Raw genomic sequence first — 461373 nt, 5'->3', positions numbered from 1 at the left:
GATATGGTTTCCGATAAGAAGGACAAAAAACAATTACTTAAAAAGCAGTTGGCTTATGAGAGAAGGCTTCACCAAGAGGAACTAATAATGGTACAAAGAAGAACAGGTGAACTCAGAATGCAACTTAATGCTGTAATGCAAGAAGTAGTTTCTTTGTCACTTCAAACCAGTGAACTGGCAAATGAGACAAAAATTGCCAGCATGCAATCTACGGTCGAGCCAGGCGTCTACCATATTATATTTTTCAGCAACCTACTTAGTACCCTTAAATCATTTCGCAAGAAAATTGAAAACGCTTCTGTGTGGTTACATGCGGCAAATGGGAGAGCGGCAAAAGTTAACTGGGTCACCAATTACAAAAAGTCGGGTGCAAAATATCTGTTGTCAGGTGAACATTATCTCACTCGTTCAGCAGGTTAATTTTTCCCAGTTAATCTTGTAGATCACGAATTAATGCTTTCAGATACGTGTAGAATTTTTCTACACTACTGATATTTACTCTTTCATTAATTGAATGAGCTCCCGTAATTGTTGGACCAAGTGAAATGGCTTCAATTATATTCGGATATGTATTTTTAATAATGCCACATTCTAGACCTCCGTGTGTTTGTTCAATTAACAATTCTTCCTGCCAAATGTCTCGAAATATTTTTTGTGCATGTTTTACTATTTTACTTTCGTAATCCGGCTCCCATGCAGGATATTTTCCCTCTCTTAATAATCTGGCACCATGTTTAAATGCAATATTAGATTGCATCTTCGCAACTTCATCGGACTCCTTCTCGAAACTGCTTCTGTTCATACTAACAATTTCCAATGACGTACCACTTGTTCTAATCATGGCCAAATTTGTTGATGTTTGCGGTTTTTCCTCTTTTAACCCTACCCACTTGATTACTCCATGTGGTAAATCGTTAATCATATCAAGAATTTTTTCTGTGTCGATGATACTACAACCACGATCTACATCCTGCGTTTTTGATATTTCGATAGCAATATTTTCTTCATTGTCATACTCTTGAATCGTCTTTTTGATTATTGAAGAAAAATGATTTTCGGAGTCTACTTCGGTGAAACCACCAAAAGTTATCACGGCTTCAGCTTCCGAAGGAATTACATTTCTTGCCGTACCGCCATTAAAGGAGACAAGATGAACGTCCGCTTGTTCGACTAAATCTGAAATTACTCCTGCAAGTAGTTTGATTGCATTAGCACGACCCACTTCAGCAATTGCCAAAGCCGAGTGACCACCTTTTAAACCACTGACGCTTATTTTAATCGCCGTTTCTTTTACTGCTTCCATTTTGGTATTAAGAGTAATTATCACATCTTCTCCGCCGGCACAACCAATGGTAGCCTCACCCCAATCTTCGCTATCACAATTTATTAAATATTTATACTTTGATAAATCAAATTTTAAATTTTTGGCGCCATTTAAACCCGTTTCCTCATCAGTTGTAATTAGTATTCCCAAAGGTCCATGGACAAATTCTTTGTCTTCCAATAAAGAAAGAAGCGCAGCTACGCCAATACCATTATCCGCGCCCAAGCTTGTATTTTGGGCTTTTACCCATTCACCAGTTTCATCAATTACCGGACTAACTCCTTCTACGGAAGGATCTCTTTCGCTTCCTTTGACACAAACCATGTCGGAATGTCCTTGTAAAAGTACGCCTTTGATTTGTGGATTATTGGAAGGAAGTCTCAAAAGAATATTATTATATTTATCTCTTTCAACGGTAATAGTTTTTTCATTGGCGAATTTTTCCAGATAGTCTGCGACTTTCTTTTCATTTTTTGAAGGGCGTGGAATTTGAGTTAGATCATAAAACCCTGACCAAATGCGGATTGTGTTTTCATCATTTAAATTCAGATTATTTAAAAACTTATTCTTTTCGTCCATAACCTAGTATACGTAAATACACGACATAATTCCATCAATTAAAGCGGTAAAAATATACCTATCATCAGATTATCTTGACACCGTTATTGTAATTGATAAAATATTGTCAGTGCTTTTCATAATTCTGCTATAAGTTCTATTTTCTATTTACAACACGTTTACAATTATCGATTTAATCGTTAATTGTTTTGCTTGGAGGTAATATGACGTCAAATAGGGAAGTTACAAAACATAATGATTCAAATAACAATAAACTTGGATTAAGACTAATTGATTTCAGTAATCACTTCAAGTGCAACAAGTGCGATAGATTATCAATTCTTAATAGTATTAGCCATAATTTACTAGGGCAAAGTATTCAAAAAACTCTACATGATGCAACTAACATTATCCATCCCTTTGTTTCAACATACAAAAAACGAAAAACACTTCACATTTGCAGTGCATCAACTTGCTCAAAGTCTTGGGAAATAGAAAATTCGTTAATTAAATCAAACGACAATCCTCGTCCAATTGATATACCCGGGGGAATTGGTACAAGAATTATCAGTATGTCCGCGCCACAAGATACAGTAGTAATTTCATCGCTGTCAGAAAAAAAAGTTACCTCGTTCTTCAATAATGTTGACATTATCGACACATGCAACGACTTAGTATTTGATAACCATACATGTAGCGATATGTATTACAAACAAGAAGCTTTGCTTGGACTATTACTAAGACATGAATGCCCAAACATCAAACGCCTCATGAAAGCAATTAAAACTAATCCCGTGATAAATATATACGCCATGGACGAAGAAACCGTTTTGCTTCTTTCCGTGTTAATTAACAAAGCAGGCATTAACCATCTTGATGTAAAAGCAAATTCACCTAAATTATCACTACTATTAAACAATAAATCAATTAGATATCCATCTTGCGAGAAGGCGTGGAAAATGAAATATTCTAATAATTACCTTGTGACACAAGACCACGAGTGGCAATTGTCAAAACTGGCTAAATTAACTAATTACAACTTTCAAATCGACCAGGCTCCAGGTTATTACATAAAATCAAAATACGATAATCAATACTGGAAATCACTAATTATGCATAGTTTAAGATATGATTTCGATAAGGTTTGGCGAAAACCTGCAATCGGGACAGACGGTGTACATCAAGGAGTTATTAACATTACCCTTATAAACAAGGGTATTAAAACTAAGATTAAAAATTTAATTTCGATAGATGATCAACAAGCTATAAATTTATTTATCGATAATTTGGTAGACAAAAATAGCGCAATAAATGCCTTAAGGGATATACATAATATTGGAGGTGATTGGGTAATTGAAGCCTGTGTAGATAATTTCAAAATACAAATTTGTAATGACAAATACCCCTGTACGATTACCACAAGCCCATCCGTACACCTCGTCAATGGAAAAGTAAATCATCATTTAACCCTTCAACTAACAGACAAAAATGAGGATGGAACATGCCAGTGGGCGGGTAACATCATTATAGATGAATCAAAATGGAGAAAACTTGTAATGAAAACAATAAACACAAGCGATAAGCAAAAGGATGAATTGTTTGCAGCCTACACCAAAATTATAAAAACCATGGAAAATCTAGCCGAAATTATTAACCAAAAACCAGAATACAAAAATCAATATGTTAGAGGGGCATATGATGTAGCCATTGGGATGTTGGGAGGTAAATACAAAAACAAAGTAATGACGGTAATGCAGGATAATAATGCCAGAGCAAACGGTGGTGATACCGCTAACGCATTATATTTATTAGCTCAAAAAAAATTTGGCTCACAAGCATGCACGGTTACCCGAAACGTAACTCCGTATAAAAACTACAAGGATATGCTAACTTGTTTGCAAATTGAAATAGCTAAATTAAACACTGAAGGTTATAAAATATCCAAAGACCAATTGCACCTTCTCGGATTATCGGTAGGGTGGGCACAATTTGGTTTAATTGGAAACAAGTTATTTGAAACAATTAAACTAGTATCCTTAATAGAAAACGGATTACGCAAACACAAAGCCATTGCGTAATATAGTATTATAATTTAATACATTGACATGAAATATCAAGCTGATATAATACGTAAAATGTGTAGAAATTCCATCATCCTCGTTAGCGAAGTCCTCTTTATTGGACTTATCTAACGTGGGAGGAAAGTAATTTATTACACTAGTCAAAACCTCTCACACGAGAGGTTTTTTTATTGTGGTTAAAACAGTATGTCAAGTGAACACAGTAGTGAATCGGGGTATGTGAATGCTCATCGTGCGGAGTATGATGGGAGATATGGTCCTGAAATAAATCTTGGTTTGGCAAATTCTCCAATCGGACCAGAAGCTGGATTGGAAAAAGCATTAAGAGAGAGGGATCCAGTTAAAGAGCTAGCAAGTTACCCTTCAGATCCATATCATGACGAAACAAGAGAAGCCTTAATCGACACTTTCGGATTAGTAGGAATTGGTAAAGAAGCAGTTGTTTTTAGTGGCAATGGAAGTTACGGCGCAGGTGACGAAGTAATTAACTATTTGGCAAAAGAAGGAGTTGGTAGAGTATTTGCCCCTATATATTCGTTTCCAAATGTCGCTCAATGGACTGGTAGACGAAAGGGTATCGCATATACTCCCGTTATTGCAAATGGTTCACTCCATCCTGATGATTCTCTTGAACTTATGTCTCAAATGCAACCAAATAAACTTAGAGGGAATAGCGTTTATATCGATTATCCAAATAATCCAACAGGAGACGCTAATCCAACTCTCGTAAGAAAAGTAGTTGACAATGTAGGACACGCCGGAGGAATACCTATCGTGGACATGGCATTTGGTGAAACTCTTGGTGACGAATTTGGAAATATTGCCCAATATACTCTCGACAGAGGAGGAATAGTACTTGGATCTCTCTCAAAAACTCAAGGCATGCCAGGATTAAGAACAGGATATGCAATATTGAGTCCACAACACACCAGTAATGGTTATAGTGGAAATCAAAGATTAGTTTTTGGACTTAGTGGTGAATCCGAATTTGTGTACCGATATTTACTTACGCGCGATAAGTACGGTGTACATCCCGCCAAAAGACATGCCAAAGCCGTTGCGGAATACTCGGCTAATACTAACACGCAATTATACGACGGTCTAAGACAAGCTGGTCTGCATATTCTACAAACGGATATTAGAACACCCATACAGGTGGTGGCAAGTACAATACACTCAGATCTCTATCAAAGACTTGGAAGGGCAGGTTTAGTAACAGAGAGTCTTGCTGATTATGGTATTACTACGGGAAATGCTCATGGATATGGTGATTCAGCTGTGAGAATGCTTACACCTAGCCCGGGACAAGTTGAAGAAGTATTAAGAAGAGTCGAGATAGCTGTTAATTTATAAATACTATGAGTTATTGTTGACAGATTAAACTGAATTGTTATAATACATAAAATGTGTAGAAATTCTATCATCCTCGTTAGTGAAGTCCTTTTTATTGGACTTATCTAACGTGGGAGGAAAGTAATTTATTACACTAGTCAAAACCTCTCACACGAGAGGTTTTTTTATTATTATGACACAAGAATTAGAACCAAGAAATATTGATAATACCACATCACTTGAAAGCATGCGTAATATGCCTAACCATGGTGAAACAATACGCAGAGTTTCTATGGAGTTAAATGGTGGTCTGTCTCCAGCAACCGAAGCATATTTAGATGAAGTAACAGAGATATACAAAACAGCCTCAAAAAGAGAAAGAGAAATTGCTGACGGACCTATGGAATTTGAACCTGAAGGATTATATACACAAGCATCACTTACAAACCTACAACAATTGCAACGACATACTTCAAGAGGGTCCCAATTATGGGTTTTAAAACCGGGAATATCAGCAGATGCGATTCAAGCAGGATATTTACGGGTAGCAGGAAGGGGTGGAAAAGAAATGCTTAATTGGTTAAGTGCAGCTTCATCTCTTAACTTAGGCGGTCAAAATCCTGATGTTGAGACTGCAGATGCATGGGCTGGTTTGCGATTTGGATCTAACAACTGTTCTGCTTACCATCCAATGGGAATAGAAGATGAAGCAAAAGAACGGCTTGCACGAGCGGTACCCGGAAACTCCGACGAGCAAATTGTTATTTTTGAATCAACAGGCGGAGGAGCAAATACAGTTGCAATGGAAGCAGCAGTACTGCATCAAGCAAAACACGGAAGAACAAGTAGAAGAGCTGTAGTTGCTTTTGATTCTGCTTATCATGGAAATAATGGACCAGCAGGTATGGCTACAGGTTTTGGTATAAGAGAAAAATATAGTGCATTTCATGGCAAAGACATGCCTACGATTATATTGCCTTATCCAGACACACCCGAGAAAACTATGCAATTTGCTGAACAATATACCCAACTCGTACAGCAGGACTTAGTTGCAGGTGTACTTGTAGAAGCAATACAAGGTGATGGTGGTATGCGAATGATGACACAAGAGGCAGCTCAATTTTTAGTTAATACAAACGAAGATCAAGACATTTTAACAATTTGGGATGAAGTGCAAAGCGGAATGGGACGATCAGGAAAATTTACCGCAGTAGAGTGGTATGGGGATCGAGTGGCTCAGTCGCCTAATAATGCAATAACGATGGCTAAATCACTGGCAAATGGATATCCAACATCGGCTGCTATCTTGCCTCGTCACTATGATGACTTTGATACAGCAGGTGCATTAACTACCATGATGGGAAATCCAAGTGGATTAGTACGAATGATAACTGCAGTAGAGATAACAAGTGATCCTACATTCTTAAATGCTGTAGAACTAAAAGGAGAGATGGCATTAAGCATGTTGAATCAAGCAGCTGGTCAATATGGACATTTACGTGGTGGTAGAGGAAAAGGATTGATGCTAGGTGCCGAAATTACTCAACCTGGAATGACAGTGACTGATGCAGGTTCATCTAAAGTAACCACAGCAATATGTTATTTAGGTGGATGTGGAATGCTAACTGGAGGAGTAGGAAACAATGGACTAAGACTGCACCCTCCATTAACAACAGACCCTGAGGTAATGCAAAGGGGAATAGAAAAAGTTATAGAAGCATCTGAATTAATGGATGAAAACACATTACCCCAAGGAGTCGAAGAAATGGTACAAGCAGGTAAAAGTGGTTTAGATTTATAACATGACAAGAGAGCGAACATATGCAGCAGAAGTGGAGAAGCCTATATCAAACGCTATAACAGGTGAATCTCACTCTGTGTCTCAAGACTTTTTCGAAAATTTGGCGACCCAAGCTCGAAATCGCGGAGAACAACCCAATTTCCATGACAGTAATGTAGAAGAAGGTGTACATCTGGGAGTGCAAACTAAAACTTTTGGCGAACAAGGATTGGACAATGGTTTCAATAATCAAGAAACAGCACTTCCTTATACTACAAATTTAAATAAGCTTGCAGACACAATGCATGCAGATGTTCAAAGTATTCAAGAAGCGCTTGAACCAGAAAATGGGACTGCCATCAACATGTCAAATCATCCATTAGGTAATACTGATAGGGAAACCTATAATAAATGTGTTGCTCCAAAAGGAGTTTATCCATATCTATGGCATCGAGGTTGGGACCATTCTGCAGGAATAGATGCAAAAGCACAACTGGGTCCTACAACTGGTGTTTCACCTGAAGAAGCAGCTGATGCTTTTTCAGTAATTGTTGGAACAGGAGCAGCTTTTGTAGGAATTACAGCAAACAGCCCTTTTGCTGAAGGAAAGGCGTCGGGATATAAAGAATCTCGACTTACAATGTGGGATAGGATGATGAAACATTCAACAGTTCCAGGTGACAGAAGAACAGCACGATTCCCTGAAAAAAGGATTTGGACGATGGCCGATTATTTCAACTGGATGCATGGAGAAGATACTGGTATTCATTTCATATCCGATAAAGATTATAAAACAGGGGGAATTATTACAATTGACGGAAATCCTCCAGTCCTTGATTATTTAAAACGAAAGAAATGGCAAGGAAGAGAGTTTGGTACAGACAATACCGTTCAAGTAACTCCTCAAATGTCTCATATGTCTGCTATGCAGTTCTCGCAATTTGCAGGGGCCAGAATACGATATGGCTTGCAAAAAGAAGCACCTGTGGATAAGTTCTTGGCTGCAATGGAAAATAATCGTGTTGAAGAATATTTTAGACAACATTCAGAATTCGTTTATATAGAAGGTCGGGATCCAGGAACAAACATGCCTGACAAACACTTAAATAAAAAGGGTGGAACATTCGCTCGCTCAGTGATGATGACCTCAAGTGCGATGCAAGCAGGGCTTATAAACAATTTACCTGAAGCAACAGCCTTAATAAATCGATATGATTGGCAAACACTTAGACTTCTAAGAGACGCTGCAATAAAAGATGGACTACAAGGTGAAATCGATGGCTTAACAGTTAAACAATTTGCAGGAGAGGTTTTGGAAGTTGCTGAGCAAGGATTGGGCGACGATGAAAAATGGATGTTAAGCTATGCAAATCATGTGGTCGAAACTGGAAAGAATGGTGCTGACAGAGCAATTGAACAAGTTGGAGACAATCAAACACGAGCATCGATCGCTAGCATGGTTGTATCAAGAAATGTTATAGTGCCACCAAGAAAATGAAACTAAAAAGCGTCATAATAAAAATCGTTGAGATACCAATGGTGTCTTCATTTGCGACAAGTTTTGGTACGATAACAAAAAAGCCTACGGTACTAGTAAAAGCCACTACAACAAATGGAATAATAGGGTGGGGTGAGGGAGCAGCTCTTCCATTTCCTTATTATAAAGCCGATACTCATGAAACAACGTACCTTGCACTCCAAAAATATATCGTGCCACAAGCTTTAAATATAGAGTTTAGAACTCCTGAAGATTTTAGGGAGTTGTATTCACACAATGTGATCGGTCACAATTTTGCAAAAACAGCAATAGAAACTGCTATCTGGATGATTTACTCAATTTCAGAAAATAAAACATTATCAAAATTGCTCGGGGGAACAAAATATAAAATACCAGTGGGAGAAAGTTTGGGTATTCAATCCTCTGTTGAAGAAACACTCGCAGAAGTAAAGTTAAGAAAAGAAGAAGGATATAGACGCACTAAAGTGAAAGTTAAGCCAAAGTGGGATGTTAACATAGTCAAAGCGATAAGAAAAGAATTTGGGAATATTGACTTAATGGTTGATGGAAATTCAGCATATACTCTTAAAGACGTCAAGACATTCAAAGAATTAGATGAGTTTAATTTAACTATGATCGAACAACCACTTGCTCACGATGATATTATCGATCATGCAACGTTGCAAAAAAAAATTAAAACACCAATTTGTCTTGATGAGAGCATTTTATCTGCAGAAGATGCGAGAAAAGCAATCGAGATCGGAGCATGTAAAATAATAAACATTAAACCTGGTCGAGTAGGAGGGCTAGTAGAAAGCAAGAAAATACATGACGTATGTAAAAAAAATAAAATTGGCGTATGGTGCGGAGGGATGCTCGAAACAGGAATTGGACGAGCATTCAATATTGCAGTTTCTTCTCTACCTAACTACAAGTATCCTAACGACATGTCACCGGTTAATATATTTTATAAAGATGATTTAGTTAAAGATAGTTTTGTGGTCGACAAAAATGGATATGTTACCGTACCTCAAGTACCTGGTCTAGGATTCGAAATAGATGAGAATAAAATTGAAAAATATACCAAACGTGAATCAAGGTTTATTTAAAAATGAAAAACACAGAATTAATAGATTTAACAAAAAAGCTTATAAGTATTCCTTCCGTTACTGGTGATACAAACGCGAACAAGCAAGTACTAGACAGTGCCATAAAAACACTAAATAAATACACTATTGAACGATTTGAAAACAAATCTGTTCAAAGTGTCCTCGTTTACAAAGAAAAAATTCGTCCCAAAAAGTTTAGAATGCTTCTTAATGCCCACCTTGACGTCGTCGCTGCCAACAAAACCCAATTTTCGCCAATCATAAAAGGGAAAAACATATACGGACGTGGGGCGTATGACATGAAAGCGGCTGCAGCAGCTGAAATTCTAGCTTTCAAAGAAGTAGTTGAAAAAGTAGAATATCCACTTGGTCTTCAACTCGTTACCGATGAAGAAGTTGGTGGATTCAATGGAACGAAGTTTCAAATCAACAATGGAGTCAAAGCTGAATTTGCTCTTGCTGGAGAGCCAACAGATCTTGACATTGATCATCAAGAAAAAGGAATCTTATGGTACAAAATCCACTCTGCCGGAGTCAATTCACATGGAGCTTACCCGTGGCGTGGTGAAAATGCTATTCAAAAAATGAACGTATTTTTAACTAACTTATGGAAACACTACCCAGTTCCAAAAAAGGAAACATGGAAAACAACAATTAATGTCGCTCACATCAAAGCTGAAAATACCACCTTTAATAAAGTTCCGGATCACTGTGAAGTGTATTTAGATATCAGATATATTCCCGACGATGAAGATACAATAAGCAATAATATTACCAAACTGTTACCCAGAGGTTTCAAGAAAGAGCTATTATTAAACGAATCTTGCATGTATACAGATAAAAACAATAGAGATATTAAATTACTTCAATATTGCGTGAATAAGATATCGGGTCACAAATCTAACATAATAGTCAAACATGGCGGATCAGATATGAGATTCTTTAGTAAAGCAGGAAGTTATACGATAACTTTTGGCCCCAAAGGAGCAGGACTTCACTCTGACAATGAATGGGTTGATTTATCTAGCTTAGATAATTATTACAACATATTAAAAGCATTTCTATTAAGAATTAAATAACTTATGCCAATGGATCCTAAATATGAAGAACTGGAAAAAGACATTGTTGAAGAACATGGAGGTGGGAGAGTATGGCAAGAAATGGCCAAAAATCCGGCTAGGGGAGAGGGAACTGTTTCTGCTTTCCCACAAGGCACACCAAAACGAGTTATTGAACATAGAATGAGAAAAACTGAGGAAGCAGTTGGAACAAGACGGACACAAGTAAGAAGGACAGAAAGTGAGTAATGTGCTATGTGGTCGGTGCAGGACTCGAACCTGCGGCCTTTGCAATGTCAATGCAACGCTCTAACCAACTGAGCTAACCGACCAAACTAGCAAATTATACCTGTTGGCACTACTTCTCTCAAGCAAGCAAACTGAGACTAAATCTTGTACACCTTATTTCACTAACATGTAAATGTAGTTAACCAGGTGCTTATATAATTTGTCGAAAGACAGACCTACAAAAATACTAACGGGCAAACTAAAAATTGTAACAATTATATATTTAATCGCAAAACCATAAGAAATGTCTTTAACCAATGTATAAATGCAAAGACTAACTATAAAATGGGTTAGATATATCCACAAAGTGTATTTACCTAAAAATATAAAAACAAGTCCGATTTTGGCTTTTCGCAAGGGTTTTCTAAACGCATAAAGAATGTTGAAAGATACTATAGCGTAGATAAAAAGCATATTATAGTAATATCCTCCCAAAATAAGTGTAAGCAAATAAAACAAGATAATTAATACATACCAACTATTTTTTACCTTAACGTTTTCTTTGGATAGAAAATGCTCGCGCATTGCCATACCGTAAGCAAAGTAAAATAGATATCCACCCATAAATGGTATCTTCATAAGCTCTAAATAATCTTTATAAACAAATGACAAAAAGGAAATAATAAACGCAAGCGGTAAAAACCAAGATTGTTTTCGGTAAGAATAAATGAAAGGGTAAATAAGATATATCTGCAACAACACTATAATGTAGTAATACGGCGGTAAAGTATTCCCGGTAATAAGGTCAAATATAAAGTATCGTAAATCTTTATTATAAATTACATATACGAAAAGATTTGCAATGATAAAGGGGATTAATATATTTTTTGTTTTTGCGAAAACAAATGACCGACAAGCAACTTCTTTTTTCCTAATATCCTTTGCTAAAATACCCGAAGTAATGAGAAAAAAGGGTACCGCAAACCTTAAAACATTATTCGTAATATTCAAAAACGACACATTCACCTCGGTTTTGCTAACCCCGAAAAAATATCCTACATGAATAATAATTACGGCAATGATTGACACTCCTTTAATTAAATCAAGAAACGGTTCTCTGTCTTTTACATTAACTTCATTACTTGTTGTATGATTTTCAAATACAACTTTTCTAATATCGGCAATAAATATTGCTACAAGTGTAAGAATTATATTGATTACTAATTCAGGTTTATCTATCATATTAAATCCATCATAATAAGTTTGGCGATTTCATAAATTCCATTAGAGTTTCACCTATAACCTTGAGATTATCTTCAGAACACTTATCAGGTAAATCATGCGTTGTGTGAAAATATGGATAATCATAATCAATAATTAATACACTTGGTATACCAATATCGTTTAAGCTAGTGTGATCGTCCGCAATACTATATTTAATGTCATTTTTAAAAATGCTTTCGTTTTTATTTGCTCCAATTGACCAGATGTTGTCGACAATTTCTTTTGCATGCATATTGGAATTAATTTCTTTATATAGTGTTAGATCCTTATCACATATCATATCAACAATGATTGCGCCTTTGGGCGGTTTGCTTTCATATATACTTTTCAAGTTATTGGCAAAATATTTTGATCCGACAGCTTCCCACTTGCTTTCACCAAAATCTTCCAAACCTTCTTCGCCGTCAAAAAATACGTAATCGATTCCATAATGTGTATCAATATTATATTCTTTGATACCTCTTGCCAATTCAATTAGCATCGCCGTTCCACTTGCTGAATCATTGGCACCCGGTACTGGCAAATTAGGTTTATCGAGTGATTTTTTCTTACTGTCATAGTGGGTTGCAATAATAAATCTATCCTTCTTTTCCGGATGAGTTCTAAATATTAGATTAGTAAAATCATATGTGCTATCTTTCCAGCTTTGTATCACCACTTCATCAGACAAAAGTTCCATTTCATTAATAATTAAATTACGAGCTTTCTCGTGTGCATTAGAAACTACATAACGACTTCCCATATCGACCTGCTGTTTAATTAAATGAACTACTTCATTTGCATTGAAAACACGTATCCTTTCGTAATTCTTGATATTGTCAGCAATCATTCTTTCGATTGGAGAATAGTTATCGGTAAGTACTATCTGATTTGACATATCAAAGCGCTCTAGCTTTATTCTTTTATCTGCAAGTGTTTTATTGCCATCAACTATGTAGTTAGTTAAGGCATCTTCACTTAGAAGTGTATCGCTATTTACCGCCAAAAATATTACATTTTGAACTCGAGAATGACCGGGGGAAACAGTGGCAAAAAAGTAGCTATTTGGGAAAACGCTTAACAAAGTTTTTGCTTCTGATAAAAATAAATTAGGACTATCCCTATTTATACCGCAAATTACATTAGCAATAAATATCCCATCGCTATTAAGACTATCTTTGACAGACAAGAAAAACTCCTTGGTTGTCAGGTGCACAGGAAGAGACATCAGCGATGAATACACATCGCTGAAAATATAGTCATATGTATTTTTATTATCTTTCAAAAATCTTCGGCCATCACCCGTGTGACTAATAATTCTTACATTATCGCTAACGTCGAAATATTGTTTTGCAATATCAAGAAGTTCCGGTTCAATATCGACTACATCAACAATTACGTTGGTATTGTCTTTGACCAAAGCGTTGGGAATTGTGTATGCACCCCCGCCCAAAACCAAGGCATGATTAATATCCATCTCAAATAATTTGTATAACGAAAAATACTTCGTGTAACTGAAAGCCAATTCTTGTGAATCTAAGTATTTACCGCTTGAGAAACTTATATCTTGATACAAAATCCTACTTTTGTGACCATTGAGTTCACGATCTTGTATCTCAATTTTCTCATAAACACCGTCTTTGGAGTAAATCGTGTTTACACTTACTCTACTTTTCAATACAACATATGGCAAAGAAGACAGAAAAGAAATACCGATTATTAATAAATTAGTCCACTTTTTTTTTAAATTAGCAGTTACACCTACAAAACCAATCAAGGAAAGAACTACTCCTGTCGCAATAACAATTTGCGATACTCCAAAGTAGGGTATAAAGAAAAATCCTGTAAGCAAACTGCCGACAATACTTCCGAGTGTCGACCAAAAAAATACCTGTCCTGAAAGCGATCCTGTACCCAGTTTCGGATTGACAATTTCTTGTAACTTTATAACGTAAGGCGAGAGAGTACCTAACAAGAAAGCGGGGACTGTAAAAAGAACAAAGGCAGAGATTAACGGCCCTTCTACAAGAGATAATTCTTGCGACAACGATGGCAGAAAGATTAAGTTAATTGTAAACGTAATAAGTGTCGCCAACCCCGACGCTAAAATTATGAGAAAAAATATTTTTCTTTCAGGTCTGCGGTCAGCAAGCCTTCCGCCGAGATAATAACCACACGACAACGCAGCTAATATCACACTTATTACACTGCTTGATGTGTATATGGTATTTCCAAAATACGGTGATAAAATACGAAGTGCTGTTATTTCAATAATTAAAACACATGCGCCAGTTACAAATACAATTAAAAGTAATATGTTTTGTTTAAATAACTTCATGCTACAATTATAACAACTTGTGTTGCTGGTTATTTAGACAAATTACCAAATTAGGGCCGTTAGCTCAGCTGGTAGAGCGCTTCAATGGCATTGAAGAGGTCACCGGTTCGATCCCGGTACGGTCCACAAAATATGTCTAAAGAAATATTAATCAAAAATAATATCGAAAAAAAAGTAAAGCCGATTATGTCTTCACTTGATTTATTTCGTCAGGGAATATTCGCCGGTATAGGATGGGCACTTGGTGTGACGATAGGTTTTGTCATGATCTCGATGGTTCTGGTTTTTGTTGTAAGAAGTCTTGGTGGTATGCCAATAATCGGTAATTGGATAGCTTTAATTGTCGAGGAAACTCAAAAACAATTAAGTGTCAGAACACCCACTATAACCCCCCACTAACAATGAGTATTAACTTCTAAATATGTATAAAAGAATTATCGTTACTGGGTCTGTAGCCTATGATCACATAATGAGTATGCCTTCCCGTTTTGGAGATCACATCCTTCCTGACAAAATTCACATTATTAATGTTAGCTTTATTATGGAAAGATTCCGTCGTGAATTTGGTGGAACAGGTGGAAATATTTCATATAACTTGTCTTTACTTAACGTAAAGTCAAACTTGATTGCAACTGTCGGTAACGACTTCCACGAGTATTTGACTCATCTTCGTAAGCAAAAGCATATTGATACTTCAAAAATTAAAATTTACAAAAAAGTACCAACTGCAAGCGGTTTTGTTATGACCGATCAGGACGATAATCAAATATGGGGATTTTATGAAGGTGCCATGAGATATGCTAATAAAATATCCCTGGCAAAAATTTTCAAAAAGGGTGATTTTTTGGTAATTGCTCCTAACAATCCACTGGCAATGATCCGTTACGCAAAAGAAGCGGTTGCGGCAGGCATTGATTATATGTTTGATCCCGCTTTTAACATTCCTCATATCCCGACATATAACCTCAAAGAAGCGTTGGAAAATGCAAAAGTTGTCATCGGGAATGATTACGAAATCGCCCTTATTTTGGAAAGGATTGGTTGGAATCTTCACGAATTATTAGATGCAACCGACATTGTTGTTACGACAATGGGAAAAGACGGATCCGTCATTTCAAAAGACGGTAAAATAATTAAAATAAAATCCGCAAAAACACAAAAGAAAATAATCGACCCCACAGGAGCAGGCGATGCATATCGGGCGGGATTTTTGTCGGGTTTTATTAAAGGAGCACCTCTTAAAACATGTGGCCAGTTGGGTGCGACTTGCTCTGTGTATACGGTTGATCGTAACGGTACACAAACACACCATTTTACAAAAACAGAATTCTTAAAAAGATATAAGGACAATTTCAATGAAGATCTCAAGATTTGACAGTAAGTGGCTTAAGTAAATATACTGCATAAATTATGAATACGAAAAGTGACGTAAAAGATTTAACTCTAGCAAAGTCCGGTAAATTAAAAATTGAATGGGCGGAGCGTCAGATGGATGTCCTACGAGAAATTAGAAAAAGATTTACTAAGGACAAACCATTCAAGGGAAAAACCATCGCAGCTTGTCTACATGTAACCAGTGAAACCGCAAATTTGATGATCACACTCAAAGAAGGTGGTGCGAATTGTGTTCTTTGTGCAAGTAACCCTTTGTCGACAAGTGACGATGTCGCCGCATCATTGGTTAAAGACTATCAAATTACAACGTATGCGATTAACGGCGAAAACAATAAGGTGTATTACAAACATCTTAATCTCGCACTTGACTTAAAACCCCATATCACCATGGATGATGGTGGGGATTTGGTAACTTTGCTTCATACCAAAAGGACGCATGAACTCAAAAACATCATAGGGTCAAGCGAAGAGACAACCACGGGAGTAATCAGGTTACGAGCGATGGAAAAAGAAGGTGTACTCAAAGTACCGGTTATCGCCGCAAACGATTCCGACACTAAGCATATGTTTGATAATCGATATGGAACAGGTCAATCAACTATCGACGGAATTCTTAGGGCGACAAATATTTTACTTGCAGGCAAAACCTTTGTCGTCTTAGGTTATGGTTTTTGTGGAAAGGGATTGGCAAACCGCGCCAGAGGAATGGGGGCAAATGTTATCGTTACCGAAGTTGATCCCGTAAAAGCGTTGGAAGCCGGAATGGATGGTTTTCGAGTATTAACGGGTGAAGAGGCGGCGGGGATAGGCGATATTTTCGTTACAGTAACCGGAGACATTAACGTCATCGACAAAAAACATATTGCTAAACTAAAAAACGGAGCAATCATCGCCAACTCCGGCCATTTCAATGTCGAAATTAATCTCACGGAGATGGAAAAAATAAAAGTCGGCAAGAGAAAAATACGTGAGTTCGTCGACGAATACAAACTCCCCGGCGGAAAAGTTGTTTACGTACTGGGTGAAGGAAGACTTATTAATCTTGTTGCCGCCGAAGGCCATCCGGCATCGGTCATGGACTTAAGCTTTGCAAATCAAGCATTGGCAGCTGAGTATTTCTTGAAAAACGAAGGTAAATTGGAAAACAAGGTATACGTTTTACCCAAAGATATTGATTATAAGGTTGCCGAAATTAAACTCAAGGCAAACGGCTGGAGTTTGGACAAATTAACCACCCAACAAAAAACATATTTAACAAGTTGGAGAGAAGGAACTTGACAATTTAAATATTTTGGATAACAATAACGCAGTTATGAGTACTATATTAAACATCTTTACAACTACCACCGCTTTATAGTGGAGGTGGTGTTTTTTGTTTAAAAGACAACCTCCGAAATCGGAGGTTTTTTAGTTTAAGTAACTTAATAAGTATATAGACGTTTTTACCGACTAAAACGGATTGTAGTCGTCTTAGTGTTAAGACTTTAATCTAAGCATCCGACTCAAATCGATAGTTTTGAGTTTAACGGGAACAAGGCTATTTATTAAGTATTTAAGTGTAGTACAATCAGTTTGTAAGCCAATGAAAAAAATAGACGAAACATATTTAAGTAATCTAAGACATAGCTCGTCGCATTTGCTGGCGGCTTCCGTTTTGGAATTATACCCCAAGGCGAAATTGGCAATCGGTCCTTCTATCGACAAAGGTTTTTACTACGATATCGATTTTGGCAATGTCAAAGTGGGGGAGGAAGACTTGGCAAAAATTGAGGAAAGAATGCACCGTATTGTTAAGGGTTGGAAAAAATTCGACAAGATAAAAGTGACCAAAGATGAAGCTTTAAAGGAATTTTCGGGAAATGAATATAAAAAGGAACTAATTGAAGAATTCACCAAAGAGGGTAAGGGGTTAACCATATATCGCTCAGGGGATTTTCGCGACTTATGCAAAGGAGGTCATATCGCAAATCCATCACAAGAGATTAAATTCTTTAAATTATTATCGCTTGCCGGAGCTTACTGGCGTGGAGACGAGAAAAACAAAATGTTAACCAGAATTTACGGGACAGCATTTGCTTCGCAAAAAGAATTGGATGAATATCTGATCGCCCAAGAAGAAGCGCAAAAAAGGGACCACAGAAAGTTGGGTAAGGATCTTGATTTATTTACTTTTTCGGATTTAGTCGGAGCAGGACTTCCACTCTACACACCCAAGGGTGCGTTTATCCGATTGGCTCTTAACAAATACATTGAAGATTTACAAAGTCCACTAGACTATCAACAAGTATGGACACCGCAAATCGGCAAGGCATCATTGTTTAAAATATCAGGTCACTACGCAAAATACAAAGACGATATGTTTAAGGTGATTTCTAACTATTCGGATGAGGAAATGTATCTCAAGCCGATGAACTGTCCACAACACACACAAATATTCGCAAGCAAACTTAGAAGTTACAAGGACTTACCAATAAGAATGACGGATTTTGCAATGCTTTATCGCGACGAAAGACCGGGTGAATTATCAGGTCTTGCCAGAGTGAGATCCTTCTCGCAAGATGATTGCCACATCTTTTGCATGGAGAGCCAAGTAGACGAAGAGATCGACATAGCTCTTTCGATGATTAAAAAAGTAATGAACACTTTTGGCTTTACATATCGTTATCGCTTGTCAATTCGTGATCCCAAACATCCCGAAAAGTATTTGGGTAATCCAAAGACATGGGACAAGGTAGAAAAATGGGCAGAGAAAATTATGAAGCGAAATAATATCGATCATTACGACGGACCCGGAGAGGCTGCATTCTATGCTCCCAAAATGGATCTCATGGCAACCGACGCATTGGGACGTGAATGGCAATTATCTACCGTGCAAATTGATTATGTCCAACCGGAGAGATTTGAATTGTATTACATAAATGAAAAGGGGGAGAAAGTTACACCGATAATGATTCACAGAGCCGTCATCGGTTCTCCGGAGCGATTTATGATGATCTTGTTGGAACACTTAGCCGGCAATCTTCCGGTTTGGCTTTCACCCCAACAGGCAAAAGTATTACCGATAACGGAAAGGAATATCGGCTATTCAAATAAGTTAACCCAAAATTTGAAAACGGCGGGTGTTCGTGTCGCCATGGACAACACAAACGACACGCTTGGCAATAAAATCAGAAAAGCACAAAATGAAAAAATTCCCTATATGCTTGTTATCGGCGATAAGGAAGAGAAAGCCGGAAAGGTCGCACTAAGAACAAGAAACGGTAAAGACTTGGGTCAAATCGAACTTAATAATTTTATCAAGCTAATTAACGACAAAAACGACTCAAAAGATCTTGACCTTTGAGTTTATGTCAATAGTTTGTTAAAATACTAAATTGTAATTTGAGAAACGCTAGGCCCAAACAACTAAAGTTAAGTTGGCGCATTAATCACCAAATCCGAAGTGACAAACTTCGTGTTGTTGACGAAAGCGGCAAGTTGATTGGTGTGATGGGTTTACCTGAAGCTTTACAGGTTGCCAGTGAAGCATCTTGTGATTTAATTGAGATAGCGCCCAAAGCAGTTCCACCGGTAGCAAAAGTTATCGAGTTTGGAAAATTTAAATACAGGGAAGAGAAAAAACTTAAAAAACAAAAGAAATCAGCAAAGGGAGGCGAAATCAAAGAAATTAGATTTTCACCTTTTATTGGCGAGGCGGATTACACAACCAGATTACAAAAAGTTAATGACTTTTTGAAAGACGGTTACAAAATACGGATTGTCGTAAAATTTAAAGGCCGACAAATGGATAGTAAGAAATTTGGTTACAATTTAACCAACAGATTACTCAAAGACCTTACGACGAATGTTGTAATCGACATGGAACCCAAATTCCTTGGAAGACATTTGGCAATGGTAATTTCACCAACCAATAAAAAAATTGAGAGCGACAGTGAAAATAGCGAGGAACCTAAAAAAAGCAATCTCAGTAGTGAAGATATTTAGATTATGAAAATTAAACAAAAAACAAGAAAGAGTTTAACCAAAAGGTTTAAGGTAACAAAAAACGGCAAAGTCTTACGTAGACAGGGTTTTAGTGGACATTTGAATGTTAAAAAAAGCAAAAGTAAAAAAAGAAGATTGAAACGAATAATTCATACAAACAAGTTTCATTCAAGAAAAATAAGAAAGGCTTTGGGTAAGTAATATGACAAGAGTAAAAACAGGTACAACCAGACGCGAGCAGCATAACAAAGTTAGAAAGTTTGCAAAAGGGTTTAAATTTTCTGCACACAGACGCTTTAGGACGGCCAACGAAGCAGTGCTTCATGCTGGACAATATGCGTTCGAAGGAAGAAAACTGAAGAAACGCAATCTACGCAGGCTCTGGATAACCCGACTAAATGCTGCGGTAAAAGAACATGGTTTGAATTATTCATCTTTTATAAAAGCACTCAATGACAAACATGTTGAACTTGATAGAAAAATACTATCCGAAATCGCTATTAGTGATCCTGAAACTTTTGCACAAATTTTAAAACATCTAAAATGATTTTTATTAATAATAGTTTTAACTTTAGCTTTCTTTGAAAAAAGGAGGCAATTTTGTGATGCTAAAAGCCTCCAAACCGGAGGTTTTTTTTGTACTATTTATCAGCAAACTTGTTACAAACATTTCTTTTTGCTAAATCGGATTGATAAGTATCAAGTTTACAAATACTATCATTGAAGCTTTATATTTATGGTGAATCATCATAAACTTATATAAACATGTTTGAAAATTTACAAAACTTAAAAAGTGAAGCAATAGCTCAAATTACTCAGGCCGAAAGTGTAAACGATTTAGAGGAAATTAGAATCGCGTATTTGGGGCGAAATGGTAAGTTAACAAAACTAATCAAGGAACTTACAAGCTTAGAAATTAAAGATAGAAAACAAACAGGATTATTGATTAATGACGTCAAAAAAACAATCGAGACGGCATTAAACACACAAAAACAACAGTTTTGCGACACTCCTAAAACATGGTTTGATCCGACTATCCCCGGATCAAAACTACAGACGGGATCACTGCACCTGGTTACTCAAGCAATAGAAGAAATATCAAATGTATTCGAAAGTATTGGTTTTGTCAGATCAAGATATCCAGAAGTCGAATGGGATTGGTATTCTTTTGGGTCGCTTAACTTTGACCCTCTTCACCCCGCACGCGATGATTGGGAAACTTTTTTTATCGAAGCGAAAGACCATCCTAAATTCGGCAGAATGCTTCTTACTCCGCATACTTCAAGTGGACAAGTAAGAGAAATGCAAGCGATTAAAACTCCACCAATCAGAATGATTAACATTGCTAAATGCTACAGACGACAGTCCGATGTAAGTCATGTTCCCGTTTTTCATCAATTTGAAGGCTTGGTTGTCGATAAAGATATCTCAATAGCGCATCTAAGGGGAACTCTCGATTATTTTGCGCGTTCGTTTTTTGGACCAAGCAGAAAAACGCGTATCCGCCCCTATAACTTTCCTTTCACTGAACCGTCTTTTGAAGTTGATATAAGCTGTGATATCTGCAAAGGTACGGGCTTAATTAAAGGACATAAGTGCAAACTCTGCAAGGAAGGCTGGCTTGAAATAGGAGGTTCCGGCATGGTTCATCCTAATGTACTCAAGGCAGGGGGAATCGATCCTACTGTATACACCGGATTTGCATTTGGTTGGGGCGTGGAGCGCGTATACATGATGAAATCGGGTATCCAAATTCCGGATGTGCGACTAATTTATGGCACAGATTTGCAATTTTTAAGACAATTTTAATTATATGAATATATTAATACTTGATTCTTGGTTACGGGATTATCTAATTACCAACGCCAAAGCGCAGGATATCGCAAGATGCCTGTCTTTGTGTGGACCATCGGTCGAGCGTATCAATAAAATTAACATTGGCGGTAAAGTAGATTACGTTTACGACATCGAAGTTACAACTAATAGGGTTGATATGATGAGCGTTTGGGGCATAGCCCGAGAAGCAAGTGTAATTTTGCCCGAGTTCGGTTTCAAGGCAAAGTTAAAAAAACCCGCACTTCAAAAGTACGCTAAATTAACAAAACCGCTACCTTTAAAAATTTCCATTAATCCTGCATTAACCCACCGCGTTATGGGTATTGTGATTGATAACATAAAAAACAGAGAAACGCCAAAGTGGATGAAAGACCGACTTACGGCAAGTGGTTTTAGAAGCTTGGGAGCACTTGTTGATATAACAAACTACGTCATGACCGAGATAGGTCATCCCACGCATGTCTTTGATTATGATCTCATCACGACAAAACAGTTTGTACTTCGAGAATCCAAAAAAAATGAAAGAATCGTCAGTCTTGAAAACAAAGAATACAAATTACCGGGAGGGGACATCGTAATCGACGATTCAACGGGGCAAATCATTGATTTACCCGGAATCATCGGAACTAAAAATTCAGTTGTAAACGCTACCACCAAACGTGTTCTTTTATTTATGGAAACAAACGATCCGGTTCGGATACGCAAAACTTCAATGACACTTGGAATCCGTACTGTTGCCGCTACTCTTAACGAGAAGGGGGTTGATCCTACGCTTTCAGACTATGCATTAAGTTTGGGTGTGTCATTATTTCAAAAAATTTGCCATGCGAGTGTTGCAAGTAACGTTATTGATAAGTACCCGAAGAAACAAAAACAAAATATCGTGAAGATAACTCATGCAAAAATTGAAAAATTAATCGGGACACATATAGACAAAAAACGTGTAATAACTATTCTTTCAAGCTTAGGGTTTGGCATGAAGGCAACAAAAGAAGGCTATGAAGTTTCGACACCATCATGGCGAAACCGCGATATAACTATTGCCGAAGATATCGTAGAAGAAGTGGTCAGAATTTTTGGTTATCACAATGTACCTTGCACAAAACTTTCGGGCGAAATTCCTGATAAACCGACTGATATGCCATTTAAATTTGAGATGGCGGTCAAAAGTATTCTCAAGGAATTGGGTGCAAATGAAGTTTACACATTTTCACTCGTTTCCAAGACAATGACTGTGGGGAATGAACTGAAATTGTCCAATCCTCTGGGATCCGATCATTCATTTCTCAGGGTATCTCTGTTACCGAGTCTGAGAAAAGCGGCTGATGTAAATGTAGCGCAAGAATCAAACTTTCTACTTTTTGAGGTCGCAAATATTTACATCCCGTCGAAGGGAAATCTTCCTCAAGAAAAAATGACCTTGGGTGGGATTTTCGTTAAGACGGACTATGAAAAAGCCAAAGGTGTCATCGAAACTTTACTTGATAAACTCAATATTCCTTACGTTTTTCATCCAACAGATGCACATGGCTTTAAAGCAGGGCAACGCCTGCAAGTTCTCACAAACCGTAAATACATAGGATTTTTCGGAGTCCTCATGGATAATAGTATTTACTTTGAATTCGACATGTCACTTTTAAAGAAGTTTAGTAGAAATGCTACATACAAACCTATTCCGCAATTTCCGGCGCATATCGAAGACATCACCAGTATTGTTCCCAAAAATACTTATATCGGTGATTTAATGGATGGAATCAAACACGCCAGTAATCAAATAACCAAAATTCAATTAATTGATACGTATAACGATGCTTTTACTTTCCGTATTTGGTATCAAGATTGTAACAAAACTCTCTCTGATGAGGATGTCAGAAAGATACGCCAGGAAGTTGTTAAATATTTATCGGCAAAACACCATGTAACCGTCAAAGAATAGACTCCCGATAAATGTAATCAATTTTTCGTCTTCGGGTATTGTCGTTTACCGAATTTAATCAAATGAAGTCTGTTTAATTAGTAGTTCTTTGGTCACCTGTCTAACACCTGTCATTGACGAATCTAGGGAGCAAATTAACTTCACAAGATTTATAAGTTAATGAAAATTGCACAAATAAATCTCACCAAGTAGTGTTAATCCGGTGTTATACTCGGAGCACTAGTCGGACTCGGGGTTGGAGTTTGATAATCCCAAGTTGTATTGACACCAATTCGCACCACCCGGTCACCCTGGTTGCCTTTTTCATCTCGCACAACAGCTTTCAGCTCATGTTTACCGTCTTGTAAATTTAAAGTAAGTGTGTACGGTGCTTGGGTAAACGTTTTTTCTTTCGTTCCATCGACATATACAGCAACCTCAGTTAAATTATTTGTACTCTCGGCTTTTATTTTTACTTGTAAGGCATTTGGGTGATTTGATGTCTGATCCTGCGGGTTGTCAAAAGATACCCCGACCGGCGAACCGCTTTGACAATAATCGGTGGGCGGTTTGTAACGTGCGTCTTCCTGCGTCTGTATCCAAGTTAATATACCTTCTTGCCATTTATTTATTCCTCCAGGAGCTGAAGTCGGATCTTCTTCCTTGAATACAAAAAATTCCTTTTCTTCATAATTACCACTTGAAATATCCGATGGGCTAGCCAACTTTCCATCAGTTTTACACACTTTCAGCTTCGTATGCACCGGATCATCACCGGGTTCAGTTCCTTTTACAAAGTACTCAATTCTGGATGAATAACCATCGTGAGACGCATAACCAGAAACACTGTCTACTGATTTTGTTACCACACCATCGGGCACTTCAAAACCTTGCGCCGGTCTTTGACTCAATGCCTCAAGGATGATTCTTCTCCAAATTGGTGTTGCTCCAGACACACCTGAGGCAACATTTTTCATCTGCGAATTATCGTTATTTCCCACCCATACTCCCGTCAAGGCACCGGGTGTTCCACCAATCGCCCAATTATCCCGTTTATCATTTGTTGTACCTGTTTTTACGGCTACTTGTCGTCCTGAAATATTTAAAAGTGAATTCGATCCGAAAACCGCTTCTCTTGACTGATTGTCGGAAAGAATATGCGAAATAATGTAGGCAACTTCTTCACTGATTACTTGCTTACCTTTTTCCGGTTTATTTTCTTCAAGGATGTTTCCGTCACCGTCTTCAACTTTGAGAATGGCTACGGGTTCCACCGCAAATCCTTTGTTCATGAAAGCAGAATAAGCACCTGTTAATTCTAAAAGTTTTACTTCACCGCCGCCCAGTGTCAACGAGAGACCGACTCTACTCAAAGTCTCTTTGTTTGGTTCAAAAGATGAAATTCCCAATTTATACGCCGTATCCAACACATCATTGATTCCAACAAGCGCAAGTAATTTCACTGCGGGAACGTTAATAGAATTTGCCAAAGCGTACCTTAATTGTATCGGACCGCGGTATTCACCGTCGTAATTGACAGGGATGTAGGGAGGTTGACCTTCACCACCCGGAAATTCTGTTGGTACATCCATAAGCATCGTAGACGCGGTGTAACCCTTCTCAAGCGCAGTTGCGTAGGTTATCGGTTTTATTGCCGATCCCGGTTGTCGAAGGCGAGTCGTAACATTTACCTGACCATCATAATCGGCTGCGGCAAAATCTTTTGATCCCACCATCACCAATATTTCTCCCGTTTGCGGATCCAAAACCACAGCCGCACCGTTTCCGATATTTTGGCTTTCCACTTTTTCAATTTCCTCAGTTACAATCGTCTGCGCTTTTTCCTGCAGATCGATATCAAGAGTAGTCGTAACTTTCAAACCTCCTTGCTCAACGGCAGATTGTCCGTATCTTTCCTCCAAAATTTCTTGGACATATTGCACAAAATGCGGTGCTTTAAAACTAGCACCCCGTGGCTGAAATTCAATATCGCCCAGTTGTTCTTTGACTTCTTCCTCCTGCTCTTTTGTAATATAACCATCTTCACGCATTCTCCTTAACACATCTTGAGTGCGTCCGATATACGCATCTGGACTTGAAGAATACGGTGAATACAAAGACGGCCGTTGTGGTAAACCAGCCAGTATTGCCGATTCTGTTAACGACAACTCTTTTGCATCTTTACCAAAATACGCTTGCGCAGCAGCTTGAACTCCCCACGCAGTACCTCCATAGGGTACTTCATTTAAATAAAGTGTTAGTATTTCATCTTTGCTGTATGCACGTTCTATTTGAATCGCTAAAATAAACTCCTTAATTTTTCTAAATACACTACGTTCCGGTGACAACAATGCATTTTTTACCAATTGTTGTGTCAATGTCGATCCCCCCTGCGCTCTTCCTCGTGTAAAAATTCTAGTTACACCTCGTGCCATACCAAAAATATCAAACCCTTGGTGATGATAAAAATTTTTATCTTCGATAGCAACCGTAGCTTGTTTTAAGTAATCGGGAATATCCTCAAGATTTACATGGGTTCTGTTTTGATCGACATAAATGTCGTACAGCACCTGACCATCCCGGGCGAGTATTTTTGTGGAAAATCCTTCACGTCTTATTATTTTATCTGGGGAAGGGAGATTAAAAGCAAAAAGCGGGATAAGTACAAAAATTGCCAGAAATCCAAGAATTACACTAACAAAACCAAACTTTGCAATTCGCACCAGCCATTTACTGGATACAAGCGAGCGTATATTTGATTTATCGGCCAATTGCCGCCTGGCAAGTCTTTCATACTTTCTTTTTCTTCTGTAGACTTTCTTCCACTTTGCCATATCTAGTATTGTAGCAAAAATATCAAATTTTAATAAAACTTAAAATATGAGCTCGAATTAATTTGTAGTATTTCTTAAGTAATAACGCGATATATTGTGTGATTGGAGATTTGTCTTATACCAAAGGCGTAATAAAGGTATCATAAACTTTAGTCCGCGATGTATCATTAACCTCATAATATCAACTATCATCCAAAAACTTACGTTTGTGATAAAATCAATTTATGCATAATGATATTGAAGATATTTTAACCCGCGGAGTTGCCAATATCGTGCCGGATAAAAAACATTTGGCGAAATTACTCACGTCTAAAAAAATTACTATATATGCCGGTTTTGATGCCACCGCACCGAGATTACATCTTGGCCATACGGTTCCTTTCAGAAAATTGCAGCGCTTTGCCAAACTGGGGCATAAAGTCATATTTCTTATCGGCGACTTCACCACCTTAGTGGGGGATAATTCTGACAAAGAAACCGAGCGGCCGATATTAACCAGTGAAGAAATTAAAAACAATTGGAAGGATTTTAAAAAACAAGCTTCAAAAATTCTGGATTTCTCACTGATTGAAGTCAAAAAGAATAGCGACTGGCTGTCAAAACTAACCTTTAGTGATGTCGTTAAAATAACGCAGCAATTTTCCGTCGGCGATTTTATAGGACGTGAATTGGTCAGGAAAAGACTATATTCAGGTGGAAGGGTCGGTCTTCACGAAATGCTTTATCCTATTATGCAGGGCTATGATCACTATTATCTGGATGCCGACTTACAAATCGGTGCAACCGAGCAAACCTTTAATCTTCAAGCAGGACGCACTTTACAAAAATACTATCGAGCAAAGGAAAGTTACTTTATGACACTTGATATTTTGGAGGGGACAGATGGCAAAAAAATGAGTAAAAGCGTCGGCAACTGCATCTGGCTGATGGATGATCCAAGCGACATGTATGGGAAGGTTATGAATATTTCCGACTCACTCATTGAATCGTATTTTATACTTGCAACCGATACACCAACCGAAGTCGTCAAAACAATCATTGGTGATCTTAAATCTGGCAAGGTTCACCCGATGGAAACCAAAAAACTATTAGCTCATACAATTGTCACCGAGCTTCACGACACAACCAAGGCGAATCAAGCTCAAGAAGCGTTTAAAAAAACTTTCCAGGATAAAAAACCCGATTTCACAAAAAACGTTAAAAACGAAGGAACTCTCGCAAAAACCATTGCGCCCTTTACATCTTTGGCAAGTGTCTCGGAGTCAAAGAGGCAGATTACCCAAGGCGCGGTAAGCGTAAACGAACAAGTTATCCGCGATCCACATTATAAAACCTCAAGCGGTCAAAATATCAAACTAGGTAAGAAAATATTTTTAAAGGTTGTATAGTCATGACAAAAAAGCAAAAAAAAATAGTTACAACATTCGTACTGGTTGTTGCTTCATTAATGCTTCTTCTTACTACGTTCCTTCCATTCTTTTTTTATCTCTAGTTCCAAGATGTTATAGTAAAGGCATATGGACTTGATCACCAGTGTGTCACATATCCCGTCAATCGGCCCCTCATACACTAAAAAGTTAGAAAAATTGGGAATATTTAACATACACGACTTTCTATATCATGTACCACACCGGTATTATGATTTTTCAAAAACAACACTAATTGCCAATTCCCAAGTGGGGGAAACTGTCACTATTAAAGCTAAGGTACAAGACATCGTCTCAACGTACACAAAAAAAAGAAAGCAAATGCAATTAATCTCTGTTAGCGATAAAAGCGGATCGCTCAACGTCGTTTGGTTCAATCAGAGATATATTCTATCAACACTTAAAAAGGATGTTGAGGTCTATCTCTCGGGTGAAATAAAGTGGTTTGGACGGCAAAAAGCTATGATGTCGCCGGTTTACGAATTGGTTAAATCAGCCACGGGTCTCCATACGGGAAGACTTGTCCCGGTATACAACGAAACAAAAGGTCTTACGTCAAAATGGTTCAGGGCAAGAATCGCATCACTCCTTACTCTTATGGAAGATATGCAGGAAATACTCCCCGACGATGATTTAAAACACTATGACTTACTTTCGTTAACCGATGCGTTACGCCTTATTCACTTTCCCGACACACTACAAAACGCCAAAAAGGCTCGTTATCGACTTGCATTTAACGAACTCTTATCTATCCAATTGTCGTCACTTTACAAAAAACGCACATGGGAAAAAACCAATCAGGCACACGCACTGGCGATAACACAAAACACATTAAATAGATATATCAATTCATTACCTTTTGAGCTTACGTCATCTCAAAAAAAAGTTATCGACGAAATAATTGTAGATTTAAAAAAACCTCATCCCATGAATCGCTTACTTGAAGGTGACGTTGGGTCGGGTAAAACCGTTGTCGCGGCGCTTGCCTGCTATATAGCCTACGCTAACACATACCGCGCTGTGGTTATGGCACCGACACAAATACTGGCAAAGCAACATTATCAAACATTAACTCAGCTGTTGCAACCTCTGGGAGTAAGTGTTGGTTTGATAACTGCGAATATGAAAAAAGGTGGTAATGACTGCGATGTTGTTGTTGGAACTCATGCTCTACTGGGGAAAGAGGATCATTTCGATAAGGTCGCTGTTGTGATAATTGACGAACAACACCGTTTCGGAGTAAACCAACGTAAATACCTTGTTAAAAAAACCCAAAACGGTTTTTACGCTCCCGATGTTTTGACAATGACTGCAACTCCAATTCCGAGAACCATTGCCTTAACACTTTATGGAGATCTTGATCTTTCCACTCTTGATGAATTACCTGCAGGGCGACGAAAAATTACCACTTGGATAGTACCCGAAGACAAACGCAGTAGTGCCTATACATGGGTAGATAATGAAATCGAGACGAAAAATATCCAAGCATTTGTCGTTTGTCCGTTAATTGAGGAGAGTGAATCCAGTATTATGAAAGAGGTTAAAGCAGTTACCGTCGAATACGAGAAGATTGTGAAGTCGTTCCCCAAACGTCGCATCGCCCTCTTACATGGAAAATTAAAGGCACAAGTCAAAGAAGATGTAATCTCCATGTTCAGAGATAAAAAATACGATATTCTTGTTACGACACCGATAATCGAAGTTGGCATTGATGTTGCCAATGCAACAATTATGATAATTGAGGCGGCTGACAGATTTGGACTCGCACAGCTTCATCAATTACGAGGAAGGGTAGGCAGGAGCACTAAAAAATCATATTGTCTTTTATTCGCACATGCAAAATCAGATAAATCCGACAAACGCTTAACCGCACTCACCCAAAACAAAACCGGTTTTGAACTTGCCGAGATCGATCTTTCAATTAGGGGGCCAGGGGAAATTTTTGGGACTAAACAAAGCGGTTTCGATGAGTTAAAAATTGCATCCTGGACTGATATTGAAATTATCAAAAAAACAAAAAAACTCGCCCTTTACGCTTTGGAAAACGAGGACACGTATGATGCTCTGATAAAATATATGCACAACAGTCAGCAATATTAGTAACCCGAAATCGATGTCTACTTTCGTCAATTTACACTTATCCGATTGCCTACAAAGAAAACTTGGGTTACAATACATCTATGGCTGTACCAAAGAAAAAACATTCTCGCAGCAGGAGTAACACACGCAGAAATGCACAGCGTAAAAACCGTGCAGAAAAAACTTTACAAAAAGCTGTTACATCCTACAATAAATCAAAGGCAAGATGAAAACTTCCAAAGATCCACGACACAAACAACGCGTTGACGTGGTTAAGCAATTGTTTGCGCAGAGTTTCACCCAACAGCCACACTCCGAAAAATTGGTGGATAAGATATTGGAAAATCAACACGTACTTGATGCCAAAATATCCCAAGCTGCACCAGCTTGGCCACTTGATAAGCTTAATAGGGTTGACCTGGTAATATTAAGGCTTGCTGTTTATGAATTGGATTTCACTTCAACACCCCCCAAAGTAATAATCGATGAAGCCGTCGAACTTGCCAAACAATTCGGAAGTGAAAAATCACCCTCGTTTATAAACGGCGTTTTGGGTACTATATACCACAAGGAGGAATAATGGACAAATCGCGAAAAATATCACTTTTATTTAAAGATGCAAACTGGTTAACGCTCGCTCTCACCCACAAGTCTTGGGTAAATGAGCATCCGGATCAACGATCATCAAATGAGCGACTTGAATTTTTAGGCGATGCCGTACTTGAATTTATCGTTTCCAAAGAACTGTTTAAATTACTTCCTGACAAGGAAGAGGGTTATTTAACCGCGCTCCGTGCTAATTTGGTCAATACGGTTAATCTGGCACATGTCGCCGGAAAAATGGATATTGGGAAACTTCTTTATTTATCCAAAGGCGAGGAGGATGGTGGTGGAAGAAGCAATACTTCCTTACTCGCCAACACAGTGGAAGCTTTAATCGGCGCTATTTTTATGGACAGTGGTATTACGAAAGCCGAAGAATTCATTCAAAAATATTTGTTGGTAGATCTTGATAAGAAAATTAAAGAACCGCTTAAAGATGCTAAAAGCAGATTACAAGAATACGTCCAAGCAAAAGGATTCCAAGCTCCCAAATACAAGGTAGAGAAAGAAATTGGACCCGATCACGACAAAATATTTTACATTTCGGTTTTAGTTGACGGTAAACGATGGGGGAAAGGGGAAGGGAAAAACAAAGCTGAAGCGGCACAAGCAGCAGCTGAGAATGCCATCGACAACAATATCAAGGATTAGGAAATACATCATTTTTATATCCCACACTTGAGGCTTTGGTTAAACTATAGTAAAATTGTCCCAGACTTAAATTTAATTATGATCAAAATTCGCTTAGCAAGATTTGGAGCAAGAAACAAACCCTTTTACAGGGTCGTGGTCACAGACTCAAAACGTAAAATTACAGGTAAACCGCTTGAGGTATTGGGTTTCTGGAATCCCAAATCACAAGAAAAAAGCATTGACAAGAAAAAACTAGATGCTTGGGTCAAAAAAGGTGCGCAAATAACGGCTACGCTAAAGAAATTAATATAAAACATGAAAGAGCTTCTTCATTACATTTTAACGGGAATTCTTGGTAATGATAATTTCGAAATTCGTGAAGTCGAAAATGAAAATAATCGTCTCGAGCTTACTATCGTTGCAGACAAAGAAAATATGGGGCTAATTATCGGCAAAGGTGGTTCGACAATTAAAGCTATCCGCAATCTTCTCCGCGTTAAAAGCACGCTTGACAAAACTTCGGTGTACGTATTGGTCGAAGAAAAAATTGATTAATCGCTCACTACTTCATTGTTATAGCTGCATTATGGTCTTCAATGTGTGCTCCTCCAGGTACAAAATTGTTCGGTATGTCTATAAAGTTAATATTGATAAAAATAATTGAAGAGTCAAAGTTCGCACTAAAAGGGAGTTGTTCTTTCAACTGGCTCCGCGGGATTTAAGACTGTAAAGGCGGGTACCGTGAGGTTTGACAATCGCGTAAGCAATTCTTGGTCTGACGTTGTCAACTTAATAATCGGGTCGGAAATTGGCGGCAATGTTTCGGGAAAATCCGACCAATATACATAAATTTCAGATTCGACGATGTAATTACCTAATTTATTTCCGTTAATATCTATTTTCTCGGTCGTCGACAAAGGTGACAAGGTTTTCAACTCTTTGAAAAAAGCAATCACAGAATTTAGGTCTGAAGATTCAAATACGAAAACAATTTTTGCCCTCGACATACCACCGGCGTATTCCGACTCTTTCTCTAGCTGGATGTCGGTAACCGACAACGAATATTTTGCGGACATGCTTTTTAGTTGTGTCACCATAAACAAACCCGGATTCTCTTTTGGCATTGCGATCAAAGTCCGGTTAGACGCATCTAGACTTTCAATCTGGACGGATGAGAGTTCGTCGTTTTTGGACAATAAAACATTTTCCTCGATACGTGATTGCTTGAGATTGTCGTATTGCTTGGTAATTCGAGTCACGGAAAAAAACCCCGCAAGCAATAAAAGTCCGCTAACTGTGATAGAAAAACCTATCGGCACAGCTAATGCTTTTATATTTTGATTTGACCGCATGCTGACAGAACCCAATATCATATAATTAATTGATTAACACAAAACCCAATTTATAAGCATCTTTATTGCTAAATTCTATCGATTTAAGTTGAACGATTCTGAAGCGTCCCGTTGATTCAATCAATTGAACCAACTCTCCGACGGTTTTTGACTCGGGTACGCTAAAAACAATCTCGGTACGTTGAGGAAAAACTTCGGATTGGACAATCGTAACTCCGGAAGGTACCGACGTTATTAATCCTTCAATTTCTTCTATCTGCTTGCTGGCGGTTTCTTCGGAGATCACCGTTGACGATTTGTCAATCCGGTCTTTAATTAAGATAAGTTTTTGCTCAGTTGTTTCCAGAGAAGATATTGATGCTTTTAAATTTTCCTTATTGGTGTTGGTTTCATTAATCTTTCGGGTAATTAGCTCAAACGACGCAATCGAAACAATGATAAGGATGACTAGACAAGCAGTGAGAAATGTGACAAAACGCACCAGTTTTTCCGAGACTTTCGCAACCTGCGGATCTGGACCTAAATCGGTGGGTAGTAAATTTATATTTGCCATAAGGTATTAATTATCGCATTGCCAAACCCGTGGCTACTGCATAAAGTGGTGCATAACCCGAAAGCGATTTAGCCGCATTGGGATCAACATTTACTTTCAAAAATGGATTACCCACCACAACTTCAATACCGAGAATCTTTGTAAAGTAAGACGCAACCTCGGGCATACCGGCAGTACCACCGGAGAGCATTACACTTTGTGGCGATTCACCCTTGGCATCGGTTTTGTAAAATTGAATAGCTTTTTTCATCTCGTCTGCAACGGTTCTAAAAATCGGATCAAGCGCGTTTCTGATTTTTCCTTCCAATTGATTATTTGACAATCCATAAGCTCTTTTGTATTCTTCCGCCTGTTTTGCTTCAACTCCGAGGCTTTGCGACACAGCCCTCGTGAATGCTTCACCCGCAGTGGGAATTGATCTAGAAAATATAAGTTGATAGTTTTTTGCGATCGCAATATCCGTCGACCGCGCCCCAAAATCAACAAGCATGATCGTCCTCGTATCCGTCGTTAAAGCTCTCACCAAAGACATCAACTCCGTTTCAACAAAAACAAGTTTTAAACCTGCGGATTCAACAACCTTGGCATATTTCACAACCAATGCTTTCGGTGCGGCAACAAGAAGAACAATCGTACTCGGTGGCGACGTATTCTCGTTTCTCTCAATTACCATATGCTGAATTATTGCTTCCTCTTTGGGTATTGGGATATATTGTTCCGCTTCCCATTTGACAGCAGAAGCGATTTCGGAATCAGTAAGAAGGGGAAATCTTACCGTTCTCATATAAACCTGCGGCTCGGGAAGGGCTATGGCGACTTCCTTTGTAGAAATTTTAGCTTCTTTATGTAATTTTTTAATCGCAGCACCAAGTACCTGAAGCTCCTTGTCGGATTTCATGTGTTCGATGGTTTCTCCCATATAACCGACTATTCCGGATGCCCTAAGTTTAAATTTAGATCCATCCTTTGATAGCTCTACTATCTTTAATGTTTTACTTCCTATGTCTAGTCCGACGCTCATTATTTGCTTATATCACTTTTACTATAAATAGCTGTGTCAAAAATTCCGGGAACTTCACCATATGTTTGCTGTACGTTTATCTTTCGTGATGCTTCACCTGAAACCCCCGTTGAGTTAATCGTAACACCTTGAGCAGGTAAAGTGCTAGCCCCTACCACATTCAGTCCAACTTTGTTGGGTTGGGTATTGTAAAGCGATCTAACAGTTGCCATAAGTAAACAGCCCTCGTTTGCCGCAGGGTTGCATGTTACTTGATCGTTTGCCATTATTTGTGGTATTCGATATCTTAATTCACTTAATCCACTTACGTTGCAGGGTTGTGTGGCAGCTGTAAAATTATTATTGGTTGTTCTCGCATTCAAAGAATCAAATGCATATCTTGCAGTTTTAACGCCTGAAAAGTCTCCTGTATTTACTCCTTTAGCTAATGGATCACCAGCATTGCTATCATAGTATATCGTCACTTCAATTGCCGGATTACTAGCGTATGTGACATTATCGTCACCGAAACAAAATCGTATGTTATTAGTCTTCGTGCACGGATGATCTCCATCGCAAATTAAATCACCATCTTCGGCTTGCGAAACAAACCAAAAAGTTGCCACCTCTCCCGACATAAGACTATCAGGGTAAATATAAGAAGACCCCGCCTCAGAATTTTCGATGTTTACATTGTAATTTGCCTGGTTAGCAAGCGTCCCCGTGGCAATCCCTTGTTTCAGTAGTGCCTGCTCTACACCAAGTTCGGCTGCATTAAAGGCTCTCACTGAATCTTCTTCTAACCCGGTTGTTTGGATATCAGTTACACTTTTGGATGCAGTTGAAAGCACTATCGTCAAAGTACCGGCTAAAATAAGCAGAATTATGAGTAATGCCTGCCCAGAAGTATTGCTGTATTTTTGTCGTCCAAACCCTCCCTGCATACAAGATACACGGTGTTTAAAGAACTTGGACAGGTTTTTCATACACTTCAAGTTTATAACTAAACTTTCGTAAATTGCAACCTATAAAGCATTTATGTAAGAGCAATAACTACACACTGTTTATACTTAAATATGAAGGTTTTAATTCTTGATAGATTAGATAAAAATAATTAATAAGACCTTAAAACAATGTTAACAACACTCGAAACAACGGATGTGCTGTTGGCAGAATTTCTCGCCGTCAAAGCAACTTGGACAGCCGGAGGATTTGTTCCAATTGACGGTGTACAAATAAATATCGCGGGTACGGTTGGGAAGTTGCAATTAATAAGCGTATTTGCAGAATTTATCCTGGTACCATCTAGTCGAATTTCACCATTTGTACTATTAACGCAAGCAATAGTAGCCGGATTGCCGTCTGCGTTGGTGTAAGATAATTGAATCGGATTTGAAGCGGTACAGTCGATACTTTTGGCGTTTCTTAACTGTCTGTTGATCACATTCAAAACAAAATCGACATCTTCACGTACGGTAGACATCTCCTCACTTTTGGTTGTACTTCTTAGACTAACAGTAACAATTTGTGTACCGACAACCGACAAGATCGCAAATATCGTAACAACAATCAAAAGTTCTACCAAAGAAAAACCTTTAATTTTGGTTGGGGTTATTGTTTGATTTTTTAGCATGATTTAACTTTGAATTTATTGCCGTCTCCAATCCGTAAATCGAGTAATGGTGCGCACAACATGTGATCCCGATCCATCATCCCAGCCAATTGCCACATCAGCCTCGGCCTGTACGGCAGTAGGCAAACTGCATAAAACCGCGTTTTCATCCTTGTCAAAACAATTCAGTAAAATTGTTTTACCTGTAAAGTGGGATTGAGTTGCAACGTTTGACACACAGCTGGTCGCCCCATTTGCGATAAATGTATCCCAATTTGCATCCCTTTGTTTCCTTAGACATTCCGTCATTTCCTGGACATATCTAGCAGCAAGTGAACGGTCACGGGCAGCATTGGTATTACCTAGCGTTTTATTCGCCAATGACACAACACCAACAATAATCAAAGCAGAAATACCAACCGTAATTACTATTTCAAAAAGCGATTGTCCTTTATGATTTTTCATTTAATTGATTTGGCCGGCTGCGGTCACTATAATTTGTCGCGATTCAATACTTGCACCACCAACAACTTCGTCAATATCTATCCTATCCGGTCCCGACCAGGTTATCCCTCCGGCAAGCGGTAAGAAAGTAAATTCGAAATCTGAAAGCGTTATATTGGGATATTTTTCGGAAAGATTGACTTCCTTGACAAGATTTTCTCCGTCGCAGTTTGCGTAAACTGCGTAAGATGTTGCGCTTGTTCCTCTCACAACATATCCTTGCAATTCCTTATCGATAGCATGACACGAACTGGCCGGATCACTCGACTTGACCCCACTTGTCGCCATTTGCTGCGCTAATCTCAGGTCTCCTTTCATTTCTCTCACAACAGCTTCGATGTTTTGTCTACTTGCAAACCCACGATAATTGGCAAATCCCACCATAAAGAGTATTCCCATAATCACCAGACCTATCAGAAGTTCAATGAAAGTAAAACCTCGTTGTCGTGTTTGGATATTTATTGGGCGTCTCATGTTTAAACGCAAATCGAAGTACATCATGGATTTAACACTCTATAGCGACAATCTCCACCGCTACATCCCGAACAACCCGAAACATCGTTTGCCGGATCCGGAATTTGCTCTAAAGTCGAACATATCCGATAGCTTGTAAGTGTAATTCTATTGTAAATATAAGCTCCACCAAGTGGGTCAGTGGGGACTGCCTGCATATAAGTGTTTGCTGCTGGTCCTGGACAAGCACCGGTTATCGACGTCCCAAGCGATGCCGGATAATTTCCACAATCAGCCCTGTAAATTTCAAGTGCTGATCTAATCGACTCCAGATCCGCTTTCCTTTTGGCATCCCTGCCGGACTCACGTGCACCTTGCAAACCAAAAATACTAATGGCGGCAAGAATCGCAACAATCATCATTGTTATTAATAGCTCTACCAGGGTAAAACCCTTATTAGTTTTTTTGTGCATAGTTATATTGGGCATGTTGCGTTACTTGGTTGAGTAGTGGAATCACCCGCTTTTCCGTTTGAACAAACCACAAACCATTGAGTTAAATTAGCTGTATTGGGCCGTTCCAACTGCGCCCAGAAAACGTAAGTGTTTGCCGTCGATGCATATTTATAGTTGGGTTGAGAGCCGATTAATCGCGGATCGTCAGGGCAACTGGTTAAGTTAAAAGTAGCGCACAAGGTCGTCGCATTTGCAACTGCATTACTGCTAGTGGCAAACAAATTATTATGCCTGGTTGCGTACACCTCCATCGCCGTTTGATACTGTTTAATGTCGCTTTTGCGTCTCGTATCGCGCGCTTTTTCTTGTGACGTGGGGTACGTAAGCATAACCATGGCAGTCAGAAGTCCCAAAACAGCCATCACAATAAGTAATTCAATAAGTGTAAAGGCAGATTTATTTCGCATTTTTAATTGTTAATTCATTTTCATATTCTTCCAATGATTTATCAAGTGCAGTTTTTTCATAAGCTTTTCCCTGATTGCAAATACTTACTCCGCACAGTAGGTTTCTGGCAACAATTGCTTCACTAAATGCTTCTTCATCTTTTCCACCCTCCATGTACGAATAAAGCTGGAATATTCTCCCGTTTGATATGTATTTATATGATAAATCCTCATTGCCTTTTGGATCCATGGGTAGTACCTCCATATACACTTTACCGCTAATTAAATCCACAATCTTGTCATTTCCCCATGTACATGGTACAAGTCCCTCTAAATACTCATAGGTATTTATTTCTCGATTAATTAGTTTCTCGGCAAGCTCTGCGTGATTTTCCGGTTCACAGGCAATTATTCTTCCATCCGCAGTCGACAAAGGAGCCCTTCCGGTCTCATCCTTGTAATAGGTGAGTGCGCTGACAACGCTATTGGTGTCCGACCTTCTTTGTGAATCCCTGGTCCGTCGCAGTGAAATTCTAAAATTATATAAAGATGCCGTAAGTATTAATGCCAAAATAATTGTAACCACGACACCTTCTTGCCTTGAAAACGGTTTCATTGTAATAATTGTATCAGACTAAAGATATTATGTTAGGGTCTTGGGGGTAATTAATAATACGGTAACATTGGAAATACAAATAGCGGGCCAAAGATTAGTACCATAAAAAATGAAAAAACCAAAAAAGGTCCAAAGGGGATATGTTTACCGAATTTTGCTTTTCCGGTTAAAATTAGAAATACTCCGACAATTGAACCTGTAACAAAGCTTGCAAAAAGAAAGACAAAACTGTTTGGCCAACCGAGAATAAATGAAAGGACGAGAGAAAGTTTTACGTCTCCCAAACCCATCCCGCGTCCCAAAGTGATCAAATTCAGTAATAGGAAAAACGCCGCAACCGCAAAAGCCACCAGTAAATTTTGATACAGCAGGGGGGACGTTCCTAAAACAAACACCAAAAATGCTACCGTAAAAAGTAAGAAAACGGGTTCATCGGGAATTATCTGGTTTTCAAAATCGATAACAAAAATACTTATTAAAATCACTACCGCAAATAGTAAAAGAAATAGCGCACCGATTCCAAATGATTCACGCATCGAACAAACGGTACTAGGTAAAACGGGGAAATTACCTGCAAAGGAACAATTTTTGTAAGCAAAATACATAAGAGAAAAAATTGCCGCCGTCGAGATTTCAATCGAGGGATACCTGCGTCCGATTTTTTTATTACAGCAACGGCTTTTGGAATTAAGCAAGATATAGGAAAATAGGGGAATGTTGTCATACCAACTTATCTTTTTCCCACAGCTATCACAAAACGACCTACCCTTTGCAATGCTTTTTTTTCTTGGTGCGCGATATGAATACGCCGTAATAAACGATCCCATCACGAAACCGCTGACTATAATTAAAAGAAGATAAATTGCCTCCATACCTTAAGACTACTTAATATTTGGGGGTATTACAAGATAATACTGATGTGTGGGTAGATAGTAGATGATAGTTGGTAGATAGCATGTAGCAGGTAGCAGGTAGCATGTAGCAGGTAGTAAGTAGTTGGTAGATGGGAATTTAAATTCACTAATTGACCTAATTTATAATTTCTAATTGATTTCCAATTTGCAATTAGATGAATTAGAGTAATTTATAATTATTGTAATAAATTTCTGTCTTACGTATTTAGTTTTAGGTAGCAGGTAGCATGTAGTAAGTAGCAAGTAGTTGGTAGTTGGGGATTTGAATATTGAATATCAAATACTTAATATCAAATATTGAATAGTGAAAAGAAAATATCGGACTATTTGTAATTTTAATGCGGTTATTTATTAGCCGTTGTTTGTTGTTTGTTGGCTGGTGGCTACTCCACATACGTCTGCGTTCCCGCAGCCCATGGATCAGGGTCATCGACTGAACAAACTGTACCAGCTCGTCCATCTTCAAATGAATAGACAAAGTAGGCTCCACCGACTGTACACTTAAGATTGTGAATATCCGCCTCAGCGCGGGCAAACATAATCGGGTCGAGCAAGGCATCGGTTTCATAACAAAATGTAGGATTAAATACAGGTTGTTCTTGAGATGCGCAATGAACAACATCATTTGCAGTATAGGCAACTCCTGCAGGAAAAGATTTCAGGGTTCCTGCATCAATTAACTCCTGCGCCCAGTTTGCTTCTGTTGGATAACTTGCTTTGTCGGTATAGTAAGCGGCTCCAGCATGACCTAATTGTGTAATTGTAGAAATTCTTCCTGCGTCTCTACTTTGCGCCAAGCGCTCAACTGGGTTAATCACAACAAGCATTACAACAGCCATTACTCCAAGAATGGCGATAACAATCAGTAGTTCAATGAGTGTAAATCCGAGGTTTCTTTTCATGCTAATACTTTAATTTACTGTATTTGGTTAGTAATATGCAAGAACAATACGCGTTTCATTAGTGTTCTCGCATCTAAATCATTATCATTCCCGCAGTCCCTCTTTGTCATTCCCTTGCCGTGTCCTTCCGTAGCTTTCAGCGAAGGAGGAAAAGGGAATCCAGGAAAGAAATATTGGATCCCGCATCAAGTGCGGGATGACAGTAAGGTGAATTGTCATTCCCGCGCGCTTTTGTTATTCCCGTTTTTTGTCATTCCTGCAGTCCCTCTTTGTCATTCCCGCGCACGCGGGAATCCAGAAAGAATGTGGACTGGATCCCGTATCACCTGCCCGCGTTGCTACACAAAGCGTTGTAGGCGGGAGTGTGGGATGACAGTAAGGTGAATTGTCATTCCCGCGAAAGCGGGAATCCAGAAGAGAATATTGGATCCCGCATCAAGTGCGGGATGACAGATAAATATAAGATTTGATTCCACCTTCGCCAATTAGCTACGATGGGCGAGGCAGGTCAAGGATAACAATGTGTAAGTCGGGGAATCCAGAGTATAAATATTGCGAAATTAGTTTAACAAGTCCAATCACTGGATCGATTTCCCACAAAAAAGAGGCATATATTTCACAATGCCTCTTTTTTACGAGATTAGTTAACACAATCTGTATCAGTTGTGGCACTAGTTGGCTCATCACACACGATACAAGTCCTACCTGCACTTGACAGATAAGCAGCATAAGCCGCAGTAGCTGATACACCACACAAACTAATATTCGTCTGGGCTTCTAATGCCGACCAAATTGCAATTTCGGTTGCAGGATCAGCGTCGACATCTACACACCAACCATCAGTATGTCCGGTACATTCGGTTGTCAACGAATTATCAACCATACCAGGAACTTGATTCAATTCTCCGGTTGATGCAAGAGCTGCTAAGGTTTGCGGATAAACCGCTCCTTGTGCTGTGTAATAAGCTTCAGAAGCATGACCCAACTGTGCGACAGTCGAAATCCTTCCTGCGTCTCTGGTTCTTGCTAATTGCTGTACAGGATTAATAGCTACAAGTACAACTACAGCCAGCACACCGAGAATGGCAATAACGATTAAAAGCTCGATGAGGGTAAAACCGGAACGCAAATCTCTAAAATTTTTCTTTAAATTTTGGACAGTCATTTTTTCATTCTCACCCCCTTTTACAAAACTACAAACAAAACTGTTTGATAATTTTTCTTATATTTAAGTATTGACTAGCTTGGCTTGTCTGTCAAGTGTCGGCGTGAAAGTTGTTAATAATACTAAATATTAAAAATTAAAGCGAAGAACTAAAAGTAAAAAACGAAAAGCCAAAAGCATAGGTTAAAATTAAAACCTATCTACTAACTGCTTTCTACCAACTACCTGCTACATGCTATCTGCTACATGCTACCTGCCAACTACTAAATTCCTAGTACCTTAAATTGAGGTCGTCAAATTATAAATCGGCATGATGATGGATATTACGAGAAAGGCGACACCGACTCCAAGAATAAGAAGTATTATTGGCTCAATCGCACTCGTCATTGCTTTGACCTTTTGGTTACTTTCCACTTCGAAAACATGGGCAACTTTCGCCAAGACCTCATCCATTTTTCCCGTTTCTTCGCCGACTGCCGTCATTTGAGAAAAGATGAAAGGAAATGCCTCGGGATGCCTGGAGAAAGCGAGCGCGACAGGGAAACCCTTTTCAACCATTTTGGCAGAATCATCCAAAGCATCAGAAATTACGACATTGCCAACCACTCCCGACGTGATTGCAAGACTTTCAAGTATCGACACTCCCGAGCCAACCATCAATGACAAAGTCCGCGCGAGATTGGTTAAAATAATTTGTTTTTGCAACGGTCCAAATAGGGGAATACTAAGTATCGTTCCATCCACCCTTCTTCTGCCATCGGGAGTTTTTTTGTAAAGTAAAAAGGAATATCCACCGATAGCTGCCAACACAAGTACGATCGGCCAGTAACTCACCATGAAGTCGGATAATCCAATCAAAAAGCGCGTTGCAAACGGTAATTCGGCGTCGAACTGATCGTACAAATCCGTCAGTTTTGGTATGACAAAAACAAGCATTACAAAAGCCACGGCAATCATACCGAAAATTATAATAACCGGGTAAATCATTGCCGACTTGACCTTACCTTTAAACTCTTCCGAATTTTCCATATTGTCGGCTAAGCGAAGCAACACCTCATCCAAAACTCCCCCGGTTTCTCCTGCTTTGATCAAAGCGACATAAGTTTTGGAAAAGACATTGGGGAATTTCGACATAACCGAAGATAACGACTGACCTTCTTCGACTTCGGCTAGTACTTGTGAAATAACAGCTTGCATTTTTCCACTTGATTGCGACCGCAAAATTAATAGCGATTCAGTAAGTGGAAGTCCCGCATTTACCATTGTCGCAAACTGGCGGGTAAAATTAGCAATATCACCGCTACTTATACGTTCCGTAATACCACTAAGAAGATTAGCAAAGGGGATGGCGTTTTTGGGCACCATCGAAATAACCGTCAATTGCTTTTCGCGAATAAGTTTAACTGCCAATGATTCATTTGATGCTTCCACCTCTCCTTTAATCTCTTTACCAGCTTGGTCTTTGGCTTTGTATTTATAACGTTGCATTGTTTGAAGGTTAATCTTTGGTAGTTCTAACCAGTCTTGCCAATTCTTCGGGTCTAACCGAATATGTTTGGGCAACTTCGAGTGTGATGCGGCCTTGCTTGACGTGAGTAGCAAGCGACATTTCCAGTGTGCGCATACCCATTTCCGTCGAGGTCTGAATAATATTATCTATCTGGTGGGTTTTACCTTCGCGGATGGAATTTTTGATAGCAGAAGTACCAAGCATCACTTCATAAGCCACTACACGTCGTCCGTCAATGCCCGGAACTAAACGCAGAGAGAAAACCGCTTCAATTACATTTGACAATTGAAGCCTGATTTGCTGTTGTTGTTCTTCGGGAAAAACATCGACTATCCTGTCAATTGTTTGTGCCGCGGAATTGGTATGAAGTGTAGAAAAAACTAAATGACCGGTTTCCGCAACAGTAATTGCGCTCGAAATCGTATCGTAATCGCGCATCTCGCCAACAAGGACAATATCAGGATCCTCGCGAAGTGCGCTTCTAAGGGCAACTTGCCAAGAATGAGTATCAAAACCCATCTCGCGCTGAGAGATCATGGAGAGCTTCGGTGTAAAAATAAATTCAATCGGATCTTCAATGGTCACAATGTGCTCCGCACGATTATCGTTTATCTCATCAATCATCGCCGCAAGAGTTGTTGATTTTCCATGACCCGTTGGTCCCGTAACTAAAATAAAGCCCTGCTTTAATCCCGTAAAAGAATGCAAAATATGTGGAAGTCCCAAATCCTCAATCTTTGGCACCCGAAGAGGGATTGCACGGAAAGCAATCGCATAATTGCCTTTTTGCGTATAAGCGTTAACCCTGAAACGTGCCTTTTCGTTAAAGGAAAGCGAAAAATCAATTTCTTTATTTATAGAAAGTTTCTCAAATTGCTCAGCAGTAAGAATGTCTTTGACATATTTCTCAACAACTTCTGCGGTAACGATTCCGGCGTCACGAATGGGTGCCAAAACTCCTTCAATTCTCAAGTGGGGTGCTATACCAGCCAAAATATGTAAATCGGATGCGTTTTTATCTACTGTCAGTTGTAATAAATCTTTTATGCCCATATTTTATTCTTGTGCAACACGTAGTACTTCTTCTAATGTAGTTGTCCCTTCCAACACTTTCAAGTACCCATCTTGTTTCATGGTTATCATTCCTTCCTCAACAGCTACCTTATTAATCGCTCCTGCCGCTGATCGCTCTAATATAAGCCTACTTATTTTTTCGGTAACTGGCAATACTTCAAATACTCCCATCCTTCCATGATAGCCTGTATTGTTGTTTTCTTTTGTCGGTAAACCTTTGTAATAAATAATTTTTTTGTCTTTCGGCCAAAGCGTTCCTAACTCATTTTTCATGTCTTCAATCGCCTTTGGACTGGGATGATCTTCCTCTTTAGAATTCTCATCAATTTTTCTAACGACACGCTGAGCGACAATTGCCGTCATCGACGATGACAAAAGATATGGCTCGGCACCCATATCCAAAAGTCGGGGAAGTGCTCCCGCCGCATCGTTCGTATGAAGTGTTGCAAAGACCAGATGGCCAGTCAAAGACGCTTGAATAGCTAAATCGGCTGTTTCCTGGTCGCGAATTTCTCCCACCAGAATGACGTTGGGGTCTTGCCGCAAAAACGACCGAAGACCGGATGCAAATGTAAGTCCTGCTCCCGGATTTACCTGAACCTGGTTGACACCTTGGATTTTGTATTCGATCGGGTCTTCCAAAGTTACAATGTTAATTTTGGGTGTATTAATTCTTTGAATAATCGAATACAAGGTTGTTGTTTTACCCGATCCTGTTGGTCCGCAAATAAGAATTATGCCGTGTGGCCTTAAAATCGCATCTTCCAAGTTTTTCAGTGCTCTGCCACGAAGTCCAAGATCGGGCAAATCCGGTACACCACCGGTTTTTTTCAGTAACCGCATTACAATTTTTTCACCCCATGTGGTAGGCAAGGAAGAGACGCGAAGGTCGACTTCCTGATCTTCCGAACGGAAATTGAATCTACCATCCTGGGGAATACGCTTTTCGTCAATTTTTAGACCTGAGAGAATTTTAATCCTGGAAACCAGGGCTTCATGAAGTTCTCTTGGGGTTGTTAATTTCTCTTGCAAAATTCCGTCAATTCGATATCTGACTCTTGTAGCATATTCTTGCGGTTCAATATGTACGTCGGACGCTCGTGCTTTCATAGCAAAACTTAAAATATGAGTGACAATTTCCGCCACTTTTTCTTCTCGGATTACACCCGTACGGGAAGTATCCATCATACGTACTTGCGTGGCACCCGGTGAAACGTCTTTTAGTGCAGCGGTAACCTCTCTTGCCAGAGTAGAGGAGTAACCGGTTGCGATCAGGTTTTCTACCGTTGTCGGATCAGCAGCATACGGTTTTACCATAAAACCGGTACGTTGCTCGATAAATTCGATAGCCGTCAAATCCAAAGGATCAGCCATCGCGACATTTATTAAATTATTCACCGAATCGATGGACACAGGAAATGCCCTAAACCGCTCAGCTACCGTTTTAGGCAACTTGGAAAGTGCTTCGGGGGAGGTGGGTACAGTACTTAAATCCAGATAGGGGATGTTGTACAGGGCAGCCTTAGCTTTCGTCAAATCACTTTCACTCACGATGTTTTGTGTTTTTATGATTTCTTCCTGAGGTTTACCGGTTTGAATTTCCGTGAATTTAATCTGTTTTGCTTTATCCGAGTTTATAACACCTTGATCCGCCAATATATCAGCCAGTGTTTTCGTATCCACACTATCGGGAAATGTATTTGTTTGGGCAGTCATAACTTATTAATAATACTATTTCAGTATAGCAAGATAATATTAGTATGTCATTGAAAAAACGATCATACCATTAATAACAAATTTGAATGAATAAAAACTAAATTAAAAAGAAGTGGCAATGTGTTGACCGCGAAATATTTTAAATACCAGTTTTTAAAATGTTTCTTTTGCGGCACTATTAATCGACGTTTATCTGCAAATTCCAAAAGTACTTATATAAACTTTCTCTAGCCAAAAGTGCATGATGTGATCCTTCCTCGACAATTTTTCCATTATCCATCACGATAATTTTGTCAGCTCTCATCGCAGTAGAAAGCCTATGAGCGATAATAATTGTCGTTTTATTTTTGACAGCTTGCCAAAAAGCTTCCTGAATAAGTTTTTCATTTTCGCTGTCTAACTGACTTGTTGCTTCATCGAAAACAACAATGTCAGGATTAGACAAAACCATACGGGCAATTGCAAGTCTTTGCTTTTGTCCGCCGGACAATTTCACACCCCGCTCGCCAACATTCGTGTCGTATTTTTTCGGAAGCGTCATTATAAAATTGTGTAAATTCGCAAGCTTTGCAGCAGAAATAATTTCATTCTTTGTGGCATGTGACTTTCCGTAGCCGATGTTATAACCGATCGTGTTGTTAAACAAAACTGGTTCTTGCGGCACAATTCCCATAAGACTTCTCAGATACGACTTATCAAATGCTTTGATATTTACATCATCAATTACAATGCTTCCGGCGGTTAAATCGTAAAAGCGCATCAGAAGTTTTACCAACGTCGTTTTACCCGAACCCGATCGACCCACAAGTGCAACAGACTGGCCCTGACGAATATTCAAAGACAAGTTATTAATAGCATTTTTCTTACCTTCTTTATACGAAAAAACTACACGGTTGAATGCGATTTCACCACGAACGCTGTTGAGTGTTACCGGAGTTTTCGGATCTTTTATCTCAGGTTCCAAGCCAAATACATAAAAATATTTTTGAATATCAGCATAGTTTTTTGCGAGATTTCTGAAATCCCAAATCATTGCGAAAAGCCTGGGATACACGGTACTCATAAATGCTCCAATAAGGACAAAGTCGCCCAGTTCGATTTGTCCTTCAACCGAAAGATAGAGTGCGAAAAGTAAAATAAACGCCATTGTAACGATATTGATTAGAGAAAGTGTGATATCAAAAACCCTAAACGAATTCGCGAAACCCCAAAGGCTCTTTGTCCAGATGGCAAATTTTTGTTCCAATCTGCTTATCTCAAATTTTTCTTTTGCAAAATATTTAACAGTTTCAAAATTTACAAAATTGTCAACAATTACACCCGAAATCTCATCTTCGTCTTTCAGGTGATTCGTGCGTTTATCAATGTTGTAATTAACTATATATTTAGCCGCAATCAAGCTTATTACGATTGAGACAACAACTATAAGAGAAATATAGAAATTTATTTTCCCAAAAAAGTAAATCATAACTCCAAATTCGACCAACGTGCTGTAAACACGAAAATGCAGGTCATGAAATATTCCAAAATAAGCACCATCGCCACGTTTGACGGAGCTAATCAAAGATCCCGTACTTTTTGTCGTATGATAGGCAAAATCAAGCTGTTGGACTTTTTCGACGACTCTTATACGCGCAAGTTTTGCGGAATCGATTAAATTCACATCTCCTAAAGTGTGAGCCAAAACACTAAGTAACATTTCAACAATCCTTACAATTACAAAAAATCCCAATATTTTTACCAATAATGTAAGGTTCAACGAGGGAATAGCATCAACAAATATTTTGTAAAAGTAGGGGAGAGTTGCATAAATTGCCGATTGAACGGTTAAGATAACGACAAAAAGGATATACCAACCTCGTTTTCCGGCAGCAAAATTCATAAAGTGTTTTGCCACAACAGAAAATCTTGGCAAATCTTTCTTCCTTTTTAACTTTGTTGTCATAATAAATTTCTATAAGACATTACTTACACGTAGTTTGTCGTATTTTTTACGTGCGATTACCTCTACACAATACGTTAACAGGTAAAAGTAGTAAGTTTAATAAAACAAAAAACGCCGCCAAAAAGCCCAAAAATAATTTTATCAATTGTTTTTTTTGACAAAAAAGAGGCTTAATTGTCGTGAACAACTATTATAGCGCATTTTAGTCTCGTTACCAAAACCCTACATGTTTCATTTGTACAGCCCTTTCGCATCAAATTGTAACAATGTCGTTTCCATTTTCTCTGGCAGTATTAAATGTTATATTTAGCTATGCATGCATATTTACTTGTAGGAAGTGGTGGTGATGCCATAAATTGCGAAATTGACAAGTTGGTGAAAAGAATAAGTGCTAAGGTTATTGAATTTGAAATTAAAAAAATTGAAGACGTACGAAAGCTAATCGGTTTTACAAAATTAAAGATCGATACAGCAACGATTGTTTTGGTTAACAATCTGCAAGATCTGTCACACGAAGCGGCAAACGCCCTTCTTAAAAGTATCGAGGAGCCTCAGGTGAACTTGTTCTACATTTTGGTCACAAATAATATTCATAAAGTAATTCCCACCATTACTTCGCGGTGTCAGGTTATTTACATAACATCTCAACCGGCGAACGTTTCCCAAGAAGCACTTGACTTTGACGCGATGACCATCGGCGAAAAACTTACATTTATATCACAAATTAAAGACCGAGAATCCGCTTTGCAATTTGCCGAAACGCTAATAAATTACTATCAACATGATTTACAGGATAAAGTCGATATCCGTGCCGCAACTAATGTGAAGTCTGCCGATAAATTGTATCTGGCGCTATTAGATAATGGTAATGTCAAACTTCAGTTGCTTAACTTTATTACGCATCTTGTTTGACAATTCTACCCAAGGTATACTATAAACTACTACAGTTGTAAGTTACATTAACGTGAACTTACATAAAATCACTGATTTTAAATTACTGCACTTGTTCCCGAATTATGGCAAACAACAATTATACGGCTGAAAAAATTCAAGTACTCGAGGGATTGGAACCGGTGAGGAAAAGACCGGGTATGTATATCGGTTCTACAGATATCCGCGGCTTACATGAATGCCTTAGAGAAATCATTGATAACTCCGTTGACGAGTCGTTTGCGGGTACTGCCGACAGTATCTGGGTGTATGCGCATGCCGACGGGTCAGTAACGGTACGCGACAACGGACGCGGTATCCCTGTTGATAAACATCAATCGGGCAAAAGTGCTTTAGAGGTAACCATGACAAAGCTCCATGCCGGTGGAAAATTCGGTGGAGGAGCGTATAAAGTTTCCGGAGGGTTGCATGGTGTTGGCGCGGCAGCCGTTAACGCTCTTTCTTCGTGGTTTAGAGTAATAGTTCTAAGAGACAACAAAGCATACTATCAGGAATACAAACAAGGTGTTCCGCAAAAAGACGTTACCACCATAGATCAACAAAAACTTGACGAATGGTTACCAAAGGAATGGGGAGTAAAAATCGGTAAAGACGTAACGGGGACAATAACAACCTTTAAGCCCGATAAAACAATTTTTGAAACAGTAGTTTTTAGTAACGCAAAGATTAAACACCATCTCAAAGATCGTGCATACCTTGTTCCCAAGCTCACATTCCATTTTCGAAACGAGACAGATGACGACGAGGCTCATTATTATTTTGAAGGAGGAATTGCAACATTAGTCAGACACTCAACGCGAGATAAACAACCAATTTCAAATGTGATATATTTTTCCAAAACCTCAGAAGACATCACAGTTGATATCGCCGTCCAATACACGGATGCCTACGCCGAAAACGTCAAAGGTTTCGTAAACGGAATTCACACTCCCGACGGAGGTACACACGTAACCGGATTTAGGATGTCTCTAACAAGGTCAATTATGGATTATGCCAAGAAATTGGGAATTGCAGAAAAACTTGATAAGGGAAACAAAAATGGCGGCTTAAGTGGCGATGACACCAAAGAGGGACTAACCGCCGTCATCTATGTCAAAATGCCATCTGAAACTCTTCAATTCGAGAGCCAAACTAAGGCGAAATTAAATAATCCTGAAGTCCAAGGGTTTGTAATGTCGATGGTAAAAGAAGGACTCGACACGTACTTTGAAGAAAATCCCCGTGATGCTAAAGCGATTATCGAAAAAATAATGTTAGCGGCAAAGGCCCGCATGGCTGCACGCGCCGCAAAAGATGCAGTTCTTAGAAAGGGAGCTCTGGACGGTACGACTTTACCGGGTAAACTTGCGGATTGTCAATCTCGTGATCCCGAAACATCAGAACTCTTCATCGTTGAAGGAGATTCGGCGGGAGGTTCGGCTAAACAAGGCAGAAACAGGAAGTTTCAAGCTATTTTGCCGCTGTTTGGAAAAGTATTAAATACCGAAAGGGCAAGGCTTGATCAAATTGTGAAGTCGGACAAATTTAAAAGTTTAATCGTAGCTGTCGGAGCGGGAATCGGTGATCAGATTAATATGGATAAACTTAGATATCACCGAATTATCATCATGGCGGATGCGGACGTAGACGGTGAGCACATCAAGTGTTTATATTTGACCTTTTTTTACCGACATTTATATGAAATTGTAAAAAACGGTTACTTGTATATCGCGGTTCCTCCTTTGTATAAAGTAGTCAGTAACAAAAAGTCTCATTATGTATATACAGATGAGGAGAAGGACAAATTGGTTGCCGAGGGCGGAGCCAACACTGTCGTTCAACGTTTCAAGGGTTTGGGAGAAATGAACGCAACCGAACTCTGGGAAACAACCATGAATCCGGAAACCAGACGATTAAACAGAATTGATGTTGAAGACGCAGGTGAAGCGGATAAATTATTTACCGTTCTCATGGGCGAAGATGTTCCGCCGAGAAAACGCTTCATACAAACACACGCGCAATCGGCAACGCTTGATATTTAATTTAGGTAATTGAAATTTTAGATATGGCAAACGAAAAACTTATTGGTTATGCTCTACTGGTAATTGGTCTTACAATCATAGGTTATGCGGTTTTTAATGTTTTAGGGCTTTTTACCCAAAACACCCAACCCGTTCAGATGTTTGATCTTCCCGGTTTGGAAATCGATTTGGGTCAATCATACAAAGTAGAAATTCCACAAGAGTTGACCGATGCGGGGGTCAGTGTCGACATGCCAACATCAAAAAAACAGGAAATACTTCCTGCCGGCATCATGAACCAAACAACCAACTTTATTGCACAATTGGTTATTATGGGTTTTATTGTTAATGTCGGATATAAAATCGCTTCCGTTGGAATTCAGCTTCTTCGCCCAATAATCGTAAACAATATGGCTGGTGTAGTTAGCGGTAGTAAAGAAACACATTCTCACTAAACATGGCTATTTTTTATACTAGCACTTGTCTCGTGGCTTCGAAAAATGTAGTATTAAATACGCTAAACGCTAAGGGGTATTGATGGCTAGGTTATCAATGCAATAATGACTAATTACAATACATCTCCAATTTATAGATAACAAATTGTACTGCCTCCAATTTATTGGATTATTTGTATCGCGGAGATAAAAAATATGGATATCGGAAAAGTAGAAATAGTACCAATCACAAGAGAGCTGTCAAAGTCGTATGTCGATTACGCCATGAGCGTGATCGTCTCGCGTGCACTTCCCGATGTTCGTGATGGGTTAAAACCAGTTCACAGGAGAATCCTCTTTGCCATGAACAAAATGGGGTTAGTCCCCGGTAAGGCTTTTTCCAAATCCGCCAAGGTCGTTGGAGAAGTGTTGGGTAAATACCATCCGCATTCGGATACCAGCGTATACGACGCTATGGTACGTCTCGCTCAGGATTTTTCGATGCGTTATCCGCTCGTTGACGGACAGGGAAATTTTGGCAGTATCGACGGTGATCCCCCTGCGGCAATGAGGTACACCGAAGCCAGACTAAGCAAATATGCTCCAAAGCTTTTGGAAGATATTAATAAAGAAACAGTTGAGTTTACTAACAACTTCGATGCTACGGAAAAAGAACCTGTTTATCTACCGGCACTTTTGCCCAATCTTTTGCTCATGGGCAGTGAGGGAATTGCCGTAGGTATGGCAACCAAAATCCCCCCCCATAATTTAAAGGAAGTAGTTGACGCCATTATTTTAACTATCGAAAAAGGTCATGTAATTTTCGAGAAAGATACACAACAAACCGAAGCCAGTTTTGTTCTCAAGAAAATCGACTTAATCGCCTCAGGAGAGCAAAAAGACTTTGTTGAAAAGGAAACAAATCCCGCTTCAATTAGTTTTGAAAGTGATGTGACGGTCGAAGACTTGGTTGGTATCATTCCCGGACCGGATTTCCCCACAGCAGGTACTATTTACGACGGTAACTCAATAAAAGATGTTTATGCTACAGGACGCGGTCGGATTGTGGTTAGGGGAGTAGCCGAAATCGAAGAAGGCGCAAAAGGGAAACAACAAATTATTATTTCCGAATTACCATACCAAGTTAACAAGGCGCAGTTAGTTGAAAAAATTGCGGATCTTGTCAGAGACAAAAAAATTAAAGGCATTGCAGATTTAAGAGACGAATCAGACAAGGACGGTCTAAGAGTTGCTATCGATCTAAAAAGAGATGGCAGACCGAAATCGATTCTTAACAGATTGTATAAATATACCAAATTACAAACCACATTTTCTGCCAATTTCGTTGCTCTTGTCGACGGCACTCCACATACGGTTAATCTCAAACAAATTTTGGTGGAATACGTTAAGCACCGCCAAAAGGTGATTGTCAGAAGAACCATCTTTGATCTAACCCAAGCCAAAAAGCGAGCTCACATCCTCGAAGGATTAAAAATCGCGCTCGACAATTTGGATGCCGTTATAAAAACTATCCGCGAAAGCAAGACTCAAGAGGAAGCAAAATTAAATCTTATGACCAGATTTAAGCTAACAGACATCCAATCGACGGCAATTCTCGACATGCAATTAAGGCGCCTTGCTGCCCTGGAAAGACAAAAAATTGAAGAGGAGTACGAAGAAATTAAAAAATTAATCGACCGACTTACTGCAATTCTAAGAAATCCCGAGAGAGTGTTGGATATTATTGTCGAAGAAATTACAGATTTGAAAGAAAAATTTGGCGACAAACGCTTGACTAAAATCTACAAGCAAGCCATCGGTGATTTCTCCGAAGAGGACCTTATACCCAAAGAAGAAACTTTAATTACGATTACGAAAACAGGTTACGTCAAACGAGTGCCCAGAAATACCTATAAATCACAACGCAGGGGAGGCAAGGGGGTTATCGGCATGACAACCAAAGAAGAGGACGAAATTGAACATATTTACTCAGCAACTACTCACGATGACCTGCTTTTCTTCACCGACAAAGGAAAAGTATACGGAACAAAAGCATGGGATATACCGGATTCGTCAAGACAAGGAAAGGGTCAAGCGTTAGTTAATTTCCTAAACCTGGAACAGGGTGAAAACGTATTGTCCATTCTCCCGATCGGATCCGAAAGTAAAATCAAATATTTAATTATGGCAACCAGTAACGGCATCGTTAAAAAAACTTCAATCAAAGATTTCAAAAACATGAGAACGTCAGGACTAATTGCCATGAGACTAAAGGGAACTGACAAATTAGCCCACGTCAGGGAAACTTACGGAGACGATCATATCTTGCTTATTTCAAAACAGGGCAAATCAATCAGGTTTCCTGAGGCAAATGTCCGATCCATGGGAAGAGCAACGACAGGCGTCGCAGGAATTAAACTTAGCCCCAACGACCACGTAATAACAATGGAAGTTTTTCCGGGACAAATCAAAGAAAATAAAGATAAGCGCAGAAAAACATACCGCGATATGGTTATTATTTCCGAGCGAGGTCTTGGTAAAAGAACCGGAATACACCTATTTCCCGTACAAAAAAGGGCGGGGAAGGGAGTTAAGGCGTCTGTTATAAATACTAAAACAGGTGCTCTGGCTTGCGCTACGATGGTCAACGAAGAAATCGACATGATAGTAGTAACAAGCAAGTCGGGTCAAGTAATAAAACTTCCTTCAAAAAATATTCCCCAGATGGGAAGGATTACCCAAGGAGTAATCTTAATGCGATTTGCCAAAGCATCAGATAGTGTCACGGGTGTAACCGCACTTAAAAAATCCATCGATGACGAGGATGAGGAAATCAAAAAACAATAAAGGGGTGTGAAATTTGGTTTGTAACAATCTGAGTTGTTATGTTAGATACCAAGGACTTTCATCCCGCCTAGATTTAGTCGCATCTCTAGTGGTATTCCATCCATTTCTAAAACCATTATTATAAAAATCCCTTCTCACGTTATCTTTACCCAACTCTGTAGTATGTATATTTTCAGGTATATCACCGTTTCTTACATAGGCTCTTGCTTGTGCAATTTTAATAATTCTTGCTGTTATTTCTTTCTCTTCTTTTTGTTCCTTGGCAGCAATTTTTGCAATCGCTTTTGAGCCAAACAACTCCTCCACAGATTGACTACTAGCATCGGTTAAGGGAAGTCTATCAAGTCTATCAAGCACAATGGACATTCTTCCTCCCTCATCTAAAAAAAGGCGTTGACGTAACCCCATCTTCTGAATTTTAGTGAGTTCATCTAAAATATCTCTGTTTATTTTATTCTCCCCGGTATCGTAGCAATAATGAGCCAAATCCATTCCATCATATACTCCACTCCACTCGGTTTTTTCCCACGAACTAACCGCTTCTTTGGCTTGCACAGTTGGCTGACTAACTTCTTCTACCATTATTAACTTTGTTTAATTATATACCACGGAGGATTTTTGTCTTCTGTGAATTTATCTTGAACCCCCCTCCACGATTTCTCGAATTGATCACAATACACCTTTCTTTCTATTCCACTATCAACAATTTTCCTTTGTTCACCTGAAAAACGAGGGATTCTCACCGCGTTTCTTCCTCTGGCCAAATAAGCTAAAGCTTGAGCAATATCGCGCAGTTGTTGCGTTACTGTTTCGAAATGTTCTTCTTTCTTCTTTTTCCATTCATCTTGTTCGCTACGACTTGCATGTTTACCAATCGGATTTTCTTTTTCCCAGCGTACTTGAAGTTTGTATCCCAGTACACCCAAAGACTCGGCACTTAGTTGTTGGTCTATCAGTCTATCTACAGAATAAAGCACCTGTTCGCGGACACGATCAGTTTTGGGAAACAAACCTTTCTTTGAAACATCAACTAATTGATCCATAAGCTGTGTTGTATTTCTTCTACCCTCGGTTGTATAAATAGACCCCACCACCCGTTTTGCCTCACCTTCAGCGATATCTCTAATATATTTTTGCCTCAATTCTTCTTCTTTAATTCTTTGCTGTTCGGCAGCGTGTTGCGCCTCTTTTTGTTTTCTTTCTTCTTCTTCAATTTCCTGTTGTCTTTTTTCTGAAAATACTGATGTAAACCCATCATTTACTTTTGGATTACCTTTTTGCTTGTCGCCTTTGGGGGTACCTCCATGTGCATGTATAATTGGAGCATCTTTGGGATCTACTCTAGAAGGCATTTTATTTACATCAACAACCGCGTCACTTATACTTACTGGTCGAAATACACCGTCATGACCTCTGACTGATTCTATGAATGTTTCTTGGGGTTTATGTCCTTTGTATCTTTCTACTAATGCCCTACTACTTTGTTGTGCGGTTAACTCTTGTACCACCGTTGTTACTTCATCAGCCATAAATGTATTTAAACAAAATTAGATAGAAGGGTCAATTATACAAAGCTATTTTACTCTTCCATGAAACGCCTCATGCACATCCTTTAATTGTTTATTGGTTACATGTGTATAGATTTGCGTTGTTTGCACATTCTTGTGTCCAAGCATTTCTTGTACACTTCTCAGGTCTGCCCCTGCCATAAGTAAATCTGTGGCAAAACTGTGTCTAAGGACGTGTGGAGTAACTTCAATCGGTAACTTCATTTTATGTGAATATTTTTTTATCATTCTTTGTACACTCCGTGGTGTAAGACGCATGTTTTCACTTGACGTTGATGGATCGACTTTTCCTTTATGGCGGATGAACAGGGGAGTGAAATGATCACGTCTGGCATCTAAATAATTTTGTATCCAAGAAGCTGCCCGCTGAGACAAAAAAACCACCCTTGCGCGCCCACCTTTACCAACAACACCAAATTCCCGTGAAGCAAAATCAATTTTATCTTTATTTAATTTAACCAACTCCGATACTCTAAGACCGGTAGAAAATAACACTTCTAAAATCGCTTTATCTCGTTTACCGTTAATGTTAGATAGGGTAGGGGCGTTTAGAATTTTATCTACTTGCTCCCCCGACAAAAACTGTACTTCTCTGTCTTTGACTTTGGGTAAATCGATTTTATCAGGAGACATAACCTTAAAGTCGTTTTTGATTAACCAACGAAGGAATGATCTGAGCGCAATAACATGATATCCTTGCGTCCTTCTTGAAAGCGTTTCAGCATCAAGCTGTGAATTTCGTGGACTACCCGGAAGCCGGCTTAAGTAAAGTCTAAACATGCGAACTGTTTCTTTGTTTATATCGGCTAAATTAGTTCTAATCCCCTCATGCTCCAGATATTCAAGAAAGCGAGTTAAGTAATGACGGTAATTGCGAATTGTTAGGGGAGAGGAGCCCTTCTCAACCTCCAAATATTCCAAAAAGGAATCAATGTGTTGACTAATTTCAGAGCGGGCAGCCATGAGTTACAGTAAGATGTTTTAATTAAACAGCTATAATTTCATCCTACAGGGTAGTGTTTTTATTGTCAATAATGTGCGACCAATAATTTTTTTGTTATTATCTCTTTTCTTATGCCTTCAAACCACGAGCTTTGAATACCGCATATTAAGCTTGCATTACTTTAGTCTTACAAGTTACACATAACTACAGATTTCATTTTCCCTTGTTAAATATTCAGTTTTCTTTATTTCATTTCGATATGCGTTTACTCTTTTCAATATTCGAATTCAATATTGTGTTATTTTCGCTTTCAATTAAGTTTTCTAATAATCCGTCTTTAATTGTCTAACATTTTGTCTTTAATTTTGTTTTCCAATATTCATTAATTAGTATTTAACATTTCCTATATGCTATTTCATAAATTCAATATTCAATATTGTGTATCATAAATAGGCTTAAATTCGCTTCTTTTTAAGGCTATGGCTTTCTTATTTCAATTCTAAGCCATGTTTGTTTTCTTTAATGATATGAGATTCATTCACTTAATATTATTTTACTCAGTAACTAATTAATAACCCCTATTTATGTCTTATCCCTACACGTCAAAGTTTACTTTATAAAAATATTATCTCTCGCTATATTTTCATAAAGTAAATTCACACAACAAGTTGGGGGAGTAAGGTTAGAAGGCTAAAAATATATTTCGGTATATATTCGGAAAGATTGTTTAGCCAACTTACTAAAAGGAGAACTAAATACATTTATAGTAAAGTAATACAATACTTAACGCGATATGTTTATGGAAGTTGTTATCTATGAAGTCTCCACCCTGGTATATTGTATTAGTCGCAAAAGTATTATTGTGCGACTTATTACTTTTTGATGTTCTTATAACTACACACGCTTTGGCGTACCGTAATTACAGAGAACCAATAAGGGGTTCTAAGGCTTAACTAAACCCGTCTTACCGTCATCCTCTTTGTCCGGGTACCTTGAAATATAGCTCCAAAGAAAGTAGCGTACCTAGCAAACCTACCAAGTCGATATAAAGATATCCACATTTATTGTACAAACTATATCACTAATGGGGTCTTTCGTGCCTATTAACTATATCATTGTATAACATCTATTTACTTTCCTAACGGCGTCTAGCTTCGGCTAAATTATGGTCGATGAAAAACTAACCTATTTCGTGAAAAGATCCTATAATATTCGTGAAAACAATGAGGTAAATACGTCGCATAATATATTATAGGATATACTTACACCCACACTCCTCCCCCTTTGTCGATGTATCAAAAATATTTAAGTCTTATGTTTCCTCAATAATTAATTATTCATGCTGACCCGGCCATGTTTACGAAGTGGAATTGCCCAAATAAGTGTGAATAAAGTAAGTGCATCGCTTACTTTAATTTTTAACGAAAAACAAGCATAAGTAAGGTAAGCTTGGGATAAACAAAACTATCCACCCCAACGTGTAGCAAAAAACATACCGATAAACACCAGCATTCCCAAAAAGAGATATTCTCGAACAGTCTGCTTGAAAAGCCGTCCTTCTATTTTAGCTTGACCCAATCCCAAAATGATATAGCAAGCAATGGTCAAAAACAAAGATCCGACAACAACAGTTACCGGCCAGAAGTGAAGGAGCAGGGCTACTTGCCCCAAAATTAAACTCGCAACTAAGGACAGATTAACAACTTCCTTGGTTATGCGTTTCTCCAATCCGACAGACCAGTACCCTTGCAAAAATAACGGCATGGAGGTCACCGCGATTAATGGTGAGGTAATAAAAATACTTTCGCGTATCGAAAATATTGCGTCATAAATTAAAAAGAAAGTAAGCAGTGTAAGCACAAACCCCACTCCCCGCGCGGCACGCAGTAAGGCAATGGTTCTAATTGCCGCGACAGTATAAATATTTGACGTAAGTGAAAGAGTATATATCCCGAGACCATAAAGAATTACAATCGGAACTCTGACAGCAAAACCCACAGGTAATAAAAACCAAAATAGTCCTACGCCAACCGTAAAGAAAAAAGGTAAAACAAGAGTGATCAGAGTCATATTCAAACCCAAACCCTCTCGCAAGGACCAGTAATATATTATTAATGTAAATAAACCTAGAACTCCGATACCCAAAATCCTGTATTGATTTTCAATAAAGGCAATCGCAATAAATCCAAGAGATAGTAAAAAAGAAGAGAGGATAAACCGTTGACGTTTGGTCATTATTATATAGTTTTATTTTGGTGCTAGTTCATCCGGTATGTCCAGATTTGTAAATACTGCTTGCACATCCTCGTGATTTTCAAGTAATTCAAGAAGTGCCAAAGCTTGGTTAATGGATGACTTATCGGTAACCAAACATTGCATTTTTGGTTTCTGAATCAAACTCGCCGACATTACTTTGTAACCTTTTGCTTCAATACTTTGCTTAATCTCGTGCAAACTATCAGGTTTTACATACACCTCAAGATTACTCTCACTTTCAATAACATCTTCCGGATTTAAATCGATCAGATTCAAAATCTGGTCTTCGGTTTTGTCGGTCTTTTCAACAGTTAACAAGCCCTTTGATTCAAAGTTAAAAGAGACTGCACCAGGGGTAGCGAACTGTCCACCATTTCTCTCAAACACTTGTTTTATTTCCTGTGCCGATCTATTTTTATTATCAGTAACAACATCGACCAGAACCCCGGCACCGCCAGGGGTAAAACCTTCATATCTCGCTTCATACATATCCCCTGCCGATTCGGCTTTTGCCAAAACCCTTTCAATATTACTTTTGGGCATATTGGCATTACGAGCCGTTTCGATAGCCACTCTAAGACGATAATTTGTTTCGGGATTTGGACCCCCACCAGCTTTGATTGCAATCGTAATGGCTCTTGAAAGTCTCGAGAAAAGTCTACCGCGAACAAAATCGGTAGCTTCCTTTTTGTGCTTTATTGTCGACCATTTAGAATGTCCAGACATATTTTTTAGATTATACTACGATCTACTTTCCAACGATAGGCTCTTGACAATAAACTACTCGACTCTATACTCTTAAACAGCAAAAAATGGATATTGATCTAGACAACCAAGCCGTATCGGCTGCTTTGGCAGGCAAATGGAAAGAAGCCTCAAAAATAAATTTGACAATACTTGAGACAAACCCAAGCGATGTCGATGCATTGAATAGACTAGCCAGGGCGTACGCCGAGATGGGCGATTTGCCACTCGCGCGTGCGACAGCTCAAAAGGTTCTAAAAATAGACGCTTTTAATTCTATTGCAAATAAATCTCTCAACCGATGGAAGGGATTGAAAAAAACTTCCGGCCAACCATCAACTGTTTCCAAAGCTAATATATTTTTAGAAGAACCGGGTAAAACAAAAATTGTTCAGCTGATGCATTTAGGAAGTGCCAAAGTTATTGCCACGATTGACACCGGAGACGAAGTAAAGCTCAACACGCACGGACATCGCGTAAATATATGTTCCTGTGAAGGGAAATATATCGGTAGATTGTCCGATGATCTTTCCGGCCATATCAGAAACTTAATCAGATATGGAAATGAATACAGTGTGTGTATTAAATCCGTCGAGAAAGAAGACGTAACTGTCTTTATTCGAGAAACTAAAAGATGTAAAGATCTGCAAGATATTCCTTCATTTTCCTCTGATAAGATTGATTATATGGCATTTGATCCGCAGTCAAAATCCGAGGATGAAGACTTCTAAAATCGCTTAGCGAACTCTTCTCCGATTGTGATTTCTAAATCAAAGTTAGCGGTTTTCTCGTAGTTTTTAGTGCAATCAAACATATCGGCTACATAATCTACTGTAAATTTATTACTTCCCACGACAACACAGTCTGTATTATCGCTACTTTCATTTGTAATTGAGGTAATTTTACCCCCAGCCACTTGTAGTGTTTCCCCCAACTCCTCGGCAATGTTGGAATTTATCGTTCGATCAATTATTCTAATTCTGGTTCCCTCTTTCGAAATACTTTCCTGAGAAAATATCACGGCGACTTTTTGTGGAAGTGTGTCTGCTACTACATATCCCTCCTCTCCATCAGGTAATATGGTCTTACTTAAATATGCCGTGTTGCGAAGATCAATGGTCGACATATTTGTATTCTGAATTCCAAATGCAAATAGTGCAATTTTTATCCTATCTCCAAACGTCAAATTGGTATTCGTCATCAACAATGCGGTTTTAACAATCTGGATGACACTCTGACTGGAAAAACCAATTGCCTCTTCATCACCCCAAGCAACCACGGGTAATTTCATATGATGTGTCAAAGATTCTGCCAGCAATTTACCACCCAAGCCTTCATCGAACCCCAGTTTCCAAAGCGATCTTGTTTTCCATATTCCCATTTGTCTGGCAACTTTAATCTGGGTGTTTCCCGGAACAATAACGGTAGTTATATCATCAAGTTCGGGATCAAAAACGCTTATAACAACATCACCATTTTCCGCTGGAGAAACCAAACGAAGCTTACCTTCCCCACTCCAGTATTTTGTCGACCTGTGTAAAAATACCAGAATCAAGCCAAGAAAAACAAAAACCAATATCAAAACGAGATATTTCTTTGATCTATTTTTGTTTTTTGGTTTAGTGTGTTTTACAGCACGACGCTGTCTGTTTTTTCGGGCAGGCATAATATATAACTATTGTTTTTTCTTCAACCTTGATAAATGGTTCTTGCCAATTTTTCTAAATTTTTGAGGAGAATTACCATAGACAGTAAGCATATGGCGAATGTGTTCCCCAGATACCACGTCGGGGACAACAACATAAGATGCTCCATTCTCGTATAATACTTGTGCATTGTGAGTAGATGAAGCAGACATAATTACCACAGGGTTAATGTTTTCTTTTTTGATATGAATTAGTAGTGTCAGGTCACTGGCGAGATCGGAAATAGTTGATATAACAATTCGTGCACGGACTATCCCTGATGCAGTTAAAATTTCCGAGTCATTGATATCTCCAAAAACAGTCGGAATTCCCTTTTTGGTAAATCGTTCATATACATTAGGGTTAAAATCAACTACCACAAAATCCATTTTTTTGTGCTTAAAATACATCGCAAGCGGTGTGCCAGTCGAATCGGCACCGACTAAGACGATATGATTACTTTTATCAATCTGCGTAACCAGCTGTAACTCTTTGGTCTTTTTTCTCTCAAATATTGCCAGTTGTTTGTATATTTTGTTATACAGTTTATCGGATCCCAGTATCAAATACGTCGAAATAGTCATGGTGATTACTCCAACCATGACTATTAACGCCACATGCTCTGAAGTAATATGACCCAACATTAAACCCATGTTGGCAACGATTAATGAAAATTCCGAAATCTGTGCAACTGTCAAACCAGCCATGAAGCTTGTTCTTCTTTTGAATCCCATCACTCCCATAATTATTAGAACAATAATCGGGTTTCCAATTAGTACAAATAACGAAAATATAATAGCATGTGGAATTAAATTAAAAACATCTCCACCGACAACAAGCTTTGTCCCAAGCAACATGAAAAATATTACTAGAAAAAAATCCCTAAGTGGCCTGGTTTTACTTGCAATGTGCAAATGTGCAGGTAAACCTGCAAGCGAAAGACCGGCCAAAAACCCACCGATTTCGGGAGTAAAATCCATCGGTCCTGCAAGAAATGCGGCAAAACCGATAGCCCAAGCAATGCTTACGACAAACAGAAGTTCATGTGAATTTCCGACAATTCTTTCAAAAAGTACGGAAAGTACTTTCTTTGACAAAAACCACACAAGACCAAAAAGAAAAATTGCTTTAAGAAGTATAAACAAATAATTCCATCCAGACAGGTTTCCGTTTCCCAAGCCCACAAGTAACATTAGAATAATTAAGGCAACAAAATCCTGAACCAACAAAAATCCAACTGCTATTTTCCCGTATAAACTTGCCAGGCTCTTCTTTTCGGACAGTAGCTTTACAATAATAATTGTTGATGAGAAAGTAAGACCGATAGAAATATAGACGGCCGGAAGTGTATCAAATCCCAATATTGTCGCCAGGATAAATCCAATTAACGAGGTAAATATTATTTGCCCTAATCCCGTTATGACAGCAACCTTTCCAATAACCGGTAACTCACGGATATTCATTTCCAAACCCAGAAGAAAAAGTAGGAGTGTAACTCCGATCGTCCCGAAGCTTTCAAAAACCTCAGTATCTCCCAATAATCCAGTTGCACTTAAAAATATTCCAGAGAACAAATATCCGACAATAAGTGGTTGTTTAAAAAGTTTAGCAAGTATACCAAACGAAGCTGCAACAACAAGCAAAACCGCGATATTTAAAAACATATCCATATAAATACAATTTAAGTGTAATTGAGGTTAAATTCTAAGTAAAGCGCCGTTAGTCAAGCTTGGTTAATTTTTCAATTACTTTTTGTAAATCAGCCGGTAAATCTGAGGCGAAATTAAGATTTTCGTGCGTTACAGGATGTTTAAAAGAGATAGCACAAGCATGTAGAAATAGTCTTGGACACCAAACTCGATCGTTTCTGGCGGTTTTTCTGCCTGCATAGAACTCGTCCGCAACAAGCGGATGACCCAGGTGTTTTAAGTGAATTCTGATTTGGTGCGTCCTTCCTGTTTTGGGAAAGGTGTTTATTAGACTATATAAATTGTTTTTATTATCTTTGTAATTTGACACTGTTTCGTAGCTTGTGAATGCCTCTCTACCACCTGCCAACACTCCAAAGCGGTCTCTCCTCCATGGCAATCTCCCAACAGGTGCATTAATGACACCTTTTGCCGGATTTACCTTACCATGCGTCAAGGCTTTATATGTTTTTTCGACCACGCGGTTTTTAAATTGCGCTTGCAGGTTATCAAAAGCCGCAACGGTTTTGGCAATGATTATTAGTCCACTTGTTTCTTTGTCCAGGCGGTGCACAATCCCCGACCGATAAATAGTCTGTCCACAAAGCTCATATTTAAGATTATTATCAAGCCATGTTTGCAAAACGGGTTGACCTTTTGCCGTCTGTGCATCATTTACAATCCAACCCGAAGGTTTGTCAACAATTATAAATTCCTTATCATCGTGTATTACACGAGGTGTTTCGATATCTTCGTGTATTACTCGAGGTGTTTCCATCGGTCTATTATAATCCAAATCGTATCTAAACAACTAATTAATTTGGTTCTTAAAAATACTATCTAATATATGCTGCGACTAAACGTATTTTAAAATAATTTTGTAATTTTTAATTTTATAAACAACCTTTACCTAAAAGTCCGCGGTTTACCAATAAAGCTTGATCATTTCCTGCTCTACCTGCCACCACACAGACTACCGACACCACAAGCACTTATAATTATTAAGATCAAATTAAATTCATATTTCGTAGAACTTACACCTAATCGGATTAGAGAGAAAGAAAGAAGGGGCGTTAAGTTTACGCTTCACGTTTAGCCTGGCATTTGGAGCAAAGAGTTGCTTCGGGGTAAATTATAAGCCTATCGGTATCAATCATTTCCGAACAATCCTCACAAATTCCATATGTACCTATTTTGATACGAGACAGCGCTTTTTTGGTCTGGATTATTTTTCTATCCAATTGATTTTTTAAAGCTGATGTTCTGGCATGACCAAATTGCTCTTCGGCATCGGCATCAGGCGACGCATTATCTGTGGCACGTTCAGCATTTTTGAAAGGATCTTCGGAATCGATCTCTTTGCGTCTTTTCTCAAGAGTTTTAACTCGATGCGCCAAAAATTCAGAAACCGGTTTGAGTATTCTTTTGGGAAATTTTACAGTTTCGCCGTGAGGCGCAGATTCTTGCACTTTCTTGGTTTTTTTATTTTTCATACAGATTTTATTGACAACTTATATAATCCCCCTAAGCAAAGAGTAGTAAGAAAAGCTGAAAGATAAAACTCTTTATCTAACCAAAAGGATAACACATTGTCAAAGAATATCGCAAGTATAGTTCTTGATAAGAAAAAGATAATTAAAATAGCCAAACTGGCAAAACCAACCCTGCCCGATTTATACCATGTAAATTTTTTGTAATGGCTTTTTAGAAAGAGGAAAATAATATTTAAAATTACTAACAATATTGGTATAAAAATGAATTCAAATAAACCTGGTTTTAGATAGTAGATAATGTTTATACCCGTAAAAACAGGAAGGGTTGCAGCAACAAACGCTTCCATAATTTCCGTTGGACGAATTCTCTGTCTTTTTACAGCAACCGCCAAACCTCCGATACAACCTATAACCTCAAGCCAAAACCACGCTTTGGGATTAACAATATAAGCGATACAAAAACAAACGAGAGCGAAAAACATCACATAACTTGCACTTGTAAATATTTGTGTTGCCACATAATCTTCTTTTAGTTTTTGCCAAAACAAAAAAAGAAATATTCCTACAAAAAGAATTATCGCAAATAGTGTAATAAACATTTTTTTAGGCAACTTGATTATACCCGTTTGACTATATTTAGCCAAGGTCATACCATTGAAACACATGCTTGAAACACCGCACGCAATCGTAGGAGCCGTTATTGTTTCCAAAGTAGTTAATCCGTATCTTGGTTTATCGCTTGCATTTCTAAGTCATTTTGTACTTGATAAAGTGCCACATTGGAATCCCAAAATAAATACCGATATTAAGCAACATAATATAGCCGTAATGTCCGACAAGATCAAAGACACCCCACACGTTTATGGTATGAAAAACCGGCCAATGGCTTTCTCCTACACTCCACGTGGCGTTTTCCGTTATCTAGGAAGCATAAAAAAAGTTTACGTGTTTGTTGCTATAGATATAATTACAGCTTTAATTGCCGGTTTCTTGATGGCTTTGTCACAACTTCCTGACACAAGAATGGTTGTATTAATTATTGCCGGAGCGTTTTTGGGAGTTTTGCCTGATATAACCAAATACCCTTACTTTTTATTTAGTAAATTACGATACGGGGTGTATAAAAAATGGGTGCTTTTTGAGAAATCGTTACAAGTAGATGTTGATTTTATTCCCGGAGTTTTCGTACAGGTCACTCTTATAATACTTTCTCTTGTGTGGTTTTTTAGTTAAATTCCTTTGCCGGTCATTCTCTCGAGGTACTCACCGCTTCTCGTGTCAACTCTGATTTTGTCACCCGTTTTGATAAAAAGCGGCACTTTTATTTCTAAGCCGTTTTCCAGTATTGCGGGTTTGAAGACATTTGTCGCCGAATTACCCTTTACACCCGGCGAGGTTTGCGTTACTTCAAGAGTTACCTTTGGTGCAATATCAACAGATAGTGGTCTGTCATCCCAGAAAAGAACGTTCGCCAATTGCCCTTCTTTAATAAATTGTATTTCGTTTTTTACGATACTTATTGGGATCTCGACCTGCTCGTATGTTTTTTCGTCCATAAAACAAGCGGTTGATGCATCTTTAAATAAATACTGCAGGCTTCTTTTTGTGGTAGAAATTAGTTCGTATTTTGCGGTCGAGTTACATACCTTACGCTCCATATTACCATTGACTAAATTTCTCAAAGTAAGCTTAACAGTTCCCCCACCTCGTGCTACTTTCTGTAATTCGTATTTTAGAACCAAATAAGGAATCCCATTCGATTCGAATGTTGTTCCGTTTTTCAATGCTGCTGCATCCACCATGACGACTTATTCTATTAATAATTCTTATAATTTACAAGCACTTGGTATTATTTTACTTTTTGATAAAATAACATTATATTACTTAAGTTTGCCGGTGATACTTTTGTAATACTTGGCCGGATGGCGGAACTGGCAGACGCGTAGGTCTCAAAAACCTATGAGGATAATACCTCGTGAGGGTTCGAGTCCCTCTCCGGCCACTTGACTAGCGGTAAACAAAAATCCGATTGCTTCTATTTTTTATTATTTGTCCTTTAGGAAATTACGTTTATTGTCCGACAATTTGCGAGTTGTAATCTCATACTTGCGGTCTACTGCATACAATAAATACCTCGAGGAAATATTTTAGTCATCCGATTATTTATGCTGGAGGTAATAAATAAGTAAGCTATCAATGTACATGACAAAAAAATTTTACAGGGTTAGCTCTTGGTGTTTTTGCCTTCTCGATCGTAAAACCGTACTCTATCTCCACGGAAAAACAGTTTGATTGACGCCAAGGGTCCGTTTCTGTGTTTGGCGATATCCAGTTCATAATTAGATAAATCTTCGTCATCTTCTCTCCACAAAAACATAACCACGTCTGCGTCTTGCTCGATACTCCCGGATTCGCGTAAATCCGCTAGTTGAGGTTTTTTTATTCCACGCTGTTCAACTGACCTATTCAACTGCGAAAGGGCTATTACCGGAACTTTCAATTCGCGGGCAAGGTTTTTGAGCCCTTGAGATATTTCCGAAACTTCCTGAACGCGATTGTCGTACGTACGGCCGCGGGCAAGTTGTAAATAGTCAACAATTATTAAATCCACACCACTTTCGACTTGCAATCTGCGAGCTTTTGTTCGCATTTCAAGAATTGTAAGTGCCGGTGTGTCATCAATAAAAAGAGGTGCCTCAGCGAGTTTTCCCATCGCATTCGACAATTTGGTAAAATCATCTTCTGATAATTTTCCCGTTTTTAATTTCCAAGCATCTATATCAGCCTGGGTTACCAATAATCTATCAACCAATTCTTCCCTGCTCATTTCAAGAGAGAAAAAACCAACTGGGCGTTTACTGTTTACGGAAATATTTTGTGCAATATTTAATGCCAGGGTTGATTTACCCATACCAGGTCGTGCGGCAAGTATTAACAAATTCGACTTTTGTAAACCGGCTAAGGTCTGGTCGAGATCTTTGAAACCCGTGGCAATTCCTCTCATACCGCTTTTGTCTTTATGTAATTCGTCTAATCGGTCGAAACTTTCCGACAAGGCATCACGTACTTTAACAAACGATTTATCAATCGATGTTTGTGTTAGGGAAAATACTTCACTTTCGGCTTTGTCCAATAATTCCTGAGCAGCTAGACCATCGTCCATCGACAATTCCACTAACCGGCTAGCAGCAGACATCATACTTCTTTTTATCGCCGTATCTTTAACAATTTTTCCGTAGTGTTCTATGTGTGCTGATGTCGGTACCTTGTTTGTCAATTCGGCTAAATACGACACACCACCGATTTTTTTTAGAATCTTTTTCTTTTTAAGAGCTTCAGAAATGGTTAAGACATCAATGGGAGTTCTATCTTGATATAAATCAAGAACCGATGAATATATTTCTTTTAACTTTTCATTGTAAAAGTCCTCGGGTGACAAAAACTCCGCAATTGCAATTACGGCATCCTTATCAAGAAGCAGTGCACCCAATACGGATTCTTCCGCGTCCGATGAGTGAGGCGGGATACGTACATTAATTTGTTGTGACATCGCCATTTATGTTTACTTAATTGGCAGACTATTGAAGTAAAGAGCAATTTTATATTTTTTCTAAGACCACTACCCTTTCGTTTTCCCCGATCGTATCTTTGGTTAGATTTAATTTGGGTAAAACCTGTTTGGGTAAACCCATTTTAACAATAAAGTCTTCATACCCGGAGATTTTTTCCGCTAAATCTTTAGACAATCCATCTACTTTGTAATGCATAGGGATCGTAACAGGACATTCAACACCTTGCGCCACTTCAACGGCAACGTCTTGGCTGATCGTATAAAATCCACCAACGGGAATCATCAAAACATCAATCTGTCCCATATCTTCTAATTGCTTTTCCGACAACTTGTGACCCAAATCACCCAAATGCGCCAAACGCAGATTATCAATCTCAATAACAAAAACGATATTTTTTCCTCTCACTTCACCTTTTTTATCGTCGTGGTATGTAGGTAATCCTATAAACGATACACCCATCATTTCGTATTCTCCGGGTCCATTAAACACATGTTTTACGTCGCTAACGGCTTGGACGTTGTTGTGGTCATCGTGTATATGCGAAACAGTTACAATGTCGGCTGAAACCTTTGGAAATTTCAATCCGATAGAATCACTGTAAGGATCAGTAATTACAGTCGCAGTTTTACCCTTGATGCGAAACGATGAATGGCCTAAATATGTAATCTCCATAACTCGTCTAACTCTACCAAATGCCCCCTAGCTTGACAAGTGGACGTTAGTATCCTATATTAATCACGAATTGGGACAAGCTATACCCGATACCGCAATATTGGGCGATAATGTAATAAATTATGCGAAAAGAAGTATTGTTGGCAATCATAGCCGGCGTCAGTTTTGGGTTGATTATAGCTCTGGGTGTTTGGCGTGCAAATAACGCATTCTCCACCAAACCCGAAGAAGTCGAAATTGTCGAAGAAGAAAAACTAGCACTGGACGAAGATAATACAGTAGGAATAAGTGTTTCGGATCCGGAAAATTACGATGTCATCACCATATCCCCTGTCAATATCGTCGGTGTAACAACACCAAATTCATGGGTTGGAATTCAAACCGAGGATGACGATTATACTGTACTCGCCAACGCTTCCGGTGAATTTAATCACGACATTGAACTAACGGGTGGAATTAATAATATTTCACTGACGGCGTTTACCAACGACGGCCAATCTACACACACTACACTAACCTTGGTATATTCAACTGAATTTAACAAACAAGATGATTAACATAAATAAAATACTTATTGTCTTTCTACTTTTCGTCTTTTCAATTGGAGGGGTTCATGCTCAGGTGTCAAGTGATTCAGCCGAGAGTAATGAAATTAGAGAGAAAGTACAGGAAAAGCTGGAGGAAGCAAAAAACAAAGCAAAAGCTTATATTGGTACCATTACCGACATAACCGATACAACCATACAGATCAAAGATGCACAAGGTGAAATTCAACAAATTTCGTCAAACGACGATGCTATGTATGTCAAAACCAACGGATCCTCCAGTAAAATAAGTTTAGACGATGTCGCAATCGGCGATTACATTGTTGCTATGGGTTTCAAAAACGGCACATCGGTTCTATCTGCAAGTAGAATTTTGATAACCTCTGTCGAACCTGATTTAATGAAAGTGACTGTTTGGGGAAAGATTAGTTTTAACGACGATGACAACATGGAAATTACCGACAAGGACGGCAATGTATTTATCGTAAACCCAGTAAAGGGAGCAAAATATTTTCTTTATCAGGATAATGAGAATCAGAGTGTAAAATATTCTGAATTTGATGATAACGATACTGCCATAGTTATGGGAGAAAAAGAAGACGATACCATTGACGCTTCGTTAATACAAATTGTCAATAAAGGTGATGTCGATGAATCCGAAAAAAGCGAATAATTTGACATTGTCAAAATGGAGCTTTACAATTCCTTTACTTATGAAAGTAATAATCACAAACAATCATCATACCAATCGAGTCTAAATCGGATTGGTGATTTATTGTGATTAAATAATCCCACCAAACCGGTGGGTTTTTTTATTTATACTCACCCTAACCGAGAAAGACTCGAACATCCCGCTATATGCGGGATTTTTTGTGGGAAAAATGAATTTAAAGTGTAATGCAACCAACAAAAATGAAAACATACAAATACAACATATATCGTCCGGGGGGTAACGATACTGCCCTAGTAACCGCTATGGTAAAAAACGTTGTATTAAAAGGACAAATCAACAAAATGATAATGAAAGCAAATCCCAAGGTAGAACAAGTGGGATTTGTTGACAAGAAAAATAAAGTACTTGAAATGGCAGGTGGCGAATTTTGTGGTAACGCAACTAGAGCAGCAACGTACTATTTCCTTGGGGGAAAGCAAGGAGTGTTAGAGATTAAAACATCTGGTGTAAAAAATAGATTACTGTCTGGAATTAAAGGTAACTACGAAGTCTGGACTCGTATACCTATATATAAAGACCTAAAGAAAATAACAAAAATTGAAATCGGATACATCGTCCCAATGCAAGGAATCACACATGTCGTAACTGAAATACCAATTGGCGAAAATATTAAAAAGCAAGGTTTTGATATTTTAACTTCTCTTAATCTAATAACTAAACCTGCCGCAGGGGTAATTTATGTATCTAAAACCAAAGGCGGGTTAAAAATAGATCCTGTGATTTGGGTAAGAAATATTGAAACTCTTTTTTACGAAACAGCGTGTGCGAGTGGGACTGCTGCAGTTGGATTAATCCAAACACTAAAACAAGGAAAAAGCATTAACGATCTACCAATTCTCCAGCCATCACAAGAAACAATATCAACAACAGTTGGGATTAATAAAGGCAAATTTGAGACATCGACAATTTCTGGACAAGTAAAAATTCTAAAAACTAATTTACAGGTGAAAATATAACATGGTAGAAAATATAAAATTCAATCAAGACTTTTTTGACAACCGAATTAGAGCTACCGATTCAGCCAAACGCTTAGTGGAATATTTGGAGTTAAAACCAGTTACTCAATCAACCAAATCTGCCCTAATGAATTTTTTTCCTGATCTTTCTGAAGAAGAAGTATCCAGGGCTACGCAACAAAATGAAGAAGAAGAGAAATTAAGTTCTGGGTTATACGACCTCCTTAAACCATGGCTGTCACTTCCATCAACAAGTGTTCCCCTGCCCACTTTTTCGGCAATTGAAATCGCAAGACTAACGGGATTATCGGAAAGTAAAATTCTAGAAATAGTCAGATCGGGAAATATAACAATTAGATGGGATAATGACATATTCATAGCACAAACAGATTTACAGAAACTTCCCGATTCAAATACTGTTAAAGAGGCAGTTCGTGAAGAAAATAAATACGGTAGAACTGTTAACAGGGAAAGAAAGAGGAAGATTAAAATTGATTACACCCTCGAAAGAGGCAATGTTATCGGCAAACAAGAAGGAGAGGAAATACTAAGACAAGAAGTAGCTCTAAGTCCAAAACGACTTATAAAAAGATCACTGGATACTCAATATAAACAAGGAAGTACATCAATCGCCCGCACAAGATTTAGCAAAAGAAAATTTTCCAACCAAATACCTTTATATGCGAAAGAAAAAGCAAGAATAAGATTTGAACGATCACCCCAAGAAGATCTCAATGGAATAAGTAATGGAAATTTATCTAATCAATCGCTTGATGTTCAACAACAGCTTTCCAACTACGTAGCGCGGTCTAGAAATTTAGAAGCTGTTAACGTAATTACACAAGAACCAAACGCCGACAAGTTATTTAATGTTTATTCGTGGTTTCGTGAACAAGGTACAAAAAGTAGCTGGATACTTGGTGATAGCGAGCTTCTGTTTGCAAATAATCTAATCAGGTTTTCAAAAGGAGAAGCAACAGATTTTCTTATTTGGAATTGTATGGGCTTTTATTGGACAAAGGCATGGCGAGATAAATTTCCCAAAGTCGACGTGGTAGCAAATGTTGACGAATCAATTGCGCTTTACTATATAAACAAACTTAAAGAAATCGCCAAAAATCTATCCCCCATTGCGCCACCCACCTTTACAATTTTACTCCCTACCAACGAGGTGTTTGATAATACATATTCTTCTCTTGGTTTATATAGCCAAAGCACTGACGAAAGACAGGAAATAATTGAACAAACACAAGTTGGATTACAATCAGAATTTAAAAAAAGTGCACCAGAACTTTCAATCGGTGTGCTTACATGGGAAGAATATCTCACAAAGATTACTGCACCAAGAACACAAAACGAATATACAAAATTGGGTAATATTAAACTTACTTCCTCACCTAATTTTAGATCGATTAAAAATGAGATGTTACAAAGTGCCAAAGCCAGATTTACTAGAAAAGGAATAAATCTAGATCCTAAAGTTTTACTTGCAATTCAGGAAGCATATTACAGTATGTATGTAGGTGAAGGTACGGCCTTTTCAGAAATGACACAAAGAGACAGAAATATTCTCATATTAAATTTTGAAGAAATGCGTGTAAGCCAACTCGAATATTTAGGAGCCGATGGAAATATTACGATCCTTACTCCGATTAAGCCAAATGACATGACTGAGTTTTACAAATGGAAAAACAAACAAATTGAAAATAGATACCAACAATCAAAAAATGAAAGGAAAATATGAAACAACCTGGCTATGCACTGATCATTTCAAGAAATGGACAAACTCTGTACCAACAATACGAGGGTTATGCTGACATCGAAAATAATCAAATAATATCGCGGAGTACAAAATTTCGGTTAGCGTCATTAACAAAACCTTTCACTGCCATGCTTATCCTCAAGCTAATTGATGACAAGTTGGTTAAGTTAGACGACACACTAAATAGATTTTTCCCTGAACTACCGAATTGGAAATACAAAGTATCTGTTGAGAATCTACTAAATCACACATCGGGTATCAAAGATTATGAGAAAATACTTGCAAAGAACAAATACAAAAAAGGCAGCGAGCCAACAAACCAGGAAGCAATTAGTGTAATTTCTTGTTTTGACAAATTGATTTTTAAACCAAGTCAAATGCAGGTTTATAGCGAATCCGGTTATGTACTTCTGGCAGAAATAATCAAAAGAGTTGGTGGCAGTAGTTACTCAAAGCAATTAAACACAATAATATTTCAACCCATGAAGATGGATAACACTCTTGTCTACGAAAACTCAACGGCAGTTTTTGATAATCGAGCAATGGGATACAGGTTCGCCAAGGGCAAGTACACTATTTACGACTATAATCCTCTTAACTATGTCATTGGAAACGAAGGGGTATATTCCAGTGCCCAAGATCTAGGAAAATGGACATCAGCTTGGTTTAGTGAAAAAATCATTTCAAGTTATCTAATCGACAAATCATTTTCTAAAACACAACTACTTAGTGGTACGATAGCCGATAGAGGTTATAGTTTTATTCTGGATAAATATGGAAGTGATAAAATTGTTTATCATGGTGGAAGCTGGGTGGGATTTAGATGTATGCTGGTGTTAATTCCATCTCAGAAACTTTCTGGTGTTTTTCTTTCAAATTCAACTGATTATGACAAGGAGACAAAAAGACTCATTATGCTAATCAACAATTTGAGCAAATTTAGTAATGCGATATAATAAAGTAATGTCGAAAAATAAAATACAAACACTAAAAGGTTTCAGAGACTTTTTGCCCGAAGATGCCATAAAGCGTGAATGGCTAATCGGCAAACTTAAAGAAATTTTCGAACTTTGGGGATACGACCCAGTGGAAACACCAATACTCGAACCTTTGGAAATCTTTGAAGGTCAAATTGGCGAAGATGAAAAACTTTTTTATAAGTTTGATGATCCGGGTGGTAGGAAAGTTGCATTAAGATATGACCAATCCGTACCAATATCTCGAGTGATTGGCCAATACAATCAACAGCTCCCTATGCCCTTTCGCAGATATCAAATTCAACCTACGTTTCGAGCAGAAAAGCCGCAAAAGGGGCGCTACCGAGAATTTATTATGTGTGACGCAGACATCTTTGGAGTAGAATCGTCACAAGCTGACGCTGAAGTCATTGCACTGTTATTGGATATTTATAAACGATTAGGTTTCAAGAATATAAAAGTATACGTTAATGACAGAAAACTTCTTAAGGGTATACCTTACGAAGCCATAGTAGCCATTGATAAGCTAAAAAAGATTGGAACAGAAGGTGTTATCGAAGATATGATCAAAAAAGGGATCGAGAAAAACAAGGCTAGAGAATATCTAAATAAGATTAAAAGCTTGAAACCAAACCAAACAATAAATGATATTTTTAATTATCTGGAAAAATTAAACTACCCAAAAGACTGGTATGAATTTGATCCAACTATTGCCAGGTCATTTTCGTATTCTGATGGACCAATTTGGGAGATTGTCTCACCTGATTATAAAGCGGGGTCACTGTCTGGTGGTGAAAGATTTGATGGATTAATTGAGGAAGTTTCAGGTATTAAAGTCCCTGCTACGGGATTCGGGTTAGGACTAGACAGAACCCTTGAAGCGGCTGAAAGCTTAAATCTCATACCCGTTAAAAAAACAGTAACAAAAGTCTTGGTAACAATATTTGCTGAAAATACAGTGGATAGTTCAATAAAAATTGTTAAAGTATTACGCAGTGCTAAAATTAATACCGAACTTTATCCTGAAATCGTGCCTCTTGCCAAACAATTAAAGTATGCCGACAAAAAAGGTATTCCGTATGCCGTAATAATTGGCCCTGATGAAATACTTAAAAATGAAGTTATCGTAAAAAATCTCTTAAACAAAAGACAGGAAACCATCCCAATAGACGCTTTACTTACTCAGCTAAGGTAACCCGATGATTGTAAAAATATTTGTTTTTCTACTACACTTAGAATATGTTTGATTTGTCCAAGTTCTCTTTTAGAAACCGTGCGTATCTCAATCTTATTTTAGTCGCGGCAATTTGGGGTATCGCCTCGCCTGTAATTAAGTTTACTTTTAATGGTATAGATCCTCTTCCCTTTTTGGCTTACCGGTTTCTAATTGCCGGCACAATCTCACTAATATTTTTTGCACGTAAAATACGTCGAGGTAAAAAATTTCGTCAGTTACGGGCGAATTTTTGGGCTGCAAGTTTATATGGTATATTGGCAGTACCTGTAGCTTTGGGAATTCTTTTTTTTGGTCTTGAGAAGTCAACCGTTTTGGATCTGACACTTGTCGGAACAATCGGACCCTTAATCGTAACCGCCGGAGGTGCCCTGATATTTCATGACAAAATTACAAAAAAGGAAAAACTCGGGATATCAATTGTTATCGTCGGTCTGGTAATAAACACCTTTTTTCCGCTTTTCCAAGCGGGCGAAGCAGTTAAGTTTTCGGGTAATATCCTTCTTGTACTCTATCTTTTCAGCGATAGCGGGTCGATTCTTCTTGCAAAATATATAATTCGCAACAAAGTAAAATCTTCCAATTTAACAAACTTGGCTTTTTTGATGGGGGCAATCACACTGGCTCCTATTGCGATTTATAAATATGGATTTTTTGGATTTGTGGATACCATCATAAGTCTGCCTCTTAAGTATCATTTGGGAGTTTGGTATATGGCTGTCCTTTCCGGCAACCTGGCATACCTTTTGTATGTGAAGTCTCAAAAATCAATTGAGGTTAGTGAGGCATCGCTTTTTATGTATTTACAACCTTTATTTACCATACCATTAGCCGTATTTTGGTTGGATGAAAAACTTACTTTGCCATTTGTGGTCGGTGCAGTAATTATCGCCATTGGTATATATATCGCCGAAAAAAAGACCAAAAAACCAGTTAATCATAGCCAATTGCCCAAATAAATATAAATTGCTATAATACCTACTTAGTCTAATTAACTATGAAAACAAATATTCATCCCAAGTGGTACAAAGACGCAAAAGTAATTTGCTCATGTGGTAACACCTTTGAAATCGGCGCTACTCTTCCCGAGATCAGGGTTGAGGTATGTTCTGCCTGTCATCCTTTTTATACCGGTCAAATGAAATATCTTGATACAGCCGGACGAGTTGATGCATTTAAAGCAAAACTTGCACAAGCAAATAAAAAGGTACTCTCAAAACAACAAAAAAGACAGATTAAAAAAGATAAACGTATTCAAAAAGAACTTGAAAAACCTGATACACTCGCCGAAGTCAGAAAGTTGGTTAAAAAATCCTCTAACAAAAGTAATTAGCAAACTTCGTCAAGTTTATGAATACAAATAATGCATTTGTGGAAATCAGGTCAGCTACAGGTGGCGATGAAGCCAAAATTTGGGCTACGGATTTACTGCGTATGTATATGCGCTATGCTACCAAACGAGGTTGGAAATCCCTACCGATAGACGAAACAACTCTGCAAATAATCGGCGAAAATTCTTTTAGCGATCTAAAATTCGAATCAGGAGTTCATCGTGTACAAAGAATTCCCTTAACGGAAAAGCGTGGTCGAGTACATACTTCTACCGCAACCGTAGCCGTGTTGCCAAAGATCGAAAGTCACGAGATAACGGTTCGCCCTGAGGATATTGATATTCAATTTGCCAGATCCGGTGGTGCCGGGGGTCAAAACGTCAATAAAGTAAGTACTGCAGTCAGACTCACCCATCGCCCAACAGGCATAGTGGTAGCCGTCCAGCAAGAAAGAACTCAATACCAAAACCGCGATATTGCCATGGACATATTGAAATCAAAATTATGGGAGAGAGAAGAAGAGAAAAAGTTACGCGAAGTCGCCGGCTATCGATCTGCAATCGGGCGCGGTATGAGATCCGAAAAAATAAGAACGTATAATTATCCGCAAGATCGTGTAACCGATCACAGAGTAAAGAAATCCTGGGGAAATCTAAGTGCAATTGTCGACGGCAACTTGGATAAAGTAATTGGTCTTCTTAAAGAACAACTAACCGGACAAAACTAAACTACACCAAAGTCAGATTTGATTAGCAACCAAAATTACTAATTTAAACATCTCTTTCATAAAATACTACGCGATATATCGCGTGGAAATGTCCAATGCCCAAGATGTAAAAAAGTTACCACAGACTTTATTCCATGGAGTATCATTGGGGAAATCACTTATTCCGGAAATTTTTCGAGTATCACCTTGACAGCCAGTGTGTCTTCGTTTCTCCAAACAGCTAAAGTTACTTCATCCCCCGGTTTAAATCCGGCAATAACTTTCGCCAAGTCATTCTCTTCGTTTAATTTTGTTCCATTAATTTCGGTTACGATATCGTTGACTTCGATACCCGATTTATCGGCGGGGGAATTATCGACAACATCGATAACGAAAATTCCCTCGGGCACATTATTGGCAATTGCCGCACGTTTACTTACTATTTGATACTGCACGCCAAGATAAGCTTTTTGGGGAAACTCTCCGTTTTTATTAAATTCATTAAGCCTATCCTTAACAATATTTATAGGAATAGCAAAACCGATATTTTGCGCTCCTTGTGCGACAGCGACATTTACTCCAATGACTTGGCCTTGAGAATTAAGCAGGGGTCCTCCAGAATTACCAGGGTTAATTGCCGCGTCAGTTTGAATTACATTATCCAAAGTTTCCACAAAACCCTCATACGCACTTCCCGCTGTAATTCCCCTACCTAAACCAGAAACAACACCCGTAGTAACGGTATGTCTAAACTCACCAAGAGCAGTACCAATCGCAATTGCATATTGACCGACTTTCAGCTGATCGGAATCTCCCAGTTCTACCGGTTTTAAATTATTTGCGTCAATTTTGATTATGGCTATATCATTTGACGGATCCCGGCTAATCGTTTTGACTTCATATTCCTTATCATCCTGCGTAACCACCTTGTAAGTTTGATTTTCGCTTACGACGTGCTTATTGGTAACAATCAATCCATCTTCAGAAATTACAAATCCTGTTCCGATATCTTGCGGGGTTCCACCGTCGATACTTCTACTTATCCCGCCACTAAAGGGATCAAATTTCAGAATACTTCTTTGGGGGGTCTGAATTACAACCGTAACAACAGACGGAGATACTTCTTCGGCAACCATGACAATCGCCGATTCTATTTCAACGATATCTTCCTGGCTAATTTCTTTAATTCGTGTTCTTTGCTCACCGGCAATAAATTTACCAAAATCGAAATTTTTTAATTTAAAGGTATACAAACCTCCGGCTGTTAGACCAACAAAAAGAAAGACAACTGAAGAAAAGATTAGTAAAATAATTTTCAAGTTAATCTTTTTCATAATTTTACTTTATGAAGTTAATCTTAAGTTTTGCTTAATGATTACTGAATCGCTAATAATTCTATTGCTTTTTCAAGCTGTTCGTCAATATCGGTTTCCGGGTCATTTAACAATTCGTGATCCGGCTGAAGTCCCACATCGTTTACCCAAAAACCACTCGGTGTTAACCACTTGGCTATTGTGACGTGTAGCCCTGAGCTTCCTGTTAACTGCTCGGGCTCTTGGATTGTACCCTTGCCGAATGTCTTTTCACCGACAAGCTCGGCTTTATCATTGTCTTTGAGAGCACCTGCGAGTATTTCCGAAGCCGAAGCCGAACCTTCGTTTACCAATACAACCGTAGATAAATTAGTAAACCTCCCCAATTTATCTACCGTAAAGTCCGTACGATCACCTTTACCGTCTTCTTCTATCACCACGACTTTCCCAACTTCCAAAAAATCACTCGCTATTTCATTTGCCGCTTGTAAATAACCACCCGGATTATTCCTGACATCCAAAACTATTCCCGAAAGATTGCTGTTTATTAAGACCTTGCTGACGGCTTTTTCCCATTCTTGGGTTGTTTCTCCACCGAATCTGTTGATGCGAATATGTGCGTACTTTTCGTTGTCACCAACGAAATCGACAGTAATGGTAGGCACATCAATGTTTGACCTTTTAACATCAAAATAAAGTGGTTTACCCTCCCCCTCTCTGACGATTGTCAAGGTCACAGATGTTCCCTTGTCTCCTCTTATAACTTGTACCGCCTCTTGAAGCGACATTCCCTCAGTACTACTATCTATGCCCTTTTTGCTATCTTTAATCCCGATAATATAATCGCCGGCTTTTATGCCAACTTCCTCAGCCGGAGATCCGACTAGCGGAGCAATTACGGCCAGTTGGTTTTGCTTATAGCCGATTTGAATACCCACACCTTCAAAACTACCGTTTAAATCTTCACTGATAATTTTGTTTTGTTCCGGTGATAAAAATACGGTATATGGATCTCCCAAAGCCGATACCATACCGCTTATTGCTCCATAAACCATATATTCATCGACCAATTTATTTTTGTCGTAATATTTGTTTTCGAGAGAATCCCATACTTGCCAAAAAAGATCAAAGCTTATATCTTCTTTCTCCACCGGCAGTTCGCGGTTAATGACAACATTCGCACTTCCTTTATAACTTGCGACAAATCCCCGTCTACCTGTCCAATATCCACCAAAAAACACTAAAGATATTGCACCAAGTACAACAATTAATTTTCTCGCAGTCACGATAGACACGCGGAGTTTTGGTGATCCATTATTCATAAACTATTTTAACCAGATTAAAAACCTGGAGCAAAGGGAAGTAATCCCAAGTGACGGGCTCTTTTTATTTCTCGACCTAACGCACGTTGATGTTTTGAGCAAACACCCGTTCTGTCTTTTCCTTGAATTTTTGATCGATCGTTTAAAAACTTCGCCAAATCCTGATAGTCTTTATAGCTGGGTTGAGTTTGCGATCTGTCAAACGGACAATCAACAGGTACTTTACGAATTTGCTTAACTTGTTTTTTTGTTTTTTTTGCCATGGTTAAAAGGGTATGTCTTCATCTTCTTCTTTGTTTTCTTCTTTAAGGGTTTTTTCCTTTTTTACTGGTTTTTCAGCCTTTTTGGCAACAGGCGCATCCACGTCTGGTGATGGAATGCTATCCGTTTCCAAATCCTCGGGAATATCAAAATCTTCACCCGTTCCCTGTTGTCCTCTGGTATCAAGTATGATCATGTCACTGATAATGATCTCAGTAGTTGTATGTTCGGTCTCATCCTGTCCGGTCCATTTCCTGGTTTGAAGTCGTCCTTCGACATACACTTTTCTACCCTTAGAAAGAAGTTGCGAACACAGCTCGCCTAATTTGTTCCAAGCAACAATACGATGAAATTCAACACTATCTTTCTTGTCACCTGAATCTGTGGTCCACTGTCGATTTGTAGCCAATCCAAAAGTACAAACTGCGGTACCCTGGGGTGTATACCTCAATTCCGGATCTCTGGTCAAATTCCCGATTAATGTAACTTTGTTTAAACTTCTTGCCATCTTATTTCTCCTTTGATGCTTTCACGAGCAAATGTCTGATTATTTCTTCGTTTAATAAAACTTTGTTGTCGACAATACTAACAGCTTGACTATCTAAGTCTAACTTAAAATGGATAAAAGATCCAACACGGTTACCCGATATTTGATATGCCAAATCAATATTACCCCAATCCTCGGTTTCCTTGAGAACACCCTTGTTCACCTTAACGAGACTTTCGATATCGGCAATAATAGCCTTCTTTTTGGCGGGAGTTGTACTCCCCGGTAGGATAAGTGTTAATTCATATGTATTCATAATATTTTATCTATAACGGGTGAAATTATAGCACTTTAGGATTCTTAATGGCAACAGGCGCAAATATAACAAGATGATTGCGAAAAATACCAATATATATTCTCACGCACCAACTTTAAATTCGATTACGTCGCCATCTTTGACGACATAATCTTTTCCTTCAAGCCTAAGTTTTCCTGATTCCTTGGCCTTTTTTTCACCACCCAAATCGATATAATCGTTATATTCAATAACCTGAGCTTTTATAAATTTATCCTCAAAGTCCGTATGAATCACGCCTGCCGCTTGCGGTGCCAATGTCCCCTTTGTAATCGTCCAAGCCCTAACTTCCTTTTCGCCCGCAGTCAAAAAGGTAATCAGCCCAAGTGTTTGGAACGCTCTATTTATTACATTTGCCAGACCATCAAATTGAATCTGATGAACTCCAAGATACTCCATCCGCTCTTCATCGGTTAGAGTAGCCATGTCTTCTTCTAATTTCGCACAAATTGCAGTGACGCAGTCTTTACTAACATTTGCATCCCGCGAGAATGAACTTACAATCTCTTTGTGATTAATTAAGTTTTCTTCACTAATATTAAGCGCGACTAAAATTGGTTTCATGGTAAGTAGTGATAATTCCCGGGCAATCAGATGTTCTTGTTCATTTAATTGAACTAGTCTTGCGGGAATTCCTTTGTTCAGGTCTTCTTTAATTTTTTTTACAACTTGCCACTTTCTTTCCGCTTCTTTATCTCCCGATCCTCTTGGCTCTTTTTGTTTTTCAATAGTTTGATAATCTGCCATGATCAACTCGGTTTCAATTACATCCAAATCTGAAATCGGATCCCGTGACCCTTCTCGAATAATATCCGGATTCTCAAATGCCCGAACAACATGCAAAATAGCATCCGTCTCACGAATGTGCGCGAGAAACTTGTTTCCCAAACCTTCACCCTTATGAGCGCCTGCAATAAGTCCCGCAATATCAACAAACTCAACCGTTGCCGGAACGATAGGTGGAAGCTTTTCAAGTTTGTCGGCGTCTTTAACACTCTGAGCTAGTTTCACAAGGCGGTCGTCAGGGACGGGAACAATTCCAATGTTTGGTTCGATTGTGGCAAATGGAAAATTAGCAGCAAACGCTTGCTGTTTTTTAAGTAATGCATTAAATAGGGTCGACTTACCAACGTTTGGTAATCCCACTATCCCGCAGGAAATATTCATACGTGTATTCTAACACGGATCTAGCCAAATATTGTGGTCGTTTTACCGTCATAATAAACGCTTTCTTTTACTTTTTAAAATTATTTTAGGGATTGGTATATTTTCTATCTTGAAGCTCGCTTATCGTACCTCACGAATTATTACGTTTGAATGATTTCTTTTTGGAAAGTACACGCATTGTATGAGGCAAATTAATCGTTATACCAATGATCCCCCAAGTACTTATTTCTTTTTTTATACCCTATTCAAGTGAAGTAATACAGGATATAACCAACGTTCTTCATGCTTAACTATATTAAATGTATCATCCTATAATTTGATTTATTGAGATATCTTGGTTATAATGCACACTCGTTTACAAAAATCGTTATTGGAAAAAGATTGCGATTTTGAAACGTTTATAAATTATTTCGTATACACAAAGCCTGCAATGAATAAACAACCAATACACAAACTGGATATTATCGTTCCCGTTATTAACGAGGGTGATAATATCGCACCTTTAACCCAACGGATTCATCTTGCTATGGTTAATGCCCAAATTGACTATAGAATTATTTTTGTCGACGACCACTCAACCGATCATACGGTTAGGGAAATTAATAAACTTACAAATTCATTTCCCGTTATCCTGCACAACAAAAAGGGTAAAAAAGGCAAAGCTATTAGTATCCTCGAAGGAGCTCAAATCGCCATAACCGAATATGTGGCAATGATCGATGGTGATCTGCAATACCCACCGGAGGCACTTCCCGAACTTTTTGAGGTCGCACGTAAACATGGAATTGCTGTTGCCAATAGAAAAAATCACAAAACTTCGTTTCTTCGAAAATTCGGTTCTAAAGCAAATATTCTAATTTTTGAAAGAATTTTGCATGGATTCAAAGTCGACACACAGTCAGGTTTGAAGATCTTCAAAAAGGAAATAATTTTACATTTAAAAGCTGAAGAGGTGGGTCAATGGTCGATTGATATGCCGCTCCTTCACGCAGGACGTGAACTGGGCTACTCAATAGGAAGTATCAATATCGATTTTTCCGAAAGAATTAACGGCCAATCGAATATAAAATTTATACATGCTTCTTTTGAAATTGCACGTCATGCATTGGGTCTAAAAATTAAGAAACGCAAAATCTACGAAATTAAAGGTGAAGATGAAAAGTTACCGCTGGGATCAGGTGTAGCTTATCGCGGAAAACGCTTTATAACCCATACTCATCTTCCGCACGACAAATCTGCTTTTCGTACATTCTACCCTTGGCAGAAAATAGTCTTTTTTACGGGATTAATTGTTGTCGGAATTGGATTATATTTTAATGCCCTAACGACAGCGATAGTACTAACGGGATTTCTAACTTTTATTTACTTTTTGGATCTACTGTTTAACTTATATGTGCTTTTAAAAAGTCTACATTTTCCACCCGAATTAAATTTTAACAAAGAGGAATTAGACTCACTTAGAGACGACGATCTACCCGTCTATTCTGTGCTTTGTCCGCTTTACAAAGAAGCTCGTGTACTCCCCTGGTTTGTCAAAGCAATAAATGATTTGGATTGGCCGAAAAACAAACTTGATGTACTTTTGTTACTCGAAGAGGATGACACTGAAACCCAAGCTGCTGCACAGGCTTTGAACTTACCTCATTTTTTCAGAGTATTGGTCGTTCCGCATTCCCAACCGAAAACTAAACCAAAAGCCTGCAACTGGGGGTTAGCACATGCGAAAGGTAAATATGTTGTCGTTTACGATGCAGAAGATAAACCCGACACCGATCAACTGAAAAAATCCTATTTGGCTTTCCAACACTCAGGAGAAAAAGTAGCGTGTTTACAATCAAAACTAAATTACTTTAATCCGCATCAAAATATCTTGACAAGACTTTTTACGGCAGAATATTCTTTATGGTTTGATCTGATTTTACCCGGACTTCAAAGCATTGATTCAACAATACCACTTGGTGGAACAAGTAATCATTTCAGAACAGAGGTCCTGAAAAAACTACATGGTTGGGACGCATTTAATGTAACCGAAGATTGTGATCTGGGAACCAGGCTGTTCAAACATGGTTACAAAACCGCCATTATCGACTCAACAACACTTGAAGAAGCAAACAGCAAAGTAAAAGGCTGGATCAAGCAACGGTCGCGCTGGATAAAAGGTTATTTGCAAACATACCTCGTCCACACGCGTGATCCAATTGGTTTTATAAAAACAAACGGCATTCACGCTTTGGTTTTTCATTTGATTATCGGCATGAGAATGGTCTTCATTTTAATAAATCCCCTACTTTGGCTTCTTACTATTTCTTATTTCGCACTTTATCCATACGTGGGTGTTACCATAGAAGCACTTTACCCTCCCGTAGTTTTCTATCCCGCAGTCACACTTTTGGTTTTCGGCAACTTTGTGTATTTCTACAATTATATGATAGGACTAGCCAAACGTGGCAATTGGTCGGTAATTAAATATGTATTTTTAGTCCCTGTTTACTGGCTAATGACATCGGCGGCTGCAGCAGTTGCTTTCAAACAGCTATTTACAAAACCGCACTACTGGGAAAAAACCCAGCACGGTCATCATCTTAGTAAACCTGTAGTTGCAACACACCTTGCCGACGTCACAATGGAAATGGCTGCAACGCCTAACCTGATTAGTGAAAAAAAACCCAGAGTTCTACTACATCCCGCGCTGTTTGGTGGCGGAATTTTAATCGCATCGTCTGTCGTTGCGAATTTTTCCAACTTTATTTATAACGCATTTTTGGGACGCGAAGTTAGCCTTGAAGAATTCGGAACCGTCAGTTTAATGAGTAGTATATTTTCCTTGGTTACAGTAATCTCCGCTGCCGTCGGTCGAACCGTAAATCACAAAAGTGCTTTTCTTTTGGGTAAATTGAAATCACCGGTTAAAGAATTCGTCAGAGTGGTTATTGGGAAAAGTTTCATCGCATCTCTTGCTGTAACCGTTATCTGGGTAGCGACCATACCATTTCTGGCTAGATATTTTCAAATTGACAGTAGTCTGCCTTTTATTTTGTTCACACCTATCTGGTTAGTATTTCTTCCCGGTTCTGTTGCGGGTGGATTTTTAATGGGAAATTTCAAGTTTATTCAAATTGCTTTGGCTGTTGTACTTGAAGCAAGTTCCAAACTATTTATCACATATCTATTTGTTTCACTAAATCGTCCCGAACTAATATATACCGCGATACCAATATCTTTAATACTTGCGTTTATAGCAACATCGCTTTTTGTATATTTAACCAAAGGCATCGACAAAGATAAATTACAAAAAACGGATCTAACTTTTCCGACCGGCTTTTTTGCCACTTCCCTGCTTACAGGTTTTGCGTCTGTTTCCTTCATGACCCTAGACATAATCTTGGCTAAACATTTCTTGACTCCTCTCGAGGCGGGTCGATATGCCTTACTTTCGCTATCCGGAAAGATGATTTATTTTCTGACAGGTCTAGTTTCGCAATTTCTAATCCCTGTGATTAGTAAAAACGAAGGTGAAAGTAAAGATTCCGGTAAGGCATTTGGATTGTTGTTTTTGCTTATCGCCTCAATTTCAACCGTCGGCTATGTAATATTTGGCGTAGGTGCTCCGATAACAATTCCCTACCTGTTTGGTGACAAAGCCTTAAGCATTATCGATTTATTACCACTCTATGGTTTTGCGATGGTTGCGTTTGTGTTATCCGCCACCATTACAACTTATCACCAAATAAAAAATCATTACCTATTTCCCGTAATTACATTTTCTTTTGCCATTGCACAAGTTATTGGAATCACTCTACGGCACGATAGTATCACTCACATCGTATCGGTAATCACAGGTTTATCCGTGATCCAACTTTCGGCAATAATATTAGTTCATTATTTCTACAGCAAACTTGTCTCACTTATTTACAACTTTGTAGATTTTGGACGACTATTCCAAAAACTGCCAAAGACATCCGCACCAAAAGAAAAACTAAACATTTTAATTTATAACTGGCGAGACAGTAAACATGTCTGGGGTGGTGGCGCAGAAGTCTATGTTCACGAAATGGCGAAACGGTGGGTTAAGGATGGTCACTCGGTAACCATTTTTTGCGGTAATGACAGGAAAAATAAGGGATTCGAAAAAGTGGACGGAGTATCTGTAATCCGCAGAGGCGGTTTCTACACAGTGTATTTCTGGGCAGCCGTTTATTATATCTTTCGATTTAGAAAAACATATGACTGCATCGTAGATTGTGAAAATGGTATTCCATTTTTTACGCCGCTTTATTCGAGAATTCCTAAAATCTTACTCATTCATCATGTCCACCAGGATGTTTTCAGAAAACATCTGCCGTTCCCCTTGTCTCGCATCGCCATGTTGATCGAATCACGCCTCATGCCTTTAGTCTATCGTGATTCAAAAATTATCACAGTATCCCAGTCATCCCGGGATGCCATAGCCGAAATGAATTGGGCCGAAAAAAGCGATGTGAATATCGTTAATCCCGGCATAAACAAACATCACAAAAACGGTTATAAGAAAACGGCATATCCCTCTTTTCTTTACCTGGGACGATTACAACCATACAAAAACGTAGATACGGTTATTCATGCTTTTGCCAAAATTCTTGAAAGAAATAGAAACGCGAAATTAACAATTGCCGGTTTCGGTGAAAGTATTGAGAGTTTAAAAAACCTTAGCCATAAATATGGATTACATGGAGCTGTCACTTTCACGGGTTACGTCAGCGAGGAAGAAAAACACAAGCTTCTGGCAGAAAGTTGGGTTTCACTTCAACCATCATCTTTTGAAGGTTGGGGTATCACAATAATCGAAGCTAACCAAGCCGGAACACCTGTTATTGCATCAAAAATTAGCGGGCTAATTGACTCTGTTCAGGACAATGAAACCGGCATTCTCGTTCCCGTGGGTGATATTGAAATGTGGGCAAAAACAATGGAAAGCTTAATTAATTTAGACGATGTCCGTAAAACTCTTTCAAAAAATGCAATCGTCTGGTCGAAAAACTTTAGTTGGGACAAAAGCGCAAAACAATTTTTAGATAATATTTTTACGATTATCGATCCTAAAAAAGCGGTTGCATTATCGAGAAAGTTTAATTTATTAAACACGAAATAAGCAAACCTTATTTTATTTTAATTTAGGATTTCAATTGAAATATATATCCTATAATAGTATAATACACAGATTATGAAAACAGTAATATTAGCAGGTGGATACGGTACAAGACTAAGCGAAGAAACCACTATCCGTCCAAAACCCATGGTGGAAATAGGCGGTAAACCTATCTTGTGGCATATCATGAAACTATATTCTCACTATGGCATTAATGATTTTATTATTTGCTGTGGCTTCAAAGGTGAAATAATTAAGGAATACTTTACCAATTATCATCTGAAAAATGTTGACGTTACCTTTGATCTAGCGAAAAACTCATTTAAGGTTCACAGAAACGGCGTAGAAAAATGGAAAGTTACTTTGGTTGACACAGGCATAAACAGTACGAAAAATTCAAGAATTCGTCAAATAAAAGATTATGTAGGCAGGGAGACTTTTTGCTTAACTTACGGCGATGGGGTGTCTGATGTAAATATTTCTAACTTACTTACATTTCACAAAGATACTAATGCAACCGCTACCCTTACCGCTGTCAAATCCCCCGGTCGTTTCGGAGCTTTCAAACTTAAAGCCGATGAAACAAAGATTAAAACATTTAAAGAAAAACCGACAGATAATAGCGTTTGGATTAACGGAGGTTTTATGGTTTTGGATCCACAAATCTTTAATTATCTAGCTAGCGATGAAAAAGATTTCGAGGAAGGTCCGCTAAATGTTTTGGCTAACTTGGGTAAACTTCACGCCTTCAAACACACCGGTTACTGGCAAAATATGGATACTTTAAGAGACAAAATGGTTTTGGAGGAATTGTGGAAAGAAGGTAATGCACCCTGGAAAATATGGACAAAGTAAATACAAAATTTTGGAAAAATAAAAAAGTTCTCGTGACCGGTCATACCGGCTTTAAAGGAGGCTGGCTTTCGATGTGGCTTAATCACATGGGTGCACAAGTCGTTGGCTACGCACTCACCCCACCTACCAAACCAAGCATCTTTGAACTCACACATCTAGCAAAAGATATGAATTCGATTATTGGCGATGTCAGAGATTCAAACCATGTAAGCAGGGTATTTAAAAAAGAAAAACCGGAAATCGTAATCCACTTAGCGGGTCAACCTATAGTCAGACTTTCTTATGACGATCCCCTCCTTACCTATACAACAAATGTTATTGGAACAGCAACAGTTTTAGATGCAGCAAGAAATACCAATTCTGTTCGGTCGGTTGTAAGCATAACAAGCGATAAATGTTATGAAAATAAATCTTGGGTCTGGGGTTACCGCGAAACTGATAATTTAGGTGGCAATGACCCATACTCCGCCAGTAAAGCATGTGCGGAATTAGTAATTACTTCTTACAGAAATTCGTTTCTAAATAAAAATAGTAATGTTTATCTTGCAAGTGCCCGAGCAGGTAATGTTATCGGCGGCGGTGATTGGGCAAAAGACAGACTAATCCCCGACATGATTCGTAGTTTTACGAAAAAGGAAAGTGTATTTATCAGAAACCCGAATTCAACAAGACCTTGGCAACATGTACTAGAACCGTTGAGAGGATACTTGTATCTTGCCGAAAAACTCTACACCAAAGGAGAAGATTATGCCCAAGCATGGAATTTCGGACCAAATACCGAGCAAGTAAAACCCGTGTCTTACATTGCCGATTTTATGGTTAATCTTTGGGGCGATGGAGCTTCCTGGAAAACCGATGACGGTAAACACCCCCATGAAGACAAACTCCTTAGTCTTGATAACACCAAAGCTAAACGCAGTTTAGGGTGGTATCCGAAACTTTCATTAGACGAAACGCTAAATTGGATTGTCGAGTGGTATAAAGAGTTCCAAGTAAAAGGCGATGTTCGACAAAAAACGATCGACCAAATTGAAAAATATCAACATTTATAAAATGATTTTCAAGGAAACCAAACTTAAAGGTTCGTACACAATCGAGCTTGACAAAAAAGAAGACGAGCGCGGGTTTTTTGCGCGGGTTTTTTGCCTTGATGAATTCAAAGAAAACAATCTAAATACAAATTTTGTTCAAGCAAATATTTCAATGAGTAGCAAAAAAGGTACATTACGCGGTCTGCATTTTCAGACTGCTCCGTACGAGGAAGATAGGCTTTTCCGTGTAACCAGAGGTTCCGTATTTGATGTAATTGTCGATATCCGCCCCGACTCGCCTACGTATTTACATCACTTCACCAGCAAGTTATCTGCGAGAAATTACACAATGCTGTATATACCACAAGGATTTGCACATGGATTTCTAACCCTGGAAAACAATACTGAGGTTATGTACATGGTTTCTCAATTTTATAAACCGGAATTTGCTCATGGTATTCGCTATAACGACCCGGCACTAAACATCGCTTGGCCCATCGAAATAAACGTAATCAGTGAAACCGATAAAAATTTTCCGGATTTTAAAATCTAATCATGATAATCGTCGATACACTGCTAGCCAATTTAGACAAGGAAAATACCCCTATTCGGGTTGGAATAATCGGTGCCGGAACTATGGCGAAAGGAATTGCTCTTCAAATAGTTAAATATAGTAAGGGAATCCGACTGGTAGCAATATCCAATAAAACTCCCGAAAAAGCTGAGAATGTTCTGAAAGAAATCGGTGTGGAAAAAATTTCCAAGGTCACTTCGGTTAGTGAATTGGAGAGTGAATGCAAATTAGGTAAAGTAAGTTTCACCGACAATCCCCTTTTATTAACCCAAGGAGAGTGTATTGATGTAATTGTCGAAGCAACGGGAACGATTGACTATGCCGCCAAAGTCGTCTTGTCGGCAATTGACAACAAAAAACATGTCGTTTTAATGAACGCAGAATTAGATGCTACGCTTGGACCGATTCTGAAAGTATATGCCGACAGGAGTGGTGTAATTATCACCAATTCCGACGGTGATCAGCCAGGAGTAATTATGAATTTATATCGTTATGTCAAAGGACTCGGGCTTCGTCCGGTTCTTTGCGGAAATATCAAAGGCCTTCATGATCCTTACAGAAATCCGACAACACAGGAAGGGTTTGCGAAAAAATGGAATCAGAACGTGAGAATGGTAACCTCGTTTGCCGACGGAACTAAAATTTCTTTCGAACAAGCAGTCGTTGCCAACGCAACGGGAATGCGAGTTGCAAAGCGCGGAATGCACGGATTTAATATAAGTGAAAATGAACACGTTTCAAAGGTGATTGATTTGTATGACGAAAAAGAATTACTACAGGGAAATGGAATCGTAGATTATGTGATCGGTGCATCTCCTGCATCCGGTGTCTTTGTTTTGGGTTATCAAGACGATCAGAGTCAGCAAGCACTTCTTGATTATTACAAAATGGGCAAAGGTCCACTTTATTGTTTTTACACTCCTTATCATCTTTGCCACCTTGAAGTTCCTAGTACAATCGCACGAGCCGCAATATTACATGATGCTGTTGTCACTCCAATCGCAGGTCCATTTGTCGAGGTCGTGTCCATTGCCAAAAAAGATTTGGTCAAGGGTGAGAAACTAGACGGCATCGGAGGATATTCACTTTACGGAGTTTGTGAGAATAGTAAAATCGCAAGGCGCGAGAATTTGCTTCCGATGGGTCTAGCGGAAAATGCAGTCTTAAACAAAGATATTTCCAAAGACGAAGTGGTGACATTTGCCGATGTTGCGTTTCCCAATGAAAATCTAGCTCTGAAACTTTGGAGGGAACAGCAAAATATATTTAATGAGTAATCGTATGAAAAATCAAAGCATAACAGTCGCAATATCAACCAGACATGGAGCGGTAAATCTCGTCAAAACCGCTGAAAGCATAGTGAAATCAATTAATGTGGACAAATTCAGATTTATTGTAATTGCAGATACGCTCCCAATTAAAGATAGCCATCTAAAGAAATTAAAAGCCTTAGGTATAGAAGTACATGAATATAAAAAATCAAGGAGCTTGTCGGCAAAACTTAAACAAATAGTTACCATGACCAAGTCAGGCATTTTGGTGTTTACCCAAGATGACTTGTTGTTTGATAAACATGCACTGGCTGAAATTAGTAAAGTTATGGAAGATAAAAGTGTGACCGAGGTATCAAGCAGAATTGTCCCCTTCCCCGCACAAACAACCTTAGAAAAAATTATCGAAATTGGAGTAAATGGTGTTTACAAAGCCGGTAAGATGTGGAACGATTCCGACAATTATCTTGTTGCCAGTGGAAGATGTATGGCTTTTAAGGTAAGCACTTTAAAGAAAATGAAAATCGTCGACGGCATTACTAATCTCGATGCATATTTATACTTTGAAAACAAACGTGTGGGAGGAAAATTCAAGTTTGCCAAAAATTCAATCGTTTACAACAAAAGTCCAATGGTCGTCAATGAACACATGCGTCAGTCCAGCAGATTCCAGTATTCCAAAGATGAATTGGAAAAATACTTTGGAGATCTAACTACGGAATATCAAGTCCCACTATTGATTTATCTTGCCGCCTTTGCATCCATGTTTATTAGTCATCCAATATATTCAGGTCTTTACTTATTTTTGTTTGTATACACCAGGGTTAGTAAATTAAACCGTAAAAAAATACTTAATCCTCTGTGGAAAGTAGATTCATCAACCAAGAAAATATAATAATGAAAAATAAACCAACAATTACGATCGGAATACCTGCACACAACGAGGAGAAAAACATTTCCAATTTACTCGAATCCGTCTTGGGGCAAAAAGGAAATTTTCTTATAAAAACCATTTATGTTGTTTGTGATGGGTGTAGTGACCAAACGGTGAAAATTGCCGCTAATTTTCGCACAAAGACAAAATTGATTAAAGTCATTAACAGCCCAAACCGTTTGGGGAAAATGAAGCGCTTAAATCAAATTTATTCTTTGAATACAAGTGATTACTTATTCACATTCGACGCCGATATAGTTTTGTCAAATAACAAAGTGATTGAAAACATGGTGCGTAAATTCAGGAACAATAAAAGTGTTGTTTTAGTTGCTGCACATCAAATACCTATCATGCCCGACACTTTTACAGGAAAAATTTTATATACTTCAAACCGTATTTGGGAAGAAGTAAGAATAGGTGTTAACGACGGAGATCATATTCATAATTTACAAGGTTCGGCAACTGCTTTGTCAAAAATACTTGCTAAACATATTCATTATCCCTCAACCCTAACAACCGATCAGAATTACCTCTATTTAATGGCACAGCATTACGGAAAATTTGCATACTGTAAAGATGCTGAAATATTATATAGATCAACCCAAAGTATTTATGACTTCAGACTTCAAGCTAGTAGATCAATTTATCAAGATAAAAAAACAATTGTCGAACATTTCGGACACGACATAATTGATGTATATCAAGTTCCACTACTGTTTAAAATCCGAGCAATATCTAAAATAATGTTGCATAGTCCAATCCTGACGACCTTGGCAATTCTTCTCAATATTTATGTCAGAATTAATCCGAGAAAAGACAAAGGTGCAACTAACAAAAAATGGGAAATGGTACAAAGCACAAAGCTACCGATTGATAAAAAATGGTTCGCCATCTGAGACCAAGTAAAACAAAAATGAAAAATAAACCAACAGTAACAATAGGCATACCTGCATACAATGAAGAGGCAAATATCGGAAGGCTACTTTCAGCATTGTTAAAACAAAAGCAGGAAAACTTCATTTTGGAGAAAATAATTGTGGTTTCCGACGAAAGCACAGACAAGACAGAAGAAATAGTTAAAGCAATAAAAGACAAAAGAATTGAACTACTAAGGAACAGAAAACGTTTAGGTAAATCGTTAAGTCAAAATATAATAGTCAAAAAGTTGGTTTCTGATTATTTAGTAATATTCGACGCAGATATCTTACCTAAAACCAGTGGTGTTCTTGAAAACATTCTTAAGCCTTTCATTAAAAACCCAAAGGTGGGTTTGGTTGGCGGAAAAGTGGAAGCTATCAAACAAACGACTCTTTTTGAAAATGTACTAAATTACAGTTCTCATATGAAAAATGAAATTTATATGGCTTTGAATTCCGGTAATAATATATATAACTGCCATGGACGGATAAGAGCTTTTTCAAAGAAATTTGCCAAAAGCATGAAATGGCAGAGCGTGGCCGGCGAAGATGCATTTTCATATTTAAGTTGTATTTCTAAAGGATACCAATTCCAATACGAACCAACGGCAAAAGTAATTTACAAATTACCAAATAATTTAAATGATCATTTAAGGCAAAGCGTGAGGTTTCATAGTACAAAAAAACATTTAGAATTTTTCTTCGGTAAAGAACTGGTTGTATCAAGTTACAAAATTCCTCCAAAACTACAATTTAGAGTGTTACTACGCAACACGAAACAAGATTTCAGATTAACGACGTTGTACCTATTTTTGTTGTTATATTCAAGAGTGTTATCCCTTGTTGGCGATGAAAGTAAATCTAAATGGAAAATATCAACCAGTTCGAAAAATTTGATTTTAAATAAATGAAAAACAAAAATAAATTGAGTGTGACTGTGGCAATCGCTGTATATAACTCAGAGAGAAACTTATCATTACTTCTCGAGGCACTATTGTCTCAAAAAGTCACCGAGTTTTCTTTCAAAGAAATACTTGTATACTCGGATTGTTCTACTGATAAATCAAATTCTATTGCAGCTACTTATGCCAAATCTCATAGTATTGTTAAATATCAGGTCGGTACAAATCGGTTGGGTTTCGCTGGTGTAATCAAACATTTATTCAAAATAAATACTTCTAATATATTGGTTGTACTAAATGACGATATTTTCATTAGAGATAATAAATTCTTAAACTCCCTATTGTCACCTTTTAAAAACCAGAAAGTCGGTTTTGTAACAGGTAATCCAATTCCTCTACCACCAACAAATTTTGTGCAGAAAGCAGCTAATTCAAGTTTTTGTGCTTTTTATAAAATGAGGAACTCACTTAAAAACAAGAACAACAAATTTACCTGCGATGGAAAAGTAATGGCGTTTTCAAATGATTTTATTAAAAATATTCCACTTTCCGTTAGCACTAAAATGGGTAACGTGGATTCTTATTTATACTTCGCCACAATCACTTCTAAATATACTTATAAGCATGTTAGGTATGCTAAAGTTTATTACATGAATCCATCAACCAACAAAGACTATTTAAAATGGCAAATCAGAAATAATTCCAATCAGCACATATTAAAAGATTCGTTTGGTGACATTGTTTCCAGAGAATACAAACAAATTAAAACAATTTGGGTCTATAAATTTATAGAATTTGTTAAACACCCATTCCTTGGAACCTACCTTTTGATATTAGGTTTTATTGTGAAATATAAAAGCCAGATATATGCACTTAACTTTAATCCAATGTGGGAATCTTTAAAATCAACAAAAAACTAGATAATTATGCTAAAAAATATCATCAAATATTCATCATATTTACTATTTATTATAGTAATAGTATTTTTGTTAACAATAAACGTTAAAGGTAAAAGAGAAGATAATTTATTATTATATCAAGATACAAAAAGTAAAAGTACGGCTGTGGGTACTCCCTTTGAATCATCTGGTAGCACTTCTAGATTTGCATTAACTGAAGCGATTGTGGAAGACAGTACCTTTATGCTAAATACAGAAAGAGCAGGATTTGCCTCACCTGACGTTACCAATTATAAAGGCAAGTACTTCTCAATCTTCACACCTGGCGTTTCTTTCGTGGGAGTACCATTTTATTTATTGGGCAAACAATTTGGAATTCCTCAGATTTCAACATATTTTTCAACAATTCTATTTGCAGTGGTAAATTTATTCTTAATAGCCAATATATCCAGAAAATTGGGTTCAGGTTTGTACATGTCAATATTGTGTGGATTACTTTTTTTGTTTGCGACTAACGCATTATCTTATGCATTCACATTTACGCAACATCACGCAAGTACTTCTCTAATATTGGTTGGGATTTTATATACCATGAAACCCAGAACTTTATTAAACAACATTATTTTTGGTATATCATATGGAATAGGACTTCTAATGGATATACCTAATGGAATAATCATGTTCCCTCTGGTTTTTTATATTCTCGCCAAACAGTTTAATGTCCATAATACCGGAAGTAAACTTAAGCTTAGTTTAAAATTAAATTTTATTGGCTTATTAATTGGAATAATTCCGTTAGTTGGAATATTTGGGTGGTACAATTATGAGACTGCACAATCTTACACTACACTGGCCCAATTTCTCGGACGAAGTAATGATTTTACAAACAAGTTACAAGTTGAGGTTTCTTCAGAAGTTGAAAAGAAAGGTTTAAGTCTACCCTTCAAAACAAGAGGGCAACTTGAAGGTTTTTACATATTTATAATAAGTGACCAAAGAAGCATATTTGTTTATAGTCCTATCATCATACTTGGAATAGCCGGGCTAGCTTTCGCTTACAAAAATAAACAGTTGCGCGGCAAATCAAAATTATTAATTGCTGTGACTATGACAAATTTGTTGATTTACACAATGTTTGGTGATCCTACGGGCAGTTGGGCATTTGGACCAAGATATCTAATCCCAGCGACTGCTGTGTTATCTATTACCATCGGTTTGGCCATACAAAAGTACACAAAAAAAGCATGGTTTATTCCTTTGTTTATAATTCTTACAACATATAGCGTTGGTATTAATGTAATGGGTGCAACGACAACTTCCCAGGTACCCCCAAAAGTTGAAGCTGTTAATTTACCCAACCCGATTCCCCATACGTATTTATATAACTGGCAATTAATGACTGAGGACAAACTAAATAGTTCAATTTTTTATAACGCATATGCTAACAAATATATGAATAGCATTAATTACACTGCGTTGTATACTTTCACCATATTACTTCTGATAAGTCTTTTTTACACCGCTACATATTTTGAAAATAAAAAGGAAAATTTATGAAAATTCCAGAATTTGTAATTAGTTTTAGTCTGCAGAAAAGAACCTTAGCCAACATCCACGTGTGGTTGGAGAAACATGCTGTGGTAATAATTATATTTTTACTGACCGCAATCTCTACCTACTTTTTCGTTCACTACTACCAAAACGGCATCGGTCTTGCCTACAATGATGCCAGAAGTCACTTGGATATCGGTCGACGTGTAGTTGAAGGTTTGAAACCGGGAATAGCTCAGTTGGGTTCAGTATGGCTTCCTCTCCCCCATGTCCTCATGATCCCGACAATTTGGAATGACTTTTTTTGGCATTCGGGTCTTTCGGGCGCACTTGTCTCCATGATCTCATTTATTGCTATGGGGGTAATTATTTACAAATTCCTTGAACAATTAAAGGTTGGTCTCATTGGAAGGTTCTTTGGAGTTGTGGTTTTTGTAGCTAATGTAAACATTCTCTATCTACAATCAACAGCCATGACGGAACTATTGCTTCTGGCAACAATGACTTTAGGTGCATATTACCTCATGCTTTGGGCGAAAAAAGATGAAATTTTGAATCTAATTAAGGCTGCATTTTTTATTATGCTCTCGACAATCACACGCTACGATGGATGGTTTCTTCTTTTTACAGCAACATTAATAATATTTTTTACAGTCATTCGAAAACATGGTTACAAAGAAACCGAAGGGAAAATACTTCTTTTCCTAACACTTGGAAGTTTAGGAATTCTATTATGGTTATTGTGGAATTTGATGATTTTTGGAGATCCACTCTACTTTGCACTTGGGGAATTTTCTGCGAAAGCTCAGCAAGACCAACTCAACGCGGCGGGAGAATTGGCAACCAAACACAATATTTTGTTGTCTATCAAACTTTATCTTTATGCTATGGTTTACAATTCCTACGCATATCAGGTTTTAATGGGAGTTGTAGGATTAATTGCGATTTGGACATCCAAAATCAAGTACGAGGTAAAAATAGCAATTGCTGCACTCTTGGCACCGTTAGTATTTAATATTTTAGCTCTATACCTTGGCCACTCCGTACTTTTTATCCAAGGAATTTCGGGAAATACTTGGTTCAATGTCCGTTACGGAATAATGCTTTTACCCTCGATTGCTATTTTTTCCGGATTTTTGGTGGACAAGTTCAAAGATTTGCGTTGGATGATAATCGGATTATTTGCTTTTGTAACATTTTTTGCCTTTGTAAATCAAGATGCAGTAACAATTGACGACGCCAGGGTCGGTTCAAGTCAGAAAAACGTAACCGAGGTGTCGGGGTGGTTGAAAGAAAATGCCGGATCCAAAGAAGGCTTTGTTTTAATTTCGGCAGCCAGCCATGACGCAATAATATTCTCATCCAATTTGCCTATGAAAAAGTTTATCCACGAAGGAACCGGGGCTTATTGGGAATCGGCAACCACAACTCCCGATCATTGGGCAAGGTGGATAATTATGCGGTCGCACGACAATAACGATTCGGTATGGAGATCTGTCAGTAAAACCCAAGGATTTGAAAATTATGTGTTAGTCGAAAGTTATCCCTTTGCGGATATTTATGAACTAAAGTTCGAATTTGTACCTAAATTAACTACTTATCCAATTTTCAGTAAACAAAAATAACCGGATTATGAGTGTAAATAATATAAAAGTGCAAAACAAAAAACTTCTCATAATTCTCATTTTGCTTGTCATAATATTTGGTATATTGGCAAGCGTAGTTAAACCAAACTTCGTCAATCAGGCACAAGATATAAGGGCAACCTGGTGGGATATCCAATCGATCGATACGGTGAAATATTCACGCGACGTAGCGCGAGAGAAAGCACTTGATCCAACTTTTGACAACGTAATCGATTCACATGTCCGTCTAATAGCCGAAACGGGCGCAACCCATGTGTCCATCGGTACTCCGTATGCACAAGAATTTGTGCCGTTCCTTACTCGTTGGGTAAATGCTGCCAGAAAATACAACTTGAAAGTTTGGTTTCGTGGTAACGTGCCGGGATGGGAAGGTTGGTTTGATTATGACACAATTAGCAGAGAAGAACACACAGCCTTAATCAAAGATTTCATACTTACGAATGGAAATTTGTTTATGGAAGGTGATATTTTTAGTTCATGTCCCGAATGCGAAAATGGCGGACCGGGAGATCCCAGAATAACAAGAGATGTCAATGAGTACCGAAAATTTATAATTGACGAATACAGGGTAACAAACGATGCCTTCCGAAAAATCGGCAAAAACGTTCGTTCAAATTTCGTCCCCATGAACGGCGATGTTGCCAATCTAATTATGGATAAAACTACAACACAAGCCTTGGGTGGAATTGTCGTTATCGATCACTATGTTGGCGATGATGATAGATTGGTCAAAGACATTGAAAGCTTAGCTCTAAAAAGTGGTGGACAAGTTATCCTTGGTGAATTCGGTGCTCCCATTTCCGACTTGCATGGAAATCTAAACACAAAAGAGCAAGCTGTTTGGATCGACGACGCACTTAATAAACTTACAAAGATCGATGACCTGGTAGGTATTAATTATTGGACAAGTTTTGGTGGCAGCACCAAATTGTGGGAAGATAATTTCGACAAACGACCGGCAGTTGACGTACTTACAAAATACTATCAACCCAAAATTGCAATAGGGGTTGTGGTAAACGAAATCGGTCAAGCTGTCAATAATGCTAGGATTTATTCCGACAATAAGTCGGCAACAACCAACGCTGACGGAAAATTCTACATTCCACTATTAGCCGAAGATACAAAGATACAAGTTGAAGCAGATAATTATAATACACTCTACCTTAATGCTTCGGGAGACACACCACTTCGTATCATATTGATTAAACAGCATGAGAATATATTTTTCAAATTACGAAAAGTGTTTGTTGCGTTTTTCACTAGATAAAAATCTGGAATATACTCTCGCATTCTTCAGGCTTTAAATAAGTTACTTTTGTTCTCACACTTAATTTTTTAATAATATTCATCTGCAACCAAGTGCTCATGAGTTGTGGGTTTATCGCCATAAAAAATGTGCTAAATTAGCTTTCACGACATTTTTTACTCATTCAAACACTCGAACAATTAACAAGCAACTTAGAGCAAATTAATTTGCTTTTTATGACCTATAATGTTATTATACTTGTATTAAATCTATCTTTTTCATCTGCCAATTCAAAAATGAACATTGCCAAAAGTATTTCGTTAAGTTTAGTTAGCTTACTTCTTTCCTTGTCGCTTACAAGTTCAGTAAGCGCGCAATCAGCCATCCCCAACTTCCCTGCTTGCTCGAATCCACAAGGAGTTTTAAAAGTATCCTACACCGATGGACAACACGCAATTGTCGGTGAAGGTGTTTTGCGCGCAGGTAGTGATTATGTATATAGTCTTGAAAATGGTAGCGCAATGCAATGTTTTTGCAGCGAAAACGGTTCAGGTGTTCAAACAAACTGGTGGAAAATAAGTTCCTTAGATGAAGATGAAATCGAAACCCTTAAAAAATTGGGTTGGGTATTTGTACCGAGTGGTTCGGTGTGGGGTTTGGATGCCAGTAGTTACATGGCTATAAACGCTAATTACAGTTGTGGAGGATCAACCAATTCTTCTTCTACTTCGTCAAATTCAAATACTTCAACGGGGTCGGTACTATCAGCAGCCGCTTCGACAAGTAACGGCGGATCGGTTTTGGGACTGGCAACAACCGGCAACCTTGCGACAATCACCATCTACACCCTTCTTGGTTTTTCCTCGCTTTTAGCTGGCGTAATACTTAAAAAAACAGTAGCAAGATAAAGTGTTCTACATATGAAAAATCTGCTTGCCAACGTATTTATCGTCACCGGAATATGTATGATGATTGTTTCAGCATTTTACTTATGGCAAAGATATAACCCAAACCGACTAGCCTTCAGTAACGTTGCCATAAACACATATAGCAATAAAGAAGATAAATTAGATTTACAACCGGTATCACTTTCTCTTAGCACTTTGGACATTAATCTTTCAGTTTTTCCCGCCAGAGTTAATGAAGGTAGATGGGAAACCACAACCGAAGGTGTGTCATTTCTTGTATCATCTGCAACACCAGGTCAAAACGGGAATAGTGTTTTTTATGGACATAATTACAAGAATATTCTGGGTAATTTGGCAAAGGCACAACCAGGTGACTTAATTAAGATTGTACTATCGGACGGTACAACCAGAAGCTACAAAATAGAATATGTACAAATTGTCAGCCCTGATCAAATGGGAATTCTGGATCCGACAAATGATGAGCGTATTACACTTTATACCTGTAGTGGTTTTCTGGATTCCAAACGCTTGGTTGTAACCGCACTCCCTGTCTTGTCGATATAAACTTTGACGTACCCAAAAAGGTAGTATTTTTCATCAAAATGTTTCGTGTTCTTCCTGTTTTATGTATTTCTCGCGCAATTGTTGAAGTTCCATACTCGCCTTTCGAAACTCATGCGGCAATCTTACGGGTTCCCTTGTCGCCAAGTACGTAAAACTGATAATTTTTTGATAAAAAGGCATATCCGTTTTCCAAAAGGACGTTGTTAGCGCCATGAATTTTTTTAATGTAAATTGCCATTCTCTTTTATAGCGGTCGGAATCATAAATAGTTAATATTTCTCTTCTCTTTTCTTCGTACCCTTGTGCAGCAGTTATTTTATCTACTTCAGGTTGGTCAAACCCAACCTTGACATTCCCCTCCTCTTCGATATCCCGTGGTAAATGCAACAGTCCACCTAAGTAATTCCACGAATCCATAAGGGACATGAAACCAATGTCCTTTTTTAGAGGTCTATTATTTAACGCACATGAAACAACCTGAGCATAAGGATTCATAATACGCCGATTGTAGTGGGCAATATCACGCCTGGTTCTTGGTTTCAATCCGAAGTGTTCCACGTCTGAGCCAATCGCAGCAACCAGCAAATAGAATTGATATCTAACTATAGGTACCACTGGTTTATCTAACACTTCGAAAGGTATCCTTTGGTAATATTCTTCAAGAGGAATCAATTTCTTTCCAATATCTCCCCCTTTAATCAGTTCCGATTGGCGTTTTATTATGATCATTCTCGTATTGGGAGAAACATTTTTATCATCTACAATATCATCCAGCCATCGGATATAAGTATAAAATTCACCTAAAAAGACACCTTTATCTCCATAAATTTTCGGTAATTGTTCCCATACTCTGGCACTTAAGTATTTATCTCTTCCTGGTCGATGAAGTTGAGGAGTATTTTCCCACACAATATCCTGCTCATGCATGTATGCATTATAGGTCTTATTGTTTCAAATTTCAAAAGATTCCGACAGGTCTACTTTATTGATTATCTCAAACCCACACAGCTTAATAACTTCTTTTTCTTATACTCATCAAACTTTGATTCAGGCTGATGCTTTATACTTATAATTACAAAGTGTAAAAAAACTTTGGACTCGATACCCACCAAAACTATATCGGGTTGTTATCCATAATTTATCGTTTATCTATACAAACAAATAATTAAGCAGATAACCCATGACAATAATTCCCAGAGTTGTTATGCCAAAAAATATTCCCAACAGTTGCCATTGCATTACTTTTTTAAGAATCATGACTTGAGGAATCGAAATCGTGACTATGGCAGTCATGAATGCCAAGGCAGTACCAAGTGGCGCACCCTTGCCGATCAAGGCTTCCACGACGGGAATCACTCCAAATGAATTTGCGTAAAGAGGCGACCCAAGCAAAGTTGCCAAGGGCACAGCCCACCAAGATGTACTCGATAAATAGTTTTCGATTAGGCTCGTGGGAAAATAACCATGAATCAAAGCTCCTAATCCCACACCTAAAACTACGTATGGGAAAACCTCTTTGGTAATAGCCCATCCATCATCCCAAAAATATTTGATTAATTCTTTTGTTGACAGTTTAACTCCTCCGCGCTCCTCCTCGATCTGCGGTTTAGATTTGAATTTCATTAACTGCGGTTTTACGAATTTTTCAACATGAAGTCGACTAATCAATTTTCCCCCAAAAACCGCAATCGTTATTCCAATAATGTTATAGATTACAGTAATTTTCATACCAAACATGGCGGGAAATAAGTATAGAGATGATTCGTTCACTAAAGGAGAACTGATTAAAAAGGCAAAAGTAACCCCCAACGGAATTCCCGCACCGACAAAACCGATAAACAATGGAATTGACGAACACGAGCAAAATGGTGTTATGACCCCAAGGCCAGCTGCAAATAAATAGTCTAAACCAAACCAACGCCTTTTTACTAATATGTCCCGAACTTTTTCCATCGGGAAATAGTAGCGCGTAATAGCCATTACATAATTAATAACAACAAGAAGAAGTCCTATTTTTATGATGTCGTAAATAAAAAAGTTAATCGCACTTTCTACATATGATTCACTTTCCAACCCTAACCAGTTTAAGGTAATGAGATCAGCAAAAACATGAATCGGTTTAAAGATATCCATACATTATTTCGAAGCTTCACGAATTGCTGATTTTATTTTTTCAATATCTGGTGTGAAACCAACCATCGCAATTTTGTCATCAACTGACAAAACAGGACTCGTCATTGACCCCAATTCAATTATCTTACCGATTCCCTCACTACCTGTTAAATAATCTACTTCACCTGACAATTTCATATCACTAACTGCCTTTTTTGTAATTTCAAATAATTTTTTACATGTCGGACACCCCGACCCTAGAACTTGGATTTTCATTTATCTAACACCTCCTTTATCGGAATACTAAAAAGTAATTCGGTAACGAGTTTACCTTTGTCGGTCAAAGAATAATACACACGCAAACCCCTCTTGTCGTCAACTACGATTTCTGCACCTTTTAGGTCAGATAAGTGATGAGAAATAAGACTCTGTGACAAATCAATATGTTCCATCAATTCACAGACACAATGTTCACCTTGACGAAGAATGCACAATATTTTTAACCTACTTTCCTCAGAAACCAGTTTTAAAACGGAAGATAACGAGTGTAGTTTTTTTGATTCCGAACCAGAAGGTATACAACAACTATATGAACCCATGTTCATATTATAAATACTTATCTAGTTACTACAAGTAGATGATTATGGTAAGCAAGAAGTTAAAGTATGTATTACCAAAAACACAAGCAAAATTACCAAGATCAAATTAGCATCTAAGTCATATCTGATGAAAGTAATCACAATAAAGTAAAACAAGGTAGGGCTAAGTAACTAAAACTGTTAATTTACACAAAATATATCTATTGACACATGTTATGAATAGTGTAAAAATGCACCTATATGACACTAGTGGAAGTTTGTCCATTAACACAAGAACCGTGCATTAATACTTCATTTAAGACAGTTGACTGCAAAGATTGTCCATTTTTTTGCGGTAATCGTGATATAACAATTCCCCGTACTCCAAGAAGTCAGACTTCAGAATTACATAGGCATCAAATACCACTTAAGCCACCAAGGGCTTAATAAAAATAGTTGATTCTCCTTCCGGGTACGTACTTTCAACTTGCTGTCACTTACCTATACAAATTGCTTAGGTTATAAAGGAATGAATGAGCAACGTATTTAAGCTACAATAATCATTGTGATTAAAAGAAATATACCACTATCTTACTTACTCGCATTTTCCAAAACAACTTGGTTTTGGCTAGGCATATGGATTTTCTACTATTTAAATTTCACAAATTACGCAGGAGTAGGAATTATCGAAACTGTAATGATTCTCTCCTTTACCCTATCGGAAATCCCCACCGGGGCACTCGCCGATTTACTTGGAAAAAAACGAGCATTAATATTGGCGTTTTTTTTAGAAGCGGTTGGATCTTTAATAATGGCAATGGCAGTTAATTTTCAATTTTTATTAGTGTCGGTATGCATAATGTGCATCGGAGGAGCCCTCTACTCCGGAACTATCGATGCATTAGTTTACGATTCACTTAAAGAAGAAGGTAAGGAAGATATCTACGATAAAAAAATATCACACATCAACACAATTTCTTTGATCGTTCCCGCACTTTGTGGAATTATTGGTGGCTATATGTACAAGATTCATCCTACTCTACCTTTTTATGCAAACACCCTCGGTTACTTGTTTGGTTTCGCGGTTTCCTTTTTCATCGTAGAACCACATATTGATACTGAGAAATTTTCATTTACGAGTTTTGTTAAACAAAGTCGTCAGGGTTTAAAAGAATTATTCAAAACAGGACGTGTCAAAAACCAAACCTTATTGTTATTATCGATTGGTTTTTTCATGGTAATTTCCGGTGAAATGCTTGAAAGTTTTTTGGCATATGATTTTGGATTCGATGAAATTAAATTAAGCTATCTCACATCTACCATTTTTATTGTTTCCGCACTCGCCTCTTTGTTAACGCCTGTTCTTAGAAAAACATTAAGAGGAAATCTTTTTACGATCATATTTGGACTTCTGATCGCGTTAACTTTGTTGGTTTCACCGTTACTGGGATTAATAACGGGTGGATTGACACTTACTTTGCGAGCTTCACTTGGCGGTATTTTTGCAAACCATACCTCGACCGCGATAAATAATACCACTCAGTCAAAATATCGTGCAACAACTCTCTCCACCTTCAATATGCTTAAAAATATTCCTTATGTATTAACTGCTTACCTAATTGGCTCGATGACTGACGCTTTCTCACCGAGAGTTATTTCTTTTTATCTTGGAATTGTAATGTTAATTTTAATCGGTCTTCAATTTCTACCCAAGAAGATCTCAGGCGATTACGATAAACTTACAAATAACCGCTGAAGCAAAGGTAATCGACAAAGTAACCGATTATTTTTATTAAAGTTTTTTTAATAATAAAAGTGCGCCTTGTTATTTTGCAGATCATCCCTAGACCCTCCCAATAATCCAATATTGCAGTAATTATTATTAATGATTATGATTTATGTTAATGAGTGAATACTCTAAACTTCTTGATCTTGCTATTGAAAGCGGCGCCAACCAATCTGACATTGTGGAGAAAATCCGGTCAAAAGTGCTTGATAATTATTACACTCTTTATCCCGATAGCCAAAGAAACGCCGAAGTAGTCATCAATGCTATTACGGGTGACATAAAAGTAGTTGCCGACGGGAAAGAAGTCGCTCCCAAGGAATTTGTACATTTAGCCGAGAAAACCGCACGGGAAATAATTATCGACAATATATCAAAAAATGCACCACAAACGGATAAGTCACCCCAAACCAAAAACGATAATGACAAATTCACATCTTTTATGGCCGGTTTTATTTTCTGGGGATATAACCTTCTCTATATTGCCCTAACTTCTGCGATACTAGTTCAAGCACTTTTTTCCAAGCGATCCGAATTTATTAATTTAATCACTGAAACAAACCCTTTTAAAGTTATCCTTGTTTTGGGATTACTTCTTGTCCCCTATTTTGTTGTTTATCTTTCTTTGCACCTGAGAAAACAAAATATTAAATATAAATACGGAGGTATATTTTTCCTATTGGAAATACCCGTAGTTTTGGCGGGTACAACATTTCTCACTCTTTTTCCCGAACCGAGTAAAATTATGATTTTCCTTTTCGTGATTATAATGTCGTCTGTTCCGATGTTTTTTGCAAACATAACCGGATATGAATACAAATTCAAAACCCCTTTATTTATGGCACTTTTTATCAAGTTAAGTCTTTTTATTACTCTTTCGTATTTGTGTTTAATTCTTAGTTTCTTTATCGCTCCTCTATTTGCGGAGGCTTTTTATGATATTTTGTTTTCTCGATCTTTCGATTTTGCAGATATGTTCGTTCGTGTTTTGGAATTTATTATCATTTTTATTCCAGTATTGCTGGTCTTGTCGATTCCTTTTTTGGTAACAATTAAGTCTTTCAAAATATTTTATTTACAATGGATAAAATCATCCCGCGATAAGGGAGAAAATTATCTTGTCACAAGATCAATTGGAATCACTGCGATCTGGATTATCCTTGTAGCAATCTTGTCATACCAACCCAGTCCTGATAACTACTTCAATAAATTGCTTGACATCCACAAGCTCTCGACTTACGAGGAACGAGAAAGCTTAACTCTGGAGCTGTCGAGTAAGAAAAATCTCTTAGAAAACGCCATCAATGATATGGCTAATTTCAAAGATAGGTATATCATGGCGAAAAACGATGACACTATAAGTCGGTTATATATCGATTCTTTTGACCTCGACAGCGACACGGCCACAAAAATAGAAGATGTATTTGAAATTATCGCCTACCCTTTTGTTTACCAGGGTAGTTTTGAAAATAAATATACAATAATTAATACCTATAATTATGTATTTGGTGATGACAAAGAAACAACACTTGCCATTCAAAATGTTGATTTGATAAAAAGAAATATTGACACCGTAACGTCATACGATGGTCTATTGGCAACTATCACGATAGAGGACGAATTCAAAAATACAACCTCACGCAACGAAGAGGTCTCATATCATTTTTCACTTCCCCCTGGATCTGTGATAACCAACTTACAACTTGGACCGGATTTGGAATTCAAAGGACTGGTTGCTCCACAAGGAGCTGCAACTCGTACTTTTAATGCTCAAATACAAACACAGCGCGATCCCGCACTTCTCGAACAAATCGGACCAAATTCCTACAGATTAAGAGTGTTCCCCATCCCCGGTAAAAACGATACGGTAACTCTTAAGGGAAAAAATCAACGAGTCGCGTTTACATACGTAACCGCAGTCGAGAAAAACGGATTCGCTCTTCCCTCATACAAAGAAAACATTAATATTAAAGACACTGGTGTCATCTACTCGCTAAAAGTTAATGGAATATACAGTAATTTGTCACAAGATAATGTAACCAAGGGTGGATATATACCTTCACCGGAAAAATGTAATTACACCTTAAACTCGCAAACTGATCATCTGACAAAAATAACGAACTATGGTTTTCAAAATCCATGTAACTTGATAGCCAACGCAAAGGACCTCAAAATTGCCATCTTTTTTAATACCACCATTGCAAACAAACAATACAAGTACGAAGAAAAGTTGAGTCGATTTTTCAAAGACAATGAAGGATTTCTTTCTGCAAATTCTGTCGAGTTTTTCAAATACAACGACGTAATCAGTAAACCACAAACGTTAACTAAATTAAATAGTGATCAAATCCTGGACAATATAACATATTTTGGCAGCACTTCTATCGTCGATTTGTCCGCTAGCATCAAACGTTCTTATGATTTAATTTTTGTTTTTGACAATATTTCAAAAATGACCAAATCGCTTTATGACAACGTCTCACTAATTAATGACACCGGCTTTTTGCAAGTTTCTGACAATCTCCTGCCTACTCTTTTAAAATCCAATACCTATTCTTACACGAGCTTCGAGCAAGCTTTGGTATATGCATTAGCACACAACTCTTCCTTCGATTCGATTGTCGCTCCCAATATCCACGGTGAATTTAGCAAGGTATATGTCGATTTACCGATATTAATAGAAACTCAAGCATCCGATCCTCTTTCCTACGTTTTTGCCAAGGCTATTATTGATGAGAAAATACGCGATAGAAGCACGTTGATACAAGATACGGCATTTCTCGACGAACTTGATTTAATTGCTACAAACGCTAATATCGTGACACCTTATTCATCATTGATTGCGCTAGTTAATGATCAACAAATTTCACAGCTGGAAAGAGAGTCTATGCGAGCAGATAGATATAGAGAACAAACTACGACCCAACCCCAACGCGTAACGCTGTCGGATCCGGCTGACGGTATTAGTTCCGATTTAAACCTTAACTTCTTTGGAATGAATAAAAGTGCAACTGACACACAAATGATGCCTCCAGTCGGTTACGATAATGTAAGTGCTCTCGATTATTCTTCCGGAATATTTAGTATCATTGGACCAATTACAGCCTTCGGACTTTTTATTGTCGTAATCGGTGGAATTGTATTTATTGTAAGAAAACGTCTTCCTAGAAAATAACTTGTCGAAGATATAACACTACTACCTTATGTTCGTGATCATATCCCGAGTGTTACCCGAGACATCCTCTACCAATAACTTTTGTCAAAGACAATATATTTACCAAACGGTAAGATAAGTTGGTATATGTAACCACGACCCACAAGCTTGTTATTAAGGCATTACTTAAAAAGCATTCTCAATACTTCATATACCCACGGGTAATTATCTATATTTTTTGCGAAGTTTGAAATAACAATATCGTGAATATTCATCCTTTAATAATCTGAGAAGATTAATTGAATAATTCCCGCCCGTCGCGATCCATTGGTTTAAGTATTAAAAGAACTGAATTTGAATATTATTACCAAAGTGGAAGCGTTCTACTTATTTCTATACTTATAGGCAGCAATAAGGGTTGTGATAGGTACAGCTAGAATTAGCCCCATACTTCCGACCAAGGTTCTCACAACTTCTTCCACGATCATTTCAATATTAATTACATCCGAAAATGTTGATGTGTGATTTACAAATAAGATTAGTAATGGAAGCGATGCTCCCGCGTAAACAAGCACCAGAGTATTTACAAGTGAAGCAATATGATCGCGACCGACATTCATGGCACGCGTAAATAATTCCGCGAACTTTAATTTTTTGTTGGTTGATTTTAATTCTGCCACGATGCTTGCTTGCGAGATTGTAATATCATCCAAAACTCCCAGTGAAGAGATAATTATTCCTGCAAGAAGCAAACCTTGCATATTAATTTTATCACCCAATTGATAACTCACAAAAGAAGCCTCTTCTGATCCGAATCCTGACAAGTGGGTAATTTTTACCGCTACTAAGGCTAATATTCCTGTAAATACCAAGGATATTATAGTTCCAATTGAGGCAATCCAGGTTTTTGTTTTGAATCCATGCGACAAGCTAAACGTAACCGGTATTATCATACTTGAACCAATTACTGAGACAACTATCGCGTTATGGCCTGAAATTATAAAAGGTAGTACAAATTTGAAAATAATTAAAAAAGAAAATACCATTCCGACGATAGAAGAAGCTCCCCATATCCCACCCACTAATATTGTCATAAATACAAACACCGCGAAGATCGTTTTTAACCCACCTCGCCTTACATAATCAGTTATATAATAAAGATCTTCATTGTCGACGGTTACAGTATGCATAATAACAATTTCATCTCCTTTGAAGTATTGCCTAGCGGCTTCAATCGATATGGTGTCGTTAACAATTTCTAAACTCTGTCCCTTTTTTACTCCTCGGGTTATATCTACGATAAGCTGTTGATAAAGATAATCTTCACCCAAAGGATCAGTTTTTGTCTCGTTTTCAACATTTATAATTCTCCCCTCGTAAATCTCCTCACCAGGATATCCTTGTGCTTTTATGCCTGGGGAGAAAATAAACACAGCAAGAAAAAAGAAGAAAGAGAATACTTGCAATACTTTCATAACTTATGAGTAACAACAGCTACTAGAAATATTAATCCCGACACGGTTGCAATTGCAGGACCAGTGGGCACATCAAAAACAAATGACAAATATATTCCTAAAAAAGTAGACAAGACGGAAACGATAGGCGTAAAAACAAACATTTGATTGAGAGATTTGGCGTACAACCGAACCGTACTTGCCGGGATAACAAGCAGTGCATTTACTAAAACAATCCCCACAAGCCTAATACCCGCAACGATTGTAACTGCAAGTAAAACATTGTAAATTACATCAATTTTCGTAACTTGGATTCCCGTTATCTTGGCGTACTCGGAATCAAAAGAAGCAAAGACCATTTTTTGTTTTAATATAAGCATGGTAATAAATGACACCAACACAATGACTAAAACTATGAATACATCATTCCATGAAATCGCTAAAATACTTCCAAAAAGAAAACTCACCAATTCGGGTTGATAGCCAGGTAGAAGAGCGAGCAATATTACCCCAACCCCCATCGAAAAAGGAAGGATGAAACCCAAAAGCGAGTCGATCGGTAAGTCACTATGTTTTTTCAGATAAGGTAGGCCAAATGCAACAATGACAGCATAAATTGCTGCTGCAATAATCGGGTTAATACCAAGTAAAAGTCCCACCGCAACACCCATTAACGACGAATGAGCAATCGCGTCGCCAAAAAAAGACGATTGTCTAAGTATTACAAGTACTCCCATCCAACTGGTTAGCGCAGCAACCAATACTCCACCAAGTAATGCTCGGTAAACAAATGGATAAGTAAAAAACTCTGTAAATTGCTCGATCATATGTGTTTGTGATTATGGTTGACGTGTCTATGACCGTAAAATTTCAAATCGCGGCCGTACAGATTTTCAAAAGTTTCTCGATCCAATACTTCTTGTGGCTTACCCGAACAAAGTAAAGTTTTGTTTAAACAAATTACTTGACTCGCGTACGTAAATACAACATCCAACTCATGGCTTGCGATAAGTGCAGTTACTTTTTGTTTTTTAACCAAAGATTCGATAAGATCGTAAAATGTTTGCTCTCCGCCCACATCCACACCTGCTTCGGGTTCATCTAAAATAAGCAGCTTGGGGTCGTTAATTAACGCCCTGGCCAATAATACTCGCTGCAATTGGCCTCCCGATAAAGACGAGAGTTTTTGAGTAATAAGTTGGTAGGCATCCACACGCTCTAGGGTTTTTTTAATCTTTTCTTTAATTACATTTTTCTTCAAAGACATCAAAGAAAAGGCAACAAATTCACCAACCGTTATTGGAAATGTTGGATCAAAAGTAAATCTCTGCGGTACAAAACCGATGTTTGAGTAAACTTCATTAACATTTTTACCAAAAACTTGTATTGTTCCCTCATATTCCAATAATCCAAGGATAGCTTTTATCACGGTTGATTTACCGGAGCCGTTAGGTCCGATCAAAGCATTAATCGTGTTTTCCTCTACTTGAAAACTTACGTTTTCAACCGCATGATAAGCGTATCCGGGATATTTTACTGTTAGATTGTCGATTTGGAGAGCTGTCATTGTAATGTCGCTATAACCTGATCTGTATTATAGCGCATTAAATTGATGTACGTATCACGCTTTTCTACACCTCCAATAGGATCAAGTGTAGATATTTTAACATTCAAATCATTGGCAATAGCATCAAGCATTTTGGTAGAAAACTGAGGTTCGGAAAATATCGCAGTGATGGCGTTATGTTCTACCTTTTCCTGAAACTCGGTCAAATACTGAATCGTCGGTTCTTCTCCGGGAAATTCTTCAAAAGTGGCAACGATATTTAAATTGTAATCGTTGGCATAATATCCCCAAGCATTGTGAAATGTAGCTATATTTCTCGAGGATACCTGCGATAATGAACTTTCGATTTCTCGGTCAAGATCATGTAATTTTTCAGAATATAAGTCATAATTTTCCTGAAAATGACTCGTGTGCTGAGGATAAAGTAGCGACAACTCAGTCTTTATTTGTTCGGCAATCATTGTCGCATTTCTTACACTGAGCCAATAATGCGGATCGACCCCTTCGTGATGATGACCACCTTCTTCACTATCGTGATTATCAAACTCTTCTTCATGTTCATCTTCATGACCTGCTTCATGTTCGGTTTCATCGAACTCGCGCAAAGTAATATTTTTATCAAGCGTAATTATTTTCGTTTCATTGTCGGCAAGATTACTAACCCATCCATCTAAACCTTGACCAACTGCAAAAACGGCTCTGCTTTTTGACAACTCCTTAGCTTGTTTGGGTGTTAAATCAAAAGTATGTGGACTTGCTCCGCTAGGTAAAATTACGACAATGTCAATGTAATCACCGGCAATATTTCGGGCAATATCATAGATAGGAAATATCGTCGCGGCAACTTTATTGGTATCATTGTTTTTTGCCTGTTTGCTACTAATTACCATAACCGCTGCAACGACTATTACGACTAACACTAAAATTAAATAATGAATCTTTTTCATGAATGACATTTCGTACACAGACCATAAAATTCCAACGAGTGCTCACTAACCTTAAATCCCTTCTTTTCAATTCCGGCTTCAATTTTCTTTAATGTTTCAGCCAATTCGTCGGATTTAAACTCATCCGTAGCTCCACACGATGAACAAACCATATGATGATGATGTGGTAAAAAAGCCTGTTCGTAAAAAGTCATGTTAGACTTAAGAATAATTTCCTTGATAATTCCGTAATCAAGCAAAAATGCGAGTTCACGATAAACCGTAGTTTTGTTGACGTTTATATTTTGTTTTTTAAGAAGTTTTATAATTTCCGGAGCGCTTAACAAAGTGTGATTAGTAAAAAACATACCAATCATCGCTTTGCGCGTTTTTGTAAGTTTTCTTTCTTTAATTTTCAATAAGTCATAAACCTGATCAACGTCCATATTAGTATTATATGCAACCAAGGTGCATATAGTCAAGTGGTGATTATTTCCAAGGAAAGTCTTTGGTGAGTTCCAAGTATTTATTTACAAAATACTTACAATGTGGAGTTAATTTGTAGTCAAGAGCCTTGTCGGGTTTTACCCATACATAGTCATCGTGTTCCCAATTTAGGTCAATACTGTCTACACTATCTTGCGACATAAAACCCGCTACAACTGCGGAATTGTCGCCATCTAGGTGTGTATATATCGCAAATGGAAACAAGTTATCAATGCGAGATTTTGTCTCTTCCATCACTTCTCTTTTTGCGCTGGTATAAATATCTTCGTTCTTTTCTAGTGCTCCACCCGGAAAAGACCAATATCCCGCCATGTTTACTTTGTCTGATCTTTTGAGTAACAGTATTTTTCCGTCTGAATTAGATAAAACCACTTTTGACCCAACAATCATGAAGTTTTTGACCGGGATATAGTTGGGGTCGTAATCGTTAGTCATATTTTAAAATATTTAATATGTATAGTTATATTCGTTATGTTCCCGAGAAAGTAAAGACAGTTTGTGCCACAAATAATGAAGAATAAACACAAACCTACTTTTTGATACTAACTGCTATTCCCAGTTCTTTCAGTTGGTCGCTTGAGGCTTCACTCGGAGCATCAAGAACTGCAATTTGACCCGAAGCGGATGTGGGATATGCCATCACTTCCCTTACGCTTGGTTCACCCAGAATTACCATGATAATCCGATCAAGTCCCGGCGCTACTCCTCCATGTGGCGGTACGCCATATTTAAACGCGGTAAGCATATGGTCAAACTGCTTTTTTTGTTTTTCACTGAATCCTATCAAGTCAAAGACTTTTGATTGCACTTCGGGCTGGTGAATTCTTATGCTTCCTCCGCCAACCTCATAACCGTTAAGCACCATGTCGTGTTGCAAACCGCGCACCTTAGTGGGATCGGTATTAAGTAGCGGAATGTCATCTGGATGCGGTGCTGTAAACATGTGATGACTTGGTGCAAACTTCGCCGATCCGGAACCGTGATAAAAGTCGTCGTCGGATTGCTCGGTAAAAAGTGGAAAATCGACAGTCCATGCAAACGCTAATTCGTTGGGGTCATTTTTGTCTTTTCTCAAATCCGGTTTGTCAGTGCCGTACTTTTTGATCGTTTCTTTGTGGGCAATTCTCGGCCATGGTGACTGTTGTATTTTTTTCTCGGGGAAAAACTTTTCAACAACTTTGGTAAACAATTGTTCGATTAATACTAAAATATCATTCTGGGTGACGAAACTCATTTCCATATCAAGTTGAGTAAATTCACCATACGCCCTATCGGCTCTGGGGTCCTCGTCTCGAAAACATCTAGCAAATTGGAAATATCTTTCCATACCCGCGACCATCAACAGCTGTTTGTATTGCTGAGGAGACTGCGGGAGAGCGTAAAAATTACCCGGTTGAAGCCGTGACGGAACAATAAAATCTCGTGCACCCTCCGGTGTCGTTTTGGTAAGAATGGGCGTTTCAATCTCTACAAAATCGTAATTTTGTGTCAGTTCACCACGAATAAAAGTCGTAATCTCCGATCTTAGTCTGATATTTCTTGCCATTCTTTTCCTGCGCAAATCCAAATATCGATACTTATTTCTTATTTTTTCATCAATGTCATATCCGTCCGTATTTATAGGAATCGGTAATTCCTCAGACATTGAAATAACGGTAAGTTTTTCAATCTGTATTTCGACTTCACCTGTTTCTAAATCCTTATTAATTAATTTCTCAGGTCTTTTGGCTACCGTTCCTTCCACTTCAACTACGCTTTCCGGCGTAACCTTGGTTAGCGAAGAGCCGACACATTGAATGAGACCTTTTCTGTCTCTTAAATCAATGAAGGTAATTTTTCCGTGATCGCGAATTGTATCCACCCAACCTTTGAGTAATACTTTCTCGCCGATTTTCTTGATAGTGTGTGTTGTAAGAGTTCTGTCCATTTTTTATTTTGGCTTTAACATTAACGAAATATTATTTTCTTCTGAATCTTTGGTTTATAAAAACAAGACGCTTTATAAAACAAAAAACCCGCCCTTTAAAGGGGCGAGTTGCCTCGCGGTGCCACCCTAATTTATTTCTTAATTTAGTAGGTTTAACGCTAACCTGACGGGAGGGTCTACTAACAGTTACGCTTTCTTCCTCCAGCTTGTTTGGTGTTTGCCAAACTCAAACGCTTTGATTGGTATTTTAGTTTTATTGACTATTTATGTCAAGACCTGGTGTATCATATTATTTATGGAAAATTCCCACGATGTAATTAAACATCTTTTAATAAGTCATCAGATCAAGAAGGTAACTTTAATTGTTCACAAAGTGGGATCAAACTGGAGCCAAAGATTTACTAACAAAAGTATGCGAGAAAATATGCTTGCGGCATATACTGATGCAAGGGTGGAAATACAATCACATAGTATTTCCTCTTTAGAATACCTTAGTCTCGAGTTATCCGATTTCAAGGAGAGGTTTACCTTAAAAAGCAATGAAGTTGTATCGTTGTCATCACGAGTTAAAATACGTCGTACTTACTTACACATACCGATGATGAATTTCCATACCGAAAATGGTTTTGGTGAAAAAGAAATATGTAAAGCGATTGCATATATCTATCCCAATAATAAGGGTGTGCTCCTTAATTCCGGCAGGCACCAACATTACTATTGCTTGGATAAATTGTTAAGTCAAAGCGAGTGGGAAAAATTTCTTGGTAATTTCCTTATCCCCTTTAATCTGGTTCATCCCGGATATATCGGGTATCAACTTTATAGAGGCTTTTCAACGTTAAGAATTACTTCGCAAAAGGAGTTTAAACCCCAAGTTCCCAAAGTTATAAAAATGTTTAATTTTGACTAATACATTCTTTTTCCGTTTTAAACAACGCGAAGCAACACTATCGAATTTGTTTTTCCAGGTACGTCTTTTTGTTGACCATAAATCACTAATATAAGCTGATCTTTTTTTACAAACTGATTGTCTTTTAATTGAGAAAGTATTTCATACGGATGAATCAATTCGCCTTTGAGAGGAAAATCAATTACTACGGGAATTACACCATACGACATTTTTAGTTTTTCCGCAGTTTTCTCGTGAGGTGTAAGAGCAATAATCGGCGCATATGGTCTGTAACTTGCAATCGACCGAGCGGTTGACCCGCTTTCCGTAACCGCAACAATATAGTCAATTTTGAACTGATTATTTTTCAACGATGTGCTTACATTTGCCAACGATCCGGCAGCATTAATTATCAACTGCGCATCGTTGCTCATGTCCATTTCCACGTCGGAAATTTTCGCAACTTGCTCGTTAAACTTAGCGATATTCGCCATGGCTTTTACTGCCCTAACCGGAAATTTACCCATCGCAGATTCCCCCGAAAGCATAATTGCATCCGTACCATCAAATATTGCATTGGCCACATCGGTTGCCTCGGCACGACTAGGTACAGGTTTAGTCATCATGGTTTCAAGCATTTGAGTCGCAACAATTACCGGAGTTTTAGCAATTCTGCATCTTTTAATAATGTCTTTTTGATAGTATGCAAGTTGTTCGAACGGTACCTCTATCCCCAAATCTCCTCTTGCCACCATAACGGCATCTGATTCTTCGATAATCTCATCGATATTATCCAGTCCCATTTTACTTTCAACCTTGGAAACAATCCCCGCATCAATCTGCATTTTTCCCATAACTTTTCTTAGATGCGTTATATCTTTTTTACTACGAACAAACGAAAGTGCGACAAAATCAACCTTTTTCTTGGTCACTAAGTGTAATTTGGCTATGTCATCATCTACAAGTGAAGGAACATCTAAGTTTTTCCCTACTAAATTCAAACCTTTATTATTTTTTATCACTCCCCAATCTTTGGCTTTAGCGAAAAAAGAATTTGATGAGGTTTTTGTCACGATAAAGCCCACCGATCCATCATCAATTGAAAATTCATCACCTTCAATCATTCCATCAAAAAAGGCTTTATTTTTCACCCCGATCACATCACAAGTACTTCCGGGATCCAAAACAAATTCAATTTCGTCACCGATATTTGCTTCAATATCGTTAATAACTTTTATTCTTAATTCGGGTCCTTGCAAGTCGATCATTATTCCGACTAAAGTCTTTAAGTCATCGGCAACTTCTTGTACTATACCAATCGCATCTTCATGCCACTTAATATCTGCATGTTTCATATTAAAACGAAATATGTCTACGCCATTTACAATTAAATCTCTTATAATTTCTCTGTCCTGTGAAGAAGGGCCTAGTGTTGCAATTATTTTTGTTTTTTTATAAAGCATAAATATCGACGATCTCACATTTTAACAGAAATACATTTAACACCCAATGCGCAAACACGTTTATTATAACCGGGTAGAAATGTTTGCCTGATTCTTGTAACATTATGAAATGGGAAAAAATATCGCTCTACTTATTGGTTTTTCAATAATTATTTCAATTACCCCGTTTTTGTTCCTTTTTGAAAATTTCTCACCGGATAACTTCTTGTATGATTTTGCCAACATTTCAGGATTAATTGGCGCAACACTTTTACTTTGGCAACTCCTTCTTGGCAACAGACGTGTATTTCGGAAGTTTACACCCGACTTCATTTCATTAAACAGGTTGCACCAACTGTTGGGCAAATACGGTTTATTTTTTGTATTCATCCATCCGTTTCTTCAAGCTTATAAATTTGCATATGGTTTTGATTTTGTTTTTATTCCCAGACTTGGCACGCAATTTCTAGTTAACGTAGCTTTTGGTCGAATGGCTTTTTATTTATTTTTAATACTTATAGTTTCAAGTGTAATTTTGCGAAAAAAGATTAAATACCGCCCTTGGCTTTATATTCATTATCTTGCTTACCCGATGATGATCTTGGTTTTTGTTCATGCAACGCTTGCCGGGTCGTTTATCGCACAAATAAGTTTTATTAAATATTATTGGTGGTTTCTTGTTGTAATATTTTCGCTAACACTCGCAACACGAATTTTGCGGTTTTTAAATATCGGTAAATATAAATATCGACTTATTGATATAACCAAACATACAGGTGACATTACTGTCTTCACTTTCACGCCACTTGGTCAACAAATCGTACCCAAACCGGGTCAATTTGTTTACCTCAGGAAAGGAAAATTTAGCGAATCTCATCCCTTTACTATAATGGAATATGACGATACCACTGGTAATATGAAATTCGGCATAAAAAGAGTTGGGAAATATACCAACTCATTAAACATACTTGAAAAAGGTTGTACCGTTTACGTCGATGGTCCATACGGCGTATTTACCCTCGAAGGACAAAATAATTCTCCCAAACTTATCCTCGCCGGTGGAATAGGCATAACTCCATTTGTCGAATTGGTTAAAAAGTACGGCAACAAAAACACAACACTGTTTTATTCCAACAAAACACATGAAGATGCGCTTTTTAGTTCTCTTTTTACACGGAAACTGGGCAAGAATTATATCGAGGTAATCACAAATCAAACTACAAGTAGACCACAAGCAGTAAGCGGTAGACTAAGTAAAAATATATTTTTAACATACGTGGATAGAAACTTAGTTAAATCGGCTAATATATTTATTTGCGGAAGTAGCGGTTTTATGAAAGAAATGAAAAACATGCTTATCGATTTAGGAGCACCTAAAAATAATATCTTTTACGAAAAATTTGAGCTCTAATCACTTGTTAGAAATTCAGCAGTCCTGTCCATGGCTTGGTTGAAAACCGACCCCTCCAGATTGTGCCCACCAAACGGATATTCATAAATCTCATATTTAATATTGTTGGCGTCAAGAATTTTAACCAAGTTCCTGGTGTAATTTATACTCACCACGTTGTCATTGACGGCATGATGTAGTTGTACTCTACCCCTAACACCTGATAGATAATTAGTAGGGACGATACTTTTCCAAAATTCACTGTCTTTATTAAATTCGCCATACGTATCAAATAACTTTTTTCTCTCAAGTGCACGTTTGTTGTCGGTTGGTGGCCGATAACTATTGTCGGAAATACCATAATCCACGAAGTCCTGGTATGTGTACACTGCCCCTGCCCAAATTACGATTTTCGGTATGTCATTGTTCACAACAAAGCTTCTAAATACAATATTCCCCGCCATCGAATGACCCCATAAACCAACACGTGTCTTATCAACCAACCTGCTTTTGGAAAGAGCGCTATAAGCATTTAGCGTATCAACTACGTACCCTTCGGAATAATAAGCGCCGGATGGACTACCTTCGGATTCACCATGGCCTCTTAAATCAATTTTAAAAACCACGCAACCTTTGCCCGCCAAGTATTTAACGTATGACGTGTAATTTGTCTCTGTTTTGTAGTCATCTGGAGGAATATACCCGTGAACAAATACAATTGCCGGCCAGCCTTCAGTCGGCATGTCTTGGGTGGGAACGACTAACAAGCCATGTATTTTTAAGCCATCCGACACATAGCTTGTTAAGTAGGAAATCGTATCTGTCTCGTGTGAAATTTTTTCCAACTCGGATAAGTCGCTTTCGTATACACGTTCACGCAGTGATTGTATCGCAATAGTGTGGAGCGGTTGTTGATTAGAACTTTGCTGTTGATTGAAATTATCACTTACGGCGGTCGGTGATTTTTCAACGTAATTATTAAGGACAATATATGTAAAACTAAAACCGGTAAATGCGGTTAAGCAACAAAATATTACTAATAGTAAGGTGAATCTATTTTTGGGCATATTGATTATTATATAGATCTACTGCTCGATGTCTATATTATTTACTAATTCAATTGACTAAAGAGTAGAGATTTTCGGATCACTTATTTATAATCGTCAGGGATTACAGTTTGGCCAAATATCTCCCCTTCCAATCGACAAAACATATGCTCCGGTTTGCACTGCTTCTTCAGCATTTGTCCGAAGAGTTGTATCCGTATCTTCACCCATTAATTGTCTGTACTTTATCCAGGTATTCGAACTGAATTGAAATAGACCGGCATAATTTCCATTAATCGCTTCCGGTCTAAATCCCGATTCACATGTTGCGATGTGGCGCAAAACATTGGGGTCAACTGCATATTGACCGGCAAATCGTTCGATGAATCCGTGAATTATTTCAGGTTTAATACTAGGTTGCAAAACAATTGTCGGTGACGGTATTGGAATACTTGGTTTTACCGTTGGTATTGGCGTTATTGTAGGTAATTCGGTTACGAGTGTGGGGAATGGTGTAATACTCGGAGTTTGCACAATTTCATTATTTTGACTAGTCCAATTATCATTTCTCCCGGTACGTACTATCCGTACTGCATTATAAAAAAATGTAAATGATATTAGTCCAGTTAAAATATATAAAACAATTTTCACAAGTCGATTATATCAACATTTACGATTTAACGACTTGAAATGACGTCCTCTACCGACAAAAGTCGGTAGTATCCGTCTTCTCAATAAGGATTCGATCTAAAATCACTGATTGAAATCAGTGATTTTAGACTTAACGAGAATAATTGGAAAAAGATAAATCCTTTTAAGCTTTTTAAGTAAACATAAAAAAACGAGAAGCCATAACAACATGTATTGAAGGTTGTCTATTAATTACTAGTAACGTACTCACCAATTTTTTCGACTAAATCACGTGTTGAAAAATCGGTTTTAATTAAATAATCGCTTGCCCCCATTTTCATCGCTTTCAATATATCTTCCGATTGTGCAAGATTTGTTACCACTAAAACCGGAATATTTTTTAAATCGGCATTCTCTTTAATTTTTACCAGAAGTGTAAATCCGTCCATAATTGGCATAACAAGATCAAGGATAATAATGTCCGGGATATATGATGCTAAAATATCTAGGGCAACTTGTCCATTCTCAGCCAGTCGCACTTCGAAACCTTTTGAAGACAATGTAAATTCATAGGCCTTCAACAAACTCTTATCATCCTCAACAACTAATATTTTTGTCATGACTTATTATTTATTATAACACCGAGAAACTTACTATTAACCATTACCGAACGGGTAGTACAAATGTAAATGTCGTTCCCTCTCCTTCACAGCTTTTAAACCATATTTTTCCACCCGAAACCTCGACGATTGATTTAACCAAATACAAACCCAAACCCGTCCCCTCGGTTACCACCGACACTACATTGCTGGCACGGAAAAACTTGGAAAATACTTTATCGTAATCACCTTGAGGAATTCCCAATCCATTATCTGATATTTCAGAAATAAATTCGTTTCCTGAAATACCCAGTTTAACCTGTATAACGCCACCTTCATGACTATATTTGATTGCATTTGAAATTAAATTCGAATACGCTTGTCTTACTAGCTTGGGATCAATCGTTATGTTCGGTAAGTCGTTTACCGTCGAGAGGTTAATTTTCACCTTTCTCTCCTCGCTAACCGCAGTCAATTCTTTTATGATATCTTTCACCAACTCTTCAATGTCTGTTGATACGGGTTCAACCACCAATTTACCTGATTCGATTCTGGAAATATTAAGTAATGTATTAACCAGCTGTATCATTCTCTCATTGGCTGATTGAATTTCTATAATCAGCTCTTTTTGTTTATCAGTTAAATCACCGGCATCGCCATCAAGAAGTATTTCCGTGAACCACTTCATTGACGACAAAGGTGTGCGAAGCTGATGGGACGACAGTGAAATAAATTCCGTTTTCATTTTGTCAATATCTTTCTCCTTGGAAATGTCCCGCATTATACTAACCCCGCCAAACACTTGTCCGAAAAGATTAACGGGGGTGGCAGTAACCGATGCGGCAAATCGCGAACCGTTTTTTCGTCTACAGTAATATGATTGATTTGTCACCTTTTCATTGCTGTACAAGGCATTTCTGATCGGCCGTTCTTCGATCGGTACAACACTTCCATCTTCCTTTTCAAATTCAATCGCACGAACCAATTGTTTACCCACCAGGTCATTAGACGACCAACCGGTCAGATTTTCCAATGACGGATTTACATAAATAATTTCTCCCTTGTCGTTTATACTACTCACTCCATCTCCAATACTCTCGAGGATTGCTTTACGCCTGGCGTCGGTTTCGGCAAGTTGGCGATTTGACAAAAATAATTGCCGTTGAATGTCGATAAGTCTTTTAGCATCCAGGGCAGATAACTCACTAGATTGTTTGATTATGTATCTTGCAATATGCGACAGATTTAGTAATTTATCATCATCCTCTTTCGTAAATCCCCTTTTATTCTTATCGGCAATCCACAAACACATTGCCATATTCTGTTTACTTTCCAACGCAATACCCGCATAAAATTTTACACTCGGCTTAGGTTCGCTTACATACTTTCCACTATTATCAAAAATAAATATGCCGTTTCCTTTAAATATATATTTGGACAAGGATAAATTAAGAGGAATCAGGCTAGTAGTAAGACCAACACTGACAACAACAACTTCGTTATTTTGGTCTACATTGCTAATTGCGGCAAACTGACATGTAAACATTTCCGCCGCCAGAGTAACTACTTTTTGCAGCACGTCCAAATTACTAATCTTTTCGCCGGGCAGATCCATGTAACATTATGTTATCAAATATAGGAAGTGTTTAGTAAGGAAGTCCGATTACTTTCTATACAGATTGTGTTGTTATATAAAGCTTGTACTCTTGTCAAGACTTGTAATTCGAATAATTACACATTAATATTTTGTAGGTAATTACTTTTACATGGCTAAAACTAAATACAAAGAATACGTCGACAGGATGCTGGAACAACACAAAAAGGTGTTTGATTCTTTCCAAATTCTTCACGATGCCTACACGAAAGACCCCGACAAATTACAAGATCAATTTAACCAAGAAGGTGCAATCGTGCTCGATATCATCCATGACTGGGAAGATAAATTGTGCAAGCAATCGGAAAAAGGCGGCTACTCGCAATATACCCCCAAATTGGCAGAAAAATTTCAAATGGAGGTAAAAAATTATTTTCCTTTAATTGATCACATTGGCATCAAGGTCAGTTATGCCCCAACGGGAAAAGATAGCTTCTATTTGAAAAAAATTGACCTCAAGTAAGTGAAATTTAACTCCTTATTATTTTAATAAATTTACGGTTGACTAATAAACGATCATTAACAACCGAATGCCAATACTTTGTTAAGTTAAGGTTGTGATATTAGTTGGCTAGTAAACGTTAACGATGTTGGTATAATTATTACGCTATATTTGGTAACATATGACTAGATGGACAATATACACGACAAAAAAGAAATACTAGTAATTAAAAGGGATAATTCCGAAGAAGTTCTCGAAACACAAAAGTTTACAAGAATTGCCAAGGCAACCGGTTTGTCCGATGAAGAAGCGTCTAGAATTGCCGATATTATTCGCGACCGCGTTTTAGTTATTGCTTTAAAAAACGCACATAAAATAAAATCGACTGAGATTAGAGATATTTTTATCGACGAACTTTCAAAAACCAATCAATACGCCGCCAACCTCTACAAGTGGTACGAAACGACAAAATAATACTCCACGAACCAAAGTCAGTGGTAACTTTTTTTAACTAAGTCAGAGGCAACTTTTTTTAAGCCCGTCGGCGGTAGGACAAAAAACACCTTCCACGCGACAACTCACGTGGTATTGCGATTAGTAAAATATAAATATATCTTCAAACACTACCGCAAGTAAGTCAAAGTAAATTCGCCAACACGATTTTACGAGTGTTGTCTTCCCCACGCCAAAGTCCTCGCAAGCCAGATAAGTTCTTTGTATGCTTCGTGTATTCGTCTTATACTAGATTCCTCTTTGAGATCACCGCTTTCGTCAAACATATTGATCACATCGGGAAAATACAAGTCCTTCTTGGATATAATTAAACCGGTTGTACGAAGTGGAGCAATCAGTGCCTCAACAGCTCGCGTACCTCCCCACGGACCATTTGAGACACCGGCAAGGGTTGCCGGTTTATGCAGATAATTTTGATACTCTGTATCAAATAGCGTTTTAAACGAACCCGGAAATGAGTGGTTATATTCAGGTACAACAAAAATAAAAGCATCTGATTCTTTGGTTAATTGGGAGTACTCGGCAATTTTTACACTTTCTGTGTCTCCATCATGCGGAATATTATAACTACCTGCATCAAAATACTTTGTAGAAATTTCGCCAAATTCATCCCCCACCCGCTTTATGAGTTGGGCAACTCGTGTTGACTGGTTACCCATCCGATTTGTCCCCAATACAACAGCAACTTGTAGTTTCTTCATAGAAATTGGTTTAATATACTCAAAAACTAATATTAAAATCGAGTATGGGTAGATCAAGGGATGATTCTTTTAATACCGATGTTGTCAATTCTTGATCTAGAATTAGCATATCCTTCTCAAGCTGGTTTAGAATTTCATCATCATTATATACAGAGGGTACACTAGGTTTTGTGTCACTCGGAGTCGGAGTCGGATCACCTGGTGTATTTACAATTTCAGTATTTCCCCCCACTTGCTCTTCGGTAATGTTGTCAAACAGCTTCGTTCCCGTATAGATTAAGCCGGTCACAACAAATAGAACAAAGATAACAACCGCCAGTTTCTTAATACTATTTTTATTTACTCGTTTTTTGGGCGTGTCTTGTACTTCGGCGCCTTGAGTAGCTTTGGGTAAACTACCAACCTGGGGATTAGAAACAACCTTGGCATCCGCTTTGTCAGAAGGTGTAACCCTCTTTAACTTACCAAAAAGTAAAGCTTTTTTGGTTTTTAGTAAGTTAACAAAAGCTACCACCGTATTAAAAAATACGGGGTTGATGGCACTAAAACCATCGGGCGGGCCGCCTCGAGATGCGTTATTTATCGGTTGTACCAAATCAGGATCCTTAATATCCAAATCGTTTTTCATATCACTAGTAGTTTCCATTAGTCTGTTTTTATAACTTTAATAATTTCTCGAATAGACAAACTCGCATCTTTGTAATCAAGTTTACTTAAATCAAGTTGGGCCACAACTTGATTGTATTTACCCAGCGATGAGTTGTTTGAGCTTTTTTTATTTCGAATTGTATTTATTATAGGTTGCGCCTTGTTGTACTTAACATTTCCACGAGCAATTCTTTGTTCGGTCTCAAAAATCCAGTTGTCAATACTCTCCAAATCTCTTTTTGTAAGTTGATATTCTTTTCTTTCTTCGGATCGAATACTTGCAACTCTATCTTTAACGGCAAGAAAATTCTCGTTAAGTCTTTCTTGGAATTTCGTTACTCTCCCCAAGGGGACAAAAGAAACGGCTTCGTACGCTAGTTGTCCAAGTACATTATAACGTTTGGCCGCTTCGTCGGAATCGCTTTTTAGATCATCCAAAGATCCGGCACCAACAAGACCGGCTTTATGATCCTCGAACCAAGAAATTTCATTTTCCAGTTCGGTTATTACTCTTACTCTCGCCTCCTGATTAATTCCTTCGGTTTCTTGCAATCTTTCGACAACCGAGTTTAAATATTTTATTATCACATCATCACGGGCAGATAACATATTTTGAGTCGCTTCTTTGGCTTCATTTCTTGCCGTCAGAGTATCAAATCTCAAATATTGTGCACGAGCAAGTACATACTTTTCATGCGCCTTGTTGTATGCCTCAAGACTAAGGGTGTAGTCATTGAAAGCAATTTCATACGCCGTACCTGTAGGTATTTCCGCTTCTTGGGCATACAAGTCTCCCGGATAGAAAACACACAAACTTATGATTAACACCACTCCGAGGATAATTCTTTTCATCTTGTATAATCTTAGCATTGTTGGTAAGCTCTGCAAAGTCTACTTATCGCTAAATAACGCTAACACCTCTTCGACTGATATTAAATCAAAATCATGAATAAGTTTGTGCGCACCCGACAAAGCTTCTTTACGAATTTCGTCTTTATAGACACCCACAACCATCATACCTGCACTAAGACCAGCTTCAACTCCCGCCGCTGAATCTTCAAAGACTACACACTGTTTTGCCGGAACAGATATTTTGTCGGCTGCCAAATTAAAAATCTCGGGAGAAGGCTTTTTATTTCCTACTTCCTCGCCTGTTGTAATACTTTCAAAGACTCCCTGTAAATCTAGGGTGCTGATTAACGCATCGGCAATACTCCATGTCGTACTTGTCGCCAGGGCAATTGCAAAATCGGATTCACCAAGGTCGTGAGCAAAGGAGATAAATCCCCTTTTTATTCGCGCCAGTTTTACATGTGCTAAAAAATAATCTGTTACGAGTGCCGACAAGTCCTCGATACTGTGTTGTGTTGTTATCTTGTATTTATCAAAAAGAATAGGCCAATTTTCATCAATGCCAATACCTCCGGTGTGGGGTATGTCGGGAACGTTTTTCGCACCCAATTTTTTTAGAACTTGGCTGAAGGCATTGCCGTAGATAAAATCGTCGTCGACAATCGTTCCATCCAAATCAAATATTGCTCCGTATTTTTTCATTAATAAACAATTTTAACTTTGGAATCGGATATTGTCACTTCGTATCCATTAAGTGATTTTATCTGAACCTTGTAGTTATTATTACCATTCCATAAATAAATCCGTGTACTTTTAACATGCTGGAAATCAGCATTATTGCTTGTTGATATTTCGCTACCCGTCACGGCAATTTTGTTTGTGTCGTCCCACAACCGTGCAAATGCCTGCCCATTACCATGTAACACCTTAAGAGATGCCTCAAAAGTTACATACGCATCCATGTTGAAATCATTTTTCAGATCGATATAGCTAGATGCGTCATTTATCGTAAACCAATTCGTGCTCGTTGACCCGGCACTACTTCCAAGTGGTATATATGAGGTCTGTGTTTTGACGTTCGGCGCGTCCACAACACTGACAGTATTATTGCTTTCGGCAGAATCGATCATCTCCAAAATTGCTTCATTGCAATCAACACAGTCTTTAATACTAAAGCGATTATCTTGGGAATTTCGAGTAATTTCCGTAATTCCAATCTTTCCTGAATCGGTTGCTTGCGAAAAATCTTCTGAGTTAGATTCCTGCCAGGAAATTAAATTTCCAACATTCTTGTACGGTTTAGTATGTTTGAGCAAATCAACATCTTTTTTCAAAACATACATGCCCAATGTAAGTACGCAAAGATAGACAAATACCAGCATAATAAGGCTAGTGAAGATAAGTTTTTTGAGGGTCGTCATTACTTATTAGTATGCAAGTTAACACCAACCAAAGTCAATTTGATTATATTGGGTCAAAAATCACAACTAAAACGTTTAACGAATCTTTTTGAGTTTGTAGCCATCAGAAGAATCTTTGATATCAAAACCAGCAGATTCAATCTCTTTTCTCACCTCATCGGCTTGTGTGAAGTCTCCCCTTTTCCTAAAATCCTCTCTTTTTTGCGCCAAGGCATTAACAACATCAGGGATATCCACGGGATTTCTTTCTGATTCTTCGATCGACTTGCGGATATTCAAACCAAGCACATCATCAAAGCTAACAGCAAGATCATATTTATCCTCTGAAGGAATATTGCTTTTTAGCATCGACCAAAAGACGCTTAAGGCCTGAGGCATGTTGAAATCCTCAGAGATAGCGTTTTTAAAATCATTTTGAAACAAGTGCACTTTCTGATTCTTTTCCTCAGACATCACAGTTCTTGCTGTTTGTTTTTTTGCTGCTCGTACTTGTTCGACTAATTTCTGGCGTGAGTTTCTGGCCGCCTCGAGCGCTTCCCAGGTAAAGTTGAGTTTCTTGCGGTAGTGACCGGTTAAATAAAAATATCTTACATCCATCGGGCTAAATCCCTTCTTGCCTATGTCAGTGAGTGTATATGCGTTATGTAAACTTTTCCCCATGCGCCCACCATCGATAAGCAAAAACGCACCGTGAATCCAATATTTGACATACGGTATTTTACCGGTTGCAGCTTCACTTTGAGCTATTTCATTTGGGTGATGAGTGCTTTTTAAATCTTCTCCACCAATATGAATATCAAATTGTTCACCTAAATACTTCATGCTCATAGCCGAACATTCAATGTGCCAACCGGGAAATCCAATTCCCCATGGGCTTTCCCATTCCATGTGGCGCTTAACTCCCTTTGGTGAATATTTCCAAAGAGCAAAATCCCTAGGGTCTTTCCTCCCGGGATTGATCTTCACTCTTGCCCCTTCTTTTCTTACATCAAGGTTTGAAAGATCACCATAACTATATCCGTCACGTTCATATTTTTTAATATCAAAATATATTCCATCATCAAGTATTTCATATGTATAGCCTTTTGTTTCGATTCTTTTAACTAATTCAATTTGTTCTTGTATATAGTCGGTGGCTTTTGTGAATCTAATTGGATGAGTCAAATTCAACTCGTCAAAACCCTTCAAAAAATCTTTAGCATAAAAATCAGCAATTTCCCATGCTGTTTTATTTTCTCTTTTTGCACCTTTTTCCAGTCGGTCTTCACCAATACTGGCATCGCCTTCGTTGTCGCCCGTCAAGTGCCCGACATCGGTTATGTTCATGATGTACTTTGTCGTAAATCCCAAATAGCCGAGCGTTCTGACAACCAAATCACCAAGTGCATATGTCCTCCAATTACCTATCGTTACAAAATCGTAAACGGTTGGCCCACAGGTATACAGTCCCACAGCACCTTCTCCAAGAGGAGTAAATACTTCCAGTTTTCTTGATAAAGAATTAAATATCTGCATGTATTTAGAGTTTGAAAGGGACATATTTAAAGGGATATGTTTTGTCAAAATCTACTTTATGATACCATTCCTTACGTAGAAAAATCAGATAGTAAAGCGCTGTTTTTAAATTCATCACATTTTGACTTTTGTACACTCGCGCTGTCAATATTTTTCTGACAATATTGATCTTCAAAAAGCTTGTTGCTTTTGACACATAAGGCAATACTTCTGAACACATGTATCTTGACACAAGCGGTTTATTTTCCAAATCCAATGTCGCAAAGTAGAAAATTGGCCTTGCATTTTTCTTCATAGAAGAAATTATTCTCGTTAATTCAAGTGACAATACGATATGATCCGGATTACCGGTAATCCCCGAATGATCATACGTAACCACCATAGCAGGCTTTAATTCTCTGATTTGTCGTGTTAGCTTTTTTGTCCAGAGATCTTTGCAATCCCGCAAATAAGCGTCGGGGTAATTTTCCAATATCACTTTATCAACTTTTAATTTGGTCATAGCACTATTAAGTTCTTTGGTTCTAACTTCTTTGACAGATTTTCCTCTTGGATGAATATGCATTTTCCCCTCACCGCCCTGGGTTAATACCAGCACAACAGTTTTGATATCATACTTTTTTGCTTCACGAAGAAGACCTCCCGAGATCATCGTTTCATCGTCCGGATGAGGATAGCAAACAAGCAAAGTTTTTCCCCGAATCTTTTCTAATTCGTTAATTAAATTATCCATAGGTCCTTAAACAAAAATTCCCGCTGATTGCGGGAATGTAAGCCACGTTATATACGACGTAATCAACGCGGCTTATTTTGACAACAACTTATAATTCTAATTTTCATAAAGACATGATACAAATAAATCATCTCAATTGCAATCTTAATTTTTCTTTCGCATTTGCTCCATTCCTCTCGGCTTTTGTCCACCAACACCGATAGCTCCTTTTTTCGGACTAGACGGGAGCACAGCTTCCTTTTTATTTTCATTTTGTGGTTCTTGCATTAATCCGGTTTGATTTTTTATCCATTGGTTTTCAGCCTTAATGCGATTTTGCCTAAGTTTTTGCATGTCTATATCGACCGTATCAACTACGGTTTTTTTAGCCTTTTCTTCTTCTGATTTTTTTGTTTGAAGCATTGCTTCAACAATCGGCGAGGGTTGATCTTCGGGTTCGAATGTCTTTGGATACTTACCGAGAATGACATCCATAGCGCTTCTTTTGGGAGGAACAACTTTCGGCTTAGGTTCCCCCAACACTTCGTGTTTAATTTCATGAGCGATAGCTTTCGCGTACTTTTTAGAATTATTTTTCATAAAATCCTTCTACCTCGTATGGCTTCTGACAACGTTGTCTCGTCAGCATACTCCAAATCCGCACCCGTCGGTATTCCCATTCCCAAACGCGATATTTTTGTCTTCGGAGACATTTCTTTAATCTTTTTGCTCAGATACATTGCCGTTGCATCACCTTCCATGGTTGGATTCGTAGCTACGATAACTTCAATAATAGCATGACCATTCGATAATCGATCAAACAGTTCGTTAACAAAAAGCTCGTCGGGTCCAATGTTATCTAGCGGACTAATCGCTCCATGTAAAACGTGATACAAACCATTGTATTTACCCGTCCTTTCAAAAGCCAAAATATCAAGCGGTTGTTCAACCACGAGAATAGTATCTCCCTCACGTCCGTGGTCTAAGCAAATAGGACAAGGATCCGTCTCGGCAACATTTTTGCATAGTGAGCAAAGCACGGTATCCTTTTTGAGATTGGTAAGTGCTTGACCAAATTCTTCAAGCTGGCTTTGAGGTACATGAAGTAAATAGTAAGTCAGTCTCTGGGCAGATTTTGGACCAATACCGGGTAATTTTTGAAAACTTTCAATTAGATTAGAAATAGGTTTGGGAACTTTCATCATGTGGTAATTATAACAAAATTATTGTTAACTATTAATTATATATATTAAGATTTAATTACTTCGTTTAATATTCCTTTCGAAGCATTTTATCCATTATTAGGGTAATAATTACTTTCGCAACACCTCGTTGCTGCTATAATAATTTAATGGGCGTGTTACTAGACTACGAGAGTTTAATAATTTACCTTGGGATAAGTGTAGTTATATTTCTTGCAATTTTCTTCCTCTTACTTTTTCGGTTTATTGAATTATTCTTTAACAAATTCAAAAAAAATAGTGACTATAAATTTAACAAGAGACAATTAATAATCATCTTACTCGTATTGGTTGGTGATATATTTTTCCACTTATTTTTATCTTATATACTCGGTATTAACGGATAAGTTGAAGTTATTTATTTACCAAAAAGTCCCGAAAGTCCACCGCCCATCTCCATCATCTTTCGCGCCGCCTTTTTTTGTACTTCCTTCATTGCTTCATTGATTGCTTCCTTGATATCATCACGATCACTGTCGTCTAATTGAAAGTACACAATTTGTTGTGCACCGTTAACTTTAATTTTTATTGCACCTTTCTCATATGTAACTTCCTCTTTCTCGAGTTCCTTTTGAAGTTTTTTTGCTTCTTGGCGCATTTTGTTTAATTCGCCGAGTTGTTTAAATTTATCAAATGCCATAGTGTTATTCTAATCGCCAAATATATCTTTGGCAATATTTATTATATCCGTTTCATCGCTATTGGTCAAAGTACCAGTTAAATTGGTTTTACTACCGTTTGAAAATGAATTATTTGACGCATTCGCAGATGGTATTTGCGAGACATTGGCGATCTCAGTCACCGGCGCTTCCGTCAAGGAACACACCACGTGCACCTGACCACCTAAAACTTTTGCACAGGCATTTTCCAAAAGCATTCGATGATTAATGCTTTCCAAATGCTCTTTGTGAAATGTATAGTAAACCCCGAGATTTAAAGTTTTTCCATCAAAATTTAGCGGCCGCGATGCTCTTAAAAGTGCTTCGGTTGACGCATTTATCGGCCGTATTTCGGAAAGAATTGTAGACCAAAGCTCATGCGTAATCGAATTTGCCACTTCATGTCCATCTCCATCCACACATCCATTTTTCTCCTCGCTTGCATTATTACTATTTACCTGAACCACCGTCTTACTTATTGTGATTGGATCAGCTTCACTGTTAACCGTATCAACTTGTGCGTTTATCTTACTTACCTTAATATCGGGTTGAGAGGAAGTTTTACCGGCAGTGTCATTATCTTCACCTTCTTTGTCAGAGTTATCATTAGTTTCACACCACTCGACAATTAACACTTCAAGAGGAATTTGCTCGTTGAAAGATATTGCCATATCTTTTTTAGCATGTATACACATTTTTATTAACGTAATTATTTCTTTCTTTCCAAGATCTAAATTAGTACTTTCGCCTATACCAATTTTTCCCAGTAACTCTTTTCTCAAATACACAATAATCTTATCGGCAATACTAATTGCCGACATGCCTTGACGCAAACCTTCGTCAACCATACCCAACGCCTTTTTGGTATCTTTTGTGGCTAATAACAGGCAAAAGTTAGCTACATCAAACATGTCCGAAACATGCAAATCTCCAATGTCTGCAAGCGAGATATGTTTCTTGCCATAGGCTGTTTGTTCCAATAATTTATCTGCATCCCGAAACGAACCTTCCGACAATCGCGCTATTTCATATAATACGCCGTCGTCGACTTTAAGATTTTCTCCCTTCGCAATTTTCTCAAGTGATACTACAATCTCATTAAGAGAAGCTTTACCAAATTTAATTAAGTGAGTACGCGAACGAATTGTACTTATGAGTTTTTCCGGATTTGTTGTCGCCAAAATAAAGATAACGTGGCTCGGCGGTTCTTCCAATGTTTTAAGCAGTGCATTACTTGCTTCATTGGTCAACATATGCGCTTCGTCGATAATATAAATCTTTGACTTGGCAAGTGCGGGTGCCAGCTTTACCGCGTCTTTCAATAAACGTATATCATCGATTCCCCTGTTACTTGCGGCATCCATTTCAATCACATCAATATTTGCCGAGTTGGTTATACTTCTACACTGTTCGCATTGATTACACGGAAGCGTGCTATCTTTCTTTCTTTTTTCGCAATTTACTATTTTGGCTAAAATCCTTGCGGCAGAAGTTTTTCCCGTACCCTTTGGTCCTGCAAACAGCAGTGCATGCGGTATGGATCCCGATTTAACAACCCTTGTTAGATCTTCGCGTACCGATTCTAGGTCTAAATCATCTATTGTTTGTGGACGGTATTTTAAGTAATAAGCCATATTGTAAGATAAATCATCCTCGGTTCGACGATCAACACTTTTTGATCTTGTGTTTAGTAAGTTTGAACCACTTGGTAACCGTAAGTAAAGTGTGCGTATTTTGGAATTAGTACAAACTACTCACAAGTAAACACATTAGAGTGTTTAGCACTTGATCGTTAAAAAAAATAAACACTAAAAAAGTTTTTTTCGAAATATTTCCTTTGTTGTCTAAAATTAGCACAACTGTGAAAACTATGAAAGATATCAAAAAGTATCAAATAATTTACTTATGAATGATGAATACCAAGAAGATGAAGTGCTCCGTGATTTACCAGCTCAATAACTTTATCATCGATCATGACTCCCTCACTGTTGGCTTCCTCTTTGGCTTTTGGATAACAGACAACAATTTGTCCCAAGCGTATCACCCCATCCGGTGGACTAATAAATTCCGTTTTTGTTTCACTTGCAGGAAAAGTTAAAACGTTATGGAGGACATCCTTTTCTCCCAAATAATCTTCAGCCAATCCTAACATTTTATTTTCACCAACGATGGCAACATCAACTTCCGTATCCGACACAATACCCCTACTTTTTAAAAATTTTGCGAGTGCTTTTTTTACCTTCGGAGTACTAACACCGTAGTTTGATTGCTTAATTACGTAAATTTTTATCATAAATTGCCTTGGCTAAGTTTTAGCTTGACAAAGTCCAATACTCTTTTGCCGTCTGCTCGTCCTTCCACTTTTGCTACCGCGGCTTGCATTACTTTCCCCATATCGGTTATTGATTTTGCTCCAACTTCGAGAATTACTTGATCGACAATTTTAATAACGTCTTCATCTGACATTTCCGTCGGTAAATATGTCTCAAGAATTTTTAGTTCTTCTCTTTCTTTATCGGCGGCAATTTTGTTTCCACCAGATTCAAAACCTTCAATCGCATCCTTTCTTTTTTTGGCTTCTTTTTTTACAACTTTCAATTCATCTTCCTCAGACAAATCTTCCTTTTTGTCAATCCGAGCATTTTTCAATTCGGAGTTCAACATGCGAAGTGTCGAGACACGCACTGCGTCATGTGCCTTCATCGCCTCTATAAGTTGTTTTTGAATATCGCTACTTATCATAATGCGTTTAATTCTCCAAGTTTACCTCCAACAAGGTGCCAATGCAAATGTTTCACAACTTGATACTTTCCACCATTAACTATAATTTTGTAACCAGCCGAAATATCTCGAGCTTGTATTAATTTATTAATTACTTCCATCATGTCTATAATCGTTTCGTGGTGTGATTTTTGTATGTCGATAAAGGATACGATATGCTCTTTGGGGATAATTATAATATGGGTTGTGGCAATGGGATCTATGCTATCAAAAGCAATGACATTTTTTGTTTCCTCCCTCACTTTCGCCGGTAGTTTTCCTTCAACTATTTTACAAAACACACAATTCGTCATATAACACTTACAGTTTAATCCAATATCTACACAAGTGAAACAATCGCTTTAGCTAACTTGTTAGGATCGTGACGTACCAAACTTCTTTTTACAATATCGGATTTTGGTTTGATAAATATCTCAGACGACATAATATTCTTCCTTATAATTTTTGTTTTCTTTGTCGTAACTAAATCATCAACTACCGGAATAGAATTTTCTTCTTTATATCGCCTAAGAAGTCGTTGTGGTATTTTTTCTTTGTTATGAATCAGACAATAATTAATAAATTCTCCTCCTAAATATTTATTAATCTCATGAACATGCATCGAACCTGTGAAGTTGTTTGTTTGACCAAATTTTGTCATGAGATTGACGACGTATACCTTCTTTGCTTTTGATTTCGCAATCGCTTTGACGATTCCATCGACTACTAAATTACAAATAATACTGGTATACAAATCACCCGGACCCAAAACAATCAAATCAGCTTGTTTAATTGATTGAATCGCCTTTTTGGTTGCACATGCTTTCGGAATAAGTCCCAACTCCACAATTTTGTGTTTACCTGTTTCTTTATCTGGTTCATCCACGTAGTGTTCCCCCAACACTTGTTTACCATTATCGTAACGAGCAATCAAATGTGAATTGTCGTAGGTAACCGGAATAATTTCGCCCACAACATGAAGAAGCTCACAAGTTTTTTCAATTGCTTTCTCCTGCGTCCCGTAGACATCGGTCAAGGCAGCCATAAATAAATTACCAAAAGTCATGCCGGAAATTCCTGTTCCGTTTTCATATCTGTAGGTAAAAAGTTTTCTTAGATCTTCGCTGTCTGCGTGCTTTTCGTCGGCAAGCGCAGCCATACATTGCCTTATATCGGAAGTCGGCAACAGCCCAAATTCATCACGCAACACCCGATTGCTTCCCCCACTATCCATCATTGATACAATTGCGGTTAAATGTACGGGGAATTTTTTTAATCCCGATAGAACCGTATAAGTACCCGTGCCACCACCGATTACCACAATTCTCTTTTTGTTCATTTAATTAACTAAACTTTTTGTGTATTGCCAAAAAACATAGTCCTGAAGCATGTAGCATGTTATTATGATGTAAGTATGTCTATTAGGTCATCTAGACTTACAATTTTTGTTGTGTCGCTTTTTCTACTTTTATACTCCAGCTTTTCTTGTGTTTTTTGAGAAACCACAATCCTGTGGGGAATCCCTATTAAATCTGAATCAGAGAATTTCTTCCCTGCGGCGATATCTCTGTCATCCCACAAAACTTCAATTCCGCGCTCGGATAAACTATTATAAATCGATAGACCATTCTTTGCTCCCGGAAGCTCGATTAGGTGAACTTTAAAAGGAGCTATCGCGTCTGACCATATAATTCCCTTGTCGTCATAACTCGTCTCTACCCAAGCACCCATAACACGCGTTGACCCAATACCGTAACTACCGAAATAGGGAAACTTTTTCTTGTCGTTTTCGTCGGTATAAACTAATTGCATTTTCTCACTATAATACGTACCAAACGGAAAGATATTGCCGACCTCTATCGACTTCGTTTCGATAACCTTCGAACCACATTTCGGACAAACACTTTTACATTCTGCTGCAAGCGCGTTTTCAACTTCTTGGGGATCAAACACCTCTTTATTTACCGCCCAGTTACATTTCTCGCAATAATAAATAACATCTTCACCGCTACCAACGGGAACCTGAAATTCATGAGTAATGTTTTTGGTAAAAACCCCTCCACCCGCTTCGGTAATTTTGACATCGAATCCAATACGGTCAAATATCTTTGAATATGCTATTTTAACTTTTTCGTAAAACTCACCAAAATCCTTTTCGTTTTTGTGGATACTGTATAAATCCTTCATCATGAATTCTCTTCCCCTTAATATTCCACTTCTTGCTCTGGGTTCATTTCTAAATTTTGTAGAAAAGTGATAAAGCGCCAATGGCAAATCTTGATAACTATTTACAAATTTCCGAACCAGATCCAAAAATATTTCTTCGTGTGTGAAAGAAAGCGCAAATTCTTTTCCGCGTGAATCCTTGAACTGATACATGACCTCCTTCGCCGAATCCCATCTCCCCGTTTCATTCCATATCGTTTTAGGATGCATTAAGGGCATTAGTACCTCCTGACAGGAAATGCTATTTAGTTCTTCACGGATAATGTCGTTTATTTTATTTACAACGCGCCATCCAAGCGGCAACAAACTCCAACTTCCCGCCATTAATTGGTCAATGAAGCCCGCTCTTACCAACAACTTGTGGTTAACACTTTCCGCATCTCGTGGTGCTTGTTTTTGTGTTTTGGGAAATAGTTGAGATTGTTTCATGTGTAGTTATTATATCAACCCAAGCTCAAATTACTACAAATTCCCTCTTGGCGAAATACGCAAAAATATTTGGTTATCTATACCATCATAAAACCAAGATATCTGTTAATGTGAATTTGTATAACGTCAATTGTAACACAAGGTGCTTATTACGGGGCAAATGATTCTATGAATCCGGTAACACTACCTGCATCAATTAATCTTCGAATATCGCCGAATGTTATTACAACAAGAAGGGTGAGAAGAAGAGCCATTCCAGCCATGTGAATATAACCTTCAATCTTTGGTGTTACTCGACGACCCGAAATCGCTTCTATAATAATAAACAAAAATCTTCCGCCATCAAGCGCGGGAAATGGGAATATATTTAACACTGCAAGATTTACAGACAAAACACCTACGAAATTAATGAGAGCTACTACACCAAAGGACGCCGCCTGAGTGGTAATTGCATAAATTCCGACAGGACCGGCAATGTCTTGAGGAACTGATCCGCCAAGTAGTGTCGAAAAAAGAGTTGAGAATCCCGCAACAACTGCGAGTATCCAATAAATGCTTTCTTGAAAACCATAATAAACACCATAAAACGGTCTTTGCCAAATTGAGGGAAAATATATTTCGGTGGTTGAAATTGTAACACCCAAAGGTCCTTGACCTTCGGGATAATCTTTTCTTGGCGTTACTTTGAACTCTTTTTCTTCTTTCCCGCGACTAATACGAAGTAAACTTTCCATGTTTGGATTCTCCTGCATTTTTACGAGAAAGGAATCGGAACTCGTGATGGCTTCGCCATTAATTTCACTCACAATATCACCAACCATCAAACCGGACATACTTGCGGGAGAATTTTCGGCAATTTCCACAATTCGAACGTTCTCTGATTCCCTCGGTATACCGGAAACTGAATAGACAATAGAAAAACAAACAATTGCCAACATCATGTTCATGAAAACTCCTGCAGTAATAACAGCCGATCTGACTTTTTTAGATTTATTGAGAAATGCTTTTTGTGGATATTTAATACTTCCCTCTTCGTTTTCACCATGAAGTCTGACAAATCCACCAAAAGGAAGTAGATTGATACTGTAGATTGTATCCTTGTATTTTTTACCAAAAATTCTTGGAGGTAATCCAAATCCAAATTCTTCGACCCAGATGCCTAGTCTTTTTGCCGTCCAAAAGTGACCAAATTCATGAACAAGGATAAGAACCGAGAGAACTAAAATAAAAGTAAATAATGATACCATTGTGCAAACTAGAGTATACGAAAATGGCTTTATTGTAGCAAGTAACACTTCTATTCTTCGCTGTCTTCTGGATAATATAAGCGTACATTTCTCAAATTATTATTATCTACAAATTTCTGGTATATTCGATATCTCTGCTTAGTGGTTGGTTGTAAAAAGACCTGAGTATCAGGATCAATTAGGGTAAGGAATTTACTAGCAAATCTTAAAAAGCTTATTGTTCCAGGTTGCAAAGTATCCGAAACCTCTTTAAATATTTTGTCACCCTCTTCAAATCTCCCAATTTTTATCCGATCGAACGACTCTATTGAGCAAAAAGACATTTCTATTGATTTGAATTGGTGGGGGGAGTTACTACCTTGATTATGTTTTTTTGTAAATATATTTTTATTACCTTGTTCATTCTTGGTACATAGGTGGATTTGAAGTACTTTTCCATCTTTCACAATTGCAAGATGCTTATCTGCCCCTTTAAATGAATAGTATAAAATGCTTTCAGGTCTTAGATTATCTCTTGCAAAATCTAACGACTTATTGCCCATCAAATGCGAAAACATTATTAAATCCTTTTCACTTGCCTGTCGAATAATTCTTACTCCAGACCGCTGTTCTTCTACTTTATGTCTAATTAAGTATGGTTCGGCTGGATTGTTAACATCTTCTGTCATATATATAAATATATTCGTTAACTATTATATCTGAAGCAACTCTTTCTTTTTTTGTTCTCCTGCTTCTTCAATTTTCTTGACAAATTCGTCAACCAACATTTGCAATCTCTTTTCTCCCATGAACTTTTCATCTTCGGTAATTGTCTTTTCTTCAAATTCTTTTTTGATATCCTTCATAACGTCTCCACGAACCTGACGTATCATAATTTTTCCACTTTCTAACTTCCCCGAAAGGATTTTGACTAGTTTTTCTCTGTCTTCGGTTGTTAGCGGAGGAACCGAAATCCTAATAATCTCACCGTCAATATTTGGTGAGAAACCGATGTTTGCCGCTTCTATTCCCTTTTTTATTTCACCGATTATCGATTTATCGTAGGGGGAAATGACAATACTCTCAGGATCAGGCGAACTTACGGTTGCCACTTCTTGAATTCTAAGTTTTGTTGTACCACCATAAACCACGACTGTGAGATCCTCAACCAAACTGGGTTTAGCACGTCCCGTCCTAACCGTATTCACATCCGAAACAACAAGATCCAACACTTCACTTAGTTTAGAGCGTACTGAAGATTCGTTCATTACTTTCCTAATTCTACACGAAAAATTCTTCCAATGCGAACATTCTCACCGGTTTTTGCAATAACATCTCTTACCAGATTCTCAACTTTTTTGCTCGGGTCTTTGATAAAATCCTGAGCAATCAAGTCATCAACGCTATTTGCACCCATAGAGGCAACTTGCATCGCAAGGTCATTTGCCAATGTTATAAATAAATCATTTTTGGCTACAAAATCAGTTTCGCAAAGAAGTTCGACAATTGACACCAATTTTCCTGAGTGATGAACATAAGTTTTAAGTACACCTTGGTTGGTCTCACGATCGCTACGTTTCGCGGCTTTTTCAAAACCTTCTTTTTTCAGAATTTCGCATGCCTTGCCTTCATCCCCACCCACTTCGTCAAGAACTTTTGTGATACGCACAATTGAAGCCCCCGTTTCATCTCTTAGTTTTCGGATTGTCTTGACATCAATCTTTGCCATGTTATTTTTTAGACACCTTGCTTTTCTTTTCCTTAACTTTCCTTGGTGAAGTTTTAATATTCTTGCCCTTTGCAACTTTAACCTGTTTTTGGGGAGTTTCCGGTTTTGCTTCTAATTTCTTTGAATTATTTTTTCCTTCAGTTATCGCCTCGGCAATCAGATCAAGTACATAATCAAGTGCGCGTGTTGCGTCGTCGTTCATCGGAATCGGATATGTAACTCCATCCGGATCACAGTTTGTATCAACTATCCCCACTGTTTCAACACCTGCTGTTCGTGCTTCTTTGATGGCACCTTGTTCCCTTTTGAGATCGATAATGATAATTAGATCGGGTGTTTTTTCCATACCATACAACCCTCCGAAAAATCTTTCCAAACGTGCAATCTCTCGTTCAATCAGAAGTCTTTCCTTTTTCGTAAATTTCTTGTACTCACCTGCGGCAAGTTTATCACGCATGGTATTTAGTTTATTGAGCGATTTTTTGATCTGGGAAAAATTCGAGAGTGTTCCTCCAAGCCACCTTTCATTCACATAAAAGACTTGTGTTCTTTGGGCTATCTCTGCAACCTTTTCCTTGGCTTGTTTTTTGGTTCCCAATATCAGAATATTTTTCTTTTCACTTGCAACTTTACTAATTACTTTGAGAGCTTCTTCTAATGCCTTTTTTGTTTTTATCAAATCAAAAATATGGACTCCGTCGACATGGCTGTGGATATATTTTGCCATTTTCGGATTCCAACGTCTTGTTTGATGTCCATAATGGGCACCTGATTCAATTAGTTTTTGTGCGGAAACTTCAGTCATATTATAACTTTTACATTCCTTAATCCTCTACTTAAGGCGAAGTTTTTTTCTTCAGGAATGCATTCCTTAAGTATGCGTTGAAGTATTATAACAAAAGTATCTCTGGTGCACAATAGTGCGTAATTAACGAAGTAAAGTTATGAGTTGGCTGATTAATTTAAACCCACAGGTTAGAAATTGATATCACAAAACACCTTATATTTTCTATTTGAATACAACTAAATTCTCTAAAAGGGAAACGATTGTCACTGGTCCGACACCTCCGGGAACACCCGAGACGTACGCTGCTTTTTGGTAAGTTGCTTTGTCGATATCCCCCCTTGGAGCCCCGACATCAATCATAATACTTCCATGTCTAACCATGTCTTGCGTAATTAAATTGGGAACGCCTGTAGCACTGATTAAAATATCGCAATTTAATGTGTACTTTTTGATGTTTTCCGTTTTGGAGTGAAGTAAACTGACTGTTGCATCCATTTGTGTCATTAACATAGTAAGCGGTTTTCCCAGTATTTCACTCGCTCCGATTATGACAATGTTTTTTCCCGCTAACTCTATCTGCCAGCTTGCTAGAACAGACATCACTGCTTTAACGGTTGCGGGGATAAACTTCGGCGTCCCCATGCTTAGTAAACCTAAATTGTGAGGTGTTAATCCATCGACGTCTTTGGCGGGGTCAATAACCGATACAATTTCCGCCCAACTTTCTTTATCGTATTGCTTGTCACCAGACGGTTTTTGAACCAATATCCCGGTTGTACCTTCATCGCCGTTTAATCTTGTGATCACCTCAATCACACCTTCTTTGTCGATATTGTCCATTTCGTACGCAACGAAAGCTATGCCAATACTTTCAGCTTTGCTTTTCTTGAGTTTAGTATAAAGAACACTTCCGGGATCAGTTGATACATAAATACTGGCAAGCTTTAAATTAATACCTCGCGCTTTTAGATTATCAACTTGTTTTTTTAGAACCAGAAGCTTCTCGTCGGAATATTTTCTGCCATCAAAACTTATCATCATGTTATTTTATGCTAAATTTAGTACGGTAACAAATATTACGAAAAGCGTCACATCTTCGCATAGTAAGAAAATTCCTAAAAAACTATTCGTATCAAAATATATTTTCAAAAGGCAGAAGTGTTATTCAAAATCAATGGGGAATTCTTTACACAACATTTTTACTTCTTTGTTTATTTTAAGTATGCGTTCATTCTTTGCAATCCCAACTCTAAAAGCTTTTAGGAATTGATTTCTTTCTTCTTTGTCGGCGGGAATAGTTTGACCGGCAACAATCTCGATCACTTCATGAATCCAATCCGCAATTTTTTTCATTTCGCGTTCTTTCATTCCTCTAACCGTAATTGCCGGAGTCCCCAACCTTAGACCCGAGGGATAAAACGGCGACCCCGTGTCACTCGGGACTGTATTTCTGTTTGCAATAATACCTGCATATTCCAACGCCCATGCCGCAAACCAACCGTTTGTTTTTTGCTCTCTCAAATCAATTAAAACCAAGTGCTTATCTGTTCCACCACTTACAATGTGTAATCCCTTTGATTTAAGGAGCTGAGCTAAATATTTGGCGTTTTCAACTGTCTGCGCACCATATCGTTTAAATTTTGGTGTTTTAGCTTTTTCAAGTGCTACTGCAATTCCAGCGATGGAATGAAGATGCGGACCTCCCTGAAGACCGGGAATAATCGATCTGTCAATTTTCTCGCCGTATTCTTTTCTTGCAACAATAACTGCTCCTCTTGGTCCTCGAAGCGTTTTGTGGGTCGTAAAAGTAACAAAATCGGCGTGTGGAAAAGGTGAATTATTGGCACCGGCAATAATAAGTCCCGCCTCGTGTGCCACATCAGCCATATAATACGCCCCTACCCTATGGGCGATTTTTGCCATGCGTTTATAATCAATATCCCGAGGATAAGCAGTACCGCCGGAAATTATTAGTTTAGGTTTTATTTGAGTTGCCAATAGTGCAATTTTGGCAAAATCAAAAATCTCTTTTTCGGGATCGACGTTATAAAAACTTACGTTAAAAATTTTAGAGACTAATGTAATTTTGTTGTCGCCCATATGCCAACCATGCGAGAGATGCCCACCGTCGGGCAAAAACATAGACATGATTTTGTCACCCGGATCTAAAATTGCATTGTAAACCGCCAAGTTTGCTTCACACCCGGAATGAGGTTGCACATTTACATGCCAATCCTCAGGGTTTAGATTAAAACATTCCAGAACTCTTCCTTCCGCGGTTGCTTCCACTTGGTCAACAAATTCATTTCCCTGATAATACCGCCTTCCCGGATCACCTTCCGCATACTTATGCATCAGAATACTTCCGACAGCGCTTCTTACTTCCGGGTAAGTATAGTTTTCTGACGGAATCATCATCAGCGTTTCTTTCTGCCTTTTTGCCTCTTGGTCAATTAATGAAAATATTTTATCCACCATCCCAGTATATTGCTTATTTAAAAATATTCAAATGTTACTTCTGTCTTTCACCGACAACCTATCCTTCCTCATATTGATGTATAAATCTGTCTACTTCCTTCCAAACCTTTCCATGAACCTCCTCAATTGACATCAATGTCCCACTTTCGCTCGCGCAATCAACAACAACTATGCCAGAATCATTCTTAGCTAATTCTCCATACAATCTGGTAGCTGATAACTGATGTTCAACGTCTTTCTCCAGACCATCCTTTTGTGCCCCCCCCAAATAATTTCTCCCCGCTTTCTTTTCAATAAGTTTTTGACTTATTTCAAATGGAACGGACAAAAATAGGTATAAATCTGGACGCGGGATTTTTAGTATGTCATATTCCATTTTTCTCAAATCCGCCAAAAAACCATCTCTTTCGCTTGGGGGCATTCTGGCCACTTGATGTGCTTCATTTGAAAGTGTGTATCTATTCCCAACTACAATTAATCCATTTCTTTGAGCTGTTCTAATGTTTTCACTTGCCTCCCAACGATCCATTGCAAATAACACCGACGCAAGCCTCGGATCAATAATGTCCATTGGTCCAAAGTCACCCTTAAGCATCCTTCCAATCATCGGACCAAAATATCCCTCATGATTGTAATATTGGGGGAAATCTACAGGAAAAACCTTTCTTTCATTTTCCTTGAGTTTTTCAATTAACAACGCATGCTGTGTACCTTTTCCGCTTCCATCGGGACCTTCGATAACAATGAATGGCGATTTATTAATCATTGATTTACACCAAAAATGTAGCATGCTTTTTGAAAATTATCCATTATCTTTTTTCTCCACTGGAAATTTATTGTCATATAATTTATGCTGGCAAGAAGGTTAGTCAACAATGAAAGTTTATCACGATCTACTTAACGATATCCTGAAAAACGGTGTGGTTGAAAAAAACGAACGAACAGGCACCGGAACGAAAAAAGTTTTTGGCCGCATGGTTCGATTTGATTTATCCCAAGGCTTTCCACTTCTTACAACAAAGCAAATGTATCTAAAAGCAATTATTCACGAACTACTTTGGTTTATCAAAGGAGATACAAACTTAAGATATCTTGCCAAAAACAATGTAAGAATCTGGAACGAATGGCCATTTCAAAATTATCTTAAGGCTAATAAGTTGGACAAAAGATACCCGATGTACTCCAGTACATGGCAAGAGAAAATGATCGAGTATGTGGAGAAAATTAAGTCCGATAAAAAGTTTGCTGAAAAATGGGGAAACCTTGGTCCGGTTTATGGTGCACAATGGAGAAATTTCGACGGCTTTGATCAATTAAAGTGGGTAGTAAGAGAAATCAAAAATAATCCGGGAAGTAGGCGGTTAATTGTCAATGCATGGAACGCATCACGTGTTGACACCATGGCACTTCCACCATGCCACGTTATGTATCAATTTAGTGTAAGTAATAATAAATTGTCATGCCTCATGACGCAAAGATCGGTTGATACATTTTTAGGATTACCATTTAATATCGCAAGTTACGCACTTCTTACCATGATGATCGCCCATGTCACTAATCTAAAACCCGGTGAGTTAGTTTTGAGTCTGGCAGATACACACATTTATTTAAATCATATTGACCAAGCAAAAGAAATTGTAAAGAGAAAACCATATACACTTCCGACAATGAAACTTAATAAGGATGTAAAATCATTGTTTAGATTTAAATATGAGGACTTCACTCTAATGAACTACCAATATCACCCACCAATAAAAGCAAAAATTTCAGTATGAAAATATCAATTATTGCAGCCTTATCAAAAAACTTCGTTATCGGAAACAAAGGCCGGATACCCTGGCATATTTCAGAGGATTTTAAATATTTTAAAAAGTTAACTCTGGGACATACGGTAATTATGGGAGAGGCAACTTTCAAGTCGATCGGTAAACCACTTCCCGATAGAAAGATAATTGTCATGTCGAAAGATAAAAACTTTGAGGCATACGGATGTGTTGTTGTTCATTCACTTGAAGACGCACTTAAATTAATTAACACAGAAAGTGGTGAAATATTTATTGCAGGTGGCGGCCAAATTTATAAATTATTTTTGTCCCTTGCAGATAAATTGTACTTAACCGAAATTGATAAAGCGTTTGAAGGAGATACGTATTTCCCAAGGTTTGATAAAACTAAGTATAAACGAAAAGAAATTCTAGAAAGCGAAGAAAACGGTCTGAAATATTCTTTCAACGTTTATAATAAGGTGTAAACACATCTAGTTGTCTTTTGCCTGTGCCGGGTTTACCCAACTTGCATATTCACACTCGGGGTATTTGGAACATCCATAAAATATTCTTCCCGTTCTGGTTTTTTTAACAATGATATCTCCTTGACTTTCTTTATCTCTTCCTTCTTCCAAACAACGTAGGCATTTCATGTCAACTTTAACAACTAATTTTTCCGTGTGTTTACAATCCGGGAAGTTTGAACAGGAAATAAATTTCCCAAATCTTCCGGTTCTAATCACTAAATCACCTTGTTTATCACCAACTCTTTTTTCCTTTTTGCATGTCGGGCATTTTCTTCCGGTTTTCTCAACAGGTACGGCAACTCTCACCGCGTTTTTCTCGACATCTAACACCTTTTTCTCAAAAGGTTTGTAAAAATCCTTCATCATTGTCACCCAATCTTTATTTCCTTTGGCAACTTCGTCGAGGTCGTTTTCCATGCCTGCCGTAAATGAATAATCAAAGATTTCATCAAAATTAGTCACCATAAAATCAGTAACGGCAATCCCGACAGGTGTCGGGTAAAACTTTTTATCAAGTTTTTCAACATATTGCCTTGTTTGGATGGTCGAGATGGTTGGAGCATAAGTTGATGGTCTACCTATCCCCAATTTCTCCAACGTTTTAATTAACGATGCTTCATTAAATCTGGCGGGAGGTTGGGTAAACTTCTGTTCACTAATTACTTGTTTAACATCTAATTTTTCACCTGCGTTTACTTTCGGTAAAATCAACTCGTCTTTTTCCTTGGTTGGTATTACCTTTCTCCACCCATCAAATATTTCTACATTTCCGGTAGTCCTAAGTAAATAATTATTATTACCATCTGCGTTTACATCTATCGTGGTCACATCATAAATCGCCATTTCCATTTGACACGCCACAAATCTTCTCCAGATCAAACTGTAAAGTTTCTCTGCATCTAATTTGATCTTTACATGTACTGCCAAGTCACCTTGGATTTTAATATCGGTCGGTCGTATAGCTTCGTGTGCTTGCTGAGCCGATTTTGCTTTGGTTTTATAAATTAAAGCGTTTGCCGGTACATATTTGTCCCCATATGTTTTTGCGATAAATGTACGTACTTTTTCCACCGCTTGTACTGACAGATTGGTGGAATCGGTTCTGTGATAAGTAATCAGCCCTTCTTCATACAGTTTTTGGGCAATACTCATGGTTTTTTTTGATGACCAACCATATACATTAGCACCCGCTTGGGTAAGCGTTGATGTCGTGTATGGAGGGAATGGTTTTTTTCTTACTTCTTTTGACCTGACATCTTTAACGCTGAAAATGGCTTTTTCAAGATCATCTTTAAGTTTTTTGGCTTCATTTCCATTTGCAACACTCAATACTTTGTTATCTACTTTTAAAAGATTTACTCTGAAAATTTTCCCCTTTTCTTGTTGCTTTACGTCACAAGCAATTTCCCAATACTCTTTTTTAACAAACTTTTCAATCTCGCGTTCACGCTCGACAATCAAACGGACAACTACCGTTTGCACTCTCCCTGCCGACAAACCGCGCCGGATTTTTTTCCAAATGACAGGTGACAATTTATAGCCCACTAGTCGATCGAGTACACGCCGGGCAATTTGGGCATTCACTAAATTATCGTCAATTTTTGCAGGATGAGCGATTGCTTCTTCGACCGCTTCTTTGGTTATCTCATGAAAGGTAATTCTTGCGTAATCTGTCTTACCAATAATCTCATGAACATGCAAAGCAATTGCTTCTCCCTCACGATCCGGATCGGTTGCTAAATAAACTTTCTTGGCTTTTTTTGCTTGCTTTACTAACTTTGCAATTTCTTTTTTTCTCGTCTCGACCAACTGGTAATCAGGCTGAAAATCATTTTCCACATCGACACTCAATTTACTTTTAGGTAAATCTTTGATGTGTCCCATTGTCGCCTCAACCGAATAATCTTTCCCGAGAAACCGATTTAGTGTTTTTGCTTTTGTTGGACTTTCTACAATTATTAAATTCATACTTTAGATAAACAGTTATCAGTAAAACAGGAAAATGCAACTAATGTCAACATCCCAGGATGAAATTGTAACAGCAATGTCAATAATTTCGAAAGTTGTATTGAAATAATATATATTCCACGTATAATTAAAACATGTCTGAAAACGAAGATACCTCCAGGAATAAGCTGGAAGAAGCCCAGCGTAGATTTGAGCAAACACAATATATGCAGGCTGCAATAAAAGCAGGCGCTAAACCAAAACCACTTCCCGAAAGACCAAATGTTCCTACCACCAATAGTACACCAACGCCCAAAACCCCCAAATCAGATTAATAAATTTATGGCAGCAGAAATATCGCGAGAACAGTTAGATCAAGCAAAAAAGCGTGCAGGTGAATTGGCATTGAAGACATTTGAAGAGGCTTTGGCATATGATCGTGCGGGAAACCACAAACGATGCGAAGAGAGATTGAGAGATGCTGCTAGATTTGAAGATATGTCTTTGACAGAAACAGAATAGGATACTAATTCCTAACCCGATATAGTCCATCGTCGCAATTAACCAAGCCCTTTAACTCCATCATCGAAAGCTTTGACTGCAGTTTACCAATATCCAGCTTAATCTCCCGTGCAATTTCATCAATGTGTTTTGCCTCGTTTTTCAGTAGTATGTAAATTTTTCTTTCCAGTTCATCAGTCGGCATGATTTTTTCGACCTGCTTTTTATCTACCTTGAATTGCATATTCATTTCTTCTAAAACAACTCGGGTACTTGTTGCCAAGCGCGCTCCATTTTCAATCAAATACAAAGGCGCCTCACTCATGGGAGAAGTAATTTGTCCCGGAACCGCAAACACCGTCCTCCCCTGCTCCGCCGCAGCACGAGCAGTAAGCAGTGTCCCGCTTTTATGTTGACCCTCAACCACGATTACTGCTTTTGATAATCCCGATATTATTCGATTTCTGTTGGCAAAATTGGTTTTAAGAGCAGGTGTTCCAAGCGGATATTCGGATACGATAGCACCCTTTTTCCCGTCGAATATTTTTTTGGCGATGTAGTAATTTTGTTGCGGCGTAATCGTATCAAGTCCGCTTGCAAGTACCGCGATACTTCTGCCACCACTTGCCAAACACGCGTTGTGGGCAACTGCATCGATTCCAAGTGCCAAACCCGATACAATTGTGACGCCAAAATCGGAAAGCTCGCCGGCGAATTTAGCTGCCACCTCCCTGCCGTAATGTGTCATTTTCCTGCTTCCTACAATCGCAATGGCATTCGAGTCGTTTTGACAAAGTTCCCCCTTGATATATAAAACCTGTGGAGCGTTTGATAATTCACTTAAATTTGACGGATAATTAGCGTCGGAATGAGTAATAATGCCAATTGCTAACTTTGCTAACTTCAGTTGATATTTATCAAAGTCAAAATTCTTCCTGTGTTCGACAAACCCGTCAATCAACTTGTCGGATAGATTAACTTCTTTAAGTTCTTTTTTACTTAATTTCCAGATATTTTCATATGTTCCGAAATAATTTTTCAGTAACGTCAACCGCACCGGTCCGAATCCAACATAGGTTGATATGCACACTAAAAAATCATTTTCCGTCATGTATTTCAAAGCTAAGCTTTGGCTCTTTGGTTATTCGGTGGCAACTGGAACACTTGCAGGTTTTGATTCGGGAAAATTGTACCAATAATTATATATACTTCTGGCAATCGGCCCCGCAATTTTTGAACCTTCTCCACCTTCTTCTACCAAAACTGTAACGACAATTTCGGGTTTTATCAACTCTGTATTTTCATCGGTTGAAAACGGAGTAAAAAAAGTAAACCAAGCATGCGGATTTTTATCAGTCGAAGTTTCCGCCGTTCCGGTTTTGCACGCAACTTTTTTATTCGCAAATTTCTCATCGTTTGACCCATTGATATCAAAAAAAGTAAAACCGGTTCCCTCCGGTGAGCATGCTTGAAACATACCTTCACGCACAATTTCCAAGTTGTCTTTGTCTATTTCCAAATCACTACATTCGACCCCACCAACAAGATGTGGTTTACAAATTTTCCCATCGGCGGCAATTGCTGCGATTGCACGGTTAATCTGAATCGGTGTAAGCGCCGTATCGCCTTGGCCAATTGAAAAATGATATGTATTACCCAAAAACCATCGTTCGGCTTTTGCCAATTTTTTCCATTCGGGATTAGGTAATAATCCGCTAACCTCACCCGGTAAATCAATCCCTGTCGGGACACCAAATCCGAACTTTTCTGCCCATAAAACCAGATTATCAATTCCGGTTAATTCTCCGATTTTATAAAACAGTGTATCCGTTGATCTAGCCAGTGCTTTTTTTATGCCAATTACACCTTCTTGTCCACCGTATTGTGTCCAATACCAATTGTTATACGTATAAACTCCATAGTCAGTATTTAACACAATCGACCCCGTGTCTTCGTATGTGTAGTCATCATCAATTGTTCGTGTTTCCAATGAAGCAAGTACGACAACCGGTTTAAATACAGAGCCCGGGTGATATGTCCCACCGGTTGCGCGGTTATACAACGGAAGTTCTGTATTAGTGAAAAGGTTTTCGATATCTTGCGACTTATCTTTTTTGACAAAAATATTTGGATCATATGAAGGCGATGAATACAGCGCAAGAATTTCTCCCTTTGTATCTGATATAACCACGGCTCCTTTGATTAGACCTTCGGGAATGTCCCCGCGCGCAAAATCTTTCTTACCGCTAAATATGTCGGCAACATGAATTTGTAATCCGTAGTCTATGGTTGTACGAATTTCCCGTCCGGAAATCGGTTGCTTTCTACCCAAAGTTCGGACTCTATTCCCCAAAACATCTACCTCTACCAATTCCTCACCATCATGCCCCATCAAAGTGCATTCATAATATTGTTCTAAACCGGTTCTGCCGGTAAGCGAATCAAACTTCCTGGGTCCATGGCTCAAACATCCCGCATTAACTTTTCCCACTTCATCCTCATTAACTAATCCCAGATAGCCACTTACGTGCGCAAACGAAGATCCTAATTTATAATCTCTGACGTATTCGTCAATTATTTCTTCATCCGGAGCGTTATTAATATCAAGCGTTTTTTCATATCCTTCAGTGGGGCTGAAAGTAACATGTTTTTTAACTTTAGTATTTCCAACCAACAATTCGCCTCCCCGTGCCAATATTTCACCTCGGGCAGCAGTAATTGGAACGCGACGAATTCTGTTTCCCTCGGCAAGTGATCGGAAGTACGCACCACGGATAATCTGCAAATCAAACAACCTCCCTACAAGGATTAAAAAACCTAAAATCAACACACCTCGGTAAAACCAAGATAACCAACTTTGCGAACGTGATTGCGACAGAGTTTCCATTAAGCTAGTTAATTTTCATTCATTTTTTCAGTCATATTAATTCGGCCAAGTAACCCTATATCATTTAATATCGCACCACACCCGCGAACAACGGCAGTTAACGGATCATCAGCAATAAACGCAGGCATTTTAGTTTGCTCGGAAATCACCTCATCAATTCCGGTTAACAACGCTCCTCCACCGGCAATTATAATCCCGCGTTTCATAATGTCCGAAACAAGCTCTGGAGGGGTTTCTTCAAGCGTGTTTGAAATGCTTTTTACAATTTCTCGAACAATTGGCGCAAGAGCTTCACGCACTTCCGTACTTGATAATTTGACCGATTTCGGCAATCCGGTCTCCAAGTCTCTTCCCCGTACAACCGAAAAAAGTTCTTTTTTAACCTGAGTTGCACTGCCGATATCAATTTTAACTTTTTCTGCCGTAGATTCTCCCAATAATAATGAATATTTCAAACGCACGTAGTTTACAATTGCATCGTTCATCTCGTCACCGGCAACACGGATCGACCCACCCACGACTACGCCGCCCAAACTTATTACGGCAATTTCACTCGTGCCACCACCAATATCAACAACAAACAAACCTTCGGGTTTTTCGATCGGCAAACCGGCACCAATCGCTGCAGCCATCGGTTCTTCGACCAAATGTGCTTCTCTTGCACCTGCTGAAACGGCAGCATCCGCAACCGCACGCCGTTCGACTTCCGTTACTCCCGATGGTATTCCAATCACGATCCGAGGACGTGGAATTTTAGGAATTACTCCACCTGATTCATGAACTTTTTTTACGTAATGATCAAGCATCGATGCGGTTGCATCAAAATCGGCAATTACCCCATCGCGAAGCGGCCTAATAATTTCGAGTGTTGAAGGAGCTCGACCCAACATTCTCTTGGCTGATGATCCGATTGCCAATACTTCTTTTGTTTTCCGATTTCTGGCAACCACCGACGGTTCCCTGATGACTATTCCTTTGTCTTTGACCCAAACAAGGGTATTTGCTGTTCCCAAGTCAATGCCCACATCATGCGAGAAAGTTCCCAGCAGTTTATTGATCGTAAAACTGGGTAAAAATCTTTTTAACGTAGTAACTCTTAATTTCATATTGTGCAGCCCAGTATAACCTTAGTTTATAATGTTTAAAAGAGTATAACAAAGACACTTCAAATAATTGTCGTGTGCGAAAGACAAGAATAGCTAATGTTTGACCAACCCGGTTAGACAACACTATTTTTCAACTTTGTTATTGCGGTATGTCTACTCGACCTTTTTTGGATTTTAGTATGCTGAAAAATATGTCAACCAATTACCAATATTTAATTAGAGAAAAAAATTTACGCGATAACTCAGGTTTCAGGGTTGGGAGTAAAAAATTAAAGTAATACGTTTTGTCGAATTTGACTATTTCACATAGAATAGATTTATGGATCAGAAAATTAGACAGCTTATTGTCGGGATCTTCTCGGCTTTATTTTTTTTTACGCCTTTAATCGTCTATCCCCAAACGGGTGAAATATTTGAGTTCTCCAAAATCGTCTTTATATATCTTGTGGCATCGAGTGTTACGACCCTTCACATTATTAGAATTATAATCAACAAAAAAATTTTATTTACAAAGTCGGCAGCAGACATTCCGCTAATTCTGTTTTTGGTTTCTGGGGTAATTTCAACATATTTGTCGCTTGATGTGCGAACTTCACTTCTTGGTTACTATGGCAGATATAATGGCGGATTGTTTTCCAGTATTTCGTACTGTCTGCTTTATTGGATCTACCTGGCAAACGTCGACAAAAAAGATACATTGAAAATACTTAAAATCTTAGTCGTCTCGGGATTAATCGTATCTATCATCGCCGTATTCGAACACTTTGGAGTAAGTCCGACATGTCTAATTGTCAGCGCAGTAGCTTTGCCTTACACTAATCCTGCAAGTTATTTTTCATCGCTCCAATCAAGTTTTGATCCCGCCTGCTGGGTACAAAATTTTAGTGAACGCGTATTTTCGACCATCGGTCAACCCAATTGGCTTGCCGCATGGATGGTCGCACTCATTCCCGTCACATGGTCGTTTGTATTTAATTGTGGTTCCGATTCTTTGTTTATTAAATTGCGCAATGCGACTTCATTAAAAGTTGTAACAACACTTACAAATCTTTGTTTAATCGCATTATCCATCACTTTTACTCTGGTTGTAATTTTTACAAAATCCAGGTCGGGCTTAATTGCTTTCCTCCTCGGGTTAATATTATTCCTTGCCGTTTTATTCATAATTAAACTGCAAGAAAAGTATTCAATAAAGCACATGCGATCAAGCATTGTTGGCGTTATGGTAATTCTTTTGATTGCGGTTTTACTTTTCTCACATTCTTTTTTGCAAAAAACAACCTTAAGTATTTCCCGGAACAAAGGCGAGACAATCACAGATACTTTCGCGATTAGAAAAATTGTATGGGAAGGTGCACTAAATATTTGGCGAGCACATCCAATTTTTGGAAGCGGTGTGGAAACTTTCGGTTATACGTATTCGGGTTATCAACCGGTTGTACACAATCTTACTTCGGAGTGGAATTTTTTGTTTAACAAAGCTCACAATGAGTATTTAAATATACTTGCAAACACTGGCTTGGTCGGATTGGTTTCTTACATAACCGTCATTGGAAGTTTTTTCTATTTGTTTATAAATAACATTCGATCTACAAATCATCCAAATGGTATACGACTACTACACCTTGGTTTATTTGTCGGTTTTATTACCTTACTCATCACTAACATTGTCGGTTTTTCGGTAACTGTTACGTCTCTTATCTTCTTTCTTTATCCGGCGATGTCCAAGTCATTGTCTAGTAATGTTGGCATTAAGGTTGCACAAAAAAATACAGTCGGTAAATTACAATTGCTATTTGTTATACCGGTTATTACACTCGGTGTTTTTGCCATTTACAATATTTGTATGTATTGGCAAGCAGACAAACTTGCAGAAAGCGCAAAATCTTACTTGTCACGAGGTAATGCACACGAAGCAAGACGTTTAATTACGAAAGCACTTAATATACAACCCAGGGAACCTTACTATCACATGCTCCTTGCAGAAACAGCAGCAGATCTTGCCATAAACACTTCATCGAATGAAACCGACTTAATAGAAAATTATGTTTCCTCGACAGTTGCCGAATCAACTAACGCTGTTAATTTATCCAAATATAACGTCAATCTGAAAATGCGCCAGGCGTATCTATTTATATCCTTGTCGGGAATTGAACCGTTGTTTATGAATGTTGCAAGCGATGTTTTACACGATGCGATCACGTATGCACCAAATGATGCAGAACTACTTTATAACTACGGACTTACTCTTGTTAGAACAAATCAAAGCGACTTGGCTCTAAAGACATTTGAAAAAACAATTGTAATTAAACCTAATTACAAAGAGCCGAGATTGGCGGCGGCAATTCTCTATATCGACCAAGGTGAGATCCTAAAAGCGCAATATCACTTACAGTATATTTACAACAACATCGACCAAACAGACGTAAACGTTAACACCAAAATTAAAGAGCTGGAGTGAATTTTCGTGGATTATCTGGCCGATTTGTTTGACCAATACAATATTTGTGGTCCAGATAAAGCATGAAAAATAAACTACTTTTCCAAGAATATTTTTTGTATAAATTGAAATAACTGTCAAAATTAACATCGTTACATAAACGGTTGCATCTACCCACCACCACAGCTTATAATTCTCAAGATGATTAGAAAAATTGTTGGCGTAAAAGACCCGTCCTTACGTAGGATTTCACTTCCTGTTAAAAAAGTCGACAAAAAAATTAAAGACTTGATCAGGGATATGGAAGAAACTTTGGTTTCACAAAAGGATCCTGAAGGTATCGGTCTTGCGGCACCTCAGATCGGTAAAAACCTGCAAATATTTTTAATGAAATTAACTACAAAAGATGCAAAAGAATTAAATGAACAAAGTCTCATCAAAGTTGTTATAAATCCGCAAATCGTCAAAGTTGACAAGGTGACAAAACAAGAACTCACCAAAAAACGGGAAATACTCGAGGGTTGTTTATCTTTACCCCATTACTACGGACCACTGGTTCGTTCAAGTAAAGTTACAATAAATTATCTTGATGAAAATGGTGAAAAAAGAATTCAAACGTTTTCTAATTTACCGGCACAAATTGTCCTACATGAAATCGATCACTTGAACGGCATACTATTCGTAGACAGATTGTTGGAACAAGGACAACCGTTATATGAATACAAAGCAGATCGTTGGAAAGAAGTTGAACTTACATGAAAATAGTTTTTTTTGGAACACCCGACAACGTAATTCCAGTACTAAATGTTTTACATAAAACGTTCAGCTCCGTTGACGGATCATGTATCAAAGCCGTTGTAACACAACCACCGCAACCGACAGGTAGACAAAAGATTAATACTTTTTCGGCAGTCGATAATTGGGCGTACAAAAAATCTATTCCCAGACTTTATACTCCGCAAGACGTCCTAAGAGAAAAAGTTCCTGCCGATATTGCTATACTTGCCGCCTACGGTGCTATTATCCCAAACGACGTTATAAATTATTTCCCCTATGGTATTTTAAACGTTCACCCATCCTTACTACCCAAATTACGCGGAGCTTCGCCGGTTCAATCGACACTTACAATAGGTGAAGATTGTGGAGTTACGATAATTAAGTTAGATGAGAAAATGGATCACGGACCCATCGTGACGCAGTTTAAGGATACACTGGAAGAAAACGATACACTCGCAACCCTTCGGGTCCGACTATTTGAAAAAAGCGCCGAGGTCATCAAAACCCTTTTACCCGCATACATCAAAGGCAAGGTAAATCTCAAACCACAAGATCATGAGTTAGCAACTTTCACCCGACTCATAAAAAGAGACGATGGTTTCGTTGATTGGAAATTTTTAAAATCCGCCATTACAGGCGAACCAACCGATTATGTGTGGGATATACCATACATAAAAAACTACCAAATTAAACCCACACCTATAAACATTGACCGTTTCGTACGGGCACTTACACCTTGGCCGGGAGCTTGGACAAAACTGGAAATTGGAAAAACCGGTAAACGGCTTAAAATTCTCGAAGTTAAAGCACATAATGACAATCTTGAAATCATTACTGTTCAGTTAGAAGGCAAAAACCCCGTTTCTTGGAAACAATTCCTGGAAGTATACAAAGTTGTGTAACTTTTTTTGCCAAGTAACATTCCCAAATTGGGCAATTTAGCTTTCTTGGGTTTAGTTCCAATAGTGTCTGAAGACGTTACAAGACGGAGATTGATTTATAGTCTTTTACTTTACCGAATTTCTTTGCGGCTTTGATACATTTCGTGCACGCACGCATTTGGATGTTTTCGCCTGACACGACAAAAGTTTTCTTCTGCAAGTTGGGTTTAAATACACGCGCAGTTTCTTGTGCACGTTTTCTCCACCGCTTACCGGCAACGCCTCGTTTATGCTGTTGGCTTCTGCCTACAGCTGATTTCTTTCCGCAAATTTCGCAAATGTATGACATTGGATTTATAAAAGGTACTACAAACTTATCCTTTGATTAATGATACCTTGTGAATTATACTATTAAAAGTTTCTTTTTTCAAAGATAATAATTTAACCAGGATTATTCTAACATAAACATAAAATATGGAAATACTCGCCTCGATTGTAGCTTTTATTATCGCGATCACCTTTCATGAAGCGGCTCACGCTTGGATGGCAGACAAACTCGGTGACCCGACAGCGAGGCTCATGGGAAGATTGTCGCTTAACCCAATCGTTCATTATGACCCAATCGGCACAAGTATTTTATTGATACTCGTAATACTACATGCGTTTCATTTTCCGGTAATCCCCTTTGGTTGGGCAAAGCCGGTTCGATTTGATCCATATAATCTAAAGTATCCTCGTCGTGATTCGGCTCTGATTGCCCTTGCAGGACCAGTGTCAAATTTACTAATCGCCGTTATTGCATCCATTTTGATTAGACTTGCTATCGCGCCGTTTTCTCCCTTTGGAATGCTAACCATTTTTTTATTACCGTTAATATATTTAAATGTTTTGCTTGCTGTGTTTAATTTATTGCCCATTCATCCTCTGGATGGAGGCAAGATTTTTATAGCGCTATTGCCGGCACGTGAGGCGGCCGATGCCGACCTTTTTCTCAATCGCTACGGTATGATAATTCTTTTCTTTCTGATTTTTGCTTCCGTCAACGGTTCGTCTCCCTTGACTGCGTTTCTTGGACCTTTGCTTAATTTGATTCTCGGAATTTTGCTCCCCGGCCCTGCATTGATTTGAAAGTAGTCGCAACAATTATACTTACCAAAGTATTTTTTTCCTCCTGTTTTGGTTATTTACATGTATTCATACAAAGTGAGACTCAAGGGTGATACTTACACCCATAGCTTCCCTTTTACTCTAACGCACTTCGCATACTTTTTGTCACTTTCGGGCAATCTTCATCTTCTGAATTTTCCCGACTTTTCGATTAGCCGGAACGATACTCGACGGACTAAAGTCCGTAGTATTTTTTTACGCTTTCGATGTGGAAACTTTTTTTATCCAAACGACAAATCGCGTGGAAGTACCATAAAGAAAATACAAGGCGTATCAGTTGTGCTGGTATAAATTGTTTAACGGTAACGAGAATTTATGTGTTTAAGTATTATTTATCAACCCAAATGTAAAGATTCCAGTCACAAGGACAGGTATTTCGTTTATGTGAATTTCGCACCTTCCAACGGCACAGAGTGCTTTTTGCTAATCAGGCAATCAAATAGCATCATCTGTCATCTTTCAAGTTACCCCCAGGTCTTAGTAATTAGCATGACTAAAATTGAAAATGACATTTGTTTTTAAACTAGCTATAATGGGTTAGACCCTGTGAGGATAGTAGGAAGTTACTTTCCTGACCAACTATTTTCTGGGAGTCCGACTCGTTCGGACCTTGTGGCAAGTCCGTCTTTACCTTGGTAATTATGGCAGCCTTCCCACCTGGATCATTCCAGGAAAGAATTCCTCGTCTTTTGCAGGGTCGATTTTTTTGGCTTACAAAGAATATTTGATATAATTTCATTTGCGCCGAAGTAGCTCAGTGGCCAGAGCAGCTGTTTTGTAACCAGCAGGTCGTGGGTTCGACTCCCACCTTCGGCTCAAATCACATACACAGTATTGAAAGTATCGTATTGTATCGCTAACAATATTTTGTAAGAATTAAATATTCACGTTTTCGGGGTCAAATGTATTTTAGTGAATCTTAAGCTGAGGTGGCGGAGCGGCCAATCGCACGAGACTGTAAATCTCGCGCCCGAACGGGCTACGGGGGTTCGAATCCCTCCCTCAGCACACAATTATTTACTACGTTACGACTTCGATAAATAACCTTAACCTTATTAGGTTGTGGTTTTTTTAAGTAATTTGATCATTCTCCGCTTTGAGCAATAGCTAATCTACGTAAAAGTAATGTGTCGTCACAAATTTAAGACAAAAACTTATAAAGATATAAAACGCAACTAAGGTTACAAAGCAAGCGCTAGTGAAGCAAATACAGCAATCAGACCAACCACCATAACGGCAAATGTTGGTGTAGCAATGCCGGCATCAGGAAGCATCGCCGATCCCGTAGCCGCTTTTGTGGCAGTAGGGATTTTTGTCGGTGTCGTTGTCAGTTTTCCCGTCGGGGTAAGAGTCGTTTTGACAGCTGAGGTTGGGGTAACCGAAAGAGCCGTAGTTGGCGAGACTGTTCCGCCTATCGTATAAACGGCGGTTGTAGTGGCGTCACTAGCCAATATATCCTCACCATTTGATTTTTGGGTAATCGTAGAAATCGGATCAACCTTCACAGAAAAAGGCAAAGCCGAAGGAGTTCTCGCAATTGTTAAATTAAAGGAAGCCAACAGCGTGTCGGTGGTTGACGAAAAACCGGCAGCGCCAAGATTTGCGCATGCGACATCGACATTTATATTACCTCCAACTTCGGCAACGTTTTTGGTAGGGCAACTCCAGTCGGCATTGGAAGTTAAAGCCGGATTAATTACAACATTACTTACTGTAACCTCGGGAGTAGTACCCGAAAAGGGATAACTAATTCTCACCGAAACTCCCGAAACAGGGACACCATCAGTGTTGAAATAAACACTGACGGGAATGTTGTCACTCACGTTATACGATCCCGAATTGGGAAGAATTTTTACCGATCCCCTTCCGCCGGGAACCGCAGCTTGATCTCTAATTTCCGTATTTCTGCGAAGTAGTAAAGCACCTGAGACAATTCCACCAAGTCCAACGACAAGAACGAGAGCGGTAACGGCAACTTTCTTCGGATCCATATACATAATTTAAACACCTTATCAAATACATTTGCAAGTGTTAGTTTGATTAAAACAAATTTGGTATAATCTCTAAGCACGTTGTGTTTACTTACATTCCTGTGATAATTGCAGGAAGTTTATTTGATCACAAAAACGGCATCAAATTATAATTTTTAATAATGCATATTACTAATTTACAGGTTCATAGCTCACAGATTATTGCAAAAATTGTCAATGAACAAATGTACTCATTCAAATTCTTCTGAAGAATTTGAAGAGAAAAAAACAAAGGAGCGGTTGTCGTGAAGTTAGCGGTTTGACATAAGCGCAAGTTATTTCGATGTGCCTGGGTAGCTCAGTGGTAGAGCGCATTCTTGGTAAGAATGAGGTCGAGGGTTCAATCCCCTCCTCAGGCTCCTGATTTTAAGCTCACTCGCGCGGCGCATTCTTGCAGCTGTCGCATGATAAATCACAAGAATTAGGTCGAGGGTTCAATCCCCTCCTCAGGCTCCTGATTTTAAGCTCACTCGCGCGGCGCTCAAGAATAGATCAAAAGAGATTCAAGAGATCCTTTTAATACTCAGGCACCTTCCCGCATCTTCTAGAGTATTTTCTTGTTTTACGTACTGCGTTTCCTGCTCAACCAGTGATCATCTTTCGGACCTCTTGGTTTTACCTGACCTGATTCAGCCAACTCGTCCCATTCATCTCTCAGTAAAGCTTTAAATGTATCAGGATTACCCGGGATTGGCAAAGAAGGATTTCTTGGTACAGCTTGTTCGACCTTACCTTTATTTCCCCTTTTATCCTTACCATTATTTCCTTGATGTTTCTTTTTAAATTCTGTTTTAACTTTATCGTTGGGAGGAGTCACTCCCGGAACGCTTGACCACTCCTCTAAAAAATCATCTATAGTCATATATTTATTATTAATTTATAAAAGGACGTATGTCAATTCACGAGTACTTTTATCCAAAACTCACATAACTTATATAAGTAATCACTGGTTGCCAAGTTAAAGCCAGTTTTAGATAAGCTAAGTCTTACCAACAACTTGTATACTTTATACCAACAAAAAGTTGTGCTACAATGCGAAGAACTTACGAAGAAACTTTTTGTTTCCCAAGAAGTCTTTAGCATTTAGAATATCTATGGCAAGAAAATCAAAATCAGAAATAGTCGCTATGATTTGTGCAATTTGTAAATCGCAAAATTACGTTACAACGCGTAACAAGTTAAATATGGAAGAAAAACTTAAATTAAGTAAGTTTTGTAAACTGTGCAAGAAACAAACTGAGCACAAAGAAACCACAAAATTGAAGTAATCTCTCGCTGTTTTTTTACACCTATTCTCCAACTTATACTCTTAGTGGTATCATATTACCATGAAAGTTTTCCGAAGAAATTTATTATTACTTGCTTCAACCGTAGCGTTTATCCTCATTAGTTTATTTGTTATAAGCACGCGAAGAATAAACCAATCTGACGAAATTTGCAGATCCACTCATACCAAGTACTGCCCTCCAAGCGTACCTTCATACGAAGATTGTTTATCTGAAAAGGGTCATACATTCAAAGGTGACCCAAATGATCCTAAAATATGCATCACATCAAATGGATGGGAATATCCAAAACCCTATCCCACCAAAACGATTCCAAAGGTTAATGAATATAGCCTAAAAGATAATCAGTTTATTTCTTCTTATAATCTCACGGATTCGTTGTCATTCACACTTGATATTCCCCCAATATGCGAATTAGTTAACAAGGAGTATTCGGTGAATAAATACCTTTCCTGTACTTTCAGTAACAATATTATTGAGATAAAGCCAACAGAGGGTGGCAGAAGTGGGGATGACACAAACCTCGATTTTTCAGTAAATAATAAGTATAACTACGGCGGATATGAATGGGATAGTACTCTGCATATATTTAAGGATGGACATGCATTCTCAATTTATCAGCTCACACACCCTGTGACAAATGATTATTTTTTAATGAACGTTTACTACTACAAGTACTCCGCAGAAGCCGAAAAATTTGTTAACACCGTATTTCAAACAATGAAATTTGACGGAAAAGTAATAGCACAATAATCTTCTCTGCGATAATTTCACACGTATTGTATAATTGCTTGTAACAACCCAACATTCCAGTATCCCGTAAGTTGTCAATATTTAACCATTGATGATTGTAGTTAATTAGAAGTTAATTTTTTTACTCGGAAGTTGGATGTCAACCTAAAGAAGTTGTTTGTTGGAAGGTTGGTTGTTGTATGTTGTTTGTTGGGGGTTGTTTGTTGTTTGCTGGAAGGTTGGGTGTTGGTTGTTGTTTGTTGTTTGTTGGGGGTTGGTTGTTGTTTGCTGGAAGGTTGGGTGTTGGTTGTTGTTTGTTGTTTGTTATATAGGGGTGTAGTTAAATGGTATAACAGCGGTCTCCAAAACCGCTATTGGGGGTTCGATTCCCTCCACCCCTGCCAAGTAATAATTCCCGGTCGTAGATCTGGAATTTTTGGTTATTAATATTGCAGGGATGAGAAGTTTACCCTGAGCAAGTAAAAGGTGTCGAAGGGATTCCCTCCACCCCTGCCAAGCCTCACTGAACTAATCTCGACTTCCATATCTTTGGGAGATTATTTTATTACTCTATAATGCATTTCAACAATTCCATCGTTGATTCTTTCAACATCGATTAAATCTAAGGTCAGCAGGAAGTCAGAGGGATTAAACACTGGTATGCCTTCTCCTAAAATAGAAGGGTTAACATCAAGGATAACTTCATCAATCAGTCCTTTTTCAGCAAATGCACTGTTCAGGGTGGAACCTCCTGTAATTATTGCTTCTGTAAAGCCATCAGCATTAAGCATTTCTAATGCGTTTTCTGGAGAGTTAACAGATACAAATCCCTCTTTAAGATCGAGATTTGATTGAGAAACAATTACTTTTTTAACTCCATCGAGATCTTTGATGTAATCTCCTTCCCATTTAATAACTGCTTCGTATGTTTTTCTTCCCCACATGAAGCAACCAACTCTCTTTGCTAACCTAACGAACTGTAACCAGTTAGTATGTGAGAGAAAATCTTCACTTCCTGATTTTGAAGCAATAATTCCATTAGCTGAAACTGCCATTGTAAGAATAATTTTCATTGCCGTATGAGAGTATCTTATCAAAAATTAGACAAAGCTTATAGCTGACTACAAAGTTGTGAACTTCTGCCATCTATGGAGATTAAACTGACTAATTTTGCACCAAATTGTTCGAAGTTTAGTGATTAAAGCGCACCACATTTAGCTTACCACCAATTATTCATCATCAAATAAATAAGGATCTTTTTCAAAGCCATAATTTCCGCTAATTATTCCCACTCTTCGCAACGATGCTAATCCGCGATATGTTTCTTGGAAATGATAAGGCTTGTCATTTAGTACGTTTGGCTTAAACGCTAACTCTACAGGAACCAATGCTAAGAACGATATTTCTTGTTTATCTACACTAGCTGGAGGTTCAAATATTATTGTTCCACCATCTAAAACCTGAGGCTCCTTAGTGTCTAGTTGACTAATGTCTATCTCTACACCATACATTAAGTGGCCGGATTTAGCATCAGGGTGCTCCCAGCTCCAAGTTAAATATCGTAGATCATCAGTCTGTACTATTATTCCTGTTTCTTCTCGCAACTCTCTAACACCCGCTTCTTGAGGTGTATTATCGCTCTTAATTACTTTTCCCGCTGGGACACCCCAGGGATTACCCGGTTTATCTGCCTGTTGCACAGTAAGAAAATAAGCCGGAACCCCCTCTTTATAAACTATTACCCATACGGCTACTGAAGACAATTCAAAGGTTACACTCTCAACACCAAAATGAAGCAACGGACATGGCGGCTCTATTTCTACCCTCATGATGGCGAATTATAGCATCCCTTGTGATGCTACATGCGAAAAATCGACAATGATTATATGAGATTAGGGTGTTCAATTTTTAATATAGGTACCCTGGGAACAAGGAAGTCTCATATTTTCTAACTTTACGCGAATTTAATTCTCACCAATTAATTAGAAGGATATGTACCAAATTTTTCTCTTGCTTTCTCGATAGACAGCGGAAAAAGTTCATTTGATGTGCGATCAACTTCTCCTAACCTTGCATTCTCATCAAACTGTACACCAAATACTATACGATCACGCCAAATTTCATCACCCAATTCCCCAAGCGCAGCTAATCTGTCTAACACAATGCACCGGTACTTCTCCAAATCACTACCTCCAATTTGCAGATGAAATAAATAATGTATATCAGACCTGGATCTTTCGACAACACTTGATATTCCACCATCCGCTTTCTTTGCATCTATTTGTTGCTGATAGTTAATGAGATTGTCCATTTCATTATTTATTCGCGCTTCAGATATCAAGCGTAATTTGATACCTTGTTTAGCTTCTGCGCTGGGCAATAACTTTGAGGCTTTATTCCTAAAGACATCCCCGATCTGTCCATTCACCTGTTCCCAATTTTGGTCTCCTCGCGTGTCTGAAAACAATGCGTCCGGTTTGTCACTTAGTCCAGCTTTATTTACATCTACAAAAACAACAGCGTCAATATCACTTATATCGGTCGCCTTACCAATTATTTGCGAACCAAAAACTGTTGCAGCAATTATTTCAGGATGCTTGGTTTGTGTTTCGGTTAATAATTTTCTGAATTTACGCAGCTTTACTTTGCTGGTTTCATTTATTTGAAATCTATGTGTTTCAAGATATGGGCTTTCTTCATCCATGCTTATATTTTACCAATAACTATAATGGTACAACAGATGAATTTCATCTTAATTTTATTGTGTATACCATGTATGACAATTAATACTTTGTTAACAAATACCCACTTACCGTTAATTTGAAAAGGGTACCTGATCAATTATTTTGACCATTTCAGATATAGAACTGTAATAATTGCTTGAAAAAGTAAGTATCGAAAAAAATAATTACAGAACGGATTTTCCCAAGGCAATCTCATCATTTGCGGCCTTAAGAGTGCCATAAGTTTCATAATATTTCGTATCTCAATCAGTTATGGCTATTTAAAAACCCATAAAGGACAAATTCTGCCAAAGAGAAATCCTTCATAGTAAAAATAAGAAATCTTTCTCTTTTAGCTTTCTGATAACCATTTACCTTCTTAAATAACCTATTATTATTTTGTTATTATTAACTAATGAAAAAAAATAATACACCACCAACACCCAAATGTGCGGGAGTTTCTCGCAATACTATAAAGAATTTTTCCAATACTTCCCTTCGTCTGCGGTTTTCGCGAAGATTAAATAAAGTTATTTTTATAGGCAGTTTGGGATTATTTATATACCTTGCCACGGGAATACTATTGGAAGTATTTGTAATTAGAACAGCTTATTATTGTCCATTTAAATACGGAGGTACCACGAATTGCGGACATTTCGGGAGTGAATACTTTATTTCCTGGCTGTTTGACAAATTTTGGTGGCCTATCGAGTTACTAATATTTGTTATGTTCTCACAACCCGGGATCGAATTACCCTTGTGGTAGGCACACAAAACCTATTCAGCACTTTTATTTGTGTCACATTTGCACAAAAAAATTTGGACGGTGACAAACTTTTTAGGTTAGCACAATAAACCTTTTCTAATCACTGATACAGTTTGAATTCTTGAAAATAGCAGGAAATAATAATATATTCTACTTATGTTAACAAAGACAGATCTTAATCAGATAGCAAAGATTGTTCAAGAACAAACGACTAAGATTGTACAAACGGAAACTCCCAAAATTGTTCAGGCGGAAACGAGAAAGATTGTGCATGACGAAACTACAAAGATTGTTCAAGTGGAAACTGGAAAAATTGTCCATAAAGAGATCATTGATTTGGAAAAGAGACTAAACCAAAGAATAGATAAGTTAGACAGAAAGCTCGATAAAGCAATTAATTTCTTAGACAGAGAGTTCATTCGACTACTCGAAAGAGTTGAAAGAATCGAAAATCATCTACAACTTGAACCCATTTCACACTAAGAATATTTTTTGCAAAGGATACCAACTTCTACAAACAAACGGTAGTAAATAATATTTAATTATTTACGTAAAAATTGACCTTCGTGATTGCATGTATTTTTATATCATTAATAGTTATTTGGCAAATCACATTAAGAATTGGCTTACTTCCATGAAGTAACCTACTGTAATGGAATGTTGGGACTAGACTACAATTTTGCTATAGATGGCATGACAAGTACCTACCTTCTTCATCCATATTTTTATTTTACCAATAGTTTGTTTATATTTATTTATATATTCTAAATTTTAACAATAACAAACGGTATGCTTTTAATAACGGTATAGTTGTACTTATTACCGACACACTTGACGAAGCCTCCAGTCCACGCGCATATCCAGGTATTAAGACGATTGATCCAAACAATGAGGCGAAATTACAACACACATATTAATTCGGCAGGTTTTGAGTGTGATAAATTTTATGTTCTTTTCTCGTCGGACTCTCAAACCACAGTAACACTAGTAAGGCACGAAATAATTGACGCAACAGGTAATACCAATCTACCAAAAAATCAAAATTTCCAATCTTTAATTCGTAATGAAATCTAACAAGAAGTTCATGAACCCCCACCCTACACTATCTCCCGATCATAAACATACCAAAAATTAGTACAGCCGATGCAATTAGTTTTCTTTGCATTCCTTTGTATTCTTTGAGGATTACAATCCCAAAAATTGGAACCAATACTGACGTTGATAGTGTCATCGGGAACATTCGCGACACTTCCCCTCCTTTTAGATAAGCGCTAAACAACGCCCAAAAAGCAAAGGAATACAATAAGCCGTTTGTCAACACTCCCTTCCAGTATGCCTTCAAAAGAAAGGTCCCCTTAACCGCTCTAATTGTCCTTTTGTGATAAAAAGTAAGCATAAATAATCCGGTCAAACCAAAGGATATGGCGACATAGCTTAGTGAATTACCGTAGCCACTTAGAAGTTTGTCCCATACTGCACCTTGGGCGTAGAAAATTGTAGAAAATAGAATTATTTTCTCGTATTTGCCGAACCGAAGAATTGACGGTCCCCAGAAAAGTATTGTGTTGGCAATTAGGATGAACAAAACTCCTACTATTTTCGACCAACCAAAGCTCTCATTTATAATCAAAACACCAAGTATTAGACTCCAGATCGCGCCTGTCGAACTTAATATTGTTTCCTCAGACAAATCAACTCTTTTCAGTCCTGTGTAATAACAAGTCACAGCCAGAGTATATGTACCAATCATCAAAACAATCATCAAGATTGATTTCGAATCGAAAGTGAAACTCCAACCAGTCACTAATGCAAGAACTAGACAAATTATTCCTGTAATAAGTTGCACGGATGAACCAAAGACAAGCTCGTCAATACCATTTATCGACAAACTTTTTTTGTTTATAAGTGCAGCTATGACCATGAAGCATAGGTAAACCAATGTAAGCCAAAACCATTCCATATTATTTATGATAACAGACTTTTGAAACTAAACCTTTTTTAATTTCCCAATACTGTCTTGTCTCATGTTTCTTGGATACTTCAAACATAAGACGCGCAACTAGTTCTGGCGCATCAGCGACTTAGCGTCTTTGGGAAAGCATTTAATATATTCCTCAGTAGCCGTATCTGACGGCGAAACACAATTCACCCTTATCTCATTATCTTTCGACTCTTCTGCTAACCCCACCGTCAAATCCTCAATCGCTCTTTTTGACACAAAATAAAGCAACCAGCCTTTTGCCCCATTTTCAAAAGTTCCCGGAGATATTTTCAGAAGTAAAAAATCAACTTCGAAGATACACTTGAAAGGTTAAGATCAGTGTTGGGGAATGATAGCTCTGAAAATCAAGCTATTCCAAGTGAAGCTCCAAATGAAAATAACTATGAATAAGAAATTCCTGAAGTCTTTGAATGTCAATAAGGTCTATTTTAATTTAGCATGTTCTTGTCTTAAACTCTGACCAATATTATCCAAAGACTGAAACTCTATAATATCAGCCTTGTTGAGAGATCGCGATAATGCACGCATTCGAGCCTCCAAAGCCTTAATCATATAATCAAGTTGCTCTTTTCGGTCTAGTCCAGCCTCAACCGCTGCCTTTTCTGCTTTCAAATGATTGTTTGCTACCCCGTTTTCAATAGTCCAAAAAAACTGCCCTTTCTATCGGAGGCATATCCTCAAACTTTTCGAATCCCCTACCTATGGCAAAGCCTGTCTGTGACTCTCTTAATTGTTCGCCAGAAATTGTTACCACCGGTTCTGGAGTTTGTACAACTTCTGCAACTCGCTCTCTTTCTCTTGTAGTGATTTCTCCTTGTCTTGCCGATTCTGGATGAAACATTCCTTCGCTCATAAACACACAATTATACTTTATAATAAGCCAAAATACCGATTTCACTATCGAATTGCATATACAGGTTGGGACCGAAAAACTGCGAGTCGCTGAAGATCAAACTGACTAATTTTTCCGTTCGAAGGTCGCTTGTTAATGCCTGCACAGGCCCTGACATAGTTCACCACTTCCGCGCTACCAATCAATCATCCAAATTCCTTAACCTCTGTTATAATTCAAATGTGAGTAATCAACAACACCATTGGGACACGTTACACAAAAAAGGTAATATTGATCACTATTCAGATAAGCCGACTGACTTTGCCCGGGAAATAATAAAATTTATTGATCCAAATTCGAAAATATTGGAATTAGGATGTGGAGCCGGCAATGACTCCGTCGCATTGGCGAATGCCGGCCACAGTGTTATTGCTACGGATTTTTCCGGTGTTGCAATTGCGAAAAACACCGAAAGATTTAGAAACGTACCCAATTTAATTTTTACGGTGGCAGACATGAATAAGCGGATTTTTTTCTCCGATATGTTTGATGTTGTTTACGCCCGCTTATCACTCCATTACTTTACTGACAAAGTTACTCGCAGGATTATTGATGATATACATAAATTATTAAAACCTAACGGCTATCTTTGCTTCATCTGTAAATCTACACGTGATCCGCTATACGGTATCGGCACTGAGATAGAAAAAGATATGTTCGAGCACCGCGGACACGTACGGCACTTTTTCAGCGAAAGTTATGCTGGGTCACTTGTGAGTAATAATTTTAGAATAGAGAAAATTGAAAGTGGAGAAGAAGTATTTTACGGTGATAAATCAGCTTTTGTAAAAGTAATAGCTAGAGCCAAAAAGTAATTGTATTGCAAATTGTAGATTAAATTATTGTTACACTTATCCAAGATCCAAAAACTTCTTAGATTAAATATTCCGAAGAATTGCTGCAAACCCGGTTAGTTTTCTTAAAGAAACTTGTTACCAACTTACTTTTATTACATTGGCGTGACAACTTCCTTTACGGGTTTTAATTTTTTAATTCCATAAATGCACGTTAATAACAAAATCCCAGTTGCAATAAAGTATGGTGATCTCATACCTATTTGGCTGTAAAAAAATGTTCCAAGCAACGGACCAAATAATCGCGCAACACCGCCGACCGATTGATTCATTCCGGCAATATTTCCCTGTTCATTGTCGGGTGTTAATTTCGATATATATCCCGCGATTACCGGCCCTGAAACTCCGTTTGCTATAGCAAGAATTGTAATTGCAATAACAAGCATAATTAGATTGGTACTTAGGGCAATCAGGGCAAGCGAGACTGCAAGTGAAGCAATCGCGATAGTGACTATTCTGTGTTCGGGTAATAATTTCAAAATTCGCTTTAGCAAAAATACCTGGACAATTATTCCGATAAAGCCAAGGTACGCAAAAATAAACCCATTCGTCTGTGCAGTCAAACTAAGGCTATGCTCGGTAAATAAGGCAAACGTACCCTGCATGAGAGAAAATGCAAACATAGTCATAAAAGAAATGCTGAGCATCAATCCCACTTCGGGATGAGTCAAGGCATCATAGAAATCTTTAACACTAAATATTGGCCGTCTTTTTCCCTTAACTTTTATAGAATTCGCATCCCGTTTGAGTGATTCCGGTAAAAAGAAATATGTAAGTAAAGTTGCCCCAAGTGCAACTATCCCTGCTACAAAAGCAGGGACTGCATATCCATATACCGATAACAAGCCGCCTAATGCAGGCCCTATTATAAAACCCAAACTAAAAGCTGCCATCATTATTCCCATTCCCTGGGTTCTATTTTCTTTGGTAGTTATGTCGGCAATGTAAGCCTGAGCCGTTGAAATATTTCCACCTGTTGCTCCATCAATTATGCGCGACAGAAATAAAAGCGGAATTGAATTTGCGATACCCAGTAAACCAAAGGATACTGCGGTTCCGAAAATCGAGAATAACAAAACCGGTCGTCTGCCAAATTTATCCGACAGCTCCCCCAAAATCGGTGCCGAAATTATCTGGAAAAAAGAATAAGAGGCAAATATTAGCCCGATAGTCAAAGGGCCGGCGCCGAAACTTTCAACATAATAAGGAAGGAGAGGCAAAATAATTCCAAAGCCAAGTAGGTTTACAAAAATAATCAAAAAAATAATCCAGATTCTTTTGTCTTTCATGATGATATCGTACTTTAATAATCACTAATGGTCGTAGAAAAAACTTGCTGCGTAGTGAGTTTAGACTAACTTAATAAGTGATGTCTAGCGGATAAATACTATTTTACTTGATTATCTGTAGCTTTGTTGTAAAAATCACATACCGGAATCGATGAATAAGTTTGGTATATCTTTATTTACATATTACACAGGTCATTCCCGAACACACCAAATCACAACTTGGTATGTTCTGATAATTTAACTCTCACCAATTCAGACATCTTTTCAGTGCTCACATACCCAAGAGCGTCGCTATCCGGATCATAAAGCTCGATCATATCCAAATCAGGTCTATCAAAGACTCTTGCCCCTTTTACTTTTTTTCCTTTCAACATTTCTGTCTTTAGTTTATTGTATTTTTCTGGCTGCAAATAAAAATCCACATCTCCCACTTGTGAACGATACGGATCAGGCCTTCTAATATAAAGATAGGTGTAAATAGTTTCCGGAACATCTCCCTTTTGAGGTATGGTAATCGGTTTATGTAATCTGAAATACTTCTGATTATAATTATCTGATTTTTCGGTAAGTCTTTCACGAATTTTGATCAAGCGTTCAAACTCATCATCGTAATGACAAAATATCCCAATGTTTCCTGCATTTGGTAAATATCTTCCAAAAGATTGCTTGCTAAGTTTATAACACTCAAAATGAGTATGCTTAATGGCGTCTAAGAGCTCTTTCTCGTTTTTTATGGGACTAAATCTATATAGTTTCATAATCTTAGTTTTGATATGCTTTTAACAAATTTACTATCGCTTCGTATTGTGGTTTAAGTTCCTTCCTGCAAATACCCAAACTTAATGCATTCCATTTTTCTTCTGCCTTTTCAATAAAAAGTTTAACTAAATCCTCCAGTGGCATATCTCTCAGATTTTTTATGCTTCCGATAACCCCTTTTACTGAAGCGAATTTGTAACAATCTGCATTACAACATATCTCTGCTTCCAGTGAGTAAAATTTTTTTACTCCGTGATGTTGTAAAACACAATGTAAGATGTTTTCTTTTTCGGTATCGGTAATTTCACTACTCACAGACAAGAATTCATCTGCCAACTTCCTACTCATTTCAATATGGTCTTTCAGCCTTCCTTCTTTGTAAGCCTGTCCCAACTTGCTATCCATCAATAATGTTCCTAATAGCACTATTTTCTTATCAGCACCTAACTTATTGGCTAACCATTGCCCTTTTTCATTTGTGTAATCTACTTGAAATTTTGAAGGAGCACCATACTTCTCTATATCTTCATATACAATTTTTTCAACTTTTTTTATTAAAGTTTTCGTAATCATAATTCTGCCTCTAAGATTAAACCGTAAAAATAATCAGCAATTTTCTTATGATCTTCGGGTTCAAGGTGGTAACCGTCTTTTTTACTTGGCGAAACCAGTTTTGCAATATCAATAAATTCACAGTTGTATTTTTTCGCAATAACTTCATAAAGCGAGCCCAAATGCTTTGATTTTTCACCTGCACCCAAATATTTTTCTTTTACTCCTTCAACTTCCTCATCAACTAATGGAGGTGAAACAACAACAATCTTTGGCATTATGGTTTCTTCCTCCTCTATAAATTCTTTTACTGACAACAAGAGGTTTTCTACTCCTTTGGTAATTCGCTCGGGAGTTCTATTAAATCTTTCCTTCATATCATTTGTCCCAAGCATAAGAATTATTAAATCAATCGGGTGGTGGGTTTCCAAACAAGGTCTGAAGTAAGTTAAGCCGTTTTTACCGATATGCTTTGGGTCATCTATATCAGTAGCTCTACTGTTAAGGCCTTCTTCAATAATTTCAAAATCATTTCCTAATTTTTCTTGAAGTAAACTTGTCCATCTGACACCAACTGGATACCTTTTCCCTGAAGCTGGAATATAACCCCAAGTGTTACTATCCCCAAAACACAAAATTCTTGTGGCATTTGGTAGTATATTCATATCAATCTGAAGTTATTTTACCAGAATTTAGATTGGTGTGGATGGAGATTCGGAAATGGAAATTCTTTAATAAATATTGTGTTTAATGATTTATCTTTATCTTTTATTTTTTTCTAACCACTTCACATAAGGGTTTGGTTCATTGAATACTATTCGTGGAATTTCGTTGTTTAAATTACTCTCCGGAATATGATATTTTCTACTTGTCAGAAAATGTGTAGAGCCAAATATCGCCTTTGACCAATCGAAGCCTAATTCTTCACTAATTCTTCTAACTTCGGCTTCCGATTTTCCTTCAATTTCAACAAACGGTTCAAGATACGGCCATTCGTCAAGTGTAATTTCCACACCATCGAGAATCCACAATTCCCGTTTATTTTCCTGATAAGATTTTTCGTCGCAACCGATGGTTGTTAGCAAAGTACGTGCGTTTTCAAAATTATCTATTTGTAATGCAATCTCTTTTTGGTCTTGAATTTTGTCACCACTAACGATTTTCAAACTCATTGTGAATTTGTCACCTTCATCACGCACCCTAACCCAAGCACCTTCCAATTCATGTCCTGTCGGTAAATTAAAGGTGACTCTTTTCTGGAGAAATTCCGGTTTAACCAATTGTGCACCACTTACTGCCAACCGACTTCGTATTTCATTTTTATTTATATCGGAAAATTTCGCTTCCCATTCGATATCCATATGGCAATATTATATTGCTTAATAGACTATCGGCAAAGACGCACTTGAACTTCTTACTTTGAAACCGACTTCGATGTAGTTACACACTAAGCGAGCAAACAATTATAATTATATTCTTCCAAGCAGTTCTAACTGCATTTTAATCAACTGCCTGTAACGAAGTGAAACTGCTCTAGTGTCTCCTACACACGATTGCGACAGTCTTTGCTAGACCCACTCCTTATCATCTGGGAGCTTACGGTCCATTCCCGGGCCAATTATTTGATAATCAAGTCCGTCACCTTTCCAATAACAACATCTTCTATTCTTTACATATCGGTCATTTCTTCTCGCGTGACACATACTTTTCGGTTTTCTTAAAGGACACCCGAGAAAGTATTCTATTGGGGTACCTTCTCGATCATAATTAGGAGCTATTGTCACGGTAACAAGCGGTCCGTTTTTACACGGCTGACAATTAAAACTGTCTCTACCTTCTAATAAATATTTCGGCAGTCGATCATTTTCCATTTTATTTAAATAATTCCTACTAATTCGTAATCCGGTCTGTAAATTTTTCCAATTCTAACATGATTAAGGAGAATTAAGTTAATAATAATAATGAATAAAGTCAACAGATACTCATTACGAAAGTACCCTCTATTACCGGACAAATCACAATAATTAACCACGATATAAAAGTCAGCGGTTTTTCTACAAACTAATAAAAGTTTGTTCAATACTTTACTTCATCCGCGGGCTTCTAGTTCACAGATTTCGCAATTGTTGAATAAAGTAATTATTCTGACGTTGAAAATATTGTTTGCACTAAACGTAGACTGGTAGGATTAATAACTATTACGCAAACTTTACAGACCGAAAAAACATAAGTAGTTGCTGGCCAATTGTTTGTCGCCAAAATATATCTTGCTCCTCACGCGTCATTTCTGAAATGTAGCGTCCGGTTTCCGGATCGATCTGAAGCGATTCAAGCGGATATCCATCGACCAAAATAGCGCTCGGTTTACCAACAAATACCCTGGGTGATCTTATCACCGTTTCTTTGTATTCACCTTTTTCGTTGGCGATACAAACTCCATACTCCCAATACCCGTTTACTTTCCCTCCCAATTTGTCGATCAGTTTAGAATAGTAATCTCGCATCTGTTCATCTGTCGGGCGTTGAGACATGCCATGTATCCTTCGCACATTAACACCCGGCTGTTTCTCTTGTGTTAAACCCGAAAGATACAACGCGTTATCCATCGAAAAAACCGTTTTACCCAAGGCTTTGGCGTAAGCAAAGGATTTTATTCTGGCGTTATCTAAAGCGGTTTCACCATTTTCAACTATTTCTGGAATTTTGCTTTTGTCCTCAATTCCGACAACTTCAATTCGATCGACCGACAACACACTTTGAAGTTGCTTTATTTTAGCTTCATTTGTCGTACCAAATATAATACTTGTCATATATTTTAATTATAATTGCCTGATGCGTGCCACAGTACCGGCTAGAGTGGTAATTAATAATAAGTGATTTCTCGTCCTTCGCCAACAGTCTTTAGTGTTAGCCATTCTACTTTCATAAAAAGATGGTTAGTTAAACTTTGCGCCAACCCGAAGCATTACTTACTTTTGTAAATGATTTATCAAATCCATCCTTTTAATATTTATTTTGGGTGATCTGGTTAACATGAAGTCAATCGCTTCAACCGCTTCCGCAATATCAAACATCCAAGGCTCGTTTACTTTGTAAACCATCCCTGCTTTCTTAAATAACTTGGTATTCATACCTCCGGGGTAAAAACCCATAACGCGAATATTTTTATTATCAAATTCTTTTTCCAAGCCTTCACTAAAGCCCTGCATGCCATATTTCGCCGCAGTATAAATCGTATGATAATAATCAAACGGTATTTCGATACCCGCGACACTTACAACATTTAATATTTGAGCAAATTTTGACTTAACAAGTTTCGGCAATAGTGTTCTTGTTACCAGTAAATGCGAGAGTAAATTTACATTAATATTTTCAATAATTTTTTCGTGTTGCATCTCAAGTGTATTTCCCTCCAACCATACACCGGCGTTATTAATTAAAATATCCAACTCACCCAATTTCACAAAAGCACTTTTTACCGTTGATGGTTTGTTGAAATCACACACAACAGTATCGTATGCATTGATTTGTTTTTTAACTAAGTGTACTTTTTCTTTGTTTTTTCCGTGGATAATTACCCTTAACCCTTTATCGGAAAAATGCTGTGCCAACAGTTTTCCCAGCCCATCTGTGGATCCCGTGATAAGTATTGTTTTTTCCTTTAGTTCCATGTGCTTAAAATTAACAACTCTCCAATTAGGCTTCACTCACCTTTCCTTTATCGCCTTTTATATTTTATTTACTTGTCATACAATCACAAGTAGTTTTAATCAGTATAAATTAATTTCTACAAACTGCAATAAAAGTCGAAGGAATTTCAAGGCCCTCGTTTAAATCTGATAAGGGGTTAACTCGTGCATATCTTCCCTGTAAAACTCTTGGTAATTTAGCCATTTTCCCCAGAACGCTATTTCGAGGCGTAAATATTTTGCCCGTTTGATAATAATAATCAATGTGTTGAAAATGTGGAGATAATAAATCCTGAAAGTCTTCAATCGTTGGTTCAAAAAAATGATATGGGTTGACAGGAGAGCCATCTATGCTTGTACCGGGATTATTAAACACTCTGTTGGGGACAGAAACTACAAATCGTCCAGAATTACCAAGAACTCTTTGTACTTCACTCAGATAGTGTGGCACCTGATCTAGCGGTATGTGTTCCATCGTTTCGAAACTTACAACAGTATCAAAAGTATCATTACCAAACGGTAGCGATGTCGCGTTTGCATTTACCGCATATTGACGACCTGAACCCATTCCCCGACCAAATACTAAGGCATCGTAACTAAGATCAACTCCGACGACATAATTTGAAGATTTAATTAACCGTTCTCCGTACCCCGTCCCACAAGCCACATCTAAAATTTGTCCCAGATCCCCCAACGAATTAACAAATCTGTATCGCTCTTGGTGAATTTCCAGGGTATGCCACATGCCCCATGGAGTATGTTTATGACCATACTTAGGTTCAGGTTGATTTAATAAATATGACAAAGAAAGCATAGAAGGATCAATTCTTTCACCATCAAATATGCCATATTCTTTTCCCATATTAGTTAAATAGGGGTACTGCTTCTATTATTCACGCATACTCATAACAAGCCCGTCGTTTATGTTTGAATTACTGGGGATTATAAACGGCGATCGTTCCTTTTTGCAAATTTCCAAAATGTTTATAAACGCTTTCTCTATTCCCCATAAATAATATTTCTGATCCAGCTGATAATTTTTTTCTCTCTCGTCGTAAGGTATGGGTGTAATTTTCTCGGAAAATTTTTCAAGTTCGTTAACGTCTGCCCTGAATGGATGAGACTTCGACAAATAATATTTTTGCATGTTAAGACCGATTTGTTTGAAAACATCAATGATGCAGGAAGAACCGTATATGACGGGTGTTTCAATTGCTTTGGGAACGGGTGCGAGTTCACGAATCACATAATCTTGCATATTTCTGATTTCTTCTCGTGTCGGAAAATCACTACCGGTATGGCGCGGTGTGAAATTGTCAAATAAGTATTGTGCTCCGGTTTTCAAGAGGTATTTATGTTTCAATTTATGTTTATTGCCAATAAGAATCTGCACACTCCCACCTCCAACATCAACCACCGTGAAATCACTATCGGTTTTAAAATCTCTCATCACAGCGTTGAAAAATAATTGCGCTTCTTCGTCTTGGCTTATTATTTCAATCTTCATACCAACTTCTTTACGTATCTTGTTTGCTATCTCATTACCAACCTCGCCCATTTCCCTTAATGCATGGGTAGATACGACTCTAACTTTCTCAACCTTCGCCTGTCTTAATAACTTCTCGCACCTTTTCAATTCCTCCAAGGTTTGGTTAAGATTTTTTTCCTGGGGACGGTTATTATTTTCGGTCATTCTGACACCCAAGCATGTTAGTGTATTTGACTGATAAAGTGTTTCGAATTTATTTGAAGAAGTTACATTCCCCATGAGCATTTTAACTTTCAGCGTTCCGATGTCGATAACTGCAATTTTCATAAATGGATTGTATATTATTTTTCTGATCTTTTTCATGACAAATGCGCTGATCGTCTACTTCAGCTTCTTGTCGTCATCTGGTATTATTGGTTTATGGAAGAAAAACAAAATTCTCCAAAAGAAAAAAAGGTGAAAATGGGTTTAAAGACGCGAGTGATCATCCTTTTAATTTTGATAATTTTATCGTTAGCGGGGGTTTTCTATCTCTACTACAAAAATACGTTAGACAAAAGAGTAATGTATGAGAAATCCAAAAATACTTATGATCTGGTTTTGGAAGAACATAAGCGCTGTACCCAATTACTAACCCAACAGTCCGGCAATTTTACCGACTACGATTACTGTCGTAAGTTTACTCAGACGTTTAGTCTAACTAAGTAAGATAATTGTCTCAACACCCCCGCAGACAGTTCGCATTGTCAGTTAGCCAGTACATTGTCGATACTTTTACCTTTAGTCTAAGTATTGTTCGATAAAATAATTTGTTATACTAAGGAAGTGATAGCCGACGTAAATAAAATATTCTTCTTCGTACTTCTTTTTTTTGGCGGTATAATTTTAGTACTCTATATTGCCAAACCCGCACCTCTGTGGAGTTGTGGTGCGAAATTTACCGTGGTCAAAAATTCAGGGCTTAATGACAGTGAAGTTTTTGAGAAAGCATGCTTTTACGAAAAAACGAGAACTGAGTGCGAAAGTGTAGATATCTACAAAAAGGCAACCGACACCTTCGGCACGGAAGATGGCATTTCTGATTGTGTATGGAAGTTTTCACCCGGAAAACAATCAGAGTGATCTTTTTTTATAACTTCTCCAGTCATTTCTGACAATATCAATATATAAATAAAATGGTGGACCGATAACACATCCTGTCATCAAAACAGAAAGTGTGTTCCCTTCTATATGCAAAACACCAGTCCAATAACTAAAACCTTTGGAAATTACAAAAAGAATAAATAAAAATGGTATTACGCTTGAAATAGCGATTAATAAACTAATTTTGTCATCTTTTTTATCTCCCATATTTTTCACACCGGAAATTTTTTTAACTAATCCAAAAAGAGCATGGTTCATTGCAAGATAAAGTATCAATATGTAAAAAACTCCCGAGAGCAATCCTAAACTAAAATTAATTAATTCCGTACCGATATCAAAGTAACCACCGCTAAATTTGAATACCTGATCAAAGAAAAAAAGTCCCAAGTAAACTACTAAAAATACAAAGGAGAATTGAACAAAGTCATCTTGCCCGAAACGTGTAATGTGCGTTTTTCTTTTGGATAATTTTTGAGTGATGAAAAACACACCGGCCGAAACGAGAATAACAGTAAGTGATAACCATATATATCGCAAGAGTGAAATGACGGTAATCATTTGAAGAATGATAGACAACACAAAGCTGATAATAATGAAAAGGGGCATTATCAGTTTATTTTTGTAGTATGTAATATTTTCCATGAATTTATTTTAGCATGTTACCCAAGCGTCATTTCATGGTCAATGTGTACCAAAGTGCAAGCCTCCCCTATCTAAATTACTCCTTACTATTTCCTATCATCAAACTATCGCCTATGTTTCTAGTCAATCCCATACGACCTGGTGAATACGCCGACGGTTTATTCACCGGAATATTTAGTAACTTGATGTTGCCATTTTCATCAACAAAAATGAGCGTGCAAGATCCTCCGCCATCAAAGTTAATCGCTTGATAGACGTTATATCTAAGAAGTATCTCTGACAATTTTGTAAGTGTTACTCCTTCACTTTTCTTCTGGCGTCCGTCAACAACGACGATCCACAAGCTTTTTCCGTCTTCACTAATTCCCATCGCGGTTCGGGGATGTTTTTCGTTATCATCATAAAAATCGGCAATTTCACCCTCGTTAATTAGAAGCACGTTACCCGCAATCACATTTTCAGTTTCCGTTGGACAAGCACTTTCGTCTACCGACAAAATATCGCCGATACACAATACAGGGTATTTTTCCTGGGGAGGCGAGAATTCAATTCCTTGTGATACTGCCTGTCCTAAAATATTAATACCATCGCCGTAGTTAGGATAGATGCCGGATTCAAACGGTTCAAAAAAATTAGCATTAACCGCTACTACCACCTTAAATCTATCAACTACTCCCCCTATCTGGTCAACCAGTGTTTGCGCCGACGTTTCCCAACCGTTAATTGTTTGAGGGGGCGTAACCAAAAACCCCACTCTGGAAATGTCGGGTATTTCAATCGTATGGATACGAAGAGTGCTTGGGCTGTCTACTATTTCCTGTTTATAATTTATTCCGTCACTTAACGTGGCACGCGTACCGACTTCATTAGAATAAACAGTATTATTAGCCGTATCTCCCGCAAGAGAAGTTAATCCGAAAAGTAGTGTAAGTGAAATATTTCTTACCTTAACTAACCCGCTGCGTTCCGGGTTCATATTCACACTATACCATTACTTTGCAAACAATACGTGACAATCTAAGGTATGATACACCTACCTGTTACTCGCCGAAATTTATTTTACACGCTGATACTTTACGCGCTACAGTGTTTTCCGCCTTCAGCGGTAAGACAAATCTTAATTAACACGTTAAATCGTGTGGAATTACTAAAAAAACGTAATCAAGAAAGTTATCACGTCAATTCATATTCGCTTAGAAGTTTCTTGTTGCCTTCCATTTGATACCTTAATAGTTCCGAATAGATTCCCTTTCTTCCTGCCAGTTCTTTAGGTTTTCCGCTATCCACAATTCTTCCTTTGTTTAGAACAACAACTCTATCGACGTTTTGAATTGTCGAAAAACGGTGAGCAATAATGATTACAAGCCTGTTTTTCATTAATTTTTCCAGTGCGTCCTGCACGTATTTTTCCGATTTACTATCTAGGCTACTTGTTGCTTCATCTAAAATTAAAATCGGTTTGTCGTGTAGTATTGCCCTGGCAATTTGAATTCTTTGCTTTTGCCCACCTGATAATTTCACTCCCCGTTCACCAATTTTTGCATCAAGTCCTTCTTTATATTTTTTTACAAAACTATACGCGTTTGCTTGAATCAAAGCTTTTATGACCTGTTTATCGGTAGCATTTTTAATTCCATATGCTACATTTTCGCGAATGGTGGATGAAAATAATTCGTTTTCCTGAAACACAAGAGCGATATTGTTTCGAATAACTGTGTGATTAATTTTTCTATAATCTTTTCTCGACATCTTTATCGATCCTTGAGTCGGATCGTAAAGCTTAAGTATTAAATTAATAAGCGTCGTTTTTCCCGATCCGGAATGACCAACCAATGCCACTTTCTGGCGTTTTTCTAATTTTAAATTTAGATCATGTAAAACATCTTTTCCTTGCTCGTCATAAGAAAAGCTGACGTTAGTAAATTCAATTTCCGGATCTCTCAAGACACGTTGTATATTACCTACGATAAATTTTTCGCTTCCTTGTAATGCAAGTACTTCAAAAAACGCTTTCGAGTCCGCTTCAGCGCGTTGAATTCGCTCCAATATATAACTCATACCATACAAAGGCCACCTTAGTTGGCCCATAAGTTGAATTATTAAAACCATCTCTCCTAAACTTAATTCTCCGTAAAATGTTTTTCGAAAAACTAGAAACAAAATTGCCACAAAAGAAATCTCCAAGCCGAATTCCCGGATGAAGTTTAATATATGGTATTGAGTAGATTGTTTGTCATATATTTTATTTATAGTTTTGTATTTATCTGAGACATATTTCCATTCACTCATTTGCGTGTTGTAAGTTTTTACGAGTTTAATATTACTTATTACTTCCTGAATTCTCCCCCTGGTTTGATCCTCGTGAACATTTTTTTCTTCCTGAAGTTTCCCCCATCTTGTAGTCGAATATGAAGAAATGGCAATATAAACGGGAAAAACGCTTAGCGCCAAAAGACCGATTGTTTTATCATAGTAAAGTAATATGCCGATACCGAAAATCGCTTGCAACAAAGATGGCATAATAAAATTCGTAGCTGCCCCAACAAACTCCCTGATCGAGTTAATTCCGCGATTAAGCTGATTGACCATTTGGCCGGAAATTTCCGAGTCAAAGTATTTCTGAGGAAGTGTAAATACTTTACGGTAATACACCTCGGTCAAATATTTTCCCAAACGTGACGAGATGTGATCCCCAATTCTTTGATTTAGCGTGCTTAATATTACGCCTGTGATATTTATAACTAAGATTAAAAGAAACAAAGAAACCAGTTTTTGGTAATCACCACTTGTATCATTAATTTGGTTTGATAACTCGTCGACAACAAAACGGAGCGTCACGGGTGTCGCCTGTTGCAAAATTGCCTGAACGGTAATAATAAGTGAGACAAAAATTATCCAACTATGCTGTGGTTTAGAAAGCTTTACTATTTTATAAATATTTTTCATAAAGAATATAACCTTTGTATTATAACGCACTGTGTATTTTTAAATTATACTAACTTTGTTGCCGTGCGCAGAGTAAAATATAACCATGGTTGACAACGAATCCGATATTTTATATATCCCCTATGAAAAAGCACTGGCATTGGCAGGTTGGGGTGTAATAAACCCCGGTAGAAGAAAATTGCTTGGTGTACTAACGAAATGTGCGATCGTCGTTTCGCTACCACCATCTTTACTTATCGCTTGCGCAGAGCCTGATAACACAGGTCAAGTACAGGCAACTTCCCAGGCGTTACAAACCACACGTACCGCAGCTATTAACGCTACCTCTGAAGCTCGCACTCCGGAAATATATCAAGCAGAAATGCGGGAAATTCCACCCAACTTAGTAAACTCTGCCGTTCGTGTAGAAATAACTACACCCTATCTCGACACGGAATCAAACAAGGTAACTGAAATGAAAGGCTCAGGAACAGTTATAGAAGTTGATACTCAAAATAAAATTGTATATGTACTTACAAACGGGCACATTGCAAACTCGTTATCTAAGGAAAATTCGACAATACAATTGACTCAAAACCACTGCGGGGAAAAAGTGGAAGAAGTTTCACACGGCTATGCATCTACTCTACCGCTTGGTCTTGAGAAGGAACCAATTGATATGAATAATCCCGATCAGGCAGTTATTGCCATTAGATACGAAGGTGAATTAAATATCCCTCCTTTTGGTATGGAAAAATTAATATCAGGTCAAATCTCAAACGTAGGCGAAAAACTACATGCTCTCACTTTCACTTCTGCAGCTTTTCATCAAGATAGCATTTTCCCGATAAATTTACATGTTTCGAGAACCGGAGAAAATAAAGCTTTTTTCGGATCTACAGTTTCGGGTGGTTGCAGCGGATCACTTGTCGTAAATGATCAAGGAAACGGTGTAGGTATTATCACAAGATCTGATACCAACGAAACGACCTTTCGATATCTAACCAACATACCGGACTTGAAACAAAAAGCGTATGACAATTTACTGGCAAATGAGTCAAAGTGAAAAGTGTGTGACCGGAAATTCTACATCTTAAATACACTCACAACTACTTTCATCAAGTTTTCATATGTAATTATTTGATATGTGCGACATCTTTATAACACTAACCACTTGCCTTGGTTAAGATATTAAATCAAAATATAGACATGACAGATATTACTGAAGAAAACATTCTTAATGTCCCCGAAGGCGAAAGAAAGAAACTTATACAACAAGGGGTATCTAAACCAGGAAGAAGGGAGATACTGAAAATCTTATTTTCTGTTGGTACAGCAACTGCTTTAACGGCGTGTGGTAGAAAAATTACACCATCACCGGGACTTGTAATAACAGCCGAAGACGTTGTTCCAACAACTCAAGCGTCAATATCGGCAACTTCGGAAGCAATGACGCCGCAAGAATTTGAAGAACAGTTGGATCAAATACCTGTCAATTTGAAACGATCTACTTTTCGACTGGAAATGCATATGGGTGAGGGAAAAAGTCCAATATTTTCTACCGCAACTTTGCTGGAAGTTGATAGTGAAAACAACATTGCATACATCCTGACCGCAGGACACGCCGCTAACAATATAACGGACCTTCCACCCCACCAAGCACAGACTAACTTGAATCAAATCCACACCGGATTAAACTTACCCGTAACACCGTTATTTATAGGCTTTAGTAGCACTTACCCGGTCGATAAAAAATACGATTCTTCAACGGAAGCTTATCAACCATCTGATCAAGCTGTTATTGCCATAAAAATGGAAGACGTTAACGCTATTTCTTTCGCTCCGTTCCCAACTAGCGACATTGCAACTAATTGGGTGCCAAATCCCAGTGAAAATCTACACACAATAGGATATACAGAAGCCGCGAGAAAAAGCAATGGTGTTTCACCCAAGACATTTACAGCCAGGCAAGAAGGTGAAGTAATAAAAACGAGCATTCCGTTCACAACGGGTTTTAGTGGTGCACTAGTAGTTAACGACTCAGGAAAAGCTGTGGCAATGATAGCAAGTACAGGAGTAAATGAGGGCTATATTAAACCACTAAGGGACATTGATGGAATGAAACAAAAGGCTTTGGAAAATTTAGCCGACAATATTAGAATTGCACATGGTGCATAATGTTAATGAGTAAACAACTTACTTTCATCAAGTTTTCAGGCAGAATTATTTGGAACATTTAAATTTCCGTAACTCATCACACTAACCACTTGCCTTGGTTAAGATATTAAATCAAAATATAGACATGGCAGATATTACTGAAGAAAACATTCTTAATGTCCCCGAAGGCGAAAGAAAGAAACTTATACAACAAGGGGTACCTTACCCAGGAAGAAGGAGGTTCTTGCAATTTTTACCTTCTGTTGGTGCAGCAGTTGTTTTAGCGGCGTGTGGTGACGAAACCGTATTTCCAACTCCAGCCCCTGTTGCAAATGCCGATAAAGGCTTGATCTTACCGACGGCTACTCCTGACACTAGATACACAACCGAATCGAAAGAATTTAATAATCTCCAGGAAACACATTTCGTCAGCCGTGAGGGGGTGGACACTTTTGTTCACACGCTTGGTTGGAAAACGCCTCTCAAACCACACGAACTAGAAATCTACATTAATAGTCGCAAGGAAACAGATTTACCTGAAAATAGTGTTAGGACTCCGGAAATATTTGTTGGTCATGAGGCTTTTAAAATGTGGCAGGATGGATTAAATGCAGATGGAGAACAACTATTACCGTTTCTTGAATATCATTTTAGAGCTTTACCAAATAAACTCCTTGCCGGAACAAGACCCGAAAACGGAATAAATGGTATAAGAATGGATAACAGTAATCATCCAATTAAAGTCATCGTCGTTGATGAGCAGTGGTTACAAAATTATCCCGGTGCTCCTTATGGATCAGTAACTTCAATTCACAATTCGAAAGATGTGTATGCAAGATACTTAATCCCCAAAACATATAATCCGACTTCCGGAGGATTTTTAGCAAAAGATCCTGATTCAGGAAAAGTCGTCGACACGGGATTAATCCACGAACAAACACATCATACACTTTACAATAATTATCATTTGTTAAATTATTACCTAAGACTCGAAAACTGGACATCCTATCCTACAATGCCCCGAACCGAAAACATTGGCTCAGGCAATATTATGCTCTGGAAGTTGTCGCAATCGCAGAAACACTTGTTATCCCACCACTTGAGTGACTGGAAATATTATTTTAGTGGTGAAAGCCCTTTATCTCCGCAAGAGGAACTTGTCGTACATAGATCTGTATTTGGGGACGAAAATATGGCAAGCCCTCTCGAATCACAGATGAGTTTTTGGGATGATCCATTTATAAAAGGAGAGCTGTCTGATAAATATACTTTTACCGGATCACCGGGTGCATCAACTGCCAGACTCTACCCGGCTACTTTAGATGAAAAAACGGGATATGATAATTTCAAATGGAATTTTGACGTCGACCCGATACCGCTAAATGTCAGTAACGGTGTTATTGAGCTAGACACTACTTATCTAGAAGGAAATATTGGTTTAAGTACATCACCTGAAACTCAGACTGTATCACCAAGAGCTTTTTTGCTTGTAGTTGGTGAAGGTGATCAAAAAAGGGTTTACGGGTTTACAAGCTGCCATCTACTCCATTGGCATTACAAAGAACAAAGAGCTCATAATGCAAAACTGGGTGCACAAGGACAAAACTTTCCAGTTAACATAAATCTAGCGGATTTCGAAAGCTAGTCCGTGTGTAAGCTGGTGTATTTGTTTATCAAATCCACGCAGTCGGGGGTAAATTTATTGTCTTTAAGGTTATCAAGCTTTTCCCATTTGAAAGCCATGTGTTCATCACTAATTATAACTTTTATCTTCCCGACCAATGTGCATTCATATCCAATTTGCACGATTCTGACATCTGTTACTTTTTTGTTTGCAAAAACAAAATTTTCAAAATACGAATCCCCAACCGCTACCAATTTTCCAATCTCAACACTAAGGCCCGTTTCTTCTTTAACTTCGCGCAGTAATCCTGAATCTAATTTTTCATCGATTTCAAGTAACCCTCCCGGTAGAGCCCAATATCCGCTATATTCACGATTGGGTTTGATGGGATACCGAAGAAGAAGTAATTTGCCTTTTTCGACGATAAACGCTTTTTGACTAACAAGAAAAGTTACTGTTTCAGGCAAATTGTAATAATCCATGTATTTAAATCAGAGTCTTATTTTTCTCCTTTAACTTCTGCTTGTCAATTGCTAAGAATAATTTTTCACCAAGCACGTTCATACAAACTTTTTGCACACAAAGCATCATTGCCGTACCAACCCGTGCTCTATTTAACACCGCAATATTTCATACCAACTTCCAATAATGAGAATTTCTTACGAAAAGACGGTATGAAGAATTTATAGCCTACGATTTATTTTAGACTACTCCTCTACCGGAGAAAGTTTCTCTTTACCTCTGGCATCTCTCATCGTGTTCATTAACAATCTTTTAACGATCTCGCCGAAGTTTATTCCATATAAATCAAGAATAAGCGATAGTGCACAATACAATTCTTTCGGCCCGAAGGCAGGATTACTATTGCTATCAATAAAATAATACCTGCCCGACTGGTCAATTCTCACATCGAACTTTCCATAATCACTCATTCTCGTCACATCAAATGCTTTTTTAACAAGATGAGATAAATTACTGTCACTGAATTTTTCATATCGGTAACTATCTTTACCCGACTCCAACCATTGATCTTCAAAAGTTGCAAACGCGTTAGGATTACCATAATCTTTAAATACTTTTTCTGCCATATAAACCTTTTTGTTCAATCCTTCCAGTAACATCGCAGTTACTTCTTTTCCGGCAATGAACTCTTCGACTACAACCGGCTGTTTGTACGTCCCAATTAAATACTTCACGCGTTCACGAAGGTGCTTTTCATCATTTGAAACCGAGTCGTTGGTAATTTCTACCCCACCATGGATTTCGTTTAATTTGGAAATTAGCGGAAACCGAAGGTCACTACTAAGCGGAGTTGCAATATCAGGTAATAATTGGAAATTTGGAACAGGAATACCGTGGCTTTTGAGAAGCTCTTTAATTAAAAACTTGTTATACGCAAGTGACTCTCCCAGAATTCCCGCCCCGGTATATGGTATATCGAGACTTTCCAACATTCCCGGAATCGTCGAGGACAAATATTCCTGCCCATTTACCGAGCCAACCAAATTAATTACCATGTCCGGTTTGTCCTTTTTCAGACTATTTATTACATCCGGAACCCCAGGGTAAAGATAGGTTTTTAAGCCAAGTTTATCAAGATATGTCGCAATCACTTGAGCATCGTGAAGGGCGTCTTTTTCAGTTAAGTATTGATCTTCTGTAGGAAAGTATTCTCTTTTAACTTCGCTATAGAGTATTCCAACCGTATTGGGAAAATCGTGAGAATTGTTATTACCGCCAGGGTCTTGTGTCATGTATTTGAATTTATTTATATACAACTATCATCCTTCTGATTGTAAGATCGTCTTTTGCTTTAATGTAATCACCCGGAAAGTCAAACCAAACGCGGTAGAATTTCGTATGTCGCATTGCTCTGACGTGTCCCATTTCCGGATCGAGTAAATAAATATTTTCATCGTCGATATCTACCACAACACTATAATGACCATCATCCTCGGAAAACCAATCTACAATAACCGGTCTGAGTTTGTCAACAACTTGATTTTTAATATCGGTTAAATCGGCAAAATCTTTAATATACCCTTCCAAACCGTATTCCAACGCTGCCTCAAGAAGTCTTCCGGCTTCGACACCCATCTGCACCGAACAATCGGTAGAATCAACTAATTCTTTTTCTGTTACTTCAATACCATAGTAATCCAATACAATCTTAAGAGACGCCGGACCACAATAACCTGTTTCTTGTTTAAATGGCTTTACTTTCAACATGGATTGATTAAATTATCATCTTTTTGTATTTTTTGTGAAGAACCAAAATCGTATACAGGTTAGTTAATCCCAGTGCCTGGTAAGTTGTGAATCGGGAGCGTTGGTAGAATCAGCTTCTAATTTCGACTCGTTGGTGGATGGTATTTGACTTTCTAGTGATATAACTTTCTCAACTGCCTTATTTTGCACACGCCTTCTCCTGGCAACAGCAAATACTAAAAGCATAAGCATGCAGAAAGTGTAAATAACAAATGGTACACCCAAAAACAAAAGTGCAAAAATAATTCCAAAACGTAAAGATAGTACGATTAAAGTTGTCGGGAAAAAGATCGTGCCAAAAACAAATAGTATTATCGGGATATACTTTTGTAACCTTGTTTTTCGCAAAACCAATTCGCTAAAAACACTTATCACCGCTCCCCAAACAAGTAGAAAGGCAACAAGGTCAGTTGCATCAAACGTATAGCTATTGCGTAATTCCCGTGCCAGCCACGGAGTAAAAGAAATCCACAAAAGGATAAGATTTTCCATTTCATTGCCCGTAAGAACCACATATGTCAGACCAACCAAAATTAAAAATAGTAACGATGTAAAAATTCCTTCTAAATATATAAATAGTATTTTGACGAAACTATATGGAACTTTCGGACTATCGGAATACATATTTTGATTATGAATCAATTCTATCTAAAAATCACTCCCATCTACCATCTACCATCTACCATCTACCATCTACCATCTACCATCTACCATCTACCATCTACCATCTACCATCTACCATCTACCATCTACCATCTACCATCTACCATCTACCATCTTATTCTAGAGTTCGTGGTATTTTTCCTCCGAAGTAAAACGCACTGCACCCAAATTTTTTAAGCGCTCTCTTAATTCTTCAAGTTCAAATTTTGTTAAATCTATCCCCGCTTTTTTACATTCGATTAACGCCAAAATATAACGTCTGGCAAGTCTTGCGTCTTGGATTTTTAAACGCGTTATCGGTTCCGGTTTGGGAACACCGAATGTGTCGATATTTAATGAAGCATACATTAAATGTCGATAAACACTGGCGCATGTTATATTCTCGATCGCAATCGGCCGTTCCTCATCAGAAAACATCGTCTGACGGGTTATCGCGATACGGTTTGTGCAAATGGTTAGTTTATCTCCACCTTTGATAAACCCCATAATAGGAACTGTTTGTACTTCAAAAATTATATGGTTGGCAACTTTTTCAAGGCGATCAAGTTTGATACTGTCTTCACCGGCAAAAGAAGATCCTTGAGCTTTTTTATGTGATTTAAGCTTAGTACCTACAAAGATAGTCCCCAATTTTGTGGACATTTGAATACTTAATTATACAACAAATCGGCAATTTACGGTAATTACGCATTGACACTATTATGTAAGAGGAATTATATATACATATGCATAAAGTTATTTGTGTTGCCGGCATGCCTGGAAGCGGCAAAAGTACCGTCTCCGATTATTTAGTGGGAAAGGGATTTAAATTTGTCCGTTTCGGTCAAGTAGTCCTTGATGAAGTCAAGAAACGCAATCTCATACCGTCGGAAAAGGTTGAAAGAGAAATCAGGGAAGGTTTACGGGAAAAACACGGGAAGGGTGTTTTGGCAAAGCGCATTATTCCCGTGATCGACAATATGTTAAAGGAAAACAATGTCGTAGCCGACGGACTTTATAGTTTCACTGAATATAAGATAATTAAGAAGTATTTTAAGGACACGGTCATCGTTGTAGCCGTATGGGCACCACCGCAAGTTAGATATACAAGAATAAGTGAGAGAAAAGCAATTAACGATCCTCAATCACGATTCAGAAGTTTTACAAAAGAAGAAGCAGCCAAGCGTGATATCGCTGAAATCGAAAATTTGGAGAAAGGTGGACCGATTGCGATGGCGGATTATACATTGATAAATTCGAAAGGAAAAAAATATTTATTTACTCAAATAGATACATTGCTTACTGCAATTGCCCAAAACAAAGTGCTATTATAAATAGATGTTTAGACTTTTTGCCTCTTCCTTTGCCGCGATCTTAATCGGAACTTTTACTTTGATATGGCATTCGGCTAAACCAAAAGTTAGAAAAAAAATTACCGTCTATACTTTTATTCTAACCTTAGTTTTATTGCTCCACAGATGGTATCAATTCTTCACACCAACAGCGGATGCTAATTACGATTTCTATATTGCTTTTCCGATGGGAAATGTAACCAGAAAGCTGTATCATGCCCTGCTGGTTATATCAACAGGATTTCTCACTGTCTTTGCGATCGGTCTTTGGAAATATAAAAAATATGCTTATTCGCTTTATGGCTATGTTCTTCTGCTTGTTTTTACATCCGTACTACTACTCTCAATAATTTTATATATTAATTTTCGCCCCTATTAACTGTTCTTGTTTTCTGTGTATCGTTTAGAAAGTAGTGTAGATCGTTAATAAAAGTAAGTATTTCACTGGTTAATTTTTCCCTGCTTTAGACAGGAAGAATTTGCAAAGGTAATTCGAATAATATTATCATTAGACAATGGACAATATATCCAATATACCGCAGGATATTCAAAAAGAAAGTTCTTCGCAGAATTTAGAAACCACAACAAAGCCCATGGCTACCAAAGTTACATTGAAAAACAAATTTTCCAAAATATTGATCATTACCCCGATTATCATCGTAATCATTCTCATCTCCTATGCGTCATTCACTTACGGAAGGTTAACTGCACCCCAAATAGGAAAAAACGCACGGATTACAGAAGATGAAAAATCTGACGCCGTGGAAGTGGTAACCCAAGGGTTAACGCCCCAACCAAAACCGACCAGGACGGAAATACCCTTAACCCAAGCTCCGGAAAAACCGACCGTTACCAAAATCGTATTAGGACAAGCAGATCTTGACGGCTACATGGCAAGCGACGGTATTGGTTATTCCGACAAAGAAATTCGTATAGGTCGAGATAGTGTGAGTGTTACCCGCGGTTTTGTCAGTTTTGATCTAACAGTTATTCCGACAGGCGTTACTGTTAAAGCGGCTTCTTTAAGGCTTTATCAAATTAAAACTACTGAAAATCCCTACGCAACAATTGGTGATTTAAGATTGGACCACCTTAACTACGGAGATAGTCTGGATGCCCAGGACTATTCCCTGCCGGCTTTTGTCAGCAATTTTGCTACTATTTCAACCAGTAAAAATATCGGCTGGAAAGAAGCAGATGTAACTAACGCCGTGCGAGATGATTTTGCAAATGGCAGGGGTCAAAGTCAATTCAGAATTCATTTTGGGAAAGAAACGTTAGGTGAAAACAAATCGGGAGATTTTGTATATTTCATATCCTCTGAACAAAAAGGTTCAGTCAACAGACCACAGTTGGTAATCGAATATTATTAAACACTACTACCACAAATTCTGATAATCATTTATAATTCTCCAATTCCCTCCGATAAAGTGTAATGACGGCAGAATCAACGGCTCCCCCCAGCGCCAAAAAAAAACTATCACCAACCGAAATTGATGTGAGACGGCTGTTAAACGAAGCTGCGAGAATGGGCAGTTCATCTAATCTTGAAAACTTGGGTCCGTTTGATTATCCCGAAGAAGCGCTTTTGCCGCCAACTGGCATAACTACCGAAGAAATAAAACAAAAAGCTTTCGTTTATATTCGTATGCAGGTGGACAATCCTGACGAGCTAATTGATAAGTTAAATCAGGCGGGTGACTTCGCACAGGATAAATTAATAAAAGCAGGAAAAGAGAAACGAAAAAGTGATGACGAAACCCAAACTCACCACTGGTGGATGGTTTATTACTTACTTCGACTTGGCATCACTGACGAAGATGCAATTTGCGCAACCGTACTACACGATATTTACGAAGATACGGATACCTCTCTTGACGAAATTACGGAGGCAACAAATAAAAATGTTAGCAATATTGTTGACGCGCTAACGAAAATCAGGAAAAAAGAAGATGTAAAAGGTAAACCGCGACAAACTCAGATATCATATTGGAACGAAGAAGAAACACAAACCGTATTTAAACTTCTTGGCTCATTAAACTCCGAGCAACAAGTCGCAGTAATTATAAAAACAGTTGGAGATGTTGTTCACAACGCACTCACCTACGAACATTTACCAAGAAATAAGAGTATAGAAAAAGCGACTCTCGCAGTAGAATTGTATTACAAATTAGCCATAAGACTGGGCGCATTTAATGCTGCCGATTTGATAGGTAACGCGTCGTTTAGGTCGCTCAACCCGCAGGAATACGCGAGATTAACGGCTATGCAACACATAGTTGACAATGCTTTAATCGGATCAATAAATGATGAGCTTGACCGATTGGTTAGTACAGCGAGGGTTGACAATATGAGGATTCCGTATTCGGCAATTGCAATTGAAACACAAACTCCCCTAGAAGTTTACTTAGCCAATCACAACCCCACAGAAGAAAACATGCTTCCAGAAGTTTATATAATTTGTGATACTACAACATCTGTCCTCCAATGGAAACATTATTTAGGTGAGCAAGAAAGTTTCAAACCCCACAAAGGTGAAACTCCAAGTCTTCCTTTTTCTCACGAGGGAAAAACACATCGCTTACGTGTTCATGTCTTTCACCAGGAGGATCTAGTAAATCCTTTAGATAATTTCAGAGGTATACATACCAACAATCCAGATTTAGCCACAGGTGCACTGAAAAAGCTAGCAGATATCGCAAGATACACCGATCAATTACAAAAAAACGGAGATCCGCACATCGAGTTACTTACCGAAGGTTTGGGAAGAGGAACTATCAACATTGAAACACCTACGGGTGAAATATTGACAGTAGCATCCGGAGCTACTGCTTTGGATGCCGCATATGCAATAGGAAGAAACTTAGGAAATGATGCAACGAAGGTAACTATAATACAAGGCAACAATAAATACGAAGGTTTACCGTTAAACACCTCGCTTAAACCAGGAGACAAAGTATGGTTTGAAGTCGCAGAAGGTTCTAAGGGCCGTAATATCGTTTTTCCAGATAGACTTGACATGGTTACAACTGGTAAAGCAATAAACAATATAACTAGGCGTTTGGAACAACTAACAGATGATGCGATATATGGTCCTGAAATTCGCACTAGGGCAATTATTCGCGGAACGCGAATGATTGAAAAAACCTATTCAGGAAAAGTAAGCGATAATCCCAATCTACCAAAGGAACCAATATTAATATTCCAAAAAATGGATGCTGGGTTTGCTGATATTGCGCATCAAGTTGGGATTCATGTGCCAATTAATACCGAAAGTGATCATTACATGGAAGAATGGCATGATTTATATGGATTTAACCCCCAGCTGGCTATGGCAGACCGATTTGTAGACGATGTAATTGATCGGACACTTGAATGCCCGCACTTCCGCATAGTTACCGAAGAAAAAGCGGGAGTTATGAAAATAATTGGAGAAAGTGCAGATAAATGCGGAATTAGCTTTGTTCCGATTGTTTCACCTGACAACTCACCTCAATCCAACCAATTTAATGGAGGCAAATACATTCTCGATATATGGGTAATAGAGGGCAATGATGTCAATGCACTCATCACAACTTTACTTATTAATAACCCAAAATTGCAAGTAACTAGAGTTGACAATAACACCGGAGAATCTTCCCCCGTCAACACGAGAAATGCACAACAGCTAAGACTAAGACAAAAGATGCCACAAAAACATAAAATTAACTAAGGTGTGCAATTATCTTTTTATGGAAAAGTTGGTGTTTTCGTTATACAATAGCTTAGGTGATCGTATATGACACAATTAATAAAATACATATTACGAAGGGAGGCGATAATCCATGGTGAAAGTCGTAAAACAACAAGGAGAATCAGACGACAAACTAATCAATCGTTTCAAAAAGGAAGTTTTGAACTCTGGTCTACTTCAGGAAGCGCGTGATAGATCGCATTACATAACAAAAGCGGAAAAAAGAAAAGAGAAAAAAGCCCGCATAAAACATTTGATCGAATTGGAAAAGAAAAGAAAGTATTAATACGATCAAAATTCATTAATTCTGCAAATACTCGTTTTTGTCTTTTGATGTTTTTATGTATGAAATATACATTTAAAAGATAAGTCGATTGCTTTTTTATATATAATTTCTCACAAATAGTTTTCTGTGGTGTTTGGTTAAGCCATGTTTTCGGATAGCATCGATATGTTCTTTGGTACCATAACCTTTGTTTTTGTGCCATGCATATTTTTCATATTTTTTGAAAGTCGATAAATCATTCATAATCTTGTCCCGATATACTTTCGCAATAATACTTGCTGCAGCGACTGAAAACGACAATGTGTCCCCCTTGATAATTGCAGTTTGTTTCTCTTTGGGGAAATTTACAAGTTGAGGAATATTGAACGCGTCAATTAATAAGTGTTCAAGTGAAATATCTGCATATTTATTTGGTAATATTAACGCAGAATTTACCGCGCGACGCATTGCTTCGATACTTGCTTTACCGATACCGTTTTCGTCAATTTCTTCTAAATTGACGATACCGACTCCAATAACTAGGCATTTATCTATAATCCATCGATACGCCATTTCTCTATTCTTTTGGGTAAGTTGTTTGCTATCATTTATTCTAATTGCGTCATTTAGCCTAACTCCCGAATCAAACCCGATACATGCTGCAACAACGGGTCCTGCAAAACTTCCCCTCCCCACCTCATCTACACCGCCAATCAACTTGACTCCTTTCGTCCATAATTTATTTTCATACGTAAAATCTGCCATTATGGTGTGAAGATATTCATGTGTAGTTACATCCTTCTAGTCCTTACTAAATTTTACAAGAACTTGTGTCATATCATCCTGTACAAATCGTTGCGGCAAAATACCCTGTAATAACACGTATTTACCAATTTCACTGCTGTCACTCTCCCGATTTCCATTTACAACATGTCTCATTTGCGTATGGCATAAAGCAGATGTTGCAACTTCACGATTTACTCCATCGGTACTCATAAACAATTCTCCTCCTTGTTCAATCGTTAACTCAACCACGCTTATCACAAGCGGCCTGGTACTTCCAACAAATTGCCTCACCGTATTTTTGCTAATCAGCGTTTCCTGCAGTCGTTCTTCGCCGGGTTTGTAAACCGAAATACCACCCAAATCCCCATTTACTCCGACAGCGCATACGGTAACTTCATATTTACCGTTACTTTCAAGTTTAATCGTAAGTACTTGCAATGTGGTCGAAAAACCATCACGGTGAAATTGACATATTCTCTCATCTTCAGTGGCTTCTTTAATTACTGTCATCATGTCGCCATCACCTTTTGCTTTATCCAAAACAAGACGTGTTAATTCTAGTGACATTTCACCTGCTTTGTTAATAGGACTAAAACAATCAATTCTTGTTTCCACTCCTTCAGCAACTTTTTTCCCATACGAGACACCATCGGCCATGACAATTACTGTTTCATTTGCAGGTCTAACGGTAAATCCAAGTGTATCTCCATAGGCTTATGGTGTGATATGGAGCAGCTGGTGCCACAACGCCGTATATTTCACCTTGTGGAATCGTTGCTCTTACAAATACTGCAGCCCCCAATAGATCTGCACCGTCTTCTTCAAAGTCGACACCTGCAATAGTTACATCTTCGGAACCCCGTTGCGCAACTTTGCTAGCTACTCTTTCGCTTATTTCCGAATCGTGCTTCGCAACAACAACCACACCACCTATTCAAAAATTTTCTATTCCTTGGGTTTTATCTCCTGTAATATCTTCGCTCACTCTTAATAATATATCAGAAATTGGATATAAGAACTATTTGCCCGTGACAATTGCCAACCATATATATTTGATACATCCACCAACATCGTCTACAGCTTTACTATCGGTATGAATAAGTATTTGCAAAATTTCATTTATTATTAGAAAATATTGTATCTTTTCTCTATCTCTGGTACAATTTCCAATGTTATGAATAATTTGGCTCATTATTTGAAAGGTGTTAGATTTGAGCTTTCAAAAGTTATATGGCCAAGTAGAAGCGAGGTTATTAGACTTACCACAGTAGTTGTTTTGATATCGGTTATAGTAGGATTATATGTAGGAGGTCTTGATTACGCTTTTACAAAATTAATTGAAACGTTACTTTCGATTTAAATATTTACATGTCTGATAACAAAAACCCATTAAGCAAAGAATCTTCCGATACCATAACCAAGGTTGAGGAAGAAGTTTCCGTTACACAAACCGCTGACACTTCAGGCAAAATTGGCACGGATATATTGGATGATAATGACAATGACTCAGGCGCACATGACCAAAGTGCTGTCGACGAACGCGGTACCGGCAAAGCAAAAATTAAAGGCCATGTTATTATAAATAAAACAGACAACGAGAACGCCAAGTGGTTTGTCGTCCATACAACCAGCGGACATGAAGCCAGAGTTGCAGAAACACTAAGACAAAGAGTTGAAACAATGCGACTAGAAGATAGTGTTTTTGAAATACTAGTCCCCACTCAAGACAGAGTTGTAATTAGAGGTGGTAAAAAAGCAACAATTAAAGAAAAAATATTTCCCGGATATATGCTTGTTAAAATTATTCTTGATGACGCTACTTGGCTTGCGATAAGGACAACTCCAGGAATTACCGGCTTTGTTGGTGCAGGTAACCAACCGACACCACTTTCCGAAAATGAAGTGGCAAATATCCAAAAGTTCGTATCAACTCCGGCAAAAAGATTCAAAACTAAATTCGTTAACGGTGAGGCAGTAAAAATAACTGATGGTCCTTTTTCCGATTTCTTGGGAACAATTCAAAGTATTGATGAAGAAAAAGGTAAAGTTAACGTCCTCGTTTCTATCTTTGGTCGCGAAACTCCCGTTGAGCTCGATTTACTTCAGGTAGCCAAAGTTTAACAACACGTTATCAAATTATCACCCAGAATAGATTCTTTTTGGCGAAATGGTAAACACACCACTTTGCAGTCTTTGTTTACCCCAATATAACTTACGGGAAATTACTAACAATATTTTATGCTGAAATATATTAAACTTCTAACTTCTATTTAATCCAACCAACTCTTGCAATTCACTAACCCACTAGCTACAATATGTGTACTTCAGCAGTATTTTAACTGTTTGAGGTAGATGAATAATCGAAAACTTCAAGTAAAGTCTTCGTGTATTCGTTACATATATGGCAAAGAAAATATTAACGGTCGTAAAAATCAATTTACAAGGTGGCATGGCAACACCTGCACCTCCTGTTGGAACCGCTTTGGGTCAACATGGTATTGCCATTATGGATTTTGTTAAATCTTACAACGACAAAACCGCGGAGATGAAAGGCCAGATGGTTCCAGCCGTAATTACCATCTTTGAAGATCGGTCGTTTACTTTCGAACTCAAAAAGGCTCCAATGTCGGAATTTATAAAAAAGGAACTTAATTTACAAAGTGGATCTGGAGAGCCAAATCGTAAAATTGTCGGTGAATTGACAAATGAGCAGGTTGAAAAAATCGCCAAAGAAAAAATGGATGATTTAAATACCGACAATCTTGAATCCGCAAAAAAAATCGTAGCAGGAACTGCACGATCAATGGGAGTAAAAATTAAAAATTAATTTATGGGAAAAACAAAAACAGCGCTCGTAGCCGATCTTGGCAACAAGAAAGTGATATCGGGAGCTGAAAAATACAAACTCAAACAACTAAAAAAGATCGAAACCGAAAAAAGCGCCGTTAAGGGTGTTGGTCTAAAAGGCGGCGAACGCGTAAAAGTCGTTGGAGGAGATGCAACCGAAACTATCGAAACTCAAAGCACAGCAGGTAAATCCCCCAAAGCCAAAAGAGGTCTAAGAGTACGAGGTAATAAATACAAAACGTCGTTGGCAAAAGTCGACAAAACCAAGCTTTACTCCCTTACGGAAGCCCTAAGAATTGCCAAAGAATCTTCTTATGCCAAGTTCGATGCAACACTTGAAATGCATGCTGTTTTGAAAAAAGAAAACGTTAGCGCACAAGTAAAATTACCTTTTAGCGCCGGGAAAACGAAAGTCATCGAAGTTGCCGATGACAATACTTTGGTGAAATTGAAAGCGGGAAAAGTAGATTTTGACGTACTCCTTGCCACAGGTGATATGATGCCCAAACTTGTACCTTTTGCAAAAATTCTTGGTCCCAGAGGATTAATGCCAAATCCCAAAAATGGAACAGTTATCAAAACCAAAGACGATGCAAAAAAGTTTTCAGCTAGTGCAATTACAGTAAAAACCGAAAAGAAAGCACCTCTAATACATACAACAATCGGCAAAGTTAGCCAAGACGACAAAGAATTGGAAGCAAATGCGCAAAGCATCATTAAGGCTATCGGTAAAAGTTTATTTGCAAAAACCTATATTTGTGCCTCAATCGGTCCCAGCGTAAAAGTCGACGTCAATAAATAACTTTTCACCTCGTATTGTTATTTTAACATTAGTTTTTTCTTGTCAGTTCTTTGCAATGTTTCCAAGAAATCGCAGAAAAAAGCTATCGGTAATGCGACCTGCTCACCGTTATTAAAATTGGTTTTAGTAAACTATTTACCAATTCAAGACATCACTTGCAGGATAACCACCTATTTCTCTTTGTTCACGGAATACTTTGACCGCTTGATAATACTTGTCCATACTAGCCTCAAAATCTAATGTTTCTCCATCAGACTTTAATACGTTTAAATCGTTCCATCCATTTGCCCTGTCATTACTTCCCGCCAAAGCACTTGCATCACCCGTTTTTTCACCTTCCCTATTTACCAATTCACCGTTTCCGATAGCCGATGAAAAGTGGGCAATTTTTTGCGTTAAGCCAAAAACCATCTCTATATACAAAACACCTTCCACTTCTTTCAATTTCCCATCTCGTCTTCTTTGAATACTTTCTGACAGTTTTTTAGCATTACGCGAAATGCTATCTTGTGACATATTAAAAATCTTTTCGAAGGTAACCGGCTCATTTCTTGCGACCAAAATAGCATAATTGATAGCCAAATACTTATCCAGACTTCCGGCGGCAGGATCACGATCAATATCCGCACCTGCTAAAATGCCTGCCGTGAGAAAGTCGCTCGTTCTAAGTACTATTCCTTCCAGACTATTGGGTTCAGGATATTCGGACTTATCTTTTGATCTGCGTAAATACCTCGGGAAAGTGTTTCTTTCGTGCGTGTCTTGCTTGGTACTATTTAACACACTTTCTACATATGGCATACCCATGTGTGCACGAATATCGCTTTTTACTTTTTTTATCGTAGCCGTCTCAAAACCCCTGTCTTTTAGTAACTGCTCGCTCCACAATGCACTGTCTTCTCCGTGCATAAGAAGTCTTGCGACTCTGGACGATTTACCTGAATGCTCACGATTATCATCATCTGGCAACTCTTGTCTTTCGGGTACCAATTTCATCGCATCATGTAAAAGCGCTTCAATGACAATTAAATCTTCCTGAGCCTGTGTCACGTCAATACGGTTATCACGAAGTACCTGAATAGACTTTTTGGCTAACACAACCACCAAATCAACGTGTTTTTTGTTTAACTCAAGCTCTTCCCTACTACTTATAGTTCCCTCGAGAAACGCCCGATCATACTCATCGAAAACATCCCGGCGAATTTCTTTAATTAACACTTGCCCATCCGGAGTCCCCAGTTTTTCCTCGGCTTTAGTATGAACTTGCTCAATTTCATCTTCCGACATACCTAATTCTACTACTTCTAAAACAAAACATATATTTGGAAAGGGTTAATCGAATATCATTAAGTTCTTGTTACCGGATAATTGTTCGATCATTAATTCATCTCATGAGTTTTTATTAATTTAAAAAGTATGTTCTTTGTTTTAACTAAACCGCAGTATTAAGTACGTAATTTTAGTAAACACCATATCACACCTCTTTGAATAAATTAGTTAAGGTTATTAGCTAACTACCTAAAAGTTACATATTTTGAATCTGTAATTACACCCGGGTACCTTTATAATCAAAACATGACCGAAGATACACATAGTACTATACCCACTGTCCAAAACCCCGAACAACCTCCAGCTAAAAAAACGGACACAATGGCGGTATTATTACTAAAAGACTCTCAACAAGATCGTATCACGAAAAGACACACGTTTTGCAAAGAGGTAAAACCAAAGCTCAAAGAAATTATGGGAGATAAATATCACACTATAAACGAAGTTGGAACTCCTATCGAAAAAGGTGGAAATGATCACGATTTAAGAATATTTACCAATTCCGATCTGACAGACGACGAAAGAACCCGCGTGCTTGAATTAATAAGTGGTTATGGCCTTAATTCGGAAGTCTTTTTTTCCGATAAAAATGAATTTGTACATGGTGGATTCAAAGAAGCAGTTACGGCCAGAAAATCAGGCGAGTTTATCGCCGAAAAAGGTTACGATCCCGAAACGGCGAGTATTATTCTTGGTGACAATAACGATTACTATACGGGGCTGGCTGTTTATCTTGCCTCATCGATGCGGGATTTCGACGACGAAGGACATACTAAACCAAGCGAAATTGGTAACGAAGCTCTTAGTAATATTAACCTCACTCAACAAGGTGGTGTCGGATTTGCTAATCTTTATATCGCTGAATTTGTACACGATTATGTTCACGCAGGTAGCGAAGATGAATTCCGCGCGTTATCGGATGCAAAATTGGCAAAATATTTAGTTCGAATAAAGCTTGGGAAACTAATTGCCGAAACCAACAAACGAAGTTTAACTAAACTTAAAAATGATTACGCCTCAGCAGTCAGGAGTGCTCTTGAACAAGGTATTAGTCCTGATGAAAAATTAGCCCAGCTTGTTATTGACAACGATAAATCATTATCCGATGAAGAAAAAAGTTTATTGGAGGAAGCAGGCAAAGTGCGAACAACAAAAAGTCCGACATCTACCGGATTTCGCTCACGGGTAGTTGGAAGTATACTTACCGATTCGGCACTATTGAACGCAGACAAAAAACACGGAAATGAAGACGCCTTCAGAGCGCTATCAAATTATTTGTTGGTTGAATCTTTATCTGCTCTTGACAGCGGAGTTAGTTACGAAACGGTAAATGAAAATACCACCTTAACAACAGCTGGAGAAAATAACGACAATCTTTACGTTGTCCCCTTTAATAAAAAGGATGGGAACAAAAATCCTCCTCTTAACGTTTCCGCTACATATCAGAATCAACAAGTAATAACAAGAAACATAGAACCTGGTAGAATTGTCGGTGCGTTTCAGGCTTTGTCGAGCGAGGAAAAAAATGCAACCGCAACCGTCACAACAACCAGTGAAACCGAATTTATGATGATTAGGGGTGAGGCAATTAGAAATATTCTTAGCTACCCCGCTTTGGCTAATGAACTATTCTCAGGAAAAATTAAATCAAAAGAAGCAAAAGCACTACATATTCTTCTTACACAACTCCCCTACACAATGGTACAAACGCTTGGTGAAATATCAAAATATACCAGTTCTCCCAATCCCGTTGAGCTACACGACAAGATTGTAGACAACAACCCTCTGTCAAATTTTTACGATCCTAATAAGTTTTCTGCAATTATTAATGATGCCATTAATCAACACGAATCAGATCCTGATTCCCCACTTACCGTAAGACAGTTTGACAGAAAACAAGTCCTCTATCACCAAGGTTCACCGGCAAACGGAAAATTGTATTTTGTCCGTACGGGCGCGGTGCAAATTACAGGAGTTGGGAAAAATGTAGATGGAGTTCCAACCGACATTATTTTAGAGAAAGGGTTTACAATCGGTGAACACGCGTTGTACGATTCCCAAGCGGTACGTAGCGCCAAAGTTGAGGTTGACGAGGGCACAACTTTAGTTGAAATCGATGCGGATTGGTTGATGTCATACGCTTTAAGTAATCAGAAAATTACTGCGGAAGGAGCAAGTGATGTTACAAGCGCTTTTATTTTGTATCATCTCGCCGCCCTAACAGCCGGACGTGTATTGCAAAGGATCAATAGTAATTAGTGTGTATCACCCCAAGGATGTCTATTGTTTTAGCTAATTATAAATTTTCCCTATGTCTTTTTTAATAGTAAGCGAATCATTTAATGGTTAATAAAAAAAATAATTAATAAACAATATGTAGATAAGAAACATAGCTTCGATTCGCCCAAAATACTTACTTCCACTTATTCACATGACCTTATAATATAGATCTATTTATAAAACATAAACAATGTCTCGCGATTTTTTATTGGCACAAATGAAATAGTGATATTTCGCTTAGCGGCAATTCAATTGTTGAAAAGTTAAGCTGTGTAGGACTACTTATCCCCGTCTCACAGCCTATTTTTCCTCATACATCTTTCTAAGCTCTGATTTACTTCTTAGGGAAATCTACACCTTCGGAATTCTCCCAAAGTTTTTGATAGTACGGGGGAAATTAGGTGCGGAAAACATGCCCTACTTACTTTCGAGTTTATTAAACTGTCTATCTTGACCTAATGCAACTATTTACATATAATACCTTAAGTCCAAAGACAGTAGGCGATTTGTAAGTCCTACCGAGGCGAATTTTATAATCATTTTTGTTTGATTAAATTGACGCTTCGAAGCGTCTTTTTTTTGTTTAATTTACATGAATAAAGTATCCAAAGAAAAATTTGTAAGCGACCTCGCCAAAGAAATAAAAGCAGCCAGCTGTGTTGTGTTGGTTGACTATATGGGTTTAACCGTCAAACTTCAGCAAGCTTTAAAATCCGAACTATCTAAAGTAAATGCTACGATGGTAGTTGTCAAAAATACTTTGTTTAAATTAGCCGCCGAAAAAGCCGATGCACCAAAAGAGACAACCGATACAGCACTAGTGGGACCGACAGCTATGGTTATTACAACGGGTGACCCGATTGCACCTTTGCAGGTACTAGGCAAATTTTCCAAGGTCAACGAACTTCCTCAGTTTAAAATTGGAATTGTTGAAAACGTATTCCAAAACAGTGAAACATTGTTGAAACTGAGCACGCTTCCTGGAAAAGATGCTCTTTTTGCCCAAGCTCTCGGTGCTATCGCCGCACCACTTTATGGAATTGTTGGTACATTAAATGCCCCCATGCAGAAATTAGTATATGTATTAAGTGAAGCGGCGAAAGGTGGTGACAATTCATGACAGACGAGAAAAAAGAAGATAAAGCGTTAAGCAAAAACGTCGAAAAACTAGTTGAGGACATCAGTAAACTTTCCGTAATGGAATTGTCAGATCTAGTAAACGCTCTGCAAGACAAACTTGGCGTATCGGCGATGCCGGTTGCACAAGCAGCGGCTCCCGTTGCAAGCCAACAAGGTGCCGAAGCAGGTGCAAGCGAAGGTTCGGGTGGAGGTGGAACCGTAATTTTAACAGCGGTGAAAGACAAGGTCCCGACCATAAAAGCCATCAGGGAAATTAACCAAAACATTACTCTTCCTGACGCTAAAGCAATGACTGAAAATCTTCCGGCAGAAATCGTAAAAGATGCTAAACCGGATGCAGCTAAAGAAGCTGCTGAAAAATTAAGAGCAGTCGGTGCAACAGTTGAGATGAAGTAATCACTTTATCTTTAACAAATACTTAAACCCGCTTGTAGTTTTGAACACAACAAAGATTACCAAGCGGGTTTTTTAGTGGCAACCTTCTTTTCCAACCCCCGGGGTTGTTTTGAGGCTATTCTAACCCCCGGGGTTGGAATTAAAAGAATAAGCATTTCTTTATTTTATTTTTCATGCAGATCCAATGACTTTTTTATCTTACTTAATTCTTTTTGATAATCACCTCGCTCTTTCATAAACTCACAATATCCATCTCCCGTCTCAAACAGGTCATAAATCAGCTTATTATTTACCAACTCGTCTTCTTTTGTTCCCAGATAACTTCTTATCGAGGAATAAGGAAAACAAAAAAGTTCATCAAAGTCCTTAATACCACCTGACGCGTATGGGTTTAGGTGTATATATCTCGTCAGATGAAGTAGTTGCTCATGCGATTTAATTAAGACAGCCCTAAATCTTTGCGACAATAAACCTCCTCGTCTATTGTGTTTTTTATTAAAATATTTTGTGTAGCTGTTTTGGAAGTCACCTACATACTTCGAGATACCTCCGTCAACCTTTTGTCTTAGCAACAAATGAAAGTGATTTGGCATTAAGCAATATGCTAAAAGATCTACTTTTCTTTCGTCTTTAATATTTAGCTCGTTTGTAATTCGTTTTCTGTCACAATCAGGCATTTTATTCAAAAGCGTAGAAAGACAAACAGGTAGATGTTGAAATTGATAATACCAGAGTGTTATTTTTGCACGCTCATACTCATCTGGCGAAGTGAACGTAACCTTTCTGTTGGGTTCACGATTAAAGACATGATAATAATAACCGCTTACCAACGGCTGTTGTCTCTTTGGCATAAATAAATAATATATCACGCAAAACAAATCACCAATATGAAGAATTTTCTCACTTCCAACCCCCGGGGTTGTTTTGAGGCTATTCCAACCCCCGGGGTTGGAATTACTTACTTTGCTACAATCTCTTCAAAATACTTAATAATTTCTTCTGCTGCATTTATGTTTGTATACTTTTCAAATCCACTAAACTGCGGACCAGGATTAATTTCAAGTACATACGGTTTTTGACTGTTTTGATGCAACATGATGTCGACACCTGCAATTTCTGTCTTGGTTACTTTACTTAACTTCTCGGCCAATAATCTTATTTCCGGGTAATTATCCAGGTTAAACTTAGTTCCAATTCCTCCCTGGCTTATATTACTTCGAAATTCCCCCGCCTTCTGTGGTGTTCGCTTCATTGCTCCAAGTGCTTTGTATCCAATTGTAAAAACACGTATATCTCCATCGTTTGGAATGAATTCCCGAACAACAAACGACATCGACACGTTTTTTAGATTGCCGATAATTTCTTTTACTTTTTCAGGAGAGTCTGCTTTAAACACACCTTTCCCCTGCCTGCCTGAAGCGGTTTTTACTATAACGGGAAATTCGAACTGTCCCGCAATCTCATCAACCGCAGATTCCGTCAATAAAATTGCTGATTTGGGAAAGGGAATAGCATTCTCTGTTTGCCTCAGATAATCCATCGCTGGTGAAAGATAGTATATATAGGAAGGATCAACCACTTTGGCGTTTATTACTTTTTTTCCCTGTTGAGATAAATAATAACAAGCCGTGTACCATTCCCAGCGACGCTTGCTTACCGCCCACAAATAGATAAGGTCATACGAAGTAATATTTTTACCGATTAAATGAACTTTGAATTCGTCGTTTTGCGCATTAAGTATTAAGTCAGTAGAATAACATCCATCAACTTGATGACCGCGTTTTTCCCCTTCTTCCTGAAGACGTGTTAGTTGTGAATTATTAACTAATCCTGCGATTAAAATTTTCATAAATTTGCAAATGACTAAGGACTAATTACTTAATACTTGAACCTACCTACCATCTACCATCTACTATCTACCATCTACCATCTACCATCTACCATCTACCATCTACTATCTACTACCATCTACTATCTACCATCTACCAACTACCAAATACTTAATATGCATTACCAATCGCATGCTCCATGTAAATTCGTGCAATGTTTTCACCCGTTGCCTTTTCCATTCCGACAAATCCGGGGGTATGGTTAACCTCCAAGACGTAACGCTTGTTGTCTTTGGTTATAAGTAAATCTACTCCGGCGACAGACATATCAACCGCAGCCAAACCTCGCTTCGCCAGTTCCTTTCCCTCGTCGTCAAGTTCGAAAGTTTCAACCGATCCACCGAGTGAAAAATTAGCACGAAATTCACCTTCGCCCGGAATTCGCTTCATCACAAATAATTTTTCGCCAATAATAAGGACTCGCAAATCGTGTTCGTAAGGAATATATTGCTGGACGATAAATCTTGAGGCTGATTTAAGCATGTCGTTTTGTGCGTTTGAAATGATTTCCGCCAACCTTTCCTTATTATCGGCCTTAAAAACACCGGCGCCCTTTCCGGCTCCAACTAATTTAACAATCGCCGGATAACCCACTATTTCGCATGCTCGGTAAAACTCATCAAAGTCGTGACAATGGAAAGTATCGGGTATAGGAACATTATTCAAAGATAATTTAATTAGATCGGTTACCTTATTTATTGTGTATTGATGCTCACAATAGTTGTTGTCGAATACTTTTATTCCTCGTTTTCTGTAGTCGTGAATTAAAGCAACAATCGGAGCTTTGTTGACTGTCACTCCTTTAACGACAACCACATCGGGATTAGGATTACCCAGATTGTCAATCGACAACTTAGTGTCTCGAATCGAAAAAGTAAATTTGCTCAAATCAACAAGGTCACATTCGTGCCCCATCGCACACGTTTCGTCTTTTAGTCTCTGCATCTCGATTGATTGCAAAGTTGTAATCAGTTTAACTTTCATAATTATTAATAAGTTTGTTTATCCTTCTTTAATTTCCTTCAAGCGTTCAATTATATCAGGATCAACAAGCATTCCTTTCAAGTTCTTTCTACCAATTATAACAGGATACTTTAAAGCCATGCGTTTTGCTACACTTGCTGGCGTTGTAATTTTTTTGCCTGCAAGAAAGAATGTTAGTTCGATTACAGGCCTCTGCTCAGCACCAAGTGAGCTTTTTACTTTTTTGTCCCACAGTATATTTGTTTCAGTCATTAGACCAAGTTCTTTGGCAAGTGACAAACTTATCGACGTTCTCCAAGCACCGGTATCAAGTTTCGCTAATACTTTTTTCCTCTGCTTTTTGAAACGCCTCCCTTTGATTTTAATTTCTTCGATAGCTTTCACTGTTTTGATGCCCTCGCTTGCTTTTACCCGATCGGCAAAAACTGAAGCAAATAGCGCTTTGGCTATTTTTACGCCATGCTCGGCGTCTCTTACTTCCAAATCTTCCACTTTCTCGAGGCGTTTTTTCAAACCTGCCGTATTGGCAAGCTGTATTTGTAATCCCGGTTGATAGTTAAGCTCCAAAACCATCGGCCCCTTTTTGGGATGCAGAACCAAATCGGCTCCCATATAGCCAAGACCCGCAACATCCTGACACATAACCGCAATTTTAAGAATCTGATCCCATTTCGGAATTTTGATTCCATGCAGTTTGCGCTTTGTTCCCGGTTTATATTTAATAAAATGACCTTTCCAGTAAGCTTTGGTTGTTATACCTGTTGCAATATCAACTCCGACCGCAATTGCTCCCTGATGTAAGTTTGCTCTTCCACCGGATTCTTTCGTTGGAAGTCTAAGCATTGCCATTACCGGAACTTTATTAAAAACAATAACACGAATGTCGGGAGTTCCCCGAAAGGCATACTTTCGAAAGGCTTTATGCCGTCCTACGAATTCCTCTATATACGCCCAATCCGGTACGTTTTGTATACTATATGCCCCCTCTAGAATATCAAGAACATGTAATTTCAAATCTTCCTGGGTAACCCTCTTTTTATCCGTTGTAATCCATCCCGTTTTGTCGCTCGTTCGCTTTTTAGCTATTATTATTCCTTCTCCCCCTAAACCTTTGTTGGGCTTTAATGCAAATGAATGTGGAAGTTTTGACCAATCATAGTTAATAATCTTATGCGGTTGTGAGAAAATCGCATATCTTTCCGGTACGGGAATCCCCGCTTTTCCCAAAATACGCTTTGTTTTTAATTTTGATGTAGCAATCGATTTTCCGCGTAACGAATTATACGGATATGAAAATAATGTTGTTCTAGCGTTTAAACCTAAAATAGAAGACCTTTTTATCATGGTAATATTAAAAATGAAATATCAAAGATCAAATAATAATTCAAAACTATATATCATATATCAAATACACTTATTTTCTTTTCAATGTTATTATACTTGAAGCAAAAATCTTTGAAATTTCTTCAAGTTCTGTCATTAACATTAAAGCTTCTTTCGACTCGCATTTATTTGTATCTCTAAGTAAGCTTATCCATATCTTGCTTTCATTTGCGCTTTTAAGAGAGTGGTTAAAGTAATTTATATAATCTTTCCTGCTACTTGCTGATTTTCCCTCAACGTAATTACTCAGAATACTTGTTCCGCTGCGTGCTAATTGATTTGATATGACTTTTGTAATCATATCACGCTCATTTAATGAACCAATAAAATTGGTTAGCTTCAACACAAAATTATACAGACGATCCTGAAAATTTTTCTTTAACTTACCTGCATTTGACGTAATCACCATGCTAAATACAAATTTTCATCAAAAATATTTATGATTTCAATTAATAATTCTGCTGTCAATTTTTTAATATTTAATATTATATTTTTGATATTTGGCATTTGGTTCATTCACTAGATTAATTAGAAATTAGAATTTAGAAATTATAAATATTTGATATTTGATTTTTAATATTATATTTTTAATCTGTATTCTATCCTGATATGAGTTTCCTAAATCTCCAAAGTTCAATAAATCTAAGTCCCACAAATCGCCCGAGGAGAATATCTATCAGGGCAACCGATATCAAAAATATCTCGGGATTAAGCAAAGCAAAAGCTCTCACACCCTCTAAGGTTAGAAAAATAAAAGAAACCAAAGCAAGGATCAAAGTTTCCGTTGTTAAGTTTATAGCCGTTCTGGCGCTTTTTCCCAATTGCACTTTCGAAAATTCTTCAGCCAAAAGAACGAGAATCAAAACCGGAAATATAGAAACGCTTGTTATATCGGGTTGCCTTAGAATTGGAGCGGCAAACAAAACAAGCAAAACGCCAATTACGACAAACCAAAGAATAAGCGCCATTCGCGGTAAGTATTGCAATTGTATTTTCGACTTATGCAAAAATATTCTCGCCCCCATCGATATCGCAACAATAATTAAAAACAAGCCGATTCCGGCAACAGGTCCGATTGCCAAAAACACAACGGAAAGCGCTGCCGGCAAAAATATTCCAAATCCGCGTATCCCGATCAAATGCCTCGCGCCGGCAATTATAGCCGCAACCGCAGGAAGCAATAAAAGTAGAACAATTGTATTCGGCGGTACACCAACAGATACCGCTGAACGGATGGCATATTTAACCGGATTAAAAGGAAACATATTGCCCAGTTTTTGATTAGCTAAAATTATATGAAACGGGCTTGCTGTTTCCTCGGTTCTTTGCGTTATGTCGGGTTTGGGAGTAGGAATAGGTACCGATGTTACCGTTAGTGTCGCCGAACTCGTTGCCTCGAACTCATTTGTTTCGATTTGGTCAGGTGCCTGGCTAATTTTTAAAGATTTAGCCTGAGGAATGGTCACATCCTGAGCTTTAACAGGTATACACAAGAAAAAAAACAAAACAACAAATATCGGGGCGGCTGTATATAATACGACTTTCCTAAACATGATTAATTATACTATGAATGAAGATTTTGTTGTAGGAAATACCTTAATCGGTTGACAAGTTGGTGTATTAATGAAACAATTATGCATATGGAAGATGAAGGTAAATCCAAAATAAGCCCATTAGAAGAACCAGCACGACCAACTGGTCCTGTTGGTGGTAATGAAAGGACTAGAAGCTGGAATCCATTTAGTAAAAAAGATAAATCCGGAGGAGCAGGAAAAAATACAGATTCAAAAGCCGATACTCGATCAGTAGAAGCGCAATATAATCGTACTTGGGGTAGGAATTCTGACGACGATAAATTTTCTGAAAATGCAACTGACGACGCTTTCAAAAGAACTAAAAGGCCTAGGTAGTACCAAACAATCAAATACTTATATAATTCAAATTGTCTTAGCAGGGGTCTTCAAGCGTTAACACAATCTTCATTTTTAATTTCTGAAATAACTGTCTTCATGCTAAAATAATCTCATGGATAATTCTTTACTTACTTTGATCGACAAATCACCACTTTCTCCCGATGACAAAGAACATTGGAAACTGATTCTTCCAAAGCTGACAGACGACCAGAAGGAACAACTTCATCATAGTCTTTCTGTAAAAATCGATATCGCCTCAGCAAAAGCTGCAATTGATAGAGCGCTAAAAATTATCGCCGACGCCGAAGCCGAAGCAGGTGAATATCCCCCGTCTGAAGACGTTACCAATAAAGCCAAGGAAGAAATCACAAAAGAAATTGAGACAAATAACCCCATGATGGTCGAACCTACAGAAATAACAAAGGAAGAGTTAACAAGCCATAGTAATGTAGCCCAAGAACAACTTGAAAAACTCCGTGCAGAATTGGCACAAATTTCTCTTGATGCGCACGGGGCTCCACCTCCGTCAGCCACTAAAGCTCCTACACAAGTATCTCCGGGATCGGCTATCCCGCAATAACACAGTCAACGCAAAAACGTTTTTGTAAGCCAAGTCAAAAAGGTAACTCGTGTTTTCGTTGGATTATACGGTAACATGTAAGCTTTCTAAAAAACCACCGCTTAAATACAAGATAATATTTGATATACCACAATAAGTTTGCATCTTACAATTTCTCACGAGTTGTTACTTGAAGATTTTAAAATTATAATCTAATCTCTCGAAGAATTTGTTTCGTCGGGAGTTGGATTATCAAACGAGTTATTTGGGTTTATCGCTTGTCTAACATGTGTATCCATAGGATCGCTTGGGTCTACCACTTGTCCACCGCCAATGCCCGACGGATTGCTTTGATTTGCTTGCCCTCCCCCAAACGAAGTACTGTCTGCAACACTCTGGGTATCATCAACTTGTGTATTTACATTAGAACTAGTATTGCCCGACAAACTATTCTCGATTTTTTCAAGAACAGATTCCTCGTCCTCGTTTGCATCATCAAGTTTTTCTTTCACCTCACCCAAATTCTCACGAATTGCGGCAACAGGATCGCTTGGCTCGCCTATTTCTTTTGGATCATCATTCATATTAATAAATTTATTAAAAGCGCCCTTATCATACTAACTTTTTAGCAAATAATCAAAGAAACTCTCTTATGGTAGCACAAACGTATTGTTACATGCTGTCATCACGGCGCCACTTCGCGCCAAGTAACTTGTTTTACTCTTAAATTCCTAGGGTAATTAATAATGACATCGGGAGCAAATTCAAATACTTCAGCCGGGGTAAAAGTATTAATCGACAACTCGCGGTTTAGAGAAAATGTGTTTGCGACAACCGTTCCGCGAACCAACAACTGCTCGTCAAGCGTCCCCAACGTCGCATCCGTATTGAAATTACCCTCTGCGTAGAAAATACCTTCCAATTCGGGTTCCGAAGCTGCTCCTGCAAACGCTGTATCGATCACAATGTTTCCGTTAACAACTGCCATGAAAAAGCCACTTCCATCATTAAAATTGATTTTCTCTCTAAGTGTTAGATTTCCGTTAACAAACAGCACGACTTTGTTGTCTCCAAGATTTTGGACTCCATCAATTGAGAGCGGTCCATCACTATATAGCCATCTGTAACCATTAATTAAAGCTCCAGAATTTAAACCATTTGCAGCAACTGTGTTCGTGACAATGGTTCGACCGCTTTTTATCTCGCCGGATAGTCTGTTCTCGAAAAATGCATAATTATATTCATCACTTGCAAGAAACGTATTCTCAACCTGCCTGTTGTGTGAACTTACATTAGGCGGATTGGGGTTGATGGTATTAGTTGAAACGGCAATTCCCGGTATTGAAGCACCATCTGTAATTAAAACCGGATTACAAGCTGGAAGCGTACATGTTGTGGGTGAAATTATGGACAATATATTCCCTTTCGCCATTATGCTTCCACCAATCGACTGCCACCAAGCAGAAGGATTAGTAACGTTCACCGTAGCCGATGCTGGATTTGGTGTACACATTATATTACCCTCGTCGAGCATTGCTCCAAAAGCAGAAATATTACTTACTCCAATCGCATTACCATACAAAGTTGCACTAAACCCATCCGCTTTATTGCTATCGGTAAATTGATCAACATATGTACCCGAATCCGAGTTGAAATCTGCAATCGAGGCATCATCTACCATATATTGAATTCTATCTATATCACCGTTGGTCTGAATCAAACTAGATGTTGTTATATTTGCCATTCCTCCAATAGATATATTAAGAGGGCTCGATAAAGTTAATTGACAACTAACTTGTTTTACGGTAAACCAAGCGTGGCTAATTGAACCACTGGCAACAGTACAATTAACCGTTCCTAACCCGGAATTTACGCAACCAGGACCCGGTGGTAATGCAACCGGTGCACCCCAACCCACTGGCAGACTATCAGTCTTGATTGAAACATTATAAATTCCATCGGGTAGTCCACTAAATTGATATAAAGGCTCCGGATTACAAAGTTCCCCGCCTGCACCATCTTCATTAACTTTCACTGTGTAGATTTGCCCCGTAATCGTGTTTACCGCTTGGACAAACAATCCGTCAAGATACTTCTTCGCACCGGTACAAGTTGAAAATGCTCTGTTGACTATGTAGCCTTCTCCAAGCGTATCATCCAATACACTGTTCCCATTATCATCGTTATACACTCTCCCTATAATCGTTCCATTGTATGGCATCTGAAAATCGTTAGGACATTCATCGGTGTCATCAGCTGGACTGAATTCGATCGTAGCACTCATGTGAATATAATCTCCCGGATTTAAGGGTTGTAGTTGTGCAGGATTAATATTGCAGTAACGGTCATATCTCGCTCCCGGTTCAGTTCCCGGTCCGCCCGGCCAGGGTTCACATGAAGTACTAAAGGGACTTGGTTGATTTGTTGAATAACTCACAATCGATACTCCTGCATCCCACATATTATTGTTTCCGGCATCTCGCACTATCATCCTTACAGGATCACTACCGTAAAAATCTTCCTCGCTATATCCTGGAGCAAACGTAATTCCACCACACCCCGTAATCGGTGTTCCACCGTCATCACAAAAACATGTGCCATTTGGTGCCCCAACGCATAACTTTGATGGCTGTGCCGGACATTGTTGATCACTTGAGCAAGACGTACCACAACCACTTCCGCCTGACGGAACGGTGGGAACAGGTGTAACTCCGGGAGGAAGTGTGGGGACAGGTCCAACACTACAACCAGCAGTAGTTATACATTGATTGAAACCTGCACACTGGTTACTCATTGTACAATAATTTGTTGTTGTACCGTCTACACATCTTGGTTCGTTTGCTTCATTCCATCCACAAACACCTGTTTGAATCCATGAACATCCTCCTGAATTGGTTACAGTACCATCATCAACACATGTCCACGCATTCGCCATATTCCTGGTACATTTATATTTTGTATAAGAAGTCGAACCACTTCCTGAACAAGCTTGTGCATTTACTCTGGATGGTGAAATATTCCATATTAAAAATGCCAAAAATATCGCAATAATTAATTTTGTAGATCGTTGCATTTTATTCATAGATAAGCATTCCTGTTATTAAAGGTGTACAAGTATACTTTTTGCTGGATTCTCCAACCTTTTGTTTAAGGTAATAAAAGAAACTTCGATTTGACGCTTCTGTTAAATAATTATTATAGAAATTATTACAATTTTCAAAATAACTCTTCCTTTCAGACAAACTTTCTCTGTTTTTCTCTGAAATTCCATTATCCAACAAAGACTCGTTAATTTCAGAAATTACTTTATTTGTGTCATTTGCTCCCCAGAAAACGATCTCAGCATATTTGTTTTTATCTGATTTTAATTTTTCCACTAAACTTGAATTGAGTACTGAAACTACAGGATTGCTATCAACTTTAGCTTCGTATAGCTTTCCATATGACCCATACCATATATAACTTTCATCCCTGTCAATCTTGCCCAAGCTAAACAGCCTTAAATCATCACCGAAATTAGCTTTAACATAAACTCTCTCATCTTGTTCAAAAACATCAACTATTTTTACGATATATGTTAGAGAGTCATCATGTCCGATTGTTTGAAGTCCACAAATCACTTGTTTGTTCGGTAAATCTGTCAAAGAAAATGAAAACTGACAATTTTTTTTATTTGAAGAAAAAACAATGTAACTATATATCAAAATAGTAGCCGCCAAAAAAACAGTTAGCAGGATAATAAAGATGGCAAATCTCTTCATGAATACATATTATCAGAAAGAAGACTTCCTTGACAATCATTCACAACACTTATTATTTTCACTGGGATCCCTCATAAACACCAAAGTTTATAACAATAGGCACTTTGGGTGGATTTCTATAAATATCCGTTGGGATTCCGCCTCGAAACACGTAAGACGGATCACCAGACGTTCCGTCGACCATATTGTCTTCATCCATTAGTTCAAGTAGCGGATTAACAAGAATTCTATCCTCCCGATCGAGGCGGAATGCAATATCAGATAACTCAGCGATAGCGGCAACACCCGCCTTATTAAGCGCGCTAATGTATGCTTCTGAACCCAGAGGATTTATATCATGAAGTTGCGTTGACATTACCAATACTCTAATTGGATTATTCTGACTTGATTCAGTTAGCAAATTATAAAATTTGTCAGCCGGTAAAGTAACTAATCCTCCTCGAGTTGTGTTGGTAATCGGTGGGTGAATATTGGTATTATCAGCAACAAATACATCTGTTTTCCCCCAGAACGGATGCTTATCTGTATCGGTAAATCCTGTAGTAACAAGATACACAAATGGATCCCCATTCTTATCTTTTGCTCCAAGTACAAGATAAAATGCTTCCTCATCTGAATAAATAACATTACCATGTGTGTTAACAGTTTCGCCTGCCGGTGCGAAAAACCCCCCCAGATATACAGGTGTTGCAGTCAACGACTGTTGTTGATAGGTTAAGTCTCCCAATCTTTCTTCATTAACACCACTAAACCATGTATCTCCTATACCAAATCGCATACCTCCTCTATCCCTATCTTCAAAATGACCAACTTGCTCATTGCCCAAATCAACATTCCATTGATCTGGATGTTCAAAGAAGCTTTCTATATTTACGTTTATCAGATTAAAATTATTCATATATTCATGCGGTAATCCTATCTGTGACTCAAAATCTACATCCAACCTGGCTTCAACTGGTGCCACCAATCCTCCAGTAAATGTACCATCCGGCAACAGAGTAACCACAAACTGTTGTCCTTCCGAATTTGTATATGTAATATTACCTCCATTGACCCCTGAGTAAATAAACCCTGCCGGTACACCTAGATCACTTTCATTTAGTGGTGTACCATTACCTGCCTGGAAGGTTCTTTCTCCAGGGTCTTCTACCCCAGTTCTCATCGTCACGGGTACAGTTGGTGTGGGCACCGGTGTCACAACACCTGGTCCATATGTCACGGGCAATTGCACCAAAGTAATCCATTTCGTAGGATCGTAAGGATCGACATAGCCAGTAATTTTTCCTTCACTATCCACTCGTGCGATCGTAAGTTCAGATTGACCCGATATAACATTACCGTCCAGGTCGGTTGCGGGAACCAAGTAGTTATCAATCAAATGCTGGCCTTCACCAGCACGATAATGAACAACAAAATCGTTTAAACCCGCTTGATCGTCCACACTGTTTTTGATTGGCGGAATACCATCTTGGACAATACTATCAAGAGATCCTCTATAAATATGTATTTCACGAATTGTTGGGTTACGGGGATCACTACCACCGTCAGTCACCATAACGCCACCCACATTTTCTGAATTGAAAGGACCCGGATTTACACTTTGATCCAATCCTGGTCGCCAAGGTTTAACATTGTCGACCCACGCCTCTGCTCCACCATACCCCGTGCCTTCATCATATTTTTGATTTATGTCTCCCAGTCCTCCATTAGCGTCATATCCAATCGCATTTTTTCCGGCAACATAAACCCCTAGATCTTGACTGTTCAATGTACCAAGCGGACCGGATGGAATATTAAACTTTTCTCTAAACTGCGCTTCACCAGCGGGTAAAGATGGCACCTCGGGCTGATCCATATTTTCTACCTGTGACGTAGGTACCGATGTAATCGTCGCCGGTGCAGGAATAGTATTATCTACCTCACCCGTACCGGTCGGACGTGGATTATCTGTCGGCTGATTAATATTTGGGGGACTGACCGTACATCCCATCACTTGAGTTGCTAAATAAAGTGCACCACCAAACAATGCTACTTTGGGTGCCATATCTGTCCTTATCGCACCAGCTTGTCCGGAATCGACAGGGGGAATAGTATGTGAGGAAGTTGTTTCACGGTTACCCGCCACAAATGGCGCAGGAGTCATATGTTTATTCACCAAGGCGACATCAGATCTTGGTTGCATAAAAGGTAACGGTTGTTGAGGTAATGTCGGAGTTCTACCGCGTACATCAATAGCTTTAGATCTCTGGTCGGGTATGTGGTAGCGAAACATTGTCGGCTGATCCATCACCGATTCAGGAAACGCAGTTTGCCGCATTGCACCATCTGGCATTGCTACATCGATACTTGAATGTCTGTCGTTATCTTTCATATTAAAACAATTACTTTTAGCTAAAACTTATCTCCATTACACCTATCACAAATTTGGAAATATTATACCACAAATTCCATGTTATAGGATATGTCTACATACATCTTGTGTAGCACAAAAAACCCCCATGTAGGGGGTTATACGATTATACAAATCATGCCGGATGAGTTTATATTTTGGTCTCATCTGATAATATAGTTACTCTTCAATAATAATAAACTATACCTCTATCTAGCACAATTGGAATATTTGCATTTCGCACATTATCACTAGACTAATATTAACATCATAATTAATCAAAGAAATTGGAACAAGAAATCTTACCCTTTCTGCTGGAGACGGGAAACCTACCTACCTGCAATACTTACGGTATAGCTTCTATGGACGGATCTACCTGCAATGCAAAACATATAGTTAATAAAGTAGAACCTGTCCATTACGCTTTAGACACAACTGATGAAGTGGAACCCACCCGCCTCGCCAAGTGTATTCAATATTCGCTATCCGACATACTATATTCCATATTCAGCCTGCATTACTTACAAACTTCATTTCTTCAGACAAATTCCCCAGATCACTTGACAAGTTCTTCGAGGTTTATGATCTTTGTCTCCATATTTAAATTTAACACCTGTGAATAATCACTTCCCCGCTCCGATGAATTCATGAGCGTAAACTCGCTATCTCCGGGAATTTTTTCCGTCACTGCCCCCGTGAGAAATCCGACATTCAGTTTATAATCGGGTCCGGCAGTCAAATAAACAACAACTACCGTTTCTTCGCCACTTACCTTATCAATCAGGACATCGTAATAGACTTTGCGGTCTGTATTAAAAAAATCAGACGCATAGTCTCTTCCCAGTGTCGCAAGTGAACCCTTGCCCGCATCGAGGAAAAATATCGCTTCAGGCGCAAGTTTGTAATCCTTGGTATATTTTCCATTATCACTTGTTGTGGTAATTTTCGATCCCGATATCTGCACGATGCCGTTTATCTCCTCATTCAGGGTATATTTATCATTGTCGAAGGTCAAAACATACAAAACTTCCATGTTCAAAAGAGAAGCCGGTTTGTACAAAATCTTTGCACCCTCACCTTTTCGAATATCGCTTTTATATAAATAGGATAAGTTGAGAAATCTGTCGCTCGCACTGGCCGCTTGTTGAGGTGTTTTCGTAAATAATGATCTTGCGAGTAATCCCGTAGTCACAATTGATCCAAAGGTGACAATTAAAGCAAGGTATAGAACCGGGCTTTGGGCAAGTCTTTTACTCGAAGTCGCGTGATAAACATGTTGGCTGGAACTAACCTCTTCGGGCTGAATAGGTTGCGGATAATTATTCTCATTATTTTGGGCATGTACTTGATCGTCAAACATGGGCATTACTTTCGTTATTTCATATTAGCACAAGTAAATTATTGTGTAGATATCCGATAGATTGTTTCCCCAGAAAGCCTGTCGGATAAGTATAAATTATTGCATCTTGTGGTTTTACTTTGCAATTCCATCTTGACACGTTTACCTCCTCTTTGATACATTGTGAATAACTTAAGTAAGTACCTAGCCTCGCAACTAGAACAAATAGCATACAAAGGATAAAAATGATGACAGATAAACTAAATAAGAAGAATTTGAAACTAGGTGAACTTCCCGATCTTCTTACCGTACGCGAGGTTGCAGAGCTTCTTCGTGTATCACCACTTACCATCAAACGATGGGGCAAACGTGGTAAATTACCCGCGATTAGAATCAACTCCCGAGGAGACAGAAGATACAAAAAAGAAGCAGTTTTGTGGCTACTTGGTATGCAAAGCGCAACCGAATAAGATTATCCCCAGCCAACTCCTGACAATAGTATTGTATTAAACAATACTCCGCGGACTAGATTGTGTGATAACCTTTGAAATCTTTGTTGTGACTATTTTACATGCATGCAGTAAATCATACGGAATTGCCGAAAAGTGAAAACAATTATGCATTTCGTATTGGGTTTATAAAGAACATTCTATATTATTTTTCCCATCTGATTTAGTCGTTCCGCACGTTTATTACTCTAGTCAACCATTTGACAAACAACCACTGTTTAGTCTGTGGTTTCTTCACATTACTAAACAAGCTTGTTCAGTGCTTTGCTCATCAGCAGGCTAATATCTAAAGGATTTTCGCGTATCTTGAATGACATTATCTAATTAATGAAATTCATTCCATATTTTACTTGCTATCGATTGCCCCAAAGCATTTGCCAACCTGTGGTCATGTGCTGTTTCGGTTCCAAATACTTTCTTTCTTACAACAGCAATTGGCTCAGCAAAACGACCACTGTGTAAAAGCAAATACGCATCTAAGTTTAGCCTTCTTCCATTCATGTAACTATTACCCGTCAATACGCTTGCTACTACTCCCCAGACGTGATATGTATCTCCTATCTGATCACCTGTGTCAGTCACATCTGCAAGCGAAAGCGCTAACTTTTGCATTTTATCCGGACCTGACTTAATACCCATTCTACTGTCCATATTTCTTCCAATCCCTCTAATTCCTGCGTGCAGTGCAATCGCACACGCCGTTGGATACGGTCCGATCTTTTCCAGTGCAAGCACGAATTGCTCATTCAAGGTAAGTGGTCTACCCATGCGATCTGCATTGTCGCAAATATTTTGCACGAGGCATTGTGCAATGTCACTAGGAAAATACTTTTCATCAACATATGTCCCAGGGTCATCTGAGAAAGCTGCAAAGGACGCCAACAAATTTCTAGGATGAATATTACCATGACTCCAGGGTACATTTTGCCAATAATGTGGTTTAGTTAAATCGAACTTCGCTAAACGCGCCCTATATCCCAAGTCGTTTAACATTTGCCGTGCTATTATGTCCAAATTTCCACCGGGAACCCAGACTTCATTTTTGGGCGGATGTGCAGCAATGTGATTTGTTTTATGATTTATACCTCCTCTTACTGCAGCCTGGAGATTACGAAACACTTGAGAATACGATACAGTTTCAACTGTCATATTAAAAAAAGTCAAACATCGCTAAGTATTACTGTAATCAGCTTAAGAAAGTTAGTTAATTAACGTGTTTATATTTTTGCATACTACAAAGTATTATTGAGCTAATTTGGCTTTGAATATGTCATACGGAAATACGACACATGCGTTAAATACTCGCTTAAACCTCCATGGTTCCGTAACCAGCCTCCACATAGCTTCCAATCCGAGATTTTCTACCAACCTGGGTGGAAGTTTGGATTTTCCGGAAATAAACTTGAATGACCCACCGACAGTCATGGCTAACCCCACCGGTAATTTGTTAAGGTTGTCCGCTATCCACTTTTCCTGCTTGGGAGCTCCAAATGCGACAAAAAGCATGTGCGGTTTATATTTTTTTATACTCTCAATTACCGCTTCGTTAAGTTTTATATCAGCAGGTGTAGCCGGTTGTGCGTTTAATGTGAGTAGTGGTCCTTCTTTATACATAAATCTTACATGCACATATTTTTTCTTCAGTTCATCTACGGCTTCTTTGGCCTCATTGCCGCAACCGCCGAGAAAATATACTTTCCACTTTCGCTCATTAGCGAGTTTGACTAAATCGACAAACATTTCTCGACCCTTGATTAAATTAATATCTTTAGTCAACCATTTTTTATTAATTAGAATTGATAGACCTATAACAATGCCTTGAACGATAAACAGAGGAAACCTCGCAATCTTACTTTTTGGACAATACATTCTTATAAATTTGACTGCTGCAATTAGTCCTATGCCGTCAGGTAAAACGATATGTGCAGACTCCAGTATGTTGGAAAAACGCTTGTCACGCATCGCTTGTAGAGCAATTTCGGCATTTGGAGTTACGATTATCAGCCGACTATTTATTGTAAGACGCTCAAGCACCGTTTTTAGCACTTTTTGTCTTGTAATGCTAACACATCCGATGTTAGTTAATATCCCAATATGTTGGTTTATTTTAGACTTTGACATCAAGGTATTTTTACTATTCATGCCTATATGATTCTTTACTATCTTACAAACTTTTCAAACAAACAATGTAAATTTATCATTTAACTACAACCTGCCTTGACCTACATACTAAAACGGTTCGTAAAAGCTGTATTATACTAGATATATAAAGTGATATTTTACATCCTATATATATTTTTCATCGTTTTATCCATCTTTTAATTAAGTGGCAGATGTAAAATTCACTTAATTAATTTATAGGTTACTAATATTTATATTAGAATAAATTATGTACACATATTGTATACAAATATTACGCAATTTTTAGCTTTGTATTGTTACCACTTATCCCCAATTGATCCTCAATGACTTTTGAATTTATTATACATACTATAAGGTATGTATACACCTTAATTGACCATCTTTCGTTTACTAGCAAAACGACGTATTTGTACAATGGTAAATACATACCGGTAATATTTCAATCCAATATAGTATTTATATTATTAACGTTTTGTCGATACACTTCGTTTCCATAATTCGATGTTTTCCAGAACAACCCCTGTTCCCCGGACTACTGAGTACAAAGCGTCTTCGGCAACATGCGACGGAACTCCCGTTTCGTCGGTTATTAATTTATCGAAATTTCTCAGTTTACTTGTCCCTCCACTCATAACAATACCCTTATCAATAATATCTGCTGCAAGCTCGGGAGGCGTATCTTCTAAAACACCTTTAACAGCACCTATAATCTGCATTAAAACCGGCTTCATCGCCTCGGTGACTTCTGTTGATCCAATGACAACACTCCGCGGTAAACCAAAAATCAAATCCCGACCTGAAATTTCAATCGACTGTTCCTTGTCAAGCGTTACTGCCGACCCGATTTTAATTTTGATTCGCTCGGCTGTTTGGTCCCCAACTATTAGATTGTGTTTTTTCTTTAGATACTCCTGAATTGCCTCATCTAGTTTATTTCCGGCTACGCGAACGCTTTTGTGAACCACAACTCCACCTAGCGAAATAACCGCAGCCTCTGCCGAACCTCCACCGACATCCAAAATCATATGTCCTGAAGGCGCGGATACCGGAATTCCCGCACCGATAGCGGCAGCCAGTGGTTCATCAATCAAATACGCATGTGCAGCGCCTGCTGCCAGTGTAGCGTCTAAGGCCGCTCTTCTCTCCACTTGAGTACACCCGGCAGGCACACATATCATGACATCGGGCTTGAAAAATTGAACGCGTGCTAAAGGTAAATACTTTAAGTAGTTTGATGTACGTGCAGTTTTAGCTTTGTTTTTATCTTTTCTTGACTTAACACGTCCTTGATTGTCAATCACCTCAGACGATTCGTAAGCTTTTTGGATAAAATACCTCAGCATTGCTTTGGTAACCTGATAGTCGGCGATTACGCCTTCTCTCATCGGCTTAGAAGCTATCAATGCCTCAGGTGTCCGTCCCAACATCTTTTTTGCCTCCCTACCAACTGCAACAACCGCACTATCGTCTGCGGAAATCGCGACGACGGTTGGTTCATTGGATATTAATCCTTCACCAACTACCCACACCAAAGTATTTGCTGTACCCAAATCAATTGCTATTTGTTTTCTAAACATCTAATTACTTATATTAATCTCTGTGATATACATAGTATTACTAAGGAAGTAATATGAAATATTTATTTCTGATTAATTATCTCATTTTACGACATTTAAGTAGGTATTATTAATAGGCAATTTACCTTAAATGTACATGAACATCAAATAGAGTTGAAAAACTCCCCCAAATAGTCTGTATAATAAGTTATGTCGACAAAAAAGAGCAAAGGGTTTTCCAAGATTAATCTGATTAGACTCGGGCTTTTTTCTATTACCGGGATAATTGTTATCAGTGTCGCTACAGTACTTGGCTTGTTTGCCAGCGGATACCGTTTTAGCAAAGATACGGGTTTATCACCACACGGACTCCTGGCAATAAAATCACAACCCACCGGCGCCCAGGTTTTCGTTAACGGTGAAGTAAAATCGGCCACAGACGATACGATTCCCCTTGTACCCGGCAATTACGATATTGAAGTTCGAAAAGATGGTTTCATGACGTGGTCAAAAAGGCTTACACTGGAGGCAGAAATTGTAACTGAGGTAAAAGCGCAGCTTTTCAAACTGGCTCCTTCTCTAACTGCCGCAACCTTAACCGGCGCTTTGAATCCGACACCCTCCCGCGATTTCACCAAAATCGCTTATGCAATACCACCTCAAACAAGCATTGTTAATCCCGCAAACGACAAAAACGGTTTATGGATTTTCGAAACGATTAACTTACCGGTTGGTTTTTCGAGAGAACCGAGAAAAATTACGGACGGTGACTTAACTAATTCAACCTGGATTTGGTCACCGGACGGACGGGAAATTTTGCTTACGACACCCAAAGGTGCATATTTAATCAATTCCCAATCCTTCACGCCCCAAAACGAACGGATAAATATTACCATCCAAAAAGAATTAATTCTGAAAGAATGGGAAACCGATTGGGCGAAAATAATTAATTCACAAAAAGAGGAGTTACCGGACGAGCTGGCAGAAATCTTAAATGACAAAGCAAGTCAGGTTTTGTTTTCTCCCGACAACGACATGGTTATGTATTTGGCGAGCGGGTCAGCAACCATAAAAGACAACTTAGTAAAACCATTTCCGGGATCATCTACCCAAAAACAAGATCGTAATATCAAAACGAATCATACATATGTATACGATATCGAAGAGGATCGGAATTACCTGATCGATGACACCTCGGAAGGATTAATAATTGAAGGTGGATATAGTGATACAAACAATACCAAAAGAGCAAGCTGGTTTCCTACCTCGAGAAACATAATTCTCGCAGACCGCGACAAAGTTGTCATTATGGATTATGACGGAACCAATCGACAAACCGTATATTCCGGTAATTATATTTTGCCCTACGCATTTCCGACGGTAAGCGACGACAGGTTAATATTGCTTACTAACTTTGGCGCTACAGATACTTACCCCAATCTCTACTCCGTGAGTTTGAGGTAGGTTTATTCCTAATCCCATACGTAAAAACACTGAATTTCATAATCTCTTACAACCTTAAACAACCATTCTCAATGTATTCTTGTTATAATACATGTTAGGCATAATGCTCTCGTGTTTAATGGATAAACGGGCTTAATCTAATTGTTTAAGCCACAGAATTTACTATCACCACTTGGCATTTCATGCCCTCGTAGTTTAATGGATAAAACAAGCCCCTCCTAAGGGCTAGCTGCAGGTTCGATTCCTGCCGAGGGCACTATTAGCAGCACAGCTGCAGGGTCCAACCCTGCAATCAATAATTCCACAACTGCAGGGTCCAACCCTGCAATCATTCCTACTCCAATTACTTAACCCCAACAGCCAAATTATAAATCCCATCCCCTACCATCATTACTATTTAATTACCATCTAATTTCCCTGAAGAAGTTGACGTATTTGCTTCGTTCATATCTAAATTAGAAGAACCTGTCGCGACGTTTTCCTTGCTGTAATTTGCCAGACAATCAATTTTATCTCCCGAGCAAATTACTCCCATTTCCCGCAAATAGCCATTTACCTCTCCTACCAATTCATCGTATTCTAGTTGATATTTCTCCGCTTCATTTTGTGCGGCAACAACATCCGTATCGTAACTAGTTAATTTTGCATCCAAAGATTCTCTCTGATTTGTCAGATTGTTGTTCTGGATAAATAGATAAACACTTGACGCACAAAAAAGTACGAATAGTAAAGTCACGATGACAAAAGGTAACTTGTAAGTCCGCTGGGTATTTACAATTGTATGTGATTCGTTTTTTTCCGAATCTTCCTCGGCGTGTATTTCCGTTTGTAATTTATCCGGTACTTGAGGCTGATCGACAAGATTTGTTCCTTTGTCCATAGTTTAAGGATATATAAAACATAACCTGATTACAATCTTAACTATTGTTTTGCATTTCTCCCTCAGGATAGTTATAATTCCACTATGACAGCTGATAGACAACACGATCTTCCCCCAAGAACGAATGAAACTAAACAACAATATGTTGAAAATCTTATGGGTGTAGAGCCAACTAATACTGGAGGGGTTGTAGCTATCGGTAATAGGAGCGATGTTATTATTGCTTCCACTACATCAATACAGGCGCCACAATCAGCATATTCAGGTAGCCCGGAAGATAGACACGCAAATAGAACAGAATCAATGAAGGAGACCCGTTAAACAAGAAGTATTAGTCATTCTCATCTGAAGGTCTTCTGCCTATTGAATTTATAAAACTACTCCATAATTCAAGCGGATCTGTATCTGTCCTTTGAGCCTCAGTCACATCAGTTCTAGCAACCCTACCACCATGTTTAGGTTCTCTATACTCATCCCCCGGAGTCATATTGGGTGCGTTCTTATATGCCTTTTTAATCACAATATACCCAGCAACTAACGCCACAGCAGACACAGCTCCTCCACATATTGCCGGTAGTATATAAGGATTAGGTGCTTTATGTTCATCCATCTGATGTTGCAAATCTCTTGCAACCCTGGCTTGCATTTCCTCCAAAGTCATATTTTCAAATACTGTTACTTCTGGCACTACTTCCGGTTTACAAACTTCACTAGAATTTCCTCCCATTGTGGATAAACCTCCATTGTCGATTATTTCCTGAATCTTCTCCTTATCCCCACCCACAGTTGTTCTCCATGCAAGATAAGTTCTTAATGCCTCAGAGTCTAAATTACTTGCCCTGCATCTATCTGGATTAGGAGTCGGCTCTACCTGCGCAGATATATTTTGTCCATCTTCATCTCCCGCATCCACTTGCACTGTATGGTGTGGATTTTGTGGTTCACTTCCATAGGGTGGTTGTTGGGAAACTTGGGCATCAGTACCAAAATAAACAGAAGACCCATATGCAATAAAGGTCGGTACATTCTTTGCAAATATTATTAACTCTCCCAATCTATCTTTCATATTATTAATAATCTCCTTCACTTTGTCGGACCTTTAGTCCTATATATATTAATCCTCCACAAGCAAATGCCATACCCAACCCAAAGAAAGGGGGGAATAACGGTTCCCGTTTTCCATCTGTTGTCACAATGGGTTTGTTTTGTTCTAACTGATTATGTAATGCAGCCATCTCACGATCATCCACACCCGCAAGAAAATCATCCACGGTCAAATCAATCGTTTCTTCTCGTGGACATTTTTCGGCAGAATCGCCTCCCATTGTCGGAAGCCCTCCATTTTGAATAATACGTTGCATACCATCTCTGCCAACAACGTCCATCCACGACAGAAATACCGACTGAGCCCCAGGATTTAAATTCCCTAACGTGCAATCTTGCAATTGTTCTACTTGTCCCACTTGGTGTGTTACTTGTGGTTCACTTCCATAGGGTGGTTGTTGGGAAACTTGGGTATCAGTACCAAAAAAAACACCAACACCGTATGTTGCCAACGCAGTTACATTTCCGAAAAAATTAATCAAAGGCGATCTATCTTTCATATATTATTCCCAAGCCATGCCGTGCATTTTTCTCAAGAACCATTTAAAGGCAACACTACCAGCACTAATCGCACCCACAGTCAACCAAATATCTTTGTGTTTTTCGTAACTACCCATACCCTTTTGTACAAGTCTGACTAATCCATTTACGCCAAGTTTCCCCACCACTTGTGCAAATTCCCACATTGTCATGGGTTCTTGATCCTGTAAAACAGGACTTGCGTGTGAGTCCATATTTACAAAACCTGCTGTTGGAGCCTTCACGGACAGACTCGAAAAGTCATGCATCTCCATGGAAACAGTGGCATGGGGTTGTGCATTTGATAGATAGGATATCGGTCCACGCATATCAGGTGTAGGTTCACATAAGCGTTCATATCTGACTAAGTCACCACCTGTTACTCCTACTTCGACTACAATAGGTTCAAAAGGGGGTGTCTGATTATAATTTGGCAAATCCTGTACCGGTCTTTCAATCATATTACTATAGGAGCATATTATATATCAGAATTATTGGAAGTACAATTTAGCGCTAATAGGCTTTAAATTCCATCAACCTCAACGTTGTCGGTTCTCTGGCGGTTTGGGACCCAAGCGTGATGTGGTTGGAGTTTTTTTACCTTTACCTTGATTATTACAATTTCCAATTTGAAGCCTAGTGCAAATAATCGAGATTGATCTATTGCTTTTGTCCAGGTAATTTCACCTCGGGGGCTGGTACTTTTTCACTCCTTTTCCCGGCTTTACCGGTTCCAATATGCGGTTTAATTTCCAATGTATCTTTAATGGCTTCACCTATTTGTTGCGCTGTCTTCACAACAGGTGTCCAAACATCTGGTTCTATAGTTTCTTGTGCCATATATCTATTGTACTACAAATAATCAATATCTCTCTTCACCACTTATTCTAGGTTGAAAATCACTATTAGGACCTCTATCTTCCATGTTAAATTCAGTTGAGATTGTAAAATTTTTTATTACTTCAGGTGTCCATCTCAACTGCGGGACACCTTTGACTTTTGGTAATCGCCCATCTTTATAAACCAAAATGGCTTGTCTACCATTTTCTGAAATAGTCATAAAGCGAATTATACAAAACACGAAACTCGAAAATCAAGTCCCGTTTGTGGCTAGTAACTACACAAGATTTATTACTGCTTTAATATCTATCACTAGCGACATCACTTGGCCTAAGTAATCTAGACCTTCTAGTCGATAATAAACAAATTGAGAACCCTCGATTTTCTTCGAAAAGTTTGTTTCCTGCTTCCCTTCATCCGTGGTCTAATCATCCACGGTTTTCGGGAAGTTTAAATAAACAAATATTAAATCTCTAGCGTTTTTCAAGATTACAGGTATAGCAGAATTACAGGGTCCAGCCCTGGTAAGATTGCAAATTCAATTAATGAATAATTATTGTCGTAAATTATTAACAAGAATTACTTGGGGCTTCTAAAAATTATAACATTAGGTTCTACTTTCTCTATCGTAGTTAAACCGGTTTTCCTGCGTGCGTCTCGATCAGATAATCTAAGGAAATCTTTTCCAGGAACAGGGTCACCAGGTCCTTTGCGGGTTGTTACTCTTTGCGCATATTCATCAGCTTTTTGCCCTTGTTTGGCCAATAATTCTATATTTACCATTTAATTTTGTCACAAGATTGTATTCTAATTTCTCAGAAACATTATTGCAAGAAGGAAGAAATTAAGTACTTTGTCTGACCCCAGAACTTCTTTGAATCCGCTATAAATTCAGTACTCCAAATTATTTATCTAAAGGGTACCACCTTTGTGATTAATAGTATCTAATTACTCTAATTGCACTATTTTACTCTCAATTTCTAATTCCCAAACTCTAAATTCTAATTGCTAAACTCTACATTTTCCTCCCTTTATCCAAAACAACCACAATTTCTCCCTTTTGTACAGATTTTTCAATCTGCAATTTAACTTCCATCAGACTTCCCCGATACGTCTCTTCGTACATTTTGGTCAGTTCCCTGCCCACAAAGACGTTTCTTTCTTCTCCAAACTCTGCCATCATTCTGTCAAGTGTTTTGATTATTCTCCCTGACGTCTCATAAAAACAAAGTGCATAACCACTTAATTTCACCGTGTCGTAAATTTGTTTCTGATGCTTTTTGGGCATAAAACCTACGAAAACAACGTGCGTGGTATCAAACCCACAAATCGACAATGCCGCAGTCAAAGAAGATGCTCCAGGTATTGCAGTTATCTGTATCAAAGACTCCTTCTCTATTAAATAAGATATCAATTCATTGCCCGGATCACTAACTCCGGGAGTACCAGCATCGGTAACAAAGGCAATGTTTTTGCCGTCAATTAAATCTTTGAGTACTGATAGATATTTCTGTTCTGGTGTATGTTGGTGAAAACTAACTAATCTTTGGTCAATATCAAAGCGGTTAAGAAGTTTTGCCGTCACTCTCGTGTCCTCAGCCAAAATGTAATTAACGTTTTTGAGTACATCAATTGCCCGGTTTGAAATATCTGCCAAATTCCCTATCGGCGTAGCGACTATGTAAAGTTTGCCAAAGTTAACGGGAATATCTTTCATAACGAAGATTATATCAAACATTACTAATCAAAATATTATCGAAGGTGTTTTTATTGCGCCTCGGGCTTGGGATATGTAACTGATCCAGATTGACTACAGTATTCCGAGTTAGCACATCTAAAGTTAACAGTTACTGGTTCGTCTGGTTTTCCGGATCGGTCAAATAGATACTTCGCTTGTATACGCGCCCGTTCACGCTGAGACCCGTAATAAGTACAAGTGTCTTTATTTTCACAAGCAACGCTCATATGAGAATTGTAACAAATAAAATCAAATAGTAAAGATTATAAGTAATCCAATTTCTAATTACTGTATAATTAGTTGTTGTACGGGGACTGGCTTAATGGTAGAGCGCTCGGTTCGGGATCGAGAGACTCCGGGTTCGATTCCCGGGTCCCCGACACAAAATTTCCAACCCCCGGGGTTGTTTTGAGGCTGTTCCAACCCCCGGGGTTGGAAATACGCACTGCTTAATCGTCGTGGATTTTTTAAATTAAAGACTTACATCGTAAATTAAGCCATAATGCTATTAATTTGCGAGAAGTAAAATAAGGTCAATATTAAAACGTCATCTCTACCTTACAAACTCTGTTTATTTGTCCGGGTCATTCGGTGTAACATATATTAATAATTTAATTAGCAACTATGTCGAAAAATACACACAAAACAATTGCAATAATCGGTTCAGGAATTGGAGGTCTAGCCTCAGCTGCACTGCTAGCTAAAGATGGCTACAAAGTTGACGTCTACGAAAAAAATGAACAATTAGGCGGCAGAGCAAGTTTGTACAAAGAAAAGGGCTTTACTTTTGACATGGGTCCGTCTTGGTTTATGATGCCCGATGTCTTTGAGAAATATTACGCTGAGTTTGGCTTGAAACTGTCCGATGTACTCAAACTCACTCCGCTTGATCCGCAGTACCGCGTCTACTTTGAAAACAAAGAATTTTACGACATGTCCGAGAATATCGGAAAAACCAAACAGATATTTGAGAATTTAGAAAAAGGGGCAGCAAAAAAGTTTGACGAATATTTAGCCGATTCAAAAATTAAGTATGAAATTGCATTAAATTCGATACTTTATAAAAACGCTGATAATCCGCTTGATCTTTTCAGTAAAGATTTGATAAACAAGTCATTTGGTGTACAAAACTTTCTCCCTATCAAAAACCATATCGCAAAATATTTTAAGAATCCAAAAATACAGCAAATACTAACTTACAACATCGTGTTTTTAGGATGCTCCCCCGACAACGCACCTGCGCTTTTTTCCATGATGGCACATGCCGACTTTGGTCTTGGGGTTTTTTATCCGAAAGGTGGAATTTACGAAATTGTCAGAAGTCTAGTGAAATTAGGCAAAAAATACAATGTAACTTACCATTACAACTCCCCTGTCACAGAAATCATTACTCATGAAGGGTTAGTTACACACATTAAAACAAACGGTAAAAAAGTCGCTTATGACATTGTCATCTCAAATGCCGATTACAAGTTTACGGAAAGTCTAATCGACAATGAAAATTATCGCACCTACTCTGACAAATATTGGGATAAAAAAATACTTACTCCCTCAGCTTTTTTACTCTATCTTGGCGTTAAGGGAAAACTTCCACAGCTAATTCATCACACTTTGTATTTCGGATCAGACTGGAAGGCACATTTTAGAGAAATATTTGATACTCCCACCTGGCCAACTAACCCAAGTTTTTATATAAATAAAACTTCGGCGACCGATGACAAGGTAGCTCCCAAAGGACACGAAAATCTGATGGTCTTAGTTCCAATTGCCGCGGGGTTAGAAGAAAATAAGATGTGGAAAGAAAGTTACTCAAATTACATTGTTAATTTTATAGACGACAAAATAGGCACAAACATTGCGAAAAACATTGTTTACAAAAAAATCTTTTCTGTAAGTGATTTTACTTCAAGGTACAATAGCACTGGCGGAAATGCCCTTGGTGGATTGGCACACACTCTTTTCCAGTCTTCCATATTTCGACCAACAAACAAAAGCAAGAAGCTAAATAATCTATTCTTTGCCGGAGCCAACACTGTCCCCGGAATCGGAGTTCCACCGGCGATTGTATCATCTCACTTGGTTCGCGACAGAATTAAAAAATATGATACACAAAAGGATTAAGGGTATTTTCAAAAAAGGAAGCGTAACTTATTATTGGTCAAGTTTATTTTTTCCCAAATCGGTTCGTGAAGATGTATTTAATTTATATGCTTTTGTAAGAATTGCCGACAATTTTGTTGATAGTAAAAATCAAAACAGAGACGGTTTTACTTCCTTTAGAAAGAAATTTGAAAAAGCTTACAAATCACAGAAGATCTGTAATGACTTAGTGATAGACAATTTCATTAAACTCACGCGACGAAGAAACTTCAACAAGAGGTGGGTTGATGCTTTTCTTGATTCGATGAGAGCGGATTTTAATGGAAACGTGTGTAGTGACTTTCCTCAAATCAAAAAGTATATGTACGGCTCAGCCGAAGTAATCGGTCTAATGATGGCACAAATAATGTCACTACCCCAATCTAGCCATGAATCGGCCAAAATGCTTGGACGAGCTTATCAATATTTAAATATTATCCGTGATGTATCGACTGATAACTCACTCAAGCGAATTTACATTCCCCTTTCTGAAATAAAAAAATACGGTCTTAGTAATTTAACTAGGCCTACAAATACTACCGACGAGCAAAAATTCGTCACCCTAATCCGTGCGCAGATTGATATCTACAAGACATGGATGGTCAAAGCAAAGGAAGGTTACCGTTATATTCCACCACGGCTTCTTATTCCCATCATGACATCATCAGATATGTATGATTGGACCGCACAAGTAATTTACAAAAATCCTTTAATCGTTTTTGAGAAAGTAGTAAAACCGTCACCCTCTAAAGTAATATTATGTTTAATTAGAAACACTATTTGCCAGTTACCCGCAATCGGCTATTGGTGCGCCGGAATTAAACACGTATCCATCAAACATGGCAAAATCTAAATTCGGCAAGTTAGTCTACATTTCTCGTCCGCGTTTTTATCCATATCTTCTGGGAACTTACCTTGTGGGGTTTACATCTGTCGCAAACAAAGCTGATTTTCTAAGTTTGACTTTTCTTTTAACATTTATTTTTTTTACGTTACCCGCAAATTTATTCCTCTATGGCATAAATGATTTATACGACTCGGATACCGATAAATATTCGGTAAAAAAGAAAGGCAAAGAATTTGTCGCCAGCCAAAAAGACAAATTACTTTCTCGAGCTACCTTGTACTGTTTTTTGATTGGAATTGTTACACTAATTATCCAAACATCATTCCTTTCGATGATGTCATTGTCGCTTTTTCTAGCTCTTTCTTATCTTTATTCCGCTTCCCCATTTAGACTAAAGGCAAGACCGTTTCTGGATTTTGGTGCAAATTTTTTATATATCACTCCGGGGCTTGTCGGATACTTCCAAAATACAAATACATATCCACCACTTCTAATAATTTTGGCAGCCTCTTTCTGGGCATTTGCTATGCATATATTCTCGGCAATTCCTGACATCAAGGCAGACAAAAATGCACAATTAAAAACAACGGCTGTATTTCTAGGTAGAAAAAACGCGATCATTTTGTGTGTTTTATTCTGGTCACTTACTAGTTTCATTTTGTTTTATATAAATATGCCAGTCACACTTAGCTTAGTTAGCCTAACGTATCCTTCTATTGCTTTCCTTGCATTTAAGATAAGTGAAAAAGACTATATAAAACTATATTGGTACTTCCCCGCCATAAATTTAATTGTCGGATTCTTATTGTTTAGTGTAAGCGCTCTGCATTTGTTATGAAACACAAAATTTCAGTCATAATACCCACTTTGAATGAAGAAAAATATATTGGCAACTTGCTTGATGATTTATCTAACCAGACACTATTGCCCCATGAAGTTATTGTCGTCGATGCCAAGTCGGTAGACAAAACCAAGAAAGTCGTAACCACCCACAAACTAAAACCAATATTCCACATTCACAAAAAGGGCGTCGTACACCAAAGGAATTTTGGAATTGCACAATCAACAGGTGAAATTATTATTCTTATGGATGCAGATGTCAGAATTAATGAAAAATTCATTGAAAATTCATTACATCAATTTTATAAACACGATTTGCATATCGCTTGCCCTAATTACAGGGCGGACTCAAAACACCCCGATATCAAACTGTGCTTTGCTTTTATAAATTCAATTTTTGTTGTGACGCAAAAATTTGCACCCTCAGGCGCCGGAATGTGTATCATCACGACGAAAAGCCATGTAATTAAACACGGTGGATTTGATGAGACATACAATGCATACGAAGACTGGGAGTTTATACGACGGTTGGGTAGAAAAGGCAAATTTAAGATACTTAAAACTTACGTCAAGGGTTCGGATAGAAGATTTGTGAAAGAAGGAGTAATTAAGGTAATGAGTCAATACACGATCCTCACTCTGCTTCATTGTTTAAAAATGAAACGGGTCGCTAACAAAATCCCGTATAAGTTTGGGGGGTATTGAAACTAGATCACACAGTTTAAGATAATATTTAATTGCTTATAAATCACATAGAATACTCTTACTCACCATTTTCAATTACACTACATTAGTAATTAACCTAATTATTAATTCGCCGTGATATCTATTATTTTGCAAGTTCTCTATCTTCACAAGCGTATAATAATTCAATTCACCAGTAATTTAGACAGGGTTACCATCCTTATCTTTATTTCTATTTACGTGAATAGTACCACCACTATCAGTCTCTATGGTAACCACTACTTTTGTTCCCTTTTCTGCTAGTCTATCTACTGCCGCCAAATCTTTTTGAGCGGGAGTCAATTCTCTTCCTTTTTTATCTTTTTCCATATAATCACCTCCTCACACTTATAAACAGTATTTTACAAACAAACGACGAATTAGGCAAATTACGCATAGTGTACAAAATATACAAGCTGGGGGTGCGGGTGCAGGGTCCAACCCTGGCAGGGTTGGACCCTGCATGCAAACCAATGCTCCGTTTCACTCACTAATATTAAATATATTATAAGCTACCAAAAATTGATTTTATTACACCTTTACAAGCCAATCAAGAATTGATTATTTCCCATAAATTGATATTATGGGTTATATGACACCAGATTTAGATTTAGCAAGACAACCATTGTATTGTGATAAACGTGGCAAAAATCCTATTAAACGACAAGATGGCGGACACGAAGGAAGTCGGATTATTCCAATAGAAAGATATAAACAGGTAAATCACAATTCCCATCCACCTAAGGAAGAACAAGTAAACCCACAGGTAAAACGAAGGTAAGCAATGTTTTTGCAATTAATGGAAGTTATGTAATTAAGTTTCTCCATTTGTGGCCGAAATGACAAAAGGAAACCTCAGAATAACAAAATGAAGCTGGTCGAAATGACAAAAGGAACGGTCAATATAACAACCTATATCATCTCGAGTGTTTTTGGTTTTTCGTCTCAAACATTACTAGATTGTCATCTCAAGCGACAGTCGAGGGATCTTGTGTTTTGTTTGCTTGTTGCTAGCCGTGTTTTATTGGCTAAAGGAATTGGCTCAATAAGTGTCATTAGGAATTATATATGATATTAAATTATTTTATATTTTAAACGCTTTCAATCACTTACTCTGTGTAAATTGGAGGTTCGGGTTCCGGGACTTTCCTTCTTAATCCATATTGTCGTTCTTTCTCCAATGAATACTGCCTAGTAGTCGGGACCGCATACCCAACTACAATTTCGCCACCAACCACAGCAGTTTGCCAACTATCACACGCAGCTTTGGTGGCTTTATCTCTTAAGGACACTAACTCCTCTTCCGTCAATCTTTCAGGCATATTGTTTTTAGTTAAGCACTTTATTCTAAGGAGGGAATCATATTCTAACACATTTAACATATTTTACAAAAGTCTATAGTACTAACAGTATTTATACCTCATGCGGAAAAGTTTCGAGGGGTTTGATAAATACTGCATCACGAGACATCGTATCTGGTCTGGTATCTTGTCAAACTAGTTTTAGTCCATTCATTGCAGCAAGTGCTTCGTGTGTAGTTTCTGTTCCGATACGGTTCAGGATAAGAAGTCCTCCCGGCTCAAGTACTCTTGCCGCCTCACAGTATGTATTTTGTCTGCAGTCTGCAGGGTCCAACCCTGCCAGGGTTGGACCCTGCACCCCATCGTAATATGTTGCACTACTTAACATATTGATTTAACATGAAAGTACCAAAGAGATGCCGCGAAGAAATGTAGTCAAAGTTTATGCTGACCACAGCTATTACCATGTATACAACCGTGGTGTAGAAAAAAGAAGTATATTTTTAGACCCGAGTGATTACAAAAAGTTCACTTGTCTCCTTGTCGAAGCATTAACTCCCCCATATCATCAACATATTGATGGTTTTGATGTGCCCAAACGACTTCCTCAAAACTTTGAAAAAGAGATTGATTTAATCTCATATTGTTTGATGCCCAATCACTTTCATTTATTAATTAGACAAGAATTAAGAAATTCGATGGAAAAATTCATGCATTCTATAACCACAAGATACTCAATGTATTTTAATAAAAAATATAGTCGTGTTGGTACTTTATTTCAAAGTAATTATCGAGCTTCACTTGTCGAAAATGACATATACTTGCTCCACCTAACCAAATATATTCATTTAAATCCTCGTGGAATTGTTACCGACATTTCGAATTGGCACTCTTCATGTTCTGATTATCTGGGAATGAGCAAAAGAAGTTGGATTAAACCAGAGATTGTGTTATCTATATTCTCGAAATCCAAACTCACTGAAATTAAATCAAACAATACGTATCAAAACTTCATGAACGATCTTGAACCACCTGCTTTGTCGAAAGAGTTGTCAATCGATTAATAACGTGTCTGCAGGGTTGGACCCTGCACCCCTGCATCCCGCCCCGCCGCTAATCTTTTAAATTGAAGTATCTATAGCCTCCAGCTTGTACCCCACTTTCGGAATTGCCGTAAGTTGGTGATATTTTAGTTTCTTGTTAAGCCGTTGAATGCTTTTGTTTATCGCTTGATCGGAAAAATCATCATAACTATTCTCCCCCCATTTAATTTCCGCTATTTTTTCGCGCGTTATTACGCCTTCCTTCATCAAATGTTCCAAAACATCTTTTTCAAGTTTAATTAACGTTTCATCAGACCTATGGCCATTCTCAAAAAAGGTCAGATCGGTTTCAATCGTAATCGCATTTCCCGTTTCGTGCGGTCTAAGTTTCAGAAACGCTTTTAATATCTCACCCTTGTATCCTTCGTCTGTTTTTATACCGATTTCACGCAAAGTACTCTCGGGCGTATCTGTAACAATTTCTGCAATCGGATCAATCAAATGCGTCAGCGTCTGATTAACTAATAATTCATCCACACTATTACCAAGTCTGTCTGTGCTCACCATGAAGTATTTTATTAATCTGGCTATCCCCCCTGAATAGGCATATGCTTTTAAAAACTGCTCTTCCTGAAGGTTTGGTAAAATCTCCCAGGCAAATGTACGGGCACTGTCGTTATCAAATACTTTAAAAGTATACGTATTAAACACCCGTTCCGAGGTGTAACTAGTTCGAAAATCTTCACTATGTAAATCATTCGGTGTATTTACGACCAAGAAAACCAATTTCTCGTCACGGCTCAACCTGAAAATATGGTCTGCGTCTTTGAGGGCATAGCGATTCTTATTAAAATCCATATCAAGAATGTTTACGTTCCCCAAATCTTCATCGATAGACGTAATACGTCTGGCATCTAAATCACGATGAGCTTGGATGAAGTTGTTAATAAAGTACGATACCCCAAGACCGGGTAGCGTTTTGATCAAACCGTTTGACCGAAGGTTAATATTTTCCATTAGAAAACCCTCGAATTCCTTAAATTGAGCAGTGTCTACGATAGACATATTTTTAGTATACATTAATTTGTTTTTGTGTGAAGAAACATATTCAATTTTTACCTTGAAAGTCCAATATATGCGTTTATATCTGCAACATAGACCAAGTGATATTTCAGCTTTCATTAACGATACGGTTTTTCAGCACTTGTAAAAAAAATAATTATCCAGGTTTAGCTATTTCGCTACGGAAATTACTAATTACGGAATGAATCACTTATTCCTATGCTAGATTTTGCCATGATGTTTTACATACGTCGTACGAAAGTATATAATTCCGCTTAGTATTTAGAAGTCTCAGACAGAGGATCAAAATTAACATAAACTTAGATTTTTCTTACACTAACTTATGAGCGCAGGTAAAGTCTTTAAATTTTAATGCCATATCAAGAATTGCATGATTCCAACAATTATTAATTATTAAACACACGAATGCCAAGAGAAATTAAAATAGGCTTATTAAAAGTAACAACAAGAGATGGAAAAACACACGAGGGAGTTATACGTGTTCCTGTGCCTGATGTAAATACATCAACAGGCATACCAACAGATTTCGACAGGGCATACAATGATAAATTAAATGACTTGTGTAAAGGAGATTGGGGAAATCTTCGTGAGACTAACCTTACTTGCCACACTTTGCAAAACAGGGCAGAAGAACCTCTTACGAAAAAAAGGAAAAGTCCCAAGACTAATGATGATGAGTGGATTTATTAACGCTACCAAATAAACTGAGGTCCTTTCCCCCCCCTCTTCTTTTTTGCGGGTATATATTGTCTTTCTCCAGGTGGTTTATTGGCATAGTCTGCTGCTGCCTGGACATCATGATTGTGAGGTTCGAGATGATGAGATGGACCCGTTCCGCGAACAGTTACCATTGTGTAGTCATAACAACGATCACAAGTTTCTGTATGACCCGTCCACCATTCATCTAATTCTTCACGAGTGCTAAACCCCCTTTTTTCTCCACAGGCAGTTGTTCCTACATGATCTTTCCTTTCACTCATGGCTAATTATAAATCAATTAACCGGAATTTACAAAGTTTAGTCATAGATTGCTCATTAAAAGACATAATTAAAATTAATACTGAACCAAAGTTAATATGCCAATACGGATACAAATACCCGCATTCCGATATTTACTGCATTTCAATTTCTTAAAAATATAAGTAAAGATATATACCTGGAGCTACCAATAGCACAAAATAATTTTTCTCTCTCCCCTTGACACACCATCCAATTGTTGACAATATGAATTATGCGAAAGTTCTTGTCTTTAGTTTTGGCATCGTTTTTCTTGGTTACTTATGTTTCCTTGGCTCACGCAGCCAGTCTTACCGTAACCTCAATCGGATCACTTGATACATCGGGGACATTTTATCCATCATGGTGGTATACGAAGGAAAATCCAACTCTCTCGGGAACTGCCGTAGCAGGTTCAACTGTTACTGTTGACATTGACACAAAAGCCACAAATACAACTGCTAACGCATCAGGTGTTTGGTCATTGACACCGACAACTCTGACTGCTGGTGAACATTTGGTAACTGTTATGTCAGGATCTGAAACTGTTTCGTTTAAATTAGCTATTGGAAACGATGTTCCCGCTTCATCTGCAACACAATCTGCAACTCCCTCGGCAACTTTACCGCAAACGCTTCCCGATGCGGGGTTTGGAGGCTACACAATCGCGCTATTGGTATTTGGACTAGTTGCAGTTGGGTTTGGAGGTTATACATTCATCTTCACTAAAGGATAATTCTTCCTAATAAATCGTTGTTTAAGGATTGACCGTTTGCTTTTTTGCGACACATTCTTGCCTTTAACAGTAGTTTCTCAAGAAGCTCCAAGTCTTTTGTTAATTCCGTCTTACCAAGCAATGCGGCAATTGGAGTTAATAACCCTACTGGGAATTATATAAATCGGTAACCGCAAAAAACCGTATGATATTTTCTGTGTATTATTGAATATTAAATTTCCAATACGAAGTTAAAAATCGAAAAAACCCATGTGTACCATGACTAATTATTAATCTCCTTTTACTAAATCCTTACGCTCATCTTCCCATTCTTTTGAATAAAGTATCTTTTCAATCGCAAGGTCGTAATCGACAATTTCATTGTCTTTAAACCAAACTGACATCTCTCGTGCTGCCTCACTGGGATTACCCGATGCGTGAATTAGATTTCTAGCCGCCCGATCCACATCATCCGCCACAACATACGAATCAATAGTAAAATCAGCTCTGATTGATCCTACGTCTGCTGATAAAGGATTGCCGTGGCCGACAACTTTCCTCACATGCTCAATTGCATGCGCACCTTCAATTACCATAGCGACAATCGGTCCTGTCTGAAGATAGCTGTAGAGTCTTCTTTGTACGTCTTCCGCATACTCTTTGGCCGACTTGGTGATTTTATAACCTTGCGCTTTGTATGCTTCGATAGTTCTTCCACCAGATGCTTCTTTTTCTTCGTCAGACCAAAAATAATGATCCATTGCCTTTTTTTTGTCAGGCCAAATCATTTTCATGGCAACAACTTTCAAGCCTTTTCGTTCAAACCTGGTAATAACCTCACCGATAAGCCCTCTTTGTACACCATCTGGTTTAATAAGTACCAGACTTTTCTCATGATGATTGGTTTTTATCGACATAGCAAAATTATATATTCGTTTGAAACTAGATACAAGGCAGTAATTGGCATCGGCAAGTCACCACTTTAAAGGTCTGTCCTTTAAAGGATGCCTATCACTTGCCTGTAATTATCTTCTTAAATTTACTATCGTCCTTATATGGTCCAATTATTGCCAGATTCAGTTTTTCGGGATTAAATATACTTTGTGCTACTGCAAGAATCTCGTCATAAGATACCTTATCAATTCCTTCATAAACATCTTGCGGTGTTTCTAATTTACCAAGTTTGAGTTCTCGAATTCCAAAAAAATGATTAATAACTTTTGTATCCTCCAAAGATAACGCAATATGCCCTTTCAAATACTCTTTTGCTTTGTTAATCTCAGTTGATGTAATTTTGTACTCACCACTACTTAGCCCGTAAGTTTGGTCTAAAATTACTTTCAGTGCTTCGTCGATTCTCTTTGGATCTACACCCGCATAAGTTTCCACATAGCCCGTATCGTCATAATGATCGGAACTGGTACGTATGCTATATGCCAATCCCCTTTTTTCTCGGACCTCCGAAAACAGACGAGAACTCATTCCTCCGCCAAGAATTGTTGTTAAAACAGCTTCTGCAAATCTGTCTTTCTCTCCACGTTTTCTACCCAAAAAGCCCAACATGAAATGCGCTTGTTCTGCTTTTTTGTCTTCTAAAAGTACTCTTGGTTTTTTCTGCGTTGGCACAAACTTTTTGTATACTGACGGATGTAGTTTGGGCAAAGAACTTAAATGCTTCTGAGCTAATTTATTAACCGTCTTGGCGTCAACTCCACCCGACACCGTCACCAAAATATTATCGCTACAATAATATGCTTTTCTATATCGCAAGAAATCATTCCTTGTCATATCCTTAACGCTTTTCCTTGTTCCGATAATGTCACATCCCAAATTATGACCCTTAAATATCAAGCGCTCGAAAACATCATCAATGTGCATCATGGGTGTATCCTCGTACATCCCAATTTCCTCAACTATCACACCTTTTTCCCGCTCGATATCTTCGTCTTTCAAAAGCGGATCCAATACCATGTCGGAAATTAAATCAAACGCCAGAGACAACTTGGCTTTTCTTGTTTTAATATAGAAATTTGTCCAATCTTTGGTGGTTCCAGCATTAAACTCACCACCAAACGCATCAATTGTTTCCGCAATTATTTTTGCCGTTGGACGTTTTGTCGTACCCTTGGCAACCATATGCTCCAGAAAATGGCTGATGCCGGCTACTTTGGGCGATTCATATCTTGAACCCGTATTTACCCAAATTGTGACTGTCGCACTTTCCATATTTGGCAAAGGCGTGGTAATTACCCGAAGTCCGTTCTCGAGATGTGCTTTTTCAAAAATCATAATCTGAGGTATTTTAGCATTGCCTGGGGTTCATTGAAAGCATTCTCAATGAGGTTTGAACTGACGTCGTATGCCTTGCTCTTACTGAACATGGCCGCCTCTGGGATAACCATCTCTTCTTTTCCCGCTCCTTTGCGTAGCTAGAACATCATTGCGGCTTCTGCGATTACCACGTGTTCTTACACCTTTGTGTCCCCTTGGGCGTTTCTCGTTATTAAAATCCTCAGGCTTGGTTCTTGGTGCGATTGTTATCCCCGCTTTTTCTGCAGCATTAACCCTATCTTCACCATAATCTTCAATTAACTGGTCACGTAATTCTGGTCCACTCATATTAGTTACTAAATCGGAAAAAAGCTTTGATACGTGCAATTTTAAAGCTAAAACTTCTTTTTGTAAACAAGTTTATTATTTTTCACAAAACAGGTATACTAGCGATGAGAACAATCATGGCAGTTGAACCTGAAAAAATATTTGAAGTTGTAGGGAAAAATTACCCCAATGAACCGGGCTTAGAAACACCGGCTCAAGTTAAGGGGCCTGGTTTTTGTCCAACAGGTGACATACACCCCACCGATAACTTAATACGGGATATGCACAATCAAGGGGCTAAAACAGTTACCTGTGATCCACTAGATGATATTTAAATACTTCTACATCCTCTCAGGAGCCTGTATACCCAGAATATCAAGCCCCGACTTTATTACTGTCGCAGTAGCTTTTGTTAATGCAAGTCGTAGTTCCTCATTATCAGATCCGACAATTTTGTTGGAGTTGTAAAATTTATTAAAAGTACTTGCCAAATTATAAAGATAGGTGCAAATTACACTGGGTGAGTAATTTTTCACCCCAATTAGTATCGTACCAGAATATTGGGATAATTTGGTCGTTATCTCTCGTTCATCGGCGTTAAGTTGATAAGTGCCATCGCTACTTAAACCGACACTTTTACTCCCCGATTTTTCTAAAACACTCATGCACCTTGCATATGTGTACTGCATGTAAGGACCGGAATTTCCTTGCATGTTTAGTATTTCATCCCAATCAAATACGACATCAGCTTTTGGATCGTGTTTAAGATCGTTCCATTTAATAGCTCCAATACCAATTATTTTTGCAGTTTCGCTGACCTTTGATCCCATCTCTCTTGCTCGAGAAATAGCTTGCTCTAAAACTTCTTCGAGCCAAATAACATTTCCTTTTCTTGTCGACATTTTTCTATCTTTAAATCTGAACATTCCATGAAACAAATGAACTCTTTGTGAAAGATCAAACCATCCCAACATCTTCTCCATTTCAAAAAGTTGTTTAAAATAAAGTTGTTGCTCAGCTCCAACTTCATTCACAATTAAATCCGGATCAAAATTATCTTTCCTATACTTGTCGGTAGCCAAATCTCTCGTATGATACAATGTTGATCCGTCTTTTTTGAGTATCATCGCAGGTGGATATTTGTCATTGTCAAAGAAAACAAGCTTGGCCCCCCCTTCACCTACTTTAAGAAAACTTTTATTGTCTAATTCTTCAATAACGGCATGCATTTTGTCCTCAAAAAAGCTCTCCCCCAGGCCTCTTCCGCCATTAAATTTCTCACTAAATTTAACTCCAAGCTCGTTGTATATTTTACTAAACTCCCTAAACGACCAATCGATGCATTTTAACCATAGTCTTCTCACTTCCTCATCGCCACTTTCCAATTTTTTAAACCACTCTCTCGCTTTGTCTTCGAGCTCAGGATTTGTTTCAGCCTCTTTGTGAAATCTAACATACAAGGCAACCAAATCTTTAACCGGATTTTCGGATTTTTCGATTTCCGTTTCGCTTCCCCAAGCTTTAATTGCATATATTTGTTTACCAAACTGTGTACCCCAATCACCCAAATGATTATCCCGAAGAACTTCCCACCCAACCATTTCCAACATATTAGCATAAGCATCTCCAATTACAGTTGAACGCAAATGTCCTATCGTAAACGGCTTGGCTATATTGGGAGATGAATATTCGACAATCGCCCTTTTCCCATTATTTGAAGCTTTCTTACCGTAGTTACTACCTTTGGCTAGTACTTCTTTAATTACATTAATCAAATATGCATTGTTTAAATAAAAATTTACAAATCCACTTCCCGCAACTTCAATTTTTGATATATAAGTAGATAGTTCCTCGTCTTTTGATAGCTTATCTCTTATTAATTCAGCAATACTCCGGGGACTTACGACTTCGAATTTCTCGCCCATTATTTCCAGATCCTGTTGCTTGTTTTTCAGATTGGCAAACAATTTCATGGCAACATTTGTTGAGTAATCACCATTTTCGCTTCTAGCTGGAATTTCAAGATCAAACTCAACTTCGCCGACAATTTTTTGGAGCGCAATGTATATTATTTTTTCAACCATATTCCAATTGTACTATATCCTTCTTTCAAGAACATATTCGATATATAACTACAATCACTATATAATCACTTCTGATATGACAACAGAATTTGAACCCGGACCTAAATGTCCATTCCCTGATACCTGTATAGGTTATGGAGGATGTCAAAAAGCACTTATTATTGATCAAGAGATTCATAATCTTACTACCGGTCTAGCTAAGGGTGAATCTTCGGTTCTCCAAACACAAGTTGATCAAGCTAGCTGTAACTCTCCCGAATTTGCTATCGCAAAACGCCGAGGGAAAAAATGTCTAAAGGATTTTACCAATACACACCATTCAACTAGTTAGCGAGCCTGTTTGTCATATTAGAAGATAAACACCACGGGTTTCATGTAAAGTAACGGCAAGAGTCGGGTTATAAGTCAAATTTCTATAATTCCATATATTGTACAAAGAATAGTACTATGATATATTGCCAATTAATAAGTCATGGTTTGTATATATTATTATGATCAACTTCAAATCACCTTCCAGAGGAACACTACTGAGATTTTCAATTCTACTTATAACTCTGGCCACAGCCTTGATTATTGATCATCAAAGTCCAATCAGGCTGTATGCGCAAACAAATGCCGCTGATTTCATTTCGTCCCGGAATGTAAGCACCAACACAAGCGAAACCCAAATATCTACTCATTCTAAGACAACTGTTACAACCCCAACAATTATCATCACCAAAACACCTGAAATCAACAACGATAGTAATGTAAACATGGACACAACTGATGATAAATTACCTAATGATGGTACGCCAATCACACAACCAACTTCCTCTCCTCACACAACGACCAAATCACAAGTTGAATAATATATTCCCGTGGTGGAAATCAAGGTCTTTGTTTTGATATCCTAAAGATTATCATATGTTATCCAAGTAGCTTAAATTGCTAGAATCATCTGCAACACTACACAAATATCTTGCCCACAACCCATAACAACGTATCTCCAAAGCTAGTTATTTGATAAATGTCAGAATACCATTTCACAACTGGTAAATACTTTCCACCAACCAATCAGTTTCTCACAATATGTGATTATTTTACATTCCTCCATGTAAATGCTAGAATCCTTTGTTTCTTAATTTGATAATTATTTTAGTTAGGAAATTATATTAAATAACATGGCAAAAGAAATAATACAGTGTGATGTAACCGGTAAAAAATGTGATCAACCCACGAATGCACGATGTAATACATGCCCCCACGCAAGATTAAAGATTGGTCAAATACTCGATGCTTTTGTGAGTGACCATCATTCTAGCAAAGGAAGACGTGACATTGCACCGACACGCGGTTTTGCACTCCAGGGATATCAAACAATACATACAAATAACAAACCAGCGAGACAAATGCAAGTGTTTATAAAAAACGGTAGAATCTCTGAGACCATTACCGAGGGTTAATCATAAGTTTTACAACACTTACATAGTTCCAAATAATTTATTACTTACCTCTATCGCATAAATCGTGTATACAAATAATCTAGTGATTACTGCTTTTTAATCCAATAACCGATTCCGTCTGTTACTACTTCGATATTACCTTCCAAATCGGTTCTTAGAATCTGAACATTAAATTCATGAAGCAAATCTAGAATTTCCTTATGTGGATGACCATAGCTATTATTTTTCCCAACACTAATTACTGCAACTTCAGGAAGTGTTTCTTCAAGCAAAGTTTTGCTTAATCCATTCTTGCTACCATGATGAGGTATTTTGATGTAGTTTACATGTCCTATGTCAAAACGCGTCAAAATCTCATCGGTAACCTTTGGACCCATGTCGCCGGTAAACAAGGCAGTAAATTCTTCCAGCCTTAATCTAACCACAACAGAATAATCATTAGGATCACTGTCACACTTCATTGTATGTATTAATCCATCATCGTCGGGTTTTAATAAATTGCAATTTTGGCGAATAAAATTCTCGTTTGGATGTAGTATGTCTAAATACATCACACCTATACCGATACTTGCGGTATCTTGCGCTATTATCAGTCGAACCTCTGACCCCCCTAGGACATTTATTAGCGCTTGATATTCTGGAGTGCTATTTCCGAGCCCGGATGAAACGAAATTGTCCACTTTATACATCTTGGCTATTTCAATCAGTCCTCCAAAGTGATCAATCTGTGGATGCGTCAAAATTACAAGCTCAATTTCTCTATCCCAAAACGGCATGTGTTTGTTTAAACACTCAACGGCTCCCCCACCAACCGGTCCTGCATCCACAACAATTTGTTTATCTTTATATACCACAAGTGTCGCATCTCCCTGCCCTACATCACACGAAATAATATGCAAATTCGAATCGGGCAATAAAATTAAAGTACTACAAAGAGTTGTAGTAACTAAGACGCCGACAAATATTAGCAATCTATGCATGTATTAAGAAAATATATCGACAACAAAAAGAAACCATGTCGCAAGCGGGTAATTTAAATAAAGTATCGCTTGTCCTCCTTGCTCAAATACAAGCCCGACCAAAGCTCCCAGTATTCCAATGATCGTAATAGGCACAACCGTCCACAAGATAAATACGTTAATCAAAGGAGACAACACGTTTAACTGTCCAAATTCGAAGAATAAAATTGGGGCAACTCCAATCTGAGCCGCCAATGATGTCGATAGATCCTGACGCACAATTCCGGGGATAAATTTAAGTTTACTTGCAAGGGGACGTTCAAAAAACATTATTGACAAGGTGGCCATAAAAGACAATATAAATCCCAGATCCCCAATCCAATACGGCCAAATAATTAACATCACAACTGCACTCAAAATTAAACTTCGCCAGGCTAGATTTAACCTACCGGCTATAACCGCGGCTAATCCAATCGACCCCATGATTCCGGCACGCACGATTGGTGCGTCAAAACCCGCCATTACAGCGTAAATCCATATTCCTACAAGTGCTATCAGGACAGCTTTTTTTCTACTGACAAATATCACCATCAACCTCACCAAAAAGCCTGCAACGAGAGTTACGTTCATGCCCGAAGCGACAACAACATGTGCGGTTCCGGTTGCCTTTAATTTCTCCCAAAAACTTTCACTGATTAGCGTTTTTGTTCCGATTACCATTCCTGAAGTTAACGCCGCAACGTCTTTCGGAAGCGACCTGATAAATATACCTATAATTGTATTTCGGACTGTGTAAATTACATTGGTGGACTTTGTCAATTTGTGTAATTTGGGATTCTGCAATTTACCCTCTTTGTAAATCCCCTCAACCACAATCTCGTCACCGTAATTAATTTCTGGAAAGGCAGGAAGATAAATATACACTTCATGGAAATTAAGTCCTTGCGAACTCGAATAGCGTACGGGTTCCGATTTAACTTTACCCGACAACAACACTCGATCTCCATCGGAAAACGGAGTTTTGTAGGAGACTACACGGATAATTGCAATCGGAACAAGCACTAGCCAAATAACTAAATACCTTAATAATGGGATGCTCCATTTTAGTCTGTGAGTTGTAATTTTTCCAAGTGTTAACATCAGTAAACTGTCAGTAAATCTTTGTTGCGTTCATACACATTTGACTTGATTATTTTTCTGGTTAGTAAATCTTCGACATTTGAGTAAGGCCGTTGTTCAATGATATTTTGGGCTGTTACTTGGCCTATTCCCCACAGTGCTTCCAGTTCTTTAGCGCTTGAAGTATTAATATTCACCAGTTGTTCGTTTACCGCATTATTAACGCTTGATATACTTTGATAGTCTTCACTTTTGTTAGCACTCCCATTTGATGTTTGCTTACCAGCATATGGTATATAGATTTTTTGCCCATCTTCCACAAAGCTAGCTCTATTTAACACCTTGTCTATCCACTCATTATCGGCGGATTCCTTTAGTCCCCCCGCTATTTCAATCGTATCGGCAATCCGTAGTCCACTGTCTACTTTATAGACACCGGGTGTATTGACCGCTCCGGACACTTCAACCACCAGTGTTTTTCCAACTTCTTGTTTTGCTCCCAATACAATTATTTCTTCAGATTTAGACGTATCTTTAAATAACCAAAATACTCCAATAAGAAGTATCAATACTCCGCAAATAAAAACAATAATTACCATCCTATATTTCAATACTAATTCGGAGACATTTGAAGAAATCTTGTTGTCATCGATGTCAAAGTCATCAGACAATTTCCCCACGTAAAGGGAGCTCTCTTTGGTCATATTTTATAATACGTCCAAGAAATATTAATTTGCAAATAGCTATTTTTGGTATTGAAGCTAAATTAGTTAATTTAAAAGTTGGATATTAAAATCCATTTACTACGTCAAAAACTTCGCATACTTAAGCTAAAGTTAATTGCATTTATCTTGTGTTAATAAAAACCCTCGTCTATCTTAAAACTAAAATAAGAGATTACACAACGAAGTTTACCAATTTGTTAGGCACATAAATTATCTTTTTACAACTAACACCCGTGAGATATGGGGAAATCTTGTCGTTTGCCTGTGCAAGTTTAATCAACTTTTCTTTGTCGTTTGCTACATTTTTATCTACCGTCATCATTGCTCTCAACTTTCCGTTTACCTGCAATACGATATCAAGCGTATCCTCAACTAGATATTTCTCATCAAACATTGGCCATTTGCTCGTATGAATCGAAAAATCCTGACCGAGTACATTAACCCACAATTCTTCACTCATATACGGCGCGTAGGGCGCTATAAGCTTAGTCAAAACGCAAAGTGCACTATTCCATTCGTTTGTCGACAAAGACGCTTTAGTTTCGTTTGCATTGTCTGCCGTGTCTCGTAAGAGATTTACAAATTCCATTATCGCCGACAAAGCTGTATTGAATTTAAAACTATCCATATCACCGGTCACTCTTTTTATAGTTTTGTTCATCATAACCAACACTTTCTCACCATCACTCGTATTTAAAATAACATCCCTGTGGTTGGAAAAAAGATCCCAAACCCGCATCAGAAATCTTTGCATCCCCTCCATGCCCGTATCACGAAAATCACCTCCAGAATCAAATGGACCCAAAAACATCAAATAACATCGCAACGTATCAGCACCGAACTTGGCAATATAGTCATCCGGATTAATTACATTTCCTTTTGACTTACTCATTTTGGCTCCGTCTTTTATTATCAAACCATGACCAAAAAGAAACGGAAATGGTTCTTCAAAATTTAAGTACTTCATGTCTTTTAGTGCCATCGCAATAAAGCGTGAATACAGTAAATGCAAAACAGCGTGTTCTGCTCCTCCGATATATGCATCAACAGGTAACCACTTCTCGGTGATTTTATTGTCCCAAGGCAAATCGTTTGCTTCAGATTTCAACGATGGATAGCGCAGGAAATACCACGAACTATCTAAAAATGTATCAGACACATCTAATTCACGCACGGCAATATTGTTACACTTCGGACAACGAACCTCTTTCCACGACTTTGGAGCGTTAAATAAAGGGGACGTTCCATCGCCTTTGGGTTTGAAATCTTTAATGTCCGGTAATACAACAGGTAAATCTGTTTCGTTGACACAATACCACCCCGGTAAGTCTTGCCTTTCTCCCACTCCCTTTGCGGCACACTTTGCACAATAAATCATCGGAATCGGAGGCCCCCAGTATCGCTGTCTACTTATCAACCAATCGCGAAGGTGGTAGTTATATTCTCTTTCTCCCATCTTGTTTTTTTCAAGATAATCCATCATTTTCTCCTTGGCTTCATGAATTTCTAAACCATTCAAAAAATCTGAATTAATCATGACACCTTCGTTTTCCTGGACTTGGTCAATTTTTCTAATATCAGAATTATCTCCTGAATTAGAAACAACCCTGATTATCGGGATTTGGAAAGCTTGAGCAAATTCGAAATCTCTTTTGTCGTGACCGGGAACTCCGACAACGGCTCCTGTTCCGACGCCCGACAGGACGAAATCGGCCACCCAAATCGGCATCTTGTAACCATTCAATCCGTTAATCGCATACAAACCGGTAAAAACTCCCGTCTTTTCTCTCCCGTCTAGTAGTCTTTGTTGTTCTGATTTGTTAAGAGATGTATTGATATATTCTGATAGTTTAATTTGGTTTTCTGCAGAAACTGCGGATAATAGATTTTTTTGTGCGTACTCAGGCGAGACGACAATAAAGGTTGCACCAAAATTTGTATCCGGCCTTGAAGTCCAACAAACCACCGTCTTGTCGGTATTCTCGATTGGGTAATTTATATTAATACCCTCTTTTTTGCCAATCCATTTTCTTTGGGCAATCTTAATTTTTTCCGGCCAATTAAGACCATTTCCCGATTTTCCTTCTTTTGACAAACTCACCTTTTCACCATTATCTTTAAGTGGAGTATCAATATTGGCCAATAATCTGTCGGCATACTCGGTAATTCTAAAATACCAGGAGCTCATTTCTCGCCTTTCGACTATAGATTTACAGCGTTCACAAGCTTCGTCCTCCACTTGCTCATCCGCAAGCACAGTTTTGCAATTTGGACACCAATTAACTTTCGCATTTCCTTTATATGCTAATCCCTTTTTAAATAGCTTTATAAATAGCCACTGAGTCCATTTGTAATACTCTTTATCATAAGTTTCTAATCGCATATCCCAAGCGTACGAATTACCTACCTTTGACAGCTGACCATAAAACTTGTCCTCAGTAATCTGAGCATTTTCCTTGGGATGCCTACCAACTTTAATCGCATAATTCTCACTATGAATTCCAAAACCGTCAAGTCCGATTGGCTCAAAGACATCAAAACCCGACATTCTTTTATAGCGACCATAAATATCCGCGCCTGTAAATGCATACATATTCCCAACATGTAAACCTTCTGCAGATGGATAAGGGAACATCATTAGGTTGTAAAAAGGTTTCTTGGCATTAAGAATATCTGGGGTATAAATGTTTTTTTCCAGCCATGTTTTCCACCACTTGGATTCACAGGCAATATGATCAAAGCTATTGCGGGTTGAACGTTTATTGCTAGACATTTTTATTGTTTTTCGGCTCAAGTATAAACTCTTATAGTATTGGGTTCAATCCCGTACTAGATGCTTTAGTTTAATCAATTTACCCGATGAAAATCTATACTCACCTCCTGCCTCTACTTTCGAATTTCTCATTTTCGTACATTTACAACTTAGGACATTTATTAACTGAAATATACTTTACCCTTATAGTACTTAAGGTATATTTAGCCTTTCGGAATATTCGTATAATTTATTTCTGCATGATAATTAACGCATAATATGCCTATTTAATCAGAATTAACCGTAATGCAGAAAATATACATATCTGTGAAAACATAGGAAATTTATTTACTGCATCAAAATATTTTCGTCTTTTTTTTTCCGCCTCGGTTTCCCATAACCACTATCACTTTGATAATACAAAGTATAGATTTCATTTTTCACTGAAAAATAATTTATATGGATTATGAATAGCTGGGAACTGGCTTATTATAATTAATTTGCTCAATACAATCCTAAACCGATTTCTTGATTTCTTAATCCCTGGATTCGGACTAAATCTTCTTCGATATCTTTTAGCACTTATTCGTATATACTGCCAATACTCTTCAATTATAAGGTGTAGAATTCCCAAACAACAACACTTAATATTTTCACAAAATTATTGGAACACCTATTTCTCTCGCAAACCATCTAAGAAAATTGAATAATTTACCGCAAACATGGCTTCGATAAAGTATATCAAAATATATATTAGTATATGCAGAAATTCATTTATTAGCTGAAGCCAACTCCTAGATAGACATCGGCTTTGTTATTCTCTACTTTTATGACTCCGTTTTTAATAGGAATTTCTTTTTCTTTGTTGTCAGGCGTAACAATAATTAATTTATTTTGAACAAGGGATATGAAGTTAGCGTGCTTTGCGAGAACATCAAACTCACCCTTCTCGTTAAAAGAAGTCAAACTTACCACTTCACCTTCATAGACAACCTCATCCCTGTCATGAATTTTCAAAATAAGCTGTTTGTTCGGTTCCATGTTTTATTTCCTTAACGCTTCCAACATACAAAAATTCCTGCTCGTCTACCCTATCATATTCACCCATAATTATACTATTCACATCTTTAACTGTTTGAGCTACAGGAATATATGAACCTTTCTCGCCTCGTTGATTTTCAGCTACAAAAAACCGTTGTGACATAAAATTTTTAAGTCTTTGAGCACGTCGATATGTTATCCTGTCTTGTTTTGAAAGCTCAGATTCTCCAACCAACGAAACGATTCGCTCTAAGCTCTGTGCTTGCTTTAGAACCGATTTTGCATTCAAAGCAACATCAAAATGAAAATCACCAACAATATCTGTGCTTAACGCTGTCGACGTTGACGACATAATATCAATTGCCGGCATAATGCCTGATTGATAAACATCGCGCGATAAAACAACAATCGAATCCAAATATGGAATTACTGATTGTACGGCATGATCCAATAAGTCGTCGGCTGGCACATATATCGCTTCAACTGTAGTAATGTTCGCATCTTTAGTCGATACAAGACGTTCATGGAACTGTGCCATTTCGCTTTCAAGCGTAGCTTGATAACCATCTTCGGATGGAATTATGTTCATTAGGGTTGACAGTTCGTTTCCCGCTTGGGCAAAACGGAAAATGTTGTCAACGAAAAATAATACATCCTTTTTTACCTCATCGCGGAAATATTCCGCCAGTGTAACACCCGAGAAAGCCGACAAAAACCTGATTGCAGGATTTTCTCCCATCTGGCCAAAAATAAGGCAGCTCATGTTCAAAGTTCCGCGCTCCATTAATGCTTGATATAATTCCAGAGCTTCTCTCGTGCGTTCTCCTACCCCCGAAAATACAGAAACGGTATTTCCCTTACTATTACCAACAATGTTGTGCAGAAGTTCAGTTAGAAGCATAGTCTTGCCTACTCCCGCCCCTCCGAACAAACCAACCTTGCCACCTTGGAGAACAGGGCAAAACATGTCTATCGCTTTTATCCCTGTTTCAAGTATTTTTGACTGAACTACAACATCTTTGTTTGCATACCTTTGATTGTGTATTGCCCAATGATCCTTTGTGACTATCTCTTCCTTGGCATCCTGTGGAAAACCAAACATATTTACGGCTCGCCCCAACATGCCTTGCGATACCGGGAATTTTAAGGAATCACCTGTGTTAACTACCAACGCACCCCGATAGATCTTCTCAATTTTTGTGAGAGCAAAACAATAAAAAGTATTCAAACCACTCGACCCATAGACCTCAAGTACCACAGACTGGTCATCTTTTAATCTCAATATATCGTGAGCTGCGGGTTTAACACCATCAAACTCTACTTCAACGACATATCCACGAACGCTTTTGATTTTTCCTTCGGATGAATTTTTCATTACCACATATTAATACTGACTAGTGAATTCAATTGTTTTCTATTGTTTTCTTTATGACCAATTCTTAGTTTTCGCAATCCAAGTTTTTTTACCCTCTCGCTTATATTTTCATCAGCACGATCCATGGCCATCACCCTCGATGCGAATTTCGATAGTTGTCCTTCCCGCGCCGTCTGCTCAAAACGTGCAGCAAAAATCTGCGTTTCAAAAAACATCAAAATTTTCTCTAAAGACGGTTCAAATATATATGATATTCCAACGTCGGGTCGTGCATCATCCAGAGAAATTTCTGCTGAAATAGTCAGCAAATCAGGTTTTTGAGAAACAACATTGATAAACTTTCCATAATATACATGTATTTCTTCATACTGAACAATATGCTTAACAATTTCGTTTAAATCATCTGATTTGACTTTCTCGTCAGGAATTTCGAAATAGGTATATGGTTTTTCGGGAAATTCGGTTTGAAATAGATTCAAACCCTGTTTACCTACAATTGTGACTTCAACGTCTTGATTTCTTGTTTCTTCGGCAAATTGCTCGAATGTGGTTTGCACAATACTTCCGTACAAACCGCTGTTTGCCGACAGCAACACAGATACGGTTTTCCCGTTATGAGCAAGAAATGTAATCGCTTTGTTGTTTTTTGAATTTCGCTTCTTAATAAGCTTTTTTACTTCACTTGCGTATGATGCCCTGACTTTTTCAAAGATATCTTCTATCTCATCAAGAAATTTTCGGTTTTTAACTACAGTATCTCTTGTCCTGACCATGCGCAAAGATGCGATTTCCTCATAAGCACGAACCAGATCTCTAAAACCTTTCAACTGATCAATTTCACCGGATATTTCTTTTTGTGAACTCATTTCAACAACTCTCCTTTCAGTCTTAACGCTTCCATAAGCGTATCAAATGTACTACTATTATTAATCAATGTATCAATATCGTTGCGGTATTTTTGATCACTAGCGTATTTTGTCCGTATAATTTCGATTGCATGTTTGAACTCAGCTGTTTCGACACTTTTCCAAGTTTCAATCCAAATACCGGCAACAATTAAAATACTAACCGGAAGAGGAATAATCGCTTCACTGGATTGGTTAAAAAATTCTTTTAACCGTGCTCCGAGCATCAACTCTTTTCTTGATTTGTCGGTAAGTTCGGTACCAAAATGCATAAATCTCTCCAAGTCACGCAAACGAATTAGAAAACTAGTCACCATTCTCGATAAATCACGTACTAACGGACTCTGCGCTTGTCTACCGACACGGGTAACACTTAGAAATGGATTAATTGCGGGGCGTCTTCCTTCATTATATAAATCTATATCAAAGTATATGTGTCCATCTGTCATTGACATGAGATTTGTCTGGATATAACCCGATAAATCTCCCATAACAAGTTCTGCAACAGGCAAGCAAGTAATTGATGAGTTTATCGTATCGAGCTTTCCCTGCGTGTTTTTTCGTACTAGTTGAAAATTTCCCGCACGCTCGAGCAGTCTTGAATGTATATAAAAAATATCACCAGGATAAGAGCTTCGTCCGGGAAATCTTCTGGCAAGTAATGTAATCTCACGGTAACATTTCGCATGCGCCGTCATATCATCTAGAATAATTAACACATTCTTGCCTTTATCCCTGAAATATTCAGCGATTGTCATGGCCGTGTAGGGAGTAAGATAAATCAGACTTGCGGGATCGGCCGAACTAGAAGCAACAAGTACGGCAGAGTCTTCGATATTCATTTTCCTAAAAAATATATCAATCTCAGCAATGTCGGATCTTTTTTTGGCAATTGCCGCGTAAATAATTATCATCCCCTTGCGTGCTGCCGACAAAGCCGAAGATAGAAGAAATGGTGTTTTTCCTGTTTTCCTATCCCCTACAATTAGCTCCCTTTGCCCCAATCCCAGACTAACAACCAAATCGACAATCGACACCCCTGTTTCAAAATTCTGATCAATGTTTTTGCGGCCACTAATACCATATGGCGTTGGATTTAGAGTTCTTGCCTCCAGTAATTTAGGATCGAGTTTTGTTTTTTTGTTCTCACTTTCAACAGAACGAATTGGGCTTCCAAGCGGATCAATCGATTTTCCAAGTAAATGTGGACTGACCAAAATATTTAGCTGCTTGCCTGTCCGTGCAACTTTAGTGCCTACATCCACGCTACTATTTGATAATAATAAAATTTCGACAAAATCAGTATCCAAAGTTAATACCTGTCCTGTTTCACCAGTTTCAAAACATACCAATTCCGACGGACTGGCACCAGGTAAACCGTTGACGTAAACTAATATTTGAAAAACTTTTTCCACATATCCCACCTCGCCAGTTTTATTTAGAAACGTATCGAAGTCAGTCATTTGTAATTTAACAGTTTAATAAGATCCGTCTTTTTGTTTTCAAATTTTGTTTTGAAGCTTTGAGCCAAAGTAAAGTCACCGTAATTACCATTATAAGAGACTGTAGCGCCTGCCACTAAATCACTATTTACTTTGATATCCATGACAATGTTAGTTCCGATATTAATGTTTATCCAGTTTTTGAGCCTAGTTAACGTTTTCTCATTGGGTTCAAGCGCTAAACCTAATTCTATTGATTCAACTTTCGTCAATCTCAATTTGATATCTTTAAGCAGTTTTTCTTTATCCTTGTTCTGGGCCAATTTTTCAACAAACCTTGCAGTACTTTCTCTAACAGAGTTTTTGAGCGCTTCTTCAAACCCCGGAGCTTTGAACAAGCTGGCAATTAATACATCTATTTCACCCTCAAGCATTAATACTTCATCTTGTGTTTTTAAATTTTGAATAAACTCGTCCATTGTAGAAAAATATGATTATTTAAGCACCCCTTCGTCCTTGGCTTGTTTGAGCGCTTTTGTAATTAGTTCTTCGTGATCTCTGGGCGACAATCCCTTTTCTAGAAATTCTCGGGAAACCAGGTAAACAGCATCCAATATTTTTTCATCAAGTTTAGTAATTTTTAATTCTTTGATTTCCTCAAAGTCCTTCTGAATCCGTTCCCTTTCCGAAGCTGCCAAGGTTTGCATGACGTTCTGAAATTCAAGCAATTTATTTTCAAGGTTTATTTTCAGTGATTCTATTTGAGAATTTACATTCTGGTCAAATTTAGACAGCGATAAGTCTGTACCTGAAGTAACATCTTTTGATATATTTTGTATACTTATCTCAGCCGAGTTTTTAACTTGCTCAAGAGCTTGACCAAATAACTTTTGATAATTTGCAAGGGCAATTTGTAATTGTTTTTCCAAAACATCAGATTGCACTTTATTAAAGACATTTGCATCACCGATCATCTGACTTGCTTTCGAATTTGCTGAATCCAATATCTTTATTGCTTTAATATTGGCTTCGTTTATTATCTTATTACGCATGTCTACCGCTTTTGAAGAATCCTCACCTGTTTTACTTGATAAATCAACGTATTTTTTTGTCAATTTAATATAAAAACTAATTAATGCGATGAGTAATAACGCAAAAGCACAGACCGTAAATGACAAAACGTAAGTTAGAGCAGTATCAGCCATATATCTACTTTAGTTGACTTAAGCTTCAGTAGCAAGAGTTTACTACCGGGAATCAGGACTGTGAGGCCAACAAGTTCTTTCCTGTCATAACCTCTGGCTTTGGAAGATTCAGTAAAGCAAGTATTGTAGGAGCAACATCCGACAAAGATCCATTAATGTTAAATTTAATGTCGCTAACAATTACTCCGTTTTCAACATTTGTTTTCAAATCATTTCCAATAATATATACAGGTACAGGATTGTTTGAATGTTCCGTATTTACTTGTCCTTGTTGGGTCGTGTAATAAAATGAAGTTTTGTCAAAGGTGAGCATTTCTTCGCAGTTACCGTGGTCAGCTGTAATTAATACATAGCCATTTCTTCGTAACGTTTCCGCAACCACTTCTCCAACCGCGTTATCCGTAAACGATAAAGCTTTTTTCGTAGCATCAATATTTCCACTATGCGCAACCATGTCAGGGTTGGCAAAATTCATACAAATAAAATGATAAATATCTTTTGTGATAGCTTTTTTGAATTCCCGTACTATTCCCGCCACGTTCATTTCGGGCATTTTGTCATATGTCGGAACTTTTGGTGACGGTACAATTACGACTTCCTCATTCTCATAAGGCGTTTCTTTCAAACCATCCATGTAGAAAGTGACCATTCTTTCTTTTTCACTTTCGGCAATATGCATTTGTCTTAAACCGGCTTTTGAAAGCACCTCGGGCATGCTATTAATAACAATCGGTGGCGGGTATGCAATCGCGGAAACCGGAAGGTTTTTTTGGTATTCCGTCATGGTTGCAAAAAACAAATTTGCTGGAACTTTTTCTCGGGTAAAAGTTGGTCCTTCACTAGTAGTTTTATCTAGTTTGATATTGTGAGGTACATGTCCGAATTCAATCTTTTTTATTGTTTCAAAATTCGAAAGCACAAACGACATTGTAAGCTGGCGAGGACGATCAATCCGGAAATTGAAAAAAATCACAGCGTCATTATCATTAATTAAATCTGCCGCACCCGCTTCCCCGATAACCGTAGGTGGTATAAATTCGTCGGTAATATTATTGGCATAATTGTTTTTCATCGCCTCGAGTGCTGTACTCGACCTGGGACCATGACCCATAACCAGCGCGTCATAAACAAGTTTTGTTCTATCCCATCTGGCATCTCTATCCATCGCATAATACCTACCCGCAAGTGTTTTTATCTGCCCAACCGGCATCTGATTGAGCCTTGATTCTATTTCGGCGATTACGTTAATTCCGTCTTTGGGTGGTGCATCTCGTCCGTCCGTAAACAAATGAAAACGTGCACTATGTATATTTTGCCTTAAACAAAATTCAATCAAGGCATAAAAGTGTTCAATATCCGAATGCACACTTCCCGAACCTACAAGCCCCATGATATGTAATTTTGAGTTATTAGTACGTACATGGTTAACCGCTTCAATAAAAGCCTTGTTTTCAAAAAACGTTTCATCCTTAATCGATTTATTTATGTGCACCAAACTCTGATCTACCGTCCTACCTGCACCTATTGTTAGATGGCCAACTTCCGAGTTACCTGCTTCATTTGCCGGCAGTCCGACAGATTCTCCAGATGCTATTAGGGATCCATACGGATAAGCGGTTTTATAAAAGTCCATATTGGGCATTTTACTTTGCGATATTGCGTTCCCCACTGAATCGGGCGCAATACCGAAACCGTCAAGAACAAGCAATACCACTGGTCTAAGGGTATTTGAATTGATCTTTTTTATAAAAGGTAATCGTATCATTGTTAGAGAATTAGAATTAAATAAGCCAATATTAATCCCGAAAGTACTATAACAATAGTAATAGTAATATGTAGTATTACACTAAACTGTATCATTTTAGCGGCGAGCGGATTTCTACCCATTGCCTCTACTCCGGATTTGGCAACCCGTCCAAAGTAGACAAACCCCAATACAAATGCAACAAGAATTATCAAAGCCGCCAATAAATATCTAAAGGCAGCAAACGGTTCAAATAACGGAATTGCCAAGCCTTGTCGAATTACCTGGATCAAATTTGTACGTGCACTGGACAATCCTGCGGCAGGATGGATGTTGACAGCTACGAGTACGTTACCTATTTCATCCGGATTATCAGAATCAAATGAACCCAAGGAGGAACCAAGTACATAACCACTTCGGTCTGCAACTTTCCCCACTCCGGGTTTTGTGCTACTTGTTATAAAGCTCCCTTCAACTACAGAGCCGTTTTCGGTAGATACTCTCACAGTTGCAATTCCACTTGAGACAACCAAAACTGTTTCAGCCTCGGTAGTTTCAAAAGCCGCTGATGGGTTATTTGTCGCCACACCATATATTTCTGGTTCATATTCAGTCTCACACAAACCATAATTCTCACCATCTTTACAGATTAATGAACCATCCGGAATTTCATCATTTACCGGAACCGTGATCGCTACACCAGAAGTTGTCACTTGCGCACTTGTACTTGATACAAAGTACATACCGCCCAAAAATAGCGTTAACAGTGCAATTAATACTAGAGCTTTAATTCTATTCACAATATTAGATCATACTAAAACAAAATGTCGTTTATTGCATTTTGTTTTTCCTTGCAATGTATTTATATATCTAACTCAAAAAGAAATAAAAACAAATCGGCCTATATATTTTGAATTTCCCATAACTTAAATCCTACTCTATTGTTAAATAGTTTTACCGATAGGTCAAATATCTAATACATGTTTGATGGGATGTATTTTCAATCAATACTATAAAATAATATTTCCGCATACTAAAATATTTATAATATTAGCCTTATAATATCCTATATTCTATTTATTATGTCGTGTATATACAAATTACCGTATGAGGCAGAGAAGTATTTCACGATATATATTATTACTGCAATATCCGCGGTATATATATCTAAATAAATAATAATGTGCCTGCAATATAATTACCGCATTACATAAAGTCTGGCAATAACTGCGTTTATTGTGCTTATATTATGCGTTTTATATAATTAATTGTTAATAAACCTCTCCTTTTATGCCTATTTTTAACATAATAATTATATATGCATTTTTAATTCACGCACTATCTTAGTGTTCTCTAATTTGATTTCTAAGATATGTCAGCACTAAATTATTGGTTAGATGTAGTATTTTTGATAAAAACCTTTAAAAACACCTCATCCAATACTTACTAAATACATCAAATGTCATCACGTATTTTCTGTATGTATTTTGCGGTTTATATTATCCTATTTTTAGTAGACACTTTAGGCTTGACAATAATTTACTTATCTGTCTTAATAAATATAGACATTTAAAGCTATATATACATATATTTGTCTAAGTTTTATTAATTATAAATAACAAAAATAAATATTATCTCATAGTATAAAAATTATCATGACACTGCCCGATTCTAAATTTTCATCTGATTTAACAATCCAAGAAGCCGCTAAGTTTCTAAAAGTTTCTCAAAAAACTTTAAGGAGGTGGGAACAACGAAACATACTTATTCCCACCCGTACTTCAGGAAAACATAGACGCTATTCAAAAGCTCAGCTTTTATCAATTAAGCCAAAGAAGAACAAAAAATTGCGAATTGTTAATTCATATATCCCAATGGCTTCAAGAACGTCAACTCTTGCATCGCCTCAAATATATTCAAGCCTACAAATTGACCAAAAAAGAGTGATTAAAAAAATGTTATATTTAGCCGGAGTATTACTTCTTACATTAAGCTCTATAAAAATAATAAGCCATATCACTCCAAATGCGGTAAAGAAAAACATAAACGAAACAATGACAAGGGTTTTCCCCGTGCGTATTGCAAGCATGGATAAACAAAGCATAAACAAAGAAAGCAAAGTACTAGCTTTGACTAGTCAATCTATCGCAGATCAGTCTTTCAATGTTTATGTAAAAACAAATTTAAAAAATGATGCCAGTGTTGATGGCAACTTAGATATCGGTGGAGTATTGAATCTATCCGGCAATACAATTACATCGGTTAGTGACATAATTATCGATCCAGGAGGTGGAGGTGTCACTATAGGTACAGGAATTCCAACAATAGACCTCGCCAACGGCGATTTTTTTGTTTCTGGGGAGTTAGAAATTGGAGCTTCACTTACGCTATCTCAAGATACAATCGCCGATTTTACAGGTACAGGCTTACAAGTAATTAATAATGTTCTGGAAACTGTTATAGGTGATACTGTCGAATCATCCGAAATATCTGATGAAGCTATAACTGTCAGACATCTGTCGGTAACCAATACCCCATCCGACAATCAGGTGCTAACATACAATTCCGCAACAGGCACATTTACATGGGCAGAGGATAAAACCGGAACCAGTTCCCTTTTTACTGACGCAGGTACAGTTACTTACCTTACAAGTCTCACAGATGACTTTGCAATAGGTGGTCTCGATTCGACCGCCGCTTTGTTTTTTGATGAGAGTGCCGGAGATTTGACGATCACCGGTAATCTTGCGGTAAATGGAGATATGATTACCGCCGACGGAGCCACGTTAACAATAAACGCCGGAGGCAATGTGGATATCCAAGACAGCCTGACTGCAGACAGCATAACCACCGATGTCGGTGGAGTTACAATTGCTTCAGGACAAGATGTAACTATTGGTTTAATCGGTTTGAACGATACCGGATCAGACGAAGACATGTCAGGCGCTTCACTTGTGGGAGTTTTTGCTGAATTCGCTAATTCTTCAGGCACAAATGTCCAAGATGTGCTTGATGACTTGGATGCCGCGATTGGCGCCGGAAGTTCAAAATGGTCACAACAAACCGGTTTCATTTATTTAAACAATACAACAGACGAAGTAATTATTGGTGGCAATTCTTCCCTATCGTCAAAATTAGCGATCGACGGCGATTCTAACGAAATTCAATTACTTGTACAAGGCAATAGTACCCAATCAAGCGATCTGGTCGTTTTTGAGGACAGTCTGGGTAATAATTTGTTTGACGTAGATAATAGTGGAAATCTAGAAATCGCAGGAGATATCACTATTAACTCGGAAACTATTTCAGATTTCACCGGTGATGGTTTGACGCTTAGTGCGAATGCGTTGACCATACAAACTATTACAGCCACAAATGGACTTTCTTCAACTGTAAGTAATGGATCTGGACTGGAAGTATTTGCCGGAGGAATTGGATTACTGCAAGGATGTGCAAATGGTGAAGTTCTAAAATGGAATGAGGCAAACGACTCATGGGAGTGTTCAACTGATTCCGGTGCAGCATTTGCAATCGTCAATATAGAAAACAATGACAGCACTGTAGGTGTAAACGTGGATACTATAGATTTTTCATCCGATTTCTCAGTCACAGCTTCCCCTGCCAACGAAGCCAACGTAACAATCGCCGATGATATCTTAAATTTCACTGAACTGTCGGATACTCTTTCTCTTGATAGTGCTACAAGTATTGATCTTGGTGCTTTGACACTATCAACGCTTGGTACAGGCGCGCTTGATTTTAATTCAACCGGTCAAGTTAGTTTTTCAGGTAACGTAGATGCCGAAAACGGCCTCGACGTTACAAACGCTTCTTTTACTGTCGGTGGAACAAATGCGACTATCACAACAGCAGGGGTTATAACAGGAACTCAGTTAAATATTGATTCTTTAACGGTTGATGGTACAAATATTGGATTAAGTTCAGATTTAGATCTTCTCTCATTTGCTGACAATCTATTCACCGTAAACGGTTCGGGAGTCTTTACTTCAACCCTTTCTGTATACGGAACCACCCTCGGCCTAAACAGTGATGCAGATACTGACAATGTCTTTGGCTTCAATGCAGCTTCAGCAGGAAGTGCATCGGGAGATCTGTACTGGGGAGATGATTTGGTCTGCGATGTTTCTGAAACCAACTGCGGATGGACAACCAGTGTAAGTGCTTTCTCTTCCTGGACGATAGCCGATGATGATACTGATACCTACTCTGTTGTGGATGCCAACATCTTAAGGTTCACCAGTAGTGATGGCAATATACTAACCAATCTAACTAACGGTGATGATGGTGATGAAAACCTTGACTTTACAGTAAGGCTACTAGGTGACGCAGTTGCAGGAAGTGGCCTTACAGGTGGAGCAGATAATGTCCTTGTCGGTGCAGATGGTGATACCACCTTTACCGTTGGAGCAGGTAATGGCATTACCGTTAATGCAGATGATGTTGCTGTTAACCAGGACTATGATTTTACCTTTACAGGTAATGTAGGGTTTACACCGGCTGGAACCGATGACCTGACAATTACTCTTGATTCGGATAGTTTACTCGCAGTAAACCAGGCTCTTAGTGGAACAGCAAATGCCAACTCCACTACCCTTACTTTAACCAATGCCAGCTCAAGTGGTACTCAAAACGGATTGGTAATTGATAATGCAGCAAGTAGTGGGGCAACCGAAGCTCTACTTGTCCTTGATAATTCAGATACGGATACGGCAGTAGCAACTGGTCTCTCCTTTGTAAGTGAAGCAGGAGGGATAACAACAGGTATTGATTTAAGTGATACTGATATTGTTACAGCACTTGACCTTGATGCAAACTTTTTACTCTTTGATGGAGTAAGGATGTTTGAAAGTACAACAGGTACTCTAACCTTTGAAGATACCTCGGGTAATGATCTAATGACCATTACAGATAATGCCAATGTGGGTGATGTTAATATCACAGGCAATTTGTCTGTTGATGGCACCACCTTAGGCCTTAATGATGATGCAGATACTGACAATGTCTTTGGCTTCAATGCAGCTTCAGCAGGAAGTGCATCGGGAGATCTGTACTGGGGAGATGATTTGGTCTGCGATGTTTCTGAAACCAACTGCGGATGGACAACCAGTGTAAGTGCTTTCTCTTCGTTTACGGTTGCCGGTGATTCTGGTGGTGGCCAGGAAATAGCAGACAGCAACACTTTAAGTATCATCGGAGGAACGAATGGAATAGATACTGTTGATAGTACTGTTGACACAGTGACGATAAACCTTGATACAACGGAGATTGGAACCACAACTTTCGGAAGCGGATCAGCTATAACCTGGACATATAATGCTTCAGGCGGTGTCGACACATCACTCGGATTTGGTGACAATACAATATTAGCTACCACAAACAATTTTAATTTTACGGGAGCGATTGATATCCAAGGTGGAAATATTACCTTGCAAAACGATGAAACAATATCAAATTCAATTAATTCAGAAGTGTCACTTGCAGATGGTACAAATACGTTGACCTTTGATTTCGACGAGGATTCAGCAACAGCCATCGATTTAACTACAAATGGAAGTGTTGATCTTACTTTTAATCCCGGTGGAAATGTAGGCATTGGAACGAGAACACCAAGTGGCGACTTACATGTAGTTGACAGTGATACAAGTAATATCATAATAAGTACAACTGCATCAACAGGAGCAAATTATTTAGGTATTGAGTTTCATGATTCCACGGGTGCTAAATTGGCGCAATTTGTCAGCGAACCCACAGACGATACATTCCATGGAAAAGGTAGTTTTCTCATAGATTACAACGGTGAGGACTTCGGAGGTATTTTTGCAATTAGAAGAGATCCTGATACTACTGATTACACTATATTTGCTGATGCTGATGGTAATGTCGGAATTAATAATTCTAATCCGGAAGCGTTGTTTGATATAAAGGGTAATGAGGCGGAAGATGCAACATTTATTCTCGATGCCGATGAAGGCGACGATATAGCTGATACATGGACACTTACATCAGTTGCTACAGATAATGATTTAACATTCACTAACGGGACAACTGAAGTACTTAGTCTTACTTCCGCAGGCAATATGCAGGTAGATGGAACTTTCGAAGCATACGGAAACACTCTCGGCCTAAACAGTGATGCAGATACTGACAATGTCTTTGGCTTTAACGCAGCTTCAGCAGGAAGTGCATCGGGAGATCTGTACTGGGGAGATGATTTGGTCTGCGATGTTTCTGAAACCAACTGCGGATGGACAACCAGTGTAAGTGCTTTCTCTTCCTGGACGATAGCCGATGATGATACTGATACCTACTCTGTTGTGGATGCCAACATCTTAAGGTTCACCAGTAGTGATGGCAATATACTAACCAATCTAACTAACGGTGATGATGGTGATGAAAACCTTGACTTTACAGTAAGGCTACTAGGTGACGCAGTTGCAGGAAGTGGCCTTACAGGTGGAGCAGATAATGTCCTTGTCGGTGCAGATGGTGATACCACCTTTACCGTTGGAGCAGGTAATGGCATTACCGTTAATGCAGATGATGTTGCTGTTAACCAGGACTATGATTTTACCTTTACAGGTAATGTAGGGTTTACACCGGCTGGAACCGACGACCTGACAATTACTCTTGATTCGGATAGTTTACTCGCAGTAAACCAGGCTCTTAGTGGAACAGCAAATGCCAACTCCACTACCCTTACTTTAACCAATGCCAGCTCAAGTGGTACTCAAAACGGATTGGTAATTGATAATGCAGCAAGTAGTGGGGCAACCGAAGCTCTACTTGTCCTTGATAATTCAGATACGGATACGGCAGTAGCAACTGGTCTCTCCTTTGTAAGTGAAGCAGGAGGGATAACAACAGGTATTGATTTAAGTGATACTGATATTGTTACAGCACTTGACCTTGATGCAAACTTTTTACTCTTTGATGGAGTAAGGATGTTTGAAAGTACAACAGGTACTCTAACCTTTGAAGATACCTCAGGTAATGATCTAATGACCATTACAGATAATGCCAATGTGGGTGATGTTAATATCACAGGCAATTTGTCTGTTGATGGCACCACCTTAGGCCTTAATGATGATGCAGATACTGACAATGTCTTTAGCTTCAATGCAGCTTCAGCAGGAAGTGCATCGGGAGATCTGTACTGGGGAGATGATTTGGTCTGCGATGTTTCTGAAACCAACTGCGGATGGACAGCTTCATCCGGTTCATCAAAATGGTCGGTGAACACCACCCCCACTCCTGACGTAACTTACTTAACAGAAACTGCTTATGATTTGGCAATCGGCGGATCAGATGGCGAAGCGCCCTTGTTTATAGACGTTTCGGCTTCAGCCCTCAATCTAAATCCCTTTGGAGCGTCTGCGGGAAATACCGGTGAAGTAAGGTTTCAAGAATTGGAAGCAAACGGAGATAACTACACGGGTTTCAAGGCACCCGATGTATTAGCTGGTAATGTAATTTATACATTACCCACAGCGGACGGTGGAAATCAACAAGTTCTTTCTACAAATAGTAACGGGGTTCTTTCGTGGATCGATGTGTCTGCCGGCTCAGGCGGTTATACCGGTTGGAACATTGATGGTGACGATAGTGATACAAGGTCGATTGGTTCTGGAGAAACCCTTATAATCCAAGGTGGTACAAACGGTATCAATACTGATGTTAGTGATACAACAGACACAATTACTCTTAATTTGGATACTACAGAAATCGCCGGCTCTACATTTGGAGCAGGCTCAGATTTTACATGGACATTTAATACCTCAGGTGCCACCGATCCCTCACTGGACTTTGGCGATAACGATCTTGATGTAAATGTTGCCCTCACCACCTTCTCGGGTAATGTTGCTATTGACGGAAACACTCTCGGCCTAAACAGTGATGCAGATACTGACAATGTCTTTAGCTTCAATGCAGCTTCAGCAGGAAGTGCATCGGGAGATCTGTACTGGGGAGATGATTTGGTCTGCGATGTTTCTGAAACCAACTGCGGATGGACAACCAGTGTAAGTGCTTTCTCTTCCTGGACGATAGCCGATGATGATACTGATACCTACTCTGTTGTGGATGCCAACATCTTAAGGTTCACCAGTAGTGATGGCAATATACTAACCAATCTAACTAACGGTGATGATGGTGATGAAAACCTTGACTTTACAGTAAGGCTACTAGGTGACGCAGTTGCAGGAAGTGGCCTTACAGGTGGAGCAGATAATGTCCTTGTCGGTGCAGATGGTGATACCACCTTTACCGTTGGAGCAGGTAATGGCATTACCGTTAATGCAGATGATGTTGCTGTTAACCAGGACTATGATTTTACCTTTACAGGTAATGTAGGGTTTACACCGGCTGGAACCGACGACCTGACAATTACTCTTGATTCGGATAGTTTACTCGCAGTAAACCAGGCTCTTAGTGGAACAGCAAATGCCAACTCCACTACCCTTACTTTAACCAATGCCAGCTCAAGTGGTACTCAAAACGGATTGGTAATTGATAATGCAGCAAGTAGTGGGGCAACCGAAGCTCTACTTGTCCTTGATAATTCAGATACGGATACGGCAGTAGCAACTGGTCTCTCCTTTGTAAGTGAAGCAGGAGGGATAACAACAGGTATTGATTTAAGTGATACTGATATTGTTACAGCACTTGACCTTGATGCAAACTTTTTACTCTTTGATGGAGTAAGGATGTTTGAAAGTACAACAGGTACTCTAACCTTTGAAGATACCTCGGGTAATGATCTAATGACCATTACAGATAATGCCAATGTGGGTGATGTTAATATCACAGGCAATTTGTCTGTTGATGGCACCACCTTAGGCCTTAATGATGATGCAGATACTGACAATGTCTTTAGCTTCAATGCAGCTTCAGCAGGAAGTGCATCGGGAGATCTGTACTGGGGAGATGATTTGGTCTGCGATGTTTCTGAAACCAACTGCGGATGGACAACCAGTGTAAGTGCTTTCTCTTCCTGGACGATAGCCGATGATGATACTGATACCTACTCTGTTGTGGATGCCAACATCTTAAGGTTCACCAGTAGTGATGGCAATATACTAACCAATCTAACTAACGGTGATGATGGTGATGAAAACCTTGACTTTACAGTAAGGCTACTAGGTGACGCAGTTGCAGGAAGTGGCCTTACAGGTGGAGCAGATAATGTCCTTGTCGGTGCAGATGGTGATACCACCTTTACCGTTGGAGCAGGTAATGGCATTACCGTTAATGCAGATGATGTTGCTGTTAACCAGGACTATGATTTTACCTTTACAGGTAATGTAGGGTTTACACCGGCTGGAACCGACGACCTGACAATTACTCTTGATTCGGATAGTTTACTCGCAGTAAACCAGGCTCTTAGTGGAACAGCAAATGCCAACTCCACTACCCTTACTTTAACCAATGCCAGCTCAAGTGGTACTCAAAACGGATTGGTAATTGATAATGCAGCAAGTAGTGGGGCAACCGAAGCTCTACTTGTCCTTGATAATTCAGATACGGATACGGCAGTAGCAACTGGTCTCTCCTTTGTAAGTGAAGCAGGAGGGATAACAACAGGTATTGATTTAAGTGATACTGATATTGTTACAGCACTTGACCTTGATGCAAACTTTTTACTCTTTGATGGAGTAAGGATGTTTGAAAGTACAACAGGTACTCTAACCTTTGAAGATACCTCGGGTAATGATCTAATGACCATTACAGATAATGCCAATGTGGGTGATGTTAATATCACAGGCAATTTGTCTGTTGATGGCACCACCTTAGGCCTTAATGATGATGCAGATACTGACAATGTCTTTAGCTTCAATGCAGCTTCAGCAGGAAGTGCATCGGGAGATCTGTACTGGGGAGATGATTTGGTCTGCGATGTTTCTGAAACCAACTGCGGATGGACAACCAGTGTAAGTGCTTTCTCTTCCTGGACGATAGCCGATGATGATACTGATACCTACTCTGTTGTGGATGCCAACATCTTAAGGTTCACCAGTAGTGATGGCAATATACTAACCAATCTAACTAACGGTGATGATGGTGATGAAAACCTTGACTTTACAGTAAGGCTACTAGGTGACGCAGTTGCAGGAAGTGGCCTTACAGGTGGAGCAGATAATGTCCTTGTCGGTGCAGATGGTGATACCACCTTTACCGTTGGAGCAGGTAATGGCATTACCGTTAATGCAGATGATGTTGCTGTTAACCAGGACTATGATTTTACCTTTACAGGTAATGTAGGGTTTACACCGGCTGGAACCGACGACCTGACAATTACTCTTGATTCGGATAGTTTACTCGCAGTAAACCAGGCTCTTAGTGGAACAGCAAATGCCAACTCCACTACCCTTACTTTAACCAATGCCAGCTCAAGTGGTACTCAAAACGGATTGGTAATTGATAATGCAGCAAGTAGTGGGGCAACCGAAGCTCTACTTGTCCTTGATAATTCAGATACGGATACGGCAGTAGCAACTGGTCTCTCCTTTGTAAGTGAAGCAGGAGGGATAACAACAGGTATTGATTTAAGTGATACTGATATTGTTACAGCACTTGACCTTGATGCAAACTTTTTACTCTTTGATGGAGTAAGGATGTTTGAAAGTACAACAGGTACTCTAACCTTTGAAGATACCTCGGGTAATGATCTAATGACCATTACAGATAATGCCAATGTAGGTGATGTTAATATCACAGGCAATTTGTCTGTTGATGGCACCACCTTAGGCCTTAATGATGATGCAGATACTGACAATGTCTTTGGCTTCAATGCAGCTTCAGCAGGAAGTGCATCGGGAGATCTGTACTGGGGAGATGATTTGGTCTGCGATGTTTCTGAAACCAACTGCGGATGGACAACCAGTGTAAGTGCTTTCTCTTCCTGGACGATAGCCGATGATGATACTGATACCTACTCTGTTGTGGATGCCAACATCTTAAGGTTCACCAGTAGTGATGGCAATATACTAACCAATCTAACTAACGGTGATGATGGTGATGAAAACCTTGACTTTACAGTAAGGCTACTAGGTGACGCAGTTGCAGGAAGTGGCCTTACAGGTGGAGCAGATAATGTCCTTGTCGGTGCAGATGGTGATACCACCTTTACCGTTGGAGCAGGTAATGGCATTACCGTTAATGCAGATGATGTTGCTGTTAACCAGGACTATGATTTTACCTTTACAGGTAATGTAGGGTTTACACCGGCTGGAACCGATGACCTGACAATTACTCTTGATTCGGATAGTTTACTCGCAGTAAACCAGGCTCTTAGTGGAACAGCAAATGCCAACTCCACTACCCTTACTTTAACCAATGCCAGCTCAAGTGGTACTCAAAACGGATTGGTAATTGATAATGCAGCAAGTAGTGGGGCAACCGAAGCTCTACTTGTCCTTGATAATTCAGATACGGATACGGCAGTAGCAACTGGTCTCTCCTTTGTAAGTGAAGCAGGAGGGATAACAACAGGTATTGATTTAAGTGATACTGATATTGTTACAGCACTTGACCTTGATGCAAACTTTTTACTCTTTGATGGAGTAAGGATGTTTGAAAGTACAACAGGTACTCTAACCTTTGAAGATACCTCGGGTAATGATCTAATGACCATTACAGATAATGCCAATGTGGGTGATGTTAATATCACAGGCAATTTGTCTGTTGATGGCACCACCTTAGGCCTTAATGATGATGCAGATACTGACAATGTCTTTGGCTTCAATGCAGCTTCAGCAGGAAGTGCATCGGGAGATCTGTACTGGGGAGATGATTTGGTCTGCGATGTTTCTGAAACCAACTGCGGATGGACAACCAGTGTAAGTGCTTTCTCTTCCTGGACGATAGCCGATGATGATACTGATACCTACTCTGTTGTGGATGCCAACATCTTAAGGTTCACCAGTAGTGATGGCAATATACTAACCAATCTAACTAACGGTGATGATGGTGATGAAAACCTTGACTTTACAGTAAGGCTACTAGGTGACGCAGTTGCAGGAAGTGGCCTTACAGGTGGAGCAGATAATGTCCTTGTCGGTGCAGATGGTGATACCACCTTTACCGTTGGAGCAGGTAATGGCATTACCGTTAATGCAGATGATGTTGCTGTTAACCAGGACTATGATTTTACCTTTACAGGTAATGTAGGGTTTACACCGGCTGGAACCGACGACCTGACAATTACTCTTGATTCGGATAGTTTACTCGCAGTAAACCAGGCTCTTAGTGGAACAGCAAATGCCAACTCCACTACCCTTACTTTAACCAATGCCAGCTCAAGTGGTACTCAAAACGGATTGGTAATTGATAATGCAGCAAGTAGTGGGGCAACCGAAGCTCTACTTGTCCTTGATAATTCAGATACGGATACGGCAGTAGCAACTGGTCTCTCCTTTGTAAGTGAAGCAGGAGGGATAACAACAGGTATTGATTTAAGTGATACTGATATTGTTACAGCACTTGACCTTGATGCAAACTTTTTACTCTTTGATGGAGTAAGGATGTTTGAAAGTACAACAGGTACTCTAACCTTTGAAGATACCTCGGGTAATGATCTAATGACCATTACAGATAATGCCAATGTGGGTGATGTTAATATCACAGGCAATTTGTCTGTTGATGGCACCACCTTAGGCCTTAATGATGATGCAGATACTGACAATGTCTTTAGCTTCAATGCAGCTTCAGCAGGAAGTGCATCGGGAGATCTGTACTGGGGAGATGATTTGGTCTGCGATGTTTCTGAAACCAACTGCGGATGGACAACCAGTGTAAGTGCTTTCTCTTCCTGGACGATAGCCGATGATGATACTGATACCTACTCTGTTGTGGATGCCAACATCTTAAGGTTCACCAGTAGTGATGGCAATATACTAACCAATCTAACTAACGGTGATGATGGTGATGAAAACCTTGACTTTACAGTAAGGCTACTAGGTGACGCAGTTGCAGGAAGTGGCCTTACAGGTGGAGCAGATAATGTCCTTGTCGGTGCAGATGGTGATACCACCTTTACCGTTGGAGCAGGTAATGGCATTACCGTTAATGCAGATGATGTTGCTGTTAACCAGGACTATGATTTTACCTTTACAGGTAATGTAGGGTTTACACCGGCTGGAACCGACGACCTGACAATTACTCTTGATTCGGATAGTTTACTCGCAGTAAACCAGGCTCTTAGTGGAACAGCAAATGCCAACTCCACTACCCTTTACTTTAACCAATGCCAGCTCAAGTGGTACTCAAAACGGATTGGTAATTGATAATGCAGCAAGTAGTGGGGCAACCGAAGCTCTACTTGTCCTTGATAATTCAGATACGGATACGGCAGTAGCAACTGGTCTCTCCTTTGTAAGTGAAGCAGGAGGGATAACAACAGGTATTGATTTAAGTGATACTGATATTGTTACAGCACTTGACCTTGATGCAAACTTTTTACTCTTTGATGGAGTAAGGATGTTTGAAAGTACAACAGGTACTCTAACCTTTGAAGATACCTCGGGTAATGATCTAATGACCATTACAGATAATGCCAATGTGGGTGATGTTAATATCACAGGCAATTTGTCTGTTGATGGCACCACCTTAGGCCTTAATGATGATGCAGATACTGACAATGTCTTTAGCTTCAATGCAGCTTCAGCAGGAAGTGCATCGGGAGATCTGTACTGGGGAGATGATTTGGTCTGCGATGTTTCTGAAACCAACTGCGGATGGACAACCAGTGTAAGTGCTTTCTCTTCCTGGACGATAGCCGATGATGATACTGATACCTACTCTGTTGTGGATGCCAACATCTTAAGGTTCACCAGTAGTGATGGCAATATACTAACCAATCTAACTAACGGTGATGATGGTGATGAAAACCTTGACTTTACAGTAAGGCTACTAGGTGACGCAGTTGCAGGAAGTGGCCTTACAGGTGGAGCAGATAATGTCCTTGTCGGTGCAGATGGTGATACCACCTTTACCGTTGGAGCAGGTAATGGCATTACCGTTAATGCAGATGATGTTGCTGTTAACCAGGACTATGATTTTACCTTTACAGGTAATGTAGGGTTTACACCGGCTGGAACCGACGACCTGACAATTACTCTTGATTCGGATAGTTTACTCGCAGTAAACCAGGCTCTTAGTGGAACAGCAAATGCCAACTCCACTACCCTTACTTTAACCAATGCCAGCTCAAGTGGTACTCAAAACGGATTGGTAATTGATAATGCAGCAAGTAGTGGGGCAACCGAAGCTCTACTTGTCCTTGATAATTCAGATACGGATACGGCAGTAGCAACTGGTCTCTCCTTTGTAAGTGAAGCAGGAGGGATAACAACAGGTATTGATTTAAGTGATACTGATATTGTTACAGCACTTGACCTTGATGCAAACTTTTTACTCTTTGATGGAGTAAGGATGTTTGAAAGTACAACAGGTACTCTAACCTTTGAAGATACCTCGGGTAATGATCTAATGACCATTACAGATAATGCCAATGTAGGTGATGTTAATATCACAGGCAATTTGTCTGTTGATGGCACCACCTTAGGCCTTAATGATGATGCAGATACTGACAATGTCTTTGGCTTCAATGCAGCTTCAGCAGGAAGTGCATCGGGAGATCTGTACTGGGGAGATGATTTGGTCTGCGATGTTTCTGAAACCAACTGCGGATGGACAACAGTAGCTGGTGCACAACCTACATTTGACAATGTATATGCTTTCTCCCTCACTGCAGTGGATGTAAATATGGAGATTGATGATGCAAGTGGACTCGCCTTTGATCTAACCACGACAGGTGATTTCACAATTGAAGATAATGGAACTGCCTTTGCAACTTTCCTTAATGATGGAACTACAAGACTTGGCCAAACTGATTACTTAAACATAGGTACAACAGGAGACCTTACTTTTGTGGATGCTGATGGAGCTGCTTCCATAACGGGACCTGCAGGTGGAGCACTTTCCGTAATTGCCGGTACTTCACAAGCAATAACTCTTACCGGAAACGCAACTAGTGTTTGGAGCACAACGGCTGGCGACCTAACTCTTGATTCCGCAGCTGGATCTTTAATTCTTTCAAGCGGTGAAAACGTAGCCGATTCAATAGTCATATCATCTGATACCGGCGGAATAGACATAACAACGGCAAGCACTGAAGATATTGATGTAACAGGTACAGGTGGAGTTAACATTATATCAAGTGAAGTTGCAGCTGACGCTTTGGCACTTACTGTTAGTGGCGGAACTAGTGCAACTCTAAGCCTAAATAGTAATGGCACAGGTACTGCCGCGATTGACATAAATGCAACAGGTACAGGCGGAGATATAGATATAGATGCAAATGATGCACTAACCTTAGATGCAGGTGGAGCCTTCTCGATAGATGGAGCATTAGCAAGCAACGTGAGTGTAACTGGTGGACAATTACAAATTTCAACAATTACCTCAGGCGAACTCGATCTCACCTCTGCAGGACTAATTGATATAAACGCCGCCGCAAATCTAGATATTGATGTCACAGGTACATTCGATATGCTATCAACAGGAACCTTCTCGATTGATGGAACAGGTGCAAGTAACGTTACTGCGGCAAGCGGAAATCTCACTCTCTCAACAACTACAACAGGTGATGTGAACATAACATCAGCAGCAGATGTTAACCTTACGGCAGCCGGTGGACAAATCGTGTTTGCTAACACAAACGTATTTAATATAGGCGGAATCACAGGAACTGCTTATAACGCGATAAGTGATAGTGGAACTGCCACAACTGCATCAAGTGATGATGATTTATATATTGAAGATATTTTAGAAGTCGACGGAACGCTCGATATTGATGGTGTTGCAACTTTTGCAAGCACAGCTACATTTGCAGACGGAGCATTGCTTGACTTGTCGGCAATAATACATAATGACGCAACCGCACAAGGACTAAAGCTTCCACAAACGACAGCCCTAACAGCCATAACAGGTGGCGGTGAGGGATATCTGGCCTGGGATACTGACGATAACAAATTGCAAGTTTTTGATGGGACTAATTGGGGTGATGTAGCCACAGGTGGCAGTACCGAATGGGTTTTGACAACCAATACTTTAAGTCCAAGTTCAGCAGCTACAGATTTGTCTATCGGTATAACCGGTGCAGACTCATTAGTTGCTCCGTTCTCGGTAGATGTAAGTACAAATACTGTAAGAATTGGTGATGGAGCAAATGATACAAATGATCCGACACTCACCTTCTATGCCTCGGATGCAACCAATTCGGGAAGCATAAGTTATCTTGACACAGACGAATTTAACTTTACGGGTGGCGGAATAAACCTTGATAACTATCTCGATCTTGACTCTACCTCAACAACTGCATTCACGCTCGGTGACGGTACAAATACCTATCTGACTTTTGACGGTTCAACCGATGCGGCAGACACCTTATTTGATTTGACAACTGCAAGTAGTGGAATTACAACCGGAAAACTATTAGGCTTAAATGCCGACACGATTACGGAAGGAAAGGGTATCGATTTATCTGCAGACGCTCTGACTTCAGGTGATGCTATCTATTTACAATCCACATCAACAACACTTACAACGGGTAGCTTGATTGACTTGGAATGGGCACCTTCAGGTTCTACAGAAATATATGCAACCGGTGATCTTTTCAGCTTAAATGTCGGACAGTATGGAAATATCGGAAATATAATGGCCCTGTCAGATAACGGAAGTGATGTATTTACAGTTAGCCAATCCTTGATCACATCCGCCTTGCCACATGCCTTTACAGCTTCGGGTGATGTATCCATAGCTTACGATATCGTGTTAACCAACCAAACAACAAGCAAGATAGAAAGTTATGGTCCACTAACAATAGAATCCGGAGAGAGTTTTGAAAATAATAATTTAACTCTGAAAACATATGGCACAGGAGATTTCGTATTTAACAATGACGGAGCAAGTGTCGGAATAATAACCGACACGGCTGACGTGGTACTTGGAGCTACCGATGCTACAAATATTGGCGGGTCGGGACTTCTGGCATACGGAGCAATTTGCGCAGATGATACTCTTAATACGGCTGACGACTGTATAGATGCGGCAAGAAGTGCAGGAACTGTATATGGAATTTCGTCTAGTTTTACTGTTGACGATATTGCAGAAAATTTCCCAACCTCAGATATAAATATAGTTGCAGGAGACGTCGTATCTCTTGATTTTAACCCTGTACCCCAAGGTATGGATTCAGATAGATTTGAAGAAGAATTTGTCAAGAAAGCTACCAATACAGATAGAAGTAAATTAATCGGAGCAATTTCAACTAAACCAGGAGTACTTCTTGGCGGATGGAAGCAAGCAAATGATCCACGGAGTGTCAAAGAAGTGGCGGTAGCACTTTCCGGACGTATTCTGGTAAATGTGTCCAGCCAAAACGGAACAATTGAACCGGGAGATATGGTTACAACAAGCTCTATCGCCGGTGTAGCCGCGAAAGCCAATCAAGCGGGAATGATTTTGGGGACCGCTCTTGCCAGATATGAAAATGCCGATCCGGATTCAATCGGCCAAATATTAGTATTTATTAATCCCGGCTATTACGATCCGCAAACCCTAATTGCGCTCGATGGATCAGGTGACATTACAATTAAAGACGGGTCGGGCAACACTCTCCTTTCCGGAAATAATACAAACTTAGATTTAACCAGTCAGAATATATCATTAAATGGCAACGTCAATGTTGATGGTGAACTAATTGTTGACACACATGCCGATAATCTAATTGCCGCTCTGTCCTCCGGTGAAAATAAATTTGTGGTGGATAATGAAGGCAATACGTATGTTGGCAGTATCGCCGAACAAACCGACAACACTCCCGAAACTTCAGGCAACCTATGTTTCCAGTCGACAAGTGTTAACGGCGATCCCGTTTATCAATTAGTCGAATGTAATCCTAATCCCGCCGATCTTGCAGAATGGTACCCTGTAATCGGAAATGAAGATATCCCGCAGGCAGGAGATATTGTGCAAATAGGTAATCCCATAAATGAAAATACCTTCGGGGTAACTAAATCCAATCAAAAATATGGTGATAAAGTTATCGGTATCGTTTCCTCGCAAGCACATCAAATTATGGGCGAAGATGTACTTGAGTGGGCTGACTATGCTTTACCGGTTGCGCTGGCAGGCAGAGTACCCGTCAAGATTGATCCTGCTTCGGATGAAATACACGAAGGAGACAGACTTGCCTCATCCGATGTTCCTGGAATGGCAATGAAAGCAAATCAAACTGGTTATTCCATCGGAAGTGCCCTTGAAAAGTGGGATCCTGCTAATCCATCAGAAACAATACTTGTATTTATCGATAATTCGGTCAATCTCTCTAGCGACCTTGCTAATAATTCACCAAGCAATCAAGAAAGTATAACTATCGACAACGATGTTGTTGACCCAAGCGATACTTCGGTTTCGATCGAATCAATCGAAAATCTACTTTTGGATATCGTGGAAGACCAAAATACGATGAAGTCTTCACTTGGTTGGGAAATGGAAAATACCGATGGTGATGTATCCATTTCCAATCTCGGTGTCGAAAATATTTATGTAACAGGGCTTGCGACAGTTGAAAGTCTATCCATTAATAAATCGTTGGTGCTGGGAAACGATATCGTAATAAGTGCAACAATAAGTGAATCAACCGGAAATGCTGTTAACGCGATAAGCACACTTGATGCTCCCCTTTCGATTCAAGCAACCGGAACACAACCGCTTTATCTGATGGCAGGAAAGGTTAATATTGATACCGAAGGCAACGTCACAATTGCAGGCAATTTAGAAGTCGAAGGACAAGTAACTGCACAGGAAGTTACCACAGACAAACTAACTATATCAAATGCTGACATCGCTCAACCAGTTGAAAACAATGATACAGTTTCTGTACCTGAAGTTGCATCAGCTGAGTCAAGTGCATCAATCGGATCTGCAATAGTGTTAGCAGGAACAAACTCTGTCGAAATAAAAACAAAACAACTAACACAAAATAGTTTAATCTATATCACCCCGACATCCTCTACTCTCAACAAAGTTCTGTATGTCAAAGGAAAACTCATATGTGAAGGTTCCGATCTTTTGCAAAAGGAGATTTCCAACCTAGACGAAAGTGGAGAAAATGAATGCACCAACACATTTGTAGTTGGAATTGATGGAGTTCTCACCCAAGATATCGAATTCAACTGGTGGATAGTTGACGCTTTAAATGAGTAGTATGAGAAACAATACGTTAATCAAAAAAGTAGTTACAACAATAGGTCGTCTGATGTCTAACACTCGAAAGAATCGACGCAAAGCACTTGCTGTTTTTCTTAGTATAGTTTTAATTTTGTTTTCCATACGTATCTGGGAATTTATTAAACCCAAAGATACTCAGGCTGCTTGGTTTGATGAAAATTGGGCTTATCGGAAAACGATAACGATTGATAACGCGATGGTGAGTGGTTCATCGGATTTAACAAATTTTCCCGTTCTTATCAGTTTGACAACCGATGCAGATATAACGGCAGCCCAAACAGATGGTGATGATATATTTTTTACATCGTCAGATGGCACTAAATTAGATCATGAAATAGAATACTTTTCGAGTGGAACTTTGGTTAGCTGGGTAAAAATTCCAACTCTTGCTTATGCTGCCGATACCGAAATATATATCTATTACGGAAATCCCGGAGCCTCCAATCAAGAAAATCCTAAAGGTGTATGGTCGAATAGTTACCAAGGTGTTTGGCATATGTCAGAAGATCCTTCTATTACAACCGACGGCGACTGCGGAGGTGGCACTAAAGAACTATGCGATTCAACTGAAAACAGTAACGACGCCGATGCCAACGGCACCATGACAACTGCCGATTTAATCGCGGGGAAAGTGGGTAATGCAATGGATATGGATGGCAGTAATGATTATTTTACTATTGCCGACTCCCCTAGTTTTGATATTGGAACAGGAAATATGACACTATCGGGATGGATTTATTCCACAGACACAAATATCGGAGTAATGCAACATTCCAATACATCGGATGCATCTGACGGTTGGTGGATTGATGTATTAGACGATGGACGTATTAATTATTCTATGAACGACTCCGATCATCCGAGTAATTATTTTACCTTCGACGGCAATGCTTGGGTTTATTTTACAATCGTAAAAAACGGTACCGCAATAAGTATTTACGATAATGGAGCATTAGACCTGACAGACGACAACGGACAAAATGTTACTAATTCAGCGGGGAGCTTTTTACTTGGAAGAAGTGATAATCCATACGAAGATACATACTTTGCCGGTCGTTTAGATGAACTTCGGTTTTCCAACACCAATCGCTCAACCGATTGGATCACAACCGAATATCGTAATCAAAACGCACCAGCCACATATCTTTCTGCGGGAACTCAAGAGAAAGGAGCTACACCCGTAGCCTTTTTGAAATTCGACGAAGGTGTATCAAACACATGTTTTGACGGCACAAGCGACGCTTGTGATTCAACGGTCAATAGAAACAGCGCGGCTTTTGGTAGCACAACCGCCGCGCCGACTTGGCAAAATGAAGACATGTGTGTAAGTGGCAAATGCATCTGGTTTGATGGAACGGATGACGTTGCAACCATCACCACTTCCGAATCACTAAATCTCGGCAATCAATTGACAAACGGGTTCACAGTTCAAGGTTGGTACAAACCAAATTCACTAGGAGAAAGTAGTAACGGTCAATTATTTTACAAAGGTAGTGCAACATATTTAAGACTTGCTGCGGGCTCAAGTTCGGGAGTCACCGATATCCAAGCATCACTTTCCCTAAGCGGTAATAGCGCGACTTTGACAATCGATGACGCAATTGCATTAAATACTTGGCACCATATTTCTATGAGTTACACCGATGACGGCGATGATGAAATATCTATTTACATCGACGGTATTCTTCGAGGTACAAGCATTAATGGATCGGGATCACCAACCGAAGAAGGTGCATCTCCCGAAACATATCCAATAGTTCAAGCAACCAACATAAGTGCAACAACATCAACTTCAGCCACAACGCATACCGTATCACTTCCTTCTGGCATCTCTTCTGGCGATTTACTTGTTATTTTCTTTCGGACGGGGGCAACCTCAACCACTCACACACTAAGCGGCTGGAACACATTGTCTACCCGTGACTCAACAGGTAGAACGACAATCTTTTGGAAAACAGCAGCCGGCTCGGAAGGAGCTACCGTCGACATAACAACCGCAGCGGGTAGAGCTTCAGCCCATAATAGCTACCGGATTACAGGTCACGATACTTCTGATCCCATCGACGGTGTCTTTGCATCAACCAATACCCTGGATCCTGCCAGTCTCGATCCCGGTTGGGGTTCGTCAAAAATATTGTGGCTCGCAATGGCAAATACAAGACGAACAGATAATACTTTGACAGCACCAACTGATTATTTAAGTATTATAACTGCCGAATCGGCGGCAAGTAACACAAGCACCAATCATGTCCGTTTGTCGTCTGCGCAGAGGGAATACGAAGCATCAAGTGAAAATCCAGGTGCTTTTGGATCAACGGGGACACTGAGCGCTCAACACTCAGCACTGGTTGCCATCAACCCCACTCCGGCTGTCGAAGGCGGTAGTGATTTGTTGCTTGGTGGTACTACCACTGCCAATTACCATGGTTTTATTGATACTTTCAAAGCCTACAACTACGAGAGGACATCGGAGCAAGTTAAATCTGATGCAATCAAAAATACGGCTGCAAGTGGTTCTATTGCAATACTTGGTCAACAAAGCAAAGACTTTCTAATCCAGGGACTTGTCGGTTACTGGCCGATGGATGAGACGACGGGAAATCCTAGTGATAAAAGTGGCAATTCGACAACTCTAACTAATAACAACTCTACAGCTTTTACTGCGGCTAAATTTGGTAATTCGGGTGAACTTAATGGAACAAGTCAGTATTTTGAAGCTGCGGACAGCGCACATTTGTCGGTAACAGGTAGTCTCACTTTGAGCGCTTGGATTAATCCCGATGACACAACCGGATCACAAAACATTGTCGGAAAATGGGATGGTACAAACACCAGTTATTTATTAGCTCTCGAAGGAAACGAGGTGCGAATGTACATTGATTCTGCCAGCAATTATCAGGCAACTACAGCGCTGGATATAACGGCAAATATTTTCACACACGTCGTCGGTACTTACAACGCAGAGAGTCAAACTCTAAAAATATATGCAAACGGCGTTGAAATACCAAGTACACAGTCAGGTACAATACCATCATCAATTAACGATAATGCCGGTGAAACCGTAATTGGAGCAGATGATTCTGCGGCAAATTATTTCGACGGACATATTGACGATGTTAGAATATATAACCGCACACTTTCCCCTGCCGACATTCAAAATCTCTACAACTGGGCACCGGGTCCTGTTGCCTATTATCCTCTGGATGAAAACACGGGCACAACCTCAGTTGGTGATAAATCCGCAAATGGTTTTACCGGAACGCTGACAAGTATCACAGAAAACTCTTGGGTGCCGGGAAATTATGGCTCCGGTCTTTACCTAGACGGCAGCGCTGATTTTATCGATATCGGAACTGGCCCAACCAAAGTAAACACTGTCGCTTTTTGGGTAAAACCGGTAACCACTACCGAATATTTCGTCAATTTAACATCCACCACCGATTTAATATCCGCATCCGGTGGAACAATAAGTGCAACTGGACTTTCGGGTCCAACCATTTACATAAACGGTGTTCAAGGGACGACACTTACTGCAGGTGTCTGGCAACACGTTGCGGTAACAACGGCAACTGCCGAAAACGCCAGTAATTTTGAAATAGGCAGAACCGCTGATACAAATTACCTGGAAGGCACAATTGACGATATCAGAATTTATAATTACGCAAGAACTGCTTCACAAATAGTGGAAGATTTAAATGGTGGACATCCGATCGGCGGTTCCCCAATAGGAAGCCAAATTGCCCGTTACCGTTTCGACGAAATGTCCGGCGATTATTCCTACGATGCTGTTGGAAGTTACAATGGTAATCTGGCAGGTTCAGGTGTCGCCTGCCCTCAAGCTGGTGTGTCCGACTGCCCAACATGGAATACAGAAGGAAAAATAAATTCATCCATGGAATTTGATGGAAGTAACGACTGGATCGATTCAACTATCCCCAGTAACGTGACTTCAAATGTAAGTATCTCTTTGTGGTTTTATTCGCACGATGCCGGAAGTATGGGTAATTCGGCAAATCTGACACAGTACATGGTCACACAAAGAAGGTCGGCAAATAATCCACGGCTAACAGTAGGCTTAGACAACAACAGACTTGGCATGCTTTGGCACGATGGCGCAAACAATGCAGTCGAAGGAACAACCGTTCTTTCACCCAATACTTGGTATCATGCGTTTTTAACTTATAACGGTACCACGATAAATCTATACCTAAATGGCCGTCTCGAAGCAACCGCCGCAGAAAGTAGCATGACTTCAGCAACAGCAGATACTTTTGTAATTGGCGATGCAAACGATATTTCATCAGGACCGTTTGACGGACTTCTCGATGATGTGCAGATATTTTCTTCCGTACTCACCCAAGACCAGATGAACTTAATTGTTAATGCAAATGCAGCGGTCAATTTCGGTACCGGATATGACGAACAAGACCAATTGGAAGACGGTGCGGATGCCACTCCTGTCGTATACTACACATTTGATGAAAACACCGGCACTACCACAACTTACAACAAGGGATCAAATCAATATCATGGAACACTCACTAATTTTACGGAAGGAAGTTGGGTGCCCGGCAAATATGGAAGCGCTCTTGATTTCGAAAGAGACAGTTCTCAATATATATCTTTAACTACAGATCCGACCAACGTCGCCGCATTTACAGCTCAAGCGTGGATAAATATCGACGCAATAAACGGAAGTGATGAAATGACAATTGTCGGATATGTCAACGGTGTAGGAGACGAATGGACATTCTCAGTAGCAACCGATGGAACACTAGAATTCGAAGACTTTGTCAGCAGTAAATCCTCCACAACAGTATTAGCACCGGGTAGATGGTATCATGTTGCTGCAACTTACAACTACACTACACTAAACATCTACATTGACGGTCGACTTGATTCGACTCACGCAATAACCAACACCTTTGGTAGCAATGGCGGTGACTTTGAAGTTGGATTTAGAAGTCGTTTTGGATTGTCGCAATACTTCGACGGGCTTATCGATGAAGTAAAGTTTTATAATTACATTCGTACTCCAGCCCAAATAGCCTACGACTACAACCGAGGCAAGCCAGTCGGTTGGTGGAGACTGGACGAATGCCAAGGATCAACCGCCAACGATGCAAGTGGAAATGGCAACAATGGAACCATAACCGAAGGAGGAAGCGGAACAAACAGTGGCGGAGTTGGAACATGTAGCAGCGGAAATGGTGATGAGATGTGGGATAACGGTACGACCGGAAAATATCATGCGAGTTTGGATTTTGACGATACGGATGACTTGGTGTCGATAACCGACGACGAAGTATTGGATCTTCCCAATAACATTAGTATTTCAGCGTGGGTAAAAACCGGCGGCAACGAAGCGGACAATGTAGTTGTATCCAAAGGCACTCAATATGAACTTGGCATAAATGCAGACGGCGACGTTTACTGGTATAACGGAAGTACAACCGAAGACGATGCTTCCGCCAAGGTACTAACAGGTTCATGGCACCATATTGCAGTGACAAATAACGATACGACAACTAAATATTACGTAGATGGGATATTAACAGGTACCGATACCGCAGGAATAGGTGCAAATAATGCAACAAATTTTCTCATCGGCTACGACGGGACAAATTATTTCGATGGGCAAATAGATGATGTGCGTATTTATAACTACGTCCTGTCAGAAGATCAAATAAGACAAATAATGAACTTTGGAAGTGCATACTTTGGTCCGGCTGAAGGAGCGCCGTAAGTGTTTTAATTTTTAATTTTAAATAAATATGAATAACACAAACCTAATTCCTCCTCACGGAGGCTATAAAAATCTCAAAAGTTACCAAAACTCAGAAATTATCGCCGATGCAACTTACTACTTTTATAATAAGTGGATTAAAGACTACAAACTTGCAAGTCAATTAAATGGAGCTGCCCGTTCATGTAAACAATGTATCGCTGAAGACAGCATTAATTCTACAAGCAAAAAACTGGAACTTAAACTAATTCAAAATGCCAGAGGTAGTCTTGAGGAATTGCTGTTGGATTATCAAGACTATCTGCGCCAAAATAAACACGAATTGTGGAACAAAAATACTTCTAAAGCTCAATTCATCCGCAAACTGGCCTATAAGTCCGATAAGACCTATGAGACATATGCAAGTTTTTTTGATAACGCAGAGAATACAGCTAATACTATCATCTGCCTCATCCACCAAACCAATTATCTTCTCGATCAACTAGTTAACAAACTTGAGAACGATTTTCTTGAAAAAGGTGGATTTACAGAAAGGATGTACCAAAGCCGGAAACTATCAAATAGAGTTAATCAAGTTTGATCATCAAACACTTAATAAAAATTGAAAATTAGAAGTGTCTATACTATCTATAGTAAGATATCTTTCTATATCATAATATACATTAATACATATTAGTATATGTTGAGTTTGATTGAGATTTACTTTGTTCTAAAACACCCTTGACTTTTTGGGGTAAAAAGGATTACATAGTATCTAGATCGCTAACAATGAAAAATATTCTAGAAAAATCATATTTATATACAGCTGTCGGATTAGTGTTTTTATTGCCTATAGCATTTTCGCCGCTTTCCCCTAACCCGTGGATTCCGACAAAACTATTAATTTTGGTTATAGGTGTCGGATTAATGATCATTCTAAAAGCTTTAGTAACCATAACAGACGGAAAACTCACCTGGTCTATCGGAAAATTTGATTTTCCCGTCCTTCTTTTTGGCTTTGTATATCTTATTGGAGCTTATTTCAAAAGTCCCAGTAAAATGGAAGCTTTTCTAATTCCGGGTACGGCAACGGCGGCAATTGGCGGGTCACTTCTTTATTTCTTGATTAACCAGTTGGATAAAAAAGGGAAGAAAATAACAACCTTATCACTTTTCGTATCTGGAATCGTATTTTCTTTGATACTTCTAATTGCACTTACAGGAGTTTTCGCAAGCGCAAAGGGATTACCTACTTATTTGCAAAGTAAATACTTTACCCCTGCTGGTGGGTATCTACCGAGTGCGATCTTTTTATTCTCTGTTTTGCCTATTGGTGTAATGCTTTTCATTACCGAAAAAAATATAGCAAAGAAAATATTACTTGGGACAAGCAGTGTTGTAGTCGCATTTGCGTTTATGGCATCAATTTATAGATTAATGCCCGGACAACAAACTCAACTTAGATTACCGAGTACAAAAACCAGTTGGACAATTGCCGTTGATTCACTTAAGGAATCACCTCTCATGGGCGTTGGACCAGGAAATTATCTGACTGCTTTCAACCGATATCGACCAATATCCTTTAACAACACTGATAATTGGACTATTAAGTTCAATACTGCATCGTCTTATTTCTTGACAACTATAGCGGAAACAGGCATGTTGGGTGTTGCGGCAACGATTCTTTTACTTTTCGTCGCTATTAAATTTGTCCGCGAGAGCATTAGTAAAAAGCATGAACACTTAGCCGACAAGGAAATGTTTGGACGCTTAATTTCGGCGCTGATACTTCTCATCTTAATGCTCGTTCTGCCATCGACCGAACTGTTAGCCGTGCTTTTATTTTTCTATCTTGCTTTGGTTACGACAACAAGTAGTACCGGTTTCTCACTCACAACGCACAGTGAAGTACATTTGATGGGTGCTGCCGGTAAAAGTATTAGTTCCCGAGCTCCGGCTATAGTACTTTCACTTCCTGTTTTTATCGGTGTCGGGTTGATATTTTTCCGTTCGTTTGGTTTGATATCCGCCGAGTATTCATTTAAAAAATCTCTTGATTTCATCGCCAACAATCAAGGAGTTGAGGCATATTCTCAGTTGCAAAAAACGATTGGCCAAAATCCTTACGATGATAGATATCACGCCAGATACTCGCAAGTAAATTTGGCAATTGCCAATTCCATGGCGGCTACGGCATCACAAAACAACGGTCAACTATCCGAAGAAGATCGACAAAGAATTACACAACTTATTCAGCAGGCAATCCGTGAAGCAAGAAATACCGTAATTATTAATCCTACAAGAGCAGGCAATTGGGAACTTTTAGCTCGGACTTATCAAACCATTATCCCGCTTGCCAAAGGTGCCGATACCTTTGCATCTCAGTCTTTTGCCCAGGCAATTGCTCTTGATCCGTATAATCCCAACCTGCGACTGGCTAGAGGAGGTATCCATTACGCCGCGGGTGATTATGCAAATGCACAGCAACTTTTTGAATTAGCAGTTCGCACGAAACCAGATTTTGCCAATGCCCGATACAACCTTGCGTTTGCATATAAACAACAAAACAAGTTAACAGAGGCAAGAACTCAACTTACACAAGTCATGTCTTTGGTTGACAAAAATTCAAATGACTACGAAGTGGCGAGAAAAGCTCTTGAAGAAATTGAAGCACAGATTGCATCAAAACCCGTAGCTGAAACACCGCCAGAAGAGTCTCAAAACCTTGTACCTCCTGCGGAAAGTCAAGAACAAATACTTGTTCCACCGGTTGATCTTAACGAAACCGATGCGCCACCTGAACCCGTAGTCGAGGAAAATCAAGGCGATGCCAGTCCAAGCATTACGCCCGTCCTCTCACCCACCATTAATCCCTAATGGGTTATAAAATTTACTCGGGTTAACTTGCAATCTATAGCTCACCAGCTCACCCACAAGGCATGTTGCCATTAACTACTGATAAGCCATACACCCGGGCATTGTATTGTAAGGGTATTATAATTACATTAATCTAGGCTTGAAGCGGGTTTATTTCACTTTCTTGGAATTTTTTTCCTCCCACACACAGTACGGACAAAGCACGCCATCATGCAAGGTTCTGTTTATCGATGGCCTAGTTAATCTTCCACACCTGTCACATCGCACTTTCTCTTCGTTTGGCAAAACTACTTTTTTGGTAACGAAATTGTCATATTCATAAATAAGTAAAACCGCACCAATTATGGTAGTCGGCAAGCCGATTATCGTACTCCATCCGGGTAAATTCAGGGAAAGTAGTGTTATGCCACCTATCAGAATAATTATTGGTATAAGACCTCGGTAGATTGAAGAAATTATATTTTGTGGAGAATTTTCCTGTGATTCGAAAGAAGTAATTATTGGCATATTAGTTTATTTTTCTTTGGGTTTATGAACCATTTGGTCTCGTCCGTAAATATACCCTTCTATGTAGGAATCGCGTTGCGCAACGCGAACTACAAGGACGACAAAAAATGAAAAGGCAAGGACGACTGCAACAACTACAATAACCATCCAGAAATTCATCGCTTTATACGTCGAATCAAACTGAAAAGCCTCATCTGCCGGATTAGACACGATTAGATAAAGGTAATTGTCGTGTTGATAGTTAATCGGGCTGTATGCAATTAGCGACCTTTCAATCACTACGCCTTCACTTTCCTCCAGAGGACGTACGATGTCTAATTTACCTTCGGTGAGTTGGTTCAAACCGCTCGTCAATTTTGATATAAATACGCTTTTCCCTGGAAAGTTAAAATTATCCAAGACAGCATAGATATTCTTGTCGATCAAATCGATATTTTGCGAGTACCAAAAATCGCCATTGGGGGCAAGCAAAGAAATCCGAGTTGCATCCGATATTCGAAGTGGATCAAGATATGCGTTAACAACGTCGTTAAGTAAAAACACCGATGTAAGAATGCCTGTGAAGTCACCATTTTCATCATATACCTGGATGCTAAACGTCAAAATAGTATCTCCGGCAACATTTCCTATTTCTGAAATAAATGGTTTACTCACAAACACCTCACCTTTTGGTTCTCTAATTGCTTGCTTGAAATAATCTCTTTCCGATATGGATTGTCCGACCAGCTTTGATCCGACGTTGCTTGAATTAACGACGATCGTTCCGTCCTCATCGGTCAAAAACACCCCGACGATAGAAAAATGCTTCCAGTTCGCAAGATATCTGTCCAAAGCACTTTGTCTTTCCGTTGGAGTAAGTAGCTCTTCTCTTTCGGACAAAAGTGTAATCGAGTCGATCGTTGCTCTAAACAAATGCTCAATCGACTCCGCTCCCGACCGCGCAATTACTTGTTGGCGGTGAAGCATTTGGTTCGTTAAAGCTTTATCGGCACTATAATGCGACCACACATAAAGACCCGAGGCGACAACTAAAAATATTCCGGAGGTAATCGCCAAGGCAAGATTTAATCTTTTGGCGCTAAATTCCGATATGGATACGAGTAATTTTTTTAACTTCTTGACCTTCATTTTACAAGTCCTTCTAATCGCATTTTATTAGGCATTTTTCAATTTTTTCAACGATTTCATCCAAACTATAATCGGTTTTGATCAAGTAAGCTTTCGCGCCCAGTTTCTTTGCAAGTGCCATATCGCGGTCATCACTTAAATTCGTCGAAATAACAACAGGTGTCTTGTAAGCTTTTTCCCGCATGATTTCCATAACCTCGAAACCGTTTTTGCCGGGCATCAGAATATCAAGAAGTAACAAATCATATTCCCGCTCTTCAAGAGCTTTCAATACATCATCCCCTGTGGTAACCAGCCTTACCTTAAAACCCGCCTGGTTGAGTTTGAGTTTTAAAGCATATGCCAGCGCGTCTTCATCTTCCGCCACCAAAATACACTTCTCACTCATACACTAACTGTCTCACTACAAGCCCACGCGGTCAATATGTAAGATAGGACTAAATTAAAGAACACGAGTTTCAATAACCATAATTGCACAATTATCATTTCCGTGCTTGCCTCACTAGCCGGGTTACATCTTTCCAGTCTGCAAAGCTGTTACTTCAGACTGACTCCACCAGATTTATTAATCCTGTCAGGAATGACAAAACTAAAACTTGGGAAAGAAATATAATTCTATATCGGAGTATTTAAGATGTGTTTGAAAAAAGGCGTTAGAGTTTTAATAATGAAAAAGCATCGTTTAACTGCGAGTCCATTTTTCAACGCTGCGCAACTCTTCTTGCATCATTTTTCCTGCATTTATCCTGTTTTTGTGGATCCCATATTCACCATCTACTGCCCTAATCCAAGTATCTTCAGTCTCGCGCGCCCTTCGGATTTCTGCAAATCTATCCTGAACAAAACGTGTACCAATAACAAACTTAGTAATTTCACTCATAGCTTTTTATACTAAACAAAAAAATAAAAACATCTGATTGTTAGCACCCTCAACCTAGAGATTTTAGATTATAATCTCGAAGTCGCTTTTTGACAACAAACAAAACATAGATAACCACATCATCTAATTTTGGAAATTGGGATTCAATTTATGTGCTCTAGTTTCCGATAATCTCTGATCTCCAACACTAGATGTTTAGTATTAAACATCTAGTGCCAAGTAAAACCATGAACGAGTACTTAAGTATCTTTTGAGCACTAAAATACTCTTCTCACTCATATAATAACTGTCTCACTACAAGCCCACGCGGTCAATATGGAAGATAGGACATAATCATTAAATATTTGCTTAATGTTATATTTCTTATTGTTTTTATCCTGCTTTCCTTTCCTCTTCAAGCCTTTTTGTTTCCTCACTATAGGCATCCCATGGGTCGACTAATTTTGGTAATTCTGTTCCATCAGAACTCCATCTTCTTGTATTACTTGGTCCGATTATTGGAGGATTATTATCCGCATAAGGACCTGGATCTATCACTTGTACACCAGTATTTTGTATTATCAAATAACCCACGGTAGCAGCCAATTTCGATGTCTGTCTTTTGTCTTCTTTACTCATAAATAATCACCTCCTTTTTATTCTTAAAATTGCACTTTAATCTAAACTGGATTTGTATTATAACAAATCACCTCTTACTTACCAACAAATGAAATATGTAAGGCATCAGATGGCAGATGGAGCTTTAAGTTTAAATTTTATTTATTATTATTCTTCATTTCTTGCTCGTCCAAGAAAAAAGTAGGATTCCCGTGGATGCTCTCTAAATTTTTAATACCAATACTCATATTATGTAAAAGAATAGCTTTTACACTTGAAGGTATTTGTATTGATATTTCAAAAGCGTCTCGCATAATGGGAAATGTATTTTCTAATGGGTTTTAATTAGTAAAAGGAAAATTAACGAGTTTATTTATCGACGAAACCCTCAATTCATTATTCGTAATACATGATACATAATTCACAATTCTGGTTCCTAATCCCTATTGTCTAGTGCCCAATCCCTTCTTTCTTGCCACAACAAAGAGATTACTCCCCTCCGTTTCCTCCTGTTCCACAAGGTAAGCAAAACGCTTAACAAGCATTTCCCTAAACCACTTGGGGCGCCATGACATACGTTTACCGGTAATTATTTTAATTATTTGAAATGGCCATGAAGTCATGATAAAAAAATCAAACATCTTTGTCGCCTCGGGAGATATTATTTCTCTTATTTCAACAATTTCAAATCCGTTTCTTTCCAATACTTTCTGCCATTTATCCTTCGTCCACAAGGTTTCGTGCTTAAAAACCTTGTGATAAATTTTAATATATTTCTTTGCCAGTTTTGGATAACCCCAAGTTGTAAATTTTTCAGGCCAAAATAAGTAGTTATTAATTTTATTGGTGTTGGTCGTAAACACAAACAAGTTTCCCTTTTTAAGTACTCTATAAATTTCTTTTATTACCGGTTCGACGTTTTTGATATGCTCCAAAACAGAAACCGACAAAACCGTCCCAAAGTGATTATCGGCAAAAGGCATTTCTCTTGCATCTACCCAAGTTAGCTTCTTATACTTATGTGATTTTTGAGCTGTCACGAGCTCCTTCCATGAAATATCCAGACCCATTTCGACTTTTCTGTCAAAAAATACTCCCGCAAACTCACCAAAGCCACATCCGACATCGAGAATTGGCTTTTCTATTTTTACACTTGATATATTTTTGGCCTCAATTGACCTAAATATCGCAAGTGCCAATGGAGCAACCTTCAGGTATCTTCGCATGTATTCTTTGGGGTTTTGTCTTTCTATAAGTGAACTTTTCATAATTATTGCTTTACTGCCGTTATGTGAATTGCAAATCCCGGAACGCGTGACAAAAGTATACTTTCAAAATTTGAAAGTATATTTAAACATGCTTTAGTTGCCCAAAACAATTTCCTAGTTAACCTACTTTCTGATTTTCCAAAATGCGTTTCTCCCATAAAGTGAGTGTTTTTATTTATTAAATACAGAAACGGATAGTAAAAGGCGTCAATTATTTGATAACTAAAGTGACAACTCCATTTCGTTTCAATTATTTCAAAACCGTTATTTTCAAGCAGTTGAATTAATGATTCTTTAGTAAATTTTTGTACATGTCCAAGGTAATTAATTCTATTATTGTCAAAGAAGGGAAACTTTCTTAACCATCCGATAATTGTCAAAATACTTCCCTCCGTTGGCGTCACCGAATAAAATATTCCGCTTGTCGTTAGTACTCTTTTTACTTCACAAATTACATCCTTAGGGTTTTTTGTGTGTTCTAAAATATGGTTTGCCGTTACATATTTAAAGCTATTTTTAGCAAAAGGCATTTTTTCAATGTTTCCTATAACGAAATGGTTATTAGGAAAATTATTCTTTGCGTATTTAATGCAATTCGTACTTATGTCAATTCCTGTTGTATCTACTTTGGGAAAATATTTTTTAATACTTGCGGTGTAGGCTCCTGCGGCACACCCGATATCAAGAAGTTTAGATTTTTTGTTTGTTAAATTAGGAAATAGATATTTTAGCGACAAATAGCTACCGCTTGTTAGGTTAATCTTCCTTTCGTTTGTTCCCCATAATTTATGTTCATAAATATTCATCATAACTTTTTTATTACCACTAAGTAATTTAATCCCCAAGCGATTTCTTGCATCATTATTTTTTTGTATTTTAAGCCTGAAAAAAGGTTATACACTTTTTCCTCGGTAAAAGTTAAACACTGCGGTTCGGTTTTTGCTATCGGGCTTGCCAGACCTCGTAATTTCCACAGAAAGTGGCACTTGGGCACAGTAACGACAAATAGGCCATCTTTTTTCAAAACCCGCCATAATTCCCGTATATAACCGGATGCATCGGGAACATGTTCGAAAAACTCAGCCGTAATTACTGCCGTAAAGTAATTTCTCGTAAACTTCATTTTCTCCATGTCCCCTACAACAACCTTTGATTTTGGCGCTCTTTTTTGTGCAATTCCCGCTTGATGTTTATCAATATCAATCCCGATACTCCCCATCGGCAAATGCATGAGAACATAACCATCACCGCACGGAGCATCAAGAATGGGAGTTCCAAGATCAAGTGTATATAGTATTCGTACCGTATCAATTAATCTTTTTTTCTGGTAAATACTCGATGGGAGCGCTCGTAGTTTCCATACAATCTCGGTTTTTTTGTCCCATTTATCATGACACCCTGCGTAATATTTTTTTACCGCGTTGTTGCTTTTCATTATTTAACTTATACCCAACCTTTATCATTTGCCAAAGTGTAAATGCAATTCACCACGACCCTCAAGACGTGTGTTTACTAATTACTTGCAAAAATATCTTCTCCTGGATCGCCGCCTGCTTTTTTATATTAAACATTTTAACTGCTCTATCTCTATTTAGCAGAGCCAATTTTCGCCTAAGTTTTTCGTCGTCAAGAATTTTTTTCATACCGTTATATGTATCAAGGATATTTTTTTGTTTAACAATAATATTTCCCATATTTCCCAACTGCTCAGGAATACCGCCAACCCCAGTTGAAACAACAGGAAGCCCCGTCGCCATCGCCTCAATTACGGCATACGGAAACCAGTCGTTTCCTCCCGCAAACAATCCGGCATATCTCCAATCTTGGCTTAAATGGCAGTAGATATCGGCATCCTGATAGACTTTATTCATTTTGTGATATTCGATTTCCGATTTAACAATTAAAGGAAGTGTTTTTTTCTTGTCATTAATTAATTGTGTTAGCGGTCCCCCGTTTGCCTTTCCAGCCAAAAATAATTCGATATCATTTCTTTCTCTCGCCAACATCTCAAAAGCTTCGATCAATTCAACCAACCCCTTTTCTTTGATTAATTGCCCAACGTACAAAAACCTAATTCTACCCTTAGGGCGTTTTACAGGTTTAAAATGATGAGTATCTATTCCCTTGTAAACTACGGTAATCTTTTGCGCACCAACTCCGATACTTTCCAAGTACTTTTTGGCTTTAATGCTTCGGGCGACAAAATGATTGCTATTAGCCAGAACACTTCTTACATTCCACGAATACGGTGGTAAGTATGTCGATAAATGCTTGGGTACAGTTTCCCAAACAATTGGAACAAGTTTTTTTCCATACTTCCTGCAGTAATTTGCACTCTGACCGCAATAAAAATAAAAAGTGTCGGAAATATTTACAATATCGGCAGTTTTAATATATTTATCCAGCTGATCAGATATTTGCCACGACCTGTGAACGTGAGATTTTCCCAAAATACTCGTAACCGGATCCCATCCCCACCGTGGTTTAAGTTTCAAATCAACAAAACTAATATTGCTTGGAATTTTACTTTTTACTATCCAACCGGTTGAGCTGTCCCCTGCAAAAATGATGTTGAAATTAGAAAACTTTGAATAATAAAAAATTTCCGACATCCGAGGACACACACCCCTAAGAACGACCAGAGTTGGTTTTTTCATCAATATTCGTCCTCCTCGCTATTATTGCCGATATGTTTTCGAATACTCGTGGCATGTTTTTTTACTTTCTCTCCACCGGGCAGCTTAAATTTATCGCCAATAAATAAATATAGACATAATATTATTAGCGATGATAAGGTTACGCTTTTTGCAAAGATTCCGTCTTTGAAATTAAGTTTTACCATCAGATCAATTTTTTGATTTAATGACGACTGTGGAACATAAACGACAACAAAACCCGGACCTCCAGTAAAGTAATCCACCTTTTCATCGTTATTTTCAATTTTCCAGTACGGACTGACACTCTCTCGAAAAATTAACCACGCCGGCTTATCCGTTTTCGGCAAATCAAATTCTATCGTGTCGGGATTATTCCTTGTATACCCAACATTCTCGTAAGTAATGTTTTCTTTGCCCGCATATATTTCCGCCAAAATACTTTTCAGCATATCGGCTTCATCTTCGTTCATTTTTTGCGTTATGTGAGAAAATATATTCATACCAGACCAGACAACGGTTCCTTTACCAACCTTTCTTTTGGCCATAAGTACTTTGTCGTCTGTCCAAATCAAAGCCTCGGAATCCTGAGCCAAATCTATTTTATCCGCTAAGGATATCCCCCAAGGATTTTTATCCCAAACCAGAGGATCAAAATCGGTCGAATTATAAGTTATGTTGCGTGCAACATGTATAGTGTTCCAATCAGTTCCCACCTCACCTAACGCCGTGTCGGTCACAGGTAGCAAATTGGGTTGGAACTTACTAATGTCGGATACCGATTCCCAATCCCGAGCCACATATTGCCAGCCTGTATCGATGAATAAAAATCCACCGCTTTCTACGTAGTCATTTAGAAGTGACCATGCTCGTGATTTATTTTTATATGAATATCCGTGCGCGATTATACCTGAAAATTTTGCCAGATCCTCCAAGGTGTAATCATCAATCCTATTACTATCACCTTTAATTATTATAGCATTCTCGTAACTCAGAGCACCCAAATTTGCAGATCTAAAAACTTGATCATAACCACCCTTTTTCTCATTAGTAATAACCAATACACTTGGACGTGAAGTTAAAGTGTAAAGTCCTTCTGCTGCGGGATTTTCCCAAATTTCACCGTTTCTGTCACTAAAAATACTAACACGCTTCCAGCCCAAAGGTTCGTACTTTTCTTGAATCGGATCAAACCCGTCGACGACGACAACATACTTGAACCCATACCAGTGGGACAAGTCCTCCAGTAAATTCTTAGCTTTATATAAAGGTTCTTGACCAAAAAAGACTCCTGCTTGATAACCCCACATGCCATGAATTAGTGACGCATAATAATGGTAAAGGTTCGCCCACCTAGTGTCACTTGTTAAGCCTGCTCCTTGAACTATGGCTCCACCCGCCGCAAAGGGAGAAACATCTAAAACAGTGCGGTCGTCAATTTCCAGTATTTTATCAATTTCGTCGTTCAAATTCGCTTTCTTTTCTAAACCTGCCGGATTTATTTCTGATTTACTTATACTTGACAGATAATTAACCGGGTTATCCAACAAATTATCAAAATCATTAGTCAAAGCCGGTCCGTATGGTTGAAATTGATATTTGCCGGGTGGTGGTGTATGCCCTAAATGCAATATTGACAAAGTAACAACGAGTATCGTCAAAAAGTACTGAGATACTTTTCCAAAAACTGCAATAAATTTCGCTAATATTTTCGTTCCCGCATTTTGGGGCAACATTCGATTGAACCTATCTATTGGTAGTGCAATTAGAATTTCAAACACCGACCAAACTCCCCAGGCGGCTACGATGGGTAAAAGTATAAAAACGGGAATCAAACCCCTGAAATAAACACCGGTAAAAAAGTACTTAAACAAACCGACAAGCCCGGGTAAGTAAAGCGGGATAGTTGTAAGACTAACAAAAAATATTGCAATAAGACTTAATACAATAAGTGTTTTCTTTTTTAGCAGTACCGCAGAAATACTGCCTACGACAAAAAATATTAAGACTGGAGAAGCAAAAAAGAAAAAGTCATACCGCAAATCTCCCTGCCCCATTGCACCCATACCAAGTAAGGTTGAAATTTTAAGTGATACTTCTTGCAACTGGGATACGCCCATCGTATTTAAACCTTCTTTGTTCGCAAGGGCGGTATATGAACTAAAGGGAATAAACCAGAAAGCTGAAACACCAACCCCCAAAACAACAACGGGCAGTGAACGACTTAGTCCACCAACAGCGTTCACAATTGCTTCTCGGAGTCGTACTTGTTGGCTACGTAACATATATCTTACCGTTCCCCAAACAAGAATCGTCAAAGATACAAGTGTTCCCGTAACGACATGGGTCAGAAAAGTTACCGCCAATAAAAGACAGGTTATTGCAAAAAACAGTCTTTTTTGATAGCTTGTTGACTTATACTGTAAGGTTTTATCCAGATATAGCCCAAAGAACGCCAGGGTAACGGGAACAAAAACCATCGAAAAACTCTGAGCAAAAATTCCATGCAGTGTTTGGAATAACCACACAGCCTGAGAAATTAAATAAAATATTGCAGCAGCAAAGGATATCACCGAATTTTTAAATCTAGTCCAAGTAAAAAAATATACACCAATCGCGGTAAGTGGAAATGCAAGAAAACTTAGCAATCTAAAGACTTGCACAGCCGATAGATCACTAAATCTATCGATAATAATTATCGAAAATGTTGTCAACATCGGATAGCTGTAGAAAAGACTCACGCCCATTCCTTGAAGCGGATACCAAATTGGAATTTCGGGATAAAAGCGGTTAAACCAATAAACCAAAGACAACGCAAAACCACTATCGTTACCAATTAATTGATTAACGTTTTCGCCCGCTTTGCCGGTCAGAATTGGCCTCGCAAAAGCATCGGCGACGATAAAGATTGCACAAACGGCAATACAAAATACACCAACCGACGAAATATTTAGTATTATTTTTTTAAGTATTCGCATATTATTCCCGTATACCATTTAAGGCGTTTTGTCAGGTCGCACTTTCTCATTTATTTAATAATCAAAATCCTCATTAACCTTATTGGTAAATACCTTTCTATTTGTAATTTTATGTCCTATGCCGGGTTTAACTTGTGTTAGTTTCGTATCGATTATGGGTTTTAACTTTTCTCCCACACATAAATAAATTAGGAGTATCAAAACTGCACAACTGCTCAGTAACATACCCACGATGGTTGTTAAACCGGTTGAAAACTTCAGAATGATCTCGTCCCCTTCTTTAATTTCCGGTAAAACCATCAACATAAATCCCGGTCCTGCTCTGTAGATATTAATTTTTTCCCTCTTTCCGTTTGCTCTAATAAGATTTGCTTGCCATTTTTCGTATTCTGTTTCTCGCCAATATAAAGTCGATTCTTTGTCCGTGGAAGCGGTAAACTTAAAATTAACCTCGTCCGGGTCCGTACGGACCAAGGTGATGTTTTTGGTTTGCGATATCTCTTCGGTGATATCTCCCTCGCCAAACCATTTTAATAAGTTGCCGAAAAATTGTCCTTCCTCATAATTTTTGTAAGTATTAATGTGTCCCAGTAAGTTTATACCTGTCCAAATTACCTTCCCTTCTCCATATTCCCCTGCCACAACTAACGGTTTGTTGTCGGCTTCCAAAACTACTTTTGCCCATCCGGGAATATCACTTGGAACAGACACTCCCCACGATTCATTTGACCACACTAAAGGTGAAAAAATTTCATCCGACAAGTCGCCGCCAATTTCTTTGTCAACGATTTTAAGTTTACTCGTCTTATCAATATGTGATTCCCACATTAGTCCGTGAACAGGAAAAAAATCGGGAAGATTTTCGCTATTCCAATCGGCATCTTCGTACTGCCATCCACCACTAATAAACACGTTTCCGCCTTCTTTTACAAATGTATCTAAAAGTGCGTGGGCTTTGTTTTTGTTTTTGTACTTATAGCCATACAAAACAACGGTGTCGAATTTCGCCAATTCTTTTTCGGAATAATCGTCTATATTTTCCTTACCAAGTATCAACCAACCGTCTTCGTAATCAAAGCCACCATCAACAGCGGTTCTGAAAACCGGTTCGTAAGCTCTTTTTTCCGCCGATCCGATTACCAAAATCCTTGGCTTTTCTACTGTCCATGAATAAAGCTCAAGTGGACGTTTATTTTTCCACACCCCTGCATCATCAACTTTTTCCCATCTGTCGGAATCATTTTCATATTTTGGTATGAAGTCTAATTTATCTTCAAGGAATAAATATTTAATACCAAACCAATCGGCGAGATTGTTTACATTGCCTGTATTACCTACATTTTCCGAGAAAAACACTTGTTGTTCATAACCCCAATACGGACCAAGTTTAGAAAGCGTTATAGCATATAGATTGATCATGCTAATCTTACTTTCAAGATTCATCGTCTGCACAACTCCGCCCAAGTAAGGAGAAACGTCGATTCGCAGATTGGTGTTATCGTTTTCTTTGATAAAGTTTGAAAAACGGCTGAGCGGGTTTGGCAAATTATTATTTATCGCAATTCGCGGCCATGTTCGAAAATCATATATCTTTGAAAATTGTTCGCTACTTGTAAGGAAATACGAATGTTCACATAACTTTGCATGTTTACCGGCTTTACATTCTTGAACGAAATTTTCAACGTCGGCTTCGTTTATTTTTCCCTCTTCTAACAATGTACAAAAATTATTCGACTCCGTATCGCTATTTTGTAAACACGCCTCAAGCATTTTGTTTACGTCCAAGTTTTGCGTTACATATTTCAAGTCACATGCTTTTTGCCTACCCGGATCACCGGGTTGTAACATTTCACAATAATCAACTGTCGTATTTTTCGCAAACGGATCGCGGGCATCAATTATGTTAGGACCGTACCGCACGTGCGAATTTTTCCACAAACTCACCGGTTTGTTGGCAAGAGCGATTATTAAGTAAACAGCAAGAACCAAAGACAGTACTCCAGACATTCCTGCAACAACTTGCGAAATAAGCAATCTTTTCTTTTTACCTTGTATCCAAAATGTTGATTTATCAAAGACCAGATAAAAAATTCCCCATAGTCCAAACCCTGCAACTACAGGTGTCAACATGCGAATATAAATTAAAATGGCCCGATGGTGAAAAACGAAACCGGAAAATGGAACATACTTGATTACATACCACGCAAGTAAAGGAAACCGGAAAAATACTACCGGTAAAAAAGCCAATATACCTAGTACAACTATAGCGTTTGAGTAAAATAGTGCAATAAATATTCCAACAAGAGCAGGTCCCCAAACAACAGGTGGAACTACGATATTTCTATGCCCTATTCGAAAGTCGGTCACAGGAATTTGGCCCAATCCCAAAAGTGAATCAACAGGTGTCGGATATGTTGCCAGAAATTCTTCTTGTCGATAATTAGAAAGCCCTCCAAAAGGCGTGTTGCTTGAGTAGGAATAAAAATCGATGAGTATAAACCCTAAAAGCATAAGGGTTGGCAGAACGATAAATAACGTAGTTTTAATTGATACAAATAGTTTAAGGTAAATTTTTGTGATTGGAGCTTTGTGTTTGACAAACGCCAAAGAAGCCATGACCGAGACAAGTACAAAAAAACTGGTTGGATGAGTCAGAAATGTTAACGCAAGAAATTTAACCGTACCGACTAAAGCCAACCTGTGTAACCATTTTCTGTTACCACCATAGCTTGATATATAGTAATCAAAAAATAGTAACGTCGGGAAGAAAAACATAAATGAAATTGCCTCGGTGTAAAAGCCCCAATCAACAAGAAATACCCACGAAATGGGAGCTAAAACATAAAGAACGGATGAGATAAGGGCGGCTGGTTGGCTTTTGATTCTCAGCCAAACAAATAGATACAAACCAATTGCACTAATGGGAATAGACAAAAATCCCAACAGTTCGTACGCACCGACATAGGAAAGTGAGGATATTCGTTCAATAAGTATCACGATTGCATATGGTAAATAGGGATATCCCCAAACGGGAACAACTCCCCCGTTTTGAAGTGGATACCACTTGGGTATATGAGGAAAATATTCACCAAACCAATAAATATTGGATAAATGATAAAAAGAATCACTACCCATTACATTGGTTAAATAAGAATTACCCAAAAAATATGCCGTCAATGCCACAATCACAACCCCAACGACAAAAAACACCAAACCCCAAGCACCCTTTGTCAGTTTATAAATTATATGTGCAGTTTTTTTCATTTTTTACTTGCAGTGTAATGAGCAATTTGTCCGGGAAAGTTTTTAAGGATTAATGATTCCACAAAACAGACAGTTGCAAGAAGCGATCTTAATAACGACATGCCAGACTTTCCGGTACCACTGGGTAAATTTTCTATATAGCCTTCAAAGGTATTGTTGGGAAACTTTTTGAAAATAGTTAAAGTCAGAAAATACGAAAAATCCATCAGTTGATAAAAATAATGACCACTGTAATTAACTTTAATGTTTTCAAATCCAGCATCAGAAAAATGTTTAATAAGACTTGTCGTATCGTATCGCTGAACATGTCCGGCGTATTTTTCTTTGGGATTGAGTTTCAATTTAGAAGCTATTCCGTGAATAGTCAGAATATTCCCCTCAATCGGTGTTGCGCAATGAAATACTCCCTTTCGATCCAATACTCTATAAACTTCATTGATCGCCTTGTGTGGGTTGTCAATGTGTTCAAAGACATCAAAGGATACAATCGCTTGGAAGGCATTATTTTTGAAAGGAAGATTACACACATCTGCTTTGACAAAATTTATTTCGTTGCAGATTCCCTTACCTAAATCCAAAAGTGATGTCTCAATATCCGATGCAGTTACTTCCAAGTCCGGACAGTGCTTTTTGATGGACTTCGAAAAAGCTCCCGCACCCGCCCCCACTTCTAAAAGCTTTCCTTTTGTACCTTTTATTGCTTCGAGTGCATATTTTAATCTAAGGGAATTGAAGTACCACGGTGACAATTCAATCTTTTCTATTCCCCAATTTCTAACCACTTGCTTTGCCATATTTCATTAATCGATATTTTCCAATCTGACTTCATAAAAACTTAAATTTCGCGTTTCATCATACTTAACCAGATTAAATATTTCAGGTTCCGTTTTGACTAATCTTTTATAATTTTCGTTATTACCAAAGAAAAATACAAGCCTGATATCTTCTTCACTAAACCAATCAAGCACGCTGTCGCGGTTATATGTCCAGTTGGTAAAGACGTCCTTTTCCAAATAATAAAACGGGTCAAACATCTGCCCGACTATCCTGTCACCTGTAAGACCTTGTTTTTCTACAAGCATATATACTAACGGCGGATAATCCGGAGGCAGAAGTACTTTCCCATCTTTCGTATCTACTTGTGAAAATTCATCAGCAATAGCCGCAAAATTATCCCAGTATTTGTGGGTCGGATCATAATATTTATGAATAGTCATCCATGCAAACTGAGCAATAAACACAATGACAACAACAATTCCCCATCCCAGAACAGAAGTATAAATTGAAGTATGTTTAAGTATTTTTTTCGGTAGAAAATAAAAAAGGATAACTGCAATCGTTAGCCCAAGAAACATATACGGCCAAATCATAATTCTGTCCACCCAGAATCTCGGTAAATACGACAAGAGATACTTCGTCATGCCGATAACGACTCCCCACATAAACCAATTACCCAAACCAAATAATGCGAGCGGGGTAAACCGAGGTCGTTTCACAAGTATCGCAAAAAGCCCAAATAAAGAAACTATCGCAATTGCCCAGTAGATCTTTTGAACCATGAGTTGCTCAAGTGTTGGTGGAATATTTGCCTGCCAATCGCCCTTGGCATTGCCTAAGTAGTTCCACCAAACCGGATAAATCGCGTTGCCTGTCCAATTTAACAAATATTTCATATAAAAAACTATCGGGATCAGATAACCGATGAATAAAAATGTTTTGTCACCCAGATGTTTTTTGTGAGTTAGAAATATCGCCCCGACTAGAACAATCAGACTTAATATCCAATATTCCGCTCGTGTCATCGACGCCATCGCTAATAAACATCCGGAAAGAAGTGGTATTAAAGGTAAGAAATATATCCCCAAAAGCATTAGAAAAATCCCCAAGGGCTCTACCATCCCCGAGGCGTCATTAAATATACCGACAGGATTAAAGAGTGCAAAAACCGCGGCGGCGAGCCCGACTTGATAATTCCAATACCTTCTTCCGAGTAAAAAAATTAGTACGACAGAAAATGACCCCATAACAAGCGACAAGATGCGAAATACCAAAATACTTGTCGAGCCGGTTAACGTAATAAGAAGTGCTCCAATTAAAGGATGCATCAAACCCCAGAAATATTCCATCCCCTTCAGATCCCACAGCCTGAGAAAACCCCTGTCGAAACCGATTGTCTTGGATAAATAGGCAATTTGCCAATGATGATATACGTCTGAGTACCAAACTTCGGCACCTGCATTTTGAGGGTCAGTCACGAAATATAAACTTAAAAATCTAATTGCTACAGCCAGAGAAAAAATAACAAGTGCTGTGAGGACGTTTTTTCTATTGAACTTTTTAGGCTTAATAATCTCATTTTTATGATCGGGATGATGTGCATTCACCGGTTGTCCCACGATCTCTTCTTCGTTTTCATGTAATAACTTATCAAATACTTTCCCGAGCATATAAAGATAATATCAGATGAGGAGGGTTTAGTTAATTGATAGGATTAGAGTTTGCGGAATTGGCATACAAATCTAGTTTGGATAATTTTGTTACCTGAGTTTTTTAATTGTTAATTGTTTCAGAAACCATTAAATAATATCTTCAGGGGGCTCGTCCAAAACTTCTGAAAATTAAAAAATGTGTATGTTAATTTTATTTTTAGTCACCACCTGCTTCTAACACACTATTTACTACTCTTCCTATTTCCTCAGCTGTTTTACTGTTTGCACCACCTGCGTAATTAACCATTAGCCAAATCGGTTCTTTTGTCACACTTAACACAGTTTCCAAGTCACCTTTCAGTGTATCTTCATCCCAACCTTCTTTAACATAAAATCCATTGACAAATTGTGCTTTTTTCCTCCAATCTACACTTGACTTTCTTCCATATACCCGGTTTCGCACATCATTCCCGCTTACGATTGCCAACTTTCTTTGTTCATTTTCTCCTAGCCATTGAGCAATTTCGTCATCACTCATTCCAATTAGCGCATGCATTTCAGCGGTTTGTTTTTGGGTAATTCCGTCATTAATCTTTTGAATATGCTTTCGGGCGGCGTTTTGCCATGGTGTAGCATTTTTTATCCCACCTTCAATCTGCGGCCAATGTGTTACCAATTGAGCATCGGCTATTTGGCAAATCCTTTCGGCAGCAACTATACCCAAGAACGGAACTGAAGTAGAAAGTGTTAAAGGATATCTTCCCAAATATGCTTTCGCTGTATCATTTGCAGCTGGACCAGGATGAGTTAATCTATCATGTGTCCATGGACTGTGCACTGCAACGACATGACTTTGAATTTCATGCTTTCTATAAAACCGATCGTATTCATCTAGAACCGGTAACAGAAAAACGGTTTCTAAAGTAGTCGTCCACCCAGGTATTGGTTCATAAGCTTCATAACCCATAACTTGAGCATCATGTATACGTTCGGTTAATCGTCTTCTGAAATTTCTTCTGTCAGCAGCCATTTGTGCTGCTTCTGTTAAGCCAATTGTTACACTTCTCTCTTTCATAATCGTATTCTACCACCTCGTTGCAAATTAAATTCAACTTACGTGATACGGAGCGTTAAGTAAAGTGGGATTTGAGATCCAGTATTATTCTTTTGTTATCCCCGACTACGATCGGGGATCCAGTGTATTTTTCTGGATTCCCGCGTCCGCGGGAATGACAGACAGGGAGCGGGAATGACAGAAAGGGAGCGGGAATAACAGACAGGGAGCGGGAATAACAGACAGGGAGCGGGAATGACATTAATGGAACTCGTGTATCAATTCGAATTAAATAAGCTCATTAATAACACTTTCAATCGTGTCGATGTGTTTCTCCCAACTAAACTCATTTTTTGTTCTTTTCCACGCCGCCTTCCCCATCCTTGCTCGCAATCTCGGATCGTTAAATAAGGTCAGCATGTGTTTAGCATAATTTTTGATATCATACGGTTTAGCCAAAAGACCGGTAACACCATTGTCCACTGTCACTGTCGGCCCACCGTGATTCCATGCAACCGTTGGTACTCCCCATCCACCGGCTTCCAGTGGTCCAAGTCCGAAATCTTCTTCGGGAGACGGATAACAATAAACTGATGTATGGCGATATAGCTTTTTTAGATCGTCCTCTTTTATCTGTCCCAAAAATATTACTTTGTCTTCAATACCAAGTTTTTTTGCCAATATCTTTAGATTTTTAGTATGATCTGTAAATGGTCCGGGAATCACTAATTTAGCATTTTTGTAAGTTTTCAGAACTATTGCAAGCGCTTCTATTACATAATCAAATCTTTTTTGTGGATCATGTCTATTGGTAATCAAAGCATATGGTTTATTTATTTTTTGACCGGCGATATTTATACTTCCCTTATATACTTGCGGACTTGTCGTTAATAAACTAAGTGGATACGCATAAGCGCCAGCAGGTGCATCAACCGTCTTTTTGGCATAAATATTTTCAATAATATCACCTATATATTTCCCATTAACAAGTAAGTTGTCGGCGTGTTGAATGCTTGATTTATCAAGCCAAGATATAACAGGCCTGAGAGCTTTGTGAAACAATTTAAAAAGCCTATGGTAATCCTTGACCGTTGTCGCCCATCCATATTCCAGGTCAACAGGTCTGGGATATACGACTCTGTTTGGTTGATTAAGATAAACAATATATGGTTTACGAAGTATCTTGGCTATGCAAAATGCTATCCAAGCAGATGGTTGATTAGCTCCAACAAAAATATCCACATCCCGAAAATTGTAGGCAAAAAATGGTGCAAGTAAACTGGAGAGCACCAAATTAAGTGCATATCCACCCGGCAAAAACCTCGTTCGATGTGATATGAAAGTTCTTACATCAAGCTCTCTCACCATGTGTGGAAAACATTTTTTATTATCCAATGTCGGTGCGTAGACAACTACTTCATACTCTTTTTTTTTCAACCCAATTGCTTCTTCCAATACAATTCTTTCTCCACCTCCCGAGTAAATAAAGCCGCAATGAAATATTGCCACCTTTCTTGTAATCTTGTTTTCTATATTTGTCATATCGCAACTGTACACCCTAGGAATGAATACTTCCATATGACATATTTAAGCAAAATGTCGCTTACTATGTCGTTTCGACCCGTAATATTCCCCGCTACATACTTTAATAACCTAAAGCAATGCTTTTAAATAAACTATATCCTCGGATTGTTTTTAAAACCTGAGTGACCAAAAAAATTCCGAAGTTAACTAAACTATATTCTCAACTTCGGATCCAATTATTTTATAAGTTATATAGGTATAACATACACGTTGGGTCAAACTTTATAACTCTTAACTATTTTGCTTTTCTGTTCCTTTCTAGCCTCAAGCGAAACAAATCCTAGTGCCGATACGCTTGAAAACGTAATTATATAACCAAGTATAACAAACGATCCTCTCACTTCATCCCTTGCCATCCAAATTTCACTCTTTTCTACTTGGGACCAGTATCCTAGTACTTTTCTGGGCTGAGAAACATTCTCTTTTCCCAAAATCACACCAACGATAAGCATAACAAGCACAAGTACGGTTGCTGATCTGATTAGTGTTTTACCATTAATGCCTGGTTTTGCTTTATTGATTTTAAGTTCACGCATCGATATATAATCTCCAATTCGGACAAAAACAATACCAATAAAAAAAGCCAAAGAAATTCCCAATTCCGGCACATATCTACTTGGGTGCAGAGAAAATATTCCACCTCCGGCGCTTGAAAGTACCAAAAAAGAAACAAGCAGGAAAAAGGAAACAAACAATGATTGCAATTGCGGTTTTCGATCAAACAATAGATAGCCAAAGGTGGCCAATATTGGTAAAGTAAAAAAGGTCATGGGTATCAATCTCGACAAAGTACCTTTCAAGTCCGAACCCATCGGACCGGTAATTATCCAATATATAAAACCGGGATTGTACCAAAACGATGTCAAGCCAGCACCAATTATAAGCGCAAATATTAATCTCGTCAGTTTCAAGCGCCCTTTTCCCAATAAAACTTCAGAAAACGTTACCACAAGAGAAATTATCAAATAAGTAAGAAGTCCAAATGGTGAAGCCAACGCAATCAAGGCAGTGGTTAGAGAAACAAATATCAAATTTGATGTTTTCCCCTCTTTGATAAACTTATGCATTGTAATCAAAGCAAAAGGAATAATTACAAGTGACGCCATGTGCGCGGAATCTTGTGCCAATAGTGCCGCATTTATTCTCGTCTCAGCAAATGGATAATACGGAAGTGAAATAATTAATATACCCGTTACTGCCGCCAGTTTTCTTTCTGTGAAATGCCTAATAAATACGTACATGGAAATTGGGAAAAACATGAAGAAAAATATGTTAACCAACTGCAAAGCCTTTAAATACGAAACATTAAATACTTGGACAAGTTTTATTGTCAATGGTATGACAGGTCCGGAAAAGGCAGTCTCGTAAGCAAAGGTATCAAAGTATTCAATCACAAGATAAACATTAAGCACAAAAACAATTCCTACAATTAGTATTTCAACCAAAGCATTGCTCCACCAGGCTTTGCGTTGATTTAATTTTTGTCGTGCTTCAAGTATTTTTTGCGTCAGCCTTTTTGATCTTTTGGCGGCAATTGTTTCAGTTTCTTCGGGTATAGCACTTTTTTCCATATAATTTCCTGCACCAAAACGTTTACTTACATTATCACAATTGGTATATGTTTCAAATATATTTGGCAAGCTTTCATATTTGTTGATTTCGCTAATTAGAGTTTTTGTCCGATAATCTTAGTCACCAAATTTTTGGACAATTTTTTACATAGCTTTATCATCCACATTTTTATCTTTTTTCTATGCTTAGGTTTGGTAAAAAGCGGAGATAATAACATTAGAAACCAGATGTTTTCCGGCACCACAATGATATCCCACTCAACAGAGTATGGTGAACCTGATCCATCAGACCACTGAGCAAAGACATTGGTTCCACTTGAGTAGTTACTGGTTAAGTTGGTTGGTTGTGTTTCTGTATGCCAGTCTATCTCCTCTTCTACTCCTACTATCCAGTCACTGGCCAAACTGCACTGTGTTGATATGTCACAAGCTGTGTAGAAGATGTGATTTGTAGATGTGTCTATCCAGATTGCGTAAAGATCACTTGCATCCGTATCATACGAAAGGGATACGTAAGCATCGGTATCACTTGTTCCACCTGCAACTAGGGTTGCAGTTACATCCCATTCCTGGTTTATCTTGTCCCATCTTTTGTAACTTACCTGATCTGTTGATTCATCGTCTACAAAAAGAAGGTGAACATCGTAATTGGTAGTATCAACAACGGCCGATATATTTTTGCTTAATCCACTTGGTACAGTATCAATGCTGTCCTTACTACCACTAGATCCAGTTTCTTCACTTCCCCAAGATATTAGATTGTCATCCGACGAGTAGTAGTCAGCCTTAAGCCAGGCAGCAGAACGAATAATATCCGACAAACGCACCTCATCTATCAGTCCATCAAATTGTCTAGCATAACTGACTCCATCAGTACGGGCTCCAACTACAACAGGTTCGCTTGCATCACTAGTCGGTGATCCCCAAGAAGCACCATCTCCCGTAGTTACAGAAACTGACTGTCCGTCAATAAATAACAACGGACTATTGGTATCAGATGACGAGTCATATGTCGACCCGACGTAACTAAACGAGCCCGTGGGTACTGTGGCAGATGATGTATACCACTGTGCCCAATCAGATGCGGAACCATATCTAAACTCAAGTCTCCTTGAGGAGTTTCCAAGCAAAAATGTCCAGCCGGCATCATTATTTTCGCCTTTGTCAACTATGCGTCCATTATCAAATTCACCAGCATTATTTGGGTTTATCCAAGCAGTTACAGTTCCACCACCGTTCATAATATCATCAATACTACTGTTACTACCCAGATTCACTTTGTCAGCGCTTGGATTGAAATCATCAGATCCATCAATATGTCCTGTTGTTCCTTGCGTAGTAACAGTAATTGAAGTGGAATCATTATTGTTGCTTGTACTATCATAGTGTGTTCCGCTTGTTTCACTAAAATGTTGAACCATTACATAATTACTATCCCATACACTCTCTGCGGGAGTAGAATTGGGATCTCCCACATATGTTGTATTGTCTGCATGGGAGGAATCATAGTAAAGGTAAAGCGTTGTATTTGCGGAACTTGAAAGGGTAAGTGTACTGCTTGACACCCAAAGCCAAGCTTGTTCACTAGCATCATTCCATTTCTCGATCTCGACATATATTTCGCTTACACCATCAGATTTGGTTACGGCAATCTTTTTTCTATTGGCATCGCTTGCAAGTTCATCAAAAACAGTACTTACATCATCGCTTTCCGTTCCCACGGATGATCCTAAAGTTAAAAGTAATGGAAAATGTGTAAGATTGCTGTCTATGTTAGTATTGTCAACTGTAATTTCAAGTCTTTGATCCCATCCTGAAAGCCAATCACTTCTACCCACACAACTTGCCCCATCACTATCTTCCCAGGCAGCGTCACTGTGGTCCCAGACACAACCCTGAAGAAGAGTGTTACTGACAAAGGCTGCATACATGTCTTGGCCATTAAGTGGAACAATGTTGCCAAAGACATTTGCATTTGTTTGGTCAGCTGATACTTGGGATACGGGAACAGTAGAACCAAAGCCTACTCCACTCCAGGTGGCATTACCGGTGTCAGAAGCATCACTTCTTACTGTCTTATACGTATAGTTAGTTCCATTGTAATGTCTTGCTCCCACCCACATATAGTTTGCATCATCCAACGAAATATATGGGTATGAGTAGGTGTCAGATGCTCCTGTGCCATTAAGTGAAACCACATTGGCTTCACTGTCCCAGGTGACTGATGTTGATCCTAATGTCCCGCGTCTGACCAGGATATCATCTGACGTGGTAACTGCCATCCATACATATTCAGTGGTGGTTTCTCCAACCGTGATTGCTTTCCACCAGACAGAAAAGTCATTGGTGTCATATGCCAAGGCAGTAGTAGAACTCCAGGTATCACCACTATCTTTAGAATATTCTATGTCAACTTCATCACCATCATGGTAAAACCTCCAGAAGGTTTCATTTTCATCATCGTAGAATGTCTTTCTTTGGAATGAATGTCCTGTAGCAGAAGAAGATGTAGAACTGGTAACACAATCTTCAAACACCCAGTTGGAATTGTTACCACTGACGTTGGTACCAGAGTAAACTGTAATTGCAGCACTTCCTCCCTGGTCCTGGACCGAAACATCATTCATGTTGAAAGTACCTCCCAAACTAGTCCAACTCCTTTGACTTCCACCTGAAGTTGAGGTGATTGAAATTGCATCAGTTTCTCCGCAAGCGCTTGTTGTTCCCTGCATGGTTACTATGCCACTATTGGCAAAGGAGCCACCAAGGATCACGTCTCCTGTTGAAGTATTACTCCAGATACCATTTGAGGCTACTGATACTGCAGTTGCCCCCTCAACCCGGACATTATATGCTCCTTGCACCAAAGTCCCCGTAGTGAGGGTTAAGGTATTAGTTACCCGTATACCAAAGTTAGTCAAAGTAACGGTATTCCCCGAACTTGCTTTGGATAGTTCCAGGTCGTAGAAATTCTCATTGGTACAAGTACCCACATCGGAACAGTTACTATCTAGGGTAGCAGTAGTTGAAGTATCAAAGACTACCTTTCCACTTCTTTCCACAAAAGTATCATCATTGGTCCAGTTTCCTCCTACGTTAATCTGATTATCTTCTCCACTTACAACATCCACTGTCCCACCTGTTATGGTAAAGTTACCATCCACATCCAGAGGATCTTCAATCTCCCAAGTGGCACCACCTTCCCCATCATTAAAGACAACATTGTTAAATGCTCCACTTCCTGTTGTAACAATATCCTCAGTTGTAGCACCAGGAGCATCAAAGGTGACAGTGGAAGTACTTGAGGTGAAGGTACCAGACTGGGTCCAGGTACCGGAAACGGTAATACTCTCACTTGCTGCAGCTGTATATGTACCTACAATTTTTATATCATCAACTGTAACTGTACCTCCCGGAGCAAAAGAATTCCCTGTCCAAATGTAAAGTTCCTGACCGTCATCCACCGTCAACGTATCAGGTGTACCACTTACTGCACAAAACTGCACATCAGAGTCACCTGTTCCCGAGCTGCAGTCAGTTGTTCCACCGTCAAATTGATTCATATCATCAATGGTCAGACTTCCCGAATTATCATGTCTTACAATCACATGATTTTGGTAAAGATCAAGATTGTCTAAACCTACGCCTGATGATTCTGTAATTACCACAGCCTTTTCAGTTTCTCCATCCAAAAAGACAGTGACAATTGTACCAGCGGCTGCCGTAACTCCCGTAATTTCCCACTCCCCTGTATCCAAACTACAATCCGCGCTATATGTCCCACTTCCATCCACCCTTAAAGCAACATTCCTGTTTCCGCCAGACGAACAATCCAAAGGAGAACTGCCTTCGCCGGTATAAATAATGCCGGAAAAGTCTAAAGCAGCATTTCCTGAAATTTTTACATAAAAGCTTGAACCGGTTGGGGCATTAGCTGTCGATCCGCTTGCTGTTGACGATAAAGTCGGAGCACTTGTTACCGATCCACCAACAATACTATCAACCCTTGCTGTCACAATTTCAAGTGACATGTCGTTTCCCGTTCCTGAGTTAAATGCTGTAGACTGCGTTACATCTCCCCATGTGACATTTGTTGCCGCCATCGCGTGCCCCGAATAAGTATATGCATCAGTATTCATCGTTGATCCAACAATAACCAAATCGTCATCATTTAAATCAATTCCTGTTCCTGGAGCCGACCAACCAGTTCCACCACTATTATCACTTCCTCCATCTGCATCAATTGTCCATGAATCAACATCATCTTTGTGTAGACTTACCATTTGTCCAACAGAGGTTGTTCCCGATGGTATGACCACAGTCTGAGTTCCGCTTGCTCTTTCTTCTACCTCTTTATAAAAAGCAGTCGTCCTGGCATTACCAGCATCAGCTCCGAATGTACCTGATCCACCTGTATATGTTCCCAAACTTGTCCAACCTGTTGGCGTTTCTGGTGTAGTATTATCTGTGTTTCTGCTACCAACAAACATAATTAACATATCCCCGATTTCATTTTCGGGATATGGAACCGCAACAGTTGTAGTTCCCGCTATTTGTGCACCTGCTGATCTTACCCAAGTATCTGTTCGATTAGTGCCTGTACCTTGGCGTATTCGGACTGCCGCTACTGCACCTGATGCTGCAGCTGATTGTGTTAAGTTTACAGTAGGTGTAGCAGAATTTGTTCCTTCCCAAATGAGTGTCACACCCAATCCCACTTCTACGTCATTGCCTGTTGTTGAGGCATATTCGCCATGCTCTCTCACTTCCATCTTGTAGTTAACGCCTGTCGCATTAATATCCCAAGCTGATGTATTGCTAAGATTTCCATTTTGCGATGCAGAAACCAATACTAAATCTCCTTGAGTTAGCCCAATATCTGTGTCCAATGTCCCATTCCAATTTGTCGCATCCCCATCTATCGAATAACCCCCTGCCGACAAACTATAAGCTTTTGTTGATGACCTAACTTGAGTTATCGTTCCCATTACGACGGAAGTCGTCCCTTGTTCCTCAAACCGCTGAGTAGCAGTTCCTTCCGATCCATCGGCAACTTTATAAAACCAATAATTTCTAACAGAACCCGTATCTTCTGCTTCAGGATCTGCTCCATCTGTACCGGTCCATGAACCAAGGCTGGTCCAGCCAGTAGGTGTGTCAACTGTGCTGGTAGATGGTCTAATCACAATATTCGCCAACATTAAGTCCCCTTCTCTTGGATCGGGTTGTCTTAAATCCAAATAAGTGTCAGCAGCAGCCGTCCAAGTCGCAGTTGGTGAAAAGAATCCCATGACAGGTGTTGTAGCTAATGATTGAGCTACACCAATTACTTTAATTATCATGCTCACTCCAGCGGGGTTGTTACCAGAAGTACCATTTGCCGTCATTGTATAGACTGGTGTAACACCAGTTGCTGACCCATCTGTTACTTCTCCATGTCCAAAAGTCATCGTTTGATCATTACCAGTTGAGGAAATTATTTCAGCGTTTTCTCCAAAACCTGTAATTGTTGCTCCGGTTATTGTTAATCCATATCCCGAGTAAGTTCTTGCATCCGTGTTAGTGGTTGACGCAACCAAAACAACATCACCTCCATTTGCACTGTCTACATCAATTCCTGCTTCACCATCTACTTGCCATGCTGTTCCCGCACTACTATCGGCTCCCCCATCCACATCAAAGTTCCATGACCCAGCATCATCCATATGAATACTCACCATTCTTCCAAGTGCCATATCGCCTCCAGAAATGGCAACTACCTGCGACCCAGCCCATCTCGCTTCGGCGCGTTTATAAAAAGCAGTAATTCTCGCATTCCCCGAATCAGCAGCATATGAACCTGCTCCACCGTTATATGTTCCAAGTGAAGTCCAAGTAGCTGGGGTTGTAGGAGTAACCTCAGCATCATCTCTAGTTGAAATCATCATGACAAGCAAGTCTCCAATATCATGATCCGGATATGGCACAGATACTGAAGCAGTTCCAGCTGCAGCTAAACCATTTGACCGAACAAATGTATCCGTCCTTCTTGTGCCTGTTCCTTGGCGGATTCTAATAGCACTCACCGCACCCGAAACAGGCGTCCCCTGTGTAAAAGTAATTACAGGAGTATCTGTATTTGTACCTTCCCAAATCTGCGTTTCGGCTAAGTCAACTTCGATATTATTACCTGTCGTACTTGCAAATTCACCATGTTCCCTAACAGTGCTTTTGACATTAATACCTGTAGCTGTAATGTTTTGGGCGGATGACGCCGAAGGATTTCCATTCTGAGCTCCGGCAATAAGTACAATGTCACCACTAGTTAATCCTATATCGGTGTCCAATGTTCCTCCCCACGTTCCCGTATCGCCGTTTATTGAATAACCACCTGCCGAAATGCTGTATGCTTTTGTTCCCGACCGAAGCAGCATAATATCCCCCATCCAAACAGAAGTCGTACCGTTTTCGGTAAATTTCTGTGTTGCCTCACCCTCACTACCATCTGCTACTTTATAAAACCAATAAAGCCCTACTGATCCTGTATTGTCTGCCTCAGGATCCGCACTGTCTGTGCCCGTCCATGATCCTGCTGCTGTCCATCCAGTGGGTGTATTTACAGTACTAGCTGAAGGCCTTATTGCAATACTTGCTAGCATCAAATCCCCATCCATCGGATTGGGTTGCGATAAATCTAAGTCAGTATCCTCAGCCACAGTCCAAGCTCTTGTTGTGTTGGTGAAAAATCCAACCACAGGACTTATCGCATCAACTGCAATTTGCCATTCTCTTCCTTCCGTAAATCCACCAATACTAACGGGCCCAAGCGTATAGTACTCGGGGCTAATATCAGGTGCATCATATTTATAACCAATCGTATATTTTTCACCCTTGTCCCAGCTGACTAACCATTCAATATATTGATAATCGCCGGCCATCTTCGTTCCCAAGAATTGAGAACTGGCATTTTGTCCCATTTGATATTCACTGAAATCTTCATGTGTGAATTCGGAAACAACAAAATCAGCCGGAACCCTTTCGGAGACGATGCCCGAAAAAGACGATGTTGGGACAACTTGGATAAATACAGGATATTCAAGAGCCGGATAAATTCTAGTCGCCGTCATCCTCTCTATATCAAAGTCGACATAATCCCTTACCTCAAAGCTATCCGCAATTAAATACCTGCCGTTTTTCGTTACCGCAGTCAAAATCATTTCATACACACCCTTGCCAGATACCGTAAAACCGGCTTCATAATCAGGTGTTAGAACCATGTCCTTTTTTCCACACCCTGGCGTCACTTTGATCCTGTCATTTTGTGTCGACAGAGTTTCATCTATCCCCAATTCCAAATTTCTAATTCCTAATTCCAGTTTTGCATCACACACCATCACGCCTTTTTCATCGAGAACCGCCATGGAGATTTTCGCTTCTTCGTTTGTGTGAAAGACTGATTTGTTGGTATTAATTACCAGTACACCCCAGGAAAAATCCTGGACTATGACGTTGCCAAAATTGTCACTCACATGCAAGCTGTAAACTCCCGGCACGACTCTACCTTGAGGATTAATAGTCACATCAAATTTACTTTCGGTGTCCTTCGTTATTTCCACGTCTAATGCTTCGTTTCCGTTTTTATCCAACACTTTAGCTTGAATTGTTTTTGATAACTCTTTACCGATAACTTGATTGAAGTTAATACGCACGCGTTCGACAAGTGCGGTTTTTACATCTAAATGAAAACCCGGTACCTCGTCGACTTTGAAATCACGGCTAAGTCCCGTTATCGAAAAATTATTAGTTTCATTTTCAAAAGAAAAATCCGAAGTATGTTTCGCCTCCCCAGGTGAAACAATCGAGTTTGCATCAAACGCTAAAACACCGTTTCTTCCGATAGGGATATATGGTGCAAAACTTACAATTAACAAAGAAACCGCAACCATCGAAGTTAGGGCAAGTTTACCTACCCACCGTTGTGTTTTTCGCTTTATTGAAAAGGTGTTGAAAATGTTGTTTGCCGTAACCATTGACAAATAATTTGTATCAAGTGAACTGACATTTTCTTTGCCGGGCAAAATTCCGGATATAAAACGATAAAATCTGCCTCTGGCAATCACATCCGTAATTCTTCCTGTTTTAGGAGTTCTAAACCATCCACCCTCTTCTTTCTCGAGGAATCCCTTTAATGATGCATATGCTTGGAATGGAACAACTATATACGAAAGAAGTGTAAAACTTACCAACCCGACATAATCACGATCTTCACTTTCTTCCAAGAAAAGGCCAACTGCGTTAACCAAAGGCAAGGAAAACATGTTGGTAAGGATGAGGCTCCAACCCCAAATAACGGTCCAGAAAGGAAGACGTGCTTGAAAAACTGTTTCCGAAAGTAACCAGGCAAATGTTCCAATTAAAAACAAAAACGCCTGAAGGTAGTAAGGCATGTTGAAAAGAAATTCAATCTTTTCTGCCGCAGTAAGTGGACTTGGGACAAAACACTTGCTGTTTGAACTACCAACAGACTCTTTCTCTTCCCAACTCCCAAATAGAAGTTTCTTCCACATCAGTTTTACATTGTGACTGTGTCCTTCTGCCCATCGCATTCTTTGTCTAATCAAGCGTTTCAAGGTGGAAACGCATTCAGCCGGAGCTTGGATATATGGGGTGTAGACTACTCGATAGCCTTTTTCGTAAAGCTTAAGCGTAAGTTCATAATCTTCTGTAATTGAAGTATCCCAACCAACCTCGGTTAAGGGCGCACGTCTAATCATATATACACTTCCCGAGATATGCTTTAAACCTCCGTAAATTTCTTGACCACTTCTTTCAATTACATAGCTTCCTGCATATTCACTTCTTACTCCCCTGGTTATCCAGTTTTCTGATTTGTTAAGAACATGCCACTGATATCCTTGAACTGCAGCAACATCACTATGTGTATAATCCTCCGAGCCATTGTTTTGCAACTTAAAGTACTTTAAGAAAAGATCAAGCGAATCGGGATATGGTACAAAGTCGGCATCAAAAATGGTAATAAATTCACATCTTGGGTCGACTAAATTAAGCGCTACTTTTAGAGCACCTCCTTTAAATCCGGACCTGCTTGTCCTGTGTAAATGTTTAAGTAAGACACCCGGTCTCACCTCAACTGTTGACAATTCCCAGCCTTCTTCTTTGTTAATAAATATTTTTAGTTTTTTGTTGTCGGGTAAATATTTTTGTTGAAGACTCCTGATTATCTGTGTTGTTTCATCGGTTGAGTCGTCACAAACCAAAACCTCGTAATCGCCCTTGTAGTCAAAATTAATTGCCGCACTAATTGCACGCTCGGCTACATATTTCTCGTTGAAAAATGGTATTTGGACTGAGATGTAAGGATGATTTTTTAGATTTACATGCTCGAGGTTCGGCTCTAAACCACTCTTGCCGAAATTATGGCTTGACCCATTTTTCCCCAATAACCATGAAATAAATTTAGTGGGAGATTTCTCGTCAGCATTTTCTTTCTCATCCTGCGAGTAGGAAAGAACAACGGCTAAGGTTAAATAATATTTCAGTGAGTAGAGGAAGAAAATCCCTCCGGAGAAAAGTGCAACAGTAGCCAGTACCAGGCCTATTCCTTCCGAAAACGAGCTCGCAGATATTAAAATTGACACCCAGTATCGAGTAGTTAAGGCAACAATTAACGAAGATATTGCGGAAAATAAGAAGTGACGTGCAAGTTGTTTATATGATGGTTTAAGATTCGTTTTAATTCTGGACGAAGAAACCGGAGGCGGAGCCGGTGCCAAAGTGGGCATGAACTGCTCCAGGGTACTTCTAACCTGTGGAGAATAGTCCGTCTTCCCTATCACGCCACCTTGGTTTGCAAACCGCTGACGCTCTGTATAAGTAGACAAACCGTTTCGGCTAAGCGTCGACCAAACCGTCCATGACGACACAGGCAGTAGTTCGGCTAATTTGTGAATCGAATAGTCGGGGTGTTTTTTGACAATACTAAGTAGGTGAGCTTCGATTTTTGGATAAACAGCGAAGGGATGTTTCTCTCCCGATACATAAGCATCCGCCAAATCGTATTTTGAAACATCTGATATATTTTGTATCTTTCTGATCCATTGATAAAGCGTCTTTCGCGATATCGCGTAACTGTCAGAAAGACTGGAAACAGTTTCTCCCTGCCTAAACTTGTTAATAATCTCGAGCTTCACATCAGGCATATATCTCCCGGGGCCTGTATAATTAGTGGCAAAACTCTCTCTTAAATCTCTTCTTTCAATCGACATCGACTGTAGAAAGGTATGCACTGCAAAAAATCCAATATCACAGCCTTGCTTTTTTAGTTCATTACTTATAGAGCGCGCTCCCCACTCTGGATGTGCGCTTACAATACGAATAACCTTAGATTTAATAGAACTAACTTTGCTTTTAGGATGATCTTTTCCTTTGACATAAGCATTCACCAGGGCTTTATTTTTATTTCTATTTGCGCTGTTTTTATATCTTTTCAGCCACGAATATAAAGTTTTCCTAGACACTTTATACTTCTTGGCTAGTTTTGTTATTGATTTATTATTACCAATGCACTCCAGAACTATTGTTTCTTTTTCACTTGGAGAATATTTACTTTTACATCGGGCAGACATAAGTGTAACTTTCGTGGCTAATTTAACTATCTATATTGTTACCAACCATACTAACGCATGTCAATGGTGAATATAGGTCAAAGCTAAGGTAATTCTTGCGGTAATTAATGTGCATTTTATTGAGTAAAAAATACATCCAATTAGCCTTATTTTAGCGAGTTTTTAAAAATTTATATTATCTATAGGTTATATTTTATATTCTATTATAGGGTGTTTTCAATTGTGTGCACATTTTTAGGCACGATTTGTCGGATATTTTTCTAAATTGGATGATTATGTCGATTATTGAAGCTGGATACTACTCTTTCTACTGCCAATTCTTGAATACTTTTTAAACTCGAATCTTCTTAATTTGTATTCTAAAGGCCATCTGTGGCTACAAATGACTACTTATATCTAACTGCTACACATAAATATTACCAATTTACTTAGTATTATTTCTAAACAAACTTTCCACATTAAAGTGGATAACTATTTTTCACGATAAAAATATATATAGGTCTTTACGAAGTCAGTATTTGTAGTCATCCTAATGCTTACAGAAATATCTCAAATGTCTAATTGGGTATAAACCTTACTCATATAACAGCCTCATATATTGCCATTGCTAAATATTTACCGTTACTTATCAAGTGTGATAAACAAAAATATCTGCTGTCTACGCAACTTAATATAGGTATTTATAGCAAAGATAACATAATTTATATGTAAGATATAATGGATATAGCTATAATAATATCTGACTAAAATATTATATGAATACTAAGTATATAAATCTTAACTTATATAATATATGTATATAAAAAGTAATCAACAAATATGTATTGTATTATCATGGAATCAGTAAACAATTAGAGCGGTTTTATCAATACTCTCTTGACGCTTTTATGTAATCAAGTTAGTATGATTATATTAACCAAAAAAGTAACGGATAATATTTTGCGACATGAATAACGATCAACCAATTCTGACTATTTCCATAGCGGCAAAACTGCTTGAATTGCATATACGAACTATCATGGCTTATGAAAAAGCGGGACTTCTAACTCCCCACCGCACCAAAACCAAACGAAGAATGTTTAGTGTCGCAGACCTTAACGATTTGCAGTTTCTTAAATATTTATCATTTGAACGCAAACTTAACATCGCAGGCATAAAAACAATTCTTGAAGCAATTAGGGTAGCCAAAGGTCATGACCTAAATCTGCAAAAAACACTCTTTCCCGACTTTCGACTTCGAAGTCTATTGTAAAAATACTCTTGAAATTAATTATAAAACCCCGTCGTGCGTAATTAGTGTGATACTGACATATAATGATATATTATGACGGATTTACAAAACGCCTCATGCGCCAAGGAATCTACTAGTTAAAAGGACTGTAGCTTTTCTTGAACTTTTTATTGCGTGATTGCCACCCACAACTAACGCTTTGGTGATTGTACTAAATGCATTAAATTATTTATTAATCTCCCCATCTTTCTCTTCCAACACATAGCTATAAGAAATCCACCAATAAAGTATAAGCCAAAGTATAGCGATAAAGGTCGAAAAATAATTGTGAAATAGAATAACAAACAATCCTCTCCACCATACAACTAGTGCGGCTGTAAATACCAAACGAAAAATATTGATGATAAATGTACCCAATAAACCAAACAAGACAGCCTGAATTTTAGAACTTCCAGAGTAATTTCCCCTTAGTCCTACAAATAAAGATGCAAAAAAAAGCAAAAAGCTTTGCCAACCCAAACAATTCCAGGTGATACGCACGTCAATACCGTTAACTACCACTCCATAAGGTAATATTCCCACTTCGAGTCCGGGCAAAATATTCAATATTGCAGCCGTTAGCATACTCATGTACGGCACAAGGGTGCTTTGAATGACCATATAAAATCCAATATTTTCCACAACCTCAGTTAGAAATTCATTAAATGCCGTCGCAAAGGGTAATATTAAAAGAACAATCACCAATAAAACTAATAATAGTTTGAAAGTATCTTTAGTTAATTGATTATTTTTATTCATATAGAAACTATGCCTTAGACATTATACGACTAGCCTCCTTCTTTTTTCATGATATTTAACTACAAAAGGAATCAAGATTGCTAACGGCAGCAATAAAATAACCAACTCCGGCACTTCCTCTTCCGCTTCAAGAGAATAAAAAGTTGATGTGTCATTAAGAGTGTTGTATTCGGTTGATAGCCAATTGGTCGTTCTAACAACAGACGCAATTCGAAGCTCATCCATCTTACCATTAAAATAACCACCTGAATCGTCTGAACCGACATACAGGCCAGTATTTGCAGAATCTATGTAATTAGATAGATTGCTTGTTGTAGCATTTATATTACCATTCAAGATAGCGTTAAGAACTCCAGTAGTCCCGCCAGAATAAGAATATCTACCACCAACCTGATACCATGTTCCGGTACTCAAAGTACCTACAGTCGCAACCTGATTGGAGCCGCTAATTTTCAGTAGAGGACCGGCCGATCCAGTCCCAGCGTAATTACCCAAAAGAAAATATTGATTACTTTTTTCCATTTGCCTGCCCCACGAAGTAGAATCACTATTAACCCAAACGGTATAAGTTAAGCTATCCAATACATCTTCGTCTATTGTCGTGGCAGTCGGCATAATTGACCTCTGTGATCCCGAATAATCTGTTGCTATACCTACTTTTCCCGACGTATATTCCGTACCGGTTTGTGTTGTTGAATTACCGACATTCCCGCTGGAATCGATCAATGTTCCGCCGCCCATGTGCCAAACTCCACCATAGCCATTAGTCCAGACGTTATTTCTGCCATAGGTGTCGGTAACTTCATAGGAAGAAGCACCCGAATTACCATAATAAATATAAAAATCAGTATCAGTTGAATCTGCCAAACTGTCAGCTTTAAAATACATCTCACCCGTTTTTGCAGTCGTGTCGCAGGAAACAATTTCAATAGGAAGCTCTGTTGATCCTCCAGAATTTGTTACTCTTACATCAGCACATAGAGATTTAACATGAGCCCAAAAAGTAGCATCAGGCAAATCATCTAAATTTACATAAACCGGAAAGTTTGACAAATCTGCATCAACTTTTCCGTTTTTTACAGTCAGTTTAATCCTATACGACCAACCTTCTGTACCATACCAAGCTTCAGCTGGTTTTACTCTAAAAGCCAGAGAGTTCAATAACATAACAACAATTAAAACAAAAGCCAGCGAAGCTTTTCCTAACCAGAACACTTTCTTGGGTTTAATACTAAATGAATTGAATTGATTGTTGGCAGAATTAAGTGCAAGATAAGCTTGAGAAACACCTGCTTCAGCTACTGCAGGCTGACCCCCTCTTCTGGGCAATACTCCTTGTATAAACCTATAAAATCTGCCTCTTGTAAATACATCAGTAATTCTTCCTGTTTTAGGAGTTCTAAACCACCCACCTTCTTTGTCTTCCAGAAAGCCTTTGATAGAAGCATAAGCCTGAAATGGAACCAATATATAACTAAGCGCCACAAATGACAAAAGCCCAAGATAGTCTCTTTCCTCACTTTCTTCCAGGAAAAGGCCGACTGCGTTAACCAAAGGCAAGGAAAACATGTTGGTAAGGATGAGGCTCCAACCCCAAACAGTAGTCCAGAAAGGCAGTCTTACCTGGAATACAGCCTCTGAGAGTAACCAGGCAAAAGTCCCGATTAGAAATAGAAATGCTTGAAGGTAGTAAGGCATATTGAAAAGAAATTCAATCTTTTCTGCAATGGTAAGTGGAGATGGAACAAATATTCTACTTCTAGAATTTGACAATGTCGCTACACTACTATAAGCGGCATTGCCATCCCGCATCAATTTTGTTGTCTGTGAAGCAAGAACCTGGTGTGGAGTGTTAGATAAACCACCAGTTTCTTCCCAGCTTCCAAATAGAAGTTTCTTCCACATCAGTTTTACATTGTGACTGTGTCCTTCTGCCCATCGCATTCTTTGTCTGATTAGGCGTTTTAAGGTAGATACACATTCAGCTGGGGCTTGAATGTATGGGGTGTAGACTACTTTGTAACCGGCATCATAAAGCCTAAGTGTTAATTCATAATCCTCGGTAATAGACGTATTCCAACCCACTTTCTCTAATACATCCCTTCTAATCATATATACACTTCCCGAGATATGCTTTAGGCCTCCGTAAATTTCCTGACCGCTTCTTTCAATTACATAGCTTCCTGCATATTCACTTCTTACTCCCCTGGTTATCCAGTTTTCTGATTTGTTAAGAACATGCCACTGATAGCCTTGGACTGCGGCGACTGCGCTTTTGGCATAGTCTTCCGACATACCGTTTTGTATTTTAAAGTATTTAAGAAATAGGTTTATAGTATCTGGATATGGGACAAAGTCTGCGTCAAATACAGATATAAATTCACATCTTGGATCAACCAATTCCAAGGCAATTTTTAATGCACCGCCTTTAAATCCTCCCCTTGATATTCTATGAAGATGTTTTAGAAACACACCGGGACGAATTTCGACTGTTGCCATCTCCCATCCCTTACCACTAACGACTTCAAGTTTTTCACCAATTGGTAAATGATCTATTTGATAGTTTCTAATAATAGTAGAAGTATCATCAGTCGAGTCATCGCATAAAATAATTTCATACTCCTGATAATCAAAATTAACAGCCGTTTCGATTGATCGCCTTACTACATATTTTTCGTTATAGAAAGGAATATGTATTGAGACAAATGGTTTTTTAGAAATATTAATCCCACTTAAATCCGATGTTAACCCAACAGGAATATTTTCATCAACACTAGTATTATTGTTAAACCCGATTATCCTTGATATTAATCCTTTTTGTTTTAACGGAGTTGTACTATCTATACCGATAGTATTTTGGTCTTTCGAGTAAGAAAGTACAACCGCAAGGGTTATATAGTATTTTAAGGAATAAAGGAAAAATATCGATCCAGTAAGTAAAGCTAGTGTAGCAAAGAATAATCCAATAGCTACATGTGTTGTTTGGGTTAGTAAAAAATTCAACCACCACACACTTGAATAAGAAACGGCTAAGGCAAAGACAGATGAAGCAAGAAAAGTTTTAGTGAAGTTAATTATAATATTAAATACTGGAGGTGGCGCTGGCGCTAGTGTGGGCAAAAACTGTTCCAACGATGACTTAATGCGGTTTGTCCATTCAATTGAGGGAGTTTCAATTGTTTGCGAATGATTTGCTGCATAATTCATTCTGCCTTCAGGTAAGTTCAATCCGTTCCTCAAGAGGACATTGTATATCCCGTGAGGACTAACAGCATATCCAAGTTCTCTTAATTTTTCTGCGATTTTATATTTTGATAAATCCGGTGTTTCTATTATTACCGAAAGGATTGCTTTTTCTTTTTCTCTATCGATTCTAAATTTTCTACGATCATACTGCTGTTTTTTATCTCTTAGTGTATCAATATCTTGTCCTCCTTCTTCCCATCTTCTTTTCCATTTATAATATGTTTGTCTAGAAATTCCAAAATCACGACAAACAACAGTTACTGGGATGTTTAATTTTTCTGATCTGGTTATAACTTCAAGCCTTTGGGGTGCTGTAAGTACAATATTACTTTTCGCTTGAACAAATAACTGCCATTCCTTTCTTGCTTCAGGAGTGGTCAAGTCTGAACGTTTTAATACATTATATACTCCATGAACACCAACTGCTTTTTCTCCTAGACGATCTCTAAGCTCTTTTGCAATCTCGTATTTGCTAGAATCAGGTTTCTCTGCAGCAATACGTTTTATTTGCTCTTGTACCTCGTATGGAGTTGCATTAAGAGTAGATACTGTAGCTGGTTTTTTATCTCGAAGATTGGTTAAGTTTTCATTTCTCGATAACCCTACACTATAAAACTTAGCCCATTTGTAAAACGTAAATCTTGAAACACCAAATTTCTTACAACAAACCGTAACTGATTCATTATATTTATAAACCAATTCCATTAATGCCAATCTTTGTTTTGCGGTTAGGGCAGTCTTTTGCATATACCAATTTTTAGGTTCATATAAAGTGTAAGCACCATGTGGGACCAAGGTCAATAGCCTTTTGTTTTTCAAATGTATCACCACATTTCAAGGTTATTGACAATTAGTATCTTTAAGTAAGACAATATCTATGCAAATCTATATATATCTATGCAAATTACAGAAGACAAGCTAGGAATAGGAAAATCCGCTAAATACTTGGGGGTTTCTGTTGATACTCTAAGAAGGTGGGAGATGTCAGGAAAAATTGACACACATCGCTCTCCCGGTGGACACAGGTATTTTTCCAAACAAGATCTCGATAAATTATTTGGCAATAAATACGTGCATGCTATTTCCGATAAAACGATAAACAGTTCAGAAAATATTGTATCGTCTAATAATGAGCAAAATATTAAAAAGGAATCTAGTAAAACATCTATACTATCCGATAATGTTACAACTAACTTTAATCCTTCTGGTGTAACAAATAGCCCCATAGTAGATATGGGTCATACTACCAGCACCACAACTTCAAATATTCCACTAACACAAAATAATATATCTACAAATAAAACCATTTCCATAAATGCTGCAGAAACATTTACTGAAAATTCGCAAAATAATCATTTAGAAAATACAAACACAAATAATCGAAAAAGTATTAGTGCAACTAAAAAATATTTTGGTGTTCCACTCCCCTTTATTATTTCTTTAGTAATATTTATTGTTATAGATATTTTATTACTAATTATTGTTTACATAAGTATTGAGTGAAAACAATTAGTATTATTTGTTGTTTGAAAACTGTTAAATATATTACTAAGCTAGATATTGTTTTGAGATATTTTTGCAATTACTCAAATTACAAAATTCCATAAACAATTTCCGTTTTTTTATTTGCCCCCAAATTAAACTATAAAAACTTACTAATATTATAGGTATAATATATATATAACTAATAATATATAGTAAATATATAAGACCATTAAATATATTAACTTCAATCACTAAATTGGTTATTTTGTGATTATTAAACAAAACAAAAGAAATTATTTACTACTTCTTCGTTTGGTTTATTAATATCACACTGCTAAAAAGACACAGTAAGATATCCTTTGAAGTTTTTGGGTACACACTAATACCCTCAAATCAATCTTTAAATTATATAGATTGTTGAATAGAAAACTAACTTGGGTTATTTCACTTCGTTTAAGTTACTCTCTATTTTTTCATCAAGCACATAGCTATAGCTAAACCACCAGAAAAATAGCATCCAAGCTACGGCAATAAAGCTTGCGAAATAATCATGAATTATCATCGCTGCGAAGCTATTCCAGTAATAAGCGAGGGTAACAATAAAAGCCATTCTAAAAAGGTTTGACAGAAACGTCCCGAGTATGCCAATAATCACTGTTTCAATTTTCGACGACAATTTGTAGCGCCCACGCAAACCTGTTACAAATGTAGTAACAAGTAAAATCATGCTTTGCCAACCAAGACAGTTCCATTCCAATTGAACTGGAATTATTGTCTCACCCCTGGTTAACACCATGGAAAAATTAATATGTGATGTAATTTGAGCATCGATACCGACAACCTTCACCAATACCGCAACCATTCTGGATTCCACGGGTACAACTTCGCGTTGCAGCCACACATACCAACTTAATTTGTCGAAAAGCGTGGTTAGTATTGCACTAAAAGTTACAATAACGGGAAGTAGCGACAATACAATTGCCGTCACAATCAATATATCTTTAAATACTTTTTTCTGATTCATTGATGTCTTTTCTTTCTAAATTTACCCATAAGTGGCAAAATCGGACCGGCAACAATAATTAACCAAATCCACTCCGGCACCACAATGATATCCCACTCAACAGAGTATGGTGAACCTGATCCATCAGACCACTGAGCAAAGACATTGGTTCCACTTGAGTAGTTACTGGTTAAGTTGGTTGGTTGTGTTTCTGTATGCCAGTCTATCTCCTCTTCTACTCCTACTATCCAGTCACTGGCCAAACTGCACTGTGTTGATATGTCACAAGCTGTGTAGAAGATGTGATTTGTAGATGTGTCTATCCAGATTGCGTAAAGATCACTTGCATCCGTATCATACGAGAGGGATACGTAAGCATCGGTATCACTTGTTCCACCTGCAACTAGGGTTGCAGTTACATCCCATTCCTGGTTTATCTTGTCCCATCTTTTGTAACTTACCTGATCTGTTGATTCATCGTCTACAAAAAGAAGGTGAACATCGTAATTGGTAGTATCAACAACGGCCGATATATTTTTGCTTAATCCACTTGGTACAGTATCAATTGCATCTCTACTCCCGGGTGTACCTGCAGGTTTGAGTGCAACCAAATGTGCAGTCCAGGATGAACTGTTTGCAGATGTTGTCATGACAGCATCTCCTGTAGCCCCCGCAGAGGCTTGGGTTTTGTCAGAAAGCCTCATAGATTGAGGTGTTGCTCGAACAGTATATCCGGTTGGTCCTGAATACGTACCCGTATTCCAATGTGCTCCCAAAGCAACAATTGTCGTGTTGTCAACACTTGTCGTCACACCCGTTGCGGTCAAGGTTTGTCCTGATGAGGCGCTGTTGGCGGAATAAGTATTTACCGGATCTCCTGTTGTTATCGCACCACTATATGACATAATCGCTCCCCCGCTCCAAGTACTTCCTGTCCAACTCCAGGTGTAGTTACTACCTTCCGAACTCGCCCTTTTCCAGTAAACAATTACATCATGATCAGTCGTCGGTGTTTCTCCATCAATATAATTCCAGCCTGATGGTGCTGTTACTGCTGCGGTATTTTCCTTATAAATAATTGCAAGCATAATGTCGTTATCGACTGTCCCTGTCGGTTTATTTACCACAACGCTGGCTGCTGTTGTAAAAGTTGAAGAAGATTCTCCACGAAATACAGGTGCACTTCCACCGGTACTAACACAACTTGCCCCATCACTATCTTCCCAGGCAGCGTCACTGTGGTCCCAGACACAACCCTGAAGAAGAGTGTTACTGACAAAGGCTGCATACATGTCTTGGCCATTAAGTGGAACAATGTTGCCAAAGACATTTGCATTTGTTTGGTCAGCTGATACTTGGGATACGGGAACAGTAGAACCAAAGCCTACTCCACTCCAGGTGGCATTACCGGTGTCAGAAGCATCACTTCTTACTGTCTTATACGTATAGTTAGTTCCATTGTAATGTCTTGCTCCCACCCACATATAGTTTGCATCATCCAACGAAATATATGGGTATGAGTAGGTGTCAGATGCTCCTGTGCCATTAAGTGAAACCACATTGGCTTCACTGTCCCAGGTGACTGATGTTGATCCTAATGTCCCGCGTCTGACCAGGATATCATCTGACGTGGTAACTGCCATCCATACATATTCAGTGGTGGTTTCTCCAACCGTGATTGCTTTCCACCAGACAGAAAAGTCATTGGTGTCATATGCCAAGGCAGTAGTAGAACTCCAGGTATCACCACTATCTTTAGAATATTCTATGTCAACTTCATCACCATCATGGTAAAACCTCCAGAAGGTTTCATTTTCATCATCGTAGAATGTCTTTCTTTGGAATGAATGTCCTGTAGCAGAAGAAGATGTAGAACTGGTAACACAATCTTCAAACACCCAGTTGGAATTGTTACCACTGACGTTGGTACCAGAGTAAACTGTAATTGCAGCACTTCCTCCCTGGTCCTGGACCGAAACATCATTCATGTTGAAAGTACCTCCCAAACTAGTCCAACTCCTTTGACTTCCACCTGAAGTTGAGGTGATTGAAATTGCATCAGTTTCTCCGCAAGCGCTTGTTGTTCCCTGCATGGTTACTATGCCACTATTGGCAAAGGAGCCACCAAGGATCACGTCTCCTGTTGAAGTATTACTCCAGATACCATTTGAGGCTACTGATACTGCAGTTGCCCCCTCAACCCGGACATTATATGCTCCTTGCACCAAAGTCCCCGTAGTGAGGGTTAAGGTATTAGTTACCCGTATACCAAAGTTAGTCAAAGTAACGGTATTCCCCGAACTTGCTTTGGATAGTTCCAGGTCGTAGAAATTCTCATTGGTACAAGTACCCACATCGGAACAGTTACTATCTAGGGTAGCAGTAGTTGAAGTATCAAAGACTACCTTTCCACTTCTTTCCACAAAAGTATCATCATTGGTCCAGTTTCCTCCTACGTTAATCTGATTATCTTCTCCACTTACAACATCCACTGTCCCACCTGTTATGGTAAAGTTACCATCCACATCCAGAGGATCTTCAATCTCCCAAGTGGCACCACCTTCCCCATCATTAAAGACAACATTGTTAAATGCTCCACTTCCTGTTGTAACAATATCCTCAGTTGTAGCACCAGGAGCATCAAAGGTGACAGTGGAAGTACTTGAGGTGAAGGTACCAGACTGGGTCCAGGTACCGGAAACGAGTATCGATTCCCCGGTAGCTGCGGTATAGGTTCCTGATATATTAATATTATCTATTCCGGCTCCCGAACCGTTATTTAAATTCCCTCCCGGAGCAAACACCTCACCAGAAGGTATAAGCAATGTATAATTATCGGAAACCGTAAGCGTATCGGGGGATCCACTTGTAGCAGTATAGGGAATGTCTGCATCACCGCCACTGTCATACGCATCCATCATATCAATCGTGACACCACTGCCATCATCAGTGAGAATAGTCACGGCATCATCGTAAAAAGAATTTCCGGTTGAATCACCTGATCCATCGTATTGAATAACTGCTGCACCATCTGTCTCGGAAGCTTCGGCATCATCAATCCAAACCACCATCCCCGATCCACCCGAGGGAGGTGTAACTGAAGTGAAGGAATATGCACCTGAATCTGAAGCATCACAACTTGTGGTATAGGTTGTTGATCCAACTCTCAAACTTAATTCATGTGTTGCTCCACTTGCATCACATTCAGTAAGAGCACTCGAAGTACCAAAATTATATACATTTCCGGAAACAGTTATGGTACTTGAAACTTCATAAAATGCTGTCAGAGACTGGATACCATTAGTAAAAGTGACTGCCGAACTTGTCCAAGTGTCACCAGTCCCTGTAAGGATTCGGGTGCCGACATGCATTTGCACATTGACGGCAGCTGTACCTGTTGTCGTACTCACTCGGTCGTGTTGTTCGGTATAGTTGGCAATAGGAGTTTTAGCAGTGTCTTCACCTTCCGCTCCAAACAAGCCAAAAAATAGATATTCCCGGTTAGTAAGCCCGGATTGAACATCAGACAAAGAGGTAGCTGAATTTGAGTGATCGATAGCTGATGAAGGGATCGCGACAAAGGTATTACCCGCTCCGACAGTAGCTTCTACAATTGCAATAATCTTGTCCGATCGGGCAGTTCCTAACGTCAAAGTAATTGAATCACCTGTCCCGATTTCACTTGTAACCTTCGTCCACCACAATGAGGTGGTTGAACCATCAGCAGCAGCACCGGCAGAATCAGTTTCTTCAAATACCTTGTTCCAAGTATGCCCGTCAGTATCGCTCAATGAATGGTCTGTGGATGGCCCATCAGATGTTGCTGTATTATCAGTCACACACGAAACGATCGCAATTTTTCCGACAGTAATAGCAGCATCCGGAGATACCGCTATGGTTGTATCACTACTATTTTCAACCGCATAATTGCGGGCGGTTATACCTGAAATTGCATCCACCGCTATCTGCCAAACTCTTGCTTCACTAAAATCATCAATTTGCAAAGGACCCAAAGTGTAAAGAGCTGGGCTTTTATCCGGAGCATCATATTTATAGCCAAAATGATAAGTTTCTCCTTTTTTCCAATTTACCTGCCATTCAATTATCCCTACACCACCCTGTTTTTTGATGTCTAAGAATTTACTTGAACCAACGCTGTTTTCTTTAGTACTATAATTTTTCAGTTCTTCGTCTGTAATCCGAACAATCGCAAAGTCTGCAGGAACCGTTTCTGTGATTACTCCTTGAAAGTCCTTTTCCGGGATAACATTAAATATCACGGGGTACGTTAAAAGTGGATAAATACGTGTCGCACTAATACGCTCTATGTCAAACTCTACCGATTTTCGAACCTCAATTGAGTCAGTAATTGTATAGCTTCCATTATGTGTAGTAGCAGTCAAAGTAAGTTCATAAATACCCATACTCCCCAATTTATATTCCGCTTCATAATCGGGAGTTAATAACATTTCTTTACTATTGCACCCGGGAGTCACACGTATTGAGCCGTCATTGGTTGACAGTGTTTCATCGATTCCTAATTCCGAATTTCTAATTCCTAATTCTAATTTTGCATCACATACCATTTCCCCATCTTCATTGAGTACGGCAAACGACAACTCGGCATTCTCCCCTTTCGTGTAAATCGATTTGTTGGTGTTAATTGCCAGCACTCCCCAACTAAAATCTTGTGCAATACTATTACCCAGATTGTCTTCAACAACTAAATCATATAACCCCGGAGACAAGTTATTGGAATCAACAACTAGTTCATATCCATTCTTATCGTCTAATATTCCAACGTCATATTCATTGCCTTTATGGTTAACTACCTTAGCATTAATTATTCTCGCCTTCTTTTCATTTTTGCCTTTAAAGATGTTGCCGAAATTTATTGCCAACCTATCTTTGAAATTCGTTCTGGCTTGTAAACGAAAACTTGGTGAATCTGTAATCTTGAAGTCTTTATTGTCAGAGGTTAATGTAAAACCATCCTTATTTGTTTCCAAATTATTTGTATTGAGCGCTTTACCTGCTTTATTCACAACTGGTTGGTCGCTGTCAATTGCTTTATCTGCCAGTATTGCCCCCGTATTAGCTGCTGCAACACTCACCTTTCCGCTTGGGATATACGGTGCATAACTCACAATCAACATTGAAACTGCAACCATTGAAGTCAAGGCAAGCTTACCTACCCACCGTTGTGTTTTTCGTTTTATCGAAAAGGTGTTAAAAATATTGTTTGCCGTAACCATCGACAAATACGAGTTGGACATTTGTGAATAGGCACCAGTATTTAGACTGTCGCTTAGTGCCTCATTTCTATTACCTGAATTTTTCGGCAAAATTCCTGATATAAAACGATAAAACCTGCCTCGGGCGAAAACGTCTGTAATTCTTCCAGTTTTGGGAGTTCTAAACCAGGGCCCTTCTTCTTTTTGAATAAAACCCTTAACTGACGAATAAGCCTGAAATGGAACCAATATATAACTAAGTGCCACAAATGACAAAAGCCCAAGATAGTCTCTTTCCTCACTTTCTTCCAGGAAAAGGCCGACTGCGTTAACCAAAGGCAAGGAAAACATGTTGGTAAGGATGAGGCTCCAACCCCAAACAGTAGTCCAGAAAGGCAGTCTTACCTGGAATACAGCCTCTGAGAGTAACCAGGCAAAAGTCCCGATTAGAAATAGAAATGCTTGAAGGTAGTAAGGAATGTTAAATACAAATTCAACTTTCTCAGCCACGGTTAGAGGACTAGGAATGAATACCTTTTTGTCATCCCGCATCATTTTAGTACCATGCAAAGAATGAACTTGATGCGAGTCAGTGGATGAACTATTAGCCAACTCCCATCTTCCAATTAATAATTTCTTCCACATAAGTTTGACATTGAAACTGTGTCCTTCTGCCCACCTCATCCTTTGTCTGATTAACCTTTTCAAAGTGGAAACACACTCAGCTGGAGCCTGAATGTATGGGGTATATACTACTTTGTATCCTGCATTGTATAACCGAAGCGTAAGCTCATAATCTTCGGTGATCGAAGATCTCCATCCTACTTCTTCCAACACATCGCGCCTAATCATATATACACTTCCTGAAATGTGTTTTAATCCTCCATAAATTTCTTGACCACTTCTTTCTATTACATAACTTCCTGCATATTCACTTCTTACTCCCCTTGTTATCCAGTTTTCTGATTTATTTAATACATGCCATTGATATCCTTGGACTGCGGCAATGTTATTTGAAGTGTAATTTTCAGATCCACCGTTTTGTGATTTAAAGTATTTCAAAAATAAATCCAAACTGTCGGGATACGGCACGAAATCTGCATCGAAAATACTTACAAATTCAGTTCTTTTATCAACCAAGGTCAATGCAAGTTTTAACGAAGCACCTTTATATCCACTCCGCGTTGTTCTGTGAAGGTGTTTAAGAATTACTCCGGGTCTGACTTCAACTTCGGACATATCCCAGCCATCACCCTTACTTATTTTTAACTGGCAATTCTTTGCTAAGTACTGTTTTTGGTAATTTCTAACTATTTCAAAAGTTTCATCCGTGGAATCATCGCAAACAATAACTTCATAATCACCTTTGTAATCAAAATTTGTACTTGCCGCAATTGCGCGCTCAGCTACGTTTTTTTCGTTATAGAAAGGAATCTGAACAGAAATAAACGGGTAACGAGATAATTTGATATGGTCTAAATTTGGAGTTAAACCTACAGCTTGCTTTTGATCCAATTTAGATTTATCGGTGTTTTCATCAACTAAGCCTAATAATTTATGGAGAATGTTTCCGCGCAGGCGCGTATTGGTATCTTCTTGTTGAGAAAACGAAAGTACAATGACAAGTGTAAGATAGTATTTAAGTGAATATACAAAAAATACCGACCCCATAAATAGAGCAACTAACGCAAGAGTTAAACCGATTTGTTTTACGAGCGGAACTCCAATAAAAGTAGTCGTAACAGCTCCACCCATGCCAAAAAGGACTACGGTGAAAAAAGATGTTAAAAAAAACACTGCCGAAAAGCGCACAACCTTTTGTCGAGTTTCCAAAGGAATAGCAAAGAAATTATTGATTTTGGAAAGAGCACCAGAAATCGAACTTGTGATAACAGTCTCTTGAGATTTGGCATACGCCATACGCCTATCTAGAGTTGATAAATTGTGGCGCTGTAAAACGTTTTGTACTCCATGATGCCCAAGAATTGGTTTTTTACCAATTTGAGGAAGATTGGCAACGATTTTTCTTACACCATATTCAGGAAACTTAGTAACCAGTGACAAAACAGCATCTTCATATAATTCGGGAGCTTGCCTATAGTACCTCGAATACTTGGGGGTTTTGTTTTCGACAGCATGAATTCTTGTTTGTTGAGACTTTTTATATCTTTTGATCCATTTATATAACGTTGGTCTTGAAACTTGATACTTCTTTGCAATCACTGATGGACGCCTTCCTTCATTAACAACTTCTTCTACCATGCGCAATCTCTCATGAGCCGAGATAATATTGTTTGTTGTTTGAATATTAGTTGTCAATTTTTGTGCTCTATACTTTCTGGGGCGACCTTTTTTACGTTCTTCTAATCCTTTTTCTCCATACTTTTTGTATCTCTGAAGCAATCTATAGAACAAAACCCTAGATATACCTATATCTTTGCAGATTTCAGTGACTGATCCACCCGAAAGAGCCCTATTTATAATATCTATTTTCTGGGAGCTATTTAATTTTGTTCTCATGGGCAGTGTTAACAATTTAATATTTACCTCGTGCGTAAATTAGGCTGAGTAATTAATGTTAACACTTAGTGGGTAACGTATGTCAAGTAATTATTATGTTGGATGCAAGGCAAGGAAATATCTCGACCGACTTCAAAATACGAGAAAGATTGAATTAATATCTTATAGTTTGCATAGTTGTTGCATCGTTGAAGTTAAGTGCGGTTAATATTGCGAGGGTTTACTGGTAACGTTTATGGACAAATTCAAACGAGAAACAAATGCAAAAATGATATGTGTGTTATTTACTAATATCAGAAGAAGTATACGAAAACACTAATGTATTCATGAGTATATTGATTACTCGAAGTTGCAATAAAAGCTCATCGTAGAAGTATTGAAACCAAAGCTACCAGCTCACATAAATCAATGTTGTGTATCGTTAATAACCGCATTTAAGCTTCCCTGTATACTTTTCTTATAGTATACCTTACTTGCCATAAACCAATCTAACTTCTTCCATCTTATCGGTTGGAGAGTCAAACACTATTGCCATCTGGCCTAAACTGTCTTTTACAACTTTGCACTTAACTTTGCCATCTATCTCCCATGCTTTGTTATAACTTACCGCAAGTTGTACTGCTTTAGTGCCGGTGTGAACTTGAATCGCATATCCATTATCCAAATCGGTAACCACAAGCGGCTCAATCCTCTGCAAGAGATACTCTCTCAGAGCAATTTCGTAATTATCTCTCTCAGGCTTAATTGTTTTTTGGGGATTTATCGACCAAGCGATGTCGGCATCTTTGATAAAATACAATTTATCTCCGTTTCCTTCTCTTACCAGATTGCCAATTTTTTCCCACTTATGTAAATACTTAAAATCTTTGTAAAAATCATCAGACTCACCCGTATTTACAATCACAAAACTTACACCCAGTGCCTGAAGCCACAATCTCGACAATTCGGGATCACTACCTTCTCTTAATTGATATGCTGCATGATTCCAGTAAGGATGAGTAGCAGCTTGATCTTTGCCCCCTCTTACCTGCTCCATGTCAATTAGGGTGTTTAGGACGAAGGTGTTTGTCCCCGACACAAAGACTCTGCTTGGTATCTGTGTGTTTAATTCTTTTGAAAAGTTGTTTATATTTAACCCCTGTTTGGATGACAAACCCGACGCCAACGCACTATTAAACCTCCAGACAAGTGCATATGGTATCAAGGCAAGCAAAACTACTGTTAGTACTATTTTCCCGATACCACTTATGCGTCCTCCTTTCCTAATATCTGTAATTATCGAATTGAGAATAATTGCACAAAGACCCGCTATGCCTATTTCAATTTCATAAATCCACCCTGACCAATCTTGCCAGAAATCATAATCTGCGAAAAATCTATAGGAAAAAAGTATCGAAAACGCAGCTATCCAAATTAGAAAAAAGATAGTTAGGCGGTTTCTTACTCGTTTCGCATGATGAACCATAAATACCGCAAGTGTTGCGGGTAATATGGATTTTGTTAAACTAAATATCCCTGCAATTACTTTAACGAAAGAATTACCACCCAAAGAAGGATTTGACAATAAAGTTATCCAATACAAGGGCTTATACCACAACGTTACAATCACAAGCGAAACAATCAAGAGTTTCACTACGAAAACAATGTTGGTCTTCAAATTTACCAATTTACCCTTTTTATAAGCGCTCACTGCCGACAGAGATATTAAACCAACTAACAATCCCGGGATTATAGAAGTACTAATAAGAAGTATTGTAATCAAGGAAATAAGTGAAAACACGATATGTTGCATTCCCTTTTTTGATAATGCAAACCAAACGCTTAAAAACACCAAGGGGATAAAACTTTTTGCAACACTACTTGCCCCATCCATGAAATAAATAGTAGAAAAAATCCGCCAAGGTAATAATACAAGGAATAGAAAAACCAAAACTGGTAGCAGTTTGTTTTTTGAAATATAGTAAGTAAACATCACCCACCCTATTATTGATCCGATATATGCTAATATGATTATATATATCGTAATATCACTTATAGTAAAGTAAGATATCAGTTTTTGTATGCCAACAGTAATTATGGGCAATAATGGATCGGCAATATTTCTAAAAGGAACACCTAAATACCAATTTTTGTACCACATACCAAATGCTTCAAGTCCATGTGATTTAACAAAATTGGCAATAGTTATTGTTGCCGGAAGGAGGGATGTTTGTGGAAAGTACATTGGGCTAATTGTTAACAATTAGCCGACCTTTTGCAAGTTGCGGTTGCTTAATTTAATAAATCTAATAATCCACGATTAAACGTGAGGAGGTGGAAATTATATGTATTCAAGATAACCGTGATCAAAATCACCCATAAGCGAACGTCTTCTAGCTTACCTCGTTCTTTTGAGACTGCGTCGTAAATTTCTTCATCTCACAAGCTTGTCGCTTAAGTGGCTAAATAAAAAGTGATAAATTTGAAAGATATTTATAATGAAGCTTATCTAATTACTGTTAATCCAAAGTACTAACAGAATAGTAATCCTCTGCCCTATCTTTAGTTCTATGTGTATAAGTATTTATTCGTACAAGTTTTGCGTGCATTTTCCATGCATTGTCTGATTTATTATTACCGTGAAGCTTCAAATCAATACTTTCGGTTTTTTCTTTCCGCAGAAATAAATATAGAACAAAAAATGCTCCAATAATATAACCTGCTGTAAACATCGCCCAATACAACATAATAAATATGGGCAGAGTATATCCCGCAAGTTATTGTGCGAGGAATCTTGTCATTTCATACTTTGTTAAAGATTTCTTGACATATAACTTTTTCTCGTATCAACGCTAAGGCGGTATGATTTAAAAATGATAAACTTACACTCTTTCGAATTTCTTTGAGGCAGTAATTTGCAAAGAATATCTATTCGCAGTTTCGTATAAAACAACTGCTAAGTCAAGGTGTGGACCGTACCGGAATCGAACCGGTGATCTTACGCATGCGAAGCGTACGCTCTACCAACTGAGCTAACGGCCCTTGTATTTTGTATTATAAACTACTCACGACCTTTTAGTCGGGACTGTCAAGGCTTGTCCCTTTAACAAGATTTGAAATGTTCAATTCACCTAACAAGCTTATCGCTCTTAGGCTTTCTGGAACAATTATAAACCATCCTCGACCCAACGGTCTTAGAATTTCAAAATCTCGTTTCTATGGTTCATTTTAATTAGTTGCGATCAACTAAATCACGTGGTTTGCCTTTAAATTAATATGAATACTTAAACATCATCTAGCGAAGTACGTTCAAGGGATTTATTTGAACGCCACTTTGTATCACTTCGAAATGCAGATGTGTTCCTGTTGATCTTCCCGTACTCCCCATTCTCCCGACTGCATCACCTGTGTTTACCCTTTGTCCAACTTGCACAAAAATTTGCGACAGATGCGCATAGAGAGTTTTATATCCATTTTGATGGTCAACAACAACTCGGTTACCATATCCATATGAATCCGGCCATCCGGCTACAACTACGACTCCAGCGTCTGCAGCCAATATATTTGGAGCTGCTCTATTGGCTATATCCAAACCCTTATGATACCAAGCGAAATTCTGAGTAATCGATCCTGAAGCGGGCCACACAAATCGCCCAGACGCAACAACCGTTCCGGCATCAGGTGTGAGTTGGCGAATTCTAGGAATTGCCGGAACTCCTGAGGATTTCCTAATACCCTCAGGAACAATTATTATTTGACCGATTGCAAGCTCGAAAGTTTCGTCATTTGTAAATGTATTAAAGGGAAAATTAACAATCGGCTGAGCATCTGCATCGTATTTTTTGGCAATCGAATAGATCGTGTCACCTTTTATGACCTTATGAGAAACTCCGGAAACAGGAAGAATTTGCAATGTTTGTCCTGGTTTTATTGTACTTTTTGAAGTTAAATCGTTTTGCCATAATATCGTATTTATATCTATACCAAACTTATTCGCAACGCTACTTACAGTATCGCCATCCTGAACGCTATAATCGATTATTCCGTCGCGTACTTTATCGGATACAAGAGTTCCCGTTGCCGGGTCTTGGCTCGTTGCAGATAGAATAGTCGAAGCCGTAGGAATGCCCCAAGGATCTACACTTGTACCGGGGAACTCTTCAGCGATAACAGGTGCAATCATAATGCCAACCATAGCAAGTGATGCCATCCCCGAGTGCATAAAGGCACGTGTATGTTTGCCTCGTTTTTTATATAGCACAGCTACAAATATTCCCTTAACCGATTCAAATTTGATAAATGACAAATTTACATGCTTGATTAAAAATTGGGAAAATTCAACTGAGAACTCTCTTAGATCACGTCCAAGGATAATCAAGTTTTTCTTGCTTATATTTAATACACTAAACACAAACAAATAGCGCTTTTTTCTCATGCAATGGTATATTAACCCGTGAAGCCTTTACGGTCAATGTTGCATAGTTTAAATTACCTCGTTAACAAACATCCACAATCTAAAAGATCTTGGTTTACTAACAGATTATTTGAAAAGAGTATTTTCGCTTCTGTGCTTGAGCCACGCTTACTGGTACATGGTTTTCGCGAAGTCTGAATAGAAAACCCAGGATTGAGAACCCTCGGTTCTCTTCGAAGAGTTTGTTTACGGCTTCCCTTCATTCGTGCAATAATATAGTCCACGGCTTTCGGAAAGTTTAAATAAATCTCTCATGAGCTTGCCACTTGAAGGTCGTTACGTAAAGAAGCAATAAACACCTCACAATCTCCATACGGGCACTTAAGGATTTACGTTTTTACAAGATTAAAATTGTTCTATTCACCACACAAGCTTACGCTCACGGTTTTTAAGATTAATCTGGAATTAATGGTATTCCAATCCAACTTATTTTGTGTATATAATACTATTTAACCGATATGATAAATAATCCAGTCTTTACTCCCGAACTCGCCAGCATGAATGGCACTGATTATTTCAGCTCAATTTTCAAATCTTTTGTCGGACTAGTGATACTTGCCGGTGTAATTATTCTTGTTTTCATGATAATAACCGGCGCGATATCTTGGATATCCTCGGGTGGCAATGTAAATCAAATTGAGCAAGCTAAAAAGAAAATCGCTCAAGGCATTGCAGGAATGACCGTAATTTTAAGCATATTTTTCATTGTAAATTTGGTTGGATGTATATTGGGGATTGGTTTTACTTCATTTGAAATATCAGAATTCAATATACAATTCTCAGGGTCATCACTTTGCAAGGATTGGGGAGGATCGCCCGGTAATCCTGGGGGGCCTAGACCAACTGTTCCCCCAGGACCTGAACCTACCGATCCTGTTTGGCCCAGTGGAATTCCGACTTCACCACCAGGAGAACCGACACCAACACTTACACCAGAGGCGCCACTTATTGCTGGAACTGTGAGATACTTTCTTTCTCAGGATTACATACCTCGCTCAAATGCTCATGTAACATTACTGAATTCCAGCAATAATATTATTAGCACAACCATATCGGATGGTGTTGGTTATTACTCTTTCATTGACAATATTGAAATCGGTCAAAGCTATTGGGTATATAGCTGTTATACAGATACTGCAGGTGTAATTTATTCAGGACAAAGATCAAGTTTTACTGCTCCATATCTTTATGCACGTATAAACATGAATGAAGGATCCTGTCAATACCCACCCCCAAATAACCCATAAAAACATATGGTATCCCTATTTTAGCGATTCCGATTTATGCTTAATTTTATTCTGCAGTCTCAGTTATTGACCTTTATGGGCAGAATCCATTTTAAGCCGACTTAGTATCAGTTTTACCGCTTCTTATTTTATAAGTCTCTTAAATTTTAACTCGTAAAACATCTATTATCCGACATACTCAGACGAGATGTAATTCGAGGGAGGAGATACCATTAAGTGTACGACCATGTGAGATTGTTATTCGGACTAAATCCATTTCTCTATAATCACAAATTTATTGAAGCAGGATTAATTCGGTGTGATGCACCTTAAAATGATAGATATAATTTTAATTATTAATTCTTCCAAACAAACTCAAAAAATTCCTATTATAATCTTTAACTCTTTATCGATATTTGTTGTGGTATGAATCGATGAGCAATAATTAATCAGAACGCTATATTAAAAAGCCAATAATTAATGTTTCTTATACTGTTTTTAAGGAGTCAAGAAATTCCTGATTTGTTTTTGTATGTCTCAAACGGTCAAGTAGAGTCTCGGTTCTTTCATCGTCATGCATCATCTCTAGCATTCGACGAAGAGTGTGTACTTTTTGCAAATTATTTCCGTAAAGTAGTTCTTCCTGCCTAGTCCCCGACCTGGTTACATCAATTGCCGGAAAAACTCTCTTCTCTGCAAGCTTGCGGGTAAGATGAAGTTCCATATTCCCAGTACCTTTAAATTCCTCGTAAATAAGGTCATCCATTCTGCTTCCCGTATCAACCAGACAGGTTCCGATAATTGTCAACGACCCTGCGTTTTCAATCTTTCTTGCTGCCCCAAAAAATTTCTTTGCGGGGAAAAGTGCAACCGGATCAAATCCTCCCGTTAGCGTTCTACCCGATGTCGGTAGCGCTAAATTATAAGCTCTTGCCATTCTCGTAATACTATCAAGAACGATAACCACATCATGTCCTATCTCAACAAGTCTTTTAGCGCGCTCTAAGGCAAGCTCACCGACCCGTGTTTGATTTCTAGGTGCCTCATCGAAATTCGAAGAAGCCACTTCACCTAAGCCATTCGTAACTTTCTCGATGTGCCTGGTTAAATCTGTAACTTCTTCCGGTCTTTCGCCTATTAACACAGCCATGATATGAACACTCTTTTTGGTTTTAGTAGCCTTTCCCTCGGGATAATTAGCTGCAATTCCGGAGATAATATCTTTAATTAGCCACGTTTTTCCTGCCTTTGGTGGAGAAACAACTAAAGCTCGTTGACCAAAGCCGATCGGTGAAATCAGGTCAATCATACGTGTTGTCATTGGTTCTTCGCCTGTTGCCAACTCAAATCCGGCATCAGGATAAATAGCGGTCATATCTTCAAAATCAGGTCTATCACCTTGTTTGTCAATCTCTATTCCATTTACGGTTTCGACTTTCAAAAGACCCCAATAACGCTCATTTTCTTTCGGACGCCTGGCTTGCCCGCCAACTTTATCACCAACGCGTAAGTTAAATCTACGAATTTGACTACTTGATATATAAATGTCTTGATCGCTTGGAGCAAGTTTGGGCCGCAAAAGTCCAGATCCTTCATTGGCAATATCCAAAATACCATCAACGTGTTCTGTGGGTAAATTTGAATCAGGTATCACACGTTCATCAACAACAAGAGACGGTTTCTCGGTTACAGTAATTTCAACTTCTCCCTTAGTTAATTCACCCGTATTTTTTGGTGCTTCAATTTTTTCAACCACTTTGTCGTTTCCTTCGGGTTTTCCAATAAAATCTACCGCGCTTTTGGCGCTTGTTAAGTCCTCATCCTTTGCTTTTGTAGCCATTATATATTAATTAAGCAGCTTGGTTTGATATTCAAATAACCAACATGTATATATTAGTTTGGGAGATAAAATCTCTAAAATCACCGGAAGTAATCAGGTGCATTTGTATTGTATGAGATACTCTGGGTGTTTGTCAAATGCAAAAGCTACCACAATGTACTCAATGTAAGATTAGCTAACTCTGAGAATAACTCGTGTCATCATACCTTTCCAAACGGCAAATCTACTCCACTATCAATTGTCCCTACTAGTAAATATTTCCCATATTTTTGAAACAATATGGCATTTAGGTGTATAATTGCGTTACTTTATAGAAGTGCTGCCTTTTGTATATGGGAATAGCTCAAGAAACCAGAAAATGGGTACCACGGGTCGTTGGCGGTCTTAGCGTAGTTGGTCTTTCCGTCGGTGCCGGCTATTTGACACATCAAAACAACGTGAATAGACAATTGTTAACACAAGAAAATCCCTACCCTACTACCAACCCCGAATACAATCCTGAAGGCAGTCAGACCTTACCCAGCATTGCAACACCTGCAAGTGAACAACCTATCCCACAACAACACCAAGGAGATTATGAATGCACATATGTAAGAGATGGCGAAGGTGCTTTAGCTGCTTTAAGACGAATAACAGCAGATCCAACTCTTAAAACCGCTGTTTTATATGAGGCAGTAGATCGTTCTGGTAACTACGAAAAAGCAATACCACTTCACGCAGGTGATTTTAATTTTGGACCAAGTGGTACGGTACTTCATCCCAAAGACCGAATTTGTATCGTAAATGGCAAACCTGCAACACGAAAGTTATTACAACAAGAACCCGACAAATTCCTCGGTAAACCGACTGCGGAAGAATTAAGATGTATTACAAATGAAGAAACAGGAGTCAAAAATCGACAAATTAACCAAGCTCTCCGCAATCGTAATTTCACAAGAGGATAAAATCACGATTCTGAAGTTGAAGTGATATTAAGAAGTGATAATAAATTGATCCCATGAGCTTAATGCTGGGATCTTGCCATACAATTATAAATTTAACTTTCAACAGGCACTGCCTTCACAATCAGTCTCTTCCAAGTAGTTCCCGGCGGATCACACGTTTGTAAATACAATGTTTCCGTTTCGGTTTCTTCCGTAAGCCACTTTGTGTCAACTGCGTTAACAATAAATTTATCTTGCACTTCATAAATAAAGCGCTCATCGGAAAAATAAACAATAATTCTATCGCCTCGTTCCAGTTTTCTCAAAAGGTAAAATACCGCATTATATCTGGCCACATTATATTCGAAATCGGTAGAGTGCGAAAAAAGATAGATATTTTTTCCCTGACCCGGGAAATATGTTCCCGCGGCATGTGCAATTCCCTTTTGGAGCGCTTGGGAGTATTCCGGGGCATTAACCGCACTTACGTTTGGTATGATATTTGCCCTCGCGTCAATTTTGGGAATAACAATGGAAAAATGCGGATCTACCCCGTATGACTTAGCCTCGTTTTGCACAGCAATTGTCTGTTCAACAATTGGTAAATTTGTTAAGTGTGTTTCTTGGAGAGAATTATTCTCACTCGTATTTTTAATGTAATAAACTATTTCTTCTCTGATTATCGGTTCGATACTGACAACAAAAGACAAGACAACAAAGATAATCAAGCCAATTCCCGCTCCACGCAAAAAATTGTACATGAATCGCGCAAATTTTCCCGCATGTAAAGATACTTCGCTGTGAATTACGTGAGTGTCTGCGTCATAGATAATCTTGTGAGGATACATTGTTCCCATATATTTACAATCTGCTTAACTAAAATACGTGCCTTCGTTTTATTAAATCAATTTGAAGCGTCTTTTAATGATTGCACCAAGTGCGGTCAATCCAAGACCAGCAACAATAACGTTAGGGGCTGAGAAACCAGTACTTGGAAGCTCTGTGGCGGCACCTGCTACTTGCGGAGTCGGTTCTTCTTTCACGACTACTTCCAATTCACATTCACTATTTCCACCATGCCATACTCCACGACTATCCATCACTTGAAGCTTAGCTTTGTAAGTTCCTTTATTGTTGTAGATATGAATTGCTTCAGGATTTTTAGTATTTATTCTTTCGGGTTGATTGTTGGAGTTGTCACCAAAATCCCAATGATATTCTTTGATTTGGCCTTGATAATCTATTCCTGCTCCGGCAAATTTAACATACAGCGCCGCGGTTCCTTCTCTGGGATTTGCTTCGATGCCTGTACATCTTGCTAATTCTTTTCCGGGCGTTGGTGTTAGCGTGATCGTTGGAACTGGTGTAATTGTCGGTGTTGGCTCGGCACATAAACGACTCGAATTCTTGGCAAGATATGTATTTCCTTGGATTAGATTCCACGAGCCACCGTTTTCCAAGTACCAACCATCACTCAGGTAATTTTGAATTTCTTGATCACTAAGATCTGAATTTGTAATATTCCACCAGATTGTTTGTGTTGATTTTGAATCGTCGATTGCGCAAAGGCATTGGATAAAATTGGAATTTTCAAGCTGGTAAACGTCATCACTTCCTTCAATCGTAGCTTCCTGACCCGGAATATGATGAAAACCATGATCCGAATGCACCCAATCACCGGTATTTCCTATCGGACATGAGGGAAAACTTGGAACTTGTGTGTTTGTCGCAAATACCGTTGACATGGGAAGCGCAGTTAGAGTTAGTGCGGTTACTGCAAGAAGTATTGCATTTTTATAAAACATAGATATCATTACCAATTGACGTCCATATTATAAGATAATACTATTGGCAAGTCAAACACTCCAACTATGTACTATAAGCTTCTGGTATTTGTTGGTTCTTGGTGATACTTCCGTTTTCTTGTATCCACCAACATCAATTATGATTTACAAAATTAAATGACCAAGGTTAGAAAGTACGTTCGAAGTTAATGTTTGATACATTACCATTTCTTATGGATTAGGCATATCGGAACTACTTACATAGCACTGCAATAGTTAATATCAGATTGCTTGCCAATAACCCAACGAACTAATGAAAACGCATATGAGACAAAATCTAATATTACTTCAGACTCAAATCTAAGATTACTTTTCCGCCTTCGGCTGTAAGACTATTCTCCATCCATGCGATAAATGTGTGGAAGTACAAAAGGAGAAAATACATACTCGGCTTGGATCGCCAGTTGGGTTGAGTCACAAAAAATCGCGCATGTTTTCACCTCTAGGAACGGGTAGTACGCCTGCCCTAACATGAGGTAAACCGAAATGATATGAATCTGAAAGATTCATACATGCCACCCGTGTCAACTGCAAGTTGACCTAATCTAAACACAAAAAATCGCGCTTGTTTTCACCTCTAGGAACGGGTAGTACGCCTGCCCTACATACCACCCGTCCCCACAAGCGACAACTTGCGCGATTAATATTTCTCTTTTTTGCTCAATTTAGCCTTAATAATCAAAAATCCTCTTGACAGCGACCTAACTTATTGATTAATCTGACTATGATTTGTCTTGGAGCTAGCCTGTTCTCAAGACAAATTTATGAATAAGGGCATTACTATACGTGGAAAGGTTGCTTACAGTTTTAATTGTTAGCAATATCCCAACGATAGCGATGCTCTTTTTCATTTTCTAAGCCTCGCAATAACTTACGCTACTTCCAAAAACGCTTAAAAGAGCTATGAAAATACTCTAACACACGCTGTCAACTTTGTCAAAGCCTATAATGATAGTGCGTCTAATATTATACTATACCCATAATACAATCTATGTTATTTCGTAGCATACATTCGTATTCTTTCTGGGTCGATAAATTATTGTGGATAACTTTGGGATAAGTTTGTAAAAAATTACTTCCCGTAATCGAAACCACTAAAGATTTTACACACTATTCTCCAAAGGATAGTATGCCCAATTACCGCTTAATTATTGGCAAAGACGGGTTGAAGCTAAAATTATGGTTATATTTACATGAACGCCGTGCCCGCAAGTAATATCAATTGATATACATGTTCGCAATCGCTCTTGGTTTTGTAATCTATTCCCATCTCGTCACAATTTCCTAAATTACTTTCGATTACTATCATCGACCGACTCTATCCTTAATTTTTTTCGGTGATTCCACACGATAAGATTAATAAAACATAAGTCAGAATATAAATAGATGGCAAAAACTAAGCAAGGTACCTTAAATTTAAAATAAGAAGTTTTCGGCCTCACGGTATTGCAGAAATTGCAATTTTTTTAGCCTGAGAGTTACTTTACAATTTTTTTTACTGCGTCTTTTAGATAACCAAAATCGGTGTGTGTCACAATTTGTTTGTATCCTAATCTTTTCGTTTCTTTTATACGCCTATCCTCGGAGGTAACTTTTCTTACTTCACCGAGAAGTCCGACTTCACCGATTGATACAAGTTTTTTGGGAATCGGTTTGTCGTAATACGCTGAAGCTACAGACAAACAGATCGCAAGGTCCGCACCGGTTTCCTTGACTTTTATTCCCCCGACAACATTCACAAAAACATCAAAATCATTAACCGGAACTTGTGCTCTTCGTTGCAATACTGCAAGAAGTAGCTCTAGTCTTTTTGCATCAATTCCTTGTGCAACTCTTTTTGGAAATGCCATCTTTGTGGGAATTACTAGTGACTGTATTTCCACCAACAATGGCCGTGTTCCTTCCATTACGGAGGTCACTGCGCTTCCTGCAATCATTTTATCTAGTTCTGTGAGAAACAAATGTGAAGTGTCATCAACCGAAATTAAACCCTTGTCTTCCATGGTAAAAATTCCAACTTCATCGGTTGCTCCAAATCTATTTTTTCGAGCCCTAAGTAAACGAAATGATAAATCACGGCTTCCTTCAAACCATAATACTGTGTCAACCAAATGCATGAGTAGTGCCGGTCCGGCTACCGATCCTTGTTTGGTTACATGCCCAACGATAATTACAGGCACACTTGTAGATTTCGCCAAACGCACCAATCTATAAGTACACTCTCTAACCTGTCCTGCGGCACCTGCCATACCCGACAAATCGGATGTTTGCATTGTTTGTATGGAATCGATTATAACCGCGGATAAATTTCTCTTAGCGTCAATTATTTCCATTACATTATCTATAATTGCATCGATATCGGTGTCCTCCAGTATCAATATGTCGTTTGTATTTTTGACCCCCAATCTTTTGCCGCGCAAAGCTATTTGATGAGCAGATTCCTCTCCCGATACATACAATATATTTCCCAATGTTTCGGACAATTGCATTAGTATTGTAGACTTTCCTATCCCTGGTTCACCTGCAATTAATATTACCTGGCCGGGGACGATTCCACCCCCTAATACCCTATCAAGTTCGCTTATTTTGGTTGATATTCGTGTAGAGCTTTTGGTCTCTACATTCGACAAGTTAACAATGTTGCTTTTAGTGATTTTTGAATTTTGGTTTTTTCCTCCGGAATTGCGAGAAACAACAGTCTCTACTAAACTCCCCCAACTTCCACACTCTGTGCATTTACCCAACCATCCAAGCGATTCAAATCCACATGTCTGGCAAATATAAACTGATTTTTTAATTTTCATTAGTTGTAAGTATCACTATAGCTATTTAAATAGTCAAGCAAATAAACAACCACAGTCAAAAAAAGCTGTAATTTGTTAAAAGATTTTTCTATAAAGTATAAGCTACTTTGCATGAGCTACGCTTTCAAGCGCATACTTTTCGCGATGTTTGAATACACTATCTGACGACCTTTTAAGTTGTGATATTTTATTCTCCTTTTATAATACATATGATCTTAACGTATAAATCCGTATGTTTATGTAAGGTGGAATAATTTAAGATCGAAGAATTAATTTAAATAGTATTATTTATTCGCGCTTATTAAGCCGTTAATCAATCGTTTATCTTCTTCCGACAAACCACTTAAATCGTCTGGTAATGGAGGTGAAATCATATATCCTGTTGTTTCACGGTTTCCTATTTCATCATGACAGCTAATATCAACATACCAATCAGCACCACCCGGTGCTCTGGCTATTGCCACAAAATTAGTGTTTGGCTGAAACAAATCTTTACCATCTTTCCACCCCGAATAAATTGTTGCGGATTTGTTGGGATCATCCCTCAAACAATCTCCATTGATTCCATTTGTTTGCATATTAGTTCTAGGATCCATAATCCAACGCAATGATCTGTGAATTCTATGAGCAGTATTGCGAACAATTGCCTGAATATCTCGAGGCTTTGCAGACCGACGCAATTGTGATTCTTCCTCACCTGTTTGTTGACTTAACTCTTCAAATATTTTTTGATCAACACCGGAAACATCACTATCATCATTTACAACTGGAAATCGTAAAAACCTAATCTGATCTGGTTTATTGGATGTTTCGTCATTAAAAACTCCAAACATATATATTGCATAATAATTATCAGGAGTTCGAGGGTTATTAAACCCAGTGTCTTTGAAGTCCCATACTCTAAAACCATGGCTTATCTTGATATAATGGGGTTTCGGCAAAATCTTCACGGGTTTACGCCCTTCTTCTCCAGCTGGGATAAAAACACCTTTTTCCCAATTAATTTCTTCAGCTCTAAATGGTCTTTCTTGTTGCACGAACACTTGTACTATTTCTTCATCATCCATATACAGTTGAACTATAGTCAAGAAACTCCAATTCAGCAACTCTTCGTCACAAAATCACCTTTTTTCAAGTCTTGTTTCATACACTTCTCAAATCATCAGGTGTTCAAACTCCGACTCAACCCAGTTGTGATTGGCAGCTAGAAATTTATATTTCGGAAAAGATATTATATAAACTTTGACTGCTAGCTTTTCTTAATTCAATCAAACGTACACAATACTAAAACTTATAACACCCTAAGATTTACTACTTTGGTATGTTTATGAAATATGATAGAATCCTCACATGTCTAAAAAAGAGGCAGTGAAACCACTTACCCGTGAACAAATGGAAGAATGGTTTAAAGCTAATGGAGGTTCTCAAGGTCATGGTTCATTGATTGATTTAACACCTACAAGTGGACGCCAACAATCTACTCAACCCGGTATGCCTAATATATCCATAATACATGACGAAACCCTAGGTCTACGCGATAGCGAAGAACAAACAACTTAGTTGCTGTGAATTAGATTGCAATATTTTTTCCCCGCTTATTTTCGCAAGGAATATTTGTCCCAAATAATAAATATTTATATACCACAACAAGTTAAGACATTGCTACATATTTACGTATTAATGAGTACTTTCTTGTTAGTTTTTCAGTCCACTCGCATGGAGTAACATTTCCCATTTAACTCTAATGTAGATGTATGTATTTGGGTAATTCCTGATCTTTATATACCAAGGTTACTGGAGGAATTATCTTTAAAGAGAAGACAAGTCTGGTTTACCTATACCCTACCGGCTTTGCGGTAAGAACTAGTCCCAAAGAGATTTTTCGATTGTCCAGATCCACTTCTTCGACATACACACTAACGGGATCTCCCTTCTCGTATTTTTTGCCGGGTGGAATTTTGGTCATATGTACCAATCCTTCGACGCCTTCTTCAAGTTGAACAAACACGCCATAATCCGTAATCTTTGTAGCTGTTCCTTTAACTTTCGCATCCTTCTGGTATTTTTGTGCCACTTTTTCCCACGGATCCTTGTCGACCTGTTTTGTGGAGAAGGATAGTTTATTGTGGTCTTTGCCAATTATTTTGACTTTGACTTTATCACCTTCATCAACAATCTCACTTGCACTTGATACCTTATCCCAAGAAAGTTCGGAAATATGTACCAGACCGTCAACGCTTATGACTTCTTTTTTGGAAAGTTCTTTTTGAATAGTTACAAAACATCCGAAATTGGTTATCGCCGACACGGTACCGTCATAGATTTCACCTATTTTTATTGTCTCGATAGCTTTTCTGATTTGCTTAATTTCCTCGGCATCGGAAACCGCTTTCTCGGACAAGACAATTTTGTTCATTTCCCGATCTATGTCGATTGGTAAAACTTTAAACTGGGCATTAATAAGGCCTTGTGGATTTTTCGCCGCTTCCCTTCCCAATTGCGATATGGGGACAAAACCGGTTAGTCCCTCAATGTCGACCATTACTCCAGACTGATTAACATTTCTTCCCGTTACATTAATCGGTGTATCATTTTTCATTGCACTTTCAAGCAGATTCCAAGATGCGTTTTGGGCTGTATGACGAAAAGAAAGAATGGTGACGCCGTCGTAAGTTTCAGGAATAATTACGTTTGCAGTTACCTTATCGCCTACTTTCAACTTTCTTATAAAATCCTTGGCCTCAATATATGCTTTTTCGGCCACCATTGCTTCACTTTTTCCACCAATGTCGACCGTTACTTGTTTAGAAGATATACCTGTGACAATACCCTCAACGCGGTCTCCTCGTTTGTACCCATGAACCTTGTCGCTAAACGACTTAAGCAAATCGTCCATAGTCAAACTACCGCCACTTTTTGCTGAATTCACACTTTTAGTTTTTGAAGTTTTAGTTTGTCCTGCCAATGTATAGTCCATCGCGCCTAACGCGATTTAGCCAAGTCTTCCTTGACCACCTTTCATTTTAAATATTTTAGCGTTATTCATGTAATTAAACAATATTTGTTTTATGTTGACTTTAACTTTTTCAGGATACTGTCCTGGCAATGACGTATTTTCGCGGTGGGTTGCCCCACAACTATCGTCCGCGCTGTCGCCTTTCACTTCTGAGTTCGGAATGGATCAGGTGGTACGACGACGCACCAATTACCAGGACATTATCCTGAAAAATTACTAAGAGATGAAGTGACTTTAAGTGTACTCATGGAAATGGCTTCCAAATATCTTTCTAAAGACCCTATATTTGTTGTGTAAAGCCCAATGCTTTACACTGAGAGAAACGTTAGTTTAAGTTTTTCGACTGATTCGCTTCAGGTTAGCTTAACCCCTCACGGGGCTTCCACTGCCTGTCGTTTACCTGGTGTTCTACCAGGAGTCTAAAAGAATCCTCATCTTGGAGTGGGCTTCCCACTTAAGATGCTTTCAGCGGTTATCCAACAAGGAATGTAGCTACCCGGCTTTGCAGCTGACGCCACAACCGGCACACTAGGGATTCCCCCCACCTGGTCCTCTCGTACTGAGGTGAGCTCTCCTCAAGATTCTAACGCTCCCACCGGATACAGTCCAACCTGTCTTACGACGGTTTGAACCCAGCTCGCGTAAGGTTTTAATGGGCGAACAGACCAACCCTTGGGACCTTCTCCAGCCCCAGGATACCTTGAGCCGACATCGAGGTAGCGAACCGCACCGTCGCTAAGGACGCTCGGGTGCGACCACTCTGTTATCCCCGGGGTAGCTTTTATCCGATAAGCTCCGTCCACACCCATGGTGGATCGGAGGATCACTAAGACCTGCTTTCGCACCTGCTCCAGCCGTCACTGTCGCAGTCAAGCTAGCTTATGCCTTTATACTTACAGCACGATGTCCATCCGTGCCAAGCTAACCTTTGTACCCCTGCGTTACACTTTGGCAGGGATCCGCCCCAGACAAACTACCCACCTAACACTGTCCCTGTCGCCGTTTCCAGGCGACGTAAGTAAGATATGCCACACTTCAAAGAGAGGTGTTACATTGTTGTTCCGACACAAGGTCGGAACTCCCTCCTACACTAGACAATTAAAATGCACATATCAATGTCAAGCTATAGTAAAGCTCCACGGGGTCTTCTTGTCCTGGTGGAAGTAGGCCGCGTCTTCACAGCCATCGCAATTTCGCCGAGTAGAGGCTCGAGACAGTTGTTAACTCGTTACGCCTTTCGTGCGGGTCGTAACTTACACGACAAGGAATTTCGCTACCGTAGAACAGTTATAGTTACTGCTGCCGTTTACCGGAGCTTCGCTTTGGAGCATCCCGAGACAAGCTCGGGGCACCCCGCCGTTTAACTTACCGGCACTGGGCAGGCGTCAGCCCGTATACGTCCTCTTACGAGTTTGCACGGACCTGTGTTTTTGGTAAACAGTCGATTAACAAACTTTCGCTGCGACCCCAATAATAAAATAGAATTGGGGCAACCCATCTCCCGAAGTTACGGGTAGTTTTTTTGCCGAGTTCCTTGAGCCCCCTTCTCTCGCTCGCCTTAGTCTTCTCGACCAGTCCACCTGTGTTGGTTTGCGGTACAGCTCTCCTTGTGTCTAACTGCGAATTGTTTCTGGTAGATTGAATTATTCAAAATCGTCCGGCTCTCACCAGACTCTGCATAACTGCTCGATTAATCATTCATACGGATTTTCCAATATGAACTACCTTACAGCTTGCACCGGACTTCGCGAACCGGCTTCGGTCCTCCAATCCAGTTGATCCCCAGGTCAAACAACACAAGAAAAGTACTAGAATATTAACTAGTTGTCCATCGACTACGCCTTTATGGCCTCGCCTTAGGAGCCGACTAACCCGTCGGGGACGATCCTCGCGACGGAAACCTTGGACATTCGGCGGCTAGGATTCTCACCTAGCTTGTAAGCTACTTATGCCAGCATTCTCACTTCCAAGCGCTCCAGCATGCCTTACAGCACACCTTCAAAGCCCTTGGAACGCTCCCCTACCGCGCCGCACTCTGCACGCAGCAATCAACTTCCAATTTCCAACTTAATTGTTGACTGTTGGCTGTTTTTGTTGGTTGTTGCGTGCAAAGCACGACACCTCTAGCTTCGGTAGTATCTTTAATCCTCGATACATCTTCGGCGCTTCTTATCATCGACTAGTGAGCTGTTACGCTTTCTTTAAAGGATGGCTGCTTCTAAGCCAACCTCCTAGCTGTCTATGATAAAAAACTTCCTTAAAAACTTAAGATACATTAGAGACCTTAGCCGAGAGTCCGGGTTGTTTCCCTTTTGTCACACGAGCTTAGCCCCGTGTGGCTGTCTAGCAACGCATACTACAAGTTATTCGGAGTTTGGTTGAGATAACTCAGATTACCCTCATTATCCCATTCAGTAGCTCTACCACCCTGTAGTTTTTCGATGCCACGGTGCCTAAACACCTTTCGGGGAGAACCAGCTATCTCCAGGTACGATTAGCATATTACCCCTATCCACAAGTCATCCCAATCAATTGCATCTGATACGAGTTCGGGCTTCCACACCATATTTCTATGGGCTTCACCCTGCTCATGGATAGCTCACCTGGTTTCGGGTCTTCCGCGTTTTTTTATTCGCGCTTATCACACTTGGTTTCCCTACGCCTTCGCCGTAATTACGGCTTAAACTTAAAAAACACGAAAACTCACTGGCTCATTCTTCAATAGGCACGATATTACCCGCGCACAGCGCGGAACCATCAACAAATCAACACGCTTCTATACAAGCTCCCAACAATTAACCAAATGTCAATTGTTGTGTGTTGGAAGTTAATAGTTCAGTGCTATGCACTGGCTCTATCGGATTGTTCGCAAACAGTTTCAGGTTCTATTTCACTGGGCGTTCCGCCCTTCTTTTCACCTTTCCCTCACGGTACTTGTCCACTATCGGTTCTAGATCATATTTAGCCTTGGAGGATGGTTCCCCCAGATTCCGACGATGTAGATGCATCGTCGTACTCGGGATACCGCTAGGCGTCCTTTTGATTTCGCATACACGTCTATCACGTTCTATGGCTGACTATTCCATGTCATTCTGCTATCAAAAAAACTACCACGTTGCGGTCCCACAACCGGTGCGCATAGCACACAACTTTCAACTTACAACAATCAATTGCCAACACTTTAATTTAAAGTTGGTAGTTGAATGTTAATTGTTAACTGTTGTGTGCTACGCACACCTTTGGGCTCTTGCCGTTTCGCTCGCCGCTACTTAGGCAATCTCGTTGATTTCTCTTCCTCGCCCTACTTAGATGTTTCAGTTCGGGCGGTTCCCTCTACGCGCCTTAATAGGCACTCCAAACAAACAACAATCAACACACCAATGAGTTTTCAACTGTTAACTTATAGTTAAAAGTCAATTACTAATTCTAGTTGGTAGTTAATTGTTACCTGTTTAGAGTGCCCCTTGGAGCACGAGTTCACTGCGGTGAAGCAGTGCGGGTTTCCCCATTCGGACATCGCCGGCTGTAATGTTTCTTGACAACTCACCGACGCTTTTCGCAGTCTTGCACGTCCTTCTTCGGTAATCTAGACCAAGGCATCCACTGTCTGCGTTAAGTAAACTTAAACTTAGCGTTTCATCCCGTATCAAGTACGGGATTTTTCTCAATGCAAAGCATCATGCTTTGCAAAATTGCTTTTGTGTTGTGAATCATCAAATAAATGATGGTTCACGGCCTTTTCCATGAAGTACACTTAAAGTGACTTCATTCTCTTAGTTGTTAAAGTACAAATCTGTTGGTGTGTTCTGTAAAACTGGTTAAGTCTAACCGGTTCTCACAACTCACAACAAAATTTTTCTGCGTTGTTATTACCTACTAATAAGTATTTAGTGTCAAGTATTCCGCAATTCTTAATTGTTGGTACTTGAAACTTAAAACTAAATACTAATGTTAAAAATCCAAATTTCTATTACCAATCTACCATCTACTAACTACTAACTACTTAATTCCCAATTCCTAATGAGTGGACCGTGTGGGATTCGCCATGCACTTTCCCTACTTGGTTGCATTCCTCGAAAACCACATGGTTCATCAATGTACTCATTGGTGGACCGTGTGGGATTCGAACCCACGACCTCTACATTGCAAATGTAGCGCTCTAGCCAACTGAGCTAACGGCCCGTAAGGCGATTAGATCAAGTGGCCAAGCTTTGCTTATCCAACTGAGCTAACGGCCCGTAAGGTGGTTAGATCAAGTGGCCAAGCTTTGCTTATCCAACTGAGCTAACAACCCGTAAGGTGGTTAGATCAAGTGGCCAAGCTTTGCTTATCCAACTGAGCTAACAACCCGTAAGGTGGTTAGATCAAGTGGCCAAGCTTTGCTTATCCAACTGAGCTAACGGCCCGCGTCGGAACGAGTCCACTAAATTAAGCAGGCAGAAAGCTTGCTTTCAACGCTCCATTGTTCTTCCTCTTATAAATTCGTTTTTCGAATTTTAGATGAATGTAGGGCAAGTAAAATTTAATGTGCGAATTATATCTAGTATTTATACTAGAAACAAAAAAACCGGCTTAAAAGCCGGTAAATAACTAAATATAAGCCCTGTCTAGAAGCGCAAAATAAGCGCTCTAAATTTATTTGTTACAAATAGGCTTATCATTTATATTAGTTCAAGAATCTAGCTAGCGTAAGCTGGCTGATGATTGAACGAATTCAAACTTATTAGTTCGAAAGTCGGGACTATTCATCCCAACTGTTTATTCCGACTCAAAAGCTAGAAGCTATTATAAGGCTTATTTAAATTGAAGTCAACGAGGATAAGGTAATTAATTTCTTTCTTTTGTATTAAACACACGTGGTCTTCGACTAACAATATCCGCCGCAATTTCGGCACCACAATGCTCAGGGTGTTTCCCTGATCTTTCATGATATTCACGTATCTCCTTACCCTTTAGTATGATATCATTTGGTTCAACATCAGTCATCGTTCCGTCTGGAGTTCCATGCACAACATAAGTCTCATCATCTCCGCCAAACAGTTTTTTAATTATACCCACATATTAATTATACCAAACGGGTCAACTATTTCCCGTCAATGCGCGTGAAATTTATATTTTTGAAGTTTATATTTCTTCGCCACTAAACAATTGTTTAAATCCCATATATATGATAAATTATGTATCGATAAACTCAAAATTGATTTTCGTTTATTTGAATCTGGTTTTGGGTTTTGTATTAAAAAAAGCGTTTACATAGTAGTAAGCGGAATAATATCTTTCCCAATTTTTTTGTACAAAATTGATAAGGAGAAATTACGTAACGCTTTGCAATAAACGATATGTGGTTTGCAAAAAGTGAAGCAACACATTTTTCCACTTTTACAACTGTAAAAGTGAAGAGGAAGACAAGTGGAGCGATAAGCCAAGTTTGCTTGGCGGAAAGCGGAACTTGCTCTGACGAGGGCGCGTAGCTCAGTTGGTTAGAGCGCCAAACTGATAATTTGGAGGTCCATGGTTCGAGTCCATGCGCGCCCACTAATATATATTTAGAGTTAAGATTTCTGATTCAGAAACTTAGTGCGTAAATATTAGTTGAGATTTGTGATTATATTTATAGCTGAAATAAGAAACTCAACTTTCTCATCGTCAGTTTCCCTATCGCAATCTACTTCTAAATACAAATTACTATGCGCGGCTCCCAATAACGAGGGAGTTTAATCTTTAGGAGTAGACAAAAAATAATTGGTCAAACTACAACCATCAATAAAATTCTATTAGTCATATAAACCCTTTTAAATTTCCTTCTCCCTAAGTTCACCCAAAAGCCTTGCACTTTCAGGATCAAGTTTGTTAAGTGCTATTTCTGGAGTCATATCAGGATTTTCTAACATCAGCTCCGCGGCCTTTATTGCAATTTTTCGATCTTTTTTTCCTCCAGGTTTTCTTGAATTTGCCTGCAGCTTTCCTGTTTCAATATCCACTACTCTTTGTATTCTATCTTTCATATATATCACCTCCTTAATCTTAATCTATAAATAATTACCTCGTGCATAGTCATAAAGTTAAAGCTACTTTTAATAAATAATAATTTCTTAATACACAATAACAATCCCCTCAGTGTCTTTACTCGAGTATTTTATGAATGCATCCCCAATCCAACCCTAAACACCTATAAATACGAAATTTCGTAAATAGCTACGGTTTAGCTTTGTTGTGCTGTGTTGTCACTAGCAGGTACAGGTGTCTGTGTATTTTCTGTTTCTGGTTCATCAGAAGCAGTGCCTGAAACTTCCGGTTTGTGTGTACTTTCAAACTCGTCTTGTGTCTGTAATGGTGTTAGTGGATCTCCAGATTCTCTCATTAATATCACCTCCTTTGCGTGGCTATTATAACACAAATGGATATTACAGGGTCCAGCCCTTCCAGGGCTGGACCCTGTATAGCCCGTATAGCTTTACCTAAAATATTTGAAAACGTTTTCTATTATCTATATTTATCACACCTTTCTTCTCCTGTTATACTATAAATACCATGTCCAACTTAACCACACTTTTACTCAAAGTTCCCCGTAACACTGAAGTTACTCCAGAGGCGGCGCAAACTTTTTTGACGGCACTTACCCAAATCAATCCGGGTTCAGGGGGGTCACTTTTTGGTTTTCTGAAATCGACTACAAATACCCAACCTCTTGCGCTTGAAATTATTCACTTTGCCGGGCAAGTTCATTTTCAGCTAACTTGCGACATCAACCTTATTCCTTTTATCGAAACTCAGATCCACTCCAGCTATCCCCTTACAACCATTGATAAGGTTAACGATCCCATCTCTCATGTCGACCTTACAAATTATGTAGTGGCATATTTCAAACTTAAACAAGGTGATTATTACCCACTAACAGTATATCCGTCGTTCAAAGATGTCGATCCGATGTCGTCAATTTTGAGTGTTTTGTCGAAAGCTCCTGCCGATGATTTTATAATGTTTCAGATCGCTCTTGAAACCGTCAACAGCAATTGGCAAGCAAACGGTCAGAAATACGCTGAGTTTGGCACCAAAAACGAGGACGGTACATATAAACCCAGACCTGATGCTTCAATAATCAAAGAAAAAATATCTTATCCCGGCTTCAAAACTTCTCTGAGAATTCTTGCACCAAGTGAAGAAACACTTGGAGATCTGATTAATACTTTTGAAATTTATACCCGAGCCGACGGTAACGCCTTCGTAGTCAAGATTCCCAAAAAGGGAAAACTTGCCGAAGAAATCGAATATCTTAAAGAAAGAAGGGTTGCTGACAAACATATATTAAATATTCAGGAAATCGCAACGCTTTGGCATCTTCCCAGCTCTTTGATAAAAACTCCGACAATTGCTTGGGGAAATTCGGTTCTCACTGAACCTCCGCAAAACTTACCGATTGCAACCGACAAGTCCCCTGCCGAAAAATCAAGGATAAATTTCTTTGCAAAAACACGTTATCAAAACAAAGACACAGTTTTTGGCATCAAAGACAAAGATCGCCTCAGGCATGTCTGGGTGGTAGGAAAAACCGGAACCGGTAAATCGACAATGATAGCAAACATGGGTGTCGATGATTTGAAGAAAGATCGCGGTATCGCCGTTATCGATCCTCACGGAGATTTATGCGAGGACTTATTAAACTACATTCCAAGCTCCAGGATCAACGACACTATTTACTTTAATCCGGCAGATAAAGAATACCCGATCATTCTTAATCCATTAGAGGTAACCAACCGCGAAGAAGCCGAACTTGTTGTAGCAGGCCTTATGAGCATTTTTACTAAAGTCTGGTCAAATGTCTGGTCCGCACGGATGGAATACATTTTAAGAAACTCTTTCCTCACGCTGACAGAAATTCCCAATTCCACACTGGCTGATGTTTTGAGAATTTTAGCTAACCAGTCGTACAGAAACCGTGTCGTATCTAAACTTAAAGACGAAGCCTTGGTTCATTTCTGGCAAGACGAATTTGATGCAATGCCTGAGAAATTACAGAAAGAAGCTATAGCACCAATCCAAAACAAAGTTGGACAGTTCGTGACTTCACCAATGATACGGCGAATAATCGGCACACCCAAAAGTTCAATCTCGATTGATGACATTATGAATCAGAAAAAAATACTCTTGGTGAATTTGTCGCAAGGTAGACTTGGTGAAGACAACGCTTCGCTTCTTGGTGCAATGCTAATTACGAAATTCCAACTCGCGGCTATGCACCGAGTCGACACACCCAAAGAAGATCGAGTTCCTTTTTACCTGTATGTTGACGAGTTTCAGAATTTCGCAACAGACAGCTTTGTGAAAATTTTGTCTGAAGCGCGCAAATACGGCTTAGCCCTACTTCTTGCAAATCAGTATATGGCTCAAATTCCCGATACTGTTCAAAAGGCAATTTTGGGAAATGCGGGTACGATGATTTCTTTTTCCGTAGGAGCTGATGACGCGAGGGTATTTAATAAAGAATTTGCCGAGGTATTTAGCGAAAACGATATGGTTAATTTGGCAAATTATCAAATTGCGATAAAACTCATGATCGATGCGCACTCGACCCGTCCATTTTTGGCAACCACGCTTTCACTTCCGGAAAGTATAAACAGCAATCGAGAAAAGGTTATCAAAGTCAGCCGCGAAAGATGGTCGCGATCGGCAAAAGAACCGTCGTTGGCAGAAGTTTCAGAAAACGAAACTTATGATGTCGACTCACAAGAAATCATCCCTTCCGGCATGCCACTTGGATCAATACCAATTCAAAATGCAACTATGGGTGAAACACTCCCAATACTCAATCCGGGTCAGGCAGTAAATAACACCGCTCCCGAACCAAGCCAATTTAATGATTTGGCAAATAGAATTATTCCGGCACCTATTGCTGTTCCCCAACAAACAAGCCACGCCATTCCTTTGGTGCAAGGTGAAAAAGATATATTGAGTGAAAAAAGTCCTGAAGTGAAAGAAGGAAGGCCGAAACACACTAAATCACATCCCAACCCCAACGCCCAGGCAGCAAGTGATGTTCCCCAGTTTCCGTGGCTAAAAGAAAATAACAAACCATTTAATAAAAATCCAAACACTCAAAAACAACAGCTCTACGATTCTGGACAAAATGTTGTCCAAAGTCCAAATTCCACCCTTCCCAAACCTCAAGCAAAATCATACTCGAATCCGAAAGCCGGTCACCACGCCAGGCCAAAACAGCCTCAGTTTAGGAGTGAAAATAAAGCCGTGAAAAATACAAACAATCCTAATCCTCAGTATTACCCGCCTCAAGAACAAAATCCGTTGATGGAACCGCAGAACTATCCAAATACAAATTATCCACCAACACAGTATCCCAACGCACCCTTCTACCCAACGAATCAATATCCGCCACAGTATCCACCGGTAAGACCGGCGTTTGACCAGGAAGCAGAAAACAAAAAAATTAAGGAAAAAATGAAAAACGACGCAGATAAGCTATCCATCCTCAAAGCCGAGCTTGCAAAAATTGGAAAATAGCCATACCTCACAGAGGCAATGAATTAGTTTCCAAGTTTTCAAATTCCAACCCCGGGGGTTAGATTGAGGCTATTCCAACCCCCGGGGTTGTTTTTAGGAAATTAGAGTTTAGGAATTAGTATTTACTCAATTCCTACCCATCTACCACCTACTTGCTACTTGCTACTTGCTACTTTATTTCCCCTCTTGACAATTATCACTCTCTTTGATAGACTGCCAACACTTAGAGAAATCTAGGTAGCTTTAGAGGAAATTAATTGATCTTGTCAAACGGCAGATCTTGTGCAAACTATTTTTTTACTCCTTTATAAGCTTTTTAAGCCTTAATACTTTTTATTTATTAGAAGGAAAAAAAGCTAAAGGGAGAATACTGCTTAAACTGCGGGTAGGTACTCGGGTTTGGCTTTAATAGTTTGCATATAGTTTAACCACACTCTAAGGTGTGGTTTTTTGCGTTTGAAGGTCGAAAAATATCACTAACTACAGCCTTGGCTTTTGGGCAGGCAGATTGGTTGAAACACGACTTGTGAGTTCGACTGACCTGTCTGCCAAGAAGCCAAGAAATTGAATTTGATACTTAGCCGTAAGCTGGGTATGCAAATCAAACAAAGGCAATAAAAGCCCGATAGAGCCCGTCTGTCACCTATTTGTCGAGCAATTGGCAACCAAAAGACATTTGGGGTAATTGAAAAGCAAGTAGCATATGTCTATAGCAGGTGTTAGATATTCGATATTCGATATTCGATATCTTGTTAGGATATTAGCCGTCTGTAAGTGGCAGTTGGCCAAAGTTAAATTTAACCAACGCGAGCTGCCAATTACAGGGTGCTAAAAGTGCAAAAGTAAAAAAGTATCGGGTACACAAGTTTCATATTTTGTCATCCCCGACCTGATCGGGGATCTATGGGATCTAGGCTGGATTCCCGCTTCCGCGGGAATGACAAGGAAGCGTGCATGACAACAGTCTTGATGGGTGTATCACCGAAACTCATAAGGTTCGAAAAACTAATAATTAATGGTAACAAGTTACCAGTTATCGGTTAATGGTTACAGGTTATTTGTTACAGGTTATTTGTTACTAGTTATTTGTTACTAGTTACTTGTTACTAGTTACTTGTTACTAGTTACTTGTTACAGGTTATTTACTATTTGTTACAGGTTACTTGTTACAAGTTGACAGTTGATTGTTGTTTGTTGTTTGTTGTTTGTTGCGTCAGAAGGTCACATAACTGGCAGACAACTAACGCTCAAACGACATTTGTGCAGGTACGCAATATAGGATACTGGATCAGTTTAGGAATTAGGTAATTATCTAACTACCTAGTGCCTAATTCCTGACATTAGTAATCAGTAAGTGGCAGTTGGCCAAAGTTAAATTTAACCAACGCGAGCTGCCAATTACAGATTACTAATAGAGAAAGGTACAAGTTACCGCTAGCTCTTTAAAAACTTAGTGAATGGCAAACTCCGATAATAATCGGAGTGCAGTCCTTCCGTAGCTCATTGCGTAGGAGGACAAATCCTTTATTGGATTTATCCAAATTGCATTAGTTGTGGATGGACATACGGCAAACCCCGATTAATAAATCGAGGGTTAAGGCAAAAGGGTGTAACTTAAGAAAGTTACTACTTACCCTTATTGGGGGAAATATGCAAAATTTTAGGTGTGCGAAAATGAAGGATGGATATTGATTAGTTTCTTTATATCTTCCTCGTTTTTAGCAATCATGTCCCGATATGAAATTGTCACCGCCACTTCTTCACGAAGTGCTTTGATTTCTTTCAAGATTTCAAGTTTGAAATCAAGTATATCGGCTTTAAGTTCAAGTTTGAGAGGATTATTCGTATCTCTCATCGAATCGTCAATAACTTGTCTTATTAGATCTAAATCTTTTTTAGTAAGTGACATAGTTCATTTAAACACTTGAAAAGTTAACCGTCAAGCAAACGCTTGACTGCATATTTCCCTCAATATAGGGACAGTTGGTTTGTAAGTTTGGGTCTCAGCCCAAGCCTCTTGATGTGTCAGCGTAAAAACGCGTCTGATACTTTACTAATCAAGAGAATGATAAGTGCACCAGCTAAAGTAATTTTACTTCGAGTCCTTAAAGGGACTGGGTGAACGGAAATCACCGAGGGTTTTGATCTTCCCCTCGCCTAGCTTGTAAAGAGCTTGGAAAAGTAAGTGAAGTAGTTCTTTCTTATTTCGCAACATTTAACGGAGGTTAAACATGTCTAAACAGACAGCGAAAATCACGAAATGGATCTTCGGGATCCTATTGTTTTCAACAATGTTGTTAGGTGGCAGTGCCACAAATATCCAAGCCCAAAACTACTACTGGATAAGTGCAATACTGTGCTCAGAGCACACAACACCCAGTTATTGGTGTGAACAAGTCACGGACGATGTCACAATCGTCAATGATAGCAACACATCAACAATGGAGGTAAACGTAAATACACAGAGCGTATGGTCGGGACCAGACGAATGGGAGTTAATAACTTACTCCTGCTCGAACGGTTTTGAGGGTTTATTGGGAACAGTTGACCCATACCAAAACAGTTTTGGATTTCAAATACCTCCGGGCGGAGAAGTCCATTGTGAATTTAATCACGTGGATACATCTCCCAACCCAGGTGGAAGCGTTCAAGTAGTAGTTCAGGGAAACTGTCCCGAACCCACGCCCACATGGACACCAACGTTCACACCGACATTGACCGTGACGCCAACGTTCACACCGACATTGACCGTGACGCCAACGTTCACACCGACATTGACCGTGACGCCAACGTTCACACCGACATTGACCGTGACGCCAACGTTCACACCGACATTGACCGTGACGCCAACGTTCACACCGACATTGACCGTGACGCCAACGTTCACACCGACATTGACCGTGACGCCAACGTTCACACCGACATTGACCGTGACGCCAACGTTCACACCGACATTGACCGTGACGCCAACACCGACATCGCCCTTCACCCCCACCCCTGGCACGGTTACACCAACACCGACGACAACGGCAACGCCGTGGGTCACCAACACCCCCAGCCCCACGCCGGGAATCATTAAGGGGTACCTGAGAGGGTATCACTTCTGTGAGTGGCCTGACGGGTCATATACGCCTGGTCATGGTGAAACCATGACCGTAACCATCGGCGTTGGAAGCTATTTCGGTGGCTTTCCGCACACGGCCGACGGCAGTGGATACATGGGAACATGGGAATTGCCCCCTGAGGGTGTGATTGTAACAAATGTTACGTCAACCCTTGGTCAGGGGCAGGCGTTCCGCGGAGGTGACAGCTTCCCTCAAAATTGGTTTTTATCGCCTCTTTTTGAGAGCGAAAACAACCGATTCTCGGGAAAAGTGGGTAACCCCGCTGTAGTTTTCATCGCTCAATGCGCTGATACCAAACTCACTCCCACCCCCGCCGTCAGCATCACCCCCAGCCGGCCGCCTTTGGTTTCCACCCCTGGCACCCTAAAAAGTGCCTCGACCGGCGGCAGTGGGCCAAGTCTTATATGGTTGTGCGCACTCGCGCCCATAGCCATCCTCTTGGGGATGGCCTTTGGCGCATGGCGCGGCCGAGAAGACTAGGTATTTAAATCCTTACGGTCTCACGTCGTGAGACAGTTGGACCGTAAGGTTGTCCGTTCCCTCTGGGTGTTAATTCTTAAGGCTATTGCCTTCTGGAAAGACCAGTAAACTAAGCCTAGCTTAGTTGGACGCGAGGTTAGCTAATCGTGCTAACGCGGATATTTGTCATTCACTACCCTATTTTTTCTCAACTTATGCCGGACGGCATTGAGAAAAACACTGCTAAAAGCTTGAGATAAATCAGTCTCAGGATAGGGATCAACGGTAGTTGAAAGAAAAGTATTGGTAGTTGAGAGAAATCTCGATTACAAAAAATACCAATCTTTTAATTACCCTTCTTCGAAAGTTGCTTACTACAAGCAATTGTTTCTCACTTTAGAGAATCTAGAAGAAACCAGTGTTGTTAATTTGAACTAAGGTTCAAATCTGGGTCCATTAGGACAAAAAACAACAAAACCGGTTTTTGAAAAACCTCTCACTATTGAGGACTGTTGCCTTAGGCGACTAGAAAACCACCCGGAATTGGGAATTGAAAATCAGGATTTAGGTTCGCCTAAACTCCAAACTTTTTAATCTCAACTCCAAAAGAATTGGAACTTAAGTCACTTGTTCTTCGGAACAACTTAAGACCCGATTCGAAAGGGAAAAGATTTTTAATTTTTTTAAGTAAGGGTAACCTTATTTGAATCTTTTAAGATCCTATCCTTGGGATAGTTAATAAGTGATATTTTTCACTTCGTAATTTTAAGCAATTACGCAAGTGGGACACACTTGATTAACTATTTAAGCGCTGTCGATTGACAGTCGCTCCCGAGTAGCTAGCCACGCGGCTAGCAAAAGAAGACCGGCGAAAGCCGGACCCCCTACTTACTCGAGAACGACACAACAAATTGACAGCGCAAACCAACTTTGAGTTCTTAAGCAAATGGTTTGAGAATTGAAAATTGGTTTATAAATTAGTAGATAGTAGTTTGTAGTTAGTAGATGGGAACTAATTAGTAGATAGTAGATGGTAGTTGGTAGATGGGAACTAGGCACTAGGTAATTACCTAATTTCTAATCCCATTACGGGAGCTGTTTTTAAGATATCGCACGTTAAAAAATTAATATATTCTCTATGATATAATCCTAAGTATGCAAAAGAGCGTACTTAACTATAGAGTTATCATAGAACCAGAAAAATACCCTGACGGCAATAAGGTTTACAATGCATATTGCCCCACTTTGGGTATAGCTGATTATGGAGATAGTATTGAGGAAGTTATGCAAAGCATAAAAGATGGAATAGAGTTGGCAATTGAAACACTTGGTAAAGAAGGAAAAGAAATACCGATAGATAATGTGGAAGAGCAAATAGTTACTTCTGCCAAGGTGAAAATTCCTTCCAAATACAAAGCCGCCTTCGCATAAGTAAAACTTAATAATCTGGTCAATAAATGCCCAAACTACCTCGTAATATAAAACCAAAGAGATTAATAAAAATATTAATTAAATTGGGTTTTGTGGAGGTCGGCGGCAAAGGATCTCACATAAGATTAAAACATCCTGACGGAAGATGGACACAAGTAGCAGTACATGCGAAACCGATTCCTCAAGGCACATTAAGAGCGATTCTTAAACAAGCTGGGATATCAACCAAAGAACTCGCAAAACTCCTCTAGTATTCCTTTCTCTATATCCAGGAAACTAACCAACTTTGATCTCTTAAGTGAATTATTTGAGGAAATGAAAATTGGTCTGCAGGGTCCAACCCTGCACAAGTAAAGATACTTCCCGCTCAAGATGTGGGTGTAAGAAAATAACCTCTAAAGCGTGCCGGGTGGGGCCCGGCAAACAGGACTTGGCTCTTTTGGCAATTAGTTGCCAAAAAAGACGAGTACTGCTCTTACACTCACTTCTTGGATGGGAATAATTACTAGAAATTAGCAGATAGGTGATGGTAGTTAGCAGGTTGCAGTTAGTAATTAGGCAATCTGCTTTCTTTCAAAATCTCCATATAAATTATTTACGCTATACTAATATGAGCGAACATGAAACACGTTTTCTTAATTTATCACCATACACCCAACGCGAGGTGTTAATTCCTATGGCAGAAAAACCTGAAGAACCAAATAATAAACTTGTAATAAACAAATCTCCCTACACCAAACGTGAGGTAACAGTTGATATTTCAGAAGACGAAAAAGGTAAGCGAAATGAAAATTATCAATCCGATAGACCACTTGCGTTAACAAGGCGTGATGTTTTGAAAATTGCCGGACTTGTGGGAGCTAGTATTATTGTAAACTCAGCTGATGATAAAATAAAAAAAGGTAAAAGGGCAATCTTTGGGGATACACAAAAGCAAAATATAAATAGACCCGATAACCGCGATTCACATGTTTCAGGAAGCGGTTCGGGAGCTGGAATCGATAAATCAACACCTACTGCAACCTCCACTGATGAGCCAGAGCCAACTAGCACTCCAGCAAATGAACCAGAGCCAACTAGCACTCCAGCAAATGAACCAGAGCCAACTAGCACTCCAGAGTATGTGGAGAAGTTAACCAATCCCAACAAAAGAATTGGACAAATATCTCTGGAAGAAGATGTTACTATCGTTTTCCCCAAAGAAATATTGGAAGCTACTTATAAAACACCCGGGTGGGTAGAAAAACACTTAGATCCCCGCTATTCATCCATAAATTCAGAAACTGGTGAAGTTTCCATGCGTCTTAACTTACAATCTGGTGGAATAGCAACTGATGATCACGAACAAATCGAAAGATTTGATAGTTATAATCAACATCCCGATTTAACAGGTGTTGTAACAACCGATAGAAAGAATACGAATTTTCTACTTGCCCATTCAGGCCAGCAAACAAGTATCGCAGGTTTAGTAACTACTGATATTTTACCCTTTTATTTCTTTGAGGAAGTTTTTGTCCAAAGAGGCGGTAATATGAACACGCTTAATGACATGGAGTTTAAGGTTCAGCAAATACAAAATGGCATAGTCGTAGAAGAAAAAGTCAGATTTGTTGATGCAAAAGTCTATGAAACAAGAGATCTTGAAAGTGCAATGCGTGGGGTGGTTGGTGCGGTTGATACAAATAATATTGATCTAGATGATCTCGGTGTTGATGTACCTGAAACTGGCAACCACCTTTTCTTTGCCACTACGCACGATCTCAATAGTTCAAACAGAACAAAAAAGTTGGTTATCCAAACTGTTTTAGTCAAAGAACCCACAGTAGATACGTATGGTTTTGCAAACAAGGAAATCGATCCAGGATACGAGCTTGAGGCAGCATTCATTATAAATAATTCAGATAATTCAAGATACGGGGCAAATATCAATGGACGTTTCTCAGTTTTAAGCAGCACTACGCGTGCCGGCATGTTTTATCAATCAGATGCACAACATGGGGCATTTCTAGAAAATGCCTCAAGGATAACTGGAGGTCAGAATAAAACGCCTGATGTTATAAAAGGAGATGGTTCAGACGAGTACATGAGGAACTTACGAAAAGGAAGTGATGGCACAACAATTATGGTGGTGAAGGACGGTGGAATAGTTGCATTTGACAACATCGCTTTAAAATCCGGTTTGAATAATCCAAGTGCCGAATTAATCACAGAAGAAAGGTTTCAACGAATGCAATACCAACATGTTTTGGCTGAACTTTACAACTCTGGTTACTTGGCTGAGGTTGGCATCAATTCTCCTGAAAAGCTGATGCGCGAAATTACGTCTGGAAATTTACGCGCGTTTATGGAGCTGGTGCAACAAAAGTATAAAAAAGAAAATGGCGTTGGAGGAAACACCTACGTATTTGAGGTAAATGGTACTAAACACAACGAATTTGGTTTACGGGACAGCGCAGAAGCGATAAACAAACCATTCGACGCACTTGTGCAAGAAGTAAACTTGGTAACGGGTAAGATTTACAAAACAGAAGATTTCCTAGACCCCGCTAAGGTTAAGGTAATGAATAACACATATCGTCGAGTTCGCGGTAAAAACATCTGGGAGTCGGTGGGAATGCATAGGACTGCATATGACAATAAAGGTTTACTTAATCCTCAAAACACACTTGTAATTAATTCCAAATAATTAGTAAGTGCCCAATAGTCCGTGGACCTCTCGAATTGATAGAAATCTTACTTTGCAACTATTGGCATATAAACATCTATCGGATTACGTAATATCGTCCAATTGAAATTCTCCGGTGTGACATTCGGATCTGAAACATCCGCAAAGCCACCAATCAATCGCATTTCCGCACGGCTTGAGTGCTCCCCTTTTAAACCCGTAGCCATATTAAAATCACCAATATCCATATAACGAACACCAATGGTTCCATCCGGTCTTGTGGCTTTAAGAAGTAGCAATGATCGATAATTCGGCACAAAACCGTCACTATTGTCGACACCCTCAAACGGATCTCCTATGGTAATTTTGCCATCTTGATTAAATTGCCCGGAAAATACCGGTTCTTCCGCAAGATGTTTTTCCATTTCTGTGCCATCGGTTCTAAAAATTGTCAAGCTGGCTCCTTCCCAACCCTTTGCTTCGAGTGTAGTTTCATTTGGTACCTCATGAGGAAAGTTCCACGCGCCTTCTGGGATTGCTCGTGCCAAATCATGCTGCCAACCCTGTACAAAACGCCTTTGAAGTAACCATGTGGCGTATGGATCAAGGCGATAACTTGCTTCCCCCATATACAAACCTCCATTCATCAAATCAGGACCTCTATCGTTTCTTTTGTGAGTCATATATGTAAGCCATGGCTGTGGTACATTCGCCAGTATGTCATTTCCGGTAGGAGAAAGTACAGTATCAATGGAATAAGTATCTGGCAGGTGCAGCACTCTGTGACCCATTTCATGCACTTCACCATAGTCAATTTTATGCGCGTGATTGTAATAGGCTGACACTGTAGGGTTATATGGTGATGGGTGCCAATTTCCATCAGTACCAGCGGAATCTTTGAAACCCGAAACTAAATATCCCAAGTGGTATGATGCGGGACCTACCGATTCATTCTCGTTAACGACCATACGGGTCAATTCAACATCGACTCCTTTTATACTTTTACCGACAATTTGGGACAGTGCCTGGTAATGTGCATCAACAAATTGCAAATGCCCTCTCCACCCTAGCTCATACCCAACGATTTGCGGTACAGTATCAGTATCACCTTGCCATGCAAAATGTGTTGCTTTTAGGATGTTTGGGTGTAAAACAGGATTCTGATTTACTTGTTCCACTAAAGCATTTATTTCCGGCTGATTTAGTGGATTTTCTGATCCATGCACATCAATTCCGTTTACTCTAGTCTTTTTTTCCACCAAGTTTCTTTCTCGACACATGGTAGGTATTTTACCCCATACTATTGAGATTTCAAAAATGTATTTTGTACGAGGTGATATCAATCTGTTATCCTGAAAAATACCCGTGAATTATTTTTAAGTGATGCTATAATAGCTAAGTACAAAAACGTGTGGAGGGTTAGGTTTTCTACACAACCTCTAAAGCACTTTTACAAAGAATGCCTGGCTGTACCCTTTTCTTCTTACGAAGAATAGACACAGCAAAGCACCTCTTTGCACACCTACCCTCCATACGCTTTTGTATTTGAGAAAAGTTTAACCCGCTTCACGGCGGGTTTTTTAGTGGGATGAATTATAAATATCAATCTAATTCGAGGGATGATAATTTTCAACCTTTTGGGTAAGTTTGATTATATCTTTTTTAGATGCTTTGAGTCCAAGCTCACCATTTATACCTGCAATATCATCTTTTATAAACCTCGTATCTAGTTTAATACTTTGGATATCTTTAGTTAATTTATCCAGTTTTTTATCATGAACATCAAATCTAATATCCCGCACATCAAACATCTTTTGGATACCACTAAGAATTAATTGAGATGCATCGACAACTATATCGGTCACACTTTCAGATACAACCTTTCTCATTTCTTTAAAATCTGATTTAGTAAGTGCCATATTAATAAATTAAATAAAATCTAGTTGGGAAGTCTTACACAAGATACACTGCGGACTATTCTACTCTTTGGCATAACTCATTTAATCATTTGGTTTATATATCGTCAAGCATTTAAGCTATGCTTGATGTAATTAACTCACGAATTTACAGTAAAGGGAATAAGGTTCGAAATGACATCCTCTACCAACTAAAGTCGGTTGTATCAGTCTACGGTTAAAGATTTTACGAAAATAAATCCGAAACTGTTAGAAGTAAACTTTTAAAATTGAAGATTAATACTCTCACTCAAAAAATGACTGGAAGCGGTACTTTATCGTTGTTACATACGGACTCGGTTTTTATTCTTCCTTAAGTAAACTTAAAAAAGACAAAGAAACCGCTGACTGAAAACTTGGGTGTTATTGTACTTTTCGTACCTCAACTCCATGAAAGGAGGTGATCCATCCGCTCCTTCCAGAACGGATACCTTGTTACGACTTAATCCTAGTTGCTGATTTCACCTTCCACCGAGACTCTCGGTGTTCGGGTGCCCCCAACTCCTCTGACTTGACGGGCGGTGTGTACAAGACCCGAGAACGTATTCACCGCAACTTAGCTGATTTGCGATTACTACCAATTCCGCGTTCATGAGGGCGAATTGCAGCCCTCAATCCCAACTGAGAAGCCGTTTTTGGGATTAGCTCCAGATTGCTCTTTGGCAACCCTCTGTCGGCTCCATTGTAGCATGTGTGTAGCCCTGGACATAAGGGCCATGCTGACTTAACATCGTCCCCGCTTCCTGTCGCCAAAGGCGACCAGTCCCGTATGAACAATTTAACATACGGCAAGGGTTGCGCTCGTTACCCCACTGAAGGGAACACCCTACGGCACGAGCTGACGATAGCCATGCAGCACCTGTCACCGACGTCACATAGTGAAAATTCTATCTCTAGAACGGTCGTCGGGATGTCAAGTCCAGGTAAGGTTCTTCGGTTCGTCTCGAATTAAACCACATGCTCCACTGGTTGTGCGGGTCCCCGTCAATTCCTTTGAGTTTTAAGCTTGCGCTCGTACTCCCCAGGCGGCTCGCTTAACGCGTTAGCTTACGGAACGCAGTCTACAAAATATGTATACATTTTGTAGACAACACCCAACCCTCAACTCTCAACTACCAACTTAAATTCGTTGTTAGTTGTTTGTTAATTGTTGGCTGTTTCTTAAAGCATACATGCTTTGTAGACCACATCCCTAGCGAGCATCGTTTACGGCCAGGACTACAGGGGTCTCTAATCCCTTTCGCTACCCTGGCTTTCGTCCATCAGCGTCAAATAATGTCCAGCTACCTGCCTACGCCCTCGGTGTTCCTTAACATATCAACGGATTTCACTCCTACATGTTAAGTTCCAGTAGCCCCTACATATTTCAACAAAGGTAGTATCACATCCCTTTCCGAGGTTGAGCCCCGGTCTTTGAAATGTGACTTTCCAATGCGCCTACGGAACGCTTTACGCCCAATAAATCCGGACAATGCTTGCACCCTTCGTATTACCGCTGCTGCTGGCACGAAGTTAGCCGGTGCTTATTCCCAAAAGTGTCTCCACTTAAGTAAAAGAAGTTTACAACCCATAGGCCTTAATCCTTCACGCGGCGTCGCGGCGTCAGGCTTTCGCCCATTGCGCACGATTCCTGGTTGCGCCACCCGTAGGTGTATGGTCCGTATCTCAGTACCATTCTGGGGGTACACGCTCTCACGTCCCCTACCCGTTGTAGCCTTGGTGAGCCATTACCTCACCAACAAGCTGATAGGCCGCAGGCTCCTCTCTCGGTGGATAGTTACATCCTTTCATCCGAAGATCTTATGCGGTATTAACCATGGTTTCCCATGGCTATTCCCCGCCAAGAGGTAGATTCCTACGTGTTACTCAGCCGTTCGCGTCTAGCGTAACCCACAACACTCAACCACCAACTTTCAACTTTTTAGAAAAACCACCTAATTGATTTACAATTTCCTCTGTTAACTTTAACAAAGTGTGATAATCATGTATTTCTATTATTTTTTCGGAGTAAGCAACATCTAATGCAGAAGCTGCCTCATTTGCAGACCCCAGTGAATTTTCGATATATCTATTAAAATCTTTGTCGGAAGTCTTAGCCGAACCTTCAGCAATATTTAAGACAACTGAAAGAGAGCATCTTCTTAACTGATCTTTGAGATAATAGAAATCTTTTGGGAATTTTCTCGATATAATAACAACTTCTGAATGCAGTGTTTTTGCATCCTGGTAAACTTTAAATTTCAGAAATCTGAAACTCATTAATTTATTCTATCAAAGTTGTTTGTTGATTGTTGTTAGCTGGGTGTTGCGGGCTGCGCCCGATCCACTTGCATACCAAAGCACGCCGCCAGCATTTGTCCTGGGCCAGGATCAAACCCTCAAATTGTGACGATTTGAAACCCTGCTTGTGTAAAAACAAACAAAATTTTCGTCTTACACATTTCCAGTCATTTTTTGAATACCGAACACGTTCCTGCTCGGCCCCCATGGGCGATTCCAAAAAAATAATGGAAATCCCGTGAGGTCAAAAAATTAATTAATCTTCAATTTTTAAAGTACAGAGTACCTAGTAAGCTAAAGCCTAAAAAATGCGAAAACCGCCCAGATGGCGGTTTATCTATCTTGGTGAAAAACCAAGATCCATCTGATTGACTATTAACTCATACTAAATGCAAAATTAATTGCGCACTGCAATTATAACAAATAAAGTTAAGTAATAAAAGCCCAAGTGATTAGTTGCTTGACTTAATCAAAAAATAGTAAATATAATGAATGTATGAAAGGTTCTAAGCAATTTTTCTCGATTATTGTTCCCCTAGCAGCATTGCTTGTTACTCTTACTTTAATAATAACTCAGACAAGTATCGATACTAAGTTTGCTCAGGCTAAAGCAAATCGTAAAAGTACTTTGGTTTACAATTTAATTAAGGGATGGAACACCGTTGCTCTGCCCCTTGAAACCGGATTAACTTATTCTGATGTATGCAGCCAGTTGCAAGTCACTGCCGTTTACAAATGGCAAAATGGCAACGAAAACCCCTATCTTGCTTACAACTGCAGATTTCCCGAAATCGAAAATGCCAAAATAATTCCCAACTTGGGCTATCTTTTTTACATGTCCGAGGCTCGAGATTGGGAAATTAAAGGAGCAAAGGTTCCTGTGAACTTTGATTTGGCAGGAGCCGGGTTTTATATGTTTAATTTTGTGCAAAATGAAAAGAAGGATTTATTCGCAGACGAAGTGTGCAAAAAATTTACACCACGCAAGAAATTGGAGGCAGTTGAAATTTACCAGATGAAAAACAATGGTTGGGATACACACATCTGCAGTTTACCTAGCGTAAATAATTTTAAGCTGAATTATGGAGTCGGCTACCTCATACAATTGAAGGAAATGGATAAACCGGCTAAGACCAATCGCAAATTAAATCTACCCACCCAATAAATGACGTTAAGTAATAAATTTTTTTCTCTTATCGTGGCTTCAGCGGCACTTGTTACAACAACTACTGTAATCTCAACTAACGTTAAGGTTGCTTCAAAGGCAAGTGAAAACAAAGGGCCGGATTCGAGTCTTTTTTATCAATTTGAAAAAGGATGGAATAGTTTTGCAATTCCGCTTACGACAAGTTTCACGGCTCGCGATATTTGTACAATGGTTACCGAAAGTGAAAAAATTGCCACAATCACAGCTAACACATGGGAATACTATGATTGCAAAGAAAACACAGCAAACTTCGACATACTACCCAATCACGGATATATGCTTAAAAGTGCATCAGACACAACTTGGTCACTGGCAGGTGTTATCGCTGGTTCACCCTATCAACTAACCCCAGGTCTAAACCTCGCCGGTGTTTCGCAGACTATTGTCGATAGTGTTTATGCCAACACGCTCTGTGACTTACACACCACAAATAATCTGAAGGTAGACTCCATCTCTCAATTCGAGAATGGAAGATGGGATTATCATTTCTGCACCACCCCCAGTGACAACAACTTCCAACTCTTTCCGGGTCAGGCATACATGATTAACGTTGGTTTAAAAAATTCTGAAGCTCCAAATATTCCGACACTTAAATAATCCGCCACATACTTAAATTTTCACATTCAATTTTTGATTTGTTTCATGCAGCAATTCTCTACGATCCAAAGTCCGTAATAACTTTTCTACGCCTTCGGCGAGGAGCGTATTCTCCATCCAAACACTAAATCGCGTGGAATTGTCAAAAAGAGAAAATAAATGTTTGGGCGAAAATTACGATGCATGCAAAGTGTTGCAAACTTTACTAAGATTGACTATTTTAATATTTGGGTGGGGTTACTTACTGATATAACAAAGGAAGTATTTTAATCGGATTTTTTCTTTTTGCGCTCATTGGGGACTCCAGTCATACCAACTCCGACTCCAAGAATCAAAACAGCAGCAGCCGATAGAACAACGACTGTCATTGCCGGCGTTGTTTCACTAAGCGGACCCATCGAATTCGAAGCGGTTTTGGTAAATTTGTCTTTAGTTTCTGAAGCAATTTTTCGACCGGCAATTGCAGCAACATCATCTCCTGCTTCTTCCAGGAACTCGTTTTGCGAACATTTCCCGGTAACAATTCTCCCCTGGCCATCCAGGGACGCGAAAACAAAATACTCCCGACCTTTGACAAATTTGTAACCACATTTAGCTTCTTCATTTGAGGTATATACATTAAAACTCTCATTTAAATATCCTTTATAGCTTTTTATAAGTTTAAAACTGACGACATGCTCACTGCCCGATTCAATTATTTTTTCTACCGAACCGGAAAATATGTACTCGTACTTTTTGGCATTTTCAATTGCATCAACAACTTTTGAGCATTTACAATCTCCCACAGCTTGAGCATTTACGGATAACGGAGCAATAAGAGGAAAAAATATAAAAAGCAAGGCGAGGAAAATCTTCATATAAAAATTATATCACTTATTTGTGGGGTGCAATATATTGTTTATATTGTCTTTTTCTTTTTGGTATCCTTGGAATCTAGACGTGTGTCTCTAATGTGTGACTTAGTTAATTTTTCTTTGACGGCGTGATAAACCATCGGTAAAACCGAAAGCAAAATAATAGCCACAATTACAAGTGTAAAATTGTGTTGAACTGCCGGAATATTGCCGAAAAAGTAGCCGGCAAAAAGAAATAAAACGATCCACGTAATTCCACCGACGACATTATATGAGAGAAATCTACCGTAATGCATTTTGCCTATTCCCGCCACAAACGGCGCAAAAGTTCTGACAATCGGCACAAACCGGGCTAAGATAATAGTTTTGCCGCCATGTTTCTCAAAAAAGTTTTCCGTCTTTTCAACATGTTCGGGATTAATGGGAATTCTTGGATTTTTGAGAATCCGGTCACCAAAGATATGTCCGATCCAATAATTTGCCGTATCTCCTAAAACAGCAGCAACAATCAGCAAAAGAAGCAGTAACCAAATATTTAGGGTTCCCAGTGCGGCAAAGGCACCTGCGGCAAACAAAAGACTATCCCCCGGTAAAAAAGGTGTTACCACAAGGCCAGTTTCAATAAAGATAATTACGAATAGTATTCCATATGTCAGAGCGCCATAATTTGAAATGATTTCAGCCAAATGTTTGTCGATGTGAAGAATAAAGCTAATTACTGTTTCAAGTATTTCCATAGCGATATTGATTGTATACAAGGTAAGCTTTGTTTAGCAAGTAAGAAGTTGGGTAACCTTTAAAGGTCTGTCCTTTAAAGCTAAGCACTGGGGCAAAAAAGCGAGAGTATTAATCTGTTTTTTCCCCTACACGCATTAATTCCATAAGGCAATCTTTTCTTGGAGGATATACTGAACATGTATATATCCTTCCTGGACCGATCGGTCCTGATCCCCGTCTGTAGGAGCACGTGCTAGCTGTCTGGTGATCCACAGATCCCCCACAATCCGCCTGTCCCGCAACGATACAGGGTCTTTCCACTATGTTATCAACAGTCATACCCGTCTATTTCACTATACATAATTTCTAAAGTCAATAGATTTGTTAATAATGAACAAGGAGTTAAATACGGTACGTTTCTATTTTCAATAGAGAAAAGTGTTATTCAATAGTGAAAATATTAATCTTAATTTGTTTTTACTCTTGGGCAACCTAGGTTATTTGTTGTACATAAGCGTCTACCATGCTCGTTCACAAAAACATGTGGACACTCCGCAGCAGACTGGTTTGCAGGACCACCCAAGGAGTCAGGCTGGGAGGGTATTTTGCATTCTACTAATCTATTGGGGTCAGGTTTCTTAACCACAATAGGCGCCTTTGTACCTAATATACGCTCAATAATACCCGTCATAGCGCAATTTTGCATCTTTTCTATCTGAAAAGCAACTACCTATGTGATTTGTAAATTTTCCTGTCATTCTTCGTCCCCACCACAATCTGAAATATCTTAGTCGTGACCACTTGTCTGTTATCGAAGCAAAAACCTTTGTGGACTATTATTCCCAACGCGATTTGCCGTGCAAGATTGCAGTTGTAATCTCCTCATGAATACCCTGTAAACGCACTTTGTCTTCACCACCTGCATTGCCTATATGCTCTCTTAATTGATCAGATAATATATTAACAAACCCACCTCTTTCCTCTCCCTCTAGTGAAGCGGAAACACCTGCAAGTGCATATACAAATCCATTGCCCTTAACTTCATCTAAGGAAGCATAATTCGGTGGTGAGCTTTCTTTGCCTTGTTTTTCTCTTCTTTGAAATAATCTTTGAAGAATGCCCTTTTGTTCTCTCGTTGGAGGTTCCGAAGCTGACACCATATCTTTTGGAGATATGGCGTATGCCACATTTTCTGCACCTCCTGCTACATCTACACCTTGAGTAGCCATCGAAATTATGTATTGAGCTATTGTATGCCTCCTTTTATCTTCGGGGAATTGTTGCTCAATCGCACCCACCAATGAGTCGATTAGTCTGGTATCAACTAATTTCCCAGGGGGGAACAAATCGGTAACACGCTCCGCCTCTTCATCACCGCCAAAGGCATATGAATATTTATATTTAGGAGCAGGTTCGGGTATTGGGACATCACTATTTTCTGACATAATTCTTATTGTAATACAAAATAAAGTTTTTTGTTTGAAATATGTTCGGGGTCAGACACTGAATTAAAGCAACTAATCTAGCGGTTTAACATCTATTGTCATTTTTTGCCGCACTCTTTATTGGTTATCTGAAAGTAAACGTCGAATCACTTAGATCAACACCGGAGATATATTCACACCATTAAAAGAGAAATTCTGGCTAGTTTGCTTTTCTCTGATGCCGCCTTCTCTCAATATCCGTCAGGAATTTTTTTCGCAAACGAAGGGACAAAGGTGTAATTTCCAAAAGCTCATCGTCTTCGAGAAAATCAAGAGATTGTTCAAGCGACAATACTGTTGCAGGGGTTAACTGAATAACACCATCTGAGGATTTACTTCTCATGTTTGTTAACTTTTTTCCTTTACAGGCATTCACCATGACGTCTTCGTTTTTGCTGTTTATACCAACAATCATGCCTTCGTAAATTTTTACTCCCGATCCTACAAACAGAATTCCTCTTTGCTGAGCATTTTCCAATCCATACGACAAAGTCTCACCATCTTGGCTTGCGATTAGCGCTCCCCTTCGCAGTTTGGGTAATGGCCTACCCAAGGGTTTGAAGCCTTCTATTACAGAGCTATACACTAATGTGCCTTTTGATGCAGTTGTTAAAACGCTCCTTAAACCAATCAATACTCTAGTCGGTGCGCTGTAAAGAAAAAACATTTCACCATTTGCATTTGGCTCCATTCTGATTAATGTCGCCAAGCGTCTACCTAATTCTTCCGACACAGCTCCTACATATTCGTTTTGTACGATTATCGATACTTCCTCAACAGGTTCTTGCTTTTGCCCATCAACCTCTTTGATTATCACCTCAGGCTTGCTTACCTCCATTTCAAATCCTTCTCTACGCATGGTTTCCAGAAGAATCGATAAGTGAAGTTCACCTCTGCCGGAAACTGCAAATTTACCATTTGCGAGCTTTGTTACTCTAAGACTCAAATTACTTTCAAGTTCTTTGACAAGTCTTTCTTCAATTTGTCTACCTGTCGTGAACTTTCCTTCTCTTCCTGCAAACGGCGACGTATTTGGTCCCATGGTAATTGCAAGTGTTGGTTCACCAATCGTAACTGCAGGAAGCGACGTAATGTCAGTGGGATCCGATAAAGTGTCACCAATTGCAACTTGGCCTATCCCCGACAGAGCAACGATTTCTCCGCAAGGTGCTTCATTAACTTCTTTTCTTGTCAATCCTTCGTATACGAATACTTTGTCGACGGTCCAAATTTTATTGATATCATTTGTGACAATTACTTTATCTTTAGCTTTGATCTGCCCTTGATAGATCCTGCCAATTGAGATTTTTCCCAAATGACTTTCAAAGTCAATCGAAGAAACCGGCATTTTAAACACTCCGTCTCTCACATTTGATGGCGGTACAGTATTTAATATGGTATCAAGTAGCGGAAAGATATCTGCTTTGTCTTCGTAGTTCACGGGTACTTCCAAATAAGCCGTTCCCAATTTCCCAATTGTATAAACAACGGGAAAATCAAGAGCCTCTTCGTTTGTCGCAAGATCCAAAAACAACGATTCTATCTTTGCCAAAGTTTCTTTTGGATTTGCATGTTTTTTGTCAATTTTGTTTATGCAGACGATTATTTTCAAATTCATTTCTAAGGCGCGTTTTAATACCACTTTTGTTTGCGGCATCGGCCCCTCCTGGGCATCAACGATTAGCAATGCTCCATTTGCCATACCAAGAGTTCGCTCTACTTCACCCGAAAAATCAGCGTGTCCCGGCGTATCAATGATATTAATCTTTGTGTCTTTGTAGCTAATGGAACAGTTTTTGGCTAAGATTGTAATTCCCCGCTCTTTTTCCAAATCGTTACTATCCATTATTTGCGTATCTTGCATTTCGCTTTGATTCTCCCGAAAGACATGAGTTTGTTTCAAAAGTGCATCCACCAAAGTCGTCTTTCCATGGTCAACGTGCGCAATTACAGCTACATTTATTATTTTTGTATTCATATTTTTTTAGCCAAAAACAATTTTAGAGTGACCAAAAATTAGTTGAAAAAAATGTTTTTGGAAGTTTCAATTAACATCCCGACACTTAATCGAGGACTTATGTATTATAGCAGAAAATTGGTAAAAGTTTAATCTGCGACCCTTTTTTATTTACGGTGTTTAAATTTAAAAGCTTGTAGCAACTTTTATTTGTTCTCACTGTATTTCTTTTACTTAGTTAATCTAATTCTGAACAAATTATTGTTTATCACCAGCTAATCAAGTTTTGAAAATTCTTTCCTGTATCAGAAAAGAATGTTGAAGACTTTTATCAATTGACTAACCAAGACCACAACTCCAAGGATACGTCTAAATGTATTATCACCATAAAATATTTCAAGGTAAGACCAATACGTAAGCGATATTAAAACTCCCCAGAATGAAAACTGTCCTGCAATGCTAAAGGGCAGATATTTAATTAAGTAACTACCGATAGCAAGTATAAGGGGTGTGTTTGGCCACTGCCCGATTATTATTTCACCTTTCTTGTTTGTAAATATTCCCCTAAGATTCTTGGCAATTGTCATGTGTTAAGTGTAGCTTAATTGCTATTTCATATGCATATAAATTAGCTTTTGTATCTTCGGGGTGTTTTGCAGGAATCGACAGTGTTGCGTTATAAAATTTAGCGCCTGGTGTACCTTGTCACTACGGTTGCCGTTAGTTCACCTTCCACCGTTTTGTCGGTTCGGATAATTAATATGTCCCCTTTTGTTAATTCGGCTTTAGTAATTTCCATGGAACCGTCAATATAGATTGTGTTTATTTGCGTTAATATTTTTTCTTCTTTACCTAAATCCAAATAAATTAAATAGTCATTTTCAAATCTTACAAATGTACCCTTAACCGCATCGGGTGTAACTTTTGTAGCAATATTTGATTGATAGAGATTGTCAACCTTTAAGGGATTTACAATATCACCTCCGATAAAGTTGAAATAAACCAAAGTCACACCAAGAAGCAACGTAAAGGAAACGACAATCATTATGAATTTCTGACTCATACATTCAGTTTATCAGATTTACTAACTTCCATATGGTTAGAGCTTTTGTTTATCAATTGTATTAGAATATGCTTCATGAGTAGATTGACCAAAACAGTTAGTAATATTAATAGCAAAGAATTAAAAGCGTATTTCAATCATGCCAATCTAAAAAAAATTGGTCATAAAACCAGACTTTATTTTGACGAACATATAAATGCGCTGTCGGCGAGAAACGAACTTATCAAAAGAATTAAAGTACCAGAAAATCCCATAAAACTATGGAGGCGCAAGGGCCGCCAGGTTCAAATTCCCGTGAATTGGAAATACTTCGTTAGTGCGCCATTTATTTATAGCATGATAATTCCGGCGTTGGTCTGGCATGCATGCATTGAGATCTATCACCAGGTATGTTTCCGCTTGTATGGCATACCCCTGGTGAAAAACAAAGACTACTTTGTATACGATAGAGTACTGCTTTCGTGGTTAAACCCATGGGAAAAAATTAACTGTATTTATTGTAGTTATATCAACAATCTGATCCGTTATAGCTCGGAAATAGGTGGCAGAACAGAAAGATATTGGTGTCCGATTAAATATTACCGAAGAATTGATCATGCTCATTCCCAGTATGACAAGTTCGCCAAAACAAAAAATCCTAAAAAGATGCGTGATACATGGAAAGAGTTAAGGGACTTTAGTGATTTGAAGTGAAGTATTTGATTGCTACATACTCCCCGTTTGTCTTGTCGTAACTCATAAATAGTTAGACGCAAAGTAAGTAACGACGAAAAAAATCTTGGGAGTGGTTGGGTCTAATGTATTAATCAGCTATCGATGCGGGTTAATAAAATCTTCCCATGAACGCATTTTGAGTTTACCAAGACCTTTGGATTTGAACCGAGCCTTGCCGTGAGAATATACATACTTTAATCTTTGATAACTTATATAACTTAGAATAATTCCCGTACTAGTACCTAAATTTAAACTTTCTACAATTCCACCCATCGGGATTTGAATACACATGTCTGCCGCATTGACGGCTTCTTCGGAAACTCCTTTAGATTCATTACCAAACCACACCGAGAGACGTTTATTGGTAAATGTCTCCTCATACAAATTTATATTTGTCTTGCCCTTTTGGTGAGACGACGTGACGGCAATGGTATACAGATTCTTTTTCAGATGATTAAGACACTCTGCTGTTGTATTAAAATGTTTAACAAACACCCACTTGCTAGCTCCGGCACTGAGATTTTTCAAGCGTTCGTTCTTTCGCGCCGACTCAAAATCCCGGACTATTTTTGCACCCCCAATAACATACAGTTTTTCAACACCAAACGCAGAAATATTTCTAATAGCTGAGGCAATATTTTTGATATCTTTCGGATACTCCAAAACACAAATAAAATATTTATTTTGTAAATGTTTAATCCCCCTAACTTTTTCCCGAATAGTCATCTTAACGCCAATTATAACATTTAAAATGTTTTTCTCTTTTTGCTGTTATTGATTTAGTGATGTATTTTTCAGAATAGACGAAATTAATATCAGAAAACTGTTTTGTATGCATTTATGATAAAATGACTTTCGCAATGACTGAAGGCACATTGGTGTCACGACGGGATTTAATTAAACTTGGTAGTGCTGCGTTAGTTAGTGCAGCTGCAGGGCATTTATTACCTGAAGCTATACAGAATTTCGAAAAACGTGACGCCGATCGTCTTCAAGATATAATTCGTGAGACTGGGGGTAAAAAACTAACCGAGTTGGAAAAGTCTGAAATTGATGCTTTAGTAAATTTAAGTGCAAAATTATATACTGAATTGACCGGAATTGACGTCGATAAAGAACATCTCGTTAGTATTACAAGTGTTTATAACAACGAAGACGAATTTATCCAAGGAGTGAGAAATAGCGGATATCCTGATTATTCTCCCGACAGAAATAATTTACCTTGGGGTAAGGCACTCGGAGCAGATAATCCCGATATCCCAAATACTGCACATATTAATTTAGTTGATATGGAAAAAGACATGAAAACATCAACTAGATATACGGCAGTCGGTTTGGTTTACAATTTATTTCATGAATGGACACATTGTTTGGCAACAATAAACACCCGTGGCGAAATATTGAAATCGGGGGTTGATTATTTCATTCATCAATCTGAAACAGAATCCGAAGTAAAAGAGCCATGGCAAAAATATGTTGGCGGTAGAGTCTACTCCGTAAACAATATGGGTTACAATCTTTTCGATGAAGCATGGACGGATTTGATTGCACGTATGGCAATTAATGAAACGCTTGATGATCCAGAATTGAAAAATGCTGCAACAAATATTATGAGCACAAGCCGTTACGCCGAAAGAGTGCGCATGCTTTCTAGAGTTGCCGAGGATGTTAGATACGAAGAAGAATCAAAGACCAGTAATGGCCAAGAGCCACCACTAGATTTAAAGCAGCTTGCAATGCTACACCGAAATTCAGATTTCGAAACATTTTTACAAAGAATAGGAAGAGCTTATCCAAGGGCAGACTTGTCGCTACTTTCCGATCGTCAACTCGGAGAGCGAGAGGATGATCAGATATTAAAAGACCGTGACTTTTTAATTGGCAAACGAATAGCGGTCCAAATAGAGTTCGCAAATCCTACTACCCTTAGTCAAGTCTTGGATACTTTGGAGTAATTAACCATACACTGATAGGTCATGGTTTTCTAAGGAAAAGTTAATCACTGCAACGCTGATGCCACACCAGTAGCACTTAGATTTAGTAAAGTTTGAATAAATTAGTGATAACTTCTGCCAACCAAAGATAGAAAAATCCATCTTTCACTGAGGATTCAAACTATTTCTACTGATTGGAATCAGTAATTTAAGACTTAGTGAGAATGAAAAGCCATAATCATGACAATGTCGTGATATCGTGAGATAATAATTTATGGATAAAAACAAGAAGTTGTATGTGCTAATACTACTTACTTCTCTTGTTGCGTTTTTTACTTACTCATACGCAACAAATTTCTTAAACATTCATTACAAAGCACAACGTATTTTATACATATTCCATACTGCACGGTTTGTCATATCCGAAAATCGTACGTTTAGCCCAATCAACACATCTCAATTCATTAAACAATCAGACTATAAGAACATACAGGAAGTGCAGTATAATATCACTGTTTCGCAAGGATCTGTTGACATTACCGATACTTCCGAATCTACGTATTTTGTTTCCACTAAAAGTGTTCGATCTCCTTTTGGTGTGAGTGTCCACAACAAAGTTAATACCGACAAACTACTAATAAATTTAGGAGATGATGGAGAACCCGAATCTCTTTCTACTCCTGACTCCATAAAATATGGCATTGAGTTTGGACGTCAAACTATACCTGTTGATTTAGATTTTTATGCAGGTAAAGCATCAGTTAAAAGTTCTTTCACCAATCTGAACTTAAGAAAATTTAAATTTAATAACACATTCGGCTCTGCTGATTTTTCATTTTCTTCAAATTCAATTCCCAAAGAAACATTTGAAATCGAAACAGTAAGCGGTAAGGTTTCCATCGCCCTACCGGAAGAGATTGGAGTAAAAGTAACTTATGAAACTATTGGAAGTAATTCAAAACTTGACGAGACTGAATTTGTTAAATCTGGCGAATATTATTCCAATAATTATAAACAATCAAAAATAAAACTTAATATTTTCTTCACAACTTCTACTGGACATTTATTTGTACGAAGAACTTTGTAGTTAGGATAATAATTTTGTTTTAAGCCTTCAGATTACTAACCCTCTACAATATGCTGCGGGACCAGGATTCGAACCTAGATTGACGGTTCCAAAGGCCGCTGTCCTACCATTAGACGATCCCGCAATAAAAACATACTTACTTAATTAATCTTCAATTTTAATAACTTGTTCCGGTTTACACCGGAATGTCCTACCACTTGCGCGACTTTGTCGCTGTGTTATACAGAGACGATCCCGCAATAAAAACATACTTACTTAATTAATCTTCAATTTTAATAACTTGTTCCGGTTTACACCGGAATGTCCTACCACTTGCGCGACTTTGTCGCTGTGTTATACAGAGACGATCCCGCAATAAAAACATACTTACTTAATTAATCTTCAATTTTAATAACTTGTTCCGGTTTACACCGGAATGTCCTACCAATTGCGCGATTTCATCGCTGTGCTTCGCAGAGACGATCCCGCAATATTTTAAACATACATTATCACTTTTACCAATCATCTTTTCTATTGATGATCTTTTCTTCCAAGATTTTACCTTCATTTCAAATTTATAAGCTAAGTTGTAACTTGCAAATTCTTTTACAAAAATTAATTTAAGCGGTCTATTGTTTTTTGTATATTTTACTTGCCCATTTCTGTGATTACCCAATCTATCGTAAATGTTTCTTGTTGAACCCACATAGTAGCTCCCGTTGATACAACTTAATACATAACAATACCCCATCCCTTATTATACCGACCCAACAAGTTGGTCGCGTATTCTCGAGCTCTCGACTTTAGGTCGGAGGCTCGGAAGACGATCCCGCAATAAAAACATACTTACTTTAAATATCTTTCAATTTTAATAACTTGTTCCGGTTTACACCGGAATGTCCTACCACTTGCGCGACTAAAGTCACTGTGTTTGAACCAAATCACTATCTCAATCGAAAAGCCTTAATAACGTGCCACTTTTTAATTACAACTTCCGCTGGTGTTATTAGCAATTAGTGTTGTCAGCTTCCTTTATCTTTTTACGTTGTGAGCCCGACAGGGATCGAACCTGTGACCATCAGCTTAAAAGGCTGTTGCTCTGCCGCTGAGCTACGGGCCCATTGTCTCGATATGTATTATACAAATAATAGAACAAATTTAAAACCTTTCTTGTAGCGTCATTATTTTTTTGTTGCTTTCGCTTTTGAAATAGGATGTTTTTTCCCAATCTGTCATTCCGCTTAATACCAACAATCCGGTTATTGAACCATCATTGTTCACACCTACAAGATGGATGAAATGGCAATTGTGAACATCCGTCAACGTGTTGCAATAATTCGTTTGTGATAGTAATCTTATCTCATGGATCAAGATACTTACAAAAAACTATTTGACGATTTGGTAAGCTTGGTGGATCAGCAATTGGCAAAATACGAAAAAACGGATGTTAGTCCCGAGACAATCGCTCGTTATCTGCCAACTTTAATATCGCTGGTAAATACAATCGGGTATCTCCGTGGACAAGATGGTGTGTTTTTGGATTTCAGACCCAAAACCGACAACCAGGATCACTTTTTTGAAGTTGAAGACGCGTTTGAAAAAAGATTAACAAGTCTTATCGAGAAAGTTATGGCATCAGACATGTCGGAATATTACAAGAAAAAACTGCATAGCTATTTTTGCTTGGTAAGAACTAATCAACCTTCTGAAGTTTAACCTAACAGTCCTCAAGATCGTTCGGATCAGCCCAGTCTTTTACCCCCGCTATCACTTCACTTGTTGCGTCATCGATTAATACCATGCTGTCCACTTGATCCATTGAAATTACTTCCTTTAATTCGTCAAGGGTTATTACTCCATCCGCTTCACCCCTAACCCACAAGTCGGTTCCGTTTTCCAATACAAAATACTTTGGAAACTTCTGAGCAATATTCTCTGCATCCTCAGGTGTCGCACTTTCCCATGCATAGTAAAAAGATACGCTCTTCCCTTCATTCGTCATTATATTTTTCGAAACCCAAAATGTTCCTCCATTGCCTATTTTTCTTTGCATAATTATCTCCCAGTAAAACTATGATTATTATCATAGTCAAAATTGATATTAAAAGAGCCGTCTGGGGTTAACTTAAATTTGAACCACTTACACCGATTGCCGTTGTTGTCAATAACAATAGTGTGAATTTTGTTTAAGGCAATTTTCAGAGGACTATTTGTACCAAAATCTACACGTAAACCATGCAGTTTATTTTCATTTTCCTTTGATTGTCTTGCGATAAAACTATCCACATCACCTTGGGGTGACATTATATAATCAGCTTCAATCCAGGCTTTGTTCCAACCTTCTTCCACCTTTTCGAGCATAATTCGTGCAATGTCTTTGTAACATTTCTCCAAAACTTCAGTATTTTGCATATGTGTATTATGCCAAGTTATATAAAATAAAACAATTGGCTGTAATAAATTTTCCGACAAACCGCCGCGTCATACATGCCATAATTCTCCAAGGAAAGTTAGTTCACTGCTTCGCTAACACTTAAAAAATACGTGATTTCCATAAAGTTTGAATAAACAACCGAGGGTTGAGAACTCTCGGTTTTCTTCGAATAGTTTGTTTACCGCTTCCCTTCATCCGTGGACAAATAGTCCACGGTTTTCGGGAAGTTTAAATAAAACATGGGTAAGAATCAGTGGGTATTTTATTTATTTGTATCAAACTCGTGATGCGCATCATAAACATAGTTTTTATTAAGACTTATAACTTCGTAGAAATAATGCGAGGGTAAAGATTTTTACAAAAAGGGCACAAGAAATCCTGCTTGTTTTCTTTATAAATAACAAGTTAGTAAACCCCACCGTAGATACACAACTTTGCATGTAACTAAAACGAGGGCAACCTCCCGTTGTTTAATTTGTATCACATTCAATAGTTTTTCACCATCAGGCACGTATTTTTAGGCAAGTATCATCCAAGTCATTGAAGTAAAAATAGTAATCGCAGTAGTAATGCTGAAAATATATTAGCCAACAAAAACATATGTTATATATAAACACAGTTGGTTAATGCATGAAATGTTTTTCACGAAACGCCGCTTTCTTACCAACCCTTAACTCGACAGGTTTCCGTATCCAGATTGTCGATGTCTTTGAGAATATAACTCGACAAATTCTCATATTTGTAATTGCCCGTCTGATAAACGACTCTCTGGTGTGTAACCTTGAAACACGATGCTTCAAAAATCTGGTCTACTCCACTCCCTTCCGTCGTATATACGACTTGCCAACCTTCATTATTTTCAAAATAGTACAGCATGTGTGCAGGTGGCCCACCCGCCAACCCCTTGGATATTTCGGGAAAATCGGCAAACAACAATCCCTGTGCAATGTCTTTAGAGATCTTTTCATCCAAATTACCAACAGAATTCAGTGGTTTGGCAGAGGGGTCAATGAAAGTGCGTCCATCTTTTGTCGTACATTGCGGTGGATACATAAGATTTACCTGACCGTTGCTTGCCTTAACACATTCCTCGTAAGAATTAATCTTATTTGTATTTCTATTTTCTTGCAGTCGCCAAGTAATTATTCCCAAACACACCAAAACCAGTGCAACAAAAATAATAGTAGTTAATTTCATTGACAGCAACCTGTTTATTTTAATATTTTTCACCACAATCATTGCACCAGCTACACAATTCTCAGTCAAGTTAATTGCTCAGAAAAATCATGCTGTTTCATTTTACACTCGCTCGAAGCTATATCATATAAGTTAATTTGAACTTAAACGACTTCTTTTTAAAATATGGTTCAAATTAGTTTGAAGGAACAATATTTTTTGGGAAAATCTTAGTGACCCCACAGAGAATCGAACTCTGATTTGCACCTTGAAAGAGTGCCGTCCTAGCCGTTAGACGATAGGGCCTCATTTCTTTCGGCCGTAGCACTTTGTGTTAGGGCCTCATTTCTTTCGGCCGTAGCACTTTGTGTTAGGGCCTTAATACTTTCAGTTGTATTTCACTTTGTAAATTAGAGCCTGTACTTTAAAAATTGATAAATTACAAAGCAATTTAAGGCTCTGCTATTTTACCATCTTAGGCCAGCTAAATCCAAGCTGGATATTTTTCTTCGACGCTTCTATTTAACAGTCTAAACGAATACAAACCTCATCTTACCAGCTTTTTTACCTTGTTGCCTTACACCTTTGCAATAATCTTATAATGTTGTATGATTGTGGCCATGACGTCTGAAATCATCCTACCGCCAAAAGATTGCGATACATGTCCATTTTTCAAAAACTGCTACACTAAAAGTGAAAAACCTAGAGTGAAAAAATGCCCTTACGGTTACAGGGTAGAAAGGTATCGAGATTGTACGATAGCGCCTACACCAGGTCAGACTTTTGATTACAATCCCGATGATATGTATTAATATTCCCGCTTTCGTTCACGAATACAGCTTCACACAAGACTCCTAACACTGGTAAAATATAATTATCGTCATGTCTATTGTGAAACTAAACGCCAAACATTTGCGAAATTCCAATCCCACCAACAAAGATCTGTCAAAGGTAGCGAGAAATCCAATAGTCTTTGTACTGGACAGAATCATTGACACCTACAATACAGGCTCACTTTTTAGATTGGCGGATGCAGTTGCTGCAGAAAAGATGTATTTAGCAGGTGATATGGAATACCCGCCAAATTCGCGTATTCACAAAGCGGCAGTGGGAACCGAAAGCTGGGTTCCATGGGAGAAAACCGCATCAACCATAGAAACGGTTCAAAAACTAAAAAAGGAAGGCTACTATATTGTCGCAATTGAGCAATCTCCTCAATCTACAAGCTACCATCTACTATCTACAAAAAACATCAAATTCCCAGTTGCTATCGTTATCGGCAATGAAAGCTATGGAATTGAGAATGATGTCCTAAAACTGTGCGACATTATTGTAGAACTACCCATGCACGGAATAAACATCTCATTTAACACTTGGGGTTGTGCGGCGGTTGTTGCTTATAAAGTGTTGGAGGGAGTTTAGCCATTTCCCCGGTTTCTATCTCTAGGAATAATCGGAGTCTGATTTTCTTCTTTCTTATTTAATTTCGGACACTCTCCGTCTAACCTTGCTCCACCTTCCGTATCGTAGATTACTCTCAAACCACACCCGGTACAACTTGGAAGTTTTTGACCAACTGAGCCTCGAAAATCCCTACAACTATGTTCGCTAACTGCCATAGGGTGACATTATAGCAGAATATATTCATAAACTAAACCCCCAGCTATGTAAACAAGCGAGAATACTCAATTCTTTTATGAGGCTAATGCTTCGTCTATGGTTGTTTTAAGTTGGGCAAAAGGTAGAGCACCGGGAACCAACCATACTTCACCTTTTTCGTTTACCACTAAACTTCCCGGAGTTCCTGTAATTCCAACCGTTAGTCCCGACTGGTAGTCCTCCTCTACAGCGCTATCAAATTTTCCCGAATCAATACAGGTTTGGAATGCGACCTTACTCACACCTGCCTTTACGGCAATACTTGACATATCAGCAAGCGACCCTTTCTGGTCGGCAAAAACTGCATCTAAAAATTTCCAGTACGCATCTTGACCGCCCAAATCAGCTATGCACTCGGAAGCAACAGCAGCCGGACGTGCCTGCGGGTGAATCTGGTCAAGCGGAAAATGTCGATAAACAAGCGCTACTTTGTCGCCATATTCCTCAAGAATTTGAGTAGTTGTGGGATGAAAACTTGAACAATAAGGACATTGTAAATCGGAATACTCAACCAAAAATACTTTTGCGTTTTTGTTTCCACGGACATGATCTTTGTCGTTTACCGGTGTGAGTTTTGCCGCCTGATCTTCGGTGAGTTTTCCATTCTTTGGTTGATTGGCGACAGCATCTGCTGCAGCACCGTTAGCTGTTGGCGTAACCGTTTTTGATGTTGGTGTACCATTTTCCAAATAGGAAACTTTGTTCCACAAAACTCCTACGGCAAAAGCAAGAAAAACGGATATGACAACAAATACAGGAAGAAGCTTCTCAACACCAAGTTGGTTCGTCTTTTCAAAAGCCATATTTTGCTATTTTGGACTACCAAAGACTATCTGTCAATATAGTATTTAGTTCTGATCTGCAAGGTATTTAACCGTATCCATTCCCGCCATACACCCAAACCCCGCTGCGGTTATCGCTTGTTTGTAATGATAGTCGTGCACATCCCCCGCTACAAACACTCCTTTTTGACTGGTTAAGGTATTAAAACCGTCTGCACTTTTTTTGACAATGAAACCTTTGGTGTCAAGTTCTACTTTATCTTTGAATATTTTTGTCGAAGGTGTATGTCCAATTGCAACAAAAATTCCGTCGATATCCATATTCCAATATACAAACCCTTGTTTTTCTTCCCCTTTAACCTTTTGCGCCTGCTTGGTGCCAGCAGTTGTTTTTATTTTCAAACCCGTTACTTTTTCATCACCCAATATTTCCGCGACACTACTATCCCATAAAACTTGTATTTTTTTGTTTTCAAATACCCTTTTCTGCATTGCCGCACTTGCCCGGAAACTATCCCGTCTATGGATAAGTACTACTTCAGACGCATACTTGGTTAGAACAAGCGCTTCTTCCATCGCACTATCACCGCCACCAACAACCGCAACTTTTTTGTCTTTAAAAAACGGGGCATCACATGGCGCACACGAGGATACACCTCTTCCTCGCAGTTTGTCTTCACCCGGCACCCCAAGCCAACTCGTATCCGCTCCTGTTGCAATTATCACGCTTTTAGCCAAATACAAATCATCCGCTGTGGTGAGTTTAAAATATTTATTGTTAATAGATGGAACTTCGAAAGAGGTTACATTTTTTTCGATCATTTTTGCACCAAAAAGCAGTGCGTGATCTTTCATCTTTGTCATCAGCTCCGGTCCCATAATTCCAGGGTGCGCAGGAAAGTTATCGACTTCAGTCGTTAACATCAACTGTCCACCCCACATATCTCCGCCCAAAATTAGCGTCGAAAGAGCTCCTCGGGAAGTATAAATTGCCGCAGTAAAAGCAGAAGGTCCGGATCCGATAATGGCCACATCCCACGGTTCGCCCGCATTGGGAGTTTTGGTAAATGTTAATACATTAGTCATAGTGAATAAAAGAGTTTATTAATATCGATATTTTATTATGTAGTCTTCATCAAGAAAAACCCTAATTCTTAATCCCCTGCCCGGTTAATTAAACTAACTTAGAAATTAAACACAGCGTATTTACAGTAAATAAAACAAACCAAGCTGACCGATTGATGTAATCAGTCAACTTGGTTCAAAGTTTTCATCACATCCCCGATGCTACGGGAGGAGTGGAATCTCCACCCATATCAGAATCATCGTGTGTTACGCCCATCGGTGCAACTTGCTCAACTACGGGCATATCGGACAATGTGTCTGATTGCGTATTCGCAAGCGGTTCGGGTGCGGTCGTTGATTGAGTAGCACTTACCATATCTTCACCGCTTTCTGCCGCAACTTGCGGTTCATCGGATACTGGCGGCTCTTCACTGGTTGCCATTTCAGTAACGGTTGTCGGGCTATCTACTCTACCCAGATCGTCTGTCGCTGCGGGTGCCACACCACCCATACCCTGTGACATGGGATCACTTGGTGTGCTGTTTTGATCATTTGTGTTATCGTTCATTTTCTATCACCTCCTTAAATAGAAACAAGATTAAAATCTTATAATATAACTCTACATTATTTTCACAAAGAGTAAAACAGGTATTGCTAAATTACCACTGGGGTTTACAATGCTTTTTTGACAAGTTGCTCAAAACCATCTTTACCGGAAAATCCAACCTGTCTACCGATTTCTTGTCCACCTTTAAAAAGTACAGTCGTGGGAATCGACATGACTCCATACTTTTGCGGGTAGTCATGGTTGTCGTCGACATTCACTTTATAAAATTCAACTTTGTCTTTATATTCTTCTGACAATTCTTCCAGTATCGGCTCCGCCATTCGGCAAGGACCACACCAAGGAGCCCAAAAATCAACAAGAACTGGTTTATCGGATTTCAAAACTTTTTCTTCAAAGTTGGCGTCAACAACGTCTAAAATTGCCATAATTTATAATACATTAATAATTGTTCGTTACAATAAGTAAATCTATATCATTTAACAAGTTCCCAATTATCATCGTTTACAGCCACAAATGCACAAGTATCACACACGCCATTACAGAAATTCCCAAACTTTCAATTAGCGAAAAATAACTAAGTGGTACGGGTATATAAGTTCCAAGTCCCACGTCTACTTCGTTCTCCCCCTTCATAAGTTTTGCCAGGATTCCCGTGGTGCTAATTGAGAAAAGCAGAAATGTTGTAAAGCCTACAGAAACCAGAGCCAAATCCAGTAAAAATGCAAGAGCCAGGACAACTTGTAAAAATGGATATAAAAATCCGTATATTTCATATCTTTGCGCAATCAAGTCATATTTCGAAAAACCTTGTGCGAAACCCTTCACGTCAAACATTTTTAAACTACCAAAAACCAACATCGCACTCCCTAACAAACTGGAAAGAACTTTAGTTTCAATTAATGTACCCCGAGCATAATCACGTGCGGAAAACAAAAAGGTAGTAAGAAAAACTATGGTTAAAATCACAACCAGCGGTTGCTGTTTGGATAAAATCGAACTTTCCTTAAACTTACGTCCTTTTTTATGAATTTTCAAACCTATCACATTCCCTTTTCTATCTTGCAAAAGCATACCACACGTAGGACATTCTCCCGGATTTTCTTTTTTTACATCAGGATGATTTGGACAAACGTAATAATTCTCGACCATAGCCTAATATGAGTATAGCGTATTTTTTTGGTTAATTTGTATAGGTTGGATATTCTGGCAATAAAGCCATGTATTTGGTATAATTGCCGTTTATGAGAGATAGTGAAAAACGCTTAACACTTTTAGCTACACTTACCTTGGGTGTACTGAGTGCATGTGGTGGCGATAAAGACGGGTGTGCAGGCGGACAACATACAAATCTTGAAGTTTTAAGTAGTCAAACACTATCTACTCCTGATATATCAGGTAAAGAGGATACCGTAATATATCTTGATGGGAATCTCGCAAAAGGTGAATGGGTACAAGCAGAGACCACATTTATTCGTCCCGGCTACGATCCTTATGCAAATAACCAACTACCGCCCTATTTACCCTCTAATTCCTCGCAGGCATCATACTGTGCCGGAAACTCTGGAGTCGTCTACAAAAAGTAACCTTCCTTGTTTATGATGTTTTACCTTCCATTAGAAATAACCTTTGTTACAACTATTCATAGGAATCACCCGGAAATTAGGAAAACAATAATCACGGATTTATAAGGATTTAATGAGAGCTTTTCTACTTCTTCTTTATCGCGTCGGCTCCAATATAGGTAGCAATACTATAGACTATCGCAGCAAGTGCCACAGAAGGAGTTATTATTCCAAGCAATGCACCCCCCAAGCCGTAAGCATAACAGCAACGTCAATTTTTTTGGAAATCTCTGCAATTATGTTGATTGTCGGTTCCCGTTCTGCCATATTGCAAACTGCCCTTAATCTTACGGTTTTAGAATTATATTATCTAATCTTCAATAAGTTATTATTTAATAATCTCCGGATAGTGAGCCTTTTCTTCATAAAAATTAATATCGCAATATTTAAATCGAGTACAACGTCCGGTATTTTTCGTGAAGATAAGTCACGAAATAATTTACATCAAGCGTCTCACCGGTAACCTTTTTGCATAGTTCTTCGGGGAAATACAGTGATCCGTATGTGTGGATATGTTGTCTAAGCCAGATTAATATGGGTGTTAGCTCACCCTTGGCGCAAAGTTTTTTGACATCCAGTTTTTTACTCAACGTAGCCGTAAACTGTGCCGCATACAAATTTCCCAAAGTATAAGTCGGAAAATAACCGAAATTCCCGTAAGCCCAATGAACATCTTGCAGAACTCCGTTTGCATCGCAATCGGGAGTTACACCCAAATATTTTTCCATTTTGGAATTCCAAATTTCAGGTAAGTTCTCCGGTTTAAGCTTGCCATTTATTAGTGCATTTTCAATTTCAAATCGAAGAAAAATGTGCAAATTGTATGTCACTTCGTCTGCTTCCACTCTTATCTGACCGGGTTTAACAATATTAAATATTTTGTAAAGCTCATCGGCTGATATATTTTTTAATTGGGGAAAATGGGATTTGATAAAAGGCGTAAGGAAGCTTATAAATTCTTTGCTTCTCCCTACTTGATTTTCCCAGAATCTGCTTTGGCTTTCGTGAATTCCAAGCGACACTCCACCAGACAAAGGCGTGTATTCATACTTGGGATTTACTCCCTGCTCATAAAGGGCATGCCCGCCTTCATGCATCGCCACCATAATCGGCTCTATAAACGCATCGTTTTTATATCTGTTCGTAATTCTCACGTCTTGTGTTCCAAGCGTTTCCGTAAAAGGATGTGGCGAAACATCTTGTCTGCCGGCTTCAAAATCGTACCCCATCGTGGTTAAGACAAATTTTGCCAGTTCTTCTTGGGTTTTTATGTCATAGTCACTCTTTGGCTCAGCTAAATTGCTCCTGCCGGAATTTGCTATTTTTTCAACTAAACCTGTTAACTCAGGCTGCAATTTGTCGACAACCATTTGAAATTTTTGAACCGTAAGTTCGGGTTCATACATGTCAAGCAAAGCGTCGTATGGATTGTCTTTGTAACCTAAATGTCCGGCTATTTCCCGGCTGACAGAAATAATGTTTTTCAAGTGAGGCAAATAAAATTTAAAATTATTATCTGTCCTTGCCTTGTGCCAAGCAGAAAATGCATGTGAGGTAATTCTAGAAAATTCAACGACAGTTTTTTGCGGAACTTGAAAATAATACTTACCGGCCCAAGTTAAATTTCTCACAATTGCTTTTTCTTCCGGTGTCAACGAAGTGACATTTTTGACACTATCTAATAATGCTCGAAACTTTGGGTCAAGCCATTTTTCGGATATCAATTTCGTTATGTGAGCAGTTTGTTCCGCTCTACCTTCAACGCCTTTCGGTGGTAAACTAACATTGGTGTCATAACCTAAAAGCGCATTAATTTTACCAAGGAGTGAAATTTCTTTGTAGAAATCAAGTAGCAATCTAACTTTTTTATTTTTTGTGTCCATATGCGACTATAACAAAAACGAAAATGATTTTCTATATCTTAAGACATGGTGAGACTTTTTCCAGCAAGGAAAACGATGCGGGATACGGCGATAAACAATTAACCACCGAAATTCTTCCAGAAGCAATTCCTGCAATTATTAGAATGGCTAATTACTTAAAAGTCATTCATCCAGATCATGCAGCGGCAAGTGAAATTCTCAGAGTCCAAGAAACAGTAGCAATCGCAACACGCATAACAGGAGTAGAGTTTACAAGTGACCCGAGATTAAACGAGATGCTTGACGAAAGAAATTTGGAACCGGAATATCCATATTCCGGATACTTTGAAGACAAAAAGAATATGGTAATTGATTTTATTAATGAGATGAAAACAAAAAAGTACAAAACAGTATTTGTCGCTACTCACGGAATCGTAATTGCCGCTCTAAAACATCTTGTAACCACAAATAGTTTTACGGTGGAAGAAGTCGGCGATTATCCCGAACCGGGTGTGCTTACAATTATTAACAATACTACTATTGAAGAAGTTAACTTCAACAAACTCTGATAACTTGCCTAATTTGCCGGGCGTAACTTAACCACTGCAGTGTCAGATATTTCAATTGCCCAATCTTTGGTTAATAAGAGCTCTAAACTGCTCAATGTCTTGAGGCGGCCTTATCATTACCCCGTCTAGTATAAAGGTTGGGGTTGCGTTTACACCGGTTTTGTTGCCCAATGCAATACCGACACTCACTCTCTCTTCAGTCTGGCTACTGTCTAAATCTTCTTTAAATTTATCAACATCAAGAGCAAGTTCTTGGGCAAATTCGACAAATTTTTCTTTTGCACTACCTTCCGACCACTGACTTTGGCGCTCGTACAACATGTCGTGCATCTCCCAGAATTTACCTTGTTTGCCCGCTGCCTCTGCAGCTTTTGCCGCCGAAAACGCATTCGCATGGATTGTAGTTAACGGAAAATGCCTATAGACCACCCGTAAATCATCGGGGAATTCTTTGGCCAACTGCCTGACTATCGGGTGATACCCCGCACATGCCGGACATTGATAATCAGCATATTCAATCAATGTTACACTTGCTTCTTTGGGACCCTTCACCCACTCATCATCCTGAACCATTGTCACATCAGCTGGAATATCAATTGGTGTATTAATCCACTTAATTCCCTTGTAACCAAAGAAGCTAATTATTGAAAGTACTAAAACTGCGAGACCCAGTTTTATAATTTTGCCCATCAGTTTTGATTTTACCTTCTCCTCGTGCTTGCTTTTTTTCGCAAGTTCTCGTTTCTCTTTTTTGGTCAAATCATCCATTGTGGTAGTTTACAAATCTTGAGCCAAAGATGCAACTGTGGTTTATAAAAAGATTCCGATAATTAATGTAAGAGCTATATGCAATCCTAAATACCAACGTTTCTGCTCGAAAGTCAAGCTAACCGGAAACTTCGTAAACCATCGGTCGGTTGATTTAGTTTCAATTAAATCGCGTAGCATATCAATAATAAGGTGTAACAAAAATCCAAGCACGATACCCCGCCCAAGTATACTTGCCGTCGAAGTAATCACAAAAAAACCAAAAAGAAGAAAGATTGATTGGAAATTAGCGTTATGGAAAACCAAATTATCTAATGTCTTGTGGCTCTTCACAAGAAAATCAACTGCCTGTAAATATTTTCTCTCTGATATTAAACTCTTTGCTTGTTGTGAAGAAGGTTCGTCCGGACGTAAGAAATAAGTATAGATAAAGTGATCACTAAAAACCATCAACATGCCGATAACGCCCCCAAGCCAAAAAATCAAGTACTCAGCTGTAAACCAATTTGAATTTCCTATTTCAAGAGAGAGGCTGAAGGTTTTATAAATCGAGATTAATAGAAAAAAGGCGAGAAGGAAAACAATATGGACAATAATTTCTTTTTTCATTTATATTAATAATACTGTTTTTGAAACAAATATCAAAGCACCCGAACTAAGTGTTTTGTAAGATCAACCCGATTGCTTGCGGTAAAGGTAATTCCCTCCTTTATTAATTTATCTTTGTGTGTTCTCCACCCCGGTTTGCCAGTTAAGGATTTACCGTAGTTTTTGGCTAAACTTCCGTCTTTATAAATAACTCTATGGCAAGGAGTAGAAGGATCGCTATTTACAGAAAGCGCCCAACCGACTTTCCTGGCGTCTTTTGTGCCTATTTTCTCAGCAACTTGCCCGTAAGTTGCTACAAATCCAACTGGAATACATCTTACGATTTCATAAATATTTTGGAAAAGGCCTGAGTTAACTTGAGTTTTTTTCATTATTGCAAATTGCAATGAATTAGTAAGTAATTTTAACCAATTTATAATTTGACATTTTTCTTTCAACTGCAATACCCGCTTCCCTGAGTAAAATCGCAGGATGCGACAAAATGCCATATGAAATATATGCATGACGTGTGTATTTTTTAATTTCTTGAATCACTCCCATTAGGGCATCCGCTCTGTCCACTGTTGCCGGAATCGAAATAAGAAGTGGTGTCTTTTTGTCCCATTTTACTAAATCGTGAGGTGTTTTTATTTCAAAAATATCATTCTGTAAATTATTATTTTCGTAATTTCCATTTTTAATATTTTTAACTCCGGCTAATTGAAGTGGAAATATTTTGAATCTATCGCTTATAAGTATCTCGAGAGAATTAAAATCGCCACTTAGTATTTTTTCGAGTTTAGCAAGCTTTGGGGTAAAGGCATCTGTGATTTGTTGTGCGATTTTTTCGTTAAGGGGATTTATGTTAATATAGTTTTCTACGCCATCGACAATGCTAGCTATCTTCCGAACGTCTTTATATAAATACCAAGTAGCAAAACCGTGACTAAAAACCGCCATATCCGAGTTAAGGACATAATCAATATTCCAATCGCTCTCGGAAATTTCAAGAACAATTTCCCCCTTCGAATAAGAAATTATTCCACCGAATTTTGCCTTAAAGAAATCATGCATGACGATAACCATTCCCGCTTCCAGATTCTCTTTGTAAAAATCATACGCCTCATCAAAGGTGGCGCAAGGTTTGCGTGGTAGTTTGACATCTTTTTGAGGATGCGATGTGCGAGCAGAAATTAGTTTTTTGTCTTTGAAGCCTATTTCAGTTAGTTGTTTAATAAATATGCTTTTTTCGGGTAAAACCGAGGACACATACAAATTGTTTTCCATCAAACCAATATCTTTCAAGTAAACAAGGGAATATGCTTTGATACCGATTTCTTCAATTGAAGTGTTGTTTATCGATTTAAGGTTCATGTTGATGAAAACTACAAACAGATAATTTGCGTAGTGTAAATATAGCGTATTAAAACAAAATAATCTAATTACAAATTCCAGATAATCCCCTGGTGATTTAAAAAACCCAAGTTGCCCAAACAAGTTTGTCTAACACTTCAATACGGCACAATACTAATTGGGAAATAGCGTGTTAACACTAACCAACTGTATTTATCACAACAAATCTTAAGGCAACAAACAAAGATACGTTATTAATAAATTAACTGAACACAACATGCAAGGACAAACAACACTTAAAACCAAAAAAGGTAGAAGAAATAACGAGTGTACCCGTGGCACTTCATGAGGTATTTACCAACCTTTTAACAAGGCATTACCTTTGGTTTCCAGGTGTTTCAATTTCCACATAAAAAGTTTGTGTGTCAACTCTTCTTTAGTTTCAAGTGTTTCAATTTCCACATAAAAAGTTTGTGTGTCAACTCTTCTTTAGTTTCAAGTGTTTTAGTTTCCACATAAACAAAGTTTGTGTGTCAACTCTTCTTTAGTTTCAAGTGTTTCAATTTCCACATAAAAAGTTTGTGTGTCAACTCTTCTTTAGCGATAATTGTTGAAGTTTCCACATAAACAAAGTTTGTGTGTCAACTCTTCTTTAGTTTCAAGTGTTTCAATTTCCACATAAAAAGTTTGTGTGTCAACTCTTCTTTAGCGATAATTGTTGAAGTTTCCACATAAAAAGTTTGGGCTTACTTCTGACGTTTTGCGCGTCTTTAATAAAACTTCTCGCGCTTTCAATATGCACGCGTTTTTTCTCTTTGGCAATTTTTATGTAAAGCGACCTGTTTTTTAGATCACCCAATTCCTTGGCCAACTCATAGCCGTATTTTTGAAATTCACGACTCACATATTTATCGTCATCCGACGATTTGTAACCTTGAAGTAAATCTCCAATTGTCGAAAAATTTTTCTTATCAGCCATTTTGTTTTCCCTCCGCTAAGTATATTCCCAACAGATCCTCAACGATCTGTTTTGTCGCCTTGTCGACAATGCCAATTTCGTCCTTACCAAACCTTGATAATACGTAATCTTCCCCCGGTATAAACGCCAAATTACTTTTCGTGTCGTCGTGTACTCTTTTTCTGTTTTCTATTCCCACCCTGACTCTCCAAAAATCCCTACCCCCCAGGTGTTCTTCGACCGACAGTACGCCGTTGTGGTTGTGAGGACCTTTTGTGTTTTGAATTTTAAAGTCACCGATATTTATATCAAGATCATCATGAACAACGTAAATATCATTTCTTGCTACTCTGAAGTAACTTGCAAGTTTCGATACAGCAAGGCCGGAATTATTCATAAAAGTAGTTGGCTTGGCAAATACTAAATCATCAACTTTTGCGATTTCACTGTTTAATTTCCGGTCATGGCGAAATTTAACGTCACAAATTCGTATTCGAGAAATTTCTGAAACCAATGTATCAACTACTGCGTACCCTACATTGTGACGCGTTTTGTCGTATTCCTTTCCCGGATTACCAAGTCCGATTACTAATTTCATGAGCTAATTGTATCATTGTAAACAAAGGGTACGAAGTAAAATTCACCGAAACACTCCTTGGAATATTTACTTTCATTAATTTTTGTATATTTAGTCATTACCTTTTTTTCACCAACACCAACGGGGGCAACAAGTCTCCCACCTGCCGCCAATTGATCAAAGAGCGGTTGAGGAACCTCGCCGGTAAGTCCGGCGGTGATAAGTATCGCATCAAACGGAGAATTTTCTACCCATCCAATCTCGCCTGACCGATTGGCAAATGATATGTTTGTTAAACCTAATTTTCCGGTAATCTCTGCCGCCTTGTCCGACAAAGCTTGTATTCTCTCAACGGTATAAACCCATTTTGCCAACAAAGAAAGTAATGCAGTTTGATAACCCGAGCCGGTACCAATTTCTAAAACAATATCGGTCTTTTTTAAATCCAACAGCGAAGTCATACAAGCTACCGTATACGGCTGACTTATTGTTTGACCAAATCCAATATCCAAAGAAGTATCGTCATAGACCCTAGAGCGCAAACTCTTATTGACAAAGCATTCACGCGGAATCCGCAACATCGCCTGTTCAATCGCAGGGTTATTGAAACCATACTTATCCCGCAATAATCGAACCATGCCTTGTTGCAAGTTCATAATGTTACACTTTCTTAAGCGCTTGATGTGCCCATTTTCCTACAAATGGCACTTCCCAATCTTCTCCCAACCACGCTTTGTAAATAAGTACTAACCAAAGAACAAATACGGCAACGGTAATTAGCGAAGCAAGCTGTGCAAGTATCAATGTTGCAAACAAAACTAGTTGCAACAAAATTAATCCTCCAATCGCCAAAATTGATTGCATTGCATGAAACCTAACCTTCGGATCTTTGTCCACAATCAAGAAGAAAACGCCGCTAATTGGTCCCAAAACATAACAAAGCGCGCTTGATGTATTTTTATCTAAACCGGTTTTTAATTCAGTCACAAATATCACCCCCCTTACCAACAAAGTATACCTGACCCAATCTTTTCAAATAATTGAACTTACGTCAAATATCAAATTAAAGAAGCACTTTGTCTTTGTAGCAATAACCAATAAAAGAAACCGGTGCAAGAATTAAATACAAATACACCTTCATAAAAGTTATCAAGGACTGAGTTATCGCGTTCTTTACTGTATTCATAGTAATTAAGTTTAAGGTAAATTTTTCATCGCCATAATGGTCGTCAAAAGCCAAACATTCGTTATTTACATCGGTAACTAGTGCGGGTTTATATGTTTCCATTATTTAGGTAACTCCTTAAGATAAGCTGAAAAAAACCTATAAGCTTTTGAGATTGAGGAGAAAGTGTTTCCCCCCTTTCGGCTTTTGGCCTATTTCCCCTCAATCTTTTTGGCTTATATATGAAGTATATAATCCGATGTATATACACGCTTGATGTATATCTGAAGCAAATCTGACGAACCAGGCTCTGGTTACCTGAGTTGATTCTGATGTATCATACCTTTTTTCCCCAATTATCTCTTACGTCACCTACAATCCGAGGGTGAACCAAAGTTTTAAGCACATCGTTAGGGAGATCGTCTACTTGGTCTCTAAAATACGAACTATGTAATTCAGGCATAGGACAAACTAATACCATAGAATCAGGAAAATTTGCGAAAAGCTCTCCCAATTTTATTAAAAGCAGGTTGGGCGTCTGATTAATATCCGCTTTTTGCAAAAACCAAATATAACGTTGTTTATTTAGATAATCTGCGTCATCATCATACACACCATCCTGATGGTTTTCATATTTCATGTTGTTTGAAAGCGAATCCATACCGCACGCTCTCACAACCTTCACTCTAGGACCAAATCGCTGTTTGTGTTGTGTCAATCTTTGCGCAGTCGGTCCATATACATCGTTTTCAGGCCACATGAATATTCCATCGCCAATTCCCATCAATGATTTTTGCACCATATTCCTTCGTATACCAACACTCTTTTCATGTCTTTTACGAGGATTCCCCGAATTGACACCCAAACCCAACCATGTCGTCTCTCTTGTTTCATTCACAAATTCAGGTAAACAATGTGCAACTTCAATTATCAATTCAGTGTGTGCTGCTGTCATTGGTTCAAATTGTCCATATATAATCGCCACTACACCTTTTGTGCCCACAATTTCGTGTCCAGGTATTTTCTCTAAATCTCGCAATTTCCTCGTGTGATTATTGAACACAACCTGGCTTATTCCCAATGCTTTATATACTTCAGATGTCCATAATCTATCATCCGCCCAACCCTCAAGTCTCATTTGATATACAATTTCGGGGACAATATTTCTCCCAATCTTTTTACATATCTGTTCATTTCCATGCCTATCGCCCAACAAATCTGTTACTTTTGTTAATCCGCTACCTACATGCTTGCTGTCAATTTTCTTACCATGTAATGAAATATTCGCAAGCACACCACTGTTCGCTTTTTCTTTTTCAACAAAACCCAATGTAATTGTAAGCAAATCCACAAATTCCACACTAGATCTCCTTCTTCTAATTGCTCGGGCCATTCTATAAGCAGTCTCTTTTACATCTATCTCGGACCACGATTCCCAGGTTAAGATATCTGCCAAACCCAGAGCTAATAGCGGAATAATATGTTCTGGAGGAGCAGGCCTGATTACTCTCGCATGTTCTAAATCAAAATCTTCAGAAAGTAATTGCATCGCAGATTGGGCGGTTCGTGCCAATCCCGAATCTACCGTCATGTGTCTATCGTGAAGTTCTTTCGGAATATTTTGTATGAATCTTGCAAAGTTTATCATTTCAGGATCTTGGTCATAAGCCGCTTCATGCTCATCAATTGCAAAACCAAATCTTGTTAATCCCTCTAATTCCGTTACTTTTTTATCCTCAGCAAACATCGAACGAATAGTAAGTGGATCAATAATTGCCATTCCACCAATTGAACAGATCCAATTTCCCACATCACCTTCCTGAAAAAAACCAAGTTTTACTCCATTATCGGCAGTGCGCGCAAATATCTCAGCAGCGTTCTGTTCACCACGTTCTGACTCCAACACCAACTTTTGGAGTCCCAATTGGCTTCTCCAATAAAGTTCGAGGTCTAACAAATTGTGTCTATTAATAACTAGTGATTTTGACAGAATTCCCATAGTATCTGTCAGTTGATCACATATATCATTTGGACGCGAGATGCAAATGAATATATTCATCATAGCATCCCTGATTTCACCTGAAAGATCCGGGGGGATTATTACATCGACTCCCTTGTTGTCAATTTCACGACGAGTACGCCCCTCAACTCCAATGTTCTGATAAATCATATCTATTTCCCTTCGTGAAAATCCACTATCCCGAGGTCTTAATAATTCTTGTGACATTTTTTTAAGAAGTTTGAAAAGTTATAGGTAACTTATATATTTATATCCCCTTCCTCGAATTGTTGTTAGTTTATCTGTTGTTCCCATATCTTTTAACTTCTTCCTAAGTTTTGATATCAGTTGATCAATTGCCCAATCGGAATATTTCTCACATGACTCATCACCCCATAAAACATCGCCTATATCATCCCTGCTCTTGAGTGTATTTTTATTATTTAGGAAATAATTGATTAGGACATACTCTTGAGAAGTAAATTTTTCTTCAACATTTTTACCTCTATAACTTATCGCCCCCTTATTTTCTTCTAATATGAGATTGCCGTTTGATATCACATCGTATTCACTTTGCTTTTTTGTGTCTATTTTACCTATAGTATTTTTAATTAACCTACTAAATATTTTTAATCTGCCATCCCTCTCTATATACACCAAACCCAAAGAGATTAAGGTCTTTAGCTGATTAGATTTACTCTCCAAAATCAGGCGCTCACTTGCAATATCAAATATCGTTGCTGTTTCCTTCTCGTCCAAAACATTCAGTATTCCTCTTGATACAGATCGTAATTCGTAATGGTTCAATAGTATTTTTTCGATTTGATCTATGCTAAGTTTTTCTTCTTTATGGTTAGCAATAATACGAAGACCTACCTTTAACATATATGGGTGTCCGCCACACAAATCACTAAGCAATTCGCGTTCTTCTTTTGTAGTTTTGATATTAAGCCCACGAGAAACATTGTCAATTAAAAAATCAATGTCTTGTTGAACAAGCATGGGTATATGAATTACATTTTGCAGAACAACTTCACTAAAGTCTCCCCACTTATCAATCGAAATTGGCTTAACAACTCCTTCCCTCATCAAAAAAACAAAGTGGATACTTGGATATAGTCTATTCCACAAACTCTTTAGATTATGGAAAAATATTTTGTTCGCAAAATTTAGTTCGTCAAATTCACCTAAAAACAATACTATTTCAAATCCGTTTTGTATAACGTTTTGAAACATTCCTTTAATTTCGTTTAGTAAATTAGCATACGTAACATTTTCATCCTTAAAAGTTTTTTCATATTTATTTTCTGCACTTTCGCCAATACCACTCGTTTTAATAGCTTCAATAAAACTCAAAGCAATTAGCCTTAAATAACCACTTAAGCTTTCTTCCGTTAGATCAAGAGGTTCGATATATACTAAGCAATACTTTTTATAAAATGGCAATTCTTTTTCAAAAAGCTCAATGTTTTCTATTATAAATTTGTTCCACAATCTCCTGCCTGCCATGGGGACCCAAACAGTCGTCACGTTCTCCCCTCTTCTAATCGGCGCAAATATGCTTTCTGCATATTCATGCAGTGTCTTTGGGGTAACTGGATAATTTACAACTTTATTAGACATTCACACTTCGGCAGATTAAACTAGCACTTTCACTGTTTTCTGATTGCTCAGAATAGTCAGATTTTACTCAGAAAACATCTTCGGGTCAAGGTAAACTTCAATTTTATTACTTACAGCAAATGTCTACTCCTTAGACGTTTACAAATTGGAGAATCAAAAAGATCAAATAAATTACAAGCAAAAATACCGCTTCCCACCTCTCAAGACTAAATTTACTTTTAATAAAATACCAAAAAGTTAAAAATAATGCCACAAAAGTAATACTAACAAGAAAATAATCATGCTCGACACTTATCGCAATTGGGCTTATAAGTGCAGTTACACCAATTATCAGGGTGGAGTTGGCAATAATTGATCCTAATAAATTGCCAAAAAACATTGTCGGCTGTTTGTTGTCAATACTTCTTAGGGAAAACGCAAACTCGGGAAGTGATGTTCCCGCTGCAAGCACGATAAGACCGATTACAAAAACCGATATTCTCGCAGACTCCGCCAGGAGTTCGGAGACATTAACAATCAGATCCGATGCAAATAACATAAGTGCAACACCCAAAAACAACTGTCCAAACGCTTTAGTTTTTTCTTTGTCGATAGAAACAGGTTTTGAGAGAAATCTATGTATGTAGTTTTCTCTTTCTATTCTTTCACCTATCTGTGTAAATCTGGCTTTAAATAAACTTGTTGCGTAAGCTAAATAAATAGACAAGAGTATTAGCCCATCAATCCTACCTAAACTTCCATCGATCAATAAAATCATCGGGAGAATTCCCGCGACAAGTGCGATTGACACATCGCGGCGCAAGAAATCACGCGATACATTGATTTTTCCGGTTATTAATGCCGTGATGCCGGCAACTAATGAAATATTGGCAATGTTACTCCCCAACACGATGCCAAGTGCCAATCTCGGATTGCCTTCGATCGCGGAAGTAATACTAACAAACAGTTCGGGAAAAGAAGTTCCGACGGCAAGAATAACTGCCGAGATTGCATACTTATTTACATGAGACCTTTTGGCAATTTTAATTATCGAAGTTACTACCACATCAGCCGATTTAATAAGGACTAAAGACAAGACTAGAATTACTAAAATTAGAATTAACAACATATTTACAATTTACACTTCAGCCAAGTGATGGCGAAATATTGATTTGGAAAATTCGATTACTAAAAACATTAATAAAGAAGCGCCAACTACCAATGCCCAGCTTGCCAAACTTATCGGCTCAATTCCCAAAAATCTTCCAACGGGTGAGTATATAAAAGGAATTATTTGAAATATTATTCCCCCCAAAACAGCCAAGTTCAACCAAATGTTATTGAAGGGATTTTCAACCCAGAAAGGATCTGTCAAGGTCCGTACCGAAAACACATAAACAAGTGAATTGATGCCAAGTGTTGCAAAAGCGATCGACTGCGCATATATCAAATCGTTGGTCGTCACATAGCTATATACAAACAATGAAAAAGCCGACAACCCACCAACGGATGAAACGGTAAAAATTAACTTTTTCATCCACGGACTAACCAAATTTTCATTTTGATTTCTCGGTTTACGTCTCATAATTTTCGGGTCTTTCGGATCCACCGTTAAGGCAAGGTGCGGCAGACCGTCGGAAACAAGATTTATCCAAAGGATTTGTACTGCGGTAACCGGTAGTGGAAGTTGTAAAAGCATCACTCCCATTACGGCCACAATTTCTTCAAATGAATCACTCATTAGATAGAGAATTATTTTTCTCAAATTATCAAAAATCCCCCTTCCTTCTTTAATGGCGGAAATAATAGTTTCGAAACTCGAGTCAAGAAGTATTAAATCGGCTGATTCTTTTGCGACATCCGTTGCGTCACCTACGACAATCCCAATATCCGACCGGTGAAGTGCCGGGGCGTCGTTTACACCATCACCCATCATAGCTACAACCTCGCCGTTACTTTTAAGCGCATTAATCACTTTAAGTTTTTGTTCCGGTTTTGTTCTGGCAAAAAGTATGGGTAAATCGGATGCTTCATAATAGTCTCTCAAAATCTCGGACACTTTGCTTTCACTCATATTCTCTAATTCTTTGCCCAATACAATTCTTTTTGTGTCAACCGGAATTCCAATTTCCCGCATGACTGATATGGCTGTTTCTGCATAATCACCTGTAATTACAATCGTTTTTATACCTGCTAACTTTGCTTCTTCGAAAGGATGAATGAGGTTTTCGCGAACCGGGTCTGTAAATTCCAACAATCCGATCCACTCAAGATGTGTATCAATGTCTTTCTCCGTTATTTTGTTGACACTGTCGGGCACATTCTTTTTTGCCATTCCAATCACCCTCCTGCCCGTTTGTGTCATGCTTTTTATCTGACTTTTAATGTCTTTTTTCTCCTTTAATGTCAGAGTGGAATATTTCAATAATAATTCCGGAGCGCCGTTTATATATATTTCGCGGTTGGAATCGGTGTGTTCAATTAAGGTTGCGTAATACCGGTTTTCGGGAGTAAACGGAATCGAATCGATAGTTTCACATTCTTTACTAAATTCATTTTTTATTTTTTCATAATGTTTTGAGTGTTCTTTTATCCAATCATGCGCCACTTCCATAATCGGATCGCTTGATGATGCAAAATGCTGTAAGCAAATTTTATCAACATCTCCATGGACATTTACCACCTGTAATTTTCCATGAGTTAATGTTCCCGTTTTATCAACACATATCGTGGTCACTCCCCCTAAGGTTTCTGCTGAAACCAGATTTCTCACAAGTCCTTTATTTTTCAAAATCCGCTGCATTCCTACTGCCAACACTACTGTTAATGCAATCAATAGTCCCTCGGGTATCGACGACACTGCCAATGCGACAGACGTCGTAAATATTTCTTCCAATTTGAGTTTTGAAATTAGTCCAACGATAAAAACAATGACCGTTAGAACTATCACCAAAACGGTTAATTGATTTGAGAATTTTTTAAGTTGAAGCGTTAATGGAGTATCGTCATCTTTCACTTGAACCGATTTTGCGATCGCTCCGATTTGCGTAAACTGTCCCGTTTTGGTTACTTTAAAATACGCTTCACCCGAAGAAACAATAGTACCCATAAATACTTCATCATCCACTCCTTTGTCAACAGGCATTGATTCACCTGTTAGAATCGCTTCTTCAACTAAAAGCCGATTTGCCGACACGATCTTCCCGTCCGCCGGTACCTTGTTTCCCTGCGCTACAAAAACGATATCGCCCGGTACTATCAATTCACCGGCAATGCTTTGCTTTTTCCCGTCTCTCACTACCAGTGCCGAAGGATGAACCAAAGCTTTGAGCGCCGTTAATGCATCACTTGCTTTCTTTTCTTGCAGGAAACCTAGAGCCGTATTAATCGTCACGACAAACAAAATTACCAGTGAGTCGGAAAACTCGCGCAATAAAGTTGTCACCAGCCCTGCGGCAAGCAATACATAAACCAAAGGACTTTTAAATTGTGAAGCTAAAATTGCAAAAGAGGAAGGCGGTTTTTTCTCAGGAAGTTTGTTGGGGCCAAATTTACCTAGCAAAGTTTTTGCCTCATGTAAACTAAGACCCTTCGCTACAACTTTCATATCTTATGCTAGCATAAAATAAATATTAAGTTTAAAAATATGATTGAAAAGGAATCTGAAAGACTCAACCGGTTTTAATGCCGTTGTGGTGTGGAGAACAAATAGAGGCAATGTTGCAGAACGAGGCGGGTTCAACGAAGCATATCTCACTCCGCGAAAAAAGCTAATATAAATACTTGAACCAGAAAAACATAATGGGGTAGTTTATGGGTTTATAAATTAGCTTTAATCTCTAATCCTTCTCCCTTGTAACATCATCTGAAAATCTTTTCTCTAAAATAGCTTCGACTTTTTCTTTTACCAATAAAGAATTGTCCACTGACTTGCTTGCCTCATATATCGATTCTGTTGCGGCTCTAAGTTCATCGTTGTCCAAAGCGTAATACAACGCATTAGCTGCTCGAGCTTTTCTAAATGCAGTTAAGTACCGTTTCTCGTATGGATTATTTTCTTGCCGTTTCGCTTCCAAAGCATAGGCTTCGTTGTCCAATCGCTCGACATACACTTTGACTTTACTCTGCAAAGCCTCATTTGTATTTCCTAATTCCATATTCGCAACAGCTTCGTCAACAAAATCTCCCTTCAAGCCCGCATGTTCTATCGCTAGCTTTGCTACGTTATATGCAATACTCCTTTGTACATCTGTGGATACTTTACTAATTACTTCTAGAAGACCAGGAAAAACTAATTCAATTCGCAACTCATTAAAAAACTTATCATCTCTATATACTTTCTTGTTTTGATTAATTCCCGCTTTTCTCTCGTTAGTTTTTACTTGTTTTTTCGTTTTCATAATCAAATCAATTTCGCATATTATTTACTAAAATAAATATAGACAAATAAGGTAAGTTATTATAGCATTAAGCTATGCTCGGAGTTTACTTACAAAAAGACTTAAGAGACCCCAACAAAGACTTCATACCAACCGAAGAAGACTTCATTAGAATTAAAGAAGGCAACATTGTGGAAGTTGTCTTCGAAAACGACGAGCAACAAATAGAAAGAATGCCGGTAAAAATAACCAATGTTCAAACAAAAGAAACTCCTCGTTCATACACAGGAACAGTTTACTCGAATCCACAGGTTCTCAGATCTCCTAAATTAGGCGAAATTGTTACCTTCAGATCTAAACATATAAGCAATATTTATCCCGAAGATTGATTTTCTTCACTATTATCTCCTACAGATTCTTACATTTAACAGTATTCTGGCTTACAAATTTCTCCTCTTTTGATATTTTCAGATCACAGAAGAGAGTACATTGCCTGTAGTGAAATGTGTACTATTAATAATTTCGTCTGCAATAAAATGATAAAATACACGTTATGAATGATTTTGTTGAAATTACAGAACTCCCCCTTTTTCCAAAAGACATAACACGCGAATGGGTGAAGGAGACTTTGGAGAAAGGAGAAATTGCGCCCAAGGGTAGGAAAATGTTTGTTAGGCGTTACGATACTTCAGAAGAAGAAGACTTATGGCTATATGCCCAACATGGTCCACAGGGGGATAAAGAAATGACATATGCATATCATGCAACCCCGGCATCACTTGTCCCAAGTTATATAAAGTATGGATTAATTGCAGATTCGAATTCAATAAATTTGTCGGCAATTAGAACTCAACAGGTTAGAAATTCTGCAAGGAATCTGAAAGATCCCCCCACCGGTTTTAATGCCGTTGTGGTGTGGAGAACAAATAGAGGCAATGTTACAGAACGAGGCGGGTTCAACGAAGCATATCTCACTCCGCGAAAATCAGTTGACCCAAACTCGCTTCCTCCAAATATAAGGGAGCACTTTAGTAGGGCAAAAGACTTAAGACAGCTACCTCCAGACGATATAATCGGGATATTTTTTTTGATCAACAAACTTACAGCAAACAAAAATTAGTGCCCTTAAAAGACAGTACGTAATATATTGTGGTATTAATTTACAATACAATAAACACCGAAACAATTCTCTTTATCACAAATTACCTATTTCCTTTATCTCTTCTAGCATGGTTACTTGGTCAGCTGTTTTGTCATACCGAAATCTTACTAATCTCGGAAAACGAAGCGCGTATCCTGATGTATGTCTTGGACTAACCGTAATCTCATCAGCTGCTAACTCGACAACAAGCGATGGAGTTACCCAAAAATCAGGTTCCAAAGTTTTATCGACAACATAACCCTTTGGCTTTTTGTCAGTTACGATTGTTTTAAGTTTTTCATTTAGTGTTTTGAACTGCTCATCCGACAACCCGGTTCCTACTTTTGTGATCGTTGCAAACCTATCGGCTTTTTTAATTCCCGCCAGGAATTGCCCAACTCCAAAGTTGGCACGTTTCCCCCTTCCTCTTGAAAAACCCATGACAACACAATCAACCGTGTCTGATAATTTACCATTTGTATCCTCCACCTCTTTCATTTTTACCCACCGAAAACCTGTCCTCCCCGCGACATATTTACTCGATAATTTTTTTACAATAATGCCCTCTAGTCCCAAATCAATTAGCCTTTTGTGCTCCTTTCTAATAAAAGTGGCGTCTTGCGTTTTTGTGAATTGATCAACAACGATAAATTTGTTTTTGATAATTATCTCACCCAATATTTTCCGGCGTTTTTCATAAGGCAAGTTCATCAAACTTTCGCCATTGACCATAACGACATCAAAGACTTGAAATCTAAGAGGAATATCAAGAGCGGTTTTCCCGATATTATGCTTCCTTCTTCTTTGCATTGTCATTTGGAAATCCACCAATCTTTCGGTTTTTGGATCAACTCCAACCCCCTCCGTATCAAAAATTGCGCTTTCTGCTTTAATATACCTGCCAATTTCATTTAACTCCGGGAACATGTGTGTAACGTCGTTTAAGTTTCTCGTAAAAGCTCTTACGAACGGATTTTCGTTGTCTTTGGACTTTGCATAGTGGATAAGTACACGTACCCCGTCAAATTTTGGTTCTATTGCGATCTCTCCCATTTTCTCTATCATTTCTTTCGTAGTTTTTATTCTCTGGGCAAGCATTGGCATGACGGGAACACCAAGCTCAGGAGATATATTGTTGACGGTTTCATCAATTCCCTTTTGTTTGACATTTTTCGCCAACAATCCGACATCCGGCAAAACCCCGTAAGCTTTTTTCAGTTTGGCACTATATGATTTATCATCTGAAATTGACCAGCTGATAGCATCAATAATTGTCTTATCGGAAAAACCAAGTCGTAGTTTGCCAATTGGAATTCTCGCAATGAATTTTGCACTCGTGGCATCAAGCGAAGCAATAAGCCGAGCAAGTGAATCAATTTTTCTATCCTGACTTCCTTCGCCCTCATCTTCGGCAATCTCAATCAGATCGTTATATATTTCATTTACCTGCAATTTAGATTTTCCCGTTCTTTTGTTGGCGTAATAATAAGCCGTGTCACCAAGGTCGCCTACTTCTTTGTATTTTGCAGTCACTGTATCTTTATCAATTTCGTAGGCTTTGGCGACTACTTCAATCATCATTTTTTCTGCAACATTAAATACGACACTTCTATATGACGGAGTAAGTACGCCGAGTAAAAGATAAACAATCTTATCTATTTCATCACTACCCGCCTCACGTATTAACTCAGCTAGTGTTTTGGTTATTTCGATTCTTGAAGAAGTTTTCTCCAGTTTATCAAGGTAAAGCGACACATCTTTGAATTCCATATGGATATTATATTGAAAAACTTCAAGATATTGAAATTAAAGCGGTTTACCTAAATATGTTGAAAAGAAAATAAAAGCAAAAATTACACACCCTATAAATACAATGCCAAACATAATGCTTATAATTCCACCCTGTTCTTCGTGAATTATTTTGTTTAGTCCGTCCCCCACTAAAGTTAATCCGAACAAACTAGGTAGTACTAAAACCATGTAAAGAAATTGTGGATCACTAGGTACCATATATCTAAATCAATAATACTGCATTTATCAGCAATAACAAAAGTTACAATAATATTCTATCCAAAATTGAAGTGTTAGCCAAGCTGATTAATAAACTATTATTGCGAAATGCCTGTTTACTGATTTAATAATTTATTTTCTCTTTTTGGCTATTCCACACTTTTTATCGCGTAGACGGAGCATCGTATTACCGCCGAAGATGAAAAAGTTACCACAGACTTGTATCCGCGGAGAATCGTTAGCGGTTAAAGGCATTCGACACGATAACCAATATAGTCTTGGTTTACGAAGCACTGCTACTGGTCAAATAATAACGGGATGCTTTGGTACTTCCTTCTTTTTTGACAATATTTTTATCAAGCAAATCTTTCACGTCTCTTAGCACCGTGTCCTCCGAAACCATCGGTAAAACTGTTTTCAATTCTTTCATAATTCCTGATCCGTTTTCGGATAAGTATTCGACCAGTTGCATTTGTCGTTCCGTCAGGGCTACTTGATGACCGATTCTTCCCATAAGTTTTGAATCAATCGACAATTTCCTAATTTTGTCTTTGACTTTACCCAATGAAATCGACAATGCTTTGGTGAAATACTCCAACCAGTAAGTTAAGTCTCTTGCGGCAATGTCGCGTGATTGTTTGTCTGTCACAGAAAATGCTTCGTAATAATCACCCGGATCCATATCAAAATACTCTTCCAATGAGAAAAAGCGTTTAATGTCATACCCTTCCCTCATAAGAACAAGTGTCGAAAAAGCCCTGGTAGATCTTCCGTTTCCCTCGACAAAAGGATGGATCGATACGAGTACATAATGAACAATTCCGGATAATAAAACCGGATGAATTTCTTTCGTTGACTCCGAGTTTAACCAAATAAAGAAATCTTCAAGTAGATATGGTATTTCGATAAACGGAGGTGGTTGAAATATTATTTCTCCTGTTTCTTCTTCCTTAATCACGACTTGTGTCTTTCGAAGTACTCCCACCTTTTCATCGGGAACCAGTCTTTTGACTGTCTCTTTGTGAATATCGGTTAACGTCTGCAAATCGTAACCGCCACGTTTTGACATAAGTTCATCCAAAAGCGAAACGACATTTCTGTAATTAATTACTTCCTGAATATCTCTTTCCCGACCCAATACCTGTTCCCCCTCAAGAACTTTTTTGGTTTGATCCAAACTCAGATCGTTTCCTTCGATATGGGTAGCATGATGTACAGTTCTCACAATTGCTTCTGATTTAAATTGTTTCTCGTAATACGGAACAAGCGGGGCATTTTCAATAACTTCCTTACATGCCTCGATCGCTCCTATGTTTTGGAGAATTTTATTGGTTATTGAGAACTTTGGACTATACATATTGCAAAGGAAGCAAAAAGCAGGTATGCGGTAATAATACTGGAAATATGCGGTAATTACAAGAGAAAAAATGCTGGTTTAGGCATGGTACATACTTCTTAACCTTTTGCCCGAAGCTAGATCAATTTTTTCAAATATAAGGGTATCGAGGAAGCCAAATCGTCGGCGCTGTAGTTTACGCCCACTGTTTCAAACAATTTGTCGGCAGTGAATTTCAAAATATATGACGCACTTGTTGCGGCAAGAAAGGCATCGTTTTTGGCCAAAAGTGCAACAGTAAGCCCAGCCAGAGTATCTCCCGTACCACCTTTTGTTAGCCCTGCATTGCCGCCTTTAACGATAACTACTTCGTCAGGTGATACCACAATTGTCTCCGGCCCCTTGAGAACAATTGTACAATAATATTTTTTTGCCATCTTTGATGCAGCCTGCAACATATGGTTTGCCGTCTGCGAATTTCCCTTACTACCAACCGTCAACTGCTTGTTACCACAAAGCATTTCAAACTCTTTTTTATTTGGCGTAAGAATGGCATTTTTGGGAATCCAATTGGCTTCCATAACCTGCAAACTCCCCGCATCGATTACCCATTTTTTATCGCGATATTTTGTAAGTAAATGCGCTGTTATTTCATAAGTTTCCTTTCCCGCCTTATCCAACATGTTTAGTTTTGGATTTCTTATGTTTAATATTTTATTTTTAATGCTTGATTTAATATCTCGGCTCTCCGTTTCGTACCTCATAAAACCCGGCCCAATTAATATTGCATCTGATTTTTCAATATAATGTTCTACGTCTTCCCACGGTACCCATATGAATGAGCTTAATCGGGATTTAAGTTTCGAAGCCACCTCACCAACACTTGGATCAGGAGACGCAAAAAATACCATGTCGACAAATTTGGATGCGGCAATTAAAGAAAGAAGTGGCGCACCATGAAAAAGTTTTGATCCGCCAATTATTGTAATCTGACCATTATCCTCCCCGGTTGAGTTTTTGGGTGGTGTATATAATTTAAGAAGATCCTTTTTGTCAAATACTTTCACACTTCATTGTAGCAAATTAACCACCCCTTCTTTCTACAGCACTCTGAGCATGTGAAGCATGTGTGTTTGGAGGAATTAATCTTCCTTCACCGGTATTTACTTGTACTTCCCAGGTAGGGTATTCATCCTCGCCAACTCTTACCCACATCAGACCTGTTGGTAAGGGGTTATTTCTGGGTACGAAATTAGGACTTGAAACTTCAGATCCCAATCGAAAATTCCTTCTCATCTAATTAATTAAACTATTTTTATTCAAAATCAACAATTTCAAGAATCTGTTTTTATAATTTACCTGGGTCAAATATCACATAATCATAATCCAATTCACCCCGATTTCTTCTCTTACTTTCTTCTTCAGAAAGCGATCTAAAACTAGGGGCATCTTTCATTCTCATCGTTACCAATTCGCCGTCAGGTGTTAAAAACACATGCTCACTGTCCAAAAATGAGGAAACCCCCGTTTTTTTTGGGGGGAGGAGCAACTTGGAACCGCTTTCTGTTTTTTAGTGCGCGGGCGACCCAAAGACTCTTCAATCATTGCTTTCAAATTTCCACCCCCTCTCTCTCCCATATTACTCGAAATATTACACCAGCAGAATTTATCAAACAACAACTAAAACTAAATCTTAATTTTTTCAATTCTTTTCATTCCGACTACAAAGTGAGGATCTGCAGTTGTAATAATTACCTGACGGCCTTTTACCGCGGTCATCACCACATCTCTGTGTTCATGGTCAAGCTCGGAAAAAATATCATCAAGTAAAAGTACCGGCTTGTCCTGTGTAATTTTTTCCAAAAAGGAAAGCTCGCTAAGTTTCAAAAATAAAACTCCCATCCGCTGTTCCCCGCGGCTTCCGTATTTTGACAGATCCCTATCTTTATTAATTTTTGATTTTTGATCTTTAATCTTTATCACAATATCGTCCCGGTGCGGACCAACCAGTGTAGTTCCCGCCGCTGTTTCTTCTTTTGAATATTGCTCTAACCTCTCGCCGCTTATAGCACTATTGTCGTAAATCACCCTAAACGTCTGACTATTTAACGGCTTCATGGCATTGATAAAGTCAATGAAATTTTGCCTTGAATTTGATATAAAGTCTCCGTTTTTGATTAAGATACTGTTCCAAAACAAAAGTTGACTTCTCGATAATCCCTCTTCTCTAATTCTAATTAATAGCCTATTTCTTTGTCTAAGTCCTTTCTCGTAAGCATGCAAAGCACGTCGGTATTCTCTATCGCTTTGCGACAAAACAGTATCTAAAAACTTTCTCCGAACACTTGGCGACTCAGTAATAATATCCATGTCACTTGGAGAAAATAGTACAACGTTGAAGTTTCCCGCAAAGTCAATCAATCTTTTACCTACTCCATTAACACTAAGTTTCTTGCGTGCCACTTTTTCATACTTATCCGGGTTTTCACCAACTTTGATCTTTCCTCGGGTTAAAACAACCTCAAGTTTGATGCGTGACCGATTAGCTTTGGCAGTTAGGTTTTCTTCCCTGTCGACCATGTACGGCTTACCTTCAATTAATGCAGATATGCGTGCAATGTCGGCGTCATAACCAACCATCTCTTCCTCAACTTTTGCTTTGAAACTCTTGCCTGTTGCAAGCAAATTAATAGCTTCGAGGATGTTGGTTTTCCCGCTGGCATTATCACCAACAATAACAGAAATCATGTCAGAAAATTCAATTATTTTACTGGCAAAGTTTCTGAAATTAACGAGGACTATTTTTGAAATATTCATTTTACAAAAAGTGGCAGGATGAGTTTATCAATTCTTTCCTTTTCGAGACGGGTGAAATCATCACCTAGCAATATATCACTATCCATGTGTTTAATTTCTTTGGCAAATTGTAACAGTATTTTATTATTCACTCTAAGCGATTTGCGACAAACGTAACTATCGGTATTGATATTCCAATGTTTTTTCATGTTTGCTCGATTTTTAATATTGCCTTTAGATAGTAGTAATTTTCGTTTGTGATAAATCGAAGAAACAAGAGGAATATTGTCAATAAACGGTATGGATATGTCGGGACAAATCCGCATAGCGTCAACAACACCAAGTGCGGGCGCAAAAGGACAACCACTGGCAATTGTATAAACTTGCGGATACATTTTTTTTACATTAAGTAAAAACTTGTTTAAATAATATCCGGCTTCATGCATTCCAACACCGGGAATAAAAAAAGGTGCATATAAATAATCTAACTTTAAAAGCTCAAAACCGTCATTTATTACAAGTTTCCTAATGGAATTTACCAAATGTTTCCTAACTTCTTTCTTCCTAATATCGAGAATATATTTAGGAAAAATAAATCTGTCAAAACTTGTGACTTTCATTCCTTCAACCAACTTATTGTTGTAACGAACTAAGTACTCGGGGTGTTTCTTAGCAAGCTCGCTTCGTGGATCAACCAAAAACGGTGCTAGCCATATACCCGGTTTGAAACCTAGTTTTTTTATTTTCTTACTCACCGTTCCAACTCCGTTCGGAAACCTTTTTATATTTTCATTTTCCCAATCTCCCCAACGCGTCCAACCATCGTCAATTACTATAAACTCAACCGGAATTTCCGAGTGCTGTGAGAACCATTTGGTTTGGTCAATTATTTTCTTTTCATTTATTTTCCACCAATATGCATACCACGAAGACCAGCCAACTATTGGTTTTTTGCCAGTCTTTATGGTTTTAGTTTCAGGCAAAAACATTTTCCCACTCGGAGCAAAATTTCTTATCGGAAATTTTACAAGTCCTTTTGGTTTGGTACTCCATGATTGCCAGCCGGTGGCTGTTAGTTCGGAATAAAATTTTTTGTTTTTCAGCAACCTTTCGTATTCATCAAGAAGTTTTTGAGACATTTTCTCAGAAGTAAAATCACTAGCTATCTTACGAGCTTGTTGAGCAAAATTTTCTCGATCTCCTTTAGTTATCTTGGTAATACTCTCTGCAATAAGATTAGGTTTTGATTCGGTTTGATATCCGACCTCGGATTTCACCCATTCAAGCGAAGCGGATGACTTCACACTTACAATCGGTAGTCCGTGCGATAATGCCTCAAGAAATATAATTCCCTGCGTCTCAGTCGTCGACGAATACACAAAACAATCCGCAATCTCGTAATAAGCACCAATCAAAGAATGCTCTATCCGACCTGCAAAAATCACCCTCTCTTCCACTCCTAACTTACCGGCTAGATGCTCCAAGGAAGATCGACTTGGACCATCTCCCGCTATTATCAATACAAAATCGTCATTCAAGTGTTTCATTGCGTGAATTAATACTTCCTGATTTTTCTCTCTTGCAACCCTACCGACAGTTAATAAAACCGTTTTGCTGTTTCCAATAGACAATTTTTCTTTTAGGGACAAAGCTTTGTTGTCACTTGTTGTTAATTTTGAAACTCCCGAAGGAATTGCAACAACTTCTTGATACGGGAACTTCTTAAGTAAACTTTTCTGAATGTAGTTTGACGGCGCAATAATTAAGTCAACATTTTTGCAGAATTTGTCGATCCTGTTACCATAAAACATTTCACGTAAACTATTAGGAAGAAATTTAACATATTTTTTCGCATACAAATCGTATCTCGTATGATAAGTAAAAACCAAAGGCACCTTAAAACGCAAGGCTAACAGCCTTGCCATTCCCCCAATATGCAACGGATGGTGAACGTGAATTATATCGGGTTCATATCCACTCAACAGTTTGGCTAAACTTTTTGGTCCAGGAGCCAGTGGTATGGGATAGTCTTTCACGACCGGATTCTCCAAAGACGGATATCTAATTACTCCTTTCTCCTCTTTTGTTACATTTGGATTGTTAGGAGCAAGAATTGTAACTTCATGACCAAAACTTTCAAGCGAACTTTTCAAATTTGATATCGCAATAGCAATACCGTTTATCGAAGGAGCATATGTAGCCGTCACCATTAAGATTCGCATTCTGTAAGTTTACATTAAATCAACAACTTGGTTATTAGTATCAATTCTGTCAGTTAAAACAAGATAAGCTTCCTATCTCTTGCTATGTTACATGCGTATACAAACATGCCTGCCGACCAGGCGGCAGACCTCTCAGACTTATAAAATAATTTATCCACCATACGCCCTTTGGGGTTAACAATTTCGGGAACGGTTTTATAGCGGTTAATAATTTTTGCTATCGCATACAAATCATTAAGCGCTCCGTCGTTATCAAAAATCTTCATTCTGCTCACAGCCGAAATACTTCCCCACCAAATAAATGTATAAGTCGAATTGTAATTTGGGAAAATTAACCTATTTAAAATATTATGTCTTCCTGTAAGTCGGGGAAAATAAATTGGCACTGGAATGCGGTCAAGTTTATTTTTATCAATATAGTTAAAAATCCTTTGAGCTTCGTCGCTGGTTGTAAAATCAAAAAATATTGCCAATAAATTGCCGTCTGACGCAAAAACATTATGTTTTTTGCCATGCTTTCCGATGTTGTCAATAAAAAAACCTTTCTCATCATTCCAGAAATTTTTCTTTATCGCCAGTTCAATTTGATCGGAACGCGATAAACAATAATTAGCTTCCTTGGTGGGTAAGATATTACACAGTAAATTGAATGCTTTCCAGGCAAGTATATTTGTATAAAGCACATTTCCACGCTTAAAAGTAAAGTCAGCCCAATTGGCATTCAATCCTTCCTTCACCAATCCATTTTTATCAATTTGCAAAGTAAGCCAATACACTGCGTTTACAATTTTTTCGCGGTTTCTTTCGATCCACGTAACGTCTTTGGTAGTATTCACATATTCTGCAACAGCAATCAAATATAGCGGATTGGAATCAATTACTTTGTCAGCCCAGGGTTGACTGGGCTTGAACTTGGCTAGTAGTTTGCGATGTTTTATATTTAGTCCTAGAAATCCTAGACCATGGAATCTGTCTTCAATTCGAAGTGCAATGTGACCGGAAGGTTTTTGATAAGCAGTAAACAAGTCCAAATTTTTTTTGGCGATATCTTTATCCCCCAAAGTTAGTGCCAAATGTCGCAAAAAAAGAGTCTCTTGCCCAGTATTCATGATGGTTTTTGGGTCCTGCGTATATACCAAACTTTCCATAATTTAACCTGAGGTCTTTTTGTGCTATCTCATAAGCCTTTCTGATTACCAAACTCTTTTTTGAAGTCATTAACTAATATTACGTTTTTTTTATAGTTAAATACAAAGACGAATATTTGAGTTTTTATCTTATTGATATGTTGATGTAATTTGTATATTTGTTTCACCAATCGATCACTTACAAGTCACCTCTTCATCAATCGGCGATTTATAATTGTTTAGTTTTTGTGAACCTCTACCGGAAAAGTGTAGGTAGTACCGTTTGAATTACGAATTGTATGATACTCACATATTAGGGGTGTTTCTACCGGCGCCACGGTTGGTTTATCAGCGGCAGCTACCCCGCCTTGGGTCGTACGTACACCAGACTCAGTCGAGGATTTTAATTTCTCTCTTTCCCTAAAACACATTCTTCTCACCTCCAATCCTTATAGCTTCATTATACCCTTATACGCAAATCTGAAATCGTTTTTCTGGTACACAAGATTTATCTGTCGACAACACTAAAATTCAGCGAATTTTTATGCTTAAGATCACCGGTAACACCTATCATCGGTGTAGTATTAACCACAACTTGTTCCCCATCAATGATTACCGCTATTGTTTTATGTCTCCTGGCAGTGAGTTTACCCATGGGTTGAAGTTCCCTGCCCAGTTGTGTATCTTGATGTACATGTAACATCCAACCCCCGGGAATTTCATATAATCCTTCTTTCATAATTTTTTGGGGGGTTAATATTTTTTTTGACACTTGGGGCAGTAAACACTTCCTCTTCCACCAACCTTATCTTTGACAAAAATGCCGCCACACCTTACACATTTTTCTCCTTTTTTATCGTAAGCCAAAAAATGTTTTTGATAATTTCCATCCGCACCGTCAGGGGTAACAAACGAATTCTCGCTCGCGCCTCCATCAGCCAACCCTCTTTGCAATACTTGTTCAATTGCGTGATAAAGTTCTTTGACTTTTTCTGGAGGCAATTTGTGTGCAGGTGTAGTCGGGTGTATTCCCGATAACCAAAGTGCATCGTTTGCATAAATATTACCCACGCCAGCAACTACCTTCTGGTCCATAAGAACAGATTTTATGTTTCTTTTGGTTTTTGATAGTGTCTTGGTGAAATATTCGATCGTTAAATCCTTAAATGGTTCGGGACCGATATTTTTGATAAATTTATCCTCCTCAACTTCATCGGTTTTGACTACCTTTATCCACCCGAATTTCCTGTAATCATTAAAGAAAAGTTTTGCATCCTTATTAAGATGGAATACTACATGCGTATGCTTTCCGCCAAGCCCACCTTTTACCTTGTCAGAAATTGCAGGAGCGGGTGACAAATTTGGACCTCGATAAATTAGTTGGCCTGTCATTTTGACATGAATTAATATCGATAATTTATTGTTCAAATCAATAACGATTGCTTTTCCAAATCTACGAATTTCGCCAATTTTTGCTTGTTTTAGCTTGTTGGGGTCTCCCTGAAAACATTTTTTGTAATTTATTTCTGTTTTTTCAATTTTGTGACCGACAACGTATTTGGTTAATTGCAGACGAATTGATTCTACTTCCGGAAGTTCAGGCATATGATAAGTATATCAAAAATTAATAATCAAGTATGGATATTGACTATTATGGGATATATATTTATAATTGCAATATGTCTAAACGTGAAACACATGCTGGCGAAACACATATTGACCTTCTAGAAGGATTAGCTGTTCAACATTTTGAGAAATCTGGTCAAGAATGCGCCAAGCAGCTTGCTATCGAGGCTGCTGGGGGGGATGCGACCGAGAAAAAAACGAAAAGACGTATACAATATCAAGCTGGTCGCTTGTTTCTCAGAGCTGCGAATCATTCCAGAACTAGAACCCCATAAACGATCTAGTAATTCACCGCATTATATTGTATTTTGAGCAGTTATTTTTTATTTAGTCCTACTTCTTACGCTACTTAGCTAATTTATAAAAATTACTTCTAAACTTCTCCATTGCAAACATCTCTGCTCTTTTTTGTATAACCCTTTTATCCCACTTATTAATCCCAATGGCAACTATTCCGTATTTTTCTATTTTGTAAGTATAAACTTTGCCCCACTTTTTCTTAACCTCTTCAAATATTTCAGCAAGTTCTTCGGGGGATTTACATCCGGAGAATATTTTCTCTACCGGTTCATTTTTCGCCATTTCTTCAACCGAAGAATAAACATGAATAAAATCTACTATCCTATCTAGCACCTCACTGGAATCGAGTGGTTTTAAAACTAAAATATCTCCGGGTTTAAAATTTGCAGGATTTTTCGAAGAATCAGGACTCACTGGCTTGTTTCAATAGTCTTTTCCCCCAATTTATCGGCATCATAAACATCATTGGGAGTTTTATAACTTGCAAATTTCAAATACCAGCGTTTCATAGTTTATTTTATTAAACCATCGAAACCTTGACAACAACAACAACAATCGGTATTATAGGTGCATGGTTGAGGCAATACCAAATTCTACTGGAGACGCAACTCTTGCAGAACCAAATTCTACTTGGGACGCAACTCGTTTTCATAGAGGTGACGGACCAGAGATTGTCACTCCAGCAATGAGGAGAAACTTGGAATTGCAACATCGTATAGAAGTGGGGTTGAAAAAGGCTCAACAGACAATGGCTGACCAGGAGAGAGAAATAGATAGAAGGTTGGGCAGATGATCTTATCATAGAATATCCTCGCATTGAGGACAGTTTAATTCACTCGGTTTTTTTAACCAAATATTCCACTTCTTCTACAAATCTCTCCCTCGAAAACATCATCGCGTTTTTTTGAATCACCCTTTTGTCCCATTTTGTTTTAATCAACTTCTCAACAGCTTTTTTTATGGTTTCTTCATCTGTATCATTAATTAATATTCCTGTCTTGCCGTCTACTACCGACTCTTTAAATCCACCACCGTTAAATGCAATTACAGGAGTTCCTGCAGCCATTGCCTCAACGACAGTCATACCGAAGTCTTCGTCTCTGGCAAGTGCGATAAATCCCTTTGCTCCTGCAAGTTGTTCGTAGAGTTTTTCATCGGTAAGTCTACCAAGCAGTTTTATGTTTCCTCCAGCTAATTTCATCAATCCATCCTCGACCCTGGAATAACCGGACTTTTCACCAACAATTCTTAGTTCGGTATTTTTAATGTTCTTGAAAGCACGTGCAGCCTCTTCCAATCCCTTTGCCCCAACCAACCTTGATACGATCAAAAAATATTTCCCTTGCTTCTTGCTATCCATAGCATGCTTTTTTATGTTTTCAACATCAACCGGTGGATAAATAACCTTCGCATCACGTCTGTAAAACTTCTCAATCCTCTTTCTCACGTTTTCCGAATTGGCAATAAAGATATCCACTCCCGATTTGGGATTGAAAATTGGTAATTTGAACTTGGAAATTTCATGTGGTTTTTGGGCTGAAACGAAATCATACAGTCTAAGAAAATGTCCAACGACCGCTGCATATACTTTCACCGGCCAGTACTTCTGAAGCTCGATACTTGTGTCGTAACCATATAGCCACCGGGGAGGTGTGTGGCAGTAGCAAATTACTTTAGTATTTTTTCCAACTTTAAATCCGCGGGTTATATACCATGAGGACGAAGCAATCACTAGATCAAACTTTGATAAATCCATTGACCTCCAAATAAGTGGAGTTAAAAACCTCAAGGGACTATACAGTTTGCCTATTTTCAAAATTGGAGCCAAGAAACTTTCTTTGATTTCTTTTCCTTCAAATTCTTTACCCGCGGCCGAATCCTTGACGCAAAATGCTGTATAAATCGGAGCTTTCGGATACATCTCAGCTAAAACCTTGAGTACCCTTTCGGCTCCCCCGAATTCTTTTATGTAGTCATGTACTAAAGCAATTTTCATATTAGTAGATGGCATATGGCAATTAGTATATAGGTAAAACGACGTTCTCTGCCAACTAAAGTTGGTAATGTCTAACTTCTTAACTAAGACAAGACTTTATCAATCGTCTAAAATCAACAGACTCAGACTTAATGAGAATAATCATTTATTATTAATACTAGTAATTAACGCATTGAGCATTTTATGAACAACAACAGACTGATCCCATACATTTTCAAACTCATTATCTGACAAGTATTTCATATCCCGAGCAATGAAATACTGATTTTGAAGTTCAACAAGTGATGCCTTTGCAATATAATAAAATTGTGTTTTCTCCTTTAAGCTTCTTCGTCCAAATCCTTCTGCGACATTACTGGTTATAGATATCGCTGCCCGTAACATTTGAGGGATTAAAATAAACTTTTCCTTTTCAGGCAATCCACCAACTAATTTATATGTTAGTAAAACCAATCTATGACCTTCTTGCCATACGCGCAAATCATAAAAATGAATTATTTTCTTATTTCCATCTACCATATACCATCTCCAATCTACTAAAATAATTTCTGTTGTTTTTCCCCCACCATCTTGGCACCTACTTCTTTCACCCTTTTGGTCAGTGTTCTAAACCCATACTCGTCGAATAATTGCAGAGTCTTATTGTTGCCAACACTCCATACGTTTAAATCGTCCGGTTTGAAATCAACATCGACGTCGTTTACAATTCTTGCCAATTTGTAGGAAATATCACCACCGTCTTTGCCGTTAATTAATTTCTCTCTAACACTTTCGGGAAGTTCATCAAGGTGTTTATAGGTTTTAGGATAAGTGTCGTATTTTTTTAGTAAAGTCTGCGCGGTTTTTGGTCCTATACCAAATACTCCCGGATAATTATCGGATTGGTCCCCCATAAATGCTTTGAGGTCAACTACTTGGTCGGGTCGCACACCAAGTTTTTCGTAAACTTCCTTTTCCCCCAATACCACTCCGACACTCACGCCTTTAGCGGGCATATATACTTTTGTTTTTGTATTAACGAGCTGTAGTTGATCTTTGTCTCCGGTTACGATAATTATTTCTTCAAAGTGTTTCTGAGCTTTGTGGGCAAACGTACCGATTATGTCATCCGCCTCAAATCCTGCTTTGTCGAAAAATGCAATATCAAACACTTCCAATACTTGTCTGACTTTGGAAAACTGGCTTATTAATTCTTTGTCTGTTTCGGGACGCTGAATCTGGTAATCTTTAAAAGCTTTATGCCTAAACGTGGGTTCTTTTCTGTCCCATGCGACAGCAATATGAGTTGGTTTAATATCTGTGATGATACGTAGCAATATGTTTAAAAAACCTTGAACGGCACCGATTGCATCCCCTTTCGGAGTCGTCAAATGAGGCATCGCATGATATGCACGGTGAATTATGGCATTGCCATCAATTAGGACTAATTTTTTCTCTGAGGTATTCATTCATTGCAATTGTAACACGCAAACCTATCGTTATAACTTGATCAAGAAAACCCCAAACGTAAGCTCGTTGAATGAATCGAACAATTTCATACTCGTCGAAGACGAAGTATGAGAATACCCCAACCGTAAGGTCGTGGGTTGTTTGTCGTAAAGACAACACGTGTTGAAATAGTTAGGATATGAGTTTCGAGAATTATGTTTGCCCAGACAATAAGCGTTTCCATCCATCTTACGGTTGACATCTTTTTGTCATTCCCTTGAAAAAGGGAATCCAGAACAAACTCCTCAGCTAATCAAATTCGGTGGTATCTTTCTTCTCATTGAGGATTCAATTTAAAATCACTGGATTCCCGATCAAGTCGGGAATGACAATACAAGAAAGCTCAAGTTGGAACAGAAACATTAGGCTTAGGTGCAATACCAATCAAGAATTCTTTAAAAAGGGTGAGCTATAAAGTTTCAATTCCTCCAATTGATAAAGGCCAACCGTCAACTCCCGTTACCAGAACAATAAGTTTAAAGAGGACTTAAGAAGTGAATGAAGAATAATTCACGCTCTTTTTTATTTACCTCATTTCTCACTTAACTTACTTTCCTTCTTTCTTCTTCCCCACAATTTTCTCAAAATCATCTCTGTCTAAGGTTTCTTTTTTAAGTAGTTCCAAAGCAACCAGATCAAGGTCTTTTTTGTATTTTTTAAGCAAAGCTTGGGCGCTTTTATATCCTTCTGTCATTAACTTGTTAATTTCAGAGTCAATCTTTTCTTTCATTGCAGGAGAAAGTGTTTCCCCTTCCATCCAACTAGGCATACTCATATCACTTCTTGATGAAAAATCAATCGGCCCAAGAGCGCTCATCCCATACTCAACTACCATGGCACGAGCAAGACCTGTTGCCATTTGAATGTCATTAGATGCCCCAGAGGTCATCTCGTTGAAAATTAATTCCTCTGCGGCACGCCCTCCAAGCATGGCAACAATTTGTTCGAGCATGTGAGATCTGGTTTCATGAGAACGATCCGCTACAGGTGGAATAAGCGTATGCCCCAAACTCATACCGCGCGCAACAATCGAGATGCGATGAACCGGATCCATTTTCGCTAAATAGTGAGTAGCAATAGCATGTCCCGCTTCATGATATGCCGTAATTTTTTTATCTTCCTCAGACTGGAGCTTTCTTTTGGCTGGTCCAAGTTTTACTTTAGTTGCCGCCTCTTCAATATCTTCCATAATAATTTCATTTTTGTTCTGACCTGCCGCATGGATCGCTGCCTCGTTTAACATATTCTCAAGATCAGCCCCGGAAAAACCAACTGTGCGGTCAGCAACCCGTTTCCAATCAATATTTGTTCCAAATTTTTTACCTCTGGCGTGTATTTTTAATATTCCCTCTCTTCCTTCTCTATCGGGCATATCAAGAGTAACCCTGCGATCAAATCTACCAGGGCGCAAAAGTGCGGGATCCAAAAGATCGCCTCGGTTTGTTGCGGCAATAACAATTACATTGTCATTTGGAGTAAAGCCATCCATTTCAACTAATATTTGATTTAAAGTCTGCTCTCTTTCGTCATGCCCACCCATGATTCCGCGACCTCTTTGCCTTCCGATTGCATCAATTTCGTCGATAAAGATAATTGATGGTGCACTGGTTTTGGCTTGAACAAATAAATCTCTAACCCTACTTGCACCGACGCCAACAAGCATTTCCATAAATTCAGACCCCGCCATAGAGAAGAACGGTACTCCCGCCTCACCGGCAACCGCTCTTGCTAAAAGTGTTTTACCAACTCCGGCAGGACCAAAAAGCAAAACTCCTTTGGGAGTGCGCGCACCAATTTTGCGATACTTTGCAGGATTTTTCAAAAAGTCGACAATTTCAACTAATTCGTTTTTCGCATCATCAATTCCGGCCACATCCCCAAAATTAACATTTTGCTTACCCTTGGCGAAAAGTTTCGCCCTGCTTTTACCAAAGGAAAATACATCCTGTGCGCCCTTGGATTGGGAACGAATGATAAAAAAGAAAAATGCTGCCATTAATCCCAAAGGCAGTAAAATACTTAATATCTCACCAAATGCTTTACTAAACGACTGATCAACTACTGAATATTTAATTGAACTTGGATCTATATTTGCCTTATCTAAAAGACCTGCAAGTGTATCACCGTCTTCTTTTGTAGTGGTTTTTTTAGTATCGTCATTGTACGTAAGTACTAGGTTTGCATTTTGGACAACCGTTTCTTTGACCTTACCTTCTTTAATATCAGAAAGCGCTTGGGAGACATCGATTGTTTGGTTCAAACTTCCAATACTCAGAAGCGACAGGAAAAAAGGTAGGAAAAAAATAAATAAAAATATAATGATGACAATTTTCCAAAGAGTGAGTTTGAAACGAAGTTCAACGCGTTTTTTATCACCGGAACGTCCTGTACCATCTTTTCTTTTGATATCAACGATTGAAAGTTTTCCGACGTTGATTTTTCTTAATTTTTTTATCGCTGCCATTTTATATACGTAGGAATTATACCAGAAAATTAGCAGTTTAACCGAGCCAAATTTGACAATGGTATTGACCAAAAGACGCTTAGTTTTCGCGCTATAAGTATTTACTTGATTTTTACCCCCGGACTAACTTCCTTGATGGGTCGAATGACTACAGCCTCATCGCCACCTGCAGCAAGAAGCATACCCTGACTCTCAACACCCTTCAACATTCTTGGCTCAAGATTTGCAAGATACACAATTTGCTTACCCACCAAATCCTCCGGTTTATACCATGCTTTAATTCCTGCCGCGATAGTTCTTTCCCCAAGATCTCCTGCGTCTAGTGTGAGCTTCAGCAATTTATCCGCACCGTCAATCTCCTCAACTTGCAGTATAGTTGCTATTCTTATATCGAGTTTCTGGAAATCTTCGTAGGTTATGTCCATATTATTTAAAAACAAAAACTAACAATCTCTAGCTTGCGCTTTCTAAAGTCCCATTTTTTCTTTTACTTCTTTTATTGTTGTTTCAGCAATTGCTCGAGCGTTTTTGGCTCCTTCTCTAGTCACTTCCTCTATAAATCTTGGTTTTGATTCCAACTCTTTGCGTTTTTCTTGAACTGGGAGTATTTCTTTATAAATTGCATCAGCTAATTTATTTTTCATATCCCCATAACGAATACCGGATAATTGATATTGAGTTTCGTATTCTGCTCGGCATTTTTCGCTTTCGAAAAGTTCAACATATTTCATCAACGAGGAAACACCGATTGATTCATTTCCCGCTTCACTTATATATTTTTTAATCTCACCTTCCATCTTTATTTCTCCTTTTCCTGAATCTGTTGGAATTCCTGCCAATCTTTTCTTGATTGTAGAAAGATCATCGGTTAGTGCGATATAGCTTCCTTCAACAGATTTGCTCATCTTCCCTAACCCAATAAGACTTGGTATATATTCTCCACCTTTAATGGTAAATCTTTTCGGCTCTGGAAAGTCCATTCCGTATTGATCGTTCATTTTACGAGCAATTTCCCGAGCTACTTCCAAGTGCGGTTCTTGGTCAACTCCAACTGGAACCTCACATGCTTTATAAATTAAAATATCTGCAGCCATAAGAACTGGATAATTGAGAAGGGCCATTGTTGCACTCTCCGGATATTGTTTAACTTTTTCTTTGAAAGTCGGTAAGTGTTGCATACGAGCAATAGTTACAAAGGACGACAAATAAAAAGCAAGTTGGGTATGGAGATCGGCCAAATCACTTTGAATAAAAATTGTAGATTTTTCCGGATCAAGTCCAACAGAAAGATAATCTAAAATTACGCTTTTTGTACTTTCTTTTAACTCTCTGGATTTAAATGGGGTTGTAATTCCATGAAGATTTGCGACCATATAAAGAGTTTCGTGATTTTCGTCTTCTTGTAGTGCCACCATTCCCTTTGCTCCACCATAATAATTCCCCAAGTGGAGTTTTCCTGAAGCTCTCATTCCCGCTAATACCCGTTTTTTATTCATGGCTATACTTTATCATAATCTGAAATCAAAACCCTCACCAAATTCATATAATTTATTTTCAAAATTAATTATATTTTCAAAATCATTATTTTGAAAAAAATTAAAGTTGCCATATTTCAAATATAATTCAAACAACTTCATGTAAAAGCTGTGACTAATTAAAAGATAATTGCCCTCAGGTAATTTATTTAATTTATCAATAGTATTTATTATCCGACTTTTAATATCCGCTTGCTTCTCATTTAATCTATCCTCTATAAGCAGTTTGAAAAACCTTTCTCTTACTATGATGCTACCGTACTTTTCAAAATCGCGACGTCCAACTAGCAGTGGTAACTCGAAAAGTATTTCATTTAACTCTGATAATCTTTCGATTTCCAAATTATTACCATAATATGCGTTAGCTGATTCTATCGCTCTTTTTAGTTCCGAACAGAAAATGATGCTTATATTTTCTGGGGTTTTAAGTTCGTTCTCAAATATTATGCCCGGATCCTCCTCTCTTAAAGTTATTTTGCAATAACCTTCATATCTCGAGTACTTGCCATTCACAGTCGGGTCATATGGAAATATTTTCCTAACAAATATATTTTTCATTAATAAACCTCCCTTTCCATCTTTAAAATCGGTATGGGTAATTGTTGCCCAACAATATCACCATTTAATCTATATTTATTTCTCTGGTTATACATTGAAATATTTCTTGTTGGATGATTTATAATTACCGGATATTTAGCTTCTTCACCAATAAGTCTACCCAGCGTCAAATATTGCGCCATTGTGCGCATTGTTCTAACCGCTAAAAATTCTGCCTTCTGATCACTATCCATATCTTTTAATAAATGGCCGTACATTTTTCCGTACAATTTCCTTCTTGCAATGACATCATCATCAACCTTTGCAATAAAATCTGGTTCTGACCCATATAAGTTAGTCAAAACATCCATATACTTTCCTTGATATTCCAAGAATCTTTCTTTTCCAAATTCTTGAAAAAAACTACTTGCATTGATATTTCGAGAAACATTAGAAAGGGCGGCATCTAACTGAAGTAGTGATTTTGTTTCCTCAACCGACTGATGACACCTTTTGACAAATTCATCCTGATTTCCATTTGTGAATCTTTCGCAAAAAACTGTATCCTCTGCTTCAACATCAGCAACCATAATTGTATAAGTAAACGGGATATCATGATCACGTAATGCTTCCAGCATACTCACTTCGTATGTTAAATGCATTTTCGTCAATAGTGGAACACCTTCACCAATACCCTCATGCGTATATTTTCCACCATCGTGTGAATAATCAGGGCAACTTCCTACGTATATTTTAAGGGGTTCGTCATGTGTGACATTCATTAAATGCCTACCAAGCAACCGTTGCTGCTTCTTTCCCTCTGGCATACTTACTCCATTAATTTTTTCTAAATCTGCAAGAATTGCTTGCACATTATTCTTGTCTACGCCAAAGTAACCCCTGCCCATTTTGTGAGTCAGGGGTTCCTTCCTTTAAGTATTGCTGTCTATCTTTCATAATTTATATTTGTTAACCAATAAAAAAGCCCTTGCAAAAACAATAGTCCGATGGACTATTATTCTTACAAGGGCCATCTAATCGCTAATAGCAGACAGCTAAAAGCTATTGTGGCGGTGCCACCTTGCTTCGTCGATCCAATAAAAAACTCATCCGATAGATGAGTTATACAAATGGATAAACCTTATTGTACAAGCTCCACTTTCGCGACACTTGTTGCATGCTTTACAGTTTCGCCTCTGTACCAGACATTCTTTCAACGTAGCTCAAGATAGCCTGATCTGCTTTCGAGGAAATCCCAACCGAAATCCTCATTGCATTTGTTAATGAAAGTATTTTACAAATTAACCATCCATTAGTCAAATCATCAACACTTACTCCAGTTCTTAATTACAGAATTGGAGAGGATGAATCAAGTATTAATCAAGATGAAGCGGCAAACTTATTTCCGACATATTACAGGATAAAGCAGAGCTTGAACTTACACTGTGTTGCGGGGCTAGGAGTTGAACCTAGTCTGCGAGATTATGAGCCTCGCGTGCAGCCGTACACTACCCCGCACGTAATTGAAAGCTCATTATAACCGTTAATTGAGATTGCTACAAGGCTATTGTAGAATAGGGTTTGCCAGATTAGATAAATGCCAGCGTAGCTCAGGGGTAGAGCAACGGATTCATAAACCGTCGGTCGGAGGTTCAATTCCTCCCGCTGGCACATCGTTTCCTCAATATATAATCTACTTAATCAAAGAAAACTTGAAGCTTCGCTTGGTCGTCGGAGAATGTGACACCATGTGTAGCAATTCCTCCCGCTGGCACATCGTTTACTTTAGATAAAATCTGCTTAACCAATCAGGTCTTGAAGCTTCGCTTGGTCGTCGGAGAATGTGACAATCCCCTCCACTTATTGTGGTGTATTGCGACAAACATTTTGGAACAAGTCTCTTTCATTCTATATAAACAGTTTCAGCCACTTTTTCCATGTCGGATCTGGAAGCTCATCCTTCTCCCGATGAAGCTTTGGGGCAAGTTTACGCAACACATCGTCTTCCGGCAGTACCATTACCGCCTCGCCTTCTTTGGCTAGACCTAAATTATTTCTCAACTGTTGCTCTACGTAAAATTCGCTTTCTGCCGCAATCACCTTACGCTCCAATTCTCGTTTTTGAATTTCTAATTCATTAACCTCTTTTTGGGTCTCGATTATTTTTTCTCCGGCTTTCTTTGTTGTTAAGACACTCCGAGTCAAAGACAGAATAAACAGCAAAAATACCACAATAAATACGATTTTTACATAATCCTTTAGTTTTTTATAAATTGGGTTTAATAAGCGTGTAATATCCATAACCCTCGCACTTTCATTAACTACTTTTACAAAAATTATATTTACTATCCATCCGCAAGGTTTTACATATACATCCTTTTTTTAGCCTCATTTTGCGACCTTACCAATACCTACACAAAACCGACAATCATTAGTCCGAACCGCTCCACCAGATGTTTAAATAACGACATGTAGTCTTATAGACATATACAAACATCATATTATATATATCAAAATATGTCTTATAATATGTTGACCAATGTAAAATAGGTGTGTTATCATACCATATACGCTTATGAAATAGCTGTTAAAAGCGTTAATTATTTACTTAAGATACACAAACTAAATTACGAATTTAATCAGTCTATTATGACACAACAATCTATAAAAAGTTTACTCCCCACTTTTATACAACATCTCGAAGAAAAAGGTCGATCGCCATCAACAATCCTTGCATACCGAGCGGACCTTGAGCAGTTGTTGGTTTACCTTACTAATAAAGTAAAGGCAACCCCCGAACAAGTAAAAACCGAGGATATCGAAGGTTTTAGAGATAGTTTGTCAAACGAAAAATACACCCCAAAGTCAGTTTCCAGAAAGCTTAACGCCGTAAAAACATTTTTTAGGTGGATGATTCTTGAAAAACATGCCACTTTTGATCCTTCGGACAATGTTTCTCATCCCAAAATAGCTCCCTCGGTACCCAAGTTTTTATCGCCGCTTGAATACAGAGCCTTACGCGATGTAGTGAGAGACGATGCTAGGATTACTGCCATTGTTGAACTCATTTTACAAACCGGAATGCGCATCTCAGAAGTAGCCAACCTCAAACAAAAAAATCTTAACGGCCAAGAGCTTACAATCGAAAGTTACGCCACTCAGCCACAGAGAATTATTACTTTAAATAAACCTGCAAAAGACGCACTCGATAAATACAATCTTATTAGACCCAAAACCGAATCCCAATATTTGTTTGTCAGTAAAAACGGTAAACCACTGGCAGTTAGAAATATCAGAGCGGCAATAGACCGATACCTTCAAAAGGCTGAAATTTCCGATTATTCCGTCAATGATCTAAGAACAACATTTATCGTCGAAAATCTGAAAGCGGGAGTGGACCTCATCCTCTTATCTCAAGTTGTCGGACACAAAAGACTTTCGACTACAGAGCGCTATCTGGAACTTGCTGGTGTAAAAGAACCCGGCAAAAAACAAGTGCTAGAAGAGCTTTAGATTTTTTTACTCGCTAGTGTTACCAACTTCTTAGTTTTCCACAACAAGACCAGAACGATTGTGACACTAAAACATGTAAATCTTCCTCAAGTTCGAGTCAAGGTGAACTTAGTTTAAACTTTGTTACTACAGTATCAGTCGATAACCCATTTGCCACACGAGCGCAAAGTACCGAGCCGGACTAAATCTTCCACAAGAACAAAAGGCACAAATTAAACCAGTAATGATTGTGAAAGCTTAATAAATAAAGGCATCACCAAGCGTTGTGTCCAATACCTCACAACCAACGTTTGTGTTCACGTATAGTTTATTGAGTGAAATACTTGTACAATTATTTCATGGATGACACCAAACCAACGCTCGATAAAACTCCCGAATGGAATCCAAATAACTTACCTCAAGCCGATCCGGATATATCGCAATCCACAGATCAAACCACAGCCCCCACTGAAATGAATTTACCCAATATGGAATTAGCTCAAGATATGCCGGCAAATCCTCAAGGTAACATTATTGATAACTACCCTGTCCCCGAATCACCGATGACTGACGTGAGCCAATTTGCCACAGAACCATCTATAACTGAGCCCATGGTAACAACAACTACCCAAATGACAGAGGAACCGATAAAGAAACGTGGATCAAAAGTTAGATTATTTGCATTTATCGTGCTTGTAATTATTTTAAGCGTTTGCTTGCTTCTCGGATCAGGTGTCATGGTTGCTTATGGCAAAATTCCACTGTCTGACAAAAATATTCAAAAAACTATACAAAATATTGTATTCAAACTTCCTTTCATGCCCAAAACTCCTGAGTGGGTACTAATGTCATCGATAAAAGCACACGAATCGGTATCAAGTGCATATCTAAATGCATCTGTCGCAATTGATTCAGATGCTATGAAAAACATTCCCGACTTTCTTGGAATATCTTCATATGACATGTCGGTCACGGGACCGATCGATTTAACAGACGAGAAGAATCCAACAGCCGACCTTAACATTAAAATTATGAACCAATTTGATATGGACATTAAGTCACTTGACAAGTCGTTTTACTTCAAAGTAAACACCTTTCCGCTTGCTCTAACCGCAATGCTCGGCATGGGTGTCAACGCTCCGGATTTTTCAACCCTACTAAATACCTGGGTAAAATACGATACCTCATCTGAAACACAAGCGAGAAAAAGTTTGGATAGCCAAAACGAAAACAAAAATACCTATTTTGATTCCAAATATTCAAAAACGATTGAAAAATTACTAACCGATAAAATCCTTCCTCTTGCGAAAATGTCAAACGAACAAATTGAAGGATCAAATACACATAAAATTGTATTTGACATTCCAGGAAACATACTTGATGACATATCAAGAGAGCTTGAAAGCGAAAGTGAAAAACCGGAAGCCATATATGCATATGTTCCTCCCAAACCATCTGAGATGATTAAAAAATTATCGGTAACTTTTTGGATCGACACAAAATCATACTATATGAAAAAAGGTGAAGTACAGCTAACTTACAAATCTCCAGTCGACAGTACGGCTTCATCTACAATCTTGGATGACTTTTACAAAGACAGTGATACGGGGTCAGAAATTGAACTATTAGCAACCGTAGAAATGTCAAGATTTGGTGAAAAATTCACCATTGATACTCCCGAAAACGCAATCACAGCGGAAGAATTTATAGCAAGGATTACTAACTTACTCGGTGGTTCTTCGGGCATAAATCCATTAATGTCGGCTGAATTCTCCGAAGCTCAAGCCAGGGTTCAATCGGTTACATTGTTTGCCAGTATTTATCATGCCGATAATAATCGATATCCTTCAAACTTGCAGGAATTGTCACAAAGCCAATTCAGTAATTCAGCTTTTCTTACAGAATTGGAAGGCAGTAAAATTAAATTGGTAAGTAATGTAGTAGGTGATACGATGATCGTTTATTCGACTATTACAGATCCATCGAATACGACTAACCCGTACTACGTCATTAGCGTAACGGACGAAACCAGTGAACAAAGGCAAAACATGACAGCTGGTGAATTGAATAGTTTACTTGACGGTCTTGGTGCACAACCTGATTCGGAACTTACAACTTACAGGGATACAATAATACCTCCAAGTGACGCTCCTTCAATATGACGGAATCGTTGTTCTAATAAAATTGTATATTTATTTGTTTATTCGGAGTATTACTAATCAAGGTAGATTGTTTTTGTCTAAATACTTTTTTAATTTCATGAGCGCGATTCCCCTTGGATAAATTTTATTTTTTTCTTCAATCGTAAGTTCGGCGAGGGTTTTTCCTAAAGTTGGAATTTCAAAGATTTTGTCAAAACCAAAACCATTCTCTCCCCTTTCATCCACGACCTTTCCCTCAATGGTGTCTTCAAAATAGATTATTTCCTCTTTACTTTTTGCATAGCCGATTGTAACAAGTACTCTCACTTGCAAATTATTATTATTTTTGGCAATTTTCACCAAGCCCTCATTGCCAATCGTTTTCAAAAACCATTTGATTAATGGGCCGGGTAGACCATTTAAACACTCAAGGTAAAAAGCTACATCATCGACGATTAATTCTCCACTTGTTACGTTGTAAGCAGCTTCCAATTTGGCTTTAATTATTTCTTTGGGATCAAGACTCTGGATCTCGGGAAGGTCAATATCTTTTTGTTCCAAATCATACTTCCCCAATATAGCTTTCGCTTCTTCAAACTTACCCTTGTTGCCTGTTACAAAATACATTTGATTTAAATTGATAATTCTATAATCCCGATTGACTGTCTTCAATCGAATTGTTTTTCATTTTCTGTAAAATTAATTCTTTTAACATTTCGGCGTCCGATTTCATTAATCCGGGTATACTAATTTTGTTTCCCGAATATCCAACAGTTTCAACTTTCTCTTGCTGTCTGGAGTCTGTAAATATACCAAAAAATTTTTTTTGTTGCGGTATTTGCATCGCACCGGCACCGGAAGATGCGTTTTCAACCGATAACAATGCCAGGCCCAAAATCCGGTCAAGTAAATCCTGTTTTATAATTACATTCTGAATCACACCGTAAGGAACATGTCTTTGTTGTTTTGATAATATTCCCTGGTGCAGGGTAAAATAATTTTCGTCTAATAAATAATGGAATGTAGCTCTTTTCAGAATTGCAATAAATAATTGCGCGACTACCATACCAACAATCAACATAATATAAATTACATATTCAGTGTTTAAGCTTTGTCCGTAATAAGAAAAATACATAAATGGTCCCAAAAAAACCAAACTAATAGAAGCTCTAATTGCCGACTTGAAAATCCACTTGACACGAACCGGGTAATCTTTTTCGGTAACAATATTATTCATCGTATTTATGCAGCTTTGAGGTTTGTCGCCAGAGGTGTAGCTCTATTTTTACTTATCCTCTGCTTTACTGTCTCAAGCAAGGTAGCTCTTAGCCCTTCTGCCGATTGTTTCTCTACTCCGTCAATATGAGCTTCTACGCCTGAAGATATGGTTGCACTAGACACATGAATATCATATATGCCAAAAATCCTGTCAAGAATATCCTGATCCACATAAACATCTTGGATTCTTTCATAAGGCAATGTAATTTCGCGAGGGGTTATCGGTCCTTTTTTAATTTGAATATAATCATCTGCCAAGTCATAAAAATAAAAGTAATAATACCAACGCTGATAAAGAAAACTTATTAGGACAATTAATAGTAAAAAGGTAAAAATTACTAAACTGAAAGTCATGATCCAATTTTCAATATTACCCGATGATCCCAATATGGCCACCAAAGTACCCCATAGAATCAGAGTAAATATCACCCAACCAAGGATATTTGACAAGGTTTTTTTGTAAACCTTTTTATAACTTAAGGGGAATTTTTCTCTGGTAGCACTTGCAGACATTTGCATACTAAATGAATTATCAATCAAAAATTATCACAATGCAATTAGTTAAAACTGTGGTTTGATTATCTAGGTGGTATCAATCATTGATGCCATTTTCATCTTCAAAAACTCACCCGCAATAACTTTAATTCCAGTTTCATTTTTGTACCAATTTCCTTTTGCGAGCGGACGATCAGAAGGTATGTCCGAGTTGACACGAACAATTTTAATATCTTCTGTGTACTTCATTAAATGGCACCAGGCTCTTCTTTGTCCAAACCAGGCAACCATCGTCATTATTGACTTAAAATTCATATTCTTTTCTTTGAATAAAAGAAGACTATGCCTGACATTACTGGCAAGTGTAACCGAAGTATCCTCTGTCAGAATTAGGTCTTCCGGCACTCCAAGTTCAATTGCTTTTTCCCTGAAAATTTCACATTCAGGTTTTTGGGAAGGCGCATCCATACGACTTCGGCCTGACATACAAAAATATTGAAAGTAACCCTTTTCCCATAGCCTAAATGCCTTGTCTACCTTCCCCAAGTCTTTGCTTCCAAAAACAATAATTACGTCAGTTTTTTCAAGTTTATCTTCTTTTCCTAAATAGTTTTCAATATTTGTTAGCGTGTTAACCAAATCGCCATCACGATTTAACTGATGCAAGGTTTTGTCAACTATTTCGCTTACAAGCTCACTTCCTACTTCATACATTTTTTTCCATGAAGTTAGACTCAAAAAAGAAGTACTGACGCCAATTATTGTTAACCAATTTTCGAACAAGGTAAATTCCGGGTAAGTAATATTTTTTTTGCTTTTTGGAACAGGATATTTCTTCTCCATCATCAATATCTTGTTGATGGTCGAAAAAGAAGGTAGATTGCTAAAATGTTTCCGTTGTGTCATAAACCAGGTTCAAGAGAACCTATATCACCTATATTCTCAACTTTCTTACTTTCACTTTTTACAAGGACTGCATAATAGCCAAAAAATTTATCAGGTACTTCAAACATAAAGATTATACATGTGTAAATTCCGGGTGGTACTTTCATCTTGATTCCATCGGAAAATTCGCAGAATTTTACCACGCCAGATGTAACGGATAATAAAAACTCCTGCGAACTTCCTGAGCAATACAAATATTCTTTTTCACTAAGAGTCGGAGCACTGCCATCCACTAAGCGAATTTGTAGGCCGATATTTCCATCACCTCCTGTACCAAATGTCGCACACTTGCCTTGATGAAAATAATCGTTTGTGATTTTATTAAAGGTTGTATAATCACTTTCTTTTGTAATTTCTTCTGTTAATTCCCCTACGTATTTTTCGTCTCCCAGAAATAGCGTTCCCCCTTCGACAAATTCATCTCCTGTGACTTTATTAATTACTTTTATATCTAAACCGTCAAGACTATTTAATTCGGCAATAATTTTTACAAGAAGCATGTTGTGAGATAAGTGATATGAGTGCTTTGAAAGTAGTTTTTTATAATATAGAAGTTGATCACGGCTTCTTGCCCCTCTTTTGTAAGCCTGGGTCAAAAGATAAATACCATGCATAAGTGGAGACGGTTTTTTTCTTTTCTTTTCCTGTGGTTTATCTTTATTGCTTTCATGAAGATCTGCATAATATTTTGCAAGCAAAAATATATCGTCAGGTGTTACAGACTTTTTGTTACGATAAAACTTCCTTTCGATTTCTTTAGCTGTATTTTCATCCATAATTTTTTTGTCCAAATTTTACGTACGCATAGTTAACCATTATTAAGCCATATTCAATCTGGTGGCCCAGGATGGGATCACTACACCAATGTGTCAAACTCTCCATCGACTTCCATTTTATGGCGAGCAAAACTCGACACGTCAAAGCTTCGCTTTGTCACAAGAATGGCTCAGGGTCTAATTTGCTTACTGTGGCCCAGGATGGGATCGAACCATCGACTTCCATTTTATAAGAATGGCACTCTGACCGCTGAGTTACTGGGCCTAATTTATTTTAATCGCGAGCTGACTTGACAATTTGATACGAACCTTAGGCAATTATACTAGAAGAAATTGAAGCTTACTATATTTATTTGATTTTACTAACGGCACCTTTGATGACTTCCCAATCCCTAAATTTTCTTATTTTTAAATTCTTTTTCCACGCCGCATCTAGAACCGATAAATCAACCTTTAATTTCTTTGCAAGAGAAAGTAATGCCATTGTATCTTTGGGAAAACATTTTCCTCCGAAACCACCAAATGGGCTTACTCCAAAGAAACTTTTTGTAATCCTAGGGTCGGCGGTCACCATTTCCTTGACACTGTTATAATTAACTCCCAATTTCTCTGCCAATTCCGCCATTTCATTTGCAAATATTACTTTTGTCGCCATAAAAGTATTTGCCATGTATTTAGCGAGTTCTGCTGTGGTTGGATCGGTTATAAATATCGGGATGTCATAGCCATAAAGATCTCTATGTAGTATTGCCACTTTATTAGCGCTATCTTCATTTAACGATCCGATTACAACTCTGGAAGGGTTCAAAAAATCCCATGGCGCATTTATTTCCGTCAAGAATTCAGGGTTCATCGCAAACTCCACATCTTTATATTTTCTAGAAAATCCGGCTGTTGTACCGGGAATTACAGTTGACTTTATAATTACAATTTTATTTGTGCCCTTGGCATATTCTGCTATGTTTTTAACAACACTATTAACAACGGAAAGATCAATTCCACTCTCATCGTCATATACAGGGGTCGGAACGCAAACAAAAATAAACTCACTTTTTTCTACAACTTGACCTAATGTATATGGAGATTTTTTGTATTCATCAAACCAATAGATTCGATTTCCCTTTTTTGTTGCAAAACCATTACCGGCAGCTTGCCCAACTACACCCCAGCCAATAATGCCAATGTCTGCCATATTCAAGTAATAGTTTACTCTACTTTGTCAAATTTAACCTATGATAAAAACAACAAAAATGTTGGATGTTAACCTCATCTTTCAAAATTTAACGAATAGGGCTAACTTAATTATCAAAGTAAATATCACAAAGACTATGTATCGTTAACTAAGTGATGTTTTATTTTAACCCAGCAAATATGCAAAAAGAGGGTGTTTGATTAATTGAAGTGTTTTATAGTTTTGCCCGACGTGCAATGTTTGCTTCCACCAGTTCTTCGTCACGACCAAATTTTAGTCTACTCATCTCGGTAATAATTTCTGCTACCCTAGGATTCATCATCCGTTTTTGTTTTTCCATGTCTTTGAAAATACTCATTGAAAAAGGAGGTACGGGCTCATTGTGTACGATTGTTTTTACATAGACATGGAATCGTTCTATGTTCAATAAGTCATCTTCACTGAAAACCGGAGAAAACTCATGAGCCAAATAACTGGCATCCGTAACTCCAACCCGATACGAAATTATCGTTCCGACATTTCCGAAAATAGCATTTTTTACTTCTTCGTCAATTTGTCCGATAAACTGATTTGCAACGGTTAAATTCAATTTGTATTTTCTTGCTTCCGACAAGATCTGCGCAAAATCAGGCGTGGCAAAATTCTGAAACTCGTCAACATATAGATAAAAATCTTTGCGTTCGTCCTGCGGAATATCCGATCTGCTCATAGCGGCCATAAGTAGTCGCGGAACTAGCACTAGTCCCAAGAAACTTGAATTCTCTTCACCCAGTTCACCTTTGGAAAGATTAATAAATAGCAATTTTCCCGAATCCATTACCTCACGGAAATTAAACGAACTCTCACTTTGTCCAATAATATTCCTAATCATTCTATTCGTCACAAATCGTCCAAACTTTGAGGTTATGTAATCAAGCACTTCCGATTTATGAAAGTCCGAAGTTTGCGCTATTTGATCAGTCCAATACCGTCTGACAATTGGGTCGGTCACTTTTGGTAATATTTCTTGCACGTATTTGGCATCAGTCAAAATTCTCATAACCTCGATAAACGTACTGCCCGGCTCACTCATTGCCGTAAGCATTGCATTTCTTACTGCATGTTCAAATCTGGGTCCCACAATACCGGTTTTGTGAGGGTCAAATAATTTATACATCATATTTATAACGGCAGTTGATACGAAGTGTTTTTGATCTTCCGTTTTCGCTTCCAGTAAATTTAGCCCCATCGGCCTGGCAGTGTCAGAAGGTCTAAAATAAATAACGTCTTCCGCGCGCTCGGGAGGAATCATTTGCAACAAATCCTGAACAGCATCTCCATGTGGATCCATAAAACACAAACCTTTCCCGTCCATAATATCCTGCATTATGAGATCTTTTAAAAACTCAGACTTTCCCGTACCGGTTTTTCCAACAATATACATGTGTCGTTGCCTGTCGAAATTGGAAATATAAACCGACTTCTGTGTTCCCCGATACAAACTCACTCCCAAATACAATCCCTCTGAAGGAATCTGTGCCGGCGCGGGAGCGGTTTTTGAATACAACCAGTGGATGTGTGGAGTTGTAATTTGTTTGTTGGGAAAATGAAATAAAGTTGCCAATTCTTCGGTATTTAAAATACTCAATCTATTACCTCCGAAGTTCCATAGTGGTTGATAACGATACAAAAAGCTTTCAACAAAACCGCCCTTGTTGTGAACTTCTTTGCTGGTAAAGCTATTTAGATCGGAACTATATTGTGCAAAACAGCTATCAAGGTTGGCAAGGTGTGCTTTGGCAGTTTCTTCGTCAGTCGACACCACAACAATTCGTACTGTCACTGCAAAACCGGGTTTACTTATTTTGTTTTCTACCGCCTCAAGTTCCTTCGATGAAACCGAGTGTTTGGCCTTCTCCGGGTCTGACTCCTGTTTTCGTGTTGAGGAAATATAAGAAGACCCCGATTTTTGCCAATCAGACGATGCGGGAGATATTAATACTTGTACCGCAGCAGCTTCGGTTTTTCCCATTTTCGCCAAGGCACTTGTAAGGGAAGCAAGCGGATCGGTTGGCAATTCTTTAAATGATTTTATCGGATAGTAATTTTCTTTCTTGAGTTGAATTTCTTTATGTGCCACTTTCCCATTTTCCGTAAAAATATTGTACTCCTGCACTTCTAATATCTGTGCGTCGGAATACGCACCGTGAATATTTTTTTCAACCAGATCACGATATTTTGTATTAGTCCAAACATAAAATTTAATATCTTCTGATCGTCCGACTATCTCAAATGAGATGGTCGGAGATACTTTTGTACTGTGCCAAGATGTTTTTTCTTTGATCGAAGTAAGTGCGGCAAAGAACTGTTCCATTGCGTCAATTTTAATTTCATTGTTTTTGGGAACTGCAATCTGAAGAAGCACCGAATCAATTGACATCTCTTCGCGCTTAGTCCTTTTGATTTGATTTAGATAATAAAAAAATCCTCCGACACCACCACCAACAAAAAGTAAAAGAAACACAATGAAGAAAAACAATGTTAGTAGGACATCCATCTTTAATTTCCTCCCTTAACGACAGTATTCCATCCAAATCGTAATGCTTTTTTGATCAGTCTAATCCAGAATATTGCAAATCCCTTTTTTGATTCATCCGACGTCTGACTCGCTATTAATTCTAATTGTTCACGGGTTGCGGGTATCTCTAATGTAACTTTACTTATTGCAGGAGAACTAATCAATTGATTTCCCGAATCGTCCTGAACAGCAGTTGCAAATTGTGAAGGAACTGCTTGTACTCCCCCTGCTTCCATGCCCGCAGAAACTTCGGCATCCTGTGGAATTTCTTTAATTTCTATCGGACCCGTAAATCCAGTCGGTTTGTTATCAATTTCTGGCATTGACATGGTTTAAGTATAGCGTAAATTCGGTTGAGATAGTAAAGATGTTGTTTCATTTCAAGTCCGATTTTGACTAACTAGGTAACCTATTTTTTCAACAAGGTACGCTTCATTAATAAGTTAAAAACTTAAATATATTGCTAAGAAATTTCAATGCTAAGTGATTTGGGCATTGTCGGTAATTTTCCATTTAAGCATAAGTTGACGGTTGAATAATCGTTTTAATCTATACATAATGCTAGTAGTTGTGTTGAAGGAAGTCTGGTGACTTTGTAAGTTTACAAATAGTCCAGCACTGTGTCGCAACCGTGATCCTTATTTTGTCAAAGGAAAGTCGGAAAACTAACAACTTTCACACTAGGTGAACTTGTCCCGAAACAGGATTAAAAATGAGTAGAAAAGTTTACATATTATTCTTCATTGTAGTACTTGTCATCTTTAGTGCTTACACCGGTAAAAAAGGATTCTGGGATAACCGGTCTAACGGATATTCCAATATGACAAGAGATCCGTATGTCAGACCTCAAAAAATCAAGGTTACTTTAATAATAAGTTTCTCGGAAAAAGATGTTAAGAAATTTGAAACTGAAGCCGATAAAAGCGACAGTGTGTTTAACTTACTAAGAACTGTTGTGGCAAAAGAAAATATTGAACTTGGTGTAAAAGAATATGACTTTGGAACACTTGTCGAAAAAATCGGCGATCTCCAAAACACCCCAGATAAATCTTGGATATATTTTGTGAATGGTGCATCGGGTGATGTAGCTGCCGACCAAAAGATCTTTAATGCAGGTGACACGGTGGAATGGAAATATGTTAAACCTGAATTTTAAACTTTGATTTTTGATTTATAATCTTTGATTTTATTCACCGAAGCTCATGTAATAAATAACAATGAACAATTTAAAATTTTCAAAAAAATATTTGATTGTCAGTCTCTTGGCAATTTTTGCAGTTCTGGAACGAGTCATTTTTGATTTAGGACCAAATGTGGAATTAATAACTGCAGTTCTTATTCTTTCAAGTTTTTATCTAGGTAACAAAGCATCTCTAATTTTCACTTTTCTTGCACTTCTAATTTCCGACCTTATTATTGGAAACACCAATATCTATCTTTTTACATGGACTGGGTTTTTGATTCCTGCCGTTTTCGCATCAAGTGTATTTAGTAAAATTAAAGCGAAAGTTAAAGTTAACAAGTATTTTCTCACGACTCTAGCTGGCATTACTGCAAATCTATTTTTCTTTATCTGGACTAACTTTGGTGTCTGGTCACTAGATAGTTTTGGAATGTATTCAAATGATTTAAATGGTTTGGTAAGGTGTTACATTAATGCAATTCCCTTTTTGAAAAATCAGTTAATTAGTACACTTACTTTTGTCCCATTGAGTATTGTAGTGTTTGAATCTGTAAGTCTCGTTTTACTTAAAATGTCTCACTTGGAAAGTACATCACCTTTACGGAAAGCAGTTATCAAGATTTCATAGGTAGTATCTCTATCAACTAATCCAATTTTCATTTCTTCCAAACTTCATCCTCGACTGCGTTTTGAAAGTTAACATATCTTGCAAACATAAAGAAAAAGTCAGACAGGCGATTTATGTACATCATCACTTGTGGTGACACTTTTCCAACTTTTGAGTAAGCAACCACTTTTCTCTCGGCTCTTCTTGTAAGAGACCTACAATATTGCAAACTTGACGCTGCTTTTGTTCCTCCCGGCAAAATGAAATTTGTTAATTTAGGCATTTCACTCTCCCAAATATCCATTTGTCTTTCAAGTTTTGTTGTTTCTCTTTTCGATATTTTTAAACTGCTCCCAGCAAGACACGATCCCACCGTCAGTAAATTACTTTGTATCAGTTTAATCAATTGAACATGCTTTTTATTTTCGCAACAAGAAATTGCTACACCCAAAAAACTATTCAATTCATCGACCGTTCCGATTGCTTCGATACGCAAACTGTCTTTTGAAACCCTCATTTCTTTGGGGGAAAAAATACTTGTATTCCCCTTATCCCCCTTTTTTGTATATATTGGCATATATTTATTATTGCAAATAAACCCGCGTGCAGAGTTATGGGTAGTTAATTCTGGATTATGCTAATATGTTTAGGATATGTCAAATGCAATGTTTATTGCACAGAAAGCAATAATATTAAATAGAAGCAATAATAAAATCTTGGTGCAAAAATATGTGGACGGGAAGTTTACCCGAGAAAAAGTAAGAGGTAAATACGGACTTCCTGGTGGAAAGATGGATTTTGGTGAAACTCCGGAAGAAACATTAATTAGAGAAGTAAAAGAAGAAACCGGTGTCACAGTAAAACCAATTAAAATTTTTCAAACTTATACTTGGACTTACCAAAGAAATGAAGATAATATTCAAATAGTAGCAACAGCTTGGATTGCAAAATTTGTTAAAGGTAAACTAATTAATCCTCCAGAAGAGAAAGAAACTACTCTTGAAAAAGCAAGGTGGGTAAATATAAAAGAAATCAAAATAGAGGATTTTATCGAAGATGAAAAACAAGCAATCGGCAATTTCTTAAAGACATGTTTATAAAATAATAACAATTGTCTATTAATCCCTTCGAGAATAGAATATGTAAATATGAAATCAAAAGATTACATAAAAAAAGCAATCAGGACAGAAAGTGTTCATTATAGAAAATTAACCAAGGGAAATCAGAGACTTGAACACGCTATTCTGGGAATGATAACAGAATCTGGAGAATTGGCAGACGCTTTAAAGAAATACAAGTTTTACAATCTACCGCTTGATAAGGTCAATTTAATTGAAGAAATAGGTGATGTATTGTGGTATGTAGCGATTGCGTGCGATGAACTTGGAGTAGACTTTGAAAAGATAATGGACAAAAATATACGAAAATTAGAGGTTAGATATCCGGAAAAATTCACATCGGAAAAATCAAAAAAGCGAAACTTAAAAAAAGAAAGAAAGGAGTTAAATAAGTAATTTTACAACTCACAAGTACTAAATCCACATTGTTTGCATTTATAGCATTTTTTATCACGCACTAACTTTATCTTACAAGTAGGGCATGTTTTTATTCCCTCTTTTCTTTCCTTATCTTCTCCAAACGAAAATACCTGTTCTGATTTTGTTCTGTCGCGGTAAACGGTTAACCCTTTGCACCCTAATTTCCATGCTAATACATATGCGTCTTCAATATCTTGCGGAGTTGCACTTGATGGCATATTTATTGTTTTTGTTATCGCATTGTCTGTCCATTTCTGAAATGCTGCTTGCATCTTGACATGGTCTCTCCAGTTAATGTCATGAGCAACTTTGAATATTTTCTGCAAGTCTTTTGGCACTTCATCAATCCCCTGACAACTCCCGTGATTGTCGACGATTTTTTGGATAAGTTGATCTGAATAAAGCCCTCGTTCTTTCAACTTCTCGACGAATAAGGGAACGACAGTTGTAAGTCGCATGCCACCTAACACATTTTGTTCATAAGCGAGCGCAAAGTACGGTTCAACTCCAAAACTGGTTTCGCAAATAACTGCATTACCACTACTTGGCGGGAAAGTAAGCAGGGCAACATTTCTCGGCTTTCTTTTTTTGTTCGCCCAAATACTATCAACTACCAACGGAAACGGACCTTTCTCTTTGGCGATATCACATGAAGATTCAAAAGCGCTCTCATACATAGTCTTGGTAAGTTTCTCGGCCAAATCAAATGCTTTCTGGCTATCGTAGGGAATTTCTAAGATTGCAAGACATTCCGCCCAACCGACACCACCAATACCGATTCTCCTGTGGTTGCGAACCGCGTCCGTTACTTCCTTAACGGGAAACCACGAAGCGTCTATTACATTGTCCATAAATCTGGTTGCAACTTTTACGACTCTCTTTAATCTATTGAAGTCGAATTCCTTGACACCTTTTCGTTCGCTAATGAATTTAACAAAGTTGATATAACCCAAGTTACAGCTTTCAAATGGGAACAGCGGTTCTTCACCACATGGATTGGTTGCACTTATCGCTCCCCGTTTTGCCAAAAGAGGATTTCCGAATGCGTTTCCTTTATTGATTGCCGATAAATTAATTATCCCCGGGTCTCCGGTTTGCCAAGCCATTGTCGACATTAAATCCAAAATCGAACTTGCCTTAACAGTATTAACTACTTTGCCGGTTCGCGGATTAATTAAACCCCAATCTTTCCCGCTTAGAGCCGCTTTCATAAATTCATCTGTGATACCTACAGAGATATTGGTTTTGGATAAATATCCGTCATTTTGTTTGGCGGAAATAAAATTAAATATATCGGCATGATTTGCGTTGAGTACTGCCATATTACCGCTTTCATATTTTCCTTCTTGTCTAAATAGTGAGGTCATGAGATCAAACATTTCAATCATTTTTACCGGTCCTGCGGCAAGTTCCGGTATCCCGCCAACACTGTCGCCTTCCGGTCTTACACTTGAAAAATTATAGCCACATCCTCCGCCGTGTTTTTTCACCACGGTTGACTTGTGAAGTACTTCAAATATCTTATCAACATCATCAAACATCGGCCAAACAAAACAGTTGGCTAGTTGAGGCGTTTTTTTACCTGAATTAGTGAGTGTCCTTGTTCCCGGAAGAAAATCAAAATCCGCCATTATTGTGTGAAATTCTTGATACCATTTTTCTCTCTTTGCCTTGGTCTTTTCGGAATTTGCGACAAACCGGGCAACCCTTTCAATCATCCCAAGTGGTGTTTCGATTATTTTCCCCTTATCATTTCTTTTGAGATATCTTTCTTTTAGAATATAAAGTGTATTGTAAGATAAGCCTATGTCATCTTTTACTCCAAGACTATCCTTGTCTTTTCTTAAATGCTTTTTATTTTCCCTGTATCGTATGAATTCCTTCGCCGTGTTTGAGTGACCGCTCTCTATCAACACTTTCTCAACAATCTCTCCTATGTCTGTGGTTTTAACCGGCTCTCCATTTGGGTAGAGTTTTTGCAAATTTGCCATTACTTCTCTACTGAGTCTTTTAGCATTTACATGTTTTGAACTACCGACATTTTTTGCCGCTAAATAAATACTGGCGACAATTTTTTCTTCTTTAAATTCTTCCACTGCTCCGTGGATTTTTTCGACAATATTTTTTTTCATCGGTATTTCAAAAACTTGATGCAAGTGTATGAGAAAAAGTACAAAGTGACCTGGCTAAAGCCGTTGTGTAGTCATGTCCAATAAATTGGATTTTCCCGTTAGGGTGCTATCACAATAGCCTTCGCCATGTCACTTTGTACTTTTAAACGACACACTTACTCCATCCACAATCTCTACATGTTATACAACCATCCAAGAAGGATGCAACCCCACCACATTCGGCACACACCACACTATCTGCTATACCTTTAGCCATATCCACCTTCATGTCGTGGGATAATTTGTTTTTGCTTAATTTACCCGCAAGCGACAACTGAACAACTTTTTTGTCGTCTGCTTTGCTTGAGTGAGGTGTATCCGATTTACTTCCTACCAGATTTATTACCTGATCTTGTTTACTTTGATCCCGGTAGATTGTTATTCCCTTGCAACCCAATTTCCAAGCCAGTATATATGCTTTTTTGACATCCTCTACTGTAGCATTGTGTGAGAAATTTATTGTTTTCGAGATTGAATTATCAAACCACTTCTGCCACTCCGCTTGAATTTTAACATGCCACTCCGGTTCGATATCGTGAGTTGTTACAAAAACCCTATAAAACCATTTCGGCAAACCTACAATGTCACCCAACCCGTGTTCGGCGACACTAGACAAGATATCGTCTTTGTTCGACAAGCTTTTGCCTGTCGATTTACTCTTTAAAGTAATCGCCTTTAAGTTTAGCAAGGCTTCTTCAAAAATAGGATCAACAATCATAAATTCGCGCGTAGGCCTGTTGGCGTTGTCGTCTTCATTGAAAGCTCGTCTTAGGGCTACGAGTGAAAACACGGGTTCAATTCCACTACTGGTATTTGCCAGCAAACTAATAGTGCCCGTAGGTGCAACCATAGTCAGTGCACAGTTTCTATACCGCTCAGCAGTTTGAGTGTAAATCGAAATGTCAAAATTGGGAAACACGCCTCGAACTTTTGCCAATTGAATACTTTCAGACTCGGCAGTTTTATGGATAAATTTTGCAAGTCTTCCGGCAATTCCCACCGCCTCCTTACTTCTGTAAGGAATTTTTAATTTATAGAGAAGATGTCCAAATCCCATGACACCAAGTCCGATTCTGCGATTTCCGTATTTGACCATCTCCTCAATCTCTTTAAGCGGGTATGCGTTGACTTCTATCATATTATCTAGAAAGCGTGTAGCCAGCCTCACTGATTTTTCCAAATCATCCCAGTCAATCTGGTAGTCGCCCGCTTGATCTTTAATTATATGGTGCACGAGAGAAATGCTTGCCAGGTTGCACGATTCGTAAGGTAAAAGCGGGATTTCGCCACACGGATTAGTCGCATCAATTTTTCCCAGGGATGGTGTCGGATTGTCTTCTTCCATGCGGTCAAGGAAGGCAAGTCCAGGATCACCACTGATCCACGCATGTTTTGTTATCATGTCAAAAAGCTCTCTAGCTTTAATTACTCTAACCACTTCTCTATTTCTCGGATTAATTAATTTCCAGTCTCTGTTTTTCTCAACCGCATCCATAAATTCATTAGTAACTCCGACAGAAATATTAAAATTTTTTATTGTGCCGTCAACGTCTTTCAAATTAACAAAGTCGATAATGTCGGGATGATTGGCATTTAATATCGCAATATTTGCCCCCTGTCTTTTTGCTCCCTGTAATATCTGTGAAAGAGCAGCGGAAAATGCTTTTATGAAATCTACAGGCCCACTGGCAGCACCCGGAACGTTTTTGACTTTATCGCCATGAGGCCTGATTGAACTGAAGTTAAATCCTGTGCCTCCGTTGTTTTTGTGTACCACGGCAGCATCCCCCAAAGTTCTGAAAATCGATCCAATCGAATCCTCGATCGGCAACACAAAACATGCCGATAACTGTCCCGTACCACCAGGATTTCCCGCTTCAAACATCGCCTTGCCGGAACAAACAAATTTCCAATTTATCATTCTTTCAAAAAAATCTCTTGCAACTGTTTCCACTTCATCGTTTGTCCCCCAGATAACTTCAGCTTTTGCCAAGTGATTGGCAACGCGCCAAAACATCTGCCCTATGGTTTCGATGGTTTTACCCGAATCGTCGGTTCTCAGATATCTTTTTTTGGCAATCTCGGCACCAACTTCTGAAATTACAGGTTCCGTAATCACAAATTTCTTTTTCTTTTTTAAGTCTTTCCTTTCCTTGATCAAAATATAGTAACGTGCGGTTTTGAAATATCCTTCATCAGCCATTATCGGTTCCACTACTGTGCGGATATCCATCGTCGAAATAGTATTTTTTCTAACCAAAGCCAAAACAGCGTGAACTCTTTGCAATATTCTTTTAGCATCACTTCTGGTGTATTCATTCGTATCTCGCCCCGCCAAGATGACGCTTTTCTCAATCTTCTCCCAATCAAAGGCTTCTTTGTTACCGCCACTCTTGATGACAAATTCAATTTCAATTTTTTTTGGTTTACCTCTTCCTCTTTTGGTTTTAATTATTTCCTCAGACGTTAATATATGTTTTTGTCCGTTTTCTCCGAGAGTAAGATAAGAATATACCGGAATCTCGAAATACCGATTAGAGGAAGTTTTGTTTTTTTCCAGCTTCATAGTGATTAGCATTCAGAATATCCGCATCCATGACATGTTTTGCAGCCCATTTCATTTACAAGCGTTGCGTTGCCGCATGCGGGACAAAGATCAGCTCTTTTATCCAGGTGGATTTCTGCTTGCGTCAGAGACAATTGATTGTCGGAAACATCATTCGGGCTAGTATCCCCAATCAATTTGTCGTCACTGACATTCATATCCATTTGTATCGCTTTTGCAACCGCGTCAGGAAGCGACATTATTCTGTTTTTACCAAACCCCACCGGACGCATACCGCCGATTCCACTTAACTGATCAACGACCATCAGAGCTCTATCTTTTACCGTCATATGATTATTGCCTTTAAGTGTTTTTGATATTAACCGCCCCAACGCTTCCGCCATAGCCTGAACATCACTCCCCGCTCTTCCTATATTAATAAAAAGTTCAATTGGCATACCTTCATTGTCCCGGTTTACGGTAATAAAAGCGGTACCAACCGGAGTTTTAAGTTTGTAGGTCGCTCCGGAAATCTTGACAGGTCTCTCCCAAACGACTACTTTTACTTCTTGAGCCGAATCGACACTTTTTTCTTCATTGGATTCTTTGTTATCGCGAATAAGCGTCCCCTCGCGTGACCCATCTCTCATATAAGAAATGCCTTTACAACCTAAGTCAAAAGCCAGTGTGTATAATTTCTTAACATCCTCCACACTGTGAGTACTGGGGGCGTTTACGGTTTTACTGATCGAACTGTCTGTGTAGTGTTGTATCAATGCTTGTATTGACACGTGCTCTTCCGGAGTTAAGTCATCTGCTACGACGAAATGCTCCGGAACATCCTTTTCATCAGGATGTTCATCAAGCCATTCTTGATAAATAGGATGATACATCGTTCTTTCACCCAAGCGATCCTTTTGTTTATATGAGAACGAAAATACAGGTTCGATACCCGAAGACACACCCGACAAAAGCGATATCTTTCCGGTTGGAGCTTCTGTTACCAAAAAGGCATTTCTGATGCCGTTTTTCTTAATTTTGTTCCTAATTGAAACAGGCATGGTTTTCATAAATCCACTCTGAAGATATTTGTCTTTATCAAGTTTGGGAAAAGATCCTTTTTCCAGTGCCAAATCAATACTGGTCTCGTACGACACATCGCGCAACAATTTAAATATTTTTTCAATAATCACAAGTGATTCTTCGGATCCGTAACGCACTTTCATTTTTATAAGTGCATCGGCAAGTCCCATCGTCCCCAAACCAATTCTTCTTTCATCTTTCTGCACTTTCTCAATTTCATCATAGAAGTATTTTTCCGTATCAATTGCATTATCCAAAAATCGAACACCCACCTTAATTACTTCCGCAAAACCGTCGTAGTCAAATTTATTATTTTCGACAAATGCAGCCAAATTAATAGAAGACAAATTACACACACCCCAAGCGGGAAGACCTTGCTCACCACAGGGATTTGTTGCAATATTTTTTTCGTAGTACCAACTGTTGTTCATGTCATTATAGCGATCCATAAAAACCACTCCGGGTTCAGCTGATTCCCATGCGGATTGACAAATTAGATCCCAGAGATCACGAGCTTTTATAGTTTTGTAGACTTTAACCGGAAGATCATTCTCAACCCATTTATCAAAATCTCCATCCCACACTTCTCTATACTTTTCACTTTCGGTATCGGGAAACTTTAAATCCCAGTTCCCATCTTCTTTGACAGCTTTCATAAACGCATTGGATATGCAAACACTTAAGTTTGCTCCCAATATTTTTCCTTCTTTTTTCTTAACGGTGATAAACTCCTCGATATCAGGATGCCAATCCCACAACATCAACATCAAAGCACCTCTTCTGGTTCCGCCTTGCTGAATAATGTCATGTGCGGCCACTGAATACAGATTTGCCCATGAAACCGCACCTGAACTCGTGCCGTTTACCTTTTTCAAATACGATCCCCGCGGTCGAAGAGTTGACAAATTGAAACCCACTCCTCCCCCTCTTGCGCTTATCTCGGTCATTTGCGACAAAGTAGTAATTATCCCGGCTCTGGTATCCTCAGGAGATGGTATTACATAACAATTAATCATCGTAGCTTTTGTGCCCGTACCAGCGGAGCACCATATTCTACCTGCGGGAACAAACTTAAAATCCTGCATTGCGTTATAAAACTTCTCTTCCCATACCCTTTTGTTTTTCGCTCCTTTTTCCGTTTGTGCAATTGCCCACGACATACGCCTCCAAGATTGCTCGGGGTACTTCTCCAGTGAATTGCCATCCTTATCTTTTAGAGAATATCTATCTAAAAACAGTTTCTCTCTAATACCTTCTAATTTTGTCGCGTTCTCACCTTCTTGGAAAAATTTGCCGCCGTTTTGGAGAGCTGCCTTACTAAGGCGCGAATGGCCATTGGCGGAGCTTACTTTCTTAATGGTTTGCTGTATTAATACTTCGGTCATATTACTTTTGTATAGCTTTTGAGAAATCATCTAAGTCCTCAAATTGCAGATACACGCTTGCAAATCTGAGCCAGGCAACTTTATCAATCCTTTTTAATCTCTTTAACACCGCCTTCCCGATCATCTCCGATGTAACTTCTTCTTTTTCTTTCCTCAACATTTCTCGTTCAATCTGGTCAACCAGATTATCAACTGTTGTAAGTGAGATTGGCCTTTTTTCAATAGCCCTTAATAATCCACGTCTTACTTTTTCCTTATCAAAAGGTTCACGTCGTCCGTTTTTCTTGGTCACCCACAAGACCGAACCTCTTACCGTTTCGTATGTCGTAAAACGCTTCGAACATGCTATGCACTCTCTGCGTCTTCTGATTGCGTGTCCTTCATTAACCACCCTTGACTCAAGGACTTGGGTTTCTTCTTCTGCACAAAAAGGACATTTCATAAAATACTATTACTAATAAACTTCTCGAACCTTACAATCACGGTTTTTGACATTTCATACTTATGTTAAGTTTGTTTGGGTTGGCAAAGCTATCTCTTTAATGTCAACAAACTACGTATCAAGTTTAAAAAACCAAAAATTAATGTTTCACTTGTGAAACTATTATCGCTATCTGTAGCGTCAGAAAGATGATCTAACACTAGATCTATATTGTCAACCATTATTAAATATGTCACACCCAATCACGTCAAGCTCGTACCAAGGCTACACTTGGCCAGAAAAAAATTGCTAGCGTTATAAATGCGGAAATCGGATGAGATTATCAAGAAGAGATAATACAAGTAAGTTAACAAAAAAGTGTCAAAAGTGGTTTTTAGTGCCCTTCAAACGGGTTTTCTGGATATTTGAGACCTTTGTCTCTTAAGGCTTGCACTGAAGTGCAATTCACCGTTTTCGATATATCAACCGTTTGGACAATCGCCGGCTTAGCATCATCAGGGGCAAGAGGTAATATTTCTTCTTCTATAATCTGTCTATGTTTCAAGGAAGCTAGAGCAATATGTCCAAGAAATTCTGACGTGTTCATTCCCCTACTGCTATTTTCCCGTTCTTTGTTGCTTGCGTCCATTAAATACGCTTCAGCCTTTTGCAAAGTTACCAGACCACGTTCAGGTTCATTATTTTCAAAAAATATTTTGCTTGCACCAAGCCTTTTATCGGCGAACAAAAGAAGTAATTCTGCTTCACGACTGGTATTTGTTGTTGTGGCAAGCCATATTTTGTCACGGGCGGCTTTAACCGGCCACAATGGACTATCAGGGAGAACCTTCCCGGGATATGCCAGGTCATAATTGACTTGTGTTGTGTTGTCCCCCAGAACTTTAATATCAGTACTTCCATTAACAATTCCTGCAAATTCATACTTAACCGAAGCTGTGCGAAGAACCGAAATCATGAGAATCGCAAAAGCAATTGCAAACGAAGGTATAATGAGAACAATCCTTCTAATCATGGGCAAAGACTATGGTAATTTTTTACTCAATGAATGTCAAGTTTGTCTAATTTTTACCTAAACAGGATAATAGGCCAACTCCACATTGAGTGCAGTAGTATTGAAGAAAATATATTTCTGGTGCGAGAGAAAATAAAAGCCGCTCCCATACCAAAAACAAATGTGAGAAGGAAATATCCGACACATCCCCAAAAAGACAATTCCAGCCAAAAGATACTTATCGGTAGATGAATTAGACCCCAAATAAAACTGGTGAACAAGTTTGCAACAAAATCATTTTTTAGAACCCACGCCATGCGATTGTAGAAATAACCTCGAAACGTAATTTCTTCTGAGGTCGCTGTAAACAAAGAAATACCAAAAGCAATCAACATCGCTGTTTGTCCCACGTTGGCATTGAAGTTTATTGTGTCATATTTAATTGCGTTGATAACTACACCTTCGAGGGTAAAAATCGCCCCCAACCCAATCGCCCAAAAAAGTGATGGAAATAAATTTTTAGTAGTAATACCAAGTGATCCAACACCCAACTTCTCTTTTTTGACAAAATAAGCTACAGGACCTAACCACAAAATTGGTTTAATAATTACTTCTTCTATCTCCTCTGGGAGCCTGACCAAAAAACGGTAAAAACCCCACACAACCAAAAGATAGGCAACAAGCAAAGTAGAGTGTTTAATAACTGTTTCTTTGGGGGGCATATTTATCTTTTTCATAAAGCAAGTAAAGTTATTTCGTATAATTTATTTTACACTCCTTAAAAGCTAAATTCATAGTATTTATTATTTGCATCACCCTACTTTCCGCTTCGTCAAAATCGATTGCATTTTTCTCGCTCGGATACCAATGGAAAAGCATGTTCCTGCATTCTTTCCAGGTTGTCCACAAAACATCGGCCAGATATGGACCACCACAATACTCGATTATTTTGTCATAAACGCTAATTTTTTTTCTAAGACGCACATAGCGTGTATTTTTCTTAATTTCTTGCTGATACAAGGTCGGATTAAGCGCTTTTCCTATTCTGATACGTTTTCCCTGATATTCTTTTTTGGTAATAAACCCCATATCAAGAAACAAGGTTTTGAGAAAACCTTCATAAGCTTTTGCCGCAGGAAATACTATAAAGGCATAATCATGAAAACCTTTCTTTTTTGTAGCAAGCTTTTCCTGCCATTTCACCGCGGTTTCCCACAGCAAAACTGATTGCATAAGAAGTTCTTTAAGATCATTTTCTAAGTAATCCCACCACACGGCTTGTTCGAGTTTTTCTCTCATTACTTCCTAATATACACGATATTGGCTAGTGATCAAAAACAAATTCATCCTATGATCATCCGATTACCTCTAGTACTATCCGAATTTACCTAAATTTAACGATTTATAATTAGCAATATGTGCTAATTATTTTGCAATCATCGTAATACACACTCGCTACGATAGACCTTATGCCTCGCAATTTATCCATCATACAATTTTAGTTTGTGGACTTGATAAATTTCGTGTATTTGCGAAAAGTAATATGGTTGTATAATTAGGCTCATGGCCAATACTAAAAGCACCAAAAGAAAGAATAGAAGAATAATTAAGAAAGCTACTGCTCCAAGAAAAACCGGCAGCAAAAGTATGTCCACTCCACAAAAATCCAAGAAAAGTGGTCATATAAAAATAACTGCAAAAGAAAAAGCCAGTCACCCAAAAATCTTCTCCACCTTGTTTAGAAGATTATTTTCCTTTAAAAGAAAACCTCAGAAAAAACCAGTAACCAAAACCACAAGAGAAATTAGAGTTATTAGATTAAAAAAAGTTATTTTTTTCTCCGTCTTAATTGGAACATTCCTTTGGATCTTCTGGGGTATTCCTCTACCTACCAAGCTCACCAAAAATGAATTTCCGGTATCGACAAAACTTTATGACCGATATGGAAATTTACTTTTTGAGATATATGCGGATCGAAGAAGCACACCTATAACTTTGCAGGAAATACCCGATAACGTGATAAACGCCACACTATCTATAGAAGACAAAGATTTTTATAAGCATTACGGTGTCTCAATTACCGGCTTAGGTAGAGCTGCATACAAAACAATTTTTAAAAATAAACTAGAGGGTGGATCGACACTAACTCAGCAATTAGTTAAAAACTCACTACTTACACCTGAACGCACCTTGCGAAGAAAAATCAGAGAGCTTGCCCTAACATTCATTGTTGAAACAATCTACTCAAAGGATCAGATTCTGGAAATTTATTTAAACCAAATTCCCTACGGATCGACAGCATACGGAATCGAAGCATCGGCAGAACTGTATTTTAACAAATCCGCCAAGGATTTAACGCTTGCCGAAGCCGCATTGCTCGCAGGACTTCCCGCAGCACCAACCAGGTTTTCACCGTTCGGCGCCCATCCAGAGCTTGCCAGTCAAAGACAGGAATTGGTACTTAAAAGAATGTATGAAGACGGACATATATCGGAAAGTGACATGAACAAAGCGTTAAATGAGGATCTTCATTTTGCAGATATCCACGTTCCAACAGCTCCTCACTTCTCATTGTGGATTAAAGACCAATTAGCCGAAAAGTACGGAGACGCAGTCGTGGAACGCGGAGGTCTAAGGGTAACAACAACACTTGATCTCGAGCTGCAAGAATACGCCCAGCAGGCGGTCGCGACCGAAGTTGCAAAACTCAAAAACAACAACGTGGGAAACGGCGCGGCGATAGTAACCAAACCTTCAACCGGGGAAATTCTTGCCATGGTTGGTTCCAAAGATTATTTTGCCAGTGACGAAGACGGAAAAGTTAATATTATTTTTCGCGAGCGCCAACCGGGTTCAAGTATCAAACCACTAAACTACGCCCTTGCCATATCCGATGAACGAATCAGTGCTTCCACTCCCCTTGCCGACGTACCAACTTGTTTCTCGGTCGTCGGTCAAGCTTCGTATTGCCCCAAAAATTACGACAACACATTTCATGGAATCCCGCAGGTTAGGTATTCTCTGGCAAACTCTTACAATGTCCCCGCCGTCCGTGTACTTGCTGTCAATGGCTTGGAGAACTTTATCGAATTTGCGAGCAATATGGGTATTTCAACATGGGACGATCCCAACAAGTACGGCCTTTCTTTGACCCTTGGAGGTGGTGAAGTTCTCCCCTTTGACATGGCTAAGGCGTTTGGCGTTTTTGCCAATCGAGGTATCAAGCAGGAACTTTATGCTATCTCAAAAGTTGAAAATTATAAGGGTGAGTTACTGTATGAAGTTAATCCGGATGAGTTTGACAAAGGTCGAGTTATTGATCAGGGGGTGGCATTTATCATATCCCATATTTTACAGGACAACGGTGCCCGATCGGCAGCATTTGGATCAAGTTCACTACTAAATGTTAAAGGATTTCCCAAAGTTTCCGTCAAAACGGGGACAACAAACGACCTGAGGGACAACTGGACTGTCGGATATACAGGTGATGCAGTTGTCGTTGTTTGGGTTGGCAATAACGATAATTCCCCCATGAGCAGAGCAACATCAGGCGTGTCCGGTGCTTCGCCAATTTGGAATAGTATCATGGGCAAAGTATTGGAATTTTCGACAAAAGAAAAATATGGTCAATCTAATTATGAATCACATTTAATTCAACCCGATAGTGTAATAGGTGCCACTGTTTGCTCAGACAACGGAAATTTGGCGGGTGACAGTCCAACATGCCCAACGCGTTATGAATATTTTCTTAAAGATTTTGTGGGTAGTCATTTGGAATGGGGACAAACAGATATCGCCATAGACAAAGCAACCGGTCAACAAGCCGATCCCAAAGCTCCACCGGAATCAATTGAGACCCAAAACCACCCCTTTGTATTGGATCCGCTTGGAACTCTTTATTGTCTCAATTGCCCGATCGCAAGTTTCTCGGCAGCAATTAACTACCCTGTATTTAAAAAATCGTAACACTTAAATAGTCTTTTGATTAGCTGCTATATCTCTCACTTAGTTTTGCCGGTAATGTTCCCCCATTACACTTACAAAAACCTTAAATAATAGTAGTAATTTTACTACGTCAACAAATATCACTCGCCTTTTCATCATGTGGGCAACGGGTCTGAAGATGTTTATATTTCTTCACTTTCAATTGTCGGGGCAACTATCTCAACAGCATCATAGCTAATGTCAACTTCACCCATAGATGTAGTCGATGATGTTGCAGTAACAAGTTTCGTCTGATGACTAAATGACAATATTTGGTTTTTTTCATCTAATACAAATGAAAATGTACCTCCAGGGCTAACATTATCCACCTTTGCTTCAACGGTTTTCAATCCGTTATCTTTTTCTACCGCTTTTGTAACTGTCAGCAATGTGGGATAAGGAAGAAATTGGTTGATAGCCTCAGACGGAGATAATGCCGTAACCACCTTTGATTCACCATCTAAAACCGCATACGGCTGGTCTTCTGCCTGTCTGTTGTAGCGAACGCCATCAATCTCATACGTTTCAAAGTACATTTCCAGCTTGCTTTCGGCTACGCAAATTCTACCCGCACTCTCCGAGGCATAAACCGCTGTTAATTTGGAATAATAATTATCCAAGGATTTTGTTGCCTCCATCGTCCCATTTGTTGCGCAACCCGTATCGGTTGTTGATGACCCCGTGTAACTTATACTATACGCATCTTGGGCAATTAGCACCGTGACAGCGTTAATTAGATTGGCCGAAGAAAATGAGATTTCTTTGCCCTCGTCTTGTATTATTGTAGGCTCCGTAGTTGGTGTGAACTGGGCAGCTTCATCAAGATTTCCATTATCACCACCGGGATTTGTAAAAAAATAATAACCGGCTGTTGCCAACATTGTCACAAAAGAAATCAAAGCAATAAATATTAAAATTTTAGGAACTTTACTCCTCGGACTTACAGCAATTGGAGTTTGATTAGGCGGCACAAAAGGAGTCGAATCGACCTGGGCATTTGAAGCTTGTGGAATCGATTCGTTTTGCATCCCTTGATCACCAGAAATACTCTGCTCGGATTGCAAAGAAGATGCTTGATAGGTTTTTTCGGGCATGTTGTAGGGCGGAGTCGACTGATATAACGGATTTGTTTGTTGGGTCTTTACCGAATCAGGATAAGATTCCGATTCATACCCAACGGAATCCGACGTCGGCAAAGTACTGGTATTACCACCAGACACAGTATTTAAGGGAAGATCGTTTTGCTGTTCATTTGGATTGTTTAGTGGTAACTTTGCATCCTCCCCAACCCCGCTTGCAAAAGAGAGGGGTTGACTTGACTCATCCCCCAAAGAATTAAGATACGACGAATTCTGTTTAGGAATGTTAGCGTCACCCCCGGTCGTTGGTACTGTTTGTGCAACGTCTTGCTTGGGAGAATTTCCCGTATCATCACTCATAAAGTAATATTATCAGGAATTGGGTAAATATGTCCAACACCTTTTTAATGTTACCCGAGCAAACTGGCATGTACCTATTTAAGTCTGCGTAAACTCGTTAAGAAGCACTATATTCTAGTATCAACACCACGCACACCCAGTTACTAGTCAACAAATTTCTACAAATTTGTATATTTTAAAATATAATACGTTAGTATGACCAGCCTTACTTCGATGGTAAAAGCCGTAAACAGTAAAGTTTCTAGCACGTTAAGTACTGTCGGCAGACCTTTTTATACACTGCTTTTGTCACTTTTGCTGATCCTTCTCTATGCAAGTGCGGTGGTAATAAAAATTTTCAAATATAAGCACAGTCTTAACTATCAAATACTGAAAATTAAATTGCTGAAAGAAACCGTAAAACCACATCTGATTGAGCCAGCAAACAGACAACCCCAACCCAATAGCCTGTGGTTTTCTCGGCAAAACTTAAAAAGTTTATTCAATGCTTCACTTCACTCGCGGTCGCATTTCCCGCGGTTTTCGCAAATTCCAAATAAACCAAAACAAAAAACCTACACATACAGATTAATAAAGTACCTCATTGTTTTATTCGTTTGTTTTGTTATATTCCTTGTACTTGGTTCTTTTTCGTTGTGGTATATATACCTTAAAGACCTTCCTTCCCCGCTATTATTACAAAACAGAGAACAAAGCGTATCAACAAAGATCTATGATAGGAATGGCAAACTTCTCTACAAAATATACGACGACAAGAACCGGACTCCTATTAAATTAAAGGATGTTCCCATTATGGTAAGGCAGGCAACACTTGCCGCCGAAGATGCAGAATTTTATCAGCACCCCGGTTTCTCGATTAAAGGGATACTACGGGCAGTTAGACATAATTATCAAAAAGATGGTGAACTAACCGGCGGCTCAACGATCACCCAACAATTAGTTAAAAATACGCTTTTGACTTCTGAAAAAACGTATGTTAGGAAATTACGAGAAATCGTTTTGGCTTTTGGTGTCGAATGGTATTTTAATAAAAACGAAATACTTGAAATGTACCTAAACGAGGTTTCCTACGGAGGAACCACTTATGGAATACAAGAAGCATCCATACATTATTTCGGAAAAGACGTTGCCGATTTAACTCTGGGTGAAGCTGCACTTTTGGCAGGACTACCAAAAAGTCCGACAAAACTATCTCCCTTTGGCAATCATCCCGAATATGCATTTTCTCGGCAAAAGGACATTCTGCGCTTAATGAAAATAAACGGTTTCATCACTTCGAAGGAAATGGACAAAGCCCTTAATGAGTTTATAAACTTTGCACCAAATATCACAAATATCAAAGCTCCACATTTTGTAATTTACACCAAGCAAATTCTGGAAAAAGAATATGGACAAGATCTTGTCGGCAAACGCGGCTTAGAAGTAACGACCACTCTTGATCTTAATATTCAGCATATGGCGGAAGATATTGTGAGGCAAGAGATAGAGAAATTGGCAGGGTTCAATGTAACAAACGGCGCTGTTGTTGTAATGGATCCAAAAACCGGTGAAATCATTGCCATGGTCGGATCGTCTGACTACTTTAGTGAAAACATTGATGGAAAAGTAAACCTTACGACAACCAAACGTCAACCTGGATCAAGCATAAAAATTGTAAACTATGCATACGCACTTTCTCACGGATTTACGGTCGCAAGCATTGTTGAAGACACGCCCATAACTTTTACTGTTCCCAATCAACAACCATATACGCCCAAAAATTATGACAATTCATTTTCGGGCAACATGACGGTAAGAAACGCATTCGCTCAATCGCGCAATATTCCGGCTGTTAAAATTCTTAATTCTTACGGTGTAGAAAATATGCTTAATCTAGGAAAAGCTATGGGTATTAGCACATGGGACGACCCACGCGGTTACGGCTTATCGTTAACACTTGGCGGTGGAGAAGTAAAACTTATCGATCTTGCTCGCGTTTACGCAAGTGTTGCAAACGAAGGAAAATTGGCAAATCTTAGTTCAATTCTACACATTAAAGACTATGAAAATAATGTTTTATACACATCAATGTGTACGCGTGATAAATTGGATAGTAATGAATACCAAAAAAACTGCGAACATGAAGTCCTCGACAAAAGAGTTGCTTTCATTATCACAGATATTCTAAAGGACAATCGAGCAAGAGCGGCAGCTTTTGGCACACATAGCCAACTTGTCATCCCCAATCACTCGGAAGTAGCTGTAAAAACAGGAACCAGCGACGACTTAAAAGACAATTTAACCGTCGGTTACACCAAAGACTATGTTGTTGCCGTATGGGTTGGCAACAACGACAATTCGCCAATGAGCAAAATTGCCTCAGGACTAACCGGTGCGTCGACTGTGTTTAACAAAGTTATGACTGCGTTACTTGAAAAGAAAGATTCCTATAATGACGATCCCCCCGATGGAATAGAAAAACTGGCGATATGTCCATATACGGGAACGCTTTCGTGTAACGGTTGTCCCGTCTATTACGACTATTTTCTTTCGGAAAACAAACCGGCAAAAGCTTGTGATCCGTCATGGTTTACCCCAAGCGATTTGGACGCGGAAACGGTAACAGAGATGTGAGTAGTAATAAGAGAAACGAATTTCGCAGTGCTAAAGTTGGTTAATAATCAACAGAAGTTAAACTAAAACTATTATCTTGATATTTTAAGTCTCTTTGCCACCCGTTGAAATAAGTCAAGAATTTTTGCAGCACTAAAAGAAAGTATGAGAGGAATCATAATCCCAAACATACTCGTATAGACAAACATGCTCGGTTTTCCCAGATCCACTCCCAAAAAAAATCTATTTAGTATAAATGAGAAATTAGTTATAACGGCATTAAACAAAATCACCGGATATAACGATTTGGACGCAACACCCAGGTTAATACTCAGTAAATCGACAAGACCAAGAATCACAAGCGCGATATAGGTTAGATAAAATGCTTTTCTTGCGTATTTTGATTTGAGAGTGTTTTTAATAAAACGATCGAGTTTATCTACAAACAAAGATAGAATTACGAGATCTAAAATTAACGCCATCAGACTCCATTGACTGTTTCTTGAAATCGCATTCCAGGTCGAATGATAATAATAAAACGGAAAACCAATAAAGCTATAGCCGGTAGTTTCAAGAACAATCTGATAACTACTAATAAGTAACATAACTAAAATAAACACTTTGTGTGTATATCGTACTTTCTTCCTTTTCATATTTTGTTTTCTATATCATAAACTATTTTCGAGAATCGGGGGAAAAAATCATCCGCCTCACTTTCAATTATACCCTTTGACATCACTACAAGAATATAGGGCTTGTCGGCATACACAATTCCCGCGTCGTTAACAACATGCACTTCTCGCCCAAACTTATGGGCTACGCGCACTTCGGGCGGTACACCTTGTGTTATCCAATTTTCGTACGTCGTATCAGTTAAACTATCCAAAATTGCTTTCTGTGATGTACTTGTTACAAGATTTCCTTTATATAAAGATATAAAAAACTGTCCGATGTCTTTTACTGTAGTTGCATTCTCATCTAAAGATGTACTGTTCATACCAGCAACCCTTGTTGTTTCGGCAATAATTGCATCTCCGAGAGTACGTCTAACTACGTTAAATGCTGTATTATCGGAGGCTTTTCCCATCTTAGTTAGTAGCTCTCTATAAGTCAGAACAGTGCCGTTTGGCATTGTAGACAATGATCCCGATCCACCGATCTTATCACTAGCTTTGAGTACATAATCCTCGTCAATATCAAAGTCACCTTTTTCGTATTGACTATAGGCGGTAAGAATTACCGCAAGTTTGTTTAACGATGCCGGTTCAAATTTCTCCTGTACATTAACTCCAAAGGAATAATTATCCTCGGTGTGAATAATGTAAAATCCATAAACTCCCGACAAGTCATTGGTCATAATGTTGAAGTGTTTTATTATTTCCTCGGAAATGATTTTATTACTGCTGTTGCCTTCTATTACAATAGTCTCATCGCCGACGAAAGAAAGCGGTTGATTAAATTTTGATACGTCCGGAAGGATAATCCGCGGCAATCCTGGCAACTTGAATTCTCTGGCCGACATCGCAAGTACACCGGACGACCCTGCGGTAACCAAAAGAATAATTAAAAGCACAATCCTTTCTTTCTTACCCCAAGGTTTAGGTGGTATTTTCTTTTTCGGTTCATCGGGTGAACGTTTTTTTCTTCTCGGTTTTTCCTCGATTTCATCGTCTACCTCCTCTTCCGGTTTTGCCTTTTTACTACCAAACGGAATTATTCCCATAAGACATTCTACTATTTAAAACATATATGCGTAAGATTTATCTTTAATATGCAAAGTGAAGTTAAATGCGTTACACGCGTCTTTTCTCCCAGACCTCCGGATTAACAATGGTGTCCGGTTTACTACCGGCAAGAACCGAGATAATCGAATTAACAGCCTGCTCACCCATTTTATTGCGCGCTTCCCAGGTCGCACTCGCAATATGGGGTGTTAAAATCACATTTTCCATACCTATTAACTCCGGGTTAATAGTTGGCTCGTTTTCAAATACGTCCAGTCCTGCTCCCCCAACCTGTCCTTCTCGTATTGCATTAACCAAATCCTGTTCGTTCACTATCGGCCCACGTGAGGTATTGACAAGTAATGCACCCTTTTTCATTTTTGCAAAAGTATCTTTGTTCATTAAGCTTCTCGTTTCGTTAGTCAGTGGTACATGTAGCGTTACAAAATCGCTTTGCGAAAGCAAATCATCAAGACTTGCATATTCAACTCCAAGTTCTTTTTCCGCCTTCTCGTCACGCGAGCGGTTGAAGTAAAGAATTCGCATGTTCCACCCCTTTGCTCTGCGCGCCGTCATGCCGCCAATTCTTCCCATACCAACTATTCCCAAAGTTTTACCCATCATGTTTTGTCCCAAAAAAATCCCCGGTTCCCATCCTTTGTAAGCACCCCGTCTGGTTGATTCATCGGCTTCAACGACTCTTTTGGAAAGGGACATCATTAGCGCCCAAGCAAATTCAGCCACACTTTCATTAACTTCATCGCTTGGAGTATTTGCTATTACCACACCTTTTTCGGTCGCGTCTTCGACCACGATGTTGTTAAATCCTACTGCATAATTAGAAAATATCTTCACTTGCGGCCCAATCGCATCAATTACGTCCTTGTCAATTTTGTCCGTCAGAAATGAAAGTACTGCATCACTGCCTTTTGCGCGTTCCAAAAATTCTTCCGCTGTCAACGGTCGGTCGTATTCGGAAACTACAATTTCGTGTCCGGAATTAAAAAGAGGATCAAGTGCATTTCCGGGAAGTTTGCGGGATACAAAAACTTTAGCCATAAAATAAATGTAGCATACTTATGAAGATTTTCAAAAGATAGATAATTTTCACACAGGGACGTCCCTCTGTATTCTAATGTAAAAGATAATATTCTAATGTTAGAATGACACATGGAAGAATCTTCTGAGCCTGTGTCACCAAAACAAACAATCGGTGCAGACGCAAACGCCTGGAAAAGACGGGTGCGTGAATTTGTTAATGAACCAGAAAGAAGAAAGGCTATGCTTACTAAATTTATCAGATTAACTAAAAGCAGGATTAAAACAGAAGCAAATCTTGATAGCAAAATACACCTTTCATATATCGACGATGACCAATCGGGTATGGAATCATATCACTTTAGCACGAATGAATTAATATTTTGCTTAGGCGTTTCAATTGTCCCCACGGATGCTACTTTCAGAGAAGTATCCGGACAAAAGTGTTTTGCCTACAGTAAAGCACATGAACTAAAAAAAGAAGACAGAACAAACTACCATCTAATACTTAATCCCACAGTCGCAGACATATCGTCACCAGAAGAAACGCCTTACTTGGGTCTTGCAAGGGACGGAAAATTAATTAAAGACTTTTCTCCCCCAACCAAAGGACTGGAAAACTTTGCAGGTGGCTTCTCCATGGTTAATGGTGGATTCAACATTTTGCCATTAGATGAACTCAAACAACAAATTAATGACGGTAAGAACGCAGAGCAAACGATGTTTGTTGCAAATAACAAGAATTGGGCGAATTTGGCTGATTCTGACAATTTCCGTGAATTAAAAAATGATTGGAACGCTATGGGATACTTTTTAGACATGAATAATCAAAAAAGATATTTTGTAATTGAAAGTAAAAATCAAGCAGGTATACAAGGTATCAAAGGTGGTCTGAAAGCACTCGATGAAATAAGAGAAAAGAAAGGATATGCATCATGGCATATCGCCGGTTTAGATATTGGAGGAGGATTTTCGGCAATGTTACAAGATGTCGATAATGGAGCACAAACAATCAAGGGGCCAAGCGTTTTAGTAAAAGCCGACTTACTGAAAAACGAAGCTAGAATAGACGAAGTTGGTCACAAAAGAAGTCGGTTTTTCGTCTTTCAGTGGCCAAGAGAACGAATTTGATTTAGTCTATTTAACTCTAAACATTACAAACCGTTAGAACTCCTCCACCCTTACTCCACTGCTTTTTGCTCTCTCCATCCAAAGAGGTATATCTTCTTCCCGAAGAAGTCCTTGTTGTGGTCCAATGTAGCCAATGACACTTGCACTATTGACTGTCCCCCAAAGCAAAGCTTCTTCCAAAGTCTTACCCTTTATTATTGCCGAAATACATCCACTGCCAAAAGCATCGCCCGCCCCCGTCCTTTCATATGCATCAACAGGTAGTACACCGGATTTCAAAAATATATTTCCATCATACACATAAGATCCATCGGATCCTGCCGTAATAACGACAATTTTTGGCCCAAGACTATTAAGTCTTATTAATAGTTCCTTGATATCGTTTTCTTCGTACCCTGTAATTTTTTGCGCTTCCTGTTTGTTGACATATATCATATGTGTAAGCTTAATCGCTTCAGTAATGTCGCTTAATGCGCGAAGC

General features: G+C 38.6%; 417 protein-coding genes, 18 tRNA genes, 3 rRNA genes and 1 other annotated feature (2 of these 439 only partly in view). Of the genes, 152 read left to right on the top strand and 286 right to left on the bottom strand.

What is annotated here, in order from left to right:
• A protein-coding gene (locus tag IPM62_03110; GenBank protein QQS39575.1) for a hypothetical protein crosses the window boundary here: on the top strand, nt 1-420 show its 3' portion. The gene continues 240 nt to the left of window position 1, outside the view; the window shows 420 of its 660 coding nt (coding positions 241-660); the start codon falls outside the window, past its left edge; it ends in the stop codon at nt 418-420.
• A 10-nt stretch (nt 421-430) separates the two neighbouring features.
• Here the strand turns inward: IPM62_03110 and pepD are convergent, their stop codons facing one another.
• Nucleotides 431-1903 carry a beta-Ala-His dipeptidase gene (pepD, locus tag IPM62_03105; GenBank protein QQS39574.1) on the bottom strand — a complete coding sequence of 491 codons (1473 nt, stop codon included), beginning with the start codon at nt 1901-1903 and terminating at the stop codon, nt 431-433.
• 203 nt (nt 1904-2106) lie between these two features.
• Here pepD and IPM62_03100 point away from each other — a divergent pair, with 203 nt between their 5' ends.
• The 7 genes from IPM62_03100 to IPM62_03070 all read left to right on the top strand — a co-directional run bounded on the left by IPM62_03100 (nt 2107) and on the right by IPM62_03070 (nt 10989).
• A complete protein-coding gene (locus IPM62_03100) occupies nt 2107-3960 on the top strand; it encodes a hypothetical protein (protein ID QQS39573.1) in 1854 nt (617 codons plus the stop codon).
• Between the two features lie 189 nt (nt 3961-4149).
• The gene (locus IPM62_03095) at nt 4150-5316 is read left to right on the top strand and encodes a pyridoxal phosphate-dependent aminotransferase (protein QQS39572.1); all 1167 of its coding nucleotides are present in this window, start codon (nt 4150-4152) and stop codon (nt 5314-5316) included.
• 172 nt (nt 5317-5488) lie between these two features.
• The gene (locus IPM62_03090) at nt 5489-7096 is read left to right on the top strand and encodes an aminotransferase class III-fold pyridoxal phosphate-dependent enzyme (GenBank protein ID QQS39571.1); all 1608 of its coding nucleotides are present in this window, start codon (nt 5489-5491) and stop codon (nt 7094-7096) included.
• Between the two features lies 1 nt (nt 7097).
• Entirely contained in the window at nt 7098-8573 is a 1476-nt protein-coding gene (locus tag IPM62_03085) for a hypothetical protein (protein ID QQS39570.1), read from the top strand.
• A complete protein-coding gene (gene menC, locus IPM62_03080) occupies nt 8570-9682 on the top strand; it encodes an o-succinylbenzoate synthase (protein QQS39569.1) in 1113 nt (370 codons plus the stop codon). The genes IPM62_03085 and menC overlap by 4 nt, the downstream gene beginning before the upstream one ends.
• Before the next feature lie 2 nt (nt 9683-9684).
• Nucleotides 9685-10761: a M20/M25/M40 family metallo-hydrolase gene (locus tag IPM62_03075; GenBank protein QQS39568.1), complete on the top strand. Its 1077-nt coding sequence runs from the start codon at nt 9685-9687 to the stop codon at nt 10759-10761.
• Between the two features lie 9 nt (nt 10762-10770).
• Entirely contained in the window at nt 10771-10989 is a 219-nt protein-coding gene (locus IPM62_03070) for a hypothetical protein (protein ID QQS39567.1), read from the top strand.
• A gap of 9 nt (nt 10990-10998) precedes the next feature.
• Here IPM62_03070 and IPM62_03065 read toward each other — a convergent pair.
• The 3 genes from IPM62_03065 to IPM62_03055 form a co-directional block, all read right to left on the bottom strand.
• A tRNA-Val gene (locus IPM62_03065) sits at nt 10999-11072 on the bottom strand.
• A gap of 70 nt (nt 11073-11142) precedes the next feature.
• The gene (locus tag IPM62_03060) at nt 11143-12210 is read right to left on the bottom strand and encodes an acyltransferase (protein QQS39566.1); all 1068 of its coding nucleotides are present in this window, start codon (nt 12208-12210) and stop codon (nt 11143-11145) included.
• Nucleotides 12211-12220: 10 nt separating this feature from the next.
• Nucleotides 12221-14569 carry a fused MFS/spermidine synthase gene (locus IPM62_03055; protein QQS39565.1) on the bottom strand — a complete coding sequence of 783 codons (2349 nt, stop codon included), beginning with the start codon at nt 14567-14569 and terminating at the stop codon, nt 12221-12223.
• 53 nt (nt 14570-14622) lie between these two features.
• Here IPM62_03055 and IPM62_03050 point away from each other — a divergent pair.
• From IPM62_03050 to pheT, 10 genes are all read left to right on the top strand, one after another.
• Nucleotides 14623-14695 (top strand) — tRNA-Ala (locus IPM62_03050).
• A 6-nt stretch (nt 14696-14701) separates the two neighbouring features.
• Nucleotides 14702-14968, top strand: a complete 267-nt coding sequence (locus IPM62_03045; GenBank protein QQS39564.1) for a hypothetical protein — start codon at nt 14702-14704, stop codon at nt 14966-14968.
• A gap of 22 nt (nt 14969-14990) precedes the next feature.
• Nucleotides 14991-15944, top strand: coding sequence for a carbohydrate kinase family protein (locus IPM62_03040; protein QQS39563.1), 954 nt, complete (start codon nt 14991-14993; stop codon nt 15942-15944).
• A gap of 35 nt (nt 15945-15979) precedes the next feature.
• On the top strand, nt 15980-17242 hold the full coding sequence (locus tag IPM62_03035) for an adenosylhomocysteinase (protein QQS39562.1): 1263 nt from the start codon (nt 15980-15982) through the stop codon (nt 17240-17242).
• A gap of 304 nt (nt 17243-17546) precedes the next feature.
• Complete coding sequence (locus IPM62_03030; protein QQS39561.1) at nt 17547-19307, top strand: threonine--tRNA ligase; 1761 nt, start codon at nt 17547-17549, stop codon at nt 19305-19307.
• Between the two features lie 38 nt (nt 19308-19345).
• The gene (locus IPM62_03025) at nt 19346-19948 is read left to right on the top strand and encodes a translation initiation factor IF-3 (protein ID QQS39560.1); all 603 of its coding nucleotides are present in this window, start codon (nt 19346-19348) and stop codon (nt 19946-19948) included.
• 3 nt (nt 19949-19951) lie between these two features.
• Nucleotides 19952-20149 (top strand): 50S ribosomal protein L35, encoded by a 198-nt coding sequence (locus IPM62_03020; GenBank protein ID QQS39559.1) that lies wholly within the window; start codon nt 19952-19954, stop codon nt 20147-20149.
• 1 nt (nt 20150) lies between these two features.
• Nucleotides 20151-20495, top strand: coding sequence for a 50S ribosomal protein L20 (gene rplT / locus IPM62_03015; GenBank protein QQS39558.1), 345 nt, complete (start codon nt 20151-20153; stop codon nt 20493-20495).
• A gap of 218 nt (nt 20496-20713) precedes the next feature.
• Nucleotides 20714-21757, top strand: coding sequence for a phenylalanine--tRNA ligase subunit alpha (gene pheS, locus IPM62_03010; GenBank protein QQS39557.1), 1044 nt, complete (start codon nt 20714-20716; stop codon nt 21755-21757).
• 4 nt (nt 21758-21761) lie between these two features.
• The gene (gene pheT / locus IPM62_03005; GenBank protein ID QQS39556.1) at nt 21762-23720 is read left to right on the top strand and encodes a phenylalanine--tRNA ligase subunit beta; all 1959 of its coding nucleotides are present in this window, start codon (nt 21762-21764) and stop codon (nt 23718-23720) included.
• Nucleotides 23721-23914: 194 nt separating this feature from the next.
• Here pheT and IPM62_03000 read toward each other — a convergent pair whose 3' ends face one another.
• Nucleotides 23915-26533: a PBP1A family penicillin-binding protein gene (locus IPM62_03000; protein QQS39555.1), complete on the bottom strand. Its 2619-nt coding sequence runs from the start codon at nt 26531-26533 to the stop codon at nt 23915-23917.
• A 224-nt stretch (nt 26534-26757) separates the two neighbouring features.
• On the opposite strand from IPM62_03000, the gene tyrS reads away from it, so the two are divergent.
• From tyrS to IPM62_02970, 6 genes are all read left to right on the top strand, one after another.
• On the top strand, nt 26758-27921 hold the full coding sequence (gene tyrS / locus IPM62_02995) for a tyrosine--tRNA ligase (GenBank protein ID QQS39554.1): 1164 nt from the start codon (nt 26758-26760) through the stop codon (nt 27919-27921).
• Nucleotides 27922-28050: 129 nt separating this feature from the next.
• Nucleotides 28051-30060 (top strand): ATP-dependent DNA helicase RecG, encoded by a 2010-nt coding sequence (recG, locus tag IPM62_02990; GenBank protein ID QQS39553.1) that lies wholly within the window; start codon nt 28051-28053, stop codon nt 30058-30060.
• 205 nt (nt 30061-30265) lie between these two features.
• On the top strand, nt 30266-30619 hold the full coding sequence (nusB, locus tag IPM62_02985; protein ID QQS39552.1) for a transcription antitermination factor NusB: 354 nt from the start codon (nt 30266-30268) through the stop codon (nt 30617-30619).
• Nucleotides 30619-31293, top strand: coding sequence for a ribonuclease III (rnc, locus tag IPM62_02980; protein QQS39551.1), 675 nt, complete (start codon nt 30619-30621; stop codon nt 31291-31293). The genes nusB and rnc overlap by 1 nt, the downstream gene beginning before the upstream one ends.
• 78 nt (nt 31294-31371) lie before the next feature.
• On the top strand, nt 31372-31587 hold the full coding sequence (gene rpsP / locus IPM62_02975; protein QQS39550.1) for a 30S ribosomal protein S16: 216 nt from the start codon (nt 31372-31374) through the stop codon (nt 31585-31587).
• Nucleotides 31588-31590: 3 nt separating this feature from the next.
• Nucleotides 31591-31830 carry a KH domain-containing protein gene (locus IPM62_02970; GenBank protein ID QQS39549.1) on the top strand — a complete coding sequence of 80 codons (240 nt, stop codon included), beginning with the start codon at nt 31591-31593 and terminating at the stop codon, nt 31828-31830.
• Between the two features lie 125 nt (nt 31831-31955).
• On the opposite strand, the gene IPM62_02965 is transcribed toward IPM62_02970, so the two are convergent.
• The 17 genes from IPM62_02965 to IPM62_02885 all read right to left on the bottom strand — a co-directional run bounded on the left by IPM62_02965 (nt 31956) and on the right by IPM62_02885 (nt 47492).
• A complete protein-coding gene (locus IPM62_02965; protein QQS39548.1) occupies nt 31956-32627 on the bottom strand; it encodes a hypothetical protein in 672 nt (223 codons plus the stop codon).
• A gap of 25 nt (nt 32628-32652) precedes the next feature.
• On the bottom strand, nt 32653-33180 hold the full coding sequence (locus tag IPM62_02960) for a hypothetical protein (protein ID QQS39547.1): 528 nt from the start codon (nt 33178-33180) through the stop codon (nt 32653-32655).
• Nucleotides 33181-33190: 10 nt separating this feature from the next.
• Nucleotides 33191-34201, bottom strand: coding sequence for a type IV pilus assembly protein PilM (gene pilM, locus IPM62_02955; protein ID QQS39546.1), 1011 nt, complete (start codon nt 34199-34201; stop codon nt 33191-33193).
• Nucleotides 34201-35166 carry a hypothetical protein gene (locus IPM62_02950; GenBank protein ID QQS39545.1) on the bottom strand — a complete coding sequence of 322 codons (966 nt, stop codon included), beginning with the start codon at nt 35164-35166 and terminating at the stop codon, nt 34201-34203. The genes pilM and IPM62_02950 overlap by 1 nt, the downstream gene beginning before the upstream one ends.
• Before the next feature lie 128 nt (nt 35167-35294).
• Nucleotides 35295-35813 carry a prepilin-type N-terminal cleavage/methylation domain-containing protein gene (locus IPM62_02945; protein QQS39544.1) on the bottom strand — a complete coding sequence of 173 codons (519 nt, stop codon included), beginning with the start codon at nt 35811-35813 and terminating at the stop codon, nt 35295-35297.
• Nucleotides 35814-35828: 15 nt separating this feature from the next.
• The gene (locus tag IPM62_02940; protein ID QQS39543.1) at nt 35829-36257 is read right to left on the bottom strand and encodes a hypothetical protein; all 429 of its coding nucleotides are present in this window, start codon (nt 36255-36257) and stop codon (nt 35829-35831) included.
• Complete coding sequence (locus IPM62_02935) at nt 36258-36770, bottom strand: prepilin-type N-terminal cleavage/methylation domain-containing protein (GenBank protein ID QQS39542.1); 513 nt, start codon at nt 36768-36770, stop codon at nt 36258-36260.
• A gap of 23 nt (nt 36771-36793) precedes the next feature.
• A complete protein-coding gene (locus IPM62_02930; protein QQS39541.1) occupies nt 36794-37222 on the bottom strand; it encodes a prepilin-type N-terminal cleavage/methylation domain-containing protein in 429 nt (142 codons plus the stop codon).
• Nucleotides 37223-37224: 2 nt separating this feature from the next.
• Entirely contained in the window at nt 37225-37671 is a 447-nt protein-coding gene (locus IPM62_02925; protein ID QQS39540.1) for a type II secretion system protein, read from the bottom strand.
• A complete protein-coding gene (locus IPM62_02920; protein ID QQS39539.1) occupies nt 37661-38266 on the bottom strand; it encodes a hypothetical protein in 606 nt (201 codons plus the stop codon). Before IPM62_02920 ends, IPM62_02925 begins: the two co-directional genes overlap by 11 nt.
• Nucleotides 38267-38316: 50 nt before the next feature.
• Nucleotides 38317-39138: a prepilin peptidase gene (locus IPM62_02915; GenBank protein QQS39538.1), complete on the bottom strand. Its 822-nt coding sequence runs from the start codon at nt 39136-39138 to the stop codon at nt 38317-38319.
• Nucleotides 39139-39563: 425 nt separating this feature from the next.
• Nucleotides 39564-40082, bottom strand: coding sequence for a type II secretion system protein (locus IPM62_02910; protein ID QQS39537.1), 519 nt, complete (start codon nt 40080-40082; stop codon nt 39564-39566).
• 640 nt (nt 40083-40722) lie between these two features.
• Nucleotides 40723-41247 (bottom strand): type II secretion system protein, encoded by a 525-nt coding sequence (locus IPM62_02905; GenBank protein ID QQS39536.1) that lies wholly within the window; start codon nt 41245-41247, stop codon nt 40723-40725.
• Nucleotides 41248-41526: 279 nt separating this feature from the next.
• The gene (locus tag IPM62_02900) at nt 41527-42735 is read right to left on the bottom strand and encodes a type II secretion system F family protein (GenBank protein QQS39535.1); all 1209 of its coding nucleotides are present in this window, start codon (nt 42733-42735) and stop codon (nt 41527-41529) included.
• 10 nt (nt 42736-42745) lie between these two features.
• Nucleotides 42746-43810, bottom strand: a complete 1065-nt coding sequence (locus tag IPM62_02895) for a type IV pilus twitching motility protein PilT (GenBank protein ID QQS39534.1) — start codon at nt 43808-43810, stop codon at nt 42746-42748.
• 3 nt (nt 43811-43813) lie between these two features.
• Nucleotides 43814-45547 (bottom strand): Flp pilus assembly complex ATPase component TadA, encoded by a 1734-nt coding sequence (gene tadA, locus IPM62_02890; protein ID QQS39533.1) that lies wholly within the window; start codon nt 45545-45547, stop codon nt 43814-43816.
• Between the two features lie 178 nt (nt 45548-45725).
• Nucleotides 45726-47492: an ABC transporter ATP-binding protein gene (locus IPM62_02885; GenBank protein ID QQS39532.1), complete on the bottom strand. Its 1767-nt coding sequence runs from the start codon at nt 47490-47492 to the stop codon at nt 45726-45728.
• Between the two features lie 312 nt (nt 47493-47804).
• On the opposite strand from IPM62_02885, the gene IPM62_02880 reads away from it, so the two are divergent.
• The 4 genes from IPM62_02880 to IPM62_02865 all read left to right on the top strand — a co-directional run bounded on the left by IPM62_02880 (nt 47805) and on the right by IPM62_02865 (nt 53724).
• On the top strand, nt 47805-48404 hold the full coding sequence (locus tag IPM62_02880; protein QQS39531.1) for a hypothetical protein: 600 nt from the start codon (nt 47805-47807) through the stop codon (nt 48402-48404).
• A gap of 104 nt (nt 48405-48508) precedes the next feature.
• Nucleotides 48509-50464, top strand: a complete 1956-nt coding sequence (locus IPM62_02875) for a DNA gyrase subunit B (GenBank protein QQS39530.1) — start codon at nt 48509-48511, stop codon at nt 50462-50464.
• Between the two features lie 23 nt (nt 50465-50487).
• Nucleotides 50488-50898, top strand: a complete 411-nt coding sequence (locus IPM62_02870) for a hypothetical protein (GenBank protein QQS39529.1) — start codon at nt 50488-50490, stop codon at nt 50896-50898.
• A 195-nt stretch (nt 50899-51093) separates the two neighbouring features.
• A complete protein-coding gene (locus IPM62_02865; GenBank protein QQS39528.1) occupies nt 51094-53724 on the top strand; it encodes a DNA gyrase subunit A in 2631 nt (876 codons plus the stop codon).
• Between the two features lie 36 nt (nt 53725-53760).
• Here the strand turns inward: IPM62_02865 and IPM62_02860 are convergent, their stop codons facing one another.
• From IPM62_02860 to IPM62_02840, 5 genes are all read right to left on the bottom strand, one after another.
• Complete coding sequence (locus IPM62_02860) at nt 53761-54306, bottom strand: hypothetical protein (protein QQS39527.1); 546 nt, start codon at nt 54304-54306, stop codon at nt 53761-53763.
• 2 nt (nt 54307-54308) lie between these two features.
• Nucleotides 54309-55253 carry a hypothetical protein gene (locus tag IPM62_02855; GenBank protein ID QQS39526.1) on the bottom strand — a complete coding sequence of 315 codons (945 nt, stop codon included), beginning with the start codon at nt 55251-55253 and terminating at the stop codon, nt 54309-54311.
• 45 nt (nt 55254-55298) lie between these two features.
• Entirely contained in the window at nt 55299-56255 is a 957-nt protein-coding gene (locus IPM62_02850; protein QQS39525.1) for a tyrosine-type recombinase/integrase, read from the bottom strand.
• A 1444-nt stretch (nt 56256-57699) separates the two neighbouring features.
• Nucleotides 57700-58470: a hypothetical protein gene (locus tag IPM62_02845; protein ID QQS39524.1), complete on the bottom strand. Its 771-nt coding sequence runs from the start codon at nt 58468-58470 to the stop codon at nt 57700-57702.
• A gap of 12 nt (nt 58471-58482) precedes the next feature.
• Nucleotides 58483-59217: a YebC/PmpR family DNA-binding transcriptional regulator gene (locus IPM62_02840; protein ID QQS39523.1), complete on the bottom strand. Its 735-nt coding sequence runs from the start codon at nt 59215-59217 to the stop codon at nt 58483-58485.
• A gap of 86 nt (nt 59218-59303) precedes the next feature.
• Here IPM62_02840 and IPM62_02835 point away from each other — a divergent pair, with 86 nt between their 5' ends.
• Nucleotides 59304-59966, top strand: a complete 663-nt coding sequence (locus tag IPM62_02835) for a tetratricopeptide repeat protein (GenBank protein ID QQS39522.1) — start codon at nt 59304-59306, stop codon at nt 59964-59966.
• Here IPM62_02835 and IPM62_02830 read toward each other — a convergent pair.
• The 5 genes from IPM62_02830 to IPM62_02810 all read right to left on the bottom strand — a co-directional run bounded on the left by IPM62_02830 (nt 59963) and on the right by IPM62_02810 (nt 64751).
• On the bottom strand, nt 59963-60901 hold the full coding sequence (locus tag IPM62_02830; GenBank protein QQS39521.1) for a hypothetical protein: 939 nt from the start codon (nt 60899-60901) through the stop codon (nt 59963-59965). The genes IPM62_02835 and IPM62_02830 overlap by 4 nt on opposite strands.
• A gap of 9 nt (nt 60902-60910) precedes the next feature.
• The gene (locus IPM62_02825) at nt 60911-62590 is read right to left on the bottom strand and encodes a cation:proton antiporter (GenBank protein QQS39520.1); all 1680 of its coding nucleotides are present in this window, start codon (nt 62588-62590) and stop codon (nt 60911-60913) included.
• A gap of 49 nt (nt 62591-62639) precedes the next feature.
• The gene (locus tag IPM62_02820) at nt 62640-63386 is read right to left on the bottom strand and encodes an RluA family pseudouridine synthase (GenBank protein ID QQS39519.1); all 747 of its coding nucleotides are present in this window, start codon (nt 63384-63386) and stop codon (nt 62640-62642) included.
• A gap of 301 nt (nt 63387-63687) precedes the next feature.
• Nucleotides 63688-64101, bottom strand: coding sequence for a TraR/DksA C4-type zinc finger protein (locus IPM62_02815; protein QQS39518.1), 414 nt, complete (start codon nt 64099-64101; stop codon nt 63688-63690).
• Nucleotides 64098-64751, bottom strand: coding sequence for a hypothetical protein (locus IPM62_02810; protein QQS39517.1), 654 nt, complete (start codon nt 64749-64751; stop codon nt 64098-64100). The genes IPM62_02815 and IPM62_02810 overlap by 4 nt, the downstream gene beginning before the upstream one ends.
• A gap of 13 nt (nt 64752-64764) precedes the next feature.
• On the opposite strand from IPM62_02810, the gene IPM62_02805 reads away from it, so the two are divergent.
• Nucleotides 64765-65334 carry a hypothetical protein gene (locus tag IPM62_02805; GenBank protein QQS39516.1) on the top strand — a complete coding sequence of 190 codons (570 nt, stop codon included), beginning with the start codon at nt 64765-64767 and terminating at the stop codon, nt 65332-65334.
• Here the strand turns inward: IPM62_02805 and efp are convergent.
• Nucleotides 65331-65903: an elongation factor P gene (efp, locus tag IPM62_02800; GenBank protein QQS39515.1), complete on the bottom strand. Its 573-nt coding sequence runs from the start codon at nt 65901-65903 to the stop codon at nt 65331-65333. The genes IPM62_02805 and efp overlap by 4 nt on opposite strands.
• Before the next feature lie 114 nt (nt 65904-66017).
• Here efp and IPM62_02795 point away from each other — a divergent pair.
• Nucleotides 66018-66103: transfer RNA gene (locus IPM62_02795), tRNA-Leu, on the top strand.
• A gap of 222 nt (nt 66104-66325) precedes the next feature.
• Here IPM62_02795 and dnaB read toward each other — a convergent pair.
• Complete coding sequence (gene dnaB, locus IPM62_02790) at nt 66326-67657, bottom strand: replicative DNA helicase (protein QQS39514.1); 1332 nt, start codon at nt 67655-67657, stop codon at nt 66326-66328.
• 43 nt (nt 67658-67700) lie between these two features.
• Entirely contained in the window at nt 67701-68345 is a 645-nt protein-coding gene (locus IPM62_02785; protein QQS39513.1) for an MBL fold metallo-hydrolase, read from the bottom strand.
• A 122-nt stretch (nt 68346-68467) separates the two neighbouring features.
• On the opposite strand from IPM62_02785, the gene IPM62_02780 reads away from it, so the two are divergent.
• The 9 genes from IPM62_02780 (at nt 68468) to IPM62_02740 (ending at nt 76610) form a co-directional block, all read left to right on the top strand.
• Nucleotides 68468-68902, top strand: a complete 435-nt coding sequence (locus IPM62_02780) for a hypothetical protein (protein QQS39512.1) — start codon at nt 68468-68470, stop codon at nt 68900-68902.
• Nucleotides 68895-69563 (top strand): hypothetical protein, encoded by a 669-nt coding sequence (locus IPM62_02775; GenBank protein ID QQS39511.1) that lies wholly within the window; start codon nt 68895-68897, stop codon nt 69561-69563. Before IPM62_02780 ends, IPM62_02775 begins: the two co-directional genes overlap by 8 nt.
• A gap of 239 nt (nt 69564-69802) precedes the next feature.
• On the top strand, nt 69803-70579 hold the full coding sequence (locus IPM62_02770; protein QQS39510.1) for a hypothetical protein: 777 nt from the start codon (nt 69803-69805) through the stop codon (nt 70577-70579).
• Nucleotide 70580: 1 nt separating this feature from the next.
• Nucleotides 70581-72323, top strand: a complete 1743-nt coding sequence (locus IPM62_02765) for a hypothetical protein (GenBank protein QQS39509.1) — start codon at nt 70581-70583, stop codon at nt 72321-72323.
• Entirely contained in the window at nt 72320-73297 is a 978-nt protein-coding gene (locus tag IPM62_02760) for a beta-lactamase family protein (protein ID QQS39508.1), read from the top strand. The genes IPM62_02765 and IPM62_02760 overlap by 4 nt, the downstream gene beginning before the upstream one ends.
• A 7-nt stretch (nt 73298-73304) precedes the next feature.
• Complete coding sequence (gene hisS / locus IPM62_02755) at nt 73305-74513, top strand: histidine--tRNA ligase (protein QQS39507.1); 1209 nt, start codon at nt 73305-73307, stop codon at nt 74511-74513.
• A gap of 44 nt (nt 74514-74557) precedes the next feature.
• Nucleotides 74558-75511 carry a DMT family transporter gene (locus IPM62_02750; protein ID QQS39506.1) on the top strand — a complete coding sequence of 318 codons (954 nt, stop codon included), beginning with the start codon at nt 74558-74560 and terminating at the stop codon, nt 75509-75511.
• A gap of 38 nt (nt 75512-75549) precedes the next feature.
• On the top strand, nt 75550-75885 hold the full coding sequence (rpmE, locus tag IPM62_02745) for a 50S ribosomal protein L31 (protein ID QQS39505.1): 336 nt from the start codon (nt 75550-75552) through the stop codon (nt 75883-75885).
• Between the two features lie 17 nt (nt 75886-75902).
• A complete protein-coding gene (locus tag IPM62_02740) occupies nt 75903-76610 on the top strand; it encodes a PCRF domain-containing protein (GenBank protein QQS39504.1) in 708 nt (235 codons plus the stop codon).
• A gap of 158 nt (nt 76611-76768) precedes the next feature.
• On the opposite strand, the gene IPM62_02735 is transcribed toward IPM62_02740, so the two are convergent.
• The 6 genes from IPM62_02735 to ychF all read right to left on the bottom strand — a co-directional run bounded on the left by IPM62_02735 (nt 76769) and on the right by ychF (nt 81494).
• Nucleotides 76769-77923 (bottom strand): trypsin-like peptidase domain-containing protein, encoded by a 1155-nt coding sequence (locus IPM62_02735; protein QQS39503.1) that lies wholly within the window; start codon nt 77921-77923, stop codon nt 76769-76771.
• 41 nt (nt 77924-77964) lie between these two features.
• On the bottom strand, nt 77965-79224 hold the full coding sequence (locus IPM62_02730) for a PDZ domain-containing protein (GenBank protein ID QQS39502.1): 1260 nt from the start codon (nt 79222-79224) through the stop codon (nt 77965-77967).
• A gap of 17 nt (nt 79225-79241) precedes the next feature.
• Nucleotides 79242-79487: a 30S ribosomal protein S18 gene (gene rpsR / locus IPM62_02725; GenBank protein ID QQS39501.1), complete on the bottom strand. Its 246-nt coding sequence runs from the start codon at nt 79485-79487 to the stop codon at nt 79242-79244.
• Between the two features lie 2 nt (nt 79488-79489).
• The gene (locus tag IPM62_02720) at nt 79490-79993 is read right to left on the bottom strand and encodes a single-stranded DNA-binding protein (GenBank protein ID QQS39500.1); all 504 of its coding nucleotides are present in this window, start codon (nt 79991-79993) and stop codon (nt 79490-79492) included.
• A 1-nt stretch (nt 79994) separates the two neighbouring features.
• Nucleotides 79995-80288, bottom strand: a complete 294-nt coding sequence (rpsF, locus tag IPM62_02715) for a 30S ribosomal protein S6 (protein QQS39499.1) — start codon at nt 80286-80288, stop codon at nt 79995-79997.
• Between the two features lie 102 nt (nt 80289-80390).
• A complete protein-coding gene (gene ychF, locus IPM62_02710) occupies nt 80391-81494 on the bottom strand; it encodes a redox-regulated ATPase YchF (protein QQS39498.1) in 1104 nt (367 codons plus the stop codon).
• A gap of 343 nt (nt 81495-81837) precedes the next feature.
• On the opposite strand from ychF, the gene IPM62_02705 reads away from it, so the two are divergent.
• From IPM62_02705 to IPM62_02640, 14 genes are all read left to right on the top strand, one after another.
• Nucleotides 81838-86622 carry a glycosyltransferase gene (locus IPM62_02705; protein QQS39497.1) on the top strand — a complete coding sequence of 1595 codons (4785 nt, stop codon included), beginning with the start codon at nt 81838-81840 and terminating at the stop codon, nt 86620-86622.
• 72 nt (nt 86623-86694) lie between these two features.
• On the top strand, nt 86695-87474 hold the full coding sequence (gene rfbF / locus IPM62_02700) for a glucose-1-phosphate cytidylyltransferase (protein QQS39496.1): 780 nt from the start codon (nt 86695-86697) through the stop codon (nt 87472-87474).
• Nucleotides 87462-88526 carry a CDP-glucose 4,6-dehydratase gene (gene rfbG, locus IPM62_02695; GenBank protein QQS39495.1) on the top strand — a complete coding sequence of 355 codons (1065 nt, stop codon included), beginning with the start codon at nt 87462-87464 and terminating at the stop codon, nt 88524-88526. Before rfbF ends, rfbG begins: the two co-directional genes overlap by 13 nt.
• A gap of 1 nt (nt 88527) precedes the next feature.
• Entirely contained in the window at nt 88528-89058 is a 531-nt protein-coding gene (gene rfbC / locus IPM62_02690; GenBank protein ID QQS39584.1) for a dTDP-4-dehydrorhamnose 3,5-epimerase, read from the top strand.
• Between the two features lie 2 nt (nt 89059-89060).
• Nucleotides 89061-90356, top strand: coding sequence for an NAD(P)-binding domain-containing protein (locus IPM62_02685; protein QQS39494.1), 1296 nt, complete (start codon nt 89061-89063; stop codon nt 90354-90356).
• A 4-nt stretch (nt 90357-90360) separates the two neighbouring features.
• The gene (locus IPM62_02680; GenBank protein QQS39493.1) at nt 90361-91245 is read left to right on the top strand and encodes a hypothetical protein; all 885 of its coding nucleotides are present in this window, start codon (nt 90361-90363) and stop codon (nt 91243-91245) included.
• Between the two features lie 2 nt (nt 91246-91247).
• Entirely contained in the window at nt 91248-92180 is a 933-nt protein-coding gene (locus IPM62_02675; protein ID QQS39492.1) for a glycosyltransferase family 2 protein, read from the top strand.
• 17 nt (nt 92181-92197) lie between these two features.
• Nucleotides 92198-93112, top strand: a complete 915-nt coding sequence (locus IPM62_02670) for a glycosyltransferase family 2 protein (GenBank protein QQS39491.1) — start codon at nt 92198-92200, stop codon at nt 93110-93112.
• Nucleotides 93109-94023 carry a glycosyltransferase family 2 protein gene (locus IPM62_02665; GenBank protein ID QQS39490.1) on the top strand — a complete coding sequence of 305 codons (915 nt, stop codon included), beginning with the start codon at nt 93109-93111 and terminating at the stop codon, nt 94021-94023. Before IPM62_02670 ends, IPM62_02665 begins: the two co-directional genes overlap by 4 nt.
• Nucleotides 94024-94029: 6 nt before the next feature.
• Nucleotides 94030-95559 (top strand): hypothetical protein, encoded by a 1530-nt coding sequence (locus tag IPM62_02660; protein QQS39489.1) that lies wholly within the window; start codon nt 94030-94032, stop codon nt 95557-95559.
• Nucleotides 95556-97178 carry a hypothetical protein gene (locus IPM62_02655; GenBank protein QQS39488.1) on the top strand — a complete coding sequence of 541 codons (1623 nt, stop codon included), beginning with the start codon at nt 95556-95558 and terminating at the stop codon, nt 97176-97178. Before IPM62_02660 ends, IPM62_02655 begins: the two co-directional genes overlap by 4 nt.
• A gap of 7 nt (nt 97179-97185) precedes the next feature.
• Nucleotides 97186-98466, top strand: coding sequence for a carboxypeptidase regulatory-like domain-containing protein (locus tag IPM62_02650; protein ID QQS39487.1), 1281 nt, complete (start codon nt 97186-97188; stop codon nt 98464-98466).
• A gap of 215 nt (nt 98467-98681) precedes the next feature.
• The gene (locus tag IPM62_02645; GenBank protein ID QQS39486.1) at nt 98682-99353 is read left to right on the top strand and encodes a hypothetical protein; all 672 of its coding nucleotides are present in this window, start codon (nt 98682-98684) and stop codon (nt 99351-99353) included.
• A 12-nt stretch (nt 99354-99365) separates the two neighbouring features.
• Nucleotides 99366-99917: a sortase gene (locus tag IPM62_02640; GenBank protein QQS39485.1), complete on the top strand. Its 552-nt coding sequence runs from the start codon at nt 99366-99368 to the stop codon at nt 99915-99917.
• A 33-nt stretch (nt 99918-99950) separates the two neighbouring features.
• On the opposite strand, the gene IPM62_02635 is transcribed toward IPM62_02640, so the two are convergent.
• The 4 genes from IPM62_02635 to IPM62_02620 all read right to left on the bottom strand — a co-directional run bounded on the left by IPM62_02635 (nt 99951) and on the right by IPM62_02620 (nt 102628).
• Nucleotides 99951-100844, bottom strand: a complete 894-nt coding sequence (locus IPM62_02635; protein ID QQS39484.1) for a hypothetical protein — start codon at nt 100842-100844, stop codon at nt 99951-99953.
• 222 nt (nt 100845-101066) lie between these two features.
• On the bottom strand, nt 101067-102050 hold the full coding sequence (locus IPM62_02630; GenBank protein QQS39483.1) for a permease: 984 nt from the start codon (nt 102048-102050) through the stop codon (nt 101067-101069).
• Nucleotides 102051-102053: 3 nt separating this feature from the next.
• On the bottom strand, nt 102054-102305 hold the full coding sequence (locus IPM62_02625; GenBank protein ID QQS39482.1) for a thioredoxin family protein: 252 nt from the start codon (nt 102303-102305) through the stop codon (nt 102054-102056).
• Nucleotides 102302-102628, bottom strand: a complete 327-nt coding sequence (locus tag IPM62_02620; GenBank protein QQS39481.1) for a winged helix-turn-helix transcriptional regulator — start codon at nt 102626-102628, stop codon at nt 102302-102304. The genes IPM62_02625 and IPM62_02620 overlap by 4 nt, the downstream gene beginning before the upstream one ends.
• 544 nt (nt 102629-103172) lie before the next feature.
• On the opposite strand from IPM62_02620, the gene IPM62_02615 reads away from it, so the two are divergent.
• Together IPM62_02615 and IPM62_02610 are read left to right on the top strand one after the other, a co-directional pair.
• Complete coding sequence (locus IPM62_02615; protein QQS39480.1) at nt 103173-104363, top strand: MFS transporter; 1191 nt, start codon at nt 103173-103175, stop codon at nt 104361-104363.
• 148 nt (nt 104364-104511) lie between these two features.
• Nucleotides 104512-107568 carry a hypothetical protein gene (locus tag IPM62_02610; GenBank protein ID QQS39479.1) on the top strand — a complete coding sequence of 1019 codons (3057 nt, stop codon included), beginning with the start codon at nt 104512-104514 and terminating at the stop codon, nt 107566-107568.
• A gap of 362 nt (nt 107569-107930) precedes the next feature.
• Here the strand turns inward: IPM62_02610 and IPM62_02605 are convergent, their stop codons facing one another.
• The 7 genes from IPM62_02605 to IPM62_02575 form a co-directional block, all read right to left on the bottom strand.
• Nucleotides 107931-109022 carry a YibE/F family protein gene (locus IPM62_02605; GenBank protein ID QQS39478.1) on the bottom strand — a complete coding sequence of 364 codons (1092 nt, stop codon included), beginning with the start codon at nt 109020-109022 and terminating at the stop codon, nt 107931-107933.
• Nucleotides 109019-109828, bottom strand: coding sequence for a metal ABC transporter permease (locus IPM62_02600; GenBank protein ID QQS39477.1), 810 nt, complete (start codon nt 109826-109828; stop codon nt 109019-109021). Before IPM62_02600 ends, IPM62_02605 begins: the two co-directional genes overlap by 4 nt.
• Nucleotides 109825-110568: a metal ABC transporter ATP-binding protein gene (locus tag IPM62_02595; GenBank protein QQS39476.1), complete on the bottom strand. Its 744-nt coding sequence runs from the start codon at nt 110566-110568 to the stop codon at nt 109825-109827. Before IPM62_02595 ends, IPM62_02600 begins: the two co-directional genes overlap by 4 nt.
• Nucleotides 110565-111515 (bottom strand): zinc ABC transporter substrate-binding protein, encoded by a 951-nt coding sequence (locus IPM62_02590; protein ID QQS39475.1) that lies wholly within the window; start codon nt 111513-111515, stop codon nt 110565-110567. The genes IPM62_02595 and IPM62_02590 overlap by 4 nt, the downstream gene beginning before the upstream one ends.
• The gene (locus IPM62_02585; protein ID QQS39474.1) at nt 111512-111940 is read right to left on the bottom strand and encodes a transcriptional repressor; all 429 of its coding nucleotides are present in this window, start codon (nt 111938-111940) and stop codon (nt 111512-111514) included. The genes IPM62_02590 and IPM62_02585 overlap by 4 nt, the downstream gene beginning before the upstream one ends.
• A 43-nt stretch (nt 111941-111983) precedes the next feature.
• On the bottom strand, nt 111984-112436 hold the full coding sequence (locus IPM62_02580; protein ID QQS39473.1) for an NUDIX hydrolase: 453 nt from the start codon (nt 112434-112436) through the stop codon (nt 111984-111986).
• A 94-nt stretch (nt 112437-112530) separates the two neighbouring features.
• Complete coding sequence (locus tag IPM62_02575; protein ID QQS39472.1) at nt 112531-113928, bottom strand: aspartate--tRNA ligase; 1398 nt, start codon at nt 113926-113928, stop codon at nt 112531-112533.
• A gap of 295 nt (nt 113929-114223) precedes the next feature.
• On the opposite strand from IPM62_02575, the gene IPM62_02570 reads away from it, so the two are divergent.
• Complete coding sequence (locus IPM62_02570; GenBank protein ID QQS39471.1) at nt 114224-114838, top strand: hypothetical protein; 615 nt, start codon at nt 114224-114226, stop codon at nt 114836-114838.
• Nucleotides 114839-114855: 17 nt separating this feature from the next.
• On the opposite strand, the gene pyk is transcribed toward IPM62_02570, so the two are convergent.
• Nucleotides 114856-116280, bottom strand: coding sequence for a pyruvate kinase (gene pyk, locus IPM62_02565; protein ID QQS39470.1), 1425 nt, complete (start codon nt 116278-116280; stop codon nt 114856-114858).
• Nucleotides 116281-116389: 109 nt separating this feature from the next.
• On the opposite strand from pyk, the gene IPM62_02560 reads away from it, so the two are divergent.
• Nucleotides 116390-117670 carry a ferric reductase-like transmembrane domain-containing protein gene (locus IPM62_02560; protein ID QQS39469.1) on the top strand — a complete coding sequence of 427 codons (1281 nt, stop codon included), beginning with the start codon at nt 116390-116392 and terminating at the stop codon, nt 117668-117670.
• On the opposite strand, the gene IPM62_02555 is transcribed toward IPM62_02560, so the two are convergent.
• From IPM62_02555 to IPM62_02540, 4 genes are all read right to left on the bottom strand, one after another.
• Nucleotides 117667-118716 carry an alpha/beta fold hydrolase gene (locus IPM62_02555; protein QQS39468.1) on the bottom strand — a complete coding sequence of 350 codons (1050 nt, stop codon included), beginning with the start codon at nt 118714-118716 and terminating at the stop codon, nt 117667-117669. The genes IPM62_02560 and IPM62_02555 overlap by 4 nt on opposite strands.
• Nucleotides 118717-118812: 96 nt before the next feature.
• Nucleotides 118813-119346, bottom strand: a complete 534-nt coding sequence (locus IPM62_02550; GenBank protein ID QQS39467.1) for a transglycosylase SLT domain-containing protein — start codon at nt 119344-119346, stop codon at nt 118813-118815.
• Between the two features lie 227 nt (nt 119347-119573).
• A complete protein-coding gene (locus IPM62_02545) occupies nt 119574-119945 on the bottom strand; it encodes a response regulator (protein ID QQS39466.1) in 372 nt (123 codons plus the stop codon).
• A 43-nt stretch (nt 119946-119988) separates the two neighbouring features.
• Nucleotides 119989-121539, bottom strand: a complete 1551-nt coding sequence (locus tag IPM62_02540; GenBank protein QQS39465.1) for a PAS domain S-box protein — start codon at nt 121537-121539, stop codon at nt 119989-119991.
• Between the two features lie 151 nt (nt 121540-121690).
• On the opposite strand from IPM62_02540, the gene IPM62_02535 reads away from it, so the two are divergent.
• Nucleotides 121691-122041: a hypothetical protein gene (locus IPM62_02535; protein ID QQS39464.1), complete on the top strand. Its 351-nt coding sequence runs from the start codon at nt 121691-121693 to the stop codon at nt 122039-122041.
• A gap of 168 nt (nt 122042-122209) precedes the next feature.
• Nucleotides 122210-122494, top strand: coding sequence for a hypothetical protein (locus IPM62_02530; protein ID QQS39463.1), 285 nt, complete (start codon nt 122210-122212; stop codon nt 122492-122494).
• A gap of 188 nt (nt 122495-122682) precedes the next feature.
• Here IPM62_02530 and IPM62_02525 read toward each other — a convergent pair whose 3' ends face one another.
• The 24 genes from IPM62_02525 to IPM62_02410 all read right to left on the bottom strand — a co-directional run bounded on the left by IPM62_02525 (nt 122683) and on the right by IPM62_02410 (nt 142683).
• Nucleotides 122683-123234, bottom strand: a complete 552-nt coding sequence (locus IPM62_02525; protein ID QQS39462.1) for an NAD(P)H-dependent oxidoreductase — start codon at nt 123232-123234, stop codon at nt 122683-122685.
• 19 nt (nt 123235-123253) lie between these two features.
• Complete coding sequence (locus IPM62_02520) at nt 123254-123862, bottom strand: hypothetical protein (GenBank protein QQS39461.1); 609 nt, start codon at nt 123860-123862, stop codon at nt 123254-123256.
• Between the two features lie 17 nt (nt 123863-123879).
• The gene (locus tag IPM62_02515; protein QQS39460.1) at nt 123880-124734 is read right to left on the bottom strand and encodes a hypothetical protein; all 855 of its coding nucleotides are present in this window, start codon (nt 124732-124734) and stop codon (nt 123880-123882) included.
• A gap of 39 nt (nt 124735-124773) precedes the next feature.
• Nucleotides 124774-125436: an HAD family phosphatase gene (locus IPM62_02510; protein QQS39459.1), complete on the bottom strand. Its 663-nt coding sequence runs from the start codon at nt 125434-125436 to the stop codon at nt 124774-124776.
• Nucleotides 125436-126155 (bottom strand): hypothetical protein, encoded by a 720-nt coding sequence (locus tag IPM62_02505; GenBank protein QQS39458.1) that lies wholly within the window; start codon nt 126153-126155, stop codon nt 125436-125438. Before IPM62_02505 ends, IPM62_02510 begins: the two co-directional genes overlap by 1 nt.
• 75 nt (nt 126156-126230) lie before the next feature.
• Entirely contained in the window at nt 126231-127670 is a 1440-nt protein-coding gene (locus IPM62_02500; protein ID QQS39457.1) for a cysteine--tRNA ligase, read from the bottom strand.
• 4 nt (nt 127671-127674) lie between these two features.
• Nucleotides 127675-128403, bottom strand: coding sequence for a PIG-L family deacetylase (locus IPM62_02495; GenBank protein ID QQS39456.1), 729 nt, complete (start codon nt 128401-128403; stop codon nt 127675-127677).
• Between the two features lie 144 nt (nt 128404-128547).
• Nucleotides 128548-128982 carry a hypothetical protein gene (locus IPM62_02490; GenBank protein QQS39455.1) on the bottom strand — a complete coding sequence of 145 codons (435 nt, stop codon included), beginning with the start codon at nt 128980-128982 and terminating at the stop codon, nt 128548-128550.
• A complete protein-coding gene (gene recR, locus IPM62_02485) occupies nt 128979-129584 on the bottom strand; it encodes a recombination protein RecR (protein QQS39583.1) in 606 nt (201 codons plus the stop codon). The genes IPM62_02490 and recR overlap by 4 nt, the downstream gene beginning before the upstream one ends.
• Before the next feature lie 397 nt (nt 129585-129981).
• Nucleotides 129982-130263: a YbaB/EbfC family nucleoid-associated protein gene (locus IPM62_02480; protein QQS39454.1), complete on the bottom strand. Its 282-nt coding sequence runs from the start codon at nt 130261-130263 to the stop codon at nt 129982-129984.
• A 9-nt stretch (nt 130264-130272) separates the two neighbouring features.
• Nucleotides 130273-131916 carry a DNA polymerase III subunit gamma/tau gene (gene dnaX / locus IPM62_02475; GenBank protein QQS39453.1) on the bottom strand — a complete coding sequence of 548 codons (1644 nt, stop codon included), beginning with the start codon at nt 131914-131916 and terminating at the stop codon, nt 130273-130275.
• A 269-nt stretch (nt 131917-132185) separates the two neighbouring features.
• Nucleotides 132186-132575 carry an rRNA maturation RNase YbeY gene (gene ybeY / locus IPM62_02470; protein ID QQS39452.1) on the bottom strand — a complete coding sequence of 130 codons (390 nt, stop codon included), beginning with the start codon at nt 132573-132575 and terminating at the stop codon, nt 132186-132188.
• Nucleotides 132572-133024 (bottom strand): GatB/YqeY domain-containing protein, encoded by a 453-nt coding sequence (locus IPM62_02465; protein ID QQS39451.1) that lies wholly within the window; start codon nt 133022-133024, stop codon nt 132572-132574. Before IPM62_02465 ends, ybeY begins: the two co-directional genes overlap by 4 nt.
• Nucleotides 133021-133344 carry an HIT domain-containing protein gene (locus IPM62_02460; GenBank protein QQS39450.1) on the bottom strand — a complete coding sequence of 108 codons (324 nt, stop codon included), beginning with the start codon at nt 133342-133344 and terminating at the stop codon, nt 133021-133023. The genes IPM62_02465 and IPM62_02460 overlap by 4 nt, the downstream gene beginning before the upstream one ends.
• A 38-nt stretch (nt 133345-133382) precedes the next feature.
• Nucleotides 133383-134381 (bottom strand): YvcK family protein, encoded by a 999-nt coding sequence (locus IPM62_02455; protein ID QQS39449.1) that lies wholly within the window; start codon nt 134379-134381, stop codon nt 133383-133385.
• A gap of 62 nt (nt 134382-134443) precedes the next feature.
• Nucleotides 134444-135697, bottom strand: a complete 1254-nt coding sequence (locus IPM62_02450) for a hypothetical protein (protein ID QQS39448.1) — start codon at nt 135695-135697, stop codon at nt 134444-134446.
• A 149-nt stretch (nt 135698-135846) separates the two neighbouring features.
• Nucleotides 135847-136944, bottom strand: coding sequence for a site-2 protease family protein (locus IPM62_02445; protein QQS39447.1), 1098 nt, complete (start codon nt 136942-136944; stop codon nt 135847-135849).
• Between the two features lie 50 nt (nt 136945-136994).
• Nucleotides 136995-137612, bottom strand: coding sequence for a hypothetical protein (locus tag IPM62_02440; protein ID QQS39446.1), 618 nt, complete (start codon nt 137610-137612; stop codon nt 136995-136997).
• Between the two features lie 24 nt (nt 137613-137636).
• Nucleotides 137637-138191 carry a ribosome recycling factor gene (gene frr / locus IPM62_02435; GenBank protein ID QQS39445.1) on the bottom strand — a complete coding sequence of 185 codons (555 nt, stop codon included), beginning with the start codon at nt 138189-138191 and terminating at the stop codon, nt 137637-137639.
• Nucleotides 138191-138652 (bottom strand): elongation factor Ts, encoded by a 462-nt coding sequence (locus IPM62_02430; protein ID QQS39444.1) that lies wholly within the window; start codon nt 138650-138652, stop codon nt 138191-138193. Before IPM62_02430 ends, frr begins: the two co-directional genes overlap by 1 nt.
• Nucleotide 138653: 1 nt before the next feature.
• Nucleotides 138654-139457 carry a 30S ribosomal protein S2 gene (gene rpsB, locus IPM62_02425; protein ID QQS39443.1) on the bottom strand — a complete coding sequence of 268 codons (804 nt, stop codon included), beginning with the start codon at nt 139455-139457 and terminating at the stop codon, nt 138654-138656.
• A gap of 204 nt (nt 139458-139661) precedes the next feature.
• The gene (locus tag IPM62_02420) at nt 139662-140480 is read right to left on the bottom strand and encodes a bifunctional methylenetetrahydrofolate dehydrogenase/methenyltetrahydrofolate cyclohydrolase (GenBank protein QQS39442.1); all 819 of its coding nucleotides are present in this window, start codon (nt 140478-140480) and stop codon (nt 139662-139664) included.
• 120 nt (nt 140481-140600) lie between these two features.
• The gene (locus IPM62_02415; GenBank protein ID QQS39441.1) at nt 140601-141917 is read right to left on the bottom strand and encodes a serine hydroxymethyltransferase; all 1317 of its coding nucleotides are present in this window, start codon (nt 141915-141917) and stop codon (nt 140601-140603) included.
• A 58-nt stretch (nt 141918-141975) separates the two neighbouring features.
• Nucleotides 141976-142683, bottom strand: coding sequence for a hypothetical protein (locus IPM62_02410; protein ID QQS39440.1), 708 nt, complete (start codon nt 142681-142683; stop codon nt 141976-141978).
• A 109-nt stretch (nt 142684-142792) separates the two neighbouring features.
• Between IPM62_02410 and IPM62_02405 the strand changes: the two genes are divergently transcribed.
• Together IPM62_02405 and IPM62_02400 are read left to right on the top strand one after the other, a co-directional pair.
• On the top strand, nt 142793-143692 hold the full coding sequence (locus IPM62_02405; GenBank protein ID QQS39439.1) for a thymidylate synthase: 900 nt from the start codon (nt 142793-142795) through the stop codon (nt 143690-143692).
• Nucleotides 143689-144168: a dihydrofolate reductase gene (locus tag IPM62_02400; protein ID QQS39438.1), complete on the top strand. Its 480-nt coding sequence runs from the start codon at nt 143689-143691 to the stop codon at nt 144166-144168. The genes IPM62_02405 and IPM62_02400 overlap by 4 nt, the downstream gene beginning before the upstream one ends.
• 6 nt (nt 144169-144174) lie before the next feature.
• Here IPM62_02400 and topA read toward each other — a convergent pair whose 3' ends face one another.
• Nucleotides 144175-146178: a type I DNA topoisomerase gene (gene topA, locus IPM62_02395; protein ID QQS39437.1), complete on the bottom strand. Its 2004-nt coding sequence runs from the start codon at nt 146176-146178 to the stop codon at nt 144175-144177.
• 134 nt (nt 146179-146312) lie between these two features.
• Here topA and IPM62_02390 point away from each other — a divergent pair, with 134 nt between their 5' ends.
• Both IPM62_02390 and IPM62_02385 read left to right on the top strand, forming a co-directional pair.
• Nucleotides 146313-146492: a hypothetical protein gene (locus IPM62_02390; GenBank protein ID QQS39436.1), complete on the top strand. Its 180-nt coding sequence runs from the start codon at nt 146313-146315 to the stop codon at nt 146490-146492.
• A 7-nt stretch (nt 146493-146499) separates the two neighbouring features.
• Nucleotides 146500-146679 carry a hypothetical protein gene (locus IPM62_02385; protein QQS39435.1) on the top strand — a complete coding sequence of 60 codons (180 nt, stop codon included), beginning with the start codon at nt 146500-146502 and terminating at the stop codon, nt 146677-146679.
• 4 nt (nt 146680-146683) lie between these two features.
• Here IPM62_02385 and dprA read toward each other — a convergent pair whose 3' ends face one another.
• Genes dprA through IPM62_02370 form a run of 3 tightly spaced genes read right to left on the bottom strand, consistent with a single transcriptional unit; the run spans nt 146684 to nt 150651 of the window.
• Complete coding sequence (gene dprA, locus IPM62_02380) at nt 146684-147769, bottom strand: DNA-protecting protein DprA (protein QQS39434.1); 1086 nt, start codon at nt 147767-147769, stop codon at nt 146684-146686.
• Between the two features lie 30 nt (nt 147770-147799).
• Nucleotides 147800-149545: a hypothetical protein gene (locus tag IPM62_02375; GenBank protein QQS39433.1), complete on the bottom strand. Its 1746-nt coding sequence runs from the start codon at nt 149543-149545 to the stop codon at nt 147800-147802.
• 8 nt (nt 149546-149553) lie between these two features.
• Nucleotides 149554-150651 carry a rod shape-determining protein gene (locus IPM62_02370; protein QQS39432.1) on the bottom strand — a complete coding sequence of 366 codons (1098 nt, stop codon included), beginning with the start codon at nt 150649-150651 and terminating at the stop codon, nt 149554-149556.
• 319 nt (nt 150652-150970) lie between these two features.
• Here IPM62_02370 and IPM62_02365 point away from each other — a divergent pair, with 319 nt between their 5' ends.
• The 3 genes from IPM62_02365 (at nt 150971) to IPM62_02355 (ending at nt 154770) form a co-directional block, all read left to right on the top strand.
• Entirely contained in the window at nt 150971-153112 is a 2142-nt protein-coding gene (locus tag IPM62_02365) for an O-antigen ligase family protein (GenBank protein QQS39431.1), read from the top strand.
• Nucleotides 153113-153292: 180 nt separating this feature from the next.
• Nucleotides 153293-153850 carry a peptide deformylase gene (def, locus tag IPM62_02360; GenBank protein ID QQS39430.1) on the top strand — a complete coding sequence of 186 codons (558 nt, stop codon included), beginning with the start codon at nt 153293-153295 and terminating at the stop codon, nt 153848-153850.
• Complete coding sequence (locus IPM62_02355; GenBank protein QQS39429.1) at nt 153847-154770, top strand: methionyl-tRNA formyltransferase; 924 nt, start codon at nt 153847-153849, stop codon at nt 154768-154770. Before def ends, IPM62_02355 begins: the two co-directional genes overlap by 4 nt.
• Nucleotides 154771-154846: 76 nt before the next feature.
• On the opposite strand, the gene rpmB is transcribed toward IPM62_02355, so the two are convergent.
• Nucleotides 154847-155098 (bottom strand): 50S ribosomal protein L28, encoded by a 252-nt coding sequence (gene rpmB, locus IPM62_02350; protein ID QQS39428.1) that lies wholly within the window; start codon nt 155096-155098, stop codon nt 154847-154849.
• 125 nt (nt 155099-155223) lie between these two features.
• Between rpmB and IPM62_02345 the strand changes: the two genes are divergently transcribed.
• Nucleotides 155224-155877, top strand: a complete 654-nt coding sequence (locus IPM62_02345; protein QQS39427.1) for a site-2 protease family protein — start codon at nt 155224-155226, stop codon at nt 155875-155877.
• A gap of 562 nt (nt 155878-156439) precedes the next feature.
• Here IPM62_02345 and IPM62_02340 read toward each other — a convergent pair.
• Entirely contained in the window at nt 156440-156655 is a 216-nt protein-coding gene (locus IPM62_02340; protein ID QQS39426.1) for a hypothetical protein, read from the bottom strand.
• 4 nt (nt 156656-156659) lie between these two features.
• On the opposite strand from IPM62_02340, the gene IPM62_02335 reads away from it, so the two are divergent.
• Together IPM62_02335 and IPM62_02330 are read left to right on the top strand one after the other, a co-directional pair.
• Nucleotides 156660-156732, top strand: a tRNA-Thr gene (locus tag IPM62_02335).
• Nucleotides 156733-156839: 107 nt separating this feature from the next.
• Nucleotides 156840-156924: transfer RNA gene (locus IPM62_02330), tRNA-Tyr, on the top strand.
• Nucleotides 156925-157097: 173 nt separating this feature from the next.
• Here the strand turns inward: IPM62_02330 and IPM62_02325 are convergent.
• Nucleotides 157098-157907 (bottom strand): hypothetical protein, encoded by an 810-nt coding sequence (locus tag IPM62_02325; GenBank protein QQS39425.1) that lies wholly within the window; start codon nt 157905-157907, stop codon nt 157098-157100.
• 326 nt (nt 157908-158233) lie between these two features.
• On the opposite strand from IPM62_02325, the gene IPM62_02320 reads away from it, so the two are divergent.
• Nucleotides 158234-158305: transfer RNA gene (locus IPM62_02320), tRNA-Thr, on the top strand.
• Nucleotides 158306-158508: 203 nt separating this feature from the next.
• Here IPM62_02320 and IPM62_02315 read toward each other — a convergent pair.
• Nucleotides 158509-158808, bottom strand: a complete 300-nt coding sequence (locus IPM62_02315; GenBank protein QQS39424.1) for a hypothetical protein — start codon at nt 158806-158808, stop codon at nt 158509-158511.
• 232 nt (nt 158809-159040) lie between these two features.
• Here IPM62_02315 and rpmG point away from each other — a divergent pair, with 232 nt between their 5' ends.
• The 3 genes from rpmG (at nt 159041) to IPM62_02300 (ending at nt 160368) form a co-directional block, all read left to right on the top strand.
• The gene (gene rpmG, locus IPM62_02310) at nt 159041-159214 is read left to right on the top strand and encodes a 50S ribosomal protein L33 (protein ID QQS39423.1); all 174 of its coding nucleotides are present in this window, start codon (nt 159041-159043) and stop codon (nt 159212-159214) included.
• Nucleotides 159215-159274: 60 nt separating this feature from the next.
• Nucleotides 159275-159985, top strand: a complete 711-nt coding sequence (locus tag IPM62_02305; protein ID QQS39422.1) for a hypothetical protein — start codon at nt 159275-159277, stop codon at nt 159983-159985.
• A 309-nt stretch (nt 159986-160294) separates the two neighbouring features.
• Nucleotides 160295-160368: transfer RNA gene (locus IPM62_02300), tRNA-Trp, on the top strand.
• A 153-nt stretch (nt 160369-160521) separates the two neighbouring features.
• Here the strand turns inward: IPM62_02300 and IPM62_02295 are convergent.
• From IPM62_02295 to IPM62_02285, 3 genes are all read right to left on the bottom strand, one after another.
• The gene (locus IPM62_02295; GenBank protein QQS39421.1) at nt 160522-161037 is read right to left on the bottom strand and encodes a dihydrofolate reductase family protein; all 516 of its coding nucleotides are present in this window, start codon (nt 161035-161037) and stop codon (nt 160522-160524) included.
• A 156-nt stretch (nt 161038-161193) separates the two neighbouring features.
• On the bottom strand, nt 161194-161793 hold the full coding sequence (locus tag IPM62_02290) for an NUDIX domain-containing protein (protein ID QQS39420.1): 600 nt from the start codon (nt 161791-161793) through the stop codon (nt 161194-161196).
• A 149-nt stretch (nt 161794-161942) separates the two neighbouring features.
• Nucleotides 161943-162668: a nucleotidyltransferase domain-containing protein gene (locus IPM62_02285; protein ID QQS39419.1), complete on the bottom strand. Its 726-nt coding sequence runs from the start codon at nt 162666-162668 to the stop codon at nt 161943-161945.
• A gap of 434 nt (nt 162669-163102) precedes the next feature.
• On the opposite strand from IPM62_02285, the gene IPM62_02280 reads away from it, so the two are divergent.
• Both IPM62_02280 and IPM62_02275 read left to right on the top strand, forming a co-directional pair.
• Nucleotides 163103-163453, top strand: a complete 351-nt coding sequence (locus tag IPM62_02280; protein ID QQS39418.1) for a hypothetical protein — start codon at nt 163103-163105, stop codon at nt 163451-163453.
• A gap of 156 nt (nt 163454-163609) precedes the next feature.
• Nucleotides 163610-163936, top strand: a complete 327-nt coding sequence (locus tag IPM62_02275; protein ID QQS39417.1) for a hypothetical protein — start codon at nt 163610-163612, stop codon at nt 163934-163936.
• Between the two features lie 619 nt (nt 163937-164555).
• On the opposite strand, the gene IPM62_02270 is transcribed toward IPM62_02275, so the two are convergent.
• From IPM62_02270 to IPM62_02255, 4 genes are all read right to left on the bottom strand, one after another.
• On the bottom strand, nt 164556-165374 hold the full coding sequence (locus IPM62_02270) for an EamA family transporter (protein ID QQS39416.1): 819 nt from the start codon (nt 165372-165374) through the stop codon (nt 164556-164558).
• Between the two features lie 138 nt (nt 165375-165512).
• Nucleotides 165513-165671, bottom strand: coding sequence for a hypothetical protein (locus tag IPM62_02265; GenBank protein QQS39415.1), 159 nt, complete (start codon nt 165669-165671; stop codon nt 165513-165515).
• Between the two features lie 207 nt (nt 165672-165878).
• Nucleotides 165879-166067, bottom strand: coding sequence for a hypothetical protein (locus tag IPM62_02260; GenBank protein ID QQS39414.1), 189 nt, complete (start codon nt 166065-166067; stop codon nt 165879-165881).
• 22 nt (nt 166068-166089) lie between these two features.
• On the bottom strand, nt 166090-166308 hold the full coding sequence (locus IPM62_02255; protein QQS39413.1) for a hypothetical protein: 219 nt from the start codon (nt 166306-166308) through the stop codon (nt 166090-166092).
• Between the two features lie 221 nt (nt 166309-166529).
• Between IPM62_02255 and IPM62_02250 the strand changes: the two genes are divergently transcribed.
• On the top strand, nt 166530-167162 hold the full coding sequence (locus tag IPM62_02250) for a class I SAM-dependent methyltransferase (protein ID QQS39412.1): 633 nt from the start codon (nt 166530-166532) through the stop codon (nt 167160-167162).
• Between the two features lie 134 nt (nt 167163-167296).
• Here the strand turns inward: IPM62_02250 and IPM62_02245 are convergent, their stop codons facing one another.
• The 10 genes from IPM62_02245 to IPM62_02200 form a co-directional block, all read right to left on the bottom strand.
• The gene (locus IPM62_02245) at nt 167297-168490 is read right to left on the bottom strand and encodes an MFS transporter (protein QQS39411.1); all 1194 of its coding nucleotides are present in this window, start codon (nt 168488-168490) and stop codon (nt 167297-167299) included.
• A 212-nt stretch (nt 168491-168702) separates the two neighbouring features.
• Nucleotides 168703-169248: a hypothetical protein gene (locus IPM62_02240; protein QQS39410.1), complete on the bottom strand. Its 546-nt coding sequence runs from the start codon at nt 169246-169248 to the stop codon at nt 168703-168705.
• Nucleotides 169249-169252: 4 nt separating this feature from the next.
• On the bottom strand, nt 169253-169822 hold the full coding sequence (locus IPM62_02235) for a hypothetical protein (GenBank protein ID QQS39409.1): 570 nt from the start codon (nt 169820-169822) through the stop codon (nt 169253-169255).
• Complete coding sequence (locus IPM62_02230) at nt 169819-170466, bottom strand: SGNH/GDSL hydrolase family protein (GenBank protein QQS39408.1); 648 nt, start codon at nt 170464-170466, stop codon at nt 169819-169821. Before IPM62_02230 ends, IPM62_02235 begins: the two co-directional genes overlap by 4 nt.
• 96 nt (nt 170467-170562) lie before the next feature.
• Nucleotides 170563-171162 carry a CYTH domain-containing protein gene (locus IPM62_02225; protein QQS39407.1) on the bottom strand — a complete coding sequence of 200 codons (600 nt, stop codon included), beginning with the start codon at nt 171160-171162 and terminating at the stop codon, nt 170563-170565.
• 207 nt (nt 171163-171369) lie between these two features.
• Nucleotides 171370-171672 (bottom strand): hypothetical protein, encoded by a 303-nt coding sequence (locus IPM62_02220; GenBank protein QQS39406.1) that lies wholly within the window; start codon nt 171670-171672, stop codon nt 171370-171372.
• Between the two features lie 327 nt (nt 171673-171999).
• Entirely contained in the window at nt 172000-172611 is a 612-nt protein-coding gene (locus IPM62_02215) for a hypothetical protein (protein QQS39405.1), read from the bottom strand.
• Nucleotides 172612-172770: 159 nt separating this feature from the next.
• A complete protein-coding gene (locus tag IPM62_02210) occupies nt 172771-173472 on the bottom strand; it encodes an SDR family NAD(P)-dependent oxidoreductase (protein QQS39404.1) in 702 nt (233 codons plus the stop codon).
• A gap of 109 nt (nt 173473-173581) precedes the next feature.
• The gene (locus IPM62_02205; protein ID QQS39403.1) at nt 173582-174352 is read right to left on the bottom strand and encodes a class I SAM-dependent methyltransferase; all 771 of its coding nucleotides are present in this window, start codon (nt 174350-174352) and stop codon (nt 173582-173584) included.
• Between the two features lie 27 nt (nt 174353-174379).
• On the bottom strand, nt 174380-175306 hold the full coding sequence (locus IPM62_02200) for a hypothetical protein (GenBank protein QQS39402.1): 927 nt from the start codon (nt 175304-175306) through the stop codon (nt 174380-174382).
• A gap of 93 nt (nt 175307-175399) precedes the next feature.
• Between IPM62_02200 and IPM62_02195 the strand changes: the two genes are divergently transcribed.
• Both IPM62_02195 and IPM62_02190 read left to right on the top strand, forming a co-directional pair.
• Entirely contained in the window at nt 175400-175687 is a 288-nt protein-coding gene (locus IPM62_02195; protein QQS39401.1) for a hypothetical protein, read from the top strand.
• A 117-nt stretch (nt 175688-175804) separates the two neighbouring features.
• Complete coding sequence (locus tag IPM62_02190) at nt 175805-176101, top strand: hypothetical protein (protein QQS39400.1); 297 nt, start codon at nt 175805-175807, stop codon at nt 176099-176101.
• Here IPM62_02190 and IPM62_02185 read toward each other — a convergent pair.
• From IPM62_02185 to IPM62_02175, 3 genes are all read right to left on the bottom strand, one after another.
• Nucleotides 176093-176764 carry a hypothetical protein gene (locus tag IPM62_02185; GenBank protein ID QQS39399.1) on the bottom strand — a complete coding sequence of 224 codons (672 nt, stop codon included), beginning with the start codon at nt 176762-176764 and terminating at the stop codon, nt 176093-176095. The genes IPM62_02190 and IPM62_02185 overlap by 9 nt on opposite strands.
• Before the next feature lie 76 nt (nt 176765-176840).
• Nucleotides 176841-177740 carry a phosphodiester glycosidase family protein gene (locus tag IPM62_02180; protein QQS39398.1) on the bottom strand — a complete coding sequence of 300 codons (900 nt, stop codon included), beginning with the start codon at nt 177738-177740 and terminating at the stop codon, nt 176841-176843.
• Between the two features lie 197 nt (nt 177741-177937).
• On the bottom strand, nt 177938-179710 hold the full coding sequence (locus IPM62_02175; protein QQS39397.1) for an ABC transporter ATP-binding protein: 1773 nt from the start codon (nt 179708-179710) through the stop codon (nt 177938-177940).
• Between the two features lie 85 nt (nt 179711-179795).
• On the opposite strand from IPM62_02175, the gene IPM62_02170 reads away from it, so the two are divergent.
• The 3 genes from IPM62_02170 (at nt 179796) to IPM62_02160 (ending at nt 183491) form a co-directional block, all read left to right on the top strand.
• The gene (locus tag IPM62_02170; protein ID QQS39396.1) at nt 179796-180755 is read left to right on the top strand and encodes a hypothetical protein; all 960 of its coding nucleotides are present in this window, start codon (nt 179796-179798) and stop codon (nt 180753-180755) included.
• A gap of 143 nt (nt 180756-180898) precedes the next feature.
• Nucleotides 180899-181867, top strand: coding sequence for a hypothetical protein (locus IPM62_02165; protein ID QQS39395.1), 969 nt, complete (start codon nt 180899-180901; stop codon nt 181865-181867).
• A gap of 124 nt (nt 181868-181991) precedes the next feature.
• Entirely contained in the window at nt 181992-183491 is a 1500-nt protein-coding gene (locus tag IPM62_02160) for a hypothetical protein (GenBank protein QQS39394.1), read from the top strand.
• Here IPM62_02160 and IPM62_02155 read toward each other — a convergent pair.
• The 5 genes from IPM62_02155 to IPM62_02135 form a co-directional block, all read right to left on the bottom strand.
• Complete coding sequence (locus tag IPM62_02155; GenBank protein QQS39393.1) at nt 183488-183952, bottom strand: NUDIX domain-containing protein; 465 nt, start codon at nt 183950-183952, stop codon at nt 183488-183490. The two genes, IPM62_02160 and IPM62_02155, sit on opposite strands and share 4 nt — an antisense overlap.
• Before the next feature lie 225 nt (nt 183953-184177).
• Complete coding sequence (locus tag IPM62_02150; GenBank protein ID QQS39392.1) at nt 184178-185224, bottom strand: hypothetical protein; 1047 nt, start codon at nt 185222-185224, stop codon at nt 184178-184180.
• Between the two features lie 10 nt (nt 185225-185234).
• Entirely contained in the window at nt 185235-185699 is a 465-nt protein-coding gene (locus IPM62_02145) for a C39 family peptidase (protein QQS39391.1), read from the bottom strand.
• 63 nt (nt 185700-185762) lie between these two features.
• A complete protein-coding gene (locus tag IPM62_02140) occupies nt 185763-186362 on the bottom strand; it encodes a hypothetical protein (GenBank protein ID QQS39390.1) in 600 nt (199 codons plus the stop codon).
• A 159-nt stretch (nt 186363-186521) separates the two neighbouring features.
• Nucleotides 186522-187043: a hypothetical protein gene (locus tag IPM62_02135; GenBank protein ID QQS39389.1), complete on the bottom strand. Its 522-nt coding sequence runs from the start codon at nt 187041-187043 to the stop codon at nt 186522-186524.
• Between the two features lie 83 nt (nt 187044-187126).
• On the opposite strand from IPM62_02135, the gene IPM62_02130 reads away from it, so the two are divergent.
• The 5 genes from IPM62_02130 to rpsU all read left to right on the top strand — a co-directional run bounded on the left by IPM62_02130 (nt 187127) and on the right by rpsU (nt 191751).
• Complete coding sequence (locus IPM62_02130) at nt 187127-187714, top strand: AAA family ATPase (protein QQS39388.1); 588 nt, start codon at nt 187127-187129, stop codon at nt 187712-187714.
• 4 nt (nt 187715-187718) lie between these two features.
• The gene (locus IPM62_02125) at nt 187719-188111 is read left to right on the top strand and encodes a hypothetical protein (GenBank protein ID QQS39387.1); all 393 of its coding nucleotides are present in this window, start codon (nt 187719-187721) and stop codon (nt 188109-188111) included.
• A 136-nt stretch (nt 188112-188247) separates the two neighbouring features.
• Nucleotides 188248-189105, top strand: a complete 858-nt coding sequence (locus IPM62_02120; GenBank protein ID QQS39386.1) for a DNRLRE domain-containing protein — start codon at nt 188248-188250, stop codon at nt 189103-189105.
• Between the two features lie 62 nt (nt 189106-189167).
• Entirely contained in the window at nt 189168-191444 is a 2277-nt protein-coding gene (locus tag IPM62_02115; protein ID QQS39385.1) for a bifunctional (p)ppGpp synthetase/guanosine-3',5'-bis(diphosphate) 3'-pyrophosphohydrolase, read from the top strand.
• 112 nt (nt 191445-191556) lie between these two features.
• The gene (rpsU, locus tag IPM62_02110) at nt 191557-191751 is read left to right on the top strand and encodes a 30S ribosomal protein S21 (GenBank protein QQS39384.1); all 195 of its coding nucleotides are present in this window, start codon (nt 191557-191559) and stop codon (nt 191749-191751) included.
• Between the two features lie 96 nt (nt 191752-191847).
• Here the strand turns inward: rpsU and IPM62_02105 are convergent, their stop codons facing one another.
• Genes IPM62_02105 through IPM62_02095 form a run of 3 tightly spaced genes read right to left on the bottom strand, consistent with a single transcriptional unit; the run spans nt 191848 to nt 193441 of the window.
• On the bottom strand, nt 191848-192495 hold the full coding sequence (locus IPM62_02105) for a ribonuclease HII (GenBank protein ID QQS39383.1): 648 nt from the start codon (nt 192493-192495) through the stop codon (nt 191848-191850).
• A 36-nt stretch (nt 192496-192531) separates the two neighbouring features.
• Nucleotides 192532-193173, bottom strand: a complete 642-nt coding sequence (locus IPM62_02100; protein QQS39382.1) for a hypothetical protein — start codon at nt 193171-193173, stop codon at nt 192532-192534.
• A 25-nt stretch (nt 193174-193198) separates the two neighbouring features.
• Entirely contained in the window at nt 193199-193441 is a 243-nt protein-coding gene (locus tag IPM62_02095; protein QQS39381.1) for a hypothetical protein, read from the bottom strand.
• A 249-nt stretch (nt 193442-193690) separates the two neighbouring features.
• Here IPM62_02095 and secE point away from each other — a divergent pair, with 249 nt between their 5' ends.
• From secE to IPM62_02075, 4 genes are all read left to right on the top strand, one after another.
• Complete coding sequence (secE, locus tag IPM62_02090) at nt 193691-193876, top strand: preprotein translocase subunit SecE (GenBank protein QQS39380.1); 186 nt, start codon at nt 193691-193693, stop codon at nt 193874-193876.
• A gap of 8 nt (nt 193877-193884) precedes the next feature.
• Nucleotides 193885-194637, top strand: a complete 753-nt coding sequence (gene nusG, locus IPM62_02085) for a transcription termination/antitermination factor NusG (protein QQS39379.1) — start codon at nt 193885-193887, stop codon at nt 194635-194637.
• Nucleotides 194638-194917: 280 nt separating this feature from the next.
• On the top strand, nt 194918-195343 hold the full coding sequence (gene rplK, locus IPM62_02080; protein QQS39378.1) for a 50S ribosomal protein L11: 426 nt from the start codon (nt 194918-194920) through the stop codon (nt 195341-195343).
• Between the two features lie 3 nt (nt 195344-195346).
• Entirely contained in the window at nt 195347-196165 is an 819-nt protein-coding gene (locus IPM62_02075) for a hypothetical protein (protein QQS39377.1), read from the top strand.
• Nucleotides 196166-196300: 135 nt separating this feature from the next.
• Here IPM62_02075 and IPM62_02070 read toward each other — a convergent pair whose 3' ends face one another.
• Nucleotides 196301-197452: a hypothetical protein gene (locus IPM62_02070; protein ID QQS39376.1), complete on the bottom strand. Its 1152-nt coding sequence runs from the start codon at nt 197450-197452 to the stop codon at nt 196301-196303.
• A 288-nt stretch (nt 197453-197740) separates the two neighbouring features.
• Between IPM62_02070 and IPM62_02065 the strand changes: the two genes are divergently transcribed.
• The 3 genes from IPM62_02065 (at nt 197741) to IPM62_02055 (ending at nt 201310) form a co-directional block, all read left to right on the top strand.
• Nucleotides 197741-199753, top strand: coding sequence for a cyclic nucleotide-binding domain-containing protein (locus tag IPM62_02065; GenBank protein QQS39375.1), 2013 nt, complete (start codon nt 197741-197743; stop codon nt 199751-199753).
• 491 nt (nt 199754-200244) lie between these two features.
• Nucleotides 200245-200361: a sequence feature (ribosomal protein L10 leader region), on the top strand.
• Between the two features lie 5 nt (nt 200362-200366).
• The gene (locus tag IPM62_02060) at nt 200367-200894 is read left to right on the top strand and encodes a 50S ribosomal protein L10 (protein ID QQS39374.1); all 528 of its coding nucleotides are present in this window, start codon (nt 200367-200369) and stop codon (nt 200892-200894) included.
• On the top strand, nt 200891-201310 hold the full coding sequence (locus IPM62_02055; GenBank protein ID QQS39373.1) for a ribosomal protein L7/L12: 420 nt from the start codon (nt 200891-200893) through the stop codon (nt 201308-201310). The genes IPM62_02060 and IPM62_02055 overlap by 4 nt, the downstream gene beginning before the upstream one ends.
• Nucleotides 201311-201474: 164 nt before the next feature.
• Here IPM62_02055 and IPM62_02050 read toward each other — a convergent pair whose 3' ends face one another.
• The 6 genes from IPM62_02050 to IPM62_02025 all read right to left on the bottom strand — a co-directional run bounded on the left by IPM62_02050 (nt 201475) and on the right by IPM62_02025 (nt 207119).
• Nucleotides 201475-202161 (bottom strand): transposase, encoded by a 687-nt coding sequence (locus tag IPM62_02050; GenBank protein QQS39372.1) that lies wholly within the window; start codon nt 202159-202161, stop codon nt 201475-201477.
• Nucleotides 202162-202268: 107 nt separating this feature from the next.
• A complete protein-coding gene (locus tag IPM62_02045; protein QQS39371.1) occupies nt 202269-203159 on the bottom strand; it encodes a RimK family alpha-L-glutamate ligase in 891 nt (296 codons plus the stop codon).
• Between the two features lie 151 nt (nt 203160-203310).
• A complete protein-coding gene (locus tag IPM62_02040; GenBank protein ID QQS39370.1) occupies nt 203311-204183 on the bottom strand; it encodes a RimK family alpha-L-glutamate ligase in 873 nt (290 codons plus the stop codon).
• An 18-nt stretch (nt 204184-204201) separates the two neighbouring features.
• Complete coding sequence (locus IPM62_02035) at nt 204202-205527, bottom strand: ATP-dependent zinc protease (GenBank protein ID QQS39369.1); 1326 nt, start codon at nt 205525-205527, stop codon at nt 204202-204204.
• A 70-nt stretch (nt 205528-205597) separates the two neighbouring features.
• Nucleotides 205598-205975, bottom strand: a complete 378-nt coding sequence (locus tag IPM62_02030) for a four helix bundle protein (GenBank protein ID QQS39368.1) — start codon at nt 205973-205975, stop codon at nt 205598-205600.
• Between the two features lie 190 nt (nt 205976-206165).
• Nucleotides 206166-207119 carry a hypothetical protein gene (locus IPM62_02025; protein ID QQS39367.1) on the bottom strand — a complete coding sequence of 318 codons (954 nt, stop codon included), beginning with the start codon at nt 207117-207119 and terminating at the stop codon, nt 206166-206168.
• 87 nt (nt 207120-207206) lie between these two features.
• On the opposite strand from IPM62_02025, the gene IPM62_02020 reads away from it, so the two are divergent.
• Nucleotides 207207-207476 (top strand): hypothetical protein, encoded by a 270-nt coding sequence (locus IPM62_02020; protein QQS39366.1) that lies wholly within the window; start codon nt 207207-207209, stop codon nt 207474-207476.
• 115 nt (nt 207477-207591) lie between these two features.
• On the top strand, nt 207592-208059 hold the full coding sequence (locus tag IPM62_02015) for a hypothetical protein (GenBank protein QQS39365.1): 468 nt from the start codon (nt 207592-207594) through the stop codon (nt 208057-208059).
• 191 nt (nt 208060-208250) lie between these two features.
• On the opposite strand, the gene IPM62_02010 is transcribed toward IPM62_02015, so the two are convergent.
• The 5 genes from IPM62_02010 to IPM62_01990 all read right to left on the bottom strand — a co-directional run bounded on the left by IPM62_02010 (nt 208251) and on the right by IPM62_01990 (nt 215548).
• On the bottom strand, nt 208251-208622 hold the full coding sequence (locus tag IPM62_02010) for a hypothetical protein (GenBank protein QQS39364.1): 372 nt from the start codon (nt 208620-208622) through the stop codon (nt 208251-208253).
• Between the two features lie 101 nt (nt 208623-208723).
• Nucleotides 208724-211120, bottom strand: coding sequence for a hypothetical protein (locus IPM62_02005; GenBank protein ID QQS39363.1), 2397 nt, complete (start codon nt 211118-211120; stop codon nt 208724-208726).
• Entirely contained in the window at nt 211113-211799 is a 687-nt protein-coding gene (locus tag IPM62_02000) for a hypothetical protein (protein QQS39362.1), read from the bottom strand. Before IPM62_02000 ends, IPM62_02005 begins: the two co-directional genes overlap by 8 nt.
• Before the next feature lie 58 nt (nt 211800-211857).
• Nucleotides 211858-214170 (bottom strand): hypothetical protein, encoded by a 2313-nt coding sequence (locus IPM62_01995; GenBank protein ID QQS39361.1) that lies wholly within the window; start codon nt 214168-214170, stop codon nt 211858-211860.
• A 574-nt stretch (nt 214171-214744) separates the two neighbouring features.
• Nucleotides 214745-215548: a hypothetical protein gene (locus IPM62_01990; GenBank protein ID QQS39360.1), complete on the bottom strand. Its 804-nt coding sequence runs from the start codon at nt 215546-215548 to the stop codon at nt 214745-214747.
• A gap of 227 nt (nt 215549-215775) precedes the next feature.
• On the opposite strand from IPM62_01990, the gene IPM62_01985 reads away from it, so the two are divergent.
• The gene (locus IPM62_01985; protein QQS39582.1) at nt 215776-215997 is read left to right on the top strand and encodes a helix-turn-helix domain-containing protein; all 222 of its coding nucleotides are present in this window, start codon (nt 215776-215778) and stop codon (nt 215995-215997) included.
• A gap of 363 nt (nt 215998-216360) precedes the next feature.
• On the opposite strand, the gene IPM62_01980 is transcribed toward IPM62_01985, so the two are convergent.
• The 3 genes from IPM62_01980 to IPM62_01970 all read right to left on the bottom strand — a co-directional run bounded on the left by IPM62_01980 (nt 216361) and on the right by IPM62_01970 (nt 219755).
• Nucleotides 216361-217185, bottom strand: coding sequence for a hypothetical protein (locus IPM62_01980; GenBank protein ID QQS39359.1), 825 nt, complete (start codon nt 217183-217185; stop codon nt 216361-216363).
• A 93-nt stretch (nt 217186-217278) separates the two neighbouring features.
• Complete coding sequence (locus IPM62_01975) at nt 217279-218178, bottom strand: WecB/TagA/CpsF family glycosyltransferase (GenBank protein ID QQS39358.1); 900 nt, start codon at nt 218176-218178, stop codon at nt 217279-217281.
• Nucleotides 218179-218642: 464 nt separating this feature from the next.
• Nucleotides 218643-219755, bottom strand: coding sequence for a rod shape-determining protein (locus tag IPM62_01970; GenBank protein ID QQS39357.1), 1113 nt, complete (start codon nt 219753-219755; stop codon nt 218643-218645).
• A 189-nt stretch (nt 219756-219944) separates the two neighbouring features.
• Between IPM62_01970 and IPM62_01965 the strand changes: the two genes are divergently transcribed.
• Together IPM62_01965 and IPM62_01960 are read left to right on the top strand one after the other, a co-directional pair.
• Entirely contained in the window at nt 219945-221198 is a 1254-nt protein-coding gene (locus IPM62_01965) for a PEGA domain-containing protein (protein QQS39356.1), read from the top strand.
• 184 nt (nt 221199-221382) lie between these two features.
• Nucleotides 221383-221454: transfer RNA gene (locus IPM62_01960), tRNA-Arg, on the top strand.
• Between the two features lie 141 nt (nt 221455-221595).
• Here IPM62_01960 and IPM62_01955 read toward each other — a convergent pair.
• Entirely contained in the window at nt 221596-222078 is a 483-nt protein-coding gene (locus IPM62_01955; protein QQS39355.1) for a hypothetical protein, read from the bottom strand.
• 84 nt (nt 222079-222162) lie between these two features.
• On the opposite strand from IPM62_01955, the gene IPM62_01950 reads away from it, so the two are divergent.
• Nucleotides 222163-222399, top strand: coding sequence for a hypothetical protein (locus tag IPM62_01950; protein QQS39354.1), 237 nt, complete (start codon nt 222163-222165; stop codon nt 222397-222399).
• Nucleotides 222400-222409: 10 nt separating this feature from the next.
• On the opposite strand, the gene IPM62_01945 is transcribed toward IPM62_01950, so the two are convergent.
• The 7 genes from IPM62_01945 to rsmI all read right to left on the bottom strand — a co-directional run bounded on the left by IPM62_01945 (nt 222410) and on the right by rsmI (nt 226258).
• Entirely contained in the window at nt 222410-223144 is a 735-nt protein-coding gene (locus IPM62_01945) for a hypothetical protein (GenBank protein ID QQS39353.1), read from the bottom strand.
• A gap of 4 nt (nt 223145-223148) precedes the next feature.
• Nucleotides 223149-223682 carry a hypothetical protein gene (locus IPM62_01940; protein ID QQS39352.1) on the bottom strand — a complete coding sequence of 178 codons (534 nt, stop codon included), beginning with the start codon at nt 223680-223682 and terminating at the stop codon, nt 223149-223151.
• Nucleotides 223683-223685: 3 nt separating this feature from the next.
• Complete coding sequence (locus IPM62_01935) at nt 223686-224162, bottom strand: hypothetical protein (GenBank protein QQS39351.1); 477 nt, start codon at nt 224160-224162, stop codon at nt 223686-223688.
• Nucleotides 224163-224361: 199 nt separating this feature from the next.
• On the bottom strand, nt 224362-224541 hold the full coding sequence (locus IPM62_01930; GenBank protein ID QQS39350.1) for a hypothetical protein: 180 nt from the start codon (nt 224539-224541) through the stop codon (nt 224362-224364).
• 22 nt (nt 224542-224563) lie between these two features.
• On the bottom strand, nt 224564-224761 hold the full coding sequence (locus tag IPM62_01925; GenBank protein QQS39349.1) for a hypothetical protein: 198 nt from the start codon (nt 224759-224761) through the stop codon (nt 224564-224566).
• A gap of 359 nt (nt 224762-225120) precedes the next feature.
• Nucleotides 225121-225324 carry a hypothetical protein gene (locus IPM62_01920; protein ID QQS39348.1) on the bottom strand — a complete coding sequence of 68 codons (204 nt, stop codon included), beginning with the start codon at nt 225322-225324 and terminating at the stop codon, nt 225121-225123.
• A 232-nt stretch (nt 225325-225556) separates the two neighbouring features.
• Nucleotides 225557-226258 (bottom strand): 16S rRNA (cytidine(1402)-2'-O)-methyltransferase, encoded by a 702-nt coding sequence (gene rsmI, locus IPM62_01915; GenBank protein ID QQS39347.1) that lies wholly within the window; start codon nt 226256-226258, stop codon nt 225557-225559.
• 329 nt (nt 226259-226587) lie between these two features.
• Here rsmI and IPM62_01910 point away from each other — a divergent pair.
• The 5 genes from IPM62_01910 to IPM62_01890 all read left to right on the top strand — a co-directional run bounded on the left by IPM62_01910 (nt 226588) and on the right by IPM62_01890 (nt 230810).
• Nucleotides 226588-226659 (top strand) — tRNA-Pro (locus tag IPM62_01910).
• 244 nt (nt 226660-226903) lie between these two features.
• Nucleotides 226904-228400, top strand: coding sequence for a phytoene desaturase (gene crtI, locus IPM62_01905; GenBank protein QQS39346.1), 1497 nt, complete (start codon nt 226904-226906; stop codon nt 228398-228400).
• Nucleotides 228381-229271 (top strand): phytoene/squalene synthase family protein, encoded by an 891-nt coding sequence (locus tag IPM62_01900; GenBank protein QQS39345.1) that lies wholly within the window; start codon nt 228381-228383, stop codon nt 229269-229271. The genes crtI and IPM62_01900 overlap by 20 nt, the downstream gene beginning before the upstream one ends.
• Nucleotides 229258-230103 carry a prenyltransferase gene (locus IPM62_01895; protein ID QQS39344.1) on the top strand — a complete coding sequence of 282 codons (846 nt, stop codon included), beginning with the start codon at nt 229258-229260 and terminating at the stop codon, nt 230101-230103. Before IPM62_01900 ends, IPM62_01895 begins: the two co-directional genes overlap by 14 nt.
• Nucleotides 230100-230810 carry a glycosyltransferase gene (locus IPM62_01890; protein ID QQS39343.1) on the top strand — a complete coding sequence of 237 codons (711 nt, stop codon included), beginning with the start codon at nt 230100-230102 and terminating at the stop codon, nt 230808-230810. The genes IPM62_01895 and IPM62_01890 overlap by 4 nt, the downstream gene beginning before the upstream one ends.
• 180 nt (nt 230811-230990) lie before the next feature.
• On the opposite strand, the gene IPM62_01885 is transcribed toward IPM62_01890, so the two are convergent.
• Entirely contained in the window at nt 230991-231158 is a 168-nt protein-coding gene (locus IPM62_01885; protein QQS39342.1) for a hypothetical protein, read from the bottom strand.
• Between the two features lie 262 nt (nt 231159-231420).
• On the opposite strand from IPM62_01885, the gene IPM62_01880 reads away from it, so the two are divergent.
• Complete coding sequence (locus IPM62_01880) at nt 231421-231609, top strand: hypothetical protein (GenBank protein ID QQS39341.1); 189 nt, start codon at nt 231421-231423, stop codon at nt 231607-231609.
• 328 nt (nt 231610-231937) lie between these two features.
• Here IPM62_01880 and IPM62_01875 read toward each other — a convergent pair whose 3' ends face one another.
• Both IPM62_01875 and IPM62_01870 read right to left on the bottom strand, forming a co-directional pair.
• Complete coding sequence (locus IPM62_01875) at nt 231938-232150, bottom strand: hypothetical protein (GenBank protein QQS39340.1); 213 nt, start codon at nt 232148-232150, stop codon at nt 231938-231940.
• Between the two features lie 169 nt (nt 232151-232319).
• Nucleotides 232320-232517 carry a hypothetical protein gene (locus tag IPM62_01870; protein QQS39339.1) on the bottom strand — a complete coding sequence of 66 codons (198 nt, stop codon included), beginning with the start codon at nt 232515-232517 and terminating at the stop codon, nt 232320-232322.
• Nucleotides 232518-232545: 28 nt separating this feature from the next.
• Here IPM62_01870 and IPM62_01865 point away from each other — a divergent pair, with 28 nt between their 5' ends.
• The gene (locus IPM62_01865; protein ID QQS39338.1) at nt 232546-233193 is read left to right on the top strand and encodes a transposase; all 648 of its coding nucleotides are present in this window, start codon (nt 232546-232548) and stop codon (nt 233191-233193) included.
• 57 nt (nt 233194-233250) lie between these two features.
• On the opposite strand, the gene IPM62_01860 is transcribed toward IPM62_01865, so the two are convergent.
• Nucleotides 233251-234237: a helix-turn-helix domain-containing protein gene (locus IPM62_01860; GenBank protein QQS39337.1), complete on the bottom strand. Its 987-nt coding sequence runs from the start codon at nt 234235-234237 to the stop codon at nt 233251-233253.
• A 423-nt stretch (nt 234238-234660) separates the two neighbouring features.
• Between IPM62_01860 and IPM62_01855 the strand changes: the two genes are divergently transcribed.
• Complete coding sequence (locus tag IPM62_01855) at nt 234661-234945, top strand: hypothetical protein (protein ID QQS39336.1); 285 nt, start codon at nt 234661-234663, stop codon at nt 234943-234945.
• A gap of 2 nt (nt 234946-234947) precedes the next feature.
• Here IPM62_01855 and IPM62_01850 read toward each other — a convergent pair whose 3' ends face one another.
• A complete protein-coding gene (locus tag IPM62_01850) occupies nt 234948-235235 on the bottom strand; it encodes a hypothetical protein (protein ID QQS39335.1) in 288 nt (95 codons plus the stop codon).
• Between the two features lie 251 nt (nt 235236-235486).
• On the opposite strand from IPM62_01850, the gene IPM62_01845 reads away from it, so the two are divergent.
• Nucleotides 235487-235987, top strand: a complete 501-nt coding sequence (locus tag IPM62_01845; protein ID QQS39334.1) for a hypothetical protein — start codon at nt 235487-235489, stop codon at nt 235985-235987.
• 269 nt (nt 235988-236256) lie between these two features.
• Here the strand turns inward: IPM62_01845 and IPM62_01840 are convergent, their stop codons facing one another.
• From IPM62_01840 to IPM62_01830, 3 genes are all read right to left on the bottom strand, one after another.
• On the bottom strand, nt 236257-236883 hold the full coding sequence (locus IPM62_01840) for a nucleoside-diphosphate kinase (protein QQS39333.1): 627 nt from the start codon (nt 236881-236883) through the stop codon (nt 236257-236259).
• Nucleotides 236884-236977: 94 nt separating this feature from the next.
• Nucleotides 236978-238255 carry an insulinase family protein gene (locus IPM62_01835; protein ID QQS39332.1) on the bottom strand — a complete coding sequence of 426 codons (1278 nt, stop codon included), beginning with the start codon at nt 238253-238255 and terminating at the stop codon, nt 236978-236980.
• A gap of 81 nt (nt 238256-238336) precedes the next feature.
• Nucleotides 238337-238585, bottom strand: coding sequence for a hypothetical protein (locus IPM62_01830; protein ID QQS39331.1), 249 nt, complete (start codon nt 238583-238585; stop codon nt 238337-238339).
• A 104-nt stretch (nt 238586-238689) separates the two neighbouring features.
• Here IPM62_01830 and IPM62_01825 point away from each other — a divergent pair, with 104 nt between their 5' ends.
• On the top strand, nt 238690-238899 hold the full coding sequence (locus tag IPM62_01825; GenBank protein ID QQS39330.1) for a hypothetical protein: 210 nt from the start codon (nt 238690-238692) through the stop codon (nt 238897-238899).
• Nucleotides 238900-238905: 6 nt separating this feature from the next.
• Here IPM62_01825 and argS read toward each other — a convergent pair whose 3' ends face one another.
• On the bottom strand, nt 238906-240648 hold the full coding sequence (gene argS / locus IPM62_01820; GenBank protein ID QQS39329.1) for an arginine--tRNA ligase: 1743 nt from the start codon (nt 240646-240648) through the stop codon (nt 238906-238908).
• Nucleotides 240649-240724: 76 nt separating this feature from the next.
• Between argS and IPM62_01815 the strand changes: the two genes are divergently transcribed.
• From IPM62_01815 to IPM62_01805, 3 genes are all read left to right on the top strand, one after another.
• A complete protein-coding gene (locus tag IPM62_01815; protein QQS39328.1) occupies nt 240725-240979 on the top strand; it encodes a hypothetical protein in 255 nt (84 codons plus the stop codon).
• Nucleotides 240980-241139: 160 nt separating this feature from the next.
• On the top strand, nt 241140-241499 hold the full coding sequence (locus IPM62_01810) for a hypothetical protein (GenBank protein ID QQS39327.1): 360 nt from the start codon (nt 241140-241142) through the stop codon (nt 241497-241499).
• A gap of 312 nt (nt 241500-241811) precedes the next feature.
• The gene (locus IPM62_01805; protein ID QQS39326.1) at nt 241812-242093 is read left to right on the top strand and encodes a hypothetical protein; all 282 of its coding nucleotides are present in this window, start codon (nt 241812-241814) and stop codon (nt 242091-242093) included.
• 86 nt (nt 242094-242179) lie between these two features.
• Here IPM62_01805 and IPM62_01800 read toward each other — a convergent pair whose 3' ends face one another.
• From IPM62_01800 to IPM62_01745, 12 genes are all read right to left on the bottom strand, one after another.
• Complete coding sequence (locus IPM62_01800; GenBank protein QQS39325.1) at nt 242180-243073, bottom strand: MBL fold metallo-hydrolase; 894 nt, start codon at nt 243071-243073, stop codon at nt 242180-242182.
• A 3-nt stretch (nt 243074-243076) separates the two neighbouring features.
• The gene (locus tag IPM62_01795) at nt 243077-244192 is read right to left on the bottom strand and encodes a ComEC/Rec2 family competence protein (protein QQS39324.1); all 1116 of its coding nucleotides are present in this window, start codon (nt 244190-244192) and stop codon (nt 243077-243079) included.
• A complete protein-coding gene (locus tag IPM62_01790) occupies nt 244192-244875 on the bottom strand; it encodes a ComEA family DNA-binding protein (protein ID QQS39323.1) in 684 nt (227 codons plus the stop codon). The genes IPM62_01795 and IPM62_01790 overlap by 1 nt, the downstream gene beginning before the upstream one ends.
• A 193-nt stretch (nt 244876-245068) precedes the next feature.
• Nucleotides 245069-247669, bottom strand: a complete 2601-nt coding sequence (locus IPM62_01785) for a leucine--tRNA ligase (protein ID QQS39322.1) — start codon at nt 247667-247669, stop codon at nt 245069-245071.
• A gap of 756 nt (nt 247670-248425) precedes the next feature.
• Nucleotides 248426-248689: a hypothetical protein gene (locus IPM62_01780; protein QQS39321.1), complete on the bottom strand. Its 264-nt coding sequence runs from the start codon at nt 248687-248689 to the stop codon at nt 248426-248428.
• On the bottom strand, nt 248652-250064 hold the full coding sequence (locus IPM62_01775) for a F0F1 ATP synthase subunit beta (protein QQS39320.1): 1413 nt from the start codon (nt 250062-250064) through the stop codon (nt 248652-248654). Before IPM62_01775 ends, IPM62_01780 begins: the two co-directional genes overlap by 38 nt.
• Nucleotides 250064-250930, bottom strand: coding sequence for a F0F1 ATP synthase subunit gamma (locus tag IPM62_01770; GenBank protein QQS39319.1), 867 nt, complete (start codon nt 250928-250930; stop codon nt 250064-250066). The genes IPM62_01775 and IPM62_01770 overlap by 1 nt, the downstream gene beginning before the upstream one ends.
• Complete coding sequence (locus IPM62_01765; GenBank protein QQS39318.1) at nt 250927-252432, bottom strand: hypothetical protein; 1506 nt, start codon at nt 252430-252432, stop codon at nt 250927-250929. The genes IPM62_01770 and IPM62_01765 overlap by 4 nt, the downstream gene beginning before the upstream one ends.
• The gene (locus IPM62_01760) at nt 252429-252890 is read right to left on the bottom strand and encodes a hypothetical protein (protein QQS39317.1); all 462 of its coding nucleotides are present in this window, start codon (nt 252888-252890) and stop codon (nt 252429-252431) included. Before IPM62_01760 ends, IPM62_01765 begins: the two co-directional genes overlap by 4 nt.
• Nucleotides 252891-252905: 15 nt before the next feature.
• The gene (locus IPM62_01755) at nt 252906-253616 is read right to left on the bottom strand and encodes a hypothetical protein (protein ID QQS39316.1); all 711 of its coding nucleotides are present in this window, start codon (nt 253614-253616) and stop codon (nt 252906-252908) included.
• Between the two features lie 52 nt (nt 253617-253668).
• Nucleotides 253669-255381 carry a 2,3-bisphosphoglycerate-independent phosphoglycerate mutase gene (locus IPM62_01750; protein QQS39315.1) on the bottom strand — a complete coding sequence of 571 codons (1713 nt, stop codon included), beginning with the start codon at nt 255379-255381 and terminating at the stop codon, nt 253669-253671.
• Nucleotides 255382-255383: 2 nt separating this feature from the next.
• The gene (locus IPM62_01745; GenBank protein ID QQS39314.1) at nt 255384-256160 is read right to left on the bottom strand and encodes a hypothetical protein; all 777 of its coding nucleotides are present in this window, start codon (nt 256158-256160) and stop codon (nt 255384-255386) included.
• Between the two features lie 855 nt (nt 256161-257015).
• Between IPM62_01745 and IPM62_01740 the strand changes: the two genes are divergently transcribed.
• The 5 genes from IPM62_01740 (at nt 257016) to IPM62_01720 (ending at nt 283273) form a co-directional block, all read left to right on the top strand.
• Nucleotides 257016-268661 (top strand): MerR family DNA-binding transcriptional regulator, encoded by an 11646-nt coding sequence (locus tag IPM62_01740; protein QQS39313.1) that lies wholly within the window; start codon nt 257016-257018, stop codon nt 268659-268661.
• On the top strand, nt 268591-274647 hold the full coding sequence (locus IPM62_01735) for a hypothetical protein (GenBank protein ID QQS39312.1): 6057 nt from the start codon (nt 268591-268593) through the stop codon (nt 274645-274647). The genes IPM62_01740 and IPM62_01735 overlap by 71 nt, the downstream gene beginning before the upstream one ends.
• A 1-nt stretch (nt 274648) precedes the next feature.
• Nucleotides 274649-280417: a DUF2341 domain-containing protein gene (locus IPM62_01730; GenBank protein ID QQS39311.1), complete on the top strand. Its 5769-nt coding sequence runs from the start codon at nt 274649-274651 to the stop codon at nt 280415-280417.
• A gap of 28 nt (nt 280418-280445) precedes the next feature.
• Nucleotides 280446-280997 (top strand): four helix bundle protein, encoded by a 552-nt coding sequence (locus IPM62_01725; GenBank protein ID QQS39310.1) that lies wholly within the window; start codon nt 280446-280448, stop codon nt 280995-280997.
• A gap of 188 nt (nt 280998-281185) precedes the next feature.
• Nucleotides 281186-283273 (top strand): tetratricopeptide repeat protein, encoded by a 2088-nt coding sequence (locus IPM62_01720; GenBank protein ID QQS39309.1) that lies wholly within the window; start codon nt 281186-281188, stop codon nt 283271-283273.
• 150 nt (nt 283274-283423) lie between these two features.
• On the opposite strand, the gene IPM62_01715 is transcribed toward IPM62_01720, so the two are convergent.
• The 17 genes from IPM62_01715 to IPM62_01635 all read right to left on the bottom strand — a co-directional run bounded on the left by IPM62_01715 (nt 283424) and on the right by IPM62_01635 (nt 313812).
• The gene (locus IPM62_01715; protein QQS39308.1) at nt 283424-283780 is read right to left on the bottom strand and encodes a hypothetical protein; all 357 of its coding nucleotides are present in this window, start codon (nt 283778-283780) and stop codon (nt 283424-283426) included.
• A 6-nt stretch (nt 283781-283786) separates the two neighbouring features.
• On the bottom strand, nt 283787-284908 hold the full coding sequence (locus tag IPM62_01710; protein ID QQS39307.1) for a cache domain-containing protein: 1122 nt from the start codon (nt 284906-284908) through the stop codon (nt 283787-283789).
• A 13-nt stretch (nt 284909-284921) separates the two neighbouring features.
• Nucleotides 284922-285296 carry a response regulator gene (locus IPM62_01705; protein ID QQS39306.1) on the bottom strand — a complete coding sequence of 125 codons (375 nt, stop codon included), beginning with the start codon at nt 285294-285296 and terminating at the stop codon, nt 284922-284924.
• Between the two features lie 294 nt (nt 285297-285590).
• Nucleotides 285591-285788, bottom strand: coding sequence for a hypothetical protein (locus IPM62_01700; protein ID QQS39305.1), 198 nt, complete (start codon nt 285786-285788; stop codon nt 285591-285593).
• 372 nt (nt 285789-286160) lie between these two features.
• Entirely contained in the window at nt 286161-286406 is a 246-nt protein-coding gene (locus tag IPM62_01695; GenBank protein QQS39304.1) for a hypothetical protein, read from the bottom strand.
• Between the two features lie 422 nt (nt 286407-286828).
• Entirely contained in the window at nt 286829-287653 is an 825-nt protein-coding gene (locus IPM62_01690; protein QQS39303.1) for a class I SAM-dependent methyltransferase, read from the bottom strand.
• Between the two features lie 2 nt (nt 287654-287655).
• Nucleotides 287656-288462 carry a class I SAM-dependent methyltransferase gene (locus IPM62_01685; protein QQS39302.1) on the bottom strand — a complete coding sequence of 269 codons (807 nt, stop codon included), beginning with the start codon at nt 288460-288462 and terminating at the stop codon, nt 287656-287658.
• Nucleotides 288459-289088 (bottom strand): class I SAM-dependent methyltransferase, encoded by a 630-nt coding sequence (locus IPM62_01680; GenBank protein QQS39301.1) that lies wholly within the window; start codon nt 289086-289088, stop codon nt 288459-288461. Before IPM62_01680 ends, IPM62_01685 begins: the two co-directional genes overlap by 4 nt.
• A gap of 61 nt (nt 289089-289149) precedes the next feature.
• Complete coding sequence (locus tag IPM62_01675; protein QQS39300.1) at nt 289150-290265, bottom strand: glycosyltransferase family 4 protein; 1116 nt, start codon at nt 290263-290265, stop codon at nt 289150-289152.
• Between the two features lie 44 nt (nt 290266-290309).
• Nucleotides 290310-293285: a hypothetical protein gene (locus IPM62_01670; GenBank protein ID QQS39299.1), complete on the bottom strand. Its 2976-nt coding sequence runs from the start codon at nt 293283-293285 to the stop codon at nt 290310-290312.
• A 54-nt stretch (nt 293286-293339) separates the two neighbouring features.
• A complete protein-coding gene (locus tag IPM62_01665; protein QQS39298.1) occupies nt 293340-296549 on the bottom strand; it encodes a hypothetical protein in 3210 nt (1069 codons plus the stop codon).
• Nucleotides 296546-297343, bottom strand: a complete 798-nt coding sequence (locus IPM62_01660; GenBank protein QQS39297.1) for a class I SAM-dependent methyltransferase — start codon at nt 297341-297343, stop codon at nt 296546-296548. The genes IPM62_01665 and IPM62_01660 overlap by 4 nt, the downstream gene beginning before the upstream one ends.
• Nucleotides 297344-297349: 6 nt before the next feature.
• Entirely contained in the window at nt 297350-298996 is a 1647-nt protein-coding gene (locus tag IPM62_01655; protein ID QQS39296.1) for a hypothetical protein, read from the bottom strand.
• Nucleotides 298997-299195: 199 nt separating this feature from the next.
• Nucleotides 299196-300053: a hypothetical protein gene (locus IPM62_01650; protein QQS39295.1), complete on the bottom strand. Its 858-nt coding sequence runs from the start codon at nt 300051-300053 to the stop codon at nt 299196-299198.
• A gap of 267 nt (nt 300054-300320) precedes the next feature.
• Entirely contained in the window at nt 300321-301574 is a 1254-nt protein-coding gene (locus tag IPM62_01645; protein QQS39294.1) for a glycosyltransferase family 4 protein, read from the bottom strand.
• Nucleotides 301575-301831: 257 nt separating this feature from the next.
• On the bottom strand, nt 301832-303187 hold the full coding sequence (locus IPM62_01640; GenBank protein ID QQS39293.1) for a hypothetical protein: 1356 nt from the start codon (nt 303185-303187) through the stop codon (nt 301832-301834).
• 95 nt (nt 303188-303282) lie between these two features.
• On the bottom strand, nt 303283-313812 hold the full coding sequence (locus IPM62_01635; GenBank protein ID QQS39292.1) for a glycosyltransferase: 10530 nt from the start codon (nt 313810-313812) through the stop codon (nt 303283-303285).
• 946 nt (nt 313813-314758) lie between these two features.
• On the opposite strand from IPM62_01635, the gene IPM62_01630 reads away from it, so the two are divergent.
• Complete coding sequence (locus IPM62_01630) at nt 314759-315064, top strand: MerR family transcriptional regulator (protein QQS39291.1); 306 nt, start codon at nt 314759-314761, stop codon at nt 315062-315064.
• Nucleotides 315065-315268: 204 nt separating this feature from the next.
• Here IPM62_01630 and IPM62_01625 read toward each other — a convergent pair whose 3' ends face one another.
• Together IPM62_01625 and IPM62_01620 are read right to left on the bottom strand one after the other, a co-directional pair.
• A complete protein-coding gene (locus IPM62_01625) occupies nt 315269-315841 on the bottom strand; it encodes an exosortase/archaeosortase family protein (GenBank protein QQS39290.1) in 573 nt (190 codons plus the stop codon).
• Between the two features lie 21 nt (nt 315842-315862).
• A complete protein-coding gene (locus IPM62_01620; protein QQS39289.1) occupies nt 315863-319834 on the bottom strand; it encodes a DUF2341 domain-containing protein in 3972 nt (1323 codons plus the stop codon).
• 150 nt (nt 319835-319984) lie between these two features.
• Between IPM62_01620 and IPM62_01615 the strand changes: the two genes are divergently transcribed.
• The gene (locus IPM62_01615; protein ID QQS39288.1) at nt 319985-320590 is read left to right on the top strand and encodes a helix-turn-helix domain-containing protein; all 606 of its coding nucleotides are present in this window, start codon (nt 319985-319987) and stop codon (nt 320588-320590) included.
• 421 nt (nt 320591-321011) lie between these two features.
• Here the strand turns inward: IPM62_01615 and IPM62_01610 are convergent, their stop codons facing one another.
• The 6 genes from IPM62_01610 to IPM62_01585 all read right to left on the bottom strand — a co-directional run bounded on the left by IPM62_01610 (nt 321012) and on the right by IPM62_01585 (nt 333743).
• Complete coding sequence (locus tag IPM62_01610; GenBank protein ID QQS39287.1) at nt 321012-321596, bottom strand: exosortase/archaeosortase family protein; 585 nt, start codon at nt 321594-321596, stop codon at nt 321012-321014.
• Nucleotides 321593-329329: a glycosyltransferase gene (locus tag IPM62_01605; protein QQS39286.1), complete on the bottom strand. Its 7737-nt coding sequence runs from the start codon at nt 329327-329329 to the stop codon at nt 321593-321595. The genes IPM62_01610 and IPM62_01605 overlap by 4 nt, the downstream gene beginning before the upstream one ends.
• A gap of 469 nt (nt 329330-329798) precedes the next feature.
• Nucleotides 329799-331553, bottom strand: a complete 1755-nt coding sequence (locus IPM62_01600) for a hypothetical protein (protein QQS39285.1) — start codon at nt 331551-331553, stop codon at nt 329799-329801.
• 274 nt (nt 331554-331827) lie between these two features.
• Nucleotides 331828-332040 carry a hypothetical protein gene (locus tag IPM62_01595; GenBank protein QQS39284.1) on the bottom strand — a complete coding sequence of 71 codons (213 nt, stop codon included), beginning with the start codon at nt 332038-332040 and terminating at the stop codon, nt 331828-331830.
• Between the two features lie 237 nt (nt 332041-332277).
• A tRNA-Ala gene (locus IPM62_01590) sits at nt 332278-332350 on the bottom strand.
• Nucleotides 332351-332603: 253 nt separating this feature from the next.
• Complete coding sequence (locus IPM62_01585; GenBank protein ID QQS39283.1) at nt 332604-333743, bottom strand: M23 family metallopeptidase; 1140 nt, start codon at nt 333741-333743, stop codon at nt 332604-332606.
• A 497-nt stretch (nt 333744-334240) separates the two neighbouring features.
• Here IPM62_01585 and IPM62_01580 point away from each other — a divergent pair, with 497 nt between their 5' ends.
• Nucleotides 334241-335029, top strand: a complete 789-nt coding sequence (locus tag IPM62_01580) for a hypothetical protein (GenBank protein QQS39282.1) — start codon at nt 334241-334243, stop codon at nt 335027-335029.
• A 466-nt stretch (nt 335030-335495) separates the two neighbouring features.
• On the opposite strand, the gene rho is transcribed toward IPM62_01580, so the two are convergent.
• Entirely contained in the window at nt 335496-336848 is a 1353-nt protein-coding gene (gene rho / locus IPM62_01575; protein QQS39281.1) for a transcription termination factor Rho, read from the bottom strand.
• Nucleotides 336849-337180: 332 nt separating this feature from the next.
• On the opposite strand from rho, the gene IPM62_01570 reads away from it, so the two are divergent.
• Nucleotides 337181-337792, top strand: coding sequence for a hypothetical protein (locus IPM62_01570; GenBank protein QQS39280.1), 612 nt, complete (start codon nt 337181-337183; stop codon nt 337790-337792).
• Nucleotides 337793-337884: 92 nt separating this feature from the next.
• On the opposite strand, the gene IPM62_01565 is transcribed toward IPM62_01570, so the two are convergent.
• The 4 genes from IPM62_01565 to IPM62_01550 form a co-directional block, all read right to left on the bottom strand.
• Nucleotides 337885-338628 (bottom strand): sortase, encoded by a 744-nt coding sequence (locus tag IPM62_01565; protein ID QQS39279.1) that lies wholly within the window; start codon nt 338626-338628, stop codon nt 337885-337887.
• Between the two features lie 42 nt (nt 338629-338670).
• A complete protein-coding gene (locus IPM62_01560; protein QQS39278.1) occupies nt 338671-339576 on the bottom strand; it encodes a PKD domain-containing protein in 906 nt (301 codons plus the stop codon).
• A gap of 1517 nt (nt 339577-341093) precedes the next feature.
• The gene (radA, locus tag IPM62_01555) at nt 341094-342419 is read right to left on the bottom strand and encodes a DNA repair protein RadA (GenBank protein QQS39277.1); all 1326 of its coding nucleotides are present in this window, start codon (nt 342417-342419) and stop codon (nt 341094-341096) included.
• Nucleotides 342420-342703: 284 nt separating this feature from the next.
• Nucleotides 342704-343486, bottom strand: coding sequence for a hypothetical protein (locus IPM62_01550; protein QQS39276.1), 783 nt, complete (start codon nt 343484-343486; stop codon nt 342704-342706).
• Between the two features lie 283 nt (nt 343487-343769).
• Between IPM62_01550 and IPM62_01545 the strand changes: the two genes are divergently transcribed.
• Entirely contained in the window at nt 343770-343979 is a 210-nt protein-coding gene (locus IPM62_01545; GenBank protein ID QQS39275.1) for a hypothetical protein, read from the top strand.
• Nucleotides 343980-344250: 271 nt separating this feature from the next.
• On the opposite strand, the gene IPM62_01540 is transcribed toward IPM62_01545, so the two are convergent.
• The 5 genes from IPM62_01540 to IPM62_01520 form a co-directional block, all read right to left on the bottom strand.
• Complete coding sequence (locus IPM62_01540; protein ID QQS39274.1) at nt 344251-345396, bottom strand: 30S ribosomal protein S1; 1146 nt, start codon at nt 345394-345396, stop codon at nt 344251-344253.
• A 120-nt stretch (nt 345397-345516) separates the two neighbouring features.
• Nucleotides 345517-345632: ribosomal RNA gene (rrf, locus tag IPM62_01535) — 5S ribosomal RNA — on the bottom strand.
• Between the two features lie 129 nt (nt 345633-345761).
• A 23S ribosomal RNA gene (locus IPM62_01530) occupies nt 345762-349063 on the bottom strand.
• A 477-nt stretch (nt 349064-349540) separates the two neighbouring features.
• Nucleotides 349541-349617: transfer RNA gene (locus IPM62_01525), tRNA-Ala, on the bottom strand.
• Nucleotides 349618-350262: 645 nt separating this feature from the next.
• A complete protein-coding gene (locus IPM62_01520; GenBank protein QQS39273.1) occupies nt 350263-350493 on the bottom strand; it encodes a hypothetical protein in 231 nt (76 codons plus the stop codon).
• 403 nt (nt 350494-350896) lie between these two features.
• Here IPM62_01520 and IPM62_01515 point away from each other — a divergent pair.
• Nucleotides 350897-350970 (top strand) — tRNA-Ile (locus IPM62_01515).
• Nucleotides 350971-351227: 257 nt separating this feature from the next.
• Here the strand turns inward: IPM62_01515 and IPM62_01510 are convergent.
• Entirely contained in the window at nt 351228-351440 is a 213-nt protein-coding gene (locus tag IPM62_01510; protein ID QQS39272.1) for a hypothetical protein, read from the bottom strand.
• A 197-nt stretch (nt 351441-351637) separates the two neighbouring features.
• Complete coding sequence (locus IPM62_01505; protein ID QQS39271.1) at nt 351638-351796, bottom strand: hypothetical protein; 159 nt, start codon at nt 351794-351796, stop codon at nt 351638-351640.
• A 170-nt stretch (nt 351797-351966) separates the two neighbouring features.
• On the opposite strand from IPM62_01505, the gene IPM62_01500 reads away from it, so the two are divergent.
• On the top strand, nt 351967-354951 hold the full coding sequence (locus IPM62_01500; protein ID QQS39270.1) for a type IV secretion system DNA-binding domain-containing protein: 2985 nt from the start codon (nt 351967-351969) through the stop codon (nt 354949-354951).
• 1660 nt (nt 354952-356611) lie between these two features.
• On the opposite strand, the gene IPM62_01495 is transcribed toward IPM62_01500, so the two are convergent.
• Nucleotides 356612-356860 carry a hypothetical protein gene (locus tag IPM62_01495; protein QQS39269.1) on the bottom strand — a complete coding sequence of 83 codons (249 nt, stop codon included), beginning with the start codon at nt 356858-356860 and terminating at the stop codon, nt 356612-356614.
• A gap of 750 nt (nt 356861-357610) precedes the next feature.
• Nucleotides 357611-358027 carry a hypothetical protein gene (locus tag IPM62_01490; GenBank protein QQS39268.1) on the bottom strand — a complete coding sequence of 139 codons (417 nt, stop codon included), beginning with the start codon at nt 358025-358027 and terminating at the stop codon, nt 357611-357613.
• Nucleotides 358028-359690: 1663 nt separating this feature from the next.
• Between IPM62_01490 and IPM62_01485 the strand changes: the two genes are divergently transcribed.
• The 3 genes from IPM62_01485 (at nt 359691) to IPM62_01475 (ending at nt 362652) form a co-directional block, all read left to right on the top strand.
• Nucleotides 359691-359966 (top strand): type II toxin-antitoxin system HicB family antitoxin, encoded by a 276-nt coding sequence (locus IPM62_01485; protein ID QQS39267.1) that lies wholly within the window; start codon nt 359691-359693, stop codon nt 359964-359966.
• 26 nt (nt 359967-359992) lie between these two features.
• Nucleotides 359993-360217 carry a type II toxin-antitoxin system HicA family toxin gene (locus tag IPM62_01480; protein ID QQS39266.1) on the top strand — a complete coding sequence of 75 codons (225 nt, stop codon included), beginning with the start codon at nt 359993-359995 and terminating at the stop codon, nt 360215-360217.
• A gap of 359 nt (nt 360218-360576) precedes the next feature.
• Nucleotides 360577-362652, top strand: coding sequence for a hypothetical protein (locus IPM62_01475; GenBank protein ID QQS39599.1), 2076 nt, complete (start codon nt 360577-360579; stop codon nt 362650-362652).
• Nucleotides 362653-362699: 47 nt separating this feature from the next.
• Here IPM62_01475 and IPM62_01470 read toward each other — a convergent pair whose 3' ends face one another.
• From IPM62_01470 to IPM62_01460, 3 genes are all read right to left on the bottom strand, one after another.
• On the bottom strand, nt 362700-363911 hold the full coding sequence (locus IPM62_01470) for a hypothetical protein (protein QQS39265.1): 1212 nt from the start codon (nt 363909-363911) through the stop codon (nt 362700-362702).
• 327 nt (nt 363912-364238) lie between these two features.
• Nucleotides 364239-364550: a hypothetical protein gene (locus tag IPM62_01465; protein QQS39264.1), complete on the bottom strand. Its 312-nt coding sequence runs from the start codon at nt 364548-364550 to the stop codon at nt 364239-364241.
• Nucleotides 364551-364979: 429 nt separating this feature from the next.
• Nucleotides 364980-366972: ribosomal RNA gene (locus IPM62_01460) — 16S ribosomal RNA — on the bottom strand.
• Nucleotides 366973-367362: 390 nt separating this feature from the next.
• Here IPM62_01460 and IPM62_01455 point away from each other — a divergent pair.
• Both IPM62_01455 and IPM62_01450 read left to right on the top strand, forming a co-directional pair.
• Complete coding sequence (locus tag IPM62_01455; GenBank protein QQS39263.1) at nt 367363-368031, top strand: hypothetical protein; 669 nt, start codon at nt 367363-367365, stop codon at nt 368029-368031.
• The gene (locus IPM62_01450; GenBank protein QQS39262.1) at nt 368032-368670 is read left to right on the top strand and encodes a hypothetical protein; all 639 of its coding nucleotides are present in this window, start codon (nt 368032-368034) and stop codon (nt 368668-368670) included.
• A 266-nt stretch (nt 368671-368936) separates the two neighbouring features.
• Here the strand turns inward: IPM62_01450 and IPM62_01445 are convergent, their stop codons facing one another.
• The 7 genes from IPM62_01445 to IPM62_01415 all read right to left on the bottom strand — a co-directional run bounded on the left by IPM62_01445 (nt 368937) and on the right by IPM62_01415 (nt 374745).
• Nucleotides 368937-369527 (bottom strand): hypothetical protein, encoded by a 591-nt coding sequence (locus IPM62_01445; protein QQS39261.1) that lies wholly within the window; start codon nt 369525-369527, stop codon nt 368937-368939.
• 41 nt (nt 369528-369568) lie between these two features.
• Nucleotides 369569-370261, bottom strand: coding sequence for a DedA family protein (locus IPM62_01440; protein ID QQS39260.1), 693 nt, complete (start codon nt 370259-370261; stop codon nt 369569-369571).
• A gap of 109 nt (nt 370262-370370) precedes the next feature.
• The gene (locus tag IPM62_01435; protein QQS39259.1) at nt 370371-370580 is read right to left on the bottom strand and encodes a hypothetical protein; all 210 of its coding nucleotides are present in this window, start codon (nt 370578-370580) and stop codon (nt 370371-370373) included.
• 497 nt (nt 370581-371077) lie between these two features.
• Nucleotides 371078-371686: a hypothetical protein gene (locus IPM62_01430; protein QQS39258.1), complete on the bottom strand. Its 609-nt coding sequence runs from the start codon at nt 371684-371686 to the stop codon at nt 371078-371080.
• A gap of 199 nt (nt 371687-371885) precedes the next feature.
• Nucleotides 371886-373703 carry a GTP-binding protein gene (locus IPM62_01425; protein ID QQS39257.1) on the bottom strand — a complete coding sequence of 606 codons (1818 nt, stop codon included), beginning with the start codon at nt 373701-373703 and terminating at the stop codon, nt 371886-371888.
• 284 nt (nt 373704-373987) lie between these two features.
• A complete protein-coding gene (locus IPM62_01420; protein QQS39256.1) occupies nt 373988-374269 on the bottom strand; it encodes a hypothetical protein in 282 nt (93 codons plus the stop codon).
• Nucleotides 374270-374367: 98 nt separating this feature from the next.
• The gene (locus tag IPM62_01415; protein QQS39255.1) at nt 374368-374745 is read right to left on the bottom strand and encodes a hypothetical protein; all 378 of its coding nucleotides are present in this window, start codon (nt 374743-374745) and stop codon (nt 374368-374370) included.
• A gap of 75 nt (nt 374746-374820) precedes the next feature.
• Here IPM62_01415 and IPM62_01410 point away from each other — a divergent pair, with 75 nt between their 5' ends.
• A complete protein-coding gene (locus IPM62_01410) occupies nt 374821-375438 on the top strand; it encodes a hypothetical protein (GenBank protein ID QQS39254.1) in 618 nt (205 codons plus the stop codon).
• Nucleotides 375439-375555: 117 nt separating this feature from the next.
• Here IPM62_01410 and IPM62_01405 read toward each other — a convergent pair whose 3' ends face one another.
• Nucleotides 375556-376185, bottom strand: coding sequence for an RNA methyltransferase (locus tag IPM62_01405; protein QQS39253.1), 630 nt, complete (start codon nt 376183-376185; stop codon nt 375556-375558).
• A gap of 134 nt (nt 376186-376319) precedes the next feature.
• Between IPM62_01405 and IPM62_01400 the strand changes: the two genes are divergently transcribed.
• Nucleotides 376320-377414 (top strand): hypothetical protein, encoded by a 1095-nt coding sequence (locus IPM62_01400; protein ID QQS39252.1) that lies wholly within the window; start codon nt 376320-376322, stop codon nt 377412-377414.
• A gap of 253 nt (nt 377415-377667) precedes the next feature.
• Nucleotides 377668-378480 carry a hypothetical protein gene (locus IPM62_01395; GenBank protein QQS39251.1) on the top strand — a complete coding sequence of 271 codons (813 nt, stop codon included), beginning with the start codon at nt 377668-377670 and terminating at the stop codon, nt 378478-378480.
• A 53-nt stretch (nt 378481-378533) separates the two neighbouring features.
• Here the strand turns inward: IPM62_01395 and IPM62_01390 are convergent.
• The 3 genes from IPM62_01390 to IPM62_01380 all read right to left on the bottom strand — a co-directional run bounded on the left by IPM62_01390 (nt 378534) and on the right by IPM62_01380 (nt 379579).
• Nucleotides 378534-378604: transfer RNA gene (locus IPM62_01390), tRNA-Gln, on the bottom strand.
• A 246-nt stretch (nt 378605-378850) separates the two neighbouring features.
• The gene (locus IPM62_01385; GenBank protein QQS39250.1) at nt 378851-379210 is read right to left on the bottom strand and encodes a GIY-YIG nuclease family protein; all 360 of its coding nucleotides are present in this window, start codon (nt 379208-379210) and stop codon (nt 378851-378853) included.
• Between the two features lie 297 nt (nt 379211-379507).
• A tRNA-Lys gene (locus tag IPM62_01380) sits at nt 379508-379579 on the bottom strand.
• A gap of 242 nt (nt 379580-379821) precedes the next feature.
• Here IPM62_01380 and IPM62_01375 point away from each other — a divergent pair.
• A complete protein-coding gene (locus IPM62_01375; GenBank protein QQS39249.1) occupies nt 379822-380175 on the top strand; it encodes a hypothetical protein in 354 nt (117 codons plus the stop codon).
• A 1-nt stretch (nt 380176) separates the two neighbouring features.
• Here IPM62_01375 and IPM62_01370 read toward each other — a convergent pair whose 3' ends face one another.
• From IPM62_01370 to IPM62_01355, 4 genes are all read right to left on the bottom strand, one after another.
• Nucleotides 380177-380512, bottom strand: coding sequence for a hypothetical protein (locus IPM62_01370; GenBank protein ID QQS39248.1), 336 nt, complete (start codon nt 380510-380512; stop codon nt 380177-380179).
• Between the two features lie 2 nt (nt 380513-380514).
• A complete protein-coding gene (locus tag IPM62_01365) occupies nt 380515-380871 on the bottom strand; it encodes a hypothetical protein (protein ID QQS39247.1) in 357 nt (118 codons plus the stop codon).
• A gap of 682 nt (nt 380872-381553) precedes the next feature.
• On the bottom strand, nt 381554-382090 hold the full coding sequence (locus IPM62_01360; protein QQS39246.1) for a hypothetical protein: 537 nt from the start codon (nt 382088-382090) through the stop codon (nt 381554-381556).
• 213 nt (nt 382091-382303) lie between these two features.
• Nucleotides 382304-382375, bottom strand: a tRNA-Glu gene (locus tag IPM62_01355).
• 314 nt (nt 382376-382689) lie between these two features.
• Here IPM62_01355 and IPM62_01350 point away from each other — a divergent pair.
• Together IPM62_01350 and IPM62_01345 are read left to right on the top strand one after the other, a co-directional pair.
• Nucleotides 382690-382881, top strand: coding sequence for a hypothetical protein (locus IPM62_01350; GenBank protein QQS39245.1), 192 nt, complete (start codon nt 382690-382692; stop codon nt 382879-382881).
• A 70-nt stretch (nt 382882-382951) separates the two neighbouring features.
• The gene (locus IPM62_01345; protein ID QQS39244.1) at nt 382952-383491 is read left to right on the top strand and encodes a TrmH family RNA methyltransferase; all 540 of its coding nucleotides are present in this window, start codon (nt 382952-382954) and stop codon (nt 383489-383491) included.
• Here IPM62_01345 and IPM62_01340 read toward each other — a convergent pair.
• The 6 genes from IPM62_01340 to IPM62_01315 form a co-directional block, all read right to left on the bottom strand.
• Nucleotides 383488-383688, bottom strand: a complete 201-nt coding sequence (locus IPM62_01340) for a hypothetical protein (protein ID QQS39243.1) — start codon at nt 383686-383688, stop codon at nt 383488-383490. The genes IPM62_01345 and IPM62_01340 overlap by 4 nt on opposite strands.
• Nucleotides 383689-383763: 75 nt before the next feature.
• The gene (locus tag IPM62_01335) at nt 383764-384531 is read right to left on the bottom strand and encodes a thioredoxin domain-containing protein (protein QQS39242.1); all 768 of its coding nucleotides are present in this window, start codon (nt 384529-384531) and stop codon (nt 383764-383766) included.
• Between the two features lie 45 nt (nt 384532-384576).
• On the bottom strand, nt 384577-385596 hold the full coding sequence (locus IPM62_01330) for an FAD-dependent oxidoreductase (GenBank protein ID QQS39241.1): 1020 nt from the start codon (nt 385594-385596) through the stop codon (nt 384577-384579).
• A gap of 187 nt (nt 385597-385783) precedes the next feature.
• Nucleotides 385784-386143, bottom strand: coding sequence for a hypothetical protein (locus tag IPM62_01325; GenBank protein ID QQS39240.1), 360 nt, complete (start codon nt 386141-386143; stop codon nt 385784-385786).
• A gap of 104 nt (nt 386144-386247) precedes the next feature.
• Complete coding sequence (gene trxA / locus IPM62_01320; protein ID QQS39239.1) at nt 386248-386568, bottom strand: thioredoxin; 321 nt, start codon at nt 386566-386568, stop codon at nt 386248-386250.
• Between the two features lie 76 nt (nt 386569-386644).
• Entirely contained in the window at nt 386645-387292 is a 648-nt protein-coding gene (locus tag IPM62_01315) for a hypothetical protein (GenBank protein ID QQS39238.1), read from the bottom strand.
• Nucleotides 387293-387384: 92 nt separating this feature from the next.
• On the opposite strand from IPM62_01315, the gene IPM62_01310 reads away from it, so the two are divergent.
• Nucleotides 387385-387726 carry a hypothetical protein gene (locus IPM62_01310; protein QQS39237.1) on the top strand — a complete coding sequence of 114 codons (342 nt, stop codon included), beginning with the start codon at nt 387385-387387 and terminating at the stop codon, nt 387724-387726.
• Nucleotides 387727-388151: 425 nt separating this feature from the next.
• Here IPM62_01310 and IPM62_01305 read toward each other — a convergent pair whose 3' ends face one another.
• Nucleotides 388152-389648 (bottom strand): carboxypeptidase M32, encoded by a 1497-nt coding sequence (locus IPM62_01305; protein QQS39236.1) that lies wholly within the window; start codon nt 389646-389648, stop codon nt 388152-388154.
• A gap of 23 nt (nt 389649-389671) precedes the next feature.
• On the opposite strand from IPM62_01305, the gene IPM62_01300 reads away from it, so the two are divergent.
• The gene (locus IPM62_01300) at nt 389672-390196 is read left to right on the top strand and encodes a histidine phosphatase family protein (GenBank protein QQS39235.1); all 525 of its coding nucleotides are present in this window, start codon (nt 389672-389674) and stop codon (nt 390194-390196) included.
• 51 nt (nt 390197-390247) lie between these two features.
• Here the strand turns inward: IPM62_01300 and IPM62_01295 are convergent, their stop codons facing one another.
• The 14 genes from IPM62_01295 to IPM62_01230 form a co-directional block, all read right to left on the bottom strand.
• Complete coding sequence (locus IPM62_01295) at nt 390248-390964, bottom strand: thioredoxin domain-containing protein (protein QQS39234.1); 717 nt, start codon at nt 390962-390964, stop codon at nt 390248-390250.
• 42 nt (nt 390965-391006) lie between these two features.
• Complete coding sequence (locus tag IPM62_01290) at nt 391007-391573, bottom strand: hypothetical protein (GenBank protein ID QQS39233.1); 567 nt, start codon at nt 391571-391573, stop codon at nt 391007-391009.
• A 32-nt stretch (nt 391574-391605) separates the two neighbouring features.
• Nucleotides 391606-391944 (bottom strand): methylated-DNA--[protein]-cysteine S-methyltransferase, encoded by a 339-nt coding sequence (locus tag IPM62_01285; GenBank protein ID QQS39232.1) that lies wholly within the window; start codon nt 391942-391944, stop codon nt 391606-391608.
• 19 nt (nt 391945-391963) lie between these two features.
• Nucleotides 391964-392926: a hypothetical protein gene (locus IPM62_01280; GenBank protein QQS39231.1), complete on the bottom strand. Its 963-nt coding sequence runs from the start codon at nt 392924-392926 to the stop codon at nt 391964-391966.
• A 673-nt stretch (nt 392927-393599) separates the two neighbouring features.
• Entirely contained in the window at nt 393600-393884 is a 285-nt protein-coding gene (locus IPM62_01275) for a hypothetical protein (GenBank protein QQS39230.1), read from the bottom strand.
• Complete coding sequence (locus tag IPM62_01270) at nt 393877-394461, bottom strand: aminoacyl-tRNA hydrolase (GenBank protein QQS39229.1); 585 nt, start codon at nt 394459-394461, stop codon at nt 393877-393879. The genes IPM62_01275 and IPM62_01270 overlap by 8 nt, the downstream gene beginning before the upstream one ends.
• Complete coding sequence (locus IPM62_01265) at nt 394458-395096, bottom strand: protein-L-isoaspartate(D-aspartate) O-methyltransferase (protein QQS39228.1); 639 nt, start codon at nt 395094-395096, stop codon at nt 394458-394460. Before IPM62_01265 ends, IPM62_01270 begins: the two co-directional genes overlap by 4 nt.
• Before the next feature lie 4 nt (nt 395097-395100).
• Nucleotides 395101-395427, bottom strand: coding sequence for a hypothetical protein (locus tag IPM62_01260; protein ID QQS39227.1), 327 nt, complete (start codon nt 395425-395427; stop codon nt 395101-395103).
• 76 nt (nt 395428-395503) lie between these two features.
• Nucleotides 395504-395728, bottom strand: coding sequence for a hypothetical protein (locus tag IPM62_01255; protein ID QQS39226.1), 225 nt, complete (start codon nt 395726-395728; stop codon nt 395504-395506).
• A 214-nt stretch (nt 395729-395942) separates the two neighbouring features.
• Complete coding sequence (locus IPM62_01250; protein QQS39225.1) at nt 395943-397832, bottom strand: hypothetical protein; 1890 nt, start codon at nt 397830-397832, stop codon at nt 395943-395945.
• A 21-nt stretch (nt 397833-397853) separates the two neighbouring features.
• Complete coding sequence (locus IPM62_01245; protein ID QQS39224.1) at nt 397854-399227, bottom strand: winged helix-turn-helix transcriptional regulator; 1374 nt, start codon at nt 399225-399227, stop codon at nt 397854-397856.
• 130 nt (nt 399228-399357) lie between these two features.
• Nucleotides 399358-400335: a calcium/sodium antiporter gene (locus IPM62_01240; protein ID QQS39223.1), complete on the bottom strand. Its 978-nt coding sequence runs from the start codon at nt 400333-400335 to the stop codon at nt 399358-399360.
• Between the two features lie 9 nt (nt 400336-400344).
• Entirely contained in the window at nt 400345-402813 is a 2469-nt protein-coding gene (locus tag IPM62_01235) for an HAD-IC family P-type ATPase (GenBank protein ID QQS39222.1), read from the bottom strand.
• Nucleotides 402814-403045: 232 nt separating this feature from the next.
• Nucleotides 403046-403606 (bottom strand): hypothetical protein, encoded by a 561-nt coding sequence (locus tag IPM62_01230; GenBank protein QQS39221.1) that lies wholly within the window; start codon nt 403604-403606, stop codon nt 403046-403048.
• Between the two features lie 74 nt (nt 403607-403680).
• Here IPM62_01230 and IPM62_01225 point away from each other — a divergent pair, with 74 nt between their 5' ends.
• Nucleotides 403681-403974, top strand: a complete 294-nt coding sequence (locus tag IPM62_01225) for a hypothetical protein (protein QQS39220.1) — start codon at nt 403681-403683, stop codon at nt 403972-403974.
• Nucleotides 403975-404138: 164 nt separating this feature from the next.
• Nucleotides 404139-404705, top strand: a complete 567-nt coding sequence (locus IPM62_01220) for a hypothetical protein (GenBank protein QQS39219.1) — start codon at nt 404139-404141, stop codon at nt 404703-404705.
• A 75-nt stretch (nt 404706-404780) separates the two neighbouring features.
• Here IPM62_01220 and IPM62_01215 read toward each other — a convergent pair whose 3' ends face one another.
• From IPM62_01215 to mutM, 13 genes are all read right to left on the bottom strand, one after another.
• The gene (locus tag IPM62_01215) at nt 404781-406496 is read right to left on the bottom strand and encodes an ATP-dependent DNA ligase (GenBank protein ID QQS39218.1); all 1716 of its coding nucleotides are present in this window, start codon (nt 406494-406496) and stop codon (nt 404781-404783) included.
• Nucleotides 406497-406532: 36 nt separating this feature from the next.
• Nucleotides 406533-406736, bottom strand: coding sequence for a hypothetical protein (locus tag IPM62_01210; GenBank protein ID QQS39217.1), 204 nt, complete (start codon nt 406734-406736; stop codon nt 406533-406535).
• Between the two features lie 283 nt (nt 406737-407019).
• A complete protein-coding gene (locus tag IPM62_01205) occupies nt 407020-408093 on the bottom strand; it encodes a Fic family protein (GenBank protein ID QQS39216.1) in 1074 nt (357 codons plus the stop codon).
• A gap of 116 nt (nt 408094-408209) precedes the next feature.
• Nucleotides 408210-409139 (bottom strand): NAD(P)H-hydrate dehydratase, encoded by a 930-nt coding sequence (locus IPM62_01200; protein QQS39215.1) that lies wholly within the window; start codon nt 409137-409139, stop codon nt 408210-408212.
• 16 nt (nt 409140-409155) lie between these two features.
• Nucleotides 409156-409368: a hypothetical protein gene (locus tag IPM62_01195; protein ID QQS39214.1), complete on the bottom strand. Its 213-nt coding sequence runs from the start codon at nt 409366-409368 to the stop codon at nt 409156-409158.
• A gap of 52 nt (nt 409369-409420) precedes the next feature.
• Nucleotides 409421-409582, bottom strand: coding sequence for a hypothetical protein (locus IPM62_01190; GenBank protein QQS39213.1), 162 nt, complete (start codon nt 409580-409582; stop codon nt 409421-409423).
• A 176-nt stretch (nt 409583-409758) separates the two neighbouring features.
• A complete protein-coding gene (locus tag IPM62_01185) occupies nt 409759-410889 on the bottom strand; it encodes an AAA family ATPase (protein QQS39212.1) in 1131 nt (376 codons plus the stop codon).
• The gene (locus IPM62_01180; protein QQS39211.1) at nt 410886-413090 is read right to left on the bottom strand and encodes a glycosyltransferase; all 2205 of its coding nucleotides are present in this window, start codon (nt 413088-413090) and stop codon (nt 410886-410888) included. The genes IPM62_01185 and IPM62_01180 overlap by 4 nt, the downstream gene beginning before the upstream one ends.
• 53 nt (nt 413091-413143) lie before the next feature.
• Entirely contained in the window at nt 413144-414199 is a 1056-nt protein-coding gene (locus tag IPM62_01175) for a hypothetical protein (protein ID QQS39210.1), read from the bottom strand.
• Nucleotides 414141-414308, bottom strand: coding sequence for a hypothetical protein (locus IPM62_01170; GenBank protein ID QQS39209.1), 168 nt, complete (start codon nt 414306-414308; stop codon nt 414141-414143). Before IPM62_01170 ends, IPM62_01175 begins: the two co-directional genes overlap by 59 nt.
• A 148-nt stretch (nt 414309-414456) precedes the next feature.
• Nucleotides 414457-414648, bottom strand: a complete 192-nt coding sequence (locus IPM62_01165) for a hypothetical protein (protein ID QQS39208.1) — start codon at nt 414646-414648, stop codon at nt 414457-414459.
• Nucleotides 414649-414725: 77 nt separating this feature from the next.
• Entirely contained in the window at nt 414726-414989 is a 264-nt protein-coding gene (locus IPM62_01160) for a hypothetical protein (GenBank protein ID QQS39207.1), read from the bottom strand.
• A complete protein-coding gene (gene mutM / locus IPM62_01155) occupies nt 414971-415822 on the bottom strand; it encodes a bifunctional DNA-formamidopyrimidine glycosylase/DNA-(apurinic or apyrimidinic site) lyase (protein QQS39206.1) in 852 nt (283 codons plus the stop codon). The genes IPM62_01160 and mutM overlap by 19 nt, the downstream gene beginning before the upstream one ends.
• A gap of 32 nt (nt 415823-415854) precedes the next feature.
• Here mutM and IPM62_01150 point away from each other — a divergent pair, with 32 nt between their 5' ends.
• The gene (locus IPM62_01150; protein ID QQS39205.1) at nt 415855-416118 is read left to right on the top strand and encodes a hypothetical protein; all 264 of its coding nucleotides are present in this window, start codon (nt 415855-415857) and stop codon (nt 416116-416118) included.
• 70 nt (nt 416119-416188) lie between these two features.
• Here IPM62_01150 and IPM62_01145 read toward each other — a convergent pair whose 3' ends face one another.
• Complete coding sequence (locus IPM62_01145; protein QQS39204.1) at nt 416189-416557, bottom strand: hypothetical protein; 369 nt, start codon at nt 416555-416557, stop codon at nt 416189-416191.
• A gap of 157 nt (nt 416558-416714) precedes the next feature.
• On the opposite strand from IPM62_01145, the gene IPM62_01140 reads away from it, so the two are divergent.
• Nucleotides 416715-416936, top strand: a complete 222-nt coding sequence (locus IPM62_01140) for a hypothetical protein (protein QQS39203.1) — start codon at nt 416715-416717, stop codon at nt 416934-416936.
• Between the two features lie 39 nt (nt 416937-416975).
• On the opposite strand, the gene IPM62_01135 is transcribed toward IPM62_01140, so the two are convergent.
• From IPM62_01135 to IPM62_01090, 10 genes are all read right to left on the bottom strand, one after another.
• Nucleotides 416976-418154 carry a glycosyltransferase gene (locus IPM62_01135; GenBank protein QQS39202.1) on the bottom strand — a complete coding sequence of 393 codons (1179 nt, stop codon included), beginning with the start codon at nt 418152-418154 and terminating at the stop codon, nt 416976-416978.
• A 126-nt stretch (nt 418155-418280) separates the two neighbouring features.
• Complete coding sequence (locus IPM62_01130) at nt 418281-418658, bottom strand: four helix bundle protein (GenBank protein QQS39201.1); 378 nt, start codon at nt 418656-418658, stop codon at nt 418281-418283.
• Between the two features lie 17 nt (nt 418659-418675).
• The gene (locus tag IPM62_01125; GenBank protein QQS39200.1) at nt 418676-419587 is read right to left on the bottom strand and encodes a hypothetical protein; all 912 of its coding nucleotides are present in this window, start codon (nt 419585-419587) and stop codon (nt 418676-418678) included.
• An 86-nt stretch (nt 419588-419673) separates the two neighbouring features.
• Nucleotides 419674-419829, bottom strand: a complete 156-nt coding sequence (locus IPM62_01120) for a hypothetical protein (GenBank protein ID QQS39199.1) — start codon at nt 419827-419829, stop codon at nt 419674-419676.
• A 345-nt stretch (nt 419830-420174) separates the two neighbouring features.
• The gene (gene ftsH / locus IPM62_01115; protein QQS39198.1) at nt 420175-422091 is read right to left on the bottom strand and encodes an ATP-dependent zinc metalloprotease FtsH; all 1917 of its coding nucleotides are present in this window, start codon (nt 422089-422091) and stop codon (nt 420175-420177) included.
• 101 nt (nt 422092-422192) lie between these two features.
• Nucleotides 422193-422516, bottom strand: coding sequence for a methionine--tRNA ligase subunit beta (gene metG / locus IPM62_01110; protein ID QQS39197.1), 324 nt, complete (start codon nt 422514-422516; stop codon nt 422193-422195).
• A 42-nt stretch (nt 422517-422558) separates the two neighbouring features.
• Nucleotides 422559-423587 (bottom strand): tryptophan--tRNA ligase, encoded by a 1029-nt coding sequence (gene trpS, locus IPM62_01105; GenBank protein ID QQS39196.1) that lies wholly within the window; start codon nt 423585-423587, stop codon nt 422559-422561.
• A 12-nt stretch (nt 423588-423599) separates the two neighbouring features.
• Complete coding sequence (locus tag IPM62_01100; GenBank protein ID QQS39195.1) at nt 423600-424184, bottom strand: histidine phosphatase family protein; 585 nt, start codon at nt 424182-424184, stop codon at nt 423600-423602.
• Entirely contained in the window at nt 424184-425071 is an 888-nt protein-coding gene (locus IPM62_01095; GenBank protein QQS39194.1) for a hypothetical protein, read from the bottom strand. The genes IPM62_01100 and IPM62_01095 overlap by 1 nt, the downstream gene beginning before the upstream one ends.
• Nucleotides 425072-425611: 540 nt before the next feature.
• Nucleotides 425612-425681: transfer RNA gene (locus IPM62_01090), tRNA-Met, on the bottom strand.
• An 81-nt stretch (nt 425682-425762) separates the two neighbouring features.
• Between IPM62_01090 and IPM62_01085 the strand changes: the two genes are divergently transcribed.
• A tRNA-Met gene (locus IPM62_01085) sits at nt 425763-425834 on the top strand.
• Between the two features lie 237 nt (nt 425835-426071).
• Here the strand turns inward: IPM62_01085 and IPM62_01080 are convergent.
• Nucleotides 426072-426464, bottom strand: a complete 393-nt coding sequence (locus IPM62_01080; protein QQS39193.1) for a septum formation initiator family protein — start codon at nt 426462-426464, stop codon at nt 426072-426074.
• 348 nt (nt 426465-426812) lie between these two features.
• On the opposite strand from IPM62_01080, the gene IPM62_01075 reads away from it, so the two are divergent.
• Both IPM62_01075 and IPM62_01070 read left to right on the top strand, forming a co-directional pair.
• Complete coding sequence (locus tag IPM62_01075; protein QQS39192.1) at nt 426813-427676, top strand: tyrosine-type recombinase/integrase; 864 nt, start codon at nt 426813-426815, stop codon at nt 427674-427676.
• A gap of 338 nt (nt 427677-428014) precedes the next feature.
• Nucleotides 428015-429817 carry a hypothetical protein gene (locus tag IPM62_01070; protein QQS39191.1) on the top strand — a complete coding sequence of 601 codons (1803 nt, stop codon included), beginning with the start codon at nt 428015-428017 and terminating at the stop codon, nt 429815-429817.
• A 57-nt stretch (nt 429818-429874) separates the two neighbouring features.
• Here IPM62_01070 and IPM62_01065 read toward each other — a convergent pair whose 3' ends face one another.
• The 9 genes from IPM62_01065 to IPM62_01025 form a co-directional block, all read right to left on the bottom strand.
• Nucleotides 429875-430423 (bottom strand): non-canonical purine NTP pyrophosphatase, encoded by a 549-nt coding sequence (locus IPM62_01065; protein ID QQS39190.1) that lies wholly within the window; start codon nt 430421-430423, stop codon nt 429875-429877.
• 19 nt (nt 430424-430442) lie between these two features.
• On the bottom strand, nt 430443-431033 hold the full coding sequence (locus tag IPM62_01060) for a PH domain-containing protein (protein ID QQS39189.1): 591 nt from the start codon (nt 431031-431033) through the stop codon (nt 430443-430445).
• Between the two features lie 5 nt (nt 431034-431038).
• Nucleotides 431039-431587, bottom strand: coding sequence for a PH domain-containing protein (locus IPM62_01055; GenBank protein QQS39188.1), 549 nt, complete (start codon nt 431585-431587; stop codon nt 431039-431041).
• A 69-nt stretch (nt 431588-431656) separates the two neighbouring features.
• A complete protein-coding gene (locus tag IPM62_01050) occupies nt 431657-432475 on the bottom strand; it encodes a YdcF family protein (GenBank protein ID QQS39187.1) in 819 nt (272 codons plus the stop codon).
• Nucleotides 432472-433290, bottom strand: a complete 819-nt coding sequence (locus IPM62_01045) for a hypothetical protein (protein ID QQS39186.1) — start codon at nt 433288-433290, stop codon at nt 432472-432474. Before IPM62_01045 ends, IPM62_01050 begins: the two co-directional genes overlap by 4 nt.
• Before the next feature lie 192 nt (nt 433291-433482).
• Nucleotides 433483-433555, bottom strand: a tRNA-Ile gene (locus tag IPM62_01040).
• A gap of 84 nt (nt 433556-433639) precedes the next feature.
• Nucleotides 433640-434482: a UDP-glucose/GDP-mannose dehydrogenase family protein gene (locus IPM62_01035; GenBank protein ID QQS39185.1), complete on the bottom strand. Its 843-nt coding sequence runs from the start codon at nt 434480-434482 to the stop codon at nt 433640-433642.
• Nucleotides 434483-434696: 214 nt separating this feature from the next.
• Nucleotides 434697-437018: a type IV secretion system DNA-binding domain-containing protein gene (locus tag IPM62_01030; protein ID QQS39184.1), complete on the bottom strand. Its 2322-nt coding sequence runs from the start codon at nt 437016-437018 to the stop codon at nt 434697-434699.
• Nucleotides 437019-437020: 2 nt separating this feature from the next.
• Entirely contained in the window at nt 437021-437368 is a 348-nt protein-coding gene (locus IPM62_01025) for a hypothetical protein (protein QQS39183.1), read from the bottom strand.
• A 383-nt stretch (nt 437369-437751) separates the two neighbouring features.
• On the opposite strand from IPM62_01025, the gene IPM62_01020 reads away from it, so the two are divergent.
• On the top strand, nt 437752-438195 hold the full coding sequence (locus IPM62_01020; protein ID QQS39182.1) for a DUF4430 domain-containing protein: 444 nt from the start codon (nt 437752-437754) through the stop codon (nt 438193-438195).
• A 61-nt stretch (nt 438196-438256) separates the two neighbouring features.
• Complete coding sequence (locus IPM62_01015) at nt 438257-438850, top strand: hypothetical protein (GenBank protein ID QQS39181.1); 594 nt, start codon at nt 438257-438259, stop codon at nt 438848-438850.
• A gap of 28 nt (nt 438851-438878) precedes the next feature.
• On the opposite strand, the gene IPM62_01010 is transcribed toward IPM62_01015, so the two are convergent.
• Nucleotides 438879-439406: a cob(I)yrinic acid a,c-diamide adenosyltransferase gene (locus IPM62_01010; GenBank protein QQS39180.1), complete on the bottom strand. Its 528-nt coding sequence runs from the start codon at nt 439404-439406 to the stop codon at nt 438879-438881.
• 76 nt (nt 439407-439482) lie between these two features.
• Here IPM62_01010 and IPM62_01005 point away from each other — a divergent pair, with 76 nt between their 5' ends.
• Both IPM62_01005 and IPM62_01000 read left to right on the top strand, forming a co-directional pair.
• Nucleotides 439483-439929, top strand: a complete 447-nt coding sequence (locus tag IPM62_01005; protein ID QQS39179.1) for an NUDIX hydrolase — start codon at nt 439483-439485, stop codon at nt 439927-439929.
• Between the two features lie 48 nt (nt 439930-439977).
• Nucleotides 439978-440343: a nucleoside triphosphate pyrophosphohydrolase family protein gene (locus tag IPM62_01000; GenBank protein ID QQS39178.1), complete on the top strand. Its 366-nt coding sequence runs from the start codon at nt 439978-439980 to the stop codon at nt 440341-440343.
• Between the two features lie 2 nt (nt 440344-440345).
• Here the strand turns inward: IPM62_01000 and IPM62_00995 are convergent, their stop codons facing one another.
• The 7 genes from IPM62_00995 to IPM62_00965 all read right to left on the bottom strand — a co-directional run bounded on the left by IPM62_00995 (nt 440346) and on the right by IPM62_00965 (nt 450283).
• Nucleotides 440346-442499: an adenosylcobalamin-dependent ribonucleoside-diphosphate reductase gene (locus IPM62_00995; protein QQS39177.1), complete on the bottom strand. Its 2154-nt coding sequence runs from the start codon at nt 442497-442499 to the stop codon at nt 440346-440348.
• A gap of 142 nt (nt 442500-442641) precedes the next feature.
• A complete protein-coding gene (locus IPM62_00990; protein QQS39176.1) occupies nt 442642-445104 on the bottom strand; it encodes an adenosylcobalamin-dependent ribonucleoside-diphosphate reductase in 2463 nt (820 codons plus the stop codon).
• Nucleotides 445105-445109: 5 nt separating this feature from the next.
• The gene (locus IPM62_00985) at nt 445110-447551 is read right to left on the bottom strand and encodes an adenosylcobalamin-dependent ribonucleoside-diphosphate reductase (GenBank protein QQS39175.1); all 2442 of its coding nucleotides are present in this window, start codon (nt 447549-447551) and stop codon (nt 445110-445112) included.
• A gap of 1 nt (nt 447552) precedes the next feature.
• Nucleotides 447553-447993, bottom strand: a complete 441-nt coding sequence (nrdR, locus tag IPM62_00980; GenBank protein QQS39174.1) for a transcriptional repressor NrdR — start codon at nt 447991-447993, stop codon at nt 447553-447555.
• A 373-nt stretch (nt 447994-448366) separates the two neighbouring features.
• A complete protein-coding gene (locus IPM62_00975) occupies nt 448367-449005 on the bottom strand; it encodes a hypothetical protein (GenBank protein QQS39173.1) in 639 nt (212 codons plus the stop codon).
• Nucleotides 449006-449058: 53 nt separating this feature from the next.
• Nucleotides 449059-449721 (bottom strand): CPBP family intramembrane metalloprotease, encoded by a 663-nt coding sequence (locus tag IPM62_00970; protein ID QQS39172.1) that lies wholly within the window; start codon nt 449719-449721, stop codon nt 449059-449061.
• 13 nt (nt 449722-449734) lie between these two features.
• Nucleotides 449735-450283, bottom strand: a complete 549-nt coding sequence (locus tag IPM62_00965) for a hypothetical protein (GenBank protein ID QQS39171.1) — start codon at nt 450281-450283, stop codon at nt 449735-449737.
• A gap of 264 nt (nt 450284-450547) precedes the next feature.
• Here IPM62_00965 and IPM62_00960 point away from each other — a divergent pair, with 264 nt between their 5' ends.
• Nucleotides 450548-452950, top strand: coding sequence for a penicillin-binding protein (locus IPM62_00960; protein ID QQS39170.1), 2403 nt, complete (start codon nt 450548-450550; stop codon nt 452948-452950).
• A 161-nt stretch (nt 452951-453111) separates the two neighbouring features.
• Here IPM62_00960 and IPM62_00955 read toward each other — a convergent pair whose 3' ends face one another.
• Nucleotides 453112-454407, bottom strand: coding sequence for a hypothetical protein (locus IPM62_00955; protein QQS39169.1), 1296 nt, complete (start codon nt 454405-454407; stop codon nt 453112-453114).
• Between the two features lie 195 nt (nt 454408-454602).
• Between IPM62_00955 and IPM62_00950 the strand changes: the two genes are divergently transcribed.
• On the top strand, nt 454603-457020 hold the full coding sequence (locus IPM62_00950; GenBank protein ID QQS39168.1) for a penicillin-binding protein: 2418 nt from the start codon (nt 454603-454605) through the stop codon (nt 457018-457020).
• A gap of 71 nt (nt 457021-457091) precedes the next feature.
• Here the strand turns inward: IPM62_00950 and IPM62_00945 are convergent, their stop codons facing one another.
• From IPM62_00945 to IPM62_00935, 3 genes are all read right to left on the bottom strand, one after another.
• The gene (locus IPM62_00945; protein QQS39167.1) at nt 457092-457652 is read right to left on the bottom strand and encodes a hypothetical protein; all 561 of its coding nucleotides are present in this window, start codon (nt 457650-457652) and stop codon (nt 457092-457094) included.
• Nucleotides 457649-458722 carry a serine hydrolase gene (locus tag IPM62_00940; protein ID QQS39166.1) on the bottom strand — a complete coding sequence of 358 codons (1074 nt, stop codon included), beginning with the start codon at nt 458720-458722 and terminating at the stop codon, nt 457649-457651. The genes IPM62_00945 and IPM62_00940 overlap by 4 nt, the downstream gene beginning before the upstream one ends.
• Before the next feature lie 70 nt (nt 458723-458792).
• The gene (locus tag IPM62_00935) at nt 458793-459782 is read right to left on the bottom strand and encodes a D-glycerate dehydrogenase (GenBank protein ID QQS39165.1); all 990 of its coding nucleotides are present in this window, start codon (nt 459780-459782) and stop codon (nt 458793-458795) included.
• Nucleotides 459783-459893: 111 nt separating this feature from the next.
• Here IPM62_00935 and IPM62_00930 point away from each other — a divergent pair, with 111 nt between their 5' ends.
• Entirely contained in the window at nt 459894-460892 is a 999-nt protein-coding gene (locus IPM62_00930) for a hypothetical protein (GenBank protein QQS39164.1), read from the top strand.
• A gap of 33 nt (nt 460893-460925) precedes the next feature.
• Here the strand turns inward: IPM62_00930 and IPM62_00925 are convergent, their stop codons facing one another.
• On the bottom strand, nt 460926-461373 hold the 3' end of the coding sequence (locus tag IPM62_00925) for a carbohydrate kinase family protein (protein QQS39163.1). Its footprint extends 542 nt past the window's final position; only the last 448 of its 990 coding nucleotides appear in the window; its start codon lies off the right edge, out of view; its stop codon occupies nt 460926-460928.

This window comes from Candidatus Woesebacteria bacterium, from assembly GCA_016700095.1.
Classification (GTDB): domain Bacteria; phylum Patescibacteriota; class Microgenomatia; order UBA8517; family UBA8517.
This window is presented reverse-complemented; position numbering and strand designations above follow the sequence as displayed.

Excerpts from the sequence above, each read along its gene's own strand:
- pepD (QQS39574.1), bottom strand. The coding sequence starts at position 1,903 with ATGGACGAAAAGAATAAGTTTTTAAATAATCTGAATTTAAATGATGAA.
- IPM62_03100 (QQS39573.1), top strand. The coding sequence starts at position 2,107 with ATGACGTCAAATAGGGAAGTTACAAAACATAATGATTCAAATAACAAT.
- IPM62_03095 (QQS39572.1), top strand. The coding sequence starts at position 4,150 with ATGTCAAGTGAACACAGTAGTGAATCGGGGTATGTGAATGCTCATCGT.
- IPM62_03090 (QQS39571.1), top strand. The coding sequence starts at position 5,489 with ATGACACAAGAATTAGAACCAAGAAATATTGATAATACCACATCACTT.
- IPM62_03085 (QQS39570.1), top strand. The coding sequence starts at position 7,098 with ATGACAAGAGAGCGAACATATGCAGCAGAAGTGGAGAAGCCTATATCA.
- menC (QQS39569.1), top strand. The coding sequence starts at position 8,570 with ATGAAACTAAAAAGCGTCATAATAAAAATCGTTGAGATACCAATGGTG.
- IPM62_03075 (QQS39568.1), top strand. The coding sequence starts at position 9,685 with ATGAAAAACACAGAATTAATAGATTTAACAAAAAAGCTTATAAGTATT.
- IPM62_03070 (QQS39567.1), top strand. The coding sequence starts at position 10,771 with ATGGATCCTAAATATGAAGAACTGGAAAAAGACATTGTTGAAGAACAT.
- IPM62_03060 (QQS39566.1), bottom strand. The coding sequence starts at position 12,210 with ATGATAGATAAACCTGAATTAGTAATCAATATAATTCTTACACTTGTA.
- IPM62_03055 (QQS39565.1), bottom strand. The coding sequence starts at position 14,569 with ATGAAGTTATTTAAACAAAACATATTACTTTTAATTGTATTTGTAACT.
- IPM62_03045 (QQS39564.1), top strand. The coding sequence starts at position 14,702 with ATGTCTAAAGAAATATTAATCAAAAATAATATCGAAAAAAAAGTAAAG.
- IPM62_03040 (QQS39563.1), top strand. The coding sequence starts at position 14,991 with ATGTATAAAAGAATTATCGTTACTGGGTCTGTAGCCTATGATCACATA.
- IPM62_03035 (QQS39562.1), top strand. The coding sequence starts at position 15,980 with ATGAATACGAAAAGTGACGTAAAAGATTTAACTCTAGCAAAGTCCGGT.
- IPM62_03030 (QQS39561.1), top strand. The coding sequence starts at position 17,547 with ATGAAAAAAATAGACGAAACATATTTAAGTAATCTAAGACATAGCTCG.
- IPM62_03020 (QQS39559.1), top strand. The coding sequence starts at position 19,952 with ATGAAAATTAAACAAAAAACAAGAAAGAGTTTAACCAAAAGGTTTAAG.
- rplT (QQS39558.1), top strand. The coding sequence starts at position 20,151 with ATGACAAGAGTAAAAACAGGTACAACCAGACGCGAGCAGCATAACAAA.
- pheS (QQS39557.1), top strand. The coding sequence starts at position 20,714 with ATGTTTGAAAATTTACAAAACTTAAAAAGTGAAGCAATAGCTCAAATT.
- pheT (QQS39556.1), top strand. The coding sequence starts at position 21,762 with ATGAATATATTAATACTTGATTCTTGGTTACGGGATTATCTAATTACC.
- IPM62_03000 (QQS39555.1), bottom strand. The coding sequence starts at position 26,533 with ATGGCAAAGTGGAAGAAAGTCTACAGAAGAAAAAGAAAGTATGAAAGA.
- tyrS (QQS39554.1), top strand. The coding sequence starts at position 26,758 with ATGCATAATGATATTGAAGATATTTTAACCCGCGGAGTTGCCAATATC.
- recG (QQS39553.1), top strand. The coding sequence starts at position 28,051 with ATGGACTTGATCACCAGTGTGTCACATATCCCGTCAATCGGCCCCTCA.
- nusB (QQS39552.1), top strand. The coding sequence starts at position 30,266 with ATGAAAACTTCCAAAGATCCACGACACAAACAACGCGTTGACGTGGTT.
- rnc (QQS39551.1), top strand. The coding sequence starts at position 30,619 with ATGGACAAATCGCGAAAAATATCACTTTTATTTAAAGATGCAAACTGG.
- rpsP (QQS39550.1), top strand. The coding sequence starts at position 31,372 with ATGATCAAAATTCGCTTAGCAAGATTTGGAGCAAGAAACAAACCCTTT.
- IPM62_02970 (QQS39549.1), top strand. The coding sequence starts at position 31,591 with ATGAAAGAGCTTCTTCATTACATTTTAACGGGAATTCTTGGTAATGAT.
- IPM62_02965 (QQS39548.1), bottom strand. The coding sequence starts at position 32,627 with ATGCGGTCAAATCAAAATATAAAAGCATTAGCTGTGCCGATAGGTTTT.
- IPM62_02960 (QQS39547.1), bottom strand. The coding sequence starts at position 33,180 with ATGGCAAATATAAATTTACTACCCACCGATTTAGGTCCAGATCCGCAG.
- pilM (QQS39546.1), bottom strand. The coding sequence starts at position 34,201 with ATGAGCGTCGGACTAGACATAGGAAGTAAAACATTAAAGATAGTAGAG.
- IPM62_02950 (QQS39545.1), bottom strand. The coding sequence starts at position 35,166 with ATGAAAAACCTGTCCAAGTTCTTTAAACACCGTGTATCTTGTATGCAG.
- IPM62_02945 (QQS39544.1), bottom strand. The coding sequence starts at position 35,813 with ATGCTAAAAAATCAAACAATAACCCCAACCAAAATTAAAGGTTTTTCT.
- IPM62_02940 (QQS39543.1), bottom strand. The coding sequence starts at position 36,257 with ATGAAAAATCATAAAGGACAATCGCTTTTTGAAATAGTAATTACGGTT.
- IPM62_02935 (QQS39542.1), bottom strand. The coding sequence starts at position 36,770 with ATGAGACGCCCAATAAATATCCAAACACGACAACGAGGTTTTACTTTC.
- IPM62_02930 (QQS39541.1), bottom strand. The coding sequence starts at position 37,222 with ATGCACAAAAAAACTAATAAGGGTTTTACCCTGGTAGAGCTATTAATA.
- IPM62_02925 (QQS39540.1), bottom strand. The coding sequence starts at position 37,671 with ATGCGAAATAAATCTGCCTTTACACTTATTGAATTACTTATTGTGATG.
- IPM62_02920 (QQS39539.1), bottom strand. The coding sequence starts at position 38,266 with ATGAAACCGTTTTCAAGGCAAGAAGGTGTCGTGGTTACAATTATTTTG.
- IPM62_02915 (QQS39538.1), bottom strand. The coding sequence starts at position 39,138 with ATGGAGGCAATTTATCTTCTTTTAATTATAGTCAGCGGTTTCGTGATG.
- IPM62_02910 (QQS39537.1), bottom strand. The coding sequence starts at position 40,082 with ATGAAAAGAAACCTCGGATTTACACTCATTGAACTACTGATTGTTATC.
- IPM62_02905 (QQS39536.1), bottom strand. The coding sequence starts at position 41,247 with ATGACTGTCCAAAATTTAAAGAAAAATTTTAGAGATTTGCGTTCCGGT.
- IPM62_02900 (QQS39535.1), bottom strand. The coding sequence starts at position 42,735 with ATGCAACGTTATAAATACAAAGCCAAAGACCAAGCTGGTAAAGAGATT.
- IPM62_02895 (QQS39534.1), bottom strand. The coding sequence starts at position 43,810 with ATGGGCATAAAAGATTTATTACAACTGACAGTAGATAAAAACGCATCC.
- tadA (QQS39533.1), bottom strand. The coding sequence starts at position 45,547 with ATGACTGCCCAAACAAATACATTTCCCGATAGTGTGGATACGAAAACA.
- IPM62_02885 (QQS39532.1), bottom strand. The coding sequence starts at position 47,492 with ATGACAACAAAGTTAAAAAGGAAGAAAGATTTGCCAAGATTTTCTGTT.
- IPM62_02880 (QQS39531.1), top strand. The coding sequence starts at position 47,805 with ATGCATGCATATTTACTTGTAGGAAGTGGTGGTGATGCCATAAATTGC.
- IPM62_02875 (QQS39530.1), top strand. The coding sequence starts at position 48,509 with ATGGCAAACAACAATTATACGGCTGAAAAAATTCAAGTACTCGAGGGA.
- IPM62_02870 (QQS39529.1), top strand. The coding sequence starts at position 50,488 with ATGGCAAACGAAAAACTTATTGGTTATGCTCTACTGGTAATTGGTCTT.
- IPM62_02865 (QQS39528.1), top strand. The coding sequence starts at position 51,094 with ATGGATATCGGAAAAGTAGAAATAGTACCAATCACAAGAGAGCTGTCA.
- IPM62_02860 (QQS39527.1), bottom strand. The coding sequence starts at position 54,306 with ATGGTAGAAGAAGTTAGTCAGCCAACTGTGCAAGCCAAAGAAGCGGTT.
- IPM62_02855 (QQS39526.1), bottom strand. The coding sequence starts at position 55,253 with ATGGCTGATGAAGTAACAACGGTGGTACAAGAGTTAACCGCACAACAA.
- IPM62_02850 (QQS39525.1), bottom strand. The coding sequence starts at position 56,255 with ATGGCTGCCCGCTCTGAAATTAGTCAACACATTGATTCCTTTTTGGAA.
- IPM62_02845 (QQS39524.1), bottom strand. The coding sequence starts at position 58,470 with ATGACCAAACGTCAACGGTTTATCCTCTCTTCTTTTTTACTATCTCTT.
- IPM62_02840 (QQS39523.1), bottom strand. The coding sequence starts at position 59,217 with ATGTCTGGACATTCTAAATGGTCGACAATAAAGCACAAAAAGGAAGCT.
- IPM62_02835 (QQS39522.1), top strand. The coding sequence starts at position 59,304 with ATGGATATTGATCTAGACAACCAAGCCGTATCGGCTGCTTTGGCAGGC.
- IPM62_02830 (QQS39521.1), bottom strand. The coding sequence starts at position 60,901 with ATGCCTGCCCGAAAAAACAGACAGCGTCGTGCTGTAAAACACACTAAA.
- IPM62_02825 (QQS39520.1), bottom strand. The coding sequence starts at position 62,590 with ATGGATATGTTTTTAAATATCGCGGTTTTGCTTGTTGTTGCAGCTTCG.
- IPM62_02820 (QQS39519.1), bottom strand. The coding sequence starts at position 63,386 with ATGGAAACACCTCGAGTAATACACGAAGATATCGAAACACCTCGTGTA.
- IPM62_02815 (QQS39518.1), bottom strand. The coding sequence starts at position 64,101 with ATGAAAAATAAAAAAACCAAGAAAGTGCAAGAATCTGCGCCTCACGGC.
- IPM62_02810 (QQS39517.1), bottom strand. The coding sequence starts at position 64,751 with ATGACCTTGGCTAAATATAGTCAAACGGGTATAATCAAGTTGCCTAAA.
- IPM62_02805 (QQS39516.1), top strand. The coding sequence starts at position 64,765 with ATGCTTGAAACACCGCACGCAATCGTAGGAGCCGTTATTGTTTCCAAA.
- efp (QQS39515.1), bottom strand. The coding sequence starts at position 65,903 with ATGGTGGATGCAGCAGCATTGAAAAACGGAACAACATTCGAATCGAAT.
- dnaB (QQS39514.1), bottom strand. The coding sequence starts at position 67,657 with ATGGCGATGTCACAACAAATTAATGTACGTATCCCGCCTCACTCATCG.
- IPM62_02785 (QQS39513.1), bottom strand. The coding sequence starts at position 68,345 with ATGGAGATTACATATTTAGGCCATTCATCGTTTCGCATCAAGGGTAAA.
- IPM62_02780 (QQS39512.1), top strand. The coding sequence starts at position 68,468 with ATGCGAAAAGAAGTATTGTTGGCAATCATAGCCGGCGTCAGTTTTGGG.
- IPM62_02775 (QQS39511.1), top strand. The coding sequence starts at position 68,895 with ATGATTAACATAAATAAAATACTTATTGTCTTTCTACTTTTCGTCTTT.
- IPM62_02770 (QQS39510.1), top strand. The coding sequence starts at position 69,803 with ATGAAAACATACAAATACAACATATATCGTCCGGGGGGTAACGATACT.
- IPM62_02765 (QQS39509.1), top strand. The coding sequence starts at position 70,581 with ATGGTAGAAAATATAAAATTCAATCAAGACTTTTTTGACAACCGAATT.
- IPM62_02760 (QQS39508.1), top strand. The coding sequence starts at position 72,320 with ATGAAACAACCTGGCTATGCACTGATCATTTCAAGAAATGGACAAACT.
- hisS (QQS39507.1), top strand. The coding sequence starts at position 73,305 with ATGTCGAAAAATAAAATACAAACACTAAAAGGTTTCAGAGACTTTTTG.
- IPM62_02750 (QQS39506.1), top strand. The coding sequence starts at position 74,558 with ATGTTTGATTTGTCCAAGTTCTCTTTTAGAAACCGTGCGTATCTCAAT.
- rpmE (QQS39505.1), top strand. The coding sequence starts at position 75,550 with ATGAAAACAAATATTCATCCCAAGTGGTACAAAGACGCAAAAGTAATT.
- IPM62_02740 (QQS39504.1), top strand. The coding sequence starts at position 75,903 with ATGAATACAAATAATGCATTTGTGGAAATCAGGTCAGCTACAGGTGGC.
- IPM62_02735 (QQS39503.1), bottom strand. The coding sequence starts at position 77,923 with ATGAAAAAGATTAACTTGAAAATTATTTTACTAATCTTTTCTTCAGTT.
- IPM62_02730 (QQS39502.1), bottom strand. The coding sequence starts at position 79,224 with ATGAATAATGGATCACCAAAACTCCGCGTGTCTATCGTGACTGCGAGA.
- rpsR (QQS39501.1), bottom strand. The coding sequence starts at position 79,487 with ATGGCAAAAAAAACAAAAAAACAAGTTAAGCAAATTCGTAAAGTACCT.
- IPM62_02720 (QQS39500.1), bottom strand. The coding sequence starts at position 79,993 with ATGGCAAGAAGTTTAAACAAAGTTACATTAATCGGGAATTTGACCAGA.
- rpsF (QQS39499.1), bottom strand. The coding sequence starts at position 80,288 with ATGAATACATATGAATTAACACTTATCCTACCGGGGAGTACAACTCCC.
- ychF (QQS39498.1), bottom strand. The coding sequence starts at position 81,494 with ATGAATATTTCCTGCGGGATAGTGGGATTACCAAACGTTGGTAAGTCG.
- IPM62_02705 (QQS39497.1), top strand. The coding sequence starts at position 81,838 with ATGCACACTCGTTTACAAAAATCGTTATTGGAAAAAGATTGCGATTTT.
- rfbF (QQS39496.1), top strand. The coding sequence starts at position 86,695 with ATGAAAACAGTAATATTAGCAGGTGGATACGGTACAAGACTAAGCGAA.
- rfbG (QQS39495.1), top strand. The coding sequence starts at position 87,462 with ATGGACAAAGTAAATACAAAATTTTGGAAAAATAAAAAAGTTCTCGTG.
- rfbC (QQS39584.1), top strand. The coding sequence starts at position 88,528 with ATGATTTTCAAGGAAACCAAACTTAAAGGTTCGTACACAATCGAGCTT.
- IPM62_02685 (QQS39494.1), top strand. The coding sequence starts at position 89,061 with ATGATAATCGTCGATACACTGCTAGCCAATTTAGACAAGGAAAATACC.
- IPM62_02680 (QQS39493.1), top strand. The coding sequence starts at position 90,361 with ATGAAAAATCAAAGCATAACAGTCGCAATATCAACCAGACATGGAGCG.
- IPM62_02675 (QQS39492.1), top strand. The coding sequence starts at position 91,248 with ATGAAAAATAAACCAACAATTACGATCGGAATACCTGCACACAACGAG.
- IPM62_02670 (QQS39491.1), top strand. The coding sequence starts at position 92,198 with ATGAAAAATAAACCAACAGTAACAATAGGCATACCTGCATACAATGAA.
- IPM62_02665 (QQS39490.1), top strand. The coding sequence starts at position 93,109 with ATGAAAAACAAAAATAAATTGAGTGTGACTGTGGCAATCGCTGTATAT.
- IPM62_02660 (QQS39489.1), top strand. The coding sequence starts at position 94,030 with ATGCTAAAAAATATCATCAAATATTCATCATATTTACTATTTATTATA.
- IPM62_02655 (QQS39488.1), top strand. The coding sequence starts at position 95,556 with ATGAAAATTCCAGAATTTGTAATTAGTTTTAGTCTGCAGAAAAGAACC.
- IPM62_02650 (QQS39487.1), top strand. The coding sequence starts at position 97,186 with ATGAGTGTAAATAATATAAAAGTGCAAAACAAAAAACTTCTCATAATT.
- IPM62_02645 (QQS39486.1), top strand. The coding sequence starts at position 98,682 with ATGACCTATAATGTTATTATACTTGTATTAAATCTATCTTTTTCATCT.
- IPM62_02640 (QQS39485.1), top strand. The coding sequence starts at position 99,366 with ATGAAAAATCTGCTTGCCAACGTATTTATCGTCACCGGAATATGTATG.
- IPM62_02635 (QQS39484.1), bottom strand. The coding sequence starts at position 100,844 with ATGCATGAGCAGGATATTGTGTGGGAAAATACTCCTCAACTTCATCGA.
- IPM62_02630 (QQS39483.1), bottom strand. The coding sequence starts at position 102,050 with ATGGATATCTTTAAACCGATTCATGTTTTTGCTGATCTCATTACCTTA.
- IPM62_02625 (QQS39482.1), bottom strand. The coding sequence starts at position 102,305 with ATGAAAATCCAAGTTCTAGGGTCGGGGTGTCCGACATGTAAAAAATTA.
- IPM62_02620 (QQS39481.1), bottom strand. The coding sequence starts at position 102,628 with ATGGGTTCATATAGTTGTTGTATACCTTCTGGTTCGGAATCAAAAAAA.
- IPM62_02610 (QQS39479.1), top strand. The coding sequence starts at position 104,512 with ATGAGTGAATACTCTAAACTTCTTGATCTTGCTATTGAAAGCGGCGCC.
- IPM62_02605 (QQS39478.1), bottom strand. The coding sequence starts at position 109,022 with ATGAAAGTATTGCAAGTATTCTCTTTCTTCTTTTTTCTTGCTGTGTTT.
- IPM62_02600 (QQS39477.1), bottom strand. The coding sequence starts at position 109,828 with ATGATCGAGCAATTTACAGAGTTTTTTACTTATCCATTTGTTTACCGA.
- IPM62_02595 (QQS39476.1), bottom strand. The coding sequence starts at position 110,568 with ATGACAGCTCTCCAAATCGACAATCTAACAGTAAAATATCCCGGATAC.
- IPM62_02590 (QQS39475.1), bottom strand. The coding sequence starts at position 111,515 with ATGAAAAAGATTCATTATTTAATTTTAGTGTTAGTCGTAATAGTCGTT.
- IPM62_02585 (QQS39474.1), bottom strand. The coding sequence starts at position 111,940 with ATGGACGTTGATCAGGTTTATGACTTATTGAAAATTAAAGAAAGAAAA.
- IPM62_02580 (QQS39473.1), bottom strand. The coding sequence starts at position 112,436 with ATGACTAACGATTACGACCCCAACTATATCCCGGTCAAAAACTTCATG.
- IPM62_02575 (QQS39472.1), bottom strand. The coding sequence starts at position 113,928 with ATGGACAGAACTCTTACAACACACACTATCAAGAAAATCGGCGAGAAA.
- IPM62_02570 (QQS39471.1), top strand. The coding sequence starts at position 114,224 with ATGGAAAATTCCCACGATGTAATTAAACATCTTTTAATAAGTCATCAG.
- pyk (QQS39470.1), bottom strand. The coding sequence starts at position 116,280 with ATGCTTTATAAAAAAACAAAAATAATTGCAACACTAGGCCCTTCTTCA.
- IPM62_02560 (QQS39469.1), top strand. The coding sequence starts at position 116,390 with ATGGGAAAAAATATCGCTCTACTTATTGGTTTTTCAATAATTATTTCA.
- IPM62_02555 (QQS39468.1), bottom strand. The coding sequence starts at position 118,716 with ATGCCCAAAAATAGATTCACCTTACTATTAGTAATATTTTGTTGCTTA.
- IPM62_02545 (QQS39466.1), bottom strand. The coding sequence starts at position 119,945 with ATGACAAAAATATTAGTTGTTGAGGATGATAAGAGTTTGTTGAAGGCC.
- IPM62_02540 (QQS39465.1), bottom strand. The coding sequence starts at position 121,539 with ATGGATCTGCCCGGCGAAAAGATTAGTAATTTGGACGTGCTGCAAAAA.
- IPM62_02535 (QQS39464.1), top strand. The coding sequence starts at position 121,691 with ATGGCTAAAACTAAATACAAAGAATACGTCGACAGGATGCTGGAACAA.
- IPM62_02530 (QQS39463.1), top strand. The coding sequence starts at position 122,210 with ATGGACAATATACACGACAAAAAAGAAATACTAGTAATTAAAAGGGAT.
- IPM62_02525 (QQS39462.1), bottom strand. The coding sequence starts at position 123,234 with ATGAAGAAACTACAAGTTGCTGTTGTATTGGGGACAAATCGGATGGGT.
- IPM62_02520 (QQS39461.1), bottom strand. The coding sequence starts at position 123,862 with ATGAAAAACGATTTGGATATTAAGGATCCTGATTTGGTACAACCGATA.
- IPM62_02515 (QQS39460.1), bottom strand. The coding sequence starts at position 124,734 with ATGAAAAGAATTATCCTCGGAGTGGTGTTAATCATAAGTTTGTGTGTT.
- IPM62_02510 (QQS39459.1), bottom strand. The coding sequence starts at position 125,436 with ATGAAAAAATACGGAGCAATATTTGATTTGGATGGAACGATTGTCGAC.
- IPM62_02505 (QQS39458.1), bottom strand. The coding sequence starts at position 126,155 with ATGACGACCCTCAAAAAACTTATCTTCACTAGCCTTATTATGCTGGTA.
- IPM62_02500 (QQS39457.1), bottom strand. The coding sequence starts at position 127,670 with ATGCAGATATTTAATTCTTTATCAAGAAAACTGGAAGTATTTACTCCT.
- IPM62_02495 (QQS39456.1), bottom strand. The coding sequence starts at position 128,403 with ATGGATAATTTAATTAACGAATTAGAAAAGATTCGGGGAAAAACTTTG.
- IPM62_02490 (QQS39455.1), bottom strand. The coding sequence starts at position 128,982 with ATGAAAAATAATTCTAAAAAGTACGCGAAAGCTATCGCTCATGAAATT.
- recR (QQS39583.1), bottom strand. The coding sequence starts at position 129,584 with ATGAAAGTTCCCAAACCTATTTCTAATCTAATTGAAAGTTTTCAAAAA.
- IPM62_02480 (QQS39454.1), bottom strand. The coding sequence starts at position 130,263 with ATGGCATTTGATAAATTTAAACAACTCGGCGAATTAAACAAAATGCGC.
- dnaX (QQS39453.1), bottom strand. The coding sequence starts at position 131,916 with ATGGCTTATTACTTAAAATACCGTCCACAAACAATAGATGATTTAGAC.
- ybeY (QQS39452.1), bottom strand. The coding sequence starts at position 132,575 with ATGATAAAAATTTACGTAATTAAGCAATCAAACTACGGTGTTAGTACT.
- IPM62_02465 (QQS39451.1), bottom strand. The coding sequence starts at position 133,024 with ATGATAAGTAGCGATATTCAAAAACAACTTATAGAGGCGATGAAGGCA.
- IPM62_02455 (QQS39449.1), bottom strand. The coding sequence starts at position 134,381 with ATGAACAAAAAGAGAATTGTGGTAATCGGTGGTGGCACGGGTACTTAT.
- IPM62_02450 (QQS39448.1), bottom strand. The coding sequence starts at position 135,697 with ATGAAACAATCTCAACTATTTCCCAAAACACAAAAACAAGCACCACGA.
- IPM62_02445 (QQS39447.1), bottom strand. The coding sequence starts at position 136,944 with ATGGTATCATTATTTACTTTTATTTTAGTTCTCTCGGTTCTTATCCTT.
- IPM62_02440 (QQS39446.1), bottom strand. The coding sequence starts at position 137,612 with ATGACAGAAGATGTTAACAATCCAGCCGAACCATACTTAATTAGACAT.
- frr (QQS39445.1), bottom strand. The coding sequence starts at position 138,191 with ATGAACGAATCTTCAGTACGCTCTAAACTAAGTGAAGTGTTGGATCTT.
- IPM62_02430 (QQS39444.1), bottom strand. The coding sequence starts at position 138,652 with ATGGCAAAGATTGATGTCAAGACAATCCGAAAACTAAGAGATGAAACG.
- rpsB (QQS39443.1), bottom strand. The coding sequence starts at position 139,457 with ATGACTGAAGTTTCCGCACAAAAACTAATTGAATCAGGTGCCCATTAT.
- IPM62_02420 (QQS39442.1), bottom strand. The coding sequence starts at position 140,480 with ATGATGATAAGTTTTGATGGCAGAAAATATTCCGACGAGAAGCTTCTG.
- IPM62_02415 (QQS39441.1), bottom strand. The coding sequence starts at position 141,917 with ATGGTGGATAAAATATTTTCATTAATTGACCAAGAGGCAAAAAGGCAG.
- IPM62_02410 (QQS39440.1), bottom strand. The coding sequence starts at position 142,683 with ATGATTAATAAATCGCCATTCATTGTTATCGAAGGTCCCGATGGAAGC.
- IPM62_02405 (QQS39439.1), top strand. The coding sequence starts at position 142,793 with ATGAAAGTTTATCACGATCTACTTAACGATATCCTGAAAAACGGTGTG.
- IPM62_02400 (QQS39438.1), top strand. The coding sequence starts at position 143,689 with ATGAAAATATCAATTATTGCAGCCTTATCAAAAAACTTCGTTATCGGA.
- topA (QQS39437.1), bottom strand. The coding sequence starts at position 146,178 with ATGAATTTAATAATTGTAGAAAGTCCAACAAAAGCAAAAACACTAAAT.
- IPM62_02390 (QQS39436.1), top strand. The coding sequence starts at position 146,313 with ATGTCTGAAAACGAAGATACCTCCAGGAATAAGCTGGAAGAAGCCCAG.
- IPM62_02385 (QQS39435.1), top strand. The coding sequence starts at position 146,500 with ATGGCAGCAGAAATATCGCGAGAACAGTTAGATCAAGCAAAAAAGCGT.
- dprA (QQS39434.1), bottom strand. The coding sequence starts at position 147,769 with ATGACGGAAAATGATTTTTTAGTGTGCATATCAACCTATGTTGGATTC.
- IPM62_02375 (QQS39433.1), bottom strand. The coding sequence starts at position 149,545 with ATGGAAACTCTGTCGCAATCACGTTCGCAAAGTTGGTTATCTTGGTTT.
- IPM62_02370 (QQS39432.1), bottom strand. The coding sequence starts at position 150,651 with ATGAAATTAAGAGTTACTACGTTAAAAAGATTTTTACCCAGTTTTACG.
- IPM62_02365 (QQS39431.1), top strand. The coding sequence starts at position 150,971 with ATGGATCAGAAAATTAGACAGCTTATTGTCGGGATCTTCTCGGCTTTA.
- def (QQS39430.1), top strand. The coding sequence starts at position 153,293 with ATGATTAGAAAAATTGTTGGCGTAAAAGACCCGTCCTTACGTAGGATT.
- IPM62_02355 (QQS39429.1), top strand. The coding sequence starts at position 153,847 with ATGAAAATAGTTTTTTTTGGAACACCCGACAACGTAATTCCAGTACTA.
- rpmB (QQS39428.1), bottom strand. The coding sequence starts at position 155,098 with ATGTCATACATTTGCGAAATTTGCGGAAAGAAATCAGCTGTAGGCAGA.
- IPM62_02345 (QQS39427.1), top strand. The coding sequence starts at position 155,224 with ATGGAAATACTCGCCTCGATTGTAGCTTTTATTATCGCGATCACCTTT.
- IPM62_02340 (QQS39426.1), bottom strand. The coding sequence starts at position 156,655 with ATGAAATTATATCAAATATTCTTTGTAAGCCAAAAAAATCGACCCTGC.
- IPM62_02325 (QQS39425.1), bottom strand. The coding sequence starts at position 157,907 with ATGGATCCGAAGAAAGTTGCCGTTACCGCTCTCGTTCTTGTCGTTGGA.
- IPM62_02315 (QQS39424.1), bottom strand. The coding sequence starts at position 158,808 with ATGACTATAGATGATTTTTTAGAGGAGTGGTCAAGCGTTCCGGGAGTG.
- rpmG (QQS39423.1), top strand. The coding sequence starts at position 159,041 with ATGGCAAGAAAATCAAAATCAGAAATAGTCGCTATGATTTGTGCAATT.
- IPM62_02305 (QQS39422.1), top strand. The coding sequence starts at position 159,275 with ATGAAAGTTTTCCGAAGAAATTTATTATTACTTGCTTCAACCGTAGCG.
- IPM62_02295 (QQS39421.1), bottom strand. The coding sequence starts at position 161,037 with ATGAAAATTATTCTTACAATGGCAGTTTCAGCTAATGGAATTATTGCT.
- IPM62_02290 (QQS39420.1), bottom strand. The coding sequence starts at position 161,793 with ATGAGGGTAGAAATAGAGCCGCCATGTCCGTTGCTTCATTTTGGTGTT.
- IPM62_02285 (QQS39419.1), bottom strand. The coding sequence starts at position 162,668 with ATGGATGAAGAAAGCCCATATCTTGAAACACATAGATTTCAAATAAAT.
- IPM62_02280 (QQS39418.1), top strand. The coding sequence starts at position 163,103 with ATGAAAAAAAATAATACACCACCAACACCCAAATGTGCGGGAGTTTCT.
- IPM62_02275 (QQS39417.1), top strand. The coding sequence starts at position 163,610 with ATGTTAACAAAGACAGATCTTAATCAGATAGCAAAGATTGTTCAAGAA.
- IPM62_02270 (QQS39416.1), bottom strand. The coding sequence starts at position 165,374 with ATGGTCATAGCTGCACTTATAAACAAAAAAAGTTTGTCGATAAATGGT.
- IPM62_02255 (QQS39413.1), bottom strand. The coding sequence starts at position 166,308 with ATGAGCGAAGGAATGTTTCATCCAGAATCGGCAAGACAAGGAGAAATC.
- IPM62_02245 (QQS39411.1), bottom strand. The coding sequence starts at position 168,490 with ATGAAAGACAAAAGAATCTGGATTATTTTTTTGATTATTTTTGTAAAC.
- IPM62_02240 (QQS39410.1), bottom strand. The coding sequence starts at position 169,248 with ATGAAACTATATAGATTTAGTCCCATAAAAAACGAGAAAGAGCTCTTA.
- IPM62_02235 (QQS39409.1), bottom strand. The coding sequence starts at position 169,822 with ATGATTACGAAAACTTTAATAAAAAAAGTTGAAAAAATTGTATATGAA.
- IPM62_02230 (QQS39408.1), bottom strand. The coding sequence starts at position 170,466 with ATGAATATACTACCAAATGCCACAAGAATTTTGTGTTTTGGGGATAGT.
- IPM62_02225 (QQS39407.1), bottom strand. The coding sequence starts at position 171,162 with ATGGATATCGAATGGGAAGCGAAATTTTCCGATATAAATAAAAATGAA.
- IPM62_02220 (QQS39406.1), bottom strand. The coding sequence starts at position 171,672 with ATGGAAAATGATCGACTGCCGAAATATTTATTAGAAGGTAGAGACAGT.
- IPM62_02215 (QQS39405.1), bottom strand. The coding sequence starts at position 172,611 with ATGACAAGTATTATATTTGGTACGACAAATGAAGCTAAAATAAAGCAA.
- IPM62_02210 (QQS39404.1), bottom strand. The coding sequence starts at position 173,472 with ATGGAACTAAAGGAAAAAACAATACTTATCACGGGATCCACAGATGGG.
- IPM62_02205 (QQS39403.1), bottom strand. The coding sequence starts at position 174,352 with ATGGGAAAAGAATATGGCATATTTGATGGTGAAAGAATTGATCCTTCT.
- IPM62_02200 (QQS39402.1), bottom strand. The coding sequence starts at position 175,306 with ATGAAAATTGCAGTTATCGACATCGGAACGCTGAAAGTTAAAATGCTC.
- IPM62_02195 (QQS39401.1), top strand. The coding sequence starts at position 175,400 with ATGGAAGAAAAACAAAATTCTCCAAAAGAAAAAAAGGTGAAAATGGGT.
- IPM62_02185 (QQS39399.1), bottom strand. The coding sequence starts at position 176,764 with ATGGAAAATATTACATACTACAAAAATAAACTGATAATGCCCCTTTTC.
- IPM62_02180 (QQS39398.1), bottom strand. The coding sequence starts at position 177,740 with ATGAACCCGGAACGCAGCGGGTTAGTTAAGGTAAGAAATATTTCACTT.
- IPM62_02175 (QQS39397.1), bottom strand. The coding sequence starts at position 179,710 with ATGAAAAATATTTATAAAATAGTAAAGCTTTCTAAACCACAGCATAGT.
- IPM62_02170 (QQS39396.1), top strand. The coding sequence starts at position 179,796 with ATGGTTGACAACGAATCCGATATTTTATATATCCCCTATGAAAAAGCA.
- IPM62_02165 (QQS39395.1), top strand. The coding sequence starts at position 180,899 with ATGACAGATATTACTGAAGAAAACATTCTTAATGTCCCCGAAGGCGAA.
- IPM62_02160 (QQS39394.1), top strand. The coding sequence starts at position 181,992 with ATGGCAGATATTACTGAAGAAAACATTCTTAATGTCCCCGAAGGCGAA.
- IPM62_02155 (QQS39393.1), bottom strand. The coding sequence starts at position 183,952 with ATGGATTATTACAATTTGCCTGAAACAGTAACTTTTCTTGTTAGTCAA.
- IPM62_02150 (QQS39392.1), bottom strand. The coding sequence starts at position 185,224 with ATGACACAAGACCCTGGCGGTAATAACAATTCTCACGATTTTCCCAAT.
- IPM62_02145 (QQS39391.1), bottom strand. The coding sequence starts at position 185,699 with ATGTTGAAAGTAAAGCCATTTAAACAAGAAACAGGTTATTGTGGTCCG.
- IPM62_02140 (QQS39390.1), bottom strand. The coding sequence starts at position 186,362 with ATGTATTCCGATAGTCCGAAAGTTCCATATAGTTTCGTCAAAATACTA.
- IPM62_02135 (QQS39389.1), bottom strand. The coding sequence starts at position 187,043 with ATGTCCACAAAATTGGGGACTATCTTTGTAGGTACTAAGCTTAAATCA.
- IPM62_02130 (QQS39388.1), top strand. The coding sequence starts at position 187,127 with ATGCATAAAGTTATTTGTGTTGCCGGCATGCCTGGAAGCGGCAAAAGT.
- IPM62_02125 (QQS39387.1), top strand. The coding sequence starts at position 187,719 with ATGTTTAGACTTTTTGCCTCTTCCTTTGCCGCGATCTTAATCGGAACT.
- IPM62_02120 (QQS39386.1), top strand. The coding sequence starts at position 188,248 with ATGGACAATATATCCAATATACCGCAGGATATTCAAAAAGAAAGTTCT.
- IPM62_02115 (QQS39385.1), top strand. The coding sequence starts at position 189,168 with ATGACGGCAGAATCAACGGCTCCCCCCAGCGCCAAAAAAAAACTATCA.
- rpsU (QQS39384.1), top strand. The coding sequence starts at position 191,557 with ATGGTGAAAGTCGTAAAACAACAAGGAGAATCAGACGACAAACTAATC.
- IPM62_02105 (QQS39383.1), bottom strand. The coding sequence starts at position 192,495 with ATGGCAGATTTTACGTATGAAAATAAATTATGGACGAAAGGAGTCAAG.
- IPM62_02100 (QQS39382.1), bottom strand. The coding sequence starts at position 193,173 with ATGGCCGATGGTGTCTCGTATGGGAAAAAAGTTGCTGAAGGAGTGGAA.
- secE (QQS39380.1), top strand. The coding sequence starts at position 193,691 with ATGAATAATTTGGCTCATTATTTGAAAGGTGTTAGATTTGAGCTTTCA.
- nusG (QQS39379.1), top strand. The coding sequence starts at position 193,885 with ATGTCTGATAACAAAAACCCATTAAGCAAAGAATCTTCCGATACCATA.
- rplK (QQS39378.1), top strand. The coding sequence starts at position 194,918 with ATGGCAAAGAAAATATTAACGGTCGTAAAAATCAATTTACAAGGTGGC.
- IPM62_02075 (QQS39377.1), top strand. The coding sequence starts at position 195,347 with ATGGGAAAAACAAAAACAGCGCTCGTAGCCGATCTTGGCAACAAGAAA.
- IPM62_02070 (QQS39376.1), bottom strand. The coding sequence starts at position 197,452 with ATGTCGGAAGATGAAATTGAGCAAGTTCATACTAAAGCCGAGGAAAAA.
- IPM62_02065 (QQS39375.1), top strand. The coding sequence starts at position 197,741 with ATGACCGAAGATACACATAGTACTATACCCACTGTCCAAAACCCCGAA.
- IPM62_02060 (QQS39374.1), top strand. The coding sequence starts at position 200,367 with ATGAATAAAGTATCCAAAGAAAAATTTGTAAGCGACCTCGCCAAAGAA.
- IPM62_02055 (QQS39373.1), top strand. The coding sequence starts at position 200,891 with ATGACAGACGAGAAAAAAGAAGATAAAGCGTTAAGCAAAAACGTCGAA.
- IPM62_02050 (QQS39372.1), bottom strand. The coding sequence starts at position 202,161 with ATGCCAAAGAGACAACAGCCGTTGGTAAGCGGTTATTATTATCATGTC.
- IPM62_02045 (QQS39371.1), bottom strand. The coding sequence starts at position 203,159 with ATGAAAATTTTAATCGCAGGATTAGTTAATAATTCACAACTAACACGT.
- IPM62_02040 (QQS39370.1), bottom strand. The coding sequence starts at position 204,183 with ATGAAAGTTAAACTGATTACAACTTTGCAATCAATCGAGATGCAGAGA.
- IPM62_02035 (QQS39369.1), bottom strand. The coding sequence starts at position 205,527 with ATGATAAAAAGGTCTTCTATTTTAGGTTTAAACGCTAGAACAACATTA.
- IPM62_02030 (QQS39368.1), bottom strand. The coding sequence starts at position 205,975 with ATGGTGATTACGTCAAATGCAGGTAAGTTAAAGAAAAATTTTCAGGAT.
- IPM62_02025 (QQS39367.1), bottom strand. The coding sequence starts at position 207,119 with ATGTTTAGGAAAGTCGTATTATATACAGCCGCCCCGATATTTGTTGTT.
- IPM62_02020 (QQS39366.1), top strand. The coding sequence starts at position 207,207 with ATGGAAGATGAAGGTAAATCCAAAATAAGCCCATTAGAAGAACCAGCA.
- IPM62_02015 (QQS39365.1), top strand. The coding sequence starts at position 207,592 with ATGGATAATTCTTTACTTACTTTGATCGACAAATCACCACTTTCTCCC.
- IPM62_02010 (QQS39364.1), bottom strand. The coding sequence starts at position 208,622 with ATGAATGATGATCCAAAAGAAATAGGCGAGCCAAGCGATCCTGTTGCC.
- IPM62_02005 (QQS39363.1), bottom strand. The coding sequence starts at position 211,120 with ATGAATAAAATGCAACGATCTACAAAATTAATTATTGCGATATTTTTG.
- IPM62_02000 (QQS39362.1), bottom strand. The coding sequence starts at position 211,799 with ATGAAGAGATTTGCCATCTTTATTATCCTGCTAACTGTTTTTTTGGCG.
- IPM62_01995 (QQS39361.1), bottom strand. The coding sequence starts at position 214,170 with ATGAAAGATAACGACAGACATTCAAGTATCGATGTAGCAATGCCAGAT.
- IPM62_01990 (QQS39360.1), bottom strand. The coding sequence starts at position 215,548 with ATGTTTGACGATCAAGTACATGCCCAAAATAATGAGAATAATTATCCG.
- IPM62_01985 (QQS39582.1), top strand. The coding sequence starts at position 215,776 with ATGACAGATAAACTAAATAAGAAGAATTTGAAACTAGGTGAACTTCCC.
- IPM62_01980 (QQS39359.1), bottom strand. The coding sequence starts at position 217,185 with ATGACAGTTGAAACTGTATCGTATTCTCAAGTGTTTCGTAATCTCCAG.
- IPM62_01975 (QQS39358.1), bottom strand. The coding sequence starts at position 218,178 with ATGAATAGTAAAAATACCTTGATGTCAAAGTCTAAAATAAACCAACAT.
- IPM62_01970 (QQS39357.1), bottom strand. The coding sequence starts at position 219,755 with ATGTTTAGAAAACAAATAGCAATTGATTTGGGTACAGCAAATACTTTG.
- IPM62_01965 (QQS39356.1), top strand. The coding sequence starts at position 219,945 with ATGTCGACAAAAAAGAGCAAAGGGTTTTCCAAGATTAATCTGATTAGA.
- IPM62_01955 (QQS39355.1), bottom strand. The coding sequence starts at position 222,078 with ATGGACAAAGGAACAAATCTTGTCGATCAGCCTCAAGTACCGGATAAA.
- IPM62_01950 (QQS39354.1), top strand. The coding sequence starts at position 222,163 with ATGACAGCTGATAGACAACACGATCTTCCCCCAAGAACGAATGAAACT.
- IPM62_01945 (QQS39353.1), bottom strand. The coding sequence starts at position 223,144 with ATGAAAGATAGATTGGGAGAGTTAATAATATTTGCAAAGAATGTACCG.
- IPM62_01940 (QQS39352.1), bottom strand. The coding sequence starts at position 223,682 with ATGAAAGATAGATCGCCTTTGATTAATTTTTTCGGAAATGTAACTGCG.
- IPM62_01935 (QQS39351.1), bottom strand. The coding sequence starts at position 224,162 with ATGATTGAAAGACCGGTACAGGATTTGCCAAATTATAATCAGACACCC.
- IPM62_01930 (QQS39350.1), bottom strand. The coding sequence starts at position 224,541 with ATGGCACAAGAAACTATAGAACCAGATGTTTGGACACCTGTTGTGAAG.
- IPM62_01925 (QQS39349.1), bottom strand. The coding sequence starts at position 224,761 with ATGACTATTTCAGAAAATGGTAGACAAGCCATTTTGGTTTATAAAGAT.
- IPM62_01920 (QQS39348.1), bottom strand. The coding sequence starts at position 225,324 with ATGGTAAATATAGAATTATTGGCCAAACAAGGGCAAAAAGCTGATGAA.
- rsmI (QQS39347.1), bottom strand. The coding sequence starts at position 226,258 with ATGAAAGATATTCCCGTTAACTTTGGCAAACTTTACATAGTCGCTACG.
- crtI (QQS39346.1), top strand. The coding sequence starts at position 226,904 with ATGTCGAAAAATACACACAAAACAATTGCAATAATCGGTTCAGGAATT.
- IPM62_01900 (QQS39345.1), top strand. The coding sequence starts at position 228,381 with ATGATACACAAAAGGATTAAGGGTATTTTCAAAAAAGGAAGCGTAACT.
- IPM62_01895 (QQS39344.1), top strand. The coding sequence starts at position 229,258 with ATGGCAAAATCTAAATTCGGCAAGTTAGTCTACATTTCTCGTCCGCGT.
- IPM62_01890 (QQS39343.1), top strand. The coding sequence starts at position 230,100 with ATGAAACACAAAATTTCAGTCATAATACCCACTTTGAATGAAGAAAAA.
- IPM62_01885 (QQS39342.1), bottom strand. The coding sequence starts at position 231,158 with ATGGAAAAAGATAAAAAAGGAAGAGAATTGACTCCCGCTCAAAAAGAT.
- IPM62_01880 (QQS39341.1), top strand. The coding sequence starts at position 231,421 with ATGACACCAGATTTAGATTTAGCAAGACAACCATTGTATTGTGATAAA.
- IPM62_01875 (QQS39340.1), bottom strand. The coding sequence starts at position 232,150 with ATGCCTGAAAGATTGACGGAAGAGGAGTTAGTGTCCTTAAGAGATAAA.
- IPM62_01870 (QQS39339.1), bottom strand. The coding sequence starts at position 232,517 with ATGTTAAGTAGTGCAACATATTACGATGGGGTGCAGGGTCCAACCCTG.
- IPM62_01865 (QQS39338.1), top strand. The coding sequence starts at position 232,546 with ATGCCGCGAAGAAATGTAGTCAAAGTTTATGCTGACCACAGCTATTAC.
- IPM62_01860 (QQS39337.1), bottom strand. The coding sequence starts at position 234,237 with ATGTCTATCGTAGACACTGCTCAATTTAAGGAATTCGAGGGTTTTCTA.
- IPM62_01855 (QQS39336.1), top strand. The coding sequence starts at position 234,661 with ATGCCAAGAGAAATTAAAATAGGCTTATTAAAAGTAACAACAAGAGAT.
- IPM62_01850 (QQS39335.1), bottom strand. The coding sequence starts at position 235,235 with ATGAGTGAAAGGAAAGATCATGTAGGAACAACTGCCTGTGGAGAAAAA.
- IPM62_01845 (QQS39334.1), top strand. The coding sequence starts at position 235,487 with ATGCGAAAGTTCTTGTCTTTAGTTTTGGCATCGTTTTTCTTGGTTACT.
- IPM62_01840 (QQS39333.1), bottom strand. The coding sequence starts at position 236,883 with ATGTCGATAAAAACCAATCATCATGAGAAAAGTCTGGTACTTATTAAA.
- IPM62_01835 (QQS39332.1), bottom strand. The coding sequence starts at position 238,255 with ATGATTTTTGAAAAAGCACATCTCGAGAACGGACTTCGGGTAATTACC.
- IPM62_01830 (QQS39331.1), bottom strand. The coding sequence starts at position 238,585 with ATGAGTGGACCAGAATTACGTGACCAGTTAATTGAAGATTATGGTGAA.
- IPM62_01825 (QQS39330.1), top strand. The coding sequence starts at position 238,690 with ATGAGAACAATCATGGCAGTTGAACCTGAAAAAATATTTGAAGTTGTA.
- argS (QQS39329.1), bottom strand. The coding sequence starts at position 240,648 with ATGGTTGAAAAAATAATATACATTGCGCTCCAAAAAATTGTCGGCGAA.
- IPM62_01815 (QQS39328.1), top strand. The coding sequence starts at position 240,725 with ATGACAACAGAATTTGAACCCGGACCTAAATGTCCATTCCCTGATACC.
- IPM62_01810 (QQS39327.1), top strand. The coding sequence starts at position 241,140 with ATGATCAACTTCAAATCACCTTCCAGAGGAACACTACTGAGATTTTCA.
- IPM62_01805 (QQS39326.1), top strand. The coding sequence starts at position 241,812 with ATGGCAAAAGAAATAATACAGTGTGATGTAACCGGTAAAAAATGTGAT.
- IPM62_01800 (QQS39325.1), bottom strand. The coding sequence starts at position 243,073 with ATGCATAGATTGCTAATATTTGTCGGCGTCTTAGTTACTACAACTCTT.
- IPM62_01795 (QQS39324.1), bottom strand. The coding sequence starts at position 244,192 with ATGTTAACACTTGGAAAAATTACAACTCACAGACTAAAATGGAGCATC.
- IPM62_01790 (QQS39323.1), bottom strand. The coding sequence starts at position 244,875 with ATGACCAAAGAGAGCTCCCTTTACGTGGGGAAATTGTCTGATGACTTT.
- IPM62_01785 (QQS39322.1), bottom strand. The coding sequence starts at position 247,669 with ATGTCTAGCAATAAACGTTCAACCCGCAATAGCTTTGATCATATTGCC.
- IPM62_01780 (QQS39321.1), bottom strand. The coding sequence starts at position 248,689 with ATGGAACCGAACAAACAGCTTATTTTGAAAATTCATGACAGGGATGAG.
- IPM62_01775 (QQS39320.1), bottom strand. The coding sequence starts at position 250,064 with ATGAAAAATTCATCCGAAGGAAAAATCAAAAGCGTTCGTGGATATGTC.
- IPM62_01770 (QQS39319.1), bottom strand. The coding sequence starts at position 250,930 with ATGAGTTCACAAAAAGAAATATCCGGTGAAATTGATCAGTTGAAAGGT.
- IPM62_01765 (QQS39318.1), bottom strand. The coding sequence starts at position 252,432 with ATGACTGACTTCGATACGTTTCTAAATAAAACTGGCGAGGTGGGATAT.
- IPM62_01760 (QQS39317.1), bottom strand. The coding sequence starts at position 252,890 with ATGGACGAGTTTATTCAAAATTTAAAAACACAAGATGAAGTATTAATG.
- IPM62_01755 (QQS39316.1), bottom strand. The coding sequence starts at position 253,616 with ATGGCTGATACTGCTCTAACTTACGTTTTGTCATTTACGGTCTGTGCT.
- IPM62_01750 (QQS39315.1), bottom strand. The coding sequence starts at position 255,381 with ATGATACGATTACCTTTTATAAAAAAGATCAATTCAAATACCCTTAGA.
- IPM62_01740 (QQS39313.1), top strand. The coding sequence starts at position 257,016 with ATGACACTGCCCGATTCTAAATTTTCATCTGATTTAACAATCCAAGAA.
- IPM62_01735 (QQS39312.1), top strand. The coding sequence starts at position 268,591 with ATGCCAACTCCACTACCCTTTACTTTAACCAATGCCAGCTCAAGTGGT.
- IPM62_01730 (QQS39311.1), top strand. The coding sequence starts at position 274,649 with ATGAGAAACAATACGTTAATCAAAAAAGTAGTTACAACAATAGGTCGT.
- IPM62_01725 (QQS39310.1), top strand. The coding sequence starts at position 280,446 with ATGAATAACACAAACCTAATTCCTCCTCACGGAGGCTATAAAAATCTC.
- IPM62_01720 (QQS39309.1), top strand. The coding sequence starts at position 281,186 with ATGAAAAATATTCTAGAAAAATCATATTTATATACAGCTGTCGGATTA.
- IPM62_01715 (QQS39308.1), bottom strand. The coding sequence starts at position 283,780 with ATGCCAATAATTACTTCTTTCGAATCACAGGAAAATTCTCCACAAAAT.
- IPM62_01710 (QQS39307.1), bottom strand. The coding sequence starts at position 284,908 with ATGAAGGTCAAGAAGTTAAAAAAATTACTCGTATCCATATCGGAATTT.
- IPM62_01705 (QQS39306.1), bottom strand. The coding sequence starts at position 285,296 with ATGAGTGAGAAGTGTATTTTGGTGGCGGAAGATGAAGACGCGCTGGCA.
- IPM62_01700 (QQS39305.1), bottom strand. The coding sequence starts at position 285,788 with ATGAGTGAAATTACTAAGTTTGTTATTGGTACACGTTTTGTTCAGGAT.
- IPM62_01695 (QQS39304.1), bottom strand. The coding sequence starts at position 286,406 with ATGAGTAAAGAAGACAAAAGACAGACATCGAAATTGGCTGCTACCGTG.
- IPM62_01690 (QQS39303.1), bottom strand. The coding sequence starts at position 287,653 with ATGAAAAGTTCACTTATAGAAAGACAAAACCCCAAAGAATACATGCGA.
- IPM62_01685 (QQS39302.1), bottom strand. The coding sequence starts at position 288,462 with ATGATGAATATTTATGAACATAAATTATGGGGAACAAACGAAAGGAAG.
- IPM62_01680 (QQS39301.1), bottom strand. The coding sequence starts at position 289,088 with ATGAAAAGCAACAACGCGGTAAAAAAATATTACGCAGGGTGTCATGAT.
- IPM62_01675 (QQS39300.1), bottom strand. The coding sequence starts at position 290,265 with ATGTCGGAAATTTTTTATTATTCAAAGTTTTCTAATTTCAACATCATT.
- IPM62_01670 (QQS39299.1), bottom strand. The coding sequence starts at position 293,285 with ATGCGAATACTTAAAAAAATAATACTAAATATTTCGTCGGTTGGTGTA.
- IPM62_01665 (QQS39298.1), bottom strand. The coding sequence starts at position 296,549 with ATGAAAAAAACTGCACATATAATTTATAAACTGACAAAGGGTGCTTGG.
- IPM62_01660 (QQS39297.1), bottom strand. The coding sequence starts at position 297,343 with ATGGCAAAGCAAGTGGTTAGAAATTGGGGAATAGAAAAGATTGAATTG.
- IPM62_01655 (QQS39296.1), bottom strand. The coding sequence starts at position 298,996 with ATGCTCGGGAAAGTATTTGATAAGTTATTACATGAAAACGAAGAAGAG.
- IPM62_01650 (QQS39295.1), bottom strand. The coding sequence starts at position 300,053 with ATGAAAGAGAGAAGTGTAACAATTGGCTTAACAGAAGCAGCACAAATG.
- IPM62_01645 (QQS39294.1), bottom strand. The coding sequence starts at position 301,574 with ATGACAAATATAGAAAACAAGATTACAAGAAAGGTGGCAATATTTCAT.
- IPM62_01640 (QQS39293.1), bottom strand. The coding sequence starts at position 303,187 with ATGGAAAAAAGTGCTATACCCGAAGAAACTGAAACAATTGCCGCCAAA.
- IPM62_01635 (QQS39292.1), bottom strand. The coding sequence starts at position 313,812 with ATGTCTGCCCGATGTAAAAGTAAATATTCTCCAAGTGAAAAAGAAACA.
- IPM62_01630 (QQS39291.1), top strand. The coding sequence starts at position 314,759 with ATGAATAACGATCAACCAATTCTGACTATTTCCATAGCGGCAAAACTG.
- IPM62_01625 (QQS39290.1), bottom strand. The coding sequence starts at position 315,841 with ATGAATAAAAATAATCAATTAACTAAAGATACTTTCAAACTATTATTA.
- IPM62_01620 (QQS39289.1), bottom strand. The coding sequence starts at position 319,834 with ATGCAAAAGACTGCCCTAACCGCAAAACAAAGATTGGCATTAATGGAA.
- IPM62_01615 (QQS39288.1), top strand. The coding sequence starts at position 319,985 with ATGCAAATTACAGAAGACAAGCTAGGAATAGGAAAATCCGCTAAATAC.
- IPM62_01610 (QQS39287.1), bottom strand. The coding sequence starts at position 321,596 with ATGAATCAGAAAAAAGTATTTAAAGATATATTGATTGTGACGGCAATT.
- IPM62_01605 (QQS39286.1), bottom strand. The coding sequence starts at position 329,329 with ATGAGAACAAAATTAAATAGCTCCCAGAAAATAGATATTATAAATAGG.
- IPM62_01600 (QQS39285.1), bottom strand. The coding sequence starts at position 331,553 with ATGTACTTTCCACAAACATCCCTCCTTCCGGCAACAATAACTATTGCC.
- IPM62_01595 (QQS39284.1), bottom strand. The coding sequence starts at position 332,040 with ATGTTTACAGCAGGTTATATTATTGGAGCATTTTTTGTTCTATATTTA.
- IPM62_01585 (QQS39283.1), bottom strand. The coding sequence starts at position 333,743 with ATGAGAAAAAAGCGCTATTTGTTTGTGTTTAGTGTATTAAATATAAGC.
- IPM62_01580 (QQS39282.1), top strand. The coding sequence starts at position 334,241 with ATGATAAATAATCCAGTCTTTACTCCCGAACTCGCCAGCATGAATGGC.
- rho (QQS39281.1), bottom strand. The coding sequence starts at position 336,848 with ATGGCTACAAAAGCAAAGGATGAGGACTTAACAAGCGCCAAAAGCGCG.
- IPM62_01570 (QQS39280.1), top strand. The coding sequence starts at position 337,181 with ATGGGAATAGCTCAAGAAACCAGAAAATGGGTACCACGGGTCGTTGGC.
- IPM62_01565 (QQS39279.1), bottom strand. The coding sequence starts at position 338,628 with ATGGGAACAATGTATCCTCACAAGATTATCTATGACGCAGACACTCAC.
- IPM62_01560 (QQS39278.1), bottom strand. The coding sequence starts at position 339,576 with ATGTTTTATAAAAATGCAATACTTCTTGCAGTAACCGCACTAACTCTA.
- radA (QQS39277.1), bottom strand. The coding sequence starts at position 342,419 with ATGAAAATTAAAAAATCAGTTTATATTTGCCAGACATGTGGATTTGAA.
- IPM62_01550 (QQS39276.1), bottom strand. The coding sequence starts at position 343,486 with ATGGATGATGAAGAAATAGTACAAGTGTTCGTGCAACAAGAAAGACCA.
- IPM62_01545 (QQS39275.1), top strand. The coding sequence starts at position 343,770 with ATGTCTAAAAAAGAGGCAGTGAAACCACTTACCCGTGAACAAATGGAA.
- IPM62_01540 (QQS39274.1), bottom strand. The coding sequence starts at position 345,396 with ATGGACTATACATTGGCAGGACAAACTAAAACTTCAAAAACTAAAAGT.
- IPM62_01510 (QQS39272.1), bottom strand. The coding sequence starts at position 351,440 with ATGAAAGATAGAATACAAAGAGTAGTGGATATTGAAACAGGAAAGCTG.
- IPM62_01505 (QQS39271.1), bottom strand. The coding sequence starts at position 351,796 with ATGAGAGAATCTGGAGATCCACTAACACCATTACAGACACAAGACGAG.
- IPM62_01500 (QQS39270.1), top strand. The coding sequence starts at position 351,967 with ATGTCCAACTTAACCACACTTTTACTCAAAGTTCCCCGTAACACTGAA.
- IPM62_01495 (QQS39269.1), bottom strand. The coding sequence starts at position 356,860 with ATGTCACTTACTAAAAAAGATTTAGATCTAATAAGACAAGTTATTGAC.
- IPM62_01490 (QQS39268.1), bottom strand. The coding sequence starts at position 358,027 with ATGATTCCCGGCGTGGGGCTGGGGGTGTTGGTGACCCACGGCGTTGCC.
- IPM62_01485 (QQS39267.1), top strand. The coding sequence starts at position 359,691 with ATGCAAAAGAGCGTACTTAACTATAGAGTTATCATAGAACCAGAAAAA.
- IPM62_01480 (QQS39266.1), top strand. The coding sequence starts at position 359,993 with ATGCCCAAACTACCTCGTAATATAAAACCAAAGAGATTAATAAAAATA.
- IPM62_01475 (QQS39599.1), top strand. The coding sequence starts at position 360,577 with ATGAGCGAACATGAAACACGTTTTCTTAATTTATCACCATACACCCAA.
- IPM62_01470 (QQS39265.1), bottom strand. The coding sequence starts at position 363,911 with ATGTGTCGAGAAAGAAACTTGGTGGAAAAAAAGACTAGAGTAAACGGA.
- IPM62_01465 (QQS39264.1), bottom strand. The coding sequence starts at position 364,550 with ATGGCACTTACTAAATCAGATTTTAAAGAAATGAGAAAGGTTGTATCT.
- IPM62_01455 (QQS39263.1), top strand. The coding sequence starts at position 367,363 with ATGAAAGGTTCTAAGCAATTTTTCTCGATTATTGTTCCCCTAGCAGCA.
- IPM62_01450 (QQS39262.1), top strand. The coding sequence starts at position 368,032 with ATGACGTTAAGTAATAAATTTTTTTCTCTTATCGTGGCTTCAGCGGCA.
- IPM62_01445 (QQS39261.1), bottom strand. The coding sequence starts at position 369,527 with ATGAAGATTTTCCTCGCCTTGCTTTTTATATTTTTTCCTCTTATTGCT.
- IPM62_01440 (QQS39260.1), bottom strand. The coding sequence starts at position 370,261 with ATGGAAATACTTGAAACAGTAATTAGCTTTATTCTTCACATCGACAAA.
- IPM62_01435 (QQS39259.1), bottom strand. The coding sequence starts at position 370,580 with ATGACTGTTGATAACATAGTGGAAAGACCCTGTATCGTTGCGGGACAG.
- IPM62_01430 (QQS39258.1), bottom strand. The coding sequence starts at position 371,686 with ATGTCAGAAAATAGTGATGTCCCAATACCCGAACCTGCTCCTAAATAT.
- IPM62_01425 (QQS39257.1), bottom strand. The coding sequence starts at position 373,703 with ATGAATACAAAAATAATAAATGTAGCTGTAATTGCGCACGTTGACCAT.
- IPM62_01420 (QQS39256.1), bottom strand. The coding sequence starts at position 374,269 with ATGACAATTGCCAAGAATCTTAGGGGAATATTTACAAACAAGAAAGGT.
- IPM62_01415 (QQS39255.1), bottom strand. The coding sequence starts at position 374,745 with ATGAGTCAGAAATTCATAATGATTGTCGTTTCCTTTACGTTGCTTCTT.
- IPM62_01410 (QQS39254.1), top strand. The coding sequence starts at position 374,821 with ATGAGTAGATTGACCAAAACAGTTAGTAATATTAATAGCAAAGAATTA.
- IPM62_01405 (QQS39253.1), bottom strand. The coding sequence starts at position 376,185 with ATGACTATTCGGGAAAAAGTTAGGGGGATTAAACATTTACAAAATAAA.
- IPM62_01400 (QQS39252.1), top strand. The coding sequence starts at position 376,320 with ATGACTGAAGGCACATTGGTGTCACGACGGGATTTAATTAAACTTGGT.
- IPM62_01395 (QQS39251.1), top strand. The coding sequence starts at position 377,668 with ATGGATAAAAACAAGAAGTTGTATGTGCTAATACTACTTACTTCTCTT.
- IPM62_01385 (QQS39250.1), bottom strand. The coding sequence starts at position 379,210 with ATGGGGTATTGTTATGTATTAAGTTGTATCAACGGGAGCTACTATGTG.
- IPM62_01375 (QQS39249.1), top strand. The coding sequence starts at position 379,822 with ATGGATCAAGATACTTACAAAAAACTATTTGACGATTTGGTAAGCTTG.
- IPM62_01370 (QQS39248.1), bottom strand. The coding sequence starts at position 380,512 with ATGCAAAGAAAAATAGGCAATGGAGGAACATTTTGGGTTTCGAAAAAT.
- IPM62_01365 (QQS39247.1), bottom strand. The coding sequence starts at position 380,871 with ATGCAAAATACTGAAGTTTTGGAGAAATGTTACAAAGACATTGCACGA.
- IPM62_01360 (QQS39246.1), bottom strand. The coding sequence starts at position 382,090 with ATGAAATTAACTACTATTATTTTTGTTGCACTGGTTTTGGTGTGTTTG.
- IPM62_01350 (QQS39245.1), top strand. The coding sequence starts at position 382,690 with ATGACGTCTGAAATCATCCTACCGCCAAAAGATTGCGATACATGTCCA.
- IPM62_01345 (QQS39244.1), top strand. The coding sequence starts at position 382,952 with ATGTCTATTGTGAAACTAAACGCCAAACATTTGCGAAATTCCAATCCC.
- IPM62_01340 (QQS39243.1), bottom strand. The coding sequence starts at position 383,688 with ATGGCAGTTAGCGAACATAGTTGTAGGGATTTTCGAGGCTCAGTTGGT.
- IPM62_01335 (QQS39242.1), bottom strand. The coding sequence starts at position 384,531 with ATGGCTTTTGAAAAGACGAACCAACTTGGTGTTGAGAAGCTTCTTCCT.
- IPM62_01330 (QQS39241.1), bottom strand. The coding sequence starts at position 385,596 with ATGACTAATGTATTAACATTTACCAAAACTCCCAATGCGGGCGAACCG.
- IPM62_01325 (QQS39240.1), bottom strand. The coding sequence starts at position 386,143 with ATGAACGATAACACAAATGATCAAAACAGCACACCAAGTGATCCCATG.
- trxA (QQS39239.1), bottom strand. The coding sequence starts at position 386,568 with ATGGCAATTTTAGACGTTGTTGACGCCAACTTTGAAGAAAAAGTTTTG.
- IPM62_01315 (QQS39238.1), bottom strand. The coding sequence starts at position 387,292 with ATGGTCGAGAATTATTACGTTTGTCCAAATCATCCTGATGTAAAAAAA.
- IPM62_01310 (QQS39237.1), top strand. The coding sequence starts at position 387,385 with ATGAGAGATAGTGAAAAACGCTTAACACTTTTAGCTACACTTACCTTG.
- IPM62_01305 (QQS39236.1), bottom strand. The coding sequence starts at position 389,648 with ATGGACACAAAAAATAAAAAAGTTAGATTGCTACTTGATTTCTACAAA.
- IPM62_01300 (QQS39235.1), top strand. The coding sequence starts at position 389,672 with ATGATTTTCTATATCTTAAGACATGGTGAGACTTTTTCCAGCAAGGAA.
- IPM62_01295 (QQS39234.1), bottom strand. The coding sequence starts at position 390,964 with ATGGATGATTTGACCAAAAAAGAGAAACGAGAACTTGCGAAAAAAAGC.
- IPM62_01290 (QQS39233.1), bottom strand. The coding sequence starts at position 391,573 with ATGAAAAAAGAAATTATTGTCCATATTGTTTTCCTTCTCGCCTTTTTT.
- IPM62_01285 (QQS39232.1), bottom strand. The coding sequence starts at position 391,944 with ATGAAAAAAACTCAAGTTAACTCAGGCCTTTTCCAAAATATTTATGAA.
- IPM62_01280 (QQS39231.1), bottom strand. The coding sequence starts at position 392,926 with ATGAACCTTAAATCGATAAACAACACTTCAATTGAAGAAATCGGTATC.
- IPM62_01275 (QQS39230.1), bottom strand. The coding sequence starts at position 393,884 with ATGGCTGATAAGAAAAATTTTTCGACAATTGGAGATTTACTTCAAGGT.
- IPM62_01270 (QQS39229.1), bottom strand. The coding sequence starts at position 394,461 with ATGAAATTAGTAATCGGACTTGGTAATCCGGGAAAGGAATACGACAAA.
- IPM62_01265 (QQS39228.1), bottom strand. The coding sequence starts at position 395,096 with ATGAACTTGCAACAAGGCATGGTTCGATTATTGCGGGATAAGTATGGT.
- IPM62_01255 (QQS39226.1), bottom strand. The coding sequence starts at position 395,728 with ATGGAAACATATAAACCCGCACTAGTTACCGATGTAAATAACGAATGT.
- IPM62_01250 (QQS39225.1), bottom strand. The coding sequence starts at position 397,832 with ATGTCACAAGAATTATTAAGACCTCGGGATAGTGGATTTTCACGAAGG.
- IPM62_01245 (QQS39224.1), bottom strand. The coding sequence starts at position 399,227 with ATGTCTAATAAAGTTGTAAATTATCCAGTTACCCCAAAGACACTGCAT.
- IPM62_01240 (QQS39223.1), bottom strand. The coding sequence starts at position 400,335 with ATGTTGTTAATTCTAATTTTAGTAATTCTAGTCTTGTCTTTAGTCCTT.
- IPM62_01235 (QQS39222.1), bottom strand. The coding sequence starts at position 402,813 with ATGAAAGTTGTAGCGAAGGGTCTTAGTTTACATGAGGCAAAAACTTTG.
- IPM62_01230 (QQS39221.1), bottom strand. The coding sequence starts at position 403,606 with ATGAAAACGAAAAAACAAGTAAAAACTAACGAGAGAAAAGCGGGAATT.
- IPM62_01225 (QQS39220.1), top strand. The coding sequence starts at position 403,681 with ATGCTCGGAGTTTACTTACAAAAAGACTTAAGAGACCCCAACAAAGAC.
- IPM62_01220 (QQS39219.1), top strand. The coding sequence starts at position 404,139 with ATGAATGATTTTGTTGAAATTACAGAACTCCCCCTTTTTCCAAAAGAC.
- IPM62_01215 (QQS39218.1), bottom strand. The coding sequence starts at position 406,496 with ATGGAATTCAAAGATGTGTCGCTTTACCTTGATAAACTGGAGAAAACT.
- IPM62_01210 (QQS39217.1), bottom strand. The coding sequence starts at position 406,736 with ATGGTACCTAGTGATCCACAATTTCTTTACATGGTTTTAGTACTACCT.
- IPM62_01205 (QQS39216.1), bottom strand. The coding sequence starts at position 408,093 with ATGTATAGTCCAAAGTTCTCAATAACCAATAAAATTCTCCAAAACATA.
- IPM62_01195 (QQS39214.1), bottom strand. The coding sequence starts at position 409,368 with ATGAGAAGGAATTTTCGATTGGGATCTGAAGTTTCAAGTCCTAATTTC.
- IPM62_01185 (QQS39212.1), bottom strand. The coding sequence starts at position 410,889 with ATGAATATTTCAAAAATAGTCCTCGTTAATTTCAGAAACTTTGCCAGT.
- IPM62_01180 (QQS39211.1), bottom strand. The coding sequence starts at position 413,090 with ATGCGAATCTTAATGGTGACGGCTACATATGCTCCTTCGATAAACGGT.
- IPM62_01175 (QQS39210.1), bottom strand. The coding sequence starts at position 414,199 with ATGAATACTGGGCAAGAGACTCTTTTTTTGCGACATTTGGCACTAACT.
- IPM62_01170 (QQS39209.1), bottom strand. The coding sequence starts at position 414,308 with ATGACTTCAAAAAAGAGTTTGGTAATCAGAAAGGCTTATGAGATAGCA.
- IPM62_01165 (QQS39208.1), bottom strand. The coding sequence starts at position 414,648 with ATGTGTTTTAGGGAAAGAGAGAAATTAAAATCCTCGACTGAGTCTGGT.
- mutM (QQS39206.1), bottom strand. The coding sequence starts at position 415,822 with ATGCCTGAACTTCCGGAAGTAGAATCAATTCGTCTGCAATTAACCAAA.
- IPM62_01150 (QQS39205.1), top strand. The coding sequence starts at position 415,855 with ATGGATATTGACTATTATGGGATATATATTTATAATTGCAATATGTCT.
- IPM62_01140 (QQS39203.1), top strand. The coding sequence starts at position 416,715 with ATGGTTGAGGCAATACCAAATTCTACTGGAGACGCAACTCTTGCAGAA.
- IPM62_01135 (QQS39202.1), bottom strand. The coding sequence starts at position 418,154 with ATGCCATCTACTAATATGAAAATTGCTTTAGTACATGACTACATAAAA.
- IPM62_01130 (QQS39201.1), bottom strand. The coding sequence starts at position 418,658 with ATGGTAGATGGAAATAAGAAAATAATTCATTTTTATGATTTGCGCGTA.
- IPM62_01125 (QQS39200.1), bottom strand. The coding sequence starts at position 419,587 with ATGAATACCTCAGAGAAAAAATTAGTCCTAATTGATGGCAATGCCATA.
- IPM62_01120 (QQS39199.1), bottom strand. The coding sequence starts at position 419,829 with ATGTCAACCGTAAGATGGATGGAAACGCTTATTGTCTGGGCAAACATA.
- ftsH (QQS39198.1), bottom strand. The coding sequence starts at position 422,091 with ATGGCAGCGATAAAAAAATTAAGAAAAATCAACGTCGGAAAACTTTCA.
- metG (QQS39197.1), bottom strand. The coding sequence starts at position 422,516 with ATGGACATAACCTACGAAGATTTCCAGAAACTCGATATAAGAATAGCA.
- trpS (QQS39196.1), bottom strand. The coding sequence starts at position 423,587 with ATGAATAAAAAACGGGTATTAGCGGGAATGAGAGCTTCAGGAAAACTC.
- IPM62_01100 (QQS39195.1), bottom strand. The coding sequence starts at position 424,184 with ATGAAAAATATATTTGTTAGGAAAATATTTCCATATGACCCGACTGTG.
- IPM62_01095 (QQS39194.1), bottom strand. The coding sequence starts at position 425,071 with ATGGGCAGGGGTTACTTTGGCGTAGACAAGAATAATGTGCAAGCAATT.
- IPM62_01080 (QQS39193.1), bottom strand. The coding sequence starts at position 426,464 with ATGGATATTACACGCTTATTAAACCCAATTTATAAAAAACTAAAGGAT.
- IPM62_01075 (QQS39192.1), top strand. The coding sequence starts at position 426,813 with ATGACACAACAATCTATAAAAAGTTTACTCCCCACTTTTATACAACAT.
- IPM62_01070 (QQS39191.1), top strand. The coding sequence starts at position 428,015 with ATGGATGACACCAAACCAACGCTCGATAAAACTCCCGAATGGAATCCA.
- IPM62_01065 (QQS39190.1), bottom strand. The coding sequence starts at position 430,423 with ATGTATTTTGTAACAGGCAACAAGGGTAAGTTTGAAGAAGCGAAAGCT.
- IPM62_01060 (QQS39189.1), bottom strand. The coding sequence starts at position 431,033 with ATGAATAATATTGTTACCGAAAAAGATTACCCGGTTCGTGTCAAGTGG.
- IPM62_01055 (QQS39188.1), bottom strand. The coding sequence starts at position 431,587 with ATGTCTGCAAGTGCTACCAGAGAAAAATTCCCCTTAAGTTATAAAAAG.
- IPM62_01050 (QQS39187.1), bottom strand. The coding sequence starts at position 432,475 with ATGACACAACGGAAACATTTTAGCAATCTACCTTCTTTTTCGACCATC.
- IPM62_01045 (QQS39186.1), bottom strand. The coding sequence starts at position 433,290 with ATGGATGAAAATACAGCTAAAGAAATCGAAAGGAAGTTTTATCGTAAC.
- IPM62_01035 (QQS39185.1), bottom strand. The coding sequence starts at position 434,482 with ATGGCAGACATTGGCATTATTGGCTGGGGTGTAGTTGGGCAAGCTGCC.
- IPM62_01030 (QQS39184.1), bottom strand. The coding sequence starts at position 437,018 with ATGGATGTCCTACTAACATTGTTTTTCTTCATTGTGTTTCTTTTACTT.
- IPM62_01025 (QQS39183.1), bottom strand. The coding sequence starts at position 437,368 with ATGTCAATGCCAGAAATTGATAACAAACCGACTGGATTTACGGGTCCG.
- IPM62_01020 (QQS39182.1), top strand. The coding sequence starts at position 437,752 with ATGAGTAGAAAAGTTTACATATTATTCTTCATTGTAGTACTTGTCATC.
- IPM62_01015 (QQS39181.1), top strand. The coding sequence starts at position 438,257 with ATGAACAATTTAAAATTTTCAAAAAAATATTTGATTGTCAGTCTCTTG.
- IPM62_01010 (QQS39180.1), bottom strand. The coding sequence starts at position 439,406 with ATGCCAATATATACAAAAAAGGGGGATAAGGGGAATACAAGTATTTTT.
- IPM62_01005 (QQS39179.1), top strand. The coding sequence starts at position 439,483 with ATGTCAAATGCAATGTTTATTGCACAGAAAGCAATAATATTAAATAGA.
- IPM62_01000 (QQS39178.1), top strand. The coding sequence starts at position 439,978 with ATGAAATCAAAAGATTACATAAAAAAAGCAATCAGGACAGAAAGTGTT.
- IPM62_00995 (QQS39177.1), bottom strand. The coding sequence starts at position 442,499 with ATGAAAAAAAATATTGTCGAAAAAATCCACGGAGCAGTGGAAGAATTT.
- IPM62_00990 (QQS39176.1), bottom strand. The coding sequence starts at position 445,104 with ATGAAGCTGGAAAAAAACAAAACTTCCTCTAATCGGTATTTCGAGATT.
- IPM62_00985 (QQS39175.1), bottom strand. The coding sequence starts at position 447,551 with ATGACCGAAGTATTAATACAGCAAACCATTAAGAAAGTAAGCTCCGCC.
- nrdR (QQS39174.1), bottom strand. The coding sequence starts at position 447,993 with ATGAAATGTCCTTTTTGTGCAGAAGAAGAAACCCAAGTCCTTGAGTCA.
- IPM62_00975 (QQS39173.1), bottom strand. The coding sequence starts at position 449,005 with ATGATTAGAAGGATTGTTCTCATTATACCTTCGTTTGCAATTGCTTTT.
- IPM62_00970 (QQS39172.1), bottom strand. The coding sequence starts at position 449,721 with ATGAAAAAGATAAATATGCCCCCCAAAGAAACAGTTATTAAACACTCT.
- IPM62_00965 (QQS39171.1), bottom strand. The coding sequence starts at position 450,283 with ATGAGAGAAAAACTCGAACAAGCCGTGTGGTGGGATTACTTAGAAAAT.
- IPM62_00960 (QQS39170.1), top strand. The coding sequence starts at position 450,548 with ATGGCCAATACTAAAAGCACCAAAAGAAAGAATAGAAGAATAATTAAG.
- IPM62_00955 (QQS39169.1), bottom strand. The coding sequence starts at position 454,407 with ATGAGTGATGATACGGGAAATTCTCCCAAGCAAGACGTTGCACAAACA.
- IPM62_00950 (QQS39168.1), top strand. The coding sequence starts at position 454,603 with ATGACCAGCCTTACTTCGATGGTAAAAGCCGTAAACAGTAAAGTTTCT.
- IPM62_00945 (QQS39167.1), bottom strand. The coding sequence starts at position 457,652 with ATGAAAAGGAAGAAAGTACGATATACACACAAAGTGTTTATTTTAGTT.
- IPM62_00940 (QQS39166.1), bottom strand. The coding sequence starts at position 458,722 with ATGGGAATAATTCCGTTTGGTAGTAAAAAGGCAAAACCGGAAGAGGAG.
- IPM62_00935 (QQS39165.1), bottom strand. The coding sequence starts at position 459,782 with ATGGCTAAAGTTTTTGTATCCCGCAAACTTCCCGGAAATGCACTTGAT.
- IPM62_00930 (QQS39164.1), top strand. The coding sequence starts at position 459,894 with ATGGAAGAATCTTCTGAGCCTGTGTCACCAAAACAAACAATCGGTGCA.